This window comes from Sinorhizobium saheli (assembly GCF_001651875.1).
Lineage (GTDB): Bacteria > Pseudomonadota > Alphaproteobacteria > Rhizobiales > Rhizobiaceae > Sinorhizobium > Sinorhizobium saheli.
This window is the reverse complement of the sequence record NZ_LNQB01000073.1, coordinates 112,066-564,760: the sequence shown is the minus strand read 5'-3', so window position 1 is coordinate 564,760 and position 452,695 is coordinate 112,066. Positions and strand designations below refer to the sequence as shown.

The 452,695-nt window shown below is 64.7% G+C and carries 421 protein-coding genes, 5 tRNA genes, 3 pseudogenes and 1 riboswitch (2 of these 430 running past the window's edge); of the genes and pseudogenes, 249 read left to right on the top strand and 180 right to left on the bottom strand.

The window, feature by feature from the left end:
- The 25 genes from ATB98_RS16065 to ATB98_RS15945 form a co-directional block, all read left to right on the top strand.
- A protein-coding gene (locus tag ATB98_RS16065; protein WP_066875384.1) for a flagellar basal body-associated FliL family protein crosses the window boundary here: on the top strand, positions 1 to 347 show its 3' portion. 145 nt of this gene lie to the left of the window's left edge; only the last 347 of its 492 coding nucleotides appear in the window; the start codon falls outside the window, past its left edge; its stop codon occupies positions 345 to 347.
- A 21-nt stretch (positions 348 to 368) separates the two neighbouring features.
- Positions 369 to 1,106, top strand: coding sequence for a flagellar type III secretion system pore protein FliP (fliP, locus tag ATB98_RS16060; RefSeq protein ID WP_066875382.1), 738 nt, complete (start codon positions 369 to 371; stop codon positions 1,104 to 1,106).
- 313 nt (positions 1,107 to 1,419) lie between these two features.
- The gene (locus ATB98_RS16055; protein ID WP_066875380.1) at positions 1,420 to 2,328 is read left to right on the top strand and encodes a flagellin N-terminal helical domain-containing protein; all 909 of its coding nucleotides are present in this window, start codon (positions 1,420 to 1,422) and stop codon (positions 2,326 to 2,328) included.
- Positions 2,329 to 2,575: 247 nt separating this feature from the next.
- Positions 2,576 to 3,496, top strand: a complete 921-nt coding sequence (locus ATB98_RS16050; protein WP_066875379.1) for a flagellin N-terminal helical domain-containing protein — start codon at positions 2,576 to 2,578, stop codon at positions 3,494 to 3,496.
- Between the two features lie 280 nt (positions 3,497 to 3,776).
- Complete coding sequence (locus ATB98_RS16045; protein WP_066875377.1) at positions 3,777 to 4,712, top strand: flagellin N-terminal helical domain-containing protein; 936 nt, start codon at positions 3,777 to 3,779, stop codon at positions 4,710 to 4,712.
- A gap of 351 nt (positions 4,713 to 5,063) precedes the next feature.
- Positions 5,064 to 6,029 (top strand): flagellin N-terminal helical domain-containing protein, encoded by a 966-nt coding sequence (locus ATB98_RS16040; RefSeq protein ID WP_066875375.1) that lies wholly within the window; start codon positions 5,064 to 5,066, stop codon positions 6,027 to 6,029.
- 543 nt (positions 6,030 to 6,572) lie between these two features.
- Positions 6,573 to 7,226, top strand: a complete 654-nt coding sequence (locus tag ATB98_RS16035; protein WP_066875373.1) for a hypothetical protein — start codon at positions 6,573 to 6,575, stop codon at positions 7,224 to 7,226.
- Complete coding sequence (locus ATB98_RS16030) at positions 7,223 to 8,428, top strand: MotB family protein (RefSeq protein WP_066875371.1); 1,206 nt, start codon at positions 7,223 to 7,225, stop codon at positions 8,426 to 8,428. The genes ATB98_RS16035 and ATB98_RS16030 overlap by 4 nt, the downstream gene beginning before the upstream one ends.
- Positions 8,429 to 8,433: 5 nt before the next feature.
- Entirely contained in the window at positions 8,434 to 9,738 is a 1,305-nt protein-coding gene (gene motC, locus ATB98_RS16025) for a chemotaxis protein MotC (protein WP_066875369.1), read from the top strand.
- Positions 9,735 to 11,150 carry a flagellar hook-length control protein FliK gene (locus tag ATB98_RS16020; RefSeq protein WP_066875367.1) on the top strand — a complete coding sequence of 472 codons (1,416 nt, stop codon included), beginning with the start codon at positions 9,735 to 9,737 and terminating at the stop codon, positions 11,148 to 11,150. Before motC ends, ATB98_RS16020 begins: the two co-directional genes overlap by 4 nt.
- The gene (locus ATB98_RS16015; protein WP_153435863.1) at positions 11,089 to 11,652 is read left to right on the top strand and encodes a transglycosylase SLT domain-containing protein; all 564 of its coding nucleotides are present in this window, start codon (positions 11,089 to 11,091) and stop codon (positions 11,650 to 11,652) included. The genes ATB98_RS16020 and ATB98_RS16015 overlap by 62 nt, the downstream gene beginning before the upstream one ends.
- Positions 11,653 to 11,923: 271 nt before the next feature.
- Complete coding sequence (rem, locus tag ATB98_RS16010) at positions 11,924 to 12,595, top strand: transcriptional activator Rem (RefSeq protein WP_066875364.1); 672 nt, start codon at positions 11,924 to 11,926, stop codon at positions 12,593 to 12,595.
- Positions 12,596 to 12,686: 91 nt separating this feature from the next.
- A complete protein-coding gene (locus tag ATB98_RS16005) occupies positions 12,687 to 13,901 on the top strand; it encodes a flagellar hook protein FlgE (protein ID WP_066875362.1) in 1,215 nt (404 codons plus the stop codon).
- Positions 13,902 to 13,922: 21 nt separating this feature from the next.
- Positions 13,923 to 15,341 carry a flagellar hook-associated protein FlgK gene (flgK, locus tag ATB98_RS16000; RefSeq protein ID WP_066875360.1) on the top strand — a complete coding sequence of 473 codons (1,419 nt, stop codon included), beginning with the start codon at positions 13,923 to 13,925 and terminating at the stop codon, positions 15,339 to 15,341.
- A gap of 2 nt (positions 15,342 to 15,343) precedes the next feature.
- A complete protein-coding gene (locus ATB98_RS15995; RefSeq protein ID WP_066875358.1) occupies positions 15,344 to 16,396 on the top strand; it encodes a flagellar hook-associated family protein in 1,053 nt (350 codons plus the stop codon).
- A gap of 37 nt (positions 16,397 to 16,433) precedes the next feature.
- Complete coding sequence (gene flaF / locus ATB98_RS15990; protein ID WP_066875356.1) at positions 16,434 to 16,781, top strand: flagellar biosynthesis regulator FlaF; 348 nt, start codon at positions 16,434 to 16,436, stop codon at positions 16,779 to 16,781.
- A complete protein-coding gene (gene flbT, locus ATB98_RS15985; protein ID WP_066875354.1) occupies positions 16,778 to 17,227 on the top strand; it encodes a flagellar biosynthesis repressor FlbT in 450 nt (149 codons plus the stop codon). Before flaF ends, flbT begins: the two co-directional genes overlap by 4 nt.
- Positions 17,218 to 17,637 (top strand): flagellar hook assembly protein FlgD, encoded by a 420-nt coding sequence (gene flgD, locus ATB98_RS15980; RefSeq protein WP_066875352.1) that lies wholly within the window; start codon positions 17,218 to 17,220, stop codon positions 17,635 to 17,637. The genes flbT and flgD overlap by 10 nt, the downstream gene beginning before the upstream one ends.
- A 7-nt stretch (positions 17,638 to 17,644) precedes the next feature.
- The gene (locus ATB98_RS15975) at positions 17,645 to 17,911 is read left to right on the top strand and encodes a flagellar biosynthetic protein FliQ (RefSeq protein ID WP_066875350.1); all 267 of its coding nucleotides are present in this window, start codon (positions 17,645 to 17,647) and stop codon (positions 17,909 to 17,911) included.
- 123 nt (positions 17,912 to 18,034) lie between these two features.
- The gene (gene flhA / locus ATB98_RS15970; RefSeq protein ID WP_066875348.1) at positions 18,035 to 20,122 is read left to right on the top strand and encodes a flagellar biosynthesis protein FlhA; all 2,088 of its coding nucleotides are present in this window, start codon (positions 18,035 to 18,037) and stop codon (positions 20,120 to 20,122) included.
- Complete coding sequence (gene fliR / locus ATB98_RS15965) at positions 20,119 to 20,871, top strand: flagellar biosynthetic protein FliR (protein WP_066875346.1); 753 nt, start codon at positions 20,119 to 20,121, stop codon at positions 20,869 to 20,871. Before flhA ends, fliR begins: the two co-directional genes overlap by 4 nt.
- An 18-nt stretch (positions 20,872 to 20,889) precedes the next feature.
- On the top strand, positions 20,890 to 21,303 hold the full coding sequence (locus tag ATB98_RS15960; RefSeq protein ID WP_066875344.1) for a hypothetical protein: 414 nt from the start codon (positions 20,890 to 20,892) through the stop codon (positions 21,301 to 21,303).
- Positions 21,304 to 21,406: 103 nt separating this feature from the next.
- Positions 21,407 to 21,958, top strand: a complete 552-nt coding sequence (locus ATB98_RS15955) for a rod-binding protein (protein WP_066875342.1) — start codon at positions 21,407 to 21,409, stop codon at positions 21,956 to 21,958.
- Between the two features lie 116 nt (positions 21,959 to 22,074).
- Positions 22,075 to 22,443, top strand: a complete 369-nt coding sequence (locus tag ATB98_RS15950) for a hypothetical protein (protein ID WP_066875341.1) — start codon at positions 22,075 to 22,077, stop codon at positions 22,441 to 22,443.
- Complete coding sequence (locus ATB98_RS15945; RefSeq protein WP_066875340.1) at positions 22,443 to 23,012, top strand: hypothetical protein; 570 nt, start codon at positions 22,443 to 22,445, stop codon at positions 23,010 to 23,012. The genes ATB98_RS15950 and ATB98_RS15945 overlap by 1 nt, the downstream gene beginning before the upstream one ends.
- 12 nt (positions 23,013 to 23,024) lie before the next feature.
- On the opposite strand, the gene ATB98_RS15940 is transcribed toward ATB98_RS15945, so the two are convergent.
- Positions 23,025 to 24,014, bottom strand: a complete 990-nt coding sequence (locus ATB98_RS15940; protein WP_066875338.1) for a glycosyltransferase — start codon at positions 24,012 to 24,014, stop codon at positions 23,025 to 23,027.
- Positions 24,015 to 24,363: 349 nt separating this feature from the next.
- Here ATB98_RS15940 and folD point away from each other — a divergent pair, with 349 nt between their 5' ends.
- A complete protein-coding gene (gene folD / locus ATB98_RS15935) occupies positions 24,364 to 25,263 on the top strand; it encodes a bifunctional methylenetetrahydrofolate dehydrogenase/methenyltetrahydrofolate cyclohydrolase FolD (RefSeq protein ID WP_066875335.1) in 900 nt (299 codons plus the stop codon).
- Positions 25,264 to 25,394: 131 nt separating this feature from the next.
- Here the strand turns inward: folD and ATB98_RS15930 are convergent, their stop codons facing one another.
- Positions 25,395 to 26,426, bottom strand: a complete 1,032-nt coding sequence (locus ATB98_RS15930; RefSeq protein ID WP_066875333.1) for a substrate-binding domain-containing protein — start codon at positions 26,424 to 26,426, stop codon at positions 25,395 to 25,397.
- 296 nt (positions 26,427 to 26,722) lie between these two features.
- Here ATB98_RS15930 and ATB98_RS15925 point away from each other — a divergent pair, with 296 nt between their 5' ends.
- The 6 genes from ATB98_RS15925 to ATB98_RS15900 all read left to right on the top strand — a co-directional run bounded on the left by ATB98_RS15925 (position 26,723) and on the right by ATB98_RS15900 (position 33,847).
- Positions 26,723 to 28,081, top strand: coding sequence for an ABC transporter substrate-binding protein (locus tag ATB98_RS15925; protein WP_066875332.1), 1,359 nt, complete (start codon positions 26,723 to 26,725; stop codon positions 28,079 to 28,081).
- 149 nt (positions 28,082 to 28,230) lie between these two features.
- A complete protein-coding gene (locus ATB98_RS15920) occupies positions 28,231 to 29,241 on the top strand; it encodes a carbohydrate ABC transporter permease (RefSeq protein WP_066875330.1) in 1,011 nt (336 codons plus the stop codon).
- A gap of 1 nt (position 29,242) precedes the next feature.
- Positions 29,243 to 30,388, top strand: a complete 1,146-nt coding sequence (locus ATB98_RS15915) for a carbohydrate ABC transporter permease (protein WP_066875327.1) — start codon at positions 29,243 to 29,245, stop codon at positions 30,386 to 30,388.
- 29 nt (positions 30,389 to 30,417) lie between these two features.
- Positions 30,418 to 32,073, top strand: a complete 1,656-nt coding sequence (bglA, locus tag ATB98_RS15910) for a beta-galactosidase BglA (RefSeq protein ID WP_066875325.1) — start codon at positions 30,418 to 30,420, stop codon at positions 32,071 to 32,073.
- A gap of 20 nt (positions 32,074 to 32,093) precedes the next feature.
- A complete protein-coding gene (locus ATB98_RS15905) occupies positions 32,094 to 33,182 on the top strand; it encodes an ABC transporter ATP-binding protein (protein WP_066875323.1) in 1,089 nt (362 codons plus the stop codon).
- 254 nt (positions 33,183 to 33,436) lie between these two features.
- Entirely contained in the window at positions 33,437 to 33,847 is a 411-nt protein-coding gene (locus tag ATB98_RS15900) for a hypothetical protein (protein ID WP_066875322.1), read from the top strand.
- Positions 33,848 to 33,907: 60 nt separating this feature from the next.
- On the opposite strand, the gene edd is transcribed toward ATB98_RS15900, so the two are convergent.
- The 5 genes from edd to ATB98_RS15875 all read right to left on the bottom strand — a co-directional run bounded on the left by edd (position 33,908) and on the right by ATB98_RS15875 (position 41,061).
- On the bottom strand, positions 33,908 to 35,728 hold the full coding sequence (gene edd, locus ATB98_RS15895) for a phosphogluconate dehydratase (protein ID WP_066875320.1): 1,821 nt from the start codon (positions 35,726 to 35,728) through the stop codon (positions 33,908 to 33,910).
- 187 nt (positions 35,729 to 35,915) lie between these two features.
- Complete coding sequence (gene pgl / locus ATB98_RS15890; RefSeq protein WP_066875318.1) at positions 35,916 to 36,614, bottom strand: 6-phosphogluconolactonase; 699 nt, start codon at positions 36,612 to 36,614, stop codon at positions 35,916 to 35,918.
- 42 nt (positions 36,615 to 36,656) lie between these two features.
- On the bottom strand, positions 36,657 to 38,132 hold the full coding sequence (gene zwf / locus ATB98_RS15885) for a glucose-6-phosphate dehydrogenase (RefSeq protein WP_066875316.1): 1,476 nt from the start codon (positions 38,130 to 38,132) through the stop codon (positions 36,657 to 36,659).
- A 190-nt stretch (positions 38,133 to 38,322) separates the two neighbouring features.
- Complete coding sequence (locus ATB98_RS15880; protein WP_066875314.1) at positions 38,323 to 39,609, bottom strand: NAD(P)/FAD-dependent oxidoreductase; 1,287 nt, start codon at positions 39,607 to 39,609, stop codon at positions 38,323 to 38,325.
- Positions 39,610 to 39,624: 15 nt separating this feature from the next.
- Complete coding sequence (locus ATB98_RS15875; RefSeq protein WP_066875312.1) at positions 39,625 to 41,061, bottom strand: glutamine synthetase family protein; 1,437 nt, start codon at positions 41,059 to 41,061, stop codon at positions 39,625 to 39,627.
- A gap of 225 nt (positions 41,062 to 41,286) precedes the next feature.
- On the opposite strand from ATB98_RS15875, the gene ATB98_RS15870 reads away from it, so the two are divergent.
- The 3 genes from ATB98_RS15870 to ATB98_RS15865 all read left to right on the top strand — a co-directional run bounded on the left by ATB98_RS15870 (position 41,287) and on the right by ATB98_RS15865 (position 45,804).
- Positions 41,287 to 42,471: a BaiN/RdsA family NAD(P)/FAD-dependent oxidoreductase gene (locus tag ATB98_RS15870; RefSeq protein ID WP_066875310.1), complete on the top strand. Its 1,185-nt coding sequence runs from the start codon at positions 41,287 to 41,289 to the stop codon at positions 42,469 to 42,471.
- Between the two features lie 321 nt (positions 42,472 to 42,792).
- Positions 42,793 to 42,933 carry a hypothetical protein gene (locus ATB98_RS29515; protein ID WP_167354082.1) on the top strand — a complete coding sequence of 47 codons (141 nt, stop codon included), beginning with the start codon at positions 42,793 to 42,795 and terminating at the stop codon, positions 42,931 to 42,933.
- Positions 42,934 to 43,278: 345 nt separating this feature from the next.
- Complete coding sequence (locus tag ATB98_RS15865) at positions 43,279 to 45,804, top strand: methyl-accepting chemotaxis protein (RefSeq protein WP_066875307.1); 2,526 nt, start codon at positions 43,279 to 43,281, stop codon at positions 45,802 to 45,804.
- An 87-nt stretch (positions 45,805 to 45,891) separates the two neighbouring features.
- Here ATB98_RS15865 and ATB98_RS15860 read toward each other — a convergent pair whose 3' ends face one another.
- Positions 45,892 to 46,110 carry a hypothetical protein gene (locus ATB98_RS15860; RefSeq protein ID WP_066875305.1) on the bottom strand — a complete coding sequence of 73 codons (219 nt, stop codon included), beginning with the start codon at positions 46,108 to 46,110 and terminating at the stop codon, positions 45,892 to 45,894.
- An 87-nt stretch (positions 46,111 to 46,197) separates the two neighbouring features.
- Here ATB98_RS15860 and ATB98_RS15855 point away from each other — a divergent pair, with 87 nt between their 5' ends.
- Positions 46,198 to 47,073 (top strand): LysR family transcriptional regulator, encoded by an 876-nt coding sequence (locus tag ATB98_RS15855; RefSeq protein WP_066875303.1) that lies wholly within the window; start codon positions 46,198 to 46,200, stop codon positions 47,071 to 47,073.
- Positions 47,074 to 47,242: 169 nt separating this feature from the next.
- Here the strand turns inward: ATB98_RS15855 and ATB98_RS15850 are convergent, their stop codons facing one another.
- Positions 47,243 to 47,482, bottom strand: coding sequence for an SMc00767 family acetate metabolism repressor (locus tag ATB98_RS15850; RefSeq protein ID WP_066875301.1), 240 nt, complete (start codon positions 47,480 to 47,482; stop codon positions 47,243 to 47,245).
- Between the two features lie 136 nt (positions 47,483 to 47,618).
- Positions 47,619 to 48,908 carry an isocitrate lyase gene (gene aceA / locus ATB98_RS15845; protein ID WP_066875299.1) on the bottom strand — a complete coding sequence of 430 codons (1,290 nt, stop codon included), beginning with the start codon at positions 48,906 to 48,908 and terminating at the stop codon, positions 47,619 to 47,621.
- Positions 48,909 to 49,138: 230 nt separating this feature from the next.
- On the opposite strand from aceA, the gene ATB98_RS15840 reads away from it, so the two are divergent.
- The 5 genes from ATB98_RS15840 to ATB98_RS15820 all read left to right on the top strand — a co-directional run bounded on the left by ATB98_RS15840 (position 49,139) and on the right by ATB98_RS15820 (position 54,911).
- Positions 49,139 to 50,548, top strand: coding sequence for a helix-turn-helix domain-containing protein (locus tag ATB98_RS15840; protein ID WP_066875297.1), 1,410 nt, complete (start codon positions 49,139 to 49,141; stop codon positions 50,546 to 50,548).
- A 239-nt stretch (positions 50,549 to 50,787) separates the two neighbouring features.
- Positions 50,788 to 51,882: a polyamine ABC transporter substrate-binding protein gene (locus ATB98_RS15835; RefSeq protein ID WP_066875295.1), complete on the top strand. Its 1,095-nt coding sequence runs from the start codon at positions 50,788 to 50,790 to the stop codon at positions 51,880 to 51,882.
- Between the two features lie 145 nt (positions 51,883 to 52,027).
- Positions 52,028 to 53,170, top strand: a complete 1,143-nt coding sequence (locus tag ATB98_RS15830) for an ABC transporter ATP-binding protein (RefSeq protein WP_066875600.1) — start codon at positions 52,028 to 52,030, stop codon at positions 53,168 to 53,170.
- Positions 53,171 to 53,174: 4 nt separating this feature from the next.
- Positions 53,175 to 54,086, top strand: coding sequence for an ABC transporter permease subunit (locus ATB98_RS15825; protein WP_066875293.1), 912 nt, complete (start codon positions 53,175 to 53,177; stop codon positions 54,084 to 54,086).
- Between the two features lie 3 nt (positions 54,087 to 54,089).
- Positions 54,090 to 54,911 (top strand): ABC transporter permease subunit, encoded by an 822-nt coding sequence (locus tag ATB98_RS15820; RefSeq protein WP_066875290.1) that lies wholly within the window; start codon positions 54,090 to 54,092, stop codon positions 54,909 to 54,911.
- Positions 54,912 to 54,918: 7 nt separating this feature from the next.
- Here the strand turns inward: ATB98_RS15820 and ATB98_RS15815 are convergent, their stop codons facing one another.
- Positions 54,919 to 56,739, bottom strand: a complete 1,821-nt coding sequence (locus ATB98_RS15815) for an AsmA family protein (RefSeq protein WP_066875288.1) — start codon at positions 56,737 to 56,739, stop codon at positions 54,919 to 54,921.
- 174 nt (positions 56,740 to 56,913) lie between these two features.
- Here ATB98_RS15815 and ATB98_RS15810 point away from each other — a divergent pair, with 174 nt between their 5' ends.
- Positions 56,914 to 58,866, top strand: coding sequence for an acetoacetate--CoA ligase (locus ATB98_RS15810; protein WP_066875287.1), 1,953 nt, complete (start codon positions 56,914 to 56,916; stop codon positions 58,864 to 58,866).
- Positions 58,867 to 59,159: 293 nt separating this feature from the next.
- Here ATB98_RS15810 and ATB98_RS15805 read toward each other — a convergent pair whose 3' ends face one another.
- Positions 59,160 to 60,842: an ABC transporter permease gene (locus tag ATB98_RS15805; protein WP_066875284.1), complete on the bottom strand. Its 1,683-nt coding sequence runs from the start codon at positions 60,840 to 60,842 to the stop codon at positions 59,160 to 59,162.
- A gap of 81 nt (positions 60,843 to 60,923) precedes the next feature.
- On the bottom strand, positions 60,924 to 64,286 hold the full coding sequence (locus ATB98_RS15800) for a PAS domain S-box protein (RefSeq protein WP_066875282.1): 3,363 nt from the start codon (positions 64,284 to 64,286) through the stop codon (positions 60,924 to 60,926).
- A 231-nt stretch (positions 64,287 to 64,517) separates the two neighbouring features.
- Between ATB98_RS15800 and ATB98_RS15795 the strand changes: the two genes are divergently transcribed.
- Together ATB98_RS15795 and ATB98_RS15790 are read left to right on the top strand one after the other, a co-directional pair.
- Positions 64,518 to 64,964 (top strand): phasin, encoded by a 447-nt coding sequence (locus tag ATB98_RS15795; RefSeq protein WP_066875280.1) that lies wholly within the window; start codon positions 64,518 to 64,520, stop codon positions 64,962 to 64,964.
- A gap of 161 nt (positions 64,965 to 65,125) precedes the next feature.
- A tRNA-His gene (locus ATB98_RS15790) sits at positions 65,126 to 65,202 on the top strand.
- A gap of 115 nt (positions 65,203 to 65,317) precedes the next feature.
- Here the strand turns inward: ATB98_RS15790 and ATB98_RS15785 are convergent.
- A complete protein-coding gene (locus tag ATB98_RS15785) occupies positions 65,318 to 66,199 on the bottom strand; it encodes a LysR family transcriptional regulator (RefSeq protein ID WP_066875278.1) in 882 nt (293 codons plus the stop codon).
- A gap of 112 nt (positions 66,200 to 66,311) precedes the next feature.
- Here ATB98_RS15785 and ATB98_RS15780 point away from each other — a divergent pair, with 112 nt between their 5' ends.
- The 3 genes from ATB98_RS15780 to ATB98_RS15770 all read left to right on the top strand — a co-directional run bounded on the left by ATB98_RS15780 (position 66,312) and on the right by ATB98_RS15770 (position 70,269).
- Positions 66,312 to 67,808 (top strand): CoA-acylating methylmalonate-semialdehyde dehydrogenase, encoded by a 1,497-nt coding sequence (locus ATB98_RS15780; protein ID WP_066875276.1) that lies wholly within the window; start codon positions 66,312 to 66,314, stop codon positions 67,806 to 67,808.
- Positions 67,809 to 68,096: 288 nt separating this feature from the next.
- Positions 68,097 to 69,218, top strand: coding sequence for a YjgN family protein (locus tag ATB98_RS15775; protein ID WP_066875274.1), 1,122 nt, complete (start codon positions 68,097 to 68,099; stop codon positions 69,216 to 69,218).
- Positions 69,208 to 70,269, top strand: a complete 1,062-nt coding sequence (locus ATB98_RS15770; RefSeq protein WP_066875272.1) for a M48 family metallopeptidase — start codon at positions 69,208 to 69,210, stop codon at positions 70,267 to 70,269. The genes ATB98_RS15775 and ATB98_RS15770 overlap by 11 nt, the downstream gene beginning before the upstream one ends.
- Positions 70,270 to 70,365: 96 nt before the next feature.
- Here ATB98_RS15770 and ATB98_RS15765 read toward each other — a convergent pair whose 3' ends face one another.
- Positions 70,366 to 71,409: a Fe(3+) ABC transporter substrate-binding protein gene (locus ATB98_RS15765; RefSeq protein ID WP_066875270.1), complete on the bottom strand. Its 1,044-nt coding sequence runs from the start codon at positions 71,407 to 71,409 to the stop codon at positions 70,366 to 70,368.
- Between the two features lie 191 nt (positions 71,410 to 71,600).
- Here ATB98_RS15765 and rirA point away from each other — a divergent pair, with 191 nt between their 5' ends.
- The 9 genes from rirA (at position 71,601) to ATB98_RS15725 (ending at position 79,948) form a co-directional block, all read left to right on the top strand.
- Positions 71,601 to 72,065, top strand: a complete 465-nt coding sequence (gene rirA / locus ATB98_RS15760; RefSeq protein WP_066875268.1) for an iron-responsive transcriptional regulator RirA — start codon at positions 71,601 to 71,603, stop codon at positions 72,063 to 72,065.
- Between the two features lie 500 nt (positions 72,066 to 72,565).
- Positions 72,566 to 74,161, top strand: a complete 1,596-nt coding sequence (locus ATB98_RS15755; RefSeq protein WP_066875266.1) for an ABC transporter substrate-binding protein — start codon at positions 72,566 to 72,568, stop codon at positions 74,159 to 74,161.
- A gap of 110 nt (positions 74,162 to 74,271) precedes the next feature.
- On the top strand, positions 74,272 to 75,276 hold the full coding sequence (locus ATB98_RS15750) for an ABC transporter permease subunit (RefSeq protein WP_066875264.1): 1,005 nt from the start codon (positions 74,272 to 74,274) through the stop codon (positions 75,274 to 75,276).
- An 11-nt stretch (positions 75,277 to 75,287) separates the two neighbouring features.
- Entirely contained in the window at positions 75,288 to 76,196 is a 909-nt protein-coding gene (locus tag ATB98_RS15745; protein WP_066875262.1) for an ABC transporter permease subunit, read from the top strand.
- Position 76,197: 1 nt separating this feature from the next.
- Complete coding sequence (locus ATB98_RS15740; RefSeq protein WP_084435491.1) at positions 76,198 to 77,052, top strand: ABC transporter ATP-binding protein; 855 nt, start codon at positions 76,198 to 76,200, stop codon at positions 77,050 to 77,052.
- Complete coding sequence (locus tag ATB98_RS15735) at positions 77,049 to 77,876, top strand: dipeptide ABC transporter ATP-binding protein (RefSeq protein WP_066875260.1); 828 nt, start codon at positions 77,049 to 77,051, stop codon at positions 77,874 to 77,876. The genes ATB98_RS15740 and ATB98_RS15735 overlap by 4 nt, the downstream gene beginning before the upstream one ends.
- 174 nt (positions 77,877 to 78,050) lie before the next feature.
- Positions 78,051 to 78,395: a RidA family protein gene (locus ATB98_RS15730; protein WP_066875258.1), complete on the top strand. Its 345-nt coding sequence runs from the start codon at positions 78,051 to 78,053 to the stop codon at positions 78,393 to 78,395.
- A gap of 161 nt (positions 78,396 to 78,556) precedes the next feature.
- Positions 78,557 to 78,727 (top strand): hypothetical protein, encoded by a 171-nt coding sequence (locus tag ATB98_RS29510; protein WP_167354081.1) that lies wholly within the window; start codon positions 78,557 to 78,559, stop codon positions 78,725 to 78,727.
- A 105-nt stretch (positions 78,728 to 78,832) separates the two neighbouring features.
- Positions 78,833 to 79,948 carry an AI-2E family transporter gene (locus tag ATB98_RS15725; RefSeq protein ID WP_066875257.1) on the top strand — a complete coding sequence of 372 codons (1,116 nt, stop codon included), beginning with the start codon at positions 78,833 to 78,835 and terminating at the stop codon, positions 79,946 to 79,948.
- Between the two features lie 9 nt (positions 79,949 to 79,957).
- Here the strand turns inward: ATB98_RS15725 and ATB98_RS15720 are convergent, their stop codons facing one another.
- Entirely contained in the window at positions 79,958 to 80,755 is a 798-nt protein-coding gene (locus tag ATB98_RS15720) for a response regulator (protein WP_066875255.1), read from the bottom strand.
- A 179-nt stretch (positions 80,756 to 80,934) separates the two neighbouring features.
- On the opposite strand from ATB98_RS15720, the gene ATB98_RS15715 reads away from it, so the two are divergent.
- Positions 80,935 to 81,123, top strand: a complete 189-nt coding sequence (locus ATB98_RS15715) for a NepR family anti-sigma factor (protein WP_066875252.1) — start codon at positions 80,935 to 80,937, stop codon at positions 81,121 to 81,123.
- 160 nt (positions 81,124 to 81,283) lie between these two features.
- On the opposite strand, the gene ATB98_RS15710 is transcribed toward ATB98_RS15715, so the two are convergent.
- A complete protein-coding gene (locus ATB98_RS15710; RefSeq protein WP_066875250.1) occupies positions 81,284 to 81,532 on the bottom strand; it encodes a glycine zipper domain-containing protein in 249 nt (82 codons plus the stop codon).
- Between the two features lie 740 nt (positions 81,533 to 82,272).
- On the opposite strand from ATB98_RS15710, the gene ATB98_RS15700 reads away from it, so the two are divergent.
- The 3 genes from ATB98_RS15700 (at position 82,273) to ATB98_RS30015 (ending at position 84,359) form a co-directional block, all read left to right on the top strand.
- A complete protein-coding gene (locus ATB98_RS15700; protein ID WP_066875246.1) occupies positions 82,273 to 82,437 on the top strand; it encodes a DUF1328 domain-containing protein in 165 nt (54 codons plus the stop codon).
- Between the two features lie 189 nt (positions 82,438 to 82,626).
- Complete coding sequence (locus ATB98_RS15695; RefSeq protein WP_066875244.1) at positions 82,627 to 83,880, top strand: NAD(P)/FAD-dependent oxidoreductase; 1,254 nt, start codon at positions 82,627 to 82,629, stop codon at positions 83,878 to 83,880.
- Between the two features lie 233 nt (positions 83,881 to 84,113).
- Positions 84,114 to 84,359 (top strand): hypothetical protein, encoded by a 246-nt coding sequence (locus tag ATB98_RS30015; RefSeq protein ID WP_066875242.1) that lies wholly within the window; start codon positions 84,114 to 84,116, stop codon positions 84,357 to 84,359.
- Between the two features lie 10 nt (positions 84,360 to 84,369).
- Here ATB98_RS30015 and ATB98_RS15685 read toward each other — a convergent pair whose 3' ends face one another.
- Positions 84,370 to 84,927 carry an MgtC/SapB family protein gene (locus ATB98_RS15685; RefSeq protein WP_066875240.1) on the bottom strand — a complete coding sequence of 186 codons (558 nt, stop codon included), beginning with the start codon at positions 84,925 to 84,927 and terminating at the stop codon, positions 84,370 to 84,372.
- Between the two features lie 154 nt (positions 84,928 to 85,081).
- A complete protein-coding gene (locus ATB98_RS15680) occupies positions 85,082 to 85,417 on the bottom strand; it encodes a hypothetical protein (protein WP_066875238.1) in 336 nt (111 codons plus the stop codon).
- A gap of 291 nt (positions 85,418 to 85,708) precedes the next feature.
- Here ATB98_RS15680 and ATB98_RS15675 point away from each other — a divergent pair, with 291 nt between their 5' ends.
- Positions 85,709 to 86,851 (top strand): fumarylacetoacetate hydrolase family protein, encoded by a 1,143-nt coding sequence (locus ATB98_RS15675; RefSeq protein ID WP_084435487.1) that lies wholly within the window; start codon positions 85,709 to 85,711, stop codon positions 86,849 to 86,851.
- A gap of 123 nt (positions 86,852 to 86,974) precedes the next feature.
- Positions 86,975 to 87,340 carry a hypothetical protein gene (locus tag ATB98_RS15670; RefSeq protein ID WP_066875234.1) on the top strand — a complete coding sequence of 122 codons (366 nt, stop codon included), beginning with the start codon at positions 86,975 to 86,977 and terminating at the stop codon, positions 87,338 to 87,340.
- Here ATB98_RS15670 and ATB98_RS15665 read toward each other — a convergent pair.
- Positions 87,312 to 87,560, bottom strand: coding sequence for a hypothetical protein (locus ATB98_RS15665; RefSeq protein WP_234781919.1), 249 nt, complete (start codon positions 87,558 to 87,560; stop codon positions 87,312 to 87,314). The genes ATB98_RS15670 and ATB98_RS15665 overlap by 29 nt on opposite strands.
- An 88-nt stretch (positions 87,561 to 87,648) precedes the next feature.
- Positions 87,649 to 88,446 (bottom strand): DUF899 domain-containing protein, encoded by a 798-nt coding sequence (locus tag ATB98_RS15660; protein WP_066875230.1) that lies wholly within the window; start codon positions 88,444 to 88,446, stop codon positions 87,649 to 87,651.
- A gap of 120 nt (positions 88,447 to 88,566) precedes the next feature.
- On the opposite strand from ATB98_RS15660, the gene ATB98_RS15655 reads away from it, so the two are divergent.
- The 3 genes from ATB98_RS15655 (at position 88,567) to ATB98_RS15645 (ending at position 92,010) form a co-directional block, all read left to right on the top strand.
- Complete coding sequence (locus ATB98_RS15655) at positions 88,567 to 89,790, top strand: ATP-binding protein (protein ID WP_066875228.1); 1,224 nt, start codon at positions 88,567 to 88,569, stop codon at positions 89,788 to 89,790.
- Positions 89,791 to 89,822: 32 nt separating this feature from the next.
- On the top strand, positions 89,823 to 90,455 hold the full coding sequence (locus ATB98_RS15650) for a Vgb family protein (protein ID WP_066875226.1): 633 nt from the start codon (positions 89,823 to 89,825) through the stop codon (positions 90,453 to 90,455).
- Between the two features lie 826 nt (positions 90,456 to 91,281).
- On the top strand, positions 91,282 to 92,010 hold the full coding sequence (locus ATB98_RS15645) for a haloacid dehalogenase type II (protein WP_066875224.1): 729 nt from the start codon (positions 91,282 to 91,284) through the stop codon (positions 92,008 to 92,010).
- A gap of 126 nt (positions 92,011 to 92,136) precedes the next feature.
- On the opposite strand, the gene ATB98_RS15640 is transcribed toward ATB98_RS15645, so the two are convergent.
- From ATB98_RS15640 to ATB98_RS15580, 14 genes and pseudogenes are all read right to left on the bottom strand, one after another.
- Positions 92,137 to 92,511, bottom strand: coding sequence for a VOC family protein (locus tag ATB98_RS15640; protein WP_066875222.1), 375 nt, complete (start codon positions 92,509 to 92,511; stop codon positions 92,137 to 92,139).
- A 101-nt stretch (positions 92,512 to 92,612) separates the two neighbouring features.
- Positions 92,613 to 94,511: a bifunctional sugar phosphate isomerase/epimerase/4-hydroxyphenylpyruvate dioxygenase family protein gene (locus ATB98_RS15635; protein ID WP_066875220.1), complete on the bottom strand. Its 1,899-nt coding sequence runs from the start codon at positions 94,509 to 94,511 to the stop codon at positions 92,613 to 92,615.
- The gene (locus ATB98_RS15630; protein WP_066875218.1) at positions 94,508 to 95,365 is read right to left on the bottom strand and encodes a shikimate dehydrogenase family protein; all 858 of its coding nucleotides are present in this window, start codon (positions 95,363 to 95,365) and stop codon (positions 94,508 to 94,510) included. The genes ATB98_RS15635 and ATB98_RS15630 overlap by 4 nt, the downstream gene beginning before the upstream one ends.
- A complete protein-coding gene (locus ATB98_RS15625) occupies positions 95,366 to 96,085 on the bottom strand; it encodes an ABC transporter ATP-binding protein (protein ID WP_066875216.1) in 720 nt (239 codons plus the stop codon).
- A 3-nt stretch (positions 96,086 to 96,088) separates the two neighbouring features.
- Positions 96,089 to 96,832 carry an ABC transporter ATP-binding protein gene (locus ATB98_RS15620; RefSeq protein WP_066875214.1) on the bottom strand — a complete coding sequence of 248 codons (744 nt, stop codon included), beginning with the start codon at positions 96,830 to 96,832 and terminating at the stop codon, positions 96,089 to 96,091.
- Positions 96,829 to 97,800, bottom strand: a complete 972-nt coding sequence (locus ATB98_RS15615) for a branched-chain amino acid ABC transporter permease (protein ID WP_066875211.1) — start codon at positions 97,798 to 97,800, stop codon at positions 96,829 to 96,831. The genes ATB98_RS15620 and ATB98_RS15615 overlap by 4 nt, the downstream gene beginning before the upstream one ends.
- On the bottom strand, positions 97,797 to 98,675 hold the full coding sequence (locus ATB98_RS15610; RefSeq protein WP_066875599.1) for a branched-chain amino acid ABC transporter permease: 879 nt from the start codon (positions 98,673 to 98,675) through the stop codon (positions 97,797 to 97,799). Before ATB98_RS15610 ends, ATB98_RS15615 begins: the two co-directional genes overlap by 4 nt.
- Positions 98,676 to 98,729: 54 nt before the next feature.
- Positions 98,730 to 99,869: an ABC transporter substrate-binding protein gene (locus tag ATB98_RS15605; RefSeq protein ID WP_066875209.1), complete on the bottom strand. Its 1,140-nt coding sequence runs from the start codon at positions 99,867 to 99,869 to the stop codon at positions 98,730 to 98,732.
- 119 nt (positions 99,870 to 99,988) lie between these two features.
- Complete coding sequence (locus tag ATB98_RS15600; protein WP_066875206.1) at positions 99,989 to 100,882, bottom strand: LysR family transcriptional regulator; 894 nt, start codon at positions 100,880 to 100,882, stop codon at positions 99,989 to 99,991.
- Positions 100,883 to 101,060: 178 nt separating this feature from the next.
- Positions 101,061 to 101,984, bottom strand: a complete 924-nt coding sequence (locus ATB98_RS15595; protein ID WP_066875205.1) for a DMT family transporter — start codon at positions 101,982 to 101,984, stop codon at positions 101,061 to 101,063.
- Between the two features lie 4 nt (positions 101,985 to 101,988).
- Complete coding sequence (locus ATB98_RS15590) at positions 101,989 to 102,588, bottom strand: TetR/AcrR family transcriptional regulator (RefSeq protein ID WP_066875203.1); 600 nt, start codon at positions 102,586 to 102,588, stop codon at positions 101,989 to 101,991.
- Positions 102,589 to 102,673: 85 nt separating this feature from the next.
- Positions 102,674 to 102,860 (bottom strand): annotated as a pseudogene (locus ATB98_RS30010) (acetate/propionate family kinase); the annotation flags it as partial.
- Positions 102,830 to 102,990 (bottom strand): annotated as a pseudogene (locus ATB98_RS30005) (phosphate acetyltransferase); the annotation flags it as partial. The pseudogenes ATB98_RS30010 and ATB98_RS30005, both read right to left, overlap by 31 nt.
- Before the next feature lie 26 nt (positions 102,991 to 103,016).
- Positions 103,017 to 103,090, bottom strand: a tRNA-Gln gene (locus ATB98_RS15580).
- Between the two features lie 318 nt (positions 103,091 to 103,408).
- On the opposite strand from ATB98_RS15580, the gene ATB98_RS15575 reads away from it, so the two are divergent.
- Genes ATB98_RS15575 through ATB98_RS15565 form a run of 3 tightly spaced genes read left to right on the top strand, consistent with a single transcriptional unit; the run spans position 103,409 to position 106,122 of the window.
- Positions 103,409 to 105,001, top strand: coding sequence for a Ppx/GppA phosphatase family protein (locus ATB98_RS15575; RefSeq protein WP_066875200.1), 1,593 nt, complete (start codon positions 103,409 to 103,411; stop codon positions 104,999 to 105,001).
- Positions 104,998 to 105,735, top strand: coding sequence for an RlmE family RNA methyltransferase (locus tag ATB98_RS15570; protein WP_066875197.1), 738 nt, complete (start codon positions 104,998 to 105,000; stop codon positions 105,733 to 105,735). Before ATB98_RS15575 ends, ATB98_RS15570 begins: the two co-directional genes overlap by 4 nt.
- A 3-nt stretch (positions 105,736 to 105,738) precedes the next feature.
- Positions 105,739 to 106,122 carry a VOC family protein gene (locus tag ATB98_RS15565; protein WP_066875195.1) on the top strand — a complete coding sequence of 128 codons (384 nt, stop codon included), beginning with the start codon at positions 105,739 to 105,741 and terminating at the stop codon, positions 106,120 to 106,122.
- 27 nt (positions 106,123 to 106,149) lie between these two features.
- Here the strand turns inward: ATB98_RS15565 and ATB98_RS15560 are convergent, their stop codons facing one another.
- The gene (locus ATB98_RS15560; RefSeq protein WP_066875193.1) at positions 106,150 to 107,559 is read right to left on the bottom strand and encodes a DHA2 family efflux MFS transporter permease subunit; all 1,410 of its coding nucleotides are present in this window, start codon (positions 107,557 to 107,559) and stop codon (positions 106,150 to 106,152) included.
- Between the two features lie 324 nt (positions 107,560 to 107,883).
- Between ATB98_RS15560 and guaB the strand changes: the two genes are divergently transcribed.
- Together guaB and ATB98_RS15550 are read left to right on the top strand one after the other, a co-directional pair.
- Positions 107,884 to 109,386: an IMP dehydrogenase gene (gene guaB, locus ATB98_RS15555; RefSeq protein WP_066875191.1), complete on the top strand. Its 1,503-nt coding sequence runs from the start codon at positions 107,884 to 107,886 to the stop codon at positions 109,384 to 109,386.
- Between the two features lie 263 nt (positions 109,387 to 109,649).
- The gene (locus tag ATB98_RS15550) at positions 109,650 to 110,525 is read left to right on the top strand and encodes a dienelactone hydrolase family protein (protein WP_066875598.1); all 876 of its coding nucleotides are present in this window, start codon (positions 109,650 to 109,652) and stop codon (positions 110,523 to 110,525) included.
- Between the two features lie 76 nt (positions 110,526 to 110,601).
- On the opposite strand, the gene ATB98_RS15545 is transcribed toward ATB98_RS15550, so the two are convergent.
- Positions 110,602 to 111,552 (bottom strand): LysR substrate-binding domain-containing protein, encoded by a 951-nt coding sequence (locus ATB98_RS15545; RefSeq protein ID WP_066875597.1) that lies wholly within the window; start codon positions 111,550 to 111,552, stop codon positions 110,602 to 110,604.
- A gap of 208 nt (positions 111,553 to 111,760) precedes the next feature.
- On the opposite strand from ATB98_RS15545, the gene ATB98_RS15540 reads away from it, so the two are divergent.
- The gene (locus tag ATB98_RS15540) at positions 111,761 to 112,057 is read left to right on the top strand and encodes a DUF1127 domain-containing protein (protein WP_066875189.1); all 297 of its coding nucleotides are present in this window, start codon (positions 111,761 to 111,763) and stop codon (positions 112,055 to 112,057) included.
- A 329-nt stretch (positions 112,058 to 112,386) separates the two neighbouring features.
- Here the strand turns inward: ATB98_RS15540 and ATB98_RS15535 are convergent, their stop codons facing one another.
- The 6 genes from ATB98_RS15535 to ATB98_RS15510 all read right to left on the bottom strand — a co-directional run bounded on the left by ATB98_RS15535 (position 112,387) and on the right by ATB98_RS15510 (position 118,862).
- Positions 112,387 to 113,205 (bottom strand): DUF937 domain-containing protein, encoded by an 819-nt coding sequence (locus tag ATB98_RS15535; protein WP_066875187.1) that lies wholly within the window; start codon positions 113,203 to 113,205, stop codon positions 112,387 to 112,389.
- Between the two features lie 125 nt (positions 113,206 to 113,330).
- Positions 113,331 to 114,704 (bottom strand): glutamate--cysteine ligase, encoded by a 1,374-nt coding sequence (locus ATB98_RS15530; RefSeq protein WP_066875185.1) that lies wholly within the window; start codon positions 114,702 to 114,704, stop codon positions 113,331 to 113,333.
- A gap of 248 nt (positions 114,705 to 114,952) precedes the next feature.
- Positions 114,953 to 115,690: a 16S rRNA (uracil(1498)-N(3))-methyltransferase gene (locus tag ATB98_RS15525; protein ID WP_066875183.1), complete on the bottom strand. Its 738-nt coding sequence runs from the start codon at positions 115,688 to 115,690 to the stop codon at positions 114,953 to 114,955.
- 12 nt (positions 115,691 to 115,702) lie between these two features.
- The gene (locus ATB98_RS15520; RefSeq protein ID WP_066875596.1) at positions 115,703 to 117,208 is read right to left on the bottom strand and encodes an inorganic phosphate transporter; all 1,506 of its coding nucleotides are present in this window, start codon (positions 117,206 to 117,208) and stop codon (positions 115,703 to 115,705) included.
- Positions 117,209 to 117,357: 149 nt separating this feature from the next.
- The gene (locus tag ATB98_RS15515) at positions 117,358 to 117,855 is read right to left on the bottom strand and encodes an NUDIX hydrolase (protein WP_084435485.1); all 498 of its coding nucleotides are present in this window, start codon (positions 117,853 to 117,855) and stop codon (positions 117,358 to 117,360) included.
- 215 nt (positions 117,856 to 118,070) lie between these two features.
- Positions 118,071 to 118,862, bottom strand: a complete 792-nt coding sequence (locus ATB98_RS15510; RefSeq protein WP_157111046.1) for a FadR/GntR family transcriptional regulator — start codon at positions 118,860 to 118,862, stop codon at positions 118,071 to 118,073.
- Between the two features lie 210 nt (positions 118,863 to 119,072).
- Here ATB98_RS15510 and ATB98_RS15505 point away from each other — a divergent pair, with 210 nt between their 5' ends.
- On the top strand, positions 119,073 to 120,347 hold the full coding sequence (locus tag ATB98_RS15505; RefSeq protein WP_066875177.1) for a DUF3422 family protein: 1,275 nt from the start codon (positions 119,073 to 119,075) through the stop codon (positions 120,345 to 120,347).
- Positions 120,348 to 120,366: 19 nt separating this feature from the next.
- On the opposite strand, the gene ATB98_RS15500 is transcribed toward ATB98_RS15505, so the two are convergent.
- Positions 120,367 to 121,263, bottom strand: coding sequence for a LysR family transcriptional regulator (locus ATB98_RS15500; protein ID WP_066875175.1), 897 nt, complete (start codon positions 121,261 to 121,263; stop codon positions 120,367 to 120,369).
- A gap of 108 nt (positions 121,264 to 121,371) precedes the next feature.
- Between ATB98_RS15500 and ATB98_RS15495 the strand changes: the two genes are divergently transcribed.
- From ATB98_RS15495 to glcF, 4 genes are all read left to right on the top strand, one after another.
- Positions 121,372 to 122,811: an FAD-binding oxidoreductase gene (locus ATB98_RS15495; protein ID WP_066875173.1), complete on the top strand. Its 1,440-nt coding sequence runs from the start codon at positions 121,372 to 121,374 to the stop codon at positions 122,809 to 122,811.
- Positions 122,808 to 124,019 carry a glycolate oxidase subunit GlcE gene (gene glcE / locus ATB98_RS15490; protein WP_066875171.1) on the top strand — a complete coding sequence of 404 codons (1,212 nt, stop codon included), beginning with the start codon at positions 122,808 to 122,810 and terminating at the stop codon, positions 124,017 to 124,019. The genes ATB98_RS15495 and glcE overlap by 4 nt, the downstream gene beginning before the upstream one ends.
- 76 nt (positions 124,020 to 124,095) lie before the next feature.
- Positions 124,096 to 124,476, top strand: a complete 381-nt coding sequence (locus tag ATB98_RS15485) for a DUF4870 family protein (RefSeq protein ID WP_066875168.1) — start codon at positions 124,096 to 124,098, stop codon at positions 124,474 to 124,476.
- Between the two features lie 213 nt (positions 124,477 to 124,689).
- Entirely contained in the window at positions 124,690 to 125,988 is a 1,299-nt protein-coding gene (glcF, locus tag ATB98_RS15480) for a glycolate oxidase subunit GlcF (protein WP_153435662.1), read from the top strand.
- A 106-nt stretch (positions 125,989 to 126,094) separates the two neighbouring features.
- Here glcF and ATB98_RS15475 read toward each other — a convergent pair whose 3' ends face one another.
- Complete coding sequence (locus ATB98_RS15475) at positions 126,095 to 126,790, bottom strand: L,D-transpeptidase (RefSeq protein ID WP_066875165.1); 696 nt, start codon at positions 126,788 to 126,790, stop codon at positions 126,095 to 126,097.
- A 192-nt stretch (positions 126,791 to 126,982) separates the two neighbouring features.
- Positions 126,983 to 127,750 (bottom strand): L,D-transpeptidase, encoded by a 768-nt coding sequence (locus ATB98_RS15470; protein ID WP_066875163.1) that lies wholly within the window; start codon positions 127,748 to 127,750, stop codon positions 126,983 to 126,985.
- Between the two features lie 305 nt (positions 127,751 to 128,055).
- On the opposite strand from ATB98_RS15470, the gene ATB98_RS15465 reads away from it, so the two are divergent.
- Entirely contained in the window at positions 128,056 to 128,694 is a 639-nt protein-coding gene (locus tag ATB98_RS15465; protein WP_066875161.1) for a DNA-3-methyladenine glycosylase I, read from the top strand.
- Between the two features lie 176 nt (positions 128,695 to 128,870).
- Here ATB98_RS15465 and copM read toward each other — a convergent pair whose 3' ends face one another.
- The 3 genes from copM to ATB98_RS15450 form a co-directional block, all read right to left on the bottom strand.
- A complete protein-coding gene (gene copM, locus ATB98_RS15460; RefSeq protein ID WP_066875159.1) occupies positions 128,871 to 129,251 on the bottom strand; it encodes a CopM family metallochaperone in 381 nt (126 codons plus the stop codon).
- A 142-nt stretch (positions 129,252 to 129,393) separates the two neighbouring features.
- Positions 129,394 to 129,768, bottom strand: coding sequence for a hypothetical protein (locus ATB98_RS15455; RefSeq protein WP_066875157.1), 375 nt, complete (start codon positions 129,766 to 129,768; stop codon positions 129,394 to 129,396).
- Positions 129,769 to 129,846: 78 nt separating this feature from the next.
- The gene (locus ATB98_RS15450) at positions 129,847 to 130,275 is read right to left on the bottom strand and encodes a hypothetical protein (protein WP_066875155.1); all 429 of its coding nucleotides are present in this window, start codon (positions 130,273 to 130,275) and stop codon (positions 129,847 to 129,849) included.
- A gap of 310 nt (positions 130,276 to 130,585) precedes the next feature.
- Between ATB98_RS15450 and hisS the strand changes: the two genes are divergently transcribed.
- The 6 genes from hisS (at position 130,586) to ATB98_RS15420 (ending at position 139,182) form a co-directional block, all read left to right on the top strand.
- Complete coding sequence (gene hisS, locus ATB98_RS15445; protein WP_084435483.1) at positions 130,586 to 132,109, top strand: histidine--tRNA ligase; 1,524 nt, start codon at positions 130,586 to 130,588, stop codon at positions 132,107 to 132,109.
- Positions 132,109 to 133,251, top strand: a complete 1,143-nt coding sequence (locus ATB98_RS15440; protein WP_066875151.1) for an ATP phosphoribosyltransferase regulatory subunit — start codon at positions 132,109 to 132,111, stop codon at positions 133,249 to 133,251. The genes hisS and ATB98_RS15440 overlap by 1 nt, the downstream gene beginning before the upstream one ends.
- A complete protein-coding gene (gene hisG / locus ATB98_RS15435; protein ID WP_066875149.1) occupies positions 133,248 to 133,943 on the top strand; it encodes an ATP phosphoribosyltransferase in 696 nt (231 codons plus the stop codon). Before ATB98_RS15440 ends, hisG begins: the two co-directional genes overlap by 4 nt.
- Positions 133,944 to 134,164: 221 nt before the next feature.
- Entirely contained in the window at positions 134,165 to 134,872 is a 708-nt protein-coding gene (locus ATB98_RS15430; RefSeq protein WP_066875147.1) for a glutathione binding-like protein, read from the top strand.
- Between the two features lie 83 nt (positions 134,873 to 134,955).
- Positions 134,956 to 136,173, top strand: coding sequence for an NAD(P)/FAD-dependent oxidoreductase (locus ATB98_RS15425; protein WP_084435503.1), 1,218 nt, complete (start codon positions 134,956 to 134,958; stop codon positions 136,171 to 136,173).
- Between the two features lie 216 nt (positions 136,174 to 136,389).
- Positions 136,390 to 139,182: a bifunctional diguanylate cyclase/phosphodiesterase gene (locus ATB98_RS15420; protein ID WP_066875144.1), complete on the top strand. Its 2,793-nt coding sequence runs from the start codon at positions 136,390 to 136,392 to the stop codon at positions 139,180 to 139,182.
- A gap of 391 nt (positions 139,183 to 139,573) precedes the next feature.
- On the opposite strand, the gene groL is transcribed toward ATB98_RS15420, so the two are convergent.
- Both groL and groES read right to left on the bottom strand, forming a co-directional pair.
- Entirely contained in the window at positions 139,574 to 141,211 is a 1,638-nt protein-coding gene (gene groL / locus ATB98_RS15415) for a chaperonin GroEL (RefSeq protein ID WP_066875142.1), read from the bottom strand.
- 77 nt (positions 141,212 to 141,288) lie between these two features.
- A complete protein-coding gene (gene groES, locus ATB98_RS15410) occupies positions 141,289 to 141,585 on the bottom strand; it encodes a co-chaperone GroES (RefSeq protein WP_012706990.1) in 297 nt (98 codons plus the stop codon).
- 267 nt (positions 141,586 to 141,852) lie between these two features.
- On the opposite strand from groES, the gene ATB98_RS15405 reads away from it, so the two are divergent.
- The 7 genes from ATB98_RS15405 to ATB98_RS15375 all read left to right on the top strand — a co-directional run bounded on the left by ATB98_RS15405 (position 141,853) and on the right by ATB98_RS15375 (position 150,418).
- Entirely contained in the window at positions 141,853 to 142,680 is an 828-nt protein-coding gene (locus tag ATB98_RS15405; RefSeq protein ID WP_066875139.1) for a chromate resistance protein ChrB domain-containing protein, read from the top strand.
- Positions 142,677 to 144,035, top strand: coding sequence for a chromate efflux transporter (gene chrA / locus ATB98_RS15400; protein WP_066875137.1), 1,359 nt, complete (start codon positions 142,677 to 142,679; stop codon positions 144,033 to 144,035). The genes ATB98_RS15405 and chrA overlap by 4 nt, the downstream gene beginning before the upstream one ends.
- A 117-nt stretch (positions 144,036 to 144,152) precedes the next feature.
- Positions 144,153 to 145,001: a TIGR01459 family HAD-type hydrolase gene (locus tag ATB98_RS15395; RefSeq protein WP_066875136.1), complete on the top strand. Its 849-nt coding sequence runs from the start codon at positions 144,153 to 144,155 to the stop codon at positions 144,999 to 145,001.
- 13 nt (positions 145,002 to 145,014) lie between these two features.
- Positions 145,015 to 145,998, top strand: a complete 984-nt coding sequence (locus tag ATB98_RS15390) for a bifunctional riboflavin kinase/FAD synthetase (RefSeq protein ID WP_066875134.1) — start codon at positions 145,015 to 145,017, stop codon at positions 145,996 to 145,998.
- Positions 145,999 to 146,266: 268 nt separating this feature from the next.
- Complete coding sequence (gene ileS, locus ATB98_RS15385; RefSeq protein ID WP_066875595.1) at positions 146,267 to 149,176, top strand: isoleucine--tRNA ligase; 2,910 nt, start codon at positions 146,267 to 146,269, stop codon at positions 149,174 to 149,176.
- Between the two features lie 133 nt (positions 149,177 to 149,309).
- A complete protein-coding gene (locus ATB98_RS15380; protein ID WP_066875131.1) occupies positions 149,310 to 149,930 on the top strand; it encodes a hypothetical protein in 621 nt (206 codons plus the stop codon).
- 8 nt (positions 149,931 to 149,938) lie between these two features.
- The gene (locus ATB98_RS15375; protein WP_066875594.1) at positions 149,939 to 150,418 is read left to right on the top strand and encodes a GNAT family N-acetyltransferase; all 480 of its coding nucleotides are present in this window, start codon (positions 149,939 to 149,941) and stop codon (positions 150,416 to 150,418) included.
- Between the two features lie 62 nt (positions 150,419 to 150,480).
- Here ATB98_RS15375 and ATB98_RS15370 read toward each other — a convergent pair whose 3' ends face one another.
- A complete protein-coding gene (locus ATB98_RS15370; RefSeq protein WP_066875130.1) occupies positions 150,481 to 150,930 on the bottom strand; it encodes a nucleoside deaminase in 450 nt (149 codons plus the stop codon).
- 72 nt (positions 150,931 to 151,002) lie between these two features.
- On the opposite strand from ATB98_RS15370, the gene ATB98_RS15365 reads away from it, so the two are divergent.
- The 3 genes from ATB98_RS15365 (at position 151,003) to ATB98_RS15355 (ending at position 154,264) form a co-directional block, all read left to right on the top strand.
- Entirely contained in the window at positions 151,003 to 152,673 is a 1,671-nt protein-coding gene (locus tag ATB98_RS15365) for a pseudouridine synthase (protein ID WP_066875128.1), read from the top strand.
- Positions 152,674 to 152,679: 6 nt separating this feature from the next.
- Complete coding sequence (gene rsmD, locus ATB98_RS15360; protein WP_066875126.1) at positions 152,680 to 153,240, top strand: 16S rRNA (guanine(966)-N(2))-methyltransferase RsmD; 561 nt, start codon at positions 152,680 to 152,682, stop codon at positions 153,238 to 153,240.
- 133 nt (positions 153,241 to 153,373) lie between these two features.
- Entirely contained in the window at positions 153,374 to 154,264 is an 891-nt protein-coding gene (locus ATB98_RS15355) for a patatin-like phospholipase family protein (protein ID WP_153435664.1), read from the top strand.
- Between the two features lie 185 nt (positions 154,265 to 154,449).
- Here the strand turns inward: ATB98_RS15355 and ATB98_RS15350 are convergent, their stop codons facing one another.
- Positions 154,450 to 156,309 (bottom strand): monovalent cation:proton antiporter-2 (CPA2) family protein, encoded by a 1,860-nt coding sequence (locus ATB98_RS15350; RefSeq protein ID WP_066875124.1) that lies wholly within the window; start codon positions 156,307 to 156,309, stop codon positions 154,450 to 154,452.
- A 145-nt stretch (positions 156,310 to 156,454) separates the two neighbouring features.
- Here ATB98_RS15350 and ATB98_RS15345 point away from each other — a divergent pair, with 145 nt between their 5' ends.
- The 6 genes from ATB98_RS15345 (at position 156,455) to lpxK (ending at position 162,458) form a co-directional block, all read left to right on the top strand.
- Complete coding sequence (locus ATB98_RS15345; RefSeq protein ID WP_066875122.1) at positions 156,455 to 157,801, top strand: TldD/PmbA family protein; 1,347 nt, start codon at positions 156,455 to 156,457, stop codon at positions 157,799 to 157,801.
- 66 nt (positions 157,802 to 157,867) lie between these two features.
- Complete coding sequence (locus ATB98_RS15340) at positions 157,868 to 158,680, top strand: 3'(2'),5'-bisphosphate nucleotidase CysQ (RefSeq protein ID WP_066875120.1); 813 nt, start codon at positions 157,868 to 157,870, stop codon at positions 158,678 to 158,680.
- A gap of 58 nt (positions 158,681 to 158,738) precedes the next feature.
- Positions 158,739 to 158,975 (top strand): DUF4170 domain-containing protein, encoded by a 237-nt coding sequence (locus tag ATB98_RS15335; protein WP_066875119.1) that lies wholly within the window; start codon positions 158,739 to 158,741, stop codon positions 158,973 to 158,975.
- Between the two features lie 37 nt (positions 158,976 to 159,012).
- Positions 159,013 to 160,335 (top strand): lipid IV(A) 3-deoxy-D-manno-octulosonic acid transferase, encoded by a 1,323-nt coding sequence (gene waaA, locus ATB98_RS15330; protein ID WP_066875116.1) that lies wholly within the window; start codon positions 159,013 to 159,015, stop codon positions 160,333 to 160,335.
- Positions 160,336 to 160,578: 243 nt separating this feature from the next.
- Positions 160,579 to 161,289: an HAD family hydrolase gene (locus ATB98_RS15325; protein WP_066875114.1), complete on the top strand. Its 711-nt coding sequence runs from the start codon at positions 160,579 to 160,581 to the stop codon at positions 161,287 to 161,289.
- A 128-nt stretch (positions 161,290 to 161,417) separates the two neighbouring features.
- A complete protein-coding gene (gene lpxK / locus ATB98_RS15320) occupies positions 161,418 to 162,458 on the top strand; it encodes a tetraacyldisaccharide 4'-kinase (RefSeq protein WP_066875112.1) in 1,041 nt (346 codons plus the stop codon).
- Between the two features lie 185 nt (positions 162,459 to 162,643).
- On the opposite strand, the gene ATB98_RS15315 is transcribed toward lpxK, so the two are convergent.
- The gene (locus ATB98_RS15315; protein ID WP_066875110.1) at positions 162,644 to 162,877 is read right to left on the bottom strand and encodes a DUF2093 domain-containing protein; all 234 of its coding nucleotides are present in this window, start codon (positions 162,875 to 162,877) and stop codon (positions 162,644 to 162,646) included.
- Between the two features lie 144 nt (positions 162,878 to 163,021).
- A complete protein-coding gene (gene mutL / locus ATB98_RS15310; protein WP_066875108.1) occupies positions 163,022 to 164,839 on the bottom strand; it encodes a DNA mismatch repair endonuclease MutL in 1,818 nt (605 codons plus the stop codon).
- Positions 164,840 to 165,237: 398 nt separating this feature from the next.
- Here mutL and ATB98_RS15305 point away from each other — a divergent pair, with 398 nt between their 5' ends.
- Both ATB98_RS15305 and ATB98_RS15300 read left to right on the top strand, forming a co-directional pair.
- On the top strand, positions 165,238 to 166,980 hold the full coding sequence (locus ATB98_RS15305; RefSeq protein WP_066875106.1) for a response regulator: 1,743 nt from the start codon (positions 165,238 to 165,240) through the stop codon (positions 166,978 to 166,980).
- Between the two features lie 331 nt (positions 166,981 to 167,311).
- Positions 167,312 to 168,658, top strand: a complete 1,347-nt coding sequence (locus ATB98_RS15300) for a putative bifunctional diguanylate cyclase/phosphodiesterase (RefSeq protein ID WP_066875104.1) — start codon at positions 167,312 to 167,314, stop codon at positions 168,656 to 168,658.
- A 99-nt stretch (positions 168,659 to 168,757) separates the two neighbouring features.
- Here the strand turns inward: ATB98_RS15300 and ATB98_RS15295 are convergent, their stop codons facing one another.
- From ATB98_RS15295 to ATB98_RS15270, 6 genes are all read right to left on the bottom strand, one after another.
- On the bottom strand, positions 168,758 to 169,363 hold the full coding sequence (locus tag ATB98_RS15295) for a PRC-barrel domain-containing protein (protein ID WP_066875102.1): 606 nt from the start codon (positions 169,361 to 169,363) through the stop codon (positions 168,758 to 168,760).
- A gap of 470 nt (positions 169,364 to 169,833) precedes the next feature.
- On the bottom strand, positions 169,834 to 171,558 hold the full coding sequence (locus ATB98_RS15290) for an IlvD/Edd family dehydratase (RefSeq protein WP_066875100.1): 1,725 nt from the start codon (positions 171,556 to 171,558) through the stop codon (positions 169,834 to 169,836).
- An 83-nt stretch (positions 171,559 to 171,641) separates the two neighbouring features.
- Complete coding sequence (locus ATB98_RS15285; RefSeq protein ID WP_066875099.1) at positions 171,642 to 172,526, bottom strand: SMP-30/gluconolactonase/LRE family protein; 885 nt, start codon at positions 172,524 to 172,526, stop codon at positions 171,642 to 171,644.
- A complete protein-coding gene (locus ATB98_RS15280; RefSeq protein WP_066875097.1) occupies positions 172,523 to 173,161 on the bottom strand; it encodes a 2-dehydro-3-deoxy-6-phosphogalactonate aldolase in 639 nt (212 codons plus the stop codon). Before ATB98_RS15280 ends, ATB98_RS15285 begins: the two co-directional genes overlap by 4 nt.
- 14 nt (positions 173,162 to 173,175) lie before the next feature.
- Positions 173,176 to 174,096, bottom strand: coding sequence for a 2-dehydro-3-deoxygalactonokinase (locus tag ATB98_RS15275; RefSeq protein WP_234781918.1), 921 nt, complete (start codon positions 174,094 to 174,096; stop codon positions 173,176 to 173,178).
- Positions 174,093 to 174,863 carry an SDR family NAD(P)-dependent oxidoreductase gene (locus ATB98_RS15270; RefSeq protein ID WP_066875093.1) on the bottom strand — a complete coding sequence of 257 codons (771 nt, stop codon included), beginning with the start codon at positions 174,861 to 174,863 and terminating at the stop codon, positions 174,093 to 174,095. The genes ATB98_RS15275 and ATB98_RS15270 overlap by 4 nt, the downstream gene beginning before the upstream one ends.
- A gap of 136 nt (positions 174,864 to 174,999) precedes the next feature.
- Here ATB98_RS15270 and ATB98_RS15265 point away from each other — a divergent pair, with 136 nt between their 5' ends.
- The 12 genes from ATB98_RS15265 (at position 175,000) to ATB98_RS15210 (ending at position 187,370) form a co-directional block, all read left to right on the top strand.
- A complete protein-coding gene (locus tag ATB98_RS15265; RefSeq protein WP_066875091.1) occupies positions 175,000 to 175,812 on the top strand; it encodes an IclR family transcriptional regulator in 813 nt (270 codons plus the stop codon).
- Between the two features lie 191 nt (positions 175,813 to 176,003).
- Positions 176,004 to 176,744, top strand: coding sequence for a LuxR family transcriptional regulator (locus tag ATB98_RS15260; RefSeq protein WP_066875089.1), 741 nt, complete (start codon positions 176,004 to 176,006; stop codon positions 176,742 to 176,744).
- A 383-nt stretch (positions 176,745 to 177,127) separates the two neighbouring features.
- On the top strand, positions 177,128 to 177,883 hold the full coding sequence (locus ATB98_RS15255) for a LuxR family transcriptional regulator (protein WP_084435481.1): 756 nt from the start codon (positions 177,128 to 177,130) through the stop codon (positions 177,881 to 177,883).
- A 517-nt stretch (positions 177,884 to 178,400) separates the two neighbouring features.
- The gene (locus ATB98_RS15250) at positions 178,401 to 179,549 is read left to right on the top strand and encodes an Mrp/NBP35 family ATP-binding protein (RefSeq protein ID WP_066875085.1); all 1,149 of its coding nucleotides are present in this window, start codon (positions 178,401 to 178,403) and stop codon (positions 179,547 to 179,549) included.
- A gap of 339 nt (positions 179,550 to 179,888) precedes the next feature.
- Positions 179,889 to 180,866, top strand: a complete 978-nt coding sequence (locus ATB98_RS15245) for a magnesium transporter CorA family protein (protein ID WP_066875083.1) — start codon at positions 179,889 to 179,891, stop codon at positions 180,864 to 180,866.
- A 17-nt stretch (positions 180,867 to 180,883) separates the two neighbouring features.
- A complete protein-coding gene (locus ATB98_RS15240) occupies positions 180,884 to 182,785 on the top strand; it encodes a potassium transporter Kup (protein ID WP_066875081.1) in 1,902 nt (633 codons plus the stop codon).
- 445 nt (positions 182,786 to 183,230) lie between these two features.
- The gene (locus tag ATB98_RS15235) at positions 183,231 to 184,406 is read left to right on the top strand and encodes a cell wall hydrolase (RefSeq protein ID WP_066875079.1); all 1,176 of its coding nucleotides are present in this window, start codon (positions 183,231 to 183,233) and stop codon (positions 184,404 to 184,406) included.
- Between the two features lie 294 nt (positions 184,407 to 184,700).
- Positions 184,701 to 185,060: an AtpZ/AtpI family protein gene (locus ATB98_RS15230; protein ID WP_066875077.1), complete on the top strand. Its 360-nt coding sequence runs from the start codon at positions 184,701 to 184,703 to the stop codon at positions 185,058 to 185,060.
- A gap of 60 nt (positions 185,061 to 185,120) precedes the next feature.
- Positions 185,121 to 185,873, top strand: coding sequence for a F0F1 ATP synthase subunit A (locus ATB98_RS15225; protein ID WP_066875075.1), 753 nt, complete (start codon positions 185,121 to 185,123; stop codon positions 185,871 to 185,873).
- Positions 185,874 to 185,955: 82 nt separating this feature from the next.
- On the top strand, positions 185,956 to 186,183 hold the full coding sequence (locus ATB98_RS15220) for a F0F1 ATP synthase subunit C (protein ID WP_066875073.1): 228 nt from the start codon (positions 185,956 to 185,958) through the stop codon (positions 186,181 to 186,183).
- A 70-nt stretch (positions 186,184 to 186,253) separates the two neighbouring features.
- Positions 186,254 to 186,871, top strand: a complete 618-nt coding sequence (locus ATB98_RS15215; RefSeq protein ID WP_066875071.1) for a F0F1 ATP synthase subunit B — start codon at positions 186,254 to 186,256, stop codon at positions 186,869 to 186,871.
- A gap of 13 nt (positions 186,872 to 186,884) precedes the next feature.
- A complete protein-coding gene (locus ATB98_RS15210; protein ID WP_066875069.1) occupies positions 186,885 to 187,370 on the top strand; it encodes a F0F1 ATP synthase subunit B in 486 nt (161 codons plus the stop codon).
- Positions 187,371 to 187,583: 213 nt separating this feature from the next.
- Here the strand turns inward: ATB98_RS15210 and ATB98_RS15205 are convergent, their stop codons facing one another.
- Entirely contained in the window at positions 187,584 to 188,234 is a 651-nt protein-coding gene (locus ATB98_RS15205; protein WP_066875067.1) for a ribonuclease HII, read from the bottom strand.
- A 264-nt stretch (positions 188,235 to 188,498) separates the two neighbouring features.
- Positions 188,499 to 189,656 carry a PA0069 family radical SAM protein gene (locus ATB98_RS15200; protein ID WP_066875065.1) on the bottom strand — a complete coding sequence of 386 codons (1,158 nt, stop codon included), beginning with the start codon at positions 189,654 to 189,656 and terminating at the stop codon, positions 188,499 to 188,501.
- Positions 189,657 to 189,825: 169 nt separating this feature from the next.
- Between ATB98_RS15200 and ATB98_RS15195 the strand changes: the two genes are divergently transcribed.
- On the top strand, positions 189,826 to 190,359 hold the full coding sequence (locus ATB98_RS15195; protein ID WP_066875063.1) for a glycosyltransferase family protein: 534 nt from the start codon (positions 189,826 to 189,828) through the stop codon (positions 190,357 to 190,359).
- Positions 190,360 to 190,891: 532 nt separating this feature from the next.
- Here the strand turns inward: ATB98_RS15195 and moaB are convergent.
- The 4 genes from moaB to ATB98_RS15175 all read right to left on the bottom strand — a co-directional run bounded on the left by moaB (position 190,892) and on the right by ATB98_RS15175 (position 195,374).
- Positions 190,892 to 191,443 carry a molybdenum cofactor biosynthesis protein B gene (moaB, locus tag ATB98_RS15190; protein WP_066875061.1) on the bottom strand — a complete coding sequence of 184 codons (552 nt, stop codon included), beginning with the start codon at positions 191,441 to 191,443 and terminating at the stop codon, positions 190,892 to 190,894.
- 7 nt (positions 191,444 to 191,450) lie between these two features.
- Complete coding sequence (locus ATB98_RS15185; RefSeq protein WP_066875059.1) at positions 191,451 to 192,359, bottom strand: 4-(cytidine 5'-diphospho)-2-C-methyl-D-erythritol kinase; 909 nt, start codon at positions 192,357 to 192,359, stop codon at positions 191,451 to 191,453.
- Between the two features lie 7 nt (positions 192,360 to 192,366).
- Positions 192,367 to 194,196: a tetratricopeptide repeat protein gene (locus ATB98_RS15180; RefSeq protein WP_066875057.1), complete on the bottom strand. Its 1,830-nt coding sequence runs from the start codon at positions 194,194 to 194,196 to the stop codon at positions 192,367 to 192,369.
- Between the two features lie 161 nt (positions 194,197 to 194,357).
- Entirely contained in the window at positions 194,358 to 195,374 is a 1,017-nt protein-coding gene (locus ATB98_RS15175; RefSeq protein ID WP_066875055.1) for a polyprenyl synthetase family protein, read from the bottom strand.
- Positions 195,375 to 195,482: 108 nt separating this feature from the next.
- On the opposite strand from ATB98_RS15175, the gene ATB98_RS15170 reads away from it, so the two are divergent.
- The 5 genes from ATB98_RS15170 (at position 195,483) to ATB98_RS15150 (ending at position 198,878) form a co-directional block, all read left to right on the top strand.
- A complete protein-coding gene (locus ATB98_RS15170) occupies positions 195,483 to 195,704 on the top strand; it encodes a putative signal transducing protein (RefSeq protein ID WP_066875053.1) in 222 nt (73 codons plus the stop codon).
- Between the two features lie 34 nt (positions 195,705 to 195,738).
- Complete coding sequence (locus tag ATB98_RS15165) at positions 195,739 to 196,512, top strand: tRNA1(Val) (adenine(37)-N6)-methyltransferase (RefSeq protein ID WP_066875592.1); 774 nt, start codon at positions 195,739 to 195,741, stop codon at positions 196,510 to 196,512.
- Between the two features lie 93 nt (positions 196,513 to 196,605).
- Entirely contained in the window at positions 196,606 to 197,472 is an 867-nt protein-coding gene (locus ATB98_RS15160; protein ID WP_066875051.1) for a S49 family peptidase, read from the top strand.
- A gap of 154 nt (positions 197,473 to 197,626) precedes the next feature.
- Positions 197,627 to 197,818 (top strand): hypothetical protein, encoded by a 192-nt coding sequence (locus tag ATB98_RS15155; RefSeq protein WP_066875049.1) that lies wholly within the window; start codon positions 197,627 to 197,629, stop codon positions 197,816 to 197,818.
- Positions 197,819 to 197,915: 97 nt separating this feature from the next.
- Positions 197,916 to 198,878: a glycine--tRNA ligase subunit alpha gene (locus tag ATB98_RS15150; RefSeq protein ID WP_066875047.1), complete on the top strand. Its 963-nt coding sequence runs from the start codon at positions 197,916 to 197,918 to the stop codon at positions 198,876 to 198,878.
- Here ATB98_RS15150 and ATB98_RS15145 read toward each other — a convergent pair whose 3' ends face one another.
- The gene (locus ATB98_RS15145) at positions 198,879 to 199,163 is read right to left on the bottom strand and encodes a hypothetical protein (protein WP_066875045.1); all 285 of its coding nucleotides are present in this window, start codon (positions 199,161 to 199,163) and stop codon (positions 198,879 to 198,881) included.
- Positions 199,164 to 199,454: 291 nt separating this feature from the next.
- On the opposite strand from ATB98_RS15145, the gene ATB98_RS15140 reads away from it, so the two are divergent.
- From ATB98_RS15140 to ATB98_RS15110, 7 genes are all read left to right on the top strand, one after another.
- Positions 199,455 to 200,003 (top strand): LemA family protein, encoded by a 549-nt coding sequence (locus ATB98_RS15140; RefSeq protein ID WP_066875044.1) that lies wholly within the window; start codon positions 199,455 to 199,457, stop codon positions 200,001 to 200,003.
- A 106-nt stretch (positions 200,004 to 200,109) separates the two neighbouring features.
- A complete protein-coding gene (locus ATB98_RS15135; protein ID WP_066875042.1) occupies positions 200,110 to 202,041 on the top strand; it encodes a DUF2207 domain-containing protein in 1,932 nt (643 codons plus the stop codon).
- A 93-nt stretch (positions 202,042 to 202,134) separates the two neighbouring features.
- Positions 202,135 to 204,300 (top strand): glycine--tRNA ligase subunit beta, encoded by a 2,166-nt coding sequence (gene glyS / locus ATB98_RS15130; protein WP_066875040.1) that lies wholly within the window; start codon positions 202,135 to 202,137, stop codon positions 204,298 to 204,300.
- A gap of 65 nt (positions 204,301 to 204,365) precedes the next feature.
- Positions 204,366 to 205,226: an AraC family transcriptional regulator gene (locus ATB98_RS15125; RefSeq protein WP_084435479.1), complete on the top strand. Its 861-nt coding sequence runs from the start codon at positions 204,366 to 204,368 to the stop codon at positions 205,224 to 205,226.
- Positions 205,227 to 205,467: 241 nt separating this feature from the next.
- A complete protein-coding gene (locus ATB98_RS15120; RefSeq protein WP_066875038.1) occupies positions 205,468 to 205,848 on the top strand; it encodes a cupin domain-containing protein in 381 nt (126 codons plus the stop codon).
- Positions 205,849 to 205,852: 4 nt separating this feature from the next.
- A complete protein-coding gene (locus ATB98_RS15115; RefSeq protein ID WP_066875035.1) occupies positions 205,853 to 206,455 on the top strand; it encodes a LysE family translocator in 603 nt (200 codons plus the stop codon).
- A gap of 49 nt (positions 206,456 to 206,504) precedes the next feature.
- Positions 206,505 to 207,014, top strand: a complete 510-nt coding sequence (locus ATB98_RS15110) for a DUF523 domain-containing protein (RefSeq protein ID WP_066875033.1) — start codon at positions 206,505 to 206,507, stop codon at positions 207,012 to 207,014.
- A gap of 115 nt (positions 207,015 to 207,129) precedes the next feature.
- Here the strand turns inward: ATB98_RS15110 and ATB98_RS15105 are convergent, their stop codons facing one another.
- The 5 genes from ATB98_RS15105 to ATB98_RS15085 form a co-directional block, all read right to left on the bottom strand.
- Positions 207,130 to 207,633: a plant virulence effector HPE1-like domain-containing protein gene (locus ATB98_RS15105; protein ID WP_066875031.1), complete on the bottom strand. Its 504-nt coding sequence runs from the start codon at positions 207,631 to 207,633 to the stop codon at positions 207,130 to 207,132.
- Between the two features lie 121 nt (positions 207,634 to 207,754).
- The gene (gene purD, locus ATB98_RS15100; RefSeq protein ID WP_066875030.1) at positions 207,755 to 209,026 is read right to left on the bottom strand and encodes a phosphoribosylamine--glycine ligase; all 1,272 of its coding nucleotides are present in this window, start codon (positions 209,024 to 209,026) and stop codon (positions 207,755 to 207,757) included.
- Positions 209,027 to 209,150: 124 nt separating this feature from the next.
- Positions 209,151 to 211,526 (bottom strand): putative bifunctional diguanylate cyclase/phosphodiesterase, encoded by a 2,376-nt coding sequence (locus ATB98_RS15095; protein ID WP_066875028.1) that lies wholly within the window; start codon positions 211,524 to 211,526, stop codon positions 209,151 to 209,153.
- The gene (locus tag ATB98_RS15090; protein WP_066875026.1) at positions 211,523 to 212,563 is read right to left on the bottom strand and encodes a polyamine ABC transporter substrate-binding protein; all 1,041 of its coding nucleotides are present in this window, start codon (positions 212,561 to 212,563) and stop codon (positions 211,523 to 211,525) included. Before ATB98_RS15090 ends, ATB98_RS15095 begins: the two co-directional genes overlap by 4 nt.
- Before the next feature lie 150 nt (positions 212,564 to 212,713).
- A complete protein-coding gene (locus tag ATB98_RS15085; protein WP_066875024.1) occupies positions 212,714 to 213,910 on the bottom strand; it encodes an MFS transporter in 1,197 nt (398 codons plus the stop codon).
- 109 nt (positions 213,911 to 214,019) lie between these two features.
- Between ATB98_RS15085 and ATB98_RS15080 the strand changes: the two genes are divergently transcribed.
- A complete protein-coding gene (locus ATB98_RS15080; RefSeq protein WP_066875021.1) occupies positions 214,020 to 214,835 on the top strand; it encodes an AraC family transcriptional regulator in 816 nt (271 codons plus the stop codon).
- A 58-nt stretch (positions 214,836 to 214,893) separates the two neighbouring features.
- Positions 214,894 to 215,853 (top strand): 4-hydroxybenzoate octaprenyltransferase, encoded by a 960-nt coding sequence (gene ubiA, locus ATB98_RS15075; protein ID WP_066875019.1) that lies wholly within the window; start codon positions 214,894 to 214,896, stop codon positions 215,851 to 215,853.
- A 360-nt stretch (positions 215,854 to 216,213) separates the two neighbouring features.
- Here ubiA and ATB98_RS15070 read toward each other — a convergent pair whose 3' ends face one another.
- Positions 216,214 to 216,780 carry a DUF6101 family protein gene (locus tag ATB98_RS15070; protein ID WP_066875017.1) on the bottom strand — a complete coding sequence of 189 codons (567 nt, stop codon included), beginning with the start codon at positions 216,778 to 216,780 and terminating at the stop codon, positions 216,214 to 216,216.
- A 322-nt stretch (positions 216,781 to 217,102) separates the two neighbouring features.
- Between ATB98_RS15070 and ATB98_RS15065 the strand changes: the two genes are divergently transcribed.
- The 5 genes from ATB98_RS15065 to ATB98_RS15050 all read left to right on the top strand — a co-directional run bounded on the left by ATB98_RS15065 (position 217,103) and on the right by ATB98_RS15050 (position 225,839).
- A complete protein-coding gene (locus ATB98_RS15065; RefSeq protein ID WP_066875015.1) occupies positions 217,103 to 219,412 on the top strand; it encodes a DUF1217 domain-containing protein in 2,310 nt (769 codons plus the stop codon).
- A 300-nt stretch (positions 219,413 to 219,712) separates the two neighbouring features.
- The gene (locus ATB98_RS28020; protein WP_153435568.1) at positions 219,713 to 219,886 is read left to right on the top strand and encodes a DUF3311 domain-containing protein; all 174 of its coding nucleotides are present in this window, start codon (positions 219,713 to 219,715) and stop codon (positions 219,884 to 219,886) included.
- Positions 219,876 to 221,387: a monocarboxylate uptake permease MctP gene (gene mctP / locus ATB98_RS15060; RefSeq protein WP_066875013.1), complete on the top strand. Its 1,512-nt coding sequence runs from the start codon at positions 219,876 to 219,878 to the stop codon at positions 221,385 to 221,387. Before ATB98_RS28020 ends, mctP begins: the two co-directional genes overlap by 11 nt.
- A gap of 245 nt (positions 221,388 to 221,632) precedes the next feature.
- Positions 221,633 to 225,214, top strand: a complete 3,582-nt coding sequence (locus tag ATB98_RS15055) for a hybrid sensor histidine kinase/response regulator (RefSeq protein WP_066875010.1) — start codon at positions 221,633 to 221,635, stop codon at positions 225,212 to 225,214.
- Complete coding sequence (locus ATB98_RS15050) at positions 225,186 to 225,839, top strand: response regulator (protein ID WP_066875008.1); 654 nt, start codon at positions 225,186 to 225,188, stop codon at positions 225,837 to 225,839. The genes ATB98_RS15055 and ATB98_RS15050 overlap by 29 nt, the downstream gene beginning before the upstream one ends.
- Positions 225,840 to 226,024: 185 nt before the next feature.
- On the opposite strand, the gene ATB98_RS15045 is transcribed toward ATB98_RS15050, so the two are convergent.
- The 3 genes from ATB98_RS15045 to ATB98_RS15035 all read right to left on the bottom strand — a co-directional run bounded on the left by ATB98_RS15045 (position 226,025) and on the right by ATB98_RS15035 (position 229,191).
- Complete coding sequence (locus tag ATB98_RS15045; protein ID WP_066875006.1) at positions 226,025 to 227,458, bottom strand: FAD-binding oxidoreductase; 1,434 nt, start codon at positions 227,456 to 227,458, stop codon at positions 226,025 to 226,027.
- 41 nt (positions 227,459 to 227,499) lie between these two features.
- Positions 227,500 to 228,474: an L-threonylcarbamoyladenylate synthase gene (locus ATB98_RS15040; protein WP_066875005.1), complete on the bottom strand. Its 975-nt coding sequence runs from the start codon at positions 228,472 to 228,474 to the stop codon at positions 227,500 to 227,502.
- A gap of 117 nt (positions 228,475 to 228,591) precedes the next feature.
- Positions 228,592 to 229,191 carry a DUF6656 family protein gene (locus ATB98_RS15035; RefSeq protein WP_066875004.1) on the bottom strand — a complete coding sequence of 200 codons (600 nt, stop codon included), beginning with the start codon at positions 229,189 to 229,191 and terminating at the stop codon, positions 228,592 to 228,594.
- A 309-nt stretch (positions 229,192 to 229,500) separates the two neighbouring features.
- Positions 229,501 to 229,701, top strand: a riboswitch (cobalamin riboswitch).
- A 110-nt stretch (positions 229,702 to 229,811) separates the two neighbouring features.
- Between ATB98_RS15035 and ATB98_RS15030 the strand changes: the two genes are divergently transcribed.
- Positions 229,812 to 231,056: an aromatic ring-hydroxylating oxygenase subunit alpha gene (locus ATB98_RS15030; protein WP_066875003.1), complete on the top strand. Its 1,245-nt coding sequence runs from the start codon at positions 229,812 to 229,814 to the stop codon at positions 231,054 to 231,056.
- A gap of 3 nt (positions 231,057 to 231,059) precedes the next feature.
- A complete protein-coding gene (locus tag ATB98_RS15025; protein WP_066875002.1) occupies positions 231,060 to 232,154 on the top strand; it encodes a hybrid-cluster NAD(P)-dependent oxidoreductase in 1,095 nt (364 codons plus the stop codon).
- Positions 232,155 to 232,177: 23 nt separating this feature from the next.
- Here ATB98_RS15025 and ATB98_RS15020 read toward each other — a convergent pair whose 3' ends face one another.
- Entirely contained in the window at positions 232,178 to 233,239 is a 1,062-nt protein-coding gene (locus ATB98_RS15020; RefSeq protein WP_066875001.1) for a glycoside hydrolase family 25 protein, read from the bottom strand.
- 292 nt (positions 233,240 to 233,531) lie between these two features.
- Here ATB98_RS15020 and ATB98_RS15015 point away from each other — a divergent pair, with 292 nt between their 5' ends.
- Together ATB98_RS15015 and ATB98_RS15010 are read left to right on the top strand one after the other, a co-directional pair.
- A complete protein-coding gene (locus ATB98_RS15015; RefSeq protein ID WP_066874996.1) occupies positions 233,532 to 235,313 on the top strand; it encodes an acyl-CoA dehydrogenase in 1,782 nt (593 codons plus the stop codon).
- An 18-nt stretch (positions 235,314 to 235,331) separates the two neighbouring features.
- Positions 235,332 to 236,084, top strand: coding sequence for a crotonase/enoyl-CoA hydratase family protein (locus ATB98_RS15010; RefSeq protein ID WP_066874994.1), 753 nt, complete (start codon positions 235,332 to 235,334; stop codon positions 236,082 to 236,084).
- Between the two features lie 58 nt (positions 236,085 to 236,142).
- On the opposite strand, the gene ATB98_RS15005 is transcribed toward ATB98_RS15010, so the two are convergent.
- A complete protein-coding gene (locus tag ATB98_RS15005) occupies positions 236,143 to 236,793 on the bottom strand; it encodes a glutathione S-transferase family protein (RefSeq protein WP_066874992.1) in 651 nt (216 codons plus the stop codon).
- A gap of 359 nt (positions 236,794 to 237,152) precedes the next feature.
- Positions 237,153 to 237,845: a ZinT family metal-binding protein gene (locus tag ATB98_RS15000; RefSeq protein ID WP_066874990.1), complete on the bottom strand. Its 693-nt coding sequence runs from the start codon at positions 237,843 to 237,845 to the stop codon at positions 237,153 to 237,155.
- A gap of 182 nt (positions 237,846 to 238,027) precedes the next feature.
- Here ATB98_RS15000 and ATB98_RS14995 point away from each other — a divergent pair, with 182 nt between their 5' ends.
- From ATB98_RS14995 to ATB98_RS14985, 3 genes are read left to right on the top strand one after another with little or no spacing between them, the layout of a single operon-like run.
- Complete coding sequence (locus ATB98_RS14995; RefSeq protein ID WP_066874988.1) at positions 238,028 to 238,375, top strand: ArsR/SmtB family transcription factor; 348 nt, start codon at positions 238,028 to 238,030, stop codon at positions 238,373 to 238,375.
- A complete protein-coding gene (locus ATB98_RS14990) occupies positions 238,372 to 238,851 on the top strand; it encodes an SRPBCC family protein (RefSeq protein ID WP_066874986.1) in 480 nt (159 codons plus the stop codon). Before ATB98_RS14995 ends, ATB98_RS14990 begins: the two co-directional genes overlap by 4 nt.
- Positions 238,848 to 239,507: a glutathione S-transferase family protein gene (locus ATB98_RS14985; protein WP_066874984.1), complete on the top strand. Its 660-nt coding sequence runs from the start codon at positions 238,848 to 238,850 to the stop codon at positions 239,505 to 239,507. The genes ATB98_RS14990 and ATB98_RS14985 overlap by 4 nt, the downstream gene beginning before the upstream one ends.
- Positions 239,508 to 239,527: 20 nt before the next feature.
- On the opposite strand, the gene ATB98_RS14980 is transcribed toward ATB98_RS14985, so the two are convergent.
- From ATB98_RS14980 to ATB98_RS14950, 7 genes are all read right to left on the bottom strand, one after another.
- Positions 239,528 to 240,775 carry a class I SAM-dependent RNA methyltransferase gene (locus ATB98_RS14980; RefSeq protein ID WP_066874982.1) on the bottom strand — a complete coding sequence of 416 codons (1,248 nt, stop codon included), beginning with the start codon at positions 240,773 to 240,775 and terminating at the stop codon, positions 239,528 to 239,530.
- The gene (locus tag ATB98_RS14975; protein WP_066874981.1) at positions 240,772 to 241,527 is read right to left on the bottom strand and encodes a TlyA family RNA methyltransferase; all 756 of its coding nucleotides are present in this window, start codon (positions 241,525 to 241,527) and stop codon (positions 240,772 to 240,774) included. Before ATB98_RS14975 ends, ATB98_RS14980 begins: the two co-directional genes overlap by 4 nt.
- A 111-nt stretch (positions 241,528 to 241,638) precedes the next feature.
- Positions 241,639 to 243,552, bottom strand: coding sequence for a 1-deoxy-D-xylulose-5-phosphate synthase (gene dxs / locus ATB98_RS14970; protein ID WP_066874980.1), 1,914 nt, complete (start codon positions 243,550 to 243,552; stop codon positions 241,639 to 241,641).
- A gap of 302 nt (positions 243,553 to 243,854) precedes the next feature.
- Complete coding sequence (locus tag ATB98_RS14965) at positions 243,855 to 244,778, bottom strand: pirin family protein (protein WP_066874979.1); 924 nt, start codon at positions 244,776 to 244,778, stop codon at positions 243,855 to 243,857.
- A gap of 263 nt (positions 244,779 to 245,041) precedes the next feature.
- Positions 245,042 to 245,302 carry an exodeoxyribonuclease VII small subunit gene (locus tag ATB98_RS14960; RefSeq protein WP_066874978.1) on the bottom strand — a complete coding sequence of 87 codons (261 nt, stop codon included), beginning with the start codon at positions 245,300 to 245,302 and terminating at the stop codon, positions 245,042 to 245,044.
- 3 nt (positions 245,303 to 245,305) lie between these two features.
- Positions 245,306 to 246,235 carry a histone deacetylase family protein gene (locus tag ATB98_RS14955; protein WP_066874976.1) on the bottom strand — a complete coding sequence of 310 codons (930 nt, stop codon included), beginning with the start codon at positions 246,233 to 246,235 and terminating at the stop codon, positions 245,306 to 245,308.
- A 63-nt stretch (positions 246,236 to 246,298) separates the two neighbouring features.
- Entirely contained in the window at positions 246,299 to 247,267 is a 969-nt protein-coding gene (locus tag ATB98_RS14950; RefSeq protein ID WP_066875590.1) for a zinc-dependent alcohol dehydrogenase family protein, read from the bottom strand.
- 14 nt (positions 247,268 to 247,281) lie between these two features.
- On the opposite strand from ATB98_RS14950, the gene ATB98_RS14945 reads away from it, so the two are divergent.
- On the top strand, positions 247,282 to 247,683 hold the full coding sequence (locus tag ATB98_RS14945; protein WP_066874974.1) for an acyl-CoA thioesterase: 402 nt from the start codon (positions 247,282 to 247,284) through the stop codon (positions 247,681 to 247,683).
- Here the strand turns inward: ATB98_RS14945 and ATB98_RS14940 are convergent.
- The 5 genes from ATB98_RS14940 to ATB98_RS14920 are packed head-to-tail and all read right to left on the bottom strand — an operon-like array spanning position 247,671 to position 252,219.
- Positions 247,671 to 248,864: a thiolase family protein gene (locus ATB98_RS14940; protein WP_066874971.1), complete on the bottom strand. Its 1,194-nt coding sequence runs from the start codon at positions 248,862 to 248,864 to the stop codon at positions 247,671 to 247,673. The two genes, ATB98_RS14945 and ATB98_RS14940, sit on opposite strands and share 13 nt — an antisense overlap.
- Positions 248,848 to 250,341 (bottom strand): class I adenylate-forming enzyme family protein, encoded by a 1,494-nt coding sequence (locus ATB98_RS14935; protein ID WP_066874969.1) that lies wholly within the window; start codon positions 250,339 to 250,341, stop codon positions 248,848 to 248,850. Before ATB98_RS14935 ends, ATB98_RS14940 begins: the two co-directional genes overlap by 17 nt.
- Positions 250,342 to 250,345: 4 nt before the next feature.
- Complete coding sequence (locus tag ATB98_RS14930; RefSeq protein WP_066874967.1) at positions 250,346 to 250,909, bottom strand: biotin transporter BioY; 564 nt, start codon at positions 250,907 to 250,909, stop codon at positions 250,346 to 250,348.
- Positions 250,910 to 250,939: 30 nt separating this feature from the next.
- A complete protein-coding gene (locus tag ATB98_RS14925; RefSeq protein WP_066874965.1) occupies positions 250,940 to 251,545 on the bottom strand; it encodes a CbiQ family ECF transporter T component in 606 nt (201 codons plus the stop codon).
- On the bottom strand, positions 251,539 to 252,219 hold the full coding sequence (locus tag ATB98_RS14920; RefSeq protein WP_066874962.1) for an energy-coupling factor ABC transporter ATP-binding protein: 681 nt from the start codon (positions 252,217 to 252,219) through the stop codon (positions 251,539 to 251,541). Before ATB98_RS14920 ends, ATB98_RS14925 begins: the two co-directional genes overlap by 7 nt.
- A gap of 142 nt (positions 252,220 to 252,361) precedes the next feature.
- Here ATB98_RS14920 and ATB98_RS14915 point away from each other — a divergent pair, with 142 nt between their 5' ends.
- Positions 252,362 to 253,561, top strand: coding sequence for a winged helix-turn-helix domain-containing protein (locus tag ATB98_RS14915; protein ID WP_066874960.1), 1,200 nt, complete (start codon positions 252,362 to 252,364; stop codon positions 253,559 to 253,561).
- Between the two features lie 85 nt (positions 253,562 to 253,646).
- Complete coding sequence (gene tldD / locus ATB98_RS14910; RefSeq protein ID WP_066874958.1) at positions 253,647 to 255,062, top strand: metalloprotease TldD; 1,416 nt, start codon at positions 253,647 to 253,649, stop codon at positions 255,060 to 255,062.
- Between the two features lie 49 nt (positions 255,063 to 255,111).
- Here tldD and ATB98_RS14905 read toward each other — a convergent pair whose 3' ends face one another.
- On the bottom strand, positions 255,112 to 256,362 hold the full coding sequence (locus ATB98_RS14905) for a D-alanyl-D-alanine carboxypeptidase (RefSeq protein ID WP_066874956.1): 1,251 nt from the start codon (positions 256,360 to 256,362) through the stop codon (positions 255,112 to 255,114).
- Positions 256,363 to 256,616: 254 nt separating this feature from the next.
- On the opposite strand from ATB98_RS14905, the gene ATB98_RS14900 reads away from it, so the two are divergent.
- Positions 256,617 to 257,666 carry a polysaccharide deacetylase family protein gene (locus tag ATB98_RS14900; protein WP_066874955.1) on the top strand — a complete coding sequence of 350 codons (1,050 nt, stop codon included), beginning with the start codon at positions 256,617 to 256,619 and terminating at the stop codon, positions 257,664 to 257,666.
- Between the two features lie 108 nt (positions 257,667 to 257,774).
- Here ATB98_RS14900 and pdxH read toward each other — a convergent pair whose 3' ends face one another.
- Positions 257,775 to 258,395, bottom strand: a complete 621-nt coding sequence (gene pdxH / locus ATB98_RS14895; RefSeq protein ID WP_066874953.1) for a pyridoxamine 5'-phosphate oxidase — start codon at positions 258,393 to 258,395, stop codon at positions 257,775 to 257,777.
- 140 nt (positions 258,396 to 258,535) lie between these two features.
- Between pdxH and ATB98_RS14890 the strand changes: the two genes are divergently transcribed.
- From ATB98_RS14890 to ATB98_RS14875, 4 genes are all read left to right on the top strand, one after another.
- The gene (locus ATB98_RS14890) at positions 258,536 to 258,991 is read left to right on the top strand and encodes an RT0821/Lpp0805 family surface protein (protein ID WP_066875589.1); all 456 of its coding nucleotides are present in this window, start codon (positions 258,536 to 258,538) and stop codon (positions 258,989 to 258,991) included.
- A gap of 215 nt (positions 258,992 to 259,206) precedes the next feature.
- Positions 259,207 to 260,262, top strand: coding sequence for a DnaJ C-terminal domain-containing protein (locus ATB98_RS14885; protein WP_066874951.1), 1,056 nt, complete (start codon positions 259,207 to 259,209; stop codon positions 260,260 to 260,262).
- Between the two features lie 202 nt (positions 260,263 to 260,464).
- Positions 260,465 to 261,283: an enoyl-ACP reductase FabI gene (gene fabI / locus ATB98_RS14880; RefSeq protein ID WP_066874949.1), complete on the top strand. Its 819-nt coding sequence runs from the start codon at positions 260,465 to 260,467 to the stop codon at positions 261,281 to 261,283.
- 145 nt (positions 261,284 to 261,428) lie between these two features.
- A complete protein-coding gene (locus ATB98_RS14875) occupies positions 261,429 to 262,013 on the top strand; it encodes a histidine phosphatase family protein (RefSeq protein WP_066875588.1) in 585 nt (194 codons plus the stop codon).
- Positions 262,014 to 262,046: 33 nt separating this feature from the next.
- Here the strand turns inward: ATB98_RS14875 and ATB98_RS14870 are convergent, their stop codons facing one another.
- Positions 262,047 to 262,307, bottom strand: coding sequence for a DUF1344 domain-containing protein (locus ATB98_RS14870; RefSeq protein WP_066874946.1), 261 nt, complete (start codon positions 262,305 to 262,307; stop codon positions 262,047 to 262,049).
- Positions 262,308 to 262,595: 288 nt separating this feature from the next.
- On the opposite strand from ATB98_RS14870, the gene ATB98_RS14865 reads away from it, so the two are divergent.
- From ATB98_RS14865 to ribB, 3 genes are all read left to right on the top strand, one after another.
- Positions 262,596 to 265,361, top strand: a complete 2,766-nt coding sequence (locus ATB98_RS14865; protein WP_066874944.1) for a bifunctional diguanylate cyclase/phosphodiesterase — start codon at positions 262,596 to 262,598, stop codon at positions 265,359 to 265,361.
- A 150-nt stretch (positions 265,362 to 265,511) separates the two neighbouring features.
- A complete protein-coding gene (gene aroC / locus ATB98_RS14860) occupies positions 265,512 to 266,609 on the top strand; it encodes a chorismate synthase (protein WP_066874942.1) in 1,098 nt (365 codons plus the stop codon).
- Positions 266,610 to 266,631: 22 nt separating this feature from the next.
- The gene (ribB, locus tag ATB98_RS14855) at positions 266,632 to 267,732 is read left to right on the top strand and encodes a 3,4-dihydroxy-2-butanone-4-phosphate synthase (protein WP_066874940.1); all 1,101 of its coding nucleotides are present in this window, start codon (positions 266,632 to 266,634) and stop codon (positions 267,730 to 267,732) included.
- Positions 267,733 to 267,875: 143 nt separating this feature from the next.
- On the opposite strand, the gene ATB98_RS14850 is transcribed toward ribB, so the two are convergent.
- On the bottom strand, positions 267,876 to 268,418 hold the full coding sequence (locus ATB98_RS14850; protein ID WP_066874937.1) for an invasion associated locus B family protein: 543 nt from the start codon (positions 268,416 to 268,418) through the stop codon (positions 267,876 to 267,878).
- A 359-nt stretch (positions 268,419 to 268,777) separates the two neighbouring features.
- On the opposite strand from ATB98_RS14850, the gene coxB reads away from it, so the two are divergent.
- The 12 genes and pseudogenes from coxB to rnhA all read left to right on the top strand — a co-directional run bounded on the left by coxB (position 268,778) and on the right by rnhA (position 278,573).
- Positions 268,778 to 269,662, top strand: a complete 885-nt coding sequence (gene coxB, locus ATB98_RS14845) for a cytochrome c oxidase subunit II (protein ID WP_066874928.1) — start codon at positions 268,778 to 268,780, stop codon at positions 269,660 to 269,662.
- A 20-nt stretch (positions 269,663 to 269,682) separates the two neighbouring features.
- Entirely contained in the window at positions 269,683 to 271,371 is a 1,689-nt protein-coding gene (ctaD, locus tag ATB98_RS14840; RefSeq protein ID WP_066874926.1) for a cytochrome c oxidase subunit I, read from the top strand.
- A 98-nt stretch (positions 271,372 to 271,469) separates the two neighbouring features.
- Positions 271,470 to 272,420, top strand: a complete 951-nt coding sequence (locus tag ATB98_RS14835; protein ID WP_066874924.1) for a heme o synthase — start codon at positions 271,470 to 271,472, stop codon at positions 272,418 to 272,420.
- Positions 272,420 to 272,560 carry a hypothetical protein gene (locus ATB98_RS28970; RefSeq protein ID WP_153435570.1) on the top strand — a complete coding sequence of 47 codons (141 nt, stop codon included), beginning with the start codon at positions 272,420 to 272,422 and terminating at the stop codon, positions 272,558 to 272,560. The genes ATB98_RS14835 and ATB98_RS28970 overlap by 1 nt, the downstream gene beginning before the upstream one ends.
- A gap of 11 nt (positions 272,561 to 272,571) precedes the next feature.
- Positions 272,572 to 273,177, top strand: coding sequence for a cytochrome c oxidase assembly protein (locus ATB98_RS14830; RefSeq protein ID WP_066874922.1), 606 nt, complete (start codon positions 272,572 to 272,574; stop codon positions 273,175 to 273,177).
- A gap of 64 nt (positions 273,178 to 273,241) precedes the next feature.
- Positions 273,242 to 274,120, top strand: coding sequence for a cytochrome c oxidase subunit 3 (locus ATB98_RS14825; protein WP_066874920.1), 879 nt, complete (start codon positions 273,242 to 273,244; stop codon positions 274,118 to 274,120).
- A 163-nt stretch (positions 274,121 to 274,283) separates the two neighbouring features.
- A pseudogene (locus ATB98_RS14820) lies at positions 274,284 to 274,777 on the top strand (L,D-transpeptidase family protein).
- A complete protein-coding gene (locus tag ATB98_RS14815) occupies positions 274,774 to 275,157 on the top strand; it encodes a DUF983 domain-containing protein (protein WP_066874917.1) in 384 nt (127 codons plus the stop codon). Before ATB98_RS14820 ends, ATB98_RS14815 begins: the two are co-directional and overlap by 4 nt.
- Entirely contained in the window at positions 275,126 to 275,893 is a 768-nt protein-coding gene (locus tag ATB98_RS14810) for an SURF1 family protein (RefSeq protein WP_066874916.1), read from the top strand. Before ATB98_RS14815 ends, ATB98_RS14810 begins: the two co-directional genes overlap by 32 nt.
- A gap of 161 nt (positions 275,894 to 276,054) precedes the next feature.
- Positions 276,055 to 277,065 (top strand): 4-hydroxy-3-methylbut-2-enyl diphosphate reductase, encoded by a 1,011-nt coding sequence (gene ispH / locus ATB98_RS14805; protein WP_066874915.1) that lies wholly within the window; start codon positions 276,055 to 276,057, stop codon positions 277,063 to 277,065.
- Between the two features lie 69 nt (positions 277,066 to 277,134).
- Positions 277,135 to 278,115, top strand: coding sequence for a homoserine kinase (locus tag ATB98_RS14800; RefSeq protein ID WP_066874914.1), 981 nt, complete (start codon positions 277,135 to 277,137; stop codon positions 278,113 to 278,115).
- A complete protein-coding gene (rnhA, locus tag ATB98_RS14795) occupies positions 278,112 to 278,573 on the top strand; it encodes a ribonuclease HI (RefSeq protein ID WP_066874912.1) in 462 nt (153 codons plus the stop codon). The genes ATB98_RS14800 and rnhA overlap by 4 nt, the downstream gene beginning before the upstream one ends.
- Positions 278,574 to 278,801: 228 nt before the next feature.
- On the opposite strand, the gene ATB98_RS14790 is transcribed toward rnhA, so the two are convergent.
- Positions 278,802 to 279,287, bottom strand: a complete 486-nt coding sequence (locus ATB98_RS14790; RefSeq protein WP_066874910.1) for a peroxiredoxin — start codon at positions 279,285 to 279,287, stop codon at positions 278,802 to 278,804.
- Positions 279,288 to 279,360: 73 nt separating this feature from the next.
- Positions 279,361 to 280,188: a protein-disulfide reductase DsbD domain-containing protein gene (locus tag ATB98_RS14785; protein ID WP_066875587.1), complete on the bottom strand. Its 828-nt coding sequence runs from the start codon at positions 280,186 to 280,188 to the stop codon at positions 279,361 to 279,363.
- A 194-nt stretch (positions 280,189 to 280,382) separates the two neighbouring features.
- Between ATB98_RS14785 and ATB98_RS14780 the strand changes: the two genes are divergently transcribed.
- The gene (locus ATB98_RS14780) at positions 280,383 to 280,985 is read left to right on the top strand and encodes a YqgE/AlgH family protein (RefSeq protein WP_066874908.1); all 603 of its coding nucleotides are present in this window, start codon (positions 280,383 to 280,385) and stop codon (positions 280,983 to 280,985) included.
- Positions 280,986 to 281,051: 66 nt separating this feature from the next.
- Here the strand turns inward: ATB98_RS14780 and ATB98_RS14775 are convergent, their stop codons facing one another.
- From ATB98_RS14775 to thrC, 4 genes are all read right to left on the bottom strand, one after another.
- Complete coding sequence (locus ATB98_RS14775) at positions 281,052 to 283,964, bottom strand: sensor domain-containing phosphodiesterase (RefSeq protein WP_066874902.1); 2,913 nt, start codon at positions 283,962 to 283,964, stop codon at positions 281,052 to 281,054.
- Positions 283,964 to 284,575, bottom strand: a complete 612-nt coding sequence (locus tag ATB98_RS14770) for a GNAT family N-acetyltransferase (RefSeq protein WP_066874900.1) — start codon at positions 284,573 to 284,575, stop codon at positions 283,964 to 283,966. Before ATB98_RS14770 ends, ATB98_RS14775 begins: the two co-directional genes overlap by 1 nt.
- Before the next feature lie 196 nt (positions 284,576 to 284,771).
- Positions 284,772 to 286,073 (bottom strand): M16 family metallopeptidase, encoded by a 1,302-nt coding sequence (locus ATB98_RS14765; protein WP_084435476.1) that lies wholly within the window; start codon positions 286,071 to 286,073, stop codon positions 284,772 to 284,774.
- Positions 286,074 to 286,087: 14 nt separating this feature from the next.
- The gene (thrC, locus tag ATB98_RS14760) at positions 286,088 to 287,494 is read right to left on the bottom strand and encodes a threonine synthase (RefSeq protein WP_153435571.1); all 1,407 of its coding nucleotides are present in this window, start codon (positions 287,492 to 287,494) and stop codon (positions 286,088 to 286,090) included.
- 352 nt (positions 287,495 to 287,846) lie between these two features.
- Between thrC and ATB98_RS14755 the strand changes: the two genes are divergently transcribed.
- The gene (locus ATB98_RS14755) at positions 287,847 to 288,392 is read left to right on the top strand and encodes a hypothetical protein (RefSeq protein ID WP_066875584.1); all 546 of its coding nucleotides are present in this window, start codon (positions 287,847 to 287,849) and stop codon (positions 288,390 to 288,392) included.
- Positions 288,393 to 288,623: 231 nt separating this feature from the next.
- Here ATB98_RS14755 and ATB98_RS14750 read toward each other — a convergent pair whose 3' ends face one another.
- Positions 288,624 to 289,730 (bottom strand): branched-chain amino acid ABC transporter substrate-binding protein, encoded by a 1,107-nt coding sequence (locus ATB98_RS14750; RefSeq protein ID WP_066874898.1) that lies wholly within the window; start codon positions 289,728 to 289,730, stop codon positions 288,624 to 288,626.
- 238 nt (positions 289,731 to 289,968) lie between these two features.
- Positions 289,969 to 290,664 carry an HAD family hydrolase gene (locus ATB98_RS14745; protein ID WP_066874896.1) on the bottom strand — a complete coding sequence of 232 codons (696 nt, stop codon included), beginning with the start codon at positions 290,662 to 290,664 and terminating at the stop codon, positions 289,969 to 289,971.
- Positions 290,665 to 290,874: 210 nt separating this feature from the next.
- Here ATB98_RS14745 and ATB98_RS14740 point away from each other — a divergent pair, with 210 nt between their 5' ends.
- Positions 290,875 to 291,348 carry a DUF1284 domain-containing protein gene (locus ATB98_RS14740; RefSeq protein WP_066874894.1) on the top strand — a complete coding sequence of 158 codons (474 nt, stop codon included), beginning with the start codon at positions 290,875 to 290,877 and terminating at the stop codon, positions 291,346 to 291,348.
- On the opposite strand, the gene ATB98_RS14735 is transcribed toward ATB98_RS14740, so the two are convergent.
- The gene (locus tag ATB98_RS14735) at positions 291,302 to 291,985 is read right to left on the bottom strand and encodes an ArsR/SmtB family transcription factor (RefSeq protein WP_066874892.1); all 684 of its coding nucleotides are present in this window, start codon (positions 291,983 to 291,985) and stop codon (positions 291,302 to 291,304) included. The genes ATB98_RS14740 and ATB98_RS14735 overlap by 47 nt on opposite strands.
- 71 nt (positions 291,986 to 292,056) lie before the next feature.
- Here ATB98_RS14735 and ATB98_RS14730 point away from each other — a divergent pair, with 71 nt between their 5' ends.
- From ATB98_RS14730 to ATB98_RS14720, 3 genes are all read left to right on the top strand, one after another.
- Entirely contained in the window at positions 292,057 to 292,377 is a 321-nt protein-coding gene (locus ATB98_RS14730) for an NIPSNAP family protein (protein WP_066874890.1), read from the top strand.
- A 2-nt stretch (positions 292,378 to 292,379) separates the two neighbouring features.
- Positions 292,380 to 292,739, top strand: coding sequence for an antibiotic biosynthesis monooxygenase family protein (locus ATB98_RS14725; RefSeq protein WP_066875583.1), 360 nt, complete (start codon positions 292,380 to 292,382; stop codon positions 292,737 to 292,739).
- A gap of 116 nt (positions 292,740 to 292,855) precedes the next feature.
- The gene (locus ATB98_RS14720; protein WP_066874888.1) at positions 292,856 to 293,986 is read left to right on the top strand and encodes a site-specific DNA-methyltransferase; all 1,131 of its coding nucleotides are present in this window, start codon (positions 292,856 to 292,858) and stop codon (positions 293,984 to 293,986) included.
- Between the two features lie 361 nt (positions 293,987 to 294,347).
- On the opposite strand, the gene ATB98_RS14715 is transcribed toward ATB98_RS14720, so the two are convergent.
- The 3 genes from ATB98_RS14715 to mutY form a co-directional block, all read right to left on the bottom strand.
- On the bottom strand, positions 294,348 to 295,385 hold the full coding sequence (locus tag ATB98_RS14715; protein ID WP_066874886.1) for a calcium-binding protein: 1,038 nt from the start codon (positions 295,383 to 295,385) through the stop codon (positions 294,348 to 294,350).
- 95 nt (positions 295,386 to 295,480) lie between these two features.
- Positions 295,481 to 296,155 carry an HAD family hydrolase gene (locus ATB98_RS14710; RefSeq protein WP_066874884.1) on the bottom strand — a complete coding sequence of 225 codons (675 nt, stop codon included), beginning with the start codon at positions 296,153 to 296,155 and terminating at the stop codon, positions 295,481 to 295,483.
- Between the two features lie 72 nt (positions 296,156 to 296,227).
- A complete protein-coding gene (mutY, locus tag ATB98_RS14705; RefSeq protein WP_066874882.1) occupies positions 296,228 to 297,313 on the bottom strand; it encodes an A/G-specific adenine glycosylase in 1,086 nt (361 codons plus the stop codon).
- An 89-nt stretch (positions 297,314 to 297,402) separates the two neighbouring features.
- On the opposite strand from mutY, the gene ATB98_RS14700 reads away from it, so the two are divergent.
- From ATB98_RS14700 to ppdK, 4 genes are all read left to right on the top strand, one after another.
- A complete protein-coding gene (locus ATB98_RS14700; RefSeq protein ID WP_066875582.1) occupies positions 297,403 to 297,909 on the top strand; it encodes a DUF721 domain-containing protein in 507 nt (168 codons plus the stop codon).
- A 132-nt stretch (positions 297,910 to 298,041) separates the two neighbouring features.
- The gene (locus ATB98_RS14695) at positions 298,042 to 298,851 is read left to right on the top strand and encodes a DsbA family protein (protein WP_066874878.1); all 810 of its coding nucleotides are present in this window, start codon (positions 298,042 to 298,044) and stop codon (positions 298,849 to 298,851) included.
- A gap of 393 nt (positions 298,852 to 299,244) precedes the next feature.
- On the top strand, positions 299,245 to 302,706 hold the full coding sequence (locus ATB98_RS14690) for a chromosome segregation SMC family protein (RefSeq protein ID WP_066874876.1): 3,462 nt from the start codon (positions 299,245 to 299,247) through the stop codon (positions 302,704 to 302,706).
- Between the two features lie 138 nt (positions 302,707 to 302,844).
- Complete coding sequence (ppdK, locus tag ATB98_RS14685) at positions 302,845 to 305,535, top strand: pyruvate, phosphate dikinase (protein WP_066874874.1); 2,691 nt, start codon at positions 302,845 to 302,847, stop codon at positions 305,533 to 305,535.
- A gap of 174 nt (positions 305,536 to 305,709) precedes the next feature.
- Here ppdK and ATB98_RS14680 read toward each other — a convergent pair whose 3' ends face one another.
- Positions 305,710 to 305,991 carry a hypothetical protein gene (locus tag ATB98_RS14680; protein ID WP_066874872.1) on the bottom strand — a complete coding sequence of 94 codons (282 nt, stop codon included), beginning with the start codon at positions 305,989 to 305,991 and terminating at the stop codon, positions 305,710 to 305,712.
- Between the two features lie 178 nt (positions 305,992 to 306,169).
- Complete coding sequence (locus ATB98_RS14675) at positions 306,170 to 306,559, bottom strand: hypothetical protein (RefSeq protein WP_066874868.1); 390 nt, start codon at positions 306,557 to 306,559, stop codon at positions 306,170 to 306,172.
- A 417-nt stretch (positions 306,560 to 306,976) separates the two neighbouring features.
- Between ATB98_RS14675 and ATB98_RS14670 the strand changes: the two genes are divergently transcribed.
- A complete protein-coding gene (locus tag ATB98_RS14670) occupies positions 306,977 to 307,885 on the top strand; it encodes a DUF1499 domain-containing protein (protein ID WP_066874866.1) in 909 nt (302 codons plus the stop codon).
- A gap of 290 nt (positions 307,886 to 308,175) precedes the next feature.
- On the opposite strand, the gene ATB98_RS14665 is transcribed toward ATB98_RS14670, so the two are convergent.
- The gene (locus ATB98_RS14665; protein ID WP_066874863.1) at positions 308,176 to 309,087 is read right to left on the bottom strand and encodes an MBL fold metallo-hydrolase; all 912 of its coding nucleotides are present in this window, start codon (positions 309,085 to 309,087) and stop codon (positions 308,176 to 308,178) included.
- A 435-nt stretch (positions 309,088 to 309,522) separates the two neighbouring features.
- Here ATB98_RS14665 and ATB98_RS14660 point away from each other — a divergent pair.
- Positions 309,523 to 309,597, top strand: a tRNA-Gln gene (locus ATB98_RS14660).
- 42 nt (positions 309,598 to 309,639) lie between these two features.
- Here ATB98_RS14660 and ATB98_RS30000 read toward each other — a convergent pair.
- Positions 309,640 to 310,119, bottom strand: a complete 480-nt coding sequence (locus ATB98_RS30000) for a hypothetical protein (RefSeq protein ID WP_234781917.1) — start codon at positions 310,117 to 310,119, stop codon at positions 309,640 to 309,642.
- Between the two features lie 93 nt (positions 310,120 to 310,212).
- On the bottom strand, positions 310,213 to 310,626 hold the full coding sequence (locus ATB98_RS14650) for a hypothetical protein (protein ID WP_066874862.1): 414 nt from the start codon (positions 310,624 to 310,626) through the stop codon (positions 310,213 to 310,215).
- A 290-nt stretch (positions 310,627 to 310,916) separates the two neighbouring features.
- Here ATB98_RS14650 and ATB98_RS14645 point away from each other — a divergent pair.
- Positions 310,917 to 310,993, top strand: a tRNA-Pro gene (locus tag ATB98_RS14645).
- 204 nt (positions 310,994 to 311,197) lie between these two features.
- Here ATB98_RS14645 and cysN read toward each other — a convergent pair.
- From cysN to ATB98_RS14630, 3 genes are read right to left on the bottom strand one after another with little or no spacing between them, the layout of a single operon-like run.
- The gene (cysN, locus tag ATB98_RS14640; protein ID WP_066874861.1) at positions 311,198 to 312,694 is read right to left on the bottom strand and encodes a sulfate adenylyltransferase subunit CysN; all 1,497 of its coding nucleotides are present in this window, start codon (positions 312,692 to 312,694) and stop codon (positions 311,198 to 311,200) included.
- A complete protein-coding gene (gene cysD / locus ATB98_RS14635; protein WP_066874855.1) occupies positions 312,694 to 313,647 on the bottom strand; it encodes a sulfate adenylyltransferase subunit CysD in 954 nt (317 codons plus the stop codon). The genes cysN and cysD overlap by 1 nt, the downstream gene beginning before the upstream one ends.
- A gap of 44 nt (positions 313,648 to 313,691) precedes the next feature.
- On the bottom strand, positions 313,692 to 314,492 hold the full coding sequence (locus ATB98_RS14630; RefSeq protein WP_327197920.1) for a phosphoadenylyl-sulfate reductase: 801 nt from the start codon (positions 314,490 to 314,492) through the stop codon (positions 313,692 to 313,694).
- Positions 314,493 to 314,748: 256 nt separating this feature from the next.
- On the opposite strand from ATB98_RS14630, the gene ATB98_RS14625 reads away from it, so the two are divergent.
- Together ATB98_RS14625 and ATB98_RS14620 are read left to right on the top strand one after the other, a co-directional pair.
- The gene (locus ATB98_RS14625) at positions 314,749 to 315,135 is read left to right on the top strand and encodes a DUF6152 family protein (protein ID WP_066874852.1); all 387 of its coding nucleotides are present in this window, start codon (positions 314,749 to 314,751) and stop codon (positions 315,133 to 315,135) included.
- Between the two features lie 2 nt (positions 315,136 to 315,137).
- On the top strand, positions 315,138 to 315,620 hold the full coding sequence (locus ATB98_RS14620; protein WP_066874850.1) for a DUF6644 family protein: 483 nt from the start codon (positions 315,138 to 315,140) through the stop codon (positions 315,618 to 315,620).
- 208 nt (positions 315,621 to 315,828) lie between these two features.
- Here the strand turns inward: ATB98_RS14620 and betA are convergent, their stop codons facing one another.
- From betA to betI, 4 genes are all read right to left on the bottom strand, one after another.
- Positions 315,829 to 317,478: a choline dehydrogenase gene (betA, locus tag ATB98_RS14615; protein ID WP_066874848.1), complete on the bottom strand. Its 1,650-nt coding sequence runs from the start codon at positions 317,476 to 317,478 to the stop codon at positions 315,829 to 315,831.
- Between the two features lie 197 nt (positions 317,479 to 317,675).
- Positions 317,676 to 319,139, bottom strand: a complete 1,464-nt coding sequence (betB, locus tag ATB98_RS14610; protein ID WP_066874846.1) for a betaine-aldehyde dehydrogenase — start codon at positions 319,137 to 319,139, stop codon at positions 317,676 to 317,678.
- 1 nt (position 319,140) lies between these two features.
- Positions 319,141 to 320,679, bottom strand: a complete 1,539-nt coding sequence (gene betC / locus ATB98_RS14605; protein WP_066874841.1) for a choline-sulfatase — start codon at positions 320,677 to 320,679, stop codon at positions 319,141 to 319,143.
- Positions 320,680 to 320,889: 210 nt separating this feature from the next.
- Positions 320,890 to 321,477, bottom strand: coding sequence for a transcriptional regulator BetI (gene betI / locus ATB98_RS14600; protein WP_066874840.1), 588 nt, complete (start codon positions 321,475 to 321,477; stop codon positions 320,890 to 320,892).
- A gap of 144 nt (positions 321,478 to 321,621) precedes the next feature.
- Here betI and ATB98_RS14595 point away from each other — a divergent pair, with 144 nt between their 5' ends.
- From ATB98_RS14595 to ATB98_RS14585, 3 genes are all read left to right on the top strand, one after another.
- Entirely contained in the window at positions 321,622 to 322,170 is a 549-nt protein-coding gene (locus ATB98_RS14595; RefSeq protein ID WP_066874838.1) for an HdeD family acid-resistance protein, read from the top strand.
- A gap of 161 nt (positions 322,171 to 322,331) precedes the next feature.
- Positions 322,332 to 324,131: a GGDEF domain-containing protein gene (locus tag ATB98_RS14590; protein WP_066874836.1), complete on the top strand. Its 1,800-nt coding sequence runs from the start codon at positions 322,332 to 322,334 to the stop codon at positions 324,129 to 324,131.
- 157 nt (positions 324,132 to 324,288) lie between these two features.
- Positions 324,289 to 325,290, top strand: coding sequence for an NAD(P)H-quinone oxidoreductase (locus ATB98_RS14585; protein ID WP_066875581.1), 1,002 nt, complete (start codon positions 324,289 to 324,291; stop codon positions 325,288 to 325,290).
- A 245-nt stretch (positions 325,291 to 325,535) separates the two neighbouring features.
- Here ATB98_RS14585 and ATB98_RS14580 read toward each other — a convergent pair whose 3' ends face one another.
- Positions 325,536 to 326,273: a DUF3750 domain-containing protein gene (locus ATB98_RS14580; protein ID WP_066874834.1), complete on the bottom strand. Its 738-nt coding sequence runs from the start codon at positions 326,271 to 326,273 to the stop codon at positions 325,536 to 325,538.
- 160 nt (positions 326,274 to 326,433) lie between these two features.
- Between ATB98_RS14580 and ATB98_RS14575 the strand changes: the two genes are divergently transcribed.
- Together ATB98_RS14575 and ATB98_RS14570 are read left to right on the top strand one after the other, a co-directional pair.
- Positions 326,434 to 327,441, top strand: coding sequence for an asparaginase (locus tag ATB98_RS14575; RefSeq protein WP_066874832.1), 1,008 nt, complete (start codon positions 326,434 to 326,436; stop codon positions 327,439 to 327,441).
- 43 nt (positions 327,442 to 327,484) lie between these two features.
- Complete coding sequence (locus tag ATB98_RS14570; protein WP_066875580.1) at positions 327,485 to 328,105, top strand: glutathione S-transferase family protein; 621 nt, start codon at positions 327,485 to 327,487, stop codon at positions 328,103 to 328,105.
- 13 nt (positions 328,106 to 328,118) lie between these two features.
- Here the strand turns inward: ATB98_RS14570 and ATB98_RS14565 are convergent, their stop codons facing one another.
- Together ATB98_RS14565 and ATB98_RS14560 are read right to left on the bottom strand one after the other, a co-directional pair.
- Entirely contained in the window at positions 328,119 to 328,484 is a 366-nt protein-coding gene (locus ATB98_RS14565) for an MmcQ/YjbR family DNA-binding protein (protein ID WP_066874830.1), read from the bottom strand.
- A 54-nt stretch (positions 328,485 to 328,538) separates the two neighbouring features.
- The gene (locus tag ATB98_RS14560) at positions 328,539 to 328,736 is read right to left on the bottom strand and encodes a hypothetical protein (protein ID WP_066875579.1); all 198 of its coding nucleotides are present in this window, start codon (positions 328,734 to 328,736) and stop codon (positions 328,539 to 328,541) included.
- Between the two features lie 158 nt (positions 328,737 to 328,894).
- On the opposite strand from ATB98_RS14560, the gene ATB98_RS14555 reads away from it, so the two are divergent.
- A complete protein-coding gene (locus ATB98_RS14555) occupies positions 328,895 to 329,821 on the top strand; it encodes a LysR substrate-binding domain-containing protein (protein WP_066874828.1) in 927 nt (308 codons plus the stop codon).
- On the opposite strand, the gene ATB98_RS14550 is transcribed toward ATB98_RS14555, so the two are convergent.
- Entirely contained in the window at positions 329,781 to 330,440 is a 660-nt protein-coding gene (locus tag ATB98_RS14550; RefSeq protein WP_066874826.1) for a glutathione S-transferase family protein, read from the bottom strand. The genes ATB98_RS14555 and ATB98_RS14550 overlap by 41 nt on opposite strands.
- A gap of 315 nt (positions 330,441 to 330,755) precedes the next feature.
- Between ATB98_RS14550 and ATB98_RS14545 the strand changes: the two genes are divergently transcribed.
- Complete coding sequence (locus ATB98_RS14545; protein WP_066874824.1) at positions 330,756 to 331,520, top strand: L,D-transpeptidase family protein; 765 nt, start codon at positions 330,756 to 330,758, stop codon at positions 331,518 to 331,520.
- Positions 331,521 to 331,616: 96 nt separating this feature from the next.
- Here ATB98_RS14545 and ATB98_RS14540 read toward each other — a convergent pair whose 3' ends face one another.
- Positions 331,617 to 332,093, bottom strand: a complete 477-nt coding sequence (locus ATB98_RS14540; RefSeq protein ID WP_066874822.1) for a MarR family winged helix-turn-helix transcriptional regulator — start codon at positions 332,091 to 332,093, stop codon at positions 331,617 to 331,619.
- A 115-nt stretch (positions 332,094 to 332,208) separates the two neighbouring features.
- On the opposite strand from ATB98_RS14540, the gene ATB98_RS14535 reads away from it, so the two are divergent.
- Positions 332,209 to 332,631 (top strand): organic hydroperoxide resistance protein, encoded by a 423-nt coding sequence (locus ATB98_RS14535; RefSeq protein WP_066874820.1) that lies wholly within the window; start codon positions 332,209 to 332,211, stop codon positions 332,629 to 332,631.
- Between the two features lie 149 nt (positions 332,632 to 332,780).
- Here ATB98_RS14535 and ATB98_RS14530 read toward each other — a convergent pair whose 3' ends face one another.
- Together ATB98_RS14530 and ATB98_RS14525 are read right to left on the bottom strand one after the other, a co-directional pair.
- Positions 332,781 to 332,993 carry an alkylphosphonate utilization protein gene (locus ATB98_RS14530; RefSeq protein ID WP_066874818.1) on the bottom strand — a complete coding sequence of 71 codons (213 nt, stop codon included), beginning with the start codon at positions 332,991 to 332,993 and terminating at the stop codon, positions 332,781 to 332,783.
- A 253-nt stretch (positions 332,994 to 333,246) separates the two neighbouring features.
- Positions 333,247 to 334,803: a helicase HerA-like C-terminal domain-containing protein gene (locus ATB98_RS14525; protein WP_066874816.1), complete on the bottom strand. Its 1,557-nt coding sequence runs from the start codon at positions 334,801 to 334,803 to the stop codon at positions 333,247 to 333,249.
- A 304-nt stretch (positions 334,804 to 335,107) separates the two neighbouring features.
- Between ATB98_RS14525 and ATB98_RS14520 the strand changes: the two genes are divergently transcribed.
- The gene (locus ATB98_RS14520; protein WP_066874810.1) at positions 335,108 to 335,500 is read left to right on the top strand and encodes a hypothetical protein; all 393 of its coding nucleotides are present in this window, start codon (positions 335,108 to 335,110) and stop codon (positions 335,498 to 335,500) included.
- A gap of 54 nt (positions 335,501 to 335,554) precedes the next feature.
- Here ATB98_RS14520 and ATB98_RS14515 read toward each other — a convergent pair whose 3' ends face one another.
- The 5 genes from ATB98_RS14515 to ATB98_RS14495 form a co-directional block, all read right to left on the bottom strand.
- The gene (locus tag ATB98_RS14515; protein WP_066874808.1) at positions 335,555 to 336,385 is read right to left on the bottom strand and encodes an aldo/keto reductase; all 831 of its coding nucleotides are present in this window, start codon (positions 336,383 to 336,385) and stop codon (positions 335,555 to 335,557) included.
- 61 nt (positions 336,386 to 336,446) lie between these two features.
- On the bottom strand, positions 336,447 to 337,247 hold the full coding sequence (gene tam / locus ATB98_RS14510) for a trans-aconitate 2-methyltransferase (RefSeq protein ID WP_066874807.1): 801 nt from the start codon (positions 337,245 to 337,247) through the stop codon (positions 336,447 to 336,449).
- Between the two features lie 12 nt (positions 337,248 to 337,259).
- Positions 337,260 to 337,922: a haloacid dehalogenase type II gene (locus tag ATB98_RS14505; RefSeq protein WP_066874805.1), complete on the bottom strand. Its 663-nt coding sequence runs from the start codon at positions 337,920 to 337,922 to the stop codon at positions 337,260 to 337,262.
- A 149-nt stretch (positions 337,923 to 338,071) separates the two neighbouring features.
- Complete coding sequence (locus ATB98_RS14500) at positions 338,072 to 338,623, bottom strand: phosphatase (RefSeq protein WP_066874803.1); 552 nt, start codon at positions 338,621 to 338,623, stop codon at positions 338,072 to 338,074.
- A 426-nt stretch (positions 338,624 to 339,049) separates the two neighbouring features.
- Positions 339,050 to 340,090: a zinc-dependent alcohol dehydrogenase family protein gene (locus tag ATB98_RS14495; protein WP_066875578.1), complete on the bottom strand. Its 1,041-nt coding sequence runs from the start codon at positions 340,088 to 340,090 to the stop codon at positions 339,050 to 339,052.
- A gap of 144 nt (positions 340,091 to 340,234) precedes the next feature.
- Between ATB98_RS14495 and ATB98_RS14490 the strand changes: the two genes are divergently transcribed.
- Entirely contained in the window at positions 340,235 to 341,116 is an 882-nt protein-coding gene (locus tag ATB98_RS14490) for a branched-chain amino acid aminotransferase (RefSeq protein WP_066874802.1), read from the top strand.
- Between the two features lie 16 nt (positions 341,117 to 341,132).
- Here the strand turns inward: ATB98_RS14490 and ATB98_RS14485 are convergent, their stop codons facing one another.
- Positions 341,133 to 341,543 carry a VOC family protein gene (locus ATB98_RS14485; RefSeq protein ID WP_066874800.1) on the bottom strand — a complete coding sequence of 137 codons (411 nt, stop codon included), beginning with the start codon at positions 341,541 to 341,543 and terminating at the stop codon, positions 341,133 to 341,135.
- 245 nt (positions 341,544 to 341,788) lie between these two features.
- Between ATB98_RS14485 and ATB98_RS14480 the strand changes: the two genes are divergently transcribed.
- Positions 341,789 to 342,391, top strand: coding sequence for a superoxide dismutase (locus ATB98_RS14480; protein ID WP_066874799.1), 603 nt, complete (start codon positions 341,789 to 341,791; stop codon positions 342,389 to 342,391).
- A gap of 247 nt (positions 342,392 to 342,638) precedes the next feature.
- On the opposite strand, the gene ATB98_RS14475 is transcribed toward ATB98_RS14480, so the two are convergent.
- Positions 342,639 to 343,352, bottom strand: a complete 714-nt coding sequence (locus ATB98_RS14475) for a helix-turn-helix transcriptional regulator (RefSeq protein ID WP_066874798.1) — start codon at positions 343,350 to 343,352, stop codon at positions 342,639 to 342,641.
- 131 nt (positions 343,353 to 343,483) lie between these two features.
- On the opposite strand from ATB98_RS14475, the gene ATB98_RS14470 reads away from it, so the two are divergent.
- The 3 genes from ATB98_RS14470 (at position 343,484) to ATB98_RS14460 (ending at position 345,766) form a co-directional block, all read left to right on the top strand.
- Positions 343,484 to 344,119 (top strand): LysE family translocator, encoded by a 636-nt coding sequence (locus tag ATB98_RS14470; protein WP_066874795.1) that lies wholly within the window; start codon positions 343,484 to 343,486, stop codon positions 344,117 to 344,119.
- A 191-nt stretch (positions 344,120 to 344,310) separates the two neighbouring features.
- Positions 344,311 to 344,757, top strand: coding sequence for a c-type cytochrome (locus tag ATB98_RS14465; protein ID WP_066875577.1), 447 nt, complete (start codon positions 344,311 to 344,313; stop codon positions 344,755 to 344,757).
- 94 nt (positions 344,758 to 344,851) lie between these two features.
- The gene (locus ATB98_RS14460; RefSeq protein WP_066874793.1) at positions 344,852 to 345,766 is read left to right on the top strand and encodes a cytochrome c; all 915 of its coding nucleotides are present in this window, start codon (positions 344,852 to 344,854) and stop codon (positions 345,764 to 345,766) included.
- Here the strand turns inward: ATB98_RS14460 and ATB98_RS14455 are convergent.
- From ATB98_RS14455 to ATB98_RS14420, 8 genes are all read right to left on the bottom strand, one after another.
- Positions 345,763 to 346,359, bottom strand: coding sequence for a DJ-1/PfpI family protein (locus ATB98_RS14455; protein WP_084435473.1), 597 nt, complete (start codon positions 346,357 to 346,359; stop codon positions 345,763 to 345,765). The two genes, ATB98_RS14460 and ATB98_RS14455, sit on opposite strands and share 4 nt — an antisense overlap.
- A gap of 13 nt (positions 346,360 to 346,372) precedes the next feature.
- On the bottom strand, positions 346,373 to 346,876 hold the full coding sequence (locus ATB98_RS14450) for a GNAT family N-acetyltransferase (protein WP_066874791.1): 504 nt from the start codon (positions 346,874 to 346,876) through the stop codon (positions 346,373 to 346,375).
- Between the two features lie 356 nt (positions 346,877 to 347,232).
- A complete protein-coding gene (locus tag ATB98_RS14445) occupies positions 347,233 to 349,569 on the bottom strand; it encodes a glucose/quinate/shikimate family membrane-bound PQQ-dependent dehydrogenase (protein ID WP_066874788.1) in 2,337 nt (778 codons plus the stop codon).
- Between the two features lie 383 nt (positions 349,570 to 349,952).
- A complete protein-coding gene (locus ATB98_RS14440) occupies positions 349,953 to 351,455 on the bottom strand; it encodes a protein adenylyltransferase SelO (protein ID WP_066875575.1) in 1,503 nt (500 codons plus the stop codon).
- 134 nt (positions 351,456 to 351,589) lie between these two features.
- On the bottom strand, positions 351,590 to 352,558 hold the full coding sequence (locus ATB98_RS14435; protein WP_066874786.1) for a homocysteine S-methyltransferase family protein: 969 nt from the start codon (positions 352,556 to 352,558) through the stop codon (positions 351,590 to 351,592).
- A 241-nt stretch (positions 352,559 to 352,799) separates the two neighbouring features.
- Positions 352,800 to 353,327 carry a DUF1697 domain-containing protein gene (locus tag ATB98_RS14430; protein ID WP_066874782.1) on the bottom strand — a complete coding sequence of 176 codons (528 nt, stop codon included), beginning with the start codon at positions 353,325 to 353,327 and terminating at the stop codon, positions 352,800 to 352,802.
- An 11-nt stretch (positions 353,328 to 353,338) separates the two neighbouring features.
- Positions 353,339 to 355,447, bottom strand: coding sequence for a S9 family peptidase (locus ATB98_RS14425; protein WP_066874778.1), 2,109 nt, complete (start codon positions 355,445 to 355,447; stop codon positions 353,339 to 353,341).
- 152 nt (positions 355,448 to 355,599) lie between these two features.
- Complete coding sequence (locus ATB98_RS14420) at positions 355,600 to 356,487, bottom strand: VOC family protein (RefSeq protein WP_066874776.1); 888 nt, start codon at positions 356,485 to 356,487, stop codon at positions 355,600 to 355,602.
- A gap of 383 nt (positions 356,488 to 356,870) precedes the next feature.
- On the opposite strand from ATB98_RS14420, the gene ATB98_RS14415 reads away from it, so the two are divergent.
- From ATB98_RS14415 to trhA, 3 genes are all read left to right on the top strand, one after another.
- Positions 356,871 to 357,293 (top strand): universal stress protein, encoded by a 423-nt coding sequence (locus tag ATB98_RS14415; protein ID WP_066874774.1) that lies wholly within the window; start codon positions 356,871 to 356,873, stop codon positions 357,291 to 357,293.
- Positions 357,294 to 357,351: 58 nt separating this feature from the next.
- A complete protein-coding gene (locus ATB98_RS14410) occupies positions 357,352 to 357,696 on the top strand; it encodes a TraR/DksA family transcriptional regulator (protein ID WP_066874772.1) in 345 nt (114 codons plus the stop codon).
- Between the two features lie 275 nt (positions 357,697 to 357,971).
- Positions 357,972 to 358,631, top strand: coding sequence for a PAQR family membrane homeostasis protein TrhA (gene trhA, locus ATB98_RS14405; protein WP_066874770.1), 660 nt, complete (start codon positions 357,972 to 357,974; stop codon positions 358,629 to 358,631).
- A gap of 4 nt (positions 358,632 to 358,635) precedes the next feature.
- Here trhA and ATB98_RS14400 read toward each other — a convergent pair whose 3' ends face one another.
- Positions 358,636 to 359,136 carry a hypothetical protein gene (locus ATB98_RS14400; RefSeq protein ID WP_066874768.1) on the bottom strand — a complete coding sequence of 167 codons (501 nt, stop codon included), beginning with the start codon at positions 359,134 to 359,136 and terminating at the stop codon, positions 358,636 to 358,638.
- A gap of 155 nt (positions 359,137 to 359,291) precedes the next feature.
- The gene (msrB, locus tag ATB98_RS14395) at positions 359,292 to 359,699 is read right to left on the bottom strand and encodes a peptide-methionine (R)-S-oxide reductase MsrB (RefSeq protein ID WP_066874766.1); all 408 of its coding nucleotides are present in this window, start codon (positions 359,697 to 359,699) and stop codon (positions 359,292 to 359,294) included.
- Between the two features lie 249 nt (positions 359,700 to 359,948).
- Between msrB and ATB98_RS14390 the strand changes: the two genes are divergently transcribed.
- From ATB98_RS14390 to mucR, 8 genes are all read left to right on the top strand, one after another.
- Complete coding sequence (locus ATB98_RS14390) at positions 359,949 to 362,324, top strand: putative monovalent cation/H+ antiporter subunit A (RefSeq protein WP_066875574.1); 2,376 nt, start codon at positions 359,949 to 359,951, stop codon at positions 362,322 to 362,324.
- On the top strand, positions 362,321 to 362,740 hold the full coding sequence (locus tag ATB98_RS14385) for a Na(+)/H(+) antiporter subunit B (protein WP_066874764.1): 420 nt from the start codon (positions 362,321 to 362,323) through the stop codon (positions 362,738 to 362,740). The genes ATB98_RS14390 and ATB98_RS14385 overlap by 4 nt, the downstream gene beginning before the upstream one ends.
- Positions 362,740 to 363,117, top strand: coding sequence for a Na+/H+ antiporter subunit C (locus tag ATB98_RS14380; protein ID WP_066874762.1), 378 nt, complete (start codon positions 362,740 to 362,742; stop codon positions 363,115 to 363,117). The genes ATB98_RS14385 and ATB98_RS14380 overlap by 1 nt, the downstream gene beginning before the upstream one ends.
- Before the next feature lie 7 nt (positions 363,118 to 363,124).
- Positions 363,125 to 364,684, top strand: coding sequence for a Na+/H+ antiporter subunit D (locus ATB98_RS14375; RefSeq protein WP_066874760.1), 1,560 nt, complete (start codon positions 363,125 to 363,127; stop codon positions 364,682 to 364,684).
- Positions 364,681 to 365,157 carry a Na+/H+ antiporter subunit E gene (locus ATB98_RS14370; protein WP_066874759.1) on the top strand — a complete coding sequence of 159 codons (477 nt, stop codon included), beginning with the start codon at positions 364,681 to 364,683 and terminating at the stop codon, positions 365,155 to 365,157. Before ATB98_RS14375 ends, ATB98_RS14370 begins: the two co-directional genes overlap by 4 nt.
- Complete coding sequence (locus tag ATB98_RS14365; protein WP_066874756.1) at positions 365,154 to 365,531, top strand: cation:proton antiporter; 378 nt, start codon at positions 365,154 to 365,156, stop codon at positions 365,529 to 365,531. Before ATB98_RS14370 ends, ATB98_RS14365 begins: the two co-directional genes overlap by 4 nt.
- Entirely contained in the window at positions 365,531 to 365,881 is a 351-nt protein-coding gene (gene mnhG / locus ATB98_RS14360; protein ID WP_066874754.1) for a monovalent cation/H(+) antiporter subunit G, read from the top strand. The genes ATB98_RS14365 and mnhG overlap by 1 nt, the downstream gene beginning before the upstream one ends.
- A 407-nt stretch (positions 365,882 to 366,288) precedes the next feature.
- Positions 366,289 to 366,720: an exopolysaccharide biosynthesis transcriptional regulator MucR gene (gene mucR / locus ATB98_RS14355; protein WP_026612766.1), complete on the top strand. Its 432-nt coding sequence runs from the start codon at positions 366,289 to 366,291 to the stop codon at positions 366,718 to 366,720.
- A gap of 235 nt (positions 366,721 to 366,955) precedes the next feature.
- On the opposite strand, the gene ATB98_RS14350 is transcribed toward mucR, so the two are convergent.
- Positions 366,956 to 367,378 carry a SufE family protein gene (locus ATB98_RS14350; RefSeq protein ID WP_066874751.1) on the bottom strand — a complete coding sequence of 141 codons (423 nt, stop codon included), beginning with the start codon at positions 367,376 to 367,378 and terminating at the stop codon, positions 366,956 to 366,958.
- A gap of 193 nt (positions 367,379 to 367,571) precedes the next feature.
- Positions 367,572 to 368,009: a DUF5330 domain-containing protein gene (locus tag ATB98_RS14345; RefSeq protein WP_066875573.1), complete on the bottom strand. Its 438-nt coding sequence runs from the start codon at positions 368,007 to 368,009 to the stop codon at positions 367,572 to 367,574.
- A gap of 610 nt (positions 368,010 to 368,619) precedes the next feature.
- Here ATB98_RS14345 and ATB98_RS14340 point away from each other — a divergent pair.
- The 3 genes from ATB98_RS14340 to ATB98_RS14330 all read left to right on the top strand — a co-directional run bounded on the left by ATB98_RS14340 (position 368,620) and on the right by ATB98_RS14330 (position 371,609).
- Positions 368,620 to 370,197 (top strand): sensor histidine kinase, encoded by a 1,578-nt coding sequence (locus ATB98_RS14340; RefSeq protein ID WP_066874750.1) that lies wholly within the window; start codon positions 368,620 to 368,622, stop codon positions 370,195 to 370,197.
- Positions 370,169 to 371,122, top strand: coding sequence for a peptidoglycan-binding domain-containing protein (locus ATB98_RS14335; RefSeq protein WP_066874749.1), 954 nt, complete (start codon positions 370,169 to 370,171; stop codon positions 371,120 to 371,122). The genes ATB98_RS14340 and ATB98_RS14335 overlap by 29 nt, the downstream gene beginning before the upstream one ends.
- 127 nt (positions 371,123 to 371,249) lie before the next feature.
- On the top strand, positions 371,250 to 371,609 hold the full coding sequence (locus tag ATB98_RS14330; protein WP_066874748.1) for a DUF1491 family protein: 360 nt from the start codon (positions 371,250 to 371,252) through the stop codon (positions 371,607 to 371,609).
- A 113-nt stretch (positions 371,610 to 371,722) separates the two neighbouring features.
- Here ATB98_RS14330 and ATB98_RS14325 read toward each other — a convergent pair whose 3' ends face one another.
- Positions 371,723 to 372,766 (bottom strand): DUF2336 domain-containing protein, encoded by a 1,044-nt coding sequence (locus tag ATB98_RS14325; RefSeq protein WP_066874746.1) that lies wholly within the window; start codon positions 372,764 to 372,766, stop codon positions 371,723 to 371,725.
- 357 nt (positions 372,767 to 373,123) lie between these two features.
- Between ATB98_RS14325 and ATB98_RS14320 the strand changes: the two genes are divergently transcribed.
- The 3 genes from ATB98_RS14320 (at position 373,124) to ATB98_RS28965 (ending at position 374,939) form a co-directional block, all read left to right on the top strand.
- On the top strand, positions 373,124 to 373,798 hold the full coding sequence (locus ATB98_RS14320; RefSeq protein WP_066874745.1) for an SH3 domain-containing protein: 675 nt from the start codon (positions 373,124 to 373,126) through the stop codon (positions 373,796 to 373,798).
- Positions 373,799 to 374,057: 259 nt separating this feature from the next.
- Positions 374,058 to 374,342 (top strand): hypothetical protein, encoded by a 285-nt coding sequence (locus tag ATB98_RS14315; protein WP_066874743.1) that lies wholly within the window; start codon positions 374,058 to 374,060, stop codon positions 374,340 to 374,342.
- 423 nt (positions 374,343 to 374,765) lie between these two features.
- Positions 374,766 to 374,939, top strand: a complete 174-nt coding sequence (locus tag ATB98_RS28965; RefSeq protein ID WP_153435591.1) for a hypothetical protein — start codon at positions 374,766 to 374,768, stop codon at positions 374,937 to 374,939.
- Between the two features lie 210 nt (positions 374,940 to 375,149).
- On the opposite strand, the gene ATB98_RS14310 is transcribed toward ATB98_RS28965, so the two are convergent.
- The 3 genes from ATB98_RS14310 to ATB98_RS14300 all read right to left on the bottom strand — a co-directional run bounded on the left by ATB98_RS14310 (position 375,150) and on the right by ATB98_RS14300 (position 378,589).
- Complete coding sequence (locus ATB98_RS14310) at positions 375,150 to 375,695, bottom strand: DUF1254 domain-containing protein (protein WP_066874738.1); 546 nt, start codon at positions 375,693 to 375,695, stop codon at positions 375,150 to 375,152.
- Positions 375,688 to 376,275, bottom strand: a complete 588-nt coding sequence (locus ATB98_RS14305) for a DUF1214 domain-containing protein (RefSeq protein ID WP_066874736.1) — start codon at positions 376,273 to 376,275, stop codon at positions 375,688 to 375,690. The genes ATB98_RS14310 and ATB98_RS14305 overlap by 8 nt, the downstream gene beginning before the upstream one ends.
- 100 nt (positions 376,276 to 376,375) lie before the next feature.
- Positions 376,376 to 378,589, bottom strand: a complete 2,214-nt coding sequence (locus ATB98_RS14300; protein ID WP_066874734.1) for a transglycosylase domain-containing protein — start codon at positions 378,587 to 378,589, stop codon at positions 376,376 to 376,378.
- A gap of 139 nt (positions 378,590 to 378,728) precedes the next feature.
- Here ATB98_RS14300 and ATB98_RS14295 point away from each other — a divergent pair, with 139 nt between their 5' ends.
- The gene (locus ATB98_RS14295) at positions 378,729 to 379,196 is read left to right on the top strand and encodes a YcgN family cysteine cluster protein (protein ID WP_066874732.1); all 468 of its coding nucleotides are present in this window, start codon (positions 378,729 to 378,731) and stop codon (positions 379,194 to 379,196) included.
- A gap of 18 nt (positions 379,197 to 379,214) precedes the next feature.
- Here the strand turns inward: ATB98_RS14295 and ATB98_RS14290 are convergent, their stop codons facing one another.
- Together ATB98_RS14290 and ATB98_RS29495 are read right to left on the bottom strand one after the other, a co-directional pair.
- Complete coding sequence (locus ATB98_RS14290) at positions 379,215 to 379,550, bottom strand: MmcQ/YjbR family DNA-binding protein (RefSeq protein ID WP_066874731.1); 336 nt, start codon at positions 379,548 to 379,550, stop codon at positions 379,215 to 379,217.
- Between the two features lie 117 nt (positions 379,551 to 379,667).
- Positions 379,668 to 379,808, bottom strand: coding sequence for a hypothetical protein (locus ATB98_RS29495; RefSeq protein ID WP_167354078.1), 141 nt, complete (start codon positions 379,806 to 379,808; stop codon positions 379,668 to 379,670).
- A 697-nt stretch (positions 379,809 to 380,505) separates the two neighbouring features.
- On the opposite strand from ATB98_RS29495, the gene feuN reads away from it, so the two are divergent.
- The 12 genes from feuN (at position 380,506) to ATB98_RS14230 (ending at position 394,877) form a co-directional block, all read left to right on the top strand.
- Positions 380,506 to 380,757 carry a two-component system FeuPQ modulator FeuN gene (gene feuN, locus ATB98_RS14285; protein ID WP_066874730.1) on the top strand — a complete coding sequence of 84 codons (252 nt, stop codon included), beginning with the start codon at positions 380,506 to 380,508 and terminating at the stop codon, positions 380,755 to 380,757.
- A gap of 44 nt (positions 380,758 to 380,801) precedes the next feature.
- The gene (gene feuP / locus ATB98_RS14280; protein ID WP_026612750.1) at positions 380,802 to 381,473 is read left to right on the top strand and encodes a two-component system response regulator FeuP; all 672 of its coding nucleotides are present in this window, start codon (positions 380,802 to 380,804) and stop codon (positions 381,471 to 381,473) included.
- Positions 381,463 to 382,848: an ATP-binding protein gene (locus ATB98_RS14275; protein ID WP_066874729.1), complete on the top strand. Its 1,386-nt coding sequence runs from the start codon at positions 381,463 to 381,465 to the stop codon at positions 382,846 to 382,848. The genes feuP and ATB98_RS14275 overlap by 11 nt, the downstream gene beginning before the upstream one ends.
- A 225-nt stretch (positions 382,849 to 383,073) precedes the next feature.
- On the top strand, positions 383,074 to 383,541 hold the full coding sequence (locus ATB98_RS14270; RefSeq protein ID WP_084435471.1) for a hypothetical protein: 468 nt from the start codon (positions 383,074 to 383,076) through the stop codon (positions 383,539 to 383,541).
- A gap of 196 nt (positions 383,542 to 383,737) precedes the next feature.
- Positions 383,738 to 384,883: a c-type cytochrome biogenesis protein CcmI gene (ccmI, locus tag ATB98_RS14265; protein ID WP_066874722.1), complete on the top strand. Its 1,146-nt coding sequence runs from the start codon at positions 383,738 to 383,740 to the stop codon at positions 384,881 to 384,883.
- The gene (gene ccmE / locus ATB98_RS14260) at positions 384,880 to 385,332 is read left to right on the top strand and encodes a cytochrome c maturation protein CcmE (protein ID WP_066874721.1); all 453 of its coding nucleotides are present in this window, start codon (positions 384,880 to 384,882) and stop codon (positions 385,330 to 385,332) included. The genes ccmI and ccmE overlap by 4 nt, the downstream gene beginning before the upstream one ends.
- The gene (locus ATB98_RS14255) at positions 385,329 to 387,314 is read left to right on the top strand and encodes a heme lyase CcmF/NrfE family subunit (RefSeq protein ID WP_066874716.1); all 1,986 of its coding nucleotides are present in this window, start codon (positions 385,329 to 385,331) and stop codon (positions 387,312 to 387,314) included. The genes ccmE and ATB98_RS14255 overlap by 4 nt, the downstream gene beginning before the upstream one ends.
- Entirely contained in the window at positions 387,311 to 387,763 is a 453-nt protein-coding gene (locus ATB98_RS14250; RefSeq protein WP_066874709.1) for a cytochrome c-type biogenesis protein, read from the top strand. The genes ATB98_RS14255 and ATB98_RS14250 overlap by 4 nt, the downstream gene beginning before the upstream one ends.
- A 285-nt stretch (positions 387,764 to 388,048) precedes the next feature.
- Complete coding sequence (locus tag ATB98_RS14245; RefSeq protein WP_066874699.1) at positions 388,049 to 389,608, top strand: Do family serine endopeptidase; 1,560 nt, start codon at positions 388,049 to 388,051, stop codon at positions 389,606 to 389,608.
- Between the two features lie 181 nt (positions 389,609 to 389,789).
- A complete protein-coding gene (locus ATB98_RS14240) occupies positions 389,790 to 390,491 on the top strand; it encodes a response regulator transcription factor (protein ID WP_066874690.1) in 702 nt (233 codons plus the stop codon).
- Complete coding sequence (locus ATB98_RS14235) at positions 390,488 to 391,885, top strand: sensor histidine kinase (RefSeq protein WP_066874688.1); 1,398 nt, start codon at positions 390,488 to 390,490, stop codon at positions 391,883 to 391,885. The genes ATB98_RS14240 and ATB98_RS14235 overlap by 4 nt, the downstream gene beginning before the upstream one ends.
- Before the next feature lie 34 nt (positions 391,886 to 391,919).
- Positions 391,920 to 394,877, top strand: a complete 2,958-nt coding sequence (locus ATB98_RS14230; protein WP_066874686.1) for a bifunctional [glutamine synthetase] adenylyltransferase/[glutamine synthetase]-adenylyl-L-tyrosine phosphorylase — start codon at positions 391,920 to 391,922, stop codon at positions 394,875 to 394,877.
- 15 nt (positions 394,878 to 394,892) lie between these two features.
- Here the strand turns inward: ATB98_RS14230 and ATB98_RS14225 are convergent, their stop codons facing one another.
- Positions 394,893 to 397,220 carry a PAS domain-containing sensor histidine kinase gene (locus ATB98_RS14225; protein WP_066874684.1) on the bottom strand — a complete coding sequence of 776 codons (2,328 nt, stop codon included), beginning with the start codon at positions 397,218 to 397,220 and terminating at the stop codon, positions 394,893 to 394,895.
- Between the two features lie 297 nt (positions 397,221 to 397,517).
- Complete coding sequence (gene pepN / locus ATB98_RS14220) at positions 397,518 to 400,172, bottom strand: aminopeptidase N (RefSeq protein ID WP_066875572.1); 2,655 nt, start codon at positions 400,170 to 400,172, stop codon at positions 397,518 to 397,520.
- Between the two features lie 419 nt (positions 400,173 to 400,591).
- Between pepN and ATB98_RS14215 the strand changes: the two genes are divergently transcribed.
- Complete coding sequence (locus ATB98_RS14215) at positions 400,592 to 401,530, top strand: DMT family transporter (protein ID WP_066874682.1); 939 nt, start codon at positions 400,592 to 400,594, stop codon at positions 401,528 to 401,530.
- 18 nt (positions 401,531 to 401,548) lie between these two features.
- Here ATB98_RS14215 and ATB98_RS28960 read toward each other — a convergent pair whose 3' ends face one another.
- The 4 genes from ATB98_RS28960 to ATB98_RS14205 form a co-directional block, all read right to left on the bottom strand.
- Positions 401,549 to 401,704, bottom strand: coding sequence for a hypothetical protein (locus tag ATB98_RS28960; RefSeq protein ID WP_153435594.1), 156 nt, complete (start codon positions 401,702 to 401,704; stop codon positions 401,549 to 401,551).
- A 67-nt stretch (positions 401,705 to 401,771) separates the two neighbouring features.
- Positions 401,772 to 401,942, bottom strand: a complete 171-nt coding sequence (locus tag ATB98_RS28955; RefSeq protein ID WP_153435595.1) for a hypothetical protein — start codon at positions 401,940 to 401,942, stop codon at positions 401,772 to 401,774.
- A gap of 141 nt (positions 401,943 to 402,083) precedes the next feature.
- Entirely contained in the window at positions 402,084 to 402,956 is an 873-nt protein-coding gene (locus ATB98_RS14210; RefSeq protein ID WP_066874680.1) for a uracil-DNA glycosylase, read from the bottom strand.
- Positions 402,957 to 403,008: 52 nt separating this feature from the next.
- A complete protein-coding gene (locus tag ATB98_RS14205; RefSeq protein WP_066874678.1) occupies positions 403,009 to 404,310 on the bottom strand; it encodes an Hsp70 family protein in 1,302 nt (433 codons plus the stop codon).
- Positions 404,311 to 404,578: 268 nt separating this feature from the next.
- Between ATB98_RS14205 and ATB98_RS14200 the strand changes: the two genes are divergently transcribed.
- From ATB98_RS14200 to ATB98_RS14190, 3 genes are all read left to right on the top strand, one after another.
- Positions 404,579 to 406,243 carry an electron transfer flavoprotein-ubiquinone oxidoreductase gene (locus ATB98_RS14200; RefSeq protein ID WP_066874676.1) on the top strand — a complete coding sequence of 555 codons (1,665 nt, stop codon included), beginning with the start codon at positions 404,579 to 404,581 and terminating at the stop codon, positions 406,241 to 406,243.
- Between the two features lie 393 nt (positions 406,244 to 406,636).
- Positions 406,637 to 407,635 carry an ABC transporter substrate-binding protein gene (locus ATB98_RS14195; protein WP_066874674.1) on the top strand — a complete coding sequence of 333 codons (999 nt, stop codon included), beginning with the start codon at positions 406,637 to 406,639 and terminating at the stop codon, positions 407,633 to 407,635.
- Positions 407,636 to 407,810: 175 nt separating this feature from the next.
- On the top strand, positions 407,811 to 408,698 hold the full coding sequence (locus ATB98_RS14190; RefSeq protein ID WP_066874672.1) for an ABC transporter permease: 888 nt from the start codon (positions 407,811 to 407,813) through the stop codon (positions 408,696 to 408,698).
- Positions 408,699 to 408,991: 293 nt separating this feature from the next.
- On the opposite strand, the gene ATB98_RS14185 is transcribed toward ATB98_RS14190, so the two are convergent.
- On the bottom strand, positions 408,992 to 410,005 hold the full coding sequence (locus tag ATB98_RS14185) for a zinc-binding alcohol dehydrogenase family protein (RefSeq protein ID WP_066874669.1): 1,014 nt from the start codon (positions 410,003 to 410,005) through the stop codon (positions 408,992 to 408,994).
- Positions 410,006 to 410,107: 102 nt separating this feature from the next.
- Here ATB98_RS14185 and ATB98_RS14180 point away from each other — a divergent pair, with 102 nt between their 5' ends.
- Entirely contained in the window at positions 410,108 to 410,515 is a 408-nt protein-coding gene (locus ATB98_RS14180) for a winged helix-turn-helix transcriptional regulator (protein WP_066874667.1), read from the top strand.
- Between the two features lie 78 nt (positions 410,516 to 410,593).
- Positions 410,594 to 411,496, top strand: coding sequence for a diacylglycerol/lipid kinase family protein (locus ATB98_RS14175; protein WP_066874665.1), 903 nt, complete (start codon positions 410,594 to 410,596; stop codon positions 411,494 to 411,496).
- An 8-nt stretch (positions 411,497 to 411,504) separates the two neighbouring features.
- On the opposite strand, the gene ATB98_RS14170 is transcribed toward ATB98_RS14175, so the two are convergent.
- Both ATB98_RS14170 and ATB98_RS14165 read right to left on the bottom strand, forming a co-directional pair.
- The gene (locus tag ATB98_RS14170) at positions 411,505 to 412,992 is read right to left on the bottom strand and encodes an ArnT family glycosyltransferase (protein WP_066874662.1); all 1,488 of its coding nucleotides are present in this window, start codon (positions 412,990 to 412,992) and stop codon (positions 411,505 to 411,507) included.
- Positions 412,985 to 414,004 (bottom strand): glycosyltransferase family 2 protein, encoded by a 1,020-nt coding sequence (locus ATB98_RS14165; RefSeq protein ID WP_084435469.1) that lies wholly within the window; start codon positions 414,002 to 414,004, stop codon positions 412,985 to 412,987. The genes ATB98_RS14170 and ATB98_RS14165 overlap by 8 nt, the downstream gene beginning before the upstream one ends.
- 95 nt (positions 414,005 to 414,099) lie before the next feature.
- On the opposite strand from ATB98_RS14165, the gene ATB98_RS14160 reads away from it, so the two are divergent.
- Entirely contained in the window at positions 414,100 to 415,056 is a 957-nt protein-coding gene (locus ATB98_RS14160) for a lysylphosphatidylglycerol synthase transmembrane domain-containing protein (protein ID WP_066874655.1), read from the top strand.
- Positions 415,057 to 415,066: 10 nt separating this feature from the next.
- Here the strand turns inward: ATB98_RS14160 and ATB98_RS14155 are convergent, their stop codons facing one another.
- The 4 genes from ATB98_RS14155 to ATB98_RS14145 form a co-directional block, all read right to left on the bottom strand.
- Entirely contained in the window at positions 415,067 to 416,569 is a 1,503-nt protein-coding gene (locus ATB98_RS14155) for an AMP nucleosidase (RefSeq protein WP_066874654.1), read from the bottom strand.
- Positions 416,570 to 416,641: 72 nt separating this feature from the next.
- Positions 416,642 to 416,962 carry a YnfA family protein gene (locus ATB98_RS14150; RefSeq protein WP_066874652.1) on the bottom strand — a complete coding sequence of 107 codons (321 nt, stop codon included), beginning with the start codon at positions 416,960 to 416,962 and terminating at the stop codon, positions 416,642 to 416,644.
- Positions 416,963 to 417,036: 74 nt separating this feature from the next.
- A complete protein-coding gene (locus tag ATB98_RS28950; RefSeq protein ID WP_153435780.1) occupies positions 417,037 to 417,210 on the bottom strand; it encodes a hypothetical protein in 174 nt (57 codons plus the stop codon).
- A 76-nt stretch (positions 417,211 to 417,286) separates the two neighbouring features.
- Positions 417,287 to 417,460 (bottom strand): hypothetical protein, encoded by a 174-nt coding sequence (locus ATB98_RS14145; protein ID WP_003527318.1) that lies wholly within the window; start codon positions 417,458 to 417,460, stop codon positions 417,287 to 417,289.
- A 178-nt stretch (positions 417,461 to 417,638) separates the two neighbouring features.
- Here ATB98_RS14145 and ATB98_RS14140 point away from each other — a divergent pair, with 178 nt between their 5' ends.
- On the top strand, positions 417,639 to 418,340 hold the full coding sequence (locus tag ATB98_RS14140; RefSeq protein WP_066875570.1) for a glutathione S-transferase family protein: 702 nt from the start codon (positions 417,639 to 417,641) through the stop codon (positions 418,338 to 418,340).
- Positions 418,341 to 418,477: 137 nt separating this feature from the next.
- On the opposite strand, the gene ATB98_RS14135 is transcribed toward ATB98_RS14140, so the two are convergent.
- The gene (locus ATB98_RS14135; RefSeq protein WP_066874649.1) at positions 418,478 to 418,819 is read right to left on the bottom strand and encodes a DUF2147 domain-containing protein; all 342 of its coding nucleotides are present in this window, start codon (positions 418,817 to 418,819) and stop codon (positions 418,478 to 418,480) included.
- Between the two features lie 573 nt (positions 418,820 to 419,392).
- Between ATB98_RS14135 and ATB98_RS14130 the strand changes: the two genes are divergently transcribed.
- Positions 419,393 to 419,659, top strand: coding sequence for an SEL1-like repeat protein (locus ATB98_RS14130; protein ID WP_066874647.1), 267 nt, complete (start codon positions 419,393 to 419,395; stop codon positions 419,657 to 419,659).
- 69 nt (positions 419,660 to 419,728) lie between these two features.
- Here the strand turns inward: ATB98_RS14130 and ATB98_RS14125 are convergent, their stop codons facing one another.
- Together ATB98_RS14125 and ATB98_RS14120 are read right to left on the bottom strand one after the other, a co-directional pair.
- Positions 419,729 to 420,850 carry a pyridoxal phosphate-dependent aminotransferase gene (locus tag ATB98_RS14125; RefSeq protein ID WP_066874645.1) on the bottom strand — a complete coding sequence of 374 codons (1,122 nt, stop codon included), beginning with the start codon at positions 420,848 to 420,850 and terminating at the stop codon, positions 419,729 to 419,731.
- 198 nt (positions 420,851 to 421,048) lie between these two features.
- A tRNA-Ser gene (locus ATB98_RS14120) sits at positions 421,049 to 421,138 on the bottom strand.
- A gap of 294 nt (positions 421,139 to 421,432) precedes the next feature.
- On the opposite strand from ATB98_RS14120, the gene ATB98_RS14115 reads away from it, so the two are divergent.
- On the top strand, positions 421,433 to 421,786 hold the full coding sequence (locus tag ATB98_RS14115; protein ID WP_084435497.1) for a PilZ domain-containing protein: 354 nt from the start codon (positions 421,433 to 421,435) through the stop codon (positions 421,784 to 421,786).
- A gap of 687 nt (positions 421,787 to 422,473) precedes the next feature.
- Entirely contained in the window at positions 422,474 to 423,505 is a 1,032-nt protein-coding gene (locus ATB98_RS14110; protein ID WP_066874643.1) for a porin, read from the top strand.
- Positions 423,506 to 423,617: 112 nt separating this feature from the next.
- Here ATB98_RS14110 and ATB98_RS14105 read toward each other — a convergent pair whose 3' ends face one another.
- The 3 genes from ATB98_RS14105 to ATB98_RS14095 all read right to left on the bottom strand — a co-directional run bounded on the left by ATB98_RS14105 (position 423,618) and on the right by ATB98_RS14095 (position 427,399).
- On the bottom strand, positions 423,618 to 424,445 hold the full coding sequence (locus tag ATB98_RS14105) for an alpha/beta fold hydrolase (protein WP_153435781.1): 828 nt from the start codon (positions 424,443 to 424,445) through the stop codon (positions 423,618 to 423,620).
- Between the two features lie 263 nt (positions 424,446 to 424,708).
- Positions 424,709 to 425,188, bottom strand: a complete 480-nt coding sequence (locus tag ATB98_RS14100; RefSeq protein ID WP_066875568.1) for a BA14K family protein — start codon at positions 425,186 to 425,188, stop codon at positions 424,709 to 424,711.
- Positions 425,189 to 425,314: 126 nt separating this feature from the next.
- A complete protein-coding gene (locus ATB98_RS14095; protein ID WP_066874638.1) occupies positions 425,315 to 427,399 on the bottom strand; it encodes a lytic transglycosylase domain-containing protein in 2,085 nt (694 codons plus the stop codon).
- Positions 427,400 to 427,799: 400 nt separating this feature from the next.
- On the opposite strand from ATB98_RS14095, the gene dapA reads away from it, so the two are divergent.
- Both dapA and smpB read left to right on the top strand, forming a co-directional pair.
- Positions 427,800 to 428,684, top strand: coding sequence for a 4-hydroxy-tetrahydrodipicolinate synthase (gene dapA / locus ATB98_RS14090; RefSeq protein ID WP_066874636.1), 885 nt, complete (start codon positions 427,800 to 427,802; stop codon positions 428,682 to 428,684).
- A complete protein-coding gene (gene smpB, locus ATB98_RS14085) occupies positions 428,684 to 429,163 on the top strand; it encodes an SsrA-binding protein SmpB (protein WP_066874634.1) in 480 nt (159 codons plus the stop codon). Before dapA ends, smpB begins: the two co-directional genes overlap by 1 nt.
- Positions 429,164 to 429,541: 378 nt before the next feature.
- Here smpB and ATB98_RS14080 read toward each other — a convergent pair whose 3' ends face one another.
- Positions 429,542 to 430,120 (bottom strand): LabA-like NYN domain-containing protein, encoded by a 579-nt coding sequence (locus ATB98_RS14080; RefSeq protein WP_066875567.1) that lies wholly within the window; start codon positions 430,118 to 430,120, stop codon positions 429,542 to 429,544.
- A 466-nt stretch (positions 430,121 to 430,586) separates the two neighbouring features.
- Between ATB98_RS14080 and rpoZ the strand changes: the two genes are divergently transcribed.
- From rpoZ to era, 8 genes are all read left to right on the top strand, one after another.
- Positions 430,587 to 430,994 (top strand): DNA-directed RNA polymerase subunit omega, encoded by a 408-nt coding sequence (gene rpoZ / locus ATB98_RS14075; RefSeq protein ID WP_066874633.1) that lies wholly within the window; start codon positions 430,587 to 430,589, stop codon positions 430,992 to 430,994.
- Positions 430,995 to 431,102: 108 nt separating this feature from the next.
- Positions 431,103 to 433,328 (top strand): RelA/SpoT family protein, encoded by a 2,226-nt coding sequence (locus ATB98_RS14070; RefSeq protein ID WP_066874631.1) that lies wholly within the window; start codon positions 431,103 to 431,105, stop codon positions 433,326 to 433,328.
- 138 nt (positions 433,329 to 433,466) lie between these two features.
- Complete coding sequence (locus tag ATB98_RS14065) at positions 433,467 to 433,619, top strand: DUF3563 family protein (RefSeq protein ID WP_066874630.1); 153 nt, start codon at positions 433,467 to 433,469, stop codon at positions 433,617 to 433,619.
- A gap of 329 nt (positions 433,620 to 433,948) precedes the next feature.
- Positions 433,949 to 434,506: a DUF2062 domain-containing protein gene (locus tag ATB98_RS14060; protein WP_066874628.1), complete on the top strand. Its 558-nt coding sequence runs from the start codon at positions 433,949 to 433,951 to the stop codon at positions 434,504 to 434,506.
- Positions 434,503 to 434,922, top strand: coding sequence for a holo-ACP synthase (gene acpS / locus ATB98_RS14055; RefSeq protein ID WP_066874626.1), 420 nt, complete (start codon positions 434,503 to 434,505; stop codon positions 434,920 to 434,922). The genes ATB98_RS14060 and acpS overlap by 4 nt, the downstream gene beginning before the upstream one ends.
- Before the next feature lie 167 nt (positions 434,923 to 435,089).
- Complete coding sequence (gene lepB, locus ATB98_RS14050) at positions 435,090 to 435,833, top strand: signal peptidase I (protein ID WP_066875566.1); 744 nt, start codon at positions 435,090 to 435,092, stop codon at positions 435,831 to 435,833.
- Complete coding sequence (gene rnc, locus ATB98_RS14045) at positions 435,833 to 436,549, top strand: ribonuclease III (protein WP_153435784.1); 717 nt, start codon at positions 435,833 to 435,835, stop codon at positions 436,547 to 436,549. Before lepB ends, rnc begins: the two co-directional genes overlap by 1 nt.
- An 8-nt stretch (positions 436,550 to 436,557) precedes the next feature.
- Positions 436,558 to 437,487: a GTPase Era gene (gene era, locus ATB98_RS14040; protein WP_066874624.1), complete on the top strand. Its 930-nt coding sequence runs from the start codon at positions 436,558 to 436,560 to the stop codon at positions 437,485 to 437,487.
- A 107-nt stretch (positions 437,488 to 437,594) separates the two neighbouring features.
- On the opposite strand, the gene arsC is transcribed toward era, so the two are convergent.
- From arsC to ATB98_RS14020, 4 genes are all read right to left on the bottom strand, one after another.
- Positions 437,595 to 438,020 (bottom strand): arsenate reductase (glutaredoxin), encoded by a 426-nt coding sequence (gene arsC, locus ATB98_RS14035; protein WP_066874621.1) that lies wholly within the window; start codon positions 438,018 to 438,020, stop codon positions 437,595 to 437,597.
- Positions 438,017 to 438,718, bottom strand: coding sequence for an aquaglyceroporin AqpS (aqpS, locus tag ATB98_RS14030; protein WP_066874619.1), 702 nt, complete (start codon positions 438,716 to 438,718; stop codon positions 438,017 to 438,019). The genes arsC and aqpS overlap by 4 nt, the downstream gene beginning before the upstream one ends.
- Before the next feature lie 72 nt (positions 438,719 to 438,790).
- Positions 438,791 to 439,147: an ArsR/SmtB family transcription factor gene (locus tag ATB98_RS14025; protein ID WP_066874617.1), complete on the bottom strand. Its 357-nt coding sequence runs from the start codon at positions 439,145 to 439,147 to the stop codon at positions 438,791 to 438,793.
- Between the two features lie 67 nt (positions 439,148 to 439,214).
- The gene (locus ATB98_RS14020; protein WP_066874615.1) at positions 439,215 to 440,210 is read right to left on the bottom strand and encodes a glycerophosphodiester phosphodiesterase family protein; all 996 of its coding nucleotides are present in this window, start codon (positions 440,208 to 440,210) and stop codon (positions 439,215 to 439,217) included.
- A 530-nt stretch (positions 440,211 to 440,740) separates the two neighbouring features.
- On the opposite strand from ATB98_RS14020, the gene ATB98_RS14015 reads away from it, so the two are divergent.
- The 3 genes from ATB98_RS14015 to ATB98_RS14005 all read left to right on the top strand — a co-directional run bounded on the left by ATB98_RS14015 (position 440,741) and on the right by ATB98_RS14005 (position 445,157).
- Positions 440,741 to 441,997 carry an SAM-dependent methyltransferase gene (locus ATB98_RS14015; protein ID WP_066875564.1) on the top strand — a complete coding sequence of 419 codons (1,257 nt, stop codon included), beginning with the start codon at positions 440,741 to 440,743 and terminating at the stop codon, positions 441,995 to 441,997.
- A 235-nt stretch (positions 441,998 to 442,232) separates the two neighbouring features.
- On the top strand, positions 442,233 to 444,536 hold the full coding sequence (locus ATB98_RS14010) for a Tex family protein (protein WP_066874613.1): 2,304 nt from the start codon (positions 442,233 to 442,235) through the stop codon (positions 444,534 to 444,536).
- 306 nt (positions 444,537 to 444,842) lie between these two features.
- Positions 444,843 to 445,157, top strand: a complete 315-nt coding sequence (locus ATB98_RS14005; RefSeq protein ID WP_066874611.1) for a hypothetical protein — start codon at positions 444,843 to 444,845, stop codon at positions 445,155 to 445,157.
- Between the two features lie 204 nt (positions 445,158 to 445,361).
- On the opposite strand, the gene rkpK is transcribed toward ATB98_RS14005, so the two are convergent.
- The 3 genes from rkpK to ATB98_RS13990 form a co-directional block, all read right to left on the bottom strand.
- A complete protein-coding gene (rkpK, locus tag ATB98_RS14000) occupies positions 445,362 to 446,675 on the bottom strand; it encodes a UDP-glucose 6-dehydrogenase (RefSeq protein ID WP_066874609.1) in 1,314 nt (437 codons plus the stop codon).
- 143 nt (positions 446,676 to 446,818) lie between these two features.
- On the bottom strand, positions 446,819 to 447,844 hold the full coding sequence (locus ATB98_RS13995) for an NAD-dependent epimerase (protein ID WP_066874607.1): 1,026 nt from the start codon (positions 447,842 to 447,844) through the stop codon (positions 446,819 to 446,821).
- A gap of 69 nt (positions 447,845 to 447,913) precedes the next feature.
- Entirely contained in the window at positions 447,914 to 448,246 is a 333-nt protein-coding gene (locus ATB98_RS13990; RefSeq protein ID WP_066874605.1) for an ArsR/SmtB family transcription factor, read from the bottom strand.
- Between the two features lie 51 nt (positions 448,247 to 448,297).
- Here ATB98_RS13990 and ATB98_RS13985 point away from each other — a divergent pair, with 51 nt between their 5' ends.
- Positions 448,298 to 448,780 carry an SRPBCC domain-containing protein gene (locus tag ATB98_RS13985; RefSeq protein WP_066874603.1) on the top strand — a complete coding sequence of 161 codons (483 nt, stop codon included), beginning with the start codon at positions 448,298 to 448,300 and terminating at the stop codon, positions 448,778 to 448,780.
- 59 nt (positions 448,781 to 448,839) lie between these two features.
- Complete coding sequence (gene recO, locus ATB98_RS13980) at positions 448,840 to 449,583, top strand: DNA repair protein RecO (protein WP_066875563.1); 744 nt, start codon at positions 448,840 to 448,842, stop codon at positions 449,581 to 449,583.
- A gap of 45 nt (positions 449,584 to 449,628) precedes the next feature.
- On the opposite strand, the gene ATB98_RS13975 is transcribed toward recO, so the two are convergent.
- Positions 449,629 to 451,632: a PhoX family protein gene (locus tag ATB98_RS13975; protein WP_066874601.1), complete on the bottom strand. Its 2,004-nt coding sequence runs from the start codon at positions 451,630 to 451,632 to the stop codon at positions 449,629 to 449,631.
- A gap of 256 nt (positions 451,633 to 451,888) precedes the next feature.
- On the opposite strand from ATB98_RS13975, the gene ATB98_RS13970 reads away from it, so the two are divergent.
- On the top strand, positions 451,889 to 452,695 hold the 5' portion of the coding sequence (locus ATB98_RS13970) for a DUF2339 domain-containing protein (protein ID WP_066875562.1). The gene runs 2,007 nt beyond the window's last position; the window shows 807 of its 2,814 coding nt (coding positions 1–807); its start codon is at positions 451,889 to 451,891; the stop codon falls past the right edge of the window.

The following is a 452,695-nucleotide window of genomic DNA, read 5'->3' as shown; positions in this document are numbered from 1 at the left end:
CGGCGGTTGAAGTGCCGGCGGGCGCCACGGGCGAGGAGCCGCTGCCGAAGATTGCCACGGAAGCCAACGGCATCGTCGAGCTCGAGCCGATCACGACGAACCTCGCCTATCCCTCGGAGAACTGGCTTCGCATCGTGGTCGCGCTTCAGTTCAAGGGCGTACCGGACGTCAGCATGGCGGAGGCGATACACCAGGACATTGCAGCCTACCTGAAGACCGTATCGCTGCAGCAAATCCAGGGTCCGCGCGGCTTCCAATATCTCCGGGATGACATTCAGGAGCGGGTTGACCTGCGCTCCGAGGGCCGCGTAACGAAGGTGATGTTCCGAACCTTCGTCATCCAGTGATTCGGCAGGCTTGACCCCTCGATGCTTCGCATTGCCACCTTCATAGTCGCCATGATGGCGATGTCGGGAATTGCCGGGGCGCAGAGCTTTCCCGCCGATATTCTGAACACGCCGATAGAGGGTTCGGCCGCCTCGTGGATCATCCGTACCTTCGGCCTCCTGACCGTTCTTTCGGTGGCCCCGGGCATCCTTATCATGGTGACGAGCTTCCCGCGCTTCGTCATCGCCTTCGCGATCCTCCGATCGGGCATGGGGCTGGCGACGACGCCGTCCAACATGATCATGGTGTCGCTGGCGCTGTTCATGACCTTCTACGTCATGGCACCGACCTTCGACCGCGCCTGGCGCGAAGGCATCGATCCGCTCCTGAAGAACGAGATCTCGGAAACGGATGCCGTGCAACGCGTGTCCGAGCCGTTCCGCGAATTCATGCTCGCCAACACGCGTGACAAGGACCTGCAGCTCTTCATCGACATCGCCAAGGAAAAGGGCCAGACGGTCGTCGTCGACGACAAGGTCGACCTGCGCGCGGTCGTGCCCGCCTTCATGATTTCGGAGATCCGCCGCGGCTTCGAGATCGGCTTCCTGATCATGCTGCCGTTCCTGGTGATCGACCTCATCGTCTCGACCATCACCATGGCCATGGGCATGATGATGCTGCCGCCGACGGCGATCTCGCTGCCGTTCAAGATCCTCTTCTTCGTGCTGATCGACGGCTGGAACCTGCTCGTCGGAAGCCTCGTGCGATCGTTCGTCTGAGCCGAAACGGGACAAGCCCGGACAGGCTCTCGAGGGGCGCAAACCCGCGCTCCCTTCCCTGGCTCCCGCCTTGATAAGAATCCGTTAAACATAAGATTTCACGGGCGATTCACCACATTCTCGGGCGGGGCCGGAGGTACCCCCGCGGATTAAGTAGTTGGCAAGAAATGGCTGCGAGTTTCGTTCTCACACGGCGGGTTTGGTGTCCTTCAAAAGTTGAGCGGAGCCGAGTGGCATGATGCCGGGCCGTCGTGACCGGTAAGGTTTTCAACCCGGTATGTCCCCCAATCAGTATTTCGTAGGGACAACGAATATGGCTAGCATTCTCACCAACACCTCCGCTATGGCGGCACTCTCGACGCTACGCTCCATCTCCTCCTCGATGGAAGATACGCAGAACCGGATTTCCACCGGCATGCGCGTCGGCTCGGCTTCCGACAACGCCGCCTACTGGTCGATCGCGACGACCATGCGCTCCGACAATGCCGCTCTTTCCTCGGTAACCGACGCACTCGGCATGGGCGCCGCCAAGGTTGACACCGCCTATTCCGGTATGGAAGCGGCTATCGACGTCGTCACGGAAATCAAGGCCAAGATCGTCGCCGCGACGGAAGAAGGCGTCGACGCTGCCAAGGTTCAGGAAGAAATCGATCAGCTTCAGGACCAGCTCCTGAGCATCGCCGAATCCGCGTCCTTCAACGGCGAAAACTGGATTGCCGGCGAGGCTGGCACCAAGACGGTCGTTACCGGCTTCGTCCGGGCTTCGGATGGTACGGTGTCGGTCAAGACGTCCGATTACACTTTGACGGACGCCGCCGACGGTACGCTTCTCTTCGCTGACGATGGCTCGGGCGGTCTCGACACTGGCACCGGCATCCTCGGCACCGCGGGCACGAACGGCAATACGGTCTATGGCCTCGATATTTCCTCCATGGATGCCACCGCGCTCGGCAACGCTCTCTCCGACGTTGAAGACGCGCTTACCGCAATGACCAGCGCGGCATCGTCCCTCGGCTCCATGTCGACCCGCATCGACCTGCAGTCGGACTTCGTCGCCGAACTCAGCGACTCGATCGAGGCCGGCATCGGTCGTCTGGTCGACGCCGACATGAACGAGGAATCGACGCGCCTGAAGGCCCTGCAGACGCAGCAGCAGCTCGCCATCCAGGCGCTCTCGATCGCCAACTCCGACTCGCAGAACATCCTGTCGCTCTTCCGCTAATCGGCGAAACGGCACGGAGGCTGACCGTGCCGCAACGCTGGAAAAGGCCGCGACCGTATTCGGTCGCGGCTTTTCGCATTTTTTTGTCCGCTTCAACATTCCTTAACCATATTGCTGTTTCCTAACACCATCGAACTGGCGGGTTAACCAATAATATCAATTGGTTAGCAGGCATGACGCTGACCGTCGCTTCCCGGTGAACTCCGGAATGTCCCTTCTTAATCAGCCACTAAGGGGCACCCACAACATGACAAGCATTCTCACCAACATCGCAGCCATGTCCGCACTCGAAACCCTGCGGTCGATCGGCAACAACATGGAAACGACCCAGGGCCGCGTTTCTTCCGGCCTGCGCGTCGGCGAAGCTTCGGACAACGCCGCTTACTGGTCGATTGCAACCACGATGCGTTCCGACAACATGGCGCTTTCCGCCGTCCAGGACGCGCTCGGCCTCGGCGCCGCCAAGGTCGACACGGCCTATGCCGGCATGGAATCGGCCATCGAGGTCGTGAAGGAAATCAAGGCCAAGGTCGTTACCGCAACGGAAGAAGGCGTCGACAAGGCCAAGGTCCAGGAAGAAATCGATCAGCTCCAGGAGCAGCTTCTGTCGATCGCCGAATCCGCTTCGTTCAGCGGCGAGAACTGGATCGGCGGCATTGCCGGCAACACCGTGACCGTTGTCTCGGGCTTCGTGCGCGCCTCTGATAGCACCGTCTCCGTCAAGACGACGAGCTATGCGCTGGTCGACGGCGTAACCGGCGGCAACCTCCTGTTCAGCGATGACGGCTCCGGCGCCCTCGACACCACGACCGGAATCCTCGGCACCGGCGGCGCTTCGGCTGGTGCTTATGCCGTCTACTCGCTGGACATCAGCGGTCTGGCGACGGCGAACATGAACGACGTGCTCTCGGACGTCGACGATGCGCTCTCGGCCATGACCAGCGCCGCCGCCGAGCTCGGTTCGATCTCCATGCGCATCGGCCTGCAGGAAGATTTCGTCGCGAAGCTGTCGGACTCGATCGACTCCGGCGTCGGCCGTCTCGTCGATGCCGACATGAACGAGGAATCGACCCGCCTCAAGGCCCTGCAGACGCAGCAGCAGCTCGCCGTTCAGTCGCTGTCGATCGCCAACAGCAATTCGGAAAACGTTCTCCAGCTCTTCCGTTAATCGGCAGCGCACCACAAGCTCGGGGGCGGATATCCGCCGCGCTGAAGCCGCACCTTGCGAAAGGTGCGGCTTTCGCGTTTTGGCAAGGAATCGTTAGGTTTTCTTAAATTCATTAACGTCGGTTTATCTTTTGTTAACCATAGTCGCGTTAGCTGGCCGCATCGAAACGATGAGTTAACCAAGGTGACCAGCGGGTTAACAGGCATGACGCCGCTCATCGTTGCCGGCGGCGATCCGGTATGTCCCTTCATCACATGCTTATCCAAGGGGCACCTAGACTATGACCAGCATCTTGACGAACACGGCGGCAATGGCTGCGCTCCAGACTCTCCGTTCGATCGACGACAGCATGGAGACGACCCAGGCCCGAGTTTCATCAGGGCTGCGCGTCGGCGAGGCTGCGGACAACGCCGCCTATTGGTCGATTGCGACCACCATGCGCTCGGACAATATGGCGCTATCCGCCGTTCAGGACGCCCTCGGTCTCGGTGCCGCCAAGGTCGACACGTCCTATGCCGCGATGGAAAGCGCCATCGAAGTCGTCAAGGAAATCAAGGCCAAGGTCGTAGCCGCTACGGAAGAGGGCGTCGACAAGAGCAAGATCCAGGAAGAGATCGACCAGCTTCAGGAACAGTTGATGTCGATCGCCGAATCGGCCTCGTTCAGTGGCGAGAATTGGGTCGCTGGCGACGCGGTCGCGAAAAGCGTCGTCTCGGGCTTCGTGCGGGCGTCCGACGGCACCGTTTCGGTGAAGACGACCACCTACACCTTGGATGACACGGCGACCGGCAACCTGCTGTTCGGCGGCGATGGCGCCGGCGGGATCGATGACACCACCGGGGTGCTCGGGACGGACGGGACCTTCACGACCGCGCCCGCTGCATCGGTTTACACGCTCGACATCACCGTGTTCGCTGACCCGGATATTGCGACGAACATGGCCGAATCGCTGACCCTGGTTGAGAGCGCCCTGCAGGCGATGACCAGCGCTGCCTCCGCGCTCGGGTCGATCTCCATGCGCATCGGCCTGCAGGAGGAGTTTGTCGCGGCGCTGACCGACTCGATCGACTCCGGTATCGGCCGTCTCGTCGATGCCGACATGAACGAGGAATCGACCCGCCTCAAGGCCCTGCAGACGCAGCAGCAGCTCGCCGTCCAGTCGCTGTCGATCGCCAACACCAATTCGGAAAACATCCTCCAGCTCTTCCGTCAGTAGCAGGTCAGGCAGCCTTCCCGGGCTGCGTCTCCCCGCAATCGTTATCGTTATCGCCCGAAGGCCGCGCAGCTCCTGCGCGGCCTTCGGTGCTTTTGCGCCCAGGTAACGCACGCATCTCATGCCTGCGCCGCCGGAGGCGAGATAATCCGCCAAGGCTTTACTTTGTGTTTATCAATCTTAACAGGCCGTTAACCGTATTAACCATTTGTTAACCATTTACGGTTAACGAATGGTTAAGAACCGATGGTCTGTCCACTCAGGGCAAACAAGTGGCAGTGCGCATGACGCCTTACCATCGTTGCCGGTCGCCTCCGGAATGTTTTCGATTCTCATCAGACAGAGCGACAACCGATGACCAGCATCCTGACGAACGCTGCCGCCATGGCTGCACTGCAGACCCTGCGCGCGATTACCCGAAATATGGATGAAACCCAGAGCCGCGTTTCCTCCGGCTACCGTGTCGAAACCGCTGCCGACAATGCCGCCTACTGGTCCATTGCGACGACCATGCGATCGGACAATACGGCGCTTTCCACCGTTCAGGATGCGCTGGGCCTGGGCGCGGCAAAGGTCGATACCGCCTATGCCGCGATGGATGCCGTCATCGATCTCATGAGCGAGATCAAGGCCAAGCTGGTCGCGGCCCGGGAGCCCGGCGTCGACAAGGACAAGATCGACAAGGAGCTGGAACAGCTCAAGGATCAGCTGGTGTCGGCCGCGCAATCGGCGTCCTTCTCGGGCGAGAACTGGCTTTATAACGACGCTTCCGCGGCCGTCGGAATGAAATCGGTCGTCGCCTCGTTCAACCGCAGCGCCGACGGCAGCGTGTCGGTGACGACGCTCGACTACGACACCTCCGCATCCATTCTGGTGGATGTGCAGGACGAGAGCCGCGGCATGCTCACCAAGGCCGTGGACGCGGATGCGCTGACGTCGAGCCCGACGGGCACGGCCCGCGAATATTATCTCATCGATGCCGGCAGCCCGCCGGCCGGCGCGACGGAGATCGCGCTCGACGACACAACCGCCGACAGCGACCTGGACGACATGATCAGCGTGGTCGACGACCTGATCAGTCAATTGACCGACTCCGCCTCCACTCTCGGTGCCATCACCAGCCGCATCGAAATGCAGGAGGGCTTCGTCGCCAACCTGATGGACGTGATCGACAAGGGTGTCGGTCGCCTCGTCGATGCGGACATGAACGAGGAATCGACCCGGCTCAAGGCGTTGCAGACCCAGCAGCAGCTCGGCATCCAGTCATTGTCGATCGCCAACACCAACTCCGAGAACATTCTCCGCCTGTTCCAGGAATAAGGGTTCCGCCCGCTTCGACGGGCGCGAACATCCGGCCTCGACCCTGAAAAAAGAACGAAACAGGGCCTCGAGCGCTTCTTCCGCCGTGCCGCCGGTCATCGGCATTGGCGGAGGCTGGTTGGACCGCGCTATTGCCCTGGCGCGGTCCAACACCTTCATTTTCGCACAAGTTTGACCGGCTAGCCTCCCTTGGCGGTCTCGCTGCATGCTTCCTTGAATCCTAGCCGGTTTGAAGGATGAAAACATGCAGCGAATCAAAGTGCTCCGGCGACCTTTGCGCGTCCGATAAGACGCGCGGCGCCGTAGTCCGACTGCCGGCCGAGATGGTTTCGGCCGCCGCCTGCACCGCTGTCCGGAGGGGTCTCCCCTTTCGCGGACCGCTGCAGAATCGAGAATGCTGGTCCTGGCGCTGTCTCGGGCGTTCCGGGCCGAAGGAGACATTTAAGACGTGTCAGGCTCTATGGATTTGCGGGCCATGAGGCAGGCTTTGCCGGCGGGGCAGGGGGTATCGACGCGGATCGCGCGCAAGGTGGAGGCGTGCCGATGAGCGCGTCGCTTTCCCGTTATCTGAAGGATTTCAGCGCCCCGAAGATCGAGCTCACGCGGATGCCGCCGCCGCCGAAGTATTTTGCGGATATCGATGTCGATCTGACCGATGCCGACCGAGCCGTGAAACCCGCCATGCCGGAAATCGACGTCGAAGCCGAACGCCGGCGGGCCTTCGCCGAGGGTCGCGCCGAGGCCGGCGCCGAACTCGCTTTCGAGCACCAGAGGGAGATCGCCGAACTGAAGGCGCGTCACGCCGAGGAACTCGAAGCGCTGACGCGCCGCCTGGAGGAAGAGGTCGCCCGGAAGCTCGCCGAGGGCTTCGGCGCCATGACCGAACGGCTGGCGCTCGCGATCGGCGATCAGGCGGCGCGCGTGCTGGCGCCGGTCCTGGACGAGGCGCTGCGCAGGGAGGCGATCGAGAACCTGGCCGCGATGCTCCGGCAGGGGCTCGCCGAAGGCGAGGGCCTCGCGATAACGGTGCGCGGGCCGCTTGCGCTTTTCGAAGCCCTGCAGGCGCGATTGCCCGAGACGACCGTGTTCCGCCACGTCGAAAGCGGCGATGTCGATCTCACCGTCGAAATGGGTGAGACCATCCTGGTCACCCGGTTGGCGGCGTGGTCCGATACTGTCCGGAAGGTTCTGGCATGAGTGACGAAAGTCATCACAACGGAAAGAATGAGATCATCATCGTCCGGCGCTCGGGCGACGGCCACGATGGTCACCACGGCGGCTCGTGGAAGATCGCCTATGCCGACTTCATGACCGCGATGATGGCATTCTTCCTCGTCATGTGGCTGATCAACGCCGCCAATGAGGAGACGAAGGCGGCGATCGCGGCCTATTTCAATCCGGTGCAGCTCACCGATCAGAAGCCCTCGGAAAAGGGCCTCAAGGATCCCGCCAAGGACGCCCAGGGCGAAGAGACGCAGCAGCGGTCGAAGGTCGATGGCGAGCAGACGAAGTCCGGCGGCTCCGCCAAGTCGGGCGATCAACTGACGGCGACTTCGGGCGAGGAAACCAAGTATTCCGATGCCGACTTCTTCGAGAATCCCTATTCGGTCCTGTCCGAGATCGCCCGGGAAGTCGGCCATGAGGCGAATATCAGCGTCAAGGGCGACGGCGGGGCCGCGCAGTCGGGCCCGGCGACGGGCGCCGCCGGCGGCGAGGCCTATCGCGACCCGTTCGATCCGGATTTCTGGACCAAGCAGGTCGAAGTGAAGGATGCCGGCAACACGGTCGAGAGCGATGTGGCGCTCGCGGCGAATGACGCGGGCGGAGCCACCGCGGAGCAGAAGCCGGCCGAAGGCGCCACACCGGCGAAGGCCGAAGCCGAACCCGCAAAGGGCGCGGATGCGGGCGCGAGCGGCAACGGGGCGAAGGACCGGCAGAAGGACGCCGATGCCCTGAAGGCCGAGATTGAAAAGGAAGTCGCGGGGAAGGCGGGGCGGCTTCTCGAGGGACTGGTCGTGACGCCCGCCGAAGGCGGACTCCTGCTCACGATCAGCGAGCAGACGGATCAGTCGATGTTCGCGGTCGGCTCCGCCGTCCCGCAGAAGGAACTGGTGCTCGCCATGGAAAAGATCGGCCGGCTCCTGGCCGAGCGCCAGGGCGCGGTCGTGGTGCGTGGCCACACGGACGGGCGCCCCTTCAAGGACGGCACCTATGACAACTGGCGCCTGTCGGCGGCGCGCGCCCAGAGCGCCTATTACATGCTCGTCCGCGGCGGCCTCAAGGAAGAACGGGTGCAGCAGATCAGCGGCTTTGCGGATCGGCGCCTGCAGGTGCCGGGCGATCCTTACGCGCCGGCCAACCGGCGGATCGAAATCCTGTTGCAGTCGGGGCAGGGCTGAACGAGATGTTGAAGCGGCTCGGCGCCATTCTTGCGACAACGGCCCTGACGGTTGCCTTTGCGGTGGGTGTCGCCCGCGCGAACGGGCCGGAAGAGCTCGCGCCTTTCAAGATGATAAGGTCGCTGCAATTCGTCCAGGATTCGGTGGTGCTCGGTGACCATTCGGCGATCGAGATGCAGCGCTTCATGCTCGGCGCGATCGACGAGCGGCTGCGGGCGGCCGATCCGGCGGCCTTCCGCGATCCCCGCAACGTCGACGCCGCCCTCGTCTACGTCATGAGCGGCGGCAATCCCGATACGCTCGACTACCTCGTCGGCCGCGACATCGAAGGCAATTTCGATTCCCGCGTGACCGACGCTCTCAGGCAGTACCTGAACGGCAAGGGTCCGCTGATCGTCGAGAACCTCTCCAAGGCCGCGCCGGAATACAAGAACGCGCGCATCGGCCCCTATCTTTTTCTCATTCTCGGCAATGCCACGTCGCAGCAGGATCCCGTCGCCGCGATGAGATACTACGACTGGGCGCGGCTGACGGCGCCGGGCACCATCATCGAGGAGGCAGCGCTTCGCCGCTCGGTGTACCTCGCGGTGCGCGCCAACGACCCGGACAAAGGCTTTCGCTACGCGCTGAACTATGCGCGGCGCTATCTGACCTCGCCTTACGCGAGCCAGTTCGCCGACGTCTTCGTCGAGCTCGCGGTCGCGCATTTCGACGCGGCGGCCGAAGAGAGGGTGTCCGAGGTCCTGGCCTTCATGGACCGGTCGCGCCAGCGCGAAGTCTATCTGCGCGTCGCGCGGCGTGCCGCGATCGGCGGCAACCAGACGCTGGCGCGTCTCGCCTCGAAGCGGGCCGAAGAACTGGCGGACGACGGCGGCGCGCAATCGCAGGTGCTGGCGAGCTTCTACGAGGGGCTTGCCGCCGTGCCCTCAGCGGACGTCTTCTCCGCGACGAAGACGATCAGCGCCATTCCCGACGAGGATCTCTCGCCGCGCGATCGCGCACTGCGCGAAGCGGCGAAAGCGGTCGCCGAAGAGGTTGTGCGGCCCCCGGCCGATGAAAGCTCCGCGCAAGCGCCCGGTTCTATACCGGAAGAACCCGCCGGGGAGTCGAGCCATGCGGAGGCCGAGGAGACCGGAAGCGGCATGAGCCCCTTCGGCCAGGCCGTCGAGACGCCGCCGGCAACGGACGATGGCGGCGCGATTTCCGCCGACGTGGCGCAATCCGGCGATCCGGCTCTCGATGGTTTTCTCGCCAGCGGGCGCTCCAAGATCGAGGAGATCGATGCGCTCCTGAAGGAGGAGGGACAATGAGGCCTCTTGACGAGAGTTTGCGCATGCCGGCCGCCGCCGTCACGGGCAGGCCGGCTGCGCGCCAGGGCGGCCGCGACCAGGCCGACACCGCGCCCGGCGCCTTCGAGGAGGCGATCGCGGATGCCGGTCGCCCGAAGGCGCAGGGAAAAGGCGGCGAGCAAGCGCCGCCGCCGGCACGCGCCATCGGCGATCGCCAACCGAGCGTCGGCACCGGCAATCTGATCACGACGGCTGCCAATGCCACGGCCAAGGACGAGACGCCCTTGCCCGACGGGGCGAGAGCGCCCGGCGAGGGCGCGGCGAAACGGCCGCAACAGGCGCCGTCGATCGCCGAGGTGCAGGTCTCTTCGAAGGGCGACCAGAGGAGCGGTGAGCGCGAGCTAGGAGATCCGGCGGCTTCCGCCACGCGCGCGTGGCGCGGAAAAATGCAGGCCGACGCCGGCTCCGCCGAGGAGGTGACGACCGCCGACATGCCCGATGGCGACACCGGTTCCCACGAGCCGGGAAGCGGTACGGTCGCCGACCTCCTGACGATGCTCGGGAGCGGCGTGGCGGCGACCACCGTGGCGACGCAGCCGGAGGGCAAGGCAGGACCGGCGGAGGGCGATCACGCGCGTTCCCTGAGGTCGGTGACGAATGCGGGCGGTAGGGCTGAAGACGACGAGCCTCTGTTGCAGGCCGAGAAGCCCGTCGACGATGGTGGGGCGGACCGGCTCTTCCGCTTCGCCCGCGCTGATGGCAAGGGGCAGGCCGTTTCCATGAGCATCTCGCAGGATGGCGAGAAGGTGACGGTCGATAATGTGAATTCGCCGGGTGGCTCCAAGGCCGAAACCGTCAGTGTCCTCGAGGCGCGGCGCTACCTTGGGGTGGCGATGACCGCGAATGCGGCGTCGGTGACGGGTGCGATCGCCGCCGATGGCGAATGGGCCGCCGCCCTGCAATCGACGGCCGCCACGGCGCAGCCCGAGGCCTGGAGCCAGGCCGGCAAGACGCTCAATACGCTGAAGATCCAGATGCATCCGATCGATCTCGGCACCGTAACGGCAACGCTGAGGCTCAAGGACGACGAGCTTCAGGTCGACCTGAAAGTCGAAACCGGCGAGGCCTTCCGCCAGTTGCGCGACGATCAGAGCGAGATGGTGAAGGCGCTCCGCGCCCAGGGATTCGCCGTCGACCAGGTGAACATCGTCTTCAACGCGGGGGGGGACGGTGCGAGTGCGAACGGTTCGCAGCAGCAGGCCCAGACGCCGTTCGGTAATGACGGCCGCGGGCCGGCGGGCAACGAGGGCGGCGAGCGGCGGCAAAGGCAGGAAGGCGGCCAGGTTGCGACGGAAAGGTGGGCGGGCAATGATGGAATGGATGACGCGGCGACTGGTGCCGAGCGCGGTCGCGCTGGCGACGTCTACATGTAGCGCCTTTGCAAGCGCCGGCGTCTGCGAGCGTGAGATCGTTACCGCGGCGGCCAGATACGGCATCCCCACCGGCATCCTCTATTCCGTCGGATTGACCGAGACGGGGCGCAAGGGGTCGCTGCAGCCCTATGCGATGAACATCGAGGGCAAGGCCTATTTCGGGACGAGCGTTGCGGACGTCCTGGCGCGCTTCAGCGCGGCCCGGGCGCAGGGCGCCAAGCTCATCGATCTCGGCTGCATGCAGATCAACTACCATTTCCACGGCGAGCATTTCAGCTCTCCGGAGGAAATGCTTGATCCGCGCAAGAATGTCGATTATGCCGCGCGCTTCCTCGCCAATCTGCGCTCCAGGCATGAGAGCTGGACGATGGCGGTGGCGCGCTATCATGCCGGTCCCAACAACGATCCGGCGCAGAAGAAATATGTCTGCCGCGTCATCGCGAACCTGGTCGCGACCGGCTACGGCAAGTGGACGCCGAACGCCACGCAGTTCTGTCAATAATCAATCGTCAGTTGTATCGGCGCGGTCGCGTCGCATTGTGGCAACAATGCGGGTAGATTGTGACTGCAAGCGATTTCGTCATGGAGCGTTAACTTTTCCACACGATATTAGTGTCATGATTAACGGCCACCTACTAGATATAGATCAAATCGGCACGCAATCCTTAATCAACTATTAAAATGTCCCATTAACTTCCTCTAATTGTCCATGAATCATACGATTCGTACCTCTGTCTCAACGAGGCAACCCATATTGATTCGGAGGCGGACGAATGATCGTGGTGGTTGATGAGAGAGAGCTGGTAAAGGACGGCTACGCGTCCCTGTTCGGGCGCGAGGGCATTCCCTCGACGGGTTTTGATCCGAGGGAGTTCGGCGAGTGGGTGAGCACCGCCGCCGATTCCGACATCGAGGCGGTAGAGGCGTTCCTGATCGGGCAAGGCGAGAGCGCATTCAGCCTGCCGCGCGCGATCCGCGACCGCTCGGAGGCGCCGGTCATCGCCATGAGCGATACGCCCTCCCTCGAAAACACGCTCGCCCTCTTCGACTGCGGCGTCGACGACGTGGTGCGCAAGCCGGTGCATCCGAGGGAAATCCTCGCCCGCGTCGCCGCGATCCGCCGGCGGCTGAAGGCGATCGCCAATTACACCGACATCGGGCCCATTCGCGTCTTCGCCGACGGTCGCGATCCGGAGATCAACGGCGAGGTTTTTGCCCTGCCGCGCCGCGAGCGGCGCATCCTCGAATATCTCGTCGCCAACCGCGGCCGCCGGGTCTCCAAGGCGCAGATCTTCAACGCGATCTACGGCATCTTCGACGAAGACGTGGAAGAGAACGTCGTCGAAAGCCACATCAGCAAGCTGCGCAAGAAGCTGCGCAAGAAGCTCGGCTTCGACCCGATCGATTCCAAGCGTTTCCTTGGCTACTGCATCGACTGGAATTGAGCGCGTGAGGACCGGACGCCGGGCAGTCCAAGACAGGTTCACGCAAGGCCCGGCTCCTAGTGTCGCTGCAACAAGGAAATGAGGATCGGAAATGAGTCTCTACGGTACCATGAGAACGGGCGTGTCCGGCATGAACGCCCAGGCCAACCGCCTGAGCACGGTGGCTGAGAACATCGCAAACTCCAGCACGGTCGGCTACAAGCGCGCATCGACCGAGTTCTCATCGATGATCCTGCCGTCGAGCAGCGGTTCCTACAATTCCGGCGGCGTCCAGACCCAGGTCCGCTACAGCATTTCCGACCAGGGGGCGACCACCTACACGACGTCGGCAAGCGACCTTGCCATCAGCGGCGGCGGGTTCTTCATCGTCCAGGGCGCCGATGGCCAGGAATACCTGACACGCGCCGGGGCTTTCGTCGAGGACGACCAGGGCAACCTCGTCAATACGGCCGGGTTCACCCTGATGGGATACGAATACGAGGCCGGCGCCGACCCGACGGTCGTCGTCAACGGCTTCGACGGACTGACCGAGGTCAATCTCGCATCGGAGGGCCTGACGGCGACTGGTTCGACCACGGGGGCAATGGGCGCGAACCTCCCTTCCGGCGCCTCGAACGGCGACGTTAAGACGACTTCGCTCATCGTATACGACAGCCAGGGCAACACCCGCATCCTCGACTTCAACTACACCAAGGTTGCCGACAACCAGTGGGAACTCGAAATCATCGACCGGACGTCGAGCACTTCCCTCGGCACCGCGACGCTGGATTTCGATGAAGATGGCGTCCTGACTACGTCGCCGGCAAACCTGACTTTGGACGGTACCGCGATCAGCCCAATTGCGGGGACGGGCGCCATACTCAACGATATCGTCATCGACTTCTCGGAGACGACGCAGCTCGGCACGGCCTTCACGCCCGATGGCGGCAAGATCGACGGCAACGCCCCGAGCAAGGTGTCCGGCTATCAGATCGACACGGACGGCATCGTCTACATAAAATATGCCAATGGCGATCTCGAGCCGCGCTATCGCATCGCTCTCGCGGATGTTCAAAGCCCCGACAAGCTGATCCCGGAATCCGGCAACGTCTACTCGCAGGGCGTCGATTCCGGCGTCATCATCACGGGATTTGCCGGCTCCGGCAGCTTCGGCACCATTCTCTCCGGCGCGCTTGAAAGCTCGAATGTCGATATCGCCGACGAGCTGACCTCGATGATCGAGTCGCAGCGCAATTACACCGCGAACTCCAAGGTCTTCCAGACCGGTTCCGAGTTGCTCGAAGTTCTCGTGAACCTGAAGCGGTAATCCCCAAGAAACGGTCCCGGCATGTCGCTGTCTTCTGCAATCTCCATTGCGCAATCCGCTTTCAGTACCACGGCGGTTCAAACCGCCACCGTGTCGAAGAACATTGCGAATGCGGGCAATGCGGACTACTCCCGGCGCATGGCGATGCTCGGGACCACTCCCGGGGGCGCCCAGGTCGCATCGATCTACCGGGCGCAAAACGAGGCGCTGCTCAAGCAGAACCTGCTCAGCATTTCGCAGTCTTCCGCGCAGTCGAGCCTGCTTTCCGGCCTGGAGATCCTGAAATCCGCGCTCGGCGGCAATGACTACGAGACGTCGCCGTCGACTTACCTTTCGGCCTTTCACGACAGCCTGCAGACCTTCGCCTCGACACCGGGCAACTCGACGATCGCCGCGACCGTCGTGTCGGACGCCTCGGATCTCGCCAAGTCGATCAGCAGCACCGCGGCCGCCGTGCAGGACCTCCGGCTCGACACCGACAAGCAGATCGCCGAGGAAGTCGCCAATCTGAACGCGCTGCTCGCGAGTTTCGAGACGGCGAACAATGCGGTCAAGCAGGCGACGGCCGCCGGCACGGACGCAACCGCGGCGCTCGACGACCGCGACAGCCTGTTGAAGCAGATCGCGGAGCTCGTCGGCATCTCGACCGTGACGCGGGCCGACAACGACACGGTGATCTATACGGCCGACGGCACGGTGCTTTTCGAGACGCAGCCGCGGCAGGTCACCTTCACGCCGACGACGGCCTATGACGCGACCGTCACCGGCAGCGCCATCTTCATCGACGCCGTGCCGCTTGCCGCCGGCAGCGGCGCGGATACCACGGCGCAGGGAAAGCTTGCGAGCCTCGTGCAACTGCGCGACGAGGTCGCCCCGACGTTCCAGTCCCAGCTGGACGAGATGGCGCGCGGCCTGGTCAGCCTGTTCCAGGAAGGCGGCGCCCCGGGTCTCTTCACCTGGACGGACGGAACCGTTCCCGCGGACGGCACGATCGAGCCCGGCATCGCCGCCTCGCTCGCGGTCAATCCGGCCGCGCAGGCCGATCCGTTTCTGCTGCGCGACGGCGGCTTCAACGGCGTGGTGGCCAACACCGATGGCGACGCGGGCTTCACCGACCTGCTCGACGGCTTCATCACCGCGATGGACGAGGACATGACCTTCGACGCCGCGGCCGGGCTCGACGGCACGAGCTCGATCATGGAATTCGCCGCCTCGTCGATCGGCTGGTTCGAGCAGTTGCGCAGCGGCGCCTCCACCGCGGACGACAACAAGACGGCGCTTCTGGCGCGGACGGAAGAGGCGCTCGGCAAGGTGACCGGGGTGAGCATCGACGAAGAGCTCTCGCTGCTCCTCGATCTGGAGCAGTCCTACAAGGCCTCGGCCAAATTGATCAGCACCGTCGACGCCATGATGGCGTCGCTTCTGGAAGCCGTGAGGTAATCATGAAGACATCCTTCGTTTCGAACCTGGCCGTGCAGAATGCCATGCGCCTGACCATCCAGCAGGGTCAGGCGGAACTTCTGAAGCTCGAGACGGAAGTCTCGACGGGCCGGTTCGCGGATGTCGGCGTTGAACTCGGCTCCTCGACGTCGCGCTCGGTCAACCTGCGGCGGGAGCTGGCGCGGCTCGAAACCCTGGTCGACACGAATTCGATCGTCACCCAGAGGCTCTCGGCCTCGCAGGAGGCTCTCTCCCAGATGGCCGAGGCGGCCGAGCAGGTGCGCGACACGCTGGTGACCTTCAAGGGCAATGATGCCGCCGACCAGCTGTCCATCCAGAAGATGGAAATCGAGAGCGCCATGTCGCTCTTCACCTCGGCGGCGAACCTCTCCTTCAATGGGGAATTCCTCTTTGCCGGCATCAACACCGACGTGAAGCCCTTCGAGGACTACAGTGCCGCGGGGTCGGCGGCGAAGGCGACCTTCGATGCCGAGCTTGCGAACTACATGTCGGCAAACGGCATTGCTTCCATGAGCGACTTCACCGTCGCCCAGATGGAAGACTTCATCACCAATACGCTCGAGCCGCTCTATGCGGATGATACCCAATGGGCGGCGGATTGGTCCCAGGCCTCCAGCCAGAACATGACCAGCCGCATCAGCACGACCGAAGTGGTGCAAAGCTCGACGAATGCGACGACCGACGGCTTCCGCAAGTTTGCCCTCGCCAGCGTGATCGCCTCGGAACTCATGGACCAGGACGTGAGCTCCGAAGTGCGCACCTATATCGGCGAAGCGGCGCTCGGCTATGTGGAGGAAGGCAACACCAGCATCACCGCCGAGCGCAGCACGCTCGGCATTTCGGAGGCCCGCGTCGAGAAGGCGAACACGTCGCTCGAGGTCCAGATCAAGCTGATCAACACCCATATCACCGACCTCGAGGGCATCGACACCTACGAGGCCTCGACCCGGATGAACACGCTGCTGACGCAGGTGGAGACGTCCTACACGCTGACGGCGCGGATCCAGCAGTTGAGTTTGATAGACTTCCTCTAATGACTAGGGGACGAAGACAAGCATGAGGGATGTCTGAATGTATCAGTTTGCTTACGCCGAGATCATGGAGGGAGGCGTAGCCGTTTCCAAGGATCGGGAGCGGCAGGTGCTCGATCGTTCCATCGCGCTCCTCGAAGCGGCGAAGGAAAAGAGCGGCTATTCGCGCGAGGCGATCGAGGCGGTCTACTTCACCCGGCGTCTCTGGATCCGCTTCATCGATGACCTGCGCGCGCCCGACAACCAGCTCAACGAGGAACTGCGCGCCAATCTGATCTCGATCGGCATCTGGATTCTGAACGAGACGGAGAAGATCCGCAAACGCGAGTCTTCCAACTTCCAGGGCATCATAGACATCACCACCATCATCAGGGATGGACTGAAATGAAGAGCACACTGCGTATCTCGCTGAAATCGGGCGAAAGGATCTTTGTAAATGGCGCGGTGCTTCGCGTTGACCGCAAGGTCGCCATCGAATTCCTGAACGATGTCACCTTCCTCCTGGAAAACCACGTCCTGCAACCGGAAGACGCAACGACGCCGCTCAGGCAGCTCTACTTCATTGCCCAGATGATCCTGATCAATCCGGAAGGCGCCGAGCAATCGACGGCGATGTTCCGCAAGTCGATCGTCATGCTGCTCACCTGCTTCAAGAACGAGGAAGTGCTGGCGGAACTGAAGCGCATCGACGGCCTCGTCACCCAGGGCCGTGCCTTCGAGGCGCTGAAGGCGATCCGCGCGCTTTATCCGATCGAGGATCGCATCCTCAATGCTCAGGAAATCGCGCCGGCGACGGTGGAACAGATTCGCAAGGAAATAGCGCCATGGCGGTAAGCGGCGTCAACACGACTTCGAGCAATACCACGTCGTCGACGGCGACGACCACAAGCGCGACGAGCGACGCGAGCGCCGCCACGCTGAACTACGAGAGCTTCCTGAAGCTCTTGGTCGCGCAGATGAAGAACCAGGATCCGACCGAGCCGATGGACGCGACGCAGCAGATCGCGCAGCTTGCGACCTTTTCGCAGGTCGAGCAGACCATCAAGACCAACAAGAATCTCGAAAGCCTGCTTCAGCGCACCTCGCTCTCCGAGGCCGACGCGGTGATCGGCAAGACGGTCACCAGTGAGGACGGCAAGACGACTGGCGTGGTCAAGGAGGTCAAACTATACTCCGATGGAATCATTGCCGTGCTCGATACGGGCAAGGAGCTCGTCATCGGTCCCGGCGTAAAGGTGAAGTGATAGTCCCATGAATGAGGCGGACGCCCTCGATATCGTGCAGGCCGCGATTTGGACCGTGATCGTGGCCTCGGGCCCCGCCGTCCTGGCGGCCATGGTCGTTGGCGTCGCCATCGCCTTCATTCAGGCGCTGACCCAGGTTCAGGAAATGACGCTGACCTTCGTCCCGAAGATTCTCGCCGTGATGATCACGGCAGCGATCTCGGCACCTTTCGTCGGCGCGCAGATTTCCATCTTCACCGACATCGTCTTCTCGCGGATCCAGTCCGGATTCTGAGGCGGGCGGGCACCCCCCTCTGCCATACCACCTTCGCGCAAGCTTGGGTCTTTAGTTCTTCCGCTATAGCTTGGGCAGCATGCGCGTCGTGCTGCCCGCCTCTCATGAAGAGACGGAAGAGACATGGCACAACAGGCAGCGCTGACCATCCCGAAACTCGCACCCAAGAGCCGGGACATCGGCTTCGCCCTCGGGATCGTCATGATCCTGTCGATCCTGTTCCTGCCCATTCCGGCCTTCCTGATCGATCTCGGGCTTGCCTTCTCCATCTCCTTCTCGGTTCTGATCCTGATGGTCGCGCTCTGGATCCAGCGGCCGCTCGAATTCTCGTCCTTCCCGACGATCCTGCTGATCTCGACCATGACGCGGCTGGCGCTGAACATCGCCACCACGCGCGTCATCCTCTCGCACGGCCATGAGGGGCATGGCGCCGCCGGCGGCGTCATCTCCGGCTTTGCGAGCCTGGTCATGTCCGGGGATTTCGTGATCGGCCTGATCGTCTTCCTGATCCTGATCACGGTGAATTTCATCGTCATCACCAAGGGCGCCACCCGCATCGCCGAAGTCGGCGCCCGCTTCACCCTCGACGCGATCCCCGGCAAGCAGATGTCGATCGACGCCGATCTCTCGGCCGGGCTGATCGACGAGAAGGAGGCGCAGCGCCGCCGCCGCGAACTCGAAGAGGAAAGCTCCTTCTACGGCGCGATGGACGGTGCGTCGAAATTCGTTCGCGGTGACGCGATCGCCGGCCTGATCATCACGGCGATCAACGTCTTCGGCGGCATCATCATCGGCTATCTGCGTCACGGCATGCCGATCGGCGAGGCGGCCGACGTCTTTGTCAAGCTTTCCGTCGGCGACGGCCTCGTCTCGCAGATCCCGGCGTTGATCGTCTCGCTCGCGGCGGGCCTGCTCGTTTCGCGCGGCGGCACCGCCGGTTCCACCGACCAGGCGGTCGTCGGTCAGCTCAGCGGCTATCCGCGGGCGCTGATGGTGGCGGCCGGCCTCATCATCCTGCTCTCGGTCATGCCGGGCCTGCCGTTCATTCCCTTTGCCGCGCTTGGCGGCGGCATGGCCTTCCTCGGCTGGCTCATTCCTCGCCAGCTCGAGGCGGCGAATGCGGAGAAGCGGGCCGAGGAGGCGATGAAGGCGCAGCAGACCAAGGAGAGCGACAAGGACTCCGTCAAGTCCGTCCTGAAGACGGCGGAGATCGAACTCCTCCTCGGCAAGCAGGTCTCGACGCGGCTGCTCGGCGCCCACCAGGAGCTTGCCTTCCGCGTCGGCAAGATGCGCCGCAAATTCGCCCTGCAATACGGTCTCGTCGTTCCGGAGATCAAGGTATCGGACGATATCACCATCCCCGACAAGGCCTACCAGGTCCGTATCCACGGCACGACGATCGCCTCCAACACGGTGCGCGTCGGCGAGGTGCTGGTCGTCACCGGCGGCGCCCGCCGCCCGAGCGTGCCCGGCGACGATATCCGCGAGCCCGCCTTCGGCATGCCGGCCGTCTCGATCCTCGAGACCTTCACGGAAGACCTGAAGCGCGAAGGCTTCCACCCGATCGACAATGTCTCGGTCGTCCTGACGCACCTGAGCGAAGTGATCCGCAACAACCTGCCGCAGCTTCTGTCCTACAAGGACGTGAAGGTGCTTATCGAGCGGCTCGACCCCGAATACCGCAAGCTCGCGGACGAGATCTGTACTTCGCACATGTCCTATTCCGGCCTGCAGGCGGTGCTCAAGCTGTTGCTTGCCGAGCGGGTCTCGATCCGCAACCTGCACCTGATCCTCGAGGCCGTGGCTGAACTCGCTCCGCATGTGCGCAAGACGGAGCAGATCGTCGAGCACGTGCGCGTGCGCATGTCGCAGCAGCTCTGCGGCGACCTCGCCGACAACGGGGTGCTCCGCGTTCTGCGGCTCGGCAACAAGTGGGACATGGTCTTCCATCAGGCGCTGAAGCGCGACGCCAAGGGCGAGATCGTCGAATTCGACATCGACCCGCGCCACCTCGAAGAGTTCACCGAGCAGGCGACGAAGGTTATCCGTGAACATCTCGACCGTGGCATGCCCTTCGTGCTGGTAAGTTCGCCCGAATCCCGCTCTTATGTCCGCATGATCATCGAACGCCTCTTCGCCACACTCCCGGTGCTCTCCCATGTCGAGCTTGCCAAGGGACTGGAGATCAAGATCATCGGCTCGATCTCATGATCAGCGACCCCGAGGGCACGGTGCTGGCGCTGTTTGCGGCCTTCTGCCGGATCGGCGGCTGCATCATGGTGATGCCGGGCTTTTCGGCCGCGCGTGTTCCCCTGCAGGTGAGACTGTTCATCGCCGTCGCGATCTCGATGGCGATCCTGCCGGTCATGTGGACCGACATCTATCCGGAGGTGACGGGCAAGGGCCACACCTACATCTATCTCGTCGCGGCCGAGACGGTCGTCGGCGTCATCATCGGCCTCGTCGCCCGCTACTACGTGCTCGGCCTGCAGTTTGCCGGGACGGCGATAACCATGCTGATCGGCTTCAATCCGCCGCCGGCGGCGGACGTGCTCGAGGACACGACGGAAAACCAGCTCACCAGCATGATCAGTTTCGCCGGCCTCTTGCTTCTCTTCATGCTGGACTTCCACCATGTGATGATCGAGGCGATCGCCCAGTCCTACCGGGTGATGCCGATCGGCACCGGCTTCGATCCGCAGGGCATGCTGATCACGCTCACCAATTCGCTCGGGCAGACCTTCATGGTCATGCTCAGGCTCGCGAGCCCCTTCCTGATCTACGGCCTGTTGTTCAACGTGGCGATCGGCATGGTGAACAAGCTGGCGCCGCAGATCCCAATCTACTTCATTTCCCAACCCTATCTCATCATGGGCGGTCTGTTCCTGCTCTATCTCGGCATTGCCGCCATGCTGCACCTCTTCGCCGACGGCTTCGCGCCGGTGATGCAGGGCGGCTAGAACAGCGAATCGGAGCCGATGAAGACCCGGTCGGAAAAACTGAAACGCCTGGTCGCCGTCCAGCGGCATCTGGAGCAGATGGCCGAGAGCGAACTCGCCGAGATCGCCCGCCAGCGCACGACGCTTGCCGAAACGATCGATGTCGTCGTCGACGCGATGGGGTCCGGCCATCCGATGCATCGCATGTTTTCGGGCCACTACGCCTCCCAGCTCGGGCGGCTCGTGCAGAAGGACCAGATGCTGCTCGGCATCCAGGAGGTGCATGAATCGCGGATGCTGAAGGAGCGTGCCAAAGGCGATCGCCTGGAAGAGAGCATGAAGGACGCGCGCCTGGAGGAGGAGCGCGAGGCGGCGGACAATTCGATCCTCGACCTGATCGATCAGCATGTCTCGGCCGGACCGCCAGCTTCCCGTAAGGTTGACGGGCGATAGTGGGGTGATACGGGCCCCCTGCCGAAGGGTGGAGGCCCGGCTCCGACACTGATTGCGCTGCCGGTGAGAGACGGCGGCGGCTCCGGCTTTAAGAGGACCTGACATGGCTATTTCCCCGCCCAGCGATCTGGTGATGGATGTCGTGCGCGCGGCCGATCCGGCGGAAATTCAGGAGGCGCAGGCGCGGCTCAAGGCCAATCGCGCCGCCTTCGAGGCGACGAGCCTCGCGGAAAACGGCAATGGCTTTGCCGCCGCCGTCTCGGTCCTCAACGCGTCCGAAGGATCGAGCGGCCTTGGGGACATCGACAATCGTGTCGGACCGAAGAAGATTCCCGAGACCTATCGCAAGTTCGAGGCGATGGTGCTCCAGAACTTCGTGAAATCGATGCTGCCGAGCGACAGCGAAAACGTCTACGGCAAGGGAACCGCCGGCGACGTCTGGAAAAGCATGATGTCGGAACAGATCGGCGACGTTCTGGCCAAGGGCGGCGGCATCGGCATTGCCGAGCAACTGGCCGGCGACGATCCCGCCGACCGCGTCAAGGCCTCCGTCGACGGCAACAGCCTGAACCTCGCCGCCGGCATGGTCCAGGAATACGAGCGCAAGACGTTCTCCGCCTTTTTGACCGACGACGACAAGAAGAAGCAGGCCTGAGCGGGGTCAGGTGCGTGCGGTTCTCCGCCCCGCGCCCCGCTCCGAATAAGAACTGAGCAGAACAATGTTTGGGCCTGACCGGCCATCCTGCGCCAAGCGCATTTGGGAGTTGAATTATGGAAGCTGTGGCATCCAATGACCTGCGGATACAGAATGTTCTCGGTCGGCTGGAGATGATCATCGACAACGAGAACAGCCGTATCGGCATTGACCCCGCATTCGACCTGAAGACCTCGAACGCTCACAAGAGCCGCTGCCTCTACGAACTGACGATGCTCCATCGCGACGCGGCGTCGGGCGAGATATCGCCTTCCTTCACCTCGCAGACCCGCCATCTTCGCAAGAAGCTGCAGCTGAACTCCCAGAAGGTTGCCGCGCATCTGGAGGCGGTGCGTTCCGTCGTCGACATCCTCAAGACGGCCGCCCAGGATGCCGATGCGGACGGCATCTACACCGAAGCGCAATTCCGCTATAGCGATTTCTGATGCTGAAGCTCGTTCTCACCGGTATCTGGGTCTGCGCCGTCACGCTCGGATCCGTCTATTTCTCGATGCAATATGCCTCGGCGCCCGTCATCTCGGAGGCCGAAGCGGCTCGCCGCGCGTCGGAGGAGTATGTCCCGGGGGAAATCATCACCGTCCCGGTCATCAAGGACGGGGCCGTTCAGGGCTATTTCCTGGCCAAGCTGTCCTTCTCGGCGACGCGCGAGGGGATCGCTGATCTCCACGCGCCGCTTCGCCAGCTCGTCACGGACGAGCTCTACGACATGCTCCTCGGTTCGAAGCTGATCGACGTCGCCGACACGCGGAGCTTCGACCTGCCGAGCTTCAAGGGTGCGGTCAAGGACGGTCTCAACAAGAAGCTCGGAAGCGAAGTCATCACCGAGGTCCTGGTCGAGCAGCTCGAGTACCTCACCAAAGACGACGTCCAGCGCGTCGCCAACAGCCAGAACATGCCCCATCAGAAGCCGGTGCCGATCGTCGACAGGAACGGCAAGGTTGCCGCCGACAGGATACCCGAAGGGGCGGTGAAGGCCGACGGCGGTGCGCACTGAACTTCTGACGGTTCAGCGCGCGGCGCCGCCGCGGTGCCGGCCCTCGGCGGAACCGATCCTTGCGGTCAGCCGGCCGACCGCGACGTAGAGGGGATAGAGGCTTGCAGCGGGAAGGCCGGTCTCCGCCCAGAGCTTGATGCCGAGCGGCAGGGACGTCACAAGCAGCGCCAGCGATCTGCCGAACGTTTTCAACCGTCCAAAGAGCGTCGGGTCGCGCTGATGCTCGAGGAGTGCCGAGATCGCGCCGTTTTCGAGGCTGCGGGCGCGGATCCACGACGCCGTGGTGTGGTAGGCCGGAACCGTTTCCGCCACCCAGGCCTCCGCGGCCCAGGCGAAGGAGAAGCCCTTGGCCTTGCATCGATCGAAGAAATCCGCGTCGCCGACGCCGACGATGTTGAGCGCCGGATCCAGATAGGGCTTGGCCATTCCCTCGAGAACCGGCCGCGTGATGAGGACGTTGCCGGCGGAATTGAGGATCGGCGCCGGCCCGGCCCTGTCGTAGGGCGGGGTGAAAACCGGGTGCCGCTTCCATTTGTATTCCTGCGGATCCTCGAAGACGGGAAGCTGCGGCCCGCCGACGATGTCGGCGGAATGGGCCTCCTGCACGGCCAGGAGGCAATCGAGCCATTCGGGAGCGGCGACTTCATCGTCATAGATGACCGCGAGCGCCTTGAGGTTGGGATAAAGATCGAGGGCCCCTGCCCAACCGGCATTGCACGCATGGGCGTGCCCCGGGTGGCGGGTGACGATAATGGCGGAATCGGACGAGCGGCCGGCAAAGAAGCTCTTCGCCGCCTGCGCGCCGGCGAGGCCCTCCGCGTCGTTTTCGACGACGATGGTCGCCAGGGGCAGGTCGGGCCGCTGCGAGACGATGGTCTTCAGCGTCTTGACCAGGCGAACCGGGCGGCGGAACGTAGGCACCACCACGACAAGCTCGATATCCGCCGCGTCTTCCAGCCGTCGCTGGAAATAAAGGGAGCAATCCTCGCCGTCCGCCGTCATCGTCAAAGCTCGCGCGAATTTTGGCAATTACTGGAAAATATCTTCCTGAACAAACTTCGGATCCTCAAAACGGCCTATAAGCGAAGTTTACGCCCGGACCCGGCACATTGCAAAAGGCCGCTTCGCGCACTTCGCCAGCCGAGAGGCAAGCTCTCAGAAAGCCGCGCCGACCGGCCGCGACCTTTCAGCGATGCAAGGAAATCCGGCTCACCTCGGGCCCGGTTGCGGTTCGATCGCCTGAGGCACTTGCATTTATGCGTTTGGAACAGCATAGGGCGCATGCAGGCAATCGCTCGATGCCGCGTGACTTAAAGTGTGCCGCGTTCGAGACAAACCGGGAGATATCGTCGTGACGACTGTGATTGATGGCAAGGCCGTTGCCGCTTCGGTCATCGAAAGCGTGAAATCCGCCACCAAGGCGCTGGAAAGCGAAGCGGGCGTTCGCGCGGGGCTGGCGGTGGTCATCGTCGGAAACGATCCGGCAAGCCATGCCTATGTCTCCGCCAAGAGCCGGATGGCCAAGGAATGCGGCTTCCTTTCGGTTCAGCATACTCTGCCCGAGGAGACCTCGCAGGAGGAACTCGCGGGCCTCGTCGCGGACCTCAACGCCGATCCGTCCATTCACGGCATCCTCGTGCAACTGCCGCTGCCGAAGCATCTTCGCTCCGAGCCGATCATCCAGTCGATCCTTCCGGAAAAGGACGTCGACGGCCTGCATGTCGTCAATGCCGGCAAGGTCGCGACCGGCGATCTCGAAGGCGGGCTCGTCTCCTGTACGCCGGCCGGCGCGATGGTCTTCGTGCGCCGCACCCATGGCGACGATCTTTCCGGACTGAACGCCGTCGTCATCGGCCGTTCCAACCTCTTCGGCAAGCCGATGTCGGCGCTGCTTCTCGCGGCGAACGCGACCGTCACGACGGCGCATTCGCGCACCAAGGACCTGGCCGCCGTCTGCCGCAACGCCGACATCCTGGTAGCGGCGGTCGGTCGTCCGGAGATGGTCAAGGCCGATTGGGTGAAGCCCGGCGCAACGGTGATCGACGTCGGTATCAACCGCGTCCCGGCGCCCGAGCGCGGCGAGGGCAAGACCAAGCTCGTCGGCGACGTCGCCTTCGAGGAATGCGCCAAGGTCGCGAGCGTCATCACGCCGGTCCCCGGCGGCGTCGGACCGATGACGATCGCCATGCTGATGGCGAACACGATCATCACCGCCTATCGCAAGGCCGGCCGCACGCCACCGAAGTTCTGAGCGGCTGGCGATTTGATTAGAGCGAAGAAGCAAAACTCTCCCACTTGTGGGACCCTTGTGGGACCCTTGTGGGGAGGGTCAAACCCGGGGCAATTGGGACACCCGCAGCGCGGCTACCGGATACAGCCCGCCTATCTCCCGGGCGCCGGTCCCGTCGAGGCTCGCACGATCAGTTCGGCCCGCCAGAGTTCCTGCTCCGGATAGTCGCCGCGGTCGAGAATGCCGCCGATCAGCCGTTTGGCGATGCGGGCGCCGGCGGCCCTCAGCGACGAGCGTGTGGTCGTCAGCGGCACGCTGAAATTCTCGGGCTTCAGCATCGGCAAGACGTCGTCATGGGCGATGACGGAGATGTCGCTGCCGATCACGAGGCTTGCCTGGTTGATCGCGCGCACCGCTCCGAGCGCCAGCACCGTACTGGAGCAAAGCACGGCGGTCGGCGGGTCCGGCCGGTCGAGAAAGCGCTGCATGCTGCGGTAGCCGTATTCGTCGGTCATCGCCGAATGGTGAACCAGCGTCTCGTCGAGGCGGAGCCCCTTTTCCTCCAGTGCCCGCGTCAGGCCCTTCTTCCGGCGGAGGGAGAAGGCGAGATATTCCGGCCCGTTGATGAGCGCGATCCGGCGGTGGCCGAGCTGGATCAGAAGCCTGGCGGCATCGTAGAAGGCGGCGGTATTGTCAATGTCGACGAAGGGGTAGTCCTTTGCGCCGCCGATCGACCGCCCGTGTACGACGAAGGGGATCGAAAGCGCCTTCAGCATGGCGATGCGCGGATCGTTGGCGCGCATATAGGCAAGGAAGAGCGCATCGACGTTGCCGCTTGCCGCCAGTCGCCGGAAGGTCGCTTCCTCGTCGTCGGGGGCGCTCGGATTGAGCACGAAGTGGAAGTCGTGCTTCACCGCCTCCTCCGCCAGCCCGGCCAGGAACTCGCCAAAATGGATGTCGGAATCGATGCCGGAGGCGATCGGCATGACGAGGCCGATCGAGTAGGCCTTGCCGGTGGCGAGCCGTTGAGCGGCGCGGTTGGGCCGATAGCCCGTCTCGCGCACCGCCTGCAGGACCCGCTCGCGCGTTTCGGCATTGACCTCCGGATAGCCGTTGAGCGCCCGGCTCACGGTCGTCTGCGACAGGCCGAGCAGCTCCGCCAACTGCTTGAGGTTGACCGCCATGATGCGTATCCTTCCAAAGCGCTTTGAATACTTTTCTCGTTTTTGAGCCACCGAACAAGCGCTTTCTTCGTCCTGTAGCACTCATGCCGGCACGCAAGAAGCAGAAAACCGGCTGTTTGCGCCGCAAAAATGCTGCCGCAGAGCAAAAATTCGGCCCGCTGAGGATGGTTGTGCAAAGCCTCTTGACTCTTTCTTTGCGGCAATGGAGTGTGAGCTAATTCAAAGCGCTTTGAATCGGCGCCTTGACGTTCCGCCCGTGGCGCAATGCCCGGGCTTCTTTTTGGGGAGGACGACACGTGAAGAGATCATTGCTGATAGGCGTGGCCGCGTTCGCATTGCTTGCAGGGGGAGCTGCCGCCGCCGACCTCAAGTTCAAGCCGGGCGAGGACTCCAAGTTCAACTGGGGGAGCTTCGAGGAGTTCAGGAAGGGCCATGACCTGAAGGCGCAGACGCTCACCATCTTCGGACCCTGGCGCGCCGAGGACGAGGCCCTGTTCAAGAGCGTCTATGCCTATTTCACCGAGGCGACGGGCGTGGAAGTCAAATATTCCTCCTCCGAAAACTACGAGCAGCAGATCGTCATCGACACGCAGGCGGGCAGCCCGCCGGATATCGCCATCCTGCCGCAGCCGGGCCTGATCGCCGACCTCGCCGCCAAGGGCTATCTGACGCCGCTCGGCGACGAAACCAAGCAATGGCTCCTCGACAATTACGCCGCCGGCCAGTCCTGGGTCGACCTTTCCACCTACAACGGCAAGGACGGCACGCCGGCACTCTACGCCTTCCCCTACAAGATCGACGTCAAATCCCTCGTCTGGTACGTGCCGGAAAACTTCGAGGATGCCGGCTACGAAGTGCCGAAGACCATGGAGGAATTGAAGGCGCTGACGGAGAAGATCGCCGAGGATGGCGACAAGCCGTGGTGCATCGGCCTGGGCTCGGGCGGCGCGACCGGTTGGCCGGCCACCGACTGGGTCGAGGACCTGATGCTGCGCACGCAGCCGGCCGATGTCTACGACAAGTGGGTGAAGAACGAGATCCCTTTCTCGGATCCGGCGGTCACCGCGGCGCTCGACGAGTTCGGCTGGTTCGCCCGCAATGACAAGTTCGTCGACGGCGGTGCGGCGGCCGTCGCCTCCACCGATTTCCGCGATAGCCCCAAGGGCCTCTTCGCCTCGCCGCCGAAGTGCTACCTGCACCACCAGGCTTCGTTCATTCCGTCCTTCTTCCCGGAGGGCACGGTTGTCGGGGAGGACGCCGACTTCTTCTACATGCCGCCCTATGAGAGCAAGAAGGAGCTCGGCAATCCGGTGCTCGGCGCGGGTACGCTCGCGATGATCACCAAGGATACGCCGGCCGCGCGCGCCTTCATCGAGTTCCTGAAGACGCCGATCGCGCACGAGGTCTGGATGGCGCAGACGAGCTTCCTGACGCCCTACAAGAGCGTCAATGTCGACGTCTACGGCAATCCGCCGCTCAAGAAGCAGGGTGAGATTCTGCTCAATGCCACGACCTTCCGCTTCGACGGGTCCGACCTGATGCCGGGCAAGATCGGTGCGGGTGCGTTCTGGACCGGCATGGTCGACTTCGTCGGCGGCAAGTCTTCCGCCGACGTTGCGGCTGATGTCCAGAAGGCCTGGGACGCCATCAAGTAACGGCGCATGGCGGACGATGATCTGATCGTCCGCCGTTCTGCTCGATGCGGACGGCCGCCCGGGCGGGCGGTCCCGTCCGGCGCGGCCGCGGTCGCCCGCGATGTGCCTGTGCAGCCTGCTCCGGAGAGACGAGAGGGGAGGGATGTGTCATGCAGCAGATGATCTATGCTGTCCTGACGATAGTTGGCGGTGTCCTGGCCTGCGTGGCCTATTTCTGGGGCACCAATTTCATACTCGACCGGATATTCCCTCCCAAGGGACCGACGGCCGCTGCGGCTTCGCGCAACCTGCGCACCGCCAATGCCATTCGGCCTTGGCTCTTCCTGGCCCCGGCCCTCTTCGCGTTGACGATCTACCTGGTCTATCCCGTCGTCGAATCCGTATGGCTGAGCCTGCACGACAGAGCCGGCCAGAATTTCGTCGGTGTGCGCAACTACCAATGGATGGTCAATGACGGCGAATTCCGGCAGTCGATCTTCAACAATTTCCTCTGGCTGCTGGTGGTTCCGGCGCTCTCCACCTTCTTCGGCCTGGTCATCGCGGCACTGACCGATCGAATCTGGTGGGGCAATATCGCCAAGACCCTGATCTTCATGCCGATGGCGATCTCCTTCGTCGGTGCGGCCGTCATCTGGAAGTTCATCTATGACTACCGCGCCGAGGGTTCCGAGCAGATCGGCCTGTTGAACGCGATCGTCGTCGCCTTCGGCGGCGAGCCGCAGGCCTGGATCACGCTGCCCTTCTGGAACAACTTCTTCCTGATGGTCATCCTCATCTGGATCCAGACGGGCTTTGCCATGGTCATCCTGTCCGCTGCGCTGCGCGGCATCCCGGAGGAAACGATCGAGGCCGCGGTGATCGACGGTGCGAATGGCTGGCAGATCTTCTTCAAGATCATGGTGCCGCAGATCTGGGGCACGATCGCCGTCGTCTGGACGACCATTACCATCCTGGTGCTGAAGGTCTTCGATATCGTGCTGGCGATGACGAACGGTCAATGGCAGAGCCAGGTGCTCGCCAACCTGATGTTCGACTGGATGTTCCGCGGCGGCGGCGATTTCGGCCGCGGCGCGGCGATCGCCGTGGTGATCATGGTGCTCGTCATTCCGATCATGATCTGGAACATCCGCAACGCCACCAAGGAAATGGGAGGCCGCTGAGATGAGCCCGTCAACGCGTTCCCCGCTCACCTGGGCCGTGCATCTGTCGGTTCTGCTTCTTGTCCTTCTATGGACCCTGCCGACCGCCGGCCTGTTGATTTCGTCACTTCGCGACAAGGACCAACTCGCCGTATCCGGCTGGTGGACGGCGCTTTCCAGTTCGTCGCGCAACGCGGTCGCCCGCGCGCCCTCGGCCGAGAGCCAGGTGGAGCGCGACGGCAAGTTCGTGATCTCCGGCAGCCTGCTCGAGGGGCAGGGCGGCCAGGTTTCCGCCTTCGGCTTCTCCAGCCGCGAGCCCGCCAGGTTCAAGCCGGGTGAGACGGCCGAGCTCAACGACGGCGACAGGCTGACGGTCCAGGCGGACGGCAGTTTCGAGATCGTGTCGGACACCAGGATGGAAGGCTCGCGCGGCCAGCGCATCTTCTTTACGGCTTCCACGCCGCCGCGGTTCACCATCGACAATTATGTCGAAGTGCTGAGCGCCGCAGGCATCGGCCAATCCTTCCTCAATTCGCTGACCGTCGCCGTGCCCTCGACGATCATCCCGATCCTGATCGCGGCCTTTGCCGCCTACGCACTTGCGTGGATGCCCTTCCCGGGCCGGGCGATCCTGCTCGCCGTGGTCGTCGGCCTCCTGGTCGTGCCGCTGCAGATGTCGCTGATCCCGCTGTTGAAGCTCTATAATGGCGTGGGCGCGTTCTTTGGCGTCTCCGCGAAGACCTATTTCGGCATCTGGCTCGCCCATACGGGCTTCGGCCTGCCGCTGGCGATCTATCTCCTGCGCAACTACATGGCCGGGCTGCCGCGCGAGATCATGGAATCGGCGCGCGTCGACGGTGCCAGCGATTTCGAGATCTTCGTCAAGATCGTCCTGCCTCTATCCTTCCCGGCGCTCGCCTCCTTCGCGATTTTCCAGTTCCTCTGGACCTGGAACGATCTTCTCGTCGCTCTGGTCTTCCTCGGCGCGGGCGACGACGAGCTGGTGCTGACCGGACGGCTCGTCAATCTTCTCGGTTCTCGCGGCGGCAATTGGGAAATCCTCACCGCCTCGGCCTTCATCACAATCGTCGTTCCGCTGATCGTCTTCTTCGCCCTGCAGCGCTATCTCGTTCGCGGCCTGCTGGCGGGGTCGGTCAAGGGCGGCTGATCCAGTCAAGACAAGGACCTCCAACACATATGAATACGACCGAAAGCACGAGCTCCCTTCTTGCGCCCGACAGGGATTGGTGGCGCGGAGCGGTGATCTACCAGATCTATCCGCGTTCCTTTCAGGACACCAACGGCGACGGGATCGGCGATCTGAAGGGCATCACCGCCCGCCTGCCGCATGTGGCGGCCCTCGGCGTCGATGCGATCTGGATATCTCCGTTCTTCACCTCGCCGATGAAGGACTTCGGCTACGACGTCTCCAACTACAAGGACGTCGATCCGATCTTCGGCACGCTTCGGGATTTCGACGCGCTGATCGCGGAGGCGCACCGCCTCGGCGTCCGCGTGATGATCGACCTCGTGCTGTCGCACACGTCGGACCAGCATCCGTGGTTCGTCGAAAGCCGGTCGAGCCGCAGCAATGCCAGGGCCGATTGGTACGTCTGGGCGGATTCGAAGCCGGACGGCACGCCGCCGAACAACTGGCTGTCGATCTTCGGCGGCTCCGCCTGGGCCTGGGATCCGACGCGGCAGCAATATTATCTGCACAACTTCCTGACCTCGCAGCCGGACCTCAACCTGCACAGTCGCGAGGTGCAGGACGCGCTCCTCGGCGTCGCCCGCTTCTGGCTCGAGCGCGGTGTCGACGGTTTCCGCCTCGACACCATCAATTTCTATTTTCACGACAAGGAACTGCGCGACAATCCGGCGCTCGCGCCGGACCGGCGCAACGCGTCGACCGCACCGGCGGTCAACCCCTACAACTATCAGGAACATATCTACGACAAGAACCGGCCGGAGAACCTGGAATTCCTGCGGCGCTTCCGCGCGGTGATGGACGAATACCCGGCGATCGCCGCGGTCGGCGAGGTCGGCGACAGCCAGCGCGGTCTCGAGATCGCCGGCGAATATACCTCCGGCGACGACAAGGTGCAGATGTGCTACGCCTTCGAATTCCTGGCGGCCGATCCGCTGACGCCCCATCGCGTCGCCGAAGTCCTCATCGATTTCGACAGGGCGGCGCCGGAAGGCTGGGCCTGCTGGGCCTTCTCCAACCACGACGTCGTCCGCCACGTCAGCCGCTGGGGAGATCGCGTCGCCGATCATCATGCGCATGCCAAGCTGCTCGCGAGCCTGCTCATGTCGCTGCGCGGTTCCGTCTGCATCTACCAGGGCGAGGAACTGGGGCTGACCGAGGCGGAGCTCGCCTACGAGGATCTGCGCGACCCCTACGGCATCCAGTTCTGGCCCGACTACAAGGGGCGTGACGGCTGCCGCACGCCGATGGTCTGGGAGAGCCTGCCGGACGGAGGGTTCAGCGACGGGAAGCCCTGGCTGCCGATATCGGAGAGCCATCTCCCGCAGGCGGTCGCCGCGCAGGAAGGGGATCCGGCCTCGGTGCTCGAGCACTATCGCCGCTTCCTGCATTTCCGGAAGGCGCATCCGGTTTTCGCCAAGGGCACGATCGAATTCGTCGAGACGCCGACGCCGCTCCTCGGCTTCCGGCGCGCCCATGGCGACGAGACGCTTTTCTGCCTCTTCAACATGGGCGAGGAGCCCGCGAGCATGGAGTGGCCGGGCGATCGGCTGGAGCCCCTCGAGGGGCACGGCTTCATCTCTGATATAAGGGACAACAGGATCAGTCTTCCGGCCTGGGGCGCGTTCTTCGCGCGCCTGGCCTGACAAACCGAGGGGAGGGTGCGATGACAGGTCTGCTCTTGAAAGATATCCGCAAGTCCTACGGGGCGGTCGATGTCATTCATGGCATCAATCTCGACATCAAGGAGGGCGAATTCGTCGTCTTCGTCGGGCCGTCCGGCTGCGGCAAGTCGACGCTTCTGCGCATGATCGCGGGCCTCGAGGAAATCACCGGCGGCGACATGTTCATCGATGGCGAGCGGGTCAACGACGTGCCGCCGTCGAAGCGCGGCATCGCCATGGTGTTCCAGTCCTATGCGCTCTATCCGCATATGACGGTTTACGACAACATGGCCTTCGGCATGCGGATCGCCAGGGAATCGAAGGAGGAGATCGACCGCCGCGTCCGCGCGGCGGCGGACATGCTCCAGCTCACCCAGTATCTCGACCGCCTGCCCAAGGCGCTCTCCGGCGGCCAGCGGCAGCGCGTGGCGATCGGCCGGGCGATCTGCCGCAATCCCAAGGTCTTCCTGTTCGACGAGCCCCTCTCCAACCTCGACGCGGCGCTGCGCGTGGCAACCCGCATCGAGATCGCCAAGCTCAGCGAGCGGATGTCCGACACGACGATGATCTACGTCACCCACGACCAGGTGGAAGCGATGACGCTTGCCGACAGGATCGTCGTCCTGTCCGCCGGCCATATCGAGCAGGTCGGCGCGCCGCTGGAACTCTACGAGCGCCCCGCCAATCTCTTCGTCGCCCGCTTCATCGGCTCGCCGGCAATGAACGTCTTCCCGGCGACGATCACCGCGACGGGCGCGGAGACGACCGTCACGCTGGTGCGCGGCAAGTCCGTCACACTCGACATTCCGACGGCCGCTTCCGAAAACGGCAAGAAGGCGAGCTTCGGCGTGCGGCCGGAAGACCTCGAGGTGACGGAATCGGAGAATTTCCTGTTCGAGGGAACGGTTTCGATCGTCGAAGCACTCGGCGAAGTGACGCTGCTCTATATCGAGGGGCTCGTCGAGAACGAGCCGATCATCGCCAAGATCCCCGGCATCCTCAAGGTCGGCCGCGGCGACAAGGTGCGGTTTACCGCCGACAAAGCGAAGCTCCATCTCTTCGACGCCGAGGGGCGCAGCTATCGCGTCTGATCAACAGACCTTCGCCGCAGTGCTACGCGAACCCGAGGACTGACCCTCTCCCCGTTCTGACGGGGAAAGGGGACTGAGGCGGCGCCGCGGGTCCCCTTCGCCCGCTTGCGGGGGAGAAGCTGCCTTAAAGCGACGAGGGCAGCCTCAGACGAAAGCGCCCCGCTCCTCCAAGCTCCACATACCCGCAGCGTCCAAACACTCTGTTAAATTTCACGGGCTAGCATTGTCTCGGAATGAGATGAAAGGCGAACTCGATGAGCAGCGCGGTACCCGCGATCAACCGGCATTTTCTCAACAAGGAAGAGTCCTTCATGTACGATCGGGAAGCGAATTTCCCGATGGAGGACACCCGGAACGAGGCGCGCATCGAATTCACCGAGAAGGGGATGCAGCATCTCTCGTCGCGCCGCTGCGAGATCATCAAGCTGTCGAAGAGCAGCGCCGTGATCGGCATCCTGACCCAGTTCCAGCTGCCGCAGAATTTCTATCTCGACATCCCGAGCGCCCGCATCCCTCTGATCGGCTGCCTGTTGAAGCGGGTCCACGCCAACAACCTCATCGAGGCCCGGTTCCTGCGGCTCCTGAGCGATCGCGACCTCAACCGCATCTTCGTCTACAGCACCCATCCGAACCATCGCAACCGGACGCTCGACATCTATCGCTGACGCGCCGGGTTCGACCGACGCGCTTTTCCGCATGGCCCGAGGCCTGAGCTGTGCGGCCCCTCAGTGAAACAGAACGCTCGCGCCGCTGTCGGCGGCGCCGGCCACATGGCGGAACGGGGCGAAGAGTTCGCGGCCCATGCCGAACTCGTTGTCGGAAAGGTCGATATGGGCCGGCACGCGCGTCTTCAGGGCGATGTCCTCGACCTTGACCTCGATCGTTCCCGCGATCGCATCGATGCGGATGATGTCGCCCTCCTGGATGCGGGCGATCGGGCCGCCGTCCTTCGCCTCCGGCGTCACGTGGATCGCCGCCGGCACCTTGCCGGATGCGCCGGACATGCGGCCGTCGGTGACGATCGCCACCTTCTGGCCGCGATCCTGCAGGATGCCGAGCACCGTCGTCAGCTTGTGCAGTTCCGGCATGCCGTTGGCTTTCGGTCCCTGGAAGCGCACGACGGCGACGAAATCGCCCTCGAGTCTGCCCGCCTTGAAGGCGGCGTTGAGCTCGGCCTGATCGTTGAAGATCTTGGCCGGCGCCTCGATGACATGGCGCTCCGGCTTGACGGCGGAAATCTTGATCACCGCCTTGCCGAGATTGCCGGTCAGCATCTTCAGGCCGCCGGTGTGCTGGAAGGGATGGTCGATGCTTGCCAGCACCTTCGGGTCGGCGCTCGCCTCGGGCGCCGGGTCGCGCCTGACGCTGCCGTTTTCGCCGAGCTTGACATCGATCGCGTAGGCCGCGAGCCCCTGGCCGTAGACGGTGCGGACATCGTCATGGAGGAGGCCCGTCTTCAGGAGCTGGGCGATCAGGAAGCCCATGCCGCCGGCCGCGTGGAAATGGTTCACGTCCGCAAGGCCATTCGGATAGACGCGTGCGAGGAGGGGCACGATGTCGGAGAGCTCGGAAATGTCCTGCCAGGTGAGCACGATGCCGGCCGCGCGCGCCATGGCGACGAGGTGCATGGTGTGATTGGTCGAGCCGCCGGTCGCATGCAGCCCGACGACGCCGTTGACGATGGAGCGCTCGTCGATCATTTCGCCGGCGGGCGTGAACTCGTTGCCGAGCGCGGTGATCGCCAGCGCCCGCTTCGCCGCCTCCCTGGTGAGCGCATCGCGGAGCGGCGTGCCGGGATTGATGAAGGAGGCGCCGGGCAGATGGAAGCCCATGATCTCCATCAGCATCTGGTTGGAGTTGGCGGTGCCGTAGAAGGTGCAGGTGCCGGGACCGTGGTAGGACCTGGACTCGGCCTCGAGCAACTCGTCGCGGCCGACCTTTCCTTCGGCGAAGAGCTGGCGCACCTTGGCCTTTTCATCGTTCGGCAGGCCCGAGGTCATCGGTCCGGCGGGAATGAAGACCGCGGGCAGGTGGCCGAAGGTCAGCGCCGCGATCACCAGGCCGGGCACGATCTTGTCGCAAACGCCGAGATAGACGGCCGCATCGAACATGTTGTGCGAAAGGCCGATGCCGGCGGCCATGGCAATGACGTCGCGCGAGAAGAGCGACAGTTCCATGCCGGGCTGTCCCTGGGTCACGCCGTCGCACATCGCCGGCACGCCGCCTGCGACCTGGGCGATACCGCCCGCCTCGCGGGCGGCCTCGCGGATCAGCGCCGGATAGGTCTCGAACGGCTGGTGGGCCGAGAGCATGTCGTTATAGGAGGTGACGATGCCGAGATTGGGGACGCGGTCGCCCGCGAGCGCCGCCTTCTCGGCGGGGGAACAGACGGCAAACCCATGCGCGAGGTTGCCGCAGCCGAGCACGGTGCGGTGCGGCCCGTTTGCTGCGGCGCTGCGGACACGCTCGAGATAGGGCTCGCGGTAGCGTTTCGAGCGCTCGACGATACGGGCGGTGATTGCGGCAATGCGGGAATCGGCGGACATGGGCACATCCTTTTCCGGAGTCGCGGGACTCCTCTTCATCTGTCATCGGCGTTGAGCGGCGCCCCGCGGGTGACGCTGCAACGCCTTGAATTCCTGTTCAATTTACCCTTGATTCGAACTCGAATTAAGGGTGGAGCCGTCGAGCCGCGCGAGCGGCTCACTCATTCCGGGACGCCGTCCGGCCTTCTCAGGGCGCCCAATAGATCTCTAGCGGCGATGCGGCGCGCCGGAGCATGGCGCGGATCGGCATCTCCAGTTCGTCGCCGGGCGCTTCCGCCCGGACAAGCACGTCCTTCTTGCCGTCGCCCTCGATATGCAGCACGAGCAGGCCCGCATCCTGCAGGCTCGAGAAGGTGAAGGTGAGGCGGGTCTCTCCCGCGCCTTCCGCATCCATGGTGATCACGCCGCGCGGCGTCGCCGGATCGAGCGCCTCTTCAAGACGCGTCCCTCCGGGAAAGAACGAGGCCGTGTGACCATCCGTTCCCATCCCGAGCACGACCACGTCGAAGGGGGCGCCCATCGCTGCCGTCGCCGCGCTTGCCGTGGCTGCGGCGGCCCCGGCCGTCGGCGCGGCATGGTAGAGCGGAACGAAGCGCGCCTTCGCCGCCTGATCTTGCAAGAGGTTCGCGGCGACGAGGCCATGGTTGGACCGTTCGTTTTCCGGCGGCACGAAGCGTTCGTCGACGAGCGTGACCGTGACGTTCGTCCAGTCGAGCGGGCGCCTGGACAGCGCCCGGAAGAAAGCCTTCGGCGTGGAACCGCCGGATACTGCGAGGCTTGCCGTGCCGCGGGCGGCGATGGCGGCGGCGAGCCTCGCGGCGACCGCATCCGAAAGCCCCTCGGCGAGGGCGGCGCCGTTCTCGAATGTGTGCAGGGTTGTGCTCATTGGGCTGGTCCTGGTGGGGGCTGGTCCTGGTGGGGGCTTGTCCTAGATTGTGTCGTTCCAGGTGCGGCCGTCGCGCTCGATGAGCGCGATCGACTGGCTCGGGCCCCATGTTCCGGCGGTATAACCCTGCACCGGCTGTCCCGTCGTTTCCCAGGCCTTGAGGATCGGATCGACCCACTGCCAGGCGGCTTCCACCTCGTCGCGGCGCACGAACAGCGTCTGGTTGTTGCGGACGACGTCGAGCAGCAGCCGCTCGTAGGCGTCGGCATTGCGCACGGCGAATGCCTCGGCGAAGCTCATGTCGAGCGGCACGTTCCTGAGCCGCATGCCGCCCGGCCCCGGATCCTTGATCATCAGCGACTGCTTGACGCCCTCGTTCGGCTGCAGGCGGATCATCAGCTGGTTGGCGGAGATGCGCCCGGCGGCCTGATCGAAGATCGAATGCGGGATCTGCTTGAAGGTGATGACGATCTCCGACATGCGGCCGGCCATGCGCTTGCCTGTGCGGATGTAGAAGGGCACGCCCGCCCAGCGCCAGTTGCTGATCTCGGCCTTGATGGCGACGAAGGTCTCGGTGTTGGAAACGCCGCCTTCGAGCTCCTCGAGGTAGCCCTTGACCGGGCCGCCGGCCGAGGCGCCGGCGCGATACTGGCCGCGCACCGTCACCTGCTCGGCATTGGCCTCCGTGATCGGCTTCAGCGCCCGAAGCACCTTGAGCTTCTCGTCGCGCACCGCCTCCGCATCCATCGAGGTCGGCGCTTCCATGGCGACGAAGCAGACGAGTTGCAGGATGTGGTTCTGCACCATGTCGCGCAGCGCGCCGGCCTTGTCGTAGTAGCCGGCTCGGTTCTCGAGACCGACCGACTCCGAAACCGTGATCTGCACGTGATCGATATGGGCGGAATTCCACAAGGGCTCGTAGAGCGCGTTGGCAAAGCGCAGCGCCATCAGGTTCTGCACCGTCTCCTTGCCGAGATAGTGGTCGATGCGGAAGATCTGCTCTTCGCGGAAGACCCGGCCGATCGTGTCGTTGAGCTCCGTCGCCGAAGCGAGGTCGCGCCCGATCGGTTTCTCGACGACGATGCGCGTGTTCTTGGTGATGAGCTTGTGGTCGCGGATCCTCTCCGAAATGTCGCCGAAGATCGCCGGGCCGACGGCGAGGTAGAAGGCGCGGATGCGCTCCTTGCCTTCGTCGAGGATCTTCTTCAGCTCATCCCAGCCCTGCTCGGACTTGGCGTCGACCGAGACGTAATGAAGCCGCGACGTGAACTTCTCCACCTGCGCCTCGTCGAACTCGCCGGGCTTCAGGTGCTCCCTCAGGGCATCGGTCGCGAACTTGCGATAGTCGTTGTGGGTGAGGCTCGCGCGCGACGCGCCGATGATGCGCGTCGGCTCCGTGAACTGGCCCTCGATCTGCCGGTGGTAAAGCGCCGGCAGAAGCTTGCGCTCCGCAAGGTCGCCGGTGCCCCCGAACACCACGTAATCGAACGGCTCTACGGGAATGATCTGGCTGCTCATGGGATATCTCGATCTCGTTCAGTTCGGGGCAGGTATAATCTAATCGATTTAAAAGCGCTAGGGTGCGTTGCAACAAAATAGCGCCACACGGCATTTTGCCTCCTCTTACGATAGGGCAGCACGAGGCAAAGTATAGGCTTGTCTTGCCTCTGCAGCCGGAGCGGGAAGGGAAAATACGCGGGACGGTCGGTCAGAACCGGTCGCGCAGCGCGTACCAGCTGAGCGCCAGAAACAGGAGGGCGGAGCGGAAGCGCGTTCCGCCCGGAAAGGCGGGTATCTTCAGTTCCTTGAGCAGGTCGAGCTCCGTCGTCCTGCCGAGCGCGAGGTCGGCATAGAGCTTGCCGCAATAGTTGGAGAGCATGATGCCGTGGCCGGAATAGCCGCCGATCGTCGTGACGCCCGGCATCACCTCGCGGCAGAAGGGCTGTCGCGGCATGGTGATGCCGACCGATCCGCCCCAGGCATGGGTGACCTCGACATTGGCGAGCGCCGGGTAGATTTCGCTGATCTGCCGGCGGATATGCGCCGAGATGTCGCGGGGATTGTCGGCGGTATAGGCCTCGCGGCCGCCGAAAAGCAGCCGGCCGTCCTTCGACTTGCGGAAGTAGCGCACGACGAAACGCGAATCATCGACCGATTCGCCGCCGGGAAGAATGTCGGGATGGTCCTTGAGAACCGTCGTCGCGCCGATGAAGGAGCGGATCGGCATGACATGGCTCGCCGTCTGCGGTTCGAGCTCGCCGATATAGGCGTTGCAGGCGATCAGCGCCCGGTCGGCGGTTATCGTCCCCCGGCTCGTCTCGATGACGACCGCGCCGCCCTTCTTCTCGATCTTCAGCGCCTTCGTCTGCTCGAAAAGATTGGCGCCGGCGAGCGCCGCCTGCCTTGCCAGGCCGATGAGCAGCTTAAACGGGTGGATATGACCGGTGCCAGTGTCGCGAATGCCGAAGCCGTAGTGGCTCGAGCCCAGCCGCCATGCGGTTTCGTCGCGATCCATGAAGGAGAGATGCGGGTAGCCGAAGCGCTCGGTCATCGCCTCGACATGGCTGCGATAGTCTTTTTCGAAGCTCCGCTTGTGACCGACGGAGAGTTGGCCGGGCACGAAGTCGATGTCGATCCCGTGGTCGCGCGCGAAATCGAGCACGAAGCGCTTGGCGTTCTCCGCCATGTCGAAGAGCTGCTGCGCCCGCTCATGGCCGAGCAGTTCCTCGAGATCCTCCGCCCAGGTCCGCTGGCCGGTGCCGAACTGGCCGCCATTGCGCCCCGAAGCGCCGTCGCCGAAGCGGCAGGCGTCGATGAGCGTGACGTCGGTGCCGTTTCGCGCGAGGTTGCAGGCGGCCTGCAGGCCGGTATAGCCGCCGCCGACAATGGCGACGTCGGCCTTGCGCGAGCCGGGCATGGCCGGATATTCCGGCCGCTCGGGAACGGTTGCCTCATACCAGGAGATTCCGGGCGAGATCGGGCTTTGCCAGGTCATGGAACGCGTCTCGGATCAGACATTCAGGAGCAGGAATTCGCGCTCCCAGGGGCTGATGACCTGCATGAAGGTTTCGAACTCGCCCCGCTTCACGCCGGCATAGATGGCGATGAATTCGGCGCTGAAGACCTCGGCGAGCGAGGGTTCCGATTCGAGGAGCGAAACGGCCTCGAGCAGGCCGCGCGGCAGCTCGATCTCGCCCTCGTTGGCGGTGTGTTCGTTCGGCGGGCTCGCCTGCAGGCCTTCGATGATGCCGAGGTAGCCGCAGCCAAGCGAGGCCGCGAGCGCCAGATAGGGGTTGGCGTCGGAGCTCGGCAGGCGGTTCTCGATGCGGCGGGCGACCGGATCGGAGACCGGGATGCGGAATGCGGTCGTCCGGTTGTCGTAACCCCAGGCCGTGTTGACCGGCGCCGACATGTCGGGGGTGAGGCGCCGGTAGGAATTCACGTAGGGCGCCATCATCGACAGGGTCTTCGGCACGTAATGCTGCATGCCGCCGATGAAGGAGAAGAACTCCTGGGACGGCGAACCGTCCGGATTGGAGAAGATATTGCGGCCGGTCTTGATGTCGAGCACAGACTGGTGGATGTGCATCGCCGAGCCCGGCTGCCCCTGCATCGGCTTGGCCATGAAGGTCGCATAGATGCCGTGCTTCAGCGCCGCTTCGCGGATCGTGCGCTTGAACAGGAACACCTGGTCGGCAAGCTCGATCGGATCGCCGTGCCTCAAGTTGATCTCGAGCTGCGCCGGCCCTTCCTCGTGGATCAGGGTATCGATTTCGAGGCCCTGCTTCTCGGAGAAATGGTAGATGTCGTCGATGAGCTCGTCGAACTCGTTGATGCCGGCAATCGAATAGCCCTGGCCGCCGAGGATGGAACGGCCGGAGCGGCCCTTCGGCGGGCGCAGCGGATAGTCCGGGTCGTCGTTCTGGGCGACCAGATAGAATTCGATCTCGGGCGCGACGACCGGCTTCCAGCCCTTCCGGCGATAGAGCTCGACGACGCGCTTCAGCACGTTTCGCGGCGTGTAGCTGATCTGCTCGCCCTCGGAGCCGACGATGTCGCAGATCACCTGCGCCGTCGGGTCGCTCTCCCACGGGACGATGGAAATGGTCGAAAGGTCCGGAACGAGCTTGATGTCGCTGTCGCGGGAATCGTAGCGGAACTGGCCCGTCTCCTCGGGATACTCGCCGGAAATCGTGTGGCGATAGATCGCCGAGGGCAATGCGAGCGAGGTGTTGGAGGTGAATTTGGAGGTCGGCATCATCTTGCCGCGCGGCACCCCGGCAAGGTCGGGGGTGATGCATTCGATATCTTCGATGTCGCGGATTCTCAGCCAATCGACCGCCTCGGTCCAGGTCTTCACACCCCGGGCGGAGTGGAGGCTGAGGGGAATTTTCGCGCTCTTGCTAACCTTTGCTGTCTGCTGGGCAACACTTCTCTTGGAAGACATAAATCACCGGATTTGGCCTCGGATAGCGCAATCATAGCCGCAGTTTGGCAATTGGCTACTGCATGTTTCCTTAAATCGTAGCCGAGGACAAAAGCATGCAGCAACCCAGAGTGCGGCAGCGACCTTTGCGCGTCTGGCAAGACGCACGGGCGCTGCAGATGCCAGCGATTGACTTTCGCCTCGCCCGCCGGGAAAGGGAAGGCGAGTTGACGGAAGGAACGGGCCGTGGCCGAAAAGCAGGACGTTGTGATCATCGGGGCCGGTGCCGCCGGCATGATGTGCGCCATCGAGGCGGGAAAGCGCGGGCGCCGCGTGCTCGTCATCGACCACGCACGGGCGCCGGGCGAAAAGATCCGCATTTCCGGCGGCGGCCGCTGCAACTTCACCAACATCCATGCCGGTCCGAAGAACTTCCTGTCCGAAAACCCGCATTTCGCCAAATCGGCGCTCGCCCGCTACCGGCCGCAGGATTTCGTCGCCCTTATCGAGCGGCACGGCATCGCCTGGCACGAGAAGACGCTGGGCCAGCTCTTCTGCGACCACTCGGCCAAGGACATCGTCCGGATGCTCGTCACCGAGATGAAGGCGGCCGGTGCCGAGCTCCGGCTCGAGACGGCGATCTCGGCCGTCGAGAGGACCGCCTCCGGCTTCCGCGTGACGACCGCTGCCGGGACGGTCGAGGCCGCCTCGCTGGTGGTGGCGAGCGGCGGCAAGTCGATCCCGAAGATGGGGGCGACGGGTCTCGCCTACCGGATCGCGGAGGAGTTCGCCCTGCCGGTCGTCGAAACGCGGCCGGCGCTGGTGCCGCTGACGCTCGACCCGGCGCAGCTTCAAAAGCTCGGCGCGCTTGCCGGCGTCGCGGCCGATGCCGAGGCGCGCTTCGGCAAGACCGCCTTCCGTGAGGCGGTGCTCCTCACGCACCGGGGCTTGAGCGGGCCGGCGATCCTGCAGATCTCCTCCTACTGGCGCGAGGGGGCCGAGATCGTGCTCAGATTGATGCCGGACATCGACATCGCCGCCATCCTCAGGGGCATGCGCCGGACGAACGGCCGCCAGGCGGTGCAGACCGCGCTCGGCGACATCCTGCCCCGCCGCCTCGCGCATTTCTTCGTCGAGGAGGCGAAGCTCACGGGGCGGATGCTCGCGGACCTTTCCGACAAGGTCATTGATGGCTTGTCCGCGTCCATGCAGGCCTGGACGCTGAAGCCGGCGGGCTCGGAGGGATACCGCACGGCGGAGGTCACGCTCGGCGGCGTCGACACCCGCGCGCTCGATTCCCGGACGATGCAGGCAAGGAGCATTCCCGGCCTCTATTTCATCGGCGAATGCGTGGACGTGACGGGCTGGCTCGGCGGCTATAATTTCCAATGGGCATGGGCGTCCGGCTTCGCCGCCGGTCAAGACGTGTAACGGCGCGGCAAAAATGGTGATTTGCGTCTTCAGCCATTGTTAATGGAAATAATTGAACCTGCTCTTCATGGGGCATGACCGGCAAGAGGCACGGGCGAGACGGTCAACGAACGGAAACCACATTGTTTCCATTTCAGGGACTTTCTTCAGCCGCAGCACGGATGCACCATGATGTGCATGGCAGAGGCGGATGTCTTTGCCAGCTACTGCATGTTCCCTCCGGTCGCAGCCGGTCGATGGATTAATGACATGCAGCAACTCGAAGTGCTGCAGTGACCGTCGCAAGACAGGCGGCGCTGTGGTGGACAAGGACAACATGCCATGAGCCAGAAAAGCCGACGTCCCCGCGCCATCGCCATTGCCCGCGCCGACAAGGTGCGTTCCCAGAGCGAACTCTTTGCCTATGGCGCGACGCTCGCATTTTTCGCCATCGTCGCTATTCTCCTGTTCCGCTCCTTCTGAGCAGGAGGCGCTTGCCTCATCGGCCGCCTGGCGTCGCCCGCGACGCAGATCCGCGCGCCCGCCCGCGTGTCGCATTCAGGCCGGCTTATGGAATTCTTAAACGTTTGACCCGAATATGGCCGTGAATTGAGTCCGCCAGGTTCTCGCTGCCAAGGGGGCGGCACGGGCCTGCAATGATTGCCGGCGGGCTGGCGGTGTGCGCCGCATGACTTTCCGAAAAACATCAGCCTGTTTGCGCATCGGGGTGGCACCCGAACGTCCGGCCTCGCATATCCGTTCGAGGCGAGGCGGACGTTCCGGCCACCGGGGGAGGCGAAATGCGAGCTGGAAGCCAAGGTGTGTTCCATGTTCATTGACAGGATTCTTGCGCGCTTCAAGATTCAGACGAAGGTTCTGTTCTTCATCCTGCCGTTCGTCGTCAGCATAACCGCTGTCGGCATCACCGGTCTCTATGCCTCGGGCCTGCTGCAGGGCCGCATGGAAATCTCGAACAGCGTCCTGCAGACGCTGAGCGGCTTCAAGGATGTCTATGCCGGAATGAACAACTTCCTGCACAAGACGACCGAGGAAAGCCGCAATGCCGTCCAGGCCACGATCGCCGCGCAGAAGCAGGTCCTCACCGACACGGCGGCGCAGGTTGCGGGCCGCAGCGGGGAAGATGAGCTCAACGCCGCCATCACCGCGACGAACGATATCGAGGCGCGCATCGACGGCCTTTGGACGCTGCATGAAGGCGAGCAGAAGCTCCGTGCCGCAACCAAGGCCAATCTGGAGCGCCTGGCGGCCGAGCAGCTGAAGATCAATGACGAGGCGAACCGGCTGCAATACGCCGTTCGCAAGGACGAGAATGCGGCGAAGACAATGCTGCGCAACGCCGAGAAGCTGTTGCGCGCCAGCCGCTTCTACACGGAATTCGCCACGGAGGTCAGCAAGGGGATAACGATCGAGGAGAAGCTGAAGGCTGCGAAGGAACGCTTCCCGCTGCTCGGTCGCACCCAGCGCGACATTTTCTCGCTGCTGCCGAAGGACGAGAAGTCGGTGGCCGACACCGTCAATTCTGCCTCGAGCCAGATCGGCGCGCTCATCAAAGCGCCGCCCGGCCCTGAAACGCTCGTCGGCCTCTCGAAATATGTCGATCGCTTCCGCACGGCGAGCTTCCGCCTGGAGGCCGCCTCCGTCGGCAAGATGCGCGAGGCGACGCGGATCTTCGCCGAGCTTGACGGCAAGATCGCGAGCACCGAATCCCTACTGACCGCCACGCGCCGGCTTGCCACATCGATCACCGACATCCAGATTGCCGCTGCCGCTTTCCTCGGCAGCACGACGGAGGAGAATCGCCAGAAGCTCCTCGACAAGTTCCTGGCGATCCAGTCGAACCTGACGACCCTGCGCGGCCTTGCGGTCGGCATGACCTTCTTCGATACGACCGCCGACACGCTTCTGCCGACCATCAATGCGATGAAGAAGGACGGCGTCGCGCTGGTCGAAATCACCGAGAAGCGGACCGCCGAATTCGAGACCGCGGGTGCATCGATCAATGAGATCTGGAGCGACCTCACCGGCTTTGCCGAGCAGCAGAAGGTTGCCGCCGGCACCGAGCGCGAGGAAGCCAATCAGATATCCGTGGCGGCGACCGTCGCCGGCGTCGTGATCGCTCTTCTGGCCGGCATCGCACTCACGCTGACGCTGAAGCGGCCGATCGGCCACATCACCGCCGCCATGCGGCGGCTCGCCGATGGCGTGCTCGACACGGCGATCGACGGCGACGCGCGCCGCGACGAGATCGGCGACATGGCGCGCGCCCTCGGCGTCTTCAAGGAAAACGCCCTTTCCAAGGTGCGCATCGAAGCGGAAAGTGCCGAGGAGCGCGCCCGCGCCGAAGCCGAACGCAGCCGCAACGACGCCGATAAGCGGGAACTCGACCGGCAGATCGATCTGGCGGTCAACGAGCTCGCCGCCGGTCTCGGCCGGCTGGCGCAGGGCGACCTGTCGCGGCAGATCGAGATTCCGTTCCATGGCCGGCTCGAACAGCTGCGGATGGACTTCAACGGCTCGCTGATCCGCCTTCAGGACACGCTGGCGCAGATCCGCGCCAACGCGCAGTCGATCCAGCAAAGCGGCGCGAACATGCATCAGTCCGCCGACGCGCTGTCGAAGCGCACGGAAGCGCAAGCCGCTTCGCTCGAGCAGACGGCGGCTGCAGTCGACCAGATCACGGCGACGGTGCGGTCTTCGGCGGAGCGGGCGCATGAGGCGAACCAGTCCGTGTCCCAGACGAAGAAGAGCGCCGACAGCTCGGCGGTCGTGGTCACCAATGCGATCGCCGCGATGGGCCGCATCGAGGAGGCCTCGCGCCAGATCGAGCAGATCATCGAGGTGATCGACGACATCGCCTTCCAGACCAACCTGCTCGCCCTGAACGCCGGCATCGAGGCCGCGCGCGCCGGCGAGGCCGGCAAGGGCTTCGCGGTCGTCGCACAGGAGGTCCGCGAACTGGCGCAGCGTTCGGCCGAGGCGGCCCGGGAAATCAAGGGCCTCATCAACAAGTCGACCGACGAGGTCAATTCCGGCTCGCTTCTCGTCAAGGAGACGGGAGCGGTGCTCGCCTCGATCAGCGCCCAGATCGTCACCGTCAGCCAGCATGTCGAGATGATAGCCACCGCCAGCCGCGACCAGGCAACCGCGCTCCACGAGGTCAACGGCTCGGTCAACCAGATGGACCAGATGACCCAGCAGAATGCGTCGATGGTCGAGGAGGCGACGGCGACGAGCCGCGCGCTCGCCGACCAGGCCGACACGCTGATGATGCTCGTCGAGCAGTTCCGGCTCGAGCCGGAGACGGTCGCCGGCCAAGTTTACCGCGCCGCATAGCGGGAAGAGTTCGTCATCGAAATCATGCGGCACGTCGCATGATGCCGAAGGAAGAGAGCGCCGCGCATCCCCCGATGCGCGGCGTCTTCATTTGATGCCGGTCCGGCAAGCCGTCCAGGTGCCGGCGGAAGGGTGGTCGCAGGTCCCGGCCGGCCGCCTTTTCAGGAAGAGTGCGGCAACGAGCCATTTTGCCACAACCTTGGTGCGGCTTGGCCGCGGAGGCACAAAGAAGTCATCTGCGCGGCGATTTCGCGAGGCCTGTTTTGAGGCCATGTCGAACAGGAATGCCATTGCCATCATGTCCATGGTGATGCTCCTCTTTTTCGGGCATCTCCCTTTTATGCATCCGGAATTGTTTTACATACGGCCGATTTCCCCATATGTTTTTCAGTCATGAAAAACATGGACTGGGACGCCTATCGTTGCTTCATGACGGTTGCGCGCGCCGGCGGCCTGACCGGCGCGGCGCAGGCGACGGGGCTCAGCCCCGCAACCATCGGCCGCCGCATGCTGGAGCTCGAGGAGCGCACCGGCCGTGCGCTGTTCGTCCGCAGCCAGACGGGCTATGAGCTCACCGGCGATGGCCGCTTCCTCTTCGAACAGTTGCAGGAGATGGAGGCGGCCGCCCGGAAGGTCGAAAGCTGGCGGCAGGAAGGCGAGGGGGCGACGGTCGTCCGCATTGCGGCCGGCACATGGGGCGCCTGGCTGATCGCCGAAAATTTCCCCGCCATCTGCACGGAGCGGGACTCGTTCGGCATCGCGCTTTCGATCGGCGAGGCGCGGGCCAATCTCGCCTATCGCGAGAGCGACGTCGGCATTCGCGCCTTCGAACCGGAAGAGGCCTATCTCGCCTCGCGCCTGATCGGCGAGGTCGCCTATGCCGCCTATCGCCAGAAGAACGCGCCCGGCGGAGCCGAGCGCTTCGTGGCCGTCGCTAGGGAAGATGCGATTTCGGCCTATCTGCGCTGGCCGCATGAGCATGCGCAGACGCGCATCGTCGCGACCGTCACGCGTCCCCGTTCGCTGCTCGATCTTGCCCGGGCAGGGGCGGGCCTCGCGATACTGCCGTGTTTCGTCGGCGACCTCGATCCGCTGCTCGAGCGGGCGGGCGAGGAGATCGAGGCGCTCAGGCATCGCCAATGGATCGTCATGAACAATGAGGACCGCCATCGGCGGGACATCCGCACCGTCGTCGACCGGATGACGCGTCTCTTTCGCAGCCACGCCGATCTCTTCGCCGGCAAGCGCCCGCGGCGCAACGCTGCTTGACTGCGAAAATGCCCATCGGCCGGCGTGGCGCCGGCCGACGGGCTTTCCCTTTTCTCTCAGCGTCGCTGGTGCCGGCGGCAGACCGGGATCGGGCGAGCCGCCGGCCTTCCGAGTTGGTACCAGCTTGCGGCGAGCACGAAGCCGATCATTGCCGCCGCCAGCGCCAGCATCACGGCCGTCCCTGGGTGACGATGACCGGGATCAGCAGGTCGCCCCAGTTGCCGTCGCCGCCATGATGGCGCGCCGAGCGCACGAGTTCGACGGAGACGCCGGCATCGACGGCCTTCATGACCGACTGGTTGAGGCGGTGCAGGTCGTTGGCAACCATGCGGATCGCCGCCTGCTGTTCCGGTGTCATGGCCGACGATTGTTCCTCGGCCCGTTCCTTGACGCGTGTCTGTACTGTCATCGTCGTGCTCCTTTGGGGCGTTAGAGCCGAATGCGGAGACTGTCTCCTCCCGTCTCAGCATTCGGTTCGAGGTTTCGTTCTGGGGGCGCGCGGGCCAGCAGGGATGCCGCGCGCCGGTCTTTCATTCTTGCTTCCTTCACTCGGCTGCCGGCTTGAACTGAGCGTGCTCGGTCGATTCCTTCATGGCGGTGGTCGACGACTGGCCGCCGGTGATCGCCATCGACACGGCGTCGAAATAGCCCGTGCCCACTTCGCGCTGGTGCTTGGTCGCGGTGTAGCCGTTGGCTTCGGCCGCGAATTCCGCTTCCTGCAGCTCCGAATAGGCCGCCATCTGCCGGTCCTTGTAGCCGCGCGCCAGCTCGAACATGCCGTAGTTCAACTGATGGAAGCCGGCGAGCGTGATGAACTGGAACTTGTAGCCCATGGCTCCGAGCTCGCGCTGGAACTTGGCGATCGTGGCGTCGTCCAAGTTCTTCTTCCAATTGAAGGACGGCGAGCAATTATAAGCGAGCAGCTTGCCCGGATGCGCCTTGTGCACGCCCTCGGCGAACCTGCGTGCCTGTTCCAGGTCCGGCTTCGAGGTCTCGCACCAGATGAGATCGCAATGCGGCGCATAGGCGATCGCACGGGCGATGCAGGGCTCGAGGCCGTTCTTCACCTGATAGAAGCCCTCGACCGTGCGGCCCGCATCGTAATCGACGAAGGGCTTGTCGCGCTCGTCGATGTCCGAGGTGAGCAGCTTTGCCGCTTCCGCGTCGGTGCGGGCGATCACCAGCGTCGGCACGCCCATCACGTCGGCGGCAAGCCGCGCGGCGTTCAGGTTGCGGATATGCGCCGCCGTCGGGATCAACACCTTGCCGCCGAGATGGCCGCACTTCTTCTCCGAGGCGAGCTGGTCCTCGTAATGGACGCCGGCCGCCCCCGCCTCGATGAAGGCCTTCATGATCTCGAAGGCGTTGAGCGGTCCGCCGAAGCCGGCTTCCGCATCGGCGACGATCGGCGCGAACCAGGTGTCGACGGAGAGGCCCTTGCCTTCGGCCGTCTCGATCTGGTCGGCGCGCTGCAGCGTGCGATTGATGCGCTTCGCCAGTTCCGGCGCCGCATTGGCGGGATAGAGCGACTGGTCCGGATACATTGCGGAGGCGGTGTTGGCATCGGCCGCGACCTGCCAGCCGGAGAGGTAGATCGCCTTCAGGCCGGCGCGCACCATCTGCATCGCCTGATTGCCGGATACCGCGCCGAGCGCGTTGACGAAGTCTTCCTCGCGGATGAGCTTCCAAAGGCGATTGGCGCCCATTTCGGCAAGCGAATAGCGGATCTCGACCGAGCCCCTGAGCCGCTTCACGTCCGCGGCACTGTAAGGCCGCTCGATGCCGTCGAAGCGGCCTTTCGGCGCGCTCGGAACAAGATTGTAAAAATCGGTCATGCTTGCCTCCACGTCAAAATCGGTTCGTCTTTAGACTTTCGTCTTACGGTGCTTCCTGCCGCAAGATCATGTGACAGTTTTTACATTGCGCCGCAAAATAGCGCCATAAAATTCGCAGTTTCGCGCAGATCAAAAGAGTTATCTTGTATTGTGTTTGACAATGCCGCGCGGTAAAAATGTAAAAGATGTCAAAGACGCAGCCGCGCCCAGTTTTGTAAAGGGAGTTACAAATGGCCGAGAACAAGATCTTTGCCGGGCCGCGGGTCAGGCGAATCCGCAACGGCCTGCAGCTGACGCAGACGGCGATGGCCGAGGCGCTCGGCATCTCGCCGTCCTATCTCAACCTCATCGAGCGCAATCAGCGGCCGCTGACGGTGCAGCTGCTCCTGAAACTCGCCTCCGTCTACAAGGTCGACCTCGACGAGCTGCAGGGCGAGGCGGGCGGCGGTCTTCAGCAGCTGCGCGAGGTCTTCGCCGATCCGCTGCTCGCCGGCGAGCTGCCGGGGGACCAGGAGCTGATCGAGGTTGCCGAGGCGGCGCCCAATGTCTCGGGCGGCGTCGTCAAGCTCTATCGCGCCTATCGCGAGCAGGCCTCGCGCCTCAAGGACCTGGCGGACCTGCTGGCGGGCGAGGGGCACATGGCGGCGCTTTCCGACACGCGGCTGCCGATCGACGAGGTGCGCGAGGCCTTCGAGGCGCGACCCAGCCACTTCGCCCGGATCGAGGAGGCGGCGGAAGCGTTCCACGCCAGCCTCGTGGCGGGCGACGATCTTGCCGGGGCGCTGAAAGGATGGCTGAAACGGGAGCACGGCCTCGTCGTGCGGGCGCTGCCGGTGCATGTGATGCCGAATCTGCGCCGCCGCTTCGACCGCCACTCCATGCGCCTGTTCATTTCCGAGCGCCTCTCGCCCTTCGATCAGCTGCGCGAGATCGCCATGGAGGTGGCGTCGATCGCCTGCCACGAGGCGATCGCGGCCGAACTCGAGACGCTTCGCTTCTCCACGGCCGAGGCGCGGCGCATCGCCCGCTTCGAGCTCGCGCGCTATGCCGCCCACGCGCTGATGATGCCCTATGCGGCCTTCCTCGCCGCGGCGCAGCGCGCGAAATACGACGTCGATATTTTAAGGGCGCGCTTCCAGGTGTCCTTCGAGCAGGCCGCCAATCGCCTGACGATGCTGCAGCGGCCCGGCGCCACCGGGATTCCGTTCTTCCTGATGGAGATCGACAGCGCCGGCAACCGACTGCGCCGCGGCGGGGCGCAGGGCTTTCCCCATGCCCGTTTCGGCGGCGCTTGTCCGAAGCTCAACGTTCATGCCGCCTTTGCCGTGCCCGGCCAGGTCCTGGTCGACCGCGTCGAAATGCCGGACGGCGGCGAATACCTCGTCATCGCCCGGACGATCGACGGCCCTCAGGCGGGCTTCGAGGAGCGGGTCAGGCGCACGGCGCTGATGATCGGCTGCGACGCCGGCTTCGCGGAAGACACAGTCTACGGCACGCCACGGACCCCGGCCGTCGCCGTCGGGCCGGCCTGTCGTCTCTGCGAAAGGCAGGGTTGTCTCGCGCGCGCCGAGCCGCCCGTCACCCGGCCGCTCGGCCTCGACGAGATGGCGACGGGCTTGAGCGTCTTCGATTTCCAGTAGCGGCAGGCCTTGCGCGCCGAGCGAAGCCGAGGCAGTGCGTCGAGCCGGCCGATAAGTGTCCGATTTTGCTTGCACTTGCCATATCGCAAGCCGACCCGGGACGACGGCTCTGCGACGCGCGAAAGCGCTTGAGCTTATCGGCAAACATGCCTAACTTCGGCAGCGCAACGATCAACAGACAGGCGCGACCGCGCGTCGACAGGCGGCTTGTCTCGAACCGACAATAAGAGGGGAGTTGTATGTCCAAACTCATCGTCGCAACCCTGGCGGCCGCAATGCTGGCGGGATCGGCCACCTTCGCTTCCGCCCAGGAGCGGGTCGTCAACGTCTACAACTGGTCCGACTATATCGACGACAGCATCCTCGAAGATTTCACCAAGGAGACCGGCATCAAGGTCGTCTACGACGTCTTCGATTCCAACGAGATTCTCGAAACCAAGCTGCTCGCCGGCGGCTCCGGCTACGACGTCGTCGTTCCGACCGCATACTTCCTGCAACGCCAGATCGCCGCGGGCGTGTTCCAGAAGCTCGACAAGTCGAAGCTGCCCAACCTCTCGAACATGTGGGACGTGATCATGGACCGTACGGCCCAGTACGATCCGGGCAACGAATATGCCGTCGACTACATGTGGGGCACCACCGGCATCGGCTACAACGTCGACAAGATGAAGGAAATCCTCGGCACCGACGAGAAGCCGAACTGGGATGTCATCTTCAATCCGGAGATCGCGGCGAAGTTCAAGGATTGCGGCATCCACCTCCTCGATTCGCCGACCGACATCATGCCTTCGGTGCTGGCCTATCTCGGCCTCAACCCGGACAGCCATGAACAGGCCGACCTCGAAAAGGCGGCCGACCTGTTGATGAAGGTCAGGCCCTATATCCGCAAGTTCCACTCGTCGGAATATATCAATGCGCTGGCGAATGGCGACATCTGCCTGGCGGTCGGCTTCTCCGGCGATATTTTCCAGGCGCGAGACCGGGCGGCGGAGGCGAAGGCCGGCGTGACGGTCGATTATTCGATCCCCGCGCAAGGGGCGCAGATGTGGTTCGACATGCTGGCGATCCCCGCCGATGCCCCGCATGTCGCCGAGGCGCATGAATTCATCAACTATCTGATGAAGCCCGAAGTCATCGCCAAGGCCTCGAACTACGTCTTCTACGCCAACGGCAACAAGGCCTCGCAGCAATTCCTCGACAAGGAAGTGCTCGAAGACACGGCGATTTACCCGACGGAGGCGGTGATGCAGAAGCTCTTCACGGTCACGCCGTACGAGTCCAAGCAGCAGCGGGTCCTGACCCGGCTCTGGACCAGGATCGTCACCGGCCAGTAGGAGCGGAAACGAATTGCCCGGACCTCAAATCCGGGCAATTGCTTGAGCGGGACGAGCACGGCGTCAGGTTTTCTCGTCCCGCGCGGCGGACGCACGGCGCCGCGGGCGGCGCCACGTTGTCGGCTGTGTCATTCGGGGTTAGATGATGAAGTCTCTCGGCAGTATCCGGCGTTCCTTCGCCCCTTGGGCGGACCCGGCCTCCAAACCGTTTATTTCCTTCAGGAACGTGACCAAGAAGTTCGGTGAGTTCATCGCCGTCGACGATCTCTCTCTGGACGTCTACACGCGTGAATTCTTTGCGCTTCTCGGCGCCTCGGGCTGCGGCAAGTCGACCCTCCTGCGCATGCTTGCCGGCTTCGAGCAGCCGACCTCCGGCGAGATCATCCTCGACGGCCAGAACCTTGCGGGCATTCCCCCTTACCGGCGCCCGGTCAACATGATGTTCCAGTCCTACGCGCTGTTCCCGCACATGACGGTCGAGAACAACATCGCCTTCGGGCTCAAGCAGGACGGCATGCCGAAGGCGGACATCGCCGAGCGCGTCGCGCAGATGCTGAAGCTCGTCAAGCTCGAGAAATTCGCCAGGCGCAAGCCGCATCAGCTTTCCGGCGGTCAGCGCCAGCGCGTGGCGCTCGCCCGCTCGCTCGCCAAGCGGCCGAAGGTGCTCCTGCTCGACGAGCCGCTCGGGGCGCTCGACAAGAAGCTGCGCGAGGAGACCCAGTTCGAGCTGATGGACCTGCAGCAGCAGCTCGGCCTCACCTTCGTCGTCGTCACCCACGACCAGGAAGAGGCCATGACCATGGCCGACCGCATCGCGGTCATGAGCCACGGCAAGGTCATCCAGGTGGCGACGCCCGCCGAGATCTACGAAGCGCCGAACTCGCGCTTCGTCGCGGATTTCATCGGCGACGTGAACCTCTTCGACGGAACGGTCGCCTCGAACGAAAACGGCTCGGTCCGGCTCGAGACCACGGGCGGCATCCCGATCCGCCTGGCCTCGCCGGAGAGGTTCGCAAACGGTGCGAAGGCCGCCGCTGCCATCCGGCCGGAAAAGATCCGCATCAGCCGCCAGCCGCCCGCCCATGCCCCCATCAACGCGGCCGAGGGCGAGATCTGGGACATCGGCTATCTCGGCGACATGACCGTGTTCCACGTCAGGCTGAAGGACGGCAAGGTCGTCAAGGCGTCGTCGCTCAATGCCGTGCGTGCGGTCGAGGACCCGCTCGGCTACGACCAGCAGGTCTGGATCTCGTTCGGCGAAGATGCTGGCGTCGTGTTGAAGGATTGAAGCCATGGCGAAGCTTGCCTCAGCCCTTGTCAGCCGGCTGGTCATCATCATTCCCTATGCCTGGCTCCTGTTCTTCTTCCTCATTCCCTTCTTCATCGTCTTCCGCATCTCGCTGTCGCAGACGACGGTGGCCATGCCGCCCTATACGCCGGTCTTCGACCTCGCCGGCGGCCTTGCCGGCATTCTCGACAAGATGCGCGGCTTCTCCATGGACAACTACGTCTGGCTGACGGAGGACGTGCTTTACTTCAACGCCTATGTCTCGAGCGTCATCATCGCGACCGTTTCGACCTTGCTCACCCTTCTGATCGGCTACCCGATCGCCTATGGGATGGCCAGGGCCCCGCGCTCGCTCCGGCCGATGCTCCTGATGCTGGTGATCCTGCCCTTCTGGACGAGCTTCCTGATCCGCGTCTATGCCTGGATCGCCATACTGAAGCCCGAGGGTCTCCTGAACCAGTTGCTGATCACGATCGGGCTCATCGATCAGCCGCTGATCATCCTCAATACCAATTCGGCGATCTATATCGGCATCGTCTATTCCTATCTTCCCTTCATGGTGCTGCCGATCTACTCGGCGCTCGAGAAGATGGACCATTCGCTGATCGAGGCGGCCCAGGACCTTGGCTGCCCGCCGGTCGTCGCGTTCTGGCGCGTGACCTTCCCGCTGTCGCTTCCGGGCGTCATCGCCGGCTCCCTGCTCGTGTTCATCCCGGCCGTCGGCGAATTCGTCATCCCCGATCTCCTCGGCGGTTCGGAGACGCTGATGATCGGCAAGACGCTCTGGAACGAGTTCAATGCCAACCGCGACTGGCCGGTCTCGTCCGCGGTGGCGACAATCCTCCTGTTGATCCTGGTGCTCCCGATCGTCTACTTCCAGAACATCCAGACCAAGGCCGAGAACGAGGGGAGGTGAGCCATGGAAAGATGGTCCCGCTTCAACATCGCCTCCGTCGTCCTGGGCTTCGGCTTTCTTTACCTGCCGATCGTGCTCCTGGTGATCTTCTCCTTCAACGAATCGAAGCTGGTGACGGTCTGGGCCGGCTTTTCCACCAAGTGGTACGGCGAGCTCTGGCATAACCAGGGCCTGCTCGATGCCGCCTGGGTGACGATCCGGGTGGCGCTGATCTCCGCCACCTGCGCCACGGTTCTCGGCACCCTGGCGGCGCTCGCGCTGGTGCGCTACACCCGCTTTCGCGGCCGCGTTCTCTTTTCCGGCATGGTCTACGCGCCGCTGGTCATGCCGGAGGTGATCACCGGCCTGTCGCTGCTCCTGCTCTTCGTGGCGATCGGGCTCGACCGCGGCTTCTGGACGATCACGCTCGCCCACATTACCTTCACCATGTGCTTCGTCGCCGTCGTCGTGCAGTCGCGCCTCTTGAGCTTCGACCAGTCGATCGAGGAGGCGGCGCTCGATCTCGGCGCGACCCCGGTCAGGACGTTCTTCGCCATCACCCTGCCGGTGATAGCGCCGGCGGTCTTTTCCGGCTGGGTCCTGGCGTTCACGCTGTCGCTCGACGACCTGGTCATAGCGAGCTTCACCACGGGGCCGGGCGCCACCACCCTGCCGATGAAGATCTACAGCCAGGTCCGGCTCGGCGTGACGCCGGAAATCAACGCCATCTGCACGATCCTGATCGGCATCGTCGCCGTCGGCGTGCTGATCGCGTCGATCGTCACCAAGCGGCGCGAGGCCCAGCGCGAGCGGGACGAGCGCGCCGCCTTCGCCGCAATCGGGTGAGGCGGCCCTACTTCGGTCCGACGAGAACGGAGAGCGGCGAGATCACCGCGTTCGGCCAGGAGCCGCCGACGAAGAACTGCAGCGGCTCCGCGGCCGCATCAGGGGTGCCGAGCGTTCCGGCGAGCGCCAGGCTGCCGCTCCGGTAGGGGATGACGCCGGTGACCGAAATGGTGCCGGAGGCCCCGAGGAAGTCCGCCCGGTCGAGCCGGGCGGTGCCGTTGCCGAAGCTTGCCTCGATGTCGGCGGTCCGGAAGTCGAAGGCACCGTCGCTTGCCTCGGAAAGCGAGAAGAATTCCCCCTTCCGGACAAGGTCGGTGAAGGCATGGACGTCGAAGTCGGCGACGCTGCCATGCGTCAACGAGTAGGTGAGCTCGCCGAAGACGTCGGTAATGCCCGTCTCCCAGAAGGGGCGGCCGGTGGCGATGTCGATGTTGAGGCTTCCGTTGCCGGTCGGAACGGGGCCCTTGAGCCCGAAGCTTTCGAGCACGGCGGCGAAGTCGGCATTCTTCAGGCTGAGCTGCAGCTTGCCGCCTCGCTCCAGCCCCTTTTCCGACAGCACGGCGCGGCCGCTCAGGGTGCCGTTTGCATAGGTGCTGTCGCCAATGTCGAGCGACGCCCGGCTGCCGTCGATCATCACCCCGGCGGCGACGTCGGTCAGATGCAGCGGCCCGACGAGAACCTCCTGGGATGAAAGCCGGATATCGGCGCGCCAACCGCCGGCGAGGCTTCGCGCCATCCGTATGAGCCGGTCGTCGTGCTCGGAGGGTTCCAGCGCAAGAGCGGGCAGGCCGTTGAGGTCGATGCGATCGAAGGCGAGCGTCCCGTCGATCTGCGGCGCTTCGCCGGCCGGCAGCCCAACGTCCAGAACGCCCGTCGCGGCTGCGCCGCCGAGGGTCAGTTGCAGATCGTCGAGCTTGAGCGTCTCGTCGCCGGTCGTCAGCCGCGTGTCGATGCTGAACTCGCCGGCGGGAAGCGTCGTTTCCGATGTCCCGCGATACCATGCGACGAGTGCCGCGAGCGAGGACGCCGACATCTGCAGATGGCCGGAGGCGAAGGGCTGCGTCGAAAGCTTGCCTGTGCCTTCGAAGGAGAAGATGAGCGGTGCCGACGTCAGCGACGTCTTGAGGGGGGCAATGTGTCCGGCGAAGAGGGTGAGCGGTTCGTCGCACACGAAGGCCCAGGCAAGCTCCTCGCCGCCGATCGTCGTCGAGAATTGCGCGCTGAGGCGGCCGGCGAAGGCGGGCCATTTGACGGTGCCGGCCATGCCCGGGACGTCGACGCCGTTGCCCGTCCCATGGTCGAGCACCCGCAGGCGGCCGTTTTCGATGGCGATGTCCCCGATGGCCGGCTCCGCCTCGGGCGTCGCCCCCTCTGGCGATGCCAGCCAGTGCGGCTTTTGCCAGTTGAGGGCGCCCTCCGCCCCGCGCTCGATCGTCACGACCGGGTCGATGAGCGTGATCTCGTCGAAGGCCTGTTCGCCGCGCAGCGCGGAGAGCAGGCTGAAAGTGGCTGTGATGCGACCGATCTCGGCGAGCGGACGCGCGTTGGGGCCGTTGGAGACGATCGTCACGGCCGGGAGCGTCAGCAGGGGCTCGGGCCAGAACCGGATTTCCGGCTCGCCGCCGATCCTGCTCTTGCCGCCCGACCAGGCGTCGAGCATCCGCTCCATCGTCATGCGGGCGTCGGTCGTCGAAAAGATGAGCGGCAGCGCCGCGTTATAGGCGATGGCGAGGGCGATGCCGGCCGCGGCCGACCAAACGAGGTGCCGGCGCTGAAGCCGCGACCATAGGCGCGAACCGCGCAGTGTCTGCAGGATATGTCTCGTCATTGCGGTCGGGTTGCCATCGCCTCGAGTGAAGCCGTCTGGATAGGCTTTCGGCTTGCATAAAGCAAATGCGGCTGACATGGAAATGTCGTTGTCACGGATGCGCTGCAGTGGCCCGCATGCTGTTTATTTTGCGTTGCAGCATGATATAGAAAGGGCAGAGGAGTGGAGGACAGCATGCAATCAGATCGACCTTTATGGGTTCCCGGCAGCGAAATTCTGAAGCATAGCCCAATGGCGCAATTCATGGCGTGGTGCGCAGGGCGCTTCGGTCGGACCTTTCCCGACTATGATGCCTTTCACGACTGGTCCGTGACGGAGCGCGGCGATTTCTGGACCGCCGTCTGGGAGCATTGCGGGGTTGTCGGCGAGCGTGGCGAGAGAGCGGTTCTCAATGGCGACCGGATGCTCGACGCCCGCTTCTTCCCGGATGCAAGGCTCAACTTCGCCGAGAACCTTTTGCGCAAGAGCGGCGACGGCGACGCGCTGATCTTCCGCGGCGAGGACAAGGCGAGCTACCGCCTTTCCTGGGACGAGCTGCGCGCGCTGGTGTCGCGACTGCAGCAGGCCCTGAAGGCAAAGGGCGTCGGCGTCGGCGATCGTGTCGCCGCGATGATGCCGAACATGCCGGAAACGATCGCCCTGATGCTGGCCACGGCGTCGATTGGCGCCATCTGGTCGTCCTGTTCGCCGGACTTCGGCGAACAGGGCGTGCTCGACCGCTTCGGCCAGATCGGCCCCAAGCTGTTCATCGCCTGCGACGGTTATTGGTATAATGGCAGGCGCCAGGACGTGGATGCGAAGGTGCGCGCCGTGGCGAGCGTTCTCGGTATCCCGACCGTCATCGTTTCTTATGCCGGCGACGGCGCCGCGCTTGCGGCAACGGTCGAGGGCGGCGTGACGCTCGCCGATTTCATCGCCGGTTTCGCGCCGAAGCCGCTTGCCTTCGAGCGCCTGCCGTTCGGCCAGCCGCTTTACATCCTGTTCTCGTCGGGCACGACCGGCGTGCCGAAATGCATCGTCCATTCGGCCGGCGGCACCCTGTTGCAGCACCTCAAGGAGCACCGTTTCCACTGCGGGCTGAAGGAGGGCGAGCGCCTGTTCTACTTCACCACCTGCGGCTGGATGATGTGGAACTGGCTGGCTTCGGGCCTCGCCGCGGGCGCAACGCTTTGCCTCTATGACGGCTCGCCCTTCTATCCCGACGGCAACGTGCTTTTCGATTATGCCGCCGCCGAGCGTTTTGCCGTGTTCGGCACTTCGGCGAAATATATCGATGCGGTGCGCAAGGGCGGCCTCACCCCGGCCAGGACGCACGACCTCACGTCGCTGCGGCTCATGACGTCCACCGGCTCGCCGCTGTCGCCGGAGGGCTTCTCCTTCGTCTATGAGGGCATCAAGGCGGATGTCCAGCTCGCCTCGATTTCCGGCGGCACCGACATCGTTTCCTGCTTCGTGCTCGGCAATCCGCTGAAGCCCGTGTGGCGGGGCGAGATCCAGGGGCCGGGCCTCGGCCTTGCCGTCGACGTCTGGAACGACGAGGGCAGGCCGGTGCGCGGCGAGAAGGGCGAGCTCGTCTGCACCAGGGCGTTTCCGTCGATGCCGGTGATGTTCTGGAACGATCCCGACGGCGCCAAGTATCGCGCCGCCTATTTCGAGCGCTTCGACAACGTCTGGTGCCATGGCGATTTCGCCGAGTGGACGGAACACGGCGGCATCGTCATTCACGGCCGGTCCGACGCGACGCTGAACCCCGGCGGCGTGCGCATCGGCACGGCGGAGATCTACAACCAGGTCGAGCAGATGCCCGAGGTCATCGAGGCGCTCTGCATCGGCCAGGACTGGGAGGACGACGTCCGCGTCATCCTGTTCGTGCGGCTGGCGCCGGGCGTAGAACTCACCGGTGACCTGGAGAAGGCGATCAAGACCCGTATCCGGACCGGCGCCTCGCCGAGGCACGTGCCGGCGAAGATCATCGCCGTCGCCGACATTCCGCGCACGAAATCCGGCAAGATTGTCGAACTCGCCGTCCGCGACGTGGTGCACGGCCGCCCCGTCAAGAACAAGGAGGCGTTGGCGAACCCCGAGGCGCTCGACCTCTTTGCCGGTCTGGAGGCGCTGAAGAGCTGACCATGCCCTAATTTCAAGGGCGAGCTTGCGTTAACCACTTCGCCCCTGCGGAATTAACCAAGAGCGCCGAGTTGTCGGACATTCCCTAAAATTGTCGGACAAAAAAGTAAGGTGTTGTTCAGATTTGCGGGCGCATGGTCGAGGCAACTTGAGGCCGACCGATCCAGGGGCGGTGGCGCGGCAGGAATGCCGGCGCCGACATGACGTCAAGAGTTCTCGAGCATTTGTTGGTTAGCATTGACTTTGAGAGGCGGCCCTGAACCGCCTCTTTTTTTGCCGCGAGGGACGCGCGGTCAGGGGCGCCGCTCGAGCGACCGCGACACGAGGATGACGGGGATCATCCCGGCGAGGACGATGATCATCGCCGCGACCGAGGCATCCTCCACCTTCGCGCGGGATGCGTCCTCGTAGACGAGCGTCGCCAGCGTGTTGAAGTTGAAGGGCCGCAACATGATCGTGGCCGAAAGCTCCTTCATCGTCTCGATGAAGACGAGCAGCGCCGCCGTCAGCACCGCCGGCCGCATCATCGGCAGGAGCACCGTGCGCAATGTCTGGCCGCTGGTGCGTCCGAGCGCGCGCGCCGCCATGTCGAGATGCGGCGACAATTTCTGGAATCCGGCCTCGAGCGTCCCTTCCGCCATGGTCAGGAAGCGCACCGTGCAGGCATAGACGATCGCAAAGCCGGTGCCGCTCATCAGGAGCCCGGTGGAGATTCCGAAGAGCCCCCGCATCTCGGCGTCGACCAGATTGTCGACGGCGGCAAGCGGAAAGAGCACGCCGATCGCCAATACGGTACCGGGCACGCCATAACCGAAGGAGGCGAGCCGGCCGGCGACATCGGTGAGGCGCGAGCGTCCCGTGCGGGCGGCATAGGCGAGCACGAAGGCAAGCAGCACGCTGGCGAGCGCCGTCAGGCCGGAGACGAGAACGCTGTGCAGGAGCGCGCTCAGGAGCCGCGGCGCGAGGAACTGGTCGAGACGTTTCAGCGCGTAGTTGCCGAGAATGAAGAACGGCACCGCAAAGCCCGAAAGCACCGGCAGCAGGCAGGCGGCCGTCGCCGCCCATTTCTTCCAGCCGGAAAGCGTGAGCCTGGCGATGTCGTGAACGGCGGCCGTGGTCTTCTGACTGGAGAAACGCTGCCGGCGGCGGGCAGCGCGCTCGACCATCATCAGCGCGACGACGAAGACCAGCATGATGCAGGCGATCTGCGCGGCGCCGGCCAGGCTGCCGCGATTGAGCCAGGTGTCGAAGATGGAGAAGGTGAGCGTCTGGACACCCAGGAATTCGACGGCCCCGATATCGTTCAACGTCTCCATGGCGACGAGGGTGAGCCCGATCATGATCGCCGGCCGCGCCATCGGCAGCTGGATCCGGAAGAAGACCTTGAGCGGTCCCGCACCGAGCGTGCGCGCGACATCCGCGGCGGCACGGCCCTGCATCAGGAACATCGATCGGCAGGCGAGATAGATATAGGGATAAAGCACGGAGCTCAGCACCAGCACCGCGCCGCCGAGCGAGCGTATGTCGGGAAACCAGTAGTCCCGGCTTGTCTGATAGCCGAACAGTGCCCGGATGAGCCCCTGCACCGGACCGGTGAAGGTGAAGAGCTCGCCGAAGGCATAGGCCGAAAGATAGGCGGGGATCGCGAGCGGCAGCACGAGGGCCGCCGAGAGATGACGGCGCAGCGGAAATTCGCAGGTCGCGACCAGCCAGGCGGTGAGGATGCCGACGGCGGCGGTCGCAGCTCCCGTCAGCGTCGCGAGCAGCAGCGTCCGCCCGGTGGCGCGCGGGATGACGTTCTCGACGAGGTGCGGCCAGTCGGCGCTGCCGCCGGAAACGGCAAGCCAGGCAATCGCAAGGATCGGCATCAGCACGATCGCGGAGGCGAGCCCGGCCCAGGTGGTGAGCATCGGATGGTGAAGACCGGTGCCGGAAATGGCATGGCGCCGTTTGAGGCTTTTGGGGGTGAAGTGCAAACGATCCGTCCGAAGCGAAGTGCTGGTCGGGAACCGGCAAACTGGCTCCCGTAACTCAACATTTCCTTACAGCATTCGTCCTCAATTCGCCAAGACGCGTTGTGAGGGGAAGGATATTTCCACCAGCGTCCCTTCGTTCGGTGCGGAGCTGATGGCGAAGAGCGCGCGATTGGCCTCCGTCATCGCCTTCGTCAGCGGCAGGCCGAGACCGGTTCCGTCGCCGCGCTTGCGGCCGCCGGTGGTGACCTGCCGGAAAGGCTTCATCGCCTGGTCGAGCTCGTTGCGGGTCATGCCGATGCCCGTGTCGCGGATCCTGAGGATGACGCTGCCATTGGCCTCGTAGGACGTCGACACGACGATCTGACCGCCCGACGGCGTGAAACGGATGGCATTTGCCAGGATGTTCAATGCGATCTGCTTGACCGAACGGCCATCCGCCACGACCTCGGGCACGGAGCCCGAAAGCGAGGTGCGGATGATGACGCGCTGGCTGTTGGCCTGCGGCTGCACCAGCGAGACGGCCTCGGAAACGGCCTCGTTCAGGTCGACGGCGCTGAAATCGAGGTCCATCTCGCCGGCTTCGATCTTCGAGATGTCGAGCAGGTCGTTGACGATGTCGAGGACGTGCCGCCCCGAGCGGCCGATGTCGCCGGCATATTCGATGTAGCGCGGGTGTCCGATCGGCCCGAAATGTTCGCTCGCCATCATGTCGGAGAAGCCGATGATGGCGTTGAGCGGCGTGCGGATCTCGTGGCTGACCCTCGCCAAGAACTCCGTCTTGTGGGCGTTGGCGGTTTCGGCCGCGCGCTTGGCGTTGCGCAGTTCCTCCTCGGTCCGCTTCCACTGGGTGATGTCGCGGATGACGGCGCAGTAGCCGTTGGAGGAGGAGAGCCGGCCGATCGTCATGAACAGCGGGATGAAACCGCCGCCGGCCTCGCGGCCGATCACCTCGCGCCCGTCGTTGAGGACGCTCGCGACGCCGTGGCCGGAAAGGCCCTGGAGATAATCGATGACCGCCTTCTGGCTCTCGTGGGCGAAGAGGGCGGCGAAGGGCTTGCCGCGCATCTCCTCCTCGTCATAGTCGAAGAGCGCGCTCGCCGAGCGGTTCATCGTGCGGATGTCGCCGTCCTGCCCGAGGATGACGACGCCGTCGGTCGCGGTTTCCAGGATCGAGCGGAGTTCGTCGATCTCCGTCCTGAGGCGGCTTGCCTCCCGGGCGGCGTCATCGCCTTCGCGCGACTGCACTTCGGCATCGCCGGTGGCCGCCGGGGTCAGCGCCAGCATGAGCGCGCTTCTTCCCTCCCAGCGGATCGAGTTCAGGCGCGCGCCGACCGCCAGCCGCTCGCCGTCCGCCCGGATCATCGTCATCGTTCCGTCCGGCTGTTCCCGGCCGCCGTCGCCGCCATGCGCGAAAAGCGCCTCGAGGCCGCCTTCGCGCGCGAAGGCTTCGAGATCCTCGTAGCCGGTCAGCTGCAGGAAGGCCGTGTTTGCGTGGAACAGCTCGTCGCCGTGATGGACGAGAAGGGCGACCGGCAGGCTGTCGAGGACCTCGCCGCTCATGCCGACGGCCGTGCGCTGGGCGTTGCCGGCATCACCAGCCGCTGCGGCGGGCTCGCCTGCCGTTTCCTCCTGCTCGCTCCCGGCCGCAGGCAGGTCGGCCCGCCCGCCATCCGGCGCGGCGGCGGACGTGTCCAGCGGCTCCTCCGCTTCGGCGGGCGACTCACTCTCGCCTTCGGCTTCCGTGGGCGGCACCGGCGCGAAATGCTCGCCGAGCTGCCTTGCGATTTCGCGGAAGGCCGCCTGTTCGCCGCGGGTCAGCGTTCCGGGCCCCGCCGGCCGGCGTTCGTCGAGATCAATGACCTTGTCGGTCAACGGCCGGGAGGGCGTGTCGACCAGGCGCAGCGCCGGCTGTTCGCCGCGGAAGGGGTCTGCCGCTACATCCGGCTCGATCGCGACGTCCTCCTCGGCCTCGCCGCGAGGCGCGTCGATGCTTTCGGCGGCGTCGGATGGTTCCCCTTCGATTGCCGCGGGCGTTTCGTCCGGGCGAGAAAGCGCGACGCGGCCGAGCGACAGGCCGGTCGCCCTTTCGTCCGCGACAGCGTCTGCGATCCGGACGATGCCGAAGCCGCGGAAACCGTCGAACTCGCGCGAGCGCGAATAGGTCGGCAGGGCGGCGAGATCGACCGGCACCTTGAGGCTGGTCCCCTCGATTGGCCACAGGATCGTCTTGCCGGACCAGGTGTCGCGGCGATGCAGGAGCTCGTCGATCTTGTGGTCGGGGTCGAGATCGTAGCGTGCCGCAAGGTCGGCGAAGGTCACGCCGATCACGTCCGCCGCCTTCGGGCCGACTGCGGAGGCGAACTCCTCGGAGATTTCGCTGAAGCGCCCTTCCGCGTCGATCTTCCAGACGAAGCGGACGGCGCGCGCGCCGGGTTTGAAAACGAAATCGGGCGCGGCCGACTGGTCGGCCTGCCGGGCATCGGTCGCCGGTCCGGCCGGCTCGGAGCGTGCCTCGCGGCCCTCCGGCTCCGTCGCCTCGGCCATCTCCTCTTGGCCGGCGCCGAGATCGAGCTCGCCTTGCGGCAGCGTCACCGCTTCTGCGGCCGTCTCTTCACCGCTCGCCGCATCGGCCGGCCCGGCCGCCGGGGCAGGTTCGGAAGCGTCCTCTGGTTCGGACGGCCGGACGTCCTCCACCGATGCGGCGGGCGACGACAGGTCGTCTCGCTCATCCGCCTCGGCCAGAGCCTCCGGGACGGGTTCCGCGGCTTCCGCCTCTTCGAGGAAAGCCTCCACCGCGAAGAGGAGGTGAAGTGCCGGATTGTCGGCAATCTTGCCGATCGCGGCCGGCAGCGGGCCTTTTTCGGTCGCGACCGGCCGCTTGATCAGCCGATCCCGGTCGCCCGCGACAGCCGAAACGAGCATGCGGCGGATATCCGCCGAGAGACCGAGAGCCTCGAATCCCGGCGATCCGGCAATGACGGCGCCGTCGCCGTCGAGCACGGCCATGTGTGTGTCGGGGCCGTCGAGGCCGGCGATCATCGCTTCCGCGCGCTCCTCGGTGGAAAGCGTCTTGCCGTTGCGCGGTGCGGTGAAGAGAACGGCCTCTTCCCCCGGCCGGATGCGGATCATTTCGACGGCCGCATTGAGCGGCAGCCGCCGGAAGCCGGAGGCGATGCGGATCAGGAGCTGCCGGCGATCGCCGACTTGACCAAGCTGCGCGGCCGCGGCCCTGAGCTGGCGAAGCGACAGGTCGTCCGGGGCCAATGCGCTGTCGATGAAATCATAGACCGAGGCAACGCCGAACAGCTTCGCGCCCTGATCATTGGCCCACAGCACCCGCGCGAGATCCTTGGAGAAAAGGACGGACGCATCCCCGCGGGCGAAATGCTCCCGCACCCGTGCATGCACGGCAATGTCGATGAAGGGATACTGTCTTACGGGCATGGGCTGGCCTATTGACGGATCGCTCGTGCGTTAACACTCTATTAATACCTGCCCCACCAGCGAGGGTCCAGCAACGGCGCCCCTTCGGTAGCCGCTTTCGCCGCGCAAGGTTAACGGATGCGACTTTTGTGCAATGCACAATTTTTGTTGCAATGCACAATGCATTCGGCTATAAGGCCGTCATCAACCGAACGGCGCCTCTGAAGAGGGCCACACCAAGGAGCGCATGCAATGGCTACCAAGAAGACCGAAGACGCCTTTTCCCTTTCCTTTGACCCGGCCAGGCTCGCCGACAGCTTCCGCGATTTCGCCGAGAAGGGCGCCGCCCAGTCGAAGGACGCCTACGCCAAGATGAAGACCGCCGCCGAAGAGGCGACGAAGACCGTCGAGGCGACGCTCGAGAGCGCCCAGACCGGCACCGTCGAACTCGGCCTCAAGGCCATCGATGCGCTGCGCACCAATGCCGAAAACTCGCTGTCGCACGCCGAAGCGCTGCTCGGCGTGAAGTCGCTCTCCGAGCTCGTCGAGCTGCAGACCGCCTTCATACGCAAGCAGGCCGAACTCGCCGTCGAGCAGGCGCGGACCATGCAGGAAGCCACCCGCAAGGTCGCCGAAAACGTCGTCAAGCCCGGCAAGGAAGCCGCCGAGAAGGTCGTTTCCACCTTCAGGAAGGCCTGATCGCCCCCGGCGCAGCCGATCGGAATCATCAGAAGACCGGGTGGCTTGCCATCCGGTCTTTTTGCTGGATAATTTGCAGTTAAGGCTTGCAAATCGGGCCAAGTGACCGTATGTGAGCCGCCAAGCAACGACCCAAGCGATTGGCGGGTTGCGCACCGAGTGCGGTTGTAGCTCAGTTGGTTAGAGCGCAGGTTTGTGGCACCTGAGGTCGGTGGTTCGAGACCACCCAACCGTACCATTTTTCCCGAATCCAGGTTCGTAGTAACAGTGTGCGCCGCTTTGGCTCTATGCCATCGGGCGAGAGGCACGATTCTCCGGATCGATCCTCGCCGGCGTGAAGTCCGCGATATCCCTCACACGAATATCTGATGCTCCGCCGTCACCAGTTCCTGCAGGAATGAGACGACCGTGCGCACGCGCACGAGTTCGCGCGCGCTTTCGTGATAGGTCGTCCAATAGGCGCGGCGGATCGTCGTTTCGGGCAGGAGGCGGACGAGTTCCGGGTATTGCCGGGCGATGTAGTTGTGCAGGATGCCTATGCCGGCGCTGGAGCGGACGGCCTCGGTCTGGCCGGTGGCGCTGGAGATCTCGAAGGAGGCGTCCCAGCTTCGCATGATCTCGGCGGAGAAATTGAGCGAGGGCGTGAAGATCAGGTCCTCGACATAGCCGATGCGGCGATGGTTCTTGAGGTCGTCGATCGTCGCGGGCGTGCCGTGACGGGCAAGATAATCTGCCGAAGCATAGAGCCCGAGTGTATAATCGGTCAGCTTGAACGAAACGAGCCGTCCCTGTTCCGGCCGTTCGATGGTGATCGCGATGTCGGCCTCGCGCTGCGACAGCGAGAAGGAGCGCGGCACCGGCACGAGCTGGAGCTTCAGCTCGGGATGGCGCGCGGTCAGCGCCCCGAGACGCGGCGCGAGAAAGGAGACGCCGAAGCCGTCGGGGGCGCCGATCCTGACCGTGCCGGCGATCGCCGTGTCGATCCGCCCGATCTGTGACTGCGCGGCGAGCATCTCGGTTTCCATGCGCTCGGCCGCGGCGAGGAAGACCTCGCCCTCGGCGGTCAGCTCGCAGCCGTTCGGGCGGCGAATGAGGAGCCGCGTCTTCAGCGTTTCCTCGAGCGCGGTGACCCGGCGGCTTAAGGTCGCGTGATTGATGCCGAGCCGCTTGGAAGCGGCAAGGATCTGGCCCGTGCGAGCGACCGCGAGGAACACCCTGACATCATCCCAATCCATGCCGGGCTCCTTTGGACTTCAAATTTTGCACAACGGTTCCTGAGTATCGGAAATTGATTTGAGGAAATCGTAGTGCGATGATCCGCCCGAGATCAAGACAGGAGGAACATCCATGTATGAAGTAGGACATTTCATCGACGGCAAGCGCGTCGCCGGCAAGAGCGGCCGCGTCAGCAACATCTTCAACCCGGCAACGGGTGAAGTTCAGGGCACCGTGGCGCTCGCAAGCGACGCGGAACTTGCCGCCGCCGTCGAAAGCGCCAAGGCCGCTCAGCCGAAGTGGGCCGCCACCAATCCGCAGCGCCGCGCCCGCGTCTTCATGAAGTTCGTGCAACTCCTGAACGAAAACATGGACGAACTGGCCGAGATGCTTTCCCGCGAGCATGGCAAGACAATCGACGACGCCAAGGGCGATGTCGTCCGCGGTCTCGAGGTCTGCGAATTCGTCATCGGCATTCCGCACCTGCAGAAGAGCGAGTTCACCGAAGGCGCCGGTCCGGGCATCGACATGTACTCGATCCGCCAGCCGGTCGGTATCGGCGCCGGCATCACGCCGTTCAACTTCCCGGCCATGATCCCGATGTGGATGTTCGCGCCGGCGATCGCCTGCGGCAACGCCTTCATCCTGAAGCCGTCCGAGCGCGATCCGTCCGTGCCGATCCGCCTTGCCGAACTGATGATCGAAGCCGGGCTTCCGGCCGGTATCCTCAACGTCGTCAACGGCGACAAGGGCGCGGTCGACGCGATCCTGACGCATCCGGATATCGGTGCCGTCTCCTTCGTCGGCTCGACCCCGATCGCCCGTTACGTCTATGGTACCGCGGCGATGAACGGCAAGCGCGCGCAATGCTTCGGTGGCGCCAAGAACCACATGATCATCATGCCCGACGCCGACCTCGACCAGGCCGCCAACGCGCTGATCGGCGCCGGCTACGGCTCCGCCGGCGAGCGCTGCATGGCGATCTCGGTCGCCGTCCCGGTCGGCGAGGAAACCGCGAACCGCCTCGTCGACAAGCTCACGCCGATGATCGAGAGCCTGCGCATCGGCCCCTATACGGACGAGAAGGCCGACATGGGCCCGGTCGTCACCAAGGAGGCCGAGCAGCGCATCCGGAGCCTGATCGAGAGCGGTATCGAGCAGGGTGCGAATCTCGTCGTCGACGGCCGCGACTTCAAGCTGCAAGGCTATGAGAACGGCCATTTCATCGGCGGCTGCCTGTTCGACCACGTCACCCCCGACATGGACATCTACAAGACGGAAATCTTCGGACCGGTCCTGTCGGTGGTCCGCGCCAGGAACTACGAGGAAGCGCTGTCGCTGCCGATGAAGCACGAATACGGCAACGGCGTCGCGATCTACACCCGTGACGGCGATGCGGCGCGCGACTTCGCCTCGCGCATCAACATCGGCATGGTCGGCGTCAACGTTCCGATCCCGGTTCCGCTCGCCTACCACTCCTTCGGCGGCTGGAAGTCCTCGTCCTTCGGCGATCTCAACCAGCACGGCCCGGACTCGATCAAGTTCTGGACCCGGACGAAGACCATCACGTCGCGTTGGCCTTCGGGCATCAAGGACGGTGCCGAGTTCTCCATCCCGACGATGAAGTAACGGACCGTACGGATCCTCCCCGCTGGGCCTCCTTCCGGAGGCCCTTTTTTGTTGCATTGGTGGCGGCGATACGGCGAGAGCGGGATGCACTCACATGCGTTCGCGCCACCGCTCTATCCGTTTGTTTTTGCCGCATTTATGCGACGTCAGGTGATTCCACCTGACTGCAAAATGCTCTAACGTCGGGGTAGACGGTGCAACGGTCGGCGATTCGCGCATTGGTCGAGTTCGGCGCGCTGAATGCTCCCGGGGGAGGCGGTCGGCGGTCTTTGATTGAGGGGGAAGATCATGGTTTTGGCTGAACCGTTGCCGGCGCAGGGTGTCGGGCAGGGCAGTTTCGGACGTGCGGCCGAGGGCGATTTCCAGCGTCTCTCCTTTACCGGCAGCGCCAGCGAGTATTTCGGTATCTGGCTCGTCAATATCCTGCTGACGATCCTGACGCTCGGCATTTATTCCGCCTGGGCCAAGGTCCGCCGCAACCGCTATTTCTACGGCAACACGGTGCTTCTCGGCCGCGGTTTCGAGTATCACGCGAAAGGCGGGCAGATCCTGATCGGGCGCCTGATCGTGTTCGCCTATCTGATCCTCTACAACCTTCTGCTGACCTTCGTGCCGCCCGCCGGCATCGCGCTCGCCGTGCTGTTTGTCTGCTTCCTGCCCTGGCTGATCGCCCGGGGTTTGCGCTTCAGCGCAAGGGTGACGAGCTACCGCAACGTCCGTTTCGACTTCGTCGGCCGCGCCGGCGGCGCCTTCCTCGCCTTCATCGTCGGGCCGGTGCTTGCCGCACTCACCCTCGGCATTCTGGCGCCGCTCGCCAGCCGCTGGACCTACCGCTATATCGGCAACAACCTGCGCTATGGCCAGAAGGCGTTCTCGACCGATCCATCCGTCGGAACGATCTACAGGACCTGGGGACTTTCGGCGGCGATCATCGTGCTCGGCGTCGTGATCGTTGCAGTGGTCGTCGCCCTCAACAGCGCGCTTATCGTCACGGCCTTCGAGAGCCCCGATCTCGCCGAAGCGGTCGGGATGCAGGTGTCGGTGGCCGTTCTGATCGTGCTCGGCTACGTCCTGGTCCTGACGATCTTCGGCGTCGCCGCGCTCGTCTATCGTGCGGGGGTCCGCAACGCCGCCTGGTCCGCCACCACCTTCGACGGCAGGCACAGGCTGCTCAGCGACCTGCCGCGCCTGGGCTACACCTGGATCGCCATCTCGAACGTCCTCGTCACCATTGTTACACTCGGGCTGATGCGGCCCTGGGCGGCCGTCCGGATGGCGCGTTACGTCAACGAGCATACGGCGGTACGTTTCGACGGCAATGTCGGCGAGCTCTTCTCGGCAATCGCCGCGGAAGGCTCGGCCGTGGGCTCCGAGTTCATGGATATTGAAGGTTTCGACTTTGGCTTCTGACGGCCCCGCCATTGCCTCGGGCGAGTGGCACCCTCCGGGATCGAGCCGCTCGCTGCCCGCAAGCCTTCTCGACATCGGCGGGCGGCTGGTCGTGCGCGGCGAAACCGACGCCGAGCTTGCGGGTGGCAGCCTTGCCTCAGTCGAGATCTCGTCGCGGGTCGGCCGCATAGCGCGCCGGATTACCTTTCCCGACGGCTCGCTGTTCGAGACCGTCGACAACGACGCGATCGACCGGTTCCTCGCCGGCAAGGGCAGGGCCCGCGAGGGGATCATCCACGGCTTGGAGCGGTTCCGCCCGCGGCTGGTCGCCTTCGTCGCCGCGGCGATCCTGCTCGGCGCGATGATCTATCGCTTCGCCCTGCCGGCCCTGGTCGAGGTCGCCGTCGCCGTCACGCCGCCGATCGTCCCGCGCATCATGTCGGCGAGCACGCTCGAGACGATGGACCAGACGGTGCTCGGTGAATCGAAGCTCGACGAGGCGCGGCGCGACCGGATCGTCGAGGCGTTCCATCGCATCGCGGCGCAGTCCAACGGCGGGGAGGCGGGCTATACGCTCAACTTCCGCGAAGGTGGTGCGGTCGGCGCCAACGCCTTCGCGCTTCCGGACGGAACGCTGATCCTCACCGATGAACTTGTCGAGCTTGCAGGCGAGGACACCGAGATGATCGTCGGCGTGCTGGCGCACGAAATCGGCCATGTCGAGCACCAGCACAGCCTCAGGCAGGTCTATCGCGCCGCCGGCGTCGCCGCGCTCATCATGCTCATCACCGGCGACATCGGCTCGGAAGCCGAGGACCTGCTGGTGCAGGGCGGCGGTCTCCTGTCGCTCTCCTATTCGCGATCGGCCGAGGCCGAAGCGGACAGGCATTCCGTCGAGCTGATGATGAAGGCGGGGCTCGACCCGGCCGCGATCGCCCGCTTCTTCGAGCTGCTGGAGACGAAGCTCGACGACCAGTCCGAAACCAGCATCTTCTCCACGCACCCCGGAACGCCGGAACGGCGCCAGGCGATCCTGGATTGGATTGCCGAACTTCGGACGCAGAACCGATAGGGCGGTGGCGGCGGGGCGCCGCTTGCGTTTCGGATCGCCGAAATAAAAACAGCGGGCTCTCGCCCGCTGTTTCGCACCCTTTGTCGGATCACCCGATCAATCCTGCGGACCGTCGTTGTAGCCGACCTTGTCGACGAGCTCGGAGGCCTTCTTGCGGTTTGCGGCGATCTCGGCAAGCGGCAGCGTGTCCGGCTTGATCGACCCGAAGGACTTGACGACCTCGGAAGGCTCGGCGCCGGCAAGGACCGGGTATTCGAAGACCTGCTCCGCATAGATCTTCTGTGCTTCGCCCTCGGACAGGAATTCCATGAGCTTCAGCGCGTTCTCCTTGTTCGGCGCATTCTTCGCGAGCGCCATGCCGGAGATGTTCACATGCGTGCCGCGATCCTTGGCGTTCGGGAACAGCACCTTGATCGCGGACGCCCATTCCTTCTGCTCGGGTTCCTTGTCGTTGGTCAGCATGAGGCCGACATAGTAGCTGTTGCCGAGCGCAAGATCGCATTCGCCGGCAAAGATGGCCTTTGCCTGGTCGCGGTCGCCGCCGTCGGGCTTCCTGGCGAGATTGTCCCTGAGCCCCGTCAGCCATTTTTCCGTCTCGGCTTCGCCGTGATGGGCGATCATCGAGGCGAACAGGCCGATATTGTAGGAGTGCTGTCCGTCGCGGGTGCAGATCTTGCCCTTCCACTTCGGATCGGCGAGTTCCTCATAGGTGATATCGTTCTGCGCAATGCGTTCCTTGGAGGCGTAGACGACGCGGCCGCGCGTCGTCAGGCCGAACCAGTTGCCGTCCGGATCGCGGAAATGGGCGGGGATGTCCTTGTTGATCGTCTCGTTGACGACCGGCTGCGTCACCCCGGCGTCCTTCGCCTCGGTGAGGCGGCTGATATCGACGGTCAGGATGACGTCGGCGGGAGAGTTGGCGCCTTCCGCCTGGATGCGCTCGACCAGGCCCTTGTCGAGGAAGAGGACGTTGGTCTTGATGCCGGTTTCCTTGGTAAAGGCGTCAAGCAGCGGCTCTATGAGGTCGGGCTGGCGATAGGAATAGATGTTGACCTCGCCGTCGGCCCGCACCGGTGCCGTCAAGCTGAGGAAGGCCGCCGCGACCGACAGGGTGCCGATCAGCGCTTTCGAGGCATGCATGGGTTCTCTCCGTTCTTGATTGATAACCTTACTAAGCCGGTCATCTTTTTGGCCCCGGAGAGGGCGACAGTCAATCGCCAAACCGATAAAGTTGATGCTGCCGGTACATTTTTGAGGTTTTTGGAATTGTTCCAAACTACGAACCGTCCTATATGAGGGGGAACGATTTTTTTCCAATTCCGGAGCCGAGTATGCGTCTGACGAAGCAAACAAACTACGCAGTTCGCATGTTGATGTACTGCGCTGCGAACGGCGAGAAGCTCAGCCGCATTCCTGAGATCGCCAAGGCCTATGGCGTTTCCGAGCTGTTCCTGTTCAAGATCCTGCAGCCGCTGACGAAGGCGGGGCTCGTCGAAACCGTGCGCGGCCGCAATGGCGGCGTCCGGCTGCCGCGTCCGGCATCCGAGATCAGCCTGTTCGACGTCGTGAAGGTGACCGAAGACAGTTTCGCGATGGCGGAATGCTTCGAGGCGGGCGAGATCGACTGTCCGCTGGTCGACAGCTGCGGCCTCAATGCCGCCCTGCGCAAGGCCCTCAACGCCTTTTTCGAGGTCCTGCAGGGCTATACGATCGACGATCTGGTCAAGGCCCGTCCGCAGATCAACTTTCTTCTGGGCCTCGACGAAGCGCCCCGTCCGCAGACCTCCGCCGCCTGAGTCTGCCGTTCCGGGGCAGCCGCCTCTTCGCGTCGACGGCGCGAAAGTCTGAATCGGAAGCGCCGTGTGATGCAGCGCACGCTCCCCTCGTCGTCATCGCCGCCAGTTGCCTGAGAGCAGGACGAGGAAAAGGGGTGCGGTTTTCCGCCCGCACCGCTCTAATCTATTAGAATCTATCGCCGGCGGGACTTTATCACACACTTTTTTGGGGTCGTCCGTGCGCTGACAGCCGTCCGGCTCGCCGGTCGTCGCTTGCGGCCGTGTCCGATCGACGGCGCAAAAAGCCGCAATCGCGGGCGGGGGCGCGGCGATTCGCGTGCCGGTGCGGAGCGGCCGGTTCGACGCCGTCCGGGGAAGAATTTTTCGCATAGACAAAATTCTGCAGCGACTTATTGCATTGCGACGCCAAATGTCGTTCCATCCATTCTTGACCGGATGGGAAAATTTGACCCCGCGTCATCACAACACGAGAACAAAAAACAAATCTGGGAAGCAAGCTCATGAAAAAGCTCACAACTCTGTTTGCAGCGACGGCGCTTGCCACGCTGATGGCCGGCGCCGCCTGGTCGAAGACGTTTGTCTATTGCTCGGAAGGGTCGCCCGAGGGCTTCGACCCCGGACTCTACACGGCCGGCACGACGTTCGACGCTGCGGCTCATACCGTTTACAACCGCCTCCTCGAATTCAAGAAGGGCACGACCGAGACCGAGCCGGGGCTCGCCGAAAGCTGGACGATCTCCGACGACGGCCTCGAATACACCTTCAAGCTCCGCCCGGGCGTCAAGTTCCAGACCACCGAATTCTTCACGCCGACCCGCGAGCTGAACGCCGACGACGTGATCTTCTCCCTGGAGCGTCAGTGGAAGGCCGATAATCCGTGGCACACCTACGTGACCGGCACGTCCTGGGAATATTTCGCCGGCATGGGTCTGCCTGACGTGCTCGAGTCGATCGAGAAGGTCGACGACATGACGGTCAAGATCAAGCTGAAGCGCAAGGAAGCGCCGTTCCTCGCCAACCTTGCCATGCCCTTCGCCTCGATCATGTCGAAGGAATATGCCGACAAGCTGCAGGCCGAAGGCAAGATGAACCAGTTGAACCAGATGCCGCTCGGCACCGGCCCCTTCGCCTTCGTCGGCTATCAGCAGGACGCCGTCATCCGCTACAAGGCCCATCCGGACTATTGGGGCGGAAAGCAGAAGATCGACGATCTCGTCTTCTCGATCACCACCGACGCCGCCGTCCGCTACCAGAAGCTGCAGGCGGGCGAATGCCACCTGATGCCCTATCCGAACGCGGCCGACGTCGAGTCGATGAAGGCGGATCCGAACCTGAAGGTCATGGAACAGGCCGGCCTCAACGTCGCCTATCTCGCCTACAACACGACCCTGCCTCCCTTCGACAAGGTCGAAGTCCGCAAGGCGCTGAACAAGGCGATCAACAAGCAGGCGATCGTCGACGCCGTCTTCCAGGGGCAGGCGCAGCCGGCAATCAACCCGATCCCGCCGACGATGTGGTCCTATAACGAGCAGGTCGAAGACGACACCTACGAGCCGGAAGTCGCCAAGAAGATGCTCGAGGATGCCGGCGTCAAGGACCTCTCCATGAAGGTCTGGGCGATGCCGGTCGCCCGGCCCTACATGCTGAATGCGCGTCGCGCCGCCGAAATGATCCAGGCGGACTTCGCGAAGATCGGCGTCAAGGTCGAGATCGTCTCCTATGAATGGGCGGAATATCTCGAGAAGTCCAAGGCCAAGGACCGCGACGGCGCGGTGATCCTCGGCTGGACGGGTGACAATGGCGACCCGGACAACTTCCTCGACACTCTGCTCGGCTGCGACGCTGTCGGCGGCAACAACCGCGCGCAGTGGTGCAACAAGGACTTCGACGACCTGGTGACCAAGGCCAAGGAGGCGACCGACGTCGCCGAGCGCACCAAGCTCTACCAGGAGGCTCAGGTGGTCTTCAAGAAGGAAGCGCCCTGGGCGACCATCGACCACTCGCTCTCGATCGTCCCGATGCGCAAGAACGTCGAAGGCTTCGTCCAGAGCCCGCTCGGCGACTTTGCTTTCGACGGCGTCGACATTGTAGAGTAATCTTATCGACTGACCCGAAGGGGGCGTTTGCCATGGGCGAGCGCCCCTCTTCCTTATTGCCGGTGCTGCCGCCTGAGCGAACGAGCGGCCACGGGGCAAGAGGTTTGACTATGTTCCGATTTCTTCTGGGGCGCCTGGCGGTGCTGATCCCGACCTTCGTCGGGGTTTCGATCATCGCCTTCTCCTTCATCCGCCTGCTTCCCGGCGATCCCGTGGCGCTGCTTTCCGGCGAACGGGTGATGTCGCCCGAGCGGCACGCCGAAATTTCTCATCAACTGGGCTTCGACCGGCCGGTTGTCGTGCAGTATCTCGATTATCTCTGGGGTGTTCTGCGCGGCGACTTCGGTGTGTCGATCGTGACCAAGAGGCCGGTGATCGATCAGTTCCTGGAGCTGTTCCCGGCAACGGTCGAACTCTCGCTTTGCGCCATCATCTTCGCCGTCGTGGTCGGCATCCCCGCGGGCGTCGTTGCGGCGATCAAGCGCGGCTCCATCTTCGACCAGATCATCATGGGCACCGCGCTCGTCGGCTTCTCAATGCCGATCTTCTGGTGGGGCCTGCTGCTGATCATCGTCGTGTCGGGCATCCTGCAATGGACGCCGGTGTCGGGGCGCATCTCGCTGATGTTCTTCTTCCCGCCGGTCACAGGCTTCATGCTGATCGATTCCCTTTTGTCGGGGCAGGACGGCGCATTCCGGTCGGCCGTCAGTCACCTGATCCTGCCGACGATCGTGCTCGGCACGATTCCGCTCGCCGTGATCGCGCGCCAGACCCGTTCGGCGATGCTCGAGGTGCTGTCGGAGGACTATGTGCGCACCGCGCGTGCCAAGGGCCTGTCCACCTTCCGCGTGGTCGGCATACATGCATTGCGCAATGCCATGATCCCGGTGGTGACCACCATCGGCCTGCAGGTCGGCGTCATGCTGGCCGGGGCGATCCTCACCGAAACGATCTTTTCCTGGCCGGGCATCGGCAAGTGGATGGTCGACTCGGTCTCCCGGCGCGACTACGCCGTGATCCAGGGCGGGCTCCTGATCATCGCCGCCGTCATCATGCTGGTAAACCTCGCCGTGGACCTGCTCTACGGCCTGCTCAACCCGCGCATCCGGCATTGAGGAGGGGCGACATGACTGAAGTTACCGCGACAAGCCCCGTTTCGAGGGACCCCTCCCGCCGGGCGAAGCTCGCCGAGTTCTGGTTCTATTTTTCGGAGAACCGTGGCGCCGTCATTGGCCTTACCTTCTTCCTGCTGCTGGTCGCACTGGCCATCTGCGCACCGCTCGTTGCGCCGCATGACCCGACCATCCAGTTCCGCGAAGCCGTCCTGCTTCCGCCTTTCTGGGAGGAGGGCGGCCGTGCCGGCTTCCTTCTCGGAACCGACGCCGTCGGCCGCGATATGCTCTCCCGCCTCATCTACGGGGCGCGCTTTTCGCTGTTCGTCGGCGTCATCGTCACGACCCTGGCGCTCATCGGCGGCATCCTCGTCGGCGTCGTTGCCGGCTATTTCCGCGGATGGGTCGACACGTTCATCATGCGGATCATGGACATCATCCTGGCCTTCCCGTCGCTGCTGCTGGCACTCGTGCTGGTGGCGGTACTCGGCCCGGGCCTCACCAATGCGATGATCGCGATCGCTCTGGTCTATCAGCCGCACTTCGTTCGCCTGACACGGGCGGCGGTGATGACGGAGAAGACCCGCGACTATGTCGTGGCGGCCAAGGTCGCCGGAGCAGGGCACCTCAGGCTGATGTTCAAGACCATCCTGCCGAACTGCATGGCGCCGCTCATCGTTCAGGCGACGCTGTCCTTCTCGAGCGCCATCCTCGACGCCGCAGCGCTCGGCTTCCTCGGCATGGGCGCGCAGCCGCCGGCCCCGGAATGGGGAACGATGCTGGCGGAAGCGCGCGAATTCATCCTGCGCGCCTGGTGGGTCGTCACGCTCCCCGGCCTCGCCATCCTCGCGACGGTCCTGGCAATCAATCTCATGGGCGACGGACTGCGCGATGCGCTCGACCCCAAGCTGAAGAGGTCCTGACATGGCGCTTCTCGAAGTCGAAAACCTCGTCGTCGAATTCCAGACCGCAACCGGCCCCTTCCGCGCGGTCGACGGCGTGTCGCTCAAGGTCCACGAGGGCGAAGTCCTGGCGATCGTCGGGGAATCGGGCTCGGGCAAGTCCGTGTCCATGCTTGCGGCGATGGGGCTTCTGCCCTGGACCGCGACCGTCACTGCCGACAAGCTCGCCTTCAACGGGCGGGATCTCCTGAATATGTCGCCTTCCGATCGCCGCAAGATCGTCGGCAAGGAGATCGCCATGATCTTCCAGGAGCCGATCGCGAGCCTCAACCCCTGCTTCACCGTCGGCTTCCAGATCGAGGAAGTGCTGCGCATCCACATGGGCCTCGACCGGGCGGCGCGGCGCAAGCGCGCGATCGAGCTCTTCGAGGCGGTCGGCATCCCGGAACCGGCCGAGCGCCTCCGGCATTTTCCGCATCAGATGTCGGGCGGACAGTGCCAGCGCGTGATGATCGCCATCGCGCTTGCCTGCAATCCGAAGCTGCTCATCGCCGATGAGCCGACGACGGCGCTGGACGTGACGATCCAGAAGCAGATCCTCGACCTCCTGATGAAGCTGCAGCAGGAATACCGCATGGGTCTCATCATGATCACCCACAACATGGGCGTGGTCGCCGAAACGGCCGATCGCGTCATCGTGCAGTACAAGGGCCGCAAGGTGGAGGAGGCGGACGTGCTGTCGCTGTTCGAATCGCCGAAGAGCAACTACACGCGGGCGCTTCTTTCCGCGCTGCCGGAGAACGCGACGGGAGACCGGCTGCCGACGATCTCCGAACTCTTCAACGACCAGCAGATGCTCGAGGGAGCCGCGCGATGACCCATGTGCTCGAAGCCCGCAACCTGGTGCGCGACTATCACATTCCGGGCAACCTGTTCCGCAAGGCGCGCACCGTCCATGCGCTGAAGGGCGTCAGCTTCACCGTCGAGGAGGGCAAGACGCTTGCGATCGTCGGTGAGAGCGGCTGCGGCAAGTCGACCCTCGGCCGCATTATCACGCTGATCGATCCGGCGACCTCCGGGGAGCTGCTGATCGACGGCCGGACGGTCGATATCGCCCGCGAGCGGTTGACGCCGGAGATGCGGCGCAAGGTGCAGATCGTCTTCCAGAACCCTTATGGCTCGCTCAACCCGCGCCAGAAGATCGGCGACATCCTCGCCGAGCCGCTCGTCATCAACACCGATATACCGGCAGCCGAGCGCCGCGACCGGGCGATGACGATGCTGAAGAAGGTCGGCCTCGAGGAGAAGCACTACAACCGCTACCCGCACATGTTCTCCGGCGGTCAGCGCCAGCGCATCGCCATCGCCCGCGCGCTGATGCTGAACCCCAAGCTGCTGGTGCTGGACGAGCCTGTTTCCGCGCTGGACCTTTCCGTCCAGGCGCAGGTCTTGAACCTGCTCGCCGATCTTCAGGACGAGTTCAAGCTCACCTACGTCTTCATCAGTCACGACCTCTCGGTCGTTCGCTATATCGCCGACGACGTGATGGTGATGTATTACGGCGAAGCCGTCGAGTACGGCAGCCGCGACGCGGTGTTTTCCAACCCGCAGCACAGCTATACGAAGACGCTGTTCGCGGCGACGCCGAGGGCGGACGTCGCCAGCATCAAGGCCCGGCTTGCCAGGAAGAACGCCGCCTGAGCCGCGCCGGAAGCGTGCCGCCCCGCTCGCCGGCCGGCACAAACCCCGCGAAACGCAAGCACGGCTTATTGGCGTTCTCGCCTCCGTCGTGTAGAGGTTGCCCGCCGCCATGTGAGCCTTGGCGGCGGCAGCCCTTATGGCTGGCTTGTTCGCCCAAACAGCAGGATGACGATTATGGAAATCAAGCGCATTGAAACCGGCCCGCGGATGAGCCAGGCCGTGGTCTACAACAACACGGTTTATCTCGCCGGCCAGGTCGGCAAGGCCGGCGACGACGTCGTCACCCAGACGAAGCAGGCGCTCGCCGAGGTCGATCGCCTGCTCGCGCTCGCCGGCACGGACAAGACGCGCATCCTCTCGGCTACGGTCTGGCTCGCCGACATGGCCGATTTCGCCAAGATGAACTCCGTCTGGGACGCCTGGGTGCCGCAGGGTCACACCCCGGCCCGCGCGACCGGCGAGGCCAAGCTCGCAACGCCGGAATATCTCGTCGAAGTCATCGTCACGGCGGCTCTCTGAGACCTTCGCTCCATCTCAGATGCAGGGCAATCCTCTGCACCGTTCACGCCGCCGGCCGCCAGGCCGGCGGCGTTTCGCCGTCTGCCGCAGGCCCTGCCGCGCAGGAACGAATTCCTTGTTGGAACGTTTATGCTTGCGTTTCCGCACGCGGAGGATGGCACATGCTCTACTGGCTGCCTCGGCTTTGCTTGTTGGTGCTGGCGGGGGTGGTGGTGGGCTTCGGCTTTTTTCCTGAGACAGCGGAAGGCCTGGCTTACACCTTGCTGGTGATCGTTCTGGGCCTGGGGCTGCTTTCCCTCACGCTCTACGTGTTCCCGCCCGGGAAATCTTGAGCAAGCCGCCCGGCGCCGCCTGCAGAAGCCCGCCTGCGGTCAGGCGTGACGAATGCTCCCCGGAGACGAAGACGTTCGCAAACATCGGTCGAAAGGTAGGTGCCGATGGATTCAGTGAGACGAGTGACGGCCGGCCGCAAGCGCGACGCCGAAAGGGCCCTGGTCGAGGTGTCGACGGCGCCTGCCCGAAAGCGCGACGGCATAGATCTTCTGGTCGCCGGGAGCGCGATCGGGATGTTCGTGATTGCCAGCTCCGCCGCGGTCTACGCAATGGGAGCGATCCTGATGCCCGTCGCCTTCGCGATCGTCGTCGGCATCGTTCTCGGCAGGGCCGCCGATGAATTGGAGCGGTTCGGGCTTCATCCGATGTTCGGCGGCCTGTTGCTGGCGCTGTTCTTCGTGCTCGGCTTATCGTCCCTCGTGAATGCGCTTCTCGGTCCGATCACCGACCTTGCGGCCCGGGCGCCTCAATTGGCTGAGGACGTCATGCAACGGTTGCTGCCGTTTGCCGAGCGCGTCGAATGGCTGGACAGGGCGCTCGCGCGCAGCGCCGGCGATGACGCCTTCGGCGACGTGATCGTCAAGAATGCGGGGCTGCTGATCGGGACGGTTGCGGCAAGCCTGACGCCGGCCCTCATCCAGACATTGATCTTCCTGGCATCGCTCATTCTTTTCCTGCTCGGGCGCGCCCAGTTGCGCGCCACGATCGTGCTCGCTTTTCCGAGCCGCGACGGCCGCTTGAGCGCGATCCGGGTCATGAATGCCCTCGAGGACGCCCTTGCCCGCTATTTCTCGACCGCGAGCCTGATTTATCTCGCGCTCGGTGCGGTGACCACGGTCATTGCGCTCGTCGGTGGGTTGGCGATGGCGCCGCTCTGGGGGCTCTTCGCCTTCGTCTCGAGCTTCATTCCCTATCTCGGCGTCACCGCCATGACGCTGTCGCTCATCGTCGGCGGGTTGATGACCCATGATGCGATGGCCGCTGCGCTCGCACCGGCGGCCGCCTTCTTCCTCGTTCATCTCGCCATGGAGAACCTGCTCGTGCCGGCGGTCCTCGGCCACCGCTTCGCCATCAATCCGTTCCTGATCTTCGTCGCGATCCTGTTCTGGACCTGGATGTGGGGCGCCGTGGGGGCGATCCTCGCCCTGCCGCTGTCGCTGATCGCGATGACCATCTTCGAACAGGTCCGCGAGCCGTCGGAGCCGCAGTTGCCGGATTGAGATGACGCCTTATCGGCTTGCTGCATGCGCGTGCTCGTCGAAGAACAGCGCCTGGCTGATGAGTGCCTTCACCGTTTCCGGGTTGAAGGGCTTGGTCACCAGGAAAGCCGGTTCCGGCTTCTTGCCTGTCAGGAGCCGTTCGGGAAAGGCGGTGATGAAGATCACCGGAACGGTCGCCTGCGTCAGGATGTCGTTGACCGCATCGATCCCGGAACTGCCGTCGGCGAGCTGGATATCGGCAAGCACCATCTTCGGCGATGTTTCGCGGTAGAGATCGAGAGCCTCGGCGCGCGTGCGGGCAATGCCGGTGACCCGGTGCCCGAGGCTCGTCACCATGTCCTCGATGTCCATCGCGATCAGCGGCTCGTCCTCGATGATCATCACGTCGGTTGCCACCTGGCGCGAAATCTCCTCGGAGGCGCCGGCGACCAGCTCGGCGAGGGCGCTCTGGTCGACACCCATGATTTCGGCGGCTTCAGTGGTCGAGAAACCCTCGAGCGCGATGAGCAGGAACGCCTGTCGTCCCGCCGGTGCCATCAGCGACAGGTTGGCCGCGGCCCTCTGTTCCCAGGCGAAGGGCGATGTGAACTGGGAAAGGTCCACCTTCAGCTTCTCGAAGAGCGAGCAGAAGAGCTTGTAAAGGCCGATGCGATCGTTGGAGGCCGCCGGAAAGAGCTCGATGTCATCGATCAGAGCTTCCAGCATTGCAGCGACATAGGCGTCGCCGGCGGCTTGCGAGCCGGTGACGGCGCGGGCATAACGCCGGACATAGGGCAGATGTGGCGCAATCCTCATGGAAAGTGACATTTAGACCTTCCTAAACTATTGTGCATAGGGTTTGTGCCGATGGGGGCGCGTAGCAGAATACGTCAAAGTTTTGAGCACGTCTTTCGGATTGTGGAAAGACTTGATTAACAGATGGCAGCAACGGATTTGAAAGCGGTCGGGACCGGGGGAGCAGGACCTTCGCCGCGTGGAAGCGGAACATGAACGAATTCTCAGGTGGGCAGAAGGGGCGGCGCAACGCATCCGCCGGAAAGACGGAGCCCGACACGCAAATTGGTTCGCAGTTGAAGGCACTGTATCAGGCCGTCGAGAACGAGCCCGTGCCGCAGCATTTCGTGGACCTGCTGCGGCGGCTCGATGAGGCGGAGCGGGAACGCTCACGCGATTGACCTCATGCATATCCCTTAAATAGAACTCGTGCGGCGCTGTAGTGTGCTGGCTGGCGTGCGAACGAAGTGATCGCCCGCCGGCGCGCTTGGGTGAGCCGGCTCGCGGGACGCGGCGTGAACGATATCGCGTCCCACAGCCAAGATATCTGGCGCGAGGCTATCAGCAACGGGCGGTGTAGCGGCGTCCGTACTGATCGCGGTAGACACAATAACCGGGCTCGCTGGCGCGGCCGATAAGGGCGCCCGCGACACCACCGACAGCGGCGCCGACCGCGGCTCCGCGGACGTTGCCGCTCGCGGCACCACCTATAATTGCGCCCGAAGCGGCGCCGATCCCCGCACCCCTTTCCGTTGCCGTGCAGGCTGCCAGGGGAAGAATGAGGCTAGCGACGATAAGTATCTTTTTCATGATAAGTTCCTATCCGAGCTTGGTTACGAACCGCGGGTGATGCCGTCCGATCGCCGCCACCTGAGAGCGACTGGAAAACGGCAGACGCATGCCGCCCTTCGGCGCTTGTTATTGTCGCCAGAACGCCGACTGGCGCCTTTTGTTCCGCGCGGGCCGCCGGGCTTGCGCATGATTGTTGCCATCGATCCGGCCTGCGGATAGGGAACGAAGCGCGTGGCGCGAGCCCGCCGGGCTTACCTGAAAACTGTCCCCGGCACTCCGCACCGGCGGCGTCGCCTACTTGCCCGCGTTGCGTTCGGCCCGCTCCAGATTCTCGAGGAGAGCGTCCAGCCTCTTATTGGCTTTCTGTTCCGTGTGGCTCTGAAGATCCCGTATGGTTCTGCCGATATGCAGGTTCTGACTGCGGAGACCGGCCCTCTGCCGGCTGATCTCGTTCACGGTCTTCCATATATGTCGCGAGGGAATCTTCATTTCTTTCCCAAGAAGCTCTGCTACTACCAGGACAACGCCCGGGACTACGCCAACTATTCGAACAACGCCGAGACCTGTCGAAGGTTCCTGCCCGCCCTGCTTGCGGTGCCCCCGGTCCTCGGCTCACGGTTTCTTTGGTTAATCAATGGTTTCCAAGTTGCGGCGACGGCCGGCCCGATCTCCGCTCGCGCCACGGCAGATCGTCGCGCCGGAACAAAGGCGCCTTGCCTCACGTTTGGATTTCAGCAAATGAGGCAAGGAGTTGACAGATGCTCTACTACGCTCTCCTATTTTTGGTCGTCGCCGTCATTGCCGGCATTCTCGGCTTCGGCGGAATTGCCGGCGCTTCGGCGCAGATCGCGCAGGTCCTGTTCTTCATATTCCTGATACTCCTGGTGATTTCGCTCGTCGCCGGCTTCATCCGCCGAACGTGACGCATCGCTCGTCCCGAGCGGGCGGGCAACATATTGACATGACCGCGAGGGTGGAGCCCGGGCTCCGCCCTCGTTTTTGCTTGCGGCGCCGGGCCGGGCGCCTCTTGTCGGCCGCCTGTGGCGATTGCATGGTTTCTTAATCCGCTTCCGGTTTAACAAATCATCCAGCGGACATAGGGAGCGTCGCACATGAAGACGGATGTAGTGGTTCTCGGCGCCGGCATCGTCGGCATTTCCTCCGCCATCCACCTGGCGCGGCGCGGCAAGGCGGTGGTCCTTCTCGACCGGCGCGGCGCCGGCGAGGAAACGTCGTACGGCAATGCCGGCCTGATCCAGCGCGAGGGCGTCTTCCCCTACGGCTTCCCGCATGATTTCGGCGCGCTCTTCCGCTATGCGCTGAACAACACGATCGATGCCAGCTATCACTTCCGGGCGTTGCCGGGACTGGTGCCGTTCCTGGCGCGCTACTGGTGGCATTCCGGCTTCACCCAGCACCAGCGGATCGCGCATCTCTACGCGCCGCTGATCGAGCACTCGATCGCCGAGCACGCGGACCTGATCGCGGCTTCCGGCGCCGGCGACCTCATCCGCAAGGAAGGCTGGATGAAGGTGTTCCGCACCGAGAAGGAGCGCGATGCGGCCTACCGGGACGCGGAAAAGCTCTCGGCCGGCTTCGGCGTCGGTCACCAGAAGCTTTCGGCGAGCGAGTTGAAGACGATCGAACCGTTCATCCAGGTGGAGCTCGCCGGTGGCCTGCGCTGGAACGATCCGTGGTCGATCCGCGATCCGCATAGTCTCAACAAGGCCTATCTCGCCTATTTCGAGTCGCTTGGCGGCCGGCTCGTTTCCGGCGATGCGGCAACGCTGGAGCATATATTGGAAGGCGCCGGCTGGCGCGTCGCGACGCCGGAAGGGCCGCTCGAAGCCCGCGAGGTCGTCGTTGCCCTCGGCCCCTGGGCCGACACGGTGACGCGCAAGCTCGGCTACCATTTCCCGCTCGCGGTCAAGCGCGGCTATCACATGCATTACGGCGCCAGGGACGGCGCCCAGCTCAACAACTGGGTGCTCGATGCCGAGATGGGTTACTTCCTGGCGCCGATGCTGCGCGGCATCCGCCTGACCACGGGAGCCGAATTCGCGCTCCGCGACGCGCCGAAGACGCCGGTGCAATTGGCCCGGGCGGAGCGCGTCGCGCGCGAGTTCTTCCCGCTCGCCGAACGCCGCGACGAGGAGCCGTGGATGGGCGCGCGGCCCTGCACGCCCGACATGATGCCGATCATCGGCAAGGCGTCCCGCCATGAGGGGCTCTGGTTCGCCTTCGGCCATGCGCATCACGGCATGACCCTCGGCCCCGTCACCGGCCGCGCGCTCGCCGAGGCGATGACCGGCGAGAAGACGGTGATCGACATCGCCGCTTATCGCCCGGAGCGCTTCCTCGCCTGACGCAAAAGCGCCCGCCCACAGCACCGGGTCTCATCAGACGCGCAAAGGTCGCTGCAGCACTTTGAATTGCTGCATGTCCTTGTCCTTAAATCGAGGTCAGGAGACATGCAGTAGGGTGACGCTTTTTTCGCGTCCGCCGGAACCCGACGGCGGTTGGCGCGTTCTTCTGGCGGCTGATGTCGAGGTTCGGCCCGCTGGGCTTTTGCCCGGCGACGGGAGGAGTTTCAAGTTCAATGCGGAAACAGGCGGTAGAGTTTGCCGGCGAGGCCGTTGGCGCGCTGGTCCCCGATAACGGGCAACTGCGCTTCATTGCCGTCAAATACAGCGTCTGGTCCTTGGACGGCCGGCGCTTTGCGACGGCTGACTCTGCCATCCGGGCGATCGCAGCCCTGCATGGTCTTCGCCATCACGCCCCGGCCTCCAAGGCCGCTCCCCGTCCGCAAGCCCGCCCTGATGGGTCGGCTCCGGCCAACCCGTAGTCGAGATCCGCTATCCCTGCTTCGCCTCGCCCCGCCGCGCGGAATTGTCCTCCCTCCGCTTCAGCGCTTCTTCCTGGTGGGAGCCTTCCGGGCTCTTCCACAGCAGCGCTACCTCCAGCCGTCCAAGGATGAAGAGGACGGCGAGGCTCGCGAGCGTGGCGAAGATGGCGATCGGCCAGAAGCCGAAGCCAATCGAGAGCCCGACGGCGCCGGCCAGCCACATTCCGGCGCCGGTCGTCAAGCCTTTGACCTCGCCCCTGGAAAACACGATCATGCCGGCAGCGAGAAAGGCTACCCCCGCCGTCACCGCCTCCACCACCCGGATCGGGTCGATGCGCACCTCGGGGCCGGAAAGGCTGACCTTGTGCACGCTTTCGATCGCGATAACGGCAAAGATCGCCGACGCCAGGCAGACGAGAATGTGGGTCCTGAGGCCGGCGGGGCGCTGCCGTTTCTCCCGCTCGATGCCGATCAGCGCGCCAAGCAGGATGGCGCCGCAGAACCGCGCGAAGATCACCGTGTAAGGCGTATGCGTGGCAACAAGAATGTCGGCAACGATCTCGTTCATGAATGGTGCCCCCCGGTCGGAAATGCCTTTTCAGCCACGGAGGGGGTGAGGCGGACCTCCCCTCCCGCCGCAGGATTGCTTCAATCGAAACCATTCATCATGCAGCAGCACGAAGTGCTTCACCGCGTCCGATTGGACGCGGTGCCGTGGAGGCCTACTGCGCCGGCTGGCTCTGCGGCTGCGCGGGCGCGGTCGGTGCCGGCGGTGTCGCTCCTCCGGCCGGAGGCGTTGCCTGATCGGTCGGCGCCGGTTCGTCGGCCGGCGTTGTCGCCGTGGACGGAGCCGGGGCGGGCTCGTTCTCCCCGTCCCCTGTGAGTTCCGCCGGCAGCCAGGCGATCAGCGCAAGCACCACGGCGGCGACAAGAATGATCAGCAACGGCCAACCGCTGCGGCTCGTCCTCGGCGCCGGCGCTTCCGGTTCCCGCGGGGTCGGCTGACCCGTCACGGGATCGAGCGGTGGTTGTTCTTTGATTTGTTCCTGCTGATTCATTGTATCCACATCCTTTCCGGCCACGGTTCCGAATGCACTCGCCTGTGTATGGCTCCCTAATTCAGCAAAAGCTTAAGAATGGGTTCCGTGCTGGGCAAGTATAGCTGTGGCCGTGCCGCGGCCCGGTTGACCCGCGACGAAAGTTAAACGCTCGAAATCTTTCAAGGTTCCGGCGCACGACTTCCGGCGCAGCCCGCGTTCACGCGCCAAGGTGCTTTACAGCGGGCCGCCTTAACTGCGAAAACGATCCGGGACGCGGCCGACGCGCCGCCAGCGCAGAGGATGACAGAAATGAGCGAGACCTATGACGTCGGAACCTTCGTCGGACGGGCATGGCGGCCGGATGCGGAGGGCCCGAGCCTGGTGACCGTCCGGAAAGGGCAGGTGGTCGACATCACCTCGCGCGAGGTGCCGACGATGCGCGATCTTCTCGAACTCGACGATCCCGTCGACTATGCGCGCACGGCCCGCGGCGAGGCGCTTGCTTCGCTCGCCGTCGTCATGGCGTCGGCGGAGCCGCGGGGCAGGGAGGAAATCCATCTGCTCGCCCCTTGCGATCTGCAGGCGGTCAAGGCCTGCGGCGTCACCTTCGCCCGCTCGATGATCGAGCGCGTCATCGAGGAGCGCGCCGCCGGCGATGCCGCGCGGGCGGAAGGAATTCGCAGGCGGGTGACCGCGATCATCGGCGAGGCCCTCCGGAACCTGAACGCTGGCTCGCCCGAAGCCGCCCGTGTCAAGGCGGCGTTGATCGAGGAGGGCGTCTGGTCGCAATATCTCGAAGTGGGCATCGGCCCCGACGCCGAGGTCTTCACCAAGGGACAGCCGCTCTCCTCCGTCGGATGGGGCGCCGCCGTCGGGCTTCATCCGATTTCCCGCTGGAACAATCCGGAGCCGGAGATCGTGCTGGCCGTTGCCTCCGACGGGCGCGCCAGGGGTGCCACGCTCGGCAACGACGTCAACCTGCGCGACATCGAGGGACGCTCGGCGTTGCTGCTCGGCAAGGCCAAGGACAACAACGCCTCCTCATCGATCGGCCCCTTCATCCGCCTGTTCGACGAGACCTACTCGATCGACAACGTGCGCCAGGCCGATCTCGATCTCATGATCGAAGGGCCGGACGGTTTTCGCCTGAAGGGCGCGAGCACCATGCGCGAGATCAGCCGCGACCCGCTCGACCTCGTCGCCCAGACGATCGGCCCGCATCACCAATATCCCGACGGGCTGATGCTGTTCATGGGCACGCTTTTCGCCCCCGTCGAGGATCGCGACGAACCGGGCCAGGGCTTCACCCATAAGATCGGCGACGTAGTGACGATCTCGAGCCCGGGGCTCGGCAGCCTGGTCAACACCGTGCGGCTGTCGACCGACTGCCCGCCCTGGACCTTCGGCACGACGGCGCTGATGCGCAATCTGGCAAAGCGGGGGCTGCTCTAACAGGGCTTCCTCGGAAGGGTGCACTGCGGTTTTTTCCGCGGCGAGGGTGCCGACCGGATTGCTTCCGGGGGCGGCGCCACGCATTCTTGGGCGGAATTCTTGGGAGAACGGGCTGGGTCGAGAATGAAAACCTTCATCGGGCTGGCTGCCGCCGGCACGTTTCTTGTTGCCGCAGCCGCACCGCTGCGCGCGGAACCCTTGCGGAGCGTTGAGGAACTGAGCGACGCGCTCAGCAAGTGCTGGACGCCGCCGGCCGGCGTCAGGGATTCCTTCGTCACACTCAAATTCGCCTTCCGCGGCAACGGCACCTTGATGGGTCCGCCCCAGCCGACGGCGAGCCGCGTCACCGGCGGGGCGGATGAACGGAAGGCCTTCGTGGCCGCCGCAACGGCGGCTCTGGAGAACTGCGGGCCGCTGGAATTCTCGAAGGAACTGGCCGACGAGATCGCAGGAACGGTGTTTACCCTGCAGTTCTATTCGGCGAAGTGACGCGGGCGTGCATGCCGGCGCGGTTTCTACGGTTGGCGACGAGCCTCAGCCAGGGTGGGGAATGAAAAGCCGCCATCAGCAGGTACATCGTCGCCATTTCGTTGAGCGGTGACGGTTCCTGCAGGGAGGAGCAGACCATCGTCGCGCCTCCGGTGACGACCGTCATCACCGCCATGACGATGCAGGCCGGCGTGGCGGCGAGGGAGAGCCAGCCGGCCATCCCTTGCGCCTTCGCACTGCCTGCGGTCGGTCCTTCGACCGCAGGCGGCATTCCGTTACGGGGCGCTGACCGCGGTGCCATCGCAACGTCAACCCCGGTCGTACCGGTCATGGTGGCGCCACCAGACACCGCTCTCGTTGCGCCCGAGCGGCGCCCGGTCGAGCCATTGGTACATGCCCCAGAGACCGTCGAGGCCGCGGGCATAGGTCGAGTAGGTGTGATAGACGATGCCGTCGTCGAGCGCGAAGGCGCTGACGCCCGGTCTGTCGCGGGTATAGGTGGCGATATCGGTCCCCGTCATGGCGGCGATCTGCGCGACCGGTCCTTCGCTGCCCTTTAGCTGCCATTCCTGCACGGTCTTGCCGGCGAGCGGCTCCGGCGCCGGCGGCTCGCGGCGATAATTATACTCGATGCCGCCCTCCCGCTGCTCGTCCGCCGTGAACCAGACGCTGAAATCACGGTTGAAGTCGCCGTCGTTCGAGGATGCCCAGGGAAAACTCCATCCCATCCGCTCCCTGAACCCCTGCAGCTTTGCGAGCGGCGCACGCGATACTGCGGAAAAGGCGACGTCGTGGTTCTCGAGATGGACGACGATGCCGTTGAAGCCGTCGGCGATCGAAGAGCAGGACGGGCAGCCGGCGGTATAGTCGGGCCCGAACATGAAGTGGTAGACGAGAAGCTGCGAGCGCCCGCGGAAGAGGTCCTTGAGCGAGGCGCTCCCCGCATCGGTTTCGAAGCGGTATTCCTTGTCGATCCTGACCCAGGGCAGTTCTTGGCGTCGCCGCGCAAGCGCGTCGCTCATCCGCGTCAGCTCCTTCTCCGCCTTGAGCAGATCGAGCCGCGCCGCCAGCCATTCTTCGCGTGTTCCCGTTGCATGTGCAGTCATCAATCTTCTCCTTGGCTGTCTGTCGTCGTAGCATTCCGGCGCGACAGGTCGCTTGCCGGTCGTGAACAGAGTAGGGCGAGGTGCGGTGATGCCGGGAGTTACAAGTGTGACGGGATTCCGATGGACTCGATGATCACCGCTGCGGCGCGTGCACTGGCGGGGGGCGATCCCCTCGGCGCATTGAAGCGGGTTGCGCTGCGTGACGACGCGCCGGCGCTCGCACTTCGAGGCATAGCGATGGCGCAGCTCGGTGACTTCGTCCGGGCAAAGGCACTTCTCAGGAGCGCGGCGCGCGCTTTCGGCCAGAAAGAGGCGATGGCCCGCGCAAGGTGCGTCGCGGCCGAGGCCGAGATCGCGCTGGTTTCCCGCGATCTCTCCTGGCCGGCCAAAGCACTGCACGCGGCGCGGGCGACGCTTGAAGCGCATGGCGACCGCGCCAATGCGGCGCATGCGCTGAACCTCGAGGTCCGGCGGCTGCTCCTGATCGGCCGCCTCGACGAGGCCGAACGCTTGCTCGCCGACGCCGACCCCACGATGCCCCTCCCGCCCGCCTTAAGGGCAGCCCGTGAGCTGGCGGTCGCGGGGATTGCCATTCGGCGGCTGAAGACGAAGGCGGCGCGGGCCGCGTTCACGCGGGCCGAGCAAGCTTCGCGCGAAGCAGCCATCCCCGCGCTCGCCGCCGAGGTGGAGAGCGCATCGCTGGTGCTTGAGACACCGGCGGCGCGGCTGATCGCGGGCGGAGAGGAGCGTCCCCTGCTCCTGGAGGAGGTCGAAGCGCTGATGGGCTCCGGTGCGCTGGTCGTCGACGCGTGCCGCAATGTCCTGCGGGACGAGAGACATGCGATCCCGCTCGCGACGCGCCCCGTCCTGTTCGCCCTTCTGCGCGCGCTGGCCGAAGCCTGGCCAGGCGATGTTCCGAGAAGCACCCTTCTCGCGCGCGCCTTTCGGGCGAAGCACGCCGATGAATCGCATCGCGCCCGCCTGCGTGTCGAAATTGGCCGGCTTCGCGGCGAGCTCCACGCGCTGGCGGATATAAAGGCGACGAAGCGAGGCTTTGCACTCGCGCCGCGGCGCGCCGGCAGCGTCGTGGTGCTGGCGCCGCCCGTCGAGGAGCAGCACGCGGCCGTGCTCGCTTTCCTCGCCGACGGCGAATCCTGGTCGAGTTCGGCCCTGGCGATCGCGCTCGGAGCAAGCCCCCGCACCGTGCAGCGGGCACTGGAGCAACTCGCTCAGGCAGGCAAGGTGCAGGCCTTCGGTCGCGGGCGAGCCCGCCGCTGGATGACCCCGCCGGTGCCGGGATTCCCGACGAGCTTGTTACTCCCGGGTCCGCTGCCGACCAATTAGGATGACGGCTTACCACCAATGAGGACGAGAGCATGAAACGATCTCAAGCGGAAATTCTCCGCGAGTACGGACCCTTTCCCGGCACCGACCACGTGGGTGGGGTGACCTTCGACGGCAGGCAGGTCTGGTTTGCAGGCGGGGACAAGCTGAGCGCTCTTGATCCGGAGAGCGGCGAAGTGCTGCGCTCGATCGATGTCGCCGCGCATGCCGGAACGGCTTTCGACGGCCGCCATCTGTTCCAGATCGCCGAGGACCGCATCCAGAAGGTCGATCCCGAGAGCGGCCGCGTGGTCGCCACGATCCCGGCGCCAGGCAGCGGAGGCGATTCCGGGCTCGCCTGGGCCGAAGGCTCGCTTTGGGTGGGGCAGCATGGGGCACGCAAGATCCATCAGATCGATCCTCATACCGGAAAAATCCTCCGCACCATCGAATCCAACCGCATGGTGACCGGCGTCACCTGGGTCGACGGCGAGCTCTGGCACGGCACCTGGGAAGGCGACGAGAGCGAGGTGCGGCGCCTCGATCCGGCAACGGGAGAGGTGCTGGAGATGCTGACGATGCCGGCCGGAGTGGGGGTTTCCGGGCTTGAATCCGACGGCGGCGATGAGTTCTTCTGTGGCGGCGGCAATAGCGGCAAGGTGAGAGCGGTGCGCCGGCCAAGATGAACCCAGATGGCCGACAGGCGGAAGCCGGGACAGGAAGGCCCCAGAGCGGTTTGAAGGGACAATCGCGTTGGCCCTGGGACCTTCAGGGCGCTTGAGGCGGCAGACGAGGATGCCGCCGGCAAGCGCTCGCAGCAATATGCGCCAATGGGAACGGCGCGCAACGGTCCTAGGACCTTTAGCGTCGCCGCCTGGGACTTAGGTCAATGGCCTGGCGTCTCCGGCCCCTAGAGCGGGATGCGCTCACATGCGTTCGCGCCACCGCCCTATCTGTTTGTTTTTGCCGCATTTGTGCGACGTCAGGTGATTCCACCTGACTGCAAAATGCTCTAGAATCCTACCCATCAGCTACAATGACCTAGTTATTTTCAGGCCGATTTGCGGACTGGCCGGCCCGTGCCGAAAGCATGGGCCCGCTTTGTTCATGAGCTCTGGCAAACCTCGCCACTTCCGGTCTGCATGCCGCTCTACCCTGCAGCAAGCGGAGTAGACGTTCGTCCTTTAGATTTTGGCATTCCCCATGGAAATCGCGTCCATAAGGCCAAGTAGCATGGATATTCGCTACGGGCGTGACCGAAGACCGTTTTTTGGTGTTCGACATTTTATGCTGCAATAAGGGTGTAGTTAGAGATAAATTGCTGTTTTTCGTCGCCTTTCCCCGCGACTATGCCCAGGCGCAAGGGCACAATCCGGCGGCATCGACAGACCTCAACCGGCTCCCGGCGGCATGATTGATCAGGAGCGATCTGGCAACGGCCGCCGCCTTGTACATCCACCTGGAAGGCCGTGCCGGCGCCCCGATCGGTGTCCAAGACCAAGGAGACAAGGAATGAAACTGACCGACTTCAAAGCACTGACATTCGATTGCTACGGTACCCTCATCGACTGGGAATCCGGCATGGTCGAAGGATTGAAGCCGCTAACCAGGAAAGTCGGCAGGGAGCTCAGCCGCAACGAAATTCTCGAGGCACATGCCCGCCACGAATCCTCTCAGCAACTGCAGACGCCCGCGAAGAACTACCGGGATCTGCTGCCGATCGTCTACAAGCGGCTGGCTGAAGAGTGGGGCGTGACCGTCACCTGGGCCGAGTGCGTCGCCTACGGCCGCAGCGTCAAGGATTGGCCGGCCTTCAGCGACTCGGCCGAAGCGCTTCAGTATCTGAAGAAGCACTTCAAGCTGGTGATCCTGTCGAACGTCGACAACGAGAGCTTCGCGGGCAGCAACGAGCGGCTGGAGGTCGATTTCGACGCCATCTACACGGCGGAGGATTGCGGTTCCTACAAGCCGTCCGATCGCAATTTCGAGTACATGCTCAACAAGCTCGAAACGCTCGGCATCCAAAAGCATGAAATCCTGCATACGGCCGAAAGCATGTTCCATGACCATGGCCCGGCCAACAGGCATGGTCTGGCGTCCTGCTGGATTTACCGCCGCCACGATCAGCAGGGTTTCGGCGCCACCATGCATCCGGGGGAGATGCCCCGATACGACTTTCGCTTCAACAGCATGGCGGACCTCGTCAAGGCGCATCGGCAAGAGCTGGGGCAGCAGGACTAGAGTATTTTGCAGTCAGGTGGAATCACCTGACGTCGCACAAATGCGGCAAAAACAAAAAGATAGTGCGGCTGCGCGAACGCATGTGAGCGCATCCCGCTCCAATGCAAACGTTCGTGGAAGGAAGTGTCAGGCCTCGGGTTCGTGGCAAACCGTCTCGATATTGTGCCCGTCCGGGCCAATGACGAAGGCCGCATAGTAGTTGGCGTGGTAGTGCGGCCGCAGACCGGGCGCACCATTGTCCTTGCCGCCCGCCTCCAGGGCGGCGCGATAGAAGGCTTCGACCTGCCGGCGATTTTCGGCCGTGAACGCCAGGTGAAGATGCGCCGGCTTCTCATCGGTTTGGTAGAGGCACAATGAAGCCTTGCCCTTTGGGCTGAGCTCGATGCCGTAAGCCGGCGACCCTTCCGCGACAACCGCTACGCCGAGAGGTTCGAGTGCCTTGAGGAAGAACGCTTTGCTCGCTGCATAGTCGCTCACTCCGAATTTGACGTGGTCGAACATGAGTTCTCCTGAAATGTGCGCCTGCCTGACGGAGAGGCTGCCGGAGCCTGCCCCGTCGAGCTGTCGAAGCATACAGCAGTTCACGGGCTGCCGCCCGCCGCTCAGCCGGTTATCTTGGGGAGCCCCTCCGGCCGCAGGTGCTTCCTGAGAGCGGCGATGCGGAATATGGCGTTGGCGGCACCGTAACCGCAATACTGGCGGCGCTCCACGATCTCGAAGAAGAAGCCCTCGCCATAGGTCGGGCTGTAGAGCTGGAAAAACTCTCCGTGCTCATCTCGGTCGTAGAGGATGTTCTCGGCTCTCAGCCGTTCCGTCATCTCCGGGTCGAGTCCGAAGCGCGCCTCGACGTCATCATAGTAATTCGGAGAGATGTGCAGTGGGTGGAAGCCGTTCCGGCGCAGCGCGGCGGCTGTCGCGAAGATGTCGTCGGTACCGAAGGCGAGATGCTGGACGCCGGAGCCGAAGGTCTCGGCGATGAAGTGGCCGGCGAGCGTCCGCCGGTTTTCGGCGCCGTTGAGCGTCAGGCGCAAGGTGCCGGCGGCATTCTCGACCACCTGACTGCGGACCACCCCGGCGGGATCGATGATATCGACCATCGGCGTCTTCTCCGCCGCGAAGATCGAGGTGTAGAACAAGAGCCAGGTCGGCATTTCCTCGTAGGCGACCGTCTGGGCGACGTGGTCGACGGAGCGGAGCCCGGCCTCTTCCACCCCATCGCCCTCGTCCCCGGACGGCTCGAAATCGATCTCCCAGATACGGCCGAGATCGCTCTTGTCGTCGAGCAAATAAAGAAGCCCGCCGCCGACGCCGCGGATCGCCGGCAGCTCGACCTCGCCCTTCGCGACCGGTTGGATGAACGGCTCGGCATCGAGCGCCAGCGCCCGCTCCATGGCTTGCCGGGCGTCGTCGACCACGAGGGCAAGCGCATAGGCGGAACTGCCGTGGACGGCATAGGAGGAACTGGCGAAACCGTTTTCGTCGGTATTCACCAGGATGCGGATATCGCCTTGCTGGTAGAGGTCGACCTGTTTCGAGCGGTGCGTGGCCGTCTTGCGGAAGCCGAGCGTCTTCAGGATGGCGGTGAGCGCCGCGGCGTCTTCGTCCGCAGCCGCGAATTCGACGAAGCCGACGCGCTGGACCGGAGCGCGCTCCGGCATCGGCTTGACGCTGAGCGAGCCGGCATGCGGGTGCCGCCGAACCTGGTCGCCGAGATAGATCAGCGAACGATGCCCGTCCGCGGCGATCGGCTTGGCGGCGCCGCCGCGGAACTGGTCGTTGAAGATCTCCAGCGAGAAATAGCCGTCATAGCCGGTCTCGGCGATGGCGCGGGTGAATTCCGTGACCGGCAGGTCGCCCTCGCCGGGCATGTTGCGGAAATGCCGACTCCAGTAGAGCAGATCCATGTCGATCAACGGCGCATCGGCGAGCTGGACGATGAAGATCTTTTCCTTCGGGATGGAGCGGATCGAGTTCACTTCTATCTTGCGCGACAGCGTGTGGAAGCTGTCGAGGATGAGCCCGATGTTCGGGTGCCCGGCGCGGCGGACGATCTCCCAGGCATCGCGATGGTCATTGATGTGCCGGCCCCAGGCGAGCGCCTCGAAGCCGACCTTCAACCCGCGCCGGGCGGCGCGCGCGCCGAGCTCATGGAAATCGGCCGCCGCACGATCGATGCCGCCGAGCGAGATCGGCGAGACGTTGGAGCAGACGAGCAGGAGTTCGGTGCCGAGCTGCTGCATGACGTCGAACTTGCGCTCGGCCCGATCGAAAGTGCGGGAGCGGTGCGGCTCCGGCATGCCCTCGAAATCGCGGAACGGCTGGAAGAGCGTGATCTCGAGACCATGGTCGCGCACCATCCGTCCGACATCCGCCGGGCTGCCGTCGAAGGCGAGAAAATCGTTCTCGAAGATTTCGACGCCGTCGAAGCCGGCGGCGGCGATCGCGGCAAGCTTGTCCGGCAACTCGCCGCTGATCGAGACCGTTGCGATCGATGTCTTCATTCCCGTTTCCCTTCGTCCCTGTCGGCCTCCGCGCCGGCCTCCCCGCCAGCCCTGTCGAGCCCCCAGAAGGCGATCTGTGCCGGCAGCTGCGCGAGCGTCATTTCGGCACCCGCCTGGATGGCGATGCCGCGGCGCCGGGCTTCCTCGAGCCACGGCGTCACCGCCGGCTTGGTCACGGCGTCGGCAATGATTTCCGCGTGCATCAGACGTTCCAGCGGAAAAGGGTGGGGGTCGGCGGGATCCATCCCCGCCGGCGAGGCATTGATGGCGATGCCGACTTCGACGCCTTCCGGCAGAAAGTCGTAGGCCTGAAGCAGCGGGTAGGCGTCGCTGAGCTGTCCGATGAGGCGGGCCGACTTCGCCGGATCGCGTTCGATGACGACGATGGTTGCCGCACCCGCCTCGGCAAGCGCATGGATGATGGCCGTACCCGCGCCGCCGGCGCCGACGACCAGCGCGCACTTGCCGCGGACGCTCACCCCGTTCTTCGCCAGCGCCGTGACCATCGCGTCGCCGTCGGCCATGTCGCCAAGGAGGGTGCCGTCCGGCCTTCTGCGGATGATGTTGACGGCCTCGGCCCTCCGGGCCCGGTCCGTCAGTTCGTCCACACTGGCAAAGGCCGCCTGCTTGTGCGGCATCGTCACCGAAACGCCCGCGCAATTGGGCGTTCCGCGGATTGCGTCGAGAAAAGCCGACACCTTCTCGGGGAGGATGTCCACCGGGAGGAGCACGGCCTCCGCGTGGTTTTCGGAAAACCACGCATTCACCGGCCCCGGCGACTTCACCTGCTCGACCGGGTGACCGATGAGCGGGATGAAGACGGTTCTTCCGGTGATCTCCGGAACGGGCTGCATTCACGCCTCCTCGAGATGGGCGCCGAGGAAGAGCTGGCCGACGCGCGGATCGGCGAGCAGCTTGTCGGCCCTGTCGTACATGCGGCTCCGGCCCTGTTCGAGGACGAGGCCGTAGTCGGACATGGCAAGCGCCGCCTTGGCATTCTGCTCGACCATCAGGATGGTCACGCCCTCGTCGCGCAGCCGGATCAGCGTGCGGAAGGTCTCGTTGATCATCTGCGGCGAAAGACCGATCGACGGCTCGTCGATGAGGATCAGCGACGGATCGAGCAGCAGTGCGCGGGCGATCTCGAGCTGTTTCTGCTGCCCGCCCGAAAGCGTGATCGCCTGTTCCTTCGCCTTGTCCTTGAGGATCGGAAACTGCTCCATCACCTCGTCGATGCGCCTGGCGATCCGCGACTGGTCATTGGAGGAGATGCCGCCGATCTCGAGATTGTGACGCACCGACAGCATCGGAAAGAGATTGCGCCCCTGCGGCACGTAGGTGACGCCCTTGGCGAGCATCTTTGCCGGCGGCAGGGAAGTCACGTCCTCGCCGTTCAGGAGCACGTTGCCCGAGCGGATCTTCAAAAGCCCGAAGATCGCCTTGAAGACAGTCGACTTGCCCGCGCCGTTGGGGCCGATCACGGTGGTGATCGTGCCCTTGTCGATCTTGAAGGAGGTGCCGTTCAGGATCGTCATTTTGCCATAGCCGCCATAGACCTGCTTGAGTTCCAGCATGGCTCAACCTCCGAGATAGGCTTCGATGACGGTCGGATCGTTGCGCACCGTTTCCGGGTCGCCCTCCGCGATGATCCTGCCGTTCGCGAGAACGATGATGCGCGTGCACAGCGACATCACGAACTCCATGTTGTGCTCGATGACGACGAAGGTGGCGCCGCGTTCCTGGTTGAAGGCCCTCAGCCGCTCCTTGAGGTCGGCAAGCATGGTCAGGTTGACGCCGCCGGCGGGCTCGTCGAGCATCACCAGCTTCGGCCCGGCCATGAAGGCCATGGCTGCGTCGAGCAGCTTCTGCTGGCCGTAGGAGAGCGAGCCGGCCTTTTCGTGCGTCTGGTGCCCGAGCCGGAAGAAGTCGATCATCCGCAGCGCCTCTTCGGTGAGGCCCGCATCCGGCTTGCCGAACAGGCGCGACAGCATCGTGCCCTTGTGCTCCTGGCCGGCGAGGATGATGTTGTCGAGCACCGTCATCTCCGGGAAGACCTGGAGCATCTGGAAGGTGCGGCCGACGCCGAGCTTGTTGAGGTCGCAGGGGCGTTTGCCGGCGACATCCTTGCCGTCCACCAGCACGGTGCCTGCCGAAGCCGGCAATTGCCCGAGGACGCAGTTGAAGAGCGTGGACTTGCCGCTGCCGTTCGGCCCGATCAGTCCGAGGATTTCGGCCTGGTGGACGTCGAACGAGACGTCGTCGACCGCTCTCAATCCTCCGAAGGATTTGCTGACGTTGCGTACGGAAAGAACCGGATTCATCGTCCTGCCTCCCAGGTCGTGGCATTGGGGTTCTGCCGGAGCTTCAGCGCCGTGCGGGCACGCTCGACGAGGCCGAGCAGGCCGCTCGGGCAGAAGACCATCAGAACGATGACGAGTGCGGCGTAGAGCATGAGGTAATAGCCCTCGGTGAAGCGCAGGAATTCCGGCGCGAGCACGATCAGCAGCGCGCCGAGGATCGGGCCGAAGAAGAAGCCCGCGCCGCCGACGATCACCATCAGCAGGACCTTCAGCGAGATGGTCAGGCCGAAGGAATTCGGATCGATGAACTGCGTGAGCTGCGCCACGAGGCCGCCGGCAAGGCCGCCACAGGCCGAGCCGATGGCGAAGGCGAGAAGCGTCGTCTTGCGGATGTCGACGCCGAGGCTGTTGGCGCGGATCGGATTTTCCCGGAGCGCCCTGAAGGCCCGGCCCCAGGGGGAGCGGATGATCCCGTAGAGTGCAGCCGCCGTCAGCATGAACAGCGCAAGGACGAAGAAATAGAAGGCGAGCGGTTTCTGCGTCGGCAGTCCGAGGATTTCCGGCCGCGGGATGCCGACGACGCCGTAGGTGCCGCCGGTCAGCCATTCCTCGTTGCGCAGGACGAGCACGACGAGGGCGTTGAAGGCGAGCGTGACGAAGGCGAGGAAGTGGTGCTGGACGCGCAAGGCGGGGTAGCCGAGCAGAAGCCCGATGACGAAGCAGAGGACCATCGCCGCAAGCATCGCGAGCGGCCACGGAATGCCGGCCATCGTCATCAGAGCGGTCGTGTAGGCGCCGATGCCCATGAAGGATGCCTGCGCCAGCGAGACCTGGCCGGCATAGCCGAGCGTCAGGTTCAGGCCCATCGCTGCTATCGAATAGACCATCCAGGAAGACAGCACGAACACGCCGTAATTGGACTGCGTGAAGGGCAGGAGGATCAGGATCGCCAGGCCGGCGACCAGGGAGAAAGAGGTGCGGGTGCTCATACGGTGCGTCCTTCCGCCTTTCCGAGCAGGCCCTGCGGCCGCACGAGAATGATGATGATGAGAAGGATCAACGGCACGGCGGATCGGTAGGAGGCGGAGATGTAGGCCGCCGCCAGATTGTCGACGACGCCGATCAGCAGGCCGCCGGCCAGCGCGCCGCGGATCTGGTTGAAGCCCCCGACGATCGCCGCGATGAAGGCGATCAGGCCGAGCGTTTCGCCGTTCGAGAACTTCGCCAGATAGATCGGCGAGATCAGGACCGAGGCGAGGAAGGCGAGCGCCGCATTGATCAGGAAGGTGAAGAGGATCATCCGGCGGACCGGAACGCCGAGGATTTCGGCGACCTGCGGGTTCTGCGCCGTCGCCTGCATGCAGCGGCCGATCTTCGTCCCGTTCAGGAACAATTGCAGCAGCGCCACCGCGCCGAGCGCGATCAGGAGAACGGCGATGTCCTGCACCGAAATGGCGGCGCCGAGGATGTTGAGCGTCCGGTCCGAGAAGAGGGCCGGGAACGGCTGCGCCTCGGCGGTGTAGAATTGCTTGACGCTTTCCTTGGCCAGGATGCCGAGCGCGATGGTGGCGATGACGATCGGCAGCACGCCGTGCGGCAGCAGCGGATCGATGATGACGCGCTTGAAGCCCAGGCCGAGAAGCAGGACCGAGAGGACGAGCGCGATCGCCATGGCGACGGGGAAGCTCAGGCCGAGAAACTGCGTCCCGGCGAGAACGAAGAAGGCGGGCAGCATGATGAACTCGCCCTGGGCGAAATTGATCGTCTGCGACGCCTGCCAGAGAAGGGTGAAGCCGATCGCCGCGAGCGCATAGATCGACCCTGTTGCCAGTCCGGAGACGAACAACTGGAAGAACGTATTCATCGAAAATGTCCCAAGGAAGGGAAGGTCCGGCATGGGGGCCGGACCGCCTCCCGCTCAGAGTTTCGGAAGTGTGGAGACGACGGTCTGCTGGCCGTCCTTTACCTCGACGAGAAAGCTGTCGCGGTTGACTTCGCCCTTGTCGTCCCAGCTGGTCTCCATCAGGATGCCGGGTTCGTCGGCGGGCGTGATCGTCAGCCCGTGCAATGTGTCGGCAAAGGCCTGGGGATCGGCCGTGCCGTTCTTGGTCATGACATACTTCACGACGTAGGCGCCCATATAGGCCTTGATGGCATTGTGGTCGGGCTTGTAATTGTACTTCGCCTCGAACTTCTTGGCGAACTCCTGGATCCCGGGGATCGGCGCGTTCGCGCTGAGACCGACATGCCCGCGCACGCCGTTGACGGCGTCGCCGGCGAGGTCGACCACCTTCTGGTTCATCAAGGTCGTCTCACCGAAGATCGGCTGCGTCACGCCCTGCTTGCGCATTTCCTTCAGGAACCGCGCGCTTTCCTCTTCATGGAGATAGGCGAAGACCGCATCGGCATTGCTCGACTTGAGCTTGATCACATCGGCGGCGAAATCCGCCTGGCCGACTTCGCTGGAGACGTCGGCGTTGACGGCGATGTTGCGCCTTTCCAGCTCGCCGACGAAGGAATCCCGGCCGCCCTTGCCGAAATCATCATTCACCCAGGCGACCGCGACCGACTTCACCTTCAGGTCCTCGGCGAGATACTTGACGAGCTTGGGCATGGACTGCTGCGCGCCGAAGGAGGTGCGGAAGATGTAGGGGTTGCCCATGTCGGTGATGAACGGAGCTTCGGCACCGGTGAGCTGCGGTATGCCGTTCTGCTGGGCGACCATCATGTTGACCTTGACGGAACCGGAATAGATCGGTCCCATGATCACGTAGGCGCCGTCGTCGATCGCCTTCTGCACCATGGCGCGCGATGTCGTCGGGTCGGTCTGCGTGTCGTAATCCGTCACTTCGACCTGTTGGCCGAGAATGCCGCCTGCAGCGTTGATCTCCTCGAAGGCGAGCTTCAGCGCGTCGCGCCAGTTGGCGCCGACAGTTGCGCCCGCGCCCGAAAGCTCGATCACGTCGGCGATCTTGAGAGTGTCGGCCCAGGACGCGTTCGGCAGACCGGCCGACAGCGCCAACGCAATTGCAAGCGGCGCAATGGTTTTGCTTTTCATGTTCTCCTCCTCATTTCATTCGATCGGAGCGGCACACCTCCCGGACCCCGATTGCGGCATAGTGTCCGATCTGTAACGTAACGGCAAATACCAATTTATGCGGACTCCGTAACGTCATGTTATCTTTTTGCCCGGTTCATTTCGCTCCGCAAGGTTTCGACAAAACGCTCCGAAAAGATCGACAGCGGCACGTCGCGGCGGTAGGCGACATAGGTCGAAAATGTCGTGTCGGCCTCGATCTCGAGGCACTTGATCCCCGGCACCCGGCCGTCGGCTACGGTGAACTCGTCGATGATGGCGATGCCGAGATCAGCCCCGACCAGGGCGCAGACGGTGGTGCCGAAGCGCGCCTTTATCCGCATGTCGAAAGACAGATTTTCGCGGCGGAAGATTTCGGTCATCACCCGTCCGTAGGGATCGTTCGGATCGATGCCGATCAGGGTGTGGCGGACAATCTCGGCCGGCGCGATCGTATCCTTCTCGGAAAGCGGGCTGTTTTCCGGAACGATGCAAAGCAGCCGTCCGGTCGACAAGGGTTCGAAATGGATGATCGAGTGCTCGAGATATGAACTGATCGCCACGACCTCGCCCCGGCCCACGAGCAGATAGTCGATCGCCTCCTCTATCTTCAGGATGTTGATGTCGACATAGAGCTCCGGATATTGCTGCCGAAGCTTTGCAATCGCCCGCGGCACCATCACGTTGGCGATGCTGGGAACGGAGCCGACGCTCAGTTCGAGCCCCGCCCCCCTTTCCAGCCGCTGGACCGCGTATTGCAGATCTTCGACCTGCCGGTAGACATTGTCGAGCAACCCGAAGATGTGTCGTGCTTCCGGCGTGGGCACATATCGCCCATGGCTGCGATTGAAGAGCCGGATGCGAAGACTGTCCTCCGTATATTTCATCAGCCGGCTGACGCCCGGTGCCGCAACCCCCAGCAGCTTGGCCGCGCCGGCAATCGTGCCGGTGACCATGATGGCGCGGATCACTTCTATCTGGCGCAAGGTCAGCATGTTTCCTCCGGGTAGAGCTCGACTTTTTGTGCGTGATTCCCTGTCCGGGCCTGTCGCAGAATGCTCACGGAGCAAACGGGTGTCGAGCGCGATCTTGATCCGGATCCCGATTGGTCCGGCGCCGATCGCGACCGGACCGTCGGCCGATCGCTCGAGCCGGCGGCAGCCTTGCGCGACGTTACACGTGAGCTTTCTTCTGCGGGCTTGCGACGATGATGATCCCGAAAAGGGAAACGGCCAATCCCGCGGCTATTCCCCAGGACAAGGGTTCGCCGAACATCACCCAGGCCCAGATCATCGTCACGGGCGGGCTGAGATAGAGGACTGCCGTGACACGGGCCGGGGAGGATTTCCTCAGCGCGAGGTAATAGAGGCTCCAGGCCGCGAAGGTCGCAACGAAGACGAGCCAGAGAATGCCGCCGATGAAGCCGGCATCGAGGACGGGCAGGACGCCTCCTTCGTGCCAGGCGAAGAGGGCGAAGATCGCGGCCGCCGACAGGCATTGGATGCAGAGGCTCTGGTAAACCGGCATGGTGCTTGTCGGGCTGCGTTTCTGCAGAAGCGTTGCAAGCGCCAGGGACAGCGTGCCGAGCACGGGCAGGCCATAGGCCCAGAGCGGCACGTCGCCCATGTCAAGGGACCAACCGGATGCGATCAGGACACCCGCCAGCCCGATGACCGAGCCGGTCCACTGGCGCAGGGTCAGAGCCTGTCCGAGGATCGGCCAGGACAGGAACGCGACCGCGAGCGGCAGCATGTCCGTGATCAGGGCGACGAGGCCCGTCGGAACGCCGAACGAGATCGCCGAGGCGAAGCCCGCGAGGTAGCCGGACATGGCGAGCGCGCCGAACATCATCTGCGAGACGGCGTCTCTCCAGAGGATTGGCGGCCCGATGGCGAGCGCAAAGGGGAGCAGGATCAATCCCGAGGCCAGGCTGCGCCATAGCAGGATCAGGAAGATCGGGGCGTGATCGATCGCAAACCGGACGCCGACGAAGCCGGCGCTCCAGGAAATCACCAGTGCCGCCTCGAGCAGGACCAGGACGAAAACCGGCCATACTCGGTTCGTGCGGCGACAGGACGGCGTCGCAATGTCCGTCATGAGATCAGGCTTCCGGGTCCTGGCGGCTCGTTAGCTGATCCATGATCGAGATGGCGATCCGGCGCGCCGTCTTCAGCCGGGCGTCATGTCCGTCGAGGCCCGCCCGCGACATCGCCCCTTCGAGCAGGAAGGACAGATGCGCCGCTATTTCATCGATCAATGGGCCGCCTTCCGGCTGGATTTCCTGCAGGTGCTGCCGGAAGAACTGCTCCACCTCGTCCTTCTGCAGCGCCACGGTAGCCCGGCCCGGCTCGCCGACGGGGAGTTCGGCGGCGGCGTTGAGCAGGCCGCATCCGCGGAAGCCCCACTCGTAGGCGCGTTCCGCATGATCGACGTAGGAATCGAAGACCGCCAGAACGCGCTCCCGCGGCGTCGTCGCCTGCTTCAGCCGCTCCCGGTAGTGTTCCAGCCACTCCGCACGGCGCCCCTCCAGATAGGCGCTGACGAGCTCGGCCTTGGACGCGAAGTTGTTGTACAGGCTCATCTTCGCGACGCCGGCATGCGCGGTGATCGCATCGATCCCCGTCGCTCCAACCCCGTCCCGGTAGAACAATTCCGCTGCCGCCCTGAGGAGCCGTTCCCTGGCAGGCGTTTTCTCGGTCATGGCGTGTCGTCCCCGATGATGTGTAGACCGATCTACCTAGTTCATATGCGCCGGTCAAGTGCTGCTTTCGGTTCGGCACCAGCTTTCCGTCGAGTGCCGTGAAGCCCCTGATGCTCTCGACGCTGAGGCCGTCGCGCAGCGCGCACACCGACGGCGCTTCCAAGATGCGAGACGATGACCTTGCCGAACGCCTCTTCGGGCGCGATCTCGACAAGGCGCTCGGCGGCGAATTCGAAGGAAAGCCCGTGAAAGTCGCAACGCCGCAGCCCCTGGCCAGCGCCGCCGCGTCGATGGTGGATGGGATCTTGGCGATGACCGTCTCCACCGCCGAAACGATCGCGACCCGCGGCTCGCCGAGGCGATCGTCACCCAGAGATCGATCCCGTCCTGCACGGTGTCGCGCATCGAGGTTACGATAAGGAGGAAAGTGGCTGGGGAACCTGGATTCGAACCAGGACTAACGGAGTCAGAGTCCGCTGGTCTACCGTTAACCTATTCCCCAAGGCCTGCTGGCGGAGTGTGCCGCCGCGTCGGTGTGGCGGGCTTATAAACAAAAGAACGGCGGATGCAAATACCTTTTGGCAAAAAAATGCGGCGGGGTCGTGGTCAACGCATCTCCTTTGCGGCCGCCGCGGCGGGCCGGAAGGCGCGGTTCGGCGCTCCCGTTCGAAAGGGGGCGTTCGATCCGGCCGCGGGCTTTCCGCGTCGTCTCAAAAAAGGTTTGGCGAAAAGGGGTGGCGCTGGTACAGTCGCGCCAACGCAAAATCGAGAGAGCGCCTTGAGCGGCCGGAAGGCTAGCGCGGCGCCATGGTTGAGACACGTGAAAGACCCCGATCACGGCGAAAAGCCGTCTGAATCCGGGGCGTCGGCAGCAGGTCGCGGCGAGGCGCGCAAGGCACCGCGCGGCGGCAAGGGCAAGCGGAGACGGCGCAAGCCGTCGGGCTTGCCGTCTGCAATTGCCAGCCGATCCGGGCTTCCCGGAGAAGCAGGGCGTCCCGCAGCATTGGATGAGGCGGAGCCGGCGCGCAAGCGCAAACGGCGCCGGCGCTCGAAATCCGCAAGGCCCGAGGGCCAGGCCGCGGCCGGTGCTTCCGGCCAGGGCGCGGCGCATCCCGATACGACGATCTCCGACAAGAAGGGCCACAAGCGCAGCAAGAAGGCCCGTCATCGGCGCGGCCTGCAGGGGCGGCCGCTGGCGCCGGCGGGCAGGCCGCTTTCCGTCGAGCGCGCGAGCGACGCGTCGCGGGCGCGCAGCGGCGATGCCGCCGCAGCGCCGCAGTCGCTGCAACCGACGCGGTCCGACAAGGTCAGTGCCCCCCATCTGGCGCCGAGCGAGCCGCCGGCGCCGCTCTATGCGGCGCTCGACCTCGGCACCAACAATTGCCGCCTGCTCGTCGCGCAGCCGACCCGGCCCGGCCAGTTCCGCGTCGTCGACGCCTTCTCGCGCATCGTCAGGCTGGGCGAGGGGCTCGGTGCCAGCGGCCGGCTTTCGGACGATGCCATGGAGCGGTCGGTCGAGGCGCTGAAGGTCTGCGCCGCCAAGCTCAACGCCCGCTCGATCCGCCGTCGCCGGCTGATCGCGACCGAGGCGGCGCGCGCGGCCGCCAATGGCGAGGCGTTCTTGAAGCGCGTGGCGGAGGAGACCGGCCTCGTACTCGAAATCATCGACCGCGAGACCGAGGCGCGGCTTGCGGTTTCCGGCTGCTCCTCGCTCGTCGACCGCGATACGAAGTCCGTCGTGCTCTTCGATATCGGCGGCGGCTCGTCGGAGATTGCGGTCATCCGCATCGGCGAGAACCGCTCGAGCCGGCTTGCCAACCACATCACCCATTGGACGTCGCTGCCGGTTGGCGTCGTCACGCTTTCGGAACGCCACGGCGGCGAGCATGTGACGCCGGAGAGTTTCGAGAGGATGGTGCGCGAGGTCGAAGGTATGCTCGAGCGTTTCGACGGTCCCTCCGTCGAGGCGCTCGCCAGCGGCGTTTCGGGCAGCGGCTTCCATCTGATCGGCACCTCGGGAACCGTGACGACGCTTGCCGGCGTCCATCTCGACCTGCCGCGCTACGACCGCCGCCGGGTGGATGGGTTGTGGCTCACCGACGAAGAGGTCTCGGCCATGCAGGCGCGGCTCCTCTCATGGGATTTCGCCGCCCGGGCCGCCAATCCCTGCATCGGGCCGGACCGCGCCGATCTCGTGCTCGCCGGCTGCGCCATCCTCGAGGCGATCCGTCGCCGCTGGCCTTCGGCGCGCATGCGCGTCGCCGACCGGGGGCTGCGCGAAGGGCTGCTCACCGACATGATGGCCGATGACGGGGCCTGGCGGCGTGGGCGTCCGCGCCGCTTCCAGCGCGGCTTTGCTCCGCCGCCGGCGGGCGAGGAGCGGCCGAAGCCGCACGAAGGAAACAAGGCATGACGAAATCCCCGATCGGCGGCAACCGCACCGGCCGCAAGCTCGGCCAGAAGGTGAAGAAGGGCAAGCTCAAGGCATCGTCGCGCCGCTGGCTCGAGCGCCACATCAACGATCCCTACGTGCAGCGCGCGCAGCTCGAGGGCTATCGCGCCCGGGCGGCCTTCAAGCTTCTGGAGATCGACGAGAAGCACAAGATCCTTTCGGGCGCCAGGCGCATCATCGATCTCGGAGCGGCCCCCGGAAGCTGGTCGCAGATCGCCGCCAAGGTGACGAAGTCGACCGATGCCGATCCGCGCGTGGCGGCGATCGACTTTCTCGAGATGGACCCGATCCCGGGGGTCAATTTCCTGCAGCTGGATTTCCTCGATCCGGAAGCGCCGGAAAGGCTCAAGGAAGGGATCGGCGGCGAGCCGGATCTCGTCTTGTCCGACATGGCGGCGCCGACCACCGGCCATCGCCAGACGGACCACCTGCGCACCATGCATCTCTGCGAGGTGGCCGCGTATTTCGCCGTCGACGTGCTCGCCGAGGGCGGACATTTCCTGGCGAAGACCTTCCAGGGCGGCACCGAGCGCGACCTCCTGAACATGCTGAAGCAGAATTTCCGCCAGGTCGTGCATGTGAAGCCCGCCTCCTCCCGCGCCGAATCGGTCGAGATGTTCCTGCTCGCCAAGGGCTTCAAGGGGCGGCGTGCGGTCGAGGGCGAGGAGGCGGCGGAAGACGCCGCGACGGAATAGACCATGCTGCTTTACGTGACGGTCGGCACCAACGATCTCGAGCGCGCCGGCGCCTTCTATGATCCCGTTCTCGCGACTCTGGGCTTCCGGCGGCAGCGCCAGGATGACACTGAAATCGGCTATGGCGGCGATCTCGACGTGCGTTGCCGCTTCTGGGTGACGAAACCGTTCAACCGCGAACCGGCAACCTTCGGCAACGGCACCTCGATTGCGCTCACGGCGGAGACGAGGGCCGCCGTCGACGCGTTCCATGCGGCGGCACTGGCGGGCGGGGGAACGGACGAGGGCGCGCCGGGCCTCAGGCCCTTCCACCCGAATTTCTACGCCGCCTATGTCCGCGACCCGGACGGCAACAAGCTCTCGGCGGTCTGCGAACGGCCGGAATAGCTCGCCGGCATCTCCTCTTGTTCGGCTCTACTTGCCCGCCGTCGTCTCGGCTGCCGGTATCGGCAGCCGGTGCCCCGAGACGGAGGCGCCGGCATTCTTCGCCATGGTGAGGAAGGGGATCGCCGCGAGCAGGTTGGCGATGGCGATCAGCATGAAGGCGACGTGGAAATCGCGGACGGTGAGCGGTCCGCCGCTCACCGTCGTCTCGATTTCGAGGATGGCGCCGGCGACGGCGACCCCCAGCGCAAGGCTGATCTGCTGCAGGACGGCGCTCATCGACGTCGCCTTCGAGGCATCCGCATCCGCGATATCGGCGAAGGAGAGCGCGTTGACGCTGGTGAAGAAGAAGGAGCGGGCAAAGCCGGCGACGAGCAGGATGAGGAGCATCACCAGATAGGGCGTCGCAGGCGTGAAGAAGCTGTTGGCGAAGGTCATGACGGCGGCGATGACGGCTGCGACGATCAGCGTCGTGCGGAAACCGGCGAAGGCGAGCACGCGACGGGCGAGGAATTTGGTGGTGATGGCGCCGACCGCGCCGATGAAGGTGATGAGGCCCGACTCGAACGGGTTGAGGCCGAAGCCGACCTGCAGCATCAGCGGCATCAGGAAGGGCACGGCGCCGACGGAAATACGGAAGATGGTGCCGCCGATCGAGGCCGCGCGGAAAGCGCCGTCGCGAAACAGGCTGAGGTCGAGCACCGGAGCCGGATGCCGGCGGGCGTGGAAGACGTAGAGAAGCGAGGCGACGATGCCGGCCGAGACGGAAGCGAGCCCGACGGCCGGCGGCAAGGCCGGCAGGCTGATGACCGATAGGCCGAAGACGACGCCGGCGGCGGCGATGCCGCCGAGCAGGAAACCGAGAATGTCGACGGGCGGCGGATTTCGCCGCTCCATCTCGGGGAGATGGATGCCGGAGAGGACATAGCCGACGACGCCGACCGGCACGTTGATGAGGAAGATCCAGTGCCAGGAGAAATAGGTGGTGATGAAGCCGCCGAGCGGCGGGCCCGCCAGCGGGCCGACCAGCGCCGGGATCGTGAGCAGCGCCATGGCGGAGACGAGCTCGCTGCGGGGTGCGCTCCGCACCAGTACCAGGCGCGCGACCGGCGTCATCATCGCGCCGCCCATGCCCTGCAGGAAGCGCGAGAGGACGAAGGCGACGAGGCTGCCCGACAAGGCGCAGAGCACGGAGCCGGCGACGAAGACGAGGATCGCCGCCCGGAAGATGCGCTTGGCGCCGAAGCGGTCCGCCATCCAGCCGCTCAAGGGAATGAAGATCGCCAGCGCCACCATGTAGGAGGTCAGCGCCAGCTTCAGCGTGATCGGCCCGACGCCGATGTCGTGCGCGATCGCCGGCAGCGACGTCGAGATGACGGTCGAATCCATCTGCTCCATGAACAAGGCGACGGCGAGAATCAGCGGGACGATGCGGTTCATGGGAGCGGGGCCTTCGGGCATGGCAAGTGGAGGCGCGCGTAAACGCCTGCGATGGCTTTACCGCGGCGAAACCGGGGATTGCAGATCAAAAGCCTGTGATCCCGCCTGCCGTCAACCTGTCCGTTCGACGTCCGGGCGCAGGACCTTTGTTGCCCTGCAACAAAATTATGCGAGGCGCGGGCGATTTCCGGCCCTTGACTATTTTCATTCCGATATATCCGTGTTACGAGCCCTCGCCAACTTCCAAGACAAGCTTTGAAGTCACCCGGTGGACAAGTCACAGATAGTCCCCGGGGATTTTCGTTTATTGAAGAGGAGCTGGCCATGGCGCGCATCATCGAAACGGCAACCGGTCTGGAGGCTTTGACCTTCGACGACGTCCTGCTCCAGCCGGGACATTCCGAGGTGATGCCGGGCCAGACGAATATCGCCACCCGCATCGCGCAGGACATCGACCTCAATCTCCCGATCCTTTCGTCCGCCATGGACACCGTCACCGAGGCGCGGCTCGCGATCGCCATGGCCCAGGCCGGCGGCATCGGCGTCATCCACCGCAACCTGACGCCTGCCGAGCAGGCCGAAGAGGTGCGCCAGGTCAAGAAATTCGAAAGCGGCATGGTCGTCAATCCGGTGACGATCGGCCCGGACGCGACGCTTGCCGATGCGCTGAGCCTGATGAAGGCGCACGGCATCTCCGGCATTCCGGTCGTCGAAAACGGTGGCGTCGGCGGGCAGACCCAGGGCCGCCTCGTCGGCATCCTCACCAACCGCGACGTCCGCTTCGCCTCCGACCCGGGCCAGAAGATCTACGAACTGATGACCCGGGAGAACCTGGTCACCGTCAAGGAGAACGTCGACCAGCAGGAGGCCAAGCGTCTCCTGCACAAGCACCGCATCGAGAAGCTTCTGGTGGTCGATCCGGACGGCCGCTGCGTCGGGCTGATCACCGTGAAGGACATCGAGAAGTCGCAGTTGAACCCCAACGCCTCGAAGGACTCGCAGGGACGGCTTCGCGCCGCCGCGGCGGTCGGCGTGGGTGACGACGGCTACGAGCGTGCCGAGCGGCTGATCGACGCCGGCGTCGACCTGATCGTCGTCGATACCGCCCATGGCCATTCCCAGCGCGTGCTCGACGCGGTCGGCCGGATCAAGAAGCTGTCGAACTCGGTTCGCATCATGGCCGGCAACGTCGCGACGGCGGAGGGCACCCGGGCGCTGATCGATGCCGGCGCGGATGCCGTCAAGGTCGGCATCGGTCCCGGTTCCATCTGCACCACGCGCATCGTCGCCGGCGTCGGCGTGCCGCAGCTCGCCGCGATCATGGCGGCGGTCGAGGCGGCGCAGGCCTCCGGCGTGCCGGTCATCGCCGATGGCGGCATCAAATATTCCGGCGACCTCGCCAAGGCGATTGCCGCCGGCGCTTCGGCCGTGATGATCGGCTCGCTGCTCGCCGGCACCGAAGAGAGCCCGGGCGAGGTTTTCCTCTACCAGGGCCGCTCCTTCAAGGCCTATCGCGGCATGGGCTCCGTCGGCGCCATGGCGCGCGGCTCGGCCGACCGCTATTTCCAGGCCGAGGTTCGCGATACGCTGAAGCTCGTGCCGGAGGGCATCGAGGGCCAGGTTCCCTACAAGGGCCCGGTGGGCGGCGTTCTGCACCAGCTTGCCGGCGGCCTCCGGGCGTCGATGGGCTATGTCGGCGGCGCGACCATCAAGGAATACCAGGAGCGTGCGACCTTCGTGCGCATCTCCGGCGCCGGCCTGCGCGAGAGCCACGCGCATGACGTCACGATCACCCGCGAGAGCCCGAACTATCCGGGTGCCGCCTGATACACCTTTGTGTCCCCCTGCGGGGCGCCGGATGCGTCCCGATCAGGGCTTCTGATGATCTGACGCGACAGACGCCGATGGCATCGGCTGGGCCGGGCCGACCTACGCGCGTGCGGCAGTCCAATCGTCCTCGATCTCAATGGTTGAGTTCAACCGGCAGTAACGCAGTTTTGTACGCCAGGGGCCGCCCGTTGACCTATCTTGTCAACGGGCGGTTTGCCGTTGCCGGGCCGCCGAGCGGAACAATTGCCAAGGAGGCCGTCATGGAGAAGCCTGTCATCACCCAGGCGATGATCGATGCATATGACGAATACACCCACCTCACTCTCGATCGCCGCCGCTTCATGGAAAGCCTCACGGCGCTCGCCGGTTCCGCGGCGGCCGCGGCGGCAATCGCGCCGCTGCTCGCCGCCAACAGCGCCAAGGCGGAAATGATCGCCGCGACGGACGAGCGGATCAAGGGCGAGGACATCACCTACCCGGGCGCCGATGGAGAGATGAAGGGCTATCTGGTCCGGCCCGCCAACATGTCGGGCAAGCTCCCGGCGGTGATCGTCATTCATGAGAATCGCGGCCTCAATCCGCACATCAGGGATGTGGCGCGCCGGGTTGCGGTCGAGGGTTTCCTGGCGCTTGCGCCCGATTTCCTGTCGCCGAGCGGCGGGACGCCGGAGGACGAGGACAAGGCGCGGGAGATGATCGGCGCGCTCGATCAGGCCGAGACCACCGAAGATGCGGTCGACACCGTGGCCTTCCTGAAGGGGCATGCGGACAGCACCGGCAGCGTCGGCGCGATCGGCTTTTGCTGGGGCGGTGGCCTCGTCAATCGGCTTGCGGTGAACGCTCCCGATCTCAAGGCCGCCGTCGCCTATTACGGCGCCCAGCCGAAGGCCGAGGACGTGTCGAAGATCAAGGCGGCGCTGCTCCTGCACTATGCCGGGCTCGACGAGCGCATCAATGCCGGCATCGACGCCTATCGCAAGGCGCTGACGGAGAACGGCAAGGACGCCACGATCCACGTCTATGACGGCGTCAACCATGCCTTCAACAACGACACCTCGGCAGCCCGCTACAACAAGGAGGCGGCCGATCTTGCCTGGCAGCGGACGGTCGAGTTTTTGAAGGCGAAGCTTGGCTGAAACGCCGCCGGGAACCGCCCGCACGAAAGATGAAGGCCGCGCCTCGTCCGGGCGCGGCCTTCGCGTCTTGACCCGCTCACCAGCCCGGCAGCATGTGGCTCTGGCGCAGGCGCGGATAACGCGGATAGCCCTTGATATCGCCGTCGAGATCGTCGTTGACGGCGATCGGCGTGATGTTGTCGAGGCAGGCGGTGATGTGATTGGTGATGGCGTTCGACAGCGACGGCGAAAGCCCGGGTCGCTTCATGATGCCGATCTGGACCGGGGCCAGCGCCGGGAAACCGTCCGCCAGCGTCAGCACCTTCATGCCGGGGCGCAGCGCCGACTCCGGCAGAACCGATACCGCCATGCCGGCGAGCACCGCGGCGGCGACGACCGTCGAGGACCAGCTCGTGAACAGGATCTGGTACTCCCGTCCCGTCGCATCGAGGGCGGCGCAGGCCGCCTGGCGCCACAGGCAGTCGCGGCGGCCGACGGCAAGCGGGATCGGTGCATTTTCCGGCAGCGGGTGGTTGATCGAGGCGACCCAGCAGAGCGGCTCGGTGCGCACGACGTCCGAGGCCCGCGCCCGCGGATTGTGGGTCACCAGGGCAATGTCGAGATCGCCCTTCGCCATCTTCTCGGCAAGATCGGCCGAGGGTTCGCAGACGATGTAGAGCTCGACGTTCGGATGCGTCTTGGCGAACCGAACGATGATCTCGGGCATGTAGCGGTCGGCATAGTCGTCCGGCGTGCCGATCCTGAGCGTGCCTTCGAGGCGATTGTCGTCGAAGGATGCGATTGCCTCGTTGTTGAGACGGATCATCCGCCGGGCGAAATTCAGGAGCCTGTCGCCCTCGACCGTCAGCCGGTTGCCGCGGCCGTCCTTCATGAACAGCGCCTTGCCGATGCGTTCCTCCAGGCGGCGCATCTGCATCGAAACGGCGGACTGGGTCTTGAAAACGCGATCGGCGGCCTTGGTGAAGCTGCCCGTGTCTGCAATGGCGACGAAAGTTTGCAACTGATCAATATCGAGCGGTGCGGACATGGCCGGAATACCCATAAGATTGTTTGATGAATATCATTAAAAACATTCGTTGGACTGATCAATAAGGATTTGCGATTGATAAGTCGCAAATTACGTCAATCCCCCGGCGCCCTCCCACGCCGATCCAACCAAATCGTTGCCGCCTGCCCCTGCGTAGACCTCCCCGCAGGGGAAAGGTCTCTTCGTGCCTGAGAGAAGGAGTTCCGTCATGCGCACGACCCCCCACGCCCTCGATCTCGACCCCGTTGCCTGCAAGCCGTCGCTTGCGTCCCGCACGGCTGGCGTCGTCGGCGTGCTGACGGCGGTCTGGCACCTCTACCGAAACCGCAGCCAGATCGCCCGTCTGCAAGATCTCGACGACCGTCAGTTGCTCGACATGGGGCTGAAACGCGAAGACCTGCACGAGGCGTTGACTTCGGCCTTCTTCGACAATCCGGGCAGCTATCTGACGCGCGCCTCGCGCAATCGGGCGACCCTCTTTTACCGGGGCGTTCGCCACGACTGAAAGTCCCCGTGGCGCATCCCGCCGCCTCGGATGCGCCATTGCGGCATGATCCGCGAAAGCTTGTCGCCTTTGCGCGGGTCATGCCGCGAAATTTCGAATTACGGTGATGAAGACGCACCGAAGAGTTCCCCGCAGGGTATGAGCCAATAGACCCTGCCGCTTGCCCGGTACATGCCAAGACATGTACCGGGCTTTTTTATGCGACGGAGGAGGGGTGCGCCCCTCATCCGCCTGCCGGCACCTTCTCCCCGTTTTGACGGGGAGAAGGGGCTCGCGGCGGCGTCTTCGTCCCTTGCAAATCGCTGCAAATCTGCGGCCTTCCGCCAGCCTCAAGCCTTGCCGCCGGAATCCTTCCTGTAGCTCTCGAACAGGGCGTCGATGTTCTTCTGGTATTCCTTCTGCATCTCCAGGCCGGTGTCGAACATGGTGTTCATCACCTGCGAGAACTGCGCGAAGCCCGGGTTTTGCTCGGGCGACTTCTCGGGCGTCCCGGTGCCGGTTCGCGTCATGTCCTGGAATGCCTTGAAAAACGGATTGTCGGCAAAAAGATCGGGCGCCTTCGGCTTCTCCTGTGCCTTGGCTGCGCCGAAGAAGCCCTGCATGGCCTGGGTGAAGGGATTGTCGAAGGGGTTCGGCGGCGGTGCCGGCTTCCTGGCGAGGCCTGTCGCCTCCATCCACTGCTGCATCAGCACCATGAACGGATTGTTGGCGAGCGCGTCGCCGGCCCGCTCCGCGGTCTCCTTGAAGAGGCCGCCCATGAGCGTGCTCGCCATCACCGGCAGCATCTGCTTGTAGATCTCCTGGCCGATCCCGGTCATCTGCGCCGCCTGCGCCGCGATCGCGCGCGACATCTCCTTCGAGCCGAAAAGCTGACCGAGAACGCCGTTGCCGTCCGCGACGCCCTGGGGCGTGAACGCCTGGCTCATATCCTCGAAGTACTTAGCGTAGTTTCCCGTCGAGAGCGCCGTCAGCAGCGCGCCGAAATCATAAGGGTCGGCGGTGTTGCGCTTGAAGCCGGTGGAGAAGGCCGGCATCAGCGCCGCCGCCGCCTTCGCCATCTGCTCCTGGGCGAGGCCGAACTGTTTCGCCATCAGTTCGATGGCATGGCCGTTCTGCGCCTGTGCGAACATGTCAAAAAGCGGTGCCATTGCCCTTCCTTCCCGGCGAACGACCATGTCGTTGCACTATAATGCGAATCCGGAGGCTGGAAACCGCTTTTATGCGTCGCCGGCAGCAGCGGATCGAGGAAAGGCGTGCCTTCCCTCCCGCCTGCTCAGTACTGGTATTCGGCAAAGACCGGTTCGACCGACTTGTTCCAGCGGCCGTGGTAGAGCGCGAGCATGTCCTCGGCGAGCGTCGCCCGCTTCGCCAGCACTTCGTCGAGCGGCGCCAGGAACTGGCTTTCGTCGATGCCGTCGCCGTTTAGGCGGTTGCGGCGCTTCAGCCCGTCGCGTGAAATCGCAACAACCTCGCGCGCGACGTCGAAGAGCGATTTCGCCCTGAACGTGGCGTTGAGCGCCTGCGCCGGGACGGCGTTCCTCAGGGCCAGAATCTCCTCATAGCTCCAGTCGCGGGTCAGGTCTTCGGCCGCCGAAAGCGCCTCGTCGTCATAAAGCAGCCCGACCCAGAAGGCCGGGAGCGCACAGATCCGCCGCCACGGACCGCCGTCGGCGCCGCGCATCTCGAGGAAGCGCTTGAGACGAACGTCGGGGAAGAGGGTCGAAAGGTGGTTGGTCCAGTCGCCCATGTTCGGTTGCCACTCGGCGATCTCACCCTTCAGCGCCCCGTTCATGAACTGGCGGAAGGTGACATGGGTACAGTCGTGATAATGGCCGTCGCGCACGACGAAATACATCGGCACGTCGAGCGCCCATTCGACGTAGTCGGCAAAGCCGAAATCCGGCTTGAAGGCGGCCGGCAACAGCCCGGCGCGATTGTTGTCGGTGTCGCGCCAGATATCCCCGCGCCACGAAAGCAGCCCGTTCGGCCTGCCGTCGGTGAAGGGGGAACTTGCGAAGAGCGCGGTCGCGAGCGGCTGCAGCTTCATCGACACCTGCATCTTGCGCAGCATGTCCTCCTCGGAGGAGAAGTCGAGGTTCACCTGGATCGTGCAGGTGCGGTACATCATGTCGAGGCCCTTGGAGCCGACCTTCGGCATGTAGCGCGTCATGATCGCGTAACGCGACTTCGGCATGCGCGGCGTCTCTTCGAAGGTCCATTTCGGGCTGCCGCCGATGCCGAGGAAGCGGATGCCGAGCGGCTCGGCGATCTCGCGAAGGACGGCGAGGTGCTGGTTGGATTCCTTGCAAGTCTGATGCAGGTTCTCGAGTGCGGCGCCGGAAAGCTCGAACTGTCCGCCGGGCTCCAGCGAGATCGCGCCGTTGCCGTCGTGGTCGGCAAGCCCGATGATGTTGCCCTCGTCGACGATCGCCTCCCAGCCGTTCCTTTCGGCCATGCCGTTCAGGAGCGCCTGGATGCTGGCGTCGCCGAAATAGGGCACGGGGCTGTTGTCTGCCCTGAAGAAGGCGAATTTCTCGTGCTCGGTGCCGATCCGGAACTTCTCCTTCGGCTTCGAGCCTGATGCCAGATAGGCGGTCAGGTCGGCAACGGAGGTAACCGGCGTCTGGTCGGTGGTGTCTCGGGCCATGTATTCGTCTTCTTTTGTCTGGACGGCTCCCGGCGGTCAGCAGGAGTGGATGGAGGGTGCTTGGACCGGATTCAAGTGCGGTGCAAGTCAATTTCTTTCAAGGTGGCGTCAAAAAAACTCCGTGTCGGCGTGCCGCTGCCCGGTCCCTTATATCGCAACCGGCTTGCGGACTAAATCACGCAGGAATTCAAACCGCTACAGCGACCTTCGGCGCATCTGACGACACGAGCGGCGCCGTCGGGCAGGGGCTATCGCCAGTCGCCGACCGCAGCCTGGATGACCGCCATGGCGGCGACCGCCGCCGTGTCGGCGCGCAGGATGCGCGGGCCGAGCGGAATTGCCGTCACGAAATCGAGGCTTCTGAGAAGCGTCCGCTCGGCCTCCGAGAAGCCGCCCTCCGGACCGATCAGCAGGGCCAGGCGGCGTTCCGTGATCCCCTTGAGGATCGGCAACGGATTCTGGCCTTCATTGCCCTCGTCGCAGAAGATGATGCGCCGGTCGCGCGGCCAGGTCGTCACGAGCTCCTCGAGCTTGCGCGGCGGCTCGACGGCCGGAATGCCGAGTACGCCGCATTGCTCGGCTGCCTCGATGACATTGGCGCGCACGCGCTCGAGATTGCCGAGCTTGCCCTGCACATGCTGCGTCATCACCGGCTGCAGCACGCCCGCCCCCATCTCGACGGCCTTCTGCACGAGATAGTCGAGCCGGCCGGCCTTGAGCGGCGCGAACAGGTAGACGAGGTCCGAAGGCTCCGGCTGGGGGCGGGTCTGTTCGGTGGCGACGAGAACCGCCTGCTTGCGCGAGGGCATGGTGAACTCCGCGCGCCACTCGCCATCCCGGCCGTTGAACACGAGAAGCGCCGATCCCTCGTCGAATCGGAGCACATTGACGAGGTAGTTGAACTGCTCTCGCGTGGTCTCGTGCCTGGCGCCGGCGTGAAGCGGACTCTCGATGAACAGGCGCTGCATGCGGAAGTTGGCGCGCATTATGGACCACCTCTACAGAAACAGACTGGAAAGCAGGAGATAGACGATCGCCGAGAGCAGCGCCGACGCGGGCACCGTGATCACCCAGGCAGCGACGATCGTCAGGAAATAGGACCGGCGCACGAGCCGGCGGCGGCGCACCTCGGCGAAATTCGTTTCCACCTTCTCCATGAAATCGGCCTGGCCGGTCTTGCGCCGGACATAATCGACCCGCCGGGTCGAGCGGCGCGTGTACCATTCGCGGAAGAAACCGACGCCGAATACGCCGCCGACCGCTGTGTGGGTGGAACTGATCGGCAGCCCGAGCGCCGAGGCGATCAGCACCGTGACCGCGGTCGCCAGCGCCACGCAGAAGGCCCGCATGGGATTGAGCCGGGTGATCTCCTCGCCGACGACGCGGATCAGCAGCGGGCCGTAAAGGGTGAGGCCAAGCGAGATGCCGAGCGCGCCGATGAGCAGCACCCAGAACGGCGCCTCCGACCGCGCCGTCGATACCGCGCCATCGACAGCCGAGACGATCGCCACCAGGGGGCCGATGGCATTCGACACGTCGTTGGCGCCGTGCGCGAAGGAGAGGAGCGCGGCGGCGAAGATGAGCGGCACCCGGAACAGCTTGCGCAGCGACTGGTTGCGATTGTCGAGCCCTTCCGAATGGCGACGGATCCATGGCTTGGAGAGCATATAGCAGGCGGTGCCGGTGGCGACGCCGATCGACAGGCCGGCCGCAAGCGAGATCACGGCGAGGTGCACGAGGGCGAAAACGGCGACGTAGGCGGTGAAGGCGCCGGCCATCACGCCGAGTGCGATCGGCATCCAGCGCCGCGCCGCCGCAATCTTGTCGTCCTGGTAGGTGACGAATTCCTTCAGAAATGCCAGAAACAGGGCGGCGAGGGCGCCGCCGAGCAGTGGCGAAACGGACCAGCTCGCCGTGATCCCCGCGATCGCCCACCATTTGACGCTGCCGAGCCCGGCCGCGGCCACGCCGGCGCCCACGATGCCGCCGATGACCGAATGCGTGGTCGACACCGGCGCACGCGCAAAAGTGGCGACGTTGATCCAGATCGCTGACGAAAGCAGCGCCGCCATCATCACCCAGACCAGTTCGTCGGCACGCATGACCTGCGTCCCGTGGATGATGCCGGCCTCGATGGTAAGCGTCACCCTGCGCCCGGCGATCAGCGCACCCGCGATCTCGAATATGGCGGCGATCGCCAGTGCCGTTGCCATGGACATGGCCTTTGCGCCGACCGCCGCGCCGACGTTGTTCGTCACGTCGTTGGCACCGATGTTCATCGCCATGTAGGCCGCGACTGCCGCCGCGACGACAACGACGGCGCCGCCGGACGCACCGGTGAAATAGGTCGCGGCAAAGCCCATGCTGAGGAGGAGGAAGAGGGCCGCCAGGCCTGGAGCCGCCAATCGGCGCATCACATGGTGCGACGCCTCCTCGGCAAGGCTGACCTTGTCGAGATCCTTGTCGAGCGTCAGCTTTTCGAGGCGCGGGCGCGGCTTGGCCACCAATCGTTCTCCCCACCGGTCTTTCTCTGTTGTCAGGTCGCCAGTAGCCGCACGGGCCGGGGCGTTCAAGCGAAATTCAAGGAAGGGGAAAGGGACGGTGCCGGCGGAAATCTTTCCAGGCCTGGCGGGCATCGACGCGGCCGGAGCCGTCAGCCGTTTGCCGTCCGCGGCTCAGGCGGAGGGCTCATTCGCTTGCCGAAGCCGAGGATCAGCTCTTTCAGCGAAGGCTCGGCAACGCGCTTTGCCGCTTCCCGGTAGTCGACCCATTCGAGCCGCCTCGTGCCCTTCTCGGGGAAATTCTTGCAGAAATCCTCGACTTCGAGCGCATGGACCTGCACCTTGCACGAGATCGCCACGCCATGGTCCATGCGCTTGCGATAGACATAGGAGCCGATCGAGGCCTTCTGTGTCCTGCCCTTGACGCCGGCCTCCTCGTAGGCCTCGCGCTCGGCGACTTCGTACGCGCTCTTCCCCTGCATCGGCCATCCCTTCGGGATGACCCAACGGCCGGTATCGCGGCTGGTGATCAACAGGATTTCGGGTGCCGCCTTCTTGCCGACGCGGTAGCACAGCGCGGCATACTGCATGCGCGCCGGGCGGCGCAGCATCAGGTGCACGTCAGAGGCTATCCGGTGCAGGATATTCAACGGGACCAACACTCCTCATCTCGAATCAGCGGGAATCAGCCATTGCTAAATGTATGGCTTGCCTGCCCTGCGTGTAAATGATTTCCGTGCGCGGATAACCGCCGAGCGCCCTGTGGGTTCCGCGGCGGTTCCGCTCGTGACCAGATGTAATGCGTCGATGGGCGGCATGCCAGGAAACGGGGTTCCCGGTCACGGAACCGCTATTGCGGGAGGGATCAGGCGCCGGCGCGATCGCGCTGCTGCAGCCGGAGGCGGGCGATGCGGGCCCATTCGCCGCTCCGCTCCGCTTCGCGCGCGGCGGCGGCGACGAAGTCGATATGGCTTTGCGCCGCGGCCTTCGCCGCCCTCGGGTCGCCGGCCATGATGGCGGCGTAGATCGCCTCGTGCTGGGCGAGAAGCTGGTCGCGCGCGCCGGGAGCGCGGAAGACCGAACTGCGGTGAAAGAAGATGCCCTGCGTCAGCAGCCGATAGCAGGCGCGAAGCGTGTGCAGGAGGATGATGTTGTGCGCGCTTTCCCCGATTGCATTGTGCAGCTCGACGTCGGCTTCGAGCTCCGCGTCGAAGTCGCCGCTCTCGTGGGCGGCGCGCATGCGTTCGATGACGCGGGTGAGGATATCGCGGTCGAAGTCGGTGGCGCGCGTCGCTGCGAGCTCCGCCGTCAGGCCTTCGAGTTCGCGCCGGTATTCGAGATAGTCCTGCGTCGCCTTGTGGTGGCGTCCGATCAGGTCGATCAACGGCTTCGAGAAGATCCGTCCGACCACGTCGGCGACGAAGGTGCCGCCGCCGTGCCGGCTCTCGACCAGGCCGCGCGCTTCCAATTCCTTGAGCGCTTCGCGCAGGATCGGGCGTGAGACGTCGAACCGTTTCGACAGCTCCCGCTCGGCCGGCAGGCGGTCGCCGTCGCGCAACACCCCCTCCAGGATCAGGAGCTCGATCTGCTGCACGACCTCGTCCGCCGTCCGGCTGTGGCTGATACGCGCATAGAGGTCTGTCTGGTCTTCCGTCACGGCCTGTCTCCTCGCGGACCGGAAGTCGCCTTCGCAAATCGTCCTTGCCGCTCAGGCGGCAATCTAGCAGTCTCCGGCAAGTGGTCAAATCGATTGTCCACTTGCCGGCCATGCTGACAAAAGTCAAACTGCGTCAATGCGTCCTGTTCATTTGGCTCGACTCGTTGATAAGAAGGCGGTGATGAACGCGCGAGGGGGACGAAACGCTTCATGGCAAAAGGGAATTTCGCATTTCCGGCGGCAACCTTGCGCTCCCAGGCGCTCGGCGAGGTTCACGCGCGGCCCTACGCCCTGGTGACGACGCCGCGTGTCATCTTTCAGCTGGCCTTCATGACCGAGGGCGGCTCGGCCGTCGATCATGCGGTGCTCTCCGAACTGTCGCGTTCGCGTGGGGTTGCGCCGCCGGGCCGCGATGCCAACCATCATGCCTTGCCCTGGGGGCAGGGGACGCTGCGCTGGGAACGGCACACGGAATTCTCCACCTATTTCTGGGACGCGCCGGCGCCGGAACGCTTCGGCGGCGAGGTGCCCATCCATCCCTTCGGCGACGGGTTTTCGCCGCCGGGGTCGCTGATCTCCGGCATCCGGCTCGAGATCCGCCCCGATACGCCGGAGACGCGCGAGGCGATCGAGGCCTTCGACCCGACGAGCCTCTGCTACAGCGAAACCAAGAACGGCCAGGCGGTGCTGCTCACCGATTTTCGCCAGAACGGCGACGGGCTCACCCAGATCCTCGTCATCGACCGCGGCATGACCGAGGCCGGCACCGGCGCCCTGGTGCAGCGCCTTCTCGACATCGAGACCTACCGCACGCTCGCCCTTTTGGGCCTGCCGCTGGCGCGATCCCTGTCGCCGGAAATCCGCCGCACCGAGGACGGCCTCACCGCGGTGACGCAGCGGATGAAGGAAAACGTGCGCGACGAGGCCGACGAGATGCTTGCCGAAATCACCCGGCTTGCCGCCGACGTCGAGGCCGGGGCAGCCCTGAGCCTCTATCGCTTCGGCGCCAGCCGCGCCTACCACGACATCGTCCAGGAGCGCATCCGCACGCTCGCCGAAACGCCCGTGCCCGGCTACGAAACCATCGGCACCTTCCTCGAACGCCGGCTGGCGCCTGCCATGCGCACCTGCCAGTCGGTCGAGGAGCGGCAGGCGAACCTGTCGCGCAAGCTCGCGCGCGCCACGGCGCTTCTCAGAAGCTGGATCGACGTCGAGCTCGAGCGGCAGAACGGCGCGCTGCTGAACTCGATGGATCGCCGCGCGAAGCTGCAGTTGCGCCTGCAGCAGACCGTCGAGGGCCTCTCCGTGGCGGCGATTTCCTATTACGTCGTCGGGCTCCTCGGCTATCTCGCCAAGGCCGTCAGCCACGAGCTCCCGATCGATCCCGGCGTGCTGACCGGCCTTGCCGTACCCTTCGCGGTCGTCAGCGTCTGGCTCGTGGTGCGGCGCATTCGCCGCCATCACGAGGAAGGCGCCCACAAATAGCCGCCTGACTGCACGATCTTTACTGCTCCCAATAGGGAACGGGACCGTAGAGCGCGGCGAGATAGTCGATGAAGAGCCGCACCTTGGCCGGCAGGAACTGCCGGCTCGGATAGACCGCCGAAAGCGTCAGGTTGCGTGAGCCCTCCCATTGCGGCAGCACCTGCACCAGGCGTCCGTCCCGCAATTCCGCGCCGACGTCCCAGGTGGAGCGAAGCGCGATGCCGGCGCCGGCGATCACCGCTTCGCGGATGATCTCCGACGAGTTGGTGACGAGCGGCCCCTCCGGCCGGTAGGAGAGGCTGCCTTCGGGGCCTTCCAGTTTCCAGTTGTCGTTGTTGTGTGCCGGCAGGCAGATGTGGCCGGAGAGATCGCCGATCTCTCTCGGCATGCCGTAGCGGGCAATGTAGCTCGGCGCCGCGCAGAGCAGACGGCGGACCGGCGCCAGCTTGCGGGCGACGAGGCTCGAATCGGTCAGTTCGCCGATGCGGACGGCAAGGTCGAAGCCTTCGGCGACGATATCGGTGAAATCGTCGGTGAGGACGATGTGGAGCTTGAGGTCCGGGTGATCCTTCATGAAGCCGGTCAGATGCGGTGCGATGTGCATGCGGCCGAAGGACGTCGGGGCCGAAATGCGCAGCGTCCCTTGCGCCTGCGACGAGCGCCCCGATGCATAGGCCTCCGCCTCCTCGATGCCGGCGAGAATGCCGAGGACGCGATCATAGAAGCCCTGCCCGGCCTCCGTCAGCGAGATCTGCCGCGTCGTGCGCTGCAGGAGCCTCGTGCCGAGCCTGTCCTCGAGCCGCTTGATCCGCTTGGAAATCACGGCTGCGGAAAAGCCGAGCGTGCGGCCGGCCGCCGACATGCTGCCGGCCGCTACGACCCGCGCGAAGATTTCGAGATCGCCGAGATTCGTCATCAATCTTGACCATTGTTTCCAAAAGCGAAAGGATCATTAGCATTTGCCGCGTCACCTTTCGAGTGGTAAACAAAAAATACCACCGGATGCATCAGGTTGGAGGAACTCATGCCGGAGACGATCGGCTTTCTGAAGCCCAGGCAGGCCGTCCTCGACCGTCGGCGGGAAATCATCGCCGATCTTGCCGATCTGCTGCCCGAAGGCTGTCTCATCAGCGAGGAGCGCGGGCTGAAGCCGTTCGAGACGGATGCGTTCCTCGCCTATCGCCGCATGCCGCTCGCCGTCGCGCTTCCCGAGACCACGGAGCAGGTGGCGGCGGTGCTCAAATATTGCAGCCGCTACGGCGTTCCCGTCGTGCCGCGCGGCGCCGGCACGTCGCTTTCCGGCGGCGCCATTCCCCAGGAGGATGCCGTCGTCATCGGCCTTTCCAAAATGTCGCGCATTCTCGATATCGACCTCTTCAACCGGACGGCGACGGTCCAGGCGGGCGTCACCAATCTCAACATTTCCGAGGCCGTGGGCGCCGACGGCTTCTTCTACGCCCCCGACCCGAGCTCGCAGCTCGCCTGCACCATCGGCGGCAATATCGGCATGAATTCCGGCGGCGCCCATTGCCTGAAATACGGGGTGACGACCAACAACCTGCTCGGCGTCAGGATGGTGCTCTTCGACGGCACCGTCATCGAACTCGGCGGCAAGGCGCTCGATGCTCCCGGCTACGACCTGCTCGGCCTCGTCTGCGGCTCGGAAGGCCAGCTCGGCATCGTCACGGAGGCGACCGTCCGGCTGATTGCCAAGCCCGAGGGCGCGCGCCCCGTCCTCTTCGGCTTCGCCTCGTCGGAGGCGGCGGGCTCCTGCGTGGCGGATATCATCGGGTCGGGCATCATCCCCGTCGCGATCGAATTCATGGACAAGCCGGCGATCGAGATCTGCGAAGCCTTTGCCCATGCCGGCTATCCGCTCGACGTCGAGGCGCTGCTGATCGTCGAGGTCGAGGGTTCCGAGCCGGAAATGGATGCGATGCTCGAGGGCATCATCGAGATCGCCCGCCGCCATGGCGTCGCCACGATCAAGGAGTCGCAGTCGGCACTGGAGGCGGCGCTGATCTGGAAGGGGCGGAAATCCGCCTTCGGCGCAACCGGCCGCGTCGCCGATTACATCTGCATGGACGGAACCGTGCCGCTCAGCCAGCTTTCCCATGTGTTGCGGCGGACCGGCGAGATCGTCGCGGGCTACGGCCTTCGCGTCGCCAACGTCTTCCATGCCGGCGACGGCAACATGCACCCGCTGATCCTCTACAACATCAACGACTCGGAGGATGCGGCCCGGGCCGAAGCCGCCGGCAACGACATCCTCAAGCTCTGTGTCGATGCCGGGGGGTGCCTAACGGGCGAGCATGGCGTGGGCATCGAGAAGCGCGACCTGATGCTGCATCAATACAGCAGAGCCGATCTCGACCAGCAGATGGCGGCGCGCGCGGCCTTCGATCCCGACTGGATCATGAACCCCTCGAAGGTCTTCCCGCTCGAAGGGCGGCCGGCCGCATGATCGTCCATTTCGAACCGGCCAGCGAGGAGGGCATCGCCTCGGTCGTTCGCTCGGCGGCGGCCGAACGCGTCACGCTTGCGGTCGTCGGCGGCGGCACGCGCTCCGGCCTCGGCAATCCGGTGCGGGCGGACCGGACACTGTCGACGCGGCGCCTTGCCGGCATCGTCACCTACAATCCGGCCGAAATGACCATGAGCGCACTCGCCGGCACGCCGCTTTCCGAGATCGAGGCGGCGCTCGACGCGAAGGGCCAGATGCTCTCCTTCGAGCCGATGGACCATCGGCCGGTCCTGGCGACGTCCGGCGAGCCGACGATCGGCGGCGTGTTTGCCGCCAATGTCTCCGGTCCGCGCCGTTATGTCGCCGGGGCCGCGCGCGACAGCCTGCTCGGGGTGCGTTTCGTCAATGGCCGCGGCGAGTTGATCAAGGCCGGCGGCCGGGTGATGAAGAACGTCACGGGGCTCGATCTAGTCAAGCTGATGGCGGGGTCATACGGCACGCTCGGAATCCTGACCGAGGTAACTTTCAAGGTTCTGCCGCTGCCGCCGGCGGCCGCAACCATCGTCGTCTCCGGCCTCAACGATGCGGAGGCCGCCGCCGCCATGGCCGAGGCGATGGCGCAGCCGGTGGAGGTCTCGGGGGCGGCGCACCTGCCGGAAAGCGTGCGCGGCCGCTTCGTCGAAGGCACCTTGCCCGAGGGTGCCGCGACCGTGCTGCGGCTCGAGGGACTTTCGGCTTCCGTCGCCATGCGCGCCGAAAAGCTCGGCGTTTCGCTGTCGCGCTTCGGGCCGGTTTCGCGGCTCGACGCGGCTGAGACCAAGGCGCTCTGGGCGCAGATCCGCGACGTCAAACCCTATGCCGACGGCACCCCGCGGCCGCTGTGGCGGGTGTCGGTCGCCCCTTCCTCGGGCCATCAGCTCGTTGCCGCGCTGCGGCTGCAAACCGGCGTCGACGCCTTCTATGACTGGCAGGGCGGTCTCGTCTGGCTGCGCATGGAGGCCGAGCCCGAGGCCGAGCTCCTTCGCCGCTATGTCGGCGCGCTCGGCGGCGGCCACGCCACACTTGTGCGCGCCGGCGAGGAAGCGCGCCGCCGGATCCCGGCCTTTGAACCGCAGGCCCCCGCTGTGGCACAATTGTCGGAGCGCATCCGCGCGCAATTCGATCCGTCGCGGATCTTCAATCCGGGGCGGATGGCGCCGTTCGCCTGACCGGGCGGTCGCTTGTCGATACGCGCATGCCACCTTCGTCGACCGCCGCTCGTCCGACGTGCCAAGGGAGAACCCGATGACCGATCCAGGTTCGCAGACGCCGCCTTCCCGTGAGACCGATCGCTGGTTGGAGCCGGGTAAGGTCAATATCCAGATCATCTACCTCCTCTATCTGGTCGCCTTCGCCTTCGGCATCACCGTGCTCGTCGGCATCGTGCTTGCCTATCTCAACCGGGACAAGGCGGAAGGTTGGGCGCGGACGCATTACATATGGGCGATCCGCACCTTCTGGATCGCCCTGCTTTTCGCCATCATCTCGGCGATCTTGACGATGCTGCTCATCGGCGTGCTCGGCTTCATCGCCACGGCCGTGTGGATCGTCGTGCGCTGCGTCGTCGGGCTCCAGAAGGCCGCCCGCGAGGAGCCGATCACCGATCCGGAAAGCTGGTGGGTGTAGAGGAAACGGAAATGCGGCAAAAACAGAGAGAAAGAGCGGTGGCGCGAACGCATGTGAGCGCATCCCGCTCCAAACTGTAGGTCTACTGCAGTCTTCGTCCTTAAATCCTAGCCGATCCAAGGACAAGGACATGCAGCAATTCAAAGTGCCACAGCGGCCTTTGCGCGTCGGATAGGACGCGCGGCGCTGCAGGCCCGATATTGGAGTATCCGGTTGCAGACCAATTTCTCCCCCGAGCAGCTCGCCGATCCGCACGTCGCCGAATCCGAAAAGATCCTGCGCAAATGTGTGCATTGCGGCTTCTGCACGGCCACCTGTCCGACCTATGTGGTCCTCGGCGACGAGCTAGACAGTCCGCGCGGGCGGATCTATCTGATCAAGGACATGCTCGAGAACGGGCGCGCGGCCGATGCCGAGACCGTGGCCCATATCGACCGCTGTCTTTCCTGCCTTTCCTGCATGACCACCTGTCCCTCGGGCGTTGACTACATGCATCTGGTCGACCATGCCCGCGTGCACATCGAGAAGACCTATAAGCGGCCGTTCAAGGATCGCCTTGCCCGCGCCGTCATCGCGGCGACGCTGCCCTATCCGTCGCGCTTCCGCCTCGCGCTCAGGGCTGCCGATGTCGCGCGGCCGTTCGCGGACCTGTTGAAGCGAATTCCGTTCCTGAAGACCTTCGGCGTCATGCTCGATCTCGCGCCGCGGGCGCTGCCGACGGCGTCGGGCGCGGCGAAACCGGCCGTTTACGCGGCAAAGGGGGGCGTGCCGCGCGGTCGCGTCGCGCTGCTGACCGGCTGTGCGCAGCCGGTGCTGAAGCCGGAGATCAACGAGGCGACGATCCGGCTGCTGACCGGCCAGGGGATCGAGGTCGTCGTCTCGGCGGGCGAGGGGTGCTGCGGCGCGCTCGTCCACCACATGGGGCGCGAGGAAGAGGCGCTGAAGGCCGCCCGCCGCAATGTCGACGTCTGGCTGAAGGTGGCGGAGGAGGACGGCCTCGATGCGATCGTCATCACCGCCTCGGGCTGCGGCACGACGATCAAGGATTACGGCCACATGCTGCGGCTCGACCCCGCCTATGCCGAGAAGGCAGCGAAGGTTTCGGTGCTGGCCAAGGACATCACCGAATATCTCGCCGAACTGGGCTTGCCCGAGCAGCGGGCCCGCGGCATGACGGTTGCCTATCATTCCGCCTGCTCGATGCAGCACGGGCAGAAAATCACCAACATACCGAAGCAACTCCTGAAGCGGGCCGGGTTCACGGTCCGCGATCCGGCGGAGGGCCATCTCTGCTGCGGTTCGGCCGGCACCTACAATATCCTGCAGCCGGAGATCTCGGCGAAGCTCAAGGCCCGCAAGGTGAAAAACATCGAGGCGACGAAGCCGAACGTCATCGCCACCGGCAATATCGGCTGCATCACGCAGATTGCGAGCGGGACGACGATCCCGATCCTGCACACGGTCGAACTGCTCGACTGGGCCTATGGCGGGCCGAGGCCAACGGCGTTGTGAAGCTTACTGCTCGCGTCTGCCCGATCCGGCCTGCCCGGCCACCTTCTCCCCGCATGCGGCCGCATGCGGGGAGAGCGTTAAGGAGCAATTGGTAAGGGGCAGTCCGTCAGCCGCCGAAAATCTGGCGGAAGATGTCGATGCCGCGGTCGTCGAAATAGGTGTCGCCGGGCTTGCTGCCGGGGCCGATGACGATGACCTTGGTGCCGATGTCGGCCCGCTCGTAGAGGTGCTCGACATCCTCGTTCATCATGCGGATGCAGCCGGACGACATGTTCTGGCCGATCGTCCAGGGCTGGTTGGTGCCATGGATGCGGAAGATCGTGTCGCGGCCGCCCTTGTAGAGGTAGAGCGCACGGGCGCCGAGCGGATTGTCGATGCCGCCCGGCTGGGTGATCGGCAGGATGCGGCCCTTTGCCTTCTCGCGCACGCGCATCTCCGCCGGCGGCGTCCATGCCGGCCATTCGGCCTTGCGGCCGACCTTGACGACGCCCGACCAGCCGAAGCCCTCGCGACCGACGCCGATGCCGTAGCGCGTGGCGCGGTTCGGTCCGTCGATGTAGTAGAGGTACTTGTTGTTCGTATCGACGATGATGGTGCCGGGCGCCTCGTCGGTGCGGAAACGCACCTTGGTGCGCCAATATTTCTGCGGCGGCTTCTTCTGACTGGCGGCCAGCACCACGTCCGAGCGCTTGACGCTAGACCCGACGGGATCGGCCGCGGTGAAGGCCGACGCATTTGCGGCAGCAAGAAAAGCAGCGGTCGCGACGGTGAGCGCGGCCAGCCTGGTGGCATGTAACTTCATTTACGATTCCCTCTAAACCCTCATCGCGGGGACGCTATGCTATCTACACGCAAGAGCAAGCCCGCGGTATCTCCCATAGACCAGGGACAACGGCGGATCTTGTATCTCAGGTAGCGGCTGTTGCTTCAAAACCACGCTTGGCTGACAGAAAAGGCCAGTATGCGGAGGAAATATTCTATTCTCCGCCTCGCGCTAAAGGACGATAACCTTGGTGCCGACCTTGACCCTCTCATAGAGATCGACGACGTCCTCGTTGCGCATGCGGATGCAGCCGGAGGAAACGCCATAGCCGATCGTCCAAGGCGCATTGGTTCCGTGGATGCGGTAGAGCGTGGAACCGAGATACATCGCCCGGGCGCCGAGCGGATTTTCCGGGCCGCCCTCCATGCGGGCCGGCAGGTAGTGGCCCCTGGCCGCCTCGCGGGCGATCATTTCCTCGGGCGGCGTCCAGTCTGGCCACTCGGCCTTGCGGGTGATCCTGTGCTCGCCCGCCCATTCGAATCCGGGCTTGCCGACGCCGACGCCGTAGCGCCGGGCCTGCCCCTCGCCGGTGACGAGGTAGAGGAAGCGCTGATTGGTGTCGATCACGATCGTGCCGGGCTTCTCCGCCGTCTCATAGGCCACCATCTGGGGCAGGAATTGCGGGTCGAGGCCTTGCTTGACCGGCTTCTGCCGGCGCGCGATCGACGCAGGTTGCACGACGCCCGTGTCCGGGCGGCGCCTGATCTGGCGCCGCTCGGCGGCGCGCCGATCGATTTGTTTTCGGGTGGCTGCCGGGGCCTGCGGCCGGTAGACGGCCGGGCGGACGCGTTCGCCGGTCAGCTGCGTCACCCAGGGTGCGGTCAAGTCCGGGCTGACGATGACCGGCGGACGATTCTGATACCGATCCTGCGCACCGGCCGTGCCGCCGGAGATCATCGAGAGGAAGCATGTGGCAAGAAAAAGAGATTTTTTCATCATCGGATGGACTCGTTACTACCCCGAAATCTTCAACGGCGCCGCGACCGAATGACCTTCTCGGGCCGGCGCCACGCTCAATTCCAATATTTGCAAGGGGATGCGGGGGGGAGAACCGCATGCGCTGTCCTTTCCCCGCTCCAGCAATGGGCGCGATGCTCGCATCCGTCCGCCACCGAAAGGTAAACGGCGCTTCGATAAAAGGCAGTGGATCCAAGAAAGCTTTGGGTAGGGTTATTCGGCCCTTTATGAACCTGGTTTGCAAATGGTAAAGAGAACAAAAAGGAAACGATCAGGAGAGGCGAAGCATGGCAGCAAAGGGCCTGATTACCGGAAGCGACGGACTTGACCGTTGCGCCTGGCACGGCAATCTCGAGGATTACCGCCGCTATCACGACGAGGAATGGGGCCGGCCGGTGGTGGACGACCATCGGCTGTTCGAGAAGATCTGCCTGGAGGGATTTCAATCCGGCCTGTCCTGGCTGACGATCCTCAGGAAGCGCGAGGCGTTCCGTGCCGCCTTCGCCGGCTTCGACTTCGAGGCGGTTGCCGAATTCGGCGAAGCCGACATCGAGCGCTGCCTCGCCGATCCCGGCATCGTCCGCCATCGCGGCAAGATCGTCTCGACCATCAACAATGCGCGGCGGGCGAGGGAACTGCGGTCCGAATTCGGTTCGTTGGCCGCTTATTTCTGGTCGCATGAGCCGGATGGCAGCGAGCGTCCGAAGGTGCTGGACCACGAGACGCTGATCGCCAATCCGACCACGCCGACGTCGACCAGGATTTCCAAGGACCTGAAGAAGCGCGGCTGGACCTTCGTCGGGCCGACCACCGTCTACGCTTTCATGCAGGCCATGGGCCTCGTCAACGATCACCTCGAAGGCTGCTTCTGCCGCCCGGCCATTGAGGAGATGCGGCGGCAATTCGCAAGGCCGAAGGCGCGATAAGCCCCCGCAGCGGATGCAGGAGAACTCGTGCGCCCTCCCCGTGATCGAGCGGGGAGGGCGCTTCTCGATTGAGCTAAAGCATTTTGCAGTCAGGTGGGATCACCTGACGTCGCACGAATGCGGCAAGAACAAACGGATAGAGCGGTGGCGCGAACGAAATGTGAGCGCATCCAGCTCTAGCCGCCGTTCTCGGCAAGCCATTCCTTCATCACCTTGATCTCGCCCTCCTGGGCCTTGATGATGTCTGCGGCGAGCTTCCGGATCGCTTCGTCCTTGCCGTATTGAAGCTCGACCTTTGCCATGTCGATCGCCCCCTGGTGGTGGGCGATCATGCCGCGCACGAAATCGACGTCGGCGTTGCCGCTGAAGACGATGTCCATGTCTTTGTGCATCTTCGCGTTTGCCTCGGCGAAGGCCTTGCTCGACGGCGATGCGTCGCCCGCCGCCATCTCCATGGAACCGTGATCCATATTCTCGTGACCGCTTTCCTGCGCCAGCGCCGGGGCAGCGGCGAAGGCGGCCAGCAGCAGGGCGGCCGTGAAGCCTTTCAGGGACATGATATTTCCTTTCCATCGTTGTCCTGGTGGCGCGGAGCCTTGTCCGCGCCAGGGAATGTCCGGCTGCGGACCGCGGGCGCCAAGGCCGGGGCCTCCCTCGAGGGAGCGGCCTGTTGCTCGCTATCCGACCGGACATGCGTCGTCAGATGGAGAAGGGCGGTTTGGGAGGCGGCGACCGCGGCCTCAGACGCAGCGTCTGAAGCGCGTGCTGCGGGCCCGGCAGAAGCCGCTCCGAGACGCTTCCAGCGCCCGTCAGCCCCACCGGCGTCGCGCCGATCGCCACGCAGGCCGAACAGAGAAACGGGTGGACGGCCGTCGCAGGGTGCTTGCAGTGCTCCGCTTGCTCGCAGGAAAGGCTCGGTCTTTCGGGAGCGTGGCGATGGTGGGCCGTCATCGCGGCCTGGCGATGCTCGCCGATGCTCGCTGCGGCTGCGTCGTGAACCTGCGCGGCGGTGGCGAGCCCGCCGCTCAAAGGTGCCGACAGGAAGAGAAGAACGATCGCGAGGCAACGCAGCATGGGGGCAAGATAGGGTGATCGGTCACGAATGAGAAGGGCCCGCGAATGACAAGTGCGCGAGCGGAAAGGTGAGGATCGTCACGCGCTCATCGTCGGCGCTGCCCGGGGAACCGCGAACACCCCCTCGAGCGAGCCTTCCGCTCCCTCGTCGCTCAGCGTCGACTTGCCGATGCAGTAAAGCGGCGAGGAGCGTCCCTTCGAGCCTCGTACCGTCGTCGAGAAGCAGAAGGAGGATGGGCTTGCCGTCGCCTGTTCCAGGATCGTGAGGATTGTCGACCGGTCACCCTGGTCATAGGCCCTGACCAGATCGACGACGCCGCAGGGATTGTGCCGCAGACCGAGAAGCGAGGATGTCTGCGAGCCGACGATGAAGGCGCCGCTGGCAATGTCGCAGCGCCAGGGCTCGACCAGATAGCGTGCCCCCTTGAGGCTGCGGGTCCAGGCCTCGTGGCACCTCAGGTTCAGGGGCTGTATGGTACCCGCGCCAGGCGTCATTAAAGTCAGCATAGTGCCAAATTCTCCGTTGAAGCCCTCGTGACCCCCTAACTTATAAGGGTGTATTGGCGTATCCACAATCAAAGATTTGTGATCGCTTCCCGCGAAGCAGGCATGTCGGGGCCGGCGGCGTGACGACTCTGCGCCGCGGCGATCCCCTTTGTCGCGGCTGCCCTTGCCGCATTTGACATGATCCGGTAGGGAAGGCACCGACCCTGCAGCGTCGCAGGTCCAACCGGCCGCGTCGCTGTATCACTTTTACCGCTGCATGATGTTGATTGGTTCCGATTCAAGGAATCATGCGGCAGCTTGAAGCCTGGAAATGCCTTCCATGAACGACAAACCGAAGAAGACCCAGAAGCTCAAGGCGCGCCTGCCGCGCGGTTTCGTCGACCGTTCGGCCGCCGATATCCGCGCCGTCGACGAAATGCTCGGGAAGATTCGCGAGGTCTATGAGCGCTACGGCTTCGATCCGGTGGAAACGCCGCTGTTCGAATATACCGACGCGCTCGGCAAGTTCCTGCCCGACAGCGACCGGCCGAACGAAGGCGTCTTCTCGTTGACCGACGACGACGAGCAATGGATGAGCCTGCGCTACGACCTGACGGCGCCGCTCGCGCGCCACGTCGCCGAGAACTTCAACGAGATCCAGCTTCCCTACCGGACCTATCGCGCCGGCTACGTGTTCCGCAACGAGAAGCCGGGACCGGGCCGCTTCCGCCAGTTCATGCAGTTCGATGCCGACACCGTCGGTGCCGCCGGCGTCCAGGCCGATGCCGAGATGTGCATGATGATGGCCGACACGATGGAAGCGCTGGGGATTGCCCGCGGCGACTACGTGATCCGCGTCAACAACCGCAAGGTGCTCGATGGCGTGCTGGAGGCGATCGGGCTCGGCGGCGACGACCAGGCCAATGCACGGCTGACGGTGCTGCGCGCCATCGACAAGCTCGACAAGTTCGGGCCGGACGGCGTGCGGCTGCTGCTCGGCGAGGGGCGCAAGGACGAAAGCGGCGACTTCACCAAGGGCGCGGGACTTAACGAGGAGCAGATCGGCAAGATCCTGTTCTTCGTCGGCATCACCGACTATGCCAGGAGCGCCGACGAGCTTGCCGGACTCGTCGCCGGCACCGCCAGGGGCGCGGAAGGCGTCTCCGAGCTCAACACCATTCGCAGCCTCGTGCTCAGCGCCGGCTACGAGGCGGATCGCATCAAGATCGATCCCTCCGTGGTGCGCGGTCTGGAATATTATACCGGCCCGGTCTTCGAGGCCGAACTGCAGTTCGCGGTGACGAACGAGAAGGGCGAGAAGGTCGTCTTCGGTTCCGTCGGCGGCGGCGGCCGCTATGACGGCCTCGTCTCGCGCTTCATGGGCCAGCCGGTCCCGGCGACGGGCTTCTCGATCGGCGTGTCGCGGCTGATGACGGCGCTGAAGAACCTCGGCAAGCTGGGCGTGGAAGAGGTCGTCGCGCCGGTCGTCGTCTGCGTCATGGACCGCGACCTCGACAGCATGGGCCGCTACCAGCGCTTCGTGCAGCAATTGCGCCATGCCGGCATCCGCGCCGAGATGTACCAGGGCAACAAGAAGCACTTCGGCGACCAGCTCAAATATGCCGACCGTCGTGGTTCCCCGATCGCCATCATCCAGGGCGGCGACGAGCGCGCCTCCGGCGTCGTCCAGATCAAGGACCTGATCGAAGGCAAGCGGCTCTCGGGCGAGATCAAGGACAATGTCACGTGGCGCGAGGCGCGCGTGGCTCAGGTCTCGGTGCCGGAGAGCGACCTCATCGCGAAGGTTCGCGAAATTCTGGCGAGCCAGGCCGAGGACCGGAAAAGGGCAGGCTGATGCCGCTGATCAATCTCCCGGCCTTTGCCGGTGACCTGCTTGCCGATTTCGAGCGCCTGAAGACGCTGCGTGTCGACACGCCGGTCATCCAGCCGGCGGAGCCCTTCCTCGACATGGCGGGTGAAGACCTGCGCCGGCGGATTTTCATGACCGAAAGCGAGACCGGGGAGAGCCTCTGTCTGCGGCCGGAATTCACCATTCCCGTCTGTCTCCGCCATATCGAGACCGCCACCGGCACGCCGCAGCGCTATGCCTATCTCGGCGAGGTGTTCCGCCAGCGCCGCGAGGGCCCGAACGAGTTCTACCAGGCGGGCATCGAGGATCTCGGCGATCCGGATACGGCCATGGCCGACGCCCGGGCGATCGGCGACGCGATGCTGGTGCTCGCTAACCGCCTGCCCGGCGAGCGGCTGACGGTGACGCTCGGCGACCAATCGGTCTTCGAGGCGGTGATCGCCGCCTGCGGCCTGCCGGCCGGGTGGCAGAAGCGGCTCATTCATGCCTTCGGCGACCAGAAGCAGCTGGAGCGGCTGCTGGCGGAGCTCGCCGATCAGAGGTCGCCGGGCGTCTTCGGCCCCGAGGTCGAGCGGGTCGCGATCCTCGGCATGCTGGAGGATGAAGAGCGTCTCGTCGCCCATATCGGCAAGACCATGAAGGCGACCGGCTACTCGACCAACGCCAGCCGCTCGCCGCGCGACATCGCCCGCCGGCTGAAGGAGAAGGTCGAACTCGCCGCCACGCGGCTGGACAAGGCGACGCTTGCGCTCATGCGCGAGTTCCTCGCGCTTGATCTGCCCCTTACTGACGCCTCGGCCGCGCTCCATGCCTTCGCCGGCAAGGCGCAACTCGAGCTTGGAGACGCGCTCGCGCTCTTCGATGCGCGCGTCGCCGCGCTTGCCGAGGTGGGCGCCGATCCCGGCCTCATCCGTTATCGCGCCGCCTTCGGGCGGCCGCTCGACTATTACACCGGTCTCGTCTTCGAGATCGTGGTCGAGGGAACGCCGGCGGTTCTTGCCGGCGGCGGACGCTTCGACCGGCTGCTGACGCTGCTCGGCGCACGCGAGCACATTCCGGCCGTTGGTTTCTCGCTCTGGCTCGACCGGATCGAGCAGGCGATCGCCGCTTCGGGGAGGGCGAAATGACGATCACCATTGCGCTGCCCTCCAAGGGACGGATGAAGGACGAGGCCTCGGCGATCTTCGAACGCGCCGGCATGAAGATCACCGCGGTCGGCAACGACCGCTCCTATCGCGGCCGCGTCGAGGGCTGGGATGGTGTCGAGATCGCCTTCCTGTCGGCGTCCGAAATCGCCCGCGAGATCGGCAGCGGCGCCGTCGATTTCGGCGTCACCGGCGAGGACCTCGTGCGCGAGGGGCTGGCCGACGCCGACGCGCGCGTCGAGTTTTCCGCCCGGCTCGGCTTCGGCCATGCCGATGTCGTCGTCGCCGTGCCGGAGGTCTGGTACGACGTCGACACCATGGCCGACCTCGGCGATGTCGCCGCCGACTTCCGCGCCCGCCATGGGCGAAGGCTCGCGATCGCCACGAAATACTGGCGGCTGACGCAGCAGTTCTTCTCGGGCAGCCACGGCATCCAGCTCTATCGCATCGTCGAGAGCCTGGGCGCGACGGAGGGGGCGCCCGCTTCCGGCTCGGCCGACATCATCGTCGACATCACCTCGACCGGCTCGACGCTCAAGGCGAACCACCTGAAGATCCTGTCGGACGGCGTGATCCTGCGCTCCGAGGCTTGCCTCGTCAGGGCCCGCAAGGCGAGTCACGACGGCAATGCCGTTGTCGACCGGATCGTTGCGGCGGTTCGCGGCGCGCTCTGAGACGGTCGTGCCACGCCGGCAAAAATTTCGCTGCCGCCCCTGATAACTGCAACCGGCGCGACTTATCTACCGAACGTCCCCTTGAATCGACTTCGGCTCAGGGGACAAAGACATGTAGCAATTCAAAGTGCTACGCAGCGACCTTTGCGCGTCCGCCAGACGCGTGGCGCTGTAGGCCCCGCAGACAATTTCCCTCCCATCCCACCTTCGAGGCAACCGTCATGGCTGATCTTTCCTCCTTCCCGATCACGGCCCGCTGGCCGGCAAAAAATCCCGACGTCATCCAGCTCTATTCGCTGCCGACGCCCAACGGCGTGAAGATTTCGATCGCGCTTGAAGAACTGGGCCTGCCCTACGAGGCGCACCGCATCGCGTTCGACACCAACGAGCAGAAGTCGCCCGAGTTCGTCTCGCTCAACCCGAACGGCCGCATCCCGGCGATCATCGATCCGAACGGGCCGGACGGCAAGCCGATCGGCCTTTTCGAATCCGGCGCGATCCTCATCTATCTCGCGGAAAAGACCGGCAAGCTCATTCCGGCCGATGCCGCCGGGCGCTACGAGACGCTGTGCTGGGTGATGTTCCAGATGGCCGGCGTCGGCCCGATGCTCGGGCAGTTCGGCCATTTCTTCAAATGGGCACCCGAGAAGGTCGCCAACAATCCCTATCCGGTTCAGCGCTATCGCGACGAGTCGAAGCGCCTTTTCGGCGTCCTCGAGGCGCGGCTCGAAGGCCGGCAATGGCTGATGGGTGACGAATACACGATCGCCGACATCGCCACCTATCCCTGGGTCGAAGGGGCGCGCAAGTTCTACGGCGGTGCCGAGGAGCTCGACTACAAGAGCTTTCCCAATGTCATGGCCTGGGTCGAGCGCGGCCTCGCACGCCCGGCCGCGCAGCGGGGCATGGAAATTCCGAGGAAGGAATAGAGTCGCATCGCGCGCCGGCCCGAGTTGACGAGGCTCGGGCCGGCGGATACGGGTGAGAAAAGACCTCGAGACGGGTGGAAAAGGTGACGGGAAGACTTGTCGTTGTTGGCGGTGGCCAGGCCGCGTTTGCATTGGTCGCCAAGCTGCGCGCCCTTAAGGACACCCGCCCGATCACCGTCGTCGCCGCCGAGGCTTGCCTGCCCTACCAGCGGCCGCCGCTCTCCAAGAAATACCTGCTTCGCGAAATGGCCCTCGATCGGCTGCTATACCGCCCGGAGGCCTGGTATCCGGAGCACAATATCGACATTCGCCTCTCCACGATGGTGACGCGGGTGAACCGCGCGGCGAAAGAGGTGACGCTCAGCGACGGCTCGAAGCTTGGCTATGAGGCACTGGCGCTTGCGACCGGCGCCACGCCGCGCCGGCTGCCGGCGGCCATCGGCGGCGATCTTGCGGGCGTCTTCGTCGTGCGCGACTTTACCGATGCTGACCGGCTTGCCGCGGAAATGCGGCCCGGGCGGCATGTCCTGGTGATCGGCGGCGGCTATATCGGCCTCGAGGCGGCCGCGGTCGCCCGCAGTTGCGGGCTCGACGTGACCGTCATCGAAATGGCCGACCGCATTCTTCAGCGCGTCGCCTCCGCCGCCACCTCGGCGATCGTTCGCGACATCCACCGTTCGCACGGCGTCGATATTCGCGAAGGCATGGGCCTCCATCGCCTGATCGGCGATAACGGCCACGTGTCTGCGGCGGAGCTTTCGGACGGCTCGGTCATTCCGGTCGACATCGTGATCGTCGGCATCGGCGTGACCGCCAACGACGCGCTCGCCCATGATGCCGGCCTCGAAACCGCCAACGGCATCGTCGTCGACAAATTCGGGCGGACCTCCGATCCGTCGATCTTCGCGATCGGCGACTGCGCGGTTCTGCCCTGGCAGGACATGCGCATCCGCCTCGAATCCGTCCAGAACGCCGTAGATCAGGCGGAGGCGATCGCCGCCATTCTCGCCGGCGGATCCGACCCCTATGATCCCAATCCCTGGTTCTGGTCCGACCAGTACGACGTCAAGCTGCAGATCGCCGGCTTCGGCCTCGGCCATGACGAGACGCTCGTCCGCCCCGGCCAGCGCGAAGGCAGCGTCTCTGTCTGGTATTTCCGCCAGGGCAAGCTGATCGCCGTCGACGCGATCAACGACGCCAAGGCCTATGTGACCGGCAAGAAGCTGCTCGAAGCGGCGATCACCCCGGATCGCGCCGCCTTGGCAGACCCGCAGACCGACCTGAAATCGCTGCTGGCGTAACGCCCAACGGCGCGGCACACCCCTTCTCCCCGTCGGGTGAGGGGCGTTCCCTGGCCGCATCCTTCGGAATTCATTAACGCAAAAAGCACTGTTCCGGCGCGCAGCGGCGACTTGCTAGCGATTTTCACGCTTCGTTAAACGCGCAAAGCCAACACATAGCGATCCGGCAAGCGACGAGCGACTTCCGGGTGTGCGCGTTTATTGGGGCGACCTGCGATGTTGAAGATCCTTTCGTGCCTCGTTGTGGAGCATGATCCGCGTTTGCTGGCGCTGGCCGTGGCCGTCTGCCTCCTCTCCAGTTACGGGGCCGTGACCTTGCTGCGGCGCGCGCGTGCCGCAGCCGGCAGGCCGCGGGCGATCTGGGTGGCGGCGGCAGGGACCGCCAGCGGCTTCGGCATCTGGGCGACCCACTTCATTGCCATGCTCGCTTACGACCCAGGCGTCGTGCTCGGCTACCGCTTGAACCTCACGGCGCTCTCGCTGCTGGTCGCCATCGCGCTGACGACCTCGGCGCTGGCGATCGCCACCTATCTGCGGGGGCTGCCCTCATGGCTGCTCGGCGGCGCGGTGCTCGGCGCCGGCGTGGCCTCGATGCATTTCCTCGGCATGGCCGCGCTCGATGTGCCGGGTGTCATCCGCTGGGACGCCGTCCTCGTCGCCGCGTCGATCCTTTCCGGCTCGCTTTTCCACATGGTTTCGCTCCTGGCGACCAGGCGCAGCGATGCTCCTGGCACGGCGAGGCTGCTCGCGACCCTGGCGTTGGCGCTCGGCATCCTCGTGCTGCATTTCACCGCCATGGGTGCCGTCACCGTCGAGGTCGATCTGGCGAGCGGCGTCGAAGACGGCATGATCGCGCCGCAGCTCCTGGCTTTCGTTATCGCCGGAACGGCGCTTTTCCTCACTTCCGTCGTGCTGGTCGCCGCCGGTTTCGCGCGCCAGGCCGAAATCCTCGCCGCCGCTTCGGAGAAGGAGTTTTCCCGCTTCGTGCGCAGCGTCAAGGAGTACGCCATCTACATGCTCGACGCGGATGGACGCGTGGCGAGCTGGAATGCCGGAGCCGAGGCCAACAAGGGGTATAAGGCCGAGGAGATCATCGGCAGGAACTTCGCCTGCTTCTTTTCGCCGGAGGAACAGGCCGCGGGTCAGCCGCGGCGCGCGCTGCAGATCGCCCTGGAGGCCGGAAAGTACGAGATCGAAGGCTGGCGCTACCGCAAGGACGGCACGCGCTTCTGGGCGCATGTCATCATCGATCCGCTGGTCGACGAGGATGGCCGGCACACCGGCTTCATCGAGATCGCCAAGGACATCACCAAGCAGAAGAAGGTTGCCGATCGCATCGCCGAGGTCAGCAAGAATCTCGACGTCGCGCTCGAGAACATGACGCAGGGCATCTGCCTGTTCGACAACGCCGACCGCCTGCTCATCTCCAACCGCCGCTGCCTGGAGATCTTCGATCTGCCCGAATCCATGGCCGGCAGGGGCATGACCTTCCGCCAGGTGCTCGAGCGCGTCTGCGCCCGCGCCTATCCTGATCCCGCGGTCGCCAAGGCCAAGGCCGGCGAGATTTACCGCAGGCAGAGAACCGACATCGTTGCCAAGGGCGGCGCGGACCTCATCGAGAAGCTGCCCAACGGCCGCTCGATCCTGACGAAACATCGGATGCTCCCCGATGGCGGCTGGGTTTCCACCTACGAGGACATCACCGAGCGGCTCGACTCCGAGGAGCAGATCTCCTTCCTCGCCCGCCACGACAGCCTGACGGGCCTGCCCAACCGGCTGCATTTCAACAGTTACCTGGACGAAGAGCTCGATGCGGCCGCCTGGTTCTCGCGCAAGGTGGCGCTCGTCGGCATCGACCTCGACAAGTTCAAGGAGGTCAACGACCTGCACGGCCACGCCGCCGGCGACTTCGTCCTCGTCACCATCGCGCAACGGATGAAGGGCCTCCTTCAGGAAGGCGAGTTCGTTGCCCGCCTCGGGGGCGACGAGTTCGCGGCGGTGAAACGCTTCGAGGACCTCGCCGAGCTCCACGACTTCCTCAGGCGTCTCGAGAACTGCCTGCACGAGGAAATGCGTTTCGGCGATTTCGAGCTGAAGTCCGGCGGCAGCATGGGCGTGGCGATCTACCCGCAGGACGCGGAGACCGCCGACACGCTCTTCAACAATGCCGACCTGGCGATGTACCGCGCCAAGGCCGCCCTCGGGCAATCGGTCTGCTTCTACGAGGTGTCGATGGACGAAGCCGCCCGCAGCCGCAGGGCGCTCGCCAACGATCTCTGGGATGCGGTCGAAAAGAGGCAGCTGACGCTGCACTACCAGGTGCAGAAATCGGTCATGACCGGCGACGTTACCGGCTACGAGGTGCTGCTGCGCTGGGCCCATCCGGAACGTGGCATGGTTCCGCCGAACGAGTTCATCCCGCTTGCCGAGGAGTGCGGAGCCATTCTGCCGATCGGCGAGTGGGTGCTGCGCGAGGCCTGCCGCGAAGCGGCGAGTTGGGATCGCCAATACAAGATCGCCGTCAACCTGTCGCCGGTGCAGCTCGCCAACGGCGACATCGTCAGCCTCGTGCAAGCAATCCTCGACGAAACCGGCCTTGATCCGAAACGTCTCGAGCTCGAGATCACCGAGTCGACGATCATCGACGACAAGGAGCGGGCGCTCCAGACGCTTCGCGAGATCAAGGCGCTCGGGGTGACGATCGCGGTCGACGATTTCGGGACCGGCTACTCCTCGCTCGAAACGCTCCGCTCCTTCCCCTTCGACAAGATCAAGCTCGACAAGAGCTTCATGTGGGAAGTCGAAGGCAATCCGCAGGCGAAGGCGATCGTGAGGGCGATCCTCGCCCTCGGGCAGAGCCTCTCCGTCCCCGTTCTCGCCGAAGGAGTGGAAACGCAGAAGCAGCTCGACATCCTCCAGGAGGAGGGCTGCGACGAGGCCCAGGGCTATCTCCTCGGCCGGCCGGCCCCAATCGGCGCGGTCATCGGCGTGCGGACCCAGGCCGCCTGAAGCTCCAAGGGATGAACCGCGCTAAAGCGTGCGCACCGCGTGAATACGCACAGGACACGACAGCAGCCTGCTGTGCCGCGTCGATTGTCGGCAGGGCTCTCCGCCGATCGTCATTCCGTGCCTGGCACAGGAATCCAGCCAGCCCAAGTCCTGGGGCTCAAAAGCCTCTTCCGCGCCGCAGACGGGGCTGCTGCTGGAGTCCTGACACGCACTGGCATGAGGGCGAGAAAGCATCCGCCAATCCCGGTTGCGCTACCGTATATCGTGCTCTTCCGGATTTGACCGCCCGCCGATGCAGAAGGGGCGGCTGCACGACCTGACAAACAGAAAAAGGGCGGCTCGAAAGCCGCCCTTCAGATCCGGATGGATCGTGCCAAGGCTTATCGCCTTATCACATCATGTCCATTCCACCCATGCCGCCCATGCCGCCCGGCATTGCCGGAGCGTCCTTCTTCGGCAGCTCGGCGATCATGGCTTCGGTGGTGATGAGCAGCGAAGCAACCGAGGCTGCGTCCTGGAGCGCGGTGCGAACAACCTTGACCGGGTCGATGATGCCCATGGCGATCATGTCGCCATATTCGCCGGTCTGGGCGTTGTAGCCGAAGTCGTCGGTGTTCTTCTCGAGGATCTTGCCGACAACGATCGAGGCTTCATCGCCGGCGTTCTCGGCGATCTGGCGGGCTGGAGCCTGCAGAGCGCGGCGAACGATGTTGACGCCGGCTTCCTGGTCGTCGTTCTCGCCCTTGGCGGTGATCTTGACGGAGGAACGCAGCAGGGCAACGCCGCCGCCCGGTACGATGCCTTCCTGGACGGCAGCGCGCGTCGCGTTGAGGGCGTCGTCGATGCGGTCCTTCTTTTCCTTCACTTCGACTTCCGTCGCACCGCCGACGCGGATGACGGCAACGCCGCCAGCGAGCTTGGCAAGGCGCTCCTGCAGCTTCTCGCGGTCGTAGTCGGAGGTGGTTTCTTCGATCTGGGCCTTGATCTGGGCAACGCGGCCTTCGATGTCGGCCTTCTGGCCGGCGCCGTCGACGATCGTCGTGTTTTCCTTGGAGATAGAGACCTTCTTCGCGCGGCCGAGCATGTCGAGGGTGACGTTTTCGAGCTTGATGCCGAGGTCTTCGGAGATCACCGTGCCGCCCGTCAGGATGGCGATGTCTTCGAGCATGGCCTTGCGGCGGTCGCCGAAGCCCGGAGCCTTGACGGCAGCGATCTTCAGGCCGCCGCGCAGCTTGTTGACGACGAGGGTAGCAAGCGCTTCGCCTTCGACGTCTTCAGCGATGATGAGGAGCGGCTTGCCGGTCTGCACGACGGCTTCGAGAACCGGGAGCATCGCCTGGAGGTTCGAGAGCTTCTTCTCGTGCAGGAGAATGAAAGCGTCTTCGAGGTCGGCGACCATCTTTTCCGGGTTGGTGACGAAGTAGGGCGACAGGTAGCCGCGGTCGAACTGCATGCCTTCGACGACTTCGAGTTCGGTTTCGGCGGTCTTGGCTTCTTCAACCGTGATGACGCCTTCGTTGCCGACCTTCTGCATCGCTTCCGCGATGTCGAGCCCGATCTGCTTCTCGCCGTTTGCCGAGATCGTGCCGACCTGGGCGACTTCGTCCGAGGTGTTGATCTTCTTGGCCTTGGCGAGCAGGTCCTTGACGACTTCGGCGACGGCGAGGTCGATGCCGCGCTTCAGGTCCATCGGGTTCATGCCGGCAGCAACGGCCTTGGCGCCTTCGCGAACGATTGCCTGGGCGAGAACGGTTGCCGTCGTCGTGCCGTCACCGGCGATGTCGTTGGTCTTCGAAGCGACTTCGCGGACCATCTGGGCGCCCATGTTCTCGAACTTGTCTTCAAGTTCGATTTCCTTGGCGACCGAAACGCCGTCCTTGGTGATGCGCGGAGCGCCGAAGGACTTGTCGATGACGACGTTGCGACCCTTCGGGCCGAGCGTTACCTTCACTGCATCGGCGAGGATGTCGACGCCGCGCAGCATCTTTTCGCGCGCAGTACGGCCGAACTTGACTTCTTTAGCTGCCATGTTTGAAAGCTCCTGGTTTCGAAATTCCGGGGAATGCCCGGCTTCAAATTACGGAAGTTGGAGGGGGTGCCGGCCGATCAGCCGATGATGCCCATGATGTCGGCTTCCTTCATGATCAGAAGGTCTTCGCCGTTGATCTTGACTTCGGTGCCGGACCACTTGCCGAACAGGACGCGGTCGCCAGCCTTGACGTCGAGCGGAACAACCTTGCCGCTTTCGTCACGGGCACCCGAACCGACAGCCACGATTTCGCCTTCCTGCGGCTTTTCCTTTGCGGTGTCCGGAATGATGATGCCGCCCTTGGTCTTTTCTTCAGACTCGACGCGGCGGACGACAACGCGGTCGTGCAGCGGACGGAAATTGGTGCTTGCCATTGTCTAATCCCTCGATCAAATGACACTGCGGGTCGCTGATGGACCCGCCGGATGGGTGTTAGCACTCATATCTCAGGAGTGCCAGCGCCAGCCGAGATAAGACCGCCCAGGGATCGAGTCAAGGATCGACGGCGAGATTTTTTGCCGACGCTGGTCGTTGACAGTCGAGGCGAGTTTTTGTTTCATGAATGCATGGGGCGAGCGAATGCCTCACGAGGCGTCAGGCCGGAATTTCGCGTCCGATAGCAACCTAAAGGACGTCGTATCATGGCTTCGTTCAACTCCATTTCCCCTGAAAAACTCGCTCGGCTCATCGGCACCCCAAAGGGGCCGATCCTCATCGACGTTCGCGATGACGACGACTTCGCGGACGATCCTCATCTCGTGCCGAGCTCCTGCCGTCGTGCCCATGCCGGTGCGCCGCAATGGGCCGAAGAATATCGCGGCCGGTGGGTCGTCGCGCTCTGCCGGCATGGCGGCAAGCTCAGCGAAGGTGCCGCCGCATGGCTGCGCCATGCCGGCGCCGCCGCCGAAACACTCGAGGGCGGGATCGAGGCGTGGCGCGAGGCAGGCCTGCCTCTCGTTCCCGTCGCAAGTCTTCCCAACGCCGATCCGTCGGGCGGCTCCGTCTGGGTCACGCGCTCGCGGCCGAAGATCGACCGCATCGCCTGTCCCTGGCTGATCCGACGGTTCATCGACCCGAATGCCCGGTTCCTGTACGTCACGCCAGCCGAGGTCGAAGCGGTCGGCGAGCGCTTCGGCGCGACGCCCTTCGACGTCGAAGGCGTGTTCTGGAGCCATCGTGGCGAGGACTGTACCTTCGATACGATGGTCAAGGAATTCCGTCTTGCCTTCCCCGCGCTCGAGCATCTCGCCCGCATCGTCCGCGGCGCCGACACCGACAGGCTCGATCTGGAGCCGAGAGCCGCCGGCCTGCTTGCCCTTTCGCTCGGCCTTTCCCGCATGTATGCCGACGACCTCGAGCAGCTCGAGGCGGGCATGACGCTCTATGACGCGCTTTACCGCTGGGCGCGCGATGCGAGAGAGGAGAAGCACGATTGGGTATCGCATGGCGGCAAGGGGAAGCGGACGTGAACGAACAACATCCGGCGGGCCTTGTGCCCGCCCATCCGTCCTTTGCCGAGGCGACGAGGGTTTGGGCGAAAATCGGCTTGTTGAGCTTCGGCGGCCCGGCCGGCCAGATCGCGATCATGCATCGGGAACTGGTCGAGGAGCGCCGCTGGATATCGGAAAGCCGCTTCCTCCATGCCCTCAACTATTGCATGCTGCTGCCGGGACCGGAGGCGCAGCAGCTCGCCACCTATATCGGCTGGTTGCTGCATGGTGCGCGCGGCGGTATCGTCGCGGGCACGCTCTTCGTGATCCCGGGCTTCTTCGTCATTCTCACCCTCTCTTCGGCCTATGCTCTCTTCCGGGAGACCGACTGGCTTGCGATCCTGTTCTTTGGCCTCAAGGCGGCCGTTCTGGCGATCGTCGTCGAGGCGCTCGTCCGTTTGTCGCGGCGCGCCTTGAGGACGGGGTTCGATCGCCTGCTGGCGTTGGTCGCCTTCCTGGCGCTCTTCGCCTTCGCCGTGCCGTTCCCGCTAGTGGTGCTGGGGGCAGGCCTGGTGGGCTTCTTTGTCTCCCGCCATTCGCCCGGCCAGCGCCAGGCTGCCCATGCCGCGAGGGCAGCCGATCTTCCTTCCGTGATCGGGGCTGACTTCCCGGACTGCAAGCCCTCGTGGCGGCGGTCGGCGGTCGTCATCGCCGTGTCCGGCGCGCTCTGGATTGCGCCTTTCATCCTGATCGCTGCCCTTGCCGGCAGCGCGACCGTCTACACCGACATCGGGCTCTTCTTTTCGCAAATGGCGGTCGTCACCTTCGGCGGCGCCTACGCAGTCCTCTCCTATGTCGCGGTGCAGGCGGTGGAGACCTATCATTGGCTGAAGCCCGGCGAGATGCTGGATGGCCTGGCGCTCGCTGAAACGACGCCCGGGCCGCTCGTGCTCGTCCTGAGCTTCGTCGGTTTCATGGGCGCCTTTCGCGCTCCGGTCGGGGTCGATGCGCTGACCTCCGGGTTGCTCGGCGCGACGCTTGCGACCTGGGTCACCTTCGTCCCCTGCTTTCTATGGATCTTTCTCGGCGCACCCTATGTCGAGCGGCTGCGCACCAACGCGGCGCTGTCCGGCGCGCTTTCGGCGATCTCCGCGGCGGTTGCCGGCGTCATCCTCAATCTCGCGGTCTGGTTCGGGCTTCACGTGCTTTTCGGTCGCGTCGAGCGGCTGGAGACGGGGCCGTTATCGCTGCCTTATCCGGATGTGGCGACGCTCGAGCCTGCCGCGCTGTTCTTGACGATCCTGGCTGCCGCCTCGCTGTTCTGGTGGAAACGCGGAATCATCCAGACGCTGGCGATCTGTGCCGCCACCGGCTGGCTGCTCCTGCTGTTATGAGGCGCGCTGCTCTTCTCGGAATCCGTGGGAAGGGCGGCGTTTTTCTGCGGGCGAGGCTTGTATTCTTGCCCCTTCCTTGCGATGTCAGCCGGGAAGCTGAGTTTGCAGGAAGCCGGTATGGCCGTCAGGATCAACAGTTTTCGGGAAATCGCCAGCCGCTACGACGTGGTGCTTTGCGATGTCTGGGGCGTGCTTCACAACGGTGTTCAGGCCTTCGCGTCCGCTTGCGAGGCGCTTGCGGAGGCGCGCGCCCAGGGGCTGACCGTCGTCCTCATCACCAATTCGCCGCGGCCGCATCCGGGCGTCAAGGTGCAGATCCGCGGCCTCGGCGTTCCCGACGAGGCCTATGACCGCATCGTCACCTCGGGCGACGTGACGCGGGCGCTGATCGCCGCGGCCGAGAAGCGGATCTTCTTCATCGGCGCCGATCGGGACCTGCCGCTTCTCGAAGGCCTCGGCACCGAGATCGTTTCGGCGGAAGAGGCCGAGACGATCGTCTGTGCCGGCTTCTACGACGACGAGACCGAGACGCCCGAACACTACCGCGCGACGCTCACCGGGCTCGCCAAACGCAGGATACCCTTCATCTGCGCCAATCCCGATCTCGTGGTCGAGCGCGGGCACCGTTTGATCCCGTGTGCCGGCGCCATCGCCAAGCTCTATGAAGAGCTCGGCGGCGAGGCGCGTATCGCCGGCAAGCCCTATGTCGCGATCTATCGTGCCGCGCTGTCGGAGGCGAAGGCGGCCAGGGGCGGATTCGATCTCTCTCGCGTCATCGCCATCGGCGACGGCATGCCGACCGATGTCAAGGGGGCGCAGGACGCCGGCTTCGATCTGCTCTATGTGAGCGCCGGCATCCACGCGCAGGAATATATGCAGGAAAGCCGCACCGACGAAGGCAAGCTCGCGGCCTTTCTGAGACAGAACGGGGCGACGCCGAAGTGGTGGATACCGCGGCTGGCATGACGGGAACACGGACATGACGGTTTTTCATCGCAACGAAACCCGTGATCCGCTTCCGGAGCGCCTGCATGGCGGCGTGGTCGCCATCGGCAATTTCGACGGAGTCCATCGCGGCCACCAGTCGGTCCTGAACCGGGCGCTCGAGGTGGCGAGGGACCGCGGCGTTCCCGCGCTCGTGCTCACCTTCGAGCCGCATCCGCGCACCGTCTTCCGGCCCGACCAGCCGGTGTTCCGGCTGACGCCGGCGCCGCTCAAGGCCCGCATCCTCGAAGGCATGGGGTTCGGCGCCGTCATCGAATATCCCTTCGATCGGACTTTTTCGCAGCTCTCCGCCTCCGATTTCATTCACCGCATCCTGCGCGAATGGCTGCATGCCTCCCATGTCGTCACGGGTTTCGATTTCCATTTCGGCAAGGGCCGGGAAGGCGGGCCGGCCTTCCTGATGGCGGCCGGCGAACGGGAGGGTTTCGGCGTGACCCTCGTCGATGCGTTCCGCGACGAGAACGCCTCGGTGGTCTCCTCGAGCTTTATCCGCTCTTTGCTGGCAGAAGGCGACGTCTCCCACGCGGCGGGCCTGCTCGGCTACCGCTACACGGTCGAAGCGGAGGTGATCGGCGGCAAGAAGCTCGGCCGCACGCTCGGCTATCCGACCGCGAACATGCGCCTGCCGCCGGAGGCGGAGCTCAAGACCGGCATCTATGCCGTGCGGTTCCGCCGGGCGAACGGTTCGCTCCATGACGCCGTTGCCAGCTTCGGCCGTCGTCCGACCGTCGACAGCGATGGCGAGGCGCTGCTGGAGACGTTCGTGTTCGACGTTTCCGGCGACTTCTACGGCGAGGTCTGCGCCGTCTCCTTCTTCGGCCGGCTGCGCGACGAGCTCAAGTTCGACGGACTGGAGCCGTTGATGGTGCAGATGCGACAGGACGAGAAGGAAGCGCGTGCGCGCCTTGCAGGCGTTCAGCCCCTGAGCGAGATCGATCGCAGGCTCAATTTCGGCTGAGGGGGCGCCTTTCGCGCCAAAGATTTCGGCGGCGCGACCCTCGCGGACCTTTTCAAAAGGCCGAAAACGCCTTAAAGAACCGGCCACCATGACCCGGCACCGTCGATTGATCGTCGATCAGCGAATTATTGGCCCGGCCCTCCGCGCGCTCTAGGCTGCGCCGGAGGGTCCGGGATTTCGGCGTTTCAACGCCCCCATTCATCTGAGATTACCGAACCCTTCCGCCTGCGTGACGATACCCGCGCGGAAATGACGAATGCAAAAGACCATGACCGAGACCGCTGAAAAGATCGACTATTCCTCCACGCTCTATCTGCCGCAGACGGAGTTCCCGATGCGCGCCGGCCTGCCGCAGAAGGAGCCGGAAATCGTCGCCCGCTGGCAGAAGATGGAGCTTTACAAGAAGCTGCGCGCTTCCGCCGCCGGCCGCGAGAAGTTCGTGCTGCACGACGGCCCGCCCTACGCCAACGGCAACATCCACATCGGCCACGCGCTGAACAAGATCCTGAAGGACGTGATCAACCGCTCGTTCCAGATGCGCGGATACGACGCCAATTACGTCCCCGGCTGGGACTGCCACGGCCTGCCGATCGAATGGAAGATCGAGGAGAAGTACCGCGAGAAGGGCAGGAACAAGGACGACGTTCCGGTCAACGAGTTCCGCAGGGAATGCCGCGACTTCGCGAGCGGCTGGATCGGCGTTCAGACCGAGGAGTTCAAGAGGCTCGGCATCGAGGGTGATTTTGAAAATCCCTACACGACGATGAACTTCCATGCCGAAGCCCGCATCGCCGGCGAGTTGATGAAGATCGCGAAGTCGGGCCAGCTCTATCGCGGCTCGAAGCCGGTCATGTGGTCGGTCGTCGAGCGCACGGCGCTCGCCGAGGCCGAGGTCGAATATGCCGACGTCGAGAGCGACATGATCTGGGTGAAGTTCCCGATCACCGAAGGTCCGGATGCGCTTGCCGGTGCTTTTGTCGTCATCTGGACGACGACGCCCTGGACGATCCCCGGCAACCGCGCGATCGCCTATTCATCGCGTTACGCCTACGGCCTCTACGAGGTCGCGACGGCGGAGAACGACTACGGCCCGCAGCCGGGTGAAAGGCTGATCTTCGCCAAGCGTCTCGCGGAAGAATCGGCGGCCAAGGCGAAGGTCACCTTCAATTTCGTCCGCGACATCGAGGCCGGCGAACTGGCGGCGGTCATCTGCGCCCACCCGCTGCACGGGCTCGGCGGCGGCTATGCCTTCAAGGTGCCGCTCCTCGACGGCGAGCACGTCACCGACGATGCCGGCACCGGCTTCGTGCATACGGCGCCCGGTCATGGCCGCGAGGACTTCGAGGCCTGGATGGACGGTGCGCGGGCGTTGGAAGCGCGCGGCATCTCCTCGGCGATCCCCTTCACCGTCGACGATGCCGGCTATTTCACCGCCGACGCGCCCGGCTTCGGCCCGGATGCTGAAGGCGGCGCGGCGCGCGTCATCGACGACAAGGGCAAGAAGGGCGACGCCAACGACCGCGTCATCAAGGCGCTGATCGCCCGACACGCGCTGTTTGCCCGCGGCCGGCTGAAGCATTCCTACCCGCACTCCTGGCGGTCGAAGAAGCCGGTCATCTTCCGCAACACGCCGCAATGGTTCGTCTACATGGACAAGGACTTCGGCGACGGCACGACGCTGCGTTCGCGCGCCCTCGCGGCGATCGACGAGACCCGCTTCGTGCCCGGCGCCGGCCAGAACCGGCTGCGCGCCATGATCGAGCAGCGCCCGGACTGGGTGCTGTCGCGCCAGCGCGCCTGGGGCGTGCCGATCGCGATCTTCGCCGACGATGACGGCCAGATCCTCGTCGATGACGCGGTCAACGCCCGCATCCTCGAGGCCTTCGAGAAGGAGGGCGCCGACGCCTGGTTCGCGGAAGGCGCGAAGGAGCGCTTCCTCGGCAGCGAGCACGATCATGCCCGCTGGCACCAGGTCATGGACATTCTCGACGTCTGGTTCGATTCCGGCTCGACGCACACCTTCACGCTCGAAGACCGCGCGGACCTGAAATGGCCGGCGGACGTCTATCTCGAAGGCTCCGACCAGCACCGCGGCTGGTTCCATTCTTCGCTGCTCGAGAGCTGCGCGACGCACGGCCGCGCGCCCTACAAGTCCGTCGTCACCCATGGCTTCACCATGGATGAGAAGGGCGAGAAGATGTCGAAGTCGAAGGGCAACACCGTCACGCCGCAGGAAGTGATGAAGGATGCCGGCGCCGACATCCTGCGGCTCTGGGTGATGACCACCGATTACTGGGAAGACCAGCGCCTCGGCAAGACGATCATCCAGACCAATATCGACGCCTATCGCAAGCTCAGGAACACGATCCGCTGGATGCTCGGCACGCTCGCCCACGACAAGGGCGACGTGGTCGCGCTTGCCGACATGCCGGAACTCGAAAGGCTGATGCTGCATCGCCTCGCCGAGCTCGACCGGCTGGTGCGCGAAGGCTACGACGCCTTCGACTTCAAGCGGATCGCGCGCGCCCTCATCGATTTCTCGAATGTCGAGCTGTCGGCCTTCTATTTCGATATCCGCAAGGATGCGCTCTACTGCGATGCGCCCTCGTCGGTCCGGCGCCGCTCAGCGCTGCAGGTGATCCGCACGTTGTTCGACTGCCTGGTGAAATGGCTGGCGCCGATGCTGCCCTTCACCACCGAGGAGGCCTGGCTCTCCCGCAACCCGGACGCGGCCTCGGTGCATCTCGAACAGTTCCCGGCCGTGCCGGCGGAATGGCGCGACGATGCGCTTGCCGAGAAGTGGCGGAAGATCCGCGAAGTGCGCAAGGTGGTGACCGGCGCGCTCGAGATCGAGCGCAAGGACAAGCGCATCGGCTCCTCGCTCGAGGCGGCTCCGGTCGTCCATGTCGCCGATCCGGATCTGCGCCAGGCGCTGGACGGCCAGGACTTCGCGGAGATCTGCATCACCTCGGCGATCGAGATCGACGGCAACGAAGGGCCGGCCGGCGCCTTCACGCTGCCGGAGGTCGCCAAGGTCAGCGTCGTGCCGAAGGCGGCGGAAGGCCGCAAATGCGCCCGTTCCTGGCGAATCACCACCGATGTCGGTTCCGACCCGCTCTATCCGGACGTGTCCGCACGCGACGCGGCAGCGCTCAGGGAACTCGGTTTCAAGCCTTGACCGAACGTTTGCCGGATGAATTGCGCTGAGGCTCTTCATCCGGTAAAACCTGCCCGAAATTTGGCGGAATTCTCCGCCAAGGGGGCGCTGAGTGGCTGCGGCAGGCAAGGTGCGGCCGGCTGGAAGGAATCTCATGGGAATGACGCGAGAGTTGCGATTGGTCGCCGGCATGGCCGCAATCATGGCGGCCGGCCTTGTGCTTTCCGGCTGCATCGGCGGCCCGACCTACGGCACGGACAAGACGGCGGGCGAACAGTTGATGGACGACCTCGGCAGCGCCGTGAGCCTCGCTCCGCCTAAGAGGGACCCGGTCAAGTACCAGCCGCGCCCGTCGCTCGTATTGCCGCCGAAAGAGCAGCAGACCGCGCTGATCCAGCCGCAGCAGTCGCTCGCGAACCGCGAGACGAACCCCGCCTGGGTCGAGTCGCCCGAGGAGGTCCGGCAGCGCCTGCGCGAAGAGGCGGATGCCAACAAGGACAATCCCAACTACGTCTCGCCGCTCGCAAAGGCGAGCGCCAACGGCCGCCAGCTTTCGGCCAAGGAACAGCAGGAAGCCTACCGCGAGGCCCGCAAGATCGAGCAGGGCGCCTATTCCGACAAGCGCCGCTTCCTGAGCGACCCGCCTCTTGAATATCGTCGCCTGCCCGAGGGAGCCGAAACCGATCTCGGCGAACCGGAAAAGGACAAGGAGCGCCGCCGCAAGAAGGAGGCGCAGATCAAGAACTCCGGCACCAAGTGGTGGTGGCCGTTCTGAGCTATGCCATGACCCTCAGCATTCGCGATGCAGTCCCGGCCGATGCCGCGACGATCCTGCGCTTCATCACGGAACTCGCGACCTATGAGAAGGCCGCGCATGAGGTCGAGGCGACCGTCGAACGCCTGCATGCATCGCTCTTCGGTGCCGATGCCGTGGCGCGCGCGGTGATCTGCGAGGTCGACGGTGCGCCCGCCGGCTTCGCCATCTGGTTCTACAGCTATTCCACCTGGCAGGCGTGCAAGGGGCTCTATCTCGAGGACCTTTATGTTTCGCCGCAATATCGCGGTTCCGGTGCGGGCAAGGCGCTCCTGAAGCACCTGGCACGGATTGCCGTCGCCGAAGCCTGCGGCCGTTTCGAATGGAGCGTCCTCGATTGGAACGAGCCGGCGATCCGCGTCTACGAGGCGGTCGGGGCGGAGCCGATGTCGGAGTGGACGCGGTACCGGCTTGCCGGCGAGGCGCTGGAGACGTTCGCGGCGGACTGATCTTTCAGATCGCGGTGGTTTCAGGTGGGAGGGGTGCGTCCCGCTCTAACCACGGTCGTGCCTCAGCGCCGGGCGGCAAAAAACTCCCGAAGGATATCCGCAGCTTCGCGCTCGGCGAGGCCGGAATAGACGTCCGGCGCATGGTGGCAGGTGGGCGAACCGTAGAATCTGACTCCGTTCTCGACGGCGCCGCCCTTCGGGTCCTCCGCGCCATAATAGAGGCGTCGGATGCGGGCGAAGGAGATGGCGGCGGCGCACATGGTGCAGGGCTCCAGCGTCACGTAAAGGTCGGCGCCCGTCAGCCGCTCGTCGCCGATCGTGGCCGCGGCCTCGCGGATCGCCTCGATCTCGGCATGAGCGGTGATGTCGTTGCGTTCGCGGGTACGGTTTCCGGCGGCGGCGACGACCTTGCCGTCGAGCACGACGACGGCGCCGATCGGCACCTCGCCGCGTGCCGCCGCCTTCCGGGCCTCCTCGAGGGCCGCATCCATGAACTGCGCCACTTCCGCCATGACTCGATCAATATTTCTCTTAACCGACGGCCTTCGACCTGATAGGACAGCCGCAAAAGGCAGGCAACACAAATGACATCGAAAGACAAGCCCACGAAGCCCGGCGGCAAGGCCAAGGGCCGCGACAGGAAACCCCATGCAAGTGCCGGCAAGGGCGCGGCACCGGCGTTTGCGGACCGGTCCGCGGCGCCTGCCGCCGGCGCGGACGAGCCGCAGCGCATCTCGAAGATCCTGTCGCGCGCAGGAGTGGCGTCGCGCCGCGACGTCGAGCGGATGATCATGGAAGGGCGGGTCAGGCTCAACGGCGTAGTGCTCGACACGCCCGTCGTCAATGCGACGCTTGCCGACAGGATCGAGGTCGACGGCCATCCGATCCGCGGCATCGAGCGCACCCGCCTCTGGCTCTATCACAAGCCGGCCGGCCTGGTGACGACCAATGCCGACCCGGAAGGCCGCCCGACGGTCTTCGACAGCCTTCCCGACGACCTTCCGCGCGTGCTGTCGGTCGGCCGGCTCGATATCAACACCGAAGGCCTGCTGCTCCTGACGAATGACGGCGGCCTTGCCCGCGTGCTCGAACTGCCGTCGACCGGATGGCTGCGGCGCTATCGCGTTCGCGCGCATGGCGAGATCGACCAGGCCGACCTCGACCGGCTGAAGGAGGGCATTGCCGTCGACGGCGTCCTCTACGGCGCGATCGAGGCGACCCTCGATCGGGTCCAGGGCTCGAATGTCTGGATCACCATGGGCCTGCGCGAAGGCAAGAACCGCGAGATCAAGAACGTGCTCGGCGCACTCGGCCTCGACGTGAACCGGCTGATCCGCATTTCCTATGGCCCGTTCCAGCTCGGCGACCTGCCGGAGGGGCACGTTCAGGAAATCCGCGGCCGTACACTCCGCGACCAGCTCGGCCCCCGCTTGATCGCCGACGCCAAGGCGAATTTCGATGCGCCGATCTACAACGACCAGCCCGTAGCGGCCGAAGCGATGACCGAGGCGGCGCATGCGCCCGATCAGGCAAAGCCGGAACGCGGCGGGCGGCGGGAGAAGCCCGAGGACAAGCGTGCGCGCGCCCTTTCCCGCCTCGATACGCGCCGTGACGATGGCCACGGCCATGAGCGGGCCGGGCGTGGCCGCGCCAAGTCGGAGGAGCGTCCGAGCCGAGCTCCGGTGCGGCGCAGCCGTGCCTCGAACGTCTGGATGGCGCCGGGCGCGCGTCCCGTCGTCGAAAAGAAGCCGAAGGCGGCCGAGGACGATCTTTCGCCGAAGGCCGCCCGCCGCGCACCGGCGGAAACCAAGCGCAGTGGCCGCAGCAAGGATGGCGCCGCGAAGGCGGCGGGCTCCGCCGACGCCGAACGCAAGGGCAGGCCGGGCAAATCCTCCGGCAACACGGAGGCACGCGGCCGCGGCTTCGAAAGGCGCCGCCCGCTTGAAAATGCGGAGCGGAAATCGCGCGACCACGGCGACAATCCGCCTCGCCGCGGCGAACGCGCCGCGCGTGCCGACAGTCGCGCCGAAACGGCCCGACCCCCGCGTGGCGAGGGCAAGGCCCGGCCGGGCGGCGAGGGCAAGGCGCGGCCGGGCGGCGAGAAGGCCCGCGCCAAGCCCGCGGGCGGCAAGCCGGCCGGAGCAAAGTCCTCCGCTCCCCGCTCTTCGGCTCCGCGCGGTAAGCCCGGCGGCGGCAAACCCGGCAGCGGCAAGCCCGTCGGTCGGAACGGCGGCAAGCCGCGCAAGGGGAAGTAAGCGGCCGTGCGTATCGTCGGTGGAGAATTCCGCGGCCGTGCGCTGGCGACGCCCAAGTCCAACGACATCCGCCCGACCACGGACCGGACGCGCGAAAGCCTGTTCAACATCCTGAGCCACAGCTATCCCGAGGCGCTGGACGGCACGCGTTTTCTCGACCTTTTCGCCGGTACGGGCGCCGTCGGCCTCGAGGCCCTGTCGCGCGGCTGCCGGCAGGCGCTGTTCGTTGAACAGGGAGTGGAGGGGCGCGGGCTGCTCCGGGTGAATATCGAGGCCCTCGGCCTCCAGGGCCGCGCCAGGATTTTTCGCCGCGACGCGACCGACCTCGGGCCGATCGGCACGATGGAGCCGTTTCATCTGCTTTTCGCCGATCCGCCCTATGGGAGGGGCCTCGGCGAAGGCGCGCTGGAAGCGGCGGTGCGAGGAGGGTGGCTCGTGCCCGGTGCGCTGGCGATACTGGAGGAGCGAGCCGACGTGCGGCCGCAATTGTCCGCTGCGTTCGAGCCGCTCGACACCCGCGCCTTCGGCGACACGAAAATGCATTTCTACCGCTTCCCTGGCCCCTGAGGCGCGTTGAGATGGCTGCGATGCCGTCTCGATTATGGCCGGGGTCGCTGCAGCAGCCTGAATTCCTGCCTGTCTGTCCTTGAAACGGCAACGATCGAAGGACACATCCAGGCGGTGGCGAACGGAACGGAGCATGTCGGTGGAGCGAAGCCTGTCCTCACGACCCGATCTGCGGAGGGCGAAGGGCGAGCCGGCGATTGCGCTCGCCCTCGGCGGCGGCGGCGCGCGCGGCATTGCCCATATCCCTGTCATCGAGGCTTTCGACGAGATGGGCATCCGGCCGGTGGCCATCGCCGGCTCGTCGATCGGTGCGCTCATGGGCGCGGGCATGGCCGCCGGCATGACGGGCGATGAGATCCGCCATCATGTCCTCTCGACGGTCGGACATCGCGGCGAAGTGCTCAACCGCCTGTGGCGAATGAGGCCGACCAGCCTCGCGGAGGCCATGGCGAGCGGCTTCCGTTTCGGCCAGTTCAATATCGAGCGGGTGCTGAAGGCATTCATGCCGGAGGCGGTGCCGGTACGCTTCTCCGACCTCATCATTCCGCTCAAGGTCATCGTCACCGATTATTACGGCCAGACGGAGCGCGTCTGCGAACACGGCGACCTCTATAGGGCGCTTGCCGCCTCCTGCGCCCTGCCGGCGTTCTTCACGCCGGTGAAGATCGACGGCCGCGTGATGATCGACGGCGGCATCTACAACCCGGTTCCCTTCGATCATCTGCGCGAGCTCGCCGATATCGTCGTCGCCGTCGACGTCGTCGGCGGCCCGGACGGCGACGGACGTACGATCCCCAACCGCATCGACAGTCTCTTCGGCGCAAGCCAGCTGATGATGCAGTCGATCATCTCCATGAAGATGAAGGCCGGAGCGCCGGATATCCTGTTGCGTCCGGACGTCGGCCGCTACCGCGTCCTCGATTTCCTCCGCGCCCAGGAACTGCTCGCCGCCACCGAGGGCGCCAAGGGAGAGATGAAGCGTGCGCTCGCCGCGCGCATCGATCAGTGGAAGGAGGGAGCCTGACTTGGAGCGCTGAGGTGAGCGGTCTCCCCCAAGCCGCCCCTCATCCGGCCTGCCGGCCGCCTTCTCCCCGCAAGCGGGCGCCCAAGTTCCCTCTCCCCGTCAAAACGGGGAGAGGGTTAGGGTGAGGGGCAAGCCCGCGCAGTGGGGCAAGCCGCGGTGCCAGCACACGCCTCTTCCGCCCGCTCTCACTCCGCCTTTTCCAGCGTCTCGTCGCCGCGCGACTGATCGTCGGCGGGAAGCCTCGGCAGGATTCGCTCCTCGGTCTCGGCGGTGTGGTTCACGTCCCGTTTCGGCTTGACCAGCGGCTCAGGCCGGACCGGCCTTGAATGCAGCATGTCGCGGCCGGCCGTGATGCCCTCGGCCTCCTGCAGCACCAGCCGCGCCTCGTCGCGGCGGCGGATGTCGTCCATGATGGCGATCGCCGCGTCGCCGTTGACGCCCAGCGCCTCGAGCGTCTTGCGGCCGAACAGCAGTCCCGACTCGAACGTCTCGCGCAACTCGTAGTCGACGCCGCTGGCGCGCAGCTCGAGCGTGTGCAGGCGATCGTAGGAGCGCGCGAAGATGCGGGCATTCGGATATTCCGCCTGGACGAGGGCGATGATCTTGTCGGTCGTTTCCTTCTTCTGCGTGCAGACGGCGACGATCTTCGCCCGTTCGATGCCGGCGGCCCTCAAGACGTCGAGCCGGGTGCCGTCGCCGAAATAGATGCGGAAGCCGAAGGTCGCGGCCTGGCGCACGCGCGCGGCGGAGTGATCGATGATCGTCACGTCGCGGCCGCCGGCAAGCAGGATCTGCGAGGCGATCTGGGCAAAACGGGAAAAGCCGATCATCAGCACGTCGGCACCCGCCCCTTCGAAATCCTCCTCGATTTCCTCTGCCATCTCGTCCTGCTCGTGCATCAGCCGCTTCGACAGCATCGCTGCGACCGGCGTCAGCGCCATGGAGAGCGTGACGATGGCGACGAGCAGCGAGGCGGTTCCCTGCGAGAACACCCCGGCCGCAGCCGCCGCGGTGAAGAGCACGAAACCGAACTCGCCGCCCTGGGGCAGAAGCAGGCCGATGCGAAGGGCGTCGTTGTGGCGGGAGCCGGTCGCCCGGCAGAGGCCGTAGAGCACGACGCTCTTGACGAGCATCAGCACCGGTACCGCGACGATGATCTCGAGAAGGTGCTCCGCCACGACCTCGAGCTCCAAAGACAGGCCGACGGCCATGAAGAAGAGCGCCTGAAGAATGCCGCGGAACGGCTCGATGTCGGCTTCGAGCTCGTGGCGATAGGAGGATTCGGCCAGCAACACGCCGGCGAGGAAGGCGCCCATTGCCATCGACAGGCCCGCAAGCTGCATCATCGTTGCCGCCCCCATGACGACGAGCAATGCTGCCGCGATCATGACGTCGCGGGCGCCGGTGCGCGCGATCACCTGGAAGAGCGGATTGAGCAGATAGCGGCCGGCCGCAAAAAGCGCGGCAATGGCCGCGACCGCGATGGCGAAATCCTCGACCGGCGTGGTCGCGTCTTCCGGCGCCTGCGCCGCCATCAACGGGATGAGCGCGAGCAGGGGAACGATCGCCAGGTCCTGCAGGAGGAGGATGGAGAAGGCGCGCTGGCCGTAGCGCGTGTTGGTGTCGTTGTTCTCGTCCAGGATCTGCATGGCAAAGGCCGTGGAAGAAAGCGCAAGGCCGAAGCCGGCGACGACGCTGGCCGCGCCTTCGAGAAGGCCGCTGAAGGTGAACAGGAACGACAGGAGGAGGCCGGTGAAGACCACCTGTGCCGTGCCCAGCCCGAAGATGTCGCGCCGCATCTGCCACAGCCGCGACGGCTTCAGCTCCAGCCCGATGATGAACAGGAGGAAGACGACGCCAAGCTCCGACACATGCAGGATTTCCTCGCCTTCGGTGATCCGCTGGGCGACGGGCCCGATCAATATGCCGGCTGCGAGATAGCCGAGGATCGTGCCGAGCCCGAGGCGCTTGAACAGCGGTGCGGCAACCACCGCGCCGCCGAGCAGCATGAGCGCCTGCGAATAAAATATCGTTGTCGTTTCCATGCTCGGCGCTTTCACGAACGGCAGAAGGCCCCAAAATGGACCGCTCGGCCGGATATCATTTAGATGGTGGGACGGGAATCATCTCGATGCCCTTGATGCATGTTTCAGTGCACAATAAATGGGGCAGGAAAGAAAGGCCAAATTCATGTCTGAGATGATCGATTCCGCCGTCCTGGAAAAACGTGCCGCCGAGCTCGTCGACCGCGCGCGTGCGGCCGGTGCGGATGCCGCGGACGCGGTCGTCGTGCGCGGGCGCTCCCGTTCCGTTTCGGTCCGCCTCGGCAAGGTCGAGGCGACGGAGGCCTCCGAAAGCGACGAGTTCTCGCTGAGAGTCTTCGTCGGCCGCCGCGTCGCCAGCGTTTCCGCCAATCCCGGTTTCGATCTGAAGACCCTTGCGGAGCGGGCGGTGGCAATGGCCAAGGCTTCGCCAGAGGACCCCTATGCGTCGCTCGCCGATCCGGAGCGGCTGGCAAAGTCCTATCCCGACCTCGACCTCTTCGACGCCAGCGATGTATCGACCGAGGCGCTGACGGAGGCGGCACTTGCCGCCGAAGCGGCGGCGCTTTCGGTCTCGGGCGTCACCAATTCGAGCGGTGCCGGCGCCTCGGCCGGCATGGGCGGACTGGTGCTCGTCACGTCGCACGGCTTTTCCGGCTCCTATATGGCGACCCGCTTCGGCCGCTCGGTAAGTGCGATCGCCGGCAAAGGCACGAAGATGGAGCGGGACTATGATTACGACAGCCGGCTCTATTTCGGCGATCTTCGGACCGCCGAGGACATCGGCCGCGTCGCCGGCGAGCGGGCGGTGGCACGTCTCGATCCGCGCCAGGTCCCGACGGCGAAGAACGTGACCGTCGTCTTCGACCCGCGCATGGGGCGCGGTTTCGTGGGGCATCTCGCCGGTGCGATCAACGGCGCTTCCGTCGCGCGCAAGACGAGCTTCCTGCGCGACATGATGGGCAAGCAGATCATGAAGGCGGGCATTGCCGTCACCGACGATCCGCTGATCGTTCGCGGCGCCTCCTCGCGCCCCTTCGACGGCGAGGGCGTCACCGGCGAGAGGCTGTCGATGGTTGAGGATGGCGTGCTCAGGCACTGGTTCCTGTCCACCTCCGCGGCTAGCGAACTCGGGCTCGAAACCAACGGCCGCGGCGTCCGCGGCGGACCGACGGTCAACCCGGGCTCGACCAATCTCGCGCTCGAGCCGGGCTCGATCTCGCGCGACGACCTCATCCGCGGCGTCGGTACCGGCTTCTACGTCACCGAGCTCATCGGCCAGGGCGTCAACATGGTCACCGGCGAGTACAGCCGGGGTGCCTCCGGCTTCTGGATCGAGAACGGTGAGATCACTTTCCCGGTGTCGGAAGTTACCATCGCCTCCAATCTCAAGCAGATGTTCATGGCCTTGACGCCGGCTGACGACATCGACAGGAAATTCGGTATCGCCGCGCCGACCTTTGCCATCGAGGGCATGACGCTCGCCGGAACATGAATGCGGGCGGCGCGTTCCGCCAGGAGTTGAAGGCGCGGACCGATCCCCCCGCGCGTAAGGATTCGAATGTCAGAAACAGCCTTTTCGATCGTGCCGGCCTGGGACGAGGATCTGGAGCTCATCCTCGCCGCCGCGGTCACGGCTGGTGACGCGGCGCTCGGATATTTCCGCAAGACGATGGACGTTCGCTGGAAGAACGAGGGGCGCTCCCCGGTGAGCGAGGCCGACCTCGTCGCCAACGACATTCTCAAGGGCCGGCTGCTTGCCGCGCGTCCCGACTATGGCTGGCTTTCCGAGGAGACGGATGATGACGAAAGCCGTCTTACCCGGGAGACCGTCTTCGTCGTCGATCCGATCGACGGCACGCGTGCCTTCATCGCCGGCAAGGACCTTTGGTGCGTGAGCGTCGCCGTCGTGCATCGGGGGCAGCCGGTGGCGGGGGTGCTCTACGCACCGGCGCTGAGCGAGGTCTTCCAGGCAACCGTCGACGGCGAGGCGCGCAAGAACGGCGCGGCGATCGCTGTGCGCGATGCCGGCGACGTGCTCAAGGTGGCGGTGGCCGAGGATCTGCTCGGCAAGCTCGACCGACCCTATCGCGACAGGGTGTTGCGCATCCCGCACGTGCCGTCGCTCGCCTACCGGCTGGCGATGATCGCGGATGGCCGCATCGACGGCACGGTCGTGAAGAGGAACGCCCACGACTGGGACCTCGCCGCCGCCGACCTCATTCTTTCGCGCGCGGGCGGGGCGCTCCGCAGCCTCGACGGGCAGCCGCTGTCCTACAATCGCCCGATTGTTCACCACGGCTTCCTGGGGGCGGCTTCGGGAACGGCGCTGTCGGCGCTCCTTGCCGCCTCGCGGCCGCTCGAGGCCCATTGACCTTTAGGGCCGAATGCCGCAAATCAACGCCCATACCAAAAAAACAGATGGAATTCCGATGGCTCACGACTCCGCGAATAAACAACGGCTGCATCTCGTCTTCGGCGGCGAGTTGACGACGCTCACCGACGTGCAGTTTCGCGACCTCAACGATCTCGACATCGTCGGCATCTTCCCCGATTACGAATCCGCCCACGTCGCCTGGAAGGCGAAGGCGCAGATGACCGTCGACAATGCCCATATGCGCTATTTCATCGTCCACATGCATCGCCTGCTCGACCCGGAAAACCAGTGATGCCGATGGCGTCGGACGGAGCTGAGGGCAACCGTTCATGAGCAGCCTGCGCGCCCGGCTGGCGCTCTCCGGCTATCGTTGGCTCGGCACCGCGATCTATCCCTTCGTCTGGTCCTATCTGGCGCTGCGCGCCGCCAAGGGCAAGGAGGACCCGGCGCGCCGTCGCGAGCGCTACGGCTATGCCGGCGCGCCGCGCCCGCCTGGGCCTCTCGTCTGGTTCCACGCCGCCAGCGTCGGCGAGACGAGTGCCGTCACGCCGCTGATCAAGGAGATCCGCCGCCGCGGCATTGCCGTGGTGCTGACCACCGGCACGACGACTTCGGCCAGGGTCGCGGCGGAGCGGCTGGGCCAGACCGTCGTGCACCAATATGTGCCGCTCGATTTCAAGCCGGCGGTGAGCCGCTTCCTCGAATATTGGCAGCCGGACCTGGCGATCATCGCCGAGTCCGAGATCTGGCCGATGACGATCGTCGAGCTTGGCCGGCGCCACATTCCGCAGGTTCTCGTCAACGGCCGCCTCTCGGACCGGACCTTCGCCCGCTGGAAGAAGCGGCCGTCGCTCGCCGATGCGCTTTTCGAGAACCTCGCCCTCGTCATCGCCCAGTCGGAGGTGGATGCGGATCGTTTCCGCACGCTCGGCGCGCTTCCCGTGATGGTCTCCGGCAATCTCAAGGTCGACACCGATGCGCCGCCGCACGACCCGCAGGCGCTGCGCGAATATCGCCAGCAGATCGGGACGCGCAAGACCTGGGCCGCAATCTCCACCTTCGAGGGCGAGGAGAACGCCGCCGGGATCGTGCACAAGGCGCTGAAGGACCGCAACGGGCTGTTGACGATCATCGTGCCGCGCCATCCGGAGCGTTGCGATGCGATAGAGGCCGCCCTCGTGTCGGAGGGGCTCAAGGTCGCGCGCCGCACCCGCGGCGAGCCGCTGACGCCCGACGTCGATGTCTTCCTCGGCGATACGATCGGCGAAATGGGCCTCTATCTCAAGCTGACCGAGGTCGCCTTCGTCGGCCGCTCGCTCTTCGCCGAGGGCGGCCAGAACCCGCTGGAGCCGGCGATGCTCGGTTGCGCGGTGCTTTCCGGGGCCAATGTCCAGAACTTCCGCGAGAGCTACCAGATGCTCGCCAAGAACGGCAGCGCAAAGATCGTTCGCGACACGGAGATGCTCGCCAAGGGAGTGAATTACCTGCTCGCCAACGACGACATGCGTCGCTCGATGATCGACGCCGGGCTCGAAACCGTGCAACAGATGCGCGGAGCGCTGACCGCGACGCTGAGGGGGCTGGAGCCTTACATCAACCCGCTGGTCGTCAAGGCGCGGCTGGAGCCGCGCGCGGATGGCAGAGCGGGCTGAGGAAAAGTGTTTGCGGTTTTCCGCCCGCATCCCGCGGATAACCACAAGAGCGGGATGAGGAAAAGTGCTTGCGGTTTTCCGCCCGCATCCCGCGGCCAATCATAAGAGCGGGATGAGGAAAAGTGCTTGCGGTTTTCCGCCCGCATCCCGCGGCTAACCACAAGAGCGGGATGAGGAAAAGTGTTTGCGGTTTTCCGCCCGCATCCCGCGGATGACCAGTAGAACCAGACTTCGGATCGGACCATGAGAGCGGGCAACACCATCACCGGCATATTGTTCGACAAGGACGGCACTCTTCTCGACTATGTGAAGAGCTGGGTGCCGGTGAACTACGAACTGGCCCGCATTGCCGCCAGGGGCGACGACGACCTGGCAAGGGTGCTTCTCCGCGCCGGCGGCATGGACCCGGACACGGGCTTCGTCGCCCCCGACAGCCTGCTTGCCGCCGGCAACACGGTGGAGATCGCAGCCGGCATGGTCGCCGCCGGTGCACCCTTCACGGTGGAAGAACTGACGACGCTGTTCGACGGCCTCTTCGCGCACTCCGCCGACTATGCCGTGCCGGTGACCGATCTCGGCGCCTTCTTTGCCGGGCTCCACGCGAAGGGTTACCGCCTCGGTGTCGCCTCGAGCGACAACGAGCGCTCGATCCGGGAAACGGCGAAACGCTTCGGTTTTGAAAACTATCTGCACTACGTCGCCGGCTACGACAGCGGCTATGGCGTCAAGCCGGAGCCCGGCATGGTGCTCGGCTTCTGCGCGGCGACGGGGCTCGAACCGCGGCAGGTGGCGGTGGTCGGAGACAACAATCACGACATGCATATGGGCCGCAGCGCCGGCGTCGGCATGACGGTCGCGGTTCTCACCGGGACCGGATCGCGCGCATCGCTTGCCGAGGCTTCCGATCATTGCCTCGCCGACATCACCGAACTGGAAGCGGTGCTCACCGCCTGACCGGCTTGCCTTTTTCTCGGTTCTGACGTTCTTTGTCGGCGATCACCCCGTCGCCGGGCGCCCCGTGCGGCGGAGAGTTTGGGGTTTCGCCTTTCTGGCCGGGACGGGCAGGAGCATTGCGGGGAGAGATGGTTTCGGAAGCGCCTCCATTCTGGTGGACCAAGGCCGACTGGCGCGCCTATGTCCTTTGGCCGTTTTCCTGGGCATATGGCCGCGTCGCCGGCATCCGCATGGACCGGGCGCGGCGTGCCGCGGCACCGGTACCACTCATCTGCGTCGGCAACTTCACCGTCGGCGGTGCCGGAAAGACACCGACGGCCATCGCGCTTGCGCGCGCCGCCCGGGCGAGGGGGCTGAAGCCGGGCTTCCTCAGCCGCGGCTACGGCGGTTCTCTGGATGTCACGACCGTCGTCGACCCCGACCACCATCGTGCCCGCGACGTCGGCGACGAGCCGCTGCTGCTCGCCCGCGAGGCGCTGACAGTCGTCTGCCGCCGCCGGGTCGACGGCGCCCGCAAGCTCGGCGCGCTCGGCGTCGACCTCATCATCATGGATGACGGCTTCCAGAGCGCCCGACTGGTTTTCGACTTCGCCCTCATCGTGATCGATTCCGGCCGCGGCATCGGTAACGGCCATCTTGTGCCGGCCGGCCCGGTGCGGGCGCCGATCGGCGATCAGCTTCGCCATGCGACGGCGCTCCTGAAGATCGGCCACGGATCCGCCGCCGACGCTTTGATCCGCCGCGCCGCCCGGGCCGGCAAGCCCGTCTACGTGGCCGACACCGTGCGCACCGATGACGGCGCGCTTGCCGGGACCAAGGTTCTCGCCTGGGCCGGCATTGCCGATCCAGAGAAGTTCTACCGGACGGTGCGCGAGACCGGGGCGATCATCGAAGAGACCCGGAGCTTCCCCGACCACCACCATTTCTCCGAGGACGAAATCGCCGACCTCATCGATCGCGCCGAAAGCAAGGGTTATACGCTGGTGACCACGGCGAAGGACATTGTGCGCCTCGAGCCCGGTCACGGGCGTGCAGGGGAACTGGCCGAGAAAAGCCGGGTGATCGAGATCGACATCCGCTTCGACGATCCCCAAGCGCCGGGAAAGGTCATCGACGCCGCGCTCGCCGCCGCCCGCGCCCGCCGGCTGCGCGCGCCAAAGGGCGGCTGAGGGTGTGCCGCCAGGAGGAACTGCGGCAGTTTAAAATCAAGCGCGTGCTGCCAAATTGCCCCTCACCCTAACCCTCTCCCCGCACGCGGGGAGAGGGGACGAAGGCGTTGCCGCGAGTCCCTTCGCCCCGCGTGCGGGGAGAAGGTGCCGGCAGGCGGATGAGGGGCGATTTGAGGTCCGTCAGGCTAACGCCGCTGGTTCGGCAAGGCGCCGGCGCGCTTCTCGGCTTCGAGCGACGCGGCGGCGTCCACATAGGGCTCCTGGCGCACGACGCTCCAGTAGCGCAGCTCGTCGACCGGGATGGCCTTGCCGGTCACGGCACAGATGACGTGCGACCCCGCAAGCACCACCTGAAAATCGCCGTCGAGATAGCGGATCTTCGCCTCGCGGGAGGAGCTTCCTTCAAAACGGTTCATCATGCCTGCACGTGCCTTGTCACCTACTGCAGCAATTCAAGATGCTACAGCGACCTTTGCGCGTCCGATAAGACGCGCGGCGCTGTAGTCGATGTCCTGATTATCCCGACGCCTTGCAAAAAACCAGCGGATTTCGTCGGGGGCGCCTCAGCTTCGGCCGAAAAGCCGCTCGATGTCGGCGAGCTTGAGCTCGATATAGGTCGGCCGGCCGTGATTGCACTGACCCGAGCCGGGGGTCGCCTCCATCTGGCGCAGCAGCGCGTTCATCTCTTCCGTTCGCATGCGGCGGCCGGAACGCACCGAACCATGGCAGGCCATCGTCGCGGCAAGGTATTCGAGCCGTCCCGCCAGGCCATTGGCCGTGTCCCATTCCGCAAGCTCGTCGGCAAGCTGGCGGATCAGTCCGGCTGCATCCATTTCGCCGAGCATCGCCGGTGTCTCGCGGACAGCGATCGCCCCGGGCCCGAAGCGCTCGATCGCAAGCCCGAGCCGCATGAGCTCCTCCGCATGCGCCATCAGCCGGTCGCAGTCGTCCTCCGGCAGGTCGACGATCTCCGGGATGAGCAGCGCCTGCGCCGGTATCGGCCGCGAATGCAGCGCCGTCCGCATCGCTTCGAAGACGAGGCGCTCATGCGCGGCGTGCTGGTCGACGATGACGAGCCCATCCTCGGTCTGGGCAACGATGTAGTTTTCATGCACTTGCGCCCGGGCGGCGCCGAGCGGGAACGATGGAGCGGGTTTTCCGTCAGGCTCGGTCGATTCGAAAGCGGGCATGGCGGCGCGCGCGGAAGGCCGCGCGAAGTCTGCGAATGCAGCCTGCGGCGTCTCGGCAAAGCCGCGGCCGGGCTCGTCGAACCGGATCGGTCGATAGGGCGAAGCGGCGGCCGTCCAGGCCTCCGGCGGTCTTTGCGGCTCCGACCGGTAGGCCTCCGGCCGGAACGCGCGCATCATCGCCTCGGCGCCGGTCGTGGCTGCCCGATCGCCGCCGCGCGTCAATGCCTCGCGGATCGCCCCGATGATCAGGCCGCGGATGAGGCCCGGGTCGCGGAAACGCACGTCCGATTTCGCCGGATGGACATTGACGTCGACGAGGGCGGGATCGAGCCCGATCGACAGCACCGCTACCGGGTAGCGGCCCTGCGGAATGGTCTCGGCATAGGCGGCGCGGATCGCCGAAAGGATGAGCTTGTCCTGGACCGGCCGGCCGTTGACGAAGGCATATTGCTGCAGCGAGTTGCCGCGATTGAAGGTCGGCACGCCGGCAAAACCGGTCAGCCGCGCGCCCTCGCGTTCGGCGTCGACCTCGATGGCGTTGTCGCGGAAGTCCTTGCCCAGCACCTGCGCCATTCGCGCAAGCCGGTCCTCACCGGCCGCGGGAAATTCGAGCGTCGAGCGGTCGGACCCGGAAAGCACGAAACGCACTCTTGGAAAGGCGATCGCCATGCGACGCACCACTTCCGAGATCGCCGCAGCCTCTGCCTTCTCCGATTTCATGAACTTGAGGCGTGCCGGGGTCGCGAAGAAGAGGTCGCGCACCTCCACCACGGTGCCGACATTGGCGGCCGACGGGCGGACGGGTTCGCTTCTGCCGCCCGTGACCAAAATCGCCGCCCCCTCGCTCGCGCCCGCGGTCCTGGTGGTGATCGACAAGCGTGCGACCGACCCGATCGAAGGCAGAGCCTCGCCGCGAAAACCTAGCGTGCGAATGTCGATGAGGCTGTCGCTGATCTTCGACGTGCAGTGGCGGCGGATCGCCAGCTCCAGGTCGGCGGGGGACATGCCGCTGCCGTTGTCGGTAACCCTGAGCAGCGCCTTGCCGCCGCCCGCGGTCGCGATCTCGATCCGGGTCGCGCCCGCATCGAGCGCATTCTCGATCAATTCCTTCGCGGCACTGGCGGGCCGTTCGATGACCTCGCCGGCGGCGATCTGGTTGATGAGCGTTTCGGAGAGCTGCTTGATGACCATGGCCTATCTTCCCGGATTCGGCGAGGGAGGAAAAGGCCTCGCATGTCTTCTTCTTCGAGGAGGTGGCGCGCGATCGGCCCCGGCGCCCGGAAAACGGCGCACGGGCTTAATCCGGATTTAACGTTCTGCTGCGATTTTCCACAACAACCTGAATGATCACGGGTTTTGTCTTTGGAGCCATGCGGCGTTGCTGGACGCCGCCCACCCCGCGCCCCAAGAGTTGCCGTCAACGGCCGGCCAGCATGTCCCGAAATGAAACCGCTACCGCACGGTTCCGTGGATCGCGATCGATCCGGGGCCATGACCATGACCGTGCGGCAGTTCGAAATGTTGCCACGACCACTCGGCGTCTCGAAGGACGCTGAGTGGTAGCGGCAACGGGGAGCGAGGACAGCGCAATGACGGGTGCGGCGCCGGCCGACGCAGACATCAGCAGGGCCATTCTGGAGGCGAGCAGCGATGCGCTCGGCCTCGCCCTGCTCGTGTGCGGCCGCGACGACACGATCATCTACGCCAGCGCCTCGATCCAGCAGTTCTTCCCCGTACCTGCGCGCATGCTGGTGCCGGGCACGCGGCTGCGCGATTTCTTGGGCGCCGTCTACGATACGGGCGTGCGCCCCGGAACCGTGCCCGAGGCGAGCCGGCGCCGTGCGAACCGGGACGACTGGATCGCCGAACACATGGCGCTTCATTGGCGCGAGCGCTACGAGAATATCGAGCGGGCCGGCCGGACGCGCTGGCTGTCGCTACGCAAGCGGCGGCTGTCGAGCGGCATCGGCATCCTTGCCGTCTCAGACGTCTCCGAGCAGAAGAAGCGCGACGAAAAGCTCCAGACCGATCTCGAGCGCGTCGAGCTGACGGAGGCGATCCTCGATGCCCAGCCCAATCCGATCTGCGTCAAGGACCGCAACCTGAACTACATCGCCGTCAACAAGGCGTTCTGCACCATTCACGACCTCACGGCGGATGCCATCCTAGGGCGCTCCGCCTGGGACCTCGTCGATGCGGAGCTTGCGGAGCGATTCGAACAGTCGGATCGCCAGGTGCTGGAAACCGGCCGGTCGCATGCGGAGGCCGAGCACATCGTTCGTTCGGACGGCAGCGACCTGTGGGTCGTGACGCGCAAGTATCGTGTCGGAATGCCCGGCCGTCATTTCGTGGTCACCTGCATGAGCGACGTGACGGACATCGCTGTCTGGTATCACGGCACCGAGGAGACCGGTGCCGCTGCCGGCCTGCAGATCCGCGACTACGACATCTTCACCCCCGCCCAGAATTTCTACGATCCCTTCAGGGCCTTGAACGTGCAGCAGCTCGTCGAGGCCGGGTCGATGATCGAGACGCTGCCGGCGCGAGGACTGCGCGTGCTCCTGGCAACGGCCGATCGGCAGATGGAGGAGCATTTCGTGGCGCGCCTGCGCGGCTCCGGCCTCGACGCCTGTGCCGTCCGCAACGCGGAGGAACTCGACGCCTTCGCGCGTGCCGCCGAGCGCCGCGGCTTGAAGCTCGACATTCTCCTCGTCGACGCGTCGCTTGCGCAAACGGGGGGCATTGCCTCATGGCAGGCCTGCCCGGTGCTGCCGGTTGCCCGCGACATGGACGCGACCGCGCTGCTGACCGAGATCTTCCGCATCTGTGCCGACCGCCGCCCGGAACAGGCGCCGCTGCCGCAGCCCGACTGGGGAATTTCCTTCGACGACGATGGCGCAGCTGCAGACAATGCGCCGGCCGTGGAGGTGCTGGTGGCGGAGGACAACCAGATCAACCAGTTCGTCTTCGCGCAGATCCTGGAGGGCCTTGATGTCTCCCATCGGATCGCCGCCGACGGGAGAGAAGCGGTGGAACTCTGGCACGAGCTTCAGCCCGGCCTCGTGCTGATGGACGTATCCATGCCGATCATGAACGGCTTCGAAGCGGCCGCGGCCATTCGCGAGGCGGAGAAGCGCACCGGGCGCCGGGTTCCGATCGTGGCGGTCACCGCCCAGGCCCTCGACATCGATCTCCAGCAATGCCGGGCATCGGGGATGGACGACCATATCATGAAACCGGTCAGCCCGGACATGATCGAGGCGGTGCTGCGGAAATACCTGCCCGCCCGCCATATGCGCGATGCGCGGCTCCTGAATTCTGCCAGTTCGTGAGCTCCGGGAATGCGGACGGTAAATCTCGCAGTGCCGCGATATGGAATTGTTAACCGTCGACCGTCATCGTTTACGGCAGGGTTGCTTCCATCGGCGCCGCCCCAAGACCGTGTAGTTTCAGAGGACCGCAGTGAACTTGTGCGCCCCACCAGGGTGGACAGCCCGAAAGTTCGATTGCTGCAAAGTGTAGAGCATTCGAGAAAATGAGCCCGTCGCGTCCCGCTGCCGACCCGCCTTCATCCCGCTCGCCGGGCATCGGTTCCGACCGGGGCGTGTTGCGGTGCGGTCGACCTGCCGCGCGTGGCTCGCTCCTCGGCGGGAGCGCGTGGCGATGACATGGCATGGGATCTCAGATCGCCGCCAGAAGCCGGACCGGCCGCATGCCGTGTCGCTCGTCGACCCGCTGACCGGACTCGGCAATGCGCGCCAATTGCGCCAGAGCTTTTATGCGCTGGCGGACGAACGGGCAAGCGATCCCGCCCCTTTCACCATCGGTCTTGCCAATCTCGATGGCTTCAAGCCGATCAACGATCTGTTCGGGCCGGAGGCGGGCGATCAGATTCTGTCCCAGGTGGCCCACCGGCTGACGGCTTGCGTTCCCGAAGGTGCAACGGTGACGCGGACGGTGGACGACGAATTCGCCATCGTCCTGCCGCTCGTCTTCGAGCGGAAGGGCGCCGAGAAGCTCGGCCAGATGCTGAAGGAGGTGCTCTCCGCCCCCTTCGCCCTCGGCGACCGCAGCGTCCGCCTGTCCGCATCCTTCGGCTTCGCGGTCTTTCCCTTCGCCGGCGACACGTTCGAGGACCTTTTGAAGAGCGCCGATACGGCGCTCTACCGCTCCAAACGCCGCGGCCGCGGCCAGATCACCGTCTATTCGCACGAGATCGCCCAGGAGATGAAGCGCGCGACGCAGCTCGAGCAGGCGCTGCGCAATGCGATCATCGCCGATGAGGTCGATGTACATTTCCAGCCGATCGTCGACCTTCGCAGCGACGCCGTGGTCGGCTTCGAAGCGCTCGCCCGATGGTGCGACGCGGATCTGGGCTATGTCTCGCCCTCCGTCTTCGTGCCGCTCGCCGAAGAGCGCGGCTTCATCGACGCCCTTGCCGAGGTGCTTCTGCGCAAGGCCGCCCAGGCAGCCCTGTCGTGGCCGAAGGAACTTTTCCTGTCCTTCAACCTGTCCTCCGCGCAATTGATGGACCCGGCGACGAGTACCCGGCTGCTGGCGATCGTCGGCCAGGTCGGCCTCGATCCTCGCCGCCTCGAACTCGAGATCACCGAAACCGCCGTGATGGCCGACGCCGACGTCGCCCAGCGGATCGTCTCGGAACTGCGGGCCGCGGGCGTGCGCGTGTCGCTCGACGATTTCGGAACGGGCCAGTCGAGCCTCGGGCGGTTGAGGGATTTTTCCTTCGACAAGGTGAAGATCGACCGCGCCTTCGTTTCTCGGATTTCGGCCGACCGGGCCTCCGAGCATATCGTCAAGGCCATCGTTTCGATGTGCGAGGGGCTGGAACTCGAGGTCGTCGCCGAAGGTATCGAGCATTCCTCCGAGGCGCTGAAGCTGAAAGCGCTCGGCTGCGGCATGGGGCAGGGCTATTTCTACGGCAAACCCGCCGACGCCGTCGCGACCATGCGCTATCTCTCGCAACGCTACCGCGACGTCGCGGCGCGCTGACCCATCCAACGAATGAGGCCTGCCAAACCCCTTCTCCCCGTCGAGACGGGAAGAGGGGCCGGCAGGCCTGGTGGGCACTTTTACCCGGCGCTCAGTGGCTTACTGCTGCGGCTGGGCCGGTTGCGCCGGGGTTGTCGGCGTCGTGCTGGAGGTGGTCGAGGTGTCGGGCTGTGCCGCGTCACGCTCGGCCATCAACTGCGCCTTCGTCTTGAACTCCGGGGCGGCCTTCAGCGTGTCCGCCGTTTCGGTGGTCGTCAGCTTCAGCGTCCCGCTGTCGGGCTGCTCGGCGATCTCGATGCGGTCGAACGGGACCGCGACGTTCTTCTCGCCGATGCCGAGGAAGCCGCCGACGCCGATGACCGCGGCTTCGACGCCGCCGTCCTTCTTGATGAGCAGGTCATTGATCTCGCCGATGCTCTCATCGGCGGCATTGTAGACCGACTGGCCCATATAGGCGCTCGCGGCGATCTGTTCATCGGCCTGCTGCGTCAGGTAATCGGTTTCCTTGGCCATCTCCGTGCCAGTGTCAGGCGCCGGAGTCTGGGCCTGGTCAGCCGGCGCCGGTGTCGTCGGAGCCGGTTGCGGTTGCATCTGCTGCGTTTCGGCCGGCGGCGTCGTGGTCTCCTGTGCGTAGATCGTCGGGGCAACGGCAACGCCCACGAGAAGAGCGCCAGCGGCAACGGAAGAAATAAGGGTCTTTTTCATGTCAGACTGCCTTTCGTTGACGTTGTCGAACTACTGCATGTTTTCTCGAATCGACCTCGACCTGAGGACAAAGACATGCAGCAATTTCACGGTCCTACAGCCACCGTTCCGCGTCCGATGACGTGCGGCGCTGTAGGTGCAGCATTCGGCCGGCGTTACTGCGCCGGGACACTCAAGCAACGCCCGGGGGCGCAAACTGTTCCCGAAAATGAAGCGGAAGTTCGCGAGTACTGAAAGGAGAAGCGGGGTCGATTCAGACGGTTGTTCGTCGCGCCGGCAAGTCGTCGGTCTTTATTGTGCCGTCCCGACTTTAAGAAAAGGCTGAAGTTCTCCGAGGCCGACAGATACGCCGCGTGTTCGCGGAGAACACGCGGCGTATTGCGACGTCGAGTTGCGATGAATACGGGCCGGCCGCCTCGGCGTCGGGCGTCCTGTTTGACGCGCGAAGGGTCGCTGCAGAGCTTCGGCGGTCAATGGCTCTCGCGAAGCACCTCGTCGCCGCTCTTGCCGACGAGGAAATCGAGATCGGCGCCCTTGTCGGCCTGCAGCACGGTATCGTGATAGAGCTTGTAGTAGCCGCGCTGCCATTTCATTTCCGGCGGCTGCCAGGCCGCCATCCGTGCCGCCAGTTCCTCCTCGCTGATGAGGAGGTTCAACTCGCCCTTCATGGCATCCAGGCGGATGCGGTCGCCGGTCTTGACGATCGCCAGCGGGCCGCCGGCATTGGCTTCCGGGCTCACATGCAGGACCACCGTGCCGAAGGCGGTGCCGGACATGCGCGCGTCCGAGATGCGCACCATGTCGCGGACGCCCTTTTCGACGAGCCGGCGCGGAATCGGCATGTTGCCGACCTCTGCCATGCCCGGATAGCCTTTCGGGCCGCAGCCCTTGAGGACGAGGATGGTATCCTCGGTCACCGGCAGGTCCGGATCGTCGATCTTCGCCTTGAGGTCCTCGATCGTTTCGAAGACATAGGCCGGTCCCTCGTGGGACAGCAGGTGTTCGCTCGCCGCCGAAGGCTTGATCACCGCACCGTTCGGCGCAAGGTTGCCCTTCAGCACGCGAATGCCGGCGGCCGCGCGCAGCGGATTGTCGAGCGGGCGGATGACGTCGTCGTTATAGACCTCCGCACCCTCCCAATACTTCGCGATCGGTACGCCGACGACGGTCGGCGCATCGGCATGGAGCAGATGCTGGATGCGGTTCATGACCGCCGGCAGGCCGCCCGCATAGGCGAGGTCCTCGATCAGATACTTGCCCGAGGGCATGCAGTTGACGATGCAGGGCACCTGTCCGCCGACGCGGTCGAAGTCTTCCAGACAGAGATCGACGCCGGCGCGTCCGGCGATCGCCAGCATATGCACCACGGCATTGGTGGAGCCGCCGACGGCGGCATTGGCGATGATGCCGTTCTCGAAATTCTTCCGCGTCAGGATCTTCGACAGTCGGAGATCCTCGTGCACCATCTCGACGATCCGCTTGCCGGTCATGTGGGAGAGCGCCATGCGGCGGGCATCGACGGCCGGCAGCGCCGCGTTGGTCGGCAGCGACAGCCCCATGGCTTCCACCACCGAAGCCATCGTCGTTGCCGTGCCCATGGTCATGCAGACACCCGGCGAGCGCGACATGCCGCTTTCGGCGGCCATGAACTCCTGCAGGCTCATCTCGCCGGCGCGGACCGCTTCCGAGAACTTCCAGACGTCGGTGCCCGAGCCGATGTCCTTGCCTTTCCATTTGCCGTTCAGCATCGGCCCGGAGGAGACGACGATCGTCGGCAGGTCGACGGAGGCGGCCCCCATCAATTGCCCGGGCGTCGTCTTGTCGCAGCCGCCGAGCAGCACCACGCCGTCGATGCCATAGGCGCGGATCGCCTCCTCGACGTCCATCGCGAGCAGGTTGCGGAAGAGCATCGCCGTCGGCCGCATCTGCGTCTCGCCGAGCGAGGAGACCGGAAACTCGACCGGAAACCCGCCCGCTTCCCAGACGCCGCGCTTGACGCCCTCGGCAAGGATTCGCAGGTGGCTGTTGCAGGGGGTGAGCTCGGACCAGGTATTGCAGATGCCGATGATCGGACGGCCGTCGAAGACATGGTCCGGAAAGCCCTGGTTCTTCATCCAGGACCGGTGAATGAAGCCGTCCTTGTGTGTGCCGCCGTACCAATGGCGGCTTCTCAACTCTTTCTTCTTCTCGCTCATCCGAGCACTCCTTCCGATCGCGATTCAGCGCATGGATCAATTGTATGACTTTTTCCCGGCGCGGCGCCAGAACTTAATTGCGATCAGAGGCGGAAGGCGGGTTCGAAACGTCCCTTGACCTTAATGCCGAGCTCGAAGGTCTTGCCGGCATCTGGATCGGCGGCGCGTGCGCCGTCGCCCATGTCCTGCCAGGCGGATGTCACCAGCAGCCGCTCGGCCTTCGCCCCGACGAAAGCCGGGCAGCTCGGCTGCGTCGCCGGCACGGCATAGCGCGCTACCTTCCGGCCATCGGGCTTGTAGACCTCCACGGCGCCGGCACCCCAGCGGGCATTCCAGATCAACCCGTCGGCATCGCAGACGGCGCCGTCGATGTCACCGGGTGCGGCACTTTCGTCGGAAAGGACGACGGCATCGCCGGTCGGAAGCGCGGTCGCCGGATCGATATCGACCCGCATCAGGCGGTTGGCGGCCGAGTCGGTGAAATAGGCCGCCGAGCCATCCGGCGAAAAGCAGATCGCGTTCGGGATGGTGATGTTGCCGTAAAGCCTGGTCACCCGGCTGCCGGCGACGTGATAGATCGCGCCGGCATTCTTCTCGGCCTTCCGTCCCATCGTGCCGATCCAGAGTGCGCCGGAGGGATGGACGCGCCCGTCATTGGAGCGGTTGCCCGGCTTGTCCTCGAGCGTGGTGAAGAGGCTGAGCGCGTAGCTTCCAGTATCGCGGATGAAGAGGCCCTGGTCGGAGGCGATCAATTGCCGGGTCGGGTCGATCACAGCGAGCACGCTGCCGAGGAAGGGCAGGGGATGGATCGTCTTGCGGCCGCTGTCGAGATGAAGCTCATGCAGTTCCTGGCCCTTGATGTTGAACCACCAGGCCGTGCCGGTCGCCGGATCGAAGGTCGGACCCTCGCCGAGCTCGGAGGCGAAGTCGCAGAGGATGCGGCCGGAAAAGGGTGTGAGCTCGGTCATTGCCTGCCTCCATAGACGGTATCGTAGGCTGCAAGAGTGGCCGACGCACGCTCCCGGACATCCGCGCCGCTCATGCCCGGCCGGTAGAGGCTGGAGCCGAGGCCGAAGGAGCGGATGCCGATTTTCGCGTAATCGGCGAAATTCGCCTCCGAGACGCCGCCGACGGCGGCGATCTCGAGATCCGCGGGAAGCACGGCGCGGATTGCTGCGATGCCTGAGGGGCCGAGGACGCTCGCCGGGAAGAATTTGAGCCCGGACGCTCCGGCCGCGGCCGCCGCCAGCGCCTCCGTCGGCGTGAAGACGCCCGGCATCGTCACCATGCCCTTCGCCTTGGCAAGCCGAATGACCGAAGGCTCGACATTCGGGCTCACCATCAGCCGCCCGCCGACATCGGCGAGGCGTTCCACATCGGCGGTCGTCAGCACCGTGCCGGCGCCGATCAGGCAGCCGGGCGGAGCCATGGTCACCGCCGTTTCGATGGAACGGAACGGATCGGGCGAATTGAGCGGAATCTCGATTGCGGTGAATCCCGTCTCGATCAGGGCGCCGACCACGTCTTCGGCTTCTTCGGGCTTCAACCCTCGCAGGATGGCGATGAGCGGATATTTCATCGGCGGCAGGGGAATGCGATCCATGTTCTTTTTTTCCGTCAGAGGGGCCAAATCGCCCGGGCCGCGGCCGAAAGCCCGGCGCGCACCGCGTCGTCGGCGTCGACGAGTCGGACCATGAGGCCGAGGCTTTCAAGGGCGGCGCGATAAATCGTGCCGAGCCCGCCCGAGGCGACGAGGCAGATGCTGTCCGCCGGCGTCGCGGCGGCGAGCGCCCCGGCGATCTCGAGGCCGATCAGCGTGCCGGAGAGCCGGGCCCTCGCGTCGGCGGCGCCGGTGCCGTGGAGAAGCTGGCCGGCCCGCACGGAGAACAAGAGGTTCGTCGCGAGTGCCGGATTGTCGCGCGCGCTGCGGACGGCCTCGGCAAAGGCGAGGCTCCCGGCCGGAAAGGTATCCGCATCCGCGACGGCGTGGCTTAGAATCGTGTGGCGCGAGACGACATCGAAGAGCTCGCCCGTCATGAAGGTGGAGAAGCCCTCGACCGTCTCGTCGACCAGGCGTACCCATTTGCTGTGCGTTCCGGGCATGCAGACGAGATGCCTGCCGCCGCCGAGCATCCCCGCGGCGCCGAGGAGCTGCGTCTCCTCGCCACGCATCACGTCCGGGTGTTGCCTGTCGCGCTGGGCGAGTCCGGGGAGAATGCGGATGTCGCGATCGACGTCCGGGACGGGGATGGCCTGGCCGGCAATGGCGGAAAGGGCCGCCGGCGTTTCGATATAGCCGGCCTCTTTCCAGCCCTGGCGGGCACCCGCCATGCCGCAGATGATGATGGGGAGATGCGCGGGCGCCGAGACGGCGGAAAGATGATGGTCGAGGACCGCATGAAAGCCGGTCTTTGCCGCGGTCGTCATCCCCTCCGCGCTGCGGCGTTCGGCCAGCACCGCCCCGTCCTCCCCGATGATCCACAGGCGGAAACTCGAGGTTCCCCAGTCCACCGCGGCATAATAGCCTGCCATCATCAAAACACGCCTCCATCGATGATCATCGTCTGTGCCGTCATCGCCGCCGAGCAGTCCGAGGCCAGGAAAAGACACGGCCCGACGAGGTCGTCGGCAACCAGCATGCGCTTCAGGCACTGCTTCTCCTGCATCCGGGCGATCGATTCGTCGGTGAGCCAGAGCCGGCGCTGCCGCTCGGTGACGATCATGCCCGGCAGGATGGCGTTGACGCGGATATTGTCCGGTCCGAGGCTTCCGGCGAGCGACTTGGTCAGTCCGATGATCCCTGCCTTGGCGGTGGCATAGGCGGGAATGTCCGGCATGTTCAGCATGAAGGCGATCGAGGAGAAGTTGATGATCGATCCGCCGCCCTGCCGGCGCAGATGCGGCGCGATCTGCTGGCTCATGAAGAAGAAATGCCTGAGGTTGACGGAAAGGCTCTCGTCCCAGCTCTCCTCGGTGACGGCTTCAAGCGGCTGGCGGTCGTCGCGTGCGGCGTTGTTGACGAGGACGTGGACCGCGCCGAGCGCCGCGACGGCCGCTCCGGCGGCGTTCCGAGCCGCCTCGACGTCGCGCAGATCGGCGGCGATGAACTGCGGTGCCCGTCCGGTCTCGGCGGCGAGCCTCTCACATAGGGCGCGACTGGGCTCCTCGGCGATGTCGATGAAGGCAACGCGCGCGCCCTGTCGCAGGAAGCCGTCGACGAGGGCGGCGCCGATGCCGGAACCGCCACCGGTGACCAGCACGCCGCGATTGCGCAGGTCGGGAAACTGGCTGCTCGGCAAGGTCATGGGAATTGGGCCTCTCCCCGGTGCCGCAGATGCGGAACTGGAGTTCCAATATGTGGAACGATGTTTTATTATCTGGAATTATCGCGCCAAGGCTTTTATCCTGTCAAGGTGGCGCGGCCGATGAAAGGCGGATGAAATGAATCGGACGAGGGCGGACGGCGTGCAGGAGGAGACCGGCGGCACCGGTACGCTCGGCAAGGCCATGGCCGTGCTCGAGGCGGTGGCGATGGCCGATCGGCCCCAGCGTTTCACGGACATATTGCAGGCGGTCCGCCAGCCGCGCGGCACGCTGCACCGGCTTCTCGCGCATCTGGTCGAAGAGGGCCTGCTGGTGCAGCGCCGGGACCTGTCCTACGAGCCCGGGCTGCGCCTTTTGAAATTCGCCTACCGGTCCTGGTCCGGCAACCGCTTTCGCGACATTGCCGAGCAGCACCTCTTGCGCCTGCACGAGCTGACCGGCGAGACGGTCCATCTCGGCGTGCTGCGCGAGACGGAGATCATCTATGTCGACAAGGTCGAGAGCCGGCAGACGGTGCGCATGAGCTCGCAGATCGGCAAGGCCTCGCCGGCCTATTGCACGGGAATCGGCAAGGCGGCGCTGTCGTCGCTTGCCCGAAGCGAGGCGGAGCGCATTGCAGCACGCATGGAATTCCACCCGTTCACAGCCCATACCCATCGCTCGGCGGCGTCGTTGCTCGCTGAAATCGAGGTGATTCGTCGCGACGGGCATGCGTTCGACCGCGAGGAGCATGAGGCCGAGATCTGCTGCGTGGCGGCGCCCATCGCCGTTCCGGAACACGATCTGGTTGCCGGCATTTCGGTGACCGGGCCGTCCTACCGCGTCAGCACGGCGCAGCTTGCCGCCTGGGCGGCGGACGTGCGCAGGGCGGCGGCCGAGATCGAGGAGGAAGTGAGGATCCGTCTCGGCCCGCGGCGGGATGGGCGTTAGCTTTACGGTAAATTAGAAGTTTCGACTAGACGAAAAGCTTCAAGATAAGTAGTTTACAACCGATCAGTTCGCCTCCACGACTGGTTGCACACGCGCGGGCTGCAGGTTCTTCCTGGCCGAAGCTGTGATAGATGACGACGTCGCGGGCCGTGCTGCGGCCCGAGGCGCAATGTTCGGGAGACGGGCGGAAGATGATCAATTTCAGCGCGGACATATCCTCATTGATTCTTCCCGATGGCCGCTCGGTCAGCGAGCCGATCGACAGTGAAGACGAGATCAGGCGCGCTCTCGAGCGGGTATCCGACGCCTACGGTTTCCGTGGCTTCATGGTTCTGGCCGTTCCCGACGTCGGCTGTCACAGCCTGGCCGCGCAGGTTTTGCTGACGAGTTGGCCGCTGGAATTCCTCAGGCGCTACGACAGTGCCGGCCTGTTCGACGGCAGCCCCGTCATCCAGAGGCTGCGGCGCAGCACGATCCCGTTCACCTATGACGCGCATCTGCTGGCGCGACGGCGCCTGGACGGCAAGGGCGACGCCGCCGTCGGCGTCTTCGAGCAGGCCAACATGCCGCGCGGCGTCTACCTGCCGGTGCATGACGCTGCCGGCAATCGCGCCGCGATCGCCTTTGGCGGCGACCGGCCAACCGTTTCCGACGACGAATTGCAGGCGCTCAACTTGTGGGCCGGGCTTCTTTACAGCCGGTTGAGCGAGTTGAGAACGCAGAGGAGGCGCGGCCCCGCGAGCCTCTCCCGGCGTGAGATCGAGTGCCTCCGCTGGGCCGCGGCGGGCAAGACGACCGTGGAGATGGCGCGGATCCTGGCGCTGTCGGAATACACGGTCAACCATTACCTGAACCGCGCGACCCGCAAGTTGGATTCGGTCAATCGTGTTCAGACCGTTGCCAAGGCGATGCGCGCCGGACTCATCAATTGAGGCATTGCCTGCGAATGCATGTCGCCCAAGAGAGTGCAGCGGTTTGGGCTAACGACATGCACGAGAACAAGGGTCATGCACGCCGCGTGTCGAAGACGGGCAAACGTTGCCGCGACTTTTCGAATCGGTGCAGGTTCTCATCCCCAAGTCGGCTCGACCTGCGGAAATGCGCGGCAAATCGGGGCGCCTCGAGGGGATGATGATCGCGAATCACGATCTGGCTGCCTCCGCCGGTACCGCTCGCGAAAGCGTGGCACGTATCCGGAAGGCGCGGTGAAATACACAGGCTTTTGCGTCTGGAAGGTGACGATTGTCAATCGCCTGTTGGCATTGGTCGAGGGCTCAGGCTATTTGATAACTGATGGATCCCATGGAACGCGCTCATGCAAGATACGATGACGATCGGGATGACTGACACCGATCTGCCCCGGGGCGGCGATTTCGCGTCTGAGATCGCACGGCTGGAGACCCAGTTCGATATCATCCGCTACATGCGGCGGATCACGCAGATATTCGGCTTCAAGACCTTCCTCATTTGCGCGATTCCGGCGATCGACGTCGAGCGCCTGTCCACGAGCACGCTCATCTCCAACATGCCGGCCGAACTCCTCAACAAGTACGACAGCCTGTCGATGCTGCGCTTCAGCACCGGCGTGCGGCGCCTCAGGGAGACGACGACGCCGTTCCAGATCAGGCTCGAGGACTGGGAGAAGGAGAGCGGCACGCCTGGGTCGGCAGCGGATTACATCGCGATGCTGCGTCAGAACGGCATCTTCCAGGCCGATTACTTCCCGGTCCATGACGCCGAAGGCGGTCGCGGGGCGGTCATCCTGATGGGCCCGGAGGCGGAGCTTCCGATGACGGCGGCGATGGAACTGCAGATGATCTCGATCCACGTCTATAACCGCCTGGCCGAGATCGGCTCGGTCTGGAGGAACAGCAACACGGTGCTTTCGGAGCGCGAGATCCAGTGCCTGAGCTGGACGGCCGCCGGCAAGACCAGTGCCGAAATCGCCGGCATCCTCGGCCTGTCCGAGCACACCGTCAATCACTACCTCAACCACGTCACCAAGAAGCTCGACGCCGTCAACCGCACGCAGGCGGTCGTGAAGGCGATGAAGAAGGGCTACATAAGCTAACACGGCGGCGGTCTGCTCAATCGCCGGGCTCGGTCATGTCCCCAAATCATGCGCATGCTCCGAAACTGGGCACCGGCAACCTTCCCACCTTCGCGGTCTCCTTCTTCATCCCACTGAAATTGTTGACATCCGGGCGGTACCCGCAATCTGGCACGCATCCTGCATCTCCATCGTCGTGTCCAGAGGGGGACATTGCATGATGCTGCGACCGGAATAGATTTGGGACGACATCATGCAGGCAATGCAGCGACCGCGCGTGTCCGAACGCATGGCGCTGCGCCAAATAAGACAGCGCCCAAGAAGGTCGCGAAAAGGGCCGCCACCGATCCCCGTGATCCCGGATGTAAGGACACGCGGATCGGCGGGCGGCCCTTCATTTGCGCATCTGTCGCATTGGCGAAGCGGCCCGCCTCGACTATTTACTGCGTAGTTCCTTAAATCGGATTCGATTTGGGAATAGATTGCCCAGAGTTCCAGGCGCGAACCGGGCGAACGGAACGAGAGACGAGAGGCCGATATGCCGGATGTGACCAGGGAAATGGTTCTTGAGAAGCTGCGGACCGTGCGCGGCCCGGAGATGGAAGGCAATATCGTCGATCTCGGCCTTGTCTCCGATGTCTTCATTTCCGACGGTAAGGCCTATTTCTCGATCACCGTGCCGGCGGAGCGGGCGAAGGAGCTCGAACCGATGCGGGCCGCCGCCGAGCGGGTCGTGCGCGAGATACCCGGCGTCAAGGCGGCGATGGTTGCGCTGACCGCTGATCGCAAGGCCGCGCCCCAGGCCGGCCCGGTCGAGCGGCCGCGGTCCGCACCACCGGGCGGACAGCCGCATGGCCGTGCCGCCGGTGGGCCGGCCGCCAAGGCGGGCATTCCGGGCGTCGGCGCGATCATTGCCGTTGCCTCCGGCAAAGGCGGCGTCGGCAAGTCCACGACGTCGGTCAACCTGGCGCTGGGGCTTCAGGCGAACGGCCTGAAGGTCGGGCTCCTCGATGCCGATATCTACGGACCTTCGATGCCGCGGTTGTTGAAGATTTCCGGCCGGCCGCAGCAGATCGAGGGCCGGCTCATCCGTCCGATGGAGAACTACGGGCTCAAGGTGATGTCGATGGGCTTCCTCGTCGACGAGGAGGTCGCGATGATCTGGCGCGGCCCGATGATCCAGTCGGCGCTCCTGCAGATGCTGCGCGAGGTCGCCTGGGGCGAGCTCGACGTTCTCGTCGTCGACATGCCGCCCGGTACCGGCGACGCGCAATTGACGATGGCCCAGCAGGTGCCGCTTGCCGGCGCCATCATCGTCTCGACGCCGCAGGACCTGGCGCTCGTCGACGCCCGCAAGGGCATTCAGATGTTCCGCAAGGTCGAGGTGCCGCTCCTCGGCATCATCGAGAACATGAGCTATTTCGTCGCGCCGGATACCGGCAAGCGCTACGACATCTTCGGTCATGGCGGCGCGCGCAAGGAGGCCGAACGCATCGGCGTGCCCTTCCTCGGCGAAGTCCCTCTGACCATGGGGATCCGCGAAACGTCGGACGCCGGAACGCCGCTGGTCGTGTCTGAACCCGAGGGCGAGATCGCGCATATATACCGCGACATCGCCGTGCGCGTCTGGGAGCGGATATCGACCGCACAGAAGAGCCGCGCCGTGCCCGACATCGTCTTCGAGTGATTTGGTCTTCGCCGAACCGAACCGAGCCGGCCCGGTAAATCCGGTATCGATCTTGGAAATAATGCTTTGCGGTCCGCGCCGTTGCGTGCCGGAGGCGTAAGGCCGCGGGCACGTCGCATGCGCAAAGGCCATTGATTTTGCGCGGGCGTTGCGCCATATGGCTTGGCTCGCGCGCACAAGGCAAGGCGAGCCGCGCGTCACGTCGGAGATTTCCGCCCAACGGCAACCGGCCGGGAAATCGTCGATCCAGATGAATCTGCAATGTGGAAATCGTGTGGCGGCTGATCGCTCCAAACCCCCAGAGTTCATCGTCGGCGGCCGCATGAAAAAGGCGTCCACATGATCACCGGCTATTGTGCCAACGGTGATGCTGTCACGTTGTCGACAGCGGAGCCGCCGGCGGCCCTGCGCGCCGATCTCGTCTGGATCGACCTCGTCGAGCCGACCAAGGCGGAAGACCTGATGATGGAGAGCCTGCTCGGGATTACCATTCCGACGCGGGACGACTTGAAGGACATCGAGCCGTCGAGCCGCCTCTACATCGCGGACGACGCCGTCTTCATGACCGCGTCGCTGGTCTATCGCAGCGATACCGAGATGCCGGGCCTGACCGACGTCGGCTTCATTCTCGCCGGCAAGCGGCTTGTCACCGTCCGCTACGCCGAGCCGCGGGCCTTCGGCCTCTTCAAGGCGGGGATTGGTCGCTTCCCCGGCGGCTGCCGCAACGGCGTGGTGATCCTGACCCGGTTGCTCGAGACGATTGCGGACCGGACGGCGGAAATTCTCGAGCAGGCCGTCCTCAGGATCGACGGCCTGTCGCTCGAGGTTTTTGGCGACAAGACTTCCGCCCGGCGCCGGCCGCCGCAATTCCTCGAAGCGCGCCTGCGCGATGTGGCTGGGCACCACCGGCTCGTCGCCAAGACGCGCGACAGTCTCGCTTCGCTATCGAGGCTGCTGACCTTCGTCTATACCCTTCCCGACGTGCAGGAGGACAAGGACAGTCGGGAGCTTTGCCGTTCGATATCCAGGGACATCCAGTCGCTTTCCGAACACGCTGCCTTCATTTCGGGCAACATCACGTTCCTGCTCGATGCCTCGCTCGGCCTCATCAACGTCGAGCAGAATGCGATCATCAAGATCTTCTCGATCGCCTCGGTCGTTCTTTTGCCGCCGACATTGGTCGCGTCGATCTATGGCATGAACTTTCGCGTAATGCCCGAGCTCGACTGGCAGTTCGGCTATCCGTGGGCGCTCGCGGCGATGGTGCTTTCGGCCCTCATCCCCTTCTTCTTTTTCCGCTGGAAAGGCTGGCTTTAAGAGCCTGTTGGACGTCCATGTCTCAATTGTCTGCCCCTGCCATCCATGGGTCCGAGAATATGCGCCGGCTGCTCGCCATGGCACTCGGGTCCGTCGGCGTCGTTTATGGCGACATCGGCACGAGTCCGCTCTATGCCTTCCGTGAAGCGCTGCGGCCGGTCGCCCACGACGGTGTCACGGATGTCGAGGTCATCGGCCTGATCTCCATGATGATCTGGTCGCTGACGATCATCGTCACCATCAAATACGTGCTGTTCCTGCTGCGGGCTGACAACCAGGGCGAGGGCGGCACGCTCTCGCTGCTCGCGCTCCTGATGAAGACGGCCAATGGCCATGCAGCGATCCTGTTCTTCATGGGGATCGCGGGGGCGGCTCTCTTCATCGGCGACGCAATGATCACGCCGGCGCTTTCGGTTCTCTCGGCCGTCGAAGGCCTGAAGCTGGTGACGCCGGCGCTCAGCGACTATGTCGTTCCGATCGCCGTGGTGATCCTCCTCGCCTTGTTTGCGGTGCAATCGAAGGGGACGGGGGCCGTCTCCAATTTCTTCGGCCCGATCACGCTCGTCTGGTTCCTGGTCATGGGCGGGGTCGGTGTCGCCCATATCGCCGACGACCTGTCGATCTTCGCCGCCTTCAATCCGCTCTACGCCGCCACCTTCATGTGGAACGAAGGCTATGTGGGCATCGTTGTTCTCGGCGCCGTCTTCCTGACGGTCACCGGCGCGGAAGCGCTTTACGCGGACCTCGGCCATTTCGGGCGTCGGCCGATCCAATGGGCCTGGTTCGTCATCGTCTTCCCGGCGCTGACGCTGAACTACCTGGGCCAGGGCGCCTTCATCCTCGACAATCCCGAGGCGATGTCGGACCCGTTCTTCCTGATGTTCCCGAAATGGGCGCTGCTGCCGGTCGTCATCCTTGCGACGGCGGCGACCATCATCGCCAGCCAGGCGGTGATCACCGGCGCCTTCTCGCTGACGCGCCAGGCCATCCACCTGGGCTTCCTGCCGCGCATGGCGATCTTCCACACGTCCGAGACCCACACCGGCCAGATCTACCTGCCGAACGTCAACACGCTGTTGATGTTCGGCGTCATGGCGCTCGTCTTCGTCTTCGGTTCGTCGGAGGCGCTGGCGACCGCCTACGGCATCTCCGTCACCGGCGCCATGGTGGTGACCACGGTGCTTTCCTTCGAGTTCCTGCGCAGCCGCTGGAACTGGTCGGCCTGGTGGGCGGCCGGGGCATTGCTGCCGCTCTTCCTGCTGGAATCCGTCTTCCTCGGCGCCAACATGCTGAAGGTCCATGATGGCGGCTATGTGCCGATCCTGATCGCCGCCACCTTCATCGTCGTCATGTGGACGTGGAAGCGCGGCACGGCGCTGCTGCATGCCAAGACGCGTCACATCGACATTCCGCTCGCGAGCTTCATCAAGTCGATCGAGCGCAAGAGCGAGCATGCGCCGGTCGAGGTGCCCGGGACCGCGATCTTCCTCACCGGCGATCCGGATTCCACCCCCGCCGCCCTGCTGCACAACATCAAGCACAATCACGTGCTGCATCAGCAGAATTTCATCCTGACGATCCGCACCGCCAACACCCCGAAGGTCCCGAAGGAGGATCGCGTCAGCGTCCGGCCGCTTTCGGAACGGTTCACCCTGCTGGAGATGAAGTTCGGCTTCATGGAAACGCAGAACGTCTCGCAGGCGCTCGGCCTCTTCCGCAAGTCGGGCCTGAAGTTCGACATCATGTCGACCTCCTTCTATCTCGGCCGGCGCAAGCTGGTGCCCGATGCCGAGTCCGGCATGCCCTATTGGCAGGACCGCCTTTTCATCGCGCTCGCCGGCGCGGCGATCGATCCGTCGGACTACTTCCGCCTGCCGACGAACCGCGTGGTCGAGCTCGGCTCGCATGTGATCATCTGATCGCGCGCCCATTCCGCGATGAATTGCCCTTGGTTCAACCCCCCGGGAAATGCTCCTCACCCTAACTCTCTCCCCATAAGGACTCCGTAAGGACGGGAGAGGGCATGACGGGGGGGCCGCGAGTCCCTCTTCCCGGGTGCGGAGAAGCTGCCGGCAACGGATGAGGGTCGGCCGCGCAATCCCCTCACCCCGCACGCGTTGACGCCCAGGCGCTACAAGACCATTCCGCATTAACCAAACATCAAGGTTAATGCTTCATTTTCAAGGCTCGAACGAAGCGGTCCGCTCAGCCGTCCGGTCGCTTCCGAAACTTAAGCGTCCTGCATGGAATCTTGCTGTCGGTCGCTGCATGTCTTCATCCTCGAATCTGCCCCGATTCAAGGAAACCTGCCGCCGCCGGCCTGCGAGAGCGCGTGCCCGAGTAAGAGTTGCGTGGAGCCGACCGGTGCGTAAGAGTAAGAAAGTGCGTCGCAAGTTTCGCCTGTCCCTCGCGGCCTGGCACGCGCCGGCGATCATCGGCCTGGCGATCTTCCTCGGCTTTCCCTCGGTCGCCGCCTATGCGGATCTCGCGACGTTCCTCTCCGGCATCAATCGTGGCGGCGAGCGCTGGCGCATGTATCTGACTCAATCGCCGGCCGGTTCAGTCCACGATGTCGAGATGGTCTTCAGCGATCCGATCACCGCCGGCGCGCTCGACGGCGGAGCCGGGATAACGCTGCCGGACGGCAGCCGCGTCGCCCTGACGGCGGAGACCAAGCACCAGGGGACGCCGGACGAAGATCGCGTCACCCGCAAGCTCAAGAAGGGGCGCATCGTCGCCGTCACCCCGGTGACGCCGCCGAAGGACTTTACCGCGGGCTCGATCCTGCAGCGGACAAGCGCGCTGATGGAGCCCACGTTCGACAGCCAGGAGAAGATGATCTTCGCCAAGCCGAAGATCAAAGGCAAGGAGATCGAGATCGCCACGGCCTTCTACCGGAAAAGGCCGCCGAAGCCCGAGCCCGGCCTTTCGCCGATGCTCGCCAAGCTCGTCACCAACGAAAAGCCCGATATCCTTGCGACCGCCTATGTCCGGCCCGAGCCGGACTATGCGCGCGAATCGCCCTTCGATTCGATCCTGCGCGAGGACAGCAACGGCGGCCGCTTCATTCCGGACATCTCGCCCGACGATCACGCCTGGGCCGCAACGCCCCTGCCGCCTGGAGTCTTCAGCAAGGAGGAGCAGACCTGCCTCGCGGAAGGCATCTATTTCGAGGCGCGCAGCGAACCCCTGAAAGGCCAGGCCGCAGTTGCCCAGGTGATTCTCAATCGCGTCCGCAATCCGACCTACCCGAAGACCATCTGCGGCGTAGTTTACCAGAACAAGGCCTGGCGCAACCGCTGCCAGTTCTCCTTCGCCTGCGACATGATCCGAGACCTGATCTATTCGCGCTCGCACTGGAAGACCGCCAAGGAAGTCGCCATGGCGGTGACCGCCGGCAAGATCTGGTTGCCGGAGGTCGGTTCCGCGACGCATTATCACGCCACCTATGTGAAGCCGGCCTGGGCGAAGACGATGAAACGGGTGGGCCAGATCGGCCTGCACATCTTCTATCGCACCTATGGCGGCGGCTGGAGCTGATCCACGCTTTGAGTTCTGATCGATCGGCGAGCGTCGAGCCCGGGCCGCAAGGCCGCGCGGATGGCGAAGATTCCCCTTGTCGCTTTGTCGCAGGCGACCGGTATTCGTAGCTAACCACTTGAAATAACACACGAAAATTGTACACGATGAAGGTGCTCGCATGCCTTGACTATGCGGGTGCCTAAAACTATGTTGCGCCCGACTTCAAATGGGGCCGAAACGTGGCTTGAACGCCGGCCGTTTGTATGACCGAGATCGCGTTCTAGACCGCGTGGGGCTGCAAAGGGGAGCCATGTGACGGAGAAGCCGGAAGACAGTCTTGAAGCGCGGTTGAAGCGCCTTGGCAAGGACATCGAGTCGAAGCGGCAGGATGTCTCGGAAGAGGTGGAGCTTCGCGGTGCGGAAAGCCGCAAAGGCTACGCCGAGGCGATGAAGCTTTCGAGCGAATTCATCGCCGGAATCGTGGTCGGGGCATTTCTGGGCTATCTTTTGGACCACTTTGCGGGTACAGGGCCGTGGGGCATGATCGTCCTCCTGCTTCTCGGGTTCTGTGCCGGTGTTTTGAACGTGCTGCGTTCTGCCGGTCTGGTGGCGACACCCGGTCCGCGGAGAGACGGCGCTGGGAAAGACAAGAAGGACGAGGGCGGCGCCTGAGGTGTCGTCCGGACGAACACGGTTTCCGCTTGCGGGCGGGCAGAACGAAAGAGAAGCGCGGTGTCAAACGATCCGACCCACCAGTTCCTGGTCAACAAGATTGTCCCGATCGAGATTGGCGGAATTGACTTTTCCTTCACCAACGCGTCGCTGTTCATGGTCGCGACCGTCGGTGCCGCCGCCGGCTTCCTCTATTTGACGACCTCGCAGCGCGGCCTGATCCCGACGCGCATGCAGTCCGTCTCGGAAATGTCCTATGAATTCATCGCGTCGATGCTGCGCGAAGGGGCGGGCAATCACGGGATGAAGTTCTTCCCGATGGTCTTCTCGCTGTTCATGTTCGTCCTGACGGCGAATCTGCTCGGCATGTTCCCCTATTTTTTCACGGTCACGGCCCAGATCATCGTGACCTTCGCGCTCGCGGTCTTCGTGGTCGGTACGGTCGTCCTCTATGGCTTCTACAAGCATGGCCTCGGCTTCCTGAAGCTCTTCGTGCCGCATGGCGTGCCGGGCGCGCTCCTGCCGCTGGTGGTGACGATCGAAATCATCTCTTTCCTTTCTCGCCCGATCAGCCTCTCGGTTCGTCTCTTCGCCAACATGCTGGCCGGCCATATCACGCTGAAGGTCTTCGCGGGCTTCGTCGCCTCGCTCAGCGCTTTTGGTGCGCTCGGCATCGGCGGCGCGGTTCTGCCGCTCCTCATGACCGTCGCTCTTACCGGTCTTGAATTCCTGGTCGCCTTCCTCCAGGCCTATGTCTTTGCGGTGCTGACCTGCATGTACCTCAACGACGCCGTCCACCCGGGAAGCCACTAAGAAACAACAGTCGCTCGCGTCCCGTCGGCCAGCCGCCGGGCGCGCAAATCCTAAGCCGCAACACCATTCGAAGGAGTCAATTATGGAAGCGGAAGCAGCAAAGTTCCTCGGCGCAGGTCTCGCATGCCTTGGTATGGCCGGCACGGCTCTCGGCCTCGGCAATATCTTCGGCAACTATCTCGCCGGCGCTCTGCGCAATCCGTCGGCTGCTGACGGCCAGTTCGGCCGCCTCGTCTTCGGCTTCGCCGTTACGGAAGCTCTCGGCATCTTCTCGCTGCTCGTAGCGCTTCTCCTCCTCTTCGCCGTCTAATATCGGCTGAAGCTTTCGGCCGCGGCCCTCCGGGTCGCGGCCGCGCATTTTCTTGCACCTGGAGGTGAGCATGTTTGTGACCGCGGCCTATGCCCAGCAGTCAACCACCACCGAAGGCAACGAAGCACACGATGCCGCTACGGCCGGTGAGGTGCACACCGAAACGGGTGTGGCCCACGAAGGCGAGCATGGCTCCGGCGTGTTTCCGCCCTTCGATTCTTCCCATTTCGCATCGCAGGTCCTCTGGCTTGCGATCACGTTCGGCCTTTTCTACGTCCTGATGTCGAAGGTCATCATTCCGCGCATCGGTGGCATCCTTGAAACGCGCCATGACCGGATCGCGCAGGATCTCGACGAAGCTTCCCGTCTCAAGGGCGAGGCCGACGCCGCCATCGCCTCCTACGAGCAGGAACTGGCGAACGCCAGGGCCAAGGGCCATTCGATCGCCGACACCGCCCGCGAAGCAGCCAAGACGAAAGCCAGCGCCGACCGCGCCGGTGTCGAGGCCGAGCTCGCGAAGAAGATCACCGCCGCCGAGGCGCGCATTGCCGAGATCAAGTCCAAGGCGCTCGCCGATGTCGGCGCGATCGCCGAGGAAACGGCGACCGCTGTCGTCCAGCAACTGATCGGCGGCAACGTCACCAAAGCCGAGATCGCAGCCGCGGTCAAAGCCTCGGCCGACAACTGAGGAGCGGAAAATCATGGCTCTTGATGCGACTTTCTACGCCCTCGTCGGCTTGATCCTATTCTTTGCCATCATTGCCTACCTCAAGGTTCCGGGCATGATCGGCAAGGCGCTTGACGCCCGAGCCGAGAAGATCGGCAATGAACTGGCCGAAGCCAAGCGCCTGCGCGAGGAAGCGCAGAGCCTGGTTGCCGAGTACCAGCGCAAGCGCAAAGATGCCGAGGCGGAAGCCGCGAGCATCGTCGCTGCAGCCCAGCGCGAGGCGGAAATGCTGACCGCCGAAGCCAAGCAGAAGACCGAGGAATATGTCGCGCGCCGCACGGCACTTTCCGAGCAGAAGATCAAGCAGGCGGAGAGCGACGCCATCAACGCCGTTCGCGCCGCCGCCGTCGACCTCGCAATCAGCGCCGCCGAGAAGGTGCTGGCAAGCAAGGCCGATGCAAGCGCACAGGAAGCGCTCTTCAAGAAGGCGCTCGGCGAGGTCAAGTCGCGCCTCAACTAGTTCCAGGTCCATTGCTCATCGACCATCGGAAAGCTCCGCCCCGGCGGAGCTTTTTTGTTGCATCATTGATGATTTGGCGGCGGTGCTGTGCACGCCCGCACCCGAGGTGAGGGGACGGAGGCGGTGCGGCGTGCCCCTTCTCCCCGCCTGCGGACGTGGAGAAGGTCCCGGCAGGGGGATGACGGGCATTGGGCCCAGCTACGCTCGGTGCGGTCAGACCTGGCGGAAGGGGCGGAAACTCATGCGATGAAGCGAGCAGGGGCCATGGCTGTCGATGGCGACCCGGTGCCGCTCGGTCGCATAGCCGGCATGGAGCGCGAAGCCGTAGGCGGGAAAGGTGGCGTCGGCGCGGGCCATCATGCGGTCGCGGGTCACCTTGGCGACGATCGATGCGGCGGCGATCGAGACGGAGCGCGAATCGCCCTTGACGATCGCCTTGCCGTGGCAGGAGAGCCCGGGCGGCAGGTCGCGGCCGTCGACGAGTACGAAGCCTGCTGCGGTCGCAAGCCCGTGGACGGCGCGACGCATCGCATCGAGGCTCGCCTTGAGGATGTCGGTCGTGTCGATGCGCGTCGCCGAAGAGGACGCGATCGACACCGTCGCCGTCGCGAGGATTTCGGCGAAGAGCGCCTCGCGCTGGTCCGGGCGCAAGAGCTTGCTGTCGTTGAGACCGGCGGGAACGGCGTCGGGGTCGAGGATGACAGCCGCGGCGACGACCGGACCGGCGAGCGGTCCGCGCCCCGCCTCATCCGCTCCGGCGACCGGCCAGAAGCCGTCCCGCCGTGCGGACAGTTCGAAGCTGAAGTCCGGAACGGGCGGATCAAGGGAGAAAAGGGGGGAATCGGGCAGCTTGCGACGTGACATGGGCGGACCATCGCATATGCGCCCGATTCCCTTCAAGCCCCTCGGTATCGGTGCGGCGGTCACCGAGGGGAAACCAGCTCCATCCCGAGGCAAAGGATGTGCTGGAACCGAATTGTCTGCGGCCGCACCGCATCCGCTGGCGGTAGAAATCGCCTTCGCCGCCGGCGGCGAACCGGACCCGTCGGCTGCGACTGGAAGCGCGCCTGCCGCTTCATGCGGAACGCACTTGGATGGTCCGCCGTCAACCACAGGCGCATTGCCCGATCAGAGCAGCGAAAGTTGAACGCCCATTCCAAGCGGAGGCACGAAAAGATCACCCCGCAATTGCCGGCGCGTCAGGTTGAGGCCGAGCCGCTTCGCGGCGAGTTCGAAGCGACGGCCGATCTGCCAGGCATAGGGGCCGCTTCCCTTCATCCGCCTGCCGAACTCGGCATCGTAGTCCTTGCCGCCGCGCATGGAGCGGATGAGCGACATGACGTGCCGATAGCGGTCCGGATAGTTCCGCAGAAGCCAGTCGCGGAAGAGCGGGCTCACCTCCAAGGGCAGCCGCAAGAGCACGTAGCTCGCTTCCGAGGCGCCCGCCGTCTTCGCCGAATCGAGCACGCGCTCGATCTCGTGATCGTTGAGGGCCGGGATGATCGGCGCAACCAGGACGCCGGCCGGAATGCCGGCCTCGGAGATCAGGCGTATCGCTTCGAGCCGCTTGGTCGGTGTCGACGCCCGCGGCTCCATGGTGCGCGCCAGCTTGCGATCGAGCGTCGTGACCGAAATGCCGACCCGGGCCAGCCCCTTTTCCGCCATCGGGGCGAGCAGGTCGATGTCGCGGGTCACCATGGCCGATTTCGTGACGATCATCACCGGATGGTTGGCGGCCTTCAGCACCTCCAGGATCTCGCGCATGATCCGCCATTCCTTTTCGATCGGCTGGTAGGGATCGGTATTGGTGCCGATGGCGATTGGCCGGACCTTGTAGTCGGGTCTCGCCAGTTCGCGCTCGAGCAAGCGAGGCGCATCCGGCTTGGCGAAGAGCTTGGATTCGAAGTCGAGTCCTGCCGACAGGCCCATATAGGCGTGGGTGGGGCGCGCGAAACAATAGATGCAGCCGTGTTCGCAGCCACGATAGGGGTTGATCGAACGGTCGAAGGAAATATCGGGGGATTCGTTGCGCGTGATGACCGCCCTCGGCTTCTCGACCTGCACCTCCGTCTTGAATGGCGGCAGTTCCTCGATCGTCTGCCAACCGTCGTCAAAAGCTTCGCGCGTCCGCGGCTCGAAGCGCCCCGACATATTGAGGCCGGCGCCGCGGCCGCGGCGGCGATCGATTTCGATCCGGATGCCGCTTCCCTGGACGATGGCTTCGGCCATGTCGGCGTTGTTGCCGGGCGCAAAGGCGCCCTGCCTGAGTTGAGACAGCTCGTTCATCGGAATCTCCCGGGAGTCGATCTTCGACTCCGTTGGTACTGACTATTTTCCTATCGCAGTACGGAGAACAAAGCAAGAACAAAAATCAACGCAAGCGGCATCGCGAGTGGCCGAAGGACCGGCGCAGCAAGCGTGTAGTATTTTGCGCTGCAATGCGGTAGGAACGGCTATGCTGACGATCATCATGGAAACCAGGGACAACGAAGTGGAGCTTGCACAAACGCTCTCCGTGCTCGTCGCCGGCGCCGTGGAGGGGCTCGTCAGCGATGTCATCATCCTTGATCACGGGTCGACCGACGGCTCCCCCCATATTGCGGATGCGGCCGGCTGCCGCTTCTGCGTCGATTGGGACCTCGGCGAGATCGTCCGCTCGGCGCGCGGTGACTGGCTGATGTTTCTGGAGCCGGGTGCTCGTCCGATCGGGCGCTGGGTGGATGAACTGGCGGAATACGTATCGCTCAACGACAATCCGGCGCGGTTTTCTCCCTCGCGCCTGCACAAGCGCCCGCTTCTCAAGCGGCTGTCGCGCCCGGCGCCACTGGAGGCCGGGTTCCTGATGCGAAAGCGGGATGCGGTTGCGGTCGCGCGGAGCGACATGCGGCTCAGCGATATGACCAATGGTCGGGCCGTCCGCAAGCTCGCGACCGAGCTCGTTCCGGCCTGGGTCGCCGCCGGCAATCGCGCCGTCGGAGAGCGGCTCTAGGCCGGTCCCCAGCATCGGCCCAGAGCACGATCCCCGAAGCAAGAAGGGGCGTACCTTTGCGGTACCCCCAGGTGCCTCTCAAATGACCTTGCTTGTGAAATGTCTTGCCATGCATGCCCCCCTTTCCGAATGGGCAGCATGTAATATGCGTTGCCTCCCGCCCTTTATGGCTGGGAAGAGGCGTCCATGCTTCGCTCGAAACGGCTAACCGGTGCCTGCCTTGCCCGCTTCGAGCGAAGCTGACCACTATAATCTAGCGGGTTCATCTCGCCCTGGCTGTTCCGAATGGAACACGACAAATCGTCAGTTGCGCTTGACTGCGTGCTGGCTCCAACCGCCTGGTTGGGTACGACGACAGGTGGCGACCTTCGCGCGGCTGACTGCGGCCGACAGTACGAGCGGACGCCGCAGTGCTGTTGCGATACTTGCGCGGCTGGAGCGGGACGCACTCACTTGCGTTCGCGCCACAGCTCCATCTTTTTGTTGCCGAATTTGTGCGACGTCAGGTGACCCCACCCGACTGCAAAATGCTCTAAGAAGAGCTGCCGCGTCGGAGGTGCTCGTCGAGCCGCGGCATGATCTCGACGAAATTGCAGGGCATGTGCCTGTAGTCGAGTTGCTGCTTCAGTATGCCGTCCCAGGCATCCTTGCAGGCGCCGGGCGATCCCGGCAGGACGAAGATGAAAGTGGCATTGGCGACGCCGCCCGTGGCGCGCGACTGGATCGTCGACGTACCGATCTTGTCGTAGGAGATGCGGTGGAACACTTCGGAGAAGCCGTCCATGCGCTTTTCGAAAAGCGGCTCCAGTGCCTCCGGCGTCACGTCGCGGCCCGTGAATCCGGTGCCGCCGGTGGTGATGACCACGTCGATCGCCTCATCGAGCGTCCAGGCACTGACCTGATCGTAGATCTTCTGGCGGTCGTCCGGAACGATGGCGCGCGCCTCGAGCCGGTGGCCGGCTTCGCGGATGCGGGCCTCGAGGGTGTCGCCGGATTTGTCATCCGCGAGCGTGCGTGTGTCGGAGACCGTGAGCACGGCGATGCCGACGGGAATGAAGGTTCGTGCTTCGTCGATGCCGGGCATCTCGGGATTATCCTCTCTTTCCTGCGGATCGCGTCGCCTGAACGTACCATTTGGGATGCGCGGCGGAAATGCTCTCGGCGGCAGACGCGGCGCTTGCATCGTCATCGAACAGCCCGAAGCAGGTCGCGCCCGAGCCGGACATCCGGACGAGCGCGGCGCCCGCGGCCGTCAACGCGGCCGATGTGTCTGCGATCATCGGCTCGAGGGCGCGCGCCGGCGGCTCCAGGTCGTTGCGCATGGCGGCGATCGCCGCCAGCCAGTCGTCCGTGAAGCCTGCGCATTCCGGCAAGGCAAGCGGCGGGTTGTCCTTCTTGACGAGCCTCCGGAAGATCATTGGGGTGGAGACGGGGGCGAGCGGATTGACGAGCACCATTGCGAAGGATGGCAGGTCGGGCAGGGGGGTGATCTCCTCGCCGATCCCCTTTGCCAGCAGCGGGCGGCTCTCGAGACACATCGGAACGTCGGCACCGAGCGCGAGCGCGAGACGCCGGAGCCTTGCCGGCGCCAACGAGGCGCCCCAGAGCATCAGCAGTCCGCCAAGCGTCGCGGCCGCGTCTGCCGAGCCGCCGCCAATTCCCGAGGCGGCCGGCAGGTTCTTTTCGAGGTGCAGGTGAACGGGCCCGGCGGTCGCGCCCTCAAAAGTGAGCTCATGCCGCAAGAGGTCGCGGGCGCTCAGCACGAGATTGCCGCCTTTGCCGCCGGAAAGCGGCACATCGGCCGCAAAGCGGCCCGACAGCGTGAAGCGGTCGGCATCCGCCGGTTCGAGACCAATGCGGTCGCCGCAACCGGCAAAGGTGACGAGGCTCTCCAGAAGATGATGGCCATCGGCACGCTGGCCGACGACGTGCAGCGCCAGATTGATCTTCGCCGGCGCCGCAACGGTCAGCGCGAAACCCGGAATGCCGTCCGCCTGCATGCTGAAATCAGGACTTCTTGCCCGGTGCCGCCTGCGGGTCGACTTTCTTCGGCAGCCCTTCCTTGGCATCCGCCGCGGCCGGGACCTGCGGCTTGAGCGGCGGCAGGCCGTTTTCGATCTTCGCCTTGATTTTCGGAATTTCCGTTTCCTCGGGCTTCAGTTCGAGTGTCTGGTTCCACTGGAACACCGCCTCGAGCTTGCGTCCGACCCGCCAATAGGCGTCGCCCAGGTGATCGTTGATCGTCGCGTCGCCGGCCATCAGCTCCGCCGCACGCTCGAGCTCGACCACCGCCTCGTCGAACCGGCCCATGCGGAAATAGGCCCAGCCGAGCGAGTCGACGATATAGCCGTCGTCCGGCTTCAGCTCGACCGCCTTGCGGATCATGTCGAGGCCCTCTTCGAGCTTTATGTTCATGTCGACCCAGGAGTAGCCGAGATAGTTGAGCACCTGCGGCTGGTTAGGATTGAGCTCCAGGGCCTTCAGAAAGTTCGGCTCCGCCTTCTCCCACATCTTCTGCCGTTCATAGGCGATGCCGCGCTGGAAGAACACCGTCCAGTCGCTGCGCTTCGGCACCGGGCCGATCGCCTCGACCGCGCGGTCGTAAAGCTCGCCCATCTCCTTGTAGTCCTTGGCATCGGAAAGCACGGTGCCATAGGCAAGATAGTTGCGGATGTTCTTGGGATCGACCTCGATCAGCGCCTTCAGATGCTTCTTGGCCTCGTCGACCTTGCCGATATCGGCAAGGCTGAGCCCGAGCTGAAGTTCGGAAAGGCGGCGCATCGGCGAATCTTCCGGTACGCTCTTGTAGAGCGCGATGGCCTCTTCCGTCTTCTTCAGGTTTTCGGCGATGCCGCCGAGCATCACCAGGATGTCGGCGCTTTCCGGGTCGAGCCGGCGCGCCGTCTGCAGATAGAGCGAGACGATGTCCTCGGCGCCCTCGCGATTGAGCGCGCCGCCGACCGAGAAGAGCACGGCAGCGGCACCCTGGACGGCGGTGCGCACCTGCTGTTCCTGCGGCTTGCCTTCCTCGATGCTCTTTCTCAGCGCCTCGAGCGGCGTGTAATTGTTGACGAGGTTCTCGCCGACGGCAATCGTATCCAGGGCCTTCTGCTTGTTGCCTTCCCGCGCCTCGAAGCGGGCCAGCGCCTCGACAGCCCGCATGAAGGTGTCGGGCGCCGCGCTGCCGCCTTCGCGGTCGAGGATGGCATCATTCAGCCTGCTGCGCGCGGTCGTCTTGTCACCGGCCGCAAGCGCGATCGCTCCGGCATGATAGTTCTTGAAAACCCGGAACCACTCCGGGCCCTCCAGCGCCTTGATCTGCGCCAGCGCCTCCTTCGGACGGCCCTGGCCGAACTTGGCCCAGGCGGAGAGCAGCGTGCTCATCATCCGGTCGAGGTCGTTCGGGCCTTTATAGTCCAACAGCCGCTGGGCATTGCGGTATTCGCGCTTGCGGATCGCCTCGATGGCGCGGACGACCGTTGTGATCCGCTCGACCGCCGGATCGGATTTCAGGTCCTCGGCGATCTTGACGCCCTCATCGAACTTGCCGCTCATCAGGAGCGTGATCATCAGCCGCTGCTTGACGTCGTTGTTGTCGGGCTCGAACTTGAGCGCGATCCGATAGAGCTCCGTTGCCGTGGCGAAGTCGCGATCGACGTCCGCGGTGCGCGCGGCAAGGAAGGCGCCGGCAAACGTATTCACTTTCCTGGCGTCGAAAGGCTTGGCGTCCTCGACAGGTGCTTTCTCCTCGGCAAGGACTGCATGGCCGCCCGCCACCGACGCGAGGACGAGCATCGCCGCGCCGCTGAGAAGGCGAAGGATTGTATTCTGCCGCATATCAAACCTTTCATCGCCGGCGGTCCGACTGGCGGAGCCACCGCTGGTTGGTCCGGAATCGATTGGAAATCGCTGGACGCAAATCTTAAAGAATAGAATGGCTTTTTTGGCGCGGCGCGGCAAGAAATTCCTAAAGCCGGAGCTCACCCGCCGCCCGGCCCTCAGCTCACGCGGTCGATGCAGAAATCGATCACCTCGATCAGTGCCGATTTCCAGGGCGAGGCGGGCAGCGGCGCGAGCGCGTCGCGCGCGATCGTGCCGTAATGCTGGGCGCGCGCGATCGTGTCCGTCAGTCCGCCGTAGCGGCGGATGAGGCCAAGCGCCTTGTCGAGATTGGCCGCATCGCTCGCGCCGCCCTCGATCGCCTCGCGCCAGAACGCCCGGTCCTCCGGCGTGCCGCGGCGATAGGAGAGAATGACCGGCAGCGTGATCTTGCCCTCGCGGAAATCGTCGCCGACATTCTTGCCGAGTTCGCTCGACGAACCGCCATAGTCGAGGACGTCGTCGACCAATTGGAAGGCGAGGCCGAGATTCGTGCCGTAGGACTTCAGCGCGTTGCGATCGGCCTTGCCGGCGCCCGCAACGATCGGCCCGACCTCGGAGGCGGCGGCGAAGAGGGCCGCGGTCTTGGCGCGGATGACCTCCAGATAATCGTCCTCGGTCGTCTCCATGTTCTTGGCGACGGAAAGCTGCAGGACCTCGCCTTCGGCGATCACCGAAGCGGCGGTCGAAAGCACGTCGAGCGCATCGAGCGAGCCGACATCGACCATCATCCGGAAGGCCTGGCCGAGCAGGAAATCGCCGACGAGCACGCTCGCCTGGTTGCCCCAGATCGTCCGCGCCGTCGACTTGCCGCGCCTCAGGTCGCTCTCGTCGACCACGTCGTCGTGGAGGAGCGTCGCCGTGTGCATGAACTCGACGCTGGTCGCAAGCTTGATATGGCCGTCTCCCTCGTAGCCGAACATCGAGGCGGCAGCGAGCGTCAGCATCGGCCTCAGCCGCTTCCCGCCTGACGAAATCAGGTGATTGGCGACTTCCGGAATCATCTGGACGTCGGAGCCTGCCTTGGAAAGAATGAGCTGGTTGACCCGCTCCATGTCGGACAAGGTCAGGTCGACAAGCGGCTTCACCGACGCCTGTTTGTTTTTATTGTCTTCCAGCGGTATCACTACGCCCAAGGCCCGGACTCCTGTTTCACTTGGTTTCGACAATAGAAATTGGGGCATCGGGCGGCAAGAGGCGATTTGTCCCGCCCGCTGGAAATTGAAACGGGAAATTCAAGCCGGATGAAGGAACTGATCCGCACCAACGACGCCGTCCTCCTCTCCTTCGCCGCAAGCCTGATGAAGGACGCGGGCATTGCCTGCCTGATCGCCGACCAGGACATGAGCATCCTCGAAGGCTCGCTCGGCCTTCTGCCGCGGCGCTTCCTCGTTGCCGAGGACGACGCGGACCGGGCGCGCCGCATTCTCGTCGATGCCGGCCTGGAACGGGAACTGCGGCAATGAAGCCCGCTCTTTTCAGCGCATGACGGAAGCGACGATGACAGCAACGCCGGAGACCGTGGACGCGTTCCATCGCGGCAGGTTCCACCTGATCCAGCCGCTCGGCCGCGGGCATCGCTCCGGCATGGATGCGATGCTGCTCGCCTCCCTCGTTGCCTGCAGCGGCCGGTGCCGCGTCGCCGATCTCGGCGCCGGTGCCGGCGCCGCCGGCATGGCCGTCGCCGCGCGGATCGAGGAGGCGGAGGTGCTTCTCGTCGAGCGCTCGCCGATCATGGCGGACTTCGCCCGCCGCAGCCTTGCCCTGCCGGAAAACGCCCATTTTGCGTCCCGCGTCGCGGTGCTCGAGGCCGATGTTGCGCTGAACGGCAAGGCGCGGGCCGCCGCCGGGCTTCCGGACGATGCCTTCGACCACGTGATCATGAACCCGCCGTTCAACGATGCCGCCGACCGCAGGACGCCGGACAGCCTCAAGGCCGAGGCCCATGCGATGAGCGACGACCTTTTCGAGACCTGGATCAAGACGGCCGGGGCCATCATGAAGCCGGGCGGCCAGCTCTCGCTGATCGCCCGGCCGGAATCGATCGCCGAGATCATCGCCGCCTGCGGCCGCCGCTTCGGCGGTATCGAGATCACGCCGCTCCTGCCGCGGGCCGGCGAGAATGCGGTGCGGATTCTCGTCACCGCGATCAAGCAGAGCCGCAAGCGGCTGGCGCTGCGCGCGCCGCTCGTCATGCATGGCGAGGGAAGCCACCGTTTCTGCCCTGAGGTCGACGATCTCAACAATGGCCGCACGGCCTATCATCGCCGATGATCGACGGGCGACGATTAACGGCAGGCACGGCATTGCGTTTGCGGCGCCAATGCATACATGCACAGACGAATTCGTGAGCGGGCAGGAGTGGAAATGGCCGGGTTCTTGAAAAAGCTGATGCCGAGGCGGTTCCGCCGGGATGGAGTGACGATTCCGGCGGTCAGGCTGCACGGCACGATCATGGCCGGCGGCGGCCAGTTCCGCCCGGTTCTCAACCTTGCGACCGTGGCGCCGCTTCTCGAAAAGGCCTTCTCGGTGAAGGAAGCTCCGGCGGTGGCGATTTCCGTCAATTCGCCCGGCGGCTCGCCGGTGCAGTCCCGGCTGATCTACCAGCGCATCCGCGATCTTGCGTCTGAGAAGAAGAAGCGCGTGCTGATCTTCGTCGAGGACGTGGCCGCGTCCGGCGGCTACATGATCGCGCTTGCCGGTGACGAGATCATTGCCGATCCGACCTCAATCGTCGGCTCGATCGGCGTCGTTTCGGGCGGTTTCGGCTTTCCGGAGCTCCTGAAGAAGATCGGCGTCGAACGCCGGGTCTACACGGCGGGCGAAAACAAGGTGGTGCTCGATCCGTTCCAGCCGGAAAAGCAGCGTGACGTCGAGTTCCTGAAGAGCCTGCAGCTCGAGATTCACGACACGTTCATCCAGATGGTCAAGGCGCGGCGCGGCTCGCTGCTGGCAGACGATCCGGACATTTTCACCGGACTGTTCTGGACGGGACGGCGCGGCCAGCAGCTCGGCCTCGTCGACGGTCTCGGCGACATGCGCGGCGAGGTGAGGAAGCGCTACGGCGACAAGGCTCGGCTCGAATTGATCCAGCCGGCGCGCAGCCTCTTCGGGCGGCGCCAGCCCGGCGCCGCGGTGGCCGGCGAAATCGCAACGCCCCTGGTTGCAGCCGCGGCCGCGGGCCTTATGGAGGCGATCGAGGAAAGGGCGCTTTGGTCGCGTTTCGGACTCTGAAGCGGCTCGCCGATCGCACGGTGGTTTCGGGCGGCGTTTTCGGGCGGCGGTCGCCAGCCTCTGGTCAGACGGGCGAGGTCGCTGTAACACTTCGAGGCACTGCATCTCCTCGCCGAAATCCAGGTCTGCTGCGAGGAGCCGCAGAGGAGGAACCATGCCGCAGATCATCCTGCTCCTGATCGTCGCCCTCATCGCCTGGCTCGGCTACCGCAAGTTCATCGCCGATGCCGAGCGGGTGACGCGCCAGCGCGAGCGCCTGCGCCGGGAGCGCGAGACCGGCGCCGACGGCACGCTCGTTAAGGATCCGAAAACGGGAGAATACCGCCTCAAGCGCGACGACGAATGAGGAGGGTGGACCCGGCCCGGCCGGGCAAGGCGCTTGACCCTTTCCTTGCGGCGTGGCACCTGTCCGGCAAAATCGCAAGAATTCGGACTTGGATCCCATGACGACCGCATCCCTCCCGGACCACATGAACCCGAAGCGCTCCTTTCAGGCCCTGATCCTGACGCTGCACAACTATTGGGCCGACAAGGGCTGCGCCGTGCTCCAGCCCTACGACATGGAGGTCGGTGCCGGCACGTTCCACCCGGCGACGACGCTGAGGGCGCTCGGGCCAAAGCCCTGGCGCGCGGCCTATGTCCAGCCTTCGCGCCGTCCGACCGACGGCCGCTACGGCGAGAACCCGAACCGTCTGCAGCATTACTATCAGTATCAGGTGATCCTGAAGCCGAATCCGTCCAACCTGCAGGAGCTCTATCTCGGCTCGCTCGAGGCGATCGGCCTCGACCCGCTGTTGCACGACATCCGCTTCGTCGAGGACGACTGGGAAAGCCCGACGCTCGGCGCCTGGGGGCTCGGATGGGAATGCTGGTGCGACGGCATGGAAGTCTCCCAGTTCACCTATTTCCAGCAGGTCTGCGGCATCGAATGCTCGCCCGTTTCGGGCGAACTCACCTATGGTCTCGAGCGCCTGGCCATGTATGTCCAGGGCGTCGACAATGTCTACGACCTGAACTTCAACGGCCGCGAGGGCGCCGAAAGGATCACCTATGGCGACGTCTTCCTGCAGGCCGAGCAGGAATATTCGCGGCACAACTTCGAATATGCGAATACCGCGATGCTGCACCAGCATTTCATCGACGCGGAGAAGGAGTGCATGGCGCTGCTCGCCGCCGGCGCGCCCGGCGACGCCAGCAACGACCGCCTGCACAGATGCGTCCTGCCCGCCTATGACCAGTGCATCAAGGCGAGCCACGTCTTCAATCTCCTGGATGCGCGCGGCGTCATTTCCGTAACGGAGCGCCAGAGCTACATCCTGCGCGTGCGGACGCTCGCGAAGGCCTGCGGCGAAGCTTTCCTGCTCACGGATGCGGGCGGCGCCAACTGGACAAAGGACGCGGCGTGATTACGAGACGAGGCTGATCGCCCGTCCACATGGCAGGGTGGCGGGCCGCTTTGCCGACCCTTGCGCGCCGGCAGGCAAGGCGCCGTGGTCAGGGCAGAAAAGCTCGCCCCCATCGAGCCGTAACATCGGTTCCAATGCCAGTGACGCGCCCTTCGACAACTCGCCGGCATAGATTTGCAAGGCGCGGCGGACGCCGCTCGGCCTCTCGACCGGTGCCGCGCTCGCATGGGCGGCGAAGAGCGCCGTAAAGGCGACGACGTTGACGAGAGTGGCGAGCGCGCTCATGGCCCTGGCTTCGTGCTGCGGTTGTTCGATGCTTTGAGTATCGATCACCGACGGCCCGCGCGCCGTTACCGGCGGAACAGCCTGGCGTCCTGAGCGGGCCGCATGAAAATTTCCAGCAAGGCAGCGATTCCGTTCGGGTTGGAATCCCAAACCGTAAGCCTGCGGCCGTTCGTCCGTTTCCTGCAGAAATGCCTGGAATGGTGCGGGAAATGCGTGCTTTTCGCCCTTGCGCCCGGTATCTCGGACGGGGAGACGGTGCTAATGTCCGGCGGGTTCTGAAGGAGGGATTCCATGATCGGGCTGGCAATCGGGGTCGCCGTGATCCTCTATCTCATTTTCGTCTATAACGGTCTCGTGAAGGCAAGGCAGGTGGCCGCGGAGGCCTGGTCTGGCATCGACGTGCAGTTGAAACGGCGCGCCGATCTCATTCCCAATCTGGTCGAGACGGTGAAGGGCTATGCGGCGCACGAGAAGTCGACCCTCGAGGAGGTCGTCGCCTTGCGCAATCGGGCGCAATCGGTGCCGGAAGGCGATGTCGCGGCTCGCGCGGCCGTCGAAGGCGCGTTGTCGCAGGCGCTCGGCCGCGTCTTTGCGCTTGCGGAAGCCTATCCGGACTTGAAGGCCAACGAGAATTTCGCCGAACTGCAGCGGTCGCTGGAGACGATCGAAGGCGAACTCCAGATGTCGCGGCGCTATTACAACGGTGCGGCGCGTGATCTCAATGTCAGGGTCGAGAGCTTTCCGTCCAACCTGATCGCCAACGCCTTCCGCTTCGCCAGGGCAAGCTATTTCGAGATCACCAACGAGGCCGATCGCGCGGTGCCGTCAGTCAAGTTCTAGAGCATTTTGCGGTCGCGACATGCCAATTCAAATGCATGTCGCTTGGGCAGCGGTTTGGGGTGACGACATGTGGGATGCAAAGGCGCGCTCAAGGGGAAAGGCGGCGATGCGGCCGTTCGCGGCGCTTGTTTCCGTGCTCTTCGTCCTCGCCATGCCGCTTGTCGCGGCGGCGGAGGAGTTCATCTCGTCGTTTCATTCGGTCATCGAGGTCGCCAAGGACGGCACGTTGACGGTGACCGAGACGATCACCGCGAATGTCGAAGGGAACCGGATCCGGCGCGGCATCTATCGCGATTTCCCGCTGACCTTCACCGACGCGCACGGTCGGCGAAGCCGGGTGGATTTCAATCTCGTTTCCGTCGAACGCGACGGCGAGGAGGAGGAGCATCGCACGGAATCGATCGACGGCGGCATCCGCGTCTATACCGGCAGCGCCGACGTTTTCCTGCCGCGCGGCGAGCACACTTTTCAGATCACCTACGAGACAAGCCGGCAGATACGCTTCTTCGACGATCATGACGAGATCTACTGGAACGTGACCGGAACCGAATGGATCTTCCCGATCGAGGAGGCAACGGCGACCGTGACCTTGCCGGAGGGGGTCAAGGCGCAGGCGCTCGACGTCTTCACCGGCGGCTACGGTGCCACCGGCAAGGATGCGCGGGCGGTCGAGGAGGGCGGCGAGATCTTCTTCGCCACCACGCGCCGGCTGCGCCCTCAGGAAGGGCTGACCATCGCGATCATGCTGCCCAAAGGCAGCATCGAGCCGCCGACGGCGTCGCAGGAAAACATCTGGTGGCTGCGCGACCATCTGGCGCTGGCGATTGCCGGCGCCGGCCTCGTCGTCGTCACGCTCTATTACGGGCGCGCCTGGGGGCGTGTCGGTCGTGATCCCGCCCGCGGCGTCATGGTGCCGCGCTGGGACCCGCCGGACGGCATCTCGCCCGCGCTCGTCAACTATATCGATAACAAGGGTTTCTCCGGCGAAGGCTGGACGGCGTTGTCGGCGACCATGCTCAACCTCGCGGTCAAGGGCCATGTCGTCCTCGACGATCTGAAGAATGCCATCATTGTCACCGCGACCGGCAAGGGCGGCGAGAAGCTCCCGACCGGCGAGGCGATGGTGATGAAGGCGGTCGAGGCCGCCGGCGGCAAGCTCAGGATCGACCGGGCGAACGGCAAGACGGTCGCGGCCGCGGGGTCGAGCTTCCGCAGCGCGATGGAGCGCGAACATCGCGGCAAATACTATCGCGCCAACACCGGCTACATTATCGGCGGCCTCCTGCTGTCGATCGCCGCCGTCGCGGCGCTGCTGATCTTCGGCGATCTTGCCGAGGAAAGCATTCCGTTCGTCATCGTCCCGGTCTTCTTCGCCGTCTTCGCTTCCATCTTCGCCGTGTCCTTCGGCAAATCGGTCGGGCGCGGCTCGAGCCTCAAGCGTCGCATCCTGTCGATCGTGGTCCTGGCCGCGATCGGCTTCGTCCTCTTCACGGTCTTTTCGAGCGTCGTCGCCGTGCTCCTCTTCTCGGCAACCGAGCCTGACGACCTGCCGCTCCTTTTCGCGATCGGCGGCATCGCGCTCGTCAACGTCCTGTTCTTCTATCTGATGGGAGCGCCGACGCCGCTCGGCACGCGCATGATGGATGGGATCGACGGGCTCCGGCAATATATGACGCTCGCGGAAGAGGAGCGGCTGAACATGCAGGGCGCGCCGAAAATGTCGCCCCGGCATTTCGAGACCCTGCTGCCCTATGCCGTCGCCCTCGGTGTCGAACGGCCCTGGACCGAGACCTTCGAGCGCTGGCTTGTCGCCGCCTCGGCGGGCGCGGCGGCGGCAGCCTACCAGCCGAACTGGTACCACGGCGATTCCTTCGGTCCCGGTTCCTTCACCGACACGATCGGCGGATTTGCCGAGTCCATGGCCGGCACCATCACCTCCTCATTGCCGCCGCCGCCCAAGAGCTCGTCTTCGGGCTTCTCCTCCGGCGGCGGCTTTTCCGGCGGCGGCGGTGGGGGCGGCGGCGGTGGGGGCTGGTGAGCGCCCAATTTCCTCGCCGGACTTGATGACATTTTCGCCAGAGCTTGCTAAGTCCCGCGGCAACCGTCCGGAACAGAACAAAGTCTCGAATTCATGCCAGATCTTCTTATCGAACTGCGCTCCGAAGAAATTCCCGCCCGCATGCAGCGCAAGGCGGCCGGCGACCTGAAGAAGCTCGTCATGGACGCCCTGGTCGAGGCGGGCCTGACCTACGAGGGGGCGCGCGAATACTGGACGCCCCGCCGGCTGACGCTCGATATCCGCGGCCTCACCGCTCGCTCCGCCGATGTCCGCGAGGAGCGCAAGGGCCCGCGCACCGACGCGAATGAAAAGGCGATCGAGGGCTTCCTGCGCGCGGCCGGCCTCTCCTCGATCAGCGAGGCGCACGTCCACACCGACCCGAAGAAGGGTGACTTCTACGTCGCCCACATCGTCAAGCCGGGCCGCGCGGCCGAGGACATCATCGCCGACGTGATGCCGGCGATCATCCGCGATTTCCCCTGGCCGAAGTCCATGCGGTCGGGCGCCGCTTCGGCCAGGCCGGGCAGCCTGCGCTGGGTGCGGCCGCTGCAGTCGATCGTCTGCACCTTCGGTTCGGACCACGACGAAACCAGGGTGATCCCCTTCGCGGTCGACGGCATCGTCGCCGGGAACGTCACCTACGGCCACCGCTTCCATGCGCCGGAGGCGATCACCGTGCGGCGGTTCGCCGACTATGCCGAGAAGCTCGAAAAGGCGAAGGTCGTGATCGATGCCGAGCGCCGCAAGCAGATCATCTCCGCCGACGCCCACAACATCGCCTTCGCCAACGGCCTTGAACTGGTCGAGGACGAGGGCCTGCTCGAGGAAGTCGCGGGTCTCATCGAATGGCCGCGGGTGCTGATGGGAAGCTTCGAGGAAGGCTATCTCGAAATCCCCTCCGAAATCATCCGGCTGACGATCAAGACCAACCAGAAATGCTTCGTCACCCGCGCGCCGGGCGCCGAAACGCTGTCGAACAGGTTCATCCTCGTGTCGAATATCGAGGCCAAGGACGGCGGCAACGAGATCGTGCACGGCAACGGCAAGGTCGTGCGTGCGCGCCTCTCGGACGCGGCGCACTTCTGGAAGCGCGACCAGGGCGACCTGCCGGACCTCGAAACGCTGGAGGCGTCGGCGGCAAAGTTCGGTCTCGATCTGAAAAAGCCGCTGGACCAGCGCATGGCCAAGCTCGACGCGCTGAACGTCACCTTCCATGCCAAACTCGGCACCCAGGGAGAGCGCGTCGCCCGCATCCGTTCGCTCGCCGCCGCACTCGCCGAGGTCACCGGCGCCGATCCGGCACTGGTCGACCGCGCGGCCGTCCTCGCCAAGGCGGATCTGCGCACCGAGGCCGTTGGCGAGTTTCCCGAGCTGCAGGGCATCATGGGGCACAAATATGCGGTCCTGCAGGGCGAGACTGCGGCCGTCGCCAATGCGATCGAAGATCACTACAAGCCCCAGGGCCCTTCCGACCGCGTTCCGACCGATCCCGTCTCGGCGACCGTGGCGCTTGCCGACAAGCTCGACACGCTCGTCGGCTTCTGGGCGATCGACGAGAAGCCGACCGGCTCAAAGGACCCCTACGCCTTGCGCCGCGCCGCACTCGGCGTCATCCGGCTCATCCTCGAAGGCCGGGCGCGGCTGCCGCTGCTGCCCTGTTTCGATGCCGCCCTGGCGGGCCTCAAGGCCCAGCGGGAGGGCCTCGCAGGCGACATTTCCGCCGATCTCCTGGCCTTTCTCCATGACCGCCTGAAGGTCTATCTGCGCGATCTCGGCGCCCGCTACGACCTCATCGACGCCGTGCTGACGCCACAGGCCGACGACCTGTTGATGATCGCCCGCCGTGTCGAGGCGCTGACGGCCTTCATCACCGCGGAAGAGGGCAGGGACCTGCTCGCCGGTACCAAGCGTGCGACGCAGATCCTCGCCGCCGAGGAGAAGAAAGGCACGGAGGTCGCCGCGACGGTCAACGAGAAGCTTTTCAGCCTCGATGCCGAGCGCACCCTGCACGCCTCCATCAAGGTCGCCTCCGACGACGCGCGCGAGGCAATCGTCAAGGAGGATTTCCGCTCGGCCATGGAAGCGCTGTCAAAATTGCGCGAGCCGGTCGACGTGTTCTTCAATGACGTGCTCGTCAATGACGAGGACACGGCGATCCGCGCCAACCGCTTGGCACTCTTGGGACTGATCCGTTCGGCGACGGGCGAGGTTGCGGACTTTTCGAAGATCTCCGGTTAGAGTTTGCCGGACACTTTCGCTGGGAGCCTGTCGACAACCGACAGGCTCCATCCTATCTCTGGCGCATGACGAGCGATCATCCGAGCGCAGGTGCAGGTGTCATCAAACCTCCGGGCCTCGAGCGGCGCGGCGATTGGATCGCCCTTGCCGAGGACGCGATCCCGTTCGAGCGAATCGAAGCCTTCTTTGCCGGCCGGGCCTATGAGCCGCATCGTCACGATACCTATGCCGTCGGCCAGACACTTTCGGGCGTTCAGAGTTTCCGGTATCGCGGCGCCGAGCGTACGAGCCTTCCCGGCACCACAATGGTGCTGCACCCGGACGAGCTGCATGACGGGCAGGCCGGCGCCGAGGAGGGGTTTCGCTACCGGATGATCTATATCGAGCCGGCCGCTATCCAGGGCGTCCTCGGCGGCCGGCCGCTGCCGTATATCAAGGGCGGGATTTCATCGGACCCTCGTCTGTTCGCCGCGGTCCATGCTCTCTTGCCCGCGACGGATGCCCGAATCGATTCCTTGGAGTTCGAGGACGGCCTCTTCGAACTTGCCCACGCGTTGGAAGCCGCGGCCGGTGGGCCGGCGAAAGCGGGAGGGCCGCTCGACTATCGCGCTGCCGAACGCGCGCGCCTCTATCTGCATGATCTGCCCGAAGGCACGGTTACGCTGGAACGCCTCGAGGCGATCAGCGGCCGGGATCGCTGGGGCCTCAGCCGTGACTTTCGCCGCTTGTTCGGGACGAGCCCCTATCGCTATCTGGTGCAGCGGCGCCTTGAGGCGGTGAAGACCGAACTCAGGCGAGGCGTGCCGGCTGCGGAAGCTGCGTTCGATGCCGGCTTTGCCGACCAGGCGCATATGAGCCGGCACTTCAAGAAGGCCTTTGGTATCTCGCCCGGACGATGGCTGCGAATGGCCGGCAGCCCCGAGTAGTCGGCCGCCCCTCCCGCCTACCGGCACCTTCTCGCCGCAGGCGGGGCGAAGGGGCGATGCCGCGCCGGCGCCATTCCCCGCTCCCCGCATGCGGGGAGAGGGTTAGGGTCAGGGGCGAGATACGGCGCTTTGCTAAACGGCCTTTCAGCCATTCCTCCTCAACAGGAGCGCTGCACGATCATTCAAGAACGATCGCCGCAGCCGCATTAATCTCGGCCCAAAATGACTGGAGGAAACGGCGATGGACACGTCCAGGCGGAGCTACGCACCGATCAATTTTGCCGACAAGCTGGCGCAGTTTGCCGATCAATGGCAGCCGCGCGTGATTGCCGAGCTCAACGACTATCAGTTCAAGATCGTGCGCATCGAAGGCGATTTCATCTGGCACGATCACCCCGAGACGGACGAGGCCTTCATCGTGCTCGACGGTACGCTTCGGATCGATTTTCGCGATGGATCTGTGACGCTCGGCCCCGGCGAAATGTACGTCGTGCCGAAAGGCGTCGAGCACAAGCCCTATGCGGCGGACGAAGTGAAGATGCTGCTGATCGAGCCGCGCGGCACCTTGAACACCGGCCATGCGGGCGGCGAACGGACCGCCCGGCAAGACATCTGGATATGATGAGATGGCGATCGCCGGCGATCTCGCGCTTTTCGTCCTTGCTGCCTTGCCGCTGATGGGCAGTCCTGGACCGGCGACGCTCAGCCTTGCCGGCATGGGGGCCGCCCATGGCGTCGCGCGCAGTCTCGGCTACGCCGCCGGCGTCAATATCGGCACCATCGCCGTCGTGCTGCTGATCGCCACGGGCGTGACCGCGGTACTCCTTGGCATACCCGGGATGAAGTCGGCGGCCATGGTACTCGCCGGCGTCTACATGCTCTACTTGGCATGGCACATAGCAACGGCACCGCCGGTTTCGGCTGACGAACGGGGATCGCATGTTCCCTCGTTCCTTGGCGGCTTCATCTTGGCGATCGCCAATCCGAAGGCCTATGCGGCGATTGGCGCCGTCTATGCGGGCAGCCTGATCGAGGCCGATCAGGATACCCGGGCCGCGGTTGCCAGAGTCCTGATTCTGTCGGCGGTGGCGATCGCTGTGAATACGACCTGGCTCGCCTTCGGCGCTGCGATTGCCACCATCCTCGGCGATCCGACCAAGGCGCGTGTCGCCAACCTGATCTTTGCGGTCCTTTTGCTGGCCTCCGTTGCTCTCTCGGCCCTCGCATAGCCTCCTCGCCCCTTGCGTGGTCGCGGCGCCCGCGGCTATGGAGGACGCCATGACCGCCAGGATTCTCGTCAGTGCCTGCCTCATGGGCCATGCGGTGCGCTACGACGGCGCCGCCAAGCCGCTGCGCCACCCGGCGATCGATCGCTGGCGCCAGGAAGGCCGCCTCGTCGCCATCTGTCCGGAGATGTCGGCCGGCATGCCGGTACCGCGCCCGCCGGCGGAGATCGAGGGCGGCGGCACGGGTGCCGACGTGCTGGCCGGTAAGGCCCGTGTCCTGGAAAAGACCGGCGGCGACGTCACGGCGGAATTTCGCCATGCCGCCGAAAACGCCCTTGCGCTTGCCCGCGAGACGAATTGCCGATTTGCCTTGTTGATCGACGGCAGCCCGTCCTGCGGCTCCGGCTTCATCTATGACGGTCGCTTCACCGGCACGCGCGTTGCGGGGGAGGGCGCCACGGCGGCGCTGCTCAGGGCCAATGGCATCGCGGTCTATTCCGAGCGCGAGATAGAGGCCTTGGTCGCGAGCGTTGACGGTGAGGCGGCAAAGGCACCCACCTAAAGATTACGCCCCTGCTTCTCTCAGGGGCGCAACCTCTCGCCATTGCAGCGAATGCCCGCCAGCCTTGAACACAGGGACAGGCTGACTGGGGCAGGGAACGTTTACTAATATGGGCTCAATCTAGGCGAAGATCGAAACCTGCCGGATCAAATTTTCGTGAACTGTCGGCCGCCATCGAGGCGGCAACCGGGTCTGCATGCGAGATCGTCGCGACCGCGGCGGTCTTGGCAGAACGGTCGATGCCGACCGTGTCGGCCGGGACGGCGCCCGCCGAGACATCCGCAACCGTCTGTTGGTCGGCGTTCCTTGCCGCGGCCTCGATCGCCTCTTGCGATGCCTTGTTGACGAAGACGACCGGCGACCCGCCGAGCCAGGCTTCGGTGCGCAGCGACTTCAATTCGCCGTCAACTTCCTTGAGTTCCACCCGCTCGGTGCCCGGCGCGAGTTCGGGAACGACATAGGACGGCTTGGTCTTCGGCTGCAGGGTCGGGCAGCGCGCGCAGGAAATCGTCGCGACGCTGGCACTGCCCACCGTGCCGGACGCCATCTCCTCGATCGAAGAGGCGGCAGCCGGGCCGGCGGCACATAGGAGCGCGGCGGTGAGCAGCAGGGAACGCATCTATCTCTCCTCGATTTCGTCAAGGGCGAGAATAGGCGTTCTCCCTTACCGTCCCCTCAGGAGAATTGGTAAAAATTGAATGATGCGGCGTTTTTCCGAAGAGCCGCGCGGCAAACGGTGCTCAGGCCCTTTCGCGTGCGACCGCTCGCCAGCCAATGTCGTGGCGATAGAAGCCGTTCTCCCAGACGACGCCCTGCAGCGCCGCATAGGCTGCATCCTTGGCGTCGCTGACCGTCTCTCCCATGGCGGTGACGTTCAGCACGCGGCCGCCGGAGGCGACAAGGACGCCGTCCTTCATTGCCGTGCCGGCATGGAACACCTTCGTCGTCGCGGATGCGTCGGGCAGGGCTGCGATCGGCGTGTTCTTCTCGTAGGCGCCGGGATAGCCGCGGGAGGCCATCACCACCGTCAGCGCCGCTTCGTCGCGCCACTCGACCTTCATGCCCTCGAGCGTACCGGTGGCGGCGGCATAGAGCAGCGGCAAGAGGTCGCTCTTCATCCGCATCATCAGCACCTGGCATTCCGGGTCACCGAAACGGACATTGTATTCGATGAGCTCCGGCCCCTTGGCGGTGATCATCAGCCCGGCGAAGAAGACTCCCGTGAAAGGGTGGCCGCTTTCGGCCATGCCGCGCACCGTCGGCTCGATGATCTCCTTCATCGTCCGCTCGACCATCTCGGCAGTCATCACCGGTGCCGGCGAATAGGCGCCCATGCCGCCGGTGTTCGGTCCCGTGTCACCGTCGCCGACGCGCTTGTGGTCCTGCGCCGAGGCGAGCGGCAGCACGCTCCTGCCGTCCGAGAGGCAGAAGAAGCTTGCTTCCTCGCCGTCGAGATAGGCCTCTACGACCACCTCCGCACCGGCGGAACCGAAAGCACCGGCGAAACACTCGTCCACCGCTTGAAGCGCCTCGTCGAGGGTCATCGCGACCGTCACGCCCTTGCCGGCGGCAAGCCCGTCCGCCTTGATGACGATCGGGGCACCCTGTTCGCGGACATAGGCCCTGGCGCCCTCCGCCTCGGTGAAGCGCTTGTAGGCGCCGGTCGGGATCCCGTAGCGGGCGCAGAGATCCTTGGTGAAGCCCTTGGAGCCTTCGAGCCGGGCCGCCGCAGCCGAGGGGCCGAAGGCGGGAATGCCCGCCGCGCGAAGCACGTCGGCGAGCCCCGCGACCAGCGGCGCCTCGGGGCCGACGACGACGAAGTCGATCGCTTGGCCGCGGCAGAAATCGACGACGGCCTCGTGATTATCGGTGTCGAGCGCGACTATCGCCGCTTCCTCGGCGATGCCCGGATTGCCGGGGGCGGCATAGAGCGCGGTCAATTCCGGCGACTCCGCGATCTTCCATGCTAGCGCATGCTCGCGCCCGCCCGATCCGATCAGAAGAACCTTCATCGCCACCCCCGCCTTCAGGAATTGTTGGGCTGCGGTTAGGACGTGAGGCGGCAGAAGGTCAAGGAAAAAGCAGCCAGGGCACGCAAATTTCGCGTTCGGTCCGGCGCCTTGCGTGCGGCCGCCATCAGACCTGGCGCTTGGTCGTCGGCCGATCCGCAAGGCCCGCGGTCGAGCCCTCGTAGGGGCGTGCGGTTCGCGTGAGCGCCCAGATGGCGAGGTCGTCGAGGGCAAGCGGCTTGCTGATCAGATAGCCCTGGAACCGGTCGCAGCCGGCCGCGGTCAGCATCGCAAGCTTCTCCGGCGTGTCGACGCCTTCGCCGACCACGGCCATGTCCTTCGCGTGGCAGAGCGCGATGACGGCCTTGAGCACCGCCAGGGAATGGGAGGCCGTCAGGTTCGAGACGAGGACCCGGTCGAGCTTGATGGTGTCGGCGGCATAGTCGATGATCTGCTGCACCGAAGTGTAGCCCGCGCCGAAATCGTCGATCGAAAGCCGGAAGCCTTTCTGGCGCAACTCCTCGATGTTCCAGCGCAACCCGTCGCTGATCTTGACCGCGAATGTTTCGGTGAGCTCGATGTCGATCGACTGCGGCTCGAGCCCGTGGCGTCCCAGGCATTCGGAAAAATAGTCGCTGATCGATCGCGAATGCAGCTCGGCCGAAGAGACGTTGATCGCGACCACGGTGTCCGGCCCGAACAGGCCCTTCAATTGACGGCAGTCCGACATCGCCTTGTCGATGACCCACCAGTCGATCTTGGTGAAGAGACCGGAACTCTCGGCGATCGGCACGAATTCGTCCGGCGTCACTGGGCCGAGGAGGGGCGAGTTCCAGCGCAGCAGGGCCTCGCAGCCGGTGACCTCGCCGCGCGCATTGACGATCGGCATATAGACGAGGTGAAACTGCTCGTCCGGATCGAGTGAGCGCAATTCGTCCTGGATCTGCCGCTGCCGGGTCCGCTCGTCGTTGAGGGCGCGGGAGAAGCGCGCCGAACGGTTCTTGCCGGCGCTTTTCGCCTGGTACATGGCGGCGTCGGCATTCGAGATCAGTTCCGCGACGGTACTGGCGTCGTCCGGGCAGACGGCAACGCCGATGCTCGCCGTCACCGGATACCGCTTGCCGGCGACTTCGAAGCCGCCGTCAAACAGGGCCAAAATCGCGTTGCATATCTCGCGGACGGTGCCGTCGCCCGCGCTCGACCGCACCAGAACCGCAAATTCGTCGCCGGAAAGGCGGGCGAGAACCGCCGGCTGCCGCCCTCTTTTCCGGGTGATGCCGTCGACGGTCTGGCGGACTCGGGCCGCAAGCGCCTTCAGGAGATCGTCACCGACATTGTGACCGTGCTTGTCGTTGACGAATTTGAAATTGTCGATGTCGAAGAACAACAGGCTGCACTTCTCGCCGGAAGCGATGGCTTCCTCGACGGCGCCCGCCGCAAGTGTGTTGAAGCGTCCGCGGTTGCTGATGCCGGTCAGCGTATCCGTCCACGAATTCTCCTGCACGAGCCGCAGGGAACGAGCCGAATGGCCGTGAAGCTCGCGGATATTGTGCGTCAGACGCCCGATCTCACCCGCCTCGTCCATGTCCCGGATGTCGTCGCGCTCGCCGTTCATCACCGCCGTGACGTCCGCGTCCAGGCTCGCGATCGGTCCGGTGATGAAGCGCCGGATCAAGAGCACGATCAGGAAAATGGACACAAGGCTCATGGCGAGAGCGCCGAGGGCGAGCAGCGCCATCCGGCGAAGCATCTGCTCTTTCAAATAGGCGTCCGGGACGACGATCGTCGCGTAAAGCTGCGACGCGAGCGGCACGCTCGCGGAAAGAGCGTCGGTGACGGCGAGCGGCCATGGCTGAAGCACGATGTCGGCCCCGTACTCCTTCTTCAGGGCTGCCTGCATGGCGAGGAACCGGTCCGGCAGCACGGCTATCTGCATAAGCAACGCGTTGGCCTTGTTGCTCGGCATGGGGCGGGCGAAGGTGACCGGGTCGATGAAGAGCGAGTAGACGATCCGCGGCCGGTCGCCGGTGGGCTGGAGATAGGTCAGATCGCTCAGCCGCTTGCCGGCGATCAACCGTCTCGCCAGATCGCGCTGGGGGCCGTCGATCTCGGCAAAGGGGTCCCAGCTGTTCTCGAAATAGTATTCGGGCTCCGTTTGCGCGTTGAGGACGGCAAAGGAGATATACGCAATCGGGTCTTCGGACAGCGACTTGATGCTCTCCTGCAGGCGCTGGCCGAGCGCGGTCATGCGGTAGCGCTCGTCGGTTTCGGCCACGAATTGGCGCAGGACGTTGCCGTTGAGGAGAGCGTTGAGGAAACTCTTGCTGCGCTGGATCTCGTTCTGGAAAACCGCGGCGGTGTGCTCGAGCCGTTGCGACAGCTTCGCCTGTTCCAACGCGCGGATCGATCGCTCCTGGGCGATATAGACCGAGAGCGCCGCGAGCAGATAGCCTAAAAGCACGACGGGGAAGATCAGGAAGAGTGCGCGCTTGCCGAGAGTCACTGAAAATTCGCCAATGTGCTGATGATGCGCCGACGCGCCTGGACCGAGCTGATTGAAAGTTCCTGCTGGAACTGGCTTTTCGCCAGCGCCGCAGCCGGCGGATAAATTTCCGGATCGGAGCGCATCGCCTCCGGCAGAAGCTTCAACGCTGCGTCGCTCGTGGTGGGCATCGTCAAAGCCACGGCATTGGCGGCGGCCCCCTCGGGGGAACCAATGAAATCGAGGAACTCCAGGGCCCTCTGCCTGTGAGGCGAACTCGCGAGAACCGAAACGCAGTCGATCCAGGAAAGCGTCCCTTCCTCAGGCACCGAATAGCGCCACAATCCCGGCTTGCCGACCTTGTCGTTGAGGACGTGCTGATCGCCGCTGTAGCCGAGCGCCATGTGGATCTCGGGACCGATCGCCTGGTCCTGAACGGCGGTGATGACATAGTCATAGGTGAGCACTGCGGGCGCCTGTGCCCTCAGCAGTTCGAAGGCAGCCTTCAGGGTCTCCGTGTCGCTGGCATTGATCGCGGCACCAAGCAGCATCAGCGGCGGCACGAAAAGTTCGGTGTGATCGTCGAACATCGCGATGTGTTTCTCGAGCGATGATACCGGACGCATCAGGTCCTGCCAGGATGTCGGCGGCTGCGCGATCACATCGGAGCGATAGAGGATGCCGACCGTCCCGGTGAAATAGGGAAGGCCGTATCCGGCGCATCGGTCGCGCCACTTTGGCGCGTAGTCCGAAAGCGTCGGCAAATTGGCTTCGTCGACGGCCTGGAGAACACCGTTCTTGCCGAAAAGATGGGCGCCGTTCTCGTCTACGACGACGAGGTCGACATTGTTGCCCGGATCGGCGAGGACCTCATCGCGCGCGTCGTCGCTGTCGAAATTGATCTGGCGGATCGAAACCCCGGTCTCCTGCGTCCAGCGGTCGATGAGACCCTGGTCGATATAGGCTTCCCAGATCAAGAGGTTCAGCGTCTCGGCGCGGCTTGCAGCTGTGCAAAGCAATGTTGCCAGGAAGACGGATAGAGCCGTGCGTCTTCTCATTCTCTGCCCCCGCAGAAAGTCCCCATCTGCCGAGCGTACCCAGCAAAAATTGAGGAATGCTTACGGGGCGGGGCGCGAGCGAGGGCGGCGTGCGCTCCCATCTGTTCGCTTTGCGCGTCGTCAGGTGATCTCACCTGACTGCAAAATGCTTTAGCGCGACGGTATTTTCGGCAGGAAGACGGTGAAGATGCCGAGCAGCGGCAGATAGGAGCAGATCCTGTAGACGAACTCGATGCCGTGGCTGTCGGCGAAGATGCCGAGCACCGCCGCGCCCATGCCGCCGAAGCCGAAGGCAAAGCCGAAGAAGACGCCGGCGATGAGCCCGACGCGGCCGGGGACGAGCTCCTGCGCGAAGACGACGATCGCGGAGAGGGCCGATGAGAAGACGAGACCGATGATGATGCTGAGCACGCCCGTCCAGAACAGGTTCGCATAGGGCAGCAGCAGTGCGAACGGAACGACGCCGAGGATCGACAGCCAGATGACGAAGCGGGCGCCGTAGCGGTCGCCGATCGGACCGCCGAGAAACACGCCGGCGGCGGCCGAGCCGAGGAACAGGAACAGCATCAGTTGCGCCTGCTGCACGGTCGTCCCGAACTTTTCGATGACGAAGAAGGTGAAGTAGCTGGAGACGCTGGCGAGATAGACGTTCTTCGTCGCCGTCAGCAGGACGAGGATCGCGATCGTCCACAGGACGCGGGCCTTGGGCAGCGGCAGGGCGCGGCTCTGCACCGGCCGGCTCATGGTCGAACGGCGGTGCCGGACATACCAGGTGCTGACCCAGGAGAGCACGAAGAAGCCGGTGATCGCGACGATCGAGAACCAGCCGAGGCTGGCCTGGCCGAACGGAATGACGATGAAGGCGGCGAGCAGCGGCCCCATGGCGCTGCCGGCATTGCCGCCGACCTGGAACAGCGACTGCGCAAGGCCGTGGCGGCCGCCCGAAGCGAGCCGGGCCACGCGCGAGGACTCCGGATGGAAGATCGCCGAGCCGATGCCGATCAGGCTTGCCGCCAAAAGCAGCATCCCGAAATGATCGGCACTGGCGAGAAGGAGGAGGCCCATGCAGGTCGAAAGCATGGCGACCGGCAGCGAATAGGGCAGCCCCCAGCGGTCCGTGACGATGCCGACCGCCGGCTGCAGCATCGATGCCGTCACCTGGAAGGTGAAGGTCAGGAGGCCGATCTGGACGAAATCGAGGGCGTAATTCGCCTTGAGTACCGGATAGAGCGCCGTCAGCAGCGATTGCATGATGTCGTTCAGCATGTGGCAGAAGCTGACGGCCAGGATGACGGAGAAGGCTGTCTTTTCCGGATGCATGCTGCCTGCCGACGTGACCGATGCCATGGGGATGCTCCTTCCGGGCTCGCCGCGGGAGCCGTTTCGGCCCTCTCTTAACGGGCTTGCGGTTGGCCTGCTTTTGTGTTTTGGTCGACTTCTTTCGTGAGTGGGCCATATGGCGAAATCCGACCGAAACTACGTGCCGGAACTGCCGGACGACGATCATTTCAGGAGTCTGGAGTGGATCGAGAAGGCGAACGCGCCCGTCCTGGCGATCGGGAAAGATTACGGCAGCGGGCTGGTCGTGCCCCTTCACAGCCACAGCCGGACGCAACTGTGGTGGGCGCGCTCCGGCGTCGTGCTCGTCCGCACGCCGGACGGGCGGTGGATGATCCCGCCCGGCCACGCCTTGCTCATTCCGGCCGGCATGGAGCATTCGGCCGAGATGGTGAGCGACGTCCGGATGCACTCGATCTATATCTCTCCCACAGCAAGTCAGGCACGCCGGCCCCTCGTTCTCGAGGTCAGCCCGCTCGCCGCCAGCCTCATCGACGAACTCGTCGGCGTCGAATGCGCGACGTCGTCTGAACGGCGGGAAAGCCTGATCATGGATCTGCTGCTCGAGGAGATCCCGCGCCTGACGGAGCGGCCGCTCGGCCTGCCTTTCCCGCGGGATCGCAAGCTCGCCGCGCTCTGCCGGCAGTTTCTGAAGGCGCCCTCGGCGGCCGCGAATATCGACGAGTGGGCGGAGCGCCTGGGCATCAGCCGGCGCTCCTTCACGCGGCTGTTTCGACAGGAGACGGGCGTCAGCTTCGTCACCTGGCGGCAGCAGGCCTGCATCTTCGCGTCGTTGCCGCGCATCGCCGACGGCGAGCCGATCACCACCGTGGCGCTCGATGCCGGCTACGAGAATGTCGCGGCCTTCACCACCATGTTTCGGCGCATGCTCGGCGCGCCGCCGAGCCTCTATCTTCGCACCCAGGCGGCTTGAAGGCCGACGATGATCACGGGCGCTTGACCGACCGGATTTGCGGGGCCAAACAGAAGCGATGAAGACAACCTCAGCCGATTCCGGGCGCGTCCACGACGCGCCGTCCAACAACTGGGTCTATCGCGTGCTGCCGCGGGCGCTGTGGCCCTATGCGCAGCTCGCCCGCTGGGACCGGCCGATCGGCTGGCAATTGTTGCTGTGGCCGTGCCTCTGGTCGGCCGCGCTGGCCTCGGGAACGGCCGCGGCGAGCGGCAGCTTCTCCGCCGGCCGCTTCCTGTTCCACGCCTTCCTCTTCACCGCGGGGGCGATCGCCATGCGCGGCGCCGGCTGCACCTACAACGATATCGTCGACCACGACATCGACATGGAAGTGGCGCGGACCCGCTCGCGGCCGCTGCCGTCCGGTCGCGTCACCCGCTTCGAGGCCAAGGCCTTCATGGTGCTGCAGGCGTTTGCGGGCCTCGTCATCCTGCTGCAGTTCAACGGCTTCTCGATCTTTCTCGGCATCCTCTCCCTGGCGCTGGTGGCGGTCTATCCCTTCGCCAAGCGCTTCACCGATTGGCCGCAATTCTTCCTCGGCCTTGCCTTCTCCTGGGGCGCGCTCATGGGCTGGTCGGCGGAATTCGGCACCCTGTCGCCGGCAGCGATCATCCTCTACGCCGCCGCCATCGCCTGGACGATCGGCTACGATACGATCTATGCCTACCAGGATCGGGACGATGACGAGCTGATCGGCGTCCGCTCGACGGCGCGTCGCTTCGGCGACGAGCCGAAGCCCTGGCTGATCGGGCTCTACGGGATCACCGTCATCCTGATGTTTTTCGCCTTCGTGGCGGCCGGTGCCGGGTTCTTCGCCTATGTCGGGCTTGTCGTCGCGGCGGTGATGCTCGCCTACCAGATCCTGGTGCTCAACATCCACGATCCGCTGCAATGCCTGGCGCTTTTCAAGTTCAACAGTGTCGTCGGCCTGATCGTGTTTGCCGGGCTTGTCCTGGCGCTTCTCGTGCGCCTCCTCTGAAACGCATCTCCAGCACGACGGCTGCATCATTCCTCAAATCGCATTTCGACCTGAGGAATGAGGCAGTCGCTTACGCCCAGCTCGTCTCGGCGTCCGCCTTGCGGCGCTTGGCTGCGATCTGCGTCTTGAACAAAGCCCTGAGGGCGGCGAGGGCATCAAGCAGGTACTTGCGCATCGGATTGTCTCCTTCATTTGTGTCCGGGCTACGGACCGCTTATGGCATGAAGGAGGCGAGGGCCTTGTTTCGGCGGTAACACTTTCTCGCGACTTGGAAACGTCTTGTGATCGCGGCCACCGAATAAAATGGCCGGCCGTGGTGATCGGCCGGCGGATCGACGAAATCGGGGATGCTTGTGCCGATCAGCTCCGGGCGATGATCTCGCGCCCGTCGATCTTCATCTGGACGCCGAGGGTGCCGGTGGAGCGGCGCACCAGGAAGCGCGGGCGGCGCTCCGCGAAGAAGGCGTGACGGCGGCGCGGCTTTGCCGGTGCGGTGCGCAGGTCGCCGAGATGCTCTTCGAGCGGCCGCGCGACACCGTCCGCTTCCACCATCAGCATCGGGATGCGGTAAGCCTCGGCCCAGGCGCGCCAGTCGGCGGCGATGTCGGAAAGGTCATGCGCGACGAGCAGCGGGATGCAGAGATCCGGATCGTCGTGATGAAGTTCGAGCGTCACTGTAACCTCCCCGTCGCCATGGTCGATGGCCCGCGCCGCCACGCCCCTGAAGGCTCGCGCCGGCAGGGCAATCGACAGCGGCAGGCCGCTGGATGGTAGCACCTTGCGCAACACGGCGCCACGGTGGTCCAAGTTGATGCTGACATTGCCCGTGGAACCGCGCAAGGCATAGGTCGCTTGCTGCGGAAAACGCTTCGGGTCAAGCCTAAGGGTGTTTTCGACCCACGCCGGTTGAGAGAGTGTGTTGCGCATTTCAATCGCCCTTGTTTTCCTTGAGAGCCGGATCCGGCCTTCGTGTCGGGACTTTTCGTCCTCTATGGCGGGCAGGATAGGCGGCCGCTCTTCCGGGCGACTTAAAATTCGCGGTTAAAAAAACTTTGCGTTGTCCGATGGTTAGCAAAAGCCGAGGCGACAAGGTTTCCCTTTCGTCAACGGAAACCTGACAATTTTTCGCGCCGGCGACGGCCGGGCGAAAAGCCACACACAAGCCTCCTCAACCATTTTTGGGCTCATCGACTTGATTGCGGGGATGTCGGGATGCCGACGGTCCCCGATCCTTATTGGCGGGCGGCGCATGGTTTCGACATATCTCGACTACAATCTCATCGCGCGGGATATGAAGGTGAGCCTGAAACGCGTGTCGGAGCAGACGATCGTTGCCCGCGACACGCAGTACTACAAAGAGAATATCGGCAATGTGACCTCGGTCGACGCGTTTCTCGCCGACTTCCGTCTCTACTCATACGCAATGAAGGCCTATGGCCTCGAGGACATGACCGATTCGGTCGCCTTCATGCGCAAGGTCCTCGAAAGCGACCTCTCCGACGACAACAGCTTCGCCAACAAGCTGACGGACGAGCGCTATCGCGATTTCGCAACCGCCTTCAATTTTTCGGGCGGCGTCGCCGTGTCGCAGACGGAAGAGCAGCTCGACGAGATCATCGGCCTCTACAACACGAGCATCCTCAACATCGCGGAGACCCAGAAGGAGGAAACCCGTTATTACAACGTCATGATCGACAAGATCACCGGCGTCGATCAGCTTCTGAACGATGATCGGCTGAGGGCCTATGTCTTCACCGCCTTCGGCGTCGACGAGAGCACCTATTCCCGCCAGACGATCCGCAGCGTGCTGTCCAGCAATTCCGCCGATGCGCACAGCTACGAGAATACCGTGCTCGGCCCGCAGATCTCCGAGATCGAAGCGGCCAAGGCCGAGGCGGAGGCCGAGCTCGATGCGGGCGGCCTCTCGGAGGCGGAGGAAGCCGAGCTCGAAAGCAAGATTGCGACCTACAAGAAATCCCTCGCCACGCTCAACAGCTACCTCGAGCTCGCGGCGGCCTTCGACTTCGGCGCCGATGGCACGGCCACCGCCGGCGCGGCACAGACGGCCGCGAACAAGCAGGCGATCAACGAGCGCTACGTCTACAGCAACGCCCGCGTCACGCCGCAGGCGGCGCTTCTGAACAAGGCCTATTTCGAGGAGACGATCGGCACCATCGCGACCGTCGACGAGCTCGTCGCCGATACGCGGCTCTACGACTACATCAGGACCGCCTTCAATCTCGACGGCGTCACCGTCGTCACCGCCACCATCAAGAACATCCTGACGAGCGATCCGGACGATCCGACGAGCTACGTCAATACGATCGGCAAGGGCGACGAGAACTACATAGCGCTTGCCAAGGCCTTCAACTTCCAGGAGGACGGGACGCTCGCCGCCGGTGACACGGCCCAGACGACGGAGCAGACGACGCTCACCTCCAGTCGCTATATGACGCGTTACAACGACGAGGACGACGAAGCGGACGAGAAGGCGATCAGTTCCTATAAGACAGCCGTCGCCAGCATGACCTCCGTCGATGATTTCGTCAAAAGCGCCAGGATTTACGATTTCGCCCTGGCGGCCGTCGGTCTCGATCCGGAGACCGAAAGCGTCCGCACGATCAAGCGGGTGCTGACGAGCGACCTCAACGATCCGAAAAGCTTCGTCTACGCGCTGAAGGACGAGCGCTACCTGAAGCTCGCGCAACTGTTCAACTTTACGACAACGGGTGAGATCGGCGCTCCGGCGCTCGCCCAATCCGAGACACAGATCCAGGAAACGGCGAAGAGCTACATCGTCATCAAGTCCCGTTTTGGGTCGGAGGAGGACAAGACCGAGGCCGAGGAGGAAAGCAAATATTACACCGCCGAGGTTGCCAAGCTTTCCTCGCTTGACGAATTGCTGGCGGACTCGCGTCTCTGGAGCTTCGCGCTCGAGGCGAACGGCATCGACCCCGAGGACGTGACCGCTGATTTCCTTCGCGACATCTTCACCTCAGACCTCGACGACCCGGACAGCTTCCTCAACCAGCAGGAAAATTCCGCGGCCTATATCTCGCTCGTGACCTCTTTCAATTTCGACAGCGAAGGAAAGCTGTTGCGGGAGGCCAGGGATGCGATCGCGACGCGCCACGGGCTTTACGAGACCCTCGACCGATATCTCCACCAGACGCTGGAGGAACAGGCGGGCGAGGACAATGCGGGGGTTCGTCTCGCGCTCTATTTCGAGCGGCAGGCGGGCTCGCTCGTCGACGCCTATGATCTCCTCGCCGACGACGCTCTCGCCGAGGTGTTCCGCACCATCTTCAGCCTGCCCGACGAGTTCAGTTCGATGGATATCGATCAGCAGGCGAAGTTCGTCGAGAAAAATCTCGATCTCGAGAAACTGAGCGATCCGGCCGAACTGAAAAAGCTCCTGGCGCGCTTTGCCGTGCTCTATGACCTCGAGAACAACACCGAGATCGACCCGGCGGTGACGGTGCTTTCGACGAGCGGCAGCAGCATCGGCATCAGTGCCGACATGCTCTTCCAGCTGTCGCAGCTGCGGATGGGCGGCTAAGCATTTTGCAGTCGGGTGGAATCGCCTGACTCGCGCAAATGCGTCAGAACCAAAAAGATAGAGCGGCGGCGCGAACGCATGTGAGCGCATTCCGCTTTTGCATTTTGCGGTCAGGCGGCGTCGCCTGACGTCGCACGAATGCGGCAAAGTCGAGCGGCCGGAGGTCCTGTGGCATGAACGAAAGTAGGGGATTTCGGAGCGAAAGTAGGGAGGGAGTGAGAGGACGCTACACGCTAATGCGGGGCGGCGTGCCGAGGATGGCGCGGCCAAACTGTCCAGCCATTACGGGAGGAAAGCGTGATGCGACTACTGCTGCTGGCGCCCTATGTCGGGTTGCTCTGGGTTCCATTCTATAATTTCGCGGAGCCGAAGCTCTTCGGCTTTCCCTTCTTCTACTGGTACCAGCTCGCCTGGGTGCCGCTGACGTCGCTCTTGACCTATTTCGTTTACAGGAGCGTGCGTCATGACGGCTAACATCGACATGCCGGCGCTCGCCGTCTTCGTGTTCTTCTTCCTGCTCGTCACCGTGATGGGCTTCGTCGCGGCGCGCTGGCGCAGGCCGGAATCGCTGGACCATCTGGACGAATGGGGTCTCGGCGGCCGCAAGTTCGGCACCTGGATCACCTGGTTCCTCGTCGGCGGCGATTTCTACACCGCCTATACGGTCATCGCCGTGCCGGCGCTGGTCTATGCGATCGGCGCCTACGGCTTCTTCGCGCTCCCCTATACGATCATCGTCTACCCGCTGGTCTTCGCCGTGATGCCGCTTCTGTGGAAGGTGGCAAAAAGCCGGGGTTACGTGACCGCCGGCGACGTCGTCCGCGGCTCCTATGGTTCGCGCGCCCTCGAGCTCGCGGTCGCTTCGACCGGCGTCATCGCCACCATGCCCTATATCGCCTTGCAGCTGATCGGCATGGAGGTGGCGATCAAGGCGCTGGGCCTGACCGGCGAAATGCCGATCATCCTCGCCTTCCTGGTGCTCGCGCTCTACACCTATTCGTCGGGCCTTCGCGCGCCGGCGCTCATCGCCTTCGTCAAGGACATCATGATCTATATCGTGGTGCTGGCGGCGATCATCGTCGTTCCGTCCAAGCTCGGCGGCTACGGCGCAGTGTTCGCGGCGGCAGATGCCGCATTCGAGGCGAAAGGCAAGGGCGGGATCCTGCTCGACTCGGCGCAGCTCGTTCCCTATGTGACGCTGGCTCTCGGCTCGGCGCTTGCCGCCTTCATGTATCCGCACACGCTGACCGGCATCTTCGCCTCGGCCGGCGCCAATACGATCCGCAAGAACGCCGTGCTGCTTCCGGCCTATACGCTGCTCCTCGGCCTGCTCGCGCTTCTCGGCTACATGGGTCATGCCGCCGGGCTGCAGTTACAGAGCAACAACGACGTCGTCCCGACGCTGTTCAAGACCCTGTTCCCGGGCTGGTTCGCCGGCTTCGCCTTCGCGGCGATCGCCATCGGCGCTCTCGTGCCGGCCGCGGTCATGAGCATCGGCGCGGCGAACCTCTTTACCCGGAATTTCTGGAAAGTCTGGGTCAATCCCGATGTCACCCCGGCGGGAGAGGCGAAGGTCGCCAAGATCACTTCGATGCTGGTCAAGGTGGGGGCGCTTCTCGCGATCCTCTTGCTGCCGACCCAGTTTGCGCTGGACCTGCAGCTCCTCGGCGGCCTGTGGATCCTGCAGACGCTGCCGGCGCTCGTCTTCGGCCTTTACACGAGCTGGTTCCGGGCTCCCGCGCTTCTTTGGGGCTGGGCAGCCGGTTTCATCGGCGGCACCGTTCTCGTCTGGTCGGATGGTCTGAAACCGCTCCACGCGCTTTCCTTCGACGGCATGACGGTTTCGATCTATACGGGCCTTCTGGCTCTGGCGCTCAACGTCGCGGTCGCCGTGGTCGTCAATCTGTTCGTATCCGCCAAGGCGACGGCACCGGGACCGCTGGCTGTCGCGGCAGAGGGCGAATCAGGCAAGTAGAGCATTTTGCAGTCAGGTGGAATCACCTGACGTCGCACGAATGCGGCAAAAACAAACAGGTAGAGCGGTGGCGCGAACGCATGTGAGCGCAGTCCGCTCCAGGCAAAACCTGACGCCGGCCGAATGCGGCCGGCGTCATCCGATCCCTCCCGTTTGCCTTGCCGGTCAATGAGCGATATGGAGATGATCCGGCAGCGGTGCCGAGGGGAATGCCGCGGAATTGCTGCACAAGGCAGCGGGGTGCTATGGCCGGCTGGCTCGTCCTCTTCATCTCGACGGTTTATGTCGCCGTCCTGTTCCTGATCGCCTGGTGGACGGATCGGCGGGGCGCTGGGCGGGGCTTGCCCGTTGCGACACGCTGGCTGGCGGTCGCCGCCTATCCGCTGACGCTTGCCATCTACAATACGTCATGGAGCTTCTACGGTTCGGTCGGACGGGCGCTCGGCGGCTTCGACTTCCTGGCGATCTACATCGGACCGACGCTGGTGCTCGTCTTCGGCCAGCGGCTGGTTTCGAAGATCATCGCCGTGGCAAAGAGCCAGAACATCACCTCGATCTCCGATTTCATCGCCGCGCGCTACGGCAAGAGCCATACGCTGGCGGCCCTGGTGACCCTGGCCGCCCTCGTCGCCGTCCTGCCTTACATAGCGCTGCAATTGAAAGCGGTCGGCACCAGCTTCGATATCCTGACCTCGCCGGCTCTGCCCGCCGATGGGCGCAACCGGCTGCTCAGCAGCGACAGCAGCCTCGCAGTGGCCGCCTCGATGGCGCTCTTCGCCATCATGTTCGGCGTCCGGCACATCCATGCAAGCGAGCACCATCGGGGCCTGATGGCGGCGATCGCCTTCGAGAGCCTGGTCAAGCTCTCGGCCTTCCTGGCCGTGGCGCTGTTCGTCGTCTACGGCATGTTCGACGGCTTCGGCGATCTGATCGCCCGCGCCGAGGCCGATCCGCGCATGGGGCCGTTGCTGACGCCGGACTTTTCCGATCCGACCTGGATATCGAACACGGTCATCGCCGCGATCTCCTTCCTCTGCCTTCCGCACATGTTTCATGTCGCCGTGGTGGAGAACAAATCGCCGTCGCAGGCGCGTGCGGCCGCCTGGCTCTATCCGGGTTACCTGCTCGCCTTCAGCCTTCTGATGGTGCCGATCGCCATTGCCGGGCTTGCGACGTTCGGGGAGACGGTGAACCCGGATACTTTCGTGATTTCGCTGCCGCTCGCGGCGGAGGCACCCACGGTCGCGCTCCTGGCCTTCATCGGCGGGCTGTCTGCAGCGACCGGCATGGTGATCGTCGCCTCGGTCGCGCTGAGCACGATGCTCTGCAACGACGTCATCGTTCCCGTGCTCCTGCGCTCGCGTCTTCTCGCCAGCGGCGGCGGCACCGTCTGGCCATCGCCCGCGGTGCTGCTCATGGTGCGACGCGTCTCGGTCGCGGCGATACTCCTGCTTGCCTACCTCATGAACCGGATGGTCGACCAGGCCTATCCGCTGACCATGATCGGGCTCCTGTCCTTCGTCGCCATCGCGCAGTTCGGACCGGCCTTCCTCGGCGGATTGCTGTGGCGTCGGGCAAACGCGGCCGGCGCGATTGCGGGGATCGTCGCCGGTTTCGCATTGTGGACCTATACGCTGCTCGTTCCCTCAATCGCGCCGCTCTTGCCGGCCGTCGACGACCTTGTCGTCAACGGGCCGCCGGGAATCCTCTGGCTGAAGCCGCAATCGCTTTTCGGCCTGAGCGGACTGGACCCGATCTCACATGCGACGCTCTGGAGCCTCGGCGCCAATCTGACGGTCTTCGTTGCCCTGTCGCTGATCAGGGGCCGTTCACCGCTGGAGCGGCGCCAGGCCGAGGCCTTCGTGGGCGAGGCGGCGGTCGGAAGGTTTTCGCTGGCGTCCCTGCCGCTCGTCACCGGGCTGGACGACCTGGAGGCGCTGGCCGCCCGTTTCGTCGGACCGGAGCGCAGCGCGCGCGCCTTCGGCGAGTTCCGGGAGCGTTACGGCTCCAGGGGCGGTGCCCGGAAGCGAAGCGACGATCCGGCCGATCTCGATGCGATGCGCTTTACCGAGAACCTCATTGCCGGCGCCCTCGGCGCCGCCTCGGCCCGGGTCGTGATGGCCGCGGCATTCGAGAGCCGCTCGCTTTCGCGCAAGGCGGCCGTGATGCTCGACGAGGCCTCCCAGGCGCTTCACTTCAGCCGCAAATTGCTACAAGGGGCGCTGGAAAGCGTGCCGCAGGGCATCTGCGTCTTCGATCCGGACTTCAACATCGAGGCCTGGAACGGCCGGTTCCTGGCATTGCTCGACCTGCCGAAGGATCTGATCCATGTCGGACTGCCGCTTGCAAACCTGGTAGAGTTCAACCGCGAGCGCGGGGAATACGACGCGGACGACCTCAAGGCGCTGCTCGTCAACAGGGATCTCGCGACCCAGACCTGGCCCTATGTCTACGAGCGGAAACGGCCGGACGGCATGGTGCTCGAGATCGCCTATGACCGCATGGCCGAGGGCGGCTATATTTCGACCTATACCGACGTGACCGGGCGCTACCGTACCGCGGCGACGCTTCGCCGCGCCAACGAGGAACTGGAGCGACGCGTCCAGGAAAGGACGCAGGCCCTGGAGCGCGCCAAGGCGGAGGCGGAACTCGCCAACATGGGCAAGACGCGCTTTCTCGCCGCCGCCAGCCATGACCTGCTGCAGCCGCTGAATGCGGCGCGTCTCTATCTCGCGGCACTCGACGAGAGCCTGCGTGCAGGCGAAGCGGTGAGCGACCAGCGGCAGGAGGAGCGGACGCTTGCAAGCAATGCGGCGGCGGCGCTGTCCTCGACCGAGCGGCTGCTCGACGAGCTTCTGGACATCTCGTCCTATGATTCCGGTGCAGTCCGGGCGCGTCCGGTCGATTTCTCGATCGGCACGCTTTTCGCCCAGTTGGAGCTCGAATTTGCCGCTCTGGCCCGCCAGCGCGGACTGACCCTGCGCGTCGTTCCCTGTTCCGCGGCGGTGCGAACTGATGCACAGCTGTTGCACCGGGTGCTGCAGAATCTCTTGTCGAATGCCATCCGCTACACGCGCACGGGCAAGGTGGTGCTCGGCTGCCGGCGAATGGCGGGTCGGCTTCGGATCGAAGTCCTGGATACCGGCATCGGTATTGCGGCGGAGAAGCAGAAGGAGATCTTCGAGGAGTTTCGCAGGCTCGGGAATGGCCAGGATCACGAGAAGGGAAGCGGGCTCGGCCTCGCGATCGTCGAACGCATCTGTCGCCTCCTCGAGCATCCGATCGAAATCCGTTCGGTCCCGGGACGCGGGACATGCTTTGCCGTGACCGTGCCGCTCGCTGAAAGCGCCACGACGGCACTGGTCCCGGAAAAGTCCTACCTCGGCGATGCGAATGAAAAGGGCTCGCTCGTCGTGCTTTGTGTCGACAATGACGCCTCGATCCTGCAAGGATTGGCCGCTCTCATCGGCCGCTGGGGACACAGGCCGATCATCGCGCGAGATGCGGAAACGGCGCTTGCCGCCGCCGGCGGTGAGGTGCCGGATCTGGCACTCGTCGATTTTCATCTCGACGACGGCGCGACGGGTCTTGAGGTGCTCGGCGCGCTGCGGGAGCATTGGGGACGGGAGATAAGGGGCCTGGTGATCACCGCCGACCGAAGCGAGGAGGTCGGCGCCGAGGCGAGAGCTGCCGGTTGCGACATCATGGCGAAGCCGGTGAAGCCGGCCGCCTTGAGACGATACCTGGACGCTGCAGCACTGGCGAAGCGCACCGGGATCGAGGAGGAGGAGGAAGAGAATGAGCACGCGCATCGTCATCGCCGATGACCATCCAATGGTGCAGGCAGCCCTCAGGAGTGCCCTCGTCGCGGTGCTGCCGGATCTCGAACTGATCGCCTGCCGGTCGGTCGACGAGGTCATCGAGGTGCTTGCCGGGGATCGGCACGAGGTGGATCTCGTCCTTCTCGATCTGACCATGCCGGGAACGGACGGCTTTGCCGGTCTGTTCCTCTTGCATGCCCATCACCCGACATTGCCGGTTGCGATCGTTTCGGCAAAGCAGGATGGCGAGACGATCCGCAAGGCGATCACATTCGGCGCTTCCGGCTATATTCCGAAATCGCTCGACCTGCCCGAGATGGTGGAAGCGATCCGTTGCATCCTCGATGGAGAGGTGTGGACGCCGTCCCGGTCCGGCATCTCGACCGCCGCCGACCCGGACGCCGCCTTCAGCGCGCGCCTGGCCTCGCTGTCGTCGCAGCAATTGCGGATCCTGACGAGAATAGTCGATGGCAAGCTGAACAAGCAGATCGCCGGCGAGCTGGAAATCGCCGAGCAGACCGTGAAAGTGCACGTCTCGACGATCCTCAAGAAACTCGGCGTCGTCAGCCGCACCCAGGCGGCGGTGCTGTGCGAACGCCTGCTGTCGACCGGCACGCGCGACCCTGGTTAGCGCGGGATGCGCGGGTAGCGGTTTTGAAAGCGGCCTATGCGATTTGCCCCTCAACCCGCTGCCGCGACCTTCTCCCCGTCTTGACGGGGAGAAGGGGCAAGCCGCGCCAACCTCGTACCCTCTCCCCGCCTGCGGTGAGCGGCAAAATCAATGTACAGCAACGCCTTAGCCCTGGATCGGCCGCCTCAATCCTGCCGCAACAGCTTGCCGGGATTCATGATCCCGGCCGGATCGAAGGCATGCTTGATCCGCCGCATGAGCTCGATCTCGATCGGGGAGCGGATCGATGCGAGCTCGTCGCGCTTCAACTGGCCGATGCCGTGTTCGGCCGATATCGAGCCGTTGTATTTCAGCACGATCGCGTGAACGATCGCGTTCATCTCGCGCCATCGGCCGAGGAAAGCCTCCTTGTCGGCGCCGAGTGGCTGCGAAATGTTGTAGTGGATATTGCCGTCCCCCATGTGTCCGAAGGCGCAGATGCGTGCGCCGGGCATGGCGGCCATGACCATCGCGTCCGCCTCCGCCATGAAGGCGGGGATGCTCGAGATCGGGACGGAGATGTCATGCTTGATCGAGCCGCCCTCGGGTTTCTGGGCCGGCGACATGCTTTCGCGCATGTGCCAGAGGGTCCTCCGTTGCGCTTCGCTCTGGGCGACGATGGCGTTTTCGATGAGGCCGTCGGCGATGGCGGCTTCGAGCAGGCCCTCCACCATGCGTTCGGCGCTCTCGGCGGAATCCGAGGTGGAGATGTCGATCAGCGCATACCACGGATGGATCGTCTGCAAGGGGTCGCGCACGCCGGGAATGTGCCGCGTGGTGAATTCGATGCCGAGCCGCGGCATCAGTTCGAAACCCGTCAGGGCCGGGCCGCAGAGGCTTGACGCCCGGTCGAAAAGGGCAAGCGCGGCCTCGACGCTCTTGAGGCCGGCAAAGGCGACCTGATGGCCGAGCGGCTTCGGGAAGAGCTTCAGCACGGCGCCGGTGACGACGCCGAGGGTCCCCTCCGCGCCGATGAAGAGATCGCGCAGATCATAGCCGGTATTGTCCTTCTTGAGCCTTCTCAGGCCGTCCCAGATCTCGCCGGTCGGCAGCACGACCTCTAGCCCCAGGCAGAGTTGGCGCATGTTGCCGTAGGCAAGCACCGCGGTGCCGCCGGCATTGGTCGAAAGATTGCCGCCGATCCGCGCCGAACCTTCCGAGCCGAGCGACAAGGGGAACAGGCGGTCGACGTCGTCCGCCGCCTTCTGGATATCGGCGAGAATGCAGCCGGCGTCGGCGACGATGACATTGCCGACGGGATCGATGTCGCGGATGCGGTTCAGCCTTTCGAGCGAGAGGACCATGTCGGCCTTTCCCTCGCGCGGGATCTGCCCCGCCACATGCCCGGTATTGCCGCCCTGCGGAACGATCGCCGTGCGGGTCTCACTCGCGAGCCGCAGGATGCGGGAAACCTCGTCGACCGAACCGGGCTTCAGCACCAGCGGCGTCGTGCCGCGATAGAGGCCGCGCGATTCGACGAGATAAGGCGCGATTTCCGCGGGCGCGGTGAGCGCATTGCCGGGGCCGACGATGTCGACGAAGGAGGCGATCAGTTCGGGGGAAGGAGTGATGGTCGTCATGGCCCTGTCTTTACGCGTTTCCGGGCGCTCGATCGCGGTCTTCAGCCGCGTGGCGCGGCCGCCCGCTGCAGCCGGTCGATGATCGCTTCTCCGAGCCCTTCGCCGGGGACCGGACCGAAGGCGATGGTGGCGGCCCCGCTCGCATCCGCCCTTTTCATATAATCGAAGAGATTGGCGGCCGCCTCCCTGAGATCGCCGCCGGGGCTCAAATCCAGCACGATCGCCGCCTCGCTTTCGCCGGGAAGCGCCTTGCCGCCGAAGCGGATCAGGGCCTCGCCCCTGCGGACATCCTCGGCATTCAGCCGGACCGCGGCTCCCGGCGCATAGTGTGAGGCAAGCATCCCGGGCGCTTCGATGGTCGCGCCGGCGGTCTCGGGGCGCTCGACGGGCAGGCCCGTGAGCGCTTCGATCGCCGCAGCGTCGAGCCCGCCGGGCCTCAGCAGCCGGAGCTTTCCGCCTTCCACCTTGATGATCGTCGACTCGAGCCCGATCTCTGCGGGGCCCGCATCGAGGATCAGTTTCAGCCTGGGACCGAGGTCGGCTTCGACATGGGCGGCGCTGGTCGGGCTGATCTTGCCCGAGGTGTTGGCGCTCGGCGCCGCAAGCGGCCGGCCGAAGCGGGCGATCACCCGCCGAGAAAAGCCTTCGGGCATGCGGATGCCGAGCGTATCGAGACCGGCGGAGGCGAGCGCATGCACGCTGCTTTGCGGCCGCTGCGGCAGGATCAGGGTGAGTGGGCCCGGCCAGAAGGACTCAGCCAGGCGCCGCGAGATCGGGTCGAAGGCGACATGCGCCTCGGCCATCGCCATATCCGAGACATGGCAGATCAGCGGGTTGAAGCGCGGCCGGCCCTTCATCTCGTAAATACGGCTGATCGCATCGGCGTTGGTGGCATCGGCAGCCAGGCCGTAGACCGTCTCCGTCGGGATCGCGACGGGTTCGCCGTCCGAAAGAACCCCGCAGGCTTTCTCGATAGCCCGGTCCGGTTCGGTGCGCGTGTCGATGATCTCGGCCATTGCTCTCTTCACGTTCCTTTTCCGCCGTCGGTATTAATCGAGGTGACGGAAAAACAGAACGATTTTCTTCGTCGGCGCATGTCGAGGCGACCAGATGCGCGGGGACAAGGACCGCCGTCAGAGCCTGCGGATGATCCGGCGCAGCGCGTCGTCGTGCGCGCCGAGCATCAGGACATTCTTCAGCGCAACCTTCGGATCCTGCGTCCGGAAGATCAGCCCGTTGCCGCGAACGTTGCGATTGATGACGATCCGGCCTTCTTCGGCGTCGGGCTCGATGGCGACGGCGAAGTACATGCGGGAATATCCCGCCTGGATGCGATCGAAGAAATGCGTCTCGTTGCCGAGGTCGGAGAAGAAATTCGCGAAATAGAACGACCACGTGATCTCGTGCGCCCTTGCAAGGTGCGTCCTCGCGGCGGTCACGTGGCAGTAGCCGAGGTGGGGGCTTTTGGCGAGCGTGCGGTGAAAGATCATCTTCGGAAACTGGATCGAGGTGTGGAAGCCGTTGATCCTCCGGTAGGTGGTCTCGCCGGCGGCCGTCAGTTTCCGCCCCGTAAGCTCGGCAACCTCGGCATAGCTCAGGTAGCGCCGCTCATCGGCCGTCCAGTGGCGACGCCGGTCGATGCGGCCGGTCCGCAGGAACTCGGTATGGGTCGCGGCTTTCGGCGCTTCGGCCGGAGCCCTTTCGGCAGCGTCGTAGTATCGGAACTTCGCCATGGACGTCTCGGCCCCATCCTGCCCGCAAACGGTTGATCAGTCGAAAGATGGTAAATCATCAGGGTTAACAGACTGTTGGCCGCGCATCCGAGGCCGAGCGACCTAGGATGCCATGTCGCAAAATGGTCAGGCGCCTTCGCGTCGGGAATGGCGCTGACGAAAAAATGAGCAACTGCTCAAGTTTTCTCCTATTGCATTGTTTACAATGTATAATCTTGCTTCGTCGTGCGCCCTCTCCACGGCGCATTCCCTGTCGTCTTTCTGGAAGCGAATGTCGCAGACCGGCAGTTGTTCGGGCAGTCTCGAGGCTTAGATACGGACACTCAAGGTGCCGCCTTTTCAGCGAGGCGGAGAATTGGGAAGCCGGTCAAAACCCGGCGCTGCCCCCGCAACGGTGGTGGAGCAAAGCCACGGCAAAAAGTCACTGGACGTCCCGTCCGGGAAGGCGCCGGGCGGGTCCTTCGCGGACGGCTCCAGAGCCCGGAAACCAGCCTTGACGCGAGAAATAGACCGTAAAGGTTGCGGCGGGCAGCCGGATCGGGACCATCGACGTCGCGGCTTTCTGGCCGGCGCGGGTTCCTGTCCTGCCTCCGAAACAAGGGTGAACGAGGGACCAGGACATGGATATTCAGAACGACATGCTGCGCAAGCTCCAGAACCGCCGGGAAGGCTACAGTCTCGACCGGGCCTTCTACGTGGACCCGGACTATTACCGCCAGGATCTGGAGCATATCTGGTACAAGGACTGGCTCTTCATCGGCCATGACTGCGAAATCCCGCGGGCCGGAAACTATTTCACGGTGCAGGTCGGCGATTATCCGATCGTCGTCGTGCGCGACCGGCAGGGCACGATCCGGGCGCTGCACAATTCCTGCCGTCACCGCGGTTCGCGCGTCTGCACGCAGCACAAGGGCTCTTCCGCCAAACTCGTCTGCCCCTATCACCAGTGGACCTACGAACTGGACGGCCGGCTGCTCTTCGCCCGGCAGATGCCGGAGGGTTTCGACCCCGCTGAGCACAGCCTGAAGCCGGTCCATTGCGAGACGGTCGGCGGTTATATCTTCATCAGCCTTGCCGATCAGCCGATGGATTTTGGGCCGTTCCGCGACATGGTGACGGGCTATCTCGCGCCGCATCGTCTCGGCGAAACCAAGGTCGCCTTCGAAAGCACCATCGTCGAGAAGGGCAACTGGAAGCTCGTCTGGGAAAACAACCGCGAGTGCTACCACTGCGCCGCAAACCATCCGGAGCTCTGCCGCACCTATCCCGAGGCTCCGACGGTGACGGGCGTGAAGGGGGCGATGGACGATCCGGAAATCGGCGCCCATTGGGCGAAATGCGAGGCGGCGGGCCTGCCGAGCGCCTTCAGGATCGGCCCGGCCGGCCAGTTCCGCATGACGAGAATGCCGCTGATCAACGGCGCCGAGAGCTATACGATGTCGGGCGAGAAGGCCGTGCGCCGGCAACTCTCCGCCGCGGTGAACGCCGGCGGCATCGGCACGCTGCTTCTCTTCCATTATCCGACCACCTGGAACCATATCCTCGGCGATCACGCGATCACCTTCCGCGTGCTGCCGCTCGGACCGGAGCTGACGCAGGTCACCACCAAGTGGCTCGTCAACAAGGATGCGGTCGAGGGCGTCGACTACACGCTCGAGGAACTGACCCATGTCTGGACGGAGACCAACGACCAGGACCGGCAGATCGTCGAGGAGAACGCCTTCGGCATCCGCTCGCCGGCCTATGAGCCGGGCCCCTATTCGGCCGAGCACGAGGGCGGCGTGATGCAGTTCGTCGAGTGGTATTCGAGCTTCATGCTGGATCGTCTTCAGGGTGGCGCCACCCGTCTGTCGCGGGTGGCTTGACCCATGGAAATGGCACGCTCCTTCCAGCACTTCGATGAGCTCCAGCCATGGAGAGACCGCCAGCACCTGCTCGAGTGCATTTCGGCGGTCGCCGAGACCGCGGATGTGATGACCTTCACCTTCCGCTCCGACAAGCCGGCCTGGTTCCGCTATCTGCCCGGGCAGTTCGTGACGCTCGAACTGCCCGTCGGCGAGGAGCCGGTGATGCGGACCTACACGCTGTCGTCCTCGCCCTCGCGCCCGCTTTCGGTCGCCGTGACCGTCAAGGCGCAGCCGGGCAGCATCGGCACGCGCTGGATGTTCGACAATCTGAAGCCGGGGATGGTGCTGAAGGCGCTCGGGCCGCTCGGCGACTTCAGCTTCGTCCGCCATCCCGGCGAGAAATACCTCTTCGTCTCGGCCGGTTCCGGCATCACGCCGATGATGTCGATGACGCGCTGGATGGCCGACTGCGCGCCGGACACGGACGTCACCTTCATCTCCTGTGCAAGGCGGCCGGAGGATCTTCTGTTCAAGCCGGAACTCGAAGTTCTCGCCCGCCAGATGCCGCGGCTCCATCTCGGCTTCCTCGTCGAGGGGCACGAGGCGCGCCACGGCTGGCACGGCCTGCGCGGGCGGATCGACGCGACGAAGCTACCGCTGCTGGCGCCGGATTTCCTGGAGCGAACGGTCTTCTGCTGCGGTCCCGAGCCTTTCATGCGCGGTGTGCGCGAGATGCTGGAGGCGGCCGGGTTCGACATGGCGCGCTATCATCAGGAGAGCTTCCAGCCGGCGGCGGCACCCGCGGCCGAGGAACTGGCGGTCCGCGCCGGGCCGGCCGCGGGCGCCGAGGCCGGTGCGGCAAGGGTCACCTTCACCATGAGCGGCAAGGAAGTGACTGCGGTTCCCGGCCAGACGATCCTGCAGACGGCGCGCGCCAACGGCGTCCGCATCGGCGCCGCCTGCGAGGGCGGCATTTGCGGCACCTGCCGGGTAATGAAGGTCGCCGGCGACGTCGAGATGAACCACAATGGCGGCATCCTCGATGACGAGATCGCGGAGGGCTACATCCTCGCCTGCTGTTCGCGGCCGATGAACGACGTTCAGATCGAGGCGTGAGCGGTTGGGGCGGGCGGTCCGCTCTAACGCCGCGCCGGCTGGTTGGGCAGCTCAGCCTCGGCGGCGGTGATGCTGATCGTGCCGGTGACCGTCATGTCGACGCCGGCGCCCGATCCGCCCTCGGCCTCGGCACGGCTGATCAAGAGGGGCTGCAGGACAGCGGCGGGAGCCTGCGCGCGGGCGGCCGGCGCCGTGCCGACCGTCGCGGCGGCAACGACGGTCAGGACCGGCGGCTTCTCCGGCAGGAGCGCGCCCTGGGCCCAGGTCTTCCGGAGCGCTGAAGCCGGCATGGCGGCGACATTCACGTCGATGTCGTTGAGCGTGCCGGGCACGCGGTAGGGGCAACGCTTCTTGCCGCAATTCTGCCCCGACGAGAATTGCCAGAGCGCATAGCCGTCCCAGTTGCCCATCGGGAAGACGTCGCGGATGTCGGGCTTGTAGCGCGCGTACCAGAGCGGCAGGCGCGAAAGCAGCCGGTGCTTGAAGCGATTGGCGGCAATGTGCTTCGCGGTGATGTGGTTGGTATAGAGGATCGGATAGCGCCCGGTGCGGGCCTTGACGTGCCCGGCAAAGACCGCCGCGTCCTCCAGCGACATGTATTTTTCCGGGTCGATGCCTTCGAGGTCGAGGACCATCAATTCGTCCTCGCGCGGGTCCGCATAGTCGAGGAAGTGATTGGCCTGCTCGATGGGGTTGCCGGGCCGCGCCAGGTGGTAGGCGCCCCAGAGCAGTCCTTGCGAGCGCGCGACCATCCGGCGCGTCTGGTAAAGCTCGCGGCTGACTGCGTATTTGCGCCACATCGTCTTGCAATGGGCGACCGTGTCGCCGCCATGGTCGCCGGTGCAGGTGAAGCTTTCCGGCAGGCCGTCGGAGGCCTTGGCGATGAAGCCGGCAATGCGCTTGTCCTTCAGCATCGCTTCCCAGTCGATGCTGTTCAGTTCATAGGCGTCGACGATGATGGCATTCTGCCGTTGTTTCCACGGCTCCAACTCGCTGGCGCGTGTGTTCGCCGCCGCGAAGGTCAGGCCCAAAAGGGCCACCAGGCGCAAGATCATCCCCGAGATCGAGATTCCCCGCTTTTCCATTCTCTGAGATTGCCGACTTAGCGTTAAAAGGTCGTAAATCCCAGCCCCTGGCCCAATCTGCGCGAGACGGCCGTTTCTGTACACCGACCGAGAGCAGCAAAACGTGCGGCAATTCGGCTCTGGATTGTGGGGGGCACCGGATGCTTAATGTTAGGAGGTCGCGCAGTTTTCTAGCGGTCGATGGCGACGGGTACGGTCCATACGAAGTTGACGTTTACGTAAAAATCAATAGTCTGCGGCGCGGGACGATGCATAAGGCGGCCCTTTGGCCGCAAGCGCAGGAGGAGGCACCATGTACAAGGCACCGGTCGAGGAGATCGCATTCACCTTGAAGCACGTGGCCGGCATGGCTGAAGCCCTCGCGGCCGGAACGTTCGGCGAGCTCGGGGAAGACCTGGTCGATGCGATCCTCGTCGAGGCGGGCCGATTCGCCTCGGAAGAGGTGGCGCCCTTGGGTGAGGTGGGTGACAGGCAGGGGTCACGGCTCGTCGACGGGGCAGTCAGGACGCCGGAGGGCTGGCGCGAGCTCTACCGCAACTGGATCGCCGGCGGCTGGAACGGCCTGACGGCGCCCGAGGCCTTCGGCGGGCAAAACCTGCCGCACATGCTGCACGTCGCCGCCATGGAGATGTGGAACAGCGGCTCGATGGCCTTCGCGCTCGGGCCGACGCTGACCATGGGCGCCGTCGAGGCGGTGGAAAAGCATGGCACCGACGCGCTGAAGTCGGCCTTCCTGCCTAAGATGGTCTCCGGCGAATGGATGGGGACGATGAACCTGACCGAGCCGCATGCCGGTTCCGATCTCGGCGCGCTCAAGACCCGCGCCGAGCGCCGCGGCGACGGCACCTACCGCATTTTCGGCCAGAAGATCTTCATCACCTGGGGCGAACACGATTTCACCGACAACATCGTCCACCTCGTGCTGGCGCGGCTGCCCGATGCGCCGCCCGGCACCAAAGGCATCTCGCTGTTCCTCGTGCCGAAGTTCCTGGTCAACGACGACGGCTCGCTCGGCGCGCGCAACGATGTCTTCTGCCATTCGCTCGAGCACAAGCTCGGCATCCACGGGTCGCCGACCTGCACGATGATCTATGGCGACGGCAAGTTCGGCGAGGAGAAGGGTGCGATCGGCTACCTCGTCGGCGAGGAGAACCGCGGCCTCGCCTGCATGTTCACGATGATGAACAATGCCCGGCTCGCCGTCGGCATGCAGGGCATCGCCATCGCCGAGGCCGCCACCCAGAAGGCGATCGCCTATGCGAAGGAGCGCACGCAGGGCAGGGCGCCCGGATGGAGCGGCGAGGGCATGAGCCCGATCATCGAACATCCGGACATCGCCCGCACGCTCCTGACCATGAAGGCGCTGACGCAAGGGGCGCGCGCCATCGCCTATGCCTGTGCCCACGCCGTCGACATGGCGCATGCTTGCGTGGGCGAGGACGCCCGCCACTGGCAGGAACGCTCGAGCCTGCTGACGCCGATCGCCAAGTCCTTCGCGACCGATGCCGGCGTCGACGTCGCCTCGATGGGCATCCAGGTGCATGGCGGCATGGGCTTCATCGAGGAGACGGGGGCGGCGCGCTATCTTCGCGATGCCCGCATCGCGCCGATCTACGAAGGCACCAACGGCATCCAGGCAATCGATCTCGTCACCCGCAAGCTGCCGCTCTCCGATGGCGCTCATGTGCGCGGCTTCATCGCCGAGCTCAAGCGGATCGCCGCGGCGGTGGCGGCGTCGAACAGGGAAGGCTTCGGCGACACGGCGGCGCGGCTCGATGCGGCGATTGCGGACCTCGCCGAGGCGACCGACTGGCTGATCGCGACCCTTGGCGGCGGCAGGCTTGCGGATGCGCTCGCCGGCGCGACCGCCTATCAGCGCCTCTTCGGCCTTGCGCTGACCGGCGCCTATCTCGCGAAAGGCGGCCTTGCCGAAGCCGGTGACGGAAGAGAGGACCGGCGCATCGCGCTCTGCCGCTTCGCGGCGGAAAACCTGCTTGCCGAAACGGCGGCGCTCAAGGACCGCGTCGTCAACGGCGCTTTGAGCCTTGCCGCCGCCCGCGCCGTTCTGGACTGAGAGAGGAAAGGGAACCTCATGACCGACCACGTGCTCGTCGAACGGCCGGAAGCCTATCCCGGCGTCCAGGTAATCCGCTTCAACCGGCCGGAAAAGAAGAACGCCATCACGCGCGAGATGTACGCGAAGATGACGAATGCCTTGACGGTGGCCGGCACGGATCCGGCCGTCCGCGTCACGGCATTCCTCGGAACGCCGGGCTGCTTCTCGGCCGGCAACGATCTCGGCGATTTTCTCGCGGTCGCGACGGGCGGCAGCATGGGGAGCGACCTTCTCGAATTTCTCCGGGCGCTCGCGGGGGCCACGAAGCCGATCGTATCCGGTGTCGACGGGCTGGCGATCGGCATCGGCACCACCATGCATCTCCACTGCGACCTGACGCTCGCCTCCGCCCGCTCGCTGTTCAAGACGCCCTTCGTCGACCTGGCGCTGGTTCCGGAAGCGGCCTCCAGCCTGCTTGCCCCGCGCCTCATGGGGCATCAACGCGCCTTCGCCCTCCTTGCCGCCGGCGAAGCCTTGGAAGCCGGCGAGGCTCTCAGCGCCGGGCTGATCTCAAAGATCGTCGACGAGCAGGCCGTGGAGGAGGAGACGCTTTCGCTTGCGGCGCGCCTCGCCCGGAAACCGCCGGAGGCGCTGCGCATCGCCCGCAATCTCATTCGCGGCGACCGCCAGGATGTGCTCGCCCGCATCGACGAGGAGGCGAAGCATTTCGCGGCGCAGCTGAAGAGCGCCGAGGCGCGTGCCGCCTTCGAGGCTTTCATGCGCCGCTGAACGGGCGAGCCGGTCTGTGACGTCCGAAAGGCTCGATAGTGTCCGGAGCGGACCTTTGTCAGCCGGGCGATGCGGCGGTGAAAACAGCCAGCTGGGCGTCGAATGCGCGCTTATAGGCCGGCCGCGCTTCGCCGCGTGCGACATAGGCGGAGAGGGTCGGAAATTCGTCCAGCAGAGCCGATCCCTTCAGCCTGAGCAGCACCGTCACCATCAAAAGGTCGCCGGCGCTGAATGCGCCATCGAGCCAGTCGGCATCGCCGAGGCGGCTGGAAAGGGCGCCGAGCCGCTTGCGGATGCTGTCCTCGAGGACGCGCAGGCGCTGCTCGTACCAGGGCTCGTCGCGCTCGAGAATCCGGGCGAGAGCACGATCGAAGATCGGCGGCTCCACCGTGTTGAGCGCCGCGAACATCCACGCGATCGCCCGCGCCCGGGCATTCGCATCCTCCGGCAGCAGGCCCCCATGGCGCTCGGCGATATGGAGCACGATCGCCCCCGATCCGAACAGGGCGAGATCGCCTTCCTCATAGGTCGGAATCTGTCCGAAAGGCTGAAGCGCGAGATGCGCGGGTTCCTTCAGCGCCTTGAACGAAAGAAGGCGAACGCCGTAAGGCTGGCCCGCTTCTTCGAGCGCCCAGCGAACGCGCATGTCACGCGCCAGACCCTTGCCGCGATCGGGCGACCGTTCAAAGGCGGTAATCGTGATCGTCATCGGTGTTCTCCCTGGCTTGCCTGTCTTGGAAGACGACCGGCGAAACGAGACTCCGACACCGGTGCTCGAGAAAGGCTCAAAGCCAGTTCAAAGACAGCAAAGGATGCGTTTCCTGCTGCCGGCCGCCGTCGCATCGCTCCTGCCAGATGAAGTGGTCCATAGGGGCTGACTTTTCCAGCGCCGCCACCGCCTCGACCAGAGGAACTGGTCGATCGGGGTCATCGAGGTGGTAGCCGGCGGCAAGGACCGAGAGGTCCCGCGCAAGCGTCACCGGCTTGCGCGAGACCGCACGGATCCCCCTGGGCGCTCGACAAAGCCGCGAGTGCTCCCGGCCTCGTCGTGCCGTCAACGATGCTGGATCAGTGCGCCATCATCTCGCTGGCGATCTGTTCGCCGCTCAGTGAGGAACGATAGTAGGTCGGCCAGTTGGTCACCTCTTTCAGCAATGCCGCGCGGTCGTCTCCCCAATAGAGGTGGTAGTGATCGGCCTGCGCCGGCGCGATGCGGTGATCGCTGAACTGAATGAACCGCGGGGCCGCTTCGTCGCCTTCTGTCTTCTCGAAGATGTAGCGGACGCCGCGATTGCCGGCTTCGTAGGTCAGGATCTCGTAGCCATCGGCAGCGTAACGGCCTTTGGCGGCGCCGCCAGCCTGGTGGAAAGTGACACTGTCGCCGCTGATGACGATGCGATCGACATCGGTCTCGTATCCGGCTTGGTAATAGGCACGGTACTCCTCGGCGCTCTTGTCGCCATCTCTTGCCTTGTGAGCCATGACCGGGTCCAGGGTGCCATTCTCCAGATAAGGATAAACAGACTGCCAGTCGCCCTCCCAGTCGGAGAGCGTCCGCGGTTCGACCTGGCCATCTTCGAAATGCCCTTTGTAAATGGCGTCGTCGGAACCGTGAGAATGGTCATGCGCTCTGTCATGGTCATGTGAGCGGCTTTGCGCGGCAGTGTCGTCGACCCGTTGGTTTCCCTGCGCCTGCACTGCGAAAAGCAACACCGAACCTATCGCCAAAGCGCCAATGTACCTGGTGACCGCAAACTGCATTTTTCTGGACCTCTACCTGTGTTGAAGAAAATGATCGCGTTACGTTATTACGTAACAAAATGCAGGTAGCCGATCTCCCTTGGCGTGGCAAGGCCAAAACGGCCGGCGTCGCTTAAGCTCTGTGAAATTCAAAACTCAAGTAGACGCTTGACTTTCTGTCGGGCAGCCTGTTACTTAAGTGTATGGTTGAGCATTCGAAGCAACTGGACCTGGCCTTTCACGCGCTCTCGGACGCAACCCGCCGGGGCATTCTCGATCGTCTTTCACGGGGGCCGGCGTCGGTAAGCGAACTGGCCAAGCCTTACCAATCATCGCTCGCCGCGATCCATCAGCACGTGCAAGTGCTCGAGGCGAGCGGGCTGATCGTGACGGAAAAACGCGGCCGCACCCGCGAATGCCGCATTGCCGGCGAGGCCGTGCAGCGTGTCGAGAATTGGCTGAGCGAGCGCCGCCAGCTCTGGGAGAGTCGCTTCGACCGGCTCGGCAGGCTGCTCGAAGGCGGCGACATCACGAAGGGAGATAACGCATGACGCCAGCCCCGTTCTTCCACGGCACCTTCACGCTGAAGCGCGTCTGGGCGGCTCCTCCGCAGCGGGTATTCGACGCATGGTCCGATCCGGAGCTCAAGGCGCAATGGTTCACCGGCCCGCCGGACCGTTGGACATTGCTGCGCCGAACGATGGACTTTCGCGTGGGCGGAGAGGAGGTTCTGGAAGGGCGCTTCCAGGAAAGCGGCACGGTGACGCTTTTCGAGGCCCGCTTCCATGTGATCGAGCCGGCCCGGCGTCTCGTTTATACCTATGACCTGCATCACTCGGGACGCTTCCATTCGGTCACCTTGTCGAGCCTGGAGCTCGAACCGGAAGGCGGTGGAACCCGCGTCTCCTACACCGAGCAGATCGTTTTCCTCGATGGCCGGGACGGCACCGCCGACCGCCGCCACGGGACCGGAATTCAGTTCGACATGATCGAAGCGACCCTCAAATCCTGCGGAGCAATGCTATGACCCTCGCACTCTACGGGCATCCATTTGCCTCATTCGTCTGGAAGCCGCTGATCGCGCTCTACGAGCGCGGGGTTTCCTTCACGTTCAAGATGATCGATCCCGATCACCCCGAGAACCAGGCAAAAATTGCTGCGCTGTCGCCGACGGGGCAATTTCCCGCACTGGTCGACGGCGATCGGGAAGTCACGCAGAGCAACGCCGTGATCGAGTATCTCGACCTGTTTCACGGAAACGGGACGCCGATGATACCGGAGGATAGGCGTCAAGCGTTGGAGGCCCGCATGATGGCCGACGTATTCGACGATTACGTCCATGTGCCGATGCAACGGATTGTCGGCGATGCCCTGCGCAAGAAGGAGGAGCGCGACCCGCGCGGCGTCGCCGATGCGCATGCGCAGATGGAACGCTGCTACGCCTGGCTGGAGCCGCGCCTGCAAGGGAAAGATTGGGCTGCCTGCGGCAGCTTCACGATTGCCGACTGCGCCGCCGCGCCGGCGCTTTTCTACGGAGACTGGGTTCATCCGATTGCCGAGCGGTATCCCACCCTTGCGGCCTACCGGGCGCGGCTCCTGTCACGCCCCTCCGTGGCCCGGGTCGTTGACGAGGCCCGCCCTTACCGGAGCTTCTTTCCGCTCGGAGCACCCGACAGGGATTAGCTCTCCCGGAGAAAGGAGGATCACTTCTCCAGCGTCGCCACCGCCTCGACATGCGCCGACCAGAGGAACTGGTCGATCGGGGTCACCGAGGTGATGCGGTAGCCGGCGGAAGCGAGGATCGAGAGGTCACGCGCGAGCGTCACCGGGTTGCACGAGACCGCGGCGATCTTCTTCACGCCCGAGCGGGCGAGCTCGTGACACTGCGCCTCGGCGCCGGCGCGCGGCGGGTCGAAGACGATGGCGTCGAAGACCTTCAGTTCCTGCGCCATCATCGGCCGGCGGAAGAGGTCGCGTTTCTCGACCGTCACCGGCTTCAGCCCCTGCGTGTTGCGCGCGGCGAAATCCAGCGCCTTCAGGGCCTTGTCGTCGCCTTCGACGGCGTGGACGCGTGCCGTCCGGGCGATCCTCAGCGCGAAGGTGCCGATCCCGGAAAAGAGGTCGGCAACGCGTTTCGCCTTGCCGAGATGATTGAGCACCAGCTTCGCCATCGCTTCTTCCGCCGGACGCGTCGCCTGCGTGAAGGCCCCGGGCGGCGGCGATACCGGCACGCCGCCAAAATCGATCGACGGCTTCACCGGCTCGATGATGATCTCGCCATTGAGGCTGACGCGGGCGATGCCGCGTTCGCCGAGAACGGCCTCCACGGTCGCGCGCCTCTGTCGATCGCCGAGCTTGATCCCCTCGAAGGCAAGGTCGAGGCCGGTTGCCGTTTCGAGCACCGTGATGCGGAAGGGTTCGGCGTTGGACGCCATCGCGGAGGCGATCTTGCGTATCGTCGCCAGCCGCGAGACGATGCCCGGGCTGGAGATGGGACATTCGCCGATCGCCACGATGTGGTGGCTTTCCGCCTGGTTGAAGCCAAGCAGCAACTCCTTCTCGGTTCGCCGTGCGGTGAAGACGACGCGGCGCCGCTCACCTGGCCGCGCGATAATCAGCGGAGCGATCTCCGGCTCGAGGCCTTTCGCCCTGAGGGCATCGACGACGAGTTGGCGCTTGAATGCGTGGTACAGCCCGTCGGCGGCATGCTGCAGCGAACAGCCGCCGCAGGTGCCGTTGACGCCCTCGGGTCCGAAGTGCCGGCACGGAGGCTCGACCCGCTGCGCAGAAGCCTCCTTCAGCGCGATCAGCGTGCCGTGCGCCTTGTTGACGGCAAGCGCGACCAGCTCGCCGGGGAGCGTGAACGGCGCGTAGACGGGGCCGGCTTCGGTCTGCGCGATGCCGTCGCCCTGCGCGCCCAGCCGGCCGATCGTGACGATTTCGGTGCTCATGGTTTCCGCCCCGCGAGAAGGAATTCCTTGTTGCCGTCGCCGCCAGCAATGGGCGAGGGGATGAGGCCGAGGCTCCGCCAGCCCATTTCCTCGACGAGCCAGCGCTTGAGTTCGGCCGCGACGGCCGGAGCGCTCTCCGGATCCTTGAGGAGACCCGCCTTGCTGATCGCATCGCGGCCCGCCTCGAACTGCGGTTTGACGAGGAGGACGCAATGCGCGCCGGGTTCGGCAATCGCCAGTGCCGGCGGCAAGGCGAGCTTCAGCGAGATGAACGACACGTCGGAGACGACGAAGGTGACCGCCCGGCTGCCGAGATCGTCGGGGCCGAGGGATCGGGCGTTCAGTCCCTCGATATTGGTGACCCGCTGGTCTTCCGCAATGCGCGGATGCATCTGCCCGTGTCCGACGTCGATCGCGACCACATGCGCGGCGCCGCGCTTCAACAGGACCTCGGTGAACCCGCCGGTCGAGGCGCCGATGTCGAGGCAGGTCTCGCCGGAGGGATCGAGGCCGAAATGGTCGAGCGCGGCCACGAGCTTCAGGGCCGCGCGCGACACATAGGCCTGCGCCGGGTCGTCGATCGTGATCGTCACCCCTTCGGCGAAGGCCGAAGCCGGCTTGGTCACGACGCGGCCGTCGACCTTGACCGTTCCGCGCTGGATGGCATCGCGCGCGCGGGCACGGCTGGCGACCAGCCCCTTGTTCAGGAGCAACTGGTCGAGGCGGGTCATTGCAGGGGGCTGGCTGGACATGCGCCCCTCATCGCGCGTCGCGCGCCGCAATGCAAGGGACCCCGATGAGGGGAACCGCATTCAGTTGCGAGTCCCGGCGCCGGGAAGGGGAGAGGCCGGGTCGAGTCCGGTTCAGCCGGCCGCACCGAGGCCGGCGGCCTGTTTCTGGCCGAGCGCCTTAAATACGGTCGAGACGATGCCGGCGCGATCGAGACCGGCATGGGCATACATCGCCTCCGGCTTCCCCTGCTCCATCCACACGTCGGGCATTACCATCGGCCGCACCTTGAGGCCGCCGTCGAGCAGGCCCTCGTTCGCGAGGAAATGCAGCACGTGCGTTGCGAAGCCGCCGATTGCGCCTTCCTCGATGGTGATCAGCACCTCGTGATGGCGGGCGAGCTGGCGGATGAGATCATGGTCGAGGGGCTTGGCGAAGCGCGCATCGGCGACCGTCGTCGAGAGCCCGGCCGCATCGAGATCCTCCGCCGCCAGCAGACAGTCGGCGAGGCGGGTGCCGAAGGACAGCAGTGCCACCTTGCTCCCCTGCTTGACGAGCCGGCCCTTGCCGATCGGCAGGATCTCGCCGCGCTCGGGCATTTCGACGCCCACGCCCTCGCCGCGCGGATAGCGGAAGGAGATCGGGCCCTCGTCATAGGCGGCCGCGGTGCGCACCATGTGCTTGAGCTCCGCCTCGTCGGCGGCGGCCATCACCACGAAACCCGGCAGCGACGCGAGATAGGTGGTGTCGAAGGAGCCGGCATGGGTCGGCCCGTCGGCGCCGACGAAGCCGGCGCGGTCGATCGGGAAGCGGACCGGCAGCCCCTGGATCGCCACGTCGTGGACGACCTGGTCGTAGGCCCGCTGCAGGAAGGTGGAGTAGAGCGCGGCAAACGGCTTGTAGCCTTCCGCCGCAAGCCCGGCGGCGAAGGTCACCGCATGCTGCTCGGCAATACCGACATCGAAGCAGCGCGAGGGGTGCACGGCCGCGAACCGGTCGAGGCCGGTGCCGGACGGCATCGCCGCGGTGATCGCGACGATCTTGTCGTCGAGGCTTGCTTCCTGCGTGAGCGCGTCGGCAAAGACGGAGGTATAGGCCGGCGCGTTCGGCTTGGCCTTGGCCTGGGCGCCGGTGATGACGTCGAACTTGTTGACGCCGTGGTACTTGTCGGCCGCGGCTTCGGCCGGCGGATAGCCCTTGCCCTTCTGCGTGACGACATGGATCAGCACGGGGCCCTTGGCGTTGTCGCGGACGTTGCGCAGCACCGGCAGCAGGTGGTCGAAGGAATGACCGTCGATGGGGCCGATGTGGTAGAAGCCCATCTCCTCGAAGATGGTGCCGCCGGTGACGTAGCCGCGCGCATGTTCCACCGCACGGGTGATCGCCCGGTCCACCGTCTTGCCGAGATAGGCGGTGAGCTTCTTGCCGACCTCGCGGATGCCCATATAGGTCCGCCCGGAGGCAAGCCGCGCCAGATAGGCGCTCATCGCCCCCGTCGGCGGCGCGATCGACATGTCGTTGTCGTTGAGGATGACGATGAGGCGGGCATCGAGCGCGCCGGCATTGTTGAGCGCCTCGAAGGCCATGCCCGCCGACATCGCGCCGTCGCCGATCACGGCGATGACGTTGCGGCTCTTGCCGTCGAGGTCTGCCGCGACCGCCATGCCGAGCCCGGCGGAGATCGAGGTCGAGGAATGGGCGGCGCCGAAGGGATCGTATTCGCTTTCCGCGCGGCGGGTGAATCCGGAGAGGCCGCCTTCCTGGCGCAACGTGCGGATGCGGTCGCGCCGCCCGGTCAGGATCTTGTGCGGGTAGCACTGGTGGCCGACGTCGAAGATCAGCCGGTCATTCGGCGTGTCGAAAATCTTGTGGATGGCGATCGTCAGCTCGACGACGCCGAGGCCCGCCCCGAGATGACCGCCGGTGCGCGACACCGCGTCGATCATCTCCGCGCGCAGCTCAGCCGCCAGTTGCGGCAGGTCCCTCTCGTCGATCTTCTTGAGATCGGCGGGATACTGGACCTTGTCGAGCAAGGGGGTCGCCGGCATCGGAGTGGTTGGCAGTTGTGTCACGCTACATGCCTCATGCGCGCCAACGGCCGGGCGCGCGATCTTGTTGGGTGGTGTCGGTCAAAAGGGTTCTTTAGACGCATTCGCGGTTGAATGCAAAATTAGGCTTTCCTGCGGCTCCAACCAAGGGCCCAACGCAATTATACCAACGGCGGTCGCGGGACGCGCCCCGCCACGACACACAATAGCTCCGGTCGGATCGGTTGAAACCTACCGCCGCCGCTAAAGGGCCCAGCCCTTTCAAACATCACCCATTTTGACGCACGAGCCTGATTGCAAAATTAGCGCTCCGGCAGGGGAATGAACTCCTCCTCGGCTCCCGGAACGATGTCGAAGCGCCCCGAGCGCCATTCCTCCTTCGCCTTGTCGATCCGCTCCTTGGAGGAGGAGACGAAATTCCACCAGATGTGGCGCGGCGAACCGAGCGCGGCGCCGCCGAAAAGCATCACGTGACAGCCGGAGGGGCCGGCCGTGATGGTGATTTCGTCCCCGGGGCGAAAGACGAGAAGCTGGTTGTCGGCGAAGTGGTCGCCGGCAATGATCGCTTCGCCGGAAAGGATATAGAGCGCGCGCTCCTCCCATCGGGCGGCGAAAGGCGCGCTCTTGCCCGCCTCGATCATGAGGTCGACGTAGATCGTTTCGGTGAAGGTCAAGACGGGGGAGGTCACGCCCTCGTAGGCACCGATGACGACGCGTGCGCGCACGCCGCCATCGGCGAGGTGCGGCAGCATGCGTTCCTCGGTGTGGGTGAAGATGGGGGCGATCTCTTCCTTGTCGTCGGGCAGCGCCAGCCAGGTCTGCAATCCGGACAGCGAACGCTCTTGCCCGCGCTGGTTTTCCGGCGAGCGCTCGGAATGCACGATGCCGCGCCCGGCGGTCATCAGGTTGACGTCGCCGGGACGGATCACCATCTCGGTGCCGAGACTGTCGCGGTGCTTGATCTCGCCGTCGAAGAGGTAGGTGACCGTCGAAAGGCCGATATGCGGATGCGGACGGACGTCGATCGCCTCGCCGGCGCGGAGCAGCGCCGGCCCCATCCGGTCGAAGAAGATGAATGGTCCGACGAGACGGCGGCGTGCCGTCGGCAGCGCCCGGCGCACCTCCAGGCCGCCGATGTCGCTGGTGCGCGGAATGATCAGATGCTCGATGGCGTCGCAGGCCGGCTTTTCGCCGGCAAGCGGATCGGGACCAGGGAAGAAGGACATGGCGCTCGCTCCGGTTGGTTTCCCCGGAGACTAGCGCCAATCCCCCCTGGCGGGTAGCGGGGCATTGGAGGACGCTGTGTTTCTCGTTGCGCGCCATCTGTCGCGGTCACTGCGCAAGATTCGCCCCTCACCCTGGCCCTCTCCCCGTAAAAACGGGGAGAGGGGACTGAGACGGCGCCGCGAGTGTCCTTCGCCCCGCTTGCGGGGAGAAGGTGCCGGCAGGCGGATGAGGGGCGAATCTTGGCAACTCCTCCGCCGAAACGTCACTGCTCCGCGTCGAGCGGCTCTACACCCTGCGGCCGGCCGGCGCGGTCGAGGCGGATTTTTTCGATGCGATCCTCTGCTGCCTTCAACAGGGCTTCGCAATGCTTCTTCAGGGCTTCGCCGCGCTCGTAGATTTCGATGGACTTGTCGAGCGCCACGTCGCCGCGTTCGAGCGCCGAGACGATGCGCTCCAGTTCCTCGACGGCCTGCTCGAAGGAGAGGGCGGAAACGTCCGGTTGCGTGTTGTTATTGTTGTCCATGGATTACCCTCTCATCAATCTCAGAATATGCAGCCCGGCCGATTCGGCGAGCCCCTGCAGATCGTAGCCGCCTTCGAGCAAGCTGACGATCCGGTTGTCCGCGCTTCTGCCGGCGACGTCCAGCAAGCGCCCCGTCGCCCAGTCGAAGTCTTCGGCCACGAGGTTGATCTGGGCGAGCGGATCGCGATGGTGCGCGTCGAAGCCGGCGGAGATCAGGACGAAGTCGGGACGGAAATTCTCGAGTGCCGCAAGTACCCGGCTGCGGAACGCGTCGCGGAAATGTTCGCCGCTGCTGTTGGGCGAAAGCGGCGCATTGACGATATTGTTCCTGACGCCCGTCTCGTCCTTGGCGCCGGTGCCCGGATAGAGCGGAATCTGGTGGGTGGAGCAGAAGAGCACGGACGGATCGTCCCAGAAGATGTCCTGGGTGCCGTTGCCATGGTGGACGTCCCAGTCGACGATGGCGACGCGCTCCGCTCCATGCACCGTCTGTGCGTGACGCGCGGCAATCGCCACCGTGTTGAAGAAGCAGAAGCCCATCGGCCTGTTCTTCTCGGCGTGGTGGCCTGGCGGGCGTGCCGCGACGAAGGCGTTGTCCGCTTCCCCGGCGAATACGGCGTCGACCGCCGCGACGGCGCCACCGAGGCCGGTCAATGCCGCCTCCAGGCTCATCGCGCTCGCATAGGTATCCGCTTCGAACTGGTTGATGTCGTCGTCCGGAATGGCGCGCTTGATCGACCGCAGGTGGTCTTCGGTGTGAGCGAGCAGCACCAGATCCTCGTCGCCCTTCGACGCCTCGAGCCGCTTCAGTTCCGCGAAATTCGGATGCTCCAGAGCGATATTCAGCGCCCTCAGCCGGTCCGGCCGCTCAGGGTGCCCTTCGGGAACCTTGTGCTCCAGGAAGATCGGGTTCTCGTAGAGATGCGTGGTCATTCGCGGAAAGCTAGTGCGCGCCGCCGCCGAAATCCATGGCGGGAACCCGAGAAAATGGCGATTTCAACAGCGCGGATCGATCAGGATCTTGCCGTCGCGGCGTGGATCGGACTGGTGCGCGAGCGCTTCGGCAAGCCTGCTCAGGGGATAGATCGCCGCCACCGGGCTCTTGAAGAGCCCGTCGCGCAGGCCGGTGAAGCTGCGAGAGAAGCCCGCCTGCAGCGCATCGCGGCCGGCGGAATGCACCCAGGTTCTGAGCCACAGGAAGGCGAAGCGGACATCGGGGCGGGCGGCGATCGCGGCCTGCGGCACGGCCATGCCGCTCAAGGCTCCGTACTGGATGAAGGTCCCGCCCGGACGGACGGACCGCTCGATCAGTGCGCCCGCGAGCGGGCCGCCGACGGCATCGAGCACCGCGTCGAAGCGGGTCTCGGTCGGAAGATTGCCGCCATCGGTCACGATGATCCGCTGCGCGCCGCCGAGGCGGATGCGGCTTTTATCGCTGCGCAGGATGGCCGTCGGCACCATCCCCTCGAGCGCGAGCAGCTTCATCAGCATGCCGCCGATCGCCGAACCCGCGGCCGTCACAGCGGCGCTCAAACCCTTGAGCGAACCGAAATGCTCGCGCAGGGCCTCGACGAGCCGGAGCGCCGTCAGCGGATTGACATAGCTCATCGCCGCCTGCTCGTCTCCGATATCGTCCGGCACGCGAAAGCACCATTCGGCCGGGCGCAGGAGGAATTGCTGCCACAGGCCGCTCGCGCCGATCGGAATGACGCGGTCTCCCTCTGCAAGGCCGCGCACATCCGGACCGACGCGCCGGACGATGCCGACGCCCTCGAATCCGGGGACGAAAGGCAGGCTCGTGCGCGCGCTGTAGGCGCCCGTCACGGGAATGAGGTCCGACGGATTGACCGCCGCGAGCGATATTTCCACCTCGACCTCGCCGGCGCCGGGCGCGACGCGCTCGGCGTCCACGAGTTCGATGACTTGCCGGGGATCGCCAAACTGTCTAACGAGGGTGGAGCGCATCATGGGAGTCTCGCATGGGCGGCCTGGAGCGGGAAAACGTCACGGAAATTCGCATTCCGTTTCGCGATATAGACATGCACGGCCACATGCACAATGCGGCCTACTACGCGCATGCCGAGGCGGCGCTCGGCAATCTCTGGCGACATCGGCCGGCGGTGGCGAACGAGCCCGCCTATCTCGTCCGCCGCTCGTCCTGCGTCTTCCACCGCGGCTTGCGCTTCGACGAACCGGCGCGCTTCACCGTCAGCGTCGCGAAGATCGGCGGCAGTTCGGTGAGCTTCGCCGTCACCGTCGAGACCGGGAGCCGGCTTTCGGCGGAGGTCGAGATTGTCTGGGTGGCGGTCGATCCCGCTCGTCATCAGCCGGTGCCGCTGCCCGTCGCCACGCGGGAATGGCTTGCCGCCTACGCGGGCTGATCCGGCCTCAGGCTGCGGAAATGGGCGACGATTCCCATGCCGCCGCCGATACCCATCATCGCCAGGGCTTCGCTGTCCGATCCGGCCGCAAGCATCTGCGAAAACAGCCGGACGACGAGGATGGCGCCGGAAGCGCCGTAGGGATGGCCGAGCGCGATCGCCCCGCCGTCGCGATTGACGCAGGCCGGCGAAATTCCGAGCCGGTCGAGGCTGCCGAGAACCTGCGAGGCGAAGGCCTCGTTGAATTCGATGAAATCGACGGCGGCGAGGTCGAGCGCCGGATTGCGCGACCGCAGCTTCGCCATCGCAGGGACGGGGCCGAGCCCGAGCAGGTTCGGATCGACCCCGGCCGTCGCGGCGTCGATGAATTGAAGCGCGAAGGGAACACCGAGCCGGCGCGCCTCGGCGAGCGAGGTCACCAGCACCATGGCCGCACCATCATTGATCGGGCAGGCGTTGCCGGCCGTGACGGTGCCGTCCCTCACGAAAACCGGCTTCAGCCGCGCGAGGGTCTCCGCCGAGGCGTTCGCGCGCGGGCATTCGTCCTTGCTCACCGCACCTGCGGCTGTCCGCACGGCGACGATCTCGCGCGCGAACCGGCCCGCCGTCTCGGCCGCCACGGCGCGGCGATGGCTTTCGAGGGCAAACCGGTCCTGCCGCTCGCGGGAGAGGCCGCAGGCCGAAGCGACGTTTTCGGCAGCGACGCCCATATCCGGATCGCCAATGGAATCGGGCGCCATCCGTGCGCGGCTGACGGGTTGCGGCTGTCCGCCGCGTTCAAGCGGCGGCCGAAGCCGGAGATGGGCGCGGCTGGCGCTCTCGGTGCCGCCGGCAAGATAGAACCGGCCCGCGCCCGCCTGGATCAGCCGCGCCGCAAGCACGATCGCCTCGAGCCCCGAGCCGCACTGGCGATCGACCGTCACGCCGGGGACGGAGACGGGAAGGCGGGCCTCGAGCGCCGCGAGGCGCGCGAGGTTGCCGGCGCTGTTGGCGGCATTGCCGACGAGCACGTCGTCGACCTCGGCCCGCGCGACGCCGCTGTCGGCGACAATCCTTTCGATCAGGAGGGCGGCAAGGCTTGCCGGCTCGATTGCGGCGAGGCTGCCGCCGACGCGGCCGATCGGCGTGCGAAGGGCGGCGATGATGACCGGTATTCGAGGCGGATCAGACAAGGCGTTCAAGGGCACCGTTCTCCTCCGCGATCCATTGCCGGAGCTCCTTTGCCGCGACCTTGCCCGAGGCGGTCATCGGCATCTGCCGGCAGAGCCAGATCCTGCGCGGATGCTTGTAGCGCGGCAGGGCGGCGGCAAGGTGGCGTAGCAGCGCCGCGCGGTCGAACGTGCCGGTCGGCTGGATCACCGCCGCAAGTTCGCTGCCGAGATCGGGATGGTCAAGGCCGAAGACCAGGGCGGCGCGCACCCCGGTGACGGCGAGGATCACGGCCTCGACTTCGGACGGATAGATGTTGTTGCCGCCGGAGAGCACCATGCCGCCGGCGCGGCCGAGGAGATGCAGCGTGCCGTCCGCATCGAGAAATCCGAGATCGCCGACGGTGGCAAGATTGCCTTCGCGGCGAAACCCGGCCCCGTCGCTACCGGCGATATAGCCGTCCGACGTCAGCGCGCTTTCGACGAAGATCGTTCCGGTCTCCCCTGGCGCAAGGTCGCGGCCCTGATCGTCGAGGATCGCCACGCGAACGCCCGGGAATGGCTTGCCGACGGCGGTCGGCGAAGGGTCGCCGCCGGCGCCGGCGACGGTGATGAAGCCGAGTTCCGACGCGCCGTAATATTCCGTGACCTCGCTTGAGGGAAAGGCGCGGTCCGCCGCCTCGCGGTCCGCCGGCGTAAGCTTGGCACCGGCGACCGTGATCTTCTCGACCGAGCGCGATGCTGTGCTTCCAGCCTCTTCGCACAGCCGCCTGAGCATCGTCGGCACCAGCACCAGCCGCGTTGCGCCTATGCCCGCAATCGTCGCCAGGGCATCATGCGCCTCGAAATGGCGGGCAGCGATGAACTCGGCTCCGACCGCCAAGGTTTCGGCCAGCGCATAAAGCGTCAGGCCGTGCGCCAGTGGTCCGGGCGCGTAGGTGCTCAATTCCGGCTCGATCCCGAAAAAACGCCGCCCGGCTTCGAGGCTCGCGCGCCAGGACCTGCGGTCGCGGATGATCGCCTTCGGCTCGCCGGTCGTGCCGGAGGTGAAGACGACGAGGAAGGGTTCGGCGTCCTTGCCGACGCGAAGGGCGGAGGAGCCCTCGAAAGCATCGAGCGAATATGTCCGTTCCGCCGACGGGACGTCGAGCAGCAGGTGGTCGCCGTCGGCGCGGAGGACGATCTCGGGCTGCAACTGCGCCTTCATCCGTCGGCGCGTCCCTTCCGGCAGGTGCGGATCGATGAGTGCGGCGCAATTGCCCGCCGCTGTCGCGGCGAGAAAGGCGGCGGCGAAGAGCGGATGATTGCCGGTTTCGATCGCGACCAGGCGCGTGCGACCGGCAAGGACGCTCGCCCGCGTCGCTTCCTCCGCTGATCGTTCGATCGCATGGAGGATGCGGCCGGCCTCTTCGGCAAGCTCCGCAAACGTGAAAACCCGGCCCTCCATGCGGAAGGCCGGGCAATCCGGGCGTTCGCCCGCATGATGCTTGATCGCTGCGGTGAGCGGCATCGCCTCAGGCGCGGGCCGGCAGCAGCGGGTAGCCCGCATAGACCGCACGGGCGGCGAGCGTCGCGATCGCCGCCTTCATGAGGTCGCCTGGGATGAAGGCGAGCGAGCCGGTTGCGGCGGCCGCGAGCGGCGTGCCGGTAACGGCCGAAAGCCAGGGAACGCCGATCGCATAGAGCACGACGATGCCGCCGATCACGGAGGCGAGGAAGAAGCCGGCGAACTGGCGTCCCTCCGAATTCTGAGCGCGCACGAAACACTCGGCGATGAGGCCGGTGGCGAAGGCTGCGATCGCCCAGCCGAGGATGAAGCCGCCGGAGGGGCCGGCCAGCACTGCAAGCCCGCCACGGCCGCCGGAGAGCACCGGCAGGCCGATCGCGACCAGCAGGATGACGAGCAGGAAGGAAAGCGCGCCGCGCTTCGCGCCGATGATGCAGCCCGCGAGCATGACGCCCATGGATTGCGCCGTGATCGGAACCGGGATGAAGCCGAGCGTGATCGGGGGAATAAAGCCGAGCACGACGACGATTGCGGCAAACAGCGCAACGAGGACGAGGTCTCTGGTGTTCATGGGGTCCTACCTTTATTAGCGGTCGCGAATTTATTGCCGGCGAAATCCGCGGGCGTCAATGGCGGCGGCGATCGTATCCGCATCTTTCAATGTCAGGATGATCAGCGGCCCGATGATCGTCAGCGGCCGGACGGGAAGCCCGCGGGCGCGGTGCGCTTCGCTGATCGCCTGATAGCGGGCGAAGATATCGGGAACGAAGCGCAGCACAAGCCCAAGCGCCAGGCTGACATCCGCCGCCCTGACGAGGCCCAGGCGCTCGAACGGTTTCAGAAGGACCGTCACCTCGTCCATGAAGGCGCCGATCGTCGTCGTCGCGGTCACGGCGGCGGCAAGGAGCACGAGCGCCGTGAGGCGCAGGGCGAGGGCGAGGACCTGCGGCAGAGGAATGAGGAAGAGATTGACGGCGGCAAGGACGAGAATGGTGAAGAATACGAAGCCGACCCGCGCAAAGGCCTGCCGAAGCGTCAGGCCGAGCGAGAGATAGAGCCCGCCGGCGAGGAGGAAGGCGGCCAGCAGCGGAAGGGGCGAGTCCGTCGCAAAGAGGGCGATGCTCGCCAGCAGCAGCGCGACCAGCTTGGCCCGCACCGGCACGCGGTGAAACCAGCTTCGTCCCTCGACATAGAGGCTCGTCAGCATCCGGCGACCTCGTGATAGCATCGGACGGTCTCGTCCGGTTTCCCGTCGGCGATGAGGCGCCCCTCATGAAAGAGCAGCAGCCGCTCGACGCCTTCGACGAGGCCCAGATCATGGGTGATGACGATCGTGTCCTCTTCGAGTGCCTCGATGGTATCGGCGACCATGCGCCGGTTGCGCAGGTCGAGCTGGTTGGTCGGCTCGTCGAGAATCAGGATCTTCGGCCCGGTGACGACGACGCTCGCCATGGCGACGAGCTGCGTCTCGCCGCCGGAAAGCTCATGCACCCGCCGTCTCGCGAGATGGCTGACCCCGAAGCGCGCCAGCACCGCCTCCGTGCGCGAGGAGATCTCATGGACGGGCAGCCCGCGATTCTTGAGGCCGAAGGCGATGTCGTCGGCGACGATCGGCATGATCAACTGGTGCTGCGGGTTCTGGAAGATGAAGCCGGCTTCAGCGAGCACGGCCCGGCCGTCCGCGACCGTGTCGAGCCCGTTGACCTTCACATGGCCCGTGCTCGGCTTGACGAGCCCGTTGATCAGCCGCGCGAACGTCGTCTTGCCGGAGCCGTTGAGGCCGATGATGCCGATCCGCCGCTCGTCGAGGGCCAACGTCACGGGATGAAGCGCGACCCTTTCCCCGAAACTGACCGAGCAATCGGTAAAGCGGATATCCAATCCTTGTTCCTCGCGCGTTCGTGCTCGTCTCCAGCGCTCGCTCTATAGGGCAAGTCGATCGGCAAGGGCAATGCGGCTGCACGGCGCTTTGCCCTTGGGCTTGCATTTGAAATTTGGGAATAAAAGCCTATTCTCTTCACCCATGACGATTCGGCTCTCCAACCGCGATGCCCGGCGCATCTTCCTCGCCAAGCAAGGCCTGTCGGCCGCGCCGCACCGCGCGCTCGGCAAGGAGGGGCTGCTGCGGCTGATCCATGACATCGGTTTCGTGCAGGTCGACAGCATCGCCACGGTCGAGCGGGCCCATCACCAGATCCTCTTTTCACGCAACCAGACCTATCGGCGCGAGCATCTGGCCGAACTTCTGGAGAAGGACGGCGAGCTTTTCGAACACTGGACCCACGACGCCTCGATCATTCCGAGCGCCTTCTTCATCTATTGGAAGCACCGTTTCCAATGGGAGAGCGAGACGATCCGGGAACGCTGGCGCAAGTGGCGCGGCGATGGCTTCGATGCGAGCTGCGACGAAACCTATGAGAGGATCGCGAGCAACGGCGCCGTGATGTCGCGCGACCTGAAGGAGGATGGTCACCAGTCCGGGGGCTGGTGGAACTGGCATCCGTCGAAGACGGCCCTCGAAGTGCTCTGGCGGCAGGGCCGGCTGGCGATCGCGCGGCGGGAGAACTTCCAGAAGGTCTACGACCTGACCGAACGGGTCATCCCGCCGCACCATTTCGAGGGCGAGGTGACGCATGCGGATTTCGTCGACTGGGCCTGCCGCAGCGCGCTTGAACGGTTGGGCTTCGCCACGCACGGCGAGATTGCCGCCTTCTGGGACCTCGTCTCGCCCGATGAGGCCAAGGCCTGGGTCGCCGCCCATCGCGACGAGCTCGCGGACGTCGTGATCGAGTCCGCCAATGGCGGCAAGCCGCGGCCGTCCTATGCCTTCGCGGGGTTCCTGGACGGTCTCGGCGACATTCCCGATCCGCCCGCCAGGGTGCGCGTGCTGAGCCCCTTCGACCCATTGCTGCGGGACCGCAATCGCACCGAGCGCCTCTTCGATTACTTCTACCGCATCGAGGTCTTCGTCCCGGAAGCCAAGCGCGAATACGGCTACTATGTCTTCCCGCTGCTGGAGAGCGACCGGCTGATCGGCCGCATCGACATGAAGGCCGACCGCAAGGGCGGGAGCCTCGACGTGCGACGGCTCTGGCTGGAGCAGGGGGTCAGGGCGTCGTCCGGCCGTTTGGAAAGGCTCATGGCCGAACTCGATCGCGTCGCCCGCTTCACCGGCGTCGAAAGGGTCAATCTGCTCGAAGGCTGGAATGCCGCCCTTTCCTGACCGGTCCATGTTCTGTTTTTGCTTGGCTTGCCGCGTTGCGCTCCCTAAATGGAGCCAATAGTCCTTCACGACACGGAGCAGCACCATGGACACCAACCTGATCAGCCTCTTCGATGCGGACGAGGCGACGGTCCGCAAGGTTCTCTCCGAGACGCTTTCGGGCGCCGACGACGGCGAACTTTTCCTCGAGCATGCGCAGGCGGAGGTGCTCTCCTTCGACAACGGCCGTCTGAAGGGCGGCAGTTTCAACACCGACCAGGGGTTCGGCCTGCGGGCAGTGGCGGGCGAAGCGGTCGGCTACGCCCACGCTGGCGAATTGTCGCTCGCGGCCCTGAAGCGGGCGGCGGACGCCGTGGGGCAGGTGACGCGCGGCTATTCCGGCTCCTATGCCGCGGCCCCGCAGCGCACTAACAAGAAGCTTTATGGCGACGAGAACCCGATCGGCGAGCCCGCCTTCGAAACCAAGGTGACGCTGCTTCAGGAGATCGACGCCTATCTTCGCGCCACGGAGCCCAAGGTGCGGCAGGTGACCGCGACGATCTCCGCAAGCTGGCAGGTGGTGGACATCCTGAGGGCCGACGGCCATCGCGTCCATGACGTGCGGCCGATGACGCGGCTCAACATCTCGGTCGTCGTCGGCGAGGGCGACCGGCAGGAGAGCGGGACCTTCGGCATCGGCGGACGGCGCGGCTTCGGCGACTTCATCACCGAGGAAAACTGGAAGCGCGGCGCCGACGAGGCTCTGCGGCAGGCGCTCGTCAATCTCGACGCCATCGACGCGCCGGCCGGAACCATGGACGTCGTGCTCGCCTCCGGCTGGCCGGGCGTGATGCTGCACGAAGCCGTAGGTCACGGCCTGGAGGGCGATTTCAACCGCAAGAAGACGTCCGCCTTCGCCGGGCTCCTCGGCGAGCAGGTTGCGGCCAAGGGCGTCACCGTCGTCGACGACGGCACGATCGAGGCGCGGCGCGGCTCGATCTCGATCGACGACGAGGGCACCCCTTCCGGCTACAATGTCCTGATCGAGGACGGCATGCTCGTCGGCTACATGCAGGACCGCCAGAATGCCCGCCTGATGGGCATGAAGCCGACCGGCAACGGCCGTCGCCAGGGCTATGCGCACGTGCCGATGCCGCGCATGACCAACACCTACATGCTTGCCGGCGACCGCACGCCCGAGGAGATCATCTCCTCGGTGAAGAAGGGCATTTACGCCGTCTCGTTCGGCGGCGGCCAGGTGGACATCACCTCCGGTAAATTCGTGTTCGGCTGCACCGAGGCCTACCTCATCGAGGACGGCAAGGTCGGCGCGCCGGTGAAGGGGGCGATGCTGATCGGCAACGGGCCGGAGGCGATGCGGCGGGTAACGATGGTCGGCAACGACATGAAGCTCGATACCGGTATCGGCAATTGCGGCAAGGCGGGCCAGTGGGTGCCCGTCGGCGTCGGTCAGCCGCACCTCAGGATGGATCGGATCACCGTCGGCGGCACGCAGGCATAGGACTCCAAAGCGCCGCGCGTCTCAGCGGGCGCAAAGGCGATGCAGGCGGCTATCCCCGGTCGGGAAGCAGGGTGCAGGCATAGGAGTGCTTTTTCAGGATATTGCAGGCGGTCGTGGCCGCCTCGCGGCTGGCAAAGCCGCTGAAACCAACGCGATAGGGACCGGCATCGCCCGAGCCGGCGGATTCGGTATGGGGAGAGGCGCCGAGGAGGGCCGCGCCGCCGGCCGATTGCGCTTCGATGAGGATCTTGCGCGCGCCTTCCTCGGTCGAAGCGGTGGAGATCTGAATCCGCCAGCCGTTTGCCACCGGTGGGGTAGCGGCCTCGTTCAGCGCCGTGGGCCGGTCCGCCGGCACGACCGTTTTCGTGGATGCGGCAAGAGCCGACGCGGCCGCATTTCCGGGCGCAGGCGTGATGCCGGCATAGGAAAGCGAAACGCCCGGCAAGGTGGCGACTTCGACGGGCGCGCGCGACTTCACGGCTGCGACCATCGTGCCGCCGGTGGGCGACGAGGCCCTTCCCAGGTGCTGGTCGAGGAGCGCGGCCATCTTGTCGTCGCGGCTCTTCGCGCTCCGCCCGCCGAGCACCACGCCGATGACGCGGCGGTTGCCATCGCTGACCGCGCTGACGATATTGTAGCCCGAGGCTCTGGTATAGCCGGTCTTGATCCCGTCCATGCCCTGGTAGCGATACATGAGATTGTTGTGACCGCGGATCACGCGGCCGCGAAACGTGAAGCTTTCGGCTGCGAAAAGGCGGTATTCCCGCGGAAAGTGCCTCATCAGCGCGACAGCGAGCTTCGCCATGTCGCGCGCCGTCGTCACCTGCTGGCCGGCCGGCAGGCCGGAGGCATTGACGAAGAAGGTGCGGCTCATGCCGAGTCGGCGCGCCTTCGCATTCATCATGCCGGCAAAGGCTTCCTCCGACCCGCCAAGCTGCGCGGCGATCGCCGCCGCCGCGTCATTGGCCGAGCGGACGATCATGCCGTAGACCGCCTCTTCGACGGTAATCGCTTCACCCGCCCTGACCCCAAGTTTCGTCGGCGGTTTGCGCGCAGCCGTCGGCGACATCGTGATTGGGGTGTTCCAGGCGATCCGGCCGCGGTGAAGTGCCTCGAAGGTCAGGTAAAGCGTCATCATCTTCGTCAGCGACGCCGGATGATTGAGCGTATCGGCATTTTCGGCGGAGAGCACCCTGCCCGTGCGCATGTCGAGGACGAGGGAAGCGCTGCCGGCCGCGGCCTGTGCGGTGCCGAGGAGAAGCGCGACAAGTGCCGCCAAGGCAAACCGGAATCTTGTCATCGGATCTCCCCTAATGTCTGCGAACGCGCGCCTGGCCGCGATTTCGGTTTGCCTTTGTGACAGGCTCGCGGCCCTGTTGCAACCGTGGAAGCGGCCGCGCGCGCCGAGACTTGCTTGTCCGGCGTGTCGTTGGGGATTCAGCAAGGTTTAACCCCGCCGACATACCGTCCTCCATCGCAGAGTAAAGCAAATGTGGCCGGGCGGCCATCGCGGTGATTGCGGGCGGACGATCCGGGCGGGGCACACGGAGCAAAATGAACGAGGGATTGGCGCGGGTCTTCCGCAACCATGTCAGGCGCGCTGCCGTGACCGGCGGGCTCGAGGCTGCCCACCTTCTTGCGCGGGCGCGGCTGATGGGAGCGGCACGCGGGCGGGGGGCGATCTTCACCCTTCATCACGTGCGCCCGAAAATTCCGCGCGCCTTCGACCCCAATGCCCATCTCGAAATCACGCCGCAGTTCCTCGAAGAGGCGATCCTGACGCTGAAGCGAAACGGCTACCGCTTCGTTCCGCTGCAGGACGTGCCCGCCTGCCTCGCCTCGGCCGGCCAGCGGCCTTTCGCCTGCTTCACCCTGGACGACGGCTACCGCAACAATCTCGACCATGGCTTGCCGGTGTTCGAGCGGCATGGCGTGCCGTTCACGGTCTTCGTGACGGCCGGTTACGTCGACCGCACCCACACGCTCTGGTGGGAGACGCTTGCCGATGCGCTGTCGGCCGTCCGCAGCCTCCGCTTCGATTTCGGCACGGGTGAGGAGACCATCCGGGCTGCAAGCCTCTGGGAGAAGCAGGCTGCCTTCGATCGGATTGCCGCACGTATCCACGGCGGCGACGAGGCGGGCGCCGTCGCCGCGCTGAACCGCGCCGCGGCCGGGCACGGCATCGATGCCCTGGCGATCACGGAGCGACTGACGCTCGACGAGGCAGGGCTGCGCGCGCTGACGGCGAGCCCGCTCGCAAGCCTCGGGGCCCACACGATCAGCCATCGCGCCCTGGCGCGGCTCGGGGACGACGAAGCGCGCCGCGAACTCCAGGCCTCCGCCGCCCGCGTCGAGGCGATCACCGGTCGTTTCCCGTCGAGCTTCGCCTATCCCTATGGCGACCGGTCGGCATTCTCGGCACGCGACCATCGGCTTGCCGCCGACCTCGGTTTTGCCGTGGCGGTCACGACCGAGCCGGGCATGCTTTCGGCCTCGGCGAACCTCCACGCGCTGCCGCGCATCTCGCTCAACGGCCATTTCCAGAGCGCCCGTTACGTGACGGCCCTGGCATCCGGCATTCCGTTCCGGCTTTTCGCGCGCTAAGCATTTTGCAGTCAGGTGGAATCACCTGACGTCGCACAACTACGGCAAAAACAAAGGATAGAGCGGCGGCGCGAATACATGTGAGCGCATCCCGATCTACACCGACCGTCAGGGATACATCCGCACCTTCGTCCAGCCGCCCTCCGGCTTCTCGCGGCGGAATTCGACGCGATCGTGCAGCCGGAACGGTCGGTCGTGCCAGAATTCGATCGAGGTCGGGCGGATGCGGAAACCGGACCAGTATTCGGGCCGGGGAATCTCGCCGATCGCGTGCCGGGCCGTGTATTCGGCGACGGCCTTTTCGAGCGCGAAGCGGCTTTCGAGCGGGCGCGACTGCTTGGATGCCCAGGCGCCGATGCGGCTGCCGCGCGGCCGGCTCTGGAAATATTCGTCCGCCTCTTCGTCGGAGACGACTTCGACCGGGCCGCGCAGGCGCACCTGGCGGCGCAGCGATTTCCAGTGGAAACACATGGCGGCCTTGCGGGTCGCCAGAATTTCCTGGCCTTTCCGGCTTTCGAAATTCGTGTAGAAGACGAAGCCGCGTTCGTCGAATCCCTTGAGCAGCACCATGCGCACATTGGGCAGGCCATCGGGGTCGACGGTCGCGAGCGCGACGGCGTTCGGATCGTTCACCTCGCTCTTCTCGGCGTCCGCCAGCCATGTGCCAAAAAGGGAAAAAGGCTCGTTTGCTTCCGTGAAGTCACTGGATATTAACTCATTCGCGGTCATATTGCCTTCCAATGCCGTGTATCTGGCGCGGGAACACGCCGGGATGAGCTCGGGTCCGTGTTCCGCATCGAAAAATGTCAGAGCCTGCCTGCGGACTTCCGCGCGGCATGTGCGGCTCTGGCGAGTCTGACAGGATTGCCGTGCAAGACATAGCAAAGCGGATCGATGGTAAGAAGGATTTTTCCTTTGCATTGCTGCGCAGGACGGCAATTTGCCTGACGATTCTCGTTCTGCCGGGATGTATGGGCGCCGGTCTCGACGTCTTCGGGGGCTCGGGCGTCGACCGCTCGGTCTCGACCGGGACCGTGCCGGTTGCAAAGACTTCGGACGGCCTTTCCGACGCGCTCGCCGTGCGCAATGCCGTGTCCTCCGCCGATATCAGCCAAGGCGGGACCAATGCCATTCCCTGGGCGAATGCAAGCTCGGGCAGCGCCGGCGTGATCATGAGCATCGAGGAGGACCAAGCCTCCGGGGTGCGGTGCCGGCGTTTCACGACGACGCGCCATTCCTACGAGGGTATCGCGCGGTTCGACGGCAGCACCTGCCAGCTCGAAAACGGCGAGTGGTACCTGACGAGCTTCGGCCCGCGTAGTTGAAAATCGCCTGTTAACCACGTTGCCGCAAAGCGGCGACCGAAGGTCCGCAAACCTCTCGCGCGGGCCGCTGCCGCCTCTCCCGACTAACCGTTATTTAGCAACTTCCCCGGATCATCGGCTGCAGGGGAAAGGCCTTCCGATCGCCTTCCCGATATCGTCAAGCGGACGGCGCGCCTCCGGGAGAGGGCCGCCGATCAAAGAAATGGTGTGAAGCCATGCGCGATCCCTACGCAATTCTCGGCGTGCGCCGCAATGCCGGGCAGGAGGAAATCAAGACCGCCTGGCGCTCCATCGCCAAGGCGATCCATCCCGACCACAATCAGGATGATCCGCTCGCCACCGAGCGCTTCGCCGAGGCGGGACGGGCCTATGAGCTGTTGCGCGATCCGGTGCGCAGAAGCCGATACGACTGGGCGCGGCGCGAAGCGGAACTCCGGCGAATGGAGGCGATGAAGGTGAAGATGCGCGGGCCGCAGCCGACCGAAGAGCCGGCGGAGGAGCCGGTCGGCGCCGAGACGGCAGAGGAAGCTGTCTCGCGGATCTTCGGCGTCGAGCCCCAGGCCGCGACCCCGAAGCCGAACCCCGCCGCACGCCCTGCCGAAAAGCCCGGCGCGGCGGACGCCCGGGCGGAGTCTGGCGCGGAAGCGAAACTGGAAGCGCCGAAGACCGAGGCGATGCCGGCCCGGCGCTCCATCGCGCCGGCGGCCGACCTCGTGGCGGCAATCGTCCAGCGCATTCGCAGCCGCATCGTCAAGTCGGCGGAAAAGGTGCCGGATCTGACGATCGACGTTCCTGTCGGCGTCGAGGAGGTCATCAATCGGGCGCGCGTCTCCGCGGAACTTCCGGACGGGGAGACGGTCAGGATTCCGATCCCGGCCGGCGCGACGGACGGCCAGACGATCCGGCTCAAGGAACAAGGCTATCGCGTCGCCGGGATGACGCGCGGCGATGTGGTGGCGACGCTGCGCATCGATCAGGGCGGGCCGTTCCGCACCCGCGGGCTCGATCTCGTGACCACCCTGTCGCTCGATCTTCAGAATGCGGTCCTCGGCTGCGAGACGACGATCACCACGCCGAACGGCCCGGTGGCGGTGACGGTGCCGGCCTGGTCGGGGTCCGACAAGGTGATCCGTGTGCCCGGCGAGGGGTTGCGCGGTGCCGATGGCGAAAGCGGCGACCTCCTCGTCGAATTGCGGCTGGTCCTTCATGAAAAGCCGGACGACAAGGTAACGGACCTGATGCGCTCCCAGCGCGACGGCCTTTATTTGTGACGCTTTCTTGACGGTGAACCAATATTACGGGGACTAACAGTTCCTGATCTGCGTCGCGCTTGAACCGCTTTGGCGGCTATGCCATAGGCAATTCTCGACAATTTGCCGCACCCGCATCAGCTGGGGTGGTGCGGCGTCTTGACATTCTTGAACATTGCCATCGGCGGCAGCCGGTGCAGGCAGACAGTATTGGGGACATTCCATGGCTCAGGCATCGGGTCTGATGAATGGCAAGCGCGGCGTCATCATGGGCGTTGCAAACAATCGCTCGATTGCGTGGGGCATTGCCAAGGCATTGGCGGAAGCCGGTGCCGAGATCGCGCTGACATGGCAGGGAGATGCGCTGAAGAAGCGCGTCGAGCCGCTGGCGCAGGAACTCGGTGCCTTCATGGCCGGCCATTGCGACGTAACCGACCTCGGCACGATCGATGCCGTCTTCGCGTCGCTCGAGGAGAAATGGGGCAAGATCGACTTCGTCGTGCACGCCATTGCCTTCTCCGACAAGGACGAGCTGACGGGACGCTACCTCGATACCAGCCGCGACAACTTCACCCGCACGATGGATATTTCCGTCTACTCCTTCACCGCGGTGGCGGCGCGGGCCGAGCGCATCATGAATGACGGCGGCTCCATGCTGACGCTCACCTATTACGGCGCCGAAAAGGTGATGCCGCACTATAACGTGATGGGTGTCGCCAAGGCCGCTCTCGAGGCAAGCGTCCGCTATCTGGCGGTCGATCTCGGCAACCGCGGCATCCGCGTCAATGCGATCTCGGCCGGCCCGATCAAGACGCTCGCCGCATCCGGCATCGGCGACTTCCGCTACATCCTGAAGTGGAACGAGTACAACGCTCCGCTGAAGCGCACCGTCTCCATCGAGGAGGTCGGTAACTCGGCGCTCTACCTCCTGTCCGACCTGTCGAGCGGCGTCACCGGCGAGGTCCATCATGTCGATTCCGGCTACCATACGGTCGGCATGAAGGCCGTCGACGCGCCGGACATCTCCGTTCTGAAGGACTGACCGTCTTCGCTCTGCAGCGCGAGTGCGTCGTTCAGACGCATGGCGCTGCAGCACTTTGGATTGCTGAATGTTTCGTCCTTGAATCGGCTGTGATTTGAGGAGACATGCAGTAGGGACCGTGGCGACGGCGCCCGGAGTGAACGCTGTGCTCATCTACATGGTTCGCCACGGACAAACGGACTGGAATGCGGAGAGCCGCCTTCAGGGCCAGAAGGACATCCCCCTCAACGACATTGGTCGCCAGCAGGCGACCGGGAACGGCGCGGCGCTCAAGCGGATCCTCGGGAGCAGCGCTCCCGAGTTCGACTTTGTCGCGAGCCCGCTCGGCCGCACGCGCGAGACCATGGAGCGGCTCCGCCGTGCCATGGGGCTCGATCCCGATGCCTACCGCACCGACGAGCGGCTGAAGGAGGTCTCCTTCGGCGACTGGGAGGGCTACACCCTCCCGGAACTGAAGCGCCTGGTGCCGGAGAGGATCGCCGAGCGGCGCGTCGCCAAATGGGATTTCATTCCGCCCGGTGCCGATGCCGAAAGCTACGAAATCCTCTCCTGGCGCGTCGGCGCCTGGCTGAAGGATGTGACGAAACCCACCGTCTGCGTCAGCCACGGCGGCGTCATTCGAGCGCTCTTCAAGCTCTCCGGCGAGATGGATGCCGAGGAGGCAGCAGTCGCCGCGATCCCGCAGGACCGCGTGCTGAAGGTCGTCGACGGCTCGCTGAGCTGGATTTGAGCGCCGACGCCTGCGGGCCAGACGCGCCCCTCCTTACTGAAGGATCTCCAGGTCATTGATGACGCGTTTGCCGTCGACCTCGGTGTAAAAGACGAGAACCTTGACGCCGGCCTTCAGCCCCTCGAAGTTGAACTCCTCCGGCGCCTGATAGCTCTTGCCGTCGTCGAGGGAAAGGCTCAGCCGCTCGGTGTCGACACTGGTGATCACGGCTTCGACGTCAGCGCTCTCGGCAGTCGCGGAGAGCGGCGAAAGCAAGCCAGCGGTGGCCATGAGCGCGGCAATGACAAATCGCATCCTTCTTGCCCTCTTCGACGGTTCTGCGAATATTCTTGTCATCACCCTTTGATCCCCGAATGTGGCAAAAGTAGCCTTGTGCCGTCGCTTTCGGCACGCGGCCGGAGGCGGCGTATCCGGCAGGGCGGAGAGTGGACGGCGGCGCTGCGAATTTCAAGCGGGCAAAGGGTGAACACGGCCTGCAAGCTGTGCTCCAACGGCCTCTACGTCCAGGTTTTCCAAGGAAATTTCACGAAAGCCTATCTTAAGACTCCGACGCTACGGTACCCGCCGGATTGGGGGAAACCAGTGATCATTGCCGTTCTGCGCCATCACGTCCGCACGATCGCCAGGTTCGCGAGACCGTCGCTTGTCCCGGCGGTCATCGCCGCCGCCGTCGTTGCCGCCGGCGGCCACATCTACGAGCGACAGAATCGCGAGAACTTCCGCAACGAGCTCAAGAGCAAGGTCGAAAACGAACTTAACCTCATCGCCAGCCGGCTCAAGGCGGAGATCAACGAGAACATCGCCGCTCTCACCGGTTTTGCCGACGGCGTGGCGATGCGGCCGGACATGGCGCCGGAGGATCTCGGCGAACTGGCGGCGAGGCTGCTCCGGCAAAATCCGCTGATGATCCGCGTGTCGGCAGCAAAGAACGGCATAGTCGGTTCCGCCTTTCCGCAGGACTCGCAGCAATGGTTCGCGGGAACGGATTTCAGAAAATTCCGCTCTACCCGCTCCGCAGTTGAACGGGCCGCCTGGACGGCCAGGCCGGTCATGGTCGGGCCGGTCCGCCTGCCGAGCGGCCGGAGCGGCTTCGAGCTCTTCTTGCCTGTGTTTCCGAAAGCTGCCGACCGGGTCAAGCCCTGGGGTTTCGTGGAGGCCGTGCTCGACGACAAGGCGCTCTATCGGGCGGCGCATCTGCAGAAGGAGGGCAGGGTGCTCCCGCAGATTTCGGGTGAGCGCAGCCAGGTCGACCTGCGCCTTGCCATTCGCGACATTTCGGTCAGTGACAATGTTCAGGACGCGTTTCTCGGCGAGGACGAGCTGTTCCGCAGCGCTCCGGTCATCCGCCGGCTTCATCTGCCGGGCGGGACCTGGGAGCTGGCGGCCGTCCCTGCAGGCGGCTGGGTGCAGGAGCCGGAGAACGCCGACGACATCCGGCTGGCGATCGTCGCCGCGGTCGCCGTCGTCGTCATTCCCATCCTCTTGACCGGCGGCCTCGTCAACGAGCGCCAGCGCAACATCGCCCAGCTGAAGGCGCGCGAGAGCGAGGTGATGGCGCTGTCGCACCGCCTCAATCTGGCGCTTGAGGCCTCCAAGATCGGCATATGGGAGATCGACCTCCAGACGCAGGAGCGTCGCTGGGACGACCAGATGTTCCATTTGCACGGGCTCGTGCCGGGCGGCCGCGACCCGAGCTACGAGGACTGGCGGTCAATCGTGCACCCGGACGACATAGGCCCGGCATCCATGGCCCTCTTCCGCAGTCTCGACGAGGGGCTCGAATACCGTTCGCAATATCGCGTCGTCCTGCCGGACGGCGGCATACGCCATATCCGCAACGTCGGTTCCGGCCATGAGGGTGCGGACGGGCGGGCCAACATCACCGGCATCAGCTGGGATGTCACCGACGACGTGCTGATGACCGAGCAGCTGAAGGCGGCCAAGGCCATGGCCGACCTCAGGAATGCGGAGCTCGCCGATGCCAAGGACCGCATCGAGCACAATGCCCTCCACGATCCGCTGACCGGCCTCGGCAACCGTCGGATGCTCGACAAGGCGCTGGAGTGGCTCTCGTCGGAGGCTGACGATCGGCTGCCGGGCATCGCGCTGCTGCACATCGACCTCGACCGGTTCAAGCAGATCAACGACACGCTCGGCCATGCGGCAGGCGACGCCATGCTGGTGCATGCGTCGCGGATCCTGCGCTCCAGCGTCGCTGCGGACGACATCGTCGCCCGCATCGGCGGCGACGAATTCGTCGTCGTCATTGCCGGCGCGCCCGACGATGCGGCATTGGCGGCGCTCTGCGAGCGCATCATCGCGGAGATGCGCCAGCCCGTCGACTATAACGGGTTTCCCTGCCGCTTCGGCGTCAGCATCGGTATCGCCGTCGCGCGGGGGGCGACGATCGACGCGCGCAAGCTGCTGGTCAACGCGGACATCGCGCTCTACCGGGCCAAGGAAAGCGGCCGCAACCGGCATCAGTTCTTCACCGAGACACTCGAGGCCGAGGTGGTGACCACCAAGCGGATGGCCGACGAAATTCTCGAAGGCATCGAGCGCGACGAGTTCGTGCCCTGGTATCAGCCGCAGTTCGACGCCTCGACGCTGGCACTCGCGGGCGTCGAGGCGCTGATCCGCTGGCAGCATCCGCGCGACGGCATCCTGCCGCCGGACCGGTTCTTGAGGATCGCCGAAGAACTGAACGTGACGGCCGTCCTCGACCGCATGGTCCTGGAGAAGTCGTTGGCGGATCAGATGCGTTGGGCGGCGGCGGGCCTCAGGGTTCCGAAGATCTCCGTCAACGTCTCTGCCAAGCGCCTGCAGGACAAGGACCTGCTCGCCACGCTCGAGGGACTTAGCATCGCGCCGGGCCAGATCGCGTTCGAGCTGGTGGAATCGATCTTCCTGGACGAGAGCGACGAGGTGGTGACCACCAATATCGAGGGGATCAAGAAGCTCGGCATAGACATCGAGATCGACGACTTCGGCACCGGCCACACCTCGATCATCAGCCTCCTGAAGATCAAGCCGAAGCGGCTCAAGATTGATCGCCAGCTCGTCGCGCCGGTGATCGGTGCCCGCATGGAGCAGGCCCTGGTGCGCTCGATCATCGACATCGGCCGTTCCCTCGGCATCGAGACCGTTGCGGAAGGCGTCGAGACGATGGCGCACGCCGAGATGCTCGGCATCCTCGGCTGCGACCTGCTGCAGGGCTATGCCTTTTCCAGGCCGCTGAGCAGCGACAAATTCCTCGCCTTCGCACGCGCGGGACCTGCGGATGGCCTCCTGAGGGCTGATCCCCGCCGGCAAATTTCGCCGCCGCCGCGGAAAGTCTTTTCCCCGTGACGGCTTTCCACTAAGAGAGGGCACGCGCATCTCATGCGCGGTTCTCGGGCGCATGAGCTTCCGGCGCATGGCGCTCCGGGGTATTTGGGATCGATCCCGACGGGACGCCTTTCATCCGCTCCCGCCGCGATCAGGAGTTCGGTAGCCGTCATGTCGCACAATACCTTCGGTCATCTCTTCCGCGTCACGACCTGGGGCGAAAGCCACGGGCCGGCGCTCGGCTGCGTCGTCGACGGCTGCCCGCCGGGAATTCGCTTCACGCTCGCCGAGATCCAGGCCTGGCTCGACAAGCGCAAGCCCGGGCAGTCCCGTTTCGTCACGCAGCGCCGCGAAGACGACCTCGTGAAGGTCCTGTCGGGCGTGATGGTCGACGATGGCGGCGAGACGATGATCTCCACCGGCACGCCGATTTCGATGATGATCGAGAACACCGACCAGCGCTCCAAGGATTACTCGGAGATCGCCAAGCGCTATCGCCCGGGCCACGCCGACTACACCTATGATGTGAAATACGGCATTCGCGATTATCGCGGCGGCGGCCGCTCTTCCGCGCGCGAGACGGCCGCGCGCGTCGCAGCCGGCGCCATCGCCCGTAAGGTCGTGCCGGGTCTCGTGGTGCGCGGGGCGCTCGTCCAGATCGGCAAGCATCGGGTCAACCGCGCCAACTGGGACTGGGCGGAGGTGAACAACAACCCGTTCTTCTCCCCGGACCCGGCAATCGTTCCCGTCTGGGAGGATTATCTCGACGGCATCCGCAAGGCGGGGTCGTCGATCGGGGCCGTCGTCGAGGTGGTGGCCGAAGGGGTTCCGGCCGGGATCGGCGCGCCGATCTATGCCAAGCTCGACCAGGATATCGCCGCGAACCTGATGTCGATCAACGCGGTCAAGGGCGTCGAGATCGGCAATGGTTTCGCCGCCGCCGAAATCAGCGGCGAGGAGAATGCCGACGAGATGCGTATCGGCCCCGGTGGCGAACCGGTCTTCCTCTCCAACAATGCCGGCGGCATCCTGGGCGGGATTGCGACCGGCCAGCCGATCGTCGCGCGCTTCGCGATCAAGCCGACCTCTTCCATCCTGACCGAGCGCCGCTCGATCGACAGCGACGGCAACGAGGTCGACGTGCGCACCAAGGGCCGCCACGATCCCTGCGTCGGCATCCGGGCCGTGCCGATCGGCGAGGCGATGCTTGCCTGCACCATCGCCGATCATTATCTGCGCGACCGGGGTCAGACCGGCCGGCTGAAGTGATTTCGTGGGAGAAGAGATAAAGATGTCCTATGACCAGAAGCGTGTCGTCGATGCCATTCGCGCCTTCGAGGCGGGCGAGATCGTCGTCGTCACCGACGACGGCGGCCGCGAGAACGAAGGCGATCTGATCGTCGCGGCGGTGCATTGCACGCCCGAGAAGATGGCGTTCATCGTCCGTCACACCTCCGGCATCGTCTGCGCGCCGATGCCGCGCGACGAGGCAAAGCGCCTCAATCTGAATGCGATGGTCGCCGAGAACGACTCCGCCCACACGACCGCCTTTACCGTCTCCGTCGACTTCAAGCACGGGACCACGACCGGCATTTCCGCCGACGATCGCACCCTGACGGTGCGGAATCTCGCCAATCCCAATGTCGGGGCGGCGGATTTCGTTCGGCCGGGCCATATCTTCCCGCTGGTGGCGCGCGAGGGCGGCGTCCTGATGCGCTCCGGCCACACCGAGGCGGCCGTCGACCTCTGCAGGCTCGCGAGCCTGCCGCCGATCGGCGTCATCTGCGAGCTCGTCAATGATGACGGCACCGTCATGCGCGGCCCGCAGGTCGAGACCTTCGCCGAGACGCATGGCCTGAAGCAGCTCTCCGTGGCCGACCTCATCGCCTACCGCCAGCGCAAGGAGACGCTGATCGAAAAGGGCAACTGCTTCGACATCGACACGCCCTATGGCAAGGCGAAGGGCCACGCCTACTCGTTGCCCTGGGATCCGATGCAGCATCTTGCCGTCGTCTTCGGCGACATCCGCGACGGCGTCGACATTCCCGTCCGCCTCCACCTCGAAGATGTCGGCGCCGACGTCTTCGGCAGCCACCGACAGCTGGACGAGATCATGAAGCGCATCGCCGGCGAGGGCAGGGGCGTCATCGTCTATCTGCGCGAGGGCTCGGTCGGCGTCGGCATTTCCCAGACCGCGCGAAAGGGCAAGCACGATCGCGAGGCGCATTCCGAGGCCCAGGCGCGCGAGAGCGAATGGCTCGAGATCGGCCTCGGCGCGCAGATCTTGAAGGACCTCGGCATTTCATCGATCCGGCTTCTGTCGTCGCGCGAGCGCCACTATGTCGGGCTCGAAGGCTTCGGCATCAACATTGCGGCGACGGAGATCCTCTGAGCATCTTGCAGTCAGGTGGAACCACCTGACGTCGCACGAGTGCATTCCGCTCTAATTGAGCGACCGGCCGAGGGAGCGGTCACGTGAATAAAAAGCCGCGCCCGTGAGCGCGGCTTTTTCAGTCTGGAAGCTGTCGCCGGGCATCACGGCAGGGCGTCGTAGCCCTCGCCGAAGCCCTTGAGGTCGACCGGGATGCCGATCCCTTCCTCGGGCGACTGGAACACGAAGAACGTCGCCGTCGCGCCGGCGCGCAGCGTCTTCAGGAGCTCGTCCTCGAGCACCACCTCCGCATAGCAGCCGTCGGAGAAGCAGCGCACGAAATAGGCGCGGCCGATATCCTTGCCGTCGACATTGAGACCCAGTCCGTTCGGCAGCAGCACGCCGAGAGGGGCGAGCACGCGGAGGATCTTCGCCTTGCGATCGGCCGTCTTGAGGACGACGACCGACAACCCGACCTCGGGCCGGTCCTCGTCGATCACGTTCTGCATCAGCGCGCATTGCTCCGTCGACGCGCCGGCCGGCTTGTCGCAGACGATCGACCATGCACCGTGATTGGACTTTACCGTCCCGGGCGTTCCGCCGGATTGCTGGGCCATGCTCTGTGCGGGGAAGAAGGCGGCAATTCCGAGAGCGGCAATTCCGAGAGCGGCCGGGACCGGCAGCCGGGTGAAGAGGGACAGGCCCATGTAAACCTCAAAAACCTCGAATCATCAGGGCTATTCTTGAAGCGCGCGAGGATAAATGAAAAGCCCTGCTCCTTACATTCCAGTGCCATTTGGCCGAAATTGGGCCCGGTTTCGCGCGGGCAGCCGGCAAAGGCGGATCGGCGAGGCGCACTGGACGGCGGACGGGATGCATAACGCAGCTTGCGCCGGGGCGCGAGGGCATACGGTGGGAAAACCCGGCTTTGTGCAAAAATGCCGCACGGGGTTCATTGGACAGATGTTGCGGCGCTGGTCAAACTGTGGTTTGAAGCGCTTCAGCATCGCAGGGATTCTGCGTTCCGGGTTTGATCCAGATCAAGCGCATTTGGGGAGACGTAATTGTGAAAAATAAGGCCTATGCAGTTCTGGCAGCGCTTGCCTGTCTGCTTTTTGCTTCGAGCGCCTTTGCTGACAAGCCTGTCGAGTGGCAGACGGGTCTGCAGTCGGCCGCGACGGGCATCATGGAAGAAATCAGGTGGTTTGAACAGTATACCCTGTGGTTCATCATCCCGATCACGCTTCTCGTTCTCCTTCTGCTGATCATCGTGGTGGTCAAGTTTCGCGAGGGTGCAAACCCGGTGCCGTCGAGGACCAGCCACAACACGCTGATTGAAGTCATCTGGACCGTCGGTCCGGTCATCGTTCTGCTTTTCCTTGCAATTCCCTCCTTCCAGCTCCTGACGGCGCAGCTCACCCCGCCGCCGAATCCGGATATGACCGTCAAGGCGACCGGCAACCAGTGGTACTGGTCCTATGAATACGAGGTCGGCGAGAACCCGCTGTCCTTCGACAGCCTGCTCCTGAAGGACGAGGATCGCGCCGGTCTCGGCAAGGAAGACAAGGCCGCCTATCCGCGCCTGCTTGCCGTCGACAACGAAGTCGTCGTGCCGGTCGGCAAGACCGTCCGCCTGCTCGTGACCGCGGCCGACGTGATCCATGCCTTCGCAATGCCGGCTTTCGGCGTGAAGATCGACGCGGTTCCCGGCCGCCTCAATGAAACCTGGTTCAAGGCTGATCGCGAGGGCCTCTATTACGGCCAGTGTTCCGAGCTCTGCGGTAAGGATCACGCCTATATGCCGATCGCAGTCCGCGTCGTCGCGCAGGACAAGTACGACGCATGGCTCGCGGCCGCTGCAACCAATCTCGGCGAAGCGAACAAGGCGCTCATGGCGTCCACCGACGGCGCGGCCAAGACCGTCGACGTCGCCGCAAACGCCGCACAGTAATCGCAAGGGGAGCTCGACCCATGGCTGGAACAGCCGTTCATCACGATCACCGGCATGATCATTCCGATCATGCTCATGCCGACCACGCGCACCAGCCGCTGACCTTTTTTCAGCGCTGGTTTCTGTCGACCAACCACAAGGACATCGGCACGCTCTACCTGATCTTCGCGATCATCGCCGGCATCATCGGCGGTACGCTGTCGGTGTTCATGCGCGCCGAGCTGCAGGAGCCCGGCATCCAGATCTTCCACGGTCTGGCGCAGATGGTCTACGGCTTCGAGGGCGACGCTGCCATCGATGGCGGCAAGCACATGTTCAACGTCTTCACGACCGCGCATGCGCTGATCATGATCTTCTTCATGGTCATGCCGGCGCTGATCGGCGGCTTTGCCAACTGGATGGTGCCGATCATGATCGGCGCGCCGGACATGGCCTTCCCGCGCATGAACAACATCTCGTTCTGGCTGATCGTGCCGGCCTTCCTGCTCGTGCTGCTTTCGATGTTCGTCGAAGGTCCGGCGGGCGCCTATGGTGCCGGCGGCGGCTGGACGATCTATCCGCCGTTCTCGACGTCAGGCATGCCCGGGCCGGCCATGGATCTGGCGATCCTCGGGCTGCACATCGCCGGCGCCTCGTCGATTCTCGGCGCGATCAACTTCATCACAACGATCCTCAACATGCGCGCCCCGGGCATGACGCTGCACAAGATGCCGCTCTTTGCCTGGTCGGTTCTGATCACCGCATTCCTGCTCCTGCTCTCGCTGCCGGTTCTGGCAGGCGGCATCACCATGCTGCTCACCGACCGCAACTTCGGCACGACCTTCTTCGCACCGGAAGGCGGCGGTGACCCGATCCTGTTCCAGCATCTGTTCTGGTTCTTCGGTCATCCGGAAGTGTACATCCTGATCCTGCCGGGCTTCGGCATCGTCAGCCACATCATCTCGACCTTCTCGCGCAAGCCGATCTTCGGCTATCTCGGCATGGCCTACGCCATGGTGGCGATCGGCGCCGTCGGCTTCATCGTGTGGGCGCACCACATGTACACCGTCGGCCTGTCGCTCGAAGCGCAGCGCTATTTCGTCTTCGCCACGATGGTCATCGCGGTTCCGACGGGCGTCAAGATCTTCTCCTGGATCGCAACGATGTGGGGCGGCTCCATCCGTTTCTCGACGCCGATGGTCTGGGCGATCGGCTTCATCTTCCTGTTCACCGTCGGCGGCGTCACGGGCGTCCAGCTCGCCAATGCCGGCCTCGACCGCGCGCTGCACGACACCTATTACGTCGTGGCGCACTTCCACTACGTTCTGTCGCTCGGCGCCGTCTTCGCGATCTTCGCGGCCTGGTACTACTGGTTCCCGAAGATGAGCGGCTACATGTACTCCGAGTTCCTCGGCAAGCTGCATTTCTGGGTGATGTTCATCGGCGTGAACATGATCTTCTTCCCGCAGCACTTCCTCGGTCTCGCCGGCATGCCGCGCCGCTATATCGACTATCCGGATGCGTTCGCCGGCTGGAACATGGTATCCTCCTACGGATCCTATATCGCCGCCGTCGGCGTGCTGATCTTCCTCTTCGGCGTCGTCGAAGCCTTCGCGAAGAAGCGCGTGGCCGGCGACAATCCGTGGGGCGAGGGCGCCAACACGCTCGAATGGCAGCTCTCCTCGCCGCCGCCGTTCCACCAGTGGGAGCAGCTCCCGCGGATCAAGTGACGGAAAACGAACAGAAGCCGCCGGTCACGGCGGCTTCACACCGCCGGAGAGCCGGCAGGAGGCGGCTGTTGAAGCCGCAGCAATTTCAGGGACGAGAGATGACGCTCATCGACAATCACGAGGCAGTCGGCATGGAAGGCGCGCCACGCCTGTCCGAGGCCTCTGCGCGCGATTATTTCGAGCTCCTGAAGCCGCGCGTGATGTCTCTCGTCGTCTTCACCGCATTTGCCGGGCTCGTCCTTGCGCCAGGACAAATCAATCCTGTAATCGGCTTCATCGCCATTCTCTGCATTGCCGTCGGTGCCGGCGCCTCCGGCGCCCTGAACATGTGGTATGACGCCGACATCGACGCGGTGATGACCCGCACCGCCCAGCGCCCGATTCCGGCCGGCAAGGTCCTGCCGCAGGAAGCGCTCGCATTCGGGCTCACCCTGTCGGCCTTCTCGGTGACGATCCTCGGACTCGCCGTCAATTGGTTCGCAGCCGGGTTGCTCGCCTTCACGATCTTCTTCTACGTGGTCATCTACACGATGTGGCTGAAGCGCTCGACGCCGCAGAACATCGTCATCGGCGGCGCCGCCGGAGCCTTCCCGCCGATGATCGGCTGGGCCTGCGTGACCGGCGGCATCTCGATCGAGAGCATCGTGCTCTTCCTGATCATCTTCCTCTGGACGCCGGCGCATTTCTGGGCCTTGGCCCTGTTCAAGATGCGGGACTACGATGCCGTCGGCGTCCCGATGATGCCGAACGTCTGCGGCGAGGCGACCACCAAGCGCCAGATCGTCGTCTATGCCGTCCTGACGGCGCTCAGCGGCATCTGTCCCACCTTGCTCGGCTTTGCGAGCCTCGGCTATGGCGCCTTTGCGGCCGCCATGGGGCTCGGCTTCGTCTGGTATTCTCTTGGCGTGCTGCGCATGCCGGAAGGCGACAAGCGCATGCTGCCGGCCAAGAAGCTCTTCGGCTTCTCGATAGCCTATCTGTTCGCGATCTTCTCGGCCCTTCTGGCCGACCTTTTGATCGCCGGGATCTGGCGCGGAGGAATTGTCTGATGGAAACGGTTGAACTCAGCGACGCGCAGAAGAAGTCCCGCCGCGGCCGCAACATCGCCCTCGGCCTGGTGCTGGTCGGTCTCGTCGCGCTTTTCTATGTGGTGACGCTGATCAAGTTCGGCAGCGGCATGGCGCATTGAAGGCAGGGCGCATGACGGACTCCCCTGAGACCAGCCGGAAAGAACGCGCAAACGGCGTCATCGTCGGCACCTGCCTCGCCTTCGTGGTGGGCATGGTCGGCATGGCCTACGCCGCCGTGCCGCTCTACGACATGTTCTGCCGGGTCACGGGCTACAACGGCACGACACAGCGGGTCGAGCAGGCCTCCGACGTCATTCTTGACGAGAAGGTCAAGGTCACCTTCGACGCCAACACGGCCGCCGGCCTGCCTTGGGAGTTCACGCCGGTCCAGCGCGACATCGACGTTAGGATCGGCGAGACCGTCCAGGTGATGTACCGTGCGAAAAATCTTTCGTCGGAGCCGACGACCGGCCAGGCGACGTTCAACGTGACGCCTATGGCGGCGGGCGCCTATTTCAACAAGGTGCAATGCTTCTGCTTCACCGAAACGACGCTTCAACCGGGTGAGGAAATGGAGATGCCCGTCGTCTTCTTCGTCGATCCGGAAATCGTCAAGCCGGTCGAGACGAAGGGCATCAGGACTTTGACGCTGTCCTACACCTTCTACCCGCGCGAGCCGTCCAAGCCGGTCGCCCGCGTGAAGGCGAAGGACGAAGACGCTCAAAAGAAACTTTGACAGGAGCGCCGTTTCGGCTATGCCGGGGCGGGCGACAAGAGAGGACCTATCGGGGATTACTGACATGGCCGGAGCGCATCAGAAGAATCACGACTATCACATCATCGATCCGAGCCCTTGGCCGTTGCTTGCCTCCATCGGCGCCTTCGTCATGGCTTTCGGCGGCGTCGGCTACATGCGCTATCTGTCCGGCGGCTCGTTCAACCTGTTCGGGCTGGAGCTCGCCAACCCGTGGGTCTTCTTCATCGGCCTGGCGCTTATTCTCTACACCATGTTCGGCTGGTGGTCGGATACGATCAAGGAAGGCCGCGAGGGGCATCACACCCGCGTCGTGTCGCTGCATCTGCGCTACGGCATGATCATGTTCATCGCCTCGGAGGTGATGTTCTTTGCCGCCTGGTTCTGGGCCTTCTTCGATGCGAGCCTGTTTGCCGGCGAGGCGATCCAGGCGACGCGGGCCGAATTCACCGGTGGCGTCTGGCCGCCGAAGGGCATCGAGGTTCTCGATCCCTGGCACCTGCCGCTCTACAACACCATCATCCTGCTGCTTTCCGGCACGACGGTCACCTGGGCGCACCACGCGCTGCTGCACAATGACCGGAAGGGCCTGATCTACGGGCTGACGCTCACCGTGGTGCTCGGCGTTCTCTTCTCCTTCGTCCAGGGCTACGAATACGCGCACGCGCCTTTCGCCTTCAAGGATTCGATCTACGGCGCCACCTTCTTCATGGCGACCGGCTTCCACGGCTTCCATGTTCTGGTCGGCACCATTTTCCTGCTGGTCTGCCTGTTCCGGGCGCTTGGCGGCGGCTTCAGCCCCCAGCACCACTTCGGCTTCGAGGCGGCCGCCTGGTACTGGCACTTCGTCGACGTGGTTTGGCTGTTCCTCTTCTTCTCCATCTATATCTGGGGCGGTTGGGGCGCGCCGCTGGCGCACGGCTGAGGCCATTTCCCGCGTGATGGACAGAGGGGCGGCTGCACGATGCAGCCGCCCCTTCTCGTAAGATGGGGTCGTGGCGACGCGCCTCTGTCGGATGCGCAAGGGCGTTGTAGAACTTGAACCGCTGATCAAATGTCCCGGATCGATCGCAGCGGAGGTGGACGTGATGAAGATTGCCAGGTTCTGCCTCTTGGCGTTGGGATTGATGCTCTCGCAGCCGATGGCGGCGGCGGCCGACACGGCGGACAGGGTCGTCGTCTACAAGGAGCGCCGCGTCCTGCAATTGTTCGCCGGCGAGCGGCTGCTGCGCGAGTACCCGATCGCGCTCGGCGGCGATCCCGTGGGGCACAAGCGACGCGAGGGTGACCAGAAGACGCCGGAGGGCCGGTATGTTCTCGACTGGCGGAACGATGCGAGCAGCTTCTACAGGTCATACATATTTCCTATCCCGAACCGCAAGACGTCGCGAAGGCTGCCGAGAGCGGCGTCGACCCTGGCGGCATGATCATGATCCACGGGCAGCCCAACTATTTCGGCTGGTTGGCGTTTTTGACGCAGATGTTCGATTGGACGGACGGCTGCATTGCGGTTACCAATGCGGAGATGGACGAAATCTGGGACATGGTCCCCAACGACACGGTAATTGAGATCAATCCATGAAGAACGATGAGGCACTCCATCCTCCGGTGGACCCGATCATGAGCGGGATCAAGGGCCATTGCCCGCGTTGCGGCCAGGGCCGTCTCTTCGACGGCTTCCTGAAGGTCCGGCCGGCCTGCACGAATTGCGAGCTCGACTACCGCTTTGCCGATGCGGGCGACGGTCCGGTCGTCTTCGTCATCCTCATCGTCGGCTTCGTCGTCGTCGGTGCGGCCCTCTGGATGGAGGTCAATGTCAACCCGCCGCTATGGCTGCACTTCCTGCTCTGGATTCCGCTGGCGACGGTTATGAGCCTGGCGCTGACGCGCATGCTGAAAGGCGTGCTGATCAATCTCCAGTATCGCAACAATGCGCGTTCCGGCGAAATCGACCGTGGCTGAGAGAGGCGAGCGGGCCGCCCGCGGCCGCTCCGGTCCCGTTGTCGGCGCGATCCTCGTGACGGCCGCCTTTGCCGCGCTCGTTGCCCTCGGCACATGGCAGATGCAGCGGCTGCAGTGGAAGGAGGCGTTGATCGCCGCAATCGCCGAACGTCGATCGGCGCCCCCGGCCCCGCTCGAGAAAATCGAGGCGATGGCTGCTGCCGGCGAGGATATCGACTATCGCACGGTGCGGGTTTCGGGGATCTACGCCCACGGCAAGGAGCGGCATTTCTTCGCCACCCATGAAGGCCGCTCGGGCTATTACGTGTTCACGCCGCTGATGCTCGCCGACGGCCGCGCGCTCTTCGTCAATCGCGGCTTCGTGCCCTTCGAGCAGAAGGAGGCGGCGACGCGGCCCGAGGGGCAGGTCCCGGGAGAGGTTACGATCGACGGGCTGGCGCGCCCAAGGCTTTCCGAGAAGCCCTCATCGATCGTGCCCGACAACGATATCGCCAAGAACATCTTCTACTGGAAGGACCTCGACGCGATGGCGCAGTCGGCGGAGATCGCCGCCGATGACGTCGTTCCCTTCTTCGTGGATGCCGGCCCGGCCGAAAATCCCGGCGGGCTGCCGATCGGCGGCGTCACGCAGTTCGACCTGCCGAACAATCACCTGCAATATGCGCTGACCTGGTACGGCCTCGCGGCGGCGCTCGTCGTCGTCAGCGGTGTGTACGTCTATCGGCGGAAGCGCTAGGCGGCTGCTTTTGCTTGCCCCTGGACCGGGGTCGATCCGACGAGCCGTGCGGACGGCGCGCGGCCAACCGGTCTTCTTTCTTGTGTGCGGGATCGTTGCCGCTATATATGGCGCATGGCCGGCACGCCCGGCTCCCGTTCGTTCCACTGGCGTCTTCAATCATGGCCTCATCCGCGGCAGCAAAATCGTCGATCACCATTCGCCTCTGCGGCCCGCGCGGCTTCTGCGCCGGCGTCGACCGGGCCATCCAGATCGTGGTGCTGGCGCTCAAGGAATTCGGCGCCCCGGTCTATGTCCGTCATGAGATCGTGCACAACCGTTACGTCGTGGAAGGATTAGAAGCGAAGGGGGCGATCTTCGTCGAGGAGCTCGACGAGATTCCGCTGGAGCACCGCAAGCAGCCGGTCGTCTTCTCCGCCCACGGCGTGCCGAAATCCGTGCCGGCCGATGCGGATCAGGGCAATCTCTTCTATCTCGACGCCACCTGTCCGCTGGTATCGAAAGTGCACAAGCAGGCGATGCGCCACCACCGGCTGGGCCGTCACGTCGTTCTGATCGGCCATGCCGGGCATCCCGAGGTGATCGGCACCATGGGGCAGTTGCCGGAGGGGGCGGTCTCGCTCATCGAGACGGTCGAGGATGCCGATGTCTATGAACCGTCGGACCCGGACAATCTCGGCTTCGTGACCCAGACGACGCTGTCGGTGGACGATACCGCCGGCGTCATCAAGCGACTGCACGAACGCTTCCCGAACCTGACGGCGCCTGCGGCGGATTCGATCTGCTACGCGACCACGAACCGGCAGGAGGCGGTCAAGCAGGCGGCGCCCGGCTGCGATCTTTTCCTGATCGTCGGCGCGCCGAATTCGTCGAACTCCAAGCGCCTCGTCGAAGTGGCGCTGAGGGCCGGGGCCAGGAAGGCCGTGCTGGTCCAGCGCGCCGCGGAAATCGATTGGGCGACAGTCGGCGATATCGCGACGGTCGGCCTGTCGGCGGGCGCCTCGGCGCCGGAAGTGATCGTCAACGAGATCATCGAAGCCTTCCGCGAGCGCTATCATGCAAGGGTGGAGCTCGCCGACACGGTCGAGGAAAACGAGCACTTCCTCGTCAACCGCGAGCTCCGCCACGTCGAGCTGACCGTCGCCGACATGGCCTTCGTCAATGGCGAATAGAGCCGGATGCGGAAGGGGCCCGGTGGCCCTCCGACCTATTGCAATCGCACCTCTGGAAAGTAACGCGCCTTGGCAGTTTACACCGATATCACGGAAGACGAGCTGATCCGTTTTCTCGCCGCCTACGACGTGGGGGCGCTGACCTCCTACAAGGGCATCGCCGAAGGGGTGGAGAACTCGAACTTCCTCCTCCACACCACCAAGGGCGCCTATATCCTCACGCTCTACGAGAAGCGGGTGAATGCCGAAGACCTGCCGTTCTTTCTCGGCCTGATGGATCATCTCGCCGAAAGGGGGATTTCCTGCCCGCTGCCCTTGCCGCGTGCCGACGGCAAGCTGTTGGGCGAACTCTCCGGCCGCCCCGCTGCGGTGATCTCCTTCCTCGAAGGCATGTGGCTGAGGAAGCCCGAGCCGCAGCATTGCCGCGAAGTCGGCCGCGCGCTTGCGGAAATGCACGAGGCCGGCGAGGGCTTTGCCCTGAAGCGCGCCAACGCACTCTCCGTCGGCGGCTGGCGGCCGCTCTGGCGGAATTCCGAGGCCCGGGCGGATGAGGTCCAGACGGGGCTGCGCGAGGAGATCGCCGCGGAACTCGCCTATCTCGAGGCGCATTGGCCGGGGGACCTGCCGGAAGGCGTGATCCACGCCGACCTCTTCCCGGACAACGTCTTCTTCCTCGGCGGCCGTCTCTCCGGCCTTATCGACTTCTACTTCGCCTGCAACGACTTCCTTGCCTACGATGTCGCCGTTTGCCTGAACTCCTGGTGTTTCGAGAAGAACGGCTCCTACAACATCACCAAGGGCATGGCGCTGCTCTCGGGTTACGAGAGCGTGCGCAAGTTGACGGCGGAAGAAGTGGAGGCGCTTCCGCTGCTCGCGCGCGGCTCGGCGCTGCGCTTCTTCCTGACACGCCTCTACGACTGGCTGACGACGCCGCCCGGCGCGCTCGTGGTCAAGAAGGACCCGCTCGAATATCTGACGAAGATCCGCTTCCATCGCGCCGTCGTATCGAGCTCCGAATACGGCCTCGGGCGTGAAGAGGCATCGGCATGAAGCACGTCGACATCTTTACCGATGGCGCCTGCTCCGGAAATCCCGGCCCCGGTGGCTGGGGCGCCGTGCTGCGCTACGGCGATATCGAGAAGGAGCTGTCCGGCGGCGAGGCCGAGACGACGAACAACCGCATGGAACTGATTGCCGCCATCTCGGCGCTGAACGCGCTGAAGCAGCCCTGCGAGGTCGACCTCCACACCGACAGCAAATATGTGATGGACGGCATCTCCAAATGGATTCACGGCTGGAAGCGCAACGGCTGGAGGACCGGAGACAAGAAGCCGGTGAAGAACGGCGAGTTGTGGCAGGCGCTCGACGCGGCGAACGGGCGCCATAATGTAACCTGGCACTGGGTCAAGGGACATGCCGGCCATCCGGAAAACGAACGAGCCGACGAGCTGGCGCGAAAGGGCATGGAGCCCTTCAAGAAGACGCGTCGCGCGGATGCGGTGAAATAGAAAAATCGGACTGCGCGCCACCCGCGACTTGCCTTTCATCCCGCTGCCGCGACCTTCTCCCCGCAGGCGGACCGCATACGGGGAGGGGCATGCCGCGCCGTTTACGTCCCCTCGGCGCATTCGGCAAAAGAGAATTGCAGCGGACGCCGCGAGTCCCTTCGCCCCGCTTGCGGGGAGAAGGTGCCGTCAGGCGGATGAGGGGCAAGCGCCGCCTAGATTAAGATTAGCTCAAAGCTGCTCGAGCATCGCCGCGGCGCCGGACACGGTCGCCTGGCCGGGGGTTTCCTCGATGTTCAGCGCCTTCACGACGCCGTCCTCGACCAGCATCGAATAGCGCTTGGAGCGAATGCCGAGCGTGGCGGCCGAGAGATCGATATCCATGCCGAGCGCCTTGGTGAAGGCGGCGTTCCAATCCGAGAGGAAATGAATCTTGCCCGTGCCGCCGGACGCCGTCGCCCAGGCGCCCATCACATGCAGGTCGTTGACGGCGACCACGGCGATATCGTCGACGCCGCGCGCCAGAATGGCGTCGCGGTTTTCGAGATAGCCCGGAAGGTGGTTGAGCGAGCAGGTGGGCGTGAAGGCGCCCGGTACGGCGAAAAGGACCACGCGCTTGCCCTTGAAGAGCTGGTCGGTGGTCACCTCGATCGGGCCGTCAGCGGTCTTTTCCTTGAAGGTTGCATTGGGCAGCTTGTCTCCGACGGCAATGGTCACGGTTGTCTCCTCGATTTGTCTCTCGCCATGCGGCGCGCCAGGTGCCGCAGGTCCGACGGACTATAGGAGCCCGTCAGTCAAAGGCAAGGGTCGTCTCCATGCTGCGCTCCCCCGCACGCACGGTGAGCGTCACCGGCTTGCCGGCGATGCTCCCGTCCTTGCCTGCGAGCCTGACGGCTATCTCCGCCCGGCGCGTGGCGCCTGCTTCGCTTGCGAGGACAGGCTTGCCGAAAAAGACGCCGGAGGGGCCGGCGAGGAAGAGCTGCGGCGTAGCGGCCGCAGCCTCCCGGGGCAGCCGAAGGTCGAGGCGAATCATCCCGGCCATGGCGTCGAAGCGCGCCGTCTCCACCTTGAATTCCTCGGACGGCGCTTCCGGAAGTGCTGCGACCGCCTTGTCGATGCGGGCGCCGTCGAGCGGGTTGTCGAAGCCGCCGCTCTTGAGAGCAAGCTCCAGCTCGCCTTGCACGGGGATGCAGATATCCTCGCAGATACCCAGGAACACCGAGGCGCGGATGGTGACATCGCTCTCGTCCCCGATCCTCTTCAGCCTCAGCGGAAAGGCGACCGGCTGGTCATATCCGACATAGCGCCCCGGACCCTCGCCGAAGGCCTTGGGCGGTGGAAAGCGGATTGCCTCGAGCGTTACGCCGCCGGCCGGATCGAGGGTGATCTGCGGCGGTATCCCGCTCGACCCGGGATCGCGCCAATAGGTCTTCCAGCCGGGATTGAGGCGGACTTCCAGAATGGCGGGAATGAGACCGTCCGGCTGCGGCTGAGAGGCGACGATGCGGAAGGCGCCGCCGGGGGAGGTCACCCACTCGCTCGCGGCTCCGCGGGATTGCGTCGGCAGAAAAAACGCGAAGAGAAGGCTTGCCATCGCGATGCGCTGGGCCATCTTCATGAGGGTCGGGCGTTCGGTCATGCTAAAGCAGTACCGTGTTTCACCTCCCGCCGCCAACAGCCGCGGGTGTCGTCGCGATCATAATCGCTTGATTGAGCCCTCGACCACAGCCAAAGCGCCGTGCGTGCATATTTTGGCGGCCGCCACGTAGAGGCGCTTTTCATTTCGTGGCGAATTGATAGGCTATCCTCATTATGGCGAAAGCGATGCATACGACACGCGAACGAGGCTTTCTTGACGGTCAGTTCCTGATCGCCATGCCGGGCATGTTCGACTCGAATTTCGCCCGGACGGTCATTTTCGTCTGCGCCCATTCCGAGGACGGGGCGATGGGCTTCGTGCTCAATCGTCCGCAGCGGCTGACCTTCCCGGACGTGCTCCTGCACCTGCAGCTTCTCGATCCGGACGAAGCGATCCGCCTGCCGGCGACCGCCCGCGAGTTCCAGATCCAGGCCGGCGGCCCCGTCGAGACGGGGCGCGGTTTCGTGTTGCATTCGGACGATTATTTGAGCGACTCCAGCATCCCCGTCAGCGACGATATCTGCCTGACGGCGACGCTCGACATCGTCAGGGCGATCTCGCGCGGCGAGGGGCCGGTCAAGGCGACCATGCTGCTCGGCTACGCCGGCTGGGGTCCCGGCCAGCTCGAAAACGAGATAGCCCAGAACGGCTGGCTGACATGCCCGGCGCGCGAGGAACTGATCTTCAGCCGGAACCTCGATGAGAAATATGACAGGGCGCTCGCCCTGATGGGCGTCAGCCCGGCCATGCTCTCGACCGACTCCGGCCACGCCTGAGCGGTCGGGAACGCTCCTTGCTCATTCCTGCGCAGCCGTACGACATCGATGCGCCCCGGGGTGATCTCACGCTCTCTTCATCAGCGGAAACCGCTCCTTGAGGAGCCGCAGGATCGACTCCGATCCGACCGGCGGCCCGAACAGGAAGCTCTGGCCGTAGTCGCAGCCCATCTGCGAAAGCTGGATGGCGTCCTCTTCGGATTCGATGCCCTCGGCGACCACCCGCATGTCGAGCTCGCGCGCCATGGTGATCACGGAGCGCAGCACGACGCCGCGCTTGTCGCTCGGGTCGCGGACCAGCGCCTTGTCGATCTTGATCGTGTCGAAGGGGAAGCGGGTGAGATAGGATAGCGACGAGTGGCCGGTGCCGAAATCGTCGAGCGCCAGTCCCAATCCGGCTTCCTTGAGCTTTTCGAGCACGAGGCGGGCCTGTTCCGGATTCTCCATCACCAGCGATTCTGTCAACTCCATCTTGACCTTGGCCGGGTCGCAGCGGTTCTTGTGGAGGGCCGCGCGGACGTCGTCGTAGAGCTCGTTGTTCAGGAGCTGCGCGCTCGAGAGATTGACCGAGACGAAGATCGGCAGGTCGCCGGTCTGGATCTGCCACTCGGAGAGATCGCTCGTCGCCTTGTCGAAAGCGAACATGCCGAGCTGGTTGATGATGTCGGAATTTTCGGCGATCGGGATGAACTCCGTCGGCGAGACGTTGCCGCGCTTCGGATGATCCCAGCGCATCAGCGCTTCGAAGCCGACGATCTCGGCATCGCTCAGGCGGACGATCGGCTGGTAGACGAGCGAGAGCTCCTTGCGCTCGATCGCCCGCTTCAGGTCCGCTTCGAGCTGGAGGCGGTCCGAGCCGGATGTCCGGAAGGCCGGCCGGAAGGGTTCGACGCGGTTGCCGCCCGCCTTCTTGGCGCGGAACATCGCGAGCTCCGCATCGTCGAGCAGTCCGGCGGCGCTCTGCTCCTGGTCGAGCCAGGAGACGAGGCCGATCGATGCGGTCAGGTTGATTTCGCGATTGCCGTAGTTGAGCGGAACCATGATCGCCTTGCTGACGGCATCGGCGAAGTCGGCGATCTTTGCCGGCTCGCGTTCGGACATGAGGATCAGCCCGAACTGGTCGCCGCCGAGGCGCGCCAGCGTGTCCTGCGGGCGCAGCAGCCGGCGCAGGCGGCGGGTGAGGGCGATCAGGACATTGTCGCCGGCGGCGATGCCGAGCATGTCGTTGACCTGCTTGTAGCGGTCGATGTCGATGGCGAGTACGGTCGGGCGGATCGGGTTTGTGCCATCGGCCATCAGCAGGATCGCCTGCAGCCGGTCGAGGAAGACCTGCCTGTTCGGCAGCCCGGTCAGGCTGTCGAGCAGCGCATTGTGCAGGAGCCGCTCGACCGAATTGCGCTGTTCGGTGATGTCGACGATGGTGCCGACGCAGCGGATGATCTCGCCATTGGCGCCAAGCACCGGACGCGCCCGGATCGAGAGCCAGTGATAGTGGCCGTCCTCCGCACGGGCGCGGAACTCATGGTTCAGCCGGCCGCGCCGATGCTCGAGCAGCACGTCGAGCGTCGCCCGGAACCGGTCGCGATCGTCCGGGTGCAGGCGCGGCAGCCAGTTGCGCACGGGGCCGTTCATCGTTCCGAGCGAAAGGCCGAGCTGGTGCGAAATATCCGGAAGGGTGACGACGCGGTCGCGCGCGACGTCCCAGTCCCAGACCGTGTCGCCCGATCCCGTGAGCGCCAGCGCCTGGCGCTCGAGATCGGAGAACAGCCCCTGCTGATAGGCGCCGCCGGCAAAGGCATGCTGCATGACGGTGAAGCCGATCAGAAGCACGATGAGCACGAGGCCGCCGCCGAGCGCCGGCTGGACGATGTCGTTGGCAAGCTGCCCGGTGACCGCGAGCCAGGCGCCGAAGAGCCAGACGAGGATCAGCAGCCAGGCGGGGACCAGCAGGATGGCGCGGTCGTAGCGGTTGAAGCCGAGATAGGCGATCAGCACGATGCCGACGGTAGCCGTCAGCGCGAAGGAGAGCCGGGCGATGCCCGAGGCGATCGCCGGGTCGTAGACGGCGACGCCGAAGAGCAGCCCCAGGCCGAGAATCCAGGCAAGGGTGGCATAGCCGAGATGCTGGTGCCAGCGATTGAGGTTGAGATAGGTGAACAGGAAGACGACGAGGCCCGCCGCCAGGAAGACCTCCGTCCCCGCGCGCCATATTCGCTCGTCGTCGGCGGTCACGGTGATGAGCTTCGACAGAAAGCCGAAATCCACACAGATATAGGCAAGCACCGCCCAGGCAAGTGCGGCCGTCGCCGGCAGCATCGATGTGCCCTTGACGACGAAGAGGATGGTCAGGAACACCGCAAGCAGGCCGGCGATCCCGAGCACGATGCCGCGGTAGAGCGTGAAGGCGTTGACCGTGTCCTTGTAGGCATCGGGCTGCCAGAGATAGATTTGCGGCAGTTCCGGCGTCGCGAGCTCGGCCACGAAGGTGATGACGGCGCCGGGGTTGAGCGTGATGCGGAAGACGTCCGCCTCGTCGCTCGGCTGCCGGTCGAGCGCGAAACCCTCGCTCGGCGTGATCGAGAGAATGCGCTGGGAGCCGAGGTCCGGCCAGAAGAGCTTGGAATTTACCAGGCGGAAATGCGGCGCGACGATCACGCGTTCGAGCTGCTCTTCCGAAACATTGGCGAGCGCGAAGACCGCCCAATCGCCCTGGTGGTTTTCCGTGCTCGAGCGCACCTCGATGCGCCGGACGATGCCGTCGGTGCCGGGGGCGGTCGAAACCTGGAACGCCTCGCCCCGTCCGGTGTAGATCTCCGTCGTTGCGGTGAGGTCGAGCGCCGTGTCCTCGCGCGAGATCTTCACCGGCTCGAGCGCATGCGCGACGCCGCCGGCAAGCCCGAGGGCGAAGACGGCGAAGGCGACCAGAAAGGCCGCCAGCCTTGCGGCCGGCCATGCGAACGGTTTCGGGGTCAGGGGCATCAAAGGGGCATATTCCTGTTCGGTACGGCATCGGCGGAGAGAAGCGAAAACATCAGGTGATCCCGCCACTGTCCGTTTATCTTCAGGTACTGTCTCAAGTAGCCTTCACGCTCAAAGCCGGCCTTTTCAAGGAGCCGGATGCTGCGTGTGTTTTCCGGAATACAGGCTGCTTCGATACGGTGCAACTCGAGCACCGTGAAGATATAGGGGATCGTCAGTTTCAGGGCCTCGTACATATGGCCCTGGCCCGCATGTTTCTGGCCCATCCAGTAGCCTATCATGCAGTTCTGCGCCGCCCCCCGACGGATATGGCCGATGGTGAGCCCGCCGAGCAGGGTCTCGTCCGGCTTGCGGAAGAGGAAGAGCGGCACGGCCTGGCCGGATGCATATTCCTGTTCGTTGCGGACGACGCGGCCGCGAAAGGCGCTCTCGGTCATCTCGTCGGCGCGCCAGGTCGGCTCCCAGGGCTCGAGAAAGGCGCGGCTTTCGCTGCGCAGCCTGTACCATTGCCGGTAGTCGGCATAGCGCGGCAGGCGGAGCAGGTAATGCTGATTGGCGATCTCGACCGTATCCGGCTGCCGCGACAGGAACCGAAAAACCGATCGTGCCATATATTCCTCCGGGCCAGGATCGCGGGCGGGAATTCTACCCCTCGACGGCGCCGCGGTTCAGTCGGTCCGGGGGCGCCGTGTCATTGCGAAGCGTTGCACAAGTTTACGCCCAAATCGAATCCGATTTTCGGAAACTATGCAGGAAAACCGTGGCCTCGGGCGCAATCGCGCCAGGCCCGTCGACCGGCGATGGTGCTCAGCTCGCAACCGCCTGCACGGAGGCTGTCTTGCTGGTCAGCGACGAGAGGATGTCGTGCATCGGGGCGAGCCGATCCAGCGGACCGATCGCCGAAAGCGTCGGAACCGTATCGAAGAACAGCCGGCCGGCAAGGTCGGTCAGGCGCTCGATCGTGATGCCCGAAAGGCGCTCCATCAGTTCCTCGTTGGGGATGGGACGGCCGTAGAGCATCATCTGCCGGGCGATCTGGCCGGCCCGCGCCGCGGGGCTCTCCTGGCCCATCAGCAATTGCGCGCGGATCTGTGCGCGGGCCCGCTCGATCTCCTGCTGCTCGATGCTGGTCGACGACTTGCGCAATTCATCGACGATCACCGGCATCAGTTCCGGCAGGTTTTCGCCGCCGGTCGCGGCATGGACGCCGAAGATGCCGGTATCGGAAAAGCCCCAATGAAAGGCATAGACGGAATAACAGAGGCCCCTGTGCTCGCGCACCTCCTGGAAGAGCCGGGAGGACATGCCGCCGCCGAGGATGTTGGCGAGGATCTGCGAGCAGTAGAAGTCGCGGGCGTGATAGGCCTTGCCCTCGAAGCCGAGCAGCACCTGCGCGTCCATGAGGTCACGGCTCTCGCGGCTGTCGCCGCCGGTATAGCGCGCGGTGTCAAGGACGGGAGGCGATAGCGGCGCGACGGGGAGGGAGGAAAAGCGCTCCTCGACCTGGCGCACGATCGTATCGTGGTCAACGGCACCGGCGGCCACCACGAACATCCTGTCGGTCGTATAATTGCGGCCGAGATACTGGCGGATCTGGTCCGGGGTAAACGACATCACCGTTTCCGGCGTGCCGAGGATCGGCCGGCCGACCGTCTGGTCGCGATAGGCGGTCTCGGCAAAGCGGTCGAAAACGACGTCGTCCGGCGTGTCGTCGGCCGCGCCGATCTCCTGCAGGATGACGTGCTTCTCGCGGCGCAGTTCCTCCGCGTCGAAGGTCGATTCCGTCAGGATGTCGGCGAGGATGTCGACCGCCAGCGGCACGTGGTCCTTGAGCACGCGGGCGTAGTAGGAGGTCGTTTCGGTGGAAGTGGCGGCGTTCACCTCGCCGCCGACGTTCTCGATCTCTTCGGCGATCTGGCGGGCGCTGCGCCGCCTCGTCCCCTTGAAAGCCATGTGCTCCAGCAGATGCGCAATTCCGTGTTCATCCACGGTCTCGTTGCGCGAACCGGACTTGATCCAGACACCGAGCGCCACGCTTTCGAGATGCGGCATGTTCTCGGTCACCACCGTCAGCCCGGAAGGGAGCCGGGTGCACTCAACTTTCATCATCCGTTTCTTTCGTTCTATTCCCGAACGCGGGTACGCTCGCCGATGAAGGTTTCGACGCTCTTGAGCTCGGGATCCAGGATATCGAAACGCTCCGCCCTAGTCATGAGATCAGCAAGCCACGTCGGAAGCGCGGGGTCAATACCGCTTGCCGATTTTACTGCGTCGGGAAATTTCGCCGGGTGGGCGGTCGCAAGCGTGACCATCGGCGCGGAGGCCTTCTCGTGCCTTGCCGCCACGAAGACGCCGATTGCCGTATGCGGATCAAGGAGATAGCCCGTCTCCTCGAAGGTCTTGCGGATCGTCTTCGCCACCTCCTTTTCCGAGGCGCGGCCGGCACGAAACTCCTTGCGGATTTTTTTGAGCGCGCCGTCGCCGATCGCAAAGGAGCCGGATTGCTTGAGGCCGGCCATCGCCGCGCGAACCTGCGCCGCGTCGCGGTCGTTCGCCTCGAAGAGAAGACGCTCGAAGTTGGAGGAGATCTGGATGTCCATCGAGGGCGAGGTCGTCGCCTTTACCTCGCGCATTTCGTAGCGGCCCGTCTTCAGCGTGCGCGCCAGGATGTCGTTCTCGTTGGTGGCGACGATCAGCTTGTCGATCGGCAGGCCCATGCGCTTGGCGACGTAGCCCGCGAAGATGTCGCCGAAATTGCCGGTCGGCACGGTGAAGGAGATTTTCCGGTCCGGGCCGCCGAGCGCGATCGCCGTCGTGAAATAATAGACGATCTGGGCCATGATGCGCGCCCAGTTGATCGAATTGACGCCGGAGAGCTTGACCCGGTCGCGGAAGGCGGCGTCGTTGAACATGGCTTTGACCAGGTTCTGGCAGTCGTCGAAATTGCCCTTGACCGCGATCGCGTGCACGTTAGAGGCGGTCGAGGTCGTCATCTGCCTTTGCTGCACCGGCGACACCTTGCCGTGCGGGAAGAGGATGAAGATGTCGGTGCGTTCGCGACCGGCGAAGGCGTCGATCGCCGCCCCCCCCGTGTCGCCGGAGGTCGCCCCGACGATCGTCGCCCGCTCGCCCCGCTCGGCAAGCACGTAGTCCATCAGCCGGGCGAGCAGCTGCATGGCGACGTCCTTGAAGGCGAGCGTCGAGCCGTGGAAGAGCTCCATGACGAACGCGTTGGGGCCGGTCTGAACGAGCGGTGCAATAGCCGGATGGCGGAAGGTGGCATAGGCCTCGTCGATCATCCTGCGGAATTCCGCCGCCGGGATCTCGCCATTGGTGAAGGGTTCGAGCACGGCGTAGGCGATCTCCTGATAGGACTTGCCGCGCAGCGCCCGGATCGCTTTCTTCGAAAGTTGCGGCCATTCCTTCGGCAGATAGAGCCCCCCGTCACGGGCGAGCCCCGCCAGCAGCGCATCGCAGAAACCGAGAGAGTTCGCTTCTCCCCGCGTCGAAATATACTTCACCGTCATCATCCTTCGTCTTTGCCCGTGCGCGCGGCAGGCCTTGCGAAGCCCGCCGCAGCCGAGGCGCCTTTTTGCGTCAGTCGCTCACAAATCGCGCGGCCATTCTTGTCACCATGGCAATTTCCGGCTGTCCTCGAAATTTCGGTGAGGAAGTGCCGACCGGTCGATTTTTGAATTTGTCGCTGCTATAGACGATGCCCGAGGGTCAAGAAAGGCCTCCGGTCGCTTTGGGTCCGGAACCGGAAGAGGTCGAAGCGGCCTTCCGCTCTTGGCCGTTGGAATTGGTCACGACGATCGTGGTTTGCGTGAAACCAAGTCGTCGCGATCGGGGAGTTCGTCCGTTCAGTAGAGGTTGTGCAACGTGTCTGGCAAAGTGTCTCGCCGTGTTCTCGCAATATCCCTCCTTTTGGCCGCTGCCGGCTGTAACAAGACGCAGACGGGTGGCGCCATCGCCGCGGGCGGCAGCGCGAGCGCCCCGACGCCCGCCGTGATCCAGGCAGCCTGCCCGGCGGTGACCCTCAGGGACGGAACCTCCTCCTACCGCAACTATGCCAAGGGCGGGAAGGACGATCCGAGCAAGGTCGTATATCAGGCGTCGCTCGCCGATACGACGCGCCAGTGCGTGCAGAGCGAGGACAGGCTCACCGTCACCGTCGTCGCTCAGGGCCGCGTCGTCGCGGGCCCCGCCGGCGGCCCGGGCAAGGTAACCCTGCCCATCCGCGTTGCCGCCACAGACGGCGAAAAGACGCTCTACTCCGAGCTCACCCAATATCCCGTCGAAGTGCCGCCAGGCACCGCCAACGCCCAGTTCGTCTTCACCAAGGCGGACGTCACCCTGCCGGCCGGCGCCGGCGCGGAAGCCAAGATCTTCGTCGGCTTCGATGAAGGGCCCTACAGGACGAAGTAAGCGAGCGGCGAGGGTTGTCCCGACCCTAACCCTGTCCCCGCCTGCAACCCCGCTTGCGGGAAGAGGGGACGAAGACGCCGCGGCATACCCCTTCGCCCCGCTTGCGGGGAGAAGGTGCCGGCAGGTGGATGAGGGGGCGGATTATCTCAGCCTCAGGTCGCATTTGCAGCCAACTAAAGCCAAAACGCCGGGGCAATGCCCCGGCGTTTGCTTTCACCCGTCGCCCGCCGGTTACTCCACCGCAACACTCTTGCCCGCTTCCCACTTGTAGAGCGAGAAGCTCGGCGAGGTGAGGTCGCCGGTTTCGCCGTAGGTCAGCTTGCCGATGACGGTGTCGATCGCCTCGCCGGACTTGATCGCGGTGGCGACCGCATTCGGATCGTCGGCGTTGCCCGCCTTTTCGATGCCTGTCTTGATGACCTGGACGGCGGCATAGGCATTGAGCGTGAAGGCTTCGGCCGGGATGTTCTTGGCGTTCAAGGCCTCGATCGCCGGGGCGGCGGCCGGGTGGCGGGTGGCGTCGCTCGCATTGGTGTAGATCGTGCCGGCCGCGGCGTTGCCGCCGATCGCCCAGAACTCGGTGTTGGAGAGACCGTCGCCGCCGATGAGCTGTGCCTCGACTCCCTGGTCATGCATCTGGCGGACCATCAGGCCGGCCTCGGCGTGATAGCCGCCGAAATAGACGACATCGACCTTTTCGGCCTTCAGCCGCGTGATGATGGCGCTGAAGTCCTTTTCACCGGTGTTCAAGCCTTCGTAGACGACTTCGGTGATGCCGCCCGCATTGATCGCGGTCTTGAAGCCGTCGGCGAGGCCCTTGCCGTAGGCGCCCTTGTCGTGCAGCACGGCGACGCGTTTACCCTTGAAGTTCTTGACGACATAATCGGCCGCAACGACCGCTTGCTGGTCGTCGCGCCCGCAGGTGCGAAACACGTTCCAAAGCCCGCGTGTGGTGAGCTCGGGCGTGGTCGCCGTCGGCGTGACCATCAGGATGCCGTTCTCCGCCAGCACATCGGATGCCGGCATCGAGGTGCCGGAGAGGACGGGGCCGACCACGTATTGCACGCCTTCGCCGGCGAGCTGGTTGGCGACAGAGACGGCCTGCTTGGGTTCGCCGGCATCGTCGACGATCTTGATCACCAGCTTCTCGCCCTTGACGCCGCCGGCGTCGTTGATCGCTTGGACGGCCGCCTCGGCGCCGTTCTTGACCTGCTCACCGAAGGCCGCGACCGGGCCGGTGAGCGGGGTGATGACGCCGATGGTGATGTCGGCATGGGCAAGCGGCGCGAAGGCGACGCCGGCCGCCAAGGTCAATCCGGTCAATAATGAAAGACGCATGGTGTTTCCTCCTTGGACATGCAGCCCAGATCACGATGGCTTTCGGTCGAGTCCATCCCGCTCTGTGGCCTTTGATATAGCCCTCGCGCGCCGCCGGAACACCCGCTGATTGTCGGAGGAAAGGCACGCGCCTTCAATGCGGCATGCGGTCCTTTCGCGTCGAGCGGATGCTGTCGTGGCCGAGGGCGTTTCCCGCCCCGGATCTGGCCGAAGCGAAACTCGATCGGTTAAATCAGGGTCAGGCCGTCATGGACTCGGACCACTCGGCAAGCGCGGCGATCACGCTCGGAAGGACCGCCATTCGCGAGATCACCGTCTCGGCCCCGGCCTCCGTCAGCTTGTCGGCATGCGCCGGATAGCTGTGCGAGCCGCCGGTGAAGCCGACGACGCGCATGCCCGCGGCGCGGGCGCGGTGGATGCCGTGGACCGAATCCTCGATGACGAGCACGCGTCCCGGATCGACGCCGAACTGGGCGGCGCCGTGCAGGAAGATATCCGGCTTGGGCTTGACGCGGTCCGGTCCGAGGTCGCGCGCCGAATAGATGTGCCTGCCGAAATGATCCTTGACGCCGACCTTGGCGAGCATCACCGCAAGGCGCTGCGATGTGGAATTGGAGCAGACGCAATGCGGAAGCGTGAGCTCCATCAGCATGGGCCTGACGCCCTCGATGATCTTGACGTCGCGGGCGAGCCGCTTGTCGAGGATGAGGTCGACCTTGTCGATCAGCGAGGCGGAGAGCGGAATGCTCGCCTCCTTTTCGATCGTCAGCAGCGTGTCGCGCCAGGTCATGCCGGCGAAGCGCTCGTTCATCTCCTCGACGCTGATCGGGTAGCCTGCTTCGCTCACCAGTTCGGACTGGACTTCAGAGGCGATGATTTCCGAATCGACGAGAACGCCGTCGCAATCGAAGATGATGAGGTCGATACCGGCCATGGATGAGTTCCTTGGGAGAAGGCGCCGCGAGGCAGGGGAGGCGTCCGGATGCGGCGCTGAAGAGCAGTCGCGGCAGATTTATACGATGACCGGCCAAAGCTCAACCTAAACGCGGCGCGAAGCGATCGCTTGCCCATCCGGTCTTTTCGAATGCATACTTCCAGGGACCGCGACGTCCCGTCGGATGCGCGGCAGCGGCAGAGGTTTCCAATGGTTCGCCTGCGCGGGCATCATCTCCTGTGCCTGCTCACTTTTGTGGGCGAGGGCTATACGCCGGCATTCACCCGCAACTATCGGCGGATCGCCGAGCGCCTTTCCGCCGGTGAGGCGATCGAGATCGTCGCGGGGCCGGACGACATCTGCGCCCCGATGCTGGACCTGCCGGAAGCCCATTGCCGCAACGACGACGTCGGCGATCGCGACGAGTGGGCCCTGGTCGCGATTGCGGAGCTTCTCGGATTTCCGCTCGGCCCCGGATCGGTTCTCGTCCTCGACGGCAACCGGCTGGCTAATTTGCGGGGAGCCTTTGCGGCAGGTGCGATCCGCGCGGCATGCCATGAATGCGAATGGTCGCCGCTTTGCACGCGCATCGCCCGCGAAGGTTTCCGCGATACGCTCGTCCATGCCGCCGCTGAGGCTATCGAGGAAAGAGCTCCAGGAAAGCCTTCTCGCCCGTTGCGGTGAAGCGAACGGCGCGGCTGTCCTTTTCGCGTTTCGCCCAGCCCTTGTCGATGAAGAGCGCCAGCAGCGCTTCGCCGAGCGAGCCGGCGAGGTGCGATCGCCGCTCGCTCCAGTCGAGACAGGTCCGGCAGATCGGCCGGCGGGATTTCTGGAGCGCCGCGTAGTCGATGCCCAGCACCTCGACGCGCCTTCGGCCCGCATCCGTCAGGGCCAGATCGTCGCCGCTCGCGACCTCGATCTCGCCCGCCGCGATCAGGCTGTCGAGCATGCGCACGCCATAATCACCGGCGAGGTGGTTGTAACAGACCCGCGCCTTGCGCAGCGCCGGATCCTTCGGCCCGGGCCGATGACGCGTCAGGCCGCGGCTTGCGGCAAAGCCCATCAGGCTCTCGAGCATTAGCCCCACCTCGTCCTCGCTCAAGGCGTAATAGCGGTGCCGGCCCTGCTTGCGCTGCGCCACCAACCCGCCCGCCTCCAGCTTCGCGAGATGCGAGCTTGCGGTCTGCAGCGTGATGCCGGCCAGACCGGCGAGCTCCGTCGGCGTCAGCGCCTGTCCGCCCATCAGCGCGGTCAGCATGTTGGCGCGTGCGGGATCGCCGATCAGCGATCCGATGAGGGCAATGTCCGGACCTTCTTTCATACTTCGATCGTAATCGAAGCATTGATGACGGGCAAGCGGGCATGATGCCAGTCGTCAACCAGGAGAAACCCATGATCACCTGCTTCATCCGGTATGAGATCGACCCGTTCCGTAAAGAGGAGTTCGCCCTCTATTCGCGCAACTGGGGCGAGGCCATCCCCCGCTGCGGCGCAGATCTCATCGGCTATTTCGGCCCGCATGAGGGCTCGGCCACGACGGCCTATGGCGTCTACAACATCGACAGCCTCGCGGCCTACGAAGCCTACCGGGCGCGGCTCGCCGCCGATCCGCTCGGACGCGAGAACTACGAGTTCGCCCGGCGCGAGCGCTTCATCCTGAAGGAGGACCGCATCTTCCTCAAGAACCTCTCCAGGCCACACGGAAAGGAATGATGATGATCGCGGTGATTTTCGAAGTCCTGCCGGCCGCGGGCAAGCGCGACGCCTATCTCGGCCTTGCCGCCGACCTCCGGCCGCTGCTCGACGGCATCGACGGCTTCATCTCCATCGAGCGCTTCCAGAGCCTCGCCGATCCGAACAAGCTGCTGTCGCTCTCCTTCTGGCGCGACGAGGCGGCGATCAAGGCCTGGCGAAACGGCGCGGAGCACCGGGCGGCGCAGGCGGCGGGGAGGAACGGCGTCTTCGCCGACTATCGCCTGCGGATCGCGGCCGTCGTCAGGGACTACGGCCTCGCTGAGCGGCATGAGGCGCCGCTGGATAGCCGGCAATGGCATGAAGCGGCCGGCGCCGGCTGAGCGATATGGAACGGCACGACGCAAATTTTCCCGGCTGGCCTTCAGGCTTTGGTAACCATCTTCGGTAACCATAAGTGCTATAGTCAGTCCCGAGTAAGCGTATTTGCGAGTTGCCCATGTCTTCTGTTGTTTCGCTTGCCGAAATCTCCCGTGCCGCCCGTCCGTTGAACTGGCTGGACAGCATCATCAAGGGAGATTGCGTGGCCGCGCTGAACGCGCTTCCCGATAATTCGGTCGATGTCGTTTTCGCCGACCCGCCCTACAATCTCCAGCTCGGCGGCATGCTGCACAGGCCCGACCAGTCGCTGGTCGATGCCGTCGACGACGATTGGGACCAGTTCGCCTCCTTCGAGGCCTATGACGCCTTCACCCGCGCCTGGCTGCTAGCCTGCCGCCGCGTGCTGAAACCGACCGGCACCCTCTGGGTGATCGGCTCCTACCACAACATATTTCGCGTCGGCGCGATCCTGCAGGACCTGCATTTCTGGATCCTGAACGACATCATCTGGCGCAAGACCAACCCGATGCCGAACTTCAAGGGCCGCCGCTTCCAGAACGCGCACGAGACGCTGATCTGGGCGACGCCGAATGCCAAGGCCAAGGGCTACACCTTCAATTACGAAGCGATGAAGGCGGCGAACGACGACGTGCAGATGCGCTCCGACTGGCTGTTCCCGATCTGCTCCGGTTCCGAACGGCTGAAGGACGACGACGGCAAGAAGGTACACCCGACGCAGAAGCCGGAAGCCTTGCTCGCCCGCATCCTGATGGCCTCGACCAAGCCTGGCGACGTCGTGCTCGACCCGTTCTTCGGCTCCGGCACCACCGGTGCCGTCGCCAAGCGCCTCGGCCGCCATTTCGTCGGCATCGAGCGCGAGCAGGACTATATCGATGCCGCCGCCGAGCGCATCGCCGCCGTCGAGCCGCTCGGCAAGGCGACCCTCTCGGTCATGACCGGCAAGAAGGCGGAGCCGCGCGTCGCCTTCAATACGCTGATCGAAAGCGGCCTCATCAAGCCCGGCACGGTGCTCACCGATGCGAAGCGCCGCTACAGCGCGATCGTGCGCGCCGACGGAACGCTGGCATCCGGCGGCGACGCCGGTTCCATCCACCGCGTCGGCGCGAAGGTCCAGGGCCTCGACGCCTGCAATGGCTGGACGTTCTGGCATTTCGAGGAGGGGAGCGTGCTGAAGCCGATCGACGAGCTCCGATCCGTCATTCGAAATGACCTGGCAAAACTGAACTGATCAACCGGTTCCGCTCAGGTCTTCGATAGGCGCTCCGCCGGTCATGTGCCTTCAGTCCCGCTTGGAGCGCTTTAAACGCCCGGAATCCGACGAGGGTTCCGGGCGTTTGTATGAGGTGGCGCAAGCGGGGCCCCTCATCCGGCCTGCCGGCCACCTTCTCCCCGTTTTGACGGGGAGAAGGGGCAATGCCGCACCGCCGGAGCCCTTCTCTCCGCAGGTGGAAGAGGGGACTTGAGCGAGCGCCGCAAGCCTCCTTCGCCCCATTTATGGTCCATTTATGGGGAGAAGGTGGCCGGCAGGCCGGATGAGGAACCGCCGCCATTGCCTCGCGCGAAGCGAGGGCCGTACCAAGTGGAACAAATCAAAGGAAGAAGTCGTCGACCCTGAGGCTGGTGGTGCCGTTCACCTTGATCTGGAAGTCGGCATAGCCGTCGCCGTTGACGTCGCCGGAGAGGACTCCCGAGCGGAAATTGAGTTCGCCGGCTTCGCCGGAAAAGGCACGGCCGCCGATATAGGTGAAGCCCTGGTTGCCGCTCCAGGTGGTGTCGGCGTCGATCGTCGACAGGTCGATGACGTCCCATTCGGAGCGGTGGAAATCGGTGATCACGTCGCGCCGGCTGCCGACGGCCGTTTCGGTGATCGAATTGAAGTCGAACGTGTCGGTGCCGGTGCCGCCGGTCAGATAGTCGAAGCCGGTGCCGCCGCGCAGGATATCGGCGCCCGAACCGCCATGGAGGTTGTCGGCGCCCGAGCCGCCGTCGAGGAAGTCGTCGCCGCCGAGGCCTTCGAGGATGTCGTTGCCGCCGAGGCCGCGCAGTACGTTGGCGGCGGAACTGCCGGCTATGTCGTCATGGCCGTAGTTCGTGCCGGTGGCGTTCTCGATGCTGATCAGGTCTTCCCGCCGGCCGCTGGCCGTGGTGGCGTATTTGTAGCCGAGGTCGATCGTGACGCCGCGGCCGCGCTCAGAGCTCCAGCCATCTTGCAGTTGGTAGCTGATCGTGTCGGTGCCGCTGCCGCCGTTGAAATAGTTGTTGAAGCCGACCGAGAGGAAAGTGTCGTTGCCGCTCTCGCCATAATAGTCGCTGGCATAGCCTTCGATCTCGAAGCGGTCGTGGCCGCTGCCGCCATAGACGATGTCGTAGGAGTTCGAATCGCGGGTGCGGATGTCGGCGATATAGAGATCGTTGCCGGCCCCCAGATAGATGTCGTTGCCGCCTTCGAAGGAATTGACGACGAGGTCGTTGCCGTAGCCCGCATCGACGAAGTTGTATCCGCCGTAGCCGTCGGTGCGGTTCAGGTAGATGTCGTCGTCGCCGTTATAGGCGTAGATCTCGACGGCGATATAGCCGTTCTGCTTGAGGATGTCGGCGTAATTCGTGCCGTAGATGCGCGTGACCATTGCTCGACCTTTCAGCGAAGCCGTTGAAATCTAACGCGGATCATCGGGCAGGGAAGCTGAATGGGCGGTGAACCGATTGCGGCACTTTCGTGAAATCAGGAAGGCCTTGCCGACGATCCGCCTGCGGACGCCATCCCGCTTGCCGCGAGAGGCGCCGGTTCAATGCCGTAGGACGCGAGGTCGGAGCGCAACCTGTGGGCGTCGGTGAAATGCACCGCGTGCCAGCCGGCAGCCCGCGCGCCCTCCACGTTGGCCACGCTGTCGTCGATGAAGAGCGTCGCGGCCGGCTCGAGGTCGAAGGCTTCAGCGTGCGTCCGGTAAATGGCGACGTCCGGTTTGATGAGCCTGACGTCGCCGGAGACCGTGACCCCGCGCGGAAGCTTCAGGAACGGGAATCGCTGCTGTGCCTCGCGGAACGTATCCGAGGCGAAATTGGTCAGCATCGTCACGTCCCGTCCTGCGGCGATCAGGTTCTCCATGATCGTAACGGTCTCGCCATAGGCATGCGGCACCATCTCGTGCCAGTGCCGGCGGAAGGCGCGGATGTGCTCCTCGCGATCCGGATGATCGCGGATCAGCAGCGCTTCCGCCTCCGCCCACGACCGGCCGCGATCCTGTTCGATGTTCCATTCGTGGGTGCAGACATTGGCGAAGAACCACTGGCGCTCCGCTTCGTCCGGGATGATGCGGGAAAAAGGGAGCTGCGGGTCGTAGTGGATCAGCACCTTGCCGATGTCGAAGACGATGTGGCGGATTTCGATGCTGTTCATTGACGATCCCTGTGCGATCCTGTGATTGAAGCGAGCGGCGGTCGGAGTGCCTCTCTCCTGCGCGTGCTTTGCCTAGCCGCTTTTGAAGGCCTGCGGAATAGCCTGCGCGATCGCCTTCTTCATCACAGACGGGAGCGCCTGCTCCGCGAGCGTCGCGATCGGCTCCCACCAGCCATGCATGCCGGGCCGGGCGCCGTCGACAATGGCGCGGTAGACGGAAAGGCGCAACTCGAAATGCGTGAAGACGTGACTGACGCTCCCGCAGGGCTCCCAGTGTGCGGCAAAGGGCTGCGCGGCAATGGAGGTGTCGCCGTCGCGGCGCGACGTCCAGTCCGTGCCGGGGACTTCCGTCATGCCGCCGAGCAGGCCGCTCTCGGGGCGCTTCCTGAGATAAACGGCCTCGGAACCGTCGATCGCGACGAAGGCGGCGCCGAGGCGCAGCGGCTTTTCCTTCCTGGCGGCCTTGCGGGGAAATGTCTCCGGGTCGGCGACGGCAAGCGCCCGGCAGTTGCCGCGAAAGGGACAGAGCGCGCACGCCGGCCGCTTCGGGGTGCAGATCGTCGCGCCGAGATCCATCATCGCCTGGGCGAAGTCGCCCGGCCGATCGGCCGGGGTGAGGGAGTAAACCAGGGCCCGCATTTCCGGCTTGGCGGCCGGCAGCGGCGTCTCGATGGCATAAAGCCGGGAAATCACCCGCTCGACATTGCCGTCGAGCACGGCGCTTCGGCGGTTGAAGGCGATCGCCGCGATGGCGGCCGCGGTGTAGTCGCCGATGCCCGGCAAGGCCTTCAGCCCTTCCTCGCTGTCCGGAAAGCGGCCGCCGTGCTCGCGCGCCACCGTTTCGGCGCATTTCTTCAGATTGCGGGCGCGGGCATAGTAGCCAAGCCCCGCCCAGGCCTTCATCACGTCCTCCGTCGCGGCGGCGGCGAGATCTTCGACCGTCGGCCATAAAGCGAGGAACTTCTCGAAATAGGCCTTGACCGCCTGGACCGTCGTCTGCTGCAGCATCACCTCGGACAGCCAGACGTGGTAGGGGTTCGCGATCGCGCCCCTCAGCGCCATCGGCGGCGAGACCCGCCACGGCAGATCGCGGTGGTGGCGGTCGTACCAGTCGAGGAGGAGGGCGGCGTCGATCGCCTGTGGGGTTTCGCGGAGCATTTGCCGGGGAGTCCTTTTCCGGCCTATACTTGGCGGACGCCATCTTCGGCCGCAAGGCCCCATCGCAATTGCAAACAGAAAGTCCTTCCGTGCGTGAAGCAAAGCCCCGCCAGGGCGTCGTCCAGATCAGCGAGGTCGCCAACGGGCTGATCGATCCGGTGCTGGCCAAGCGTGCCGGCATCAACACGATGCTGCTCGGCTCGTGGGACGAGATCGCCGGCGAAGAGTTCGCCGATTGCACCAGGCCCGAGAAAATCGGCTGGCCGCGCCGCGCCGCCGAACTCGGCGCCGAGGGCGGCTACCAGCCGGGCGTGCTCACGGTCGCCTGCGAGGGCGCGCGGGCGCTCTTCCTGACCCATGCGCAGGGCGAGCTGATCCAGCGCATCAACGGCTTCTTCGGCTTTCATGCGATCGGCCAGGTCCGCATCGTGCAGAAGCCGGTGGCGGCTCCGCCCAGACGCTATCGTCCGCCGCGGCCGCTTGCCGGCGAGGCCGCCCGCCGGCTCGAATCCATGATCGAGGGCATCGAGAGCGAGGCGCTGAAGACGGCGCTGGCGCGGCTCGGCACGGCCGTGCTTTCCTCGCGCAAGCGATAGCATGCAGCGCTGCGTCCTTCATGCGGTCACAATTCTTTGAATGCTGTCGATGCAGCCCCCCTTGCCCGCCCGCATCCGGCAAGTTATCGAAATCACGCTTCAAATTTCCCTCATAGAACACGGGTCCTGTCCATGTCCGCTTCCGAGAAGAGCCTTCCGAAACGCCTGCTGAGCGGTGTCGCCGTTGCGGCGATCGCGCTTGTGCTTGCCGCCTGCAGCGACGAGAAGAAGGAGGCGGCTTCCAAGGCGCCGGCCGAGGCGACCACCAGCGCGGACGCGACGACCACCGGCTCCACCGCTGCGACGCCCGCCGCTTCCGAGGCGAAGCCCACGGCGACCGAGGTGGCGCAGGCTTCTCCGCCGGCTGCCAAGGTCGAGCTGCCGCAGCCGGAAGGCACGGTCGACGTGGCCAAGCTGATGGAGCCGGGTGCGCTGCCGGAAATGGCTCTCGGCGAGGCCAATGCGCCGGTGACGATCGTCGAGTACATGTCGATGACCTGCCCGCACTGCGCCAATTTCCACAACGAGACCTTCGACGCGATCAAGGCGAAATACATCGACAGCGGCAAAGTGCGCTTCATCGTTCGGGAGTTCCCCTTCGACCCGCGCGCCGCGGCCGCCTTCATGCTGGCGCGCTGCGCGCCGGAGGGGCAGTATTTCCCGATGATCTCCATGCTCTTCAAGCAGCAGGAACAATGGGCCGCCGCCCAGAACGGCCGCGATGCGCTGCTGCAGATGTCGAAACTTGCCGGTTTTACACAGGAGAGCTTCGAGGCCTGCTTGACGAACCAAAAACTTCTGGATGATGTGAATGCAGTCATGCAGAGGGGCGCCAAGGACTTCGGCGTCAAGTCGACGCCGACCTTCTTCGTCAATGGCGAGCACTATTCGGGGGACATGTCGGTTGACGTTATGTCGGCCCTCATCGACAGCAAGCTCTGATCCTTCGCTTTTCCTGACAACGGGCGACGGCCGCAGCCGTGCGCCCGTTTTTGCTGCTTCGAGGGAAAACCCCCTCTGCCCTGCCGGGCATCTCCCCCACATGGGGGGAGAGTGGCTGGGCGCGCCGCCCTGCGCAAAGGTCAGGCTGCCGGTGCCGCAACATTCATTGACCGATGCGAACGCTAAAGCATTTTGCAGTCGGGTGGAATCACCTGACGTTGCACAAATGCGGCAAAAACAAACAGATAGGGCGGTGGCGCGAACGCAAGTGAGCGCATCCCGCTCCAGTTGGCGGAGCGCGGCCTTGCCGCTTGTCATTCTCCCCCCTTGTGGGGGAGATGCCCGGCAGGGCAGAGGGGGATACGGGTCGCTCCCCGCCCCAGCGTGCCCCTCATGAAATTCACAAAACTTCGCCTGCTCGGCTTCAAGTCCTTCGTGGAACCGACGGAGTTCATCATCGAGCGGGGCTTGACCGGCGTCGTCGGTCCGAACGGCTGCGGCAAGTCCAACCTCGTCGAGGCGCTGCGCTGGGTGATGGGCGAGAATTCCTACAAGAACATGCGCGCCTCCGGCATGGACGACGTGATCTTCTCCGGCTCGGGCAACCGCCCGGCGCGCAACACGGCGGAGGTCGGGCTCTATCTCGACAACGGCGACCGCACCGCGCCGGCCGCCTTCAACGACAGCGACGAGATCCAGGTGACGCGGCGGATCGAGCGCGAGCAGGGCTCGGTCTACCGCATCAACGGCAAGGAGGCGCGCGCCAAGGACGTGCAACTGCTGTTCGCCGATGCCTCGACCGGCGCCCGCTCGCCGTCGATGGTCGGGCAGGGCCGTATCGGCGAGCTGATCGCCGCCAAGCCCCAGGCGCGCCGGCAACTGCTCGAGGAGGCGGCCGGCATTTCGGGCCTGCATTCGCGCCGGCACGAGGCGGAACTCAGGCTGAAGGCGGCGGAGGCCAATCTCGAGCGGCTCGACGACGTCACCTCGCAGCTCGAAAGCCAGATCGAAAGCCTGAAGCGCCAGTCGCGCCAGGCCAACCGGTTCAAGATGCTCTCGGCGGAGATCCGCCGGCACGAGGCGATCCTCTTCCATATCCGCTGGGTGCAGGCCAAGGAGGCGGAAGCCGAGGCAACGAGCCAGCTGAACCAGATCACCGCGCTCGTCGCCGAAAAGGCGCAGGCGCAGATGGAAGCCGCCAAGGAACAGGCGGTCGCGAGCCTCAAGCTGCCGGAGCTGCGCGAGAACGAGGCGAAGCTCGCCGCGGCTCTGCAGCGGCTGCAGATCGCCCGCGCGCAGCTCGAGGAGGATGCCGGGCGCATCCTGCGCCGCCGCGACGAGTTGCAGCGGCGGCTCGCGCAACTGGCCGAGGACATCGCCCGCGAAGAGCGACTGGTCGCCGACAATGCCGGCATTCTTGCCCGCCTCGATGAGGAGGAGGCGGAGCTCGAGGACGTGCTTGCCGAGGCGGACGACCGCGCCGCCGAGCTGCGCGAGAGGCTGGAGGCGGCAAACGAGAAGCTTTCCGGAAGCGAAGCCGGTCTCGCCCGCCTGACGGCCGAGCGCGCCGAGGCGCAGGCGGCGCGCAACCAGATCGAAAGGACGCTGCGCGAACTCGCCGACAGGCAGGCGCGTCTCGCCCGCCAGCTTTCGGATCAGGCGCGCGAAATCGACGAGCTCGACCGCCGGATGGCGGCGTTGCCCGATCCGCATGAGAAGCAGGGGCAGGTGGAGGTTGCGGAAGCGGCGCTCGAGGAGGCGGAGGCGGCGGTGATCGCCATCGAAGAGAGCCTTGCCGCCGCCCGCGCCGAAGAGGCTGCCGCCCGGCCGCCGGTCGACCGGGCGCGCGCGGTCCTGAACGGCATCGAGACCGAAGCGCGCACGATCCGCCGGATGCTGGAGGCGGTCGGCGCCAGCGCCTATCCGGCGGTGGTCGAGGAGATGAAGGTCGAGCGCGGCTACGAGACGGCGCTCGGCGCGGCGCTCGGCGACGACCTCGACTCGCCGCTCGAGCAGGCAGCCCCCTCCCATTGGCGCATGCCCGGCGATCACGAGGACGATCCCGCCCTGCCGGCGGGCGCTTCGCCGTTGATCGATTACGTGCACGGACCCGAGGCGCTCCGGCGAACCCTCAGGCAGATCGGCATCGTCGAAGGCGAGGCCGAGGCGGAGCGCCTGCAACCGCTCTTGAAGAGCGGGCAGCGGCTGGTGACCAGGGAAGGCGCCGTCTGGCGCTGGGACGGCCACGTCATGGGTTCGGAGGCGCCGAGTGCCGCAGCCTTGCGGCTCGCGCAGAAGAACCGCCTGACCGAGCTCGAGGGCGAAGCGGAAGAGGCGGAGGAGGCCCTGCGTCGGGCCGAGGCGGATCTTGCCGCCGCCGGCCAGCGCATCCGCGCGGCGGACGAGCGGCTCAGGCTTTCGCGCGAGGCGCAGCGCATGATCGCCCGGCAATTGGCCGAAGCGCGCGAGGCGCTCGCAGCCGCCGAGCGGGCCTCCGGCGATCTCGGTCGCCGCCGCGCGGTGCTTGCCGAAACGAAGCTGCAGCTCGAAGCCCAGGTCGAGGAGGTTGCCGAGCAGATCGAGGCGGCAAACGAAGCCCTGGGTGACCAGCCCGATCTTTCCGACCTTGATCTCAGGCTGCGCGACGGGACCTCGGAAGTCGCGACCGACCGCGCCGCCGTCGCTGAGGCACGCGCTGCCCATGACGGGCTCGCCCGCGAAAACGAGGCGCGCCTGCGCCGGCTTTCGGCGATTGCCGCGGAACGCGACACCTGGCAGGCGAGGGCGGCGAGCGCCGAGGAGCACATCGCGACGCTGCGCGAGCGTGAGGCGGAAGCGCGCGAGGAGGTCGAGGAACTCATCGACGCGCCCGACGAGTTCGACGACAAGCGCCGCGCGCTGATGAACGAGTTGCAGAAGGCCGAAGCGTCGCGCCGCGAGGCGGCCGATCGCCTCGCCGAGGCGGAAAGCCGCCAGCGCGAAGCCGATCGCCTCGCTGCGACGGCGCTATCGGAACTGGCGGAGGCGCGCGAAAAGCGGGGCCGGGCCGAGGAGCGGCTCGTTTCCGCGCGCGAGCGGCGCGTCGAGATCGAAGCGCGCATCCAGGAAGCCCTTTCCTGTGCGCCGCACGAAGTGATGCGGTTGACGGGACTTGCCGCCGAAGAGGCGGCGCCCGACATGCGCGCCATCGAGCGCGAGCTCGAGCGGCTGAAGATCGAGCGGGAGCGGCTCGGTGCCGTCAACCTAAGGGCCGACGAGGAGCAGAAGGAGCTTTCCGAACGGCTGGCGGCGCTGCTCAAGGAGCGCGACGACGTCATCGAGGCGATCCGCAAGCTCCGGACCGCCATCCAGAACCTCAATCGCGAGGGCCGCGAGCGGTTGATCGCCGCCTTCGACGTGGTCAATGCACAATTCCAGCGGCTCTTCACCCATCTCTTCGGCGGCGGCACGGCGGAGTTGCAACTGATCGAGAGCGACGATCCGCTGGAGGCCGGCCTCGAAATCCTGGCCCGTCCGCCCGGCAAGAAGCCGCAGACGATGACGCTGCTTTCGGGCGGCGAGCAGGCGCTGACGGCGATGGCACTGATCTTCGCCGTGTTCCTGACCAATCCGGCGCCGATCTGCGTCCTCGACGAGGTCGACGCGCCGCTCGACGACCACAATGTCGAGCGCTATTGCAACCTGATGGACGAAATGGCGGCCTCGACCGAGACCCGGTTCGTCATCATCACCCACAATCCGATCACCATGGCCCGGATGAACCGGCTGTTCGGCGTCACCATGGCGGAGCAGGGCGTCTCGCAGCTCGTCTCGGTCGACCTGCAGACGGCCGAGCGCATGCGGGAGGCCGTCTGACGGTCCTCTCACCCGATCCGGTGGCGACCTCTTCTCAAATTTGATGCACCGCAGCAAAAATCTTCGCCGAGTGCATTTTCAGTGCGAACCATATACTGTAGATCGTCTCGAAAAGCTGTTTCTGGGTGGAGAACAGGCATGACGAAGTGGGTTTACACCTTCGGCGGAGGCAAGGCCGAAGGGGGCGCGAAGGGCCGCGACAGGCTCGGGGGCAAGGGCGCCAATCTGGCGGAGATGTGCAATCTCGGCCTGCCCGTGCCGCCGGGGCTCACGATCATCACGGATGCCTGCAACAGCTATTTCGACAATGGCCGGACCATGCCGGAGGGCCTGCGCGGGCAGGTGCGTGACGGCATTGCCCGCATGGAGGAAATCACCGGCCGCGTCTTCGGCGACACCACCCATCCGCTGCTGCTCTCGGTCCGCTCCGGTGCGCGCGCCTCGATGCCGGGAATGATGGATACGGTCCTGAACCTCGGCCTCAACGACCAGTCCGTGCATGCCCTCGGCCATGATGCCGGCGACGCTCGCTTTGCCTGGGACAGCTACCGGCGCTTCATTCAGATGTATGGCGATGTCGTCATGGGCCTCGACCACGATGTCTTCGAGGAGATTCTCGAGGACGAGAAGGCGCGGCTCGGCCACGAGCAGGACACGGAGCTTTCCGCCGTCGAATGGCAGCACGTCATCTCGCGCTACAAGGAGGCGATCGAGGAGGCGCTGGGCGAGCCCTTTCCGCAGGATCCCGAGGTACAGCTCTGGGGCGCGATCGGCGCCGTTTTCTCGAGCTGGATGAACCCGCGCGCGGTCACCTATCGCCACCTGCACGGCATTCCCTCCGGCTGGGGCACCGCGGTCAATGTCCAGGCCATGGTCTTCGGCAATCTCGGCAATTCGTCGGCGACCGGCGTCGCCTTCACCCGCAACCCCTCGACCGGTGAGAAGGAGCTTTACGGCGAGTTCCTCGTCAACGCCCAGGGGGAGGATGTCGTCGCCGGCATCCGCACGCCGCAGAACATCACCGAGGCGGCCCGCATCGCTTCCGAATCGGACAGGCCGTCGCTCGAAAAGCTGATGCCCGAGGCCTTTGCCGAGTTCGCCGAGATCTGCGAGACGCTCGAGCGGCACTATCGCGACATGCAGGATCTGGAGTTCACGATCGAGCGCGGCAAGCTGTGGATGCTGCAGACGCGCTCCGGCAAGCGCACTGCCAAGGCGGCCCTGAAGATCGCCGTCGACATGGCCGAGGAGGGGCTGATCTCGAAGGAGGAGGCGGTTGCGCGTATCGATCCGGCCTCGCTCGACCAGTTGCTGCACCCGACCATCGACCCGCGTGCCCGCCGCGACATTATCGGTTCCGGCCTGCCGGCCTCGCCCGGTGCTGCGACCGGCGAGATCGTCTTCACCTCCGAGGAGGCGGTGCATGCCGTCAAGGAGGGCCGCAAGGTCATCCTCGTGCGCGTCGAGACCAGCCCGGAAGATATCCATGGCATGCACGCCGCCGAGGGCATCTTGACGACGCGCGGCGGCATGACGAGCCACGCGGCCGTCGTCGCACGCGGCATGGGCACGCCTTGCGTCTCCGGCGCCGGCAATATCCGCGTCGATCACCGCAACGAGCTCATGATCGCGGCGAGCGTCACGCTCAAGAAGGGCGAGGTGATCACCATCGACGGCTCCTCCGGCCAGGTGCTGAAGGGAGAAATCCCTATGCTGCAGCCGGAGCTTTCCGGCGATTTCGGCAAGATCATGCAATGGGCCGACAGGACCCGCCGCATGACCGTGCGCACCAATGCCGAGACGCCGGCGGATGCCCGCGCCGCCCGTTCCTTCGGCGCCGAGGGCATCGGCCTCTGCCGCACCGAGCACATGTTCTTCGAGGACGACCGCATCAATGTGATGCGGGAGATGATCCTGGCGGAGGACGAGGACGGCCGGCGGGCAGCGCTTGCGAAGCTCCTGCCGATGCAGCGCTCGGATTTCGTCGAGCTCTTCTCGATCATGCACGGCCTGCCGGTGACGATCCGCCTCCTCGATCCGCCGTTGCACGAATTCCTGCCGAAGACCGACGAGGAAATCGCCGACGTCGCCCGGGTGCTGGCGCTCGATGCCGCCGAGTTGCGCCAGCGCGTCGAGGCCCTGCACGAGTTCAATCCGATGCTCGGGCATCGCGGCTGCCGCCTGGCGATCTCCCATCCGGAAATCGTCGAGATGCAGGCGCGCGCCATCTTCGAGGCGGCGGTCGAGGCTGCCCGCGACACCGGTGCCGCCGTCGTTCCCGAGATCATGGTGCCGCTCGTCGGCCTGCGCGCCGAGCTCGACTACGTCAAGGAGCGGATCGAGGCCGTTGCCAGGGAGGTCATCGGCGAGGCCGGCGTGAAGATCGACTACCTGATCGGCACGATGATCGAACTGCCGCGTGCGGCGCTCCGGGCGGACACGATCGCCGAGTCGGCCGACTTCTTCTCCTTCGGCACCAACGACCTGACGCAGACCACCTTCGGCATCTCGCGCGACGACGCCGCTCTTTTTCTCGCCACCTACCAGCAGAAGGGCATCATCGAGCAGGATCCCTTCGTCTCGCTCGACTTCGACGGGGTGGGCGAGTTGATCCAGATCGCCGCGGAACGCGGCCGGCGCAGCAAGAACGGCCTGAAGCTCGGCATTTGCGGCGAGCACGGCGGCGACCCCGCCTCGATCCGCTTCTGCGAAGAGGCCGGTCTCGACTATGTCTCCTGCTCGCCCTTCCGGGTGCCGATTGCCCGGCTTGCGGCCGCGCAGGCGGCGATCAAGGGCAACGGCAAGGTCGTGGCGATGGCCGCGAGCTGACGGGTTCTGCTGCCGGCCCGCGCGCCCCTCATCCGCCTGCCGACACCTTCTCCCCGTTTTGACGGGGAGAAGGGACTTGCGGCGCCGCCTTCGTCCCCTCTCCCCGCGTGCGGGAAGAGTCCTCGCGTTAAACCCGAGGAGAGGGGCAAGTCAGTTTCAGCCATGACGGTGCAATCACTGCCTTACGATCACGCGCCGCTCGATGACGACCGGGTGGTAGTACGGGCCCCAGATCAGCGGGTCGTTGCTGTAGCGGAAGGCGCGCCTTTCGGCGCGGCGGTCGAGGTCGATACGCTGCAGACAGGCGGCGAATGCGTCGGTGCCGCGGCGGAAGCCGTAGGAGGCGCAGGTATTCTCGTCCCTCGCTCGGCGCTCTTCCGGCGTCATGCTCTGGCATGCGGCAATGAGCAGCCCGGCCGCCGCAACCGTCAACAGTCTCGTGGTCATGCCTTTCATCCTCGCCCTCCTGATCGGCGCCCGCTTGCGACGACCGGGACCGGCGGCCAAAGTGGTGGGGCGATCGCTGCACGCCGAGAGGGCGCTTGGCGCCGACGCGTGACAAGTCCGTGGGGCGCGATTCAATCGAACGATATCATGCGCCCGACCGGCACGGCCGGTCAATCGGGCCGCGCCTTCAGATGCGCTCCAGGACGCCGACGAAGGCCTCGGTGAAGCTCTTGAGGCCCGCGGTGCGCTCGCCCGGCTGCTCGACGCGAACGGTGCTGCCATCCTTGTCGAGGCAAACGAAGAGGATCATCGGCGCCTTCCCGTCGGTCTCGCCATGACGCAAGGCGGCGATCGTCAGGCAATCGTCGACGAGGCCGGAGGCCGGCAGGGCGAAGAGGAACTCGCCGCCGATGTCGTCCGCCACGGTCCGGACGAAACCGGTAAAATCGTCCTTGTTGCCGGAAAAGCGATCAAGGGAAAGCTCCAGCTCGAGAAGGGCCATCGGCAGCGCGGCGTCTGCGGCGGCGATCGGCGGGGCAGGGAGGGCGGTATCCATGGTTGTCTGCGCTGCGGCCATGTTGACTCTCCGTTGGTTGGCGGCGCCTCCTGTGTCCGGCGCCGGCCTGCTGCATGTCTCCTTCGATCGACCGCGATTGAAGGACGAGGACAGGCAGCAATTCAAAGTGCTACGGCGACCTTTGCGCGTCCGACAAGACGCGCGGTGCTGTGGCTTCCGGTTTGACTTGCCCGGTCGCGGCGGCCGCGATCGGAATCCCGAACCTTAATAAGTCGTTAACGAGAATGGCGAATTTGCGGCGCTCGCGCAAGAGCAGCAGGGCATGATTGATACAACCGGAAATTCCGCTCTTGCGGGGAGTGCTCACGTTCCGTGCCCCACGAACCTCCGTCCCGAAATTCCGAAATCGATTCCGATTTCGCAATTCATGCAGTAAGAAGGCGGGGTCTGTTCCGCCTCGGGGATTGATTCCGTTAGATGCTTGTTCGCTACGAACGTCCCTATTCCCATGCCGCCCACTGGGCGCGCCGGTTCGCCCGTATCGCCTTCGTGCTTTCGCTGCTGTCGCTCCTGGCGCATCGCTTCGGTCCGCTGACCACGCCGCATTTTCTGGCGCTGGCGCTTTTCGCCGGCGCGCTGGCGCTTCTTGCCGTCGTGCTCGCTGCGGTCGGGTTGACGCGCCTCTGGCAGGTGGCGGCGATCGGCGGCAAGGCTTCGGTGTCGGCGCTTTTCTACGCGGCGCTTCCGCTCGGTTTCCTTGGCTACGGCGCCGTGCAGTACATGACCCTGCCGGCGATCTACGATATCAGCACCGACACCGTGACGCCGCCACCCTGGATCCGGCAGCCGGAGACGCAGGCGAGCTGGATCAAGCGCAATCCGGCCGTGACGCCCGGGGACCGCGAAGCCCAGATCGCCGCCTATCCCGGCCTCACCGGCAGGCGCTACGACGGTGCGCTCGACCGGGTGTTCCAGGGGGTGCGCAAGGTCGTCGAGGCAACGCGCATCTCCGCCACCGCCGAACTCGGGGTCGAGAATGCGCGGCCCGACCTCGGGGACCTTGCCGTGCGGCCCGGCGCCGGGGCGGATGCGAACACGGAGCTGGATGTCATTCCGGTGCCCGCAGCGCGGCCCGCCCCTGATATCGACGGCATCATCCCCGGCCGGCGCTCCGGCGATATCGTGCTGCAGGGCGAATGGCGCACCCTCGTCGTCGGGTTCCGCTTCGACGTGCTGATCAGGCTGCGCGAGGAGGCGGAGACGACCTTTGTCGACGTGCGCGTCGCGTCGCGCTACGGCCAGCACGATCTCGGCATGAGCGCCGCCTTTGCGGAAGAGTTCCTACGGGCGCTCGACGCCGAACTGCTGGGGATCGCCGGCGACTAAAGCATTTTGCAGTCAGGTGGGATCACCTGGCGTCGCACGAATACGGCAAAACCAACAGATAGAGCAGTGGCGCGAAGGTATGCGAGCGCACTCCGCTCTAAAGCGACATGCGTTCACGAGACACGACTGCAGCCATTGCTGCCTCGGCGGTTGTGGTGTGGCGATACTGCCCCGCCGTGTTTCTTGTGCTCATCACAGCAATCCAGTCCGCCCAAGTCCCTGGGCTGAGACAGCTTTTCCGCGCCACGGACGCGGCGCTGCTGGATCCCTGCGACAGCCAAGCCCAATGGTCAGGTCGCCAGCCGATATTCGCCGAGGAGCGACGGCGGACCGTCGGTGACGACGCGGCCCCGTTCGATCAGATCCTCGATATGGGCAAGCAGCGAAAGCGCTGCGGCGCCGTGCAGCCGCGGATCGGTCGAGGCATAGATCACCTTCACCATGTCCGGGATCTTCCGGTCGCCTGCGCGCAGGCGCTCGAGCACGGCGCGCTCGCGCATTTTGCGGTGCGCCCTCAGCGCCCGGACGAAGGCGGCGGGTTCGGTGACGGGGCCGCCATGGCCGGGAAGATAGAGCCGGTCGTCGCGCTGGAGAAGCTTATCGAGCGAGGTCATGTAGTCGGCCATGGCGCCGTCCGGCGGCGCGACGATGCTCGTCGCCCAGGCCATGACGTGATCGGCGGAAAAGAGGATGCCGGTGCCGTCGAGCGCAAAGGCCATGTGGTTGGCCGTGTGCCCCGGCGTGGCGACCCCCGTCATGCTCCAACCGTCGCCCTCGATGCGCGCGCCGTCGACAAGCGCGATATCGGGCGCGAATTCCATGTCCGAGCTTTCGGCGAAGGGATTGACCTCGCCGGCATGCAAGGGACGGGCCGCCCGATGCGGGCCTTCGCCGACGATCAGTGCCCCCGTCGCCTCCTTCAGCCGCCGGGCAAGGGGGGAGTGGTCGCGATGCGTGTGGCTGACGGCGATATGGGTGACCTCGCGCCCCTCGAGTGCCGCCATCAGCGCCCGGAAATGCGCCTCGTCCTCCGGCCCCGGATCGATCACAGCGACCGAGCGCCGGCCGACGATGTAGCTATTGGTGCCGTGAAAGGTGAAGGGGCCGGGATTGTTGACGGTGATGCGCTGAACGCCGTCTGCGACCGGCACTGCCTCGCCATGGGCAGGCTTGAAATCGAGGTCGAAATCCGGTCCTTGCATGCGTTTCTTCCTTGCGCCTCACCTATACTCGATCTCGATGAACGGCATGATTGCCCCTCTCCTCGGGTTTAACCCGAGGACTAGCCCTCTCCCCGCTTGCGAGGAGAGGGGACTGAGAGCGTGCCACACCTCCCTTCTCCCCGCCCGCGGGGAGAAGGTGCCGGCAGGCGGATGAGGGGCAAGTCATGTCGATGAACGACGTCGGCTCGATCCCATTTGCGTCGCGACAATAGGCCAAAGGCAGGCAGGAGGAAACCGGTGCGCCTGCTCGAATTGTTGCGATCAATGAGCTGCGTTGACACAAGGGACGTCGGGACCAACGCGCGCGCACACAACAAATTCTGGGCTGAAACCGAAGTTAAGCATTGTGAGCATGCACGAGCTTTGCTAATCAGGCGCTCGATTTGGCGAGGTGATTGCTCGCCGGCTTCAAGTTGGGGCGTAGCCAAGCGGTAAGGCAGCGGTTTTTGGTACCGCCATTCCCTGGTTCGAATCCAGGCGCCCCAGCCACTGTTCTTGTCTAAAAAAGCCGAATGTCAGCAGGAAGCGGGGCTAGCGTCGCGCGGAGCCATAGTCCACGCCTTCAATCACACCACCGTTCTCAACGGAGATGAAGCGCGTTTGACGACCTTCAGGTGCATTGCAGATGATCGCCCATGCGGGCTGTCCCCCTGCGGTCATGAACGAGGCAACGTAAATTCCACCGGACAACTGAATCGATAATTCCGGTAGCCTGCCATACAACGATATGTCCTGAACTTGGCGGCCGACGAGTGACTTGAAAGCGCCGTCCCAGTCCTGTTCGTCACTCCAGCTGCCGCAGATGATCGAGTTTTCACCTTCTATCCGCCAACTCCATTCGATCATCACAGTGTATTCGCCGCGTGGATTTCCGGCCGAGCCGTCGCGTCTGGACTCGGGAGACAGTCGGCCAAACTCCAGAAATATCGCTGAGCCATGGCCCCGCCAAACTGAGGACAAGGGCCGCAATGTCAGTGCTGTTCGATACTGGTCGAAAATCGGTGCAGACACTCGAGACCCGATCCTTATGCCTCTGGTTGCGTCCGAGCAGCCCCCACTGAACCTCATCGGTGGGGGCATCGAATTCAAAGCCGCTTGGCCGCATCACTCCGCCTTCGCGCCACCCAAGAACTCCTCGCACCAGCTCGGGCCGTTCGGGCGCTTGCGGTCGCCGACGAGGCGGATCGAGCGGATGACGTAGTCGGAGGAGACGGTGAGCTGGACAGAGCAGCTCAGATATTCCGTGCGGGCCGGGGAGATGCGCTTGCCGCGCTTGCCGTCGGCGGTCTTCTCGTATTCGGCCGGGACCTTGCGGGTCTTGTAGCCGCCCTTCCAGCTGTAGACGGTGTCGCTGCCGGCTTCGGCGTCGGAGATCGGCGGGCCGAACTGGGCGAAGAAGGTGCCGGCCGGCTGGCCGAGCCAGCGGCTCTCGACCGCGTTCCTGGCCACCCCGGTCGTCGTCGTGCAGCCGGCGAGCGCCAGCAGGAGGCCGGCCGCCGTCATCATGCGGAAATTCATGTCTTTGTCCCTCTGACTATCCTGAAACCTGCAGCGCGGAAGTCCGGTCGTCCCCCGGGTTTCCTAGCGTTCCGCCGAGGCTCTAGCGCCAAAACAGAGGAAAGAAAATTGCCTCGGAGCGCTCCGCTCGAGGAAAATCCGAAGCGTTGCAGAAACGCCCTATTGCCCGCTCCGGGGAAGCGGCGAGGGCGGTTTTCCACCGGCGAAATTTTTTTGGCGGGCCCTGTTCTTTTTTAAGCCCAAGCGCTTGTGAAATCGAAAATGCTGTTCTATAGAGGCGCCGCTGGTCACGGAGTGTAGCGCAGTCTGGTAGCGCACCACGTTCGGGACGTGGGGGTCGCGTGTTCGAATCACGCCACTCCGACCAGCCAAATCAATCCCTTAGCAGGCTGTATGTGCGGCATCCGGTGCCGCCGAAGACGACGGCGCTCGACGCGAAGTTCGTCGACGGCGTGCTCGATCTTCCGGACGCATGTCACGCCCTTCTGCCCTCACAGATCGAGATCAGGCACCAGCCTGCACATGAAAAAGGGGCCGATTGGCCCCTTTTTCATGTCTTGGGATTTTTAGGTCACTCGTCGATCGTGTCGATGATCTCGACCGCTTTGGCGGCGGTGACGCGGCGAACCTCGGCGTCTTCGCGGCGGCTTGCGAAGAGCTCCGTTGCCATCAGCTGATCGGCGAGGTCGGCCGGCAGCGACAGGATCACGCGGCTCTCGTCGGCGTGGATGCCGCCGAGTGCGGCGCGCTTGGCGGTGATCATGCCGCCGGCGACCGTGTTGTTGGTGTCCGGGTCGATCAGGATGAAGGCGCCGGTCGTGCGGTTCTGCTCATAGGTGTCGAAGATCGCCTGCTCGTCAAAGGCGAGGTGCACCTTGCCGATCGCGTTCATCGGCAGCTCGTCGGCGTGGTTCCACTTGCCGCTCTTGAGCTCGAGCTGGCTTACCGGCTGCACCTGCACGCGCTGGCGGCGGCTGCCGGATTTCAGCCAGTAGCGCTTGCCCGGCTGGATGCCTTCGGGCTGCAGCGCCACGAGCTGCGCGTCGAAGGCAAGGCCGGTCATCGGCTGGCTGTCGATCGTCGCGATGACGTCGCCGCGGGAAACGTCCACCTGCCGGTCGAGCACCAGCGTGATCGCGTCGCCGGCGACCGCGGCGTTGCGCACGAGGTCGAAGGTGACGATCTTGGTGACGTTGGCGACCATGCCGGAGGGCAGCACCACGACCGAATCGCCCGGCTTCACCGAGCCGCCGGCAACGGTGCCCTGATAGCCGCGGAAGCTCTCTCCCGGGCGCGATACGCGCTGCACCGGCAGGCGGAAGCCGACGGTCTGGGCGGAGCGGGTGGTCGCAAGCTCCAGCACTTCGATCAGCGTCGGGCCGTCATACCAGGGCATGGAGGCGCGGCCGTCATAGACGACGTTCTCGCCCTTCAGCGCCGAAACCGGGATTGCGGTCACCTGGCGCACGCCGAGCGACAGCGCCAGTTCCCTGAATTCGTGCGAGATCTGCTCGAAGCGGGCGCGGTCGTAGTCGGTAAGGTCGATCTTGTTGACGGCGAGCACGAACTGCTTGATGCCCATCAGCGTCGCGATCGTCGCGTGGCGGCGGGTCTGCTCGAGGAGGCCTGCGCGCGCATCGACGAGCAGCACGGCGAGGTCGGCAGTCGAGGCGCCGGTTGCCATGTTGCGGGTATATTGCTCGTGGCCGGGCGTATCGGCGACGATGAAGGAGCGCTTGTCGGTCGAGAAGTAGCGATAGGCGACGTCGATGGTGATGCCCTGTTCGCGCTCGGCCTGCAGGCCGTCGAGAAGCAGCGCGAAATCGGGCAGGCCGAGATCGTTCTGCTTGCCGTTGGAATCGCGCTGCAGGCTCGCCGCCTGGTCTTCCTTGACCGCCTTGGTGTCCCAGAGCAGCCGGCCGATCAGCGTCGACTTGCCGTCGTCGACGCTGCCGCAGGTGATGAGGCGAAGCGGGCGGGAATCCCGCGCGACCCGCGCCGGCTCCTGTGAGGGATGCGCAACGGCGGTTTCGTCCAGGGCTGCGTTCGCTAGTGCCGGTGCGGTCATCAGAAATATCCCTCGCGTTTCTTCTTTTCCATCGAGCCGGCCTGGTCGCGGTCGATGGCGCGGCCCTGGCGTTCGGAGACGGTCGCGGTTTCAAGTTCGGAAATGATATCGTCGAGCGTCGTCGCGCCGGAGCGGATCGCGCCCGTCAGCGGGAAGCAGCCGAGCGTGCGGAAGCGGATGACCTCCTCGCGCTTCACCTCGCCCGGAAGGAGCTCGAGGCGCGGATCCTCGGCGAGGATCATCATGCCGTCGCGCTCGACGATCGGGCGCTTCTTGGCAAAGTAGAGCGGCACGATCGGGATCTCTTCCGCCTGGATGTAGCGCCAGATGTCGACCTCGGTCCAGTTGGAGAGCGGGAAGGCGCGCACGCTCTCGCCCTTGCGGATCATGCCGTTATAGATGTTCCAGAGTTCCGGGCGCTGGTTGCGCGGGTCCCAGCGATGGTCCGGCGTGCGGAAGGAGTAGATGCGCTCCTTGGCGCGGCTCGCCTCCTCGTCGCGGCGCGCGCCGCCGAAGGCGGCGTCGTACTGGCCGGCATCGAGCGCCTGGCGCAGCGCCTCGGTCTTCATGATGTCGGTATAGAGCGCCGAACCATGCGAGAAGGGCGAGATGTTCTCGGCCGCGCCGCGGGGGTTGGTATGGACGACGAGGTCGAGATCGTATTTCTCGACCATCTCGTCGCGGAAGGCGATCATCTCGCGGAACTTCCAGCCGGTGTCGACGTGGAGCAGCGGGAAGGGGACGCGGCCGGGATAGAAGGCCTTGCGCGCCAGGTGCAGGAGCACGGAAGAGTCCTTGCCGATCGAGTAGAGCATCACCGGCCGCTCGAATTCCGCCGCGACCTCACGGAAGATGTGGATCGCTTCGTTTTCGAGTGCCTTCAGATGCGGATCGAGCGGCGGCTTCGCGCTCTGCGGATTATGCAGTTCCGTTTCCGGATAAAGATGGGGCATTGCAGACTCCGGGGAGAATATTCGTTTTTAGGCTGTGGCGTCCGTCAGGCGGCGCTGCTGGCATTCGGGATGACGGAGGAAGCCGCTTCGGCGACATGCAGGCCGCATTCGCGCTTCTCGTCGTTCTCCCACCACCAGCGGCCGGCACGCTCCGGCTCGCCGGGCTTGATGGCGCGGGTGCAGGGCTCGCAGCCGATCGAGGGATAGCCGCGGCTGTGCAGCGGGTTGACGGGAATGGCATTGGCCGCGACATGGGCGCGGATCGTTTCGATGTCCCAGTCCGCGAGCGGATTGATCTTGATCAGGCCGCGCTCGAGGTCGGCCTCGGCAAAGGGCGTCGTTGCCCGGTTGCCCGACTGGCCGCGGCGGAGCCCCGTGATCCAATAACTTGCCCCTTCGAGCGCCCGCGCGAGCGGCTTCAGCTTGCGCACGCCGCAGCAGGCATGCCTTGCCTCGACGCTCTCGTAGAAGCCGTTCATGCCGTATTGCGCCACATAGGCCTCGATATCGGCCTTTTCGGGGTGATAGCGCTTGATCAGGATGCCGTAGGTCTCCTCGGTCTTGTCGACGAGGGCAACGGTCTCGTTGAAAAGGCGCCCGGTCTTCAGCGTCGCCACGTCGATGGCGAGGCGGTTGCTGCCGATCGCGGCGGTGATGACCTGATCCTCGATGCCGAGCGAGGTGGTGAAAACCGCGCGGCCGTCGAGCCCGGCAACGAGCGCCAGCCGGCCGGCAAGGTCCAGGCCTTCGAGCTCGTCGTTGAGCGCCTTCGCTTTGGCTTCGAGGGATTGCGTCGTCATGGCTCGATCCTGTTGCAATTTGACCGGAATATCGCAGCCGCTCACGGCAAAGGACAGAAAAACGGATTTCTATTGCCCCGAGATCAGAGCAAATATCTCTCTGATCGATAAAGTTCTAAGAAAACCTAGTAAATTAGTAGATTATCTCTGCGCGGCGTGAGGGCACGAAGATACGTTCCTCCGTCCTCTCGGGAGCCGACGCGTCGGCCGGCCGTTCAAGAATTGTTGAAGGCTCTGTCCTTTCTCGCCGTCTGCTCCAGCTTGTGCTTGATCAATGCGGAAGAAATGAAGGGAGGCGCAAATGATCCAGTCCTTGTCCAGTCGCGCCGTTCTTGGAAGCGTCCTCGGATTGCTTCTGGTGACGGGCGCCTATGCTCACCACGGCTGGTCCTGGGCGGAGGCCGACCAGATCGAGCTCTCCGGCACGATCCGCGAGATTTCGATGGCGCCGCCGCATCCGACGCTCAGGGTTGAAACGAAGAATGACGGCCTTTGGCTGGTCGAACTGGGTAATCCGCGGCTGACGGAACGCTCCGGCTTCGTCGAGGGCGTCGCGAAAGTTGGCGACCCGATCGTCGCGCTCGGCAACCGCTCGCTGGACGGGGCCGAGAAAAGGATGAAGGCCGTCCGGATTACGGTGGCCGGAAAGGTCTATGACATCTATCCGGAGCGTATACAGACGAACTGACGATGGGGGCGGATCTACTCGAGGGGATCGGGGCGCTGCCCTTCGCGGTGGCGATACGGCGCTCGGCAACCCTCTACATCTTCGTCAATGCTGCGCATATCCTGTCGATCGGGATCATCATCGGCTCGATCCTGCCGCTGGACCTGCGGCTGATCGGCCTCTTCGGGAAAGTGCCTGTCGAAGTGATCGGGCCGTTCCTTTCGCGCGCAGCAGCCGTCGGGGTTGCGCTGGCGATCGCCACCGGCTTCTGCCTCTTCAGTGTCAATCCGCGTGAGTATGCCGGCAATCCCGCCTTCCTCGCCAAGATGACGCTGCTCGCCCTCGGCGTCGCCAACGCGGTCCTGTTGCAGCTGGCGCCGCAGTGGCGCGCCGCCGTCAGGGGCGGACCGCTCTCCTCGAGGGTACGCCTCTCGGCATGGCTATCCTTGATGATCTGGCCCGGCGCCGTCGTCGCCGGCCGATGGATCGGCTTCCTGCTGGAGTAGCGAAAGCGGGCATCAACGCCTCGCCTGAGAAAAGCCCCTCCCCAACCCCTCCCCACAGGTGGGAGGGGCTTTGGTGCCAGCCGCGCCCGACTGCCAATTCCAAGTTCGACCCGCGCTGGAACGATCCAGAAGGCGGAGTGGGGGTGGCAAATTAACCCCTCCCACCTGTGCGGAGGAGTTGGGGAGGGGTCTTACTCTCTTTTGTGATCTACCGGTCGCTCACCGCCCAGCGCGGATTGATCCATGGCTCCTGGTTCGAGCGGGCGAGCCGCTGCTTGCCGAGGATGTGGTCGGCGGCCTTCTCGCCGGTCATGATCGACGGGGCGTTGAGGTTGCCGTAGGTGATGTGCGGGAAGATCGAGGAGTCGACGACGCGCAGGGCCTCGACGCCGATCACCCGCGTTTCCGGGTCGACCACCGCCATCGGATCGTCCTTCGAACCCATCTTGCAGGTGCCGCAGGGGTGATAGGCGCTTTCGAGGTGCTCGCGCAGGAAGGCGTCGATCTCCTCGTCCGTCCGGACCTTCTCGCCCGGCTGGATTTCCGGCCCGCGATAGAGGTCGAAGGCCTTCTGGCCGAAGATCTCGCGCGTGAGGCGCACGCAATGGCGGAATTTCTCCCAATCCTCCGGGTGGCTCATATAGTTGAAGCGGATCACCGGATCGGCCTTCGGATCGGCGGCGCGGAGCGTGACGCTACCGCGCGACTTCGACAGGTTGTAGCCGACATGGACCTGGAAGCCGTGGGTGTTCGCCGCCGCCTTGCCGTCATAGCTGATCGCCACCGGCAGGAAGTGGTACTGGATGTCCGGCTGCTTGACGCCCGGTGCGGAGCGCAGGAAGGCGCAGGACTCGAACTGGTTGGAAATGCCGAGGCCCCTCTTGAAGAACAGCCATTGTGCGCCGGCGACCCCCTGCCAGAACCACGGCAGCCAGGAATAGAGCGACACCGGCTTGGTGCTTACCTGCTGGAAATAGAACTCCATGTGGTCCTGCAGGTTCTGGCCGACGCCGGGACGGTCGGCCTTCACCTCGATGCCCATGTCCTTGAGGTGCGCCGCCGGGCCGATGCCGGAGAGCATCAAGAGTTTCGGGGAGTTGAAGGAGGAGGCCGAGACGATTACCTCGCGATTGGCCTTCACCACCTCGACGCGGCCGCCGCGCTCGATCTCGACGCCGGTCGCCCGGCCGTTCTCGATGACGACCTGACGGGCGAAGCAGCGGACGAGCTCGACATTGGCGCGTTTCAGCGCCGGCTTCAAGTAGGCTGACGCGGCCGACCAGCGGCGGCCCCGCCAGGTCGTCTGCTCCATGAGGCCGAAGCCTTCCTGCTTCGAACCGTTATAGTCCTCAGTGACTTCGAAGCCGGCCTGCTTTCCCGCCTCGATGAAGGCATGGAAGAGGGGGTTCTTGACCGGACCGCGCTGGACGTGCAGCGGGCCATCGGTGCCGCGCCAGCCGTCCTCGCCGCCATGCGAATGTTCCATCCGCTTGAAATAGGGCAGCACGTCCGCATAGGCCCAGCCATGGGCGCCGAGCTCCTCCCAGCGGTTGAAGTCTTCCGCATGGCCGCGCACATAGACCATGCCGTTGATCGAGGAGGAGCCGCCGATCACCTTGCCGCGCGGCGCCGTGATGCGCCGGTTGTTGAGGTTCGGCTCCGGTTCGGAGAGATAGCCCCAATTGTAGCGGCTCATGCTCATCGGCCAGGCGAGTGCGGCCGGCATCTGGATGAACGGGCCGACGTCCGAACCGCCGAACTCCAGCACGATGACCGAATGCTTGCCGTCCTCCGACAGGCGGTAGGCGAGCGCCGAGCCGGCCGAGCCGGAACCGATGATGACGAAATCTGCCTGCATAAGCGTTGTCTTTCTGTATGTCGAGGATTGCCCCTCATCCGGCTGCCGCCACCTTCTCCCCGCTCGCGGGGAGAAGGGACTTGTGGTGGCGGTCTCGCTCCCTCTGACGCTTGCGAAGAAAGCGCTCGCCGAGCTGCCTTAGTCCCCTCTCCCCGCGAGCGGGGAGAGGGTTAGGGTGAGGGGCAAAATTGCAAATCTCAGTACGGCGCCTGCACTGGCCCCATGCCGACATAGACGGTCTTGAGCTCGGTATAGTGATTGAGCGCCGCGGCCGAATTCTCGCGGCCGAAGCCGGATTGCTTCGAGCCGCCGAAGGGAATTTCGACCGGGCAGAGATTATAGGTGTTGATCCACAGCGTGCCGGCCTCGAGTTGGTCGACCACCCGGTGGGCACGGGTGAGGTCGGCGGTGAAGACGCCGGCGGAGAGGCCGAACTCGGTCGCATTCGCGCGGGCGACGACCTCCGCCTCGTCGTCGAAGTCGAGCACGCACATGACCGGGCCGAAGATCTCCTCGCGCGCGATCGTCATCTCGTCGGTGACGTCGGCGAAGACGGTCGGCTGGATATAGGTGCCTTCGCCGCTCACATGGTTGGGGATGCCGCCGCCGGTGACCAGCCGCGCGCCTTCGGCCTTGCCCTTCTCGATATAGGCGAAGACCTTGTCGCGCTGCGCGCGCGAGACCATCGGCCCGAGTTGCGTCGCCTCGTCCATCGGGTCGCCGATGACGATCGCCTCGGTGCGTGCCTTGAGCCGGGCGAGAAAGGCGTCCTTGATCTTCCGCTGCACGAAGACGCGGGTGCCGTTCGAGCAGACCTGGCCGGTCGAATAGAAATTGCCGAGCATGGCGCCGCCGATGGCGCTTTCGAGATCGGCATCGTCGAAGACGATCAGCGGCGACTTGCCGCCGAGCTCCATGGTGACGTGCTTGAGTTCGGCCGCGGCCGCCCCCGCTACCTTTTTGCCGGTCGGAACGGAGCCGGTCAGCGACACCTTGGCGACGTCCGGATGGTTGACGAGCAGCGGCCCTGTCGAGCGATCGCCCTGGATGACGTTGTAGAGGCCCTTGGGCAGGCCCGCCTCGATCAGGATCTCGGCGATCTTCAGCGCCCCGAGCGGGGTGTTCTCCGACGGCTTGAAGACCATCGCATTGCCGGCGACGAGGGCCGGCGCCCCCTTCCAGCAGGCGATCTGCTGCGGGTAGTTCCAGGCGCCGATGCCGACGCAGACGCCGAGCGGCACCCGCTTCGTATAGGCGAAATCCTGCCCGAGCGGGATATAGTCGCCGTTAAGCGCTGCGGGAGCGATGCCGCCGAAGAACTCGAAACTGTCGGCGCCCGAGGTCGGGTCGGCGACGATCGTCTCCTGGATCGGCTTGCCCGTGTCGAGCGTCTCGAGTTCGGAGAGCTCGCGGTTCTTCTCGCGCATGATTTCGGCGGCGCGCTTCAGGATGCGGCCGCGCGCCGTCGGGCTCATCGCCGCCCATTCCGGCTGCGCCCGCTTGGCGGCGGCGATCGCCTTCTCGACGATCGCCGGCGTTGCCGCATGCAGCCGGGCGATCACTTCGCCGGTCGCCGGGTAGATGCTCTCGATCACCGTGCCGGCGGCATCCTCGACATATTCGCCATCGATGAAGTGCGAGGCTTTTGGTTGGGCTCTCATGTCATTCTCCTCGCGGATAGCGTTTGGATTCCTCGAGATTGTCGAGGTTCATGTGGTTGCGCATGTAGCGCTCGGATGCCTTCTGCAGCGGCTGGTGATCCCAGGGGTAATAGGCGCCGTTCCTGAGCGCCTCGTAGACCACCCAGCGCCGCGCCTGGCTTTCGCGCACGGCGGCGTCGAAGGCCTCCATGTCCCAATGGGCGGCGCGCATGTCGCGAAAGGCGGTGAGCGTCGCCTGATCGACGGGGCCGCGTGGCTTCTCCGCCAGGTTGGTAAGCTCCAGCGGATCGGCTTCGAGGTCGTAGAGCTGGTCCGGATCGAGCGCGCAGTGGATATATTTCCACTTGCCTTCGCGGATGGCGACGAGCGGTGCATAGGAAGCCTCGGCCGCGTATTCCATCATCACCGGCTCCGTCCGCTCCGCACCGTTGATCATCGGCAGGAGGCTGACGCCGTCGGTCCAGGGCTTCACCTCGTCCATCGAGATGCCGGCCAGATCGGCAAGCGTCGGCGTCACGTCGAGGTTCGAGGTCGGTGTCAGGTGCAGGCCAGCGGTGACGCCCGGTCCGACCACCATCAGCGGCACGCGCGCCGAGCCTTCGAAGAAGTTCATCTTGAACCACAGCCCGCGCTCGCCGAGCATGTCGCCATGGTCGGAGCAGAAAAGGATGAGCGTGTTGTCGAGCATCCGCGTCCGCGTCAGCGTATCGACAAGCTCCCCGACCTTTTCGTCGAGATAGGAGATATTGGCGAAGTAGGCGCGGCGTGAGCGGCGGATATTCTCCTCCGTCAACTCGAAGTTCCGGTAATCGCAGGAATGCATGATGCGCTGCGAATGCGGGTCCTGATTTTCCAGGGGGATGGCATCCACCTCCGGCAGGAGGTGCTCGCAGTCTTCGCAGAGATCCCAGAACTTGCGCCGCGCCACGTAGGGATCGTGCGGGTGGGTGAAGGAGACCGTCAGGCACCAGGGGCGACGATCGTCGTCGTCGTTCTCGCGCGATAGCTGATAGAGCTTCTGGTTCGCCAGGAACGCCACCTCGTCGTCATATTCCATCTGGTTGGTGATCTCGGCGACGCCTGCGCCGGTCACCGAACCGAGATTGTGATACCACCAGTCGATGCGCTCGCCGGGCTTGCGATAATCCGGCGTCCAGCCGAAATCCGCCGGGTAGATGTCGGTCGTCAGCCGTTCCTCGAAGCCGTGCAACTGATCCGGCCCGACGAAATGCATCTTGCCGGAAAGGGCGGTGTAGTAGCCGGCCCGCCGCAGGTGATGCGCATAGGTCGGGATCGAGGACTGGTATTCGGCCGCGTTGTCATAGACGCGGGTGCGGCTCGGCAGTTGGCCCGCCATGAAGGAGGCGCGGGCGGGCGCGCAGAGCGGCGAAGAGGTGTAGTTGTTGCGGAAGCGCGCCGAGCGCGCGGCCAGCGCCTTCAGGTTCGGCGCATGCAGAAAATCGGCGGGGCCGTCCGGAAAGAGCTTTCCGTTCAATTGGTCGACCATGATGATCAGGATATTCGGCTTTCCGGTGGTCACGTCGTTGGTCCCTCGAAGGCTGGATTTGCGTCCTGATTGTTAGCGTCTTGCCCTTCTCCCCGGGTTTGACGCGGGGACTACCCCTCTCCCCGCACGCGGCGAGAGGGGACTTGGGCGGCGCGGCATATCCCTTCTCCCGCTTGCGGGGAGAAGGTGGCGGCAGCCGGATGAGGGGCGGCCGCTTGCAGGAACGGCAGGTTCATCTCCAACTCACCCTCCGTTCGCCCGCAAATGCGCATTCACATAATCTTCCGTGAGCGCGATCGAGGCCTCGATGCTGATCGGCGCCGACTTCAGACTTTGCCGGATGTAAAGCCCGTCGATCATCGCCGCCGCGCCTTCGGCGATCCGCTCCGCGTCATCGGCCGGGCAAAGGGTCCTGAGGCTTGCAAGCAGATTGGAGCGCAGCCGCCGCGCGTAGATGACGAGCAGGCGGCGGACATCCTCCGAACGCTGCGCCTCGGAATAGAAGGCGAGCCAGGCGGCGACCGTTTCGGGAGCGAACTGGTCGGCGCGGAAGCTCACGCGAATCAGCGCGCTGACCCTTTCGCGCGGCGTTGCCGCCGCCTCCAGCGCGCCCACCGCATCGTCGCGGAGCTTTGCCAGAAGGCTGCGGATCGTCGCGATCAGCAATTGGTCCTTGCTGCCGAAATAGTGATGCGCGAGCGCCGGCGAGACGCCGGCCGTCCGGGCGATCTCGGACATGGTGACGGCGAGCGTGCCCTGGTCGCCGATCACGCGCAGCGCCGCATCGACCAGCGCCTTGCGGCGCACCGGCTCCATTCCAATTCTCGGCATGCCAAGCTCCTCTCACGGCACAGTCTATTTTTGATTGATTCATCAATCAATAAAAATTTGCCGCTTTTTCCTTTCTTTTTGCTTGAAAATCCGGCTCAATCACGAGGTGGCATCGATGCTTCCCGGAAGGGCTGGAGGTTGAAAATGGCCCATGCATACGATCCGGCCGCCAGAGAGGGCGTGGCCGGAAAATGGGGATGGTTCGTCGCGCTCGGCGTGCTGCTGATCATGTTCGGCGGCATTGCCTTCGGCAATCTGCTGATGGCCACGGTCGCTTCCGTCTACTATGTCGGCATCGTCATGCTGATCGGCGGCCTGCTCAATCTTCTCCATGCCTTTCAGGTCAAGGGCTGGGAGAGCGTTCTATACTGGGTGCTGAGCGGCGCCTTCTATACGGCAGCGGGTCTCTTCGCCTTCGTCAACCCGCTGCTTGCCTCCTCCGTCCTGACCTTCCTCCTGGCGGTGGCGTTGATCGTTGCCGGCTGTTTCCGCATCTGGGTCGGGTTCAAGCTCCGGCCGCTCCACGGCTGGGGGTGGATGGTCATCGGTGGGATCGTTACCTTGCTCGCGGGCCTCGTCATCGCCCCCGGCTGGCCGGTCGACAGCCTCTGGATCCTGGGCCTGTTCCTGGCGGTCGATCTCGTCATGCAGGGGCTTGCCGCGATCGCCTTCGGCGTTCTCGTCCGGGGCTGAGCCGCCGGGCGCGCACAATCGCGGCAACCCAAGCGAGTGCGTTTCGGCGCGCTCTACTTCGAGCGCCGAACCTTCATCAAACTTTCACATTCGCGAAAGATTTCGTTGACGCATGACTTCGATGCTGGCGCGCGTCCGTATATCTTTTCCCTGGAGCCCGCATGTCGGCCGCCCCCGTAGAAGTCCTGTCGCTTCGCCGCTTCGGCGACGACCAGATCATAACGCTCGCCAAACTCGTGATCGAAAATGCTTTTCAGCCAATCGTGGAGGCGACGACCGGGGCGGTCTTCGGCTACGAGTCTCTGGTGCGAGGCTTCGAGCGCCTGGGCTTTGCCTCGCCGCTCGAACTGCTCGACAAGGCCGAGGGCGCGGGGCAGTTGCTGGCGCTCGAGCACCTGATCAACAGCCGTGCGGTCGCTGCCTTTGCAACGCTTCCGGATTTCTCCGCGCGCACGCTGTTCCTCAATTTCGATTCGCGGCTCGTCGGCGGCGAGGGGGACATCGTCGAGCGCCTCGTCAACCATTTGAAGCGTTCCAACATTGCCCCGTCCTCCATTTGTTTCGAGCTGTCGGAACGGTTCGACAGCGGCAAGATGCCGGATTTCTCCGCGCTTGTGCGGCAGTTACGGCTTGCCGGTTTCAAGCTGGCGATCGATGATTTCGGCGCCGGCTTCAACGGTCTGCAACTGCTCTGCGACCAGCCGGTCGACTATGTGAAGATCGACCGGCATTTCGTCTCCGGCATCGAGGCAGATCCCCGCAAGCGCCACCTCGTTCGCCACACGGTCAATATGGCCCATGTGCTCGGCACCCGGGTGATTGCCGAGGGCGTCGAGACCGAGGCGGAGTTTCTCGTCTGCCGCGATCTCGGCTGCGATCTGATGCAGGGCTATTTCGTCGCCCGTCCAACCACGCATCTCACCGAGTTGCAGCCGACCTATGCTCATCTCGAACCGGCAGGCAGCATACGGCGCCCCTCGTCGACGCTCGACAGCATCCTGATCAGGAAGGAGATTGAGCAGCTGCCGGCGGTCAAGGAACGCGACGACCTTGACTCCGTCTTCGATCTCTTCCGCCTCAATCCGCGCCGGGCCTTCTTTCCGGTGCTGAACGCCAATGGCGAGCCGCGCGGCATCCTGCACGAGTATCACGTGAAGGAGATGATCTATCACCCCTTCGGCCGCGACCTTTTGAAGAACCGCATCTATCAGCGCCGCATTTCGCATTTCGTCACGCCGGCGCCGATCGCTGATCTCGACACACCGGCCGACGAGATGCTGAAGATTTTCGCCGGCATGGACGGCAGCGACTGCGTCATCCTGACGGAGAACATGCGCTACGCCGGCATCCTTTCCGCCTCGTCGCTCTTGAAGATCATCAACGAAAAACAGCTCAAGATGGCCCAGGAGCAGAACCCGCTGACCGGCCTTCCGGGCAACCGCGCGATCCGCGACTATGTCCAAGATGCAATCCTCGACGGCGATCAGACGCGCTATTTCTGCTATTGCGACTTCGACGATTTCAAACCCTTCAACGATGCCTACGGCTTCCAGAAGGGGGATCTGGCGATCACCCTGTTCGCGGCGCTCTTGCGTCGCCACTTCATCGGCGAGGAGAAGTTCCTCGGCCATGTCGGCGGCGACGACTTCTTCGTCGGTGTCAGCGGTTTCTCCGAGGAGGAAATCCGCACGGTCCTGATGCGCCTCATCGACGATTTCCGCTTGGACGTCCGCCAGCTCTACACGCCGGAGCATCAGGCCGCGGGCGGAATCAGCGGCTACGGCCGCGACGGCATCACGCGAGACTTCCCGCTGATGCGCTGTTCCATCGCCGTGCTCGAGCTTCCGGAAGGCTTCATCCTCTCCGACAGCCAGATGGTGAGCAAGCGGATCGCCGAGATAAAGGCGCGCGCCAAGGCGAGCGAAGACGGCCTCGTGCTGGAGCCGCTCGACCGGGATTGAGCGGCGCGTCGAAGGCGATCTTTCAGGGGCTCAAAGCGCGTCGCGTTGGACGGATCGGTGCGATGCGCTTTATGCATGTCCTTATCAGAAAACCGCTGCGGACTCTGCGCGGCATGCGTTAGGTATAGGCGGATTGCCGCTTTTCGAGGATGCCGCCATGACCCTCCCGACCGAAATGACCTATGTCGACCTGCCGAGCCCGGGCGGCGCGGAGAACATGGTTCTCGCGCGCGGGCCGCTGCCGCCGCTGAATGAGGGCGACATCCTGATCCGCGTCGAGGCATTCGGCATCAACCGGCCGGACGTGCTGCAGCGAAAGGGCGACTATCCGCCGCCGCCGGGCGCGAGCCCCGTTCTCGGCCTCGAAGTCGCGGGGGAAGTCGCCGCGCTCGGCGAAGGGGCGACGGGCTTCTCGCTCGGCGACAAGGTCTGCGCGCTCGCCAATGGCGGCGGCTATGCGGAATATTGCGCGGTGCCGGCGACGCAGGCGCTTCACTGGCCGAGCGGCTACGACGCGGTGAAGGCGGCGGCACTGCCCGAGACGCTCTTCACCGTCTGGGCCAACGTCTTCGACATGGCCGGGTTGAAACGGGGCGAAACGATCCTCGTCCACGGCGGCACGAGCGGCATCGGCACCGCGGCGATCCAGCTTGCCAAGGCTTTTGGTGCGGAGGTCTTCGCGACGGCGGGAAGCGCCGCCAAGTGCACGGCCTGCGAAACGCTCGGGGCGAAGCGGGCGATCAACTATCGCGAGGAGGATTTCAAGGCCGTCATCCTCGAGGAAACCGGCGGTCGCGGGATCGACGTCATCCTCGACATGGTCGGCGGGGGCTACTTCGACCGCAATATCGGCTCGCTCGCGAGGGGCGGGCGGCTGTCGATCATCGCCTTTCTCGGCGGCGCCCGCGTCGAGAATGTCAACATCGCGCCGATCCTGACGAAGCGGCTGCATGTGATGGGCTCGGCCCTCAGGCCACGCACGGCGGCCGAAAAACAGGCGATCCGCGACGGCCTCGCGGCAAACGTCTGGCCGCTCTTGGAATCGGGCGAAGTAGCCCCGGTCATTCACGCGGTCCTGCCGGTCGAGGAGATTGCCGAAGCCCACGGCCTGATGGAGGAAGGCGGCCATATCGGCAAAATCGTGATGCGGATCGCCTGATAAAGACGATGGCCGCCCTTGTATTCGCGCCGGAACGGCTTACGTTGGAGCGATAGGCAACAACAGAAAGGAAGGTGATCCAATGTCTAATGAGATTTCGGACCTCGTGACAGGCATCGGAGAGGTGAAGGAGTCGAGGCAGCCCTCGGCTTGATCCCCACCTTCCTTGGGCCCGCCCGGCCCAGCCATTCACAGGGCCAAAACTCATGGAAGGGTCGCTAACGCGGCCCTTTTCCTTTTCACGGCTAAATCCCGACCCGGCCGATCGCCGGTATCTTTACGCCGGGCCTCGCAATGTCGAAGCCCGCCACCAGTCCCATGAAATGCACTTCCAGGCCGCTGCGCCAGCCGGCGGAAATGCCGGCGAGCCCGTAAAGCGTCGCATGCAGGTCGCGGCCATCGGCATCGATCGCGAAGAACCGCCCCTCGGGCAGATAGTCGCGCCCGACCGCGTCCGGCGGCAGCACGGCATCGAGCTCGGGCACCGAGCGCAGCACGTGGGCCACGAAGGTGTTGGAGTTCGGCCCCGGCCAGAGGCGGTAGGCGCCGGGCGACGAATAGGGGTAGGTGGCTATCGCCCGCTCGACCTTCGGAATCAGCCGCTTCGCGACCTCGCCCCTGAGGGCGACGACGATGCGCGGTTCGTTCGAGTACCAGCGGCCATCCGCCTCATAGGCGTTCTTGCGGATCGGCCTGCCCCAACCGACCTTTTCATAGCGGCTATAGGCGGGTGCTCCTTCCTCCTTGGTGACGATCCATGCATGGCTCGCCACCGCGCCCTTCATCCCGCCGGTCGTGGCCGAAAGGACGTATATCGCCGCCCCCTGGGTGAGGGAGGCCTTGGGGAGAACACCCGCCGATGACCAGTCTGCCTCCCGCCAGCTCTGCGGGCGCTCCTTGAAATACCAGAAACCGGCCGATGTCAGGGCGGGAAGCAGATAGACCATGGCGAAGGCGAGGAAGAGCCTGCGGGCGTATTTCATGACCGATGACTTTTCTTCCGGTTGAATCCTGATAGATGCATGGAGCGCCGCTCGTTTATCGAACGCGCAAAGGTCCAGAAGCACTTTGAATGGCTGCGTAAATTGATTCCGATTGAGAGAATCATGCAGTAGCTAAAACTTGGAAAATTGAGGGCAGGGCATGTCGAATCCCGTTCTGGTCGAAGTGACGCGCGGAAACCTGGTCGAAAGCCGCCATCGCGGCACGGTCGTCGCCGTCGACGGTGACGGCAGGACGCTGCTCTCGCTTGGTGAAACGGACGCCGCCGTCTTCCCCCGATCCGCCTGCAAGGCGATGCAGGCCCTGCCCCTGGTGGAGAGCGGCGCGGCCGACGCCTACGGCTTCGGCGCCAAGGCTCTGGCGCTTGCCTGCTCCTCGCATTCGGGCGAGCCGGAACACGTGGCGCTCGCGGCCGAGATGCTGGCGGCGGCCGGGCGCGACCACCATGCGCTCGAATGCGGCGCTCATTGGTCCTCGGACCAGAAGACGCTGATTGCGCAGGCGCGTTCGCTCGAAGCCCCGAGCGCGCTTCACAACAATTGCTCCGGCAAGCATGCCGGCTTCATCTGTGCCTGTTGCCATTCCGGCACCGAGGTGAGCGGCTATATCGGCTACGATCATCCGCTCCAGCAGGAAATCCGCGGCGTCATGGCGAGCCTGACCGGAGCGATCCTCGCGCGCGACAATTGCGGCGTCGACGGCTGCTCGATCCCGACCTATGCCGTACCGCTGAAGGGGCTTGCCCATGGTTTCGCCAGGATGGCGACCGGCATAGGCCTCGGGCCGGGGCGGGCCCGTGCCTCGAGGCGGCTCATCGACGCCTGCATGGCCGAGCCCTTCTACGTCGCCGGCACCAAACGCGCCTGCACGCGGCTGATGAAGCTCGCGCCCGGCCGCATCTTTGCCAAGACCGGCGCCGAGGGGGTCTTCTGCGCCGCGATCCCGGAGAAGGGCATCGGCATCGCGCTCAAATGCGAGGATGGAGCGACCCGCGCCGCCGAGGCGATGGTCGCGGCAACGCTCGCGCGCTTCTTTGCGGATGAGCCGGAAATCCATGCGGGCCTGATGGCTCAGGCCAACCATTCGATACGCAACTGGAACCGCATGCATGTCGGCGACGTGCGCGTAACCGACGCCCTCGCGGCGTAGCTCGACGGCTGCGACCGCCGCCGCAACAGCAGGAGGCAGAATGATGATGAAACTGTTCTATGCGCCCGGAACCTGTTCGCTCGCCTCGCATATCGCGCTCGAGGAGGTCGGCGTGCCATATGAGGCCTGTCGCGTCGATTTTTCCAGGGCCGAGCAGACGAAGCCCGACTATCTCGCGGTCAATCCGAAGGGGCGGGTGCCTGCGCTCGCGACCGAGCGCGGCACCTTGACCGAGACGCCGGCGATCCTCGCCTTTATCGCCCAGAGCTTCCCGGAGGCGCGGCTTGCGCCGCTCGACGATCCGTTCGAGTTTGCACGGCTGCAGTCGTTCCTGAGCTATCTCTGCTCGACGGTGCATGTCGCCCATGCGCATGCGCGGCGCGGCGCGCGTTGGGCCGACGATCCGGCCGCTCACGAGGCGATGAAGGCGAAGGTGCCGCAGAACATGGCCGATTGCTTCGCGCTCGTCGAAGCCTCGATGTTCGCCGGGCCTTTCGTCATGGGCGGGACCTATACGATCGCCGATCCCTACCTCTTCACCATTGCCGGCTGGCTGGAGGCCGACGGCGTCGATCCGGGCCAATTTCCGAAAATCCTCGACCATCGCAATCGAATGGCCGAGCGGCCGGCGGTCGCCAGGGTGCTGGCGCAGGTGCGGGCCTAGAAGAAGACTCGGGTCAGGTCGGCGCGGTGGAAGCGAAACGCTCTGCAAGCCGCTTCGGCGCCTTTTCGCGCCAGGCGGCGATCAGCCTTTGCGTCAGCGCTTCGTCGTCGATAATGGCGAGCCGCACGAGCATCGCCGGCCAGCCCTTGTAGTGATCGGTCTCGAAGAAGCGCGACGGATCGAGCTCCATCAGCATCTCCTTTTCTTCAAGCGCGCTCATGACGACCAGCGTTTCGGCGTCCTTCATGCGGGCGAAGCTCTTGCCTTTGACGAGCAGCGCCGGCGTTCCGTAGGACGTGCCGACGGTCGTTTCCGGCAGCCCGGCGGCCTCCGCCAGCCGCCGTACACGCTCGAAAGAACGCTCCATGTCATCCGCCATGTGTCGGTCCGCCGTTTGGAGAGGGAGGAATGATACCTCGGCAACGGCCGCCGATCACCTGCAATCGCAAGGTTCGCTCATCCCGACGCGCGGCCATGGCCATCCCGGAAACGGCAGGTCCGCAAGCGCGCGTTCGTCCATGCGCGCGAGAACGGGATGCTGCAGCGGGTCCTTGAGCCAGTCGGCGGGCGCTTCCGCTGGATCGCCGGAGGGGATTGCGGCACGTTTCAGCATAGAGAAAACCTTCAGCATGAGGGCCGTCCTTTCGACGCCGCATATCTGCGGCCGGCGCGGCGAAGGCCGCGCCAATGCCCCTCGATCGCCGGGGGATTGTCAGTAGAATCTGCGTGTCGGGCGCAGTTTGCAATTGAGATTGCCGCGTTCGATGTTTAGAAAAACTATATGAAAGACTGAACACGGTCCATTTGAACGGCTTGCGTGCGGTTGAGGCGGCCGGCCGCCTGGGCTCGCTCGCCGCCGCCGCCGAGGAGCTCGGCGTCACGCCCGGCGCCGTCAGCCAGCAGATTGCCAAGACGGAGGCGCAGCTTGGGCGGGTGCTCTTCGAGCGGTCGCCGCGCGGGCTTGTGGTCACCGATGCCGGCCGGCCGCTGCTCGCGCGGCTGTCGACCGCCTTTGCGGAACTCGCAGAGGCCGTCGTGCAGGCGCGGCGGCGCGACGAGTCGGTGCTGACGGTGTCGGTGGCGCCGGTGTTTGCGGCTCGCTGGCTGGTCTATCGGCTGAACGGCTTTGCCGAGCGCCATCCGGAAATCCGGCTCAGAATCGACGCGACGACAAAGCTCGCCAACCTCGACGCTTCCGACGTCGATCTCGCCATCCGCGTCGGTTCGGGCGGCTGGCCCGGCGTGCGCTCCGAGCTGCTTCTCGAACAGGAGGTCTTTCCCGTCTGCTCACCGGCGCTCGCTGCCGGATTGCGGGTTCCGGCCGACATTTTGAAACTGCCGGCCGTCATCGACGAGCATGCGATGTTTTCCTGGGAGGTATGGCTGAAGGCAGCCGGTCTTTCCGGCGCCCGGATGACCGTGCGCCATACCTTCAACGATGCCTCGCTCGCGCTCGATGCGGCCATTGCCGGCCAGGGCGTGATGATCGCCTGGCAGACGCTGGCGGGCTACGCGGTGATGAAGGGCAGCCTGGTGGCGCCGTTCGGCATATGCGCCAGGACCGGCTTCGCCCATTACTTCGTCACCTCCGCTTTGCGACGCGAAAGCAAGGCCGTCATTGCTTTCAAGCGCTGGGTGCGCGACGAAGTGGAAGAGGGAATGCGGCAGCTTGCCGCTATTCCGGCTCCTTCATCCGTTCCTCCATCATCGCCTTGAAGGCCGGCCGCGACTGGCACCGTGCGAGCCAGGCTTTCACGCGCGGGTGGGTTTCGAAAAGGGCGGTCTGGCTCATCGTGTAGCGGAAGACTTCCGCGAGGTTGAGATCGGCGACGGTGAAGCGGTTGCCGACGATGTAATCGTTCTTCGCAAGGTGGGCCTCGAGCACGCCGAAGGCTTTCTCGAGCGAGCGGGCGCAGGCGGCTATCAACGCCCGGCCCTCCGGCGTGTTCTCGGTGCCGCCGTCATAGGCGAGGATGATCTTCACGGCGTGCGGCTCGACCTCGGTCGCCGCCCACACGGTCCAGGTGCCGATCCGGCCCTCCTCGGCAATGTCGGCCGGCGCCAGCGGCCCGCCATGCTTGCGGGCGAGATAGAGATTGTTGGCGAGCGACTCGGTCAGCACCAGCCCGTCATCGTCGATCGCGGGGATGAGCCCCATGGGATTGACGGCAAGGAAGCCCGGCGATTTCGTGTTCAACGGTGCGTCTGCGGCGAGCGGGTCCTCGAGCCGCCGCGCCTGGATCACCGGCACGGATTTGAAGGGAATGCCAAGTTCGCGCGCCATCCAGTAGTTGCGCGACGCGCGCGAGCGGTAAACGCCATAGATCGTCAGCATGTCGGGCCTCCTGCACCAGCGATGGCTTTCGTTTTAAGCAATGGTCGCCATCGGCAGAAGCGTCGGACATTGATGGATCGCATGAAATCTTTTGATGCGAGGCCGACGCCACCCGTAGATACGAAGCTTGGACGAGAAGCGAAGAGCGGTTTCCGCTTGCGTCCCACTCCGACTTGTCGGTAACCATCAGGATGGCTTCGGAGTGATTCAATCCTGGGCCACGTTGATCTCGCCATCGGAGCGGAGCACGCGGATTGCAGACACGATGTCGCGCCGCTCTCACCCCGGCGCCCCACTCAAACCCGTTAGAGTTCGATGTCATCGCTGCCTGTTTTATCCCGACGCCAGTTTCTCCGCACATCCGGACTCGCAATTGCCTCCGCCGGGCTTGCGGGCTGCACCTCCTCGATGAATACCGACCGTTTTCGCCAGGAGACAATGCCGGTCTACCGCAATCCCGCGCTTGAAAACCGCTGGGTCGAGCCCGGCGAAGTCGTCCCCGAGGACCCGGTCGGCCTTCCGCCGCAGGATGCCCATTACGCCGACGTCTACGCGGCGAAGGAGGATGGCGGCTTCCTGGTTCCGGCGGTGCCCTATCGGCAGATCGATCCGCGCTTCTATCGCCAGGAGGTCGCCGATCCGTTCGGCGAGGCGCCCGGCACGATCGTCGTCGATACGGCCGACCGCTATCTCTATCTCATCGGATCCGGAGGCCGCGCCACGCGCTACGGCGTCGGTCTCGGCCGCGAGGGCTTCGCCTGGTCGGGCCGCGGCGTGATCCAATGGAAGCAGAAGTGGCCGCGATGGACGCCGCCGGACACGATGATCGCCCGCCAGCCCGTGCTGGCGAAATATTCGGCGAGCAATGGCGGCATGCCTCCGGGCCTCGACAATCCGCTCGGGTCGCGCGCGCTCTACATCTTCCAGAACGGGCAGGATACGCTTTATCGCGTCCATGGAACGCCGGAATGGCAGTCGATCGGCAAGGCGGTCTCGTCCGGTTGCGTCCGCATGATCAACCAGGACGTCATCGATCTCTACGACCGGGTGCGCGGCAAGGCGCCGATTCTGGTCATCTGACCGTCGGAGGCCAGCACCCCTCCCCACAACGGCCCCGCAAGGAGAGGGGTTGGCGAGGGGTCTTTGATTAAGGGGAAACCCGGACGCTTCGACCGGTCAGTCTCCTTGCGGATTGTCGGCGAGCCGCCGCGTCAGCCGCTGCAGCGCGTCGCGCAGCTCGCCGATCTCCTCGAGGCTGCATCCGGTCGCCTTGCCGATCTGAGCCAGGATCGTGAAGGCCTCGGTCTTCAGCCTGCGGCCGCTCTCGGTCAGGCTGACGATGACCTGCCGCTCGTCGGCCGGGTCGCGCATGCGGCCGATATAGCCGGCGGCTTCCAGCCGCTTGAGCAGGGGCGAAAGCGTGCCCGAATCGAGACCCAGTTCTTCGCCGATCCGCTTCACCGTCATCCCGTCCTGCTGCCAGAGGGCGAGCAGCACCAGATATTGCGGATAAGTGAGGCCGAAGCGGTCGAGCATCGGCTTGTAGGTGCGATTGAAGGCGTGGGCGGCCGAATAGACCGCAAAGCAAAGCTGGCGGCCGAGCGCCAGGGCCTCATCGGTGGGAGTATCGAATTTTGCCGCTTTCGTGGTCATGATGCATTGTCGCAAATTCAGGACGGCAATGCAATTTGCAAAATTAATTTGCGCGCAATTTAATTTTGCGCTATTAAGATGCCTGTCGATCAACCCACCAGAGAAGGAGACTGCCATGCCCATCCTCTATCGCACCACCGCATCCGCGACCGGCGGCCGCGCCGGCCAGGCCAAGAGCACCGACGGCGTCCTCGACGTCACGCTCACCCTTCCGAAGGAACTCGGCGGCGACGGCGCACGCGGCACCAATCCCGAGCAGCTCTTTGCCGCCGGCTATTCCGCCTGCTTCCTCGGCGCGCTGAAATTCGTCGCCGGCAAGGAGAAGGTAAAGCTTCCGGAAGACACGAAGGTGACGGGCACGGTCGGCATCGGCCCGCGCGACGACGGCACGGGCTTCTACATCGATGCGGCGCTGGAAATCTCCTCGCCCGGCGTCGACAAGGCCGTTCTCGAGGACCTCGTCCAGAAGGCGCATATCGTTTGCCCCTACAGCCATGCGACGAGGGGCAATGTCGACGTCAAATTGACGGTAGCCTGAAGGCCTTGCCGAAAGCGGTAGCCCGGAGCGGTGCTCCGGGCTAGTTCCCCGCGGGGAACTCCGGCCGGTCATCGGTCGGGGTCGCGGGCCCCCTTCGAGCGCCGCATGGCTATCCGAGAGACATGTTCCACGCGGAGCGCGCGGCCGTTTCAGGCCTTCTTGAGAAACTCGGTGCGCAGCACCAGTCCCTTGATCTTTTCCACGCGGCATTCGACCTCGTCCGGATCGTCCGTCAGGCGAATGCCCTTGACCAGCGTGCCGCGCTTCAGCGTCGTGGAGGTGCCCTTCACCTTCAAATCCTTGATCAGCGTGACGTTGTCGCCATCCTTCAGGATGGCGCCGTTCGAATCCTTGACTTCCATGTCGATCCTTTCAGACGGCAACAATCTCTCGGGCGGCATGCCGGAGCCGAGCCGCGTTAGAGCGGAATGCGCTCACACACGTTCGCGCCACTGCTCTATCTGTTTGTTTTTGCCGCATTTGTGCGGGTGATTCCACCTGACTGCAAATGCTCCAGGCCTCCTTAATCCGCGGCAGGCGCTGGCGCAAGCCGGCCTCCAGAGCCGCGGATCGGATCAGGCGCGGGGATAGGGCGGCAGCGCTTTGCTGCCGGGGCTACCGCCTCAGGCTGCCGAGAATGCCGCGCACCAAAGCGCGTCCCACCTGGGTCGCAACCGTGCGGGCGACGGACTTCATCGCCGCTTCCATGATCGTTTCCCGCTGATACCCGGAAGAACGCGGCCGCGCCTGTTTGCCCGACGTTTCCTCCGCATCGTCGCCGAAGCCGGGGAGGGTCCAGCGGCTCCGGCCGGAGGTCTCTTCGCCTGCCTGCTCCTCCGCCTCCTTGGCTTCCGCCTGTGCGGCCGCCTGGGCCGCGCGTTTGCTGAGGATCTCGTAGGCCGATTCCCGGTCGAAATCCTCGTCGTAGAGGCCGCGTACCGGGCTGACGTTGATGATGTTCTGCCGTTCCGCCTCCGTCAGCGGGCCGAGGCGCGAGGCCGGCGGGCGGATCAGCGTTCGCTCGACCATCGACGGCGAGCCCTTGCCTTCGAGCGTCGAGACCAGCGCCTCGCCGGTGCCGAGATTGGTGATCACCGCGGCGCAATCGAAATCCGGGTTGGGCCGGAACGTGTCGGCCGCGGTCCTGACCGCCTTCTGCTCGCGCGGCGAATAGGCGCGCAGCGCATGCTGGACCCGGTTGCCGAGCTGGGCGAGCACGGTTTCCGGCACATCGAGCGGGTTCTGGGTGACGAAATAGACGCCGACGCCCTTCGAGCGGATCAGGCGGACGACCTGCTCGACGCGCTCGACAAGCACCTTCGGCGCGTCGTTGAAGAGCAGATGCGCCTCGTCGAAGAAGAACACCAGCTTCGGCTTGTCCGGATCGCCGACCTCCGGCAGTTCCTCGAAAAGCTCCGACAGGAGCCAGAGCAGGAAGGTGGCGTAGAGGCGCGGGTTCATCATCAGCTTGTCGGCGGCAAGCACCGAGATCGCGCCGCGCCCGTCATTGGTGGTGCGCATGATGTCGGTGATCTTCAGCGCCGGCTCGCCGAAGAAATTCTCCGCCCCCTGCTGCTCCAGGATCAACAGCTCACGCTGGATCGACCCGACGGAGGACTTGGAGATGAAGCCGAACTGGTTGGAAAGCTCGCTCGCATTCTCGCCCATGTAGTTGAGCAGCGCCTGCAGGTCCTTGAGGTCGAGCAGCGGCAGGCCGCCCTCGTCGGCGATCTTGAAGGCGATGTTCAACACGCCTTCCTGCGCGTCGCTGGCGTTCATCAGCCGCGACAGGAGGAGCGGCCCCATCTCCGAGACGGTGGTGCGGACCCGGTGCCCCTTCTCGCCATAGAGATCCCAGAAGATCACCGGGAATTCCTGGAAGTCGTAGGGCTGAAGGCCGATCTGCTCGGCCCGCTTGACAAGGAAATCCTTGGGATCGCCCATCGCGCCGATGCCCGAAAGGTCGCCCTTCACATCGGCGCAGAAGACCGGAACGCCGGCATTCGAGAATCCTTCGGCAAGGATCTGCAGGGTCACGGTCTTGCCGGTGCCGGTGGCGCCGGTGATCAGCCCGTGGCGGTTGCCGAACTTGAGTTCCAGATATTCGCCCTTGTTGATCGAATCGTCCGGCTTGCGGCTGGTCCCGATATAGAGCTTGCCTTGTTGCAGCATGGGGGCTTCGTCTCCGTCCTATCGATTTTTCTTAATGAAAGCGGGCATTTCCCGCATGTCGCACGCATGCGGTCATCGAAATATCGTCGGCATCTGTTATAGGCCGTGCGCCTGCACCGGGCAACATCGCAGGCGATCGGGAAAGGCCCGGATTGCCAGCGGCCGGGCGCCGTGAAACGATGGCGGCACGGGCGGGGCAAAACGATGAGGCGAGGGTGTCGCCATCCATGCCGGGCGCCCTTGTCATTTCGGAATCGATCATTTACCTTGACGTCAACGTCAAAAATCAAGCGAGGAGATTTCCATGAGTGAACTGGTCACGCGCGTGGCGGAAAATGTCGGCATCGAGGCCGCCACGGCCGAGAAGGCGGTGGGGATGATCCTCGGTTTCCTGCAGCGTGAAGCGGCGGAAGGCCCGGTCGCCAGGATGATCGAGGCGATTCCCGGCGCGTCGGAACTGGTCGCCCAGTACAATGGCGAAGGCAGCAATGGCGGCGGGCTGCTCGGCGGGCTGATGTCGGCGATCGGCGGCGGCGGCGTCATGGCGCTCGGCCAGCAGCTGATGAGCCAGGGCCTCGGCATGGGCGAGATCACCGCGCTTGCCAGGGAGACGATCGCCTTCGCCAAGGAAAAGGCCGGCGACGAGGTGGTCGACGAGGTGGTCGCCTCCGTCCCGGGCCTCAGCCAGTTCGTCTGAACCGCGAGAACCCCCGCTGGCCTGCCGGCCGGAGGGGGTGACTTTCGCGCTCTCTCAAACATCCCACTCCGGCGCCAGGCCTGCAGGGTTGACGATCCGGCCGTCCGGGCGCGCAAGCTGGCGGATGGCCGCCATCTCTTCGCGCGTCAGGGCGAAGTCGAAGATCGAAAAATTCTCCTTCAGTCGCGCCTGCGTCGCGGTCTTTGAGAGCACCACCACGTCCGGCTGCTGCACCAGCCAGCGCAGCGCCACCTGCGCCGCCGTCTTGCCGTGGCGGGCGCCGATGTCGGCAAGCAGCGGATCGGCGGGCACCTTGCCGTTGGCCATGGCATAATAGGCGGTGAGCGACATGCCGAGCCGGCGCGCCGTCTGCAGCAGCTTCGTCTGATCGAGATAGGGATGATATTCCACCTGGTTGGTCGCGATCGGCGCCTCGCTCAGGCGTGTCGCCTCTTCCATCTGCGCGGTGTTGAAGTTGCTGATGCCGATGTGGCGCACCTTGCCGGCCTTCCTGACCTCGTTGAGCGTCCCGATGCGCTCGGCCATCGGCACGTCGCTGCCGCCCGGCCAGTGCAGGAGCAACAGATCGACATGGTCGGTCCTGAGCTTCTTGAGGCTCTCGTCGACCGAGGCGATGAAGGCGTCGTGGCGATACTTGTCGACCCAGACCTTCGTCGTCACGAAGATGTCCGCGCGCGGGATGCCGGACGCGTGGATGGCCTCGCCCACCTCGGCCTCGTTGCCGTAGGCCTGGGCCGTATCCACATGGCGAAAGCCCAGTCTCAGGGCCTCGGGCAGGATGCGCAGCACTTCGGCTGCGGACATTCGGAAGGTGCCGAAGCCGAGAGCGGGAATATTGGCGCCGTTGGAACTGACTGCGTGCATGGGGGTTCCTCGATCGGACGGAGGGGAAGACCCCTTATACTTGTCGCGGTCGGGCGAGGCTTCAAGCCGGCGGGCTGGACGCACGGGAATCGACCGTTCTCGTCGCGACGATGAACAGCCGGGGAAAGCGCAGCAGCACGCGGCCATGCGCCATCGCCGGGTAGGCCTTGCGGATCTTTTCGGCATAGGCGGCAAGGTACTCTGCCCGCCGTTCGCTCGGCAGCGCGTCGAGATAGGGGCGCAAGCCCGTGCCCTTCACCCATTCGACGATGGCATTGGCGCTGGCGAGCTGGTGGTAATAGGCCGTGTGCCAGACGTCGATGCGCGCCGCTTTCGCGGCGAGCCGCTCGACATAGATCTTCGGCGCGGGAAGCGGCGCCCGCGGGAACGCCCGGCCGGCGAACGTCTCGGCGAATGCCCGCTCTTCGGCCGTTTCCTGCATCAGCCGGTGGATCGGCTCGTCAAGGTTGTCGGGCATCTGCACCGCAAGCGTTCCCCCGGGCGCGAGCGCGTTCATGAGCCGCTCGAGAACGTCGATGTGCTTCGGCAGCCATTGGAAGACGGCGTTGGCGAAGAAGAGCGCGGCCCCCGCCGGCGGCGCCCAGCTTCCGAGGTCGGCCTTCTCGAAGTGCACATGCGGCAGCCGCTTGCGCGCCGCCGACAGCATGTCCTTGTCGCTGTCGATCCCCGTCAGCGGGTTGTCCGGAAATCGCGCGAGGATCAGTTCCGTCGAATTGGCCGGGCCGCAGCCCAAGTCGAAGGCGGGCCCGTCCGGCAGCTCGGGCACCTGGGCCAGGAGATCGCGCGCCGGGCGCGTACGTTCATCCTCGAACTTGACGTACTGCGCTGCCGACCAGGACATCGGCGTGCTCCTTCATATGCCGAACTGCAGGCTTTCGAGCGAGGGGAGAATGAGCGACGGCCCATGATCCTTGTACTCGTCCGGCATGTCGGCGCGGTTGATCCAGACCGTACGGAAGCCGAATCGCGTCGCGCCGGCAATATCCCAGCGGTTCGACGACTGGAACGAGACCGCGCGCGGATAGAGCCGGTAGGTGGTCGTCACCAGATCATAGACGGCGGGTGCCGTCTTGAACGTCCTGACCGTATCGACCGAGAAAACGTCATCGATGATGATGTCGAGCGCGGCATTCTTGACCGCCGAGGCGAGCATCGCCGGCGAGCCGTTGGAGAGGATGGCGATGCGGGCACCGCGCTCCTTCAGGCCCCTGAGCACGGCGGGCACTTCCGGGTAGCAGTCGAGCTTCCAGTAGGCGTCGAGCAGCGGCTTCTTGAGTTTCGGATCCGCCGAGGGAAAGCGCTCGAACGCGTAGTCGAGCGCCTGCTCGGTCAATTGCCAGAAATCCGCATAGGCGCCCATCAGCGAGCGCACCCAGGAATATTCGAGCTGCTTGGCGCGCCAGAGCTCCGAAAAGGCCTGGCCGTCCGGCCCGATCGCTTCCGCATGCCGGCGCACGGCCGCATGCACGTCGAAAAGCGTGCCGTAGGCGTCGAACACATAGGCCGCGTAGGACATCGAACTCTCCCGTCTTTCCGCCGCCGGCGGTGGAACAGCGCGCCGGACGATGGCTGTTGCGACGATACGTGTCGCTTTTCTCCATTCTTTTTAGCGGATCATGTCAAAACTTTGTGCGCTGCACAATGCCTCTCGTCATCCTGCCTCGTTCAGCCTTTCCAGACCTTTGCCGGGAAGCGCAGCGCCTGTTTGGCGAGCTTGCCCTTGAGGCCGAGCACCGTGTCGCAGAGGTTCACCACGTGCCGGTTCGGCTTGGCCTCGGGCCGGAGCGCGTGCAGGGCGGCCGCTGCCTGTTCCGGGGACATATAGCGCGCCAGCACGCCGAGCGTCAGCGCCGTCGACCGGCCGATTCCCCGGAGACAATGGATCAGCAGATGCGCATCCGCGGGCAGCCGGTCGATGAAGGCGAACGTCGCCTCGACCGCCTCGGCACGCGCCGCGTCCGGCGCATCCGGGTCGGTGGCGTCACCGAAAAAGAGTTCCAGATGCCGCTCGGGCGGCAGCTCGATCATCGACAGCAGCCGTGTCGCCGGCGCGCGGATGGAAATGAGATGCGTCGGCGCCCAGACGGCGCGATTGTGCCGCGCCTCGGTCTGCGAGCTCACGATCACGCGCACCGGCCAGCCGCCCGGATGGGCCGGATTGGCGCCGAGAACGGGCGGGTAGAGTTCGCTTTCCGTGGCCTGGGCCGCAAGCGCCATGACGGGACCTCCCTGATTCGCCTTGGTCACGGTCAGGATACCAGCGCGAGGGAACGATCGGAATCCCGGGTGACTGGAGAATTGCCGCTCTCCTCGGGTTTGCCCCTCACCCTGGTCCTCTCCCCGTTCTGACGGGGAGAGGGTGCCGGCGGGCGGATGAGGGCAGCGTCTTCACCTGGCGCCGTGCGGCGTGATCCGGGCGGCAATACCCCTTCCGATCCGCATGCAAGACCCCTCCCCAACCCCTCCCCACAAGGGGGAGGGGCTTTGGCGCCGCTGCGCCCGACTGCCATTCACCAAGCTCGAAGCCTGCCGCTACGACCAAGCGAGGCAGTAGCGGCGCGGCAGGTTAAGCCCCTCCCACCTGTGGGGAGGGGTTGGGGAGGGGTCTTTTTTAGAGGCCTTCCGAGCCGCCCTGTCGCCACCTCAGAACCGCGTGATCACGCTTATCCCGAGGTCGGTCGCGCGGTCCATCGCCACAAGCGCCGGCACGGCCTCGTCCAGCGAAATCTCCCGGCCGATGAGCTTTCTCGGCTCGAGCTTGCCGGCGGCGATCATCGACAGCATCGCGTCGTAGCGCCAGGCCTGCATGCCGTGGCTGCCGTAGATTTCGAGCTCATGGCCGATCACCTGCGCCATCGGGATCTGGGGCGTGGCGTGCTCGCCGAGCATCAGCCCGACCTGGACGTGACGGCCGCGGCGGCGCAGGTTCCGGATCGAGTTGAAGCAGGTGACGGGCGAGCCGAGCGCGTCGATCGAGACATGCGCGCCGCCTTGCGTGATCTCCCTGACGGCGCCGGCGACGTCGTCGGTGTCGCGCCCGTTGATCGCGGCGACGGCGCCGAGGCTCCGGGCGAAGGCAAGCTTTTCCGCGGAGATGTCGATCGCGATCGGCTTGGCGCCGAGCGCCGCGGCGATCATGATCGCCGAAAGCCCGACGCCGCCGCAGCCGTGCACCGCCACCCATTCGCCGCCTTCCACGCGGGCCTGGTCGGCGATCGCGCGGAAGGAGGTGGCGAAGCGGCAGCCGAGGCTCGCGGCCGTCGCGAAATCCATGCTTTCCGGCAGGTGCACGAGGTTCTGGTCGGCGAAGTCGATCGCCACATATTCGGCGAAGGAACCCCAATGGGTGAAGCCCGGCTGGAACTGCGCCTCGCAGACCTGTTGGTTGCCGGAGCGGCATTCGTTGCAGCGTCCGCAGCCGGAAACGAAGGGCACGGTCACCCGGTCGCCGACCTTGAAGCGCACGACGCCGCGTCCGGCCGCGGCGATGGTACCCGCGAGTTCGTGGCCCGGTACATGCGGCAGGCGGATGTCCGGGTCATGCCCCATCCAGCCGTGCCAGTCGCTGCGGCAGAGCCCGGTCGCCTCGACCTTGATGACGACGCCGTTCTCCGTAGGCGTCGGATCGGGCAACGTCCGCACCTCCGGCGTCTTTTCGAAGGCGTCGTAATACATCGCTCTCATCGGTATCCCCTTGTCGTTCTGGCGTGGCCTATCACGCTGCTCCAGAATCGCCTTCATGACAATTTTTGATGGACCCATTCACCCCAGTGCTGCTTTTTCCCGCTACACCGGGACGGCGCGTGACGAGACGAGAAGGAGACGCCGATGGCCGTCGATACATCCCCCCGCTCCACCACCTGGACCTATGTCGATGGCGAATGGCTCTCCGGCAACCCGCCGCTGATCGGCCCGACGTCGCATGCGATGTGGCTCGGCTCGACCGTGTTCGACGGCGCCCGCTGGTTCGACGGCATCGCGCCCGATCTCGATCTCCACTGCCAGCGCGTCAACCGTTCGGCGGAAGCGCTCGGCCTCAAGCCGACGATGGCGGCCGAGGAGATCGAGGCGCTGACCTGGGAAGGGGTGAAGAAGTTCGACGGCAGGACGGCGATCTACGTGAAGCCGATGTATTGGGGCGAGCACGGCTCCTGGAGCGTCGTCGCGGTCGACCCGGAATCGACCCGTTTCGCCCTCTGCCTGTTCGAGGCGCCGATGAACAACGGCCATGCCGGCTCGTCGCTGACGCTCTCGCCCTTCCGCCGGCCGACGATCGAATGCATGCCGACGGACGCCAAGGCCGGCTGCCTCTATCCCAACAACGCCCGCATTCTCCAGGAGGCGCGCTCGCGCGGCTTCGACAACGCGCTGGTGCGCGACATGCTCGGCAACATCGCCGAGACCGGCTCCTCCAACATCTTCATGGTGAAGGCCGGCGTCGTCTTCACGCCGGCCGCGAACAAGACCTTCCTTGCCGGCATCACCCGCGCGCGCGTCACCGGCCTCCTGCGCGAGGCCGGCTTCGAGGTGATCGAAGCGACGCTGACCATGGCCGACTTCGAGGCGGCCGACGAGATCTTCACCACCGGCAACTACTCCAAGGTGCTGCCGGTGATCCGGCTCGACGAACGCAACCTCGAGGCCGGCCCGATCACCGCCAAGGCCCGCGACCTCTACATGGACTGGGCGCATTCGAGCGGCGACCTGTGAGGCTTTCGCGCCGGGCTCAACTCTCGATCGGGCGCACGACGACGTCGGGTGCCGAACGGGTGCTCGGGCCGTGATAGACGGCCTCGACATTGTTGCCGTCCGGATCAAGCAGGAAGGCGGCGTAATAGCCCGGATGGTAGCTGCGCTCGCCGGGCGCGCCGTTATCGGTGCCGCCATTGGCGAGGCCCGCGTCGTGGAAGCGATGCACCGCGTCCGGGCCGGTCGCCTGGAAGGCCAGATGGACGCGGGTGCGGTAGTCATCCGCCGCGTCGACGAAGAATTCGTCGAAGGCGAAGAGCTTGTCGGTCTCATAGGTGGGGCGGTGGCCGAGGGCGCCGAGCACCGCCTTGTAGAAGCGCCTGCTGGCGGCGAGATCCCTGACGCGCAGATGCACGTGGTCGATGAGCCTTCCCTGATGGAACTCCATTGCCTGTCTCCAATCCGGGGCCCGTGACGGCAGAGGCGTCGTTGGCAGGGTATAAACGAAGAGAGGCGAAGAAAGTTGCGCTGCGCCACTCGGCGGGACCCTCGCCGACGGCGCTCGTGCGATGAAAGTATTTTGCGTGCGTCAGGGAAATTTTGGCACCGCATCGGTTGCTTCGCGACAAGGCGATGCCTATGTTCCCGCTCACAGATTTCCGTCACGAGATCCATGCAAGAGGAGATGCCACAATGGCTTTTGAATTGCCGAACCTTCCCTATGACTACGACGCGCTCGCGCCCTACATGTCGCGCGAAACGCTCGAATATCATCATGACAAGCATCACCTCGCCTATGTGACCAACGGCAACAAGCTCGCCGAAGACGCCGGACTTTCCAACCTTTCGCTCGAGGAAATCGTCAAGAAATCCTACGGCACCAATCAGCCGCTGTTCAACAATGCCGGCCAGCACTACAACCACGTCCACTTCTGGAAGTGGATGAAGAAGGGCGGCGGCGGCACCGGCCTGCCGGGCAGGCTCGACGCCGCGATCAAGTCGGACCTCGGCGGATACGACAAGTTCCGCGCCGACTTCATCGCCGCCGGCACCGCGCAGTTCGGTTCCGGCTGGGCATGGCTTTCGGTGAAGAACGGCAAGCTCGAAATCTCGAAGACCCCGAACGGCGAGAACCCGCTCGTCCACGGCGCAACGCCGATCCTCGGCGTCGACGTCTGGGAACACTCCTACTACATCGACTACCGCAACGCCCGCCCGAAGTACCTCGAAGCCTTCGTCGACAATCTCATCAACTGGGACTACGTGCTCGAACTCTACGAAACGGCCACGAAGTAAACGCGATTTCATTCGCTGCAGAAGGAAGGCTCGGCTCTTGCGCCGGGCCTTTTTGCTTGCAGGCTCGTAACTGAGTTGATGGCTGGCGTTGTGCTTTGCGGGGAGGTCGGTGGATTGCCCCTCACCCTAACCCTCTCCCCGGAAGAACGCGGAAGAACGGGGAGAGGGACCGGGGCGGCGCCGCGAGTCCCCTTTGCCCCGCCTGCGGGGAGAAGGTGGCCGGCAGGCCGGTTGAGGGGCGGATATTTTAAACCTCTCCCATCTCCAAAGGCTCGACGCTGTTCGTCTTCCACCCGGCAATCCACAATTGCCGCAGCCGGTTGCCTTCGCCGCGGAAATGGGCGCCGAGCGGCTCGCAATGTTCCACCCGGTCGGCGCGAAAGTTGCGGATGTCCTGGCGCAACTCGCACCAGGCGACCATCATCGCGTGTTCGGAATAATAGATCAGTGCCAGCGGCCTGACCGTGCGTTCCGTCGCCCGTCCGAGTTCGTCGCGATAGTCGAGCGCGAGTTTCTGCTCGTCGCGGATCGCGCGGCGGATCATGGCGAGATCGGCGGCCGGCGGCGGTGTGGCGACCGTGCCCCAGGCATGCAGCGCCTGTGAGCGGAATGTCTTGCGCAAGGGCTCCGGCACGGCGCCGGTGATCTTCTGGCTGACGCGGCGTGCCGCCGCCTTCAGTTCCTCGTCGCCGGTTCGGGCGAGCAGGGCCAGCGCCAGCACGATCGCCTCCGTCTCCTCGATCGAGAACATCAGCGGCGGCAGGTCGAAGCCGGGCCGCAGGATATAGCCGATGCCGCGTTCGCCCTCGATCGGCACGCGCATCCCCTGCAACGCGGCAATGTCGCGATAGATCGAGCGCGGCGTCACCTCCAGAGCCTCGGCGATCTCGGCCGCGGTCACCGGCTTTCCGGCAAGCCGCAATATCTGGATGATCTCGAAAAGCCGCGATGCCTTGCGCATGGCAGGACCTCCACCGCCCGAATGCTCCTGACAAGACCCTGTCAGTTGGACAGCGATATAGCATGTGCCAACGGATTGAAAAATCAGCAATCCGGTTTTCGCACCTTATCCGAAACCAATGAGCAACTGACATGACCTACGCGGAAAACCTCTGGCTCTTCTTCACCCTTCTCTTCGGCATCATCATCGTCCCCGGCATGGACATGGTCTTCGTTCTCGCCAATGCGCTGACCGGCGGGCGTAGCTCCGGCCTTTCGGCGACGGCGGGGATCATGGCGGGCGGACTGCTGCACACGCTCTATGGCGCCCTCGGCGTCAGCGTCGTCCTGCATCTCGTGCCGCAGCTCTTCGATCTGCTGCTTGTCGCCGGCGCCGCCTATATCGCCTGGATCGGCCTGACGCTCCTCCGCAGTTCGATCACCATCAGCAGTGTCGAGAGCGGGCGGCGGCTGTCGCACTGGGCAAGCTTTCGCCAGGGAGCACTGACGAGCGTGATGAACCCCAAGGCCTACCTTTTCATGCTGGCCATCTATCCGCAGTTCCTGAAGCCACAGTTCGGCCCGGTCTGGTCGCAGGCGGCAGTCATGGCGCTGATGATCGCGCTGACGCAACTCGCGGTCTATGGCGGCCTTGCGCTTGCCGCAGGCCGTGGCCGCGATCTCATCGTCGGCAGTCCCGGCGCGACGGTCGCGATCGGCCGCGCCGCCGGTATCCTGCTGGTCGTCGTCGCGGCCTTCACCTTATGGCAGGGCTGGAACGCCCGCTAAAAATCATTTTGCAGTCAGGTGGAATCACCTGAACTCGGAAGCAGCGGCGTCCGGCTATTGCGGGCGAATTATGCTGGAATGACAAGCACATCAACAAAATGTTACTTCCGTCAAAAAGCCGAAATGCCATCATGCCGGCGCTTCGAAGGGACGTGTCGCGGAAGCGGGTTTTGAATGACGTGGAGATCATGATGAAGATGAGAGTTCTTGTGCTTGCTGCCGTCATAGCGGGCGTGGGCGTCACCGCCGTCACCGCGGCCGGCGAGCCGCAAGCGGTGCGCCAGCAGTTGATGAAGAAGGTCGGGGAGGCCGCCGGTGCGCTGAACGGCATCGCCAAGGGCCAGAAGCCCTATGATGCCGAGATCGTCAAGGCATCGCTGTCGACGATCAGCGAGACCGTGAAGATCTTCCCGAATCATTTTCCGCCGGGCTCGGAAACCGGGATGGAGACCGAGGCGAGCCCGAAGATCTGGCAAAACATGGAGGACTTCAAGGCGAAGGCCGCCAAGCTTGGCGGCGATGCGGAGAAGATCCTCGCCGAACTGCCTGCGGATCAGGCCGGCGTCGGCGCGGCGCTCGGTATTCTCGGCAAGGACTGCGCGAGCTGTCATGAGAGCTATCGCCTGAAGAACGACTGACGAGGCCCGTCTCCCGCCAAATTTTCTATTGAGAACGTACATGCAAATGCGCTGGCTCGGCTGGCGCATTCTTGTCTGAGGGGGAAGGGTAGCGATGGGCCGGCATACGAGAAAGCTGATCTCCGGTGTCATCCTCATGGCCCTGGCCGGCGCCGGCGCCGCCTGGTGGCTGACGAAGCCGAGGGCCTGGGATGCGGCGCACTGGGAGGGGCTCGGTGAGCCGGATCTCGCGAATGGCGAACAGGTCTTCTGGGCAGGTGGCTGCGCCAGCTGCCATGCCGCTCCGGGTGCGCCGGATGACCAGCGGCTCGTGCTCGCCGGCGGCCGGGCGCTGAAGAGCCCGTTCGGTACTTTCCACGCGCCGAACATCTCGCCGGACGAGACCGCCGGCATCGGCGACTGGACGCTGGCGGAATTCGGCAACGCCATCACGCGCGGCGTCGGCAAGGACGGTGAGCATCTCTACCCCTCGTTTCCCTACGGTTCCTATGCCCGGTTGACGGCCAAGGACGTCAACGACCTGTGGGGATACCTGCAAACCCTCCCGAAAAGCGCCAATGTGGCGCCGCCGCACGACCTGTCCTTCCCCTACAATATCCGCCTGGCGCTCGGCGGCTGGAAACTGCTGTTCCTCACGGACGAGCCGCGCGTCGCGGTCAATAACGCCGACGCGAAGCTCGCGCGCGGGCAATATCTCGTCGAAGGCCTCGGCCATTGCGGCGAATGCCATACGCCGCGCAACACGCTTGGCGGGTTCGAGCCGGGCATGTGGCTGGCCGGCGCGCCGAACCCGGAGGGCCAGGGGCGCATTCCCGACATCACCCCGGCGTCGAAGAGCATTGGCAGCTGGAGCGCATCCGACATCGCCTCCTATCTCGAAACCGGCTTCACGCCGGATTTCGACACCGTCGGCGGTCTGATGGTCGAGGTGCAGAAGAACATGGCGCGGCTTCCGCCCTCCGACCGCGAAGCGATCGCTGCCTATCTGAAGGCGCTGCCGGCGCGTTAGGGCGGCATGGGCTCACATGCGTTCACGCCGGTCGCGTGCTCCCCGGCATAGAGCGCGAGATAAGCATCGAGCTCCTTCGAGCCCAAGCCCAGCGCGGCGAGGACCTCGGCCGCGAAGCTCACCGGCGCGGTGCCGGCGGCTGTCACCACGCGGCCGCTGCGAAGCGCGCGTGGCTGATCGCGGTAGCGCCCGTGGCCCTGGTAGCCGGCGACCGCCGAAAGGCTTGCGGCCGAGTTCGCCGTGTGCTCGGTGGCGTCCAGAATACCGCTGGCAGCAAGGGCAAGCGTCGCGCCGCAGATCGCCGCGACGACCCGGCCGTTCTCATGAAAGGCGCGGATTGCGTCGGAAAGATCGGGCGCGGCGGCCGCTTCCCAGATCGGCCCGCCGCAGAGCACGAGGCCGTCGAACTCCGCCGGGACAAGCGTTTCCGCCGGCAGGTGCGGCGTGATGCAAAGCCCGCCTCTCGACGTCACAACGGTGCCGCCGGGGGAGGCCATGATGAGATCGACGCCGAGGTCGGCGCGCGCCGTGGCCATCAACAGCGCGCATTCCCAGTCGGCGAAGTCTTCGGTCAGAACGATCGCGATACGCACCCTGTCCTCCCGTTCAGCTGAGCTTCTGCAGATAGCGCATCCCGGTCACCGGGCGCGGAACGAAGCGTTCGGACTCGTAGAAGCGATGCGCCTGGAAGTTGCCGGTGGCGGCGCTGACGGAAAGGTACTCGCAGCCGGCCATCTTCGCCTGTTCGCGCGCCTTGGCGACGAGATGGCGGCCGATGCCGGTGCCGCGATGAGCGGCGCGGACGAAGAGGTGATGCAGCTCCATGCCGCGGGCGCCTTCGGCCGCCCGGTACTGGGGCACAAGGATCGCGTAGCCGATGAGCTCGCCGCCGGCTTCGGCGACGAGCGCCGTGATCCACGGCATCCGCCCGAAGAGATCCCGCTCGAGCTCAGCGGTCGTGATCGGCGCGGCGTCGCCGTGATGGGCGGCGAGCTCGGCGATCATCTCGCGCAGTTCTGGAAGGTCGCGCGCTTTGGCGCAGCGGATCGTCACCATCGGCGGACGCACCGACGGGACGGCATGGAGGTGGGGGGTGATGGTCTGCAGCATGCTCGGCTCCTCATGGTCCTTACCGCCATCAGGTGCCGTGAAAAACAAAAGCCGCCTGATGGCGGCCTTGTTGAATATGATCAGCAGGCCGCTCCTATCGGAACAGCCAAAAATACGCGCGGCAAATGGGTGCGTTCTTGATCATGCGGGTAGATTGTCGATTTCCCCGCATTTGTCAACGGGGATTTGTGCGGCTCGATGCCGGCTGTCGCGCAACGGGCGGTCGGCAAGCGCGGTGCTGCGGCTCATCCCGCCGCCGCGACCTTCTCCCCGCGTGCGGTCCGCGTGCGGGGAGAGGGCCAGGGTCGGGGGCGATCGTGCCTCCCTGCAGCTGCTTGCGCCCGCCTTCGTTTGCCTCACGGCAAGCTGTAGGCGATGACATAGTCGCCCGGCTTGGTGCCGATCGAGCCATGCCCGCCGGCGACGATCAGCACATATTGCTTGTCGCCGGCCATGTAGGTCATCGGCGTCGACTGGCCGCCGGCCGGCAGCCGTGCTTGCCAGACCTGGTCGCCCGTGGTGACGTCGTAGGCCCTGAGAAAGTTGTCGACCGTCGCGCCCAGGAAGGCGAGGCCGCCCCTGGTGATCATCGGTCCGCCGATCCCCGGAACACCCAGCTTGAAGGGAAGCGGCAGCGGCGTCATGTCGTAGACGGTGCCGTTCCTGTGCCTGTAGGCGACCCTGCCGGTCCTGAGATCGGCGCCCGCGACGTAGCCCCAGGGCGGTGCCTGGCAGGGGATCTGCAAGGGGCCGAGGAAGGGTCCCATATAGACGCCATAGGGCGCGCCTTCGTTGCGGTTGAGGCCCTGCTCGCTGCCCTTTTCGTCCGCGCCCTTCGGCGGGATCTCCTCGCGCGGGACGAGGCGTGAGGTGAAGGCGAGATAGGTCGGCATACCGAACATCACCTGCCGTTCCGGATCGACGGCGACCGAGCCCCAGTTGAAGACGCCGAAATTGCCCGGATAGACGATCGTCCCTTCGAGCGACGGCGGCGTGTAGCGTCCCGCGTATTTCAGCGACCGGAATTCGATGCGGCAGGCGAGCTGGTCGAACATCGTGATGCCCCACATGTCGCGCTCGGTGAGCGGCGCCGGCATGAAGGTGAGCCCGGAAACGGGCTGGGTCGGCGCCGTGAAATCCTCGGGGATGGCGCCGCCGGGGGCGGGCACTTCCTCGACCGGGATGATCGGCTCGCCGTTTCGCCGGTCGAGGACGTAGACGTCGCCCTGCTTGGTCGGGCCGACCAGCGCCGGCACGGTCGTTCCGTCGCCTTTCGTGATGTCGACGAGTGCCGGCTGGGCGGGCACGTCCATGTCCCATAGGTCGTGATGCACGGTCTGGCGCACCCAGCGCACCGCGCCGGTGTTGACGTCGAGCGCGACGATCGAGGAGGAATATTTCTCCACAGGCTCGCTGCGCCCCATGCCGAGCTGGTCGGGCACCTGGTTGCCGAGCGGCACATAGATCAGCCCGAGGCTTTCGTCGACCGATGAGACCGACCAGCTGTTCGGCGAGTTCGTGGTGTAGAACTCACCGGGCGGCAGCGGTGCCGTCTGCTCCGGATTGCCGCTGTCCCAGTTCCAGATGAGCGCGCCGCTATTGATATCGAAGGCGCGAATGACGCCGGATTGTTCCTGGGTCGAATAGTTGTCGTTGACCGCGCCGCCGATGATGATCTTGCCGGCGACCGCGACCGGCGGCGATGTCGAGTAATAGTAGCCGGCCGGATTGTACCGCATGCCCTGTTCGAGGCGCAGCACCCCATTGTCGGCAAAGCCGCTGCAGACTTCACCGTTCGCGGCATCGAGCGCGATCAGGCGCGCGTCCGATGTCGGCAGATAGACGCGCTCGGCGCAGGGGCTGCCGGGAGCGGCGCCCGGGTCGGCCCAATAGGTGACGCCGCGGCAGGTCTGGTGCTGGCGGTCGGGGTTCATGCCGGAATTGGAATTGTACCGCCACTTCTCCTTGCCCGTCGCCGCGTCGAGCGCGATCGCCCAATTGTGCGGCGTGCAGAGATAGAGCGTGTCCTTCACCTTGAGCGGCGTGACCTGGTAGGTGGTTTCGCTGACGTCTTCCGGCAGCTTCACGTCTCCGGTCTGGTACTGCCAGGCCACCCGGAGGCTCGCGACGTTCTCCCGGTGAATCTGGTCGAGCGGCGAATAGCGTTGGCCGTAGGGCGTGCGGCCGTATTGATGCCATTCGCCGGGCGGCACGTTGCCGCCGAGAGCGGGATTGGCCGCAACAGCATCGCCTGGCAGGTTGCCGCGGATATCGTGCGGATCCTGCGTCACCGAATAGACCGCGACGCCGATCGACAGAAGGCAGGCAAGGGCAAGCGGCCAGGCGCGCGCGCCATAATGTTCGCCGGAGGGGCTGACGAAACCGAGTGGCCGCCGGATCCGCGGCGTGAGCAGCCAGAGCCCGAGCAGGATGATGACGCCGCCGCGCGGCCCGAGCTGCCACCAGTCGAAGCCCACTTCCCAGATCGCCCAGGCGAGCGAGCCGACGACGACCAGTGTATAGACCCAGAGCGCTGCGCCTTTCCGGCGGAAGAGCAGGATTGCGGTGAGAAGGAAACCTATTCCGGCGATGAGGTAATAGGGGCTGCCGCCAAGCATCACGAGCTTCGCGCCGCCGGCGGCCGTCGCAAGACCGATCACGGCGAAGACGATGGCGGTCACGACAACGAGCATGAATTCAAACTCCCGAGTTGAGAACGCGCCGCCGGCAGCTCGTTCCTGAGAGCAGACCGCAAGCGGCGGCGCCGTCTCGAAGTTAACGCGGAGCGCGTGCCTTTCAATGACTGCAATTTCAGCGGGGGAGGAAATATCTTGCCGCCATAAACTGGCGCGGAGTGCGATTGCCCCTCTCCTGAGGTAAACCTGAGATGGGATTTTGGGGCGGAGCGCTGCCGCGAATCTCCTTCGCCCCGCTCGCGGGGAGAAGGTGCCGGCAGGCGGATGAGGGGCGGACGCTAGAGCATTTTGCAGTCAGGCGGAATCACATGACGTCGCACAAATGCGGCAAAAACAAACAGAAAGGGCGGTGGCGCGAACGCATGTGAGCGCATCCCGCTCTAAGTGCCGCAGAAGGTCTGCATCACTTCCTCGCCCGGCTTCGGTGGCGCGGCATAGGCGGCCCGCTCCGGTTGGTCCTCATAGGGGCGGGAGGTGACGTCGAGAAGGGCCTCGAAGAGTGAGAAATCCGCATCCTGGACCGCCGCATCGATCGCCTGCTCCACCCGGTGGTTGCGCGGGATGAAGGCCGGATTGACGCTGCGCATTGCCTGGGCGCGTTCACGCGGTTGCTGCCCTTCGCGTGCGAGCCGCCGGCGCCAATCCTCGAGCCAGGGTGCAAGCCCTTTCCGTTCCTCGAAGAGCTCGGCAAGCTCCGCGTCCGCGGCCCCGTCCTCGGCCGATGCCGCAAGCCGGCGGAAGGTGAGCGTGAAATCCGCTTTCCCCTTGTGCATCAGCATCAGGAGCGCCTGTATGAGCTCGAGGTCCCCGTCTTCCGCGGTCGACAGCCCGATCTTGCGGCGCATGCCGTCGAGCCAATGCTTCTGGAAGATCGTGCCGTATTCGGTGAGCGCGTCGTTCGCGAGGTTGACCGCCGTGTCGGCGACCGGATCGAACAGGGTCACGAGCGTCTCGGCGAGACGGGCAAGATTCCATTGGCCGATTGCCGGCTGGTTCGCATAGGCGTAGCGGCCGAACTGATCGATCGAGCTGAACACGGTCTTCGGGTCGTAGGAGTCCACGAAGGCGCAGGGACCGAAGTCGATCGTCTCGCCGGACACCGTCATGTTGTCGGTGTTCATCACCCCATGGATGAAGCCGATATTGAGCCAGCGCGCGATCAGCGCCGCCTGCCGGGCGGCAACCGTCCTGAGGAGCGCAAGGTAGGGCTTCTCGTCGTCCATGAGCTCGGGATAGTGGCGGCCGATCACGTGGTCGGCGAGCGTCCTGACGGACTCCATGTCGCCGCGGGCGGCAAAGAACTGGAAGGTGCCGACGCGAACATGGCTCGCCGCGACGCGGGTGAAGACGGCGCCGGGCAGGATCTCCTCCCGGTACACCGGTTGTCCGGTGACGGTTGCGGCGAGCGCCCGGGTCGTAGGCACCCCGAGCGCGTGCATCGCCTCGCTGACGATATATTCGCGCAATACCGGTCCGAGCGCTGCCCGTCCGTCGCCGCGGCGGGAATAGGGCGTCTGGCCCGACCCCTTGAGCTGGATGTCGCGGCGGCGGCCATGCCGGTCGATCACCTCCCCAAGCAGGATCGCGCGGCCGTCGCCGAGCTGCGGCACGAAGGTGCCGAACTGGTGGCCGGCATAGGCCATGGCGAGCGGTTCGGCGCCCTCAGGCACCTTGTTGCCGGAGAAGATCGCCGCCCCGTCCCGTTCGAGCGCCTCGACATCGAGCCCGAGCTCTTCGGCAAGCGGCCGGTTGAGCTTGATCAGCCAGGGCTCGGCGACCGGCGTCGGTTCGACGCGCGCGTAGAAATTCGCCGGCAGCCGCGCATAGCTGTTGTCGAAGGGGAACGGCGCCGTCTCGGTTGGCGGCGGGGGTGCATCATTCATCATCATCCAGCGGCCCCGTGCTGAGAGAATGCGGACCGCCCTTTCCCGACAAGTCTACACGAGCCGTCCACGTTTCGCGAGGGTCGGGGATCTGCCCTCCCGCCGCCGCGGCGGAAGGGCAGGGATGTGCGTCGTCAGGCGCTGAGCGCGGAAGGCGGCAGGCAGGCTTCGCAAATCGCCGCGATGTGGCGATGGTCGGTGCCGCAGCAGCCGCCCAGCACGCGCAGATGCGGCATGCGGCCGGCCAATCTGCGATAGCGCCGCGCGAGATCGCCGATGTCGCCGATATCGAGCGTCTCGCTGTCGTCGAGTTCCGCATGGCTTTTCGTCGAGGCATTGGCGCGAATGCCGCCGATCCGGCGCATCCATGCCTGGCCGTGGTCAAGGCTGTTCTCGAAATGGCTCGGATGGGCGCAATTGATCATGTAATACTGCGGATAGCCCTCCGTTTCCGCGTCCACGGTCTCGATCGCGTCGCGCAACGAGCGGCCGGTGACGAGCCGCCCATCGGTTTCGACGGTGAACGAAATGGCGCAGGGCATGCCGTGGCTTTTGGCGGCCCTCGTTACGCCGATCGCCTCGTCGATATTCGTGAGCGTAACCGCGGTGACCATGTCGGCCTCGCTGTCGGCGAAGGCGGCGACCTGGGCGGTGTGATAGTCCTCCGCTTCCTGCGCATTCATGTGCCCGGCCTTGTAGCCGTCGCCGCGCGGGCCGATGACGCCGTTGAACACGATCGGCATCTGCGGTCGCTCATAAAGGGCGCGCAATTCGGTCAGCAGATAGACCGCGTCACGGTTGACCTGTCTCAGCGCCTCGGCGTCGTATCCAAGTTTCTCGCCCCAGTCCGCATTGGCACGCCAAGTGGCCGTGTCGAGCACGAAGCCGACGTCGTGGCAGCGGGCAATCTCCAGGTAGCGCGTGTAATAACGCAAGAGCTGCCGGCGGCCCTCCGACGAGGACAAAAGGACGAAGGATGCGAAATGGGGCAGCTCGGCTCCCTCGTGAAAGATCAGCGCCGTTTCCATGCCCCCGTCGCTCAGGAATGTGCCTCTACGTGAGAACGGGAGATTGTGTCTGTACTTGGCGAGTTGCTGTTCCATCTTTCCCTCCTGTGTTACCTCTGCGTTCCCTGGCGGGATGGGTTTTTGCCTTTTTTATGATCGGCTAAATTAGCAAGATTGCGGCACACTATGGCCGAATTCGTCGCAGGCGGATGTAACATAAGGAACTTGCCGCAGAATTCAGGCGACGGGTGGTTGACCGCGCCTATGGTGCGCCTGCCGTTGAGCCCGCCGGGCAGGCCGGTGCGACGTCCGGTGACTTCACCTGACGGCAAAATGTCTAAACGGATTTGTCCTCCATCGCCGCCGCCAGTTCCGCAAGCTTGCGCACGGTGTTGAGGTTGCGTGCCGTACCGGGCTTCAACGCCCGAAGCTTGAGCTTCGACCGCCCGGATCCGTTCGGATAATGGATGTAGATTTCCCGGCCGCGGACCTGCACCTCTTCTCCGTCGGGCGCGACCAGCCTGGCGAGCGCGTCGGCGGCAGGCGGCTCGGGGAGGAAGGTGATGAGCAGGAAGTTGGGCTTGGCCTCGGGAAAGGGCGCCTCCGACAGTACCGCCTCGAGCTCGCGGCGGCTGCGCAGCAGCACGCCCGGCGCCTTGCCCATCCGTTCCGCAAGCGCTGCCTCGATCCTTTCCCGCACTTCCGTCTCGCCGAGCCCGGAGCGGAAGAGAACGTTGCCGCTCTGGATATAGGTTCTGACATCCGCGAAGCCGAGCTTCTCGCAAATGGCCTTCAGTTCCGCCATCGGCAGCGTGCCGGTGCCGCCGACATTGACTGCCCTGAGCAGCGCCACATAGATCGGCATCGGCTCGTCCCCTACATCTTGCCGGCGACCTTGATGGCAAAGGCGTATTCGAAGGCGATTTCCTCCAGCCGCTGGAAACGGCCGGAGGCGCCGCCGTGGCCGGCGTCCATGTTGGTCTTCAGCAGGATCGGCTCGCCGCCCGTGGTCTTCTCGCGCAGCTTCGCCACCCATTTCGCCGGTTCCCAATAGGTCACCCGCGGGTCGGTCAGCCCGCCGAGTGCCAGGATCGCCGGATAGGGCTTGGCCGTGACATTGTCGTAAGGCGAGTAGCTGGCGATGATGTTGTAGAACTCCGCGCTCTCGATCGGGTTGCCCCATTCCGGCCATTCCGGCGGCGTCAGCGGCAGCGTGTCGTCGAGCATGGTGTTCAGGACGTCGACGAATGGGACGGCGGCGATGATACCCTTGAACTTCTCGGGCGCCATATTGGTGATCGCGCCCATCAGCATGCCGCCTGCCGAGCCGCCCTCGGCGACGATGTTCGCGTAGGAGGTGAACCCCTCCTGATTCAGATAATCAGCGGCCGCGATGAAGTCCTTGAAGCTATTGGTCTTCTTGGCCATCTTGCCGTCTTCGTACCATTGGAAGCCCTTGTCCTTGCCGCCGCGCACATGGGCGATGGCATAGACGAAGCCGCGATCGACGAGCGAAAGGCAATTGGTGTTGAACCCCGCCGGAATGGTGATGCCGTAGGCGCCGTAGCCATAGAGCAGGCACGGGGCCGAGCCGTCGAGCGGCGTATCCTTGCGATAGAGGAGGGTCACCGGAATCTCGGCGCCGTCCGGAGCCGGGGCGAAGACCCGGCGGGTGACGTAGTCGGCGGCATCGTGGCCGGAGGGTACTTCCTGGGTCTTGAGCAGCGTGCGCTCGCGCGTGCTCATATTGTAGTCGAAGAGCTGCGACGGCGTCGTCATCGAGGAGTAGGAAAAGCGGATGACGTCGGTGTCGTATTCGGCCGCACCCGAGAGCCCGAGAGAATAGGCCTCCTCGGCAAAGGCGATCGCGTGCTCCTCGCCGGTCTTGCGGTCACGGACGACGATTTCCGGCAGGCCGTTGCGGCGCTGCAGCCAGACGAGATGGCGGGCATAGGCCATGTGGCTCAGGATCAGCGTCCCCGGCCGATGCGGTACCACCTCGCGCCAGTTTTCCTTCTGCGGTGCCTGGACCGGCGCTTCCATGATCTTGAAATCCTTGGCGCCGTCGGCATTCGTGAGGATGTAGAACACCTCGCCGCCCTCGGTCATCGAATATTCGATGCCGGTGACGCGCTTCGCCACGATCTGCGGCTCGGCGCCAAGCTCACTGGTCGGGATGAGCCGGTATTCGCTCGTCTCGTGATCGTGGATGTCGATGTAGATGAAGTCGTCGAGGAGCGAGCCGCCGACCGACATGAAGAAGCCCGGATCGGCCTCCTCGTAGACGAGCCGGTCGTCCGCCTGCGGCGTGCCGATGACGTGGTGGAAGATCTTCGAGGGCCGATGGTTCTCGTCGAGCACGGTGTAGAAGAAGCTCTTGCCGTCCGGCGCCCAGGCGCCGCCGCCGCCGGTGTTCTCGATCACGTCGTCGAGGTCGACGCCGGTCGCAAGGTCGCGCACCTTCAGCGTGAAATATTCGGAGCCCTTGTCGTCATAGCCCCAGATCCCGCGCGAATGGTCGCTCGAATGGTCGAGACCCGCGATGCGGAAATAGGCCTTCCCCTCTGCCTCCTTGTCGCCGTCGAGCAGCACCTGGCGGATCGCCTCGTCGCCGGCCGCGCCGTCGCGGGGGATGCGGAAATAGCGCGGATGTTCGCCGCCCGTCACGTAGAACGTCCCGTAGGCGAAGACGCCGTCCTTCATCGGGACCGACGAATCGTCCTCCTTGATGCGGCCGCGCATCTCGGCGAAGAGCGTCTTCTGCAGCTCCTTCGTGTCCGCCATGGCGGCATTCATGTACTCGTTTTCCGCTTCGAGATGGCGGCGGATCTCGGGATCGAGAATCGACGGATCCTTGAACATCGCCTGCCAGTTCTCGGCCCGGAGCCAGGCATAGTCATCCGTTCGGGTTATGCCGTGGCGGGTATCCGCAACCGGCTTCTTCGAGGCGACGGGAGCGGCGGGCAGGTTCTTGAATACGGACAAGGCATGTCTCCGGGATCAATCTCATGAGGAGACAATGAGATAGAGGCCGCCATCCCGACGATCAAGCGGAAAGCCGTCGGCTACCGGCGGGTGTCCGACGGGAGTGCTTCTCCTCCACATCTGGCCGCGCCGGCGAAACGCAAGGCTATGGCCTAGACGGCGAGCTTGAGGCCGAGGCCCCACGGGTCGGTGAGGCGATGGACGCCGTCCTCCACGCTCACCGCTATTTCGAGTGCATCGAGCTTGCGCAGCGCCGCGGCGTGTCTCTTCGCATCCCTGAAGCGGATCGTGTAGTCGGCGAGCCCGGTCATGTTGCCCTGGCGTTTCGGGGCGCGGCGCGAGTTCCAGATGTTCGCCGCGACATGGTGGTGGTAGCGGCCGGTGGCAAAGAAGCTTGCGCCCGGATAGCGCGCCATGAGGTCGAGCCCCAGCACATCGCGGAAAAACGCGTCCGCTTCGGGAATGTCCGAAACCTGGAGGTGGATATGGCCGATCGTCGTGCCGGCGGCGAGCCCGCTCCAATCGCCCTTCGGCGCCTCGTCGTAGAGGGCCTGCAGGTCGAGCGGCAGCGTGTTCATCTCCACCATGCCGTCCGTCTGGTAGCGCCATTCCTCGCGCGGGCGGTCGCGATAGATCTCGATGCCGTTGCCCTCCGGGTCGGCAAGATAGATCGCCTCGCTGACCAGGTGGTCGGATGCACCCTGCAGGCGCACGTCGTTCGCCGCGGCATGCACCAGCCAGCGGCCGAGCTGCTCGCGATCGGGAACCAGGAAGGCGTGATGAAAGAGCCCCGGCGCATTGCGCGGCGCCTTCGCCGCGCTACCGTCGCTCGTCAAGGTCAGCAACGGTCTTCCGGCGACGCCGAGCGTCACGCCGCTCATGCCCGTTTCGATCGGCGACAGGCCGATGATCCGCTGGTACCAGGCCGAGACCGCCGGCAGGTCGTGGACGATGAGATGCGACCGTTCGACGAAGGCCGGCATTACGACCGCGTGGTCGACCGGGAGAGTGGTTTCCTGTTTCTGTATCGTCTCTGTCATGAGCTGAGCCTTTCGGGCGGGTCGGCGCCCGGAATGACCGCCTGATACCCTTGTACGTAACTCAATATGAGCACGTGAAGATGTTCATGAAAGCCATTATATTACTTGATGTTGTGTTCGATGAACGTTGACAGTCATGGCAGGTGCCCTAATTCATCATAGGGCGATGCGAGTGCGGGCGCAGCGGCCGATTTGACCTCAATCAATGCTGGAATCGCAGCATCGGCACAGTTTCGGGTCGGTGCGGGAAGAGGGAGCATGAGGCGGTCGTCCGCGTATCCCGCTCCGGATCCTCAGTCGGTTCGACCCGGGATTATCCTTTTGGGCGATTTGTCTCACCCGCGCCGGCGACGCGGGAACGGAAAGAAAAGGAACGCAAATCCATGTACAGGAAGATCATCGTCCCGATCGCCATGGATCAGTTGGAACACGGCGAGTCCGTGCTCGGCATCGCGGAGAAGCTGATCGACGAAGGCGGGGAAATCATCCTGCTCAACGTCGTCGAGGATCTGAACGCCTATGCTCAGGGCTATATGATCGTCGATTTTCCGCTGGAGATGATCGAGGAATCGCGCAAGCACGCGGTCAAGACGCTCGAAGCGCTGAAGAACAAGCACGGGATCAAAGGGCGCATCGAGATCCGCACCGGCGGAGCGGCCGGTACCATCAACGCGCTCGCCAAGGAGGAGAATGCCGACCTTGTGATCATCGCGTCGCATCGTCCGGGCCTGATCGACTATTTCATCGGTTCGACCGCCAGCCGCGTCGTCAGCCACTGCCCCTGCGCCGTCCTCGTTGATCGGTAACGCCAATAACAAGAAGGCGGCGCAGTCGAACTGCGCCGCATTGCGAAGGAGCCCCGCAATGGATAAGTACGCGCTTGAAGATTTTCGCGAACTGCTTCTGCGCCGCAAACGCGAACTTTACGGCCGTCTGGTGAAGATAGAGGAAGACCTCGATCAACCGATGAATGCCGACGTGCCGGACCGCGTCACGGAACGGGAAAACGACGAGGTGCTGGAGGGCCTTGGCCTTGCAGGGCAGGGCGAAATCCGCGCGATCGACGCTGCACTCGACCGCATCCAGGCCGGAACCTTCGGCATCTGCGCGCGTTGCGGCGACCCCATTTCGCCTGAAAGATTGCGTGCCGTGCCGCATGCCCCGCTGTGCCAGGCCTGCGCCGCGGAACTTGCCTCGGGCGGGCGGTAGCGAGGAGCGGCGAGCGGCTCGAAACCGGAGTCGCGGGACTGTTGTAATGCGTTGCAGAAATTGATCCTTTCGCCCCGATCCGGCGCTTTGCCGGCGGCCGGCCCTGTGGCACGATGAAAGGATAAGGGGAGGGGGACGCGTTGCGGCGTTCCCGGTTCCGTGCGGTGTTTCGTACTGTTTCGATCGGCAGCTTTGGCGTGAAACATGCAACCGGGGACATCGGCGTCGTTCCGGCGCCACGCAGGCGGATATCGGAGCAAGGCGGGAGGGGCCGCGTGGATATCAGCGGCGTCAAATGGAACTACGACCGCTCGGAACTGATCGCCGACGGAATTGTCCATGGGATCGGCCTTGGCGCCGCGCTCGTCGGGGTCACGGCGCTCATCTTCTACGCAACGGTGTGGAGTAGCTCGGGCCAGCTCGCGGCAGCCTGGATTTACGGGGCCGGACTCATCGTCGCCCTGTCGATCTCCTTCCTCTACAATCTCTACCCGATTTCCCGGACCAAGTGGCTGCTGCGCCGGCTCGACCATTCGGCGATCTTCATCCTGATCGCTGCGACCTACACGCCGTTCCTCCAGCGCGGCTTGGACGACCCCTTCCTCTTCGCGCTGCTGATCGGCATCTGGACCGTCGCCGCCGCCGGCATCGCGATCAAATGCCTGTTGCCCGGCCGCTTCGACCGCTTGGCGATCCTGCTCTATCTGATGATGGGCTGGGGCGGAATTATTGCCGCGCGGTCGCTGTTTGCGGCGCTCAGCGGCACGACGCTCGTCCTCATCCTCGTCGGCGGCATCATCTACACGACCGGCGTGATCTTCCATGTCTGGGAACGCCTGCGCTTCCAGAATGTCATCTGGCACGGCTTTGTGGTGGCGGGATCCGCCGTCCACTATTCCGCGGTCGTAAGCTGCATCTGCGCCGCCGCACCCTGACCGCTCAATCAGGCGCCGCCGGATGGCACCCTTCCGAGGGCCGCAGCGCCTCGGCCATGCGGGAGATGACGCCGTCGAAACTCGTCAGCTTGCTCTTTCGGTACTGCAGCCGGAAATAGGCGGCGCTGCCGTCGCAGAGCGCAATCGCCCGGGCATAGAAGACGTCGCTCTCGCGCGCGCCGGAGAAGCTCGCCCAGACCGGGGTGACGCGCGAGAAGATTATTCTCCAGCCGTCCTGTTTCTCGTAGCCGATCCTTTCGGCCACATCGGTTTCGAAGTCGCCGTCCAGCGGATGGGTGCCGAACACCATCAGCGTTGCGCCGGTGTCATCGGCGCGGAAGCTCGCGCCATCGCCGTTGTCGGCCTTCCGGCTCAGTTCGAACCCGGGCGGAATATCGATCGTGTAGCCGAAGCGGGGATTGGCATAGGGGTGCCAATCGTCGTCGGCAGCGGCGGGCCCGACGAACCCCGTCAGAAGCAGGAATGCAAAAAAGGCACGGCGCATGCGGGGACGTCCTATCGACTTGCTTCGACCTGACGCCGTTCCTCACGGCGCCGCGCCGATTCCCCGATGCGGAGAGCGCCGCATCATCGAACCGGTTGTCGTTTGCGGACCATCCGATACCGGGGCCGAGAGTCAAGCAGTTCCGTCAGGAACACTCAATCTTCCTCGAAGGTCATCGCCGTGCCGTTGAGGCAGTAGCGGAGGCCCGTCGGCGGCGGCCCGTCGGGGAAGACATGGCCGAGATGGGCGTCGCAATCGGCGCAACGGATCTCTGTTCTGACCATGAAATGCGAACGGTCGACACATTCGGCGATCGCCTCCGGATCGACCGGCGCGAAATAGCTCGGCCAGCCGCAGCCGGAGTCGAACTTCGTGTCCGACCGGAAGAGCGCCCGGCCGCAGCATACGCAGCGGTAGGTGCCGTGCCGCTTGTTGTCGAGGAACGGACCGGTGAAGGGGCGTTCCGTGCCTTGCTCGCGGGTGATGCGGTACTGCTCCGGCGTGAGTAGCGCGCGCCATTCCTCGTCGCTTTTCTGCACCTTTCGCGTCCTGCTGTCGGCCATCGTCGCCCTCCTTCTTCTTCGCGGCGATTATATAGGATGCTGAGCGCAGGCCGACAAATGCGACGGCCTCAATGCGTCAGAGCTGCGCAAAGTTCTGGGGTGGTGAAGGACTTGATGCTCTTTTACACAGTATAACTGTCGCATAACTCCGATATGCGACTGATTTCTCTTGAGGCGGAACCGCCCTTCTTCTATGTCCGATGAAAGCTTGACCGGATGATCACATAGCGAAGGAGCATGCCGAAAAGGATGGACGCCGCGGCCCTGACATTCCTGGCCCTCGGTCTTCCCTTCGTCGCGGCTGCCTTCGCGCCGGCCTTGACGCGCGTCCTCGGCCACAATGCCGCCTGGATCCTGGCGCTGGCGCCCTTTGCGATCTTCGTGCATTTCGCGGGCTTCGTGGCTGAAATCGCGAAGGGCGAGATCATCACCGGCGGTTACGCCTGGATCCCGTCGTTCAACGTCAGCTTTTCGTGGTTGATCGACGGCCTGTCGCTGACCTTCGTGCTGCTGATTTCCGGGATCGGAGCGCTGATCGTGCTCTATTCCGGCGGCTACCTGAAGGGGCATCCGCAGCAGGGCCGCTTCTTCTCCTTCATCCTGATGTTCATGGGCTCGATGCAGGGCCTCGTCGTTTCCGACAGCTTCCTGATGCTCTTCGTCTTCTGGGAGCTGACCTCGATAACCTCCTTCCTGCTGATAGGCTTCGATCACGGTCGCGAAGCCGCGCGGCGCGCGGCGCTGCAGGCTCTCGTGGTGACGGGGGGAGGCGGCCTCATGCTGCTCGCCGGGCTCCTCATCCTGTGGAACATCAGCGGCATCACCCAGTTCTCGCTGCTGCCTGCTTTCGGCGGCGAGTTGAAGGAGAGCCCGTTTTATCTCGCGGTGCTTCTGCTCGTGCTCGGCGGTGCCTTCACCAAGTCGGCGCAGTTCCCGTTTCATTTCTGGCTGCCGAACGCGATGGAAGCGCCGACCCCGGTTTCGGCCTACCTGCATTCCGCGACGATGGTGAAGGCCGGCGTCTACCTGCTGATGCGGCTCAATCCGGTTCTCGGCGGCACGCCGGAATGGCAGATCCTGCTGCCGCTTTTCGGCGTGACCACCCTCGTCGCCGGCGCGGCCCTCGCGGTGCGCCAGACCGATCTGAAGCTGATGCTGGCCTATACGACGATGTCGTCGCTCGGTCTCCTGGTGATGCTCACCGGGCTCGGCATGCCGCATGCGCTCGAGGCGGCGGCGCTCTATCTCGTGGCACATGCGCTCTTCAAGGGCGCGCTCTTCATGGTGGCCGGCAGCATCGACCATGAAACCGGCTTGCGCGACCTGACCCGTCTCGGCGGCCTGCGCTCGGCCATGCCGCTGACATTCGCGATCGCGCTGCTGGCAGCCCTCTCCATGGGTGGCCTGCTGCCCTCTTTCGGCTTTCTCGCGAAGGAGGAAATCTACGCCGCGCTCTCCGGCTTCGACCGCCGGTCGATGGTTTTCGCGGCGCTCACCATGCTTGGCAACGCCCTGATGTTCGCCGTCGCCTTCGCGATCGCGCTGAAGCCCTTCATCGGGCCGAAGGTCCACACGCCCAAGCACGCGCACGAGGCGCCGCTCCTCCTCTGGCTCGGCCCGGCGCTGCTCGCGGTGACCGGCCTCGCCATGGCGCTGATGTCCGGTCTCGCGCATCGGCTGATCACCTCGCCCATGGCCACGGCCGTCGCCGGCCAGCCGCGGAGCGTCTCGGTCTCGCTGATGCCGCACATCGGGGTGCCGCTCGTGCTTTCCGGCCTGACGGTGCTTGCCGGCATTGCCTTCTATCTCAATCTCGCGCGGCTGCGCGCCGCGATGACGGTCATCCTCGCCGATATCGGCTGGGGGCCGGATCGTGGCTTCGACCAGTTCCTGCGCGGTCTCGTGCGCTTCGCCGTCGCAGTTACCCGGCGGCTGCAGGGCGGTCGTCTCGACGTCTACATGACGGCGACCTTCGTACTGGTTGCCGTCGTCCTCCTGGCCGTGCCCTTCCGCTATGGCGAGTTTCCGCGCGCGCCGTTCTTCTCCGCGGACGTTCCGCTGCACGAACTCGCGATCATGGCGATTGCGGTCGCCGGCCTCTTCGCCGTGGTGCTCGCCGCCGACCGGCTGACGGCGATCGTTTCGCTCGGTATCCAGGGTTTTGCCGTCGCCATGATTTTCCTGCTCTACGGCGCGCCGGACCTCGCCTTCACCCAGTTCATGATCGAGACGCTCTCCGTCGTCGTGCTGGCTTTGGTGATGACCCGCCTGCGGCTGTCGCCCTCGGACCACCGTCCGCTCGGCGAGAAGCTGCCTGACTTCGCGCTCGCGCTTGCCTGCGGGCTCGGCTTCGGCCTGTTCCTTCTCAAGGTCACGGCCGCACCGTTCGACGCGACGCTGACGGATTTCTTCAATCGCTATTCCAAGGCGGTTGCGCACGGCGAGAATGTCGTCAATGTCATCATCGTGGATTTCCGTGGCACCGACACGCTCGGCGAAATCGCCGTCGTGATGATCGCCGGCCTCGCCATCCTCTCGCTCGTGCGGCTGAGGGCAGGGTCGCTCCAGCGCGGCGAGCCCGTCGAAATTGCCGCCGAGGAAGCGAAGAGGGAGGAACGGGCATGAGGTCGGTCATCTTCCGCACGGTCGCGCCCTTCCTGACGGGCCTGATGGTGCTCTTCTCGATCTTCGTGCTGCTGCGCGGCCATAACGCGCCCGGAGGAGGCTTCATCGGCGGACTGATCGCCGTCTCGGCTCTGGCGATCTACGGCATCGCCCATGGCGTCGAGACGGTGCGGCGGGCAATCTTCTTTCATCCGATGGCGATTGCCGGGGCAGGGCTCTTCGCGGCGACGATCGCGGGCCTGGTCTCGCTCGTTGCACGGGTGCCGTTCATGACGGGGCTGTGGATCTATCCGTCGGTCCTCGGCACCGAGATACCGCTCTCCACCGTCATGCTGTTCGATACGGGTGTCTATCTGGTCGTCATCGGCGCCATCGGCTCGGTCGCGCTTTCGCTCGAAGAGCGGGGAGGGTCGTGATGGAGGCCTGGTTTTCCCTGCTCGTCGGCATCTTCTTTGCGGTCGCCGTCTATCTGCTCCTGTCGAAGTTCATCATCCGCGTGCTCCTGGGCGTCGCGGTTCTCGGAAATGCCGTGAATCTTCTGATCTTCACCGGCGGACGCCTGACGCGCGAAGTCCCGCCGGTCATAACCGGGGGTGCGGATGTCCTGGCCGGGCCTGCCGCCAATCCCCTGCCGCAGGCGCTGATCCTGACCGCGATCGTCATTTCCTTCTCCTTCTTCGCCTTCCTGCTTGTCCTTGCCTGGCGCGCCTATGACGACCTTGCGACCGACAACACCGATGAGATGCGCGTTGCCGAACCGGTGAATGAGCCGGCGCCGCCCTTGGGGTATTGATCGCGTCATGGCCGCTTCTTTCTCCCCTCCCGCCGATCTTTCCGCCGCGCTGGTGCTCGCATCGCCGACCATGGCCGAATGGCTGGTGATCCTGCCCGTTGCCTGGTGTCTGGGCGTCGGCGCATTGCTCGTCATGCTGCGTCGCTCGCTCGGCCTTCAACCGGGCATCGCCATCGCCGGGCTCGCCGGCCTAGTGCTGATCGACGGGTTGCTTCTCACCCATGTCGCGGCGAACGGACCGGCGACCATGGTGATGGGGCGTTGGCTGCCGCCCTTCGGCATCGCCTTCACCGTCGACATGACCGGGGCGCTGTTCGCCCTTGTCGCGGCGACCGTCGCGCTCGCAGCCGGCATCTTCTCGCTCGTCGACATCAACGACAGCGGCCGGCGTTACGGCTTCTATCCGCTGCTCATGGTGCTGATGGCAGGCGTTTCCGGAGCCTTCCTGACCGGCGACATCTTCAACCTCTACGTCTGGTTCGAGGTTCTGCTGATCTCGTCCTTCGGGCTTCTCGTGCTGGGCTCCGAGCGCGAGCAGATCGACGGGACGGTGAAGTACGGTTTCCTCAACCTCGTCGCCACGACGCTGTTCCTGGTGACGACCGGCTATCTCTACGCCGTGTTTGGCACGCTCAACATGGCCGATATCGCCCGCAAGGCGGAAAACCTGCGTGACAGCGCCCCGCTGATGACGCTGGTCGGGCTCTACGTGCTCGCCTTCGCCATGAAGGCGGCAGCCTTTCCGGTGAACTTCTGGCTGCCGGCCTCCTACCACACGCCGCGCGTCGTGGTTTCGGCGCTCTTTGCCGGCCTGCTCACCAAGGTCGGCATCTATGCGCTGATCCGGGTGACGGTCATGCTTTTCCCGGTCGAAAGGGAGGAACTGAGCTTCGTGCTCGCGCTCGCCGGCGCCGTGACGATGCTCGTCGGCGTTTTCGGCGCGCTGGCGCAGACGGACTTTCGTCGGATCCTCGGCTATCTCATCGTTTCGGGCATCGGCTCCATCATCGCCGGCATCGCCATCGGCGGCCCGGGCGGCACCGGCGGTGCGATCTTCTATGCGCTCCATTCGATGCTGGTGATGACCGGCCTCTATTTCGCCTCGGGGATTGCCATCCGTCTCGGCGCAAGCACCTCTATCGCGACGCTCGCCGGCCTCTACCGCCGGCATGCGGGATTCGCCGCGCTCACCCTCATGCTGTGCTTCGCCGTCTCCGGCCTGCCGCCCTTTTCCGGCTTCTGGCCCAAGGTCATGCTGGTCAAGGCAGCGCTCGATATCGGCGCCTGGTGGCTCGCCGCCGCACTCCTTCTCACCGGCTTTCTCACCATGATCGTCACCGGCCGCCTGTTCCTCCTCGCCTACTGGCGGGAGGGGGCGGATACCGCGGGCGAGACGGCGCCGCTTTCGGCGGCGACCCTGGGGCCGCTTGCTGCGCTCGCGCTCGCGGCACTGCTGATCGGCCTTTATCCTGAACCGTTGCTGGCGGCGATCCAGAGCGCGGCCGCCGGGCTCGCCGAGCCGTCCGCCTATCTGAATTCGGTCTTTCCCGCGGGAGGTTCGCAATGAAGTTCCTGGCGATCAATCTGATCTTCACGCTTGTCTGGGCGGCGATCAGCGCCAGCCTGACGCCCGCCAACCTTCTTCTCGGCTTTGCCGTCGGTGCCCTGTCGCTCTGGCTGATCCGGCGCGAACTGCGCCCCGTCACCTATCCCGTGCGGCCGTTGCGGCTGTTGCTGCTCACCTTGCTGTTCTTCAAGGAACTCGCCGTTTCCGCGACCAAGGTCGCCATCCTGGTCCTGCGCTCGAAGATGGCGCTGAAGCCCGGCATCTTCGCCTATCCGTTGACGGTCAAGAGCGACTTCGAGATCACCTTGCTCGCCAACCTCATCACCCTGACGCCGGGCACGCTGTCCGTCGACGTCTCCGATGACCGCAAGACCCTCTATGTCCATGCGCTCGATTGCGCCGATCCCGGCGCTTTGCGGCAGGATATTGCCCGGGGCTTCGAACGGCGCATCCGGGAGGCCTTTGAAAGATGATGGCTGCCACGATCCTGAGCGCGGCTGTCGGCCTGGCGCTCCTCCTCCTCTCGGTCGCGCTGCTCCTGACGGTGTTGCGGATCGTTCGCGGACCGACGCTGGCCGACCGGGTGCTCGGCCTCGACATGCTGGTGGCGGTCGCGATCGGCTTCATCGCGGTGATCGCCATCCGCACCGGCTTCGACCTCTATATCGACATTGCCATCGCCCTCGGGCTCGTCGGCTTTCTCGCGACCGTCGCCTTTTCCCGTTTCATCCTGGTGCGCGGCCTCGCGCCGGAACACCGGCAAACGGGCGCGTCGCCGGCGGAACCGTCGGCGAAGGGCGCGAGGCCGGGGCCCGCCGGCCGGCGCAAACGCAGGAGGGCTCGCTGATGGTGGACGAGGTCAACGCCGTCGTCGTGGCGCTGATCATGGTGATCGGCGCGTGCTTCTCGCTGCTTGCGGCACTCGGTCTCCTCCGGTTTCCGGACCTCTATACGCGCATGCATGCGGCCTCCAAGGCGGGAACCATCGGCTCGGGCCTGCTGCTCTTCGCCGCCGGACTGCACTCTCTCGACGGCGCCATCTTCGCCCGGGCGATTGCGGGGTTCGTTTTCTTTGTGCTGACCGCGCCGATCTCTGCCCATCTCTTGGCGAAAGCCGCGCACCAGGCGGGCTACAGGATGACGAAACTGTCGGTGATAGATCAGCTTCCGCAGAAGGAAGAGGCGCGGCGCCATTGATTGGCTGCATTTCTGTTTCTGTATTTTCAGCACAATTTTCCGGCTCACGACAATTTTAGCAGATTGGAATAAAGTTGCTGCGTGCTGACAAAAATTATGTTTGGACTTTTCGCCGATCAGTGTTAATGCAGTAACCGCAAAGTGTCGTTATGGAATATACTTTGACGCGGAATTCCAGTTTGAGTTGTGATGCTTTTCCGTTGCTTTGAGGTGCTGGCCGTCACGGTGCCTTGGTAACGGGTTTCCCTGTCACAATTCGAGCCTTGATGTAGTGGCGAAACTACGGTCTCCGCGACGCGGTTTAGCGGTGGGTTCCGAGGTGGGAAGCGCCATTCGGCGGCACTTTGCGCATCCTCCCCCTGAAACGGCGTTTCAGGTTTTGTTGCAGATTCCGATAGGAGAAAGAAATGACAGAGACTTCGCTCGGCGCGAGCAATGAACTCCTGGTTGAGCTTACGGCGGAGATCGTCGCCGCCTATGTAAGCAACCATGTGGTTCCTGTTGCCGAGCTTCCGACACTCATAGCCGACGTTCATTCGGCGTTGAACAACACGACGGCTCCCGCGCCCGTGGTGGTTCCGGTCGAAAAGCCGAAGCCTGCGGTTTCGGTGCGCAAGTCCGTGCAGGACGACCAGATCACCTGCCTCGAATGTGGCGGCACCTTCAAGTCGCTGAAGCGGCACCTGATGACCCACCACAATCTTTCGCCGGAAGAATATCGCGAAAAATGGGATCTGCCCGCGGACTACCCGATGGTCGCGCCGGCCTATGCGGAAGCCCGCTCGCGGCTCGCCAAGGAAATGGGCCTCGGACAGCGTCGCAAGCGCCGCGGCAAGTGAGCCCACTCGGCTCGGCCCAGCCGTTCCTCAGCCGCAACGGCTTGAGGGTGTGCCTGCCGACGCGGCGCTCGTCGCCGCGTGTCCGCCCGGGAGAATTTCGCAGAGGCGCTTGACCGGTGCCCTTAACCGGTGCCTGCGCTAAATGCGAACTGCGCTTCATCGAATTGGAAGGCCGGCCGGACAGTCCGGCCTTTTTCATGTGCGGGGCACGACGCCCCTGCAGCGCCCATCATCGTCAGGCCGGCAGCCGGAGCTCGGCCTCGCTCTTGATGCGCCGGATCATCGACCGGAGGCCGTTGGCGCGCTGCGACGAAAGGTGTTCGATGAGGCCGATCCGGCCGAAGATGTCGAGGGCGTCGGTCCTGGCGATCTCGGATGCCCGCTTGCCCGAGAAGATGGCCAGGGCGATGGCGACGAGGCCGCGGACGATATGGGCGTCCGATTCCCCCTCGAAGGTAAGGACCGGGTCTTCGGGTTCGCCGGCGGTGCGCGTCACCAGCCAGACCTGGCTTGCGCAGCCCTGAACCTTGTTCTCGCTCGTTCTCAAGGCCTCCGGCATTTCCGGCAGGCTCTTGCCCAGCTCGATCACATAGCGATAGCGGTCTTCCCACTCGTCGAGGAAGGCGAAGTCGTCGATGATCTGCTCAAGTGAAGTCATGGCTGGTCCGGTTGCCGGCGGCTGCGGACGACCGTCGTCCGCGTCACGCGCGCCTCCTCGACCCCGCGGCTCAAGAAAACGGGATCCATTCACTTCATATAGGAGATGCTGGGCGCAAAGAGAACAGCCAATCGGCATTTGGCCCGTTCGGACTGGCATGGCCCAAGAGGCGTGGAACGGTCGCTCGGCGCTGCTATCTGGTTGCGGCGGCTTTGGGGTCGAGGCGCCTTTCCGGCACCGGCGTGCGCTTGAAGGTCGGCACGGCTTCGCTTGCCGGGTCTTCGGCGGGGACGTTCGCCGCCGGGGCGACCGTACCGGTCATGACCTTGGCATCCGGTGCGCCCGTCTCGGTTTCCGCAAACTGGGTGTTGAGAAACTCGTAGGCGATCCTCGCACCCTCGCGGGCACGGTGGCCGAGGGCGACGAAGGTCTCCCCGCCCTTCTCGCAGACGTCCGGCTTCTGGATGCAGATCGCGCTGATATATTGGAAAGCCTCGTTGGCGGCCGAGAAGGTATCGCCGATCTCCACCTTCGGAGCGTGCTCGAGCTTGGCGCTGCTCGAAGGATCCAGGAACGGCAGCAGCACCAGCACCAGCGAGAACCAGAATGTCGCCTTTACGAGAAACCACATCGTCTGCCCATCCTCTGTTTGCCGGCGGCCGGATTTGCCGCTGTCGGCAGAGCGCTCGTGCATCCGCTGATGCGTTTAGCGCCCATTTGCCATGGTGGGCACCTGTCGTTTCGGGCCCGGCCATGTCGTTGGTCTCGACCCTAGAGCGGGAATCACAAAGCGGCTTTTCCAAAAACAATCGGGTTTGTTTCAAATTTTAGCGAACCGCCGGTTCTGAGCCTTCCCGCACCCCCTTTTCCTCGCATTTTAGCGATTGCCGTTAAGGTTCGTGGCAGGGCTCGTCCTGCCGAACCTTGAGCGGCCGGCACCGGCATCGGCGGTCCCTGCCCAAATCGTTAATGCGAACCGGAAAATGCACGAAAATCCGCCGCTTACGCCCCGTTAACCACAACGGACGAAGCTCGCCCGGATTGCGTCAAAACGGGAACATTCGCCCGTCCGGGGCGCCTTCCGGGGGCGCCCGCTTATTCTTTCATTAAGTCGGGGATGCGAGATTCGGACCATCACGAGGCGATCCGCCTGCGCCCCGCGAAAAAAGGCGGAAGGCTCCCGGAGCCGCCTCGAAAGAACAACAAAGGCAGCAGGGCAAGGCGTGAGTGTATTGCGTGACATGGCTGGCAAATGGGCATCCCGCGTGGGTGAAACGGCCGCATCCTGGACGCCACGCAGCGCGGGTCTTGCGCTTTCACGCCGCGACCTCGGGCGCCTGCGCGCCGTCGCCGCGGTCGCCCTGACCGCGCTGCCGATCGTTCCGCTGATCCTGACGACGGCATTGCCGGTATCGGCGGCCCTGCCGGTCGGAACCGCTTTGTGGGCTTCGGCTTCCCTGCTTGCGGCAGCCGCGGCGATTGCCGGCCGCGGCACGCCGCCGACGGCAGAGGAGGCGGAACCGGTGTCGCCTGCGAATTTGCCCGACCTCTCGGCCGCCTGCGATCTATTTGCCGGTCTCGTGACCATCCATGATGGTCGCGGTCACGTGCTTTCCGTCCATGGCCGCGATGCGCCCGAGCATCTGCAATTAATGCGCGATCCCCACGGGCGCGGCTTCCTCGAGCAGATTCACGTGTCGGATCGCATCGCCTTTCTGAGCGCCATCGATTCGCTGCGGCAGGAGGCGGAAAGCGCCGCCGTCGACTTCCGGCTCGAACGCCTGCCGGTGCCGGCAGACGGCGCTCAATTCGCGCACATGCGCTGCGAGATGACGCCGCTTCGGAGCGTCGACGGGCGATTGCTCGCGATCATCGCCCAGTCGCGCGATGTCTCCGAAGAGGCGCGCCTGCGCGCCGAGGCAGCGGCGAAGGCAGCCCATGCCGAATCGGCAAACGATGCCAAGTCCCGGTTCCTCGCCGCCGTCAGCCACGAGCTGCGCACGCCGCTCAATGCCATTCTCGGCTTTTCCGATGTCCTCGCAGGAGAGTATTTCGGCAAGCTCGAGAACGATCGTCAGCGCGAATATGTATCGCTGATCCATCGCTCCGGCACGCATCTCCTCTCCGTGGTGAACACCATGCTCGACATGAGCAAGATCGAGTCCGGACGCTACGAACTCGTGCGCGAGCCGTTCCGCGTGGCCGAGGCGATTGCCGCCTGCGAGGCGATGCTGTCGCATCAGGCGCGCGAAAAGGGCGTGCGACTGACGAGCCGCGTCACGCGCTCGGTCGGCGAGATCAACGCGGACCAGCGCGCGTTCCAGCAGATCCTCATCAATCTCGTCGGCAATGCGATCAAGTTCACGAATGCAGGCGGTCTGGTCACCGTCGATGCCGAGCTCGAAGGCGCGATGCTGAGGCTCACCGTCAGCGATACCGGCATCGGCATCGCCGAGGACAAGCTCAAGATGCTGGGCCAACCTTTCGTCCAGATTCAGAATGACTATACGCGCCGCTATGAGGGCACCGGGCTCGGCCTGTCGCTGGTCAAGGGGCTGACGGAACTGCATGGCGGCGATGTCTCGATCCGGAGCTCGGAAGGCGAGGGGACCGTGGTCGTGGTGTCGATTCCGCGCGCGGGTTCCGACGGCGCCGAGGCGGGCCACGCAAGCGCCGTTACGGTCGAGTTTCCGCCGCGATTGAAGGAACGAGGCGAGGGAAGGAGCGATCAGGCGAGGCCTGTGCCGGCGACGGCTCCTGAAGGCGAAGCAAAGGGCAGGGAAGGGGGACATGGCGCCGCGCAAGCGAAAACAGCCTGAGCGGAAACGAGCGGCGCGACCGGGCGCGGGCCTTGGCCTGCGCACAATCGCGTTCGCCGGTCGTGGCCTCGTGCTCGCCGGTCGGTTGATCGCCCGCTATCCAATCGGCGCCGGCGGCACGGCGGCCTTCGCCGTTGTCTTCAGTTTCGTCGCCGCCAATGCCATCTGGTATCAGCACGGCGCCCATCCCTCGCCGCTCATGCGCACCCGTGTGCCCCTCGTCGGCCCCGAAGTTGCCGCGCGCCTTGCCGCCGCCAAGGGGGAGGCGGTCGAGCCGCGCAAGGTGACGACCTTCGTCATAGAACGCGAAGGCGAGGCGAAGGCCGGGAAGACCGATGAGGCGGCAGCCGGAGAAACGATGCCGGCCGAACGGCACGCACCGCCGTCGGACGCGCCCGGTCAGGCGGGCTCGATCATGGTCGCCGATATCCAGAAGGAGCTGCTGCGCCTCGGTCTTTACGAGGGCTTGGCGGACGGCCGCAGCGGTCCGATGACCTCGGCCGCGATCCTGCGCTTCGAGAAACAGGCGGGCCGGGTGGAGACCGGCACGCCGAGCGCCGATCTGCTGCAGGCGCTGCGCGGCGCAAACAGCGCCCGGCCGGCGGTCGCGACCCCCGGCAACCGGCCCTATGCCGATCCGAAGGCCGTGCCCGCCGAAGCGGACCCCGTCGCGGCGGCGATCCGCAGCGCCGAGAAGGACAACGATCTCGTGCCGCCGGCGACCGTGCCGGTTTCGAGCGAAATGGTCATGAATATCCAGAAGGGGCTCAGCAATCTCGCCTATGCGGAAATCGTCGTCGATGGCGTCGCCGGCGAGCAGACGCGCGCGGCCATCCGCCGTTTCGAGAAGCACTACCGGCTTCCCCAGACCGGCGAGCCCAACGCCAAGGTCTTGAAGAAGCTGAAGGAGATCGGCGCGCTCTGATGAGAAGCGCGCGCGCTTTCGCAGATCCGCTTTTCGCTAACGCCTCTAAGCTGAAGCCGCTATCAGCCCGAAATCCGCGGACCGGCGCGCGGTTGCGTCTCTCCGGCCCGGCGTGTATCAGGCTCGCATGCGCCTGAAATCCCAGATCTTCGTCTCCTCGCTGCTGCGGAACGCCTTTGTGCGGGGGGGCTACGCAGCCGTGCTGCGCAAGGGGGCGGAAGAGGCCGGCGCGATCTTCATCCGCCAGCGCTCCCGGATCGGAACCGAGACGCTCTACGCGCCCGCGCCGCAGAACTTCTTCGAGGACGAGGACGGTACTGCACGGAAGTTCGAGGCCCGGCTGCGGGACGTCGAGGCCGAGAGCGTCGACAGCGCGCTTTCATCGGAAATCCGCTTCGATCCGGATTGCTGGATCGTCGAGATCGAGCTGGACGATTGCGACGGTCTGTTCGAGGTCGTGGACGACGTCGACGGCGCTCGGCGGTGATGCGAGGTCTGGCTTAGAGCGGGATGCGCTCACACGCGTTCGGGCCACCGCCCTATCTGTTTGTTTTTGCCGCATTTGTGCGACGTCAGGTGATTGCACCTGACTGCAAGATTCTAGCGCCGGCCAAAACCGCGCTGCGGCTGCGCCGAGGTGCCCTGTGTCGGTGCGGGGCGGGTTTCCTGCCGGCGGGGATCGGCGGGGCGGTTCTCCGCGAACAGGGCCTCGCGGCGGGCGGGACCCTCATGCGCATCGGCACGGAGCCAGGCTTCCACCCGTTCGACGCTTGCCTGCCGGTCCACATTTTCGATGAGGACCTCGGCGCGGGTGCTGCCGCCGAGCCTCTCGGAAAGATGCGGGTAGAGGGCGACGAGCAGGCGATCCATATCGCCGGCGGGGAAGGCCAGTGCCGAAAGCGTTGCGGCGAGTTGCTGGCCGGAGACATCGAGCAGGATCCGCTCCGCGAGGTCTCGACTTGCGCCCAAGGCGTCCGCAAGGGCCGTTGCGAAAAGAACGGCCTCGCCATTGCGCGCAAACCGCATGAGCAATGCGCAATGAAGCTCGTCGATCGGCTGGAGCCGCGGCGTCTTGGCCCTGTCCCTCGTTCCGGCGCGGGCCAAGGCCTTGATATCCTCGCGCAGCTTTTCTTCGCGGTCGGAGGCCGCTGCCCGTGTCTCCTGCGCGGCAGGGGCGGCGCCGGCACGGGGCCGCTCGGGAAGGCTGGCCGGCTGGTGGTGTTCCACCAGGGCGTCGACAAGCGACGGCGAGAGGTTCTCCCGGCGGGCGATCGCGGCGGCATGGGCGGCCCCCTGCTCGCGTATGATCGACACGAGCGCGCGATCGGAGATCGCCTTGGAGCGGGTCAGGAAGGCGGCGGCGATCGAAATCGGCATGTTGCCGATCAGAAGCGCGACGGCTTCCGGCACGTGAGGGCATTGCGAGAGCGCGGCGGCCGCCTGGCGGCGGGCTTCGTTGCTGGAACCGAGGAAAAGCGGCTCGAACAGCTCGGCGAATTGCCTCATGTCGGACTTGCTCGGGATGCGAAGGCTCTCGAAGCCGGTGACGGTCGCCATCAAGACGACGTCCTTCAGCCGGCCCGTTTGCGGCCTTTCCAACTCACGAAACCGGTTCGTCACGACATATCCTAGTACGCAAAGCATGACGCCATTGCCGACGGCTCGGAACGGCACACGTCCTTGAAAGTAGATTGAAAACGTTAGCGTAGCATTAACTATGGCCGTTGGGGCTTTATTCAGCCTTGCGTCATTCTCGTGACGAGCGCGCCACGTGGCGCCGTTCGCACCGCCAGGGGCGCAAAGTCGCTGCAGCAGTTTGAATTTGCTGCATGTCCGAGTCCTTCTATCGCCGCCGATTCAAGGAGATATGCACGAGCGGTGATGCAGCGCTCGGCCATAAAAACTCCACAAGCGCTTCTATTTGATCCGGCTGACGGTGAAGAGCGGATTCGCTCGCCGAACGAGGGGGCCGGGTGCGGCTTTCCGTGTGGGAGATCGATTGTGAAGAATGCGTTTTTGCGGGTGGCGGCGATTTGTGCGGCTTTGGCGGTGCCCGCGGCTGCCTGGGCGGCTGAAGGCTTTGCGACTGCCAATGTCAATATGCGATCGGGGCCGAGCACGCGCTATCCGGCCGTGACCCTCATTCCGGCCGGCGAATCGGTGGAAATCCATGGATGCCTGGCCGACCGCCCGTGGTGCGATGTTTCCTTCTACGGGGGTCGCGGGTGGGTCGCCGGGCAATACGTGCAGGCCGCCTATCGCAGCCGCCGGGTCTATGTCGAACCGGAATATTACCGCCCGCTCGGCATTCCGACGATCGTCTTCGAGTTCGACCGCTATTGGGACCGCAATTACCGCGGACGCGATTTCTACCGCGATCGCGACCGCTGGCGCGGCAACCCGCAGTGGATCGAGGAGCGGCGCGAGCGCGATTGGGAACGCCGGCGCCAGCGTGAACGGCGAGAATGGGAGAGCGAGCGCGAGCGGCGCGAATGGGAGCGTGCGCGGGAGCGGCGCGAATGGGAGCGGGAAGGCCGTCGCGACGACGGGGAGCGGCGGCGCCGGGTCGATGAAGATGGACGCGGTGAATGGCAGGGTGAGAACCGCGAGCGCCGTCATGTTCCGCGGCCGATGGGGGAATGCACCTACAAGGACTTTCCGTGCAGAACTGAGTAGGAGGGATAGGCGGGCGACGGGCGCGGGGCCGGGGCTCGCGCCGCGACCCGCACTGCAGCCCTCGATCTGCAGCGCCGTGCGTCTGACCGGACGCGCGGCGCCGTAGGCACGTCGGATCGTGATCGTTCCAGTCCACGTCTGGTCGATCCGATGCGAGCCGGCCGCCTTCTCGCGGGCCCGAAGAATTGCCTTTCCGCCGGTGGGAACCATTCCGATTCCGACGCGTTTGAAAAACCGCGTAACGGAGAGGAATGGAAAGATGGCGGAGAAGAAATTGGCGGCAGTGGGCCTCGAACCGGATACCGAAAAGCAACCAACCCAGACACAAGTCGAACTCGAGACGCAGATCGCGGAGCTCAGGGCCGAGATCAGCCGGCTGACCGATACGGTCACGGCCATCGGCAGCGGCGCGAAGGCGGTCGTGCAAGGCGAAGCGGAGCTGATGGCCGAGCGTGTGCGGGAGCGCGTTCGCGAAGAACCGATCTCGACGCTGCTGACGGTCGCCGGCGTCGCCTTCCTGTTCGGCTTGCTTGCGCGGCGCTAGAGCGGGATGCACTCACATGCGTTCGTGCCACCGCACTACCTGTCTGTTTTTGCCGCATTCGTGCGACGTCAGGTGATTCCAGCTGACTGCAATGCTCTGGGCGCCCCCGACGCGCGAAGCAGCCCGGCGAACGGCGCGACCGTCGAACTTTGCCCGCCCTCGGGGTGCGGAATTGACGGAGGTTAATGCGCCGACGTCCGGATTAAGAAACCGTTAACCGCGCTGTGGCTCAATCGAGGCGGGCACGCTATTATCGACTTTGCATCTGATGACCGAAACGACGACATCCGGGTCAGCCGGAAGAAGGAGTGGGTGAGATGGGCGCGTCTGCCGGGGCATCCCCGACAATGCGCCAGCCCGTGATCGGGCAGGGTGAAAATCTGTACGGTAGTTCATCCGTCTCGTGAATGTATGGAGACGAGCATGGCAGACGTAATCAGAATGCAGGACCGCAAGGTCAAGCGACCGCGACGAAGACTCCCTGTCGCGGCGGGTGGCGCTAAAGTGTTGTTCTTCACCGGCATCCGCTACGAACGTCTCGACGGCCGCGGACCCCAGCCCAGCGCTCCGGCGGGCCGGCGGATCAAGAAGCAGTAGCCTCCGGAGAAGGGCGACAGCACCCGTCCGGGTGCCCCGGCGCGGCCGCACGCCGTCGCCAAGCCGAATGCGGCTTACCCGAACCCCACGTCCTCACCCCATTCACCTACAGCGGCACGCGCTCGCAGCGTTCCCGCCACCGCTTTTTCCGTTTGTTTCGCCGCATTTGTGCGACGTCAGGTAATTCCACCTGACTGCAAAATGCCCTTGCTATCTCTGGAAGGGCTCGCATCTCGACTCGGTGAGGAAGCTGCGAACCTGCTCTTCGAAGCTGTCGAGGGGGGCCAAGGCGCGAAGAACGGCATATCCCTCCTCGTCCTTCATCTCGATCATGATCGTTTGCGCCAGTGCTTCTGGCGGCGACTTGCGCAGTTCGACGAGCTGAATCGGCGTCGCAACGACGAGATCGAGATTGCCGTTCACTGCCGTCTGGTCGTTCATGCTGAAGACCTCGTTCGAACCGCTGTCGAAGATCGAAAGCGACCAGAACGGCACGGCGCCGCGGGCGAGGAAGCGCGCCGGCCCCTCGGCCACCGAAAAGCTGCAGACGGCGGTGCGCAGAAACGGATCGTTGTTGTCAAGGCCGGTCGGACCCGGCTCCATCGTCAGGGGAAAGAAGCTGTCCATCTCGAGCAGGCCGAGCACGCGCGTATAGGCGTCCCGGCCGGTAAACTGAGGGAGGGTGAGCACGATGACGATGTGCAGAAGCGCCGCCCCGATCAGGCCGACGAGGACGGCGAAGAGCACGCTACGCATGTCCGCACCCGGTCTTGACGATCTTCGGCATGGCAAGGTCGATCAGGCCGGACGAGCCGGCGGTCGGCGTATCGAGCAAGGTCAAGACCAGCCTGAAATTGCCGGTGTGGCGGATGGCGAGCCAGTTGTCTGGCTGGGCGATGGGGGACGCGTGAATGACGAAGCTGCTGTCGGCGGCGCGAAGCACAGTCCAGGAATTGATCGCCGAGGGCACGTCCGGCCCAGGCCGCAGCGCTGCGCCGTTCGACGCGGTCGCATAAAGGGTCCAGAAGCGCGCCGGCGGCGTGACGCCCGAAATGTCGTAGGAGCAGGCGGCCGACAGACTGGCGCCGCTGTCGTCGGTTGCGGCGGTGAACATCAGCCCTTCGGCGCCGCCGTATAGCAATTCGCCGGCGCGGGCGCGGTGGGCCTTGGCGTAGGGGTCGGCCGCGAGCGTTTGCGCTTCGGGGAACGCCACCCATGGGCCGATCGCGATCGAGCCGAAGCCGACGGTCGCCTTCAGTGCCCACAGGACCGAAGCGATGCCGCCGCCAAACGTGGCGATCAGGGCAACGGCGACAAGGAGGGGAACTCGGAACAAGAGGCGGCTCTATGGAATGATGTGTCGTTTACCCTTGCGGCAGCGGGCGTCAGGGCGGCACCTGCTTCGCAGCCCAGAAAACGGATTTCCGGCTGCGAAGTCAATTGTTTGTCGCATCTGTCGGGAGCGGCGTCGTGGTGCCCCCGTCCGGCGCGTCGAGCGCGGCCACCCTGCCGCCCGTCCTTTCTCGCGCCTTCAGGGGCGGAGCCTTCTCGAATGCGTCGCCGATCGACTTCAGGAGGCGTGTCACTTCCGTGGAAAGCGAGCGCGGGCGCACCAGCGGCGGCAGTGCGTTCTCGTCCGGCTTTGCGGCGGCCACAGTGGGCTGGCGCTTGCTGTCGGAAGGCGCGGGGTCGATCCCGGGGATCTGGCGATGCTCGATGCCCTGTTCGGCATAATCCATCAGCCGCTTGAAGGTCATGGCCGGCAGAGAGCCGCCGGTCATCTCTTCGGTCGAGGTGTAGTCATCGTTGCCGAACCAGACGGCGGTGGTGTAGTCGCCCGTGAAGCCGACGAACCAGGCATCTCGATAGGCTTGCGTCGTCCCGGTTTTGCCGCCGGTGACGATGCCGTTGTCGAGGGCGGCGCGGCGCCCCGTGCCGATGACGGGGATCTGGGTCAGGATCCGGTTCATCGACGACACCGCCTGCTCGCTCAAGACCCGCTGCGCCGGCGGCGCGTCGCGCCGGAAATCGTAGAGAATGTCGCCGTCATAGTTGAGAATCTGGCTGATGCCGTGGCGTCGCGCCTGGAAACCGCCGGCCGGGAAGACGGCATAGGCCGTTGCCTGGTCGAGCACGGTGACTTCCGAAGTGCCGAGGGGCATGGTCTTGTCGGTGCGGATCGGCGTCTCGACGCCCATTTTCTTGGCGGTCGCGGCGATGATCTCGGTGCCGAGCTTATCCTTGGCAAGGCGGACGGGTATCGTGTTGATCGATCGTGCCAGGGCGTTCATCAGCGTCACGCGGCCGGCATAGCTGCGGCCGTAGTTCTGCGGCGACCAGCCGCGCCAGGTGATGGGCGCATCGACGACGACCGTCTCCGGCGTCATGCCTTTTTCCATTGCAGCGGCGTAGGTATAGACCTTGAAGGACGAGCCCGGCTGGCGCAGCGCCCGGGTGGCGCGGTTGAACTGGCTTTCGCCATAGTCGCGGCCGCCGACCATGGCGCGCACGGCGCCGCCGTGTTCGATCATCACCAGCGCGCCCTGCTTCACCTTGTAGCTTTCGCCATACTGCCTGAGTCCCGATTCGACCGACTCCTCGGCGGCCTGCTGCAGGCCCATGTCGATCGTCGTGCGCACGATCAGCGAATGCTGGGCGAAGGGCGTGGCGATCCGCTGGACCTCCTCGAAGGCCCAGTCGAGGAAGAAATCCGGGGCCTTGACCTGGGCGCGGTCAATGACGGTTGCCGGATTGAGGCGGGCGGCGATCACCTGGCCTTCGGTCATCAGCCCGCCCTGGACCATGTTGCTCAGGACCTCGTTGGCGCGGGCGCGCGCCGCCGGCAGGTTTACATGCGGGGCATAGCGCGCCGGGGCCTTGAAGAGGCCGGCGAGCATCGCGGACTCGGCAAGATTGATGTCGGTGATCGCCTTGCCGAAATAGAATTGCGCGGCGGCCGCTGCGCCGAAGGTGCCGCCGCCCATATAGGCGCGGTCGAGATAGAGCCGGAGAATCTCCTTCTTCGAGAGATTGCATTCGAGCCAGACGGCAAGGAAGGCCTCCTTGATCTTGCGCTCGATCGTGCGCTCGTTCGAGAGGAACAGGTTCTTCGCGAGCTGCTGGGTGAGGGTGGACCCGCCCTGGACCACGCCGCCCGCGCGGGCATTCTCGGTCATGGCGCGCGCAAGGCCGAAGAAGTCGATGCCCCAATGTTCGAAGAAGCGCCGGTCCTCGGTCGCCAGCACGGCCTTGATCAGATGATCCGGCAACTCGTCGATCGGAACGGAATCCTCATGGATGATGCCGCGATGGCCGATCTCGTTGCCGTAACGGTCGAGGAAGGTGACCGCGAAGTCGCCCTGGGCGCGCCAGTTGCCCTTGGTCTCCTCGAAGGCGGGAAGGGCGAGCGCCAGCATCAGAACGGAACCGACGGTGCCCCAGGTCATGCCTTCACCCAGAACTTCGAAAAGGACTCGTTTCCAGCCGCGCATGCGGAAGCGGCGGAAGAAGATGGTGATGTCCTCCCACCATTCGCCGAGCCTGAACCCGGCGTTCCATACCGTCGAGTCGATCCAGGAATCGATCCTGAGGAAGATGTGGCGCCTCTTCGGCCGGTTGTCCTCTTTCCTCGGTTCCTGCACGGCTTTCACATCCCGACGGTTCTGCCCATGACGATATTTGCATGGCGCGAAAATCCAATCTACTTGCATATCGTGCCATCGGCCTTAAAAAACCGGCAATTTTCTGAGAAGTTTCCACCTTGGCGTGGAAATAAAAAAAGTGTGACGCATGGGCGAAATGCCTTTCTGGAAGACGAAGACGCTCGACGAGATGACCAACGCCGAGTGGGAGAGCATCTGCGACGGCTGCGGGCTCTGTTGCCTCAACAAGCTTGAGGATTGGGACACCGGAGAGATCGCCTGGACCTCGATCCGCTGCACGCTGCTCGACGGCGAGAGCTGCCGCTGCAGGGACTACGACAATCGCCAGGCGACGGTGCCGGACTGCATCCAGCTTACGCCCGAGGCGGTGCGCGAGATCACCTGGCTGCCGCCGACCTGCGGCTATCGCCTGATCGCCGAGGGCCGAGACCTCTATTGGTGGCATCCGCTCGTCTCCGGCGACCCCGAGACAGTGCATGCGGCCGGCATATCGGTGCGCGGACGCACCGTCGCCGAGGACGGCATCGATCTCGAGGACTACGAGGACTATCTGGTGACATGGCCGCTCGAGGTGGGGACGGAGCCGGCGGAATAGGCCGGCTCGGCGTGACGGTCAGTGACGACCGTTCTTCTTGACGAGGCTCTTCGGCGCGGCGTTGCGCCAGGCGGTCTCCAAAGATTCGCGAATGAGCTCCTCGTCGGCGTCGACGAAATAGAAGGAGGTCCAACCGCGTGCGCCCCAGCCGCCCGGAACGGCGGCGCAGACGCTGGGCTCCGTTTCCAAGAGCATGCGCTGCTGTTCGGGTGTGAACTTGAAGACCGCACGACCCGCCTCGGGGAGGGTCATGAAGATGCGCTTGCCCACACGGAAATCCCGCGTTCCGAAATGGGCATTTTCCTGAGTCCCAGGCAGACTCAGCGCCAGCTTTTCGATCTCTTCGCTCAGCATGCGAAAAGAGTAGCACGGAAATGCCGATTGGCAAAAAACCCTCCGGCCGCCACCGGGGCGGCCGGAGGGTTTCATCCTCGAAAAATCGGATGGTCCTGACGAGCTTCGCCGGGAGGCTTACTCTGCGGGCGGAACGGGTTTCTGCGCAGCTTCGCCGGCCGTGCGCATTTCGCGCCACTCGTTCTCGAAGCGGTCGAGCAGCGACTGTGGAATCCTGGATTGCGGCAATACGGGCGGCTTGTTCGCGAATGTCTGCATCCGTTCCTCCTGAGTAAGACGGTTGGAATGCGCAGGACCATTTCACAGGGCAAAGGCTTTGTAAATCAGTGGGTTAAATGATTTAAACGATTGAAGAATATTTAAATCGATTAATTTTCGCGCGATCCACAGGGGTGTGTCGAGCTTCGCAGCGCCATAGCCGGGCTGCGGCCGCGGTGGCTCGTGACCGAATGGAATCGGGAGGGAGAAGGCCAAAAGGGCGACAACTTTGAAGGCGATAAGGCAAGGCAGCACCGTACCTCGATCGACGCGCGAGTTCTGGAATCAGACTCTCTTCCCGAAGAGATGCTTCTCTGTTTGCTTTGCCGCATTCGTGCGACGTCAGGTGATTTTACCTGACTGCAAAATGCTCTAAGCGACTCCAAGGATTCGCAAATTCTTCAAAGTTGAAGCGACAGTTGAGGGGAGCGCGAGCATCAGGCTCGGGCCCGTCGAGATCGTGGTCCGTCACGACATTGTAGCCTCTGGCCCGACAGGCGGCCGGCCTTTTGCCGACGTGAAACCGCGGGTCGCGGCGCAACGCTTCGACCCTGCAATCTGTGGTGGCTTTCGTGAATGGTTGAGGCATTCGACGTCGTGCCGGCTCCCGCCGTTCCGCGAGCCGACATTCATTTGCCATTCAGCCTGTATCGGTTAATGATTTTGCCATAGTGCTTCCCAAGTCGAAAGTGCGTTCATGTCCTCATTTCTGACCATAGCCGCGCTTGCCGCTGGCCTCGCGGGCTCCTCTCGGCCTGCCGTCGACGTGCCTCCGGTTGTCCTGCGCGCGGCTGGCGATTGCAGCGCTGCCGCAGCCCAGGTCGTGGCCGAAACGGGCGGCGAACTGCTCTCGGCCCGGCCGACGGGCGATGGTCAGTGCGTTATAACCGTGCTAATCCCGGGCAATGGCGGCCGGCCGAAGAAGGTGACGGTGAAGGTGCCGATGTAGGCCGCTCGAGACGTGGCCCATCAGCGAAGGGACGTAAGCAAGAGATGCGCATTCTGATAGTCGAGGACGACGCCAATCTGAACCGGCAACTGGCCGAGGCGTTGAAGGAAGCCGGCTATGTCGTCGACCAGGCCTTTGACGGCGAGGAAGGTCATTATCTCGGCGACGCGGAGCCCTATGACGCGGTGGTCCTCGATATCGGCCTTCCCGAAATGGACGGCATCACCGTGCTCGAAAAGTGGCGCGCCGACGGCAAGACGATGCCGGTCCTGATCCTGACGGCGCGCGACCGCTGGAGCGACAAGGTAGCAGGCATCGACGCCGGTGCCGACGACTACGTGGCCAAGCCCTTCCATGTCGAGGAGGTGCTCGCCCGCATCCGGGCGCTGATCCGCCGCGCGGCAGGCCATGCAAGCTCCGAGATCGTCTGCGGGCCCGTGCGCCTCGATACCAAGGGCTCCAAGGCGACGGTCGGCGGCGTGGCGCTGAAGCTCACCTCGCACGAGTTCCGCCTGCTCTCCTATCTCATGCACCATATGGGGCAGGTGGTTTCGCGCACCGAACTGGTCGAGCACATGTATGATCAGGACTTCGACCGAGATTCCAATACGATCGAGGTCTTCATCGGCCGGCTCCGCAAGAAGATCGGCAATGACCTGATCGAGACGGTGCGCGGTCTCGGATATCGCATGCAAGCACCAGGCAATGGCCATTAGATCCCTCACGGCGCGCGTTCTCGCGGTTTCGACCGTCTGGGCCGTCGTTGCCCTCGTCGTCATCGGCGTGGTGATCTCGGCGCTTTACCGGCAGGGTTCGGAACGCGGCTTCCAGGATCTCCTGCGGGCGCAGCTCTACAACGTCATCAACTCGATCTCGGTCGACGACAAGGCCGCCCTGTCCGGCAGCCCCCAACTTGGCGACCTGCGCTTTTCGCAGCCGCAGACCGGCTGGTACTGGATCGTCGAGCCGATCGGCGAATTCGAAACGCAGCCGTTGATATCGACGTCGCTCGGCACGGCGAAACTGCCGATCGCCAGTGTCGACGAGGTCCCCTTCGACATCCGCTACGAGCGCTTCTACACGACCAAGGATCCGTTCGGAAACGAAGTCGAGGTGGCCGAAACCGAGGTCGTGCTGGACATCCAGGGCCATACCGCCCGCTTTCGTGTCGCCGGTAATCGTGACGTGCTCGAGGCGGACATCGATCGCTTCACCCGCAATCTGACGATCGCGCTTTCGATCTTCGGGATCGGCGGCCTCGGCGTGAATGCGTTGACCATCCTGTTCGGCCTGAAGCCGCTCGACCAGGTGCGCCGGTCGCTCGAGAAGATCCGCACCGGCGAGAGCGAGCGGCTCGACGGCGCGTTCCCGCGCGAGATCCAGCCGCTCGCCAACGAGGTGAACGCGCTGATCGACAGCAACCGCCGCATCGTCGAACGCGCGCGCATGCAGGTCGGCAATCTCGCGCACTCGCTGAAGACGCCGATCGCGGTGCTGCTCAACGAGGCGCGCGTCCTGGAAGTGCCGCATGGCGAACTGATCAGGGCGCAGGCGGATGCCATGCAGACGCAGGTGCAATCCTATCTGAGCCGCGCCCGGATCGCCGCCCAGCGCGGCTCGATCCTGGCGAGGACCGAGGCGCAGCCGGCGCTGGAGCGGATCGTCCGGGTATTGCGGCGGCTCAATCCCGAAAGAGAGTTCAGCCTGTCGATCGATCCGCCGGGGCTGATACTGGCGATGGAGCAGCAGGACGTCGAGGAAACGGTGGGCAACCTGCTCGAGAACGCTGCGCGCCACGCGCGTGACCACGTCTCGCTGAACGTGCGGCCGGCGCCGGACGACACGCGCGGCAAGGAACCCGGCCGGCAATGGATCGTGCTCGAGATCGACGATGACGGGCCGGGGCTCGATCCCGACCAGATCGCGCTCGCGATGAAGCGCGGCAAGCGGCTCGATGAAAGCAAGCCCGGTACCGGGCTCGGCCTGTCGATCGTCAGCGAGATTGTCGGAGAATACCAGGGCACCGTGGAGCTCAGCCGGCGCGACGAGGGCGGGCTCAGGGCGAGGCTCGTCCTTCCGGCTGCGGTCTGAGGCGGGCGGCGGGGGTGCTTCGTGACGATGCCGGCACCGGCCTGAAACGGGACAACGTGATCCGCCGGTCACACCACGAACTCAAAAATACCGACGCCGCCAAGGGGCGGTTGCCTCAACCAGCGGAGGGTGCAAAAAGAAAACCGAGAGGAGCCGCCGTGCCGACGGGATATCCCGGAAGGCCGCGCGGCGCCCGGTCAATAAGGATTTGAGTAGTCGCGTATCATGAGGAATTACGCAGAAATGGCGCGGGCCTTCGCATCAGGCGGAAGGATCGCGGTGGTGGCTTCGGCCGTGCTCCTCGCCGGCTGCGGCACGACCTCAACCGGCTCCCGCGGCACTGCGATCGCCGGTCTTGGCGGGGCCTCGACGCGCGGAGCCTCGTCGGCGACCTATATCGAAGCCCTGCAGGGCGGTGTCATTGCGCGCCTTGGCGCCATCGATCTCAGCAAGTCGGACCGGCAGCGGGCACTGGAAGCGGAGTATCGTGCGCTCGAGGCGGCACCCGGCGGCCAGCCGGTTGCCTGGGAGGGCCATAACGTCAGCGGTTCCGTCGTCGCGGCCGCCCCTTACCAGGTCGGATCTCAGAACTGCCGCCAGTACAGCCACACCGTTACCGTGAAGGGTGAGGCGACGACCGCGCGGGGAGCGGCCTGCCGCAACGCCGACGGAAGCTGGTCGCCGCTCACCTGAGCGGACGGCGCCCCGGACGGCGGCAACCTTGCAGGGCCCGCCGAAACGTTCTGAAATCCCGTCGTGGCACCGGTGTGCCGGCAAAGGGCGCGCCGTGCCCGGCGATGCGGGCCTGTCTTGCGGCGAAACGCCTCAAATATCCGTCATTTCCGGTTTTCGAGTTGGAATGGCGCGGGCCTCATAGTATTTCCCCTCCATGTTGTTCTGGATCCTCGTCGCCATCCTGACGGCGGCTGTCGCAGCCGTGCTCGTCCTGCCGCTCATGCGGGCCGCAGTGCCGCTGCCGTCGCCCCATAGCCATGACATCGAGGTCTATCGCGATCAGCTCGACGAACTGGCGCGGGATCGCGAAGCCGGCCTGATCGGCGGCGAGGAGGCGGAACTCGCCAGGGCCGAGATCGCCCGCCGGCTGCTCGCCGCCAGCGCTGCCGATGCGACCGCCGGGCAGAGTGCGCCGAAGCGGTTGCTGTCGAGCCGGCATGCCCAGGCTTTCATCTTTCTTTGTCTTCCGGCGATAGGCGTCGGTCTTTACCTGATGACGGGCAGCCCGGGCGTCCCGGCGCAGCCGCTGGCGGCGCGGCTCGCCAGCCCCGGTGACGACATCAACATCCTGATCGCAAACGCGGAAAATCGCCTGGCGCTCAATCCGGGAGACGGGGCGGGCTGGGATCTGCTGGCGCCGATCTATATGCGCAGTGGCCGCGTGGACGACGCCGTGGACGCCTATGACCGCGCGATCCGGCTCATGGGACCGACGCCGGCGAGACTGGGCGGTTACGCCGAGGCCCTGGTGGTGCAGTCCGGCGGCCTCGTGACGGCGGAGGCCCAGAGCGCCTTGGAGAAGGCACTTGCCCTCGATTCCGACGATCCGCGCTCCGAGTTCTACCTGGCGCTCGGTCTGAGGCAGGAGGGCAAGCGGGCGGAGGCGCTCGCGGCGTTCCGCAAGCTCGCCGGCAAGTCGCCGGCGGACGCGACCTGGATGCCGTTCGTCAACCGGCATATCGCCGAGCTCGGCGGCCCCCCGCCGGACGCCGCTGGGGCCGCCCCCGGAAATCCGACATCCAAGGATATCGCCGCCGCCGACGAGATGGGCGCGGGCGACCGGCAGGCGATGATCCGCGGCATGGTCGAGAGCCTATCGAGCCGGTTGAAGGAAGACCCAGCGAACTTCGAGGGCTGGACGCGTCTCATCCGTTCCTATGTTGTGCTCGATCAACGAGACAAGGCCGAAGAGGCGTTACGGGAGGGATTGAAGGCCTTTCCGGCGACCGGTGACGAGGGAAAACAATTGCTGGCGTTGGGCCGCGAACTCGGCATCGACGCAAGCGGAGAGGAAAAATGACGCGTAAGCAGAAGCGGTTGGCGATCATCGGCGGGGGCGTCGGGTTCCTGACGGCCGCGGTGTTGCTGGTGATGTTCGCCTTCAGCCAGGCGGTTGCCTATTTCTACGTGCCGGGCGACCTCGCCAAGGCCAGCGTCGCGCCCGGAACGCGCATCCGCCTCGGCGGTCTGGTCGAGACCGGTTCCGTCAAGCGGGGCGAGGGAAGGACCGTCACCTTCAACGTGACTGACACGCTGGCGACGGTATCCGTGACCTATACGGGCATCCTGCCCGATCTCTTTCGCGAGGGCCAGGGCGTGGTGGCCGAGGGTGCATTCGCCGCCGGCAGCCCGGTTTTCGTTGCCGACACGGTGCTTGCCAAGCATGACGAAACCTACATGCCGAAGGATGTCGCGGATCGCTTGAAGGCGCAGGGCGTTACACTCGGCGGGAAGGAAAACATCCGGTGATCATAGAACTCGGCCACTATGCGCTGGTGCTGGCGCTGGCGACGGCGATCATCCAGGCGTGGCTGCCGATCGCAGGGGTCACGCGCGGCGACCGCGCCTTGATGGAACTGGCCTCAAGCGCTGCCGTCGTTTGCTTCCTGCTCGTCGCCTTCTCCTTCGCCGTCCTCACCTTCGCCTACGTGACCTCCGACTTTTCGGTCAGGAACGTCTGGGAGAATTCGCATTCCCTGAAGCCGCTGATCTACAAGATGACCGGCGTGTGGGGAAACCACGAGGGCTCGATGCTCCTCTGGCTCCTGATCCTAGTCTTCTTCTCCGCGCTCGTTTCGCTTTTCGGCCGCAGCCTGCCCGAGACGCTGAAGGCGACGGTGCTTGCGGTGCAGGCCTGGATCGCCGGCGCCTTCGCCCTCTTCATCCTGCTCACCTCCAATCCCTTCGCGCGCCTGATACCGGCACCGGGCGAGGGCAAGGACCTCAATCCCGTCCTTCAGGACATCGGCCTCTCCATCCACCCGCCCTTGCTCTATCTCGGCTATGTCGGCTTCTCCGTCTGCTTCTCCTTCGCGGTCGCGGCTCTGATCGAGGGGAGGATCGACGCGGCCTGGGCGCGCTGGGTCAGGCCCTGGACGCTTGCGGCCTGGACATGCCTCACCGCGGGCATCGCTATGGGCTCCTACTGGGCCTATTACGAGCTCGGCTGGGGCGGCTGGTGGTTCTGGGATCCGGTCGAGAATGCCTCCTTCATGCCCTGGCTTGCCGGCACCGCGCTCCTGCACTCGGCGCTGGTGATGGAGAAACGCGAGGCACTGAAGATCTGGACGGTGCTGCTTGCCATCCTGACCTTCTCGCTGTCGCTGCTCGGCACTTTCCTGGTGCGCTCGGGCGTGCTGACCTCGGTCCATGCCTTCGCAACCGACCCGACGCGCGGCGTGTTCATTCTCGCCATCCTGGTGATCTTCATCGGCGGCGCCTTTTCGCTCTTCGCCCTCCGCGCGTCGCACCTCAAGGCCGGCGGCATATTCGCGCCGATCTCGCGCGAGGGCGCGCTCGTCCTGAACAATCTGATCCTGACGACGGCGACGGCGACGGTGCTCACCGGGACGCTCTATCCGCTGCTGCTCGAAGCGCTGACCGGCGACAAGATCTCGGTCGGCGCGCCGTTCTTCAACATGACCTTCGGCCTGCTGATGCTGCCGCTCATCGCCGTCGTTCCCTTCGGGCCGCTGCTCGCCTGGAAGCGCGGCGATCTGGCGGGTGCGGCACAACGCCTTTTCGCAGCCGCCGCCATCGGGCTCGTCGTCGCCGCGACCTGTTACTATGCGGCCAATGGCGGCCCGGTTCTCGCGCCGCTCGGCATCGGCCTCGGCGCCTATCTGATCCTGGGTGCGCTTACCGACCTCGTCCTGCGCTCGGGGCTCGGCAAGGTGGCCGGCGGTGTCGCCTGGAGGCGGCTCACGGGTCTGCCGCGTTCGGCCTTCGGCACGGCGCTCGCCCATATCGGCCTCGGCATCACGCTGATCGGCATCGTCACCGTGACGGCCTTCCAGACGGAGGTGGTTGCCGAGATGAAGCCCGGAGCGATGATCGACGTGGGCCGGTACAGCCTGCGCTTCGACGGCATGCGCCAGGGGCGCGGGCCGAACTACACCGAGGAGAGGGGCCATTTCACCGTCAGCCGCGGCGGCGTCGCGGTGACCGAGATCTGGTCGTCGAAACGGCTCTATCCGGCGCGCCGGATGCCGACGACGGAAGCCGGGATCCGGACCTTCGGGCTCAGCCAGCTCTATGTCTCGCTGGGCGACCAGATGGCCGGCGGCGGCATCGTCGTGCGCATCTGGTGGAAACCGTTGATCCTCTGCATCTGGGGCGGCGCGCTCGTCATGATGGCCGGCGGCATCGTTTCGCTCAGCGACCGTCGTTTGCGCGTCGGGGCGCCGTCCCGCGCAAGGAAAGCGGTGCTCGCCACGGGAGCGGCCGAATGATCCGCGTTCTCCTGGCGCTCTTCCTCATCCTTGCCGCCGTGCCGGCCCTGGCGGTCGATCCCGACGAGGTGCTCGCCGATCCGGCGCTCGAGGCGCGTGCCCGGGCGATTTCGGCCCAGCTTCGCTGCATGGTCTGCCAGAACCAGTCGATCGACGATTCCAATGCCGAACTCGCCAAGGATCTCCGGGTGCTGGTGCGCGAGCGCCTGTCGGCGGGCGACAGCGACGAGGCGGTCATCTCCTATGTCGTTTCGCGCTATGGCGAGTTCGTGCTCCTGAAGCCCCGCTTCGAGATGAAGACGCTGATCCTTTGGGGCATGCCGGTCATGCTGCTCGTCATCGGCACCGTCACGCTCATCGTCGCGGCGCGGCGGCGCGGCGCGCGGCCCGCGGGTGCGCCGCTTTCGGACGAGGAAAAGGAAAAGCTGGACCGGGTTCTCAGGTCCTGAGACAGCCGGCGTTCCGAAAAGACGAACGAGTCCAGCCTTTTGACACGTTTTGCGGGGTTGCGCCGGCGCAGCCGCGCGAGGCGCTGCCGTCATCCATTTCGAACATTACCAAAAATTCATCTTCCGGACAGAACTCAGTAAGGTCCCCTTCGTTAAATCTCTAGGCCATCGGCTGTTGCTCAGCCAGACGGGCGGTGACCCGCCGGGAGACCGTCGGAAGCCGCTCGCGGACAAGGGTTTCGCAAGCCGCCCCAAAGGCTGGCTTCAAGAGAGAAGGCAAAACGAATGTCTACGATCAAGAATCACCGTCCCTCCCTCAAAACTGTGCTGAAGACCTCGACCGTTGCCGGTCTCGCGGCAGTGATGCTGTCGACCGGCCTGCCGGCTCAAATCACGCAGTCCTTTGCAGAGGCGGTCAGCGTGCAGGCGCCGGCGGTTCCGAGCTTCGCCAATGTGGTCGACGCGGTCACCCCGGCCGTCGTTTCCGTCCGCGTTCAGGCGCGCGAGCGTCAGGATGCCGACTCCGACACCTATACTTTCGACTTCGGCCGCGGCTTCGAGGACCTGCCCGACGATCATCCGCTGAAGCGTTTCTTCCGTGAATTCGGCGGTCCCGACGGCGACCGGGCCGATCGCTGGCGCGATCGCCGCGGCCCCCGTGGCGAAGGTCGCCTGCGGCCGCGGGCACAGGGCTCGGGCTTCTTCATCACTGAGGATGGCTACCTCGTCACCAACAATCACGTCGTCTCGGACGGCTCCGCCTTTACCGTCATCCTCAACGACGGAACGGAGCTTGAAGCCAAGCTGGTCGGCAAGGATAGCCGCACCGACCTCGCCGTCCTCAAGGTCGACGCGGGCAATCGCAAGTTCACCTATGTCAGCTTCGCCGATGACAGCAAGGTTCGCGTCGGCGACTGGGTCGTCGCGGTCGGCAACCCCTTCGGTCTCGGCGGCACGGTGACGGCGGGCATAGTCTCCGCTCGCGGACGCGATATCGGCTCAGGCCCCTATGACGACTACCTGCAGGTCGACGCGGCGGTGAACCGCGGCAACTCCGGTGGTCCGACCTTCAATCTCTCCGGCGAGGTCGTCGGCATCAACACCGCGATCTTCTCGCCCTCGGGCGGCAATATCGGCATTGCCTTTGCCATCCCGTCGTCGGTCGCCAAGGATGTCGTCGATGCCCTCATCAAGGACGGCGAGGTTTCGCGCGGCTGGCTCGGCGTTCAGATCCAGCCGGTCACCAAGGACATCGCCGAATCGCTTGGCCTGTCCGAAGCCAAGGGCGCCCTGGTCGTCGAGCCGCAGGCAGGCTCGCCGGGCGACAAGGCGGGCATCAAGAAGGGTGACGTCGTGACGGCGCTCAACGGCGAGCCGATCAAGGACCCGCGCGACCTCGCGCGCAAGGTTGCCGCGCTGCGGCCGGGTTCCAGTTCCGAGGTGACCCTGTGGCGCAACGGCAAGTCCGAAAGCGTCAAGCTCGAGATCGGAACGCTGCCGAAGGAGTCGACCGACAATGCCCCGGATAGCCGTGATGAGCGGTCCGACCAGGGCCAGACGACGGGCGAGGAGGCGCTTGCCGACCTCGGCCTGGCCGTCATGCCCTCCGATGACGGCAAGGGCGTCACCATCGCCTCCGTCGACCCGGACTCCGACGCCAGCGATCGCGGCTTGAAGGAAGGCGAGAAGATCGTCTCCGTCAACAATCAGGAAGTGAAGTCGGCCGACGACATTCTCAAGGTCATCAACAACGCCAAGAAGGAGGGGCGGAGCAAGGCGCTCTTCCAGATCGAGGCCGATGAAGGCAGCCGCTTCGTCGCCCTGCCCATCACGCAGCAGGGTTGACGACGCGGCCGGACGAGAACCGCAGGGCGGGAGGCGGATAGGAGCGCCATCCTTTCCCCATCCCGCTCCAGTTTGGCGCCGCGACATACCCATATGTCGCGGCGTTCGCGTTTCTGCCGCAGCCATCGGCTGCGGCACGCAGCGAACCGAAACCGGTTGAGACGAACAGAGGTCCGGGACTATGGTCACGCGTATGAAGATTCTGATTGTTGAAGACGACCTCGAGGCCGCCGCCTACCTGGCCAAGGCGTTCCGCGAGGCGGGCATTGTTTCCGACCATGCGAGCGACGGCGAGAGCGGCCTGTTCATGGCCAGCGAGAACGCCTATGACGTGCTCGTCGTGGACCGGATGCTGCCGCGGCGTGACGGGCTGTCGCTGATCACGGAACTGAGGCGGCGCGACGTCCACACGCCCGTGCTCATTCTCTCCGCCCTCGGGCAGGTCGACGACCGCGTCACCGGCCTGCGCGCGGGCGGTGACGACTACCTGCCGAAGCCTTACGCCTTCAGCGAGTTGCTCGCCCGGGTCGAAGTGCTCGGGCGGCGAAAGGGCGCGCCGGAGCAGGACATGGTCTACCGCGTCGGCGATCTCGAACTCGACCGGCTGTCGCACACCGTTCGCCGCCAGGGCAAGGAGATCCCGCTGCAGCCGCGCGAATTCCGGCTGCTGGAATATCTGATGAAGAACGCGGGGCAGGTGGTGACCCGGACGATGTTGCTCGAAAACGTCTGGGACTATCACTTCGACCCGCAGACCAATGTGATCGACGTGCATGTCTCTCGGCTGCGCTCGAAGATCGAGAAGGACTTCGACCCGCCGCTCCTGAGGACGATCCGCGGCGCCGGCTACATGATCAAGGACGACCGGGCACCCGACGCATGAGCAGGTTCAGCGCTCTGTTCAGGACGACCGCGGTTCGGCTCTCCGCGCTGTACCTCGTGCTCTTCTCCATCTGCGCCGCCTTCCTCGTCTTCTACGTGACCGGCATGTCGGAGCGGCTGTTGCAGCAGCAGACGCGCGACGCGATTGCCGCCGAGGCCACGCAGATCGAGGACGTCTATGATCGCGCCGGCATCAGCGGCCTGCTTCGCTCGCTGGAGCGCCGCGCGCGCCAGCCCGGGGCCAACCTCTACGTCATCGCCGGACCGAGCGGTGAAATCCTTGCCGGCAATGTGGCGGGCCTGGAGCCCGGCCTGCTCGACGCCGAGGGCTGGACGTCCGAACCGTTCCGCTACCGGCGCTTCACCGACGAGAACCGTGCGGACAACCACGTCGCGATCGCCCAGGTCCTCGTCCTCGACAACGGCCTCCGGATCCTCGTCGGCCGCGACCTGCAGGAGCGGGAGAAGTTTCGCATGCTCGTCCGCCAGGCGCTGATGGTGGCGCTCGGCATCATGGGGCTCGGCGCGCTGGTGATCTGGTTCGGCATCGGGCGCAACGCCTTGAAGCGGATCGACCGCATGTCGGAGGCAAGCACCAAGATCATGGCCGGAGACCTCTCGCAGCGGCTGCCGATGAGCGGCTCGGGCGACGAGTTCGACCGGCTTTCGGAATCGCTGAACGCGATGCTCGGCCGGATCGAGAAGCTGAACGAGGGCCTGAAGCAGGTTTCCGACAACATAGCACACGACCTCAAGACGCCGTTGACGCGCTTGCGCAACAAGGCGGAAGCCGCGCTCGCCAGCACCGAAGGCGGAAACCAGAACGGCGCGCTCGAGGAAATCATCGCGGAGTCAGACCAGTTGATCCGCACCTTCAACGCGCTGCTGATGATCTCCCGCGTCGAGGCCGGCTCCGCGCCCGCCGAGATGAGCGATGTCGACTTGTCGCAGATCGTCGCCGATTGCGTCGAGCTTTACGAACCGGTGGCGGAGGAGAGCGCGCTGCGGCTCGAGGCGGAAGTCGCGCCCGGGGTCGAGATCTCGGGCAACCGCGAACTGATCGGGCAGGCGCTTGGCAACCTGATCGACAACGCCATCAAATATGCCGAGGGGGCGGAAAATCCGCTGATCCGGGTGGAGATGAAGAAGAGCGATCATCACGTCATGCTGACGGTTGCCGACCATGGTCCCGGCGTGCCGGCGGACATGCGCGGCGAGGTGGTCAAGCGTTTCGTCCGCCTCGACACCAGCCGTTCGAAGCCGGGCACGGGCCTCGGCCTGTCGCTCGTCGAGGCCGTCATGGAGATGCATCGCGGCGCGATGGATATAGCCGCGACGGAGGAGGACGGTAGGGGCTTGACGGTGCGCATGGTTTTCCCGGCGGCTGCGACCTGATAAACCGGGTTGTGGAGTTGAAAAGGGGGGTATCATGCCGGAAGCGATCGAGCCGCGCCTTTCCGACATCGAAGGAATGCCGATCCGGCCCGCAAGCCAGGCGGACGCGAAGGCTGCCCTTTCCGTTCTCAAGGACATCGCCAAGGGCCGCGGGCCCATCGCGGACCTCGTCGCCTCCGATGCGCCGCTCAAGGATTTCCTTGTCGCCGCCTTCGCCCTCTCGCCCTTTCTGCGCGAGACGGCCGGGAGCCACCCCGCAATCCTCGAATCCCTGCTTTCCGAATCGCTGCCTTGCTTCCTCAGCCGCCGCATCGAGGCGGCGCGCGTCGCCTGGCGGGGGGAGGCGCCGGGTGCCGCACTGCCGGACGCCGAGATCATGTCGCGGCTCAGGCGCGCCAAGCGCGACGTCGCCTTCGCCGTGGCGCTTGCGGACCTCGCGCGGCTTTTCGACGGCCGGGAGACGACGCGCTGGCTCAGCGACTTTGCGGAGGCGGCCGTGTCGGCCGCGATCGATCATCTGCTGCTCGGTGCCCATGAAAGCGGCAAGTTCGTGCTCCTGGACCCCTCCGCGCCCAGCGTCGACTCCGGTATCGTGGTCCTAGGCATGGGCAAGCTCGGTGCAGGCGAGCTCAACTACTCCTCCGACATCGATCTCGTCGTCTTCTATGACCTGCAATCCGGCATCGTCAGCAACCGCGATGAGGCCTCGGAGACCTTCGCCCGGCTGCTCAGGCGGCTGATCCGTATTCTTCAGGAGAGGACCGGCGACGGATATATCTTCCGCACGGATCTGCGCCTGCGTCCCGATCCGGGCTCGACCCCGCTCGCCATCCCCATCGAGGCGGCGATGCTCTATTACGAGGGCAGGGGCCAGAACTGGGAGCGCGCCGCCTTCATCAAGGCGCGGCCGATTGCCGGCGACCTCGAGGCCGGCGAGCGCTTCCTGAAGGAACTGACGCCCTTCGTCTTCCGGAAGTATCTCGACTATGCGGCGATCGCCGACATTCACTCGATCAAGCGGCAAATCCACGCACACAAGGGCCACGGCGAAATCGCCGTGAAGGGCCACAACATCAAGCTCGGCCGCGGCGGCATCCGCGAGATAGAGTTCTTCGTCCAGACGCAGCAACTGATTGCCGGCGGCCGCATGCCCGCACTCAGGCGTCGCGAGACCGAGGCGATGCTGCGCCTCCTTGCCGAAACCGGCTGGATCGACGGCTCGACCGCCGATGAGTTGATAGAGGCCTACTGGTTCTTGCGCGATGTCGAGCATCGCATCCAGATGGTCCGCGACGAGCAGACCCACGTGCTGCCGGAGACCGAGGCGGAGTTGAAGCGGATCGCCTATATGCTCGGCTTCGAGGACACGGCCTCCTTCTCGAAGGCTCTTTCGCGCGTGCTCCGGACGGTCGAGCGCCGCTACGCGCAGCTTTTCGAGCAGGAGGCGAAGCTCTCCACCGAGACCGGCAATCTGGTCTTCACGGGGCAACAGGACGATCCGGATACCCTCGAGACGTTGAAGAGGCTCGGCTTCCAGCGGCCGTCCGACATCGCCCGCACCATCCGCACCTGGCATTACGGGCGCTATCGGGCAACGCAATCCGTCGAGGCGCGCGAGCGGCTGACGGAACTGACGCCGGAGCTTCTGCGTGTCTTCGGCGAAAGCCGGCGTGCCGACGAGGCGCTCCTGCGCTTCGACCATTTCGTCTCCGGCCTCCCGGCGGGCATCCAGCTTTTCTCCCTGCTCGGCAACAATCCCGGGCTTCTTTCGCTGATCGTCAACATCATGTCCTCGGCGCCTCGGCTGGCGGAAATCATTGCCGCCAAACCGCATGTCTTCGACGGCATGCTGGACCCGGGCCTGCTCGCGGAGCTGCCGACCAGGGATTATCTCGCCCCGCGCATCGCGAACTTCGTCGCCGGCGCACACCATTATGAGGAGGTGCTGGACCGTTTGCGCATCATCGCCGCCGAGCAGCGCTTCCTGATCGGCATCAGGCTGCTCACCGGCGCCATCACCGGCCTGCAGGCCGGCCGGGCCTTCGCCGATCTCGCCGACCTGATCATCGCCGCCGCGCTCGATGCGGTTTCGGAGGAAGTCCGCGCCGCGCACGGCCGCTTCCCCGGCGGGCGCGTTGCGATCATCGGCATGGGCAAGCTCGGCAGCCACGAACTGACCGCCGGCTCCGACGTTGACCTGATCCTGCTCTACGACTACGACGACGAGGCGTTGCAGTCGGACGGTGCCAAGCCGCTCGATCCGGTGCGCTACTTCACCCGCGTGACGCAGCGCCTCATCTCAGCGCTTTCCGCGCCGACCGCCGAGGGCATCCTCTATGATGTCGACATGCGGCTGAGGCCGTCCGGCAACAAGGGGCCGGTCGCGACGCGCATCACCGCCTTTGCCAAGTACCAGCGCCAGGAGGCCTGGACCTGGGAGCATCTGGCGCTGACGCGGGCGCGGTGCATCTGCGGCGACGAGAACCTGATCCGCGAGGCGGAGGCGATTTTTTCCGAGGTTCTCTCGGTGAAGCGCGACGCTCAGAAGATCCGCAAGGATGTGCAGGAGATGCGCGCCCTTATCGACAAGGAAAAGCCACCGAAGGACATCTGGGATTTCAAGCTCATCCCTGGCGGCCTGGTCGACATCGAGTTCATCGCCCAGTACCTGACCCTGATCGCGCCGGCGAAAGGGGTTACGCCGCCGCCGGCCGGCACGCACACCCTGGAGGCGCTTAAGGCGCTCGGTGCGGCGATGATGGATGCAAACGACGTCGACAGGGCGGTCGAGGCGCTGTCGCTCTTTACCGAGGTGTCGCAGATCGTCCGGCTTTGCATCGATGGCGATTTCAACCCGGAGGAGGCGCCGAGCGGCCTCGTCGATCTCGTCTGCCGGGCCGGCGACTACCCGGACCTGACGCATCTCGAGGCCGACATTCGCCGCTACTCGCGGGACGTGCGCCGCATATTCCAGGCGGTGATTGCAGCGTAAGCGGGTGACGCGACTTCAGGCGCGATCCGGAATACGAACCGAAATGATCGTGCCGACATTCTCGGTCGAGTGGATCTTCATGGTTCCGCCGTGAAGGCGCGTGAGCGAGCGCGAGATCGCGAGCCCCAGCCCGGAGCCGCCCTTGCTCTTGGCGTATTGGCTTTGCACCTGCTCGAACGGGTGGCCGATCTTCTGCAGGGCATGTTTCGGAATGCCGATGCCTGAATCGGCGATCGTCAGCGTCACGGCGCCCCTGACCTTGCGGGCCCTCAAGGAAATGCGTCCGCCCTCATTGGTGAACTTGACCGCATTGGAAAGCAGGTTGAGCAGCACCTGCTTCATCGCCCGGCGGTCGGCGAACATCGTCAGGCCGGAAGAGACTTGCTGCACGACGCGAATATTCTTCTGTTCCGCCGGGATCGTGGTGAAGCGCAGCGTCTCCTCGATCAGCGGCGCGAGATCGATCTTTTCCGGAGAGAGCCGCATGTGGCCCGCCTCGATCTTCGACATGTCGAGAATGTCGTTGATGACGTTGAGCAGATGCTTGCCGCTCTCGAAGATGTCGCGCGAATACTCGTGGTATTTCTCCGAACCGAGCGGGCCGAACATCTGGTTCTGCAGGATCTCCGAGAAGCCGAGAATGGCGTTCAGCGGCGTGCGCAGCTCGTGCGACATGTTGGCGAGGAATTCGGACTTGGCGCGGTTCGCGGCCTCGGCGCGCTCCTTCTCCGCCTGGTAATTGGCGTTGGCGATGGAGAGCTCGGCCTTCTGCCGCTCGAGCGTCAGGCGCGAGGCGGAAAGATCGCCGATGGTGGCCATCAGCCGCCGCTCGGATTCGCGCAGGCGCACCTGATGGCGCTTGAGCAGCGTGATGTCCGTGCCGACGGACACGAGGCCGCCGTCGCGCGTGCGGCGCTCGTTGATCTGCAGCCAGCGCTCGTCGGCGAGCTGCACCTCGCTCGTCTGCGAATGGTTCTTCCGGTCGGGATCGGCGACGCGCCGCTCGACCACGGGCCTTGCCGCCGACGCATGGACCACGGCGCGTTCGGTGCCCGGCACCAGCACGTGATCCGGCAATTGATAGGCCTGCTGGTAATGGGCGTTGCACATGACCAGGCGGTCGTGCTTGTCCCAGAGCACGAAGGCCTCCGACGTGCACTCGATCGCGTCCGCCAGGCGTTGGTCCGCCTCGGCGTAGCGCTGGGCAAGCCTGTGCTGCTCGGTCACGTCCATGGCGATGCCGATCAGGTGCACCCGGCCCGAGACCGTCCGGATGACCTGGGCGCGCGCGCGCAGCCACACATAGTGGCCGTCGGCGTGGCGCATGCGGAACACCTGGTCGATCTGGCGCTCATTGCCCTTGGCGATCGCGCGGGCGACGCGGTAGATGCCGCGGTCCTCAGGATGCATGAGCCGGGCCGCGTCGCCGAACGACAGCACGCTGCTGTCGCCGGGCATGCCGAGCATCTCGTACATCGAACGGGACCAGAAGAGGCGCCGGTTGGCGAGGTCGAAATCCCAGAGGCCGCAGCGGCCGCGCGAGAGCGCCGTCTCGACGCGCAGGTTCGATTCGACGAAGACGGCATCGGCGTCCCGCGCCCGTTTTGCCTGGATATAATAAGCGTAGAGCACCACCAGCAGGATTGCCGAAATGCCGGCAAACAGCGTGACGTTCAGCGAAACCTCGTCGCGCCAGGCGGTTTCCAGTTCCGCGATCGGCGTGGCCGCCAGGATGACGCCGGCCGAGCCCTGCAAGTGCAACAGCGCGACGAGATGCTCGACGCCGTCGATCGACGCCTTCATGACGCTGGAGCCCTCGCCGTAATATTGCAGCGTCGCAATATCGGGAGCGACGGCGGCGAGGCTGAGCCCGACCCAATGGGCCCCATCCTGCGTGGCCGCGAAGATGCGGCCGTCCCGGCGGACCGTCAAGAGATACATACCGGCGTCGAGAATGTCCGAGGGCAGGTACTCCGCGAGACGACGCTCCACTTCCCAGCGGCGGCCTTCGGCAAAGAGGACCGACCCGTCGGCCTGAAATGCCGCAGCCGCAGCCGCGGCCGCAAGGGTGACGGCGCGGCGCGACCCGGCCTCCATCCGGCTGTGCTCGTTGATGATGCCGGACATGCGCGAGAGCGCCACGATGAGCAGGAATGCGATGATCAGGACGGGAATGGAACGCTTGAGGACGGGCTCGGCCCGGGCGAGGCTCCGCGATGCCGGCCCGGCAAAGAGCTTCGCCTGCTCGATGAAACCCCGCTCCAGGCCGAAAAAGCCAGGAAACTTGAGTCGCAACCGCCCTTCGGCTGCGCTTCCCCGTCGCGCGTCCGCCATTTTTCCCAATTTTATCGTCCTCGAGAGCGCGCCTTGCAGCCCATGAATGCGCAAGGGACGCTTTGATCCTCTCAATCCGAAACATCGGCCCCATTTTCCGCGGTTTGCCCGGGAAGGGGGACGTTTCGGTGATTCGGCGCACCGCCCGCCCGAATCTGACTCAATGAATCACAGGGCGATTCGCCTTGTCCAGAGGCAGAGGTAAAGATTTATTAACCAATTCTCATCGTTGGAAAATCATAGCCCGGCGGTTTGCGCACCGGCCGGAAGGCGTGAAGTGGAGGGCCGCGCCGCATGGCGCGGCGGTCAATCCTCGTCCTTCAGCATCCGCTCGACGATGTCGCTGACGTCGGCCGACAGGTTGGCAGCGCCCGCGATCCCCTCGAGCGCGCTGCGGGCATGACCGGACCGCACCTTTTCCAGCGACCGCCAGGAGCGCATCGAGGTCAGGATGCGTGCCGCAAGCTGCGGGTTGCGGGCGTCGATATCGAGAATCTGATGGGCGAGGAAGCGGTAGCCTTCACCGTCGGCGCGGTTGAAGCCCGTGGCGTTGGCGAAGGCGAAGGTGCCGACGAGCGAGCGGACGCGGTTGGGATTGTTGGCGTTGAAGAGCGGATCCGACATCAGCGCCCTGACGCGGTCGAGGGTCGCGGCGCCCGGGATCGTCGCCTGGATGGCGAACCATTTGTCGATGACGAGCGCATTGTCCGCGAAGCGCTTCTTGAACGATGCCAGCGCATCCACGGTCTCGTCGGCGTCCGGAAAGCGATGCGCCAGCAGCGTCAGCGCGTGACTGAGATCGGTCATGTTGTTGGCCGCGCGGAAGGCGTTCGTCGCCTTCTCCGGCCGATCGTCGGCATAGACGACATAGGAAAGCGCCGCATTGCGCAGCGCCCGCCGGCCGGCACTCTCCGCGTCCGGCCGGAAGGGGCCGGAGAGGGACATCCTGTCGACCAATTGGGCGAATGTGTTGCTGCCGGCGGCGGCGATTGCGGCAAGAACCGCCTGGCGGCCCGCCTGGATGGCGTCCGGGTCGTTGTTGGAACCGATTTCCCGGGCAATGTCGGCTTCGCTCGGCAGGGAGAGCACCTGTGAGCGGAAAGCCGGCTCCAGCCGGTCCTCGGCCGCCGCGGCGAGAAGCCCATCGATGAGGGCATCGTCACAGGTGAGCGGCTGCCCTCTCCGCGCTTCCGCCGCCGCCTTGACCAGGTTGTCGAGCGCCATCGTGTTCAGCGCCTGCCAGCGCGCAAAGAGATCGGTCTCGTGGCGCGCGATCAGGGCGCGGTCCCTGGCGCCTTGTTCGAAATGCAGGTTGATCGGTGCGGAAAAGCCGCGGTTGAACGATGGAACCGGCCGCGACGGAATGCCGGAGAAGACGACCGTCTGCTTGCGCTCGGTCAGGTGCAGCACGTCGCCGGTGATGTCGGCGCCGGAAACGGCCGTCGGCGTCGCCTCGGTGCCATCTTCGAGCAGCAGCCCGAGGCGGAGCGGGATGTGCATCGGCGCCTTGGCGCTCTGTTCCGGCGTCGGCGGCACGCTCTGCTCCAGCGAGAGCGTATAGGTCTGCTTGCCCGCGTCGTAGGACCCGGAAGCGGTCACCAGCGGCGTCCCGGCCTGGTGGTACCAGAGCGAGAATTGCGCGAGGTCGCGCCCGCTCGCGGCTTCGAAGCAGGCAACGAAGTCCTCGATCGTCACCGCCTGGCCGTCGTGGCGCTCGAAATAGAGATCCATGCCCTTCTTGAAGAGGTCGCGCCCGAGGATCGTCGCGATCATCCGCGTCACCTCCGAGCCCTTCTCGTAAACGGTCGTCGTGTAGAAGTTGTTGATCTCGCGGTATTTCGTCGGGCGTACCGGATGGGCCAGCGGCCCAGCATCCTCCGGGAACTGCTCGGATTTCAGATGCCGCACCTCGGCAATGCGCTTGACCGTGCGCGAGCGCATGTCCGCGGAAAATTCATGGTCGCGGTAAACTGTCAGGCCTTCCTTGAGGCAGAGCTGGAACCAGTCCCGGCAGGTGATGCGATTGCCGGTCCAGTTGTGGAAATATTCGTGGGCGATGATCGCCTCGATATTGGCGTAGTCCGTATCGGTCGCCGTTTCGGGATCGGCGAGCACGTATTTGTCGTTGAAGACGTTGAGCCCCTTGTTCTCCATGGCGCCCATGTTGAAGTCGGAGACGGCGACGATCATGAAGATGTCGAGGTCGTACTCCCGGCCGAAGACCTCCTCGTCCCATTTCATCGCGCGTTTCAGCGCGTCCATGGCGTAGGCGGCGCGCGGTTCCTTGCCGTGCTCGACATAGATCTTCAGCGCGACCTCGCGGCCGGAAGCGGTGGTGAACCTGTCCTCGACGACCCCGAGGTCGCCGGCGACCAGCGCGAAGAGATAGCTCGGCTTCGGATGCGGATCGAACCAGGAGGCGAAATGGCGGCCATCGCCCATGTCGGCCCCGCCGAGATAATTGCCGTTGGAAAGCAGCAGCGGTGCCGCTGCCTTGTCGGCGATGATGTTGACCGTGTAGACCGCGAGCACGTCGGGGCGGTCGGGGAAATAGGTGATGCGGCGGAAGCCCTCGGCCTCGCACTGGGTGCAATAGACGTTGCTGGTCCGGTAGAGCCCCATCAGCTTGGTGTTGGTTTCGGGAGACAGCACCGTCGTAATGGTGATCTCGAAGGGGGCGGTTTCCGGCAGGCCGCGAATGATGAGCGCTTCGTCGGTCGCCTCATAGAGCGCGGCCGGGATATCCACCTGGTCGAGCAGCAGGCCGGTCATGGTGAGCTCGTCGCCGTCGAGAACGAGCGGTGCCGAGGGACTGACGCCTTCGCGCCGGTGGAAGATCAGCCGCGCCTCGACTTTCGTTTCCCTCGGGTCGAGCTCGAAGGTCAGGTCCACCCTCTCGAGAACGAAATCGGTCGGCCGGTAGTCTTCCAAATGAACGATTTGGCCTGTATTTGTCCGCATGGTCATTCCCGCTTGCGCCTCTTGCCCTTCGACATGTAGAGGGCGCCTGTGATGGTGAAAAGCCAAAAGCCGAGATTTTTACACCATTGTACTGCCGGCGACCGCGCCCCCGGCAGCAAAAGGCGTCGATCCTCCCGCTCCCTTGGCGGCGCAGACTAATGGAAACAGCACTAACAAGACCTAAATCGGCGGCGATTTTTCGCAAGTTGCTAATCAAGCCGCGTATCGGGCTAACGGACGCGTGCCGCCGTGGGGGGCAAACCATCACGAAAAAGCCGCGTCCATCAACAAATTTGATCCAACATTCCGCGTGGGCGCGGCTAAGGTGGCGCCTGTCTATCGCGGCATCGCGCCGAGTTCCTGCCAGACTGATTCCTCCTCCTGTCGGTTCGCCGAAGGCATATTGAAAAGCTAGTTTAATGGATGCGGACGTCGAGAGCCCGATGAAGGGGATTGTGCTCAAGGTGCTCTCCGTCGTCGTCTTCGTGTGCATGTCGACCTGCATCAAGGCGGCCGGCAACGGCATCGCCACCGGTCAGATCACCTTCTATCGCTCCGCCTTCGCCATGGTGCCGATTCTCGTATTCCTCGCCTGCCGAGGCCAACTGCGGGACGCCTTCAGGACCCGGAACGTCAGCGGGCATCTCGCGCGCGGCTTCGTCGGCATTCTCTCGATGAGCTGCGGCTTCTACGGTCTCGTCCATCTGCCGCTGCCGGAGGCGATCGCGATCGGCTACGCGATGCCGCTGCTCGCGGTCGCTTTCGCGGCGATTTTCCTGGGCGAGATCGTCCGGCTCTATCGCTGGTCCGCCGTGGTCATCGGGATGGTCGGCGTACTCATCATCACCTGGCCGCGGCTGACATTGTTCGAAGAGGGCGGTTTCGGCTCCGGCGAGGCGCTCGGCGCCGTCGCCGTGCTGCTTTCGGCGACGCTTGGGGCGATAGCGATGGTACTCGTGCGCAAGCTCGTGCAGAAGGAACGCACGCACACGATCGTCCTCTATTTCTCGCTTTCCGCCTCGGTGTATTCACTCGCGACGGTGCCGTTCGGCTGGGTCGCGATGTCCTGGCAGGCCTTCTTTCTGCTGATGCTCGCCGGCTTCTGCGGCGGCATCGCCCAGATCCTCCTGACCGAGAGCTATCGTCACGCGGACATGTCGACGATCGCTCCCTTCGAATACACCTCGATCGTGCTCGGCATGATCATCGGCTACGTGCTCTTCGGCGACGTGCCGACCGGGACGATGCTCGCCGGTACCGCGATCGTCGTCGGCGCCGGCATTTTCATCATCTACCGCGAGCACCAATTGGGGCTGGAGCGGAAGGGTGCCCGCAAGCACGTGACGCCGCAGGGCTGATAAGACGGAAAAGCAGGATTAATTCGGCAGCAGCGGGCTGACGGCGCCGCGATGGGCTCGCCGGGCGTCGTCGATCGTGCTCAGGCGGCTATATTCCCGCGACGCGCGGACGGCGGTGCCGATGTCGGAGATCGTCTCGATGAGGCCACGAATGGTGTCGAGCGGCCTGGACATGATCTCAGCCTTCCTGCGGTCAAGGGACATGCGGCAGCGGAGCCGGCGCGCGGCTCCGCTCGGAGCATCAGCGTTGGATGAACTCGGCGTAAATCTGCGTGGGGCGCGTGGTCCGGGCGAGGCCGGTCGCGGTCATCTGCTCGTTGGCTGCCGTGCCGAAGTGGTTGAACGGCGTCCTGAGCGCCACGTGGCGGAGCGTTTCAAAGCTGCTGTGAATCGGACGATAACGGGCAGTCATGGTTCAGTTCCTTAATCCATTCCTCCCGTTGCCTCATATTGCGATGCAGCATCAATTTTGCAATGCATTGAAACGCCGCGCTGACATGCGCAATTCGCATGGCTGTCTTCATCGTTCGTTCATGAATCGGGCAGCGCCCGGTCAGCCGGCGATGCGGGCCTTGAAGGCGAGCAGATCCGCCCATGCGAAACGCTTGTTCACCGGTGCCGCGATGAGGTCCTGCGGGTGCAGTGTGGCGAGTGTCGCGACCTTATGGCCGCCGAGCGAAAGCTCGCGCCATTGCCCACGCAACTGATGGATCGTCTCGCTGGCGCCGAAGAAGAAGCGAGCGGTGAAATTGCCGAGGAGCAGCAACTGTCGCGGCTCCGCCAGCGCGATCTGCCTTTCGATGAACGGGCGGCAGATATCCGCTTCCCGGGCGCTCGGCACCCGGTTTCCCGGCGGCCGCCAGGGGACGACGTTGGTGACCAGCACCTCCGCCCTCGACAACCCGATCCCGGACAGCATGCGCTCGAGCATTTCGCCGTGCTTTCCGGCAAAGGGGCGCCCGTCGCGGTCGTCATCCGCGAAAGGCATGGGACCGATGACCATGATGCCCGAGGCGGCATCACCCTCGGCGAAGACGAGGTTGCGGGCGCTGTTCTTGAGATTGCAGCCGGCAAAGCCTTCCATGGCGCCGCGCAATTCCGCAAGCGAGCGTGCGGCATCGGCGACGAATTGCGCCTCCTTGACGGCCTGCTCGTCGGGAATTGCGACGGCCGGTACCGCGGCCGGCAGCGACGACGGAACGTCGCGCGTCCGGGCGGCCTGTCGCGTTGCGGCATTCGCCTCCGAAGGGCTCGGCTGCCGCATTGGCGGCGGGGCGCGACTGTCGGCGCGCCGGGCCTTCAGCGCCTCGAATTCCGCCAGCCGGTCGACGGGCTCGTCCTCGAGCAGCCATTCGACGCCCGCCTCCGCGTGAAAGGCGAGCAGGGCGGCGAGTTCCGGTCGGGAGAGGTCGTTGGCCGAGATCATGGCGTGAATTTAGCAGATCGGCGGGGGCGGTCCAGCAGCGGTCGCGGATAAATTACGCGGCCGCCGTCCAGGTGGCGATATCCTCCCGCTCGCCGATGAGCGCCAGCCCGTGGGCGATCGACAGGAGCTCGCCACCGCTTTCGATCCGTTCGCGGCCAAAGCGGTTCTCGAACAGCCGCCGAACGGCAGGCACGAAAGAGGTGCCGCCGGTCAGAAATACCCTGTCGATCGACTGGGAAGATGTCTGCGTCTTTTGAAGCACGTCGTCGAGCGCGTCTTCGATGCGTGCGAGGTCCGGCGCGATCCAAGCCTCGAAATCGGCCCGTCGCACGGTTCGGCGCGCGCGCTCGCCGAGCGGCGCGAAGGCGAACTCGGTCTCCTCCCTTTCGGAGAGTTGCATCTTCGTGGCCGAAACCGCCTGATAGAGCGGGTAGCCCTCGTCATGCTCGATGAGTTCCACGAAGGCTTCGAGCTTTTCCGGCTCGAGGCTCGCGCGGACGAGCTTCTTCAATTCAGCGAAGTCTTTCAATGTCTTGAAGATCGAAAGCTGATTCCAGCGGCCGAAATTGGCATAGTAGCTCGACGGCACCTCAAGCAGCTTGTCGAAGCTCTTGAAGAGACTCCCCTTTCCGATGAGCGGCGAGACGATGTTGTCGATGATGCGGAAGTCGAAGTGATCGCCGGCGATGCCGACGCCGGAATGTCCGATCGGCGTCGCCGTCACTTGCCCGCCCCGGCTTTCGAAGCGGATGATCGAATAGTCGGTCGTGCCGCCGCCGAAATCCGCGACGAGCACCGTCGCGTCGCGCGTCAAGCCGCGGGCGAAATAGAAGGCCGCCGCAACCGGTTCGTAGACGTAATGGATTTCCGGGAAGCCGAAACGCTCGAGCGCGCGATTGTAGCGTTCGAGCGCCAGTTTCTCGTCGGGGTTGGCGCCGGCGAATTGCACCGGGCGCCCGACGACGACGCGGCGGAGGCTGCCGTCCCAGTTGCCGCCGGCATAGTCTCGCAGTCGTGCGAGGAAGCGGTGCATCAGATCCTCGAACTCATAGCGTTTCGCGAAGACCAGCGTGCCCTGGAAGAGCGCGCTTGCGGCAAAGGTTTTGATCGACTGCAGGAAGCGGCATTCGCCGGGATTGTCGATGAAGTCGCGGATCGCGGCCTGTCCGGCTTCGACCTTCAAGGGGGTGCCCGACCCCTTCAGGCCCGAATCCTTCAGGAAGGAAAGGGCGGTCCTTGTCGTATCGGATTTGCCGGCAGGGCTTTCGACGATGATGGAGCGGGTCGATGCGCCTTCGGCGAGCGCCAGTACGGAGTTGGTCGTGCCGAAGTCGAGGCCGAGCGCCGATGCCATGGTTTAGTCCGTTCCGTTCGATTGGGGCGGGCCTCCTCGCATGCGGGCGCGGCAAATGCAAGCCGGCTTTCCGGGCAGGTTGGCCGCAAAGACATTTACGTTTACGTACAAGTAAGATATGGGGACGTCGTAAACTCATGAACTCATGCGCAAATGCAGAGACAGTCTGTCGCATCCCGGCTCGACAACACTTGTTGCATTTGCCATGACGGGACGATTGGCTGGGAAGGGAGCCGGCGGAAGACCGGCCAGACTGGAGAACACGGAAATGACCGAGCGACAAGAACTGCCCGAACGCGAAAGCATGGAATTCGACGTGGTGATCGTCGGCGCCGGTCCGGCGGGCTTGGCCGCAGCGATCCGGCTGAAGCAGGTCAATCCGGAGCTTTCGGTCGTCGTGCTCGAGAAGGGTGCGGAAGTCGGCGCCCATATCCTCTCCGGCGCCGTCGTCGATCCGATCGGCATCGACCGGCTGTTGCCCGGTTGGCGCGACGAGCCGGATCATCCGTTCAAGACCGAAGTCACCGACGACCAGTTCCTCTTCCTCGGCCCGGCCGGCTCGATCCGCCTGCCGAACTTCCTGATGCCGCCCTTGATGAACAATCACGGCAACTACGTGGTCTCGCTCGGCAATGTCTGTCGCTGGCTCGCGACCCATGCCGAAGCCTTGGGCGTCGAGATCTATCCGGGCTTTGCCGCGACCGAGGTGCTCTACAACGATGAGGGCGCGGTGATCGGCGTCGCCACCGGCGACATGGGCATCGAACGCTCCGGCGAGCCGGGCCCGAACTATGCCCGCGGCATGGCGCTCCTTGGCAAGTACACGCTGATCGGCGAGGGCGTGCGCGGTTCGCTGGCGAAACAGCTGATCGCCAAATACAAGCTCGACGAGGGCCGCGACGTGCCGAAATTCGGCATCGGGCTCAAGGAGCTCTGGGAGGTGAAGCCGGAGAAACATAAACCCGGCCTCGTCCAGCATTCCTTCGGCTGGCCGCTCGACATGAAGACCGGCGGCGGCTCCTTCCTCTATCATCTTGAGGACAACCTCGTCGCCGTCGGCTTCGTCGTGCACCTGAACTACAAGAACCCCTGGCTCTATCCCTTCGAGGAGTTCCAGCGCTTCAAGACCCATCCGGCGATCCGCGGCACCTTCGAGGGGGGAAAAAGGCTTTCCTATGGTGCTCGCGCCATCACCGAGGGTGGCTGGCAGTCGGTGCCGAAGCTCTCCTTCCCCGGCGGCGCGCTGATCGGCTGCTCGGCCGGCTTCGTCAACGTGCCGCGTATCAAGGGCAGCCATAATGCGGTGCTGTCGGGGATTCTCGCCGCCGAGAAGCTTGCGCAAGCGATCGCCGCCGGCCGCGCCAATGACGAGCCGATCGAGATCGAACATGGCTGGCGCGAGAGCGCCATCGGCCAGGACCTGAAGAAGGTGAGAAACGTCAAGCCGCTATGGTCGCGCTTCGGCACGGCGATCGGCGTCGCGCTCGGCGGCCTCGACATGTGGACGAACACGCTCTTCGGCTTCTCCTTCTTCGGCACGCTGAAGCACGGCAAGACCGATGCGCAGAGCCTCGAACCGGCGGCGCAACACCAGAAGATCGACTATCCGAAGCCGGACGGTGTCCTGACCTTCGACCGGCTCTCCTCGGTGTTCCTGTCGAACACCAACCACGAGGAGGACCAGCCGATCCACCTGCAGGTGAAGGACATGGAGTTGCAGAAGCGCTCGGAGCACGACGTCTATGCCGGTCCCTCTACCCGCTACTGTCCGGCCGGGGTCTACGAATGGGTGGAGAAGGACGGCAAGCCGACCTTCGTCATCAACGCCCAGAACTGCGTGCACTGCAAGACCTGCGACATCAAGGACCCGAACCAGAACATCAACTGGGTGCCGCCACAAGGGGGTGAGGGGCCGGTCTATCCGAACATGTAACGCTCGGGAGGCAGCGGACCGAGTTCGTTGAAGCAATTGAAGGCCGGCGAATGATCGCCGGCCTTTTTGCTGTCGCCCGCATGTCGGTACGGCCGTCGCTTCCGCAGTCGGCAGTCAAGAAAATGGTCGGCAAGGCCGGCTTAAGCCTATAAAAAACTTGCAGAGTTCCAGAAAAAAGCACCAAGATCACTTGCTGACGCAAATGGGAAAGTGTTTGCCGGAAAGTCAAGATAGCAATTGTGAACGGCACTGATCCGAGGAGGGTATCCTGAGCCGTGCAAGCAATTGCGTTCGAGCCCTAGGGCTGAACCGATCTTGTTCCATTCGCTGCCGGCAACCGCGGTGTGGCTGGCAGCCCGCGATGAGTACACCGCCAAACAGAGGGAACCAAATATGAAAAAATTCCTTGCAACGACATGCCTGGCCGCCGGTCTTCTCGGACTGGGCAGCGCGGCATCCGCGGCGGAATGCGGCGACGTGACGATCGCCAATATGAACTGGCAGAGCGCCGAAGTCCTGGCGAACGTGGACAAGTTCATCCTCACGGAAGGCTATGGCTGCAATGCCGAACTGGTCGTCGGCGACACGGTTCCGACCATCACCTCGATGATCGAGAAGGGCGAACCGGACGTCGCGCCGGAAGGCTGGGTCGATCTGCTGCCGGACGTCGTCAACCGCGGCCTCCAGGAAGGAAAGCTCGTCGGTGCGGCCGTGGCGCTCTCCGACGGCGGCGTGCAGGGCTGGTGGATGCCGAAGTACATCGCCGATGAGCATCCGGACATCAAGACGATCGACGACGTTTTGAAGCACAAGGAACTCTTCCCCGATCCGGAGGATCCGAGCAAGGGTGCGATCCACAACGGTCCCCAGGGTTGGGGCGGCACGGTCGTGACCACGCAGCTCTACAAGGCCTATGGCGCCGAGGCTGCCGGCTTCACGCTGGTCGATACGGGCTCCGCGGCCGGCCTCGACGGTTCGATCGCCAAGGCCTATGAGCGCAAGCAGGGCTGGGTCGGCTACTACTGGGCTCCGACGGCACTCCTCGGCAAATACGAAATGGTCAAGCTCGACCATGGCGTAGCGGCGGACCCGGCCGAGTGGAAGCGCTGCAACACGGTTGCCGATTGCCCGGATCCGAAGAAGAACGACTGGCCGAAGGACAAGGTCCAGACGCTGGTCACCAAGGCCTTCGCCGACCGCGCCGGCCCGGCCATGGACTACCTCAAGGTCCGCGCCTGGCCGAACGACGTCGTCAACAAGCTGATGGCCTGGATGACCGACAACCAGGCGAGCGGCGAGGAAGGTGCCAAGCACTTCCTCGAAGAGAACCAGGACATCTGGAGCAAGTGGGTCTCTCCGGAAGTTGCCGAGAAGGTCAAGGCTGCCCTCTGATCGGCTGATCAGGACGAACGGCGCGCGTGAAAGCGCGCCGTTTCGTTTACGGACGCGCACGATTTCACTCGCCGCCTGTCGGTTTGGGAATATGATGGCGCATCCCGTTTGAAGACCGGCGGCGAAGCAAGAAGAATCATAGGCCGCCCGAGGAAGTGCGAAGGGGAATCACGACATGGAATGGCTAACCAAATTTCCGAGCATGGATGGCGATCGGCTTCGAGAATTGAAGAAGGTGATCGACGAAGGTTTTCGCACATTCACGCGCAGCTATGGCGACGGCATCGAATCCTTCTTTGATCCGCTGCAGTTCTTTCTGATCCAGGCCGAGCGCTTCATGACGCGCACGCCCTGGCCGATCATCCTGATCCTGATCGCCCTGATCGCGTGGCTCGCCAGCCGCAACTGGAAGGTTGTCGCTGGCGCCGTCGGCACGCTGCTCGTCATCGGCTACTTCGACATGTGGGACGACACGATGAAGACGATCTCGATGATCTTCGTCTGTACGGTCCTGTCGATCGCGATCGGCATTCCGCTCGGCATCATCATGTCGCGCTCGGATCGGGTGCAGAATATCGTCAACCCGGTACTCGACGTGATGCAGACGATGCCGAGCTTCGTCTACCTCATTCCGGTGGTGATGCTGCTCGGTATCGGCAAGGTCCCCGGCCTGATCGCGGTCGTCATCTATGCGATCCCGCCGATGATCCGCCTCACCAATCTCGGCATCCGGCTGGTCGACAAGGACGTGTTGGAGGCCGCCGACGCTTTCGGCTCGTCCAACTGGCAGAAGCTGAAGAACGTGCAGATGCCGCTGGCGCTGCCCACCATCATGGCCGGCATCAACCAGACCATCATGATGGCGCTCGCCATGGTCGTCATCGCCTCGATGATCGGCGTCCAGGGCCTCGGCCAGCCGGTGCTGAAGGCGATTGCCAACCAGTACTTCACGCTCGGCATTTTCAACGGCCTAGCCATCGTCGGCATCGCCATCATCTTCGATCGCGTCAGCCAGGCCTATGGCCGCCGCCTGCAGCGGCATCGCGAGATCGTGCACGGTTAGTGGTGAACCAGATTTGGCCCCTCCCCACGGGTGGGAGGGGCTACGGCACCGTGCGTCTCATCAGACGCACAAAGGTCGCCGTAATACTTTGAATTGCTGCGTGTTTTTATGCTCGAATTGGCTACGATCCAAGGAAACATGCAGTAGGCGCCCGCGGTGATCGCTGCCATTTTCCAAGCTTTGGGTCTGGCGCCAACGTCGATATGGAGGCGGAGACAGCGAGGCAGGTAGCCCCTCCCGCGTGTGGGGAGGGCCTTGCTCACGGGAAAACCGCGGGACCTCAGACGATCCTATCAAAAACCGGCGAGCACCAGTTTACCGCGCGTGCGCCCGGTTTCGATCATCTGGTGCGCCTTCCTGAGCGTTGCAGCATTTATCGGCCCGAGCGTTTCCGTGAGCGTCGTGCGGATCTTGCCGTTGTCGACCAGCTCCGCAACCCTGTTCAAAAGGTTGTGCTGCTCGATCATGTCCGGTGTTTTGAAGAGCGGGCGGGCAAACATCATTTCCCAGTGCGTCGAGACCGACTTGCGCTTGAACGGCATGACATCGAGCGCGGGCAGGTCGTCGATTAGGGCGAAGCGCCCCTGCGGCGCGATCAGCTCGACGATTTCGCCGACGTGCTTGTCAGTGTTGGTCGTCGAGAAAACGAAGGCCGGTGCCCCGAGCGCAAGTTGCTCGATCTCCGCGGCGAGCGGCCGGCTGTGGTCGAGGACGTGATGCGCACCGAGCTTCAATACCCATTCGCGTGTCTCGGGGCGTGAAGCGGTGGCGATGACGGTGAGATTGGTGAGAGCGCGGAGCAATTGGATCGCAATCGATCCGACGCCGCCCGCGCCGCCGATGATCAGCACCGCGTTTGCCGCGCCCGGCACGGGATCATTGACCCTCAGCCGGTCGAAGAGCGTTTCCCAGGCGGTGATCGCGGTCAGCGGCAATGCGGCCGCGGCGGCGAAATCGAGCGACTTCGGTTTCCGTCCGACGATCCGCTCATCGACGAGGTGGAACTCCGCATTGGTGCCGGGCCGGTCGATCGCGCCGGCGTAGAACACTTCGTCGCCGGGTTGGAAGAGCGTGACCTGCGGGCCGACCGCCTTGACGACGCCGGCGGCATCCCAACCGAGAACCTTCAGTTGATCCGGCTCCGGCTGAACGCCGGCGCGCACCTTCACGTCGACGGGGTTGACGGAAACCGCACGGACTTCCACCAGCAGGTCGTGTTGCCCCGGCGTCGGTACCGGCAGGTCGACATCGATCAGCGCGGTCTCGTTGGCGATGGGTTGTGGTGTCTCGTAGGCGATGGCACGCATGAAATACTCCTTTGCAAATTGTACAGGAGCTACATGGCGTCTATGCTCATGGAGCACAAGAATGCACAAATTTGGCCTATAGTGTCGAAAAGGATACCGTCCATGTCCCGACCGCGCGCGAAACTGACAAACAAATTCCCGGGTTGCCCCGTGGAGTCGACGCTGAGCTTCATCGACGGCAAATGGAAGGGCGTCATCCTCTATCATCTGATGCTCGAGGGCACGTTGCGCTTCAACGAACTGCGTCGGCGCGTGCCGAGCGTGACGCAGCGGATGCTGACCAAGCAATTGCGCGAACTGGAGGAGGCGGAGCTCCTGTCTCGGACGGTCTTCGCGGTCGTCCCGCCGCGCGTCGACTACGCCTTGACGCGGAGGGGAGAGAGCCTGAGGCCCGTGATCATGGCCCTGAAGGCCTGGGGCGATGAGAATGTCCTCTGCGACGGCGAGCGCATGGTGCTGAAGCCGCTCGAATCCCCGCCGGTTTCGCGATCTAAATTTGAGCCCGCCTGATCGCTTCCTCTGGAAACCCCCGTCGCCGCGCTTATCTGAGAGGTCGAGACGCCCTCGGATGACCGGAGAAAACAATCATTGAAAGTTAAAGCCATCTTCAATCGAGATGGGGGGACTTTCCGAACGACCGACATGGAGGCCTATGGCAGGCAGGTCGAGGAGGCCTTCCGTACGGCCGGACATGAGATCGAGATCGCCGCCGTTGGGGCGAGCGAGATGCAGCATGCCCTGGAGACGGCCTGCCGGCGGGGCGATCTCGATGCGATCGTCGCCGGCGGCGGTGACGGCACGATTTCCGCCGCCGCGGCCGTCGCCTGGAGAAACGGCATGCCGCTCGGGGTCATCCCTGCCGGAACGATGAACCTCTTCGCGCGCTCGCTGAAGCTGCCGCTCGACATCTGGAAGGCGCCCGAGGTTCTTGCCAGGGGCAGGATCATTGATGCCGATATCGGCAGTGCCGACGGCCGGGCGTTCGTGCATCAGTTTTCGATGGGGCTTCACGCGCGGATGGTGCGCTATCGCGAGTCCTACCGGTTCGCATCGCGCCTCGGCAAGATCGGCGCCAGTGTGCGTGCCGCCGTGGGCGTCGTCTTCAACCCGCCGGATTTCGAAATCGAGTTCGATGCGGACGGGCATCGCGAGCGACGGCATGTGTCCGCGATCTCCGTCTCCAACAACCCCTTCGGCCACGACACGCTCATGTATGCGGACGACCTGACGAGCGGGCACCTGGGTTTCTACACGGCGCCGCCCTTGCGTCCGGCGGGCGTCGTGAAGCTCGCCTTCGACATCCTGCGCGGCAAATTCCGCGGCAGTCGCCTCATCACCGAAACGAGCGCGCTCGCCGTCGACCTGCATTTCCCGAAGGTGGATCGCAAGATCAACTGCGTTATCGACGGCGAGCTGCTGCCGCTGGCGCGGCGCGACGTTGCGCTTCGTATCCACCCCGGCGAATTGAAGCTGCTGGTCGGTTCGGAGTAGCGCCCGCTCTACTTCGAGACCCAGACGTAACTGAAGGCGTAGCGATCCGAACCGGAGCCGTAGAGATAGGGCAGGGCAAGGTTGCGCGGCGTGATCGCCGCCTCCGGCACGCCCGATGCCTTGAGCGCGTCCTTGAGAAGGTCGGGCATTGGCGGTGCCGGGTTCGCATCGTCGTGCCAGACTGCCAGAAGCGGCCGTTTCGACAGGTCGATGGGGAGCGGATTCGACAGCCTCGGCATCGCAACGGCCGCTTCGGCGATGAGCGTGCGGATGTTTCCGGCTATTTGCTTGTCATTGGTGAGGACGAGCGCGGGCCGCCCGCCTTCCGCCTCCGTCACCGCATCGACCAGCGCGGCATAGGGGATGTTCAGTCGCGAATAGGCTCCGAACCACGGGCGCACGATCGCCCGCGCGGAAACGACGACGAGGGCGGTCACGACCACGAAGCCGACCATGAGGGCAAATCGCCTGAAGCCGGCCGTGGGGTCGATATCCGCCGCCTCGATCTTGACGCTGAGATAGAGCGGAATCAGGACGAGAAAGAGGACCAGCCACTTCTCGCGCACATGGGTCGCCGCTAACCCGAGCACGATCACGAGCACGGCGGCGAGGCATAGGGCGATCATGCGCCCGATGATCCGGCTCCACTGGCTTTCGACCTGCCAGATCGCGCGGATGTTGCCGCGAAAGGCGATACCGAAGAAAAGAAGCGGGACAAGGCTGCCGCCGACGATCGCTGAGCCGAGCGAATAGACACCGTGCAGGGCCTGGAGCAGGGGCCCTTCCGCTTCGCGTTCCCGCATCTCGTTCAGGGTGCCGCTCGATGCGAAATCGAGATTTTGCAGTATCCAGAAGCCGTGCGGCAGCGTTATCAGGCAGGCGACCGCGATGGCGGCCAGGATGCGCCAATCGAGGATGCGCGCCCTGAGCTTGGCCTCCGGCAGGACGGCGAGGATCGCGGCGAGCGGCAGGAGCACGAAGTTGTACTTTGCGATCAAGCCGATGCCGACGGCCACCCCGGTCACGAGGTAGGAAAAGAGGCTCGGTCGCGTGAGCGTCTTCAGGAAGCCGTAAAGAAAAAGCGAGACGGCAAAAAGCGCGGCGACCGTGTGCGAGAGGTCGCGCTGCGCCAGCAGGAAAACCGGCGGCAGCGTCAGGACGCCGAGCATGGCGGTCGCCGAGAGGCGCCGATCCTCGAGAACGTGCCGCGCGGCCAGGCCGTAGAAGAGGCAGCAGAGAAAAAGGAGGCCGTTCTTGAGGATCGTCATCGTCGCGAGCGACGTGCCGATCGCCTGCGCGAGCCCGTATTGCAGCCAGTTATAGAAGGGCGGCTGCGGCCCGTATCCGAGCAATAGGAACTGCGACAGAAAAGCCTGTTCGGCCTCGTCGATCTCGAGCGAATTCGAGACGGCAAGGCGCAGCGTGATGCACAGCAGGAAATAGCCGGCGACCGCCAGGGCGACCGCACCGGGCCGCCGATCGATCGTCTCAAGCATTCGGCCGCTCCTGCTCGAAGACCTGGCGCACGATATAGCTCGTGGTCTCGTCGTCGTTGAAATAGGCGCGCGCCATCATTTCCGAAAGAATGCCGGTGGTGATGAGCTGGATCGAGGACAGGAACAGCATCACGCCGACGAGCAGCATCGGGCGCGTGCCGATATCGTTGCCGAAAATGAACTTGTCGATCGCGAGATAGAACAGGATGAGGCCGCTCAAGCCCCCGGCGGCAAGCCCGATGGAGCCGAAGAAGTGCCCCGGGCGCGCCTTGTAGCGCATGAAGAACAGCACCGCGAGGAGATCGAGTATCACCCGGAAGGTGCGCGAGATGCCGTATTTGGAGGTGCCGAAGTGGCGGGCATGATGGGTGACCGGCATTTCGCCGATCCGGCTGCTCGGCACGACGCCGGCGACCCAGGCCGGGATGAAGCGATGCATTTCCCCCATCAGCTTGACCTGTTTGATGATCGAGCTGCGATAGATCTTCAGGCTGCAGCCGTAGTCGTGAAGCTTCACGCCGGTGATCTTGCCGATCAGGAAATTGGCGCACCAGGACGGGATTTTCCGCAGTATGAGGCCGTCGCGGCGGTTCTTCCGCCATCCGACAAGGAGGTCGAGTCCGCGCTCCTCGATTGCCTCGACCATCCGGGGAATGTCGGCCGGATCGTTCTGCAGGTCGCCGTCGAGCGTCGCGATCAGCCGGCCGGCAGCAGCGTCGATGCCTGCCTGCATTGCCGCGGTCTGGCCGAAATTCTTCTGGAGCTCGATGATCTTCAGTCTGAGGTCGGGCCGCGAAAGCTCCCTGCGGGCGTTCGGCAAGGTCTGGTCGGTGCTGCCGTCATCGATGAGGATCAGCTCCCAGGGCTTGGAGAAGGCCGCCATCGCCTCCTGGATGCGCGTCACCAGCGGGCCGACGCTTTCCTCCTCGTTGAACACCGGCACGACGACGGACAGCGCGATCGCCTCCACCGCCTCGGTCATGGCCTTCACGGGTTCTTCAATGTGATTCAAGGGGCGGTCTCCGGTGTGCTCGCAGGTTTTCTTGCACAGTTAACGGTGATAACCAACGCCGAATTGCAGGGATGGCTACAGGAAATCCGTGTCTCATGAATTCGAACTTGCAGTTCAGCCGGCAGTCGTGGCTCAAGCGCAACCGCATGGCACTGGTTTCCGTGGCGGCAATAGCGGCTTATGCGATTTTCGTCGAGTGGGTCTGGGGCTGGGCGACCCTCGTCAGCCAGTGGGCCGAGCTCGGGCTTTCGTCGATCCTGCCGGCGCTCGGCCTGCTCGTCGCGACCTATTTCATCCGCTGCCACCGCATCCGCGACTATTTTCCGGATCAGACCAGGGGCCGCTTCCTCTCGCTTTTCCGGGTGACGCAAGTCCATAACCTGCTCAACATCATGCTGCCCTTCAGAGCCGGCGAGACGAGCTTTCCATTGCTCATGCGCACCGAATTCGGCATTCCCCTGGTGCGCGGCACGTCGGCGCTCCTGGTGATGCGGCTTCTGGATCTTCATGCCCTGCTCACGGTCGCAGCGATAGGATTGGTGGTCGACCGCGGCCACCGGGCGGTCGACTGGCTTCTCTGGCTGGTCGCTTTCCTGTCACCGTTTGCCTTCTTTCTCATGAAGGGGCGGGCACTCACGGTGGCCCGAGGCCTGGCGCCGGCAAGGTTCGCGACCATGCTTGACGAAGTCGAGGCGGGCTTGCCGGACGACCTTCCTGCCTTTATGCGCGCCTGGACGATGACGCTCGTGAACTGGGCGGTCAAGGTGGTGGTGCTGGCCTGGGTGCTCGCCATCATGGGCGTGGCGCCGCTGGCCGCCGCGTTCGGCGGCGCGCTCGGCGGCGAGCTCTCTTCGGTCCTGCCGGTGCACGCGCCGGCCGGGGTCGGCACCTATGCGGCGGCGATCGTCGCGGGGGCCGTGTCCCTCGGCGCTGCGACGGACCAGGTGACGCTCGAGACGCTCGGCCGCGCGAGCGTCAACGCTCATCTCCTGGTGATCGTCTCGGCCGTCGCCGGCACGCTGCTGTCCCTGGCGCTGAAACCGAAGACGTGAGCGTCCGGCGCTACTGGAACGAGGTCTCGTAGAAGCTTCTGAGCTTGCGCGAGTGCAGCTTCTCCGGCGGCATTGCCGCGAGCTTCTGCAGCGCCAGGATGCCGATCTTCAGATGCTGGCTCACCTGTGTGCGGTAGAAGGCCGTCGCCATGCCCGGCAGCTTCAGTTCGCCGTGCAGCGGCTTGTCGGAGACGCAGAGCAGCGTTCCATAGGGCACGCGGAAGCGGAAGCCATTGGCGGCGATCGTCGCCGATTCCATGTCGAGCGCAATGGCGCGCGCCTGCGACAGGCGCTTGACCGGGCCGCGCTGGTCGCGCAGTTCCCAGTTGCGGTTGTCGATGGTCGCAACCGTCCCCGTGCGCATGATCCGCTTGAGGTCGTAGCCCTTGTAGCCCGTCACCTCCGCCACCGCATCCTGCAGCGCCACCTGAACCTCAGCCAGTGCGGGCAAGGGGATCCAGACGGGCAGGTCGTCGTCGAGCACGTGGTCTTCGCGCATATAGGCGTGCGCCAGCACGTAGTCGCCGAGCCGCTGGCTGTTGCGAAGCCCGGCGCAATGGCCGAGCATCAGCCATACATGCGGCCGGAGAACGGCAATGTGGTCGGTGATCGTCTTGGCGTTGGACGGGCCGACGCCGATATTGACCATGGTGATGCCGCCGTGCCCCTTCTTCTTCAGGTGATAGGCCGGCATCTGCGGCATGCGGGCGAGCGCATAGTCCGCGTCGGGCTTGTCGGCGCCCGCCGGGGTGACGATGTTGCCGGGTTCGACGAAAGCCGTATAGCCGTTGCCGCCCTCCGCCATCTGCTGGCGCGCCCAGGCGCAGAACTCGTCGACATAGAACTGGTAGTTGGTGAAGAGCACGAAGTTCTGGAAATGTGCGGCACTGGTCGCCGTATAATGGCTGAGGCGGGCGAGCGAGTAGTCGATCCGCTGGGCCGTAAACGGCGCGAGCGGCGTCGGTTCGCCCGGGCCCGGCTCGTAGGAGCCGTTGGCGATCTCGTCGTCGGTGGTCGTGAGATCCGGCGCATCGAACAGGTCGCGCAGCGGAATGTCGATGCTCTCGGCCGCCGATGCCTCCACATGGGCGCCCTCTCCGAACGCGAAATGGAGCGGGATCGGCGTCGAGGATTCCGACACCGTGACGCCGACGCCGTGGTTGCGCATCAGAAGGCCGAGCTGTTCCTTCAGGTAGTGGCGGAAGAGCCGCGGATGCGTAATCGTCGTCGTATAGACGCCGGGGGCGCTGACGTAGCCGAAGGAGAGCCGCGAATCGACATGGCCGAAGCTGCTCGTCTCGATGCCGACCTGCGGATAGCAGGCACGGAAGCGGGTGAGCGGCTTGCCGCTTCTGCCGAGCCCCTCGAAGGCCTCGCGCAGGAAGCGCGTATTGCGCTCGTAAAGTGCCTCGAGGCAATCGACGGCGCTGGCCGGGTCTTCGAAGAACTGCGGCTCGAAAGGTTCAGGAGTGACGGTGGAAAGAACGGAGTTTGAAGAGATTCGTTTGTCCATGTCGCATTATAGGCTGCGACTCCTGACAAGCAAACGACAAGATAGGCGCTTTTCACATCGTCGGTTTTGAGGTCAACGGGGCCCACCGAGGATAATCGCGCTGCCGGCGAGCGCCACCGCCGCACCCGTCATGTCCCAACGATCCGGCCGCACCTCTTCGACGAGCCACAGCCACGCAAGCGATGCGCCGATATAGACGCCGCCATAGGCGGCATAGGCGCGGCCGGCGGCAGCCGTGTCGATCAGCGTCAGGAGCCAGGCGAAGAGCGCCAGCGAGCCCATGCCCGGTGCGAGCCACCATGCTGATTTGCCGAGCTTGAGCCACGCCCAGAAGGCGAAGCATCCGGCGATTTCGGCAAGGGCGGCGAGGAGATAAAAGGCAAGTGCCGTCATGATTGTCCGGTCCTTTCACGCGAAAGGACCGGAATTTCATTCGGTGTGCAAGAGGATGACGAGAAGGACGCGGATCAGCTCATCGCCTGGCGCTGCAGCGTGACGAAGAGTACGAGGCCGGCACCGTGCTTGCCGATGCCGAGGCCGCTGGCCTTGGTGTAGGCGACCGCTCCGATCGGCGCCATCAGCAGGGCCGTGAGGATCAGGAGCCGGAGCGAAAGAATGGCAGAGGAAAGGAGAGCGGCCATTTCCGTGATTCCTTCAATGCATGTCGCCCGTAATGGCGAATCCGCGTCGCGGCCACGACATGCACAAGCGAGAGACCTAAAGCTTGGCCTGGCAATATTGCGCCGTGTGCGCGGTGCAATCGGTCAGCGAGCCGATGTAGGTGTTCTGGCGGCGGCGCTCCGTATCGGCGCCGACCGCGGCGGCGAGCGTCATCGCGAAGACGACCATCAAGAGGCTTATGATGGTGAGGCGGCGGGCGAGAATATCCATGGTTTTGTCCGTTGGCTGGAGCACGTTCAAATCGATTGACCGTCTTTTCGCACAACCAAACTGAATTGTTGCTGAGATGCCCGTTCATCTGCCGTTCATCTTCGCGGAAAGGTGGTGGCCTTGCCGCCGGCCGTCGGCGTTCCTAAGTGACTATTCCCGTAACAGCAGGAGAATGCTGATGACTGCTCCGATCGAGCTTTACTACTGGCCGACGCCGAACGGCTGGAAAATCACCATAATGCTGGAGGAGCTCGGCGTTCCCTATGTCGTGAAATACGTCAACATCGGCCGGGGAGACCAGTTCGCGCCGGACTTCCTGAAGATTTCTCCGAACAACCGCATGCCGGCGATCATCGACCCGGACGGCCCCGGCGGCGAACCGATTTCGGTGTTCGAGTCGGGAGCGATCCTGCAATATCTCGGCCGCAAATACGGGAAATTCTATCCCGCCGACGAGCGCGGCCGCGTCGAGGTCGATCAGTGGCTGTTCTGGCAGGTGGGCGGGCTCGGGCCGATGGCCGGGCAGGCCCACCACTTCCGCCAATATGCGCCGGAAAGGATCGCCTACGGCATCGACCGCTACACCAATGAAGTGAACCGCCTCTACGGCGTGATGAACAAGCGGCTGGGCGATCGACCGTTCCTCGCCGGCGACTATTCGATCGCCGACATGGCCGCGGTCGGCTGGGTGATCCCGCACGAAAATCAGGGACAGGACCTGAACGAATTCCCGAACCTGAAACGCTGGTTCGAGACGATCCTTGCGCGGCCCGCGGTCAAGAGGGCGATCGAGGTGGGCAAGGAGGAGCGGGCCCGCCAGAAGGCCCTTGCCGAGGACGAGGAAGCGAAGAAGATCCTGTTCGGCCAGCGTGCCCGCTGATACGAATAGGCGGGGCGCGGCCTGTTCGTCGCGCCTCGCCCTTGTCGTCGACGAGCGGAACGCGCTCGTAGGCGTTCGCGCCACCGCCTTATCTGTTGTGTGCGACGTCAGGCGATTCCACCTGACTGCAAATTGCCCTATAGCCGCGTCCAGGTCTGCGATTTGCAAAGGATTTTCAGCACGCAGCCCTTCATCTTCAACGCATTGCCGTCGACGGAGCCGGAGCCGCTATAGGTCTTGTCGCTTTCCGGGTCGGTGATCTCGCCGCTATAGCTGCCGCCGCTCCCCGCCAGGTTGCCGATGCGCTTGCCCGCGTGCTTGCCGGTCTTGAGCGTGACGCAGAATGCTCCGCCGCAGGGCGCAATCTCCGCCGTCGCCCCGCTCGCCGTCTTCCAGTTGCCGACGATCGGTTCGGCCGCTTGCGCCGCGGCCGTCGCGGCGAAGGCCAGCGCCGTGGTGAAGAGCAATGTGCGAATCATTCGATATCCTCCGAAAAGAAACGGCCGGCTGCATCTCGGCCCAGGCTTGAACTCCCGGGCTGTCTCCTCTGCGCCCGAGCGCCGCACGTTATATTACGCGTACGTAAAGGTAAATATCTCCGAGACGGGGTCCTGCGGCATGAACCGGGGGGGCTCTCGATCGGAGCTTCGCGGCGCCTGGGAAAGGGCGGCTGTGCTTGTGGTTAGCGCTTGGTTGATATCCGCAACTGAATTTTTCGTAAATCTTGAGGCGAATGCTCGCTGTCTCAGGCGGTTCGATGCTTAACGAAAACCCAAGTTTACCAAGTGTTTGAACTTTGTTTGCGTCCAATTAAGCATGCATTTTAAGCGCCCGTTGAAGGCCGTCCGGCATACTCGAACCCATAAGACGAGCGGAGACAAACAACCCGCCGAACAGCCGGGGGCGATGCCGCAGAAGACGGTGCGCCTCTGGAAAGCCCGCCAAGAGGCAGGACTGAACAGGGATCAAAAAATATCGAGCTGAAGCCAGGCTCGCCCTAAACGGGCGTGCCGGCTCGGCTGGACGAATGAAGAACGACAGGGACAGGACAAATGGCAAGCTTTGACATCGATATCGTTTCGCATGACGCGGTCGCAGGCGACAATCGGGCCGATGCACTTTGCGAGATGGGCCTTGCCTATGCCATGGGCCGCGGACGGCCGGTCGACCTCGTGGCGGCGCACAAGTGGCTGAACATCGCCGCCATCAGGGGTTCGGACCGCGCCGCCGACCTGCGCGCCGACCTCGCCGCGACGATGAGCAAGACCGATCTCGCCGCCGCGCTCCGGGCGGCGCGCGAATGGATGACCATGCACTGATTTCGCCGCGTCGGCCGCGGATGCGCGCATCCCGCCCCAAGCGGGAGTTGCGGGCGGCTGCCGCCGATCTCAGGCGGCAGCGAGACTTTTGAGCACGTCCGGAAGGGCCGCGGCAAGCAGGTCCATTTCGCCTTCAGGACCCGTGCTGATCCGAATGCAGCGATTGAGAGGGGCGACGCCGGGCATGCGGATGAAAATCCCGTGGTCGCTCATCAACCGGTCGACGATGGCCCGCGCGTAAGCCGCATCCCGTCCGCAATCGACGGCGACGAAATTCGTCGCCGACGGAAGCGGGACGAGCCCGTTGGCCCGGGCGATTCCGGCAATGCGCTCGCGCGACGTCGAGATTCGGACCAGGACCTCCTTCAGATAGTCCTGATCCGCCAGGGCGGCGATCGCCGCCGCAACGCCGATGCGGTTCATCCCGAAATGATTGCGGATCTTGTCGAAGGCCTGAGCGGTCCCGGGTGTCGCCAGCGCGTATCCGACGCGCGACCCCGCAAGGCCGTAGGCCTTTGAGAAGGTGCGCGTGCGGATGACGTTGGGCTTGTCGATAAGGCTTTCGATCGACGGCGGCGTCCCCGCTGGCGCCGTTTCGCAATAGGCCTCGTCGAGAATGAGGAGGGTCGTTTCAGGCAAGGCCTCGGCGAATTCGACCACGCGTTCGGCCGGCCACCAGCTTCCCATCGGATTGTCGGGATTGGCGAAATAGACGAGCGGAGCGTTTTCGCGCTTCACCGCGGCGAGCAATCCCTCGAGATCTTCCCGGTCGTCGACATAGGGCGTCGCGACGAGCCGCCCGCCGTGGCCGGCGACATGATAGTTGAAGGTCGGATAACCTCCGAACGAGGTTACGACCGGTGCGCCCGGCTCGATGACGAGGCGTACGATCTGTCCGAGCAGGCCGTCGATTCCTTCTCCGATGGCAATGTTCGCGGCAGAGATGCCGAGATGCGCGGCAAGCGCATGCTTCAGGTCGTGATTCTCCGGATCGGCATATTTCCAGGTCTCGCTGGCCGCCGTTTCGATGGCGACCAGCACCGACCCGGCGGGACCGAAGCCGCTCTCGTTGGCGCCGATGCGCGCGGCGATCCTGCGGCCGCGCTGGCGCTCGATGGCCTCCGGCCCGACGAAGGGAACGGTGGCGGGGAGGGACTGGATGAGCGGCGTGAAGCGTAAGAATGCGGACATCTTTAAAAGGCGACTCCATTCGCAAGGGCGCCGCGGAACTTAACCTATCAGCCGGCGAATCGGAATCGGCCTGCGCAAAGAAAGATGGGCGCAAGAGTGGTCGGTGGGATGGCTGGAATTGTTCCCCGCAGGCGGTAAAGCCGACAGCCGTCGAGCTGCGATTCGCCGCTCAGGTCTCCGGGCTGGACAGAAAGGAAATGGCGGAGAAGAAGGGATTCGAACCCTCGATACCGTTTCCGGTATACTCCCTTAGCAGGGGAGCGCCTTCGACCACTCGGCCACCTCTCCGTTAGCGCCTGACTAGTGTCACCGCGTCCTCAATGCAAGATTTTTTTGTCGGATTTCGGGAAATCGCTCCATTTTCATCTGTTGCGAACGACGCGGCTGAGCTGCCTCTCTCATATAAGAAGCCGTCCCGTGCGGGGCAACTGCGCGGGATGCTCGTTGCAGGCGGTCGAACCGGGACGGGCGCCTTTCGCAAGGCTGAGGCAAGCGGCGTCGCGAAGGCTCTGCATGTCGACCGCGATTCTTCGTCGCGGCCTCCGGTGGAAGATCGAAGGACATTTATTTCCGGAGCCTGGCATGTCGATGATCATGCATCGCGCACAAGCGAGATCCGGCGAGAAGGCCGTGGTCTACCCGCATTATTTCATCGAGCGACCCTGCCGTATTCTCGTCATCGGCCAGCTGTTGAAGGCGAAGACGAGGTATCGTTGCCTTCTGCGCCACATCTCGATCGGCGGCGCCATGCTCGATTTCAATGCCGCAATCCTGCTGCCGAAACACTTCTTCCTGGAGATCGACGGATTGAAGGAGGAGATCGGCTGCGCCGAAGTGCATCGCAGCGGCACCGAACTCGGCGTGCGCTTCAACATGCTCCTGGCGCCGGAATTCCTAAGCCGGCTGATCCGCATGCAATTCGCGAGCGGCCTCTGACGCATGCCGGCCGGAAGTGGAGCGTGCGGATAAATCAGGAGACGCTTTCGGCGCCTTCTCTGCGGCCCGACGCATGCACGCTGTTCACAGGGGGTCTCCGGCCAACGCCCGTCTCCAGGAATCACGGTTCATCCTATCCGGCAGGATGCGCGCGAATCGCGCCCACGCCTCGACGCGCGGCTATCCCGTGCCGCGCCTCTCTGTCGCCGGGCGGCGATTCCTTCTCCGTTGATTCTGTTGAGAATCGCGCAAAACGCATCGACTCCACCCCGCCGGGCCGCCTTGCCGGTCGGGCAGCGCGGGTGCAGAGCCGGCAGCGAAACAACCGGCATTGCCCGGTTCTGCCCCTGTTTTCGGCCATTTTCTGCCTCTTTTCGACACAGAAGGGGGCGCTCGCGCTCGCGCTAACCCCCCGTGGCCAAAGGATTTTCTTAATGCTTTGTTAAGCCTCTCGGGCCGTCTGGGGCGATTTTGTGTCGTTTCAGCAACAGGGATCAGGGAAGGGCAGCGCAAAGGAGTTGATCAGACAAGTTGGCCGTTGCGCACCCCAATCGGTTTTGTATTTTCAACTCCGGAAGCAAGGGCGGTTGATCGTCCGACTTCTTGAACGTTGGGGATGGGGCAGGGAACGCTGTCCTTCAGCAAAGAAACCCAGACCCGTTTGAAACTTTTGACTGGAGGTCAGAAATGAACATCAAGAGCCTTCTTCTCGGCTCCGCTGCTGCTCTCGCAGCAGTCTCCGGCGCGCAGGCAGCTGACGCTATCGTCGCCGCTGAGCCGGAACCCATGGAATACGTTCGCGTCTGCGACGCTTTCGGCACGGGCTACTTCTACATCCCGGGCACGGAAACCTGCCTCAAGATCGGCGGCTTCATCCGCGTTCAGGGTGACTTTGGTCCGGACGCCGTCAACAACAAGATCGGCTGGGGCACCGCTGGCACCTCTGATTGGGATGTCTTCTCCCGCGCTTACATCTCGTTCGACGCCAAGAGCGACACCGAGTACGGCACGCTCACCGGCTTCTTCGCAATGGAAGCAAACGCTGACACCGACGCCGTTGACGCTGGCGACAGCCTGTTCGACGTCGACGAAGCCTACATCCAGCTCGGCGGCTTCAAGGCCGGCTTCTTCTACAGCTGGTGGGATAAGGGCCTGAACGGCGAAACCGACACGCTCGGCAACGTCACCGAGTTCAACTCGGTTGCCTACATCTATGATGGCGGCACCTTCCAGGCTGGTGTGTCTATCGATGAGCTCGAAGGCACCTCCACGAAGCCGAACGGCGTTGGCATTGCCGGCATCGTTTCCGCTACGCTCGGCGGCGTAAGCGTCGACCTGCTCGGCGGCTACGACACCGAATTCGAAGAAGGCGCGATCCGCGGCCTGGTTTCCGCAGACATCGGCCCGGGCACCCTTCAGGCTGCTGCCATCTGGGCATCCGACCCGAACGCCTACTGGGATGACTCCGAGTGGACGGTTGCTGCTTCCTACCGTTGGAACGCTACCGACAAGCTCGCAATCACCCCCGGCGTTCAGTACTGGGGTAACCTGCAGGACTCGCTCACCAGCTTCGGCAACGACGATGCATGGCGCGCTGGTGCAACGGTTGACTACAAGATCACCGAAGGCCTCGCTAGCCGCGTGTCGGTTCAGTACAACGACGCCGACAACTCTGACGATTTCGTCAGCGGCTTCGTCCGTCTGCAGCGTGACTTCTAATCTGACCTGACCTCGGTCAGTAAGGGAAAGCCCGGCTCCACAAAGCCGGGCTTTTTCGTTTTGGCGCCGTTCGCAGCGCCTCGGCGTGAACGCCGGGCGGCGGGCGGCCGGCTTATTGCTGGACAAAAGCGGCGATCGCCTCTCTCGGCCCGTCGAGGTGCAACAGCGGCGCGTGGCCCTGTCCGCGGGCGGTCAACGCGACAAGTTCCGGATGCCGGCGTGCCATCTCTTCCACCGTGGACTGAGACAACAGCCTGGAGTGCTGGCCGCGAATGACCATCATCGGCAAACCGGCGAAGGCATCGAACTGCGGCCAGAGATCGGGAAGCGGGGTATTGCCTTTCAGCGCCTGCAGCGGTGCGGCGATCGCAGGGTCGAAGTCGGCAACCGGCGCCCCGCCCTCGTCGCGGTAGATGGCTCTTGCCATTTCCTGCCAGTCCTGCTCGTTGAGGGCCGGGAAATCGCCTCCATGGACGGCTCGCAGATAACGAGGCGCGGCCGCCCAGCTTTCGGGTCCCTTGGCAGCCTGGAGATAGTCCCTGATCTTGAGCAGGCCCTCGATTTCCACGACCGGCCCGATATCATTGAGGATGACGCCGTCGATCAGGGCAGGGGCGATGCCGATCAGGTGATGGAGGATCAGGCCGCCGCGCGAGGTGCCGATGAAGATCGCCCTGTCGATCTGCAGATGCCCGCAAGCGGCGATGACGTCGGACGCCTCGATCGCGATCGTGTAGCGGGTCTTGTCGTGATCGCGTGCGGAATTGCCACGGCCACGGTAGTCAAGGGCGATGACGGAACGGCTGCCGCCCGCCGGCGAGGCGAGAAAGCAGGCGATGGCGTGGAAATCGCGGGAGTTGCGTGTGAGGCCGGGCAGGCAGACGATCGGCTTGGCGCACCCGCGTGCTTCCGGCCCATAGGACCTTGCATAGAGTTCCAAGCCGTCCGCCGCTCGAAAACGGTGTTCCCGAAACTCTCCACGATCCACGAACGGCTCCCTGCATCCAAAATCGGCACTACGCTCGCGTTCGATAAGACGCGAGCGTAGGTGGATCGTAGCTTTTGAATCTCGAACCGCAAGGCCGAGTCAGCCCCCGAGGAAGAAGCGGACGGCTCCGGCTGCTGCCTGCCAGGGGGGGCGGCTCCAGGCCTTTACGTCCGGAAGGCATTCAAGCCAGGACGAGCTGGTTCAGGTTCCTCGGCTCACCCGTAGGGCGAATTGCACTGGCGCCGCGGTCCATAGTACGGCTGAAAGGTATTGTCCCAGGCTCGATAGGATCTGTAGCGCGCGTAGCACCAGCGGGTATGGGCATTGCCCCCGCCGTAATATGTCGGGCCGTAATAGCGCGGTTGGGCAAGCAGGCCGCCGACGATTGCGCCGGCCGCAAGACCGCCGAAGAGAGCGCCGAGATCGTTATCGTCGTCGTGATAGTGGCGTCGGTGATAGCGGCGATAGTTCGAATAGCCGCCGCGATGACCGCGCGGAACCCACATCCGCTGGCAGCCGCCGGGGAAGCTGCATCTGCCGCTCTTGCGGGCTTCGCCACGCTCGTAGGTGAACTGCGCCTGTTGAATGTCCGCGGCCTGCGCCTTGATCGCTGGTACGACTGGGAACGCTTCCGCGGGAGGAACGCTGCTGATCGCCGTCGCCAGCGACAGAGCCACAATTGCCAAGGTCTTCATCGGCCTCACCATTTCCCTCGGAAAAAGGGATTCCTTTCCACGGGAAAATGGCTGAAAAGCTGTTTTGTGCCATGGCTTAGCGCCGAATCACGAAGATTTGACCACCTATGCGTGGCCGACAGGAGCCTAACGCGACTGCCGCCCAATGCGCAAATCCGAGACGATGTCCGTCTCCTGCCCGAGGCGGGATTTGTAGACCTGGTAGTTCTCCATGACCCGCTGGACGTAGTTGCGGGTCTCCTCGAAAGGAATGCGCTCGATCCAGTCGACGACCTCGTCGATCGGCTTGCCGCGCGGGTCGCCGTAACGGGCGAGCCATTCCGGGACGCGACGCGGGCCGGCATTGTAGGCGATGAAGGTCAGGATGTAGGAGCCGCCGAAGCTGTCGATCTGTTCGCCGAGATAATGCGCCCCGAGCGTCGCATTGTAGCCGGCGTCCGTCGTCAGGCGGTCGCTGGAATAGGCGAGGCCGTAGCGGCCGGCGACGCCCTTGGCCGTGCCCGGCAGAAGCTGCAAGAGGCCGCGGGCGTTCGCCGCCGAGACCGCCGCCGGATTGAAGGCGCTCTCCTGCCGGGCGATTGCATAGGCGAGCGCCTTGCCGGCGCCGCTGATATCGGCGCTCGCCGGAATGACGCCGATCGGGAAAGCCAGCGCAGCCACGTCGATCCCGCGACCGAAGGCGATCTTGCCGACCTGCAGGGAAAGCTGGTGATTGCCCGTGTTCTCCGCCCGCGCCGCCAGGATCGCGAGCTCTCCGGGACTGGTCAGCTCCTCGGCAAGCGCGCGATAGAGGCTGTCCGCGCGCCAGCCGTGCCCGGCGGCTTCGAGCTGGCCGATCGCCTTGACGGCCCCGCGCCCTTCGAAGCGGATGCGATCTTCCTCCGTGGGCGAGGGATAGCGGACATCGAGCGACGAGCGGCCGAGACGCGTGGCGGCGAGCTGCCCGTAGAATGTGCCGGGGTAGCGCGCCGCCTTGTCGAAGAAGGCGCCCGCATCTCCGGGTCCGCCGGCCTCGGCGGCGCGTCCCAGCCAATACCAGGCGCGCGCGGCTGAGATCGGCCGGTTCGAAGCCTCGAGGATTTTGCGGAAATGGCGCGCGGCCGTTGCCGGCTCCTCAAGCCCGCGAAGGGCATACCATCCCGCGTGGAACTCCGCGTCGACGACGTCTGCCGCCCGGGTCGCCGCATGGTTGGCGGCGATCCGGTAGGCGCCGCGGAAGTCACCCTTGTCGATGAGGCCGCGGCTGACGATGCGCTGTTCCGTCCACCATGCTCCGGGATTGACGAGGGCGTCGCCGTCCTTCGGCATCCGGGCGAGAAGCGCCGCGGCTTCCTCGTATTTCTCCTGCTTTCGCAGAAGCATGACGCGAATGAAGAGATAGGCGGGATCGTCGTGCCAGGAGCGATCGACGGCTGCCACCGCCGCCGCGGCATTGTCGCCGCCGCGGATGACTGCCGCCCAGGCACGCAAGAGCGATTGCGCCTTGCCGAGATCGCCGAATCGTCCGGCCTGCTCGATGCGGCCGCGATAAAGCAGCGTCTCCATCCGTCGCCTGTGGTCGTCCGCGGTCAGCAGAGCGGGGAACTCCGCGAGAATTTTCGTTTCCGTGCCCTTGTCGAGCAGCTCTTTCTGCCAGAGGGCGCGCAGCCGTTCGGCGGCCGCCGCGGTCTTGCCCTCGGCCACCAGCGCGCGCGCAAGGATGATCGCCCCCTCCGCCGTCTCCGGACGGGTCGTGCCGAAGGCGGCGATGACGTCCGCGGCGCGCGGATCCTCCCTGTAGAGTGCCCGTTCCGAATGGGCCCGCAACGTCTTGAGGCCCGGCCAGCCTTTGAGCTCGCGCTGCGCTTCGGCGATCTCGAAGGACGGAATATCCTTCTGTCCCGAGACGGCGATCGCCCAGGTGAGGATGTGCCGGTCGAGCGTCCCGGCCGGCATCTGGTCGCGGACAGCGAGTGCCGCTGCCGGCTGCCGGTTGGACAAGGCATCGAGGCCGGCCTTCAGGTCCTGAGCGATTTGGGCGGCAGCGGCCGGTATCGCTCCGGTCGCCTCACCGGTTGCGGCCTGTTCTGATTTGTTCGAGGGGCCTGATTTGCCCGAGGGGCCGGGCTTGCTCGTCGGCACCGGTATCCGGCTCTCGGCCGCGCCGGCCGAAGCGGCCAGCATCGCTGCCCCGATCATGGCGGCGACAGGCAGAAACAGAATTCCGCGCATCAAGAGCCCCGTGGTTCCCCGTCTCACACTACAGCGCCGCGCGTCTTATCAGACGCTCAAAGGACGCTGTAACACTTTGCATCGACGCATCGTGCTCTCCGAAGATCGATTCCGATTTTCGGGCCGATGCTGGATTTGCGGCCATATCGGCTAACGAAACGTTAGCGGATTGGCCGGCCGTCGCAAATGGCAGCGCGCTCTTCGCGATCCTCGGTCCTCCCGCATCCGGCGCCGGTGCGCGGTTCGTCTCGATCGCGTCATGGGTTGGGAGCCGGGACGAAATGCATCGTCGCGACGCTTGCCGCAGCCACTTCACATGATTATGGTGCGGCAGTTTTTTAACCGTCGATTGCGGCCAAAGCGTGGGTGTATTCGCCCGTTCGGCCGGCAGGAGTTGTGCATGTTCAAGGGTTCCATTCCCGCACTCGTAACGCCGTTCACGACCACAGGCTCGGTCGATGCGGATGGTTTCGTCGCGCATGTGGAGTGGCAGATAAAAGAGGGCAGCCACGGCCTCGTGCCGGTGGGCACCACGGGCGAATCACCGACGTTGTCCCATGACGAGCACAAGAAGGTCGTGGAGCTGTGCGTCGAGGCGGCCGCGCGACGGGTGCCGGTCATCGCCGGCGCCGGCTCCAACAACACGATCGAAGCGGTCGAGCTTGCGCAGCATGCGGAAAGGGCCGGCGCGGATGCCGTCCTCGTCGTGACGCCCTATTACAACAAGCCGACGCAGAAGGGCCTCTTCGCCCACTATGCCGCGATCGCCGAAAGCGTGAAGCTGCCGATCGTGATCTACAACATTCCCGGCCGCTCGGTCGTCGACATGAGCGTCGAGACCATGGCGGCGCTGGCGAAGGCCTATCCGACGATCGTCGGGGTCAAGGATGCGACCGGCAAGATCGAGCGCGTTTCCGAACAACGCATGGCCTGCGGCAAGGATTTCGTGCAGCTTTCGGGCGAGGATGCAACGGCGCTCGGCTTCAATGCGCATGGCGGCGTCGGCTGCATTTCCGTCACCGCCAATGTCGCGCCGCGGCTCTGCGCCGAATTCCAGGAGGCGACCCTTAGAGGCGATTTCGCCAAGGCGCTGGAGTATCAGGACAAGTTGATGCCGCTTCACAAGGCGATCTTCATGGAGCCGGGCCTCTGCGGCGCGAAATACGCGCTCCACCGCCTTGGAAGGATGGGCCGCACCGTCCGCTCGCCCCTGCTGCCGACGCTCGAGCCCCAGACGGAAGCGGCGATCGACGCAGCGCTCCGGCATGCGGGATTGATGAACTGATGGCTCCGAAAGGCAGCGAACGCACGGTCAAACGCGTCGTGGCGGAAAACCGCAAGGCCCGCTTCAACTACGAGATCGTCGACACCTACGAGGCTGGTCTCGTGCTGACCGGCACGGAGGTGAAGTCGCTGCGCGAGGGGAAGGCCAATATCTCGGAATCCTACGCCACCGACGAGGGCGGCGAGATCTGGCTGATCAATTCCTACCTGCCCGAATACCTGCAGGCCAACCGCTTCAATCACGAGACCCGGCGCCGCCGCAAATTGCTCTTGTCGAAGCGCGAGGTGAACCGCCTGCAGGGCGCGGTCAACCGCGAAGGCATGTCGCTGATCCCGCTCCGGATCTATTTCAACGAGCGGGGCCGGGCGAAGCTGGAACTGGCGCTCGGCAAGGGCAAGAAGCTGCACGACAAGCGCGAGACCTCGAAGGAGCGCGACTGGAACCGGCAGAAGAACCGTCTGCTGAAGGAACGCGGCTGAGGCCTAGTGATTTTGCAGTCAGGTGGAATCACCTGACGTCGTACAAATGCGGCAAAAAGCAAGCAGATAGGGCGGTGGCGCGAACGCATGTGAGCGCATTCCGGCTCTAAGTGCATGTCGCCCAGGAATATGCGGCGGTTTGGGGCCGCGACACGACATGGATAAAAACACCTGAAGCGCGTCGCATGAATACATTCATTCAGAGGCGCTTTACTGTGCGTTGGAGGGCGCTTCTGCCCTCATCCGGCCTGCCGGCCACCTTCTCCCCGCAAGCGGGGCGAAGGAGACTCGCGGCGCACTCCCAGTCACCTCTCACCGCCTGCGGGGAGAGGGTTAGGGGCAGACAACTCGTCGCAGCCTTTATGTAGATTACCGAACCTAAAGCTCGACGTCGTCGGCAACGGGTTCGACCGGGCGCTGCACGCGTTCGGAGGGGTCGCGGCCGATCTCGCCTCTGAGCGTTGCGAGGTCGATGAAGTGGTCGGCCTGGCGGCGCAGGTCGTCGGCGATCATCGGTGGCTGCGTCGACATCGTCGAGACGACGGATACCTTGCGGCCCTTGCGCTGCAGGGCCTCGACGAGCGTCGTGAAATCGCCGTCGCCGGAGAAGATCACCAGATGGTCGACGGTCTCGGATTGCTCCATGGCGTCGATCGCCAGTTCGATGTCCATGTTGCCCTTGATCTTCCGTCGTCCGAGCGAGTCGGTGAATTCCTTCGCCGGCTTGGTGACGACCTTGTAGCCGTTATAGTCCAGCCAATCGATCAGCGGGCGGATCGAGGAATATTCCTGGTCTTCGATCAATGCCGTGTAGTAGTAGGCCCTAAGCAGATAGCCGCGTTTCTGGAAAGCCTTGAGCAGCTTGCGGTAGTCGATGTCGAAACCCAGGCTCTTCGATGCGGCGTACAGATTGGCGCCATCGATGAAAAGAGCTAATTTCTCGCGCGGATCGAACATCGTCACTTCCTTTTCCATGCCCTGCACATTGACCCGCACCGACCCACGGAGGCTGCGCAGCAAATAGCCGGAGTACATTAACAGTTGCTTATATTGCAAATAATGTAGGTCATGCCACGCATTATGCCAACCGGCGCGTGACGACTATAGCTAGTTTTAGCAGTCGCTGCAGTTCGTCCACACTTCAATTTGCGATTGCCGCTGCTGTTTGTACTAGGATATCACGAAATACAATCAGTGTCTGTGACGTCCCACGGCAACCCGCAGGTGTCGTATTTTAACATGTGGCGAGCGATGGTGTGAGCGTCGGTGCAGGAAAAACTTGAACTTATGTTGTTTTGATTGTATCCGAGCGACTAATTCCAGAAATCGGAGCTGATGGGGCCGCGCCAGCGGCCGATCCGGTTTCGCGTCGTTAATCATGCGCGGCACGCCGCCGCGCCTCCTAAGTCGTAAAGGACAGGCCATGGCCCGCGTCACCGTCGAAGATTGCATTGACAAGGTCGAGAACCGCTTCGAACTCGTCCTGCTTGCCAGCCATCGCGCACGCCTGATTTCGCAAGGTGCGCCGATCACCGTCGATCGCGACAACGACAAGAATCCGGTCGTTGCGTTGCGCGAGATCGCCGACGAAACGCTTTCTCCCGGCGATCTGAAGGAGGATCTGATCCACTCGCTGCAGAAGCATGTGGAAGTGGACGAGCCGGAACCCGATGCGGCCTCGCTCGCCCCGACCGAAGCGGCTGCGGCCTTCACCGAAACCGCCGAGGACGAGGACCAGCCGGAAGCGCTCACCTTCGACCGCATGTCCGAGGAAGAGCTGCTTGCCGGTATCGAAGGCCTCGTCCCCCCGGAAAAGAGCGACGACTACTGAGATCCGTCCGGAACGCCCGTTCCAACGTGTTTCGCAGCAGTGCGCCACTCGTATGATTGGCGCACTTTTTTATGTTTATGTGCCTGATTCCACTGGAGCCGCCAGCGTATGATGCGCCAATACGAGCTCGTTGAGCGCGTGCAGAAATACAAGCCCGACGTCAATGAGGCCCTGCTGAACAAGGCCTATGTCTACGCGATGCAGAAGCATGGCCAGCAGAAGCGGGCAAGCGGCGATCCCTACATTTCCCATCCGCTCGAAGTGGCGGCGATCCTGACCGAGATGCGCCTCGACGAATCGACGATCGCGGTCGCGCTGCTGCACGATACGATCGAGGACACGACCGCCACGCGCCAGGAGATCGACGATCTCTTCGGCGAGGATATCGGTGCGCTGGTCGAGGGCCTCACCAAGATCAAGAAGCTCGACCTCGTCACCAAGAAGGCCAAGCAGGCGGAAAATCTCCGCAAGCTGCTGCTCGCCATTTCCGACGACGTGCGCGTGCTGCTCGTCAAGCTCGCCGACCGCCTGCACAACATGCGCACGCTCGATCACATGTCGGCAGACAAGCGCGCCCGCATCTCCGAGGAGACAATGGACATCTATGCGCCGCTGGCCGGGCGCATGGGCATGCAGGACATGCGCGAGGAGCTCGAGAACCTCGCCTTCCGCCACATCAATCCGGAGGCTTTCGAAACCGTAACCCGGCGACTGCAGGAACTTTCCGAGCGCAACGAGGGCCTGATCAGGAAGATCGAGGAGGAACTGAGCGAGCTGCTCCAGGGCGAGGGGCTGAAGGACGCGCAGGTCAAGGGGCGGCAGAAGAAGCCCTATTCGGTCTTCCGCAAGATGCAGTCGAAGTCGCTTTCCTTCGAGCAACTGTCGGACGTCTGGGGCTTCCGCATCATCGTCTGCGACATTCCCTCCTGCTACCGGGCGCTCGGCATCGTCCACACCCGCTGGCGCGTCGTGCCGGGGCGCTTCAAGGATTATATCTCGACGCCGAAGCAGAACGATTACCAGTCGATCCACACGACGATCATCGGCCCGTCGCGCCAGCGCATCGAACTGCAGATCCGAACGAAACGCATGCACGAAATCGCCGAATACGGCATCGCCGCGCACGCGCTCTACAAGGATCGGGACACCGTATCCGGCGACGCGACGCGCTCGCCGACGTCGAATGCCTATTCATGGCTGCGCCGCACGATCGAGTCGCTCGCCGAAGGCGACAATCCGGAGGAGTTCCTCGAGCACACCAAGCTCGAGCTCTTCCAGGACCAGGTCTTCTGTTTCACCCCAAAGGGCCAATTGATCGCGCTGCCGCGCGGCGCGACGCCGATCGACTTCGCCTATGCCGTCCACACCAATATCGGCGACACCTGCGTCGGCGCCAAGATCAACGGCCGCATCATGCCGCTGGTGACGCGGCTCAACAACGGCGACGAGGTGGAGATCATCCGTTCGGGCATCCAGGTGCCGCCGCCGGCATGGGAGGAGATCGTCGTCACCGGCAAGGCGCGCGCGGCCATTCGCCGGGCAACCCGCGCCGCCGTCCGCAAGCAATATGCCGGCCTCGGCTACCGCATCCTGGAGCGAACCTTCGAGCGGGCCGGCAAGATCTTCTCGCGCGACGCGCTGAAGCCGGTGCTGCACCGGCTCGGGCAGAAGGAAGTCGAGGACGCGATCGCGGCCGTTGGCCGCGGCGAACTCTCTTCGCTCGACGTGCTGCGCGCCGTCTTCCCCGACCACCAGGACGAACGGGTGACGGTCAAGCCCAGCGCCGACGACGGCTGGTTCAACATGCGCAGCGCCGCCGGCATGGTGTTCAAGCTGCCGGAGCGTTCCAAGGAGGCGGTCGCGGCAGGCCAGGTAGAGGGGCCGGAAGCATTGCCGATCCGCGGGCTTTCCGGCAATGCGGAGGTCCACTTCAGCCCCGCCGGCGCCGTTCCGGGCGACCGGATCGTCGGCATCATGGACAAGGACAAGGGCATCACCATCTATCCGATCCAGTCGCCGATCCTGCAGAAGTTCGATGACGAACCCGAACGCTGGATCGACGTGCGCTGGGATCTGGACGAGGCGAACAGCAGCCGCTTCATGGCACGGATCGCGGTCAGTGCGCTCAACGAGCCCGGCACGCTGGCCGAAATCGCCCAGGCGATCGCCACCACCGACGTCAACATCCGCTCGCTTTCCATGGGGCGGGTCGCCGCCGATTTCACCGAGATGCAATTCGATCTGGAAGTCTGGGATCTGCGTCAGCTCAATCATCTGATGGCGCAGCTCAAGGATCTGCCGAGCATTTCGCTGGTCAAGCGCCTGTTCGAATAGGCGCCAACGGCGGGCCGCGGTGCCGGGCGATCCGGGCGTCATGCGCGCAGCGCATGCCTGCCGCCCGTGTCCTGGCGCTGGTGGCGCCCATGCCTATGAACTATCTTCTGCGTCGGGAGGTAAACGAAGAGGTTTGCCATGTTCAAGCAGTTGAAGAAGATCACCCGTGCGCTGCACGTTCCCACCACCGAAGAGCGCGAAATCGCCTATCTGAACGGCTCCGTCGATCGCATCGATCTCGAATACCGTCAGCGTCAGATCGATCGCGGCCTGTTCCGCAACGGCTTCTGATCCGGAACGGGCACGTCGCAAAAGGCGCGTGCACACGCTGCCTTTCGCCGCGATACCAAAGAACGCCCGCCGACGAATGGCGCCTGGCCAGGCCGGCTGGCGCTACGGCGTGCGCGGTTTTGCCGCCCTTCGCATCGGCTTGCATGCGGCCTGTGTCGCGCCTATCTTGCGGCCCGCGAAAGGCGGACGGGCCGTCTACCGCATGATTCCTACTGCATGTGTTCCTGGATCGTCTCGCATCAAGGACGCAGACATGCGGCGTTTCAAGGTGCGGGCTCGCGCCCCGGTTGGAGGCGTGACCCGCTTAAAGATGCGGTCGTGACGGCACAATGTTATTCAGGCGCAGAAAACCGGTAACGACGTCCGAAAGACTCCGCGCGTTTCTCTGGCCGCGCAAGGGGCTGTCGCGCGGGTTCCGGTACATCGGCTTGCGCGTCCTCCGGCTGAATTCGTCTCCGCATTCGATCGCGGTCGGCGTGGCTGCGGGCGCCGCCTCGTCCTTCACGCCCTTCTTTGGCCTGCACATCGTTCTTGCGGTCCTCGTCGCTTCGGTCTTCTCCGGCAACCTGCTCGCGGCGGCGATCACCACCGCACTCGCCAATCCGATCACGATTCCGGTGATCCTGACGGCGTCCTATGAGCTCGGTATCGTCCTCGCGGAGCCGCCGGCAACACCCGCCCTCGGCGGCGCCGAAATCGCCCGGATGTTCGAGCAAATGGAGCTCGACAAGCTTTGGGGGCCGGTCTTCAAGCCGATGCTCATCGGCTCGCTTCCGCTTGCTGCGACCGGCGCCGTCATCTTCTACCCGCTTTCCTACCAGGCGGCCCGGCTCTTCCAGGAGCGACGTCGGCGGGCGCGGACGCAAAGGGTCGGACGTTCATCATGATCATCGGCATCGGCAGCGATCTCATCGACATCCGCCGCATCGAGAATTCGCTCGAGCGGTTCGGCGAGCGCTTCGTCAATCGGTGCTTCACCGATATCGAGATCGCCAAATCGGAAGCCCGCAAGAACCGCGCGGCCTCCTATGCCAAGCGTTTCGCGGCCAAGGAGGCCTGTTCCAAGGCGCTCGGCACCGGCCTGGCCCAGGGGGTCTTCTGGAAGGACATGGGCGTCGTCAACATGCCGGGCGGAAAGCCGACGATGCAGCTGACCGGCGGCGCCGCGGCGCGGCTCCAGGACATTCTGCCCGTCGGACATCGCGCCGCCATCCATCTGACGATCACCGACGATTTCCCGCTGGCACAAGCTTTCGTGATTATCGAGGCGCTCCCGGTTGCCCCCGTGGAGGGAACGGTTTAGAGCACTTGCCGAGAAGTCCGGGCCAACGCTTGAAGCGCGGGGGACCGGCGACATATAGATCGGATTGCGCGAGCGCCGCGCCAGCACGAACAGTTCAGGGGCGCAGACCAATGTTGAAGCGCGACGAGCGGGTGCCTCCCGGACAGGACGACAAGGAAAAACTGAGAGTGGAAGAGAAGACAGAAGCGAAGCAGAGCGGCCTCTGGGAGAATGTAAAGGTCATCATCCAGGCGCTGCTCCTGGCCGTGGTCATCCGGACCGTCTTCTTCCAGCCCTTCACCATCCCGTCCGGTTCGATGATGCCGACGCTGCTCGTCGGCGACTACATCTTCGTCAACAAGTTCGCTTACGGCTATTCGAAATACTCGCTGCCGTTCTCGCCGAACCTCTTCAGCGGCCGGATCTTCGCAAGCGAGCCGGAACGCGGCGATATCGTCGTCTTCCGTTTCCCGCCGAACCCGGACATCGACTACATCAAGCGGCTCGTCGGCCTGCCGGGCGACCGCATCCAGGTCCGGAACAGCATCCTCTACGTCAACGACAAGCCGGTCGATCGTGTGCCGGACGGCACCTTCTGCGCCGACGACCAGTACGATACGGGCGGCGACACCCCGGTTTACCGCGAGACGCTGGACAACGGCGTCTCTTTCGACACGCTTGACGCGTTTCCGGATTCGCGCGGCGACAACACCCGCGAGTTCATCGTCCCCGAAGGCCACTATTTCATGATGGGCGACAACCGGGACAATTCCGCCGACAGCCGCTTCGACGTCGGCTTCGTTCCGGCGGAAAACCTGGTCGGCCGCGCGAGCCTGATCTTCTTCTCGCTCGGCAACGACACGTCCTTCCGGGAAGTCTGGAAATGGCCGGCGAACCTGCGTTACGATCGGCTGTTCAAGGTCGTCCACTGATGAAGGGCCGCTCGTTGAGCGTGGAGGACCGGGCGCGGCTCGAGGCCGCGATCGGTTACCAGTTCGCTGAGAAGGAGCGTCTTGACCGGGCGCTGACGCATTCGAGCGCCAGGAGCGGTCGGGCGATCAACTACCAGCGTCTCGAATTCCTCGGTGACCGCGTGCTTGGTCTCTGCGTGGCGGAACTGTTGTTCCAGACGTTCAGCGACGCCAATGAAGGCGAGCTTTCGGTTCGGCTGAACCAGCTCGTGAGTGCCGAGAGCTGCGCCAAGGTGGCGGACGAGCTCTCGCTTCACGAATTCATCCGGACCGGCTCCGACGTGAAGAAGATCACCGGCAAGCACATGATGAATGTGCGCGCCGATGTGGTAGAGTCGCTGATCGCCGCCATCTACCTCGATGGCGGCATCGAGGCCGCACGGCGTTTTGTGCTCAGGCATTGGACGCATCGGGCCGCGAGCGCAGACGGTGCCCGCCGCGACGCGAAGACGGAACTGCAGGAATGGGCGCATGCCAAGTACGGCGTCGCGCCGAAATACAGGACGGACGATCGTTCCGGCCCCGATCACGATCCGCGCTTCACCGTGACCGTCGAGGTCGACGGGCTCGCGCCGGAGACGGGGACCGATCGTTCCAAGCGCGGCGCCGAGCAGATCGCCGCCACGAGATTGCTGGAACGTGAAGGTGTTTGGCAGAAGCGATCTGCCGGAAATTGACGGAAACCATGACGGAAACGAAAAATGATACGACCGTCGGCGCCGCGCCGACGCGCTCGGGCTTCGTGGCGCTGATCGGTGCGACGAATGCCGGTAAATCGACGCTGGTCAACCGCCTCGTCGGCGCGAAGGTATCGATCGTCAGCCACAAGGTGCAGACGACCCGCGCGATCATCCGCGGCATCGCGATCCACGACAACGCCCAGATCGTCTTCATGGACACGCCCGGCATCTTCAAGCCGCGACGCCGGCTCGATCGCGCCATGGTGACGACCGCTTGGGGCGGCGCCAAGGATGCCGACCTGATCATGCTGCTGATCGACAGCGAGCGCGGGCTGAAGGGCGATGCCGAGGCGATCCTCAAGGGCCTGAAGGAGGTTCCGCAACCGAAGATCCTGGTGCTGAACAAGATCGACCGCGTCCGCCCCGAGGACCTCCTGAAGCTCGCGGCCGCGGCCAACGAAAAGGTCGCGTTCGAGCGCACCTTCATGATCTCCGCGCTGTCCGGCTCCGGCTGCGACGACGTGATGGACTATCTTGCCGAGGCGCTGCCGGAAGGGCCCTGGTACTATCCGGAGGACCAGATTTCCGATCTGCCGATGCGCCAGCTCGCCGCCGAGATCACCCGCGAGAAGCTGTTCCTGCGGCTGCACCAGGAGCTTCCCTATGCGTCTCACGTGGAGACGGAGAAGTGGGAGGAGCGCAAGGACGGTTCCGTGCGCATCGAGCAGGTGATCTACGTGGAGCGCGAGAGCCAGAAGAAGATCGCGCTCGGCAAGGGCGGGGAGGCGATCAAGGCGATCTCGACCGCCGCCCGCAAGGAGATCTCGGAAATCCTGGAGCAGCCCGTGCACCTCTTCCTCTTCGTCAAGGTGCGCGAGAACTGGGGCGACGATCCGGAACGCTTCCGCGAGATGGGGCTCGAGTTCCCGAAATAATCAGCGCTGGAGCATTTTGCAGTCAGGTGGAATCATCTGACGTCGCACAAATGCGGCAAAACAAATGGATAGAGCGGTAGCGCGAACACATGTGAGCGCATCCCGATCTAATCGTTGACGCGCTTGCCCTCGGCATCGAGCACGGCTTCGCCGTCCTCCTTGACGAACGGGCCCTTGTGCGTATCCGGCAGGATGTCGAGCACGACCTCGGAGGGACGGCACAGGCGCGCGCCGAGCGGCGTGACCACGAAGGGGCGATTGATCAGGATCGGATGCTCGATCATCGCATCGAGCAGTTCCTCTTCGCCGAGCGCCGGATCGCCAAGGCCGAGCTCTTCGAACGGTGTTCCCTTCTCCCGGACGGCCTCGCGCAACGTCAGCCCGGCCGCCGCGATCATCGCTTTCAGCTCGTCGCGGGAAGGGGGAGTCTTGAGGTATTCGACGACCCTCGGCTCGATCCCGGCATTGCGGATCATCGCGAGCGTGTTGCGTGAGGTGCCGCAGGTTGGATTGTGGTAAATGGTGACGTTCATGGGGTTACCTCGGCGGAAGTTGGAGTTTCGACGGGCCGGGCCGGCCGCAGGAGCCAGGTCATCAGCGAGAGCGCGCAAACGGCCCCGAGCAATTCCGCGATCATGAAACCCGGCAGGTCGACGGGGCGGATGCCCGAGAAGGTGTTGGTCAACGATCGCGCCAGGGCCACCGCGGGATTGGCGAAGGACGTGGACGCCGTGAACCAGTAGGCCGCGGTGATGTAGAGGCCGACGAGCCACGGCACCGCCTCGCGCCGAAAGCGGAGCCCGGCAAGGATGGTGGCGGTGAGCCCGAAGGTCGCGATCGCCTCCGAGAGCCATTGTGCGGCCCCCGTGCGCATCTTCACCGAGACGTCGAGCAGTGAAAGATCGAACATGAGGTGTGCCACGACTGTGCCGGCGACGGCTCCGGCGACCTGTGCAACCAGATAAAGCCCGCAGTCGCGCCGCTTGAGGTCGCCGGAAAGGGCGAAGATCAGTGACACCGCCGGATTGAAATGGGCGCCGGACACTGGGCCGAGGATCGTGATCAGGACTATGAGGATCGCGCCCGTGGCGAGGGTATTGGCGACGAGCGCCAGCGCGTCGTCGCCTGTCAGGCTGTCGGCCATGATCCCCGAACCGACGACGGCGGCGACGAGAAGGCCGGTGCCAAGCGCCTCCGCCGCGCAGCGGCGTCTCAGATCGAATTCCTGCATTACTTCGTCCTATCTGCAGTCCATGTTGCGCGCCGAATTGCCGGTACAAAGAAAGAAGGCATTGTAGACGAGTCAGGCATGGGTCTCCTCCCTTGACAGACAGCATGGCCTGAGATCGGCGATCAGCGGGACGCAAAGATCCGGATGCCCGGCGCAGCAATCCTTGAGCATGAAGCTGATGACGCGGCGCAATCCGACGAGGTCGGCACGGTAGATTATTGACCGGCTCTGTCGCTCCGTCGTCACCAGCCCCGCGCGCTGCAGCTGCGCAAGATGCGTCGACATGGTGTTGTGCGGCACTTCGAGGAGGCGTGCGATTTCGCCCGCCGCCAGACCATCCGGCTCGTGCTTCACGAGGAGCCGGAACGCGTCGAGCCGTGTTGGCTGCGCAAGGGCGGCGAGGGCTGTGATTGCGTCGGAAGCGTCCATATGTCGGGATATATCGACATATTGAGATCGATGCAAGCGCCCTTCGCTCGCGCTGGCGAGCGCGCGGCTATTGCCGGTTGGCCTGATCGGTCGACGCGGCGGGATGCCGGCCGAGGAGCGGCGCGATCGTCTCTGCCCGGTTGGTCCAGACGTAGCCCGCGAAGTGGTCGGGAACCCGCGACAGGTCTGCGGCACTGTCGATGCCCGAGGTGAAGTCGCCGCCGTGGGGGCCAAGAAGGATGATCTCGCTTCCCGCGGCCTGCATGCGGGCGGCGAAACGGTTCGGCCATCCCCAGAGGAGCGGGGCGTAGTTGCTGGGCACTATGATCAGCGTGTCATGGCACGCCTCCGGCACGATGCCGGTCCAGCCATAGGCCACGTAACGGCCGAGGCAGGCGAGCGTCGACTGCCGGTCGTAGCCCTTCAGCCCGGGTATCAGGCGTAGGGTCTCCTGGGTCGGGGCGCTGCCGCCATAGACGCCGAAGACCTGTTTGCGCCATTCCGGGTGGAACCGGAGAAGAACGGCAAGGGTCGCGCCTTCCTCCCGCCGCTCGCTTTTGAAATTGATCAGGAAGCGGCCATTTGGAAGGGCGGTGAAAACCTCCGTCAACGTCGGCATCTGGCCCGTACCCCGGCCGCGGAAGGGATAGGTCTTGCCGCCGTCCGCGGTGTAGCCGTAGCCGATATCGAGCGTCTTCAGCTTCGACATGGGCGTCTCTTCGGTGACGCCGGTTCCGTTCGTCCGGCAATCGAGCGTCCAGTCGTGGAAGACGGCGAACTGGCGGTCCGGAGTAAGGTGGACATCGAGCTCGACGACATCGGCGCCTCTGTCGAGCGCCGCGCGCATGGATGCGATCGTGTTCTCGAGGTAGCCGTGTCGCGGCGGCTCGATGCGCTCGGCGGTGCAGGTGTCGTTTCCGACATCATCCAGGTCGAAGACCTGGTGGATGCCGCGATGGGCGAGGATTTTCGGCGCGCCGGCGGGCGGCGTTGCCAGAAGCGACGTGTTGAGGAGCCACACCAGGGCGATGACGACGAGCGCGACGGCAGCGACCTTCTTCATCGTGATTCCTCCTCTCGCGACGGCTTGCCCGAAAATGTGGGCGTGACGATGTCGCCGGCGGCACGCCGGTCGGATCTGCGTCTCGGCGCGCGATGGCCGGCCTTCCCATACATGGGAGTTAGGCGTTCGAAGCCCGTGATGCAACGCCAGCGCTGCCACGCGCGTCTGATAATACGCGCCGGCCTATAGGCCGCCGATCCTAGCATGAGGATCAGTTCTTTCTCATTTGCTAAGGAAGCAAATCTTTGAGGGGCCACAAAAAAGCCCCATTGAATAACGGCCGAACGCAGCTAAGTTAATGTAAGTTCTGATGGATAGGAGCCCGTTGGGCTGGCCTGACGACATTCCGCGGCCGGGCCGCCGCGTCCGCGCGGCCCGGCGGAAGCCGTGAGGCTTGGCCCGAGCCGGTTACTCGCTGCTTCTGGACACATCGGCGCTGTTTCCCGGCGCACCCTTCCGGAAGCGACCGAACCGCCCCGCGCTCCATGCGGAAGAACCAGATGGTTGTCGGTCTGGCGCTGAGGTTGGAAATGAATGCAGCATTGTTGAAGTTGCTTCGCCGTCTTGTCCAGAAGGGAAGTCTGACGGTCGTTTTTTCATCGGGAGAGAAAGTGGTCCTGGGTGATGGCACGGGCAAGCCTGCGGCCATACGCATAACCGACGCTCAGGCGGAAAGGGCAATACTGTACGACCCCGGGCTGAAGTTCGGGGAAATGTACATGGAGGGTCGCGTCGTCGTCGAGGACGGCGACATTTTTGAAGTCCTGTCGATCATCAAGAGCAATGGCGTCGAAAAGGCAGCAACCTTCGCCAACTCTATCGTCGCGCTGGGGCACGTGCTGCGCCAGCAGGTTAAGAGCCGGCTGCCGGTCAACCGGAACCGCTACAACGTTGCCCATCATTACGATCTGGACGGCAAGCTCTTCAATCTCTTCCTCGATGAGGACTGGCAATATTCCTGCGCCTATTTCCATCCGCCGGGCATATCGCTCGACGAGGCGCAGCGCGCCAAGAAGCGGCACATCGCGGCGAAGCTTCTGCTGGAACCCGGGCAGAGCGTCCTGGAGGTCGGTTCCGGCTGGGGCGGCATGGCGATGTACCTCGCCGAGTCCTCGGGCGTCGAGGTCACCGGCATCACGCTCAGCGAGGAGCAGTTGAAGGTCTCGCGCGAGCGCGCAGAAAGGCGCGGGCTCGCCGATCGCGTGCGGTTCGAATTGCAGGACTATCGCACCATGCAGGGGCGGCAGTTCGATCGCATCGTCTCCGTCGGCATGTTCGAGCATGTGGGCATCGGCAACTACGGCGCCTTCTTCCGCAAGATGAAGGAGCTCCTGAAGCCTGACGGGGTGATGCTGTTGCATTCGATCGGCCAGGTCTACAAGCCCTGGGCCACGAATCCCTGGATCGAGAAATACATTTTCCCCGGCGGCTATATTCCCGCCCTCTCGGAGGTGCTGCCTCGGGTCGAGAGCACGCGCCTGCTCGTCAAGGACATCGAGATCCTGCCGATGCACTATGCCTGGACGCTGCGCGCCTGGCGCGAGCGCTTCGTGGCGCGGCGCGAAGAGGCGATAAGGCTCTATGACGAGCGCTTCTTCCGCATGTGGGAATTCTATCTTGCCGCCTCCGAAACCGCCTTCCTCTACGACAAGCACTTCATCTTCCAACTCCAGCTCTCGCCGTCGCTGGAGACGGTGCCTGTCTCGCGCGACTATATCGAGGCGAAGGAGCGGGAACTGCTTGAATTCGAAAAGACGCGCCGGCGGCTGGAACTCGTCGCGGTCTAGCGCGGCCGTCGGTTCGCCCCTCATCCGCCTGCCGGCACCTTCTTCCCGTTTTGACGGGGAGAAGGGATATGCCGCGCCGGCTTAGTTCCCTCTCTCCGTTCTTACGGGGAGAGGGTTAGGTGAGGGGCAACAGCGCAGCCCCCAATCATCTCCTGTGGAGTTCAGCCGAGTCCTTGCTTGGCCTTCCTCGCCTGCGCCAGTATGGTTCGGCCGAAACAGGACACGGAAAGCACACATGACCGCAAAGCCCATCGCCGCCATCATTGCAAGCGAGATCAAGGCGACCACCGCGCAAGTCGCAGCGGCGGTCGAGCTCCTCGATGGAGGGGCGACGGTGCCGTTCATCGCCCGCTACCGCAAGGAGGTCACCGGCGGTCTCGACGACACGCAGCTGCGCGTGCTGTCGGAACGGCTCACCTATCTGCGCGAGCTCGAGGCGCGGCGGGTGGCGATCCTCGATTCGATCCGCGGCCAGGGCAAGCTCACCGACGAACTGGAGGGCAAGATCGCCGGCGCGGCCACGAAGGCGGAGCTCGAGGACATCTATCTGCCCTACAAGCCCAAGCGCCGCACCAAGGCGGAAATCGCCCGGGAGCGCGGTCTCGGAGCGCTGGCGGAGGCGATCCTTGCCGATCGCTCGATCGCGCCGGCCGAGCGCGCGAGCGCTTTCGTGAGCGCCGACGTGCCGGATGTGAAGGCCGCACTCGAAGGCGCTCGCGATATCGTCGCCGAGGGCATGACCGAGAATGCCGACCTGCTCGGACGGCTGCGAAACCACATGCGCGGGGCGGCTTTGCTGCGCGCGAAGGTCGTCGACGGCAAGCAGGAGGCCGGTGCCAAATTCTCGGACTATTTCGATCACTCGGAACGCTGGGCGTCGGTGCCGGGGCACCGGGCGCTGGCGATGCTGCGCGGCTGGAACGAGGAGGTGCTCTCCGTCGACATCGTCGTCGATCAGGAGGAGGCGTCGCCGCACAAGCCGGTCGAGCGGATGATCGCGGTTGCCTACAATGTCGGCGGGCATCTGCCCGGCGACAAGTGGCTGTTGGACGTCATCGGCTGGACCTGGCGCGTGAAGCTGTCGCTGTCCCTTTCGCTGGACCTGATGCGTGAGCTGCGCGAGCGGGCGGAGGAGGAGGCGATCCGCGTCTTCGCGCGCAACCTCAAGGATCTTCTGCTTGCCGCGCCCGCCGGCTCGCGCGCGACCATGGGCCTCGACCCGGGCATCCGGACCGGCGTCAAGGTTGCCGTGGTCGACGGCACCGGCAAGCTCATCGATACGACGACGGTCTATCCCTTTCCGCCGAAGAACGACCTCCGCGGAACGCAAGCCGAGCTCGCCTCGCTCATCCGCAAGCACAAGGTCGAGCTGATCGCCATCGGCAACGGCACCGGCAGCCGCGAAACGGAAAAGCTCGTGGCCGACATGATCGCCGCGATGCCGGCGCCGAAACCGACGAAGGTGATCGTCTCGGAGGCGGGCGCTTCGGTCTATTCGGCTTCGGAGACGGCGGCCGCCGAGTTCCCGAATCTCGACGTGTCGCTGCGCGGTGCCGTGTCGATTGCCCGCAGGCTCCAGGATCCGCTGGCCGAGCTCGTCAAGATCGAGCCGAAATCGATCGGCGTCGGCCAGTACCAGCACGACGTCGATCAGTCGAAGCTCGGGCGCTCGCTCGATGCCGTGGTGGAGGATGCGGTGAACGCCGTCGGGGTCGACCTCAACACCGCCTCGGCACCGCTTCTGGCCCGCGTTTCGGGGCTCGGGAAATCGTCGGCGGAGGCGATCGTCGCGCACCGCGATGCGATGGGGCCCTTTGCCAGCCGGCAGCAACTGCTGAAGGTGTCGCGCCTCGGTGCCCGCACCTTCGAGCAATGCGCCGGCTTCCTGCGGATACCGAACGGCGCCGAACCGCTCGATGCGTCGGCCGTGCATCCGGAGGCCTATGGGATCGCCAAGAAGATCGTGGCCGCCTGTGGCCGCGACGTGCGTTCGCTCATGGGCGACAGCGCCGCGCTCAAGCAGCTCGATCCGCGAGCCTTCGTCGACGAGCGCTTCGGCCTGCCGACGGTCAAGGACATCCTCGCGGAACTGGAAAAACCGGGGCGTGATCCGCGGCCGAGCTTCAAGACCGCGACCTTCGCCGAAGGTGTCGACGACATCAAGGACCTGAAGGTCGGCATGCGGCTCGAGGGCACGGTGACGAATGTCGCCGCCTTCGGCGCCTTTGTCGATATCGGCGTGCATCAGGACGGCCTCGTCCACGTGTCGCAACTCGCCGATCGCTTCGTCAAGGATCCGCACGAGGTGGTGAAGGCCGGCGACGTCGTGCAGGTACGCGTGACCGAGGTCGACGTTGCGCGCAAGCGCATCGGGCTCAGCATGCGCAAGGATGGCGGCGCCGATACCGGGCGCGAGGCGAGGGGAGGAGGCGCGGCGCCCGGCGGCAGCAATCGCGGCATGGCGCGCCCGCAGAAGCCGGAAGCGCCTTCTCAAGGCGCGCTCGGCGCCGCGCTGATGGCGGCAATGAAGAAGAAGTAGCGAGGACCTCCTGCGGCATTCTCGCCGCGTGGTGCCGGGGCGGCTCCGATCGACAATCGTCATCACCCGATGGAACGGGCCCCGGCCGCGGATCGTTACTCCCTCATCGACAAGGTATGATGATGGCTTCGGGTTACGCTCTATACATTAGTTAATTGAAATATAACCTGCTTCCCTTCATACTTTCCTGGTGGCGACATCGGTTCGTCGCGAGCAGGTGTCGACCATAGGAATGCCGGTCCACGGCGGAACAGGTCAGCGGAAAAATCCTCTTCCGCCGGGGCTCCCGGCAAGAGGAGGTGCGTCATGATACGCAATGTGGTCCGCGGCCTCGCGCTTACCGCTTTGTTGGCGGCAATGGTGACGGCCTATCCCCTTCCGGCGGATTCGCAAGCCGTTGCGAATTGTGCCAACCGATCGCAGGTGATCGATTTCCTTGCCAAGCAATATTCGGAAAAAGCCGCCGCGGTCGGACTGATCAACCAGCAGGCGGTCATGGAGCTCTACGCCTCCGACAATGGTACCTGGACCCTGGTCGTGACGGATGTTTCCGGCCGAAGCTGCGTCATCCTTGCAGGAAAGAGCTGGGAACAGATAACGCCCGTCGGCCCGAAAGCTTAACGCGCCCGGGCCCTTGATTGCTGTTGCGTGACCACAGCCCGCCTTGACGCGATGGCGCATCCGCCACCGCACGAAGTTCCGAGCCGTCCAGCGAAATATCAGCCGCAGACCACTACCGCGTGTCTCTCCGAGTTGGCGTCGCGTTCGGGGTGAGGTTGGGGTGCGCTTTTCGCGCACCCCTCCGATACGATACAGGAGAACCGTTCAGTCCGGCCTGCCGACGCTGGCATAGCGGAAGCCGTGCTTTGCGACCTCGTCCTTGCGGTAGATGTTGCGCAGATCGACGAGCAGCGGGGTCTTCATCGCCGTCCTGAGGCGTTCGAAGTCCAATGCCCGGAACTCGTTCCATTCGGTGACGATGACCACCGCGTCGGCCTCCGACGCCGCGTCGTAGGGGTCGCGCGCATAGTCCATTCCTTCGATGACCTTGCGGGCGTTCTCCATCCCTTCCGGATCATAGCCGACGACCCGGGCGCCGGCGTCCTGCAGCGCCTGGACGATCGCGATTGCCGGGCTGTCGCGCATGTCGTCGGTATTGGGCTTGAAGGTGAGGCCGAGGATGGCGATCTTCGCGCCGCGCACCTCGCCGCCGGCGGCGGCGATCACCTTGCGGCCCATTGCCCGCTTGCGGTTGTCGTTGACGGCGACGGTGGTTTCGACGAGCCGCACCGGGCTGTCATGGTCCTGCGCGGTCTTGACCAGCGCCAGCGTGTCCTTCGGGAAGCAGGAGCCGCCATAGCCGGGGCCGGCATGGAGGAACTTCGACCCGATGCGCCCGTCCAGCCCTATGCCGCGGGCAACGTCCTGGACGTTTGCCCCCACCTTTTCGCAGAGGTCGGCCATCTCGTTGATGAAGGTGATCTTCATCGCCAGGAAGGCGTTGCCGGCGTATTTGATCAGTTCCGAGGTACGGCGCGTGGTGAAGACGAGCGGCGACTGGTTCAGGTAGAGAGGACGGTAGACTTCCGTCATCACGTCGCGCGCCCGCGCGTGATTGCCGTCGAGGCCGATGACGATCCGGTCGGGGCGCTTGAAATCTTCGATTGCGGCACCTTCGCGCAGGAATTCCGGATTGGAGACGACGGCGAAGTCGGCGGCCGGATTAGTTTCGCGGATGATGCGCTCCACCTCGTCGCCGGTGCCGACCGGCACGGTGGACTTGGTCACGACGACCGTGAAGCCCTGCAGGTTGTCGGCGATTTCGCGGGCAGCGGCATAGACATAGGAGAGGTCGGCGTGGCCGTCGCCGCGGCGCGAAGGCGTTCCGACGGCGATGAAGACGACGTCGCTGCTGGCGACTGCGGTCTTGAGGTCATCGGTGAAGTTGAGGCGGCCGGCAGCGACGTTGCTGGCGACGAGATGGTCGAGACCGGGCTCGAAGATCGGGATCTGTCCCTTCTTCAGCGCCGCGACCTTGCCTTCGTCCTTGTCGACGCAAACGACGTCATGGCCGAAATCCGCAAAGCAAACGCCAGAAACAAGGCCGACATAGCCGGCGCCGATCATCGTGATTTTCATCCGCTCTTCCTTTTGATTGTGTGGTTTTTCTCGAGGATGTTCGGGTTGGGGATGTGTTTATCGGTTAAAAGGCGAAACAGGCTCGAATTGCAATCCTTGCCCGTGCAGGCGCGATTTTTTGCACTGCACCCAAGGACCATAGGTCAGGCTACTGTGTCTGCATTACGGCAATATTGTTCATACCATTCCACAAAACGCGCAACTCCTTCCTCGACGGAGAGGGAAGGCTTGAAGCCGGTCAGCGCCTCGAGCAGGTCCGGCGAGGCGTAGGTACGCGGAACGTCCCCCTGCTGCATCGGCAGCATGTTGCGGACCGCCGGCCGTCCCATCGCCTTTTCGACCGTCTCGACGAAGGTCATCAATTCGACCGGCTGGCCGCCGCCGATGTTGACGACGCGGAACGGCGCGTGGCGGGAAAGCGTGTCTGCCGCTTTGTCGGCGTCCACCCGGTTCTCATCCGACGGCGCGATGCGCGAGAGCCGCACGATGCCTTCGACGAGGTCGTCGATATAGGTGAAATCCCGGCTCATCCGGCCTTCGCCGTAGATGTCGATCGGGCGGCCGCCGCGGATCGCGTCGACGAACTTGAAGAGCGCCATGTCGGGCCGTCCCCATGGGCCATAGACGGTGAAGAAGCGGAAGGCGGTGGTCGGCACCTTGTAGAGATGCGCATAGCTGTGCGCCATCAGTTCCATCGACTTCTTCGTCGCCGCATAGAGCGTCATCGGCTCGTCGGCGCGATCCGCCTCGGCAAAGGGCACCTTCTCGTTGGCGCCGTAGATCGACGAGGTCGATGCCAGCATGAGATGCTTCGGTGCGATCGTCCTGGCGAGATCGAGGATGTTCCACGAGCCGACGAGGTTCGAGTCCACATAGGCCTTCGGATTTTCGAGGCTGTAGCGGACGCCCGCCTGCGCCGCGAGGTGGATGATGACCTCAGGCTCGGCGAGCTCGGCCGCGCGCTCGAGCGCCGACCGGTCCTCGAGCATCGCCGTGACTGCCTTGAAGCCATTGGACCGTTCGAGGATTGCGTGGCGGCGCTGCTTGAGCGTGACATCGTAATAGGGCGTCATCCCGTCGAAGCCGACCACGAAATGCCCCTCGTCGAGGAGCCGCTTGGCGAGATGAAAGCCGATGAAACCTGCCGTCCCGGTGATGAGGTAACGCACGATAGTATCCCCGATTGGCCCACACGCTCGTTCATACGCAGAAAGCCCGGCGATGGAAAGATGAAACCGTCAGTCCTGCGGCTCGTCGAGTCGTTGCTGCAGGGCGGTCAGGACGGACATCGCATGGCCCGCATACCGGCTGATCCAGCGGTCGTGGATGGCCTGGATCGGCAGGGCGTTCAGATGGTTCCACCGCTCCCGGCCCTCGCGCCGGACGAGAACGAGGCCGGCCTCTTCCAGAACCTTCAGGTGCTGCATGACCGTGCAGCGGTCGAGGCCGGCAAAGCGCTCGCAGAGCATGCCCGTCGTCTGCGGCGACTCTTTCAACGCGTCGAGCATCTGGCGGCGCAGGCCGCTCGCCAGCGCCTTGAAGACCGCGTCGTCTTTCGAATCAATTGACATGTTATATTTTTATAACATATTATCGTTGGAGACAATCTTGAGGAGGACGACATGGCTTTCGAATTTCGTGTGAACGGACGGATCGCCCGTCCCGTCGGGCAGGTCTTCGACGCAGTCGTGAACCCCGATCAGCTCAGCCGCTATTTCGTGACCCTCGGCGGCATCAGCGGTCCGCTGGTCGCCGGGGCAACGGTGACGTGGTGGGGCGAGGTGCCCGTGAAGGTGGAGGTGGTCGAGCCGAACGAGCGGATCGTCTTTCGCTGGGACGCGATGGTCGCAGAGGGTGAGGCGCCCTATCAGACGCAGGTCGAGATGCGCTTCCAGCCGCTCGATGACGGCGCCACCATGGTCACCATTGCCGAGAGCGGCTGGCGCGAGAACGAGCAGGGGCAGAAGAGCTCCTATCTGAACTGCGAGGGCTGGTCGCAGATGCTCGCCTGCATGAAGGCGTGGCTCGAATACGGCATCAATCTGCGCGACGGCTATTATGTGAGCGAGCTCTCCGGCAAGCCGGCGCTCGAGCCGCAGCAGTAGGGCATCCGGAGTACCATCTCCGCTTGATCCCCTTTCCGCCGCGGGTGTATGCCTCTTTCATGCAATGGAGCGATCAGGCCATCATTCTCGGCGTCCGGCGGCATGGCGAAAGCTCTGTCATCGCGGAGGTGATGACGTCCGGACACGGGCGGCACCTGGGGCTGGTGCGCTCCGGCCGCTCGCGCGCGATGCAGCCGGTGCTGCAGTCGGGCAATTCGGTCGAGGTAACCTGGCGGGCGCGGCTCGACGAGCATCTCGGTGAATTCCGCATCGAGCCGCTGCAATTGCGCGCCGCAAGGCTGATGGAGACGGCGACATCCGTCTACGGCATTCAGGCGCTGGGCGCGCTGTTGCGGCTCCTGCCGGAGCGCGACCCGCATCCCCATCTCTACGAGGCGCTTGCGGTCATCGTCGATCACCTCCAGGATCCGGCGGACGCCGGTGAATTGTTCGTGCGCTTCGAACTCGCGGTGTTGAACGATCTCGGCTTCGGCCTCGATCTTTCCGAATGCGCGGCGACCGGCGCGCGCGAGAACCTCGCCTTTGTCTCGCCGAAATCCGGACGTGCCGTCAGCCGCGAGGCGGGTGCGCCCTATGCCGACCGAATGCTCGCGCTTCCGGAGTTCCTTTCGGTGGCGCACCGGGCGGCCGATCGCGACAGCCTCGCCTCCGCCTTCCGCCTCACCGCCTATTTCCTCAACCGCCATGTCTATGAACCGCGGGGCCTCGACGCCTCGTCGGCCCGCGACGGCTTCGTGCATGCGACGCTGAAGGCGCTGACCTCCGCCTCGTCGGCGGCATGAATGAGAGGGCGCCGCACGTTGCATGCGGCGCCCTCGAAAGTGCCGTCAGCCGATCTTGCCGCCGCCCTGCCGGGTGACTGCGACGACTGCCGGGCGCACGGGCATGTCGTCCTTGAAGTCGGGCCAGCGCGTGGCCGGCTTTTCGTAGGTTGCGAGACCTGCGTCGCCCGGGTGCTGGACCGCCAGGAAGAAGGTGTCCGCCGTCGGATTGAAGCTCGGGCCGCACATTTCGGCGCCGACCGGAACGCGGAAGAACAGCTTCGACGTCCCTCGGCCTTCCCCTTCGGTTTCGACCGCCCAGACCCCGTCCGTGCGGCCCGTGTCCTTCTCGTTGTTGCCGTCGGTCGAGACCCAGAGACGGCCGTCGGCGTCGATAGCGCAATTGTCCGGCATGCCGAACCAGCCGTTCTTCGTCGTCTCCGTCGAGAAGGAGGCGCCGACATCGGCAACGCTCGGATCGCCGCATTTCAGCAGGACGTCCCAGCGCGACTTGGTCGAGGCGAAATCGCCGTCGGTCTCCGAGATTTCGATGATGTGGCCGAAGGCGTTCTCGGCGCGCGGATTGGCTGCGTCCACCTCATCCGCCTTGCGCTTGGTGTTGTTGGTGAGCATGACGTAGACCTTGCCGGTCTTCGCATTCGGCTGCACGTCTTCCGGCCGGTCCATCTTGGTCGCGCCGAGTGCGTCGGCGGCAAGGCGGGCATCGATCAGCACGTCCGCCTGCGAGGCGAAGCCGTTCTCCGCCGTCAGCGGGCCCTCGCCATGGACGAGCGGCATCCAGGTGACCGTGCCGTCCTCGTCGAACTTCGCGACATAGAGCGTGCCGTCGTCGAGCAGGTCCATGTTCGCGGCGCGATCGTCGGGGTTGAAGGTGCCTTTCGTGACGAACTTGTAGACGTAGTCGAAGCGCGAGTCGTCACCGCAGTAGAAGACGACGCGGCCGTCCCTGTTGACGACGGATTCGGACCCCTCGTGCTTGAAGCGGCCAAGGGCGGTGCGCTTCTTCGGAACCGAGTTCGGATCGAAGGGATCGACCTCGACCACCCAGCCGAAGCGGTTGGCTTCCGTCGGCTGCTTGGAGAGGTCGAAGCGGTCGTAGAACTTCGACCAGGCATATTCGCCGCCCGGCGCTCCGAGGCGCTGCAACTGCTTGAACTCCGGATGGTCCTCGGCGATCTCGCCGCCGAAATAGCCGTTGAAGTTCTCCTCCGCCATCACATAGGTGCCCCAGGCCGTGACGCCGCCGGCGCAATTGTTGATCGTGCCGAAGACCCTGGTGCCGGTCGGGTCGTCCGGTGTCTTCATGCGGTGGTGGCCCGCGGCAGGGCCGTGGATCTGCATTTCGGTGCTGGCGGTGATGCGGCGGTTGTACTTGCCGTCGAGTACCGGCTGCCACTTGCCGCCGACCTTGCGGATCTCGATGATCGTGCCGCCGTGGGCGGCCATCTCGATGTCGACCAGTTCCTTCGTGTATTCGCCGAGAGCGACCTTGTCCTTCTCCTTGCCGTCCTCCGTAACCTTGTCGACGCGGGCGAAGTTCGGGAACATGAGCTCGGCATTTGTATATTCGTGGTTGACGACCAGCAGGCCGTGGTCCGGATTGCCGTCGAGCGGAATGAAGCCGACATAGTCGTTGTTGTAGCCGAACTGGCGGCTCTGGGCTTCCGCCGTCTGGTTCAGCGGATCGAATTCCGGGCTGTCGGCGAAGACCTTGTCGCCCCAGCGCAGGAGGATATCCGCATCATAGCCCTCGGCGACGTGGTGCGTCTCGTCGACGCCGGCTTCGACTTCCTTGAAGTCGAACCGCGATGCCCCGCCGCTCGCTCTGGCCTCGTCGGCCGAGAGCAGTGCAAGCGGGCTGACGGTCGTCGAAATCGCCGCCACCGCGAGCGAGCCGCCGATGAAGGAACGGCGCGAGAAGCGACGGTTGATGATGTCGCCCATGGTCGGATTGGCGGAACAGTTCCGGCTGATATCCTCCCGTTCTTCCCGCTCTTCCGTCAGCGTCTTGAATTCGGTTTCTTCCGGCAGGCCGAGATGCTTGTCCATGGTCTGGTTCTCCTCGTTGGACGATCGAAGCCGCCGCGCTGGCACGCGGCGTCCGTCCGTCGCTCTAGCAGCCAGCTCGTGACAGTTCTGCGACAGTTCGATGAAGAGATTGCGGCACCCGCTCGTCAAGGAATTTGTGGGCTGGGATGCATGCGCCGACCGGCGGGGGGACGAATGCCGGTGACGGTGTTTTCCGCTCCGTTTCGCGCTAACGTTGCTCGAATCGATCACAGCCATTGTGATGCCGGGGGAACCGATGTTCGAGGCCATAGCCCTTCTTGCCTTTGCCATGGCGCTCGTCGCCTTCCTCCGCGGCCGCAACACCGCGGAGCGGCTCGATGCGGAGATCGAGAGCCTTAAGGCGGAGATCGCCCGGCTGGCGCGGCAGCGCGTGGCGGAGCCAGCAGCCGAGATCGCGCCTCCTGAAGAGGCGGAGGCCGCACCGGAGGCCGTGCCGCAGCAAGAACCGGCCGAGGGGCCGTGGTCGCAGGCACGCCAGGGCGCCCGAATCTTCGGAGGCGAGGCAGCCCAGGAACCCGCCGCCGAGCGGGTCGCGCGCGAGGAACCCGTCGCGGCGGCGGTCACGCAACCGGTCGCGGCCGCAAGAGGCGAGAGCCTCGAGAGCCGGATCGGCGGCCGGTGGCCGGTTTGGGTGGGCGGGCTCGCGCTCGCGCTCGGCGGCTACTTCCTCGTGCAATATTCGATCGAAGCGGGGCTGTTGAGCCCGGCCGTCCGGCTGACGCTTGCCGCCGCCTTCGGTCTTTTCCTCGGGGTCGTCGGCGAGGTCATCCGACGCCGCGCCGTGCCGACGATCGCCGACCGGTTCCGCAATGCGATGATACCGGGCGTGCTGACCGCTGCCGGTGCCGTGACGCTCTTCGGCGTCGTCTATGCGGCGCACGGGATTTACGGCTTCATCGGAGCGGGCACCGCCTTCACCCTCCTGGCGCTGGTTTCTCTCGCGACCGTCGGCCTCTCCCTGCTGCACGGCCAGGCGCTTGCCGGGCTGGGCCTCCTGGCGTCGCTGCTGACGCCGCTTTTCGTTTCGAGCGACGAGCCGCGG

Coding starts and splice junctions, on each gene's coding strand:
- ATB98_RS15815 (WP_066875288.1), bottom strand. CDS start 56,739: ATGACGAGACATATCCTGCAGACACTGCGCGGTTCGCGCCTATGGTCG.
- ATB98_RS14350 (WP_066874751.1), bottom strand. CDS start 367,378: ATGACTTCACTTGAGCAGATCATCGACGACTTCGCCTTCCTCGACGAG.
- ATB98_RS14230 (WP_066874686.1), top strand. CDS start 391,920: ATGCCGGAAGCGATCGAGCCGCGCCTTTCCGACATCGAAGGAATGCCG.
- ATB98_RS15170 (WP_066875053.1), top strand. CDS start 195,483: ATGAAGGAACTGATCCGCACCAACGACGCCGTCCTCCTCTCCTTCGCC.
- ATB98_RS15720 (WP_066875255.1), bottom strand. CDS start 80,755: ATGTCACTTTCCATGAGGATTGCGCCACATCTGCCCTATGTCCGGCGT.
- ATB98_RS15715 (WP_066875252.1), top strand. CDS start 80,935: ATGAACGAATTCTCAGGTGGGCAGAAGGGGCGGCGCAACGCATCCGCC.
- ATB98_RS14830 (WP_066874922.1), top strand. CDS start 272,572: ATGACGGACTCCCCTGAGACCAGCCGGAAAGAACGCGCAAACGGCGTC.
- flbT (WP_066875354.1), top strand. CDS start 16,778: ATGAAGAGCACACTGCGTATCTCGCTGAAATCGGGCGAAAGGATCTTT.
- ATB98_RS15005 (WP_066874992.1), bottom strand. CDS start 236,793: ATGACGATCACGATTACCGCCTTTGAACGGTCGCCCGATCGCGGCAAG.
- dxs (WP_066874980.1), bottom strand. CDS start 243,552: ATGCCGGCGACCCCCTTGCTCGACAAGGTCCAGTATCCCGCCGATCTC.
- ATB98_RS15315 (WP_066875110.1), bottom strand. CDS start 162,877: ATGATGAACCGTTTTGAAGGAAGCTCCTCCCGCGAGGCGAAGATCCGC.
- ATB98_RS14745 (WP_066874896.1), bottom strand. CDS start 290,664: ATGGCCGGTATCGACCTCATCATCTTCGATTGCGACGGCGTTCTCGTC.
- ATB98_RS14505 (WP_066874805.1), bottom strand. CDS start 337,922: ATGTCCTACGCGGCCTATGTGTTCGACGCCTACGGCACGCTTTTCGAC.
- ATB98_RS13975 (WP_066874601.1), bottom strand. CDS start 451,632: ATGGACAAGCATCTCGGCCTGCCGGAAGAAACCGAATTCAAGACGCTG.
- ATB98_RS15740 (WP_084435491.1), top strand. CDS start 76,198: ATGGCGCTTCTCGAAGTCGAAAACCTCGTCGTCGAATTCCAGACCGCA.
- ATB98_RS15915 (WP_066875327.1), top strand. CDS start 29,243: ATGAGCCCGTCAACGCGTTCCCCGCTCACCTGGGCCGTGCATCTGTCG.
- ATB98_RS14410 (WP_066874772.1), top strand. CDS start 357,352: ATGGATAAGTACGCGCTTGAAGATTTTCGCGAACTGCTTCTGCGCCGC.
- glyS (WP_066875040.1), top strand. CDS start 202,135: ATGCCAGATCTTCTTATCGAACTGCGCTCCGAAGAAATTCCCGCCCGC.
- ATB98_RS14440 (WP_066875575.1), bottom strand. CDS start 351,455: ATGAATGATGCACCCCCGCCGCCAACCGAGACGGCGCCGTTCCCCTTC.
- ATB98_RS14885 (WP_066874951.1), top strand. CDS start 259,207: ATGCGCGATCCCTACGCAATTCTCGGCGTGCGCCGCAATGCCGGGCAG.
- ATB98_RS15605 (WP_066875209.1), bottom strand. CDS start 99,869: ATGAAAAGCAAAACCATTGCGCCGCTTGCAATTGCGTTGGCGCTGTCG.
- ubiA (WP_066875019.1), top strand. CDS start 214,894: ATGAAGACAACCTCAGCCGATTCCGGGCGCGTCCACGACGCGCCGTCC.
- ATB98_RS15745 (WP_066875262.1), top strand. CDS start 75,288: ATGACTGAAGTTACCGCGACAAGCCCCGTTTCGAGGGACCCCTCCCGC.
- ccmI (WP_066874722.1), top strand. CDS start 383,738: ATGTTGTTCTGGATCCTCGTCGCCATCCTGACGGCGGCTGTCGCAGCC.
- ATB98_RS15200 (WP_066875065.1), bottom strand. CDS start 189,656: ATGAACGAGCTGTCTCAACTCAGGCAGGGCGCCTTTGCGCCCGGCAAC.
- ATB98_RS15695 (WP_066875244.1), top strand. CDS start 82,627: ATGAAGACGGATGTAGTGGTTCTCGGCGCCGGCATCGTCGGCATTTCC.
- ATB98_RS14490 (WP_066874802.1), top strand. CDS start 340,235: ATGGCCGTCGATACATCCCCCCGCTCCACCACCTGGACCTATGTCGAT.
- ATB98_RS15850 (WP_066875301.1), bottom strand. CDS start 47,482: ATGACAGTACAGACACGCGTCAAGGAACGGGCCGAGGAACAATCGTCG.
- ATB98_RS14025 (WP_066874617.1), bottom strand. CDS start 439,147: ATGGACGCTTCCGACGCAATCACAGCCCTCGCCGCCCTTGCGCAGCCA.
- ATB98_RS14870 (WP_066874946.1), bottom strand. CDS start 262,307: ATGCGATTTGTCATTGCCGCGCTCATGGCCACCGCTGGCTTGCTTTCG.
- ATB98_RS15465 (WP_066875161.1), top strand. CDS start 128,056: ATGGCAGCAAAGGGCCTGATTACCGGAAGCGACGGACTTGACCGTTGC.
- ATB98_RS14415 (WP_066874774.1), top strand. CDS start 356,871: ATGTACAGGAAGATCATCGTCCCGATCGCCATGGATCAGTTGGAACAC.
- ATB98_RS15800 (WP_066875282.1), bottom strand. CDS start 64,286: ATGCCCGTAAGACAGTATCCCTTCATCGACATTGCCGTGCATGCACGG.
- ATB98_RS15950 (WP_066875341.1), top strand. CDS start 22,075: ATGGAAGCTGTGGCATCCAATGACCTGCGGATACAGAATGTTCTCGGT.
- ATB98_RS14570 (WP_066875580.1), top strand. CDS start 327,485: ATGATGAAACTGTTCTATGCGCCCGGAACCTGTTCGCTCGCCTCGCAT.
- ATB98_RS14620 (WP_066874850.1), top strand. CDS start 315,138: ATGGGGGCGGATCTACTCGAGGGGATCGGGGCGCTGCCCTTCGCGGTG.
- ATB98_RS16050 (WP_066875379.1), top strand. CDS start 2,576: ATGACAAGCATTCTCACCAACATCGCAGCCATGTCCGCACTCGAAACC.
- rem (WP_066875364.1), top strand. CDS start 11,924: ATGATCGTGGTGGTTGATGAGAGAGAGCTGGTAAAGGACGGCTACGCG.
- ATB98_RS14460 (WP_066874793.1), top strand. CDS start 344,852: ATGGGCCGGCATACGAGAAAGCTGATCTCCGGTGTCATCCTCATGGCC.
- ppdK (WP_066874874.1), top strand. CDS start 302,845: ATGACGAAGTGGGTTTACACCTTCGGCGGAGGCAAGGCCGAAGGGGGC.
- ATB98_RS14010 (WP_066874613.1), top strand. CDS start 442,233: ATGACCGCAAAGCCCATCGCCGCCATCATTGCAAGCGAGATCAAGGCG.
- ATB98_RS15975 (WP_066875350.1), top strand. CDS start 17,645: ATGAATGAGGCGGACGCCCTCGATATCGTGCAGGCCGCGATTTGGACC.
- ATB98_RS14400 (WP_066874768.1), bottom strand. CDS start 359,136: ATGCGCCGTGCCTTTTTTGCATTCCTGCTTCTGACGGGGTTCGTCGGG.
- ATB98_RS15495 (WP_066875173.1), top strand. CDS start 121,372: ATGCCGGAGACGATCGGCTTTCTGAAGCCCAGGCAGGCCGTCCTCGAC.
- ATB98_RS14015 (WP_066875564.1), top strand. CDS start 440,741: ATGAATGCAGCATTGTTGAAGTTGCTTCGCCGTCTTGTCCAGAAGGGA.
- ATB98_RS15630 (WP_066875218.1), bottom strand. CDS start 95,365: ATGCAGCCCGTTCCGGAGATCACCGGAAGAACCGTCTTCATCCCGCTC.
- ATB98_RS14125 (WP_066874645.1), bottom strand. CDS start 420,850: ATGTCCGCATTCTTACGCTTCACGCCGCTCATCCAGTCCCTCCCCGCC.
- ATB98_RS14725 (WP_066875583.1), top strand. CDS start 292,380: ATGATCGCGGTGATTTTCGAAGTCCTGCCGGCCGCGGGCAAGCGCGAC.
- pgl (WP_066875318.1), bottom strand. CDS start 36,614: ATGAGCACAACCCTGCACACATTCGAGAACGGCGCCGCCCTCGCCGAG.
- ATB98_RS15470 (WP_066875163.1), bottom strand. CDS start 127,750: ATGATGAAAAAATCTCTTTTTCTTGCCACATGCTTCCTCTCGATGATC.
- ATB98_RS15610 (WP_066875599.1), bottom strand. CDS start 98,675: ATGAATACGTTCTTCCAGTTGTTCGTCTCCGGACTGGCAACAGGGTCG.
- ATB98_RS15535 (WP_066875187.1), bottom strand. CDS start 113,205: ATGGCACCGCTTTTTGACATGTTCGCACAGGCGCAGAACGGCCATGCC.
- ATB98_RS15255 (WP_084435481.1), top strand. CDS start 177,128: ATGCAAGATACGATGACGATCGGGATGACTGACACCGATCTGCCCCGG.
- ATB98_RS14520 (WP_066874810.1), top strand. CDS start 335,108: ATGAGTGAACTGGTCACGCGCGTGGCGGAAAATGTCGGCATCGAGGCC.
- mnhG (WP_066874754.1), top strand. CDS start 365,531: ATGGTGGACGAGGTCAACGCCGTCGTCGTGGCGCTGATCATGGTGATC.
- ATB98_RS14470 (WP_066874795.1), top strand. CDS start 343,484: ATGACCTACGCGGAAAACCTCTGGCTCTTCTTCACCCTTCTCTTCGGC.
- ATB98_RS14765 (WP_084435476.1), bottom strand. CDS start 286,073: ATGATGAAAGTTGAGTGCACCCGGCTCCCTTCCGGGCTGACGGTGGTG.
- tldD (WP_066874958.1), top strand. CDS start 253,647: ATGGACACCAACCTGATCAGCCTCTTCGATGCGGACGAGGCGACGGTC.
- ATB98_RS16035 (WP_066875373.1), top strand. CDS start 6,573: ATGAGCGCGTCGCTTTCCCGTTATCTGAAGGATTTCAGCGCCCCGAAG.
- ATB98_RS15270 (WP_066875093.1), bottom strand. CDS start 174,863: ATGACCTTGCCGAGCAGCCAGTTTCCCGACCTGCGCAATCGCGGCGTG.
- ATB98_RS15035 (WP_066875004.1), bottom strand. CDS start 229,191: ATGGCGAAGTTCCGATACTACGACGCTGCCGAAAGGGCTCCGGCCGAA.
- ATB98_RS15620 (WP_066875214.1), bottom strand. CDS start 96,832: ATGAATCCGGTTCTTTCCGTACGCAACGTCAGCAAATCCTTCGGAGGA.
- mutY (WP_066874882.1), bottom strand. CDS start 297,313: ATGCTCCGCGAAACCCCACAGGCGATCGACGCCGCCCTCCTCCTCGAC.
- ATB98_RS15030 (WP_066875003.1), top strand. CDS start 229,812: ATGGATATTCAGAACGACATGCTGCGCAAGCTCCAGAACCGCCGGGAA.
- ATB98_RS14525 (WP_066874816.1), bottom strand. CDS start 334,803: ATGCTGCAACAAGGCAAGCTCTATATCGGGACCAGCCGCAAGCCGGAC.
- ATB98_RS14430 (WP_066874782.1), bottom strand. CDS start 353,327: ATGCCGATCTATGTGGCGCTGCTCAGGGCAGTCAATGTCGGCGGCACC.
- ATB98_RS15475 (WP_066875165.1), bottom strand. CDS start 126,790: ATGAAGTTACATGCCACCAGGCTGGCCGCGCTCACCGTCGCGACCGCT.
- ATB98_RS15955 (WP_066875342.1), top strand. CDS start 21,407: ATGGCTATTTCCCCGCCCAGCGATCTGGTGATGGATGTCGTGCGCGCG.
- ATB98_RS14095 (WP_066874638.1), bottom strand. CDS start 427,399: ATGCGCGGAATTCTGTTTCTGCCTGTCGCCGCCATGATCGGGGCAGCG.
- ATB98_RS15250 (WP_066875085.1), top strand. CDS start 178,401: ATGCCGGATGTGACCAGGGAAATGGTTCTTGAGAAGCTGCGGACCGTG.
- ATB98_RS15905 (WP_066875323.1), top strand. CDS start 32,094: ATGACAGGTCTGCTCTTGAAAGATATCCGCAAGTCCTACGGGGCGGTC.
- aroC (WP_066874942.1), top strand. CDS start 265,512: ATGTCGCACAATACCTTCGGTCATCTCTTCCGCGTCACGACCTGGGGC.
- ATB98_RS14625 (WP_066874852.1), top strand. CDS start 314,749: ATGATCCAGTCCTTGTCCAGTCGCGCCGTTCTTGGAAGCGTCCTCGGA.
- ATB98_RS15940 (WP_066875338.1), bottom strand. CDS start 24,014: ATGACGGCGGACGGCGAGGATTGCTCCCTTTATTTCCAGCGACGGCTG.
- copM (WP_066875159.1), bottom strand. CDS start 129,251: ATGTCCCTGAAAGGCTTCACGGCCGCCCTGCTGCTGGCCGCCTTCGCC.
- ATB98_RS15160 (WP_066875051.1), top strand. CDS start 196,606: ATGGCCGGGTTCTTGAAAAAGCTGATGCCGAGGCGGTTCCGCCGGGAT.
- ATB98_RS14295 (WP_066874732.1), top strand. CDS start 378,729: ATGGGCGAAATGCCTTTCTGGAAGACGAAGACGCTCGACGAGATGACC.
- ATB98_RS14385 (WP_066874764.1), top strand. CDS start 362,321: ATGAGGTCGGTCATCTTCCGCACGGTCGCGCCCTTCCTGACGGGCCTG.
- moaB (WP_066875061.1), bottom strand. CDS start 191,443: ATGCCCGGCATCGACGAAGCACGAACCTTCATTCCCGTCGGCATCGCC.
- ATB98_RS15110 (WP_066875033.1), top strand. CDS start 206,505: ATGACCGCCAGGATTCTCGTCAGTGCCTGCCTCATGGGCCATGCGGTG.
- ATB98_RS15660 (WP_066875230.1), bottom strand. CDS start 88,446: ATGACTGCACATGCAACGGGAACACGCGAAGAATGGCTGGCGGCGCGG.
- ATB98_RS15135 (WP_066875042.1), top strand. CDS start 200,110: ATGCGGCCGTTCGCGGCGCTTGTTTCCGTGCTCTTCGTCCTCGCCATG.
- ATB98_RS15785 (WP_066875278.1), bottom strand. CDS start 66,199: ATGGATTGGGATGATGTCAGGGTGTTCCTCGCGGTCGCTCGCACGGGC.
- ATB98_RS14315 (WP_066874743.1), top strand. CDS start 374,058: ATGGCGGAGAAGAAATTGGCGGCAGTGGGCCTCGAACCGGATACCGAA.
- ATB98_RS14205 (WP_066874678.1), bottom strand. CDS start 404,310: ATGGCATCGGCGCTCGGCCTCGACTTCGGCACGACCAACTCCGTACTG.
- ATB98_RS14550 (WP_066874826.1), bottom strand. CDS start 330,440: ATGCTGACGATCTATGGCGTTTACCGCTCGCGCGCGTCGCGCAACTAC.
- ATB98_RS15395 (WP_066875136.1), top strand. CDS start 144,153: ATGGCCGTCAGGATCAACAGTTTTCGGGAAATCGCCAGCCGCTACGAC.
- ATB98_RS16020 (WP_066875367.1), top strand. CDS start 9,735: ATGAGGCCTCTTGACGAGAGTTTGCGCATGCCGGCCGCCGCCGTCACG.
- ATB98_RS15830 (WP_066875600.1), top strand. CDS start 52,028: ATGAAGTCTCTCGGCAGTATCCGGCGTTCCTTCGCCCCTTGGGCGGAC.
- ATB98_RS14900 (WP_066874955.1), top strand. CDS start 256,617: ATGAACGAGGGATTGGCGCGGGTCTTCCGCAACCATGTCAGGCGCGCT.
- ATB98_RS15290 (WP_066875100.1), bottom strand. CDS start 171,558: ATGAGCGAGAAGAAGAAAGAGTTGAGAAGCCGCCATTGGTACGGCGGC.
- flgK (WP_066875360.1), top strand. CDS start 13,923: ATGTCGCTGTCTTCTGCAATCTCCATTGCGCAATCCGCTTTCAGTACC.
- ATB98_RS15455 (WP_066875157.1), bottom strand. CDS start 129,768: ATGCTGCGTTGCCTCGCGATCGTTCTTCTCTTCCTGTCGGCACCTTTG.
- ATB98_RS15755 (WP_066875266.1), top strand. CDS start 72,566: ATGAAAAAGCTCACAACTCTGTTTGCAGCGACGGCGCTTGCCACGCTG.
- ccmE (WP_066874721.1), top strand. CDS start 384,880: ATGACGCGTAAGCAGAAGCGGTTGGCGATCATCGGCGGGGGCGTCGGG.
- ATB98_RS14585 (WP_066875581.1), top strand. CDS start 324,289: ATGACCCTCCCGACCGAAATGACCTATGTCGACCTGCCGAGCCCGGGC.
- ATB98_RS15875 (WP_066875312.1), bottom strand. CDS start 41,061: ATGTCTTCCAAGAGAAGTGTTGCCCAGCAGACAGCAAAGGTTAGCAAG.
- ATB98_RS14650 (WP_066874862.1), bottom strand. CDS start 310,626: ATGAATTTCCGCATGATGACGGCGGCCGGCCTCCTGCTGGCGCTCGCC.
- ATB98_RS15305 (WP_066875106.1), top strand. CDS start 165,238: ATGACGGGTGCGGCGCCGGCCGACGCAGACATCAGCAGGGCCATTCTG.
- ATB98_RS28965 (WP_153435591.1), top strand. CDS start 374,766: ATGGCAGACGTAATCAGAATGCAGGACCGCAAGGTCAAGCGACCGCGA.
- ATB98_RS14290 (WP_066874731.1), bottom strand. CDS start 379,550: ATGCTGAGCGAAGAGATCGAAAAGCTGGCGCTGAGTCTGCCTGGGACT.
- ATB98_RS16005 (WP_066875362.1), top strand. CDS start 12,687: ATGAGTCTCTACGGTACCATGAGAACGGGCGTGTCCGGCATGAACGCC.
- ATB98_RS15765 (WP_066875270.1), bottom strand. CDS start 71,409: ATGCATGCCTCGAAAGCGCTGATCGGCACCCTGTCGGTCGCGGCGGCC.
- ATB98_RS15150 (WP_066875047.1), top strand. CDS start 197,916: ATGACGACCGCATCCCTCCCGGACCACATGAACCCGAAGCGCTCCTTT.
- msrB (WP_066874766.1), bottom strand. CDS start 359,699: ATGGCCGACAGCAGGACGCGAAAGGTGCAGAAAAGCGACGAGGAATGG.
- ATB98_RS15450 (WP_066875155.1), bottom strand. CDS start 130,275: ATGCTGACTTTAATGACGCCTGGCGCGGGTACCATACAGCCCCTGAAC.
- ATB98_RS15775 (WP_066875274.1), top strand. CDS start 68,097: ATGGTTTTGGCTGAACCGTTGCCGGCGCAGGGTGTCGGGCAGGGCAGT.
- cysN (WP_066874861.1), bottom strand. CDS start 312,694: ATGACCGCACCGGCACTAGCGAACGCAGCCCTGGACGAAACCGCCGTT.
- acpS (WP_066874626.1), top strand. CDS start 434,503: ATGATCATCGGCATCGGCAGCGATCTCATCGACATCCGCCGCATCGAG.
- ATB98_RS15070 (WP_066875017.1), bottom strand. CDS start 216,780: ATGCGCAACACACTCTCTCAACCGGCGTGGGTCGAAAACACCCTTAGG.
- ATB98_RS15370 (WP_066875130.1), bottom strand. CDS start 150,930: ATGGCGGAAGTGGCGCAGTTCATGGATGCGGCCCTCGAGGAGGCCCGG.
- feuP (WP_026612750.1), top strand. CDS start 380,802: ATGCGCATTCTGATAGTCGAGGACGACGCCAATCTGAACCGGCAACTG.
- ATB98_RS14740 (WP_066874894.1), top strand. CDS start 290,875: ATGGTTCGCCTGCGCGGGCATCATCTCCTGTGCCTGCTCACTTTTGTG.
- betB (WP_066874846.1), bottom strand. CDS start 319,139: ATGAGAGCCCAACCAAAAGCCTCGCACTTCATCGATGGCGAATATGTC.
- ATB98_RS15635 (WP_066875220.1), bottom strand. CDS start 94,511: ATGAAGACATCGATCGCAACGGTCTCGATCAGCGGCGAGTTGCCGGAC.
- ATB98_RS15645 (WP_066875224.1), top strand. CDS start 91,282: ATGAAACTGACCGACTTCAAAGCACTGACATTCGATTGCTACGGTACC.
- ATB98_RS14680 (WP_066874872.1), bottom strand. CDS start 305,991: ATGAAAGGCATGACCACGAGACTGTTGACGGTTGCGGCGGCCGGGCTG.
- recO (WP_066875563.1), top strand. CDS start 448,840: ATGCAATGGAGCGATCAGGCCATCATTCTCGGCGTCCGGCGGCATGGC.
- ATB98_RS13985 (WP_066874603.1), top strand. CDS start 448,298: ATGGCTTTCGAATTTCGTGTGAACGGACGGATCGCCCGTCCCGTCGGG.
- ATB98_RS15855 (WP_066875303.1), top strand. CDS start 46,198: ATGAAAAACATGGACTGGGACGCCTATCGTTGCTTCATGACGGTTGCG.
- ATB98_RS14580 (WP_066874834.1), bottom strand. CDS start 326,273: ATGAAATACGCCCGCAGGCTCTTCCTCGCCTTCGCCATGGTCTATCTG.
- ATB98_RS15375 (WP_066875594.1), top strand. CDS start 149,939: ATGACCCTCAGCATTCGCGATGCAGTCCCGGCCGATGCCGCGACGATC.
- flhA (WP_066875348.1), top strand. CDS start 18,035: ATGGCACAACAGGCAGCGCTGACCATCCCGAAACTCGCACCCAAGAGC.
- ATB98_RS28950 (WP_153435780.1), bottom strand. CDS start 417,210: ATGGCCGCTCTCCTTTCCTCTGCCATTCTTTCGCTCCGGCTCCTGATC.
- ATB98_RS15050 (WP_066875008.1), top strand. CDS start 225,186: ATGAGCACGCGCATCGTCATCGCCGATGACCATCCAATGGTGCAGGCA.
- ATB98_RS15685 (WP_066875240.1), bottom strand. CDS start 84,927: ATGAACGAGATCGTTGCCGACATTCTTGTTGCCACGCATACGCCTTAC.
- ATB98_RS15220 (WP_066875073.1), top strand. CDS start 185,956: ATGGAAGCGGAAGCAGCAAAGTTCCTCGGCGCAGGTCTCGCATGCCTT.
- ribB (WP_066874940.1), top strand. CDS start 266,632: ATGTCCTATGACCAGAAGCGTGTCGTCGATGCCATTCGCGCCTTCGAG.
- ATB98_RS14160 (WP_066874655.1), top strand. CDS start 414,100: ATGAATTCGAACTTGCAGTTCAGCCGGCAGTCGTGGCTCAAGCGCAAC.
- ATB98_RS14155 (WP_066874654.1), bottom strand. CDS start 416,569: ATGGACAAACGAATCTCTTCAAACTCCGTTCTTTCCACCGTCACTCCT.
- waaA (WP_066875116.1), top strand. CDS start 159,013: ATGAGCAGCCTGCGCGCCCGGCTGGCGCTCTCCGGCTATCGTTGGCTC.
- ATB98_RS15120 (WP_066875038.1), top strand. CDS start 205,468: ATGGACACGTCCAGGCGGAGCTACGCACCGATCAATTTTGCCGACAAG.
- ATB98_RS15280 (WP_066875097.1), bottom strand. CDS start 173,161: ATGGATCGCATTCCCCTGCCGCCGATGAAATATCCGCTCATCGCCATC.
- ATB98_RS14780 (WP_066874908.1), top strand. CDS start 280,383: ATGGCGAAAGCGATGCATACGACACGCGAACGAGGCTTTCTTGACGGT.
- ATB98_RS14735 (WP_066874892.1), bottom strand. CDS start 291,985: ATGAAAGAAGGTCCGGACATTGCCCTCATCGGATCGCTGATCGGCGAT.
- ATB98_RS15930 (WP_066875333.1), bottom strand. CDS start 26,426: ATGGCGGTCAACCTCAAGCAGTTGGCGGAGCTGCTCGGCCTGTCGCAG.
- ATB98_RS15140 (WP_066875044.1), top strand. CDS start 199,455: ATGATCGGGCTGGCAATCGGGGTCGCCGTGATCCTCTATCTCATTTTC.
- ATB98_RS14335 (WP_066874749.1), top strand. CDS start 370,169: ATGGCGCCGCGCAAGCGAAAACAGCCTGAGCGGAAACGAGCGGCGCGA.
- ATB98_RS15115 (WP_066875035.1), top strand. CDS start 205,853: ATGGCGATCGCCGGCGATCTCGCGCTTTTCGTCCTTGCTGCCTTGCCG.
- ATB98_RS14330 (WP_066874748.1), top strand. CDS start 371,250: ATGCGCCTGAAATCCCAGATCTTCGTCTCCTCGCTGCTGCGGAACGCC.
- ATB98_RS14980 (WP_066874982.1), bottom strand. CDS start 240,775: ATGAGCACCGAAATCGTCACGATCGGCCGGCTGGGCGCGCAGGGCGAC.
- ATB98_RS15105 (WP_066875031.1), bottom strand. CDS start 207,633: ATGCGTTCCCTGCTGCTCACCGCCGCGCTCCTATGTGCCGCCGGCCCG.
- ATB98_RS15380 (WP_066875131.1), top strand. CDS start 149,310: ATGGGAATGACGCGAGAGTTGCGATTGGTCGCCGGCATGGCCGCAATC.
- ATB98_RS14670 (WP_066874866.1), top strand. CDS start 306,977: ATGCTTGTTCGCTACGAACGTCCCTATTCCCATGCCGCCCACTGGGCG.
- ATB98_RS14065 (WP_066874630.1), top strand. CDS start 433,467: ATGTTCAAGCAGTTGAAGAAGATCACCCGTGCGCTGCACGTTCCCACC.
- ATB98_RS14195 (WP_066874674.1), top strand. CDS start 406,637: ATGAAAAAATTCCTTGCAACGACATGCCTGGCCGCCGGTCTTCTCGGA.
- ATB98_RS28960 (WP_153435594.1), bottom strand. CDS start 401,704: ATGTCCAGGCCGCTCGACACCATTCGTGGCCTCATCGAGACGATCTCC.
- ATB98_RS14535 (WP_066874820.1), top strand. CDS start 332,209: ATGCCCATCCTCTATCGCACCACCGCATCCGCGACCGGCGGCCGCGCC.
- era (WP_066874624.1), top strand. CDS start 436,558: ATGACGGAAACGAAAAATGATACGACCGTCGGCGCCGCGCCGACGCGC.
- bglA (WP_066875325.1), top strand. CDS start 30,418: ATGAATACGACCGAAAGCACGAGCTCCCTTCTTGCGCCCGACAGGGAT.
- ATB98_RS15325 (WP_066875114.1), top strand. CDS start 160,579: ATGAGAGCGGGCAACACCATCACCGGCATATTGTTCGACAAGGACGGC.
- ATB98_RS14720 (WP_066874888.1), top strand. CDS start 292,856: ATGTCTTCTGTTGTTTCGCTTGCCGAAATCTCCCGTGCCGCCCGTCCG.
- ATB98_RS15000 (WP_066874990.1), bottom strand. CDS start 237,845: ATGCAGTTTGCGGTCACCAGGTACATTGGCGCTTTGGCGATAGGTTCG.
- ATB98_RS14990 (WP_066874986.1), top strand. CDS start 238,372: ATGACGCCAGCCCCGTTCTTCCACGGCACCTTCACGCTGAAGCGCGTC.
- ATB98_RS14500 (WP_066874803.1), bottom strand. CDS start 338,623: ATGGCGCTTGCGGCCCAGGCCACGGAAAGCGAACTCTACCCGCCCGTT.
- ATB98_RS15350 (WP_066875124.1), bottom strand. CDS start 156,309: ATGGAAACGACAACGATATTTTATTCGCAGGCGCTCATGCTGCTCGGC.
- ATB98_RS16040 (WP_066875375.1), top strand. CDS start 5,064: ATGACCAGCATCCTGACGAACGCTGCCGCCATGGCTGCACTGCAGACC.
- ATB98_RS14925 (WP_066874965.1), bottom strand. CDS start 251,545: ATGCTGACGAGCCTCTATGTCGAGGGACGAAGCTGGTTTCACCGCGTG.
- ATB98_RS15550 (WP_066875598.1), top strand. CDS start 109,650: ATGGAGAAGCCTGTCATCACCCAGGCGATGATCGATGCATATGACGAA.
- ispH (WP_066874915.1), top strand. CDS start 276,055: ATGGCCTCATCCGCGGCAGCAAAATCGTCGATCACCATTCGCCTCTGC.
- smpB (WP_066874634.1), top strand. CDS start 428,684: ATGGCTCCGAAAGGCAGCGAACGCACGGTCAAACGCGTCGTGGCGGAA.
- ATB98_RS14275 (WP_066874729.1), top strand. CDS start 381,463: ATGGCCATTAGATCCCTCACGGCGCGCGTTCTCGCGGTTTCGACCGTC.
- ATB98_RS14515 (WP_066874808.1), bottom strand. CDS start 336,385: ATGCACGCAGTCAGTTCCAACGGCGCCAATATTCCCGCTCTCGGCTTC.
- ATB98_RS14835 (WP_066874924.1), top strand. CDS start 271,470: ATGACGCTCATCGACAATCACGAGGCAGTCGGCATGGAAGGCGCGCCA.
- ATB98_RS15710 (WP_066875250.1), bottom strand. CDS start 81,532: ATGAAAAAGATACTTATCGTCGCTAGCCTCATTCTTCCCCTGGCAGCC.
- ATB98_RS14465 (WP_066875577.1), top strand. CDS start 344,311: ATGAAGATGAGAGTTCTTGTGCTTGCTGCCGTCATAGCGGGCGTGGGC.
- ATB98_RS14770 (WP_066874900.1), bottom strand. CDS start 284,575: ATGGCACGATCGGTTTTTCGGTTCCTGTCGCGGCAGCCGGATACGGTC.
- ATB98_RS15840 (WP_066875297.1), top strand. CDS start 49,139: ATGGCCGAGAACAAGATCTTTGCCGGGCCGCGGGTCAGGCGAATCCGC.
- betI (WP_066874840.1), bottom strand. CDS start 321,477: ATGCCGAGAATTGGAATGGAGCCGGTGCGCCGCAAGGCGCTGGTCGAT.
- ATB98_RS14695 (WP_066874878.1), top strand. CDS start 298,042: ATGTCCGCTTCCGAGAAGAGCCTTCCGAAACGCCTGCTGAGCGGTGTC.
- ATB98_RS15065 (WP_066875015.1), top strand. CDS start 217,103: ATGGTTTCGACATATCTCGACTACAATCTCATCGCGCGGGATATGAAG.
- ATB98_RS14950 (WP_066875590.1), bottom strand. CDS start 247,267: ATGCGCTCCACCCTCGTTAGACAGTTTGGCGATCCCCGGCAAGTCATC.
- ATB98_RS14750 (WP_066874898.1), bottom strand. CDS start 289,730: ATGCGTCTTTCATTATTGACCGGATTGACCTTGGCGGCCGGCGTCGCC.
- ATB98_RS14310 (WP_066874738.1), bottom strand. CDS start 375,695: ATGCGTAGCGTGCTCTTCGCCGTCCTCGTCGGCCTGATCGGGGCGGCG.
- ATB98_RS13990 (WP_066874605.1), bottom strand. CDS start 448,246: ATGTCAATTGATTCGAAAGACGACGCGGTCTTCAAGGCGCTGGCGAGC.
- ATB98_RS14965 (WP_066874979.1), bottom strand. CDS start 244,778: ATGTCCTTCTTCCCTGGTCCCGATCCGCTTGCCGGCGAAAAGCCGGCC.
- ATB98_RS14340 (WP_066874750.1), top strand. CDS start 368,620: ATGGCTGGCAAATGGGCATCCCGCGTGGGTGAAACGGCCGCATCCTGG.
- ATB98_RS14560 (WP_066875579.1), bottom strand. CDS start 328,736: ATGCTGAAGGTTTTCTCTATGCTGAAACGTGCCGCAATCCCCTCCGGC.
- edd (WP_066875320.1), bottom strand. CDS start 35,728: ATGTCCGCCGATTCCCGCATTGCCGCAATCACCGCCCGTATCGTCGAG.
- ctaD (WP_066874926.1), top strand. CDS start 269,683: ATGGCTGGAACAGCCGTTCATCACGATCACCGGCATGATCATTCCGAT.
- ATB98_RS15650 (WP_066875226.1), top strand. CDS start 89,823: ATGAAACGATCTCAAGCGGAAATTCTCCGCGAGTACGGACCCTTTCCC.
- thrC (WP_153435571.1), bottom strand. CDS start 287,494: ATGATGACGGTGAAGTATATTTCGACGCGGGGAGAAGCGAACTCTCTC.
- ATB98_RS15355 (WP_153435664.1), top strand. CDS start 153,374: ATGTCGGTGGAGCGAAGCCTGTCCTCACGACCCGATCTGCGGAGGGCG.
- ATB98_RS14995 (WP_066874988.1), top strand. CDS start 238,028: ATGGTTGAGCATTCGAAGCAACTGGACCTGGCCTTTCACGCGCTCTCG.
- ATB98_RS15185 (WP_066875059.1), bottom strand. CDS start 192,359: ATGCAGGCGGACGGCATTCCGGGTTTCGCGCTGACCGTTGCGGCGCCG.
- ATB98_RS14975 (WP_066874981.1), bottom strand. CDS start 241,527: ATGTCCAGCCAGCCCCCTGCAATGACCCGCCTCGACCAGTTGCTCCTG.
- ATB98_RS14370 (WP_066874759.1), top strand. CDS start 364,681: ATGAAGTTCCTGGCGATCAATCTGATCTTCACGCTTGTCTGGGCGGCG.
- ATB98_RS15590 (WP_066875203.1), bottom strand. CDS start 102,588: ATGACCGAGAAAACGCCTGCCAGGGAACGGCTCCTCAGGGCGGCAGCG.
- ATB98_RS14815 (WP_066874917.1), top strand. CDS start 274,774: ATGAAGAACGATGAGGCACTCCATCCTCCGGTGGACCCGATCATGAGC.
- ATB98_RS15080 (WP_066875021.1), top strand. CDS start 214,020: ATGGCGAAATCCGACCGAAACTACGTGCCGGAACTGCCGGACGACGAT.
- ATB98_RS15085 (WP_066875024.1), bottom strand. CDS start 213,910: ATGGCATCGGTCACGTCGGCAGGCAGCATGCATCCGGAAAAGACAGCC.
- ATB98_RS15945 (WP_066875340.1), top strand. CDS start 22,443: ATGCTGAAGCTCGTTCTCACCGGTATCTGGGTCTGCGCCGTCACGCTC.
- hisS (WP_084435483.1), top strand. CDS start 130,586: ATGCCTTCCATGAACGACAAACCGAAGAAGACCCAGAAGCTCAAGGCG.
- ATB98_RS15500 (WP_066875175.1), bottom strand. CDS start 121,263: ATGACGAATCTCGGCGATCTCGAAATCTTCGCGCGGGTCGTAGCGGCC.
- aqpS (WP_066874619.1), bottom strand. CDS start 438,718: ATGCAGGAATTCGATCTGAGACGCCGCTGCGCGGCGGAGGCGCTTGGC.
- ATB98_RS14960 (WP_066874978.1), bottom strand. CDS start 245,302: ATGGACAACAATAACAACACGCAACCGGACGTTTCCGCCCTCTCCTTC.
- ATB98_RS15865 (WP_066875307.1), top strand. CDS start 43,279: ATGTTCATTGACAGGATTCTTGCGCGCTTCAAGATTCAGACGAAGGTT.
- ATB98_RS15265 (WP_066875091.1), top strand. CDS start 175,000: ATGAATCGGACGAGGGCGGACGGCGTGCAGGAGGAGACCGGCGGCACC.
- ATB98_RS14450 (WP_066874791.1), bottom strand. CDS start 346,876: ATGCTGCAGACCATCACCCCCCACCTCCATGCCGTCCCGTCGGTGCGT.
- ATB98_RS29495 (WP_167354078.1), bottom strand. CDS start 379,808: ATGCAGACATTCGCGAACAAGCCGCCCGTATTGCCGCAATCCAGGATT.
- ATB98_RS15145 (WP_066875045.1), bottom strand. CDS start 199,163: ATGAGCGCGCTCGCCACTCTCGTCAACGTCGTCGCCTTTACGGCGCTC.
- betA (WP_066874848.1), bottom strand. CDS start 317,478: ATGCAGGCAGATTTCGTCATCATCGGTTCCGGCTCGGCCGGCTCGGCG.
- flgD (WP_066875352.1), top strand. CDS start 17,218: ATGGCGGTAAGCGGCGTCAACACGACTTCGAGCAATACCACGTCGTCG.
- ATB98_RS14180 (WP_066874667.1), top strand. CDS start 410,108: ATGTCCCGACCGCGCGCGAAACTGACAAACAAATTCCCGGGTTGCCCC.
- rpoZ (WP_066874633.1), top strand. CDS start 430,587: ATGGCCCGCGTCACCGTCGAAGATTGCATTGACAAGGTCGAGAACCGC.
- ATB98_RS15300 (WP_066875104.1), top strand. CDS start 167,312: ATGACATGGCATGGGATCTCAGATCGCCGCCAGAAGCCGGACCGGCCG.
- ATB98_RS14825 (WP_066874920.1), top strand. CDS start 273,242: ATGGCCGGAGCGCATCAGAAGAATCACGACTATCACATCATCGATCCG.
- ATB98_RS15730 (WP_066875258.1), top strand. CDS start 78,051: ATGGAAATCAAGCGCATTGAAACCGGCCCGCGGATGAGCCAGGCCGTG.
- ATB98_RS15700 (WP_066875246.1), top strand. CDS start 82,273: ATGCTCTACTACGCTCTCCTATTTTTGGTCGTCGCCGTCATTGCCGGC.
- purD (WP_066875030.1), bottom strand. CDS start 209,026: ATGAAGGTTCTTCTGATCGGATCGGGCGGGCGCGAGCATGCGCTAGCA.
- pdxH (WP_066874953.1), bottom strand. CDS start 258,395: ATGACCGCGAATGAGTTAATATCCAGTGACTTCACGGAAGCAAACGAG.
- ATB98_RS15545 (WP_066875597.1), bottom strand. CDS start 111,552: ATGTCCGCACCGCTCGATATTGATCAGTTGCAAACTTTCGTCGCCATT.
- ATB98_RS15010 (WP_066874994.1), top strand. CDS start 235,332: ATGACCGACCACGTGCTCGTCGAACGGCCGGAAGCCTATCCCGGCGTC.
- zwf (WP_066875316.1), bottom strand. CDS start 38,132: ATGAGCAGCCAGATCATTCCCGTAGAGCCGTTCGATTACGTGGTGTTC.
- ATB98_RS15440 (WP_066875151.1), top strand. CDS start 132,109: ATGCCGCTGATCAATCTCCCGGCCTTTGCCGGTGACCTGCTTGCCGAT.
- ATB98_RS14785 (WP_066875587.1), bottom strand. CDS start 280,188: ATGAAGATGGCCCAGCGCATCGCGATGGCAAGCCTTCTCTTCGCGTTT.
- ATB98_RS14915 (WP_066874960.1), top strand. CDS start 252,362: ATGACGATTCGGCTCTCCAACCGCGATGCCCGGCGCATCTTCCTCGCC.
- ATB98_RS15430 (WP_066875147.1), top strand. CDS start 134,165: ATGGCTGATCTTTCCTCCTTCCCGATCACGGCCCGCTGGCCGGCAAAA.
- ATB98_RS15245 (WP_066875083.1), top strand. CDS start 179,889: ATGATCACCGGCTATTGTGCCAACGGTGATGCTGTCACGTTGTCGACA.
- ATB98_RS15125 (WP_084435479.1), top strand. CDS start 204,366: ATGACGAGCGATCATCCGAGCGCAGGTGCAGGTGTCATCAAACCTCCG.
- ATB98_RS14945 (WP_066874974.1), top strand. CDS start 247,282: ATGGGCGGCCTGGAGCGGGAAAACGTCACGGAAATTCGCATTCCGTTT.
- ATB98_RS15825 (WP_066875293.1), top strand. CDS start 53,175: ATGGCGAAGCTTGCCTCAGCCCTTGTCAGCCGGCTGGTCATCATCATT.
- ATB98_RS14985 (WP_066874984.1), top strand. CDS start 238,848: ATGACCCTCGCACTCTACGGGCATCCATTTGCCTCATTCGTCTGGAAG.
- ATB98_RS14380 (WP_066874762.1), top strand. CDS start 362,740: ATGGAGGCCTGGTTTTCCCTGCTCGTCGGCATCTTCTTTGCGGTCGCC.
- ATB98_RS15920 (WP_066875330.1), top strand. CDS start 28,231: ATGCAGCAGATGATCTATGCTGTCCTGACGATAGTTGGCGGTGTCCTG.
- ATB98_RS16030 (WP_066875371.1), top strand. CDS start 7,223: ATGAGTGACGAAAGTCATCACAACGGAAAGAATGAGATCATCATCGTC.
- ATB98_RS14435 (WP_066874786.1), bottom strand. CDS start 352,558: ATGGAACAGCAACTCGCCAAGTACAGACACAATCTCCCGTTCTCACGT.
- ATB98_RS15195 (WP_066875063.1), top strand. CDS start 189,826: ATGCTGACGATCATCATGGAAACCAGGGACAACGAAGTGGAGCTTGCA.
- ATB98_RS14250 (WP_066874709.1), top strand. CDS start 387,311: ATGATCCGCGTTCTCCTGGCGCTCTTCCTCATCCTTGCCGCCGTGCCG.
- ATB98_RS14935 (WP_066874969.1), bottom strand. CDS start 250,341: ATGCCGCTCACCGCAGCGATCAAGCATCATGCGGGCGAACGCCCGGAT.
- guaB (WP_066875191.1), top strand. CDS start 107,884: ATGGCGCGCATCATCGAAACGGCAACCGGTCTGGAGGCTTTGACCTTC.
- ATB98_RS15565 (WP_066875195.1), top strand. CDS start 105,739: ATGCTGCTTTACGTGACGGTCGGCACCAACGATCTCGAGCGCGCCGGC.
- ATB98_RS15560 (WP_066875193.1), bottom strand. CDS start 107,559: ATGAACCGCATCGTCCCGCTGATTCTCGCCGTCGCCTTGTTCATGGAG.
- ATB98_RS15530 (WP_066875185.1), bottom strand. CDS start 114,704: ATGGCCCGAGACACCACCGACCAGACGCCGGTTACCTCCGTTGCCGAC.
- ATB98_RS15780 (WP_066875276.1), top strand. CDS start 66,312: ATGTATGAAGTAGGACATTTCATCGACGGCAAGCGCGTCGCCGGCAAG.
- ATB98_RS14930 (WP_066874967.1), bottom strand. CDS start 250,909: ATGAACACCAGAGACCTCGTCCTCGTTGCGCTGTTTGCCGCAATCGTC.
- ATB98_RS15735 (WP_066875260.1), top strand. CDS start 77,049: ATGACCCATGTGCTCGAAGCCCGCAACCTGGTGCGCGACTATCACATT.
- dapA (WP_066874636.1), top strand. CDS start 427,800: ATGTTCAAGGGTTCCATTCCCGCACTCGTAACGCCGTTCACGACCACA.
- ATB98_RS15165 (WP_066875592.1), top strand. CDS start 195,739: ATGACAGCAACGCCGGAGACCGTGGACGCGTTCCATCGCGGCAGGTTC.
- ATB98_RS15810 (WP_066875287.1), top strand. CDS start 56,914: ATGCAATCAGATCGACCTTTATGGGTTCCCGGCAGCGAAATTCTGAAG.
- ATB98_RS15505 (WP_066875177.1), top strand. CDS start 119,073: ATGGCAAAAGGGAATTTCGCATTTCCGGCGGCAACCTTGCGCTCCCAG.
- hisG (WP_066875149.1), top strand. CDS start 133,248: ATGACGATCACCATTGCGCTGCCCTCCAAGGGACGGATGAAGGACGAG.
- ATB98_RS15090 (WP_066875026.1), bottom strand. CDS start 212,563: ATGAGAAGACGCACGGCTCTATCCGTCTTCCTGGCAACATTGCTTTGC.
- ATB98_RS15020 (WP_066875001.1), bottom strand. CDS start 233,239: ATGGAAAAGCGGGGAATCTCGATCTCGGGGATGATCTTGCGCCTGGTG.
- ATB98_RS15485 (WP_066875168.1), top strand. CDS start 124,096: ATGACCGATCCAGGTTCGCAGACGCCGCCTTCCCGTGAGACCGATCGC.
- ATB98_RS29510 (WP_167354081.1), top strand. CDS start 78,557: ATGCTCTACTGGCTGCCTCGGCTTTGCTTGTTGGTGCTGGCGGGGGTG.
- ATB98_RS14485 (WP_066874800.1), bottom strand. CDS start 341,543: ATGGAGTTCCATCAGGGAAGGCTCATCGACCACGTGCATCTGCGCGTC.
- ATB98_RS14215 (WP_066874682.1), top strand. CDS start 400,592: ATGGATGCGGACGTCGAGAGCCCGATGAAGGGGATTGTGCTCAAGGTG.
- ATB98_RS16015 (WP_153435863.1), top strand. CDS start 11,089: ATGGAATGGATGACGCGGCGACTGGTGCCGAGCGCGGTCGCGCTGGCG.
- ATB98_RS14115 (WP_084435497.1), top strand. CDS start 421,433: ATGTCGATGATCATGCATCGCGCACAAGCGAGATCCGGCGAGAAGGCC.
- ATB98_RS15820 (WP_066875290.1), top strand. CDS start 54,090: ATGGAAAGATGGTCCCGCTTCAACATCGCCTCCGTCGTCCTGGGCTTC.
- ATB98_RS14170 (WP_066874662.1), bottom strand. CDS start 412,992: ATGCTTGAGACGATCGATCGGCGGCCCGGTGCGGTCGCCCTGGCGGTC.
- ATB98_RS15615 (WP_066875211.1), bottom strand. CDS start 97,800: ATGAGCACCCGCACCTCTTTCTCCCTGGTCGCCGGCCTGGCGATCCTG.
- ATB98_RS15215 (WP_066875071.1), top strand. CDS start 186,254: ATGTTTGTGACCGCGGCCTATGCCCAGCAGTCAACCACCACCGAAGGC.
- aceA (WP_066875299.1), bottom strand. CDS start 48,908: ATGACCGATTTTTACAATCTTGTTCCGAGCGCGCCGAAAGGCCGCTTC.
- ATB98_RS14545 (WP_066874824.1), top strand. CDS start 330,756: ATGTCATCGCTGCCTGTTTTATCCCGACGCCAGTTTCTCCGCACATCC.
- ATB98_RS14690 (WP_066874876.1), top strand. CDS start 299,245: ATGAAATTCACAAAACTTCGCCTGCTCGGCTTCAAGTCCTTCGTGGAA.
- ATB98_RS15680 (WP_066875238.1), bottom strand. CDS start 85,417: ATGAATCAGCAGGAACAAATCAAAGAACAACCACCGCTCGATCCCGTG.
- mucR (WP_026612766.1), top strand. CDS start 366,289: ATGACAGAGACTTCGCTCGGCGCGAGCAATGAACTCCTGGTTGAGCTT.
- mutL (WP_066875108.1), bottom strand. CDS start 164,839: ATGGTCATCAAGCAGCTCTCCGAAACGCTCATCAACCAGATCGCCGCC.
- ATB98_RS14850 (WP_066874937.1), bottom strand. CDS start 268,418: ATGGGCCTGTCCCTCTTCACCCGGCTGCCGGTCCCGGCCGCTCTCGGA.
- ATB98_RS15900 (WP_066875322.1), top strand. CDS start 33,437: ATGAGCAGCGCGGTACCCGCGATCAACCGGCATTTTCTCAACAAGGAA.
- ATB98_RS15045 (WP_066875006.1), bottom strand. CDS start 227,458: ATGACGACCATCACTCCTTCCCCCGAACTGATCGCCTCCTTCGTCGAC.
- tam (WP_066874807.1), bottom strand. CDS start 337,247: ATGTCCTGGTCGGCAGCGCAGTACGTCAAGTTCGAGGATGAACGTACG.
- ATB98_RS15750 (WP_066875264.1), top strand. CDS start 74,272: ATGTTCCGATTTCTTCTGGGGCGCCTGGCGGTGCTGATCCCGACCTTC.
- ATB98_RS14145 (WP_003527318.1), bottom strand. CDS start 417,460: ATGGATATTCTCGCCCGCCGCCTCACCATCATAAGCCTCTTGATGGTC.
- ATB98_RS14110 (WP_066874643.1), top strand. CDS start 422,474: ATGAACATCAAGAGCCTTCTTCTCGGCTCCGCTGCTGCTCTCGCAGCA.
- rnc (WP_153435784.1), top strand. CDS start 435,833: ATGAAGGGCCGCTCGTTGAGCGTGGAGGACCGGGCGCGGCTCGAGGCC.
- ATB98_RS15540 (WP_066875189.1), top strand. CDS start 111,761: ATGCGCACGACCCCCCACGCCCTCGATCTCGACCCCGTTGCCTGCAAG.
- ATB98_RS28020 (WP_153435568.1), top strand. CDS start 219,713: ATGCGACTACTGCTGCTGGCGCCCTATGTCGGGTTGCTCTGGGTTCCA.
- ATB98_RS29515 (WP_167354082.1), top strand. CDS start 42,793: ATGAGCCAGAAAAGCCGACGTCCCCGCGCCATCGCCATTGCCCGCGCC.
- ATB98_RS14325 (WP_066874746.1), bottom strand. CDS start 372,766: ATGCTTTGCGTACTAGGATATGTCGTGACGAACCGGTTTCGTGAGTTG.
- ATB98_RS15340 (WP_066875120.1), top strand. CDS start 157,868: ATGTCAGAAACAGCCTTTTCGATCGTGCCGGCCTGGGACGAGGATCTG.
- ATB98_RS15665 (WP_234781919.1), bottom strand. CDS start 87,560: ATGGCCGGCTGGCTCTCCCTCGCCGCCACGCCGGCCTGCATCGTCATG.
- ATB98_RS15335 (WP_066875119.1), top strand. CDS start 158,739: ATGGCTCACGACTCCGCGAATAAACAACGGCTGCATCTCGTCTTCGGC.
- ATB98_RS14445 (WP_066874788.1), bottom strand. CDS start 349,569: ATGCTCGTTGTCGTGACCGCCATCGTCTTCGCCGTGATCGGTCTTGCG.
- ATB98_RS15640 (WP_066875222.1), bottom strand. CDS start 92,511: ATGTTCGACCACGTCAAATTCGGAGTGAGCGACTATGCAGCGAGCAAA.
- ATB98_RS14710 (WP_066874884.1), bottom strand. CDS start 296,155: ATGAACAGCATCGAAATCCGCCACATCGTCTTCGACATCGGCAAGGTG.
- ATB98_RS14235 (WP_066874688.1), top strand. CDS start 390,488: ATGAGCAGGTTCAGCGCTCTGTTCAGGACGACCGCGGTTCGGCTCTCC.
- ATB98_RS14595 (WP_066874838.1), top strand. CDS start 321,622: ATGGCCCATGCATACGATCCGGCCGCCAGAGAGGGCGTGGCCGGAAAA.
- glcE (WP_066875171.1), top strand. CDS start 122,808: ATGATCGTCCATTTCGAACCGGCCAGCGAGGAGGGCATCGCCTCGGTC.
- ATB98_RS16055 (WP_066875380.1), top strand. CDS start 1,420: ATGGCTAGCATTCTCACCAACACCTCCGCTATGGCGGCACTCTCGACG.
- groES (WP_012706990.1), bottom strand. CDS start 141,585: ATGGCAAGCACCAATTTCCGTCCGCTGCACGACCGCGTTGTCGTCCGC.
- ATB98_RS15040 (WP_066875005.1), bottom strand. CDS start 228,474: ATGGCCGAGATCATCGACACGCGCACCGAACCGGACCGGGCTATCGAG.
- ATB98_RS14590 (WP_066874836.1), top strand. CDS start 322,332: ATGTCGGCCGCCCCCGTAGAAGTCCTGTCGCTTCGCCGCTTCGGCGAC.
- arsC (WP_066874621.1), bottom strand. CDS start 438,020: ATGAACGTCACCATTTACCACAATCCAACCTGCGGCACCTCACGCAAC.
- ATB98_RS15015 (WP_066874996.1), top strand. CDS start 233,532: ATGTACAAGGCACCGGTCGAGGAGATCGCATTCACCTTGAAGCACGTG.
- ATB98_RS14150 (WP_066874652.1), bottom strand. CDS start 416,962: ATGACGGCACTTGCCTTTTATCTCCTCGCCGCCCTTGCCGAAATCGCC.
- ATB98_RS14100 (WP_066875568.1), bottom strand. CDS start 425,188: ATGAAGACCTTGGCAATTGTGGCTCTGTCGCTGGCGACGGCGATCAGC.
- ATB98_RS14245 (WP_066874699.1), top strand. CDS start 388,049: ATGTCTACGATCAAGAATCACCGTCCCTCCCTCAAAACTGTGCTGAAG.
- ATB98_RS14540 (WP_066874822.1), bottom strand. CDS start 332,093: ATGACCACGAAAGCGGCAAAATTCGATACTCCCACCGATGAGGCCCTG.
- ATB98_RS15390 (WP_066875134.1), top strand. CDS start 145,015: ATGACGGTTTTTCATCGCAACGAAACCCGTGATCCGCTTCCGGAGCGC.
- pepN (WP_066875572.1), bottom strand. CDS start 400,172: ATGCGGACAAATACAGGCCAAATCGTTCATTTGGAAGACTACCGGCCG.
- fliP (WP_066875382.1), top strand. CDS start 369: ATGCTTCGCATTGCCACCTTCATAGTCGCCATGATGGCGATGTCGGGA.
- rirA (WP_066875268.1), top strand. CDS start 71,601: ATGCGTCTGACGAAGCAAACAAACTACGCAGTTCGCATGTTGATGTAC.
- mctP (WP_066875013.1), top strand. CDS start 219,876: ATGACGGCTAACATCGACATGCCGGCGCTCGCCGTCTTCGTGTTCTTC.
- feuN (WP_066874730.1), top strand. CDS start 380,506: ATGTCCTCATTTCTGACCATAGCCGCGCTTGCCGCTGGCCTCGCGGGC.
- ATB98_RS15860 (WP_066875305.1), bottom strand. CDS start 46,110: ATGGACATGATGGCAATGGCATTCCTGTTCGACATGGCCTCAAAACAG.
- ATB98_RS15240 (WP_066875081.1), top strand. CDS start 180,884: ATGTCTCAATTGTCTGCCCCTGCCATCCATGGGTCCGAGAATATGCGC.
- ATB98_RS15055 (WP_066875010.1), top strand. CDS start 221,633: ATGGCCGGCTGGCTCGTCCTCTTCATCTCGACGGTTTATGTCGCCGTC.
- ATB98_RS15345 (WP_066875122.1), top strand. CDS start 156,455: ATGTCTGAGATGATCGATTCCGCCGTCCTGGAAAAACGTGCCGCCGAG.
- ATB98_RS15880 (WP_066875314.1), bottom strand. CDS start 39,609: ATGACCTGGCAAAGCCCGATCTCGCCCGGAATCTCCTGGTATGAGGCA.
- motC (WP_066875369.1), top strand. CDS start 8,434: ATGTTGAAGCGGCTCGGCGCCATTCTTGCGACAACGGCCCTGACGGTT.
- ATB98_RS14190 (WP_066874672.1), top strand. CDS start 407,811: ATGGAATGGCTAACCAAATTTCCGAGCATGGATGGCGATCGGCTTCGA.
- ATB98_RS15210 (WP_066875069.1), top strand. CDS start 186,885: ATGGCTCTTGATGCGACTTTCTACGCCCTCGTCGGCTTGATCCTATTC.
- ATB98_RS14475 (WP_066874798.1), bottom strand. CDS start 343,352: ATGCGCAAGGCATCGCGGCTTTTCGAGATCATCCAGATATTGCGGCTT.
- ATB98_RS14480 (WP_066874799.1), top strand. CDS start 341,789: ATGGCTTTTGAATTGCCGAACCTTCCCTATGACTACGACGCGCTCGCG.
- ATB98_RS14905 (WP_066874956.1), bottom strand. CDS start 256,362: ATGACAAGATTCCGGTTTGCCTTGGCGGCACTTGTCGCGCTTCTCCTC.
- ATB98_RS14565 (WP_066874830.1), bottom strand. CDS start 328,484: ATGGCGGATGACATGGAGCGTTCTTTCGAGCGTGTACGGCGGCTGGCG.
- ATB98_RS28970 (WP_153435570.1), top strand. CDS start 272,420: ATGGAAACGGTTGAACTCAGCGACGCGCAGAAGAAGTCCCGCCGCGGC.
- ATB98_RS14200 (WP_066874676.1), top strand. CDS start 404,579: ATGACCGAGCGACAAGAACTGCCCGAACGCGAAAGCATGGAATTCGAC.
- ATB98_RS14390 (WP_066875574.1), top strand. CDS start 359,949: ATGGACGCCGCGGCCCTGACATTCCTGGCCCTCGGTCTTCCCTTCGTC.
- ATB98_RS14240 (WP_066874690.1), top strand. CDS start 389,790: ATGGTCACGCGTATGAAGATTCTGATTGTTGAAGACGACCTCGAGGCC.
- rnhA (WP_066874912.1), top strand. CDS start 278,112: ATGAAGCACGTCGACATCTTTACCGATGGCGCCTGCTCCGGAAATCCC.
- ATB98_RS14020 (WP_066874615.1), bottom strand. CDS start 440,210: ATGAAGAAGGTCGCTGCCGTCGCGCTCGTCGTCATCGCCCTGGTGTGG.
- ileS (WP_066875595.1), top strand. CDS start 146,267: ATGACCGAGACCGCTGAAAAGATCGACTATTCCTCCACGCTCTATCTG.
- ATB98_RS14345 (WP_066875573.1), bottom strand. CDS start 368,009: ATGTGGTTTCTCGTAAAGGCGACATTCTGGTTCTCGCTGGTGCTGGTG.
- ATB98_RS15655 (WP_066875228.1), top strand. CDS start 88,567: ATGGACTCGATGATCACCGCTGCGGCGCGTGCACTGGCGGGGGGCGAT.
- ATB98_RS15570 (WP_066875197.1), top strand. CDS start 104,998: ATGACGAAATCCCCGATCGGCGGCAACCGCACCGGCCGCAAGCTCGGC.
- ATB98_RS15295 (WP_066875102.1), bottom strand. CDS start 169,363: ATGAAAAAGACCCTTATTTCTTCCGTTGCCGCTGGCGCTCTTCTCGTG.
- ATB98_RS15260 (WP_066875089.1), top strand. CDS start 176,004: ATGATCAATTTCAGCGCGGACATATCCTCATTGATTCTTCCCGATGGC.
- ATB98_RS14575 (WP_066874832.1), top strand. CDS start 326,434: ATGTCGAATCCCGTTCTGGTCGAAGTGACGCGCGGAAACCTGGTCGAA.
- ATB98_RS15595 (WP_066875205.1), bottom strand. CDS start 101,984: ATGACGGACATTGCGACGCCGTCCTGTCGCCGCACGAACCGAGTATGG.
- ATB98_RS15600 (WP_066875206.1), bottom strand. CDS start 100,882: ATGCTGACCTTGCGCCAGATAGAAGTGATCCGCGCCATCATGGTCACC.
- ATB98_RS14270 (WP_084435471.1), top strand. CDS start 383,074: ATGAGGAATTACGCAGAAATGGCGCGGGCCTTCGCATCAGGCGGAAGG.
- ATB98_RS15995 (WP_066875358.1), top strand. CDS start 15,344: ATGAAGACATCCTTCGTTTCGAACCTGGCCGTGCAGAATGCCATGCGC.
- ATB98_RS14495 (WP_066875578.1), bottom strand. CDS start 340,090: ATGAGAGCGATGTATTACGACGCCTTCGAAAAGACGCCGGAGGTGCGG.
- ATB98_RS14665 (WP_066874863.1), bottom strand. CDS start 309,087: ATGCAAGGACCGGATTTCGACCTCGATTTCAAGCCTGCCCATGGCGAG.
- ATB98_RS14375 (WP_066874760.1), top strand. CDS start 363,125: ATGGCCGCTTCTTTCTCCCCTCCCGCCGATCTTTCCGCCGCGCTGGTG.
- ATB98_RS14130 (WP_066874647.1), top strand. CDS start 419,393: ATGGCAAGCTTTGACATCGATATCGTTTCGCATGACGCGGTCGCAGGC.
- flaF (WP_066875356.1), top strand. CDS start 16,434: ATGTATCAGTTTGCTTACGCCGAGATCATGGAGGGAGGCGTAGCCGTT.
- groL (WP_066875142.1), bottom strand. CDS start 141,211: ATGGCAGCTAAAGAAGTCAAGTTCGGCCGTACTGCGCGCGAAAAGATG.
- ATB98_RS14420 (WP_066874776.1), bottom strand. CDS start 356,487: ATGACAGAGACGATACAGAAACAGGAAACCACTCTCCCGGTCGACCAC.
- ATB98_RS14210 (WP_066874680.1), bottom strand. CDS start 402,956: ATGATCTCGGCCAACGACCTCTCCCGACCGGAACTCGCCGCCCTGCTC.
- ATB98_RS14005 (WP_066874611.1), top strand. CDS start 444,843: ATGATACGCAATGTGGTCCGCGGCCTCGCGCTTACCGCTTTGTTGGCG.
- ATB98_RS15285 (WP_066875099.1), bottom strand. CDS start 172,526: ATGACCGAGCTCACACCCTTTTCCGGCCGCATCCTCTGCGACTTCGCC.
- ATB98_RS15405 (WP_066875139.1), top strand. CDS start 141,853: ATGGCTTCGTTCAACTCCATTTCCCCTGAAAAACTCGCTCGGCTCATC.
- ATB98_RS15795 (WP_066875280.1), top strand. CDS start 64,518: ATGGCTACCAAGAAGACCGAAGACGCCTTTTCCCTTTCCTTTGACCCG.
- ATB98_RS30015 (WP_066875242.1), top strand. CDS start 84,114: ATGCGGAAACAGGCGGTAGAGTTTGCCGGCGAGGCCGTTGGCGCGCTG.
- fliR (WP_066875346.1), top strand. CDS start 20,119: ATGATCAGCGACCCCGAGGGCACGGTGCTGGCGCTGTTTGCGGCCTTC.
- ATB98_RS14135 (WP_066874649.1), bottom strand. CDS start 418,819: ATGATTCGCACATTGCTCTTCACCACGGCGCTGGCCTTCGCCGCGACG.
- ATB98_RS15155 (WP_066875049.1), top strand. CDS start 197,627: ATGCCGCAGATCATCCTGCTCCTGATCGTCGCCCTCATCGCCTGGCTC.
- ATB98_RS15180 (WP_066875057.1), bottom strand. CDS start 194,196: ATGCGGCAGAATACAATCCTTCGCCTTCTCAGCGGCGCGGCGATGCTC.
- ATB98_RS14080 (WP_066875567.1), bottom strand. CDS start 430,120: ATGTTCGATCCGCGCGAGAAATTAGCTCTTTTCATCGATGGCGCCAAT.
- rkpK (WP_066874609.1), bottom strand. CDS start 446,675: ATGAAAATCACGATGATCGGCGCCGGCTATGTCGGCCTTGTTTCTGGC.
- ATB98_RS16045 (WP_066875377.1), top strand. CDS start 3,777: ATGACCAGCATCTTGACGAACACGGCGGCAATGGCTGCGCTCCAGACT.
- ATB98_RS15525 (WP_066875183.1), bottom strand. CDS start 115,690: ATGCGCGCCAACTTCCGCATGCAGCGCCTGTTCATCGAGAGTCCGCTT.
- ATB98_RS14530 (WP_066874818.1), bottom strand. CDS start 332,993: ATGGAAGTCAAGGATTCGAACGGCGCCATCCTGAAGGATGGCGACAAC.
- ATB98_RS28955 (WP_153435595.1), bottom strand. CDS start 401,942: ATGACTGCCCGTTATCGTCCGATTCACAGCAGCTTTGAAACGCTCCGC.
- ATB98_RS15675 (WP_084435487.1), top strand. CDS start 85,709: ATGAGCGAGACCTATGACGTCGGAACCTTCGTCGGACGGGCATGGCGG.
- ATB98_RS15365 (WP_066875128.1), top strand. CDS start 151,003: ATGACATCGAAAGACAAGCCCACGAAGCCCGGCGGCAAGGCCAAGGGC.
- ATB98_RS14060 (WP_066874628.1), top strand. CDS start 433,949: ATGTTATTCAGGCGCAGAAAACCGGTAACGACGTCCGAAAGACTCCGC.
- ATB98_RS15670 (WP_066875234.1), top strand. CDS start 86,975: ATGAAAACCTTCATCGGGCTGGCTGCCGCCGGCACGTTTCTTGTTGCC.
- ATB98_RS15420 (WP_066875144.1), top strand. CDS start 136,390: ATGTTGAAGATCCTTTCGTGCCTCGTTGTGGAGCATGATCCGCGTTTG.
- ATB98_RS14070 (WP_066874631.1), top strand. CDS start 431,103: ATGATGCGCCAATACGAGCTCGTTGAGCGCGTGCAGAAATACAAGCCC.
- ATB98_RS14715 (WP_066874886.1), bottom strand. CDS start 295,385: ATGGTCACGCGCATCTACGGCACGAATTACGCCGACATCCTCAAGCAG.
- ATB98_RS14775 (WP_066874902.1), bottom strand. CDS start 283,964: ATGCCCCTGACCCCGAAACCGTTCGCATGGCCGGCCGCAAGGCTGGCG.
- ATB98_RS15205 (WP_066875067.1), bottom strand. CDS start 188,234: ATGTCACGTCGCAAGCTGCCCGATTCCCCCCTTTTCTCCCTTGATCCG.
- ATB98_RS15835 (WP_066875295.1), top strand. CDS start 50,788: ATGTCCAAACTCATCGTCGCAACCCTGGCGGCCGCAATGCTGGCGGGA.
- ATB98_RS15025 (WP_066875002.1), top strand. CDS start 231,060: ATGGAAATGGCACGCTCCTTCCAGCACTTCGATGAGCTCCAGCCATGG.
- ATB98_RS14675 (WP_066874868.1), bottom strand. CDS start 306,559: ATGGCCGCAGCGCAGACAACCATGGATACCGCCCTCCCTGCCCCGCCG.
- ATB98_RS14955 (WP_066874976.1), bottom strand. CDS start 246,235: ATGACCACGCATCTCTACGAGAACCCGATCTTCCTGGAGCACAAGGTT.
- ATB98_RS15960 (WP_066875344.1), top strand. CDS start 20,890: ATGAAGACCCGGTCGGAAAAACTGAAACGCCTGGTCGCCGTCCAGCGG.
- ATB98_RS15725 (WP_066875257.1), top strand. CDS start 78,833: ATGGATTCAGTGAGACGAGTGACGGCCGGCCGCAAGCGCGACGCCGAA.
- ATB98_RS14810 (WP_066874916.1), top strand. CDS start 275,126: ATGCGCGTTCCGGCGAAATCGACCGTGGCTGAGAGAGGCGAGCGGGCC.
- ATB98_RS14140 (WP_066875570.1), top strand. CDS start 417,639: ATGACTGCTCCGATCGAGCTTTACTACTGGCCGACGCCGAACGGCTGG.
- fabI (WP_066874949.1), top strand. CDS start 260,465: ATGGCTCAGGCATCGGGTCTGATGAATGGCAAGCGCGGCGTCATCATG.
- cysD (WP_066874855.1), bottom strand. CDS start 313,647: ATGCCCCATCTTTATCCGGAAACGGAACTGCATAATCCGCAGAGCGCG.
- lpxK (WP_066875112.1), top strand. CDS start 161,418: ATGGTTTCGGAAGCGCCTCCATTCTGGTGGACCAAGGCCGACTGGCGC.
- ATB98_RS14730 (WP_066874890.1), top strand. CDS start 292,057: ATGATCACCTGCTTCATCCGGTATGAGATCGACCCGTTCCGTAAAGAG.
- ATB98_RS14365 (WP_066874756.1), top strand. CDS start 365,154: ATGATGGCTGCCACGATCCTGAGCGCGGCTGTCGGCCTGGCGCTCCTC.
- ATB98_RS15625 (WP_066875216.1), bottom strand. CDS start 96,085: ATGCTGGAACTCAAGCAGGTCTATGGCGGCTATGGCAAAATGACGATC.
- ATB98_RS14185 (WP_066874669.1), bottom strand. CDS start 410,005: ATGCGTGCCATCGCCTACGAGACACCACAACCCATCGCCAACGAGACC.